At 66.3% G+C, this 461,373-nt stretch carries 363 protein-coding genes, 10 tRNA genes, 4 pseudogenes and 1 riboswitch (2 of these 378 cut by a window edge); of the genes and pseudogenes, 165 read left to right on the top strand and 212 right to left on the bottom strand.

Going from position 1 to position 461,373, the window contains the following annotated elements; genetic code table 11:
* The 4 genes from N4261_RS10730 to N4261_RS10715 form a co-directional block, all read right to left on the bottom strand.
* Window positions 1–273: the beginning of an ABC transporter permease gene (locus N4261_RS10730; RefSeq protein ID WP_261760134.1), read on the bottom strand. 1,140 nt of this gene lie to the left of the window's left edge; only the first 273 of its 1,413 coding nucleotides appear in the window; the start codon lies at window positions 271–273; its stop codon lies beyond the left edge, outside the window.
* 73 nt (window positions 274–346) lie between these two features.
* Window positions 347–1,078, bottom strand: coding sequence for an ABC transporter ATP-binding protein (locus tag N4261_RS10725; protein ID WP_261760133.1), 732 nt, complete (start codon window positions 1,076–1,078; stop codon window positions 347–349).
* Window positions 1,075–1,689, bottom strand: a complete 615-nt coding sequence (gene msrA / locus N4261_RS10720; RefSeq protein WP_261760132.1) for a peptide-methionine (S)-S-oxide reductase MsrA — start codon at window positions 1,687–1,689, stop codon at window positions 1,075–1,077. The genes N4261_RS10725 and msrA overlap by 4 nt, the downstream gene beginning before the upstream one ends.
* Before the next feature lie 171 nt (window positions 1,690–1,860).
* A complete protein-coding gene (locus N4261_RS10715; protein ID WP_261760131.1) occupies window positions 1,861–6,162 on the bottom strand; it encodes a DUF748 domain-containing protein in 4,302 nt (1,433 codons plus the stop codon).
* 64 nt (window positions 6,163–6,226) lie between these two features.
* On the opposite strand from N4261_RS10715, the gene N4261_RS10710 reads away from it, so the two are divergent.
* Complete coding sequence (locus N4261_RS10710; RefSeq protein ID WP_261760130.1) at window positions 6,227–6,994, top strand: YdcF family protein; 768 nt, start codon at window positions 6,227–6,229, stop codon at window positions 6,992–6,994.
* A gap of 288 nt (window positions 6,995–7,282) precedes the next feature.
* Here N4261_RS10710 and N4261_RS10705 read toward each other — a convergent pair whose 3' ends face one another.
* Complete coding sequence (locus N4261_RS10705; protein WP_261760129.1) at window positions 7,283–8,836, bottom strand: UbiD family decarboxylase; 1,554 nt, start codon at window positions 8,834–8,836, stop codon at window positions 7,283–7,285.
* Between the two features lie 257 nt (window positions 8,837–9,093).
* Between N4261_RS10705 and N4261_RS10700 the strand changes: the two genes are divergently transcribed.
* The 17 genes from N4261_RS10700 (at window position 9,094) to tolA (ending at window position 24,262) form a co-directional block, all read left to right on the top strand.
* A complete protein-coding gene (locus N4261_RS10700) occupies window positions 9,094–9,936 on the top strand; it encodes a lytic transglycosylase domain-containing protein (protein ID WP_261760128.1) in 843 nt (280 codons plus the stop codon).
* A 420-nt stretch (window positions 9,937–10,356) separates the two neighbouring features.
* Window positions 10,357–10,501: riboswitch (ZMP/ZTP riboswitch) on the top strand.
* Between the two features lie 99 nt (window positions 10,502–10,600).
* Complete coding sequence (gene glyA / locus N4261_RS10695; protein ID WP_261760127.1) at window positions 10,601–11,851, top strand: serine hydroxymethyltransferase; 1,251 nt, start codon at window positions 10,601–10,603, stop codon at window positions 11,849–11,851.
* Between the two features lie 13 nt (window positions 11,852–11,864).
* Window positions 11,865–12,308 carry a transcriptional regulator NrdR gene (gene nrdR / locus N4261_RS10690; RefSeq protein WP_261760126.1) on the top strand — a complete coding sequence of 148 codons (444 nt, stop codon included), beginning with the start codon at window positions 11,865–11,867 and terminating at the stop codon, window positions 12,306–12,308.
* A 285-nt stretch (window positions 12,309–12,593) separates the two neighbouring features.
* Window positions 12,594–13,223 carry a GspH/FimT family pseudopilin gene (locus N4261_RS10685; protein ID WP_261760125.1) on the top strand — a complete coding sequence of 210 codons (630 nt, stop codon included), beginning with the start codon at window positions 12,594–12,596 and terminating at the stop codon, window positions 13,221–13,223.
* Window positions 13,220–13,705: a type IV pilin protein gene (locus tag N4261_RS10680; RefSeq protein ID WP_261760124.1), complete on the top strand. Its 486-nt coding sequence runs from the start codon at window positions 13,220–13,222 to the stop codon at window positions 13,703–13,705. Before N4261_RS10685 ends, N4261_RS10680 begins: the two co-directional genes overlap by 4 nt.
* Before the next feature lie 156 nt (window positions 13,706–13,861).
* Window positions 13,862–14,644 carry a PilW family protein gene (locus N4261_RS10675; RefSeq protein WP_261760123.1) on the top strand — a complete coding sequence of 261 codons (783 nt, stop codon included), beginning with the start codon at window positions 13,862–13,864 and terminating at the stop codon, window positions 14,642–14,644.
* Window positions 14,641–15,792 carry a hypothetical protein gene (locus N4261_RS10670; protein ID WP_261760122.1) on the top strand — a complete coding sequence of 384 codons (1,152 nt, stop codon included), beginning with the start codon at window positions 14,641–14,643 and terminating at the stop codon, window positions 15,790–15,792. The genes N4261_RS10675 and N4261_RS10670 overlap by 4 nt, the downstream gene beginning before the upstream one ends.
* Before the next feature lie 218 nt (window positions 15,793–16,010).
* On the top strand, window positions 16,011–16,520 hold the full coding sequence (locus N4261_RS10665; protein ID WP_261760121.1) for a type IV pilus modification PilV family protein: 510 nt from the start codon (window positions 16,011–16,013) through the stop codon (window positions 16,518–16,520).
* 10 nt (window positions 16,521–16,530) lie between these two features.
* Window positions 16,531–17,697, top strand: coding sequence for a bifunctional diaminohydroxyphosphoribosylaminopyrimidine deaminase/5-amino-6-(5-phosphoribosylamino)uracil reductase RibD (ribD, locus tag N4261_RS10660; RefSeq protein ID WP_261760120.1), 1,167 nt, complete (start codon window positions 16,531–16,533; stop codon window positions 17,695–17,697).
* 154 nt (window positions 17,698–17,851) lie between these two features.
* Window positions 17,852–18,946, top strand: coding sequence for a bifunctional 3,4-dihydroxy-2-butanone-4-phosphate synthase/GTP cyclohydrolase II (ribBA, locus tag N4261_RS10655; protein WP_261760119.1), 1,095 nt, complete (start codon window positions 17,852–17,854; stop codon window positions 18,944–18,946).
* Window positions 18,947–18,961: 15 nt separating this feature from the next.
* A complete protein-coding gene (gene ribH / locus N4261_RS10650) occupies window positions 18,962–19,426 on the top strand; it encodes a 6,7-dimethyl-8-ribityllumazine synthase (RefSeq protein WP_261760118.1) in 465 nt (154 codons plus the stop codon).
* Window positions 19,423–19,950 carry a transcription antitermination factor NusB gene (gene nusB, locus N4261_RS10645; protein WP_261760117.1) on the top strand — a complete coding sequence of 176 codons (528 nt, stop codon included), beginning with the start codon at window positions 19,423–19,425 and terminating at the stop codon, window positions 19,948–19,950. The genes ribH and nusB overlap by 4 nt, the downstream gene beginning before the upstream one ends.
* Before the next feature lie 334 nt (window positions 19,951–20,284).
* Window positions 20,285–21,484 (top strand): pyridoxal phosphate-dependent aminotransferase, encoded by a 1,200-nt coding sequence (locus N4261_RS10640; protein ID WP_261760116.1) that lies wholly within the window; start codon window positions 20,285–20,287, stop codon window positions 21,482–21,484.
* A 59-nt stretch (window positions 21,485–21,543) separates the two neighbouring features.
* Complete coding sequence (gene ybgC, locus N4261_RS10635) at window positions 21,544–21,942, top strand: tol-pal system-associated acyl-CoA thioesterase (protein WP_435532060.1); 399 nt, start codon at window positions 21,544–21,546, stop codon at window positions 21,940–21,942.
* Between the two features lie 231 nt (window positions 21,943–22,173).
* Window positions 22,174–22,866, top strand: coding sequence for a protein TolQ (gene tolQ, locus N4261_RS10630; RefSeq protein ID WP_261760114.1), 693 nt, complete (start codon window positions 22,174–22,176; stop codon window positions 22,864–22,866).
* A gap of 24 nt (window positions 22,867–22,890) precedes the next feature.
* Window positions 22,891–23,328 (top strand): protein TolR, encoded by a 438-nt coding sequence (gene tolR, locus N4261_RS10625; RefSeq protein ID WP_261760113.1) that lies wholly within the window; start codon window positions 22,891–22,893, stop codon window positions 23,326–23,328.
* Between the two features lie 37 nt (window positions 23,329–23,365).
* Window positions 23,366–24,262, top strand: a complete 897-nt coding sequence (gene tolA, locus N4261_RS10620) for a cell envelope integrity protein TolA (RefSeq protein ID WP_261760112.1) — start codon at window positions 23,366–23,368, stop codon at window positions 24,260–24,262.
* Between the two features lie 199 nt (window positions 24,263–24,461).
* On the opposite strand, the gene N4261_RS10615 is transcribed toward tolA, so the two are convergent.
* From N4261_RS10615 to N4261_RS10600, 4 genes are all read right to left on the bottom strand, one after another.
* Complete coding sequence (locus N4261_RS10615) at window positions 24,462–25,013, bottom strand: DoxX family protein (RefSeq protein WP_261760111.1); 552 nt, start codon at window positions 25,011–25,013, stop codon at window positions 24,462–24,464.
* Window positions 25,014–25,087: 74 nt separating this feature from the next.
* Window positions 25,088–26,050, bottom strand: a complete 963-nt coding sequence (locus N4261_RS10610) for a hypothetical protein (RefSeq protein ID WP_261760110.1) — start codon at window positions 26,048–26,050, stop codon at window positions 25,088–25,090.
* On the bottom strand, window positions 26,047–27,054 hold the full coding sequence (locus tag N4261_RS10605) for an MbnB/TglH/ChrH family RiPP precursor modification enzyme (protein WP_261760109.1): 1,008 nt from the start codon (window positions 27,052–27,054) through the stop codon (window positions 26,047–26,049). Before N4261_RS10605 ends, N4261_RS10610 begins: the two co-directional genes overlap by 4 nt.
* Window positions 27,051–27,338, bottom strand: a complete 288-nt coding sequence (locus N4261_RS10600; protein WP_261760108.1) for a BufA1 family periplasmic bufferin-type metallophore — start codon at window positions 27,336–27,338, stop codon at window positions 27,051–27,053. Before N4261_RS10600 ends, N4261_RS10605 begins: the two co-directional genes overlap by 4 nt.
* 187 nt (window positions 27,339–27,525) lie before the next feature.
* Here N4261_RS10600 and N4261_RS10595 point away from each other — a divergent pair, with 187 nt between their 5' ends.
* From N4261_RS10595 to N4261_RS10585, 3 genes are all read left to right on the top strand, one after another.
* A complete protein-coding gene (locus tag N4261_RS10595; RefSeq protein WP_261760107.1) occupies window positions 27,526–28,140 on the top strand; it encodes a sigma-70 family RNA polymerase sigma factor in 615 nt (204 codons plus the stop codon).
* Between the two features lie 8 nt (window positions 28,141–28,148).
* Window positions 28,149–28,412, top strand: coding sequence for an anti-sigma factor family protein (locus tag N4261_RS10590; protein WP_261760106.1), 264 nt, complete (start codon window positions 28,149–28,151; stop codon window positions 28,410–28,412).
* A 293-nt stretch (window positions 28,413–28,705) separates the two neighbouring features.
* Window positions 28,706–30,781 (top strand): M66 family metalloprotease, encoded by a 2,076-nt coding sequence (locus N4261_RS10585; protein WP_261760105.1) that lies wholly within the window; start codon window positions 28,706–28,708, stop codon window positions 30,779–30,781.
* Between the two features lie 201 nt (window positions 30,782–30,982).
* Here the strand turns inward: N4261_RS10585 and pcp are convergent, their stop codons facing one another.
* On the bottom strand, window positions 30,983–31,621 hold the full coding sequence (gene pcp, locus N4261_RS10580; RefSeq protein ID WP_261760104.1) for a pyroglutamyl-peptidase I: 639 nt from the start codon (window positions 31,619–31,621) through the stop codon (window positions 30,983–30,985).
* A gap of 104 nt (window positions 31,622–31,725) precedes the next feature.
* Between pcp and N4261_RS10575 the strand changes: the two genes are divergently transcribed.
* Entirely contained in the window at window positions 31,726–34,287 is a 2,562-nt protein-coding gene (locus tag N4261_RS10575; RefSeq protein WP_435532028.1) for a GspE/PulE family protein, read from the top strand.
* Window positions 34,288–34,526: 239 nt separating this feature from the next.
* Here N4261_RS10575 and N4261_RS10570 read toward each other — a convergent pair whose 3' ends face one another.
* Together N4261_RS10570 and N4261_RS10565 are read right to left on the bottom strand one after the other, a co-directional pair.
* Complete coding sequence (locus tag N4261_RS10570; RefSeq protein ID WP_261760103.1) at window positions 34,527–35,897, bottom strand: 3-deoxy-D-manno-octulosonic acid transferase; 1,371 nt, start codon at window positions 35,895–35,897, stop codon at window positions 34,527–34,529.
* Between the two features lies 1 nt (window position 35,898).
* The gene (locus N4261_RS10565; protein ID WP_261760102.1) at window positions 35,899–37,287 is read right to left on the bottom strand and encodes a phosphomannomutase/phosphoglucomutase; all 1,389 of its coding nucleotides are present in this window, start codon (window positions 37,285–37,287) and stop codon (window positions 35,899–35,901) included.
* 285 nt (window positions 37,288–37,572) lie between these two features.
* Between N4261_RS10565 and N4261_RS10560 the strand changes: the two genes are divergently transcribed.
* The 3 genes from N4261_RS10560 (at window position 37,573) to N4261_RS10550 (ending at window position 40,954) form a co-directional block, all read left to right on the top strand.
* Window positions 37,573–39,297 (top strand): DNA-3-methyladenine glycosylase 2 family protein, encoded by a 1,725-nt coding sequence (locus N4261_RS10560; protein ID WP_261760101.1) that lies wholly within the window; start codon window positions 37,573–37,575, stop codon window positions 39,295–39,297.
* A 284-nt stretch (window positions 39,298–39,581) separates the two neighbouring features.
* Window positions 39,582–40,064, top strand: coding sequence for a methylated-DNA--[protein]-cysteine S-methyltransferase (locus tag N4261_RS10555; protein WP_261760674.1), 483 nt, complete (start codon window positions 39,582–39,584; stop codon window positions 40,062–40,064).
* The gene (locus tag N4261_RS10550) at window positions 40,061–40,954 is read left to right on the top strand and encodes a DMT family transporter (RefSeq protein ID WP_261760100.1); all 894 of its coding nucleotides are present in this window, start codon (window positions 40,061–40,063) and stop codon (window positions 40,952–40,954) included. The genes N4261_RS10555 and N4261_RS10550 overlap by 4 nt, the downstream gene beginning before the upstream one ends.
* Here N4261_RS10550 and N4261_RS10545 read toward each other — a convergent pair.
* Window positions 40,914–41,261 (bottom strand): hypothetical protein, encoded by a 348-nt coding sequence (locus N4261_RS10545; RefSeq protein WP_261760099.1) that lies wholly within the window; start codon window positions 41,259–41,261, stop codon window positions 40,914–40,916. The two genes, N4261_RS10550 and N4261_RS10545, sit on opposite strands and share 41 nt — an antisense overlap.
* 71 nt (window positions 41,262–41,332) lie before the next feature.
* Window positions 41,333–43,456, bottom strand: a complete 2,124-nt coding sequence (gene ligA, locus N4261_RS10540; RefSeq protein WP_261760098.1) for an NAD-dependent DNA ligase LigA — start codon at window positions 43,454–43,456, stop codon at window positions 41,333–41,335.
* A 321-nt stretch (window positions 43,457–43,777) separates the two neighbouring features.
* Between ligA and N4261_RS10535 the strand changes: the two genes are divergently transcribed.
* The 10 genes from N4261_RS10535 (at window position 43,778) to N4261_RS10490 (ending at window position 54,776) form a co-directional block, all read left to right on the top strand.
* A complete protein-coding gene (locus N4261_RS10535; protein ID WP_261760097.1) occupies window positions 43,778–44,425 on the top strand; it encodes a type II secretion system protein in 648 nt (215 codons plus the stop codon).
* 54 nt (window positions 44,426–44,479) lie between these two features.
* On the top strand, window positions 44,480–44,995 hold the full coding sequence (locus tag N4261_RS10530) for a toxin co-regulated pilus biosynthesis Q family protein (RefSeq protein ID WP_261760096.1): 516 nt from the start codon (window positions 44,480–44,482) through the stop codon (window positions 44,993–44,995).
* A 68-nt stretch (window positions 44,996–45,063) separates the two neighbouring features.
* Window positions 45,064–46,848, top strand: coding sequence for a secretin N-terminal domain-containing protein (locus N4261_RS10525; protein ID WP_261760095.1), 1,785 nt, complete (start codon window positions 45,064–45,066; stop codon window positions 46,846–46,848).
* 1 nt (window position 46,849) lies between these two features.
* Window positions 46,850–48,307 (top strand): type IV pilus inner membrane component PilO, encoded by a 1,458-nt coding sequence (locus N4261_RS10520; RefSeq protein WP_261760094.1) that lies wholly within the window; start codon window positions 46,850–46,852, stop codon window positions 48,305–48,307.
* Window positions 48,308–48,359: 52 nt separating this feature from the next.
* Window positions 48,360–48,989 carry a hypothetical protein gene (locus tag N4261_RS10515; protein ID WP_261760093.1) on the top strand — a complete coding sequence of 210 codons (630 nt, stop codon included), beginning with the start codon at window positions 48,360–48,362 and terminating at the stop codon, window positions 48,987–48,989.
* Entirely contained in the window at window positions 48,986–49,144 is a 159-nt protein-coding gene (locus tag N4261_RS10510; RefSeq protein WP_261760092.1) for a hypothetical protein, read from the top strand. The genes N4261_RS10515 and N4261_RS10510 overlap by 4 nt, the downstream gene beginning before the upstream one ends.
* A 203-nt stretch (window positions 49,145–49,347) precedes the next feature.
* Entirely contained in the window at window positions 49,348–51,072 is a 1,725-nt protein-coding gene (locus N4261_RS10505) for a GspE/PulE family protein (protein ID WP_261760091.1), read from the top strand.
* Window positions 51,073–51,082: 10 nt separating this feature from the next.
* Window positions 51,083–52,168, top strand: coding sequence for a type II secretion system F family protein (locus tag N4261_RS10500; RefSeq protein WP_261760090.1), 1,086 nt, complete (start codon window positions 51,083–51,085; stop codon window positions 52,166–52,168).
* The gene (locus tag N4261_RS10495; protein ID WP_261760089.1) at window positions 52,165–52,653 is read left to right on the top strand and encodes a lytic transglycosylase domain-containing protein; all 489 of its coding nucleotides are present in this window, start codon (window positions 52,165–52,167) and stop codon (window positions 52,651–52,653) included. The genes N4261_RS10500 and N4261_RS10495 overlap by 4 nt, the downstream gene beginning before the upstream one ends.
* Window positions 52,654–52,949: 296 nt before the next feature.
* A complete protein-coding gene (locus N4261_RS10490) occupies window positions 52,950–54,776 on the top strand; it encodes a helicase HerA domain-containing protein (protein ID WP_261760088.1) in 1,827 nt (608 codons plus the stop codon).
* Here N4261_RS10490 and paeA read toward each other — a convergent pair.
* From paeA to N4261_RS10475, 3 genes are all read right to left on the bottom strand, one after another.
* Window positions 54,751–56,046, bottom strand: a complete 1,296-nt coding sequence (paeA, locus tag N4261_RS10485; protein WP_354005408.1) for a polyamine export protein PaeA — start codon at window positions 56,044–56,046, stop codon at window positions 54,751–54,753. The two genes, N4261_RS10490 and paeA, sit on opposite strands and share 26 nt — an antisense overlap.
* A gap of 128 nt (window positions 56,047–56,174) precedes the next feature.
* The gene (locus N4261_RS10480) at window positions 56,175–56,687 is read right to left on the bottom strand and encodes a DUF4019 domain-containing protein (protein ID WP_261760086.1); all 513 of its coding nucleotides are present in this window, start codon (window positions 56,685–56,687) and stop codon (window positions 56,175–56,177) included.
* A gap of 159 nt (window positions 56,688–56,846) precedes the next feature.
* Window positions 56,847–57,323 carry a SixA phosphatase family protein gene (locus tag N4261_RS10475; RefSeq protein WP_261760085.1) on the bottom strand — a complete coding sequence of 159 codons (477 nt, stop codon included), beginning with the start codon at window positions 57,321–57,323 and terminating at the stop codon, window positions 56,847–56,849.
* A 530-nt stretch (window positions 57,324–57,853) separates the two neighbouring features.
* Between N4261_RS10475 and N4261_RS10470 the strand changes: the two genes are divergently transcribed.
* Window positions 57,854–61,660, top strand: coding sequence for an ATP-binding protein (locus tag N4261_RS10470; protein ID WP_261760084.1), 3,807 nt, complete (start codon window positions 57,854–57,856; stop codon window positions 61,658–61,660).
* A gap of 15 nt (window positions 61,661–61,675) precedes the next feature.
* Here the strand turns inward: N4261_RS10470 and ligD are convergent, their stop codons facing one another.
* The 5 genes from ligD to smc form a co-directional block, all read right to left on the bottom strand.
* On the bottom strand, window positions 61,676–64,708 hold the full coding sequence (gene ligD, locus N4261_RS10465) for a non-homologous end-joining DNA ligase (RefSeq protein ID WP_261760083.1): 3,033 nt from the start codon (window positions 64,706–64,708) through the stop codon (window positions 61,676–61,678).
* A gap of 57 nt (window positions 64,709–64,765) precedes the next feature.
* On the bottom strand, window positions 64,766–65,794 hold the full coding sequence (gene ku, locus N4261_RS10460; RefSeq protein WP_261760082.1) for a non-homologous end joining protein Ku: 1,029 nt from the start codon (window positions 65,792–65,794) through the stop codon (window positions 64,766–64,768).
* Window positions 65,795–65,896: 102 nt separating this feature from the next.
* The gene (locus tag N4261_RS10455) at window positions 65,897–67,414 is read right to left on the bottom strand and encodes a methyl-accepting chemotaxis protein (RefSeq protein WP_261760081.1); all 1,518 of its coding nucleotides are present in this window, start codon (window positions 67,412–67,414) and stop codon (window positions 65,897–65,899) included.
* A 243-nt stretch (window positions 67,415–67,657) separates the two neighbouring features.
* Window positions 67,658–68,764 (bottom strand): cell division protein FtsZ, encoded by a 1,107-nt coding sequence (locus tag N4261_RS10450; RefSeq protein ID WP_261760080.1) that lies wholly within the window; start codon window positions 68,762–68,764, stop codon window positions 67,658–67,660.
* A 61-nt stretch (window positions 68,765–68,825) separates the two neighbouring features.
* A complete protein-coding gene (gene smc / locus N4261_RS10445; protein ID WP_261760079.1) occupies window positions 68,826–72,338 on the bottom strand; it encodes a chromosome segregation protein SMC in 3,513 nt (1,170 codons plus the stop codon).
* A 408-nt stretch (window positions 72,339–72,746) separates the two neighbouring features.
* Here smc and queF point away from each other — a divergent pair, with 408 nt between their 5' ends.
* The 10 genes from queF (at window position 72,747) to N4261_RS10395 (ending at window position 83,220) form a co-directional block, all read left to right on the top strand.
* Window positions 72,747–73,178 (top strand): preQ(1) synthase, encoded by a 432-nt coding sequence (gene queF, locus N4261_RS10440; protein ID WP_261760673.1) that lies wholly within the window; start codon window positions 72,747–72,749, stop codon window positions 73,176–73,178.
* A 74-nt stretch (window positions 73,179–73,252) separates the two neighbouring features.
* Window positions 73,253–73,678 (top strand): SET domain-containing protein, encoded by a 426-nt coding sequence (locus tag N4261_RS10435; protein WP_261760078.1) that lies wholly within the window; start codon window positions 73,253–73,255, stop codon window positions 73,676–73,678.
* Window positions 73,679–74,091: 413 nt separating this feature from the next.
* Window positions 74,092–75,318, top strand: coding sequence for a succinyldiaminopimelate transaminase (gene dapC / locus N4261_RS10430; RefSeq protein ID WP_261760077.1), 1,227 nt, complete (start codon window positions 74,092–74,094; stop codon window positions 75,316–75,318).
* 203 nt (window positions 75,319–75,521) lie between these two features.
* Window positions 75,522–76,343: a 2,3,4,5-tetrahydropyridine-2,6-dicarboxylate N-succinyltransferase gene (gene dapD, locus N4261_RS10425; protein ID WP_261760076.1), complete on the top strand. Its 822-nt coding sequence runs from the start codon at window positions 75,522–75,524 to the stop codon at window positions 76,341–76,343.
* A 362-nt stretch (window positions 76,344–76,705) separates the two neighbouring features.
* A complete protein-coding gene (locus tag N4261_RS10420; protein WP_261760075.1) occupies window positions 76,706–77,863 on the top strand; it encodes a PilT/PilU family type 4a pilus ATPase in 1,158 nt (385 codons plus the stop codon).
* A gap of 30 nt (window positions 77,864–77,893) precedes the next feature.
* Window positions 77,894–79,165 (top strand): succinyl-diaminopimelate desuccinylase, encoded by a 1,272-nt coding sequence (gene dapE / locus N4261_RS10415; RefSeq protein WP_261760074.1) that lies wholly within the window; start codon window positions 77,894–77,896, stop codon window positions 79,163–79,165.
* Window positions 79,162–80,031, top strand: a complete 870-nt coding sequence (gene prmB / locus N4261_RS10410) for a 50S ribosomal protein L3 N(5)-glutamine methyltransferase (protein WP_261760073.1) — start codon at window positions 79,162–79,164, stop codon at window positions 80,029–80,031. Before dapE ends, prmB begins: the two co-directional genes overlap by 4 nt.
* Window positions 80,028–82,028 carry an ABC-F family ATP-binding cassette domain-containing protein gene (locus N4261_RS10405; RefSeq protein ID WP_261760072.1) on the top strand — a complete coding sequence of 667 codons (2,001 nt, stop codon included), beginning with the start codon at window positions 80,028–80,030 and terminating at the stop codon, window positions 82,026–82,028. The genes prmB and N4261_RS10405 overlap by 4 nt, the downstream gene beginning before the upstream one ends.
* A 179-nt stretch (window positions 82,029–82,207) precedes the next feature.
* Entirely contained in the window at window positions 82,208–82,720 is a 513-nt protein-coding gene (locus N4261_RS10400) for a MarR family winged helix-turn-helix transcriptional regulator (protein ID WP_261760071.1), read from the top strand.
* A gap of 65 nt (window positions 82,721–82,785) precedes the next feature.
* Window positions 82,786–83,220, top strand: coding sequence for an organic hydroperoxide resistance protein (locus N4261_RS10395; protein WP_261760070.1), 435 nt, complete (start codon window positions 82,786–82,788; stop codon window positions 83,218–83,220).
* A 40-nt stretch (window positions 83,221–83,260) separates the two neighbouring features.
* Here the strand turns inward: N4261_RS10395 and N4261_RS10390 are convergent, their stop codons facing one another.
* Entirely contained in the window at window positions 83,261–84,199 is a 939-nt protein-coding gene (locus N4261_RS10390) for an asparaginase (RefSeq protein ID WP_261760069.1), read from the bottom strand.
* 196 nt (window positions 84,200–84,395) lie between these two features.
* Between N4261_RS10390 and lexA the strand changes: the two genes are divergently transcribed.
* The gene (gene lexA, locus N4261_RS10385; RefSeq protein WP_261760068.1) at window positions 84,396–85,073 is read left to right on the top strand and encodes a transcriptional repressor LexA; all 678 of its coding nucleotides are present in this window, start codon (window positions 84,396–84,398) and stop codon (window positions 85,071–85,073) included.
* A gap of 167 nt (window positions 85,074–85,240) precedes the next feature.
* Window positions 85,241–85,564 carry a helix-hairpin-helix domain-containing protein gene (locus N4261_RS10380; protein WP_261760067.1) on the top strand — a complete coding sequence of 108 codons (324 nt, stop codon included), beginning with the start codon at window positions 85,241–85,243 and terminating at the stop codon, window positions 85,562–85,564.
* Between the two features lie 433 nt (window positions 85,565–85,997).
* Here N4261_RS10380 and N4261_RS10375 read toward each other — a convergent pair.
* The 23 genes from N4261_RS10375 to N4261_RS10265 all read right to left on the bottom strand — a co-directional run bounded on the left by N4261_RS10375 (window position 85,998) and on the right by N4261_RS10265 (window position 108,142).
* Window positions 85,998–86,074: transfer RNA gene (locus tag N4261_RS10375), tRNA-Asp, on the bottom strand.
* A gap of 109 nt (window positions 86,075–86,183) precedes the next feature.
* Window positions 86,184–86,259, bottom strand: a tRNA-Glu gene (locus N4261_RS10370).
* Between the two features lie 74 nt (window positions 86,260–86,333).
* Window positions 86,334–86,409, bottom strand: a tRNA-Ala gene (locus N4261_RS10365).
* A 48-nt stretch (window positions 86,410–86,457) separates the two neighbouring features.
* Window positions 86,458–86,534, bottom strand: a tRNA-Asp gene (locus tag N4261_RS10360).
* Between the two features lie 139 nt (window positions 86,535–86,673).
* A tRNA-Glu gene (locus N4261_RS10355) sits at window positions 86,674–86,749 on the bottom strand.
* A 65-nt stretch (window positions 86,750–86,814) separates the two neighbouring features.
* Window positions 86,815–86,890 (bottom strand) — tRNA-Ala (locus N4261_RS10350).
* Between the two features lie 150 nt (window positions 86,891–87,040).
* Complete coding sequence (gltX, locus tag N4261_RS10345) at window positions 87,041–88,468, bottom strand: glutamate--tRNA ligase (RefSeq protein ID WP_261760066.1); 1,428 nt, start codon at window positions 88,466–88,468, stop codon at window positions 87,041–87,043.
* Entirely contained in the window at window positions 88,465–89,763 is a 1,299-nt protein-coding gene (locus N4261_RS10340; RefSeq protein ID WP_261760065.1) for an O-succinylhomoserine sulfhydrylase, read from the bottom strand. The genes gltX and N4261_RS10340 overlap by 4 nt, the downstream gene beginning before the upstream one ends.
* The gene (gene purF, locus N4261_RS10335; RefSeq protein WP_261760064.1) at window positions 89,763–91,274 is read right to left on the bottom strand and encodes an amidophosphoribosyltransferase; all 1,512 of its coding nucleotides are present in this window, start codon (window positions 91,272–91,274) and stop codon (window positions 89,763–89,765) included. Before purF ends, N4261_RS10340 begins: the two co-directional genes overlap by 1 nt.
* Before the next feature lie 10 nt (window positions 91,275–91,284).
* Window positions 91,285–91,815, bottom strand: a complete 531-nt coding sequence (locus N4261_RS10330) for a CvpA family protein (protein WP_261760063.1) — start codon at window positions 91,813–91,815, stop codon at window positions 91,285–91,287.
* Between the two features lie 7 nt (window positions 91,816–91,822).
* Window positions 91,823–92,758: an SPOR domain-containing protein gene (locus tag N4261_RS10325; protein WP_261760062.1), complete on the bottom strand. Its 936-nt coding sequence runs from the start codon at window positions 92,756–92,758 to the stop codon at window positions 91,823–91,825.
* 173 nt (window positions 92,759–92,931) lie between these two features.
* Complete coding sequence (folC, locus tag N4261_RS10320; protein ID WP_261760061.1) at window positions 92,932–94,308, bottom strand: bifunctional tetrahydrofolate synthase/dihydrofolate synthase; 1,377 nt, start codon at window positions 94,306–94,308, stop codon at window positions 92,932–92,934.
* A gap of 330 nt (window positions 94,309–94,638) precedes the next feature.
* Window positions 94,639–95,511, bottom strand: a complete 873-nt coding sequence (gene accD, locus N4261_RS10315; RefSeq protein ID WP_261760060.1) for an acetyl-CoA carboxylase, carboxyltransferase subunit beta — start codon at window positions 95,509–95,511, stop codon at window positions 94,639–94,641.
* Window positions 95,512–95,559: 48 nt separating this feature from the next.
* Complete coding sequence (gene trpA / locus N4261_RS10310; protein WP_261760059.1) at window positions 95,560–96,357, bottom strand: tryptophan synthase subunit alpha; 798 nt, start codon at window positions 96,355–96,357, stop codon at window positions 95,560–95,562.
* Window positions 96,354–97,646, bottom strand: coding sequence for a tryptophan synthase subunit beta (trpB, locus tag N4261_RS10305; RefSeq protein ID WP_435532059.1), 1,293 nt, complete (start codon window positions 97,644–97,646; stop codon window positions 96,354–96,356). Before trpB ends, trpA begins: the two co-directional genes overlap by 4 nt.
* Before the next feature lie 99 nt (window positions 97,647–97,745).
* The gene (locus tag N4261_RS10300; protein ID WP_261760057.1) at window positions 97,746–98,393 is read right to left on the bottom strand and encodes a phosphoribosylanthranilate isomerase; all 648 of its coding nucleotides are present in this window, start codon (window positions 98,391–98,393) and stop codon (window positions 97,746–97,748) included.
* A gap of 105 nt (window positions 98,394–98,498) precedes the next feature.
* Window positions 98,499–99,281, bottom strand: coding sequence for a tRNA pseudouridine(38-40) synthase TruA (gene truA, locus N4261_RS10295; protein ID WP_261760056.1), 783 nt, complete (start codon window positions 99,279–99,281; stop codon window positions 98,499–98,501).
* Window positions 99,282–99,360: 79 nt separating this feature from the next.
* Window positions 99,361–102,003 carry a motility hub landmark protein FimV gene (locus tag N4261_RS10290; protein ID WP_261760055.1) on the bottom strand — a complete coding sequence of 881 codons (2,643 nt, stop codon included), beginning with the start codon at window positions 102,001–102,003 and terminating at the stop codon, window positions 99,361–99,363.
* Between the two features lie 550 nt (window positions 102,004–102,553).
* Window positions 102,554–103,684 (bottom strand): aspartate-semialdehyde dehydrogenase, encoded by a 1,131-nt coding sequence (asd, locus tag N4261_RS10285; RefSeq protein WP_261760054.1) that lies wholly within the window; start codon window positions 103,682–103,684, stop codon window positions 102,554–102,556.
* Window positions 103,685–103,821: 137 nt separating this feature from the next.
* Window positions 103,822–104,931, bottom strand: coding sequence for a 3-isopropylmalate dehydrogenase (gene leuB / locus N4261_RS10280; protein ID WP_261760053.1), 1,110 nt, complete (start codon window positions 104,929–104,931; stop codon window positions 103,822–103,824).
* 51 nt (window positions 104,932–104,982) lie between these two features.
* Window positions 104,983–105,639 carry a 3-isopropylmalate dehydratase small subunit gene (leuD, locus tag N4261_RS10275; protein ID WP_261760052.1) on the bottom strand — a complete coding sequence of 219 codons (657 nt, stop codon included), beginning with the start codon at window positions 105,637–105,639 and terminating at the stop codon, window positions 104,983–104,985.
* Between the two features lie 168 nt (window positions 105,640–105,807).
* Window positions 105,808–107,229 carry a 3-isopropylmalate dehydratase large subunit gene (gene leuC / locus N4261_RS10270; RefSeq protein WP_435532058.1) on the bottom strand — a complete coding sequence of 474 codons (1,422 nt, stop codon included), beginning with the start codon at window positions 107,227–107,229 and terminating at the stop codon, window positions 105,808–105,810.
* A 19-nt stretch (window positions 107,230–107,248) separates the two neighbouring features.
* On the bottom strand, window positions 107,249–108,142 hold the full coding sequence (locus tag N4261_RS10265) for a LysR family transcriptional regulator (RefSeq protein WP_261760050.1): 894 nt from the start codon (window positions 108,140–108,142) through the stop codon (window positions 107,249–107,251).
* A 530-nt stretch (window positions 108,143–108,672) separates the two neighbouring features.
* On the opposite strand from N4261_RS10265, the gene N4261_RS10260 reads away from it, so the two are divergent.
* On the top strand, window positions 108,673–109,839 hold the full coding sequence (locus N4261_RS10260) for a lytic polysaccharide monooxygenase (protein WP_261760049.1): 1,167 nt from the start codon (window positions 108,673–108,675) through the stop codon (window positions 109,837–109,839).
* An 82-nt stretch (window positions 109,840–109,921) separates the two neighbouring features.
* Here the strand turns inward: N4261_RS10260 and N4261_RS10255 are convergent, their stop codons facing one another.
* Both N4261_RS10255 and N4261_RS10250 read right to left on the bottom strand, forming a co-directional pair.
* The gene (locus tag N4261_RS10255; protein ID WP_261760048.1) at window positions 109,922–111,616 is read right to left on the bottom strand and encodes an NAD(P)/FAD-dependent oxidoreductase; all 1,695 of its coding nucleotides are present in this window, start codon (window positions 111,614–111,616) and stop codon (window positions 109,922–109,924) included.
* A gap of 112 nt (window positions 111,617–111,728) precedes the next feature.
* A complete protein-coding gene (locus N4261_RS10250) occupies window positions 111,729–111,893 on the bottom strand; it encodes a hypothetical protein (RefSeq protein ID WP_261760047.1) in 165 nt (54 codons plus the stop codon).
* A 335-nt stretch (window positions 111,894–112,228) separates the two neighbouring features.
* Here N4261_RS10250 and N4261_RS10245 point away from each other — a divergent pair, with 335 nt between their 5' ends.
* Complete coding sequence (locus N4261_RS10245) at window positions 112,229–113,932, top strand: vWA domain-containing protein (RefSeq protein ID WP_261760046.1); 1,704 nt, start codon at window positions 112,229–112,231, stop codon at window positions 113,930–113,932.
* A gap of 69 nt (window positions 113,933–114,001) precedes the next feature.
* On the opposite strand, the gene N4261_RS10240 is transcribed toward N4261_RS10245, so the two are convergent.
* From N4261_RS10240 to scpA, 6 genes are all read right to left on the bottom strand, one after another.
* Window positions 114,002–114,400 carry a FlxA-like family protein gene (locus N4261_RS10240; protein WP_261760045.1) on the bottom strand — a complete coding sequence of 133 codons (399 nt, stop codon included), beginning with the start codon at window positions 114,398–114,400 and terminating at the stop codon, window positions 114,002–114,004.
* A 57-nt stretch (window positions 114,401–114,457) separates the two neighbouring features.
* A complete protein-coding gene (locus N4261_RS10235) occupies window positions 114,458–114,931 on the bottom strand; it encodes a VOC family protein (protein WP_261760672.1) in 474 nt (157 codons plus the stop codon).
* A 70-nt stretch (window positions 114,932–115,001) separates the two neighbouring features.
* Window positions 115,002–117,056 (bottom strand): acetyl-CoA carboxylase biotin carboxylase subunit, encoded by a 2,055-nt coding sequence (locus N4261_RS10230; protein ID WP_261760044.1) that lies wholly within the window; start codon window positions 117,054–117,056, stop codon window positions 115,002–115,004.
* A gap of 265 nt (window positions 117,057–117,321) precedes the next feature.
* Complete coding sequence (locus tag N4261_RS10225; protein ID WP_261760043.1) at window positions 117,322–118,854, bottom strand: acyl-CoA carboxylase subunit beta; 1,533 nt, start codon at window positions 118,852–118,854, stop codon at window positions 117,322–117,324.
* Window positions 118,847–120,028: a methylmalonyl Co-A mutase-associated GTPase MeaB gene (gene meaB / locus N4261_RS10220; protein ID WP_435532027.1), complete on the bottom strand. Its 1,182-nt coding sequence runs from the start codon at window positions 120,026–120,028 to the stop codon at window positions 118,847–118,849. Before meaB ends, N4261_RS10225 begins: the two co-directional genes overlap by 8 nt.
* A 14-nt stretch (window positions 120,029–120,042) precedes the next feature.
* On the bottom strand, window positions 120,043–122,187 hold the full coding sequence (gene scpA / locus N4261_RS10215) for a methylmalonyl-CoA mutase (protein WP_261760670.1): 2,145 nt from the start codon (window positions 122,185–122,187) through the stop codon (window positions 120,043–120,045).
* Window positions 122,188–122,491: 304 nt separating this feature from the next.
* Between scpA and N4261_RS10210 the strand changes: the two genes are divergently transcribed.
* The 6 genes from N4261_RS10210 (at window position 122,492) to N4261_RS10185 (ending at window position 141,284) form a co-directional block, all read left to right on the top strand.
* Window positions 122,492–123,166, top strand: a complete 675-nt coding sequence (locus N4261_RS10210; protein ID WP_261760042.1) for a GntR family transcriptional regulator — start codon at window positions 122,492–122,494, stop codon at window positions 123,164–123,166.
* A 724-nt stretch (window positions 123,167–123,890) separates the two neighbouring features.
* Window positions 123,891–133,361 (top strand): SPM autocatalytic domain-containing protein, encoded by a 9,471-nt coding sequence (locus N4261_RS10205; protein ID WP_261760041.1) that lies wholly within the window; start codon window positions 123,891–123,893, stop codon window positions 133,359–133,361.
* Between the two features lie 168 nt (window positions 133,362–133,529).
* Window positions 133,530–138,005, top strand: coding sequence for an SPM autocatalytic domain-containing protein (locus N4261_RS10200; RefSeq protein ID WP_261760040.1), 4,476 nt, complete (start codon window positions 133,530–133,532; stop codon window positions 138,003–138,005).
* A gap of 234 nt (window positions 138,006–138,239) precedes the next feature.
* The gene (locus tag N4261_RS10195; protein ID WP_261760039.1) at window positions 138,240–139,397 is read left to right on the top strand and encodes a glycosyltransferase family 4 protein; all 1,158 of its coding nucleotides are present in this window, start codon (window positions 138,240–138,242) and stop codon (window positions 139,395–139,397) included.
* Between the two features lie 19 nt (window positions 139,398–139,416).
* Window positions 139,417–140,157, top strand: coding sequence for a DUF5672 family protein (locus tag N4261_RS10190; RefSeq protein WP_261760038.1), 741 nt, complete (start codon window positions 139,417–139,419; stop codon window positions 140,155–140,157).
* A gap of 137 nt (window positions 140,158–140,294) precedes the next feature.
* Window positions 140,295–141,284, top strand: a complete 990-nt coding sequence (locus N4261_RS10185) for a hypothetical protein (protein WP_261760037.1) — start codon at window positions 140,295–140,297, stop codon at window positions 141,282–141,284.
* A gap of 62 nt (window positions 141,285–141,346) precedes the next feature.
* On the opposite strand, the gene N4261_RS10180 is transcribed toward N4261_RS10185, so the two are convergent.
* A complete protein-coding gene (locus N4261_RS10180; protein WP_261760036.1) occupies window positions 141,347–142,222 on the bottom strand; it encodes a hypothetical protein in 876 nt (291 codons plus the stop codon).
* Between the two features lie 236 nt (window positions 142,223–142,458).
* Between N4261_RS10180 and N4261_RS10175 the strand changes: the two genes are divergently transcribed.
* Window positions 142,459–142,818, top strand: coding sequence for a hypothetical protein (locus N4261_RS10175; RefSeq protein WP_261760035.1), 360 nt, complete (start codon window positions 142,459–142,461; stop codon window positions 142,816–142,818).
* Window positions 142,819–142,917: 99 nt separating this feature from the next.
* Here N4261_RS10175 and N4261_RS10170 read toward each other — a convergent pair whose 3' ends face one another.
* Window positions 142,918–143,574 carry a hypothetical protein gene (locus N4261_RS10170; protein ID WP_261760034.1) on the bottom strand — a complete coding sequence of 219 codons (657 nt, stop codon included), beginning with the start codon at window positions 143,572–143,574 and terminating at the stop codon, window positions 142,918–142,920.
* A gap of 416 nt (window positions 143,575–143,990) precedes the next feature.
* Between N4261_RS10170 and N4261_RS26045 the strand changes: the two genes are divergently transcribed.
* Complete coding sequence (locus N4261_RS26045) at window positions 143,991–145,574, top strand: methyl-accepting chemotaxis protein (protein ID WP_290428857.1); 1,584 nt, start codon at window positions 143,991–143,993, stop codon at window positions 145,572–145,574.
* Window positions 145,575–145,703: 129 nt separating this feature from the next.
* Here the strand turns inward: N4261_RS26045 and N4261_RS10155 are convergent, their stop codons facing one another.
* The 20 genes from N4261_RS10155 to N4261_RS10060 form a co-directional block, all read right to left on the bottom strand.
* Window positions 145,704–146,525, bottom strand: a complete 822-nt coding sequence (locus N4261_RS10155; RefSeq protein WP_261760033.1) for a S1 family peptidase — start codon at window positions 146,523–146,525, stop codon at window positions 145,704–145,706.
* A 76-nt stretch (window positions 146,526–146,601) separates the two neighbouring features.
* Window positions 146,602–147,903, bottom strand: a complete 1,302-nt coding sequence (locus N4261_RS10150) for a GNAT family N-acetyltransferase (RefSeq protein WP_261760032.1) — start codon at window positions 147,901–147,903, stop codon at window positions 146,602–146,604.
* 46 nt (window positions 147,904–147,949) lie between these two features.
* Window positions 147,950–150,841 carry an XrtA/PEP-CTERM system TPR-repeat protein PrsT gene (gene prsT, locus N4261_RS10145; protein ID WP_261760031.1) on the bottom strand — a complete coding sequence of 964 codons (2,892 nt, stop codon included), beginning with the start codon at window positions 150,839–150,841 and terminating at the stop codon, window positions 147,950–147,952.
* A 136-nt stretch (window positions 150,842–150,977) separates the two neighbouring features.
* Complete coding sequence (gene prsR / locus N4261_RS10140; protein ID WP_261760030.1) at window positions 150,978–152,339, bottom strand: PEP-CTERM-box response regulator transcription factor; 1,362 nt, start codon at window positions 152,337–152,339, stop codon at window positions 150,978–150,980.
* Window positions 152,336–154,555: an XrtA/PEP-CTERM system histidine kinase PrsK gene (gene prsK, locus N4261_RS10135; RefSeq protein WP_261760029.1), complete on the bottom strand. Its 2,220-nt coding sequence runs from the start codon at window positions 154,553–154,555 to the stop codon at window positions 152,336–152,338. The genes prsR and prsK overlap by 4 nt, the downstream gene beginning before the upstream one ends.
* A 65-nt stretch (window positions 154,556–154,620) precedes the next feature.
* Entirely contained in the window at window positions 154,621–156,000 is a 1,380-nt protein-coding gene (locus N4261_RS10130) for a TIGR03013 family XrtA/PEP-CTERM system glycosyltransferase (RefSeq protein WP_261760028.1), read from the bottom strand.
* A 757-nt stretch (window positions 156,001–156,757) separates the two neighbouring features.
* Window positions 156,758–157,897: a branched-chain amino acid ABC transporter substrate-binding protein gene (locus N4261_RS10125; RefSeq protein ID WP_261760027.1), complete on the bottom strand. Its 1,140-nt coding sequence runs from the start codon at window positions 157,895–157,897 to the stop codon at window positions 156,758–156,760.
* A gap of 503 nt (window positions 157,898–158,400) precedes the next feature.
* Window positions 158,401–162,417: a phosphoribosylformylglycinamidine synthase gene (gene purL / locus N4261_RS10120; RefSeq protein ID WP_261760026.1), complete on the bottom strand. Its 4,017-nt coding sequence runs from the start codon at window positions 162,415–162,417 to the stop codon at window positions 158,401–158,403.
* Between the two features lie 1,057 nt (window positions 162,418–163,474).
* Window positions 163,475–164,617, bottom strand: coding sequence for an ABC transporter substrate-binding protein (locus N4261_RS10115; RefSeq protein ID WP_261760025.1), 1,143 nt, complete (start codon window positions 164,615–164,617; stop codon window positions 163,475–163,477).
* Window positions 164,618–164,721: 104 nt separating this feature from the next.
* Window positions 164,722–166,044, bottom strand: coding sequence for a TRZ/ATZ family hydrolase (locus N4261_RS10110; protein WP_261760024.1), 1,323 nt, complete (start codon window positions 166,042–166,044; stop codon window positions 164,722–164,724).
* A gap of 111 nt (window positions 166,045–166,155) precedes the next feature.
* Window positions 166,156–167,193, bottom strand: a complete 1,038-nt coding sequence (locus N4261_RS10105) for a nucleoside hydrolase (protein ID WP_261760023.1) — start codon at window positions 167,191–167,193, stop codon at window positions 166,156–166,158.
* A gap of 16 nt (window positions 167,194–167,209) precedes the next feature.
* Window positions 167,210–168,286 carry a ribokinase gene (locus N4261_RS10100; protein ID WP_261760022.1) on the bottom strand — a complete coding sequence of 359 codons (1,077 nt, stop codon included), beginning with the start codon at window positions 168,284–168,286 and terminating at the stop codon, window positions 167,210–167,212.
* The gene (locus N4261_RS10095; RefSeq protein ID WP_261760021.1) at window positions 168,283–169,299 is read right to left on the bottom strand and encodes a LacI family DNA-binding transcriptional regulator; all 1,017 of its coding nucleotides are present in this window, start codon (window positions 169,297–169,299) and stop codon (window positions 168,283–168,285) included. The genes N4261_RS10100 and N4261_RS10095 overlap by 4 nt, the downstream gene beginning before the upstream one ends.
* A gap of 290 nt (window positions 169,300–169,589) precedes the next feature.
* Complete coding sequence (gene gltA, locus N4261_RS10090; protein WP_261760020.1) at window positions 169,590–170,900, bottom strand: citrate synthase; 1,311 nt, start codon at window positions 170,898–170,900, stop codon at window positions 169,590–169,592.
* 37 nt (window positions 170,901–170,937) lie between these two features.
* Window positions 170,938–171,219 carry an FAD assembly factor SdhE gene (locus tag N4261_RS10085; protein ID WP_261760019.1) on the bottom strand — a complete coding sequence of 94 codons (282 nt, stop codon included), beginning with the start codon at window positions 171,217–171,219 and terminating at the stop codon, window positions 170,938–170,940.
* A 21-nt stretch (window positions 171,220–171,240) separates the two neighbouring features.
* On the bottom strand, window positions 171,241–171,945 hold the full coding sequence (locus N4261_RS10080) for a succinate dehydrogenase iron-sulfur subunit (RefSeq protein ID WP_290428856.1): 705 nt from the start codon (window positions 171,943–171,945) through the stop codon (window positions 171,241–171,243).
* Between the two features lie 18 nt (window positions 171,946–171,963).
* On the bottom strand, window positions 171,964–173,772 hold the full coding sequence (sdhA, locus tag N4261_RS10075) for a succinate dehydrogenase flavoprotein subunit (protein ID WP_261760018.1): 1,809 nt from the start codon (window positions 173,770–173,772) through the stop codon (window positions 171,964–171,966).
* 3 nt (window positions 173,773–173,775) lie between these two features.
* On the bottom strand, window positions 173,776–174,138 hold the full coding sequence (sdhD, locus tag N4261_RS10070; protein WP_261760017.1) for a succinate dehydrogenase, hydrophobic membrane anchor protein: 363 nt from the start codon (window positions 174,136–174,138) through the stop codon (window positions 173,776–173,778).
* A 60-nt stretch (window positions 174,139–174,198) separates the two neighbouring features.
* On the bottom strand, window positions 174,199–174,639 hold the full coding sequence (sdhC, locus tag N4261_RS10065) for a succinate dehydrogenase, cytochrome b556 subunit (RefSeq protein ID WP_261760016.1): 441 nt from the start codon (window positions 174,637–174,639) through the stop codon (window positions 174,199–174,201).
* A gap of 106 nt (window positions 174,640–174,745) precedes the next feature.
* Window positions 174,746–175,528 (bottom strand): GntR family transcriptional regulator, encoded by a 783-nt coding sequence (locus N4261_RS10060; RefSeq protein WP_261760015.1) that lies wholly within the window; start codon window positions 175,526–175,528, stop codon window positions 174,746–174,748.
* Window positions 175,529–175,918: 390 nt separating this feature from the next.
* Between N4261_RS10060 and N4261_RS10055 the strand changes: the two genes are divergently transcribed.
* From N4261_RS10055 to N4261_RS10045, 3 genes are all read left to right on the top strand, one after another.
* Window positions 175,919–176,905, top strand: coding sequence for a malate dehydrogenase (locus tag N4261_RS10055; RefSeq protein WP_261760014.1), 987 nt, complete (start codon window positions 175,919–175,921; stop codon window positions 176,903–176,905).
* Between the two features lie 259 nt (window positions 176,906–177,164).
* Window positions 177,165–178,205 (top strand): HpcH/HpaI aldolase/citrate lyase family protein, encoded by a 1,041-nt coding sequence (locus N4261_RS10050; RefSeq protein ID WP_261760013.1) that lies wholly within the window; start codon window positions 177,165–177,167, stop codon window positions 178,203–178,205.
* A gap of 90 nt (window positions 178,206–178,295) precedes the next feature.
* Window positions 178,296–178,865, top strand: a complete 570-nt coding sequence (locus tag N4261_RS10045; RefSeq protein WP_261760012.1) for a hypothetical protein — start codon at window positions 178,296–178,298, stop codon at window positions 178,863–178,865.
* A gap of 190 nt (window positions 178,866–179,055) precedes the next feature.
* On the opposite strand, the gene N4261_RS10040 is transcribed toward N4261_RS10045, so the two are convergent.
* Both N4261_RS10040 and N4261_RS10035 read right to left on the bottom strand, forming a co-directional pair.
* A complete protein-coding gene (locus N4261_RS10040) occupies window positions 179,056–179,454 on the bottom strand; it encodes a type II toxin-antitoxin system RelE family toxin (protein ID WP_261760011.1) in 399 nt (132 codons plus the stop codon).
* Entirely contained in the window at window positions 179,441–179,692 is a 252-nt protein-coding gene (locus N4261_RS10035) for a type II toxin-antitoxin system Phd/YefM family antitoxin (protein ID WP_261760010.1), read from the bottom strand. The genes N4261_RS10040 and N4261_RS10035 overlap by 14 nt, the downstream gene beginning before the upstream one ends.
* 268 nt (window positions 179,693–179,960) lie before the next feature.
* Here N4261_RS10035 and N4261_RS10030 point away from each other — a divergent pair, with 268 nt between their 5' ends.
* Genes N4261_RS10030 through acnB form a run of 3 tightly spaced genes read left to right on the top strand, consistent with a single transcriptional unit; the run spans window position 179,961 to window position 183,289 of the window.
* On the top strand, window positions 179,961–180,206 hold the full coding sequence (locus N4261_RS10030) for an AbrB/MazE/SpoVT family DNA-binding domain-containing protein (RefSeq protein ID WP_261760009.1): 246 nt from the start codon (window positions 179,961–179,963) through the stop codon (window positions 180,204–180,206).
* Window positions 180,207–180,211: 5 nt separating this feature from the next.
* Window positions 180,212–180,640 (top strand): type II toxin-antitoxin system VapC family toxin, encoded by a 429-nt coding sequence (locus N4261_RS10025; protein ID WP_261760008.1) that lies wholly within the window; start codon window positions 180,212–180,214, stop codon window positions 180,638–180,640.
* 57 nt (window positions 180,641–180,697) lie between these two features.
* On the top strand, window positions 180,698–183,289 hold the full coding sequence (gene acnB / locus N4261_RS10020; protein WP_261760007.1) for a bifunctional aconitate hydratase 2/2-methylisocitrate dehydratase: 2,592 nt from the start codon (window positions 180,698–180,700) through the stop codon (window positions 183,287–183,289).
* Window positions 183,290–183,449: 160 nt separating this feature from the next.
* Here the strand turns inward: acnB and N4261_RS10015 are convergent, their stop codons facing one another.
* Window positions 183,450–185,231 carry a hypothetical protein gene (locus N4261_RS10015; protein WP_261760006.1) on the bottom strand — a complete coding sequence of 594 codons (1,782 nt, stop codon included), beginning with the start codon at window positions 185,229–185,231 and terminating at the stop codon, window positions 183,450–183,452.
* A 46-nt stretch (window positions 185,232–185,277) separates the two neighbouring features.
* On the opposite strand from N4261_RS10015, the gene N4261_RS10010 reads away from it, so the two are divergent.
* Window positions 185,278–185,691: a hypothetical protein gene (locus N4261_RS10010; protein ID WP_261760005.1), complete on the top strand. Its 414-nt coding sequence runs from the start codon at window positions 185,278–185,280 to the stop codon at window positions 185,689–185,691.
* Window positions 185,692–186,354: 663 nt separating this feature from the next.
* Here N4261_RS10010 and N4261_RS10005 read toward each other — a convergent pair.
* Entirely contained in the window at window positions 186,355–188,985 is a 2,631-nt protein-coding gene (locus N4261_RS10005; protein ID WP_261760004.1) for a hypothetical protein, read from the bottom strand.
* Between the two features lie 117 nt (window positions 188,986–189,102).
* Entirely contained in the window at window positions 189,103–191,976 is a 2,874-nt protein-coding gene (locus tag N4261_RS10000) for a hypothetical protein (protein WP_261760003.1), read from the bottom strand.
* On the opposite strand from N4261_RS10000, the gene N4261_RS09995 reads away from it, so the two are divergent.
* From N4261_RS09995 to N4261_RS09950, 10 genes are all read left to right on the top strand, one after another.
* On the top strand, window positions 191,975–192,343 hold the full coding sequence (locus tag N4261_RS09995) for a hypothetical protein (protein WP_261760002.1): 369 nt from the start codon (window positions 191,975–191,977) through the stop codon (window positions 192,341–192,343). The genes N4261_RS10000 and N4261_RS09995 overlap by 2 nt on opposite strands.
* Before the next feature lie 126 nt (window positions 192,344–192,469).
* Entirely contained in the window at window positions 192,470–193,162 is a 693-nt protein-coding gene (locus N4261_RS09990) for a PEP-CTERM sorting domain-containing protein (RefSeq protein ID WP_261760001.1), read from the top strand.
* A 164-nt stretch (window positions 193,163–193,326) separates the two neighbouring features.
* Window positions 193,327–193,857: a GbsR/MarR family transcriptional regulator gene (locus N4261_RS09985; protein WP_261760000.1), complete on the top strand. Its 531-nt coding sequence runs from the start codon at window positions 193,327–193,329 to the stop codon at window positions 193,855–193,857.
* A 54-nt stretch (window positions 193,858–193,911) separates the two neighbouring features.
* Window positions 193,912–194,517 carry a thiol-disulfide oxidoreductase DCC family protein gene (locus N4261_RS09980; protein WP_261759999.1) on the top strand — a complete coding sequence of 202 codons (606 nt, stop codon included), beginning with the start codon at window positions 193,912–193,914 and terminating at the stop codon, window positions 194,515–194,517.
* Between the two features lie 4 nt (window positions 194,518–194,521).
* Entirely contained in the window at window positions 194,522–194,995 is a 474-nt protein-coding gene (locus tag N4261_RS09975; protein ID WP_261759998.1) for a hypothetical protein, read from the top strand.
* Entirely contained in the window at window positions 194,992–195,867 is an 876-nt protein-coding gene (locus N4261_RS09970) for an NAD-dependent epimerase/dehydratase family protein (protein ID WP_261759997.1), read from the top strand. Before N4261_RS09975 ends, N4261_RS09970 begins: the two co-directional genes overlap by 4 nt.
* Complete coding sequence (locus N4261_RS09965) at window positions 195,852–196,241, top strand: DoxX-like family protein (RefSeq protein ID WP_261759996.1); 390 nt, start codon at window positions 195,852–195,854, stop codon at window positions 196,239–196,241. Before N4261_RS09970 ends, N4261_RS09965 begins: the two co-directional genes overlap by 16 nt.
* Before the next feature lie 13 nt (window positions 196,242–196,254).
* A complete protein-coding gene (locus N4261_RS09960) occupies window positions 196,255–196,731 on the top strand; it encodes a DUF2269 family protein (RefSeq protein ID WP_261759995.1) in 477 nt (158 codons plus the stop codon).
* A gap of 57 nt (window positions 196,732–196,788) precedes the next feature.
* On the top strand, window positions 196,789–197,304 hold the full coding sequence (locus N4261_RS09955) for a GAF domain-containing protein (protein WP_435532026.1): 516 nt from the start codon (window positions 196,789–196,791) through the stop codon (window positions 197,302–197,304).
* A complete protein-coding gene (locus tag N4261_RS09950; protein WP_261759994.1) occupies window positions 197,301–199,295 on the top strand; it encodes a bifunctional 2',3'-cyclic-nucleotide 2'-phosphodiesterase/3'-nucleotidase in 1,995 nt (664 codons plus the stop codon). Before N4261_RS09955 ends, N4261_RS09950 begins: the two co-directional genes overlap by 4 nt.
* A 234-nt stretch (window positions 199,296–199,529) precedes the next feature.
* On the opposite strand, the gene N4261_RS09945 is transcribed toward N4261_RS09950, so the two are convergent.
* Window positions 199,530–199,829, bottom strand: a complete 300-nt coding sequence (locus N4261_RS09945) for a flagellar basal body protein (RefSeq protein ID WP_261759993.1) — start codon at window positions 199,827–199,829, stop codon at window positions 199,530–199,532.
* Between the two features lie 340 nt (window positions 199,830–200,169).
* On the opposite strand from N4261_RS09945, the gene N4261_RS09940 reads away from it, so the two are divergent.
* The 6 genes from N4261_RS09940 to N4261_RS09915 all read left to right on the top strand — a co-directional run bounded on the left by N4261_RS09940 (window position 200,170) and on the right by N4261_RS09915 (window position 213,421).
* Window positions 200,170–200,388, top strand: coding sequence for a hypothetical protein (locus N4261_RS09940; RefSeq protein ID WP_261759992.1), 219 nt, complete (start codon window positions 200,170–200,172; stop codon window positions 200,386–200,388).
* Window positions 200,389–200,483: 95 nt separating this feature from the next.
* Entirely contained in the window at window positions 200,484–209,345 is an 8,862-nt protein-coding gene (locus N4261_RS09935) for a GH36-type glycosyl hydrolase domain-containing protein (RefSeq protein ID WP_261759991.1), read from the top strand.
* Between the two features lie 318 nt (window positions 209,346–209,663).
* Window positions 209,664–210,209, top strand: coding sequence for a nucleotidyltransferase family protein (locus tag N4261_RS09930; RefSeq protein WP_261759990.1), 546 nt, complete (start codon window positions 209,664–209,666; stop codon window positions 210,207–210,209).
* A 265-nt stretch (window positions 210,210–210,474) separates the two neighbouring features.
* Window positions 210,475–212,436: a phosphatase PAP2 family protein gene (locus N4261_RS09925; protein WP_261760667.1), complete on the top strand. Its 1,962-nt coding sequence runs from the start codon at window positions 210,475–210,477 to the stop codon at window positions 212,434–212,436.
* A gap of 86 nt (window positions 212,437–212,522) precedes the next feature.
* Window positions 212,523–213,056 carry an alpha-ketoglutarate-dependent dioxygenase AlkB gene (locus N4261_RS09920; RefSeq protein ID WP_261759989.1) on the top strand — a complete coding sequence of 178 codons (534 nt, stop codon included), beginning with the start codon at window positions 212,523–212,525 and terminating at the stop codon, window positions 213,054–213,056.
* Window positions 213,053–213,421: a hypothetical protein gene (locus N4261_RS09915; protein WP_261759988.1), complete on the top strand. Its 369-nt coding sequence runs from the start codon at window positions 213,053–213,055 to the stop codon at window positions 213,419–213,421. Before N4261_RS09920 ends, N4261_RS09915 begins: the two co-directional genes overlap by 4 nt.
* Window positions 213,422–213,447: 26 nt before the next feature.
* Here the strand turns inward: N4261_RS09915 and N4261_RS09910 are convergent, their stop codons facing one another.
* Window positions 213,448–214,827, bottom strand: coding sequence for a TAXI family TRAP transporter solute-binding subunit (locus N4261_RS09910; RefSeq protein WP_261759987.1), 1,380 nt, complete (start codon window positions 214,825–214,827; stop codon window positions 213,448–213,450).
* Window positions 214,828–214,923: 96 nt separating this feature from the next.
* Here N4261_RS09910 and N4261_RS09905 point away from each other — a divergent pair, with 96 nt between their 5' ends.
* On the top strand, window positions 214,924–215,916 hold the full coding sequence (locus N4261_RS09905) for a hypothetical protein (protein ID WP_261759986.1): 993 nt from the start codon (window positions 214,924–214,926) through the stop codon (window positions 215,914–215,916).
* Window positions 215,917–216,181: 265 nt separating this feature from the next.
* Here N4261_RS09905 and N4261_RS09900 read toward each other — a convergent pair whose 3' ends face one another.
* From N4261_RS09900 to N4261_RS09885, 4 genes are all read right to left on the bottom strand, one after another.
* Window positions 216,182–216,874: an LON peptidase substrate-binding domain-containing protein gene (locus tag N4261_RS09900; protein ID WP_261759985.1), complete on the bottom strand. Its 693-nt coding sequence runs from the start codon at window positions 216,872–216,874 to the stop codon at window positions 216,182–216,184.
* A 301-nt stretch (window positions 216,875–217,175) separates the two neighbouring features.
* Window positions 217,176–217,871: a hypothetical protein gene (locus tag N4261_RS09895; protein WP_261759984.1), complete on the bottom strand. Its 696-nt coding sequence runs from the start codon at window positions 217,869–217,871 to the stop codon at window positions 217,176–217,178.
* A 77-nt stretch (window positions 217,872–217,948) separates the two neighbouring features.
* Window positions 217,949–218,656, bottom strand: a complete 708-nt coding sequence (locus tag N4261_RS09890) for a hypothetical protein (protein ID WP_261759983.1) — start codon at window positions 218,654–218,656, stop codon at window positions 217,949–217,951.
* A gap of 1,058 nt (window positions 218,657–219,714) precedes the next feature.
* Window positions 219,715–220,644 carry a LysR family transcriptional regulator gene (locus N4261_RS09885; protein WP_261759982.1) on the bottom strand — a complete coding sequence of 310 codons (930 nt, stop codon included), beginning with the start codon at window positions 220,642–220,644 and terminating at the stop codon, window positions 219,715–219,717.
* Window positions 220,645–220,754: 110 nt separating this feature from the next.
* Here N4261_RS09885 and N4261_RS09880 point away from each other — a divergent pair, with 110 nt between their 5' ends.
* A complete protein-coding gene (locus N4261_RS09880) occupies window positions 220,755–221,618 on the top strand; it encodes a pirin family protein (RefSeq protein ID WP_261759981.1) in 864 nt (287 codons plus the stop codon).
* 81 nt (window positions 221,619–221,699) lie between these two features.
* The gene (locus tag N4261_RS09875; RefSeq protein WP_261759980.1) at window positions 221,700–222,344 is read left to right on the top strand and encodes an NADPH-dependent F420 reductase; all 645 of its coding nucleotides are present in this window, start codon (window positions 221,700–221,702) and stop codon (window positions 222,342–222,344) included.
* On the opposite strand, the gene N4261_RS09870 is transcribed toward N4261_RS09875, so the two are convergent.
* Entirely contained in the window at window positions 222,334–223,281 is a 948-nt protein-coding gene (locus tag N4261_RS09870; protein WP_261759979.1) for a LysR family transcriptional regulator, read from the bottom strand. The two genes, N4261_RS09875 and N4261_RS09870, sit on opposite strands and share 11 nt — an antisense overlap.
* A gap of 166 nt (window positions 223,282–223,447) precedes the next feature.
* On the opposite strand from N4261_RS09870, the gene N4261_RS09865 reads away from it, so the two are divergent.
* The 3 genes and pseudogenes from N4261_RS09865 (at window position 223,448) to N4261_RS09855 (ending at window position 225,044) form a co-directional block, all read left to right on the top strand.
* Entirely contained in the window at window positions 223,448–224,296 is an 849-nt protein-coding gene (locus N4261_RS09865) for an MBL fold metallo-hydrolase (protein ID WP_261760666.1), read from the top strand.
* A 23-nt stretch (window positions 224,297–224,319) separates the two neighbouring features.
* A pseudogene (locus tag N4261_RS09860) lies at window positions 224,320–224,406 on the top strand (nuclear transport factor 2 family protein); the annotation flags it as partial.
* Window positions 224,407–224,498: 92 nt separating this feature from the next.
* Complete coding sequence (locus N4261_RS09855; protein ID WP_261759978.1) at window positions 224,499–225,044, top strand: DUF1697 domain-containing protein; 546 nt, start codon at window positions 224,499–224,501, stop codon at window positions 225,042–225,044.
* Window positions 225,045–225,265: 221 nt separating this feature from the next.
* Here the strand turns inward: N4261_RS09855 and N4261_RS09850 are convergent, their stop codons facing one another.
* The 4 genes from N4261_RS09850 to N4261_RS09835 all read right to left on the bottom strand — a co-directional run bounded on the left by N4261_RS09850 (window position 225,266) and on the right by N4261_RS09835 (window position 230,359).
* Window positions 225,266–226,189: a sialate O-acetylesterase gene (locus tag N4261_RS09850; RefSeq protein ID WP_261759977.1), complete on the bottom strand. Its 924-nt coding sequence runs from the start codon at window positions 226,187–226,189 to the stop codon at window positions 225,266–225,268.
* Window positions 226,190–226,379: 190 nt separating this feature from the next.
* A complete protein-coding gene (locus N4261_RS09845; protein ID WP_261759976.1) occupies window positions 226,380–227,432 on the bottom strand; it encodes an acyltransferase family protein in 1,053 nt (350 codons plus the stop codon).
* Window positions 227,429–228,634: a pyridoxal-dependent decarboxylase, exosortase A system-associated gene (locus N4261_RS09840; protein WP_261760665.1), complete on the bottom strand. Its 1,206-nt coding sequence runs from the start codon at window positions 228,632–228,634 to the stop codon at window positions 227,429–227,431. The genes N4261_RS09845 and N4261_RS09840 overlap by 4 nt, the downstream gene beginning before the upstream one ends.
* 90 nt (window positions 228,635–228,724) lie before the next feature.
* A complete protein-coding gene (locus N4261_RS09835) occupies window positions 228,725–230,359 on the bottom strand; it encodes an acyl-CoA ligase (AMP-forming), exosortase A system-associated (RefSeq protein WP_261759975.1) in 1,635 nt (544 codons plus the stop codon).
* A 207-nt stretch (window positions 230,360–230,566) separates the two neighbouring features.
* On the opposite strand from N4261_RS09835, the gene N4261_RS09830 reads away from it, so the two are divergent.
* The 9 genes from N4261_RS09830 to N4261_RS09790 are packed head-to-tail and all read left to right on the top strand — an operon-like array spanning window position 230,567 to window position 240,637.
* Entirely contained in the window at window positions 230,567–230,818 is a 252-nt protein-coding gene (locus tag N4261_RS09830; protein ID WP_261759974.1) for an acyl carrier protein, read from the top strand.
* Between the two features lie 19 nt (window positions 230,819–230,837).
* Window positions 230,838–231,698 carry a hydrolase 2, exosortase A system-associated gene (locus N4261_RS09825; protein WP_261759973.1) on the top strand — a complete coding sequence of 287 codons (861 nt, stop codon included), beginning with the start codon at window positions 230,838–230,840 and terminating at the stop codon, window positions 231,696–231,698.
* Between the two features lie 31 nt (window positions 231,699–231,729).
* Window positions 231,730–232,851 (top strand): hydrolase 1, exosortase A system-associated, encoded by a 1,122-nt coding sequence (locus N4261_RS09820; protein WP_261759972.1) that lies wholly within the window; start codon window positions 231,730–231,732, stop codon window positions 232,849–232,851.
* A gap of 12 nt (window positions 232,852–232,863) precedes the next feature.
* Window positions 232,864–233,736 carry a hypothetical protein gene (locus N4261_RS09815; RefSeq protein WP_261759971.1) on the top strand — a complete coding sequence of 291 codons (873 nt, stop codon included), beginning with the start codon at window positions 232,864–232,866 and terminating at the stop codon, window positions 233,734–233,736.
* A gap of 22 nt (window positions 233,737–233,758) precedes the next feature.
* Window positions 233,759–234,979, top strand: coding sequence for a DegT/DnrJ/EryC1/StrS family aminotransferase (locus N4261_RS09810; RefSeq protein ID WP_261759970.1), 1,221 nt, complete (start codon window positions 233,759–233,761; stop codon window positions 234,977–234,979).
* 10 nt (window positions 234,980–234,989) lie between these two features.
* The gene (locus N4261_RS09805; RefSeq protein WP_261759969.1) at window positions 234,990–236,636 is read left to right on the top strand and encodes a glycosyltransferase; all 1,647 of its coding nucleotides are present in this window, start codon (window positions 234,990–234,992) and stop codon (window positions 236,634–236,636) included.
* Window positions 236,633–237,847, top strand: coding sequence for a GNAT family N-acetyltransferase (locus tag N4261_RS09800; RefSeq protein ID WP_261759968.1), 1,215 nt, complete (start codon window positions 236,633–236,635; stop codon window positions 237,845–237,847). The genes N4261_RS09805 and N4261_RS09800 overlap by 4 nt, the downstream gene beginning before the upstream one ends.
* Complete coding sequence (locus tag N4261_RS09795) at window positions 237,844–239,298, top strand: oligosaccharide flippase family protein (protein ID WP_261759967.1); 1,455 nt, start codon at window positions 237,844–237,846, stop codon at window positions 239,296–239,298. Before N4261_RS09800 ends, N4261_RS09795 begins: the two co-directional genes overlap by 4 nt.
* Complete coding sequence (locus tag N4261_RS09790) at window positions 239,291–240,637, top strand: 3-deoxy-D-manno-octulosonic acid transferase (RefSeq protein ID WP_261759966.1); 1,347 nt, start codon at window positions 239,291–239,293, stop codon at window positions 240,635–240,637. Before N4261_RS09795 ends, N4261_RS09790 begins: the two co-directional genes overlap by 8 nt.
* 115 nt (window positions 240,638–240,752) lie before the next feature.
* Here the strand turns inward: N4261_RS09790 and N4261_RS09785 are convergent, their stop codons facing one another.
* Together N4261_RS09785 and N4261_RS09780 are read right to left on the bottom strand one after the other, a co-directional pair.
* Complete coding sequence (locus tag N4261_RS09785; RefSeq protein WP_261759965.1) at window positions 240,753–242,036, bottom strand: glycosyltransferase WbsX family protein; 1,284 nt, start codon at window positions 242,034–242,036, stop codon at window positions 240,753–240,755.
* Window positions 242,037–242,097: 61 nt separating this feature from the next.
* Window positions 242,098–243,171, bottom strand: a complete 1,074-nt coding sequence (locus N4261_RS09780; RefSeq protein WP_261759964.1) for a hypothetical protein — start codon at window positions 243,169–243,171, stop codon at window positions 242,098–242,100.
* A 221-nt stretch (window positions 243,172–243,392) separates the two neighbouring features.
* On the opposite strand from N4261_RS09780, the gene N4261_RS09775 reads away from it, so the two are divergent.
* Window positions 243,393–245,132: an asparagine synthetase B family protein gene (locus N4261_RS09775; RefSeq protein ID WP_261759963.1), complete on the top strand. Its 1,740-nt coding sequence runs from the start codon at window positions 243,393–243,395 to the stop codon at window positions 245,130–245,132.
* A gap of 38 nt (window positions 245,133–245,170) precedes the next feature.
* Here the strand turns inward: N4261_RS09775 and N4261_RS09770 are convergent, their stop codons facing one another.
* From N4261_RS09770 to N4261_RS09760, 3 genes are all read right to left on the bottom strand, one after another.
* A complete protein-coding gene (locus N4261_RS09770) occupies window positions 245,171–247,141 on the bottom strand; it encodes a COG3904 family protein (RefSeq protein WP_261759962.1) in 1,971 nt (656 codons plus the stop codon).
* A 209-nt stretch (window positions 247,142–247,350) separates the two neighbouring features.
* The gene (locus N4261_RS09765; protein WP_261759961.1) at window positions 247,351–248,040 is read right to left on the bottom strand and encodes a riboflavin synthase subunit alpha; all 690 of its coding nucleotides are present in this window, start codon (window positions 248,038–248,040) and stop codon (window positions 247,351–247,353) included.
* Window positions 248,041–248,050: 10 nt separating this feature from the next.
* Entirely contained in the window at window positions 248,051–248,398 is a 348-nt protein-coding gene (locus N4261_RS09760; RefSeq protein ID WP_261759960.1) for an ArsC family reductase, read from the bottom strand.
* 74 nt (window positions 248,399–248,472) lie between these two features.
* Here N4261_RS09760 and aat point away from each other — a divergent pair, with 74 nt between their 5' ends.
* The 5 genes from aat to N4261_RS09735 all read left to right on the top strand — a co-directional run bounded on the left by aat (window position 248,473) and on the right by N4261_RS09735 (window position 256,205).
* Window positions 248,473–249,273, top strand: a complete 801-nt coding sequence (gene aat, locus N4261_RS09755) for a leucyl/phenylalanyl-tRNA--protein transferase (protein ID WP_261759959.1) — start codon at window positions 248,473–248,475, stop codon at window positions 249,271–249,273.
* Window positions 249,270–249,995, top strand: a complete 726-nt coding sequence (locus N4261_RS09750; RefSeq protein ID WP_261759958.1) for an arginyltransferase — start codon at window positions 249,270–249,272, stop codon at window positions 249,993–249,995. The genes aat and N4261_RS09750 overlap by 4 nt, the downstream gene beginning before the upstream one ends.
* 157 nt (window positions 249,996–250,152) lie before the next feature.
* A complete protein-coding gene (locus N4261_RS09745) occupies window positions 250,153–250,614 on the top strand; it encodes a hypothetical protein (RefSeq protein ID WP_261759957.1) in 462 nt (153 codons plus the stop codon).
* Window positions 250,615–251,460: 846 nt separating this feature from the next.
* Complete coding sequence (locus N4261_RS09740; RefSeq protein WP_261759956.1) at window positions 251,461–254,100, top strand: chitinase C-terminal domain-containing protein; 2,640 nt, start codon at window positions 251,461–251,463, stop codon at window positions 254,098–254,100.
* Between the two features lie 71 nt (window positions 254,101–254,171).
* Window positions 254,172–256,205 (top strand): glycosyl hydrolase family 18 protein, encoded by a 2,034-nt coding sequence (locus N4261_RS09735; protein ID WP_261759955.1) that lies wholly within the window; start codon window positions 254,172–254,174, stop codon window positions 256,203–256,205.
* Window positions 256,206–256,342: 137 nt separating this feature from the next.
* Here N4261_RS09735 and N4261_RS09730 read toward each other — a convergent pair whose 3' ends face one another.
* The 7 genes from N4261_RS09730 to N4261_RS09700 form a co-directional block, all read right to left on the bottom strand.
* Window positions 256,343–257,191, bottom strand: coding sequence for an NUDIX hydrolase (locus N4261_RS09730; RefSeq protein ID WP_261759954.1), 849 nt, complete (start codon window positions 257,189–257,191; stop codon window positions 256,343–256,345).
* 248 nt (window positions 257,192–257,439) lie between these two features.
* Window positions 257,440–257,514: transfer RNA gene (locus N4261_RS09725), tRNA-Val, on the bottom strand.
* 92 nt (window positions 257,515–257,606) lie between these two features.
* A tRNA-Val gene (locus N4261_RS09720) sits at window positions 257,607–257,681 on the bottom strand.
* A 196-nt stretch (window positions 257,682–257,877) separates the two neighbouring features.
* On the bottom strand, window positions 257,878–258,615 hold the full coding sequence (gene dnaQ / locus N4261_RS09715) for a DNA polymerase III subunit epsilon (protein ID WP_261759953.1): 738 nt from the start codon (window positions 258,613–258,615) through the stop codon (window positions 257,878–257,880).
* Window positions 258,616–258,701: 86 nt separating this feature from the next.
* On the bottom strand, window positions 258,702–259,532 hold the full coding sequence (gene lgt, locus N4261_RS09710; protein WP_261759952.1) for a prolipoprotein diacylglyceryl transferase: 831 nt from the start codon (window positions 259,530–259,532) through the stop codon (window positions 258,702–258,704).
* Window positions 259,533–259,704: 172 nt separating this feature from the next.
* On the bottom strand, window positions 259,705–260,769 hold the full coding sequence (locus N4261_RS09705) for a tetratricopeptide repeat protein (RefSeq protein WP_261759951.1): 1,065 nt from the start codon (window positions 260,767–260,769) through the stop codon (window positions 259,705–259,707).
* 5 nt (window positions 260,770–260,774) lie between these two features.
* The gene (locus N4261_RS09700; RefSeq protein ID WP_261759950.1) at window positions 260,775–261,863 is read right to left on the bottom strand and encodes a LysR substrate-binding domain-containing protein; all 1,089 of its coding nucleotides are present in this window, start codon (window positions 261,861–261,863) and stop codon (window positions 260,775–260,777) included.
* Window positions 261,864–261,964: 101 nt separating this feature from the next.
* Here N4261_RS09700 and ilvD point away from each other — a divergent pair, with 101 nt between their 5' ends.
* Window positions 261,965–263,710: a dihydroxy-acid dehydratase gene (gene ilvD / locus N4261_RS09695; RefSeq protein WP_261759949.1), complete on the top strand. Its 1,746-nt coding sequence runs from the start codon at window positions 261,965–261,967 to the stop codon at window positions 263,708–263,710.
* A gap of 72 nt (window positions 263,711–263,782) precedes the next feature.
* On the opposite strand, the gene N4261_RS09690 is transcribed toward ilvD, so the two are convergent.
* Complete coding sequence (locus N4261_RS09690) at window positions 263,783–264,031, bottom strand: TIGR04438 family Trp-rich protein (protein WP_261759948.1); 249 nt, start codon at window positions 264,029–264,031, stop codon at window positions 263,783–263,785.
* 153 nt (window positions 264,032–264,184) lie between these two features.
* Between N4261_RS09690 and N4261_RS09685 the strand changes: the two genes are divergently transcribed.
* The gene (locus tag N4261_RS09685) at window positions 264,185–264,496 is read left to right on the top strand and encodes a c-type cytochrome (RefSeq protein WP_261759947.1); all 312 of its coding nucleotides are present in this window, start codon (window positions 264,185–264,187) and stop codon (window positions 264,494–264,496) included.
* A gap of 229 nt (window positions 264,497–264,725) precedes the next feature.
* Here N4261_RS09685 and N4261_RS09680 read toward each other — a convergent pair whose 3' ends face one another.
* Window positions 264,726–265,274, bottom strand: coding sequence for a helix-turn-helix transcriptional regulator (locus N4261_RS09680; protein ID WP_261759946.1), 549 nt, complete (start codon window positions 265,272–265,274; stop codon window positions 264,726–264,728).
* A 264-nt stretch (window positions 265,275–265,538) separates the two neighbouring features.
* Complete coding sequence (acs, locus tag N4261_RS09675; RefSeq protein ID WP_261759945.1) at window positions 265,539–267,497, bottom strand: acetate--CoA ligase; 1,959 nt, start codon at window positions 267,495–267,497, stop codon at window positions 265,539–265,541.
* Between the two features lie 223 nt (window positions 267,498–267,720).
* Between acs and N4261_RS09670 the strand changes: the two genes are divergently transcribed.
* On the top strand, window positions 267,721–268,317 hold the full coding sequence (locus N4261_RS09670; RefSeq protein WP_261759944.1) for a TIGR00645 family protein: 597 nt from the start codon (window positions 267,721–267,723) through the stop codon (window positions 268,315–268,317).
* A gap of 419 nt (window positions 268,318–268,736) precedes the next feature.
* Here N4261_RS09670 and nhaA read toward each other — a convergent pair whose 3' ends face one another.
* The 3 genes from nhaA to N4261_RS09655 form a co-directional block, all read right to left on the bottom strand.
* Window positions 268,737–269,903, bottom strand: a complete 1,167-nt coding sequence (nhaA, locus tag N4261_RS09665; RefSeq protein WP_261759943.1) for a Na+/H+ antiporter NhaA — start codon at window positions 269,901–269,903, stop codon at window positions 268,737–268,739.
* Window positions 269,904–270,158: 255 nt separating this feature from the next.
* Entirely contained in the window at window positions 270,159–270,788 is a 630-nt protein-coding gene (locus N4261_RS09660; protein ID WP_261759942.1) for a LysE family translocator, read from the bottom strand.
* Between the two features lie 60 nt (window positions 270,789–270,848).
* The gene (locus N4261_RS09655) at window positions 270,849–271,778 is read right to left on the bottom strand and encodes a hypothetical protein (RefSeq protein ID WP_261759941.1); all 930 of its coding nucleotides are present in this window, start codon (window positions 271,776–271,778) and stop codon (window positions 270,849–270,851) included.
* Window positions 271,779–271,966: 188 nt separating this feature from the next.
* On the opposite strand from N4261_RS09655, the gene N4261_RS09650 reads away from it, so the two are divergent.
* The 3 genes and pseudogenes from N4261_RS09650 (at window position 271,967) to N4261_RS09640 (ending at window position 276,281) form a co-directional block, all read left to right on the top strand.
* A complete protein-coding gene (locus N4261_RS09650; protein WP_261759940.1) occupies window positions 271,967–274,945 on the top strand; it encodes an RICIN domain-containing protein in 2,979 nt (992 codons plus the stop codon).
* 64 nt (window positions 274,946–275,009) lie between these two features.
* Window positions 275,010–275,506: pseudogene (locus N4261_RS09645) on the top strand (DDE-type integrase/transposase/recombinase); the annotation flags it as partial.
* Window positions 275,507–275,654: 148 nt separating this feature from the next.
* Window positions 275,655–276,281: a hypothetical protein gene (locus tag N4261_RS09640; RefSeq protein ID WP_261759939.1), complete on the top strand. Its 627-nt coding sequence runs from the start codon at window positions 275,655–275,657 to the stop codon at window positions 276,279–276,281.
* A gap of 41 nt (window positions 276,282–276,322) precedes the next feature.
* On the opposite strand, the pseudogene N4261_RS09635 reads toward N4261_RS09640, so the two are convergent.
* A pseudogene (locus N4261_RS09635) lies at window positions 276,323–276,601 on the bottom strand (IS3 family transposase); the annotation flags it as partial.
* A 227-nt stretch (window positions 276,602–276,828) separates the two neighbouring features.
* On the opposite strand from N4261_RS09635, the gene N4261_RS09630 reads away from it, so the two are divergent.
* The 3 genes from N4261_RS09630 to ahr all read left to right on the top strand — a co-directional run bounded on the left by N4261_RS09630 (window position 276,829) and on the right by ahr (window position 281,958).
* Complete coding sequence (locus N4261_RS09630; RefSeq protein ID WP_261759938.1) at window positions 276,829–278,370, top strand: fumarate hydratase; 1,542 nt, start codon at window positions 276,829–276,831, stop codon at window positions 278,368–278,370.
* Between the two features lie 363 nt (window positions 278,371–278,733).
* The gene (locus N4261_RS09625) at window positions 278,734–280,791 is read left to right on the top strand and encodes a polysaccharide deacetylase family protein (RefSeq protein ID WP_261759937.1); all 2,058 of its coding nucleotides are present in this window, start codon (window positions 278,734–278,736) and stop codon (window positions 280,789–280,791) included.
* A gap of 135 nt (window positions 280,792–280,926) precedes the next feature.
* On the top strand, window positions 280,927–281,958 hold the full coding sequence (gene ahr, locus N4261_RS09620; RefSeq protein WP_261759936.1) for an NADPH-dependent aldehyde reductase Ahr: 1,032 nt from the start codon (window positions 280,927–280,929) through the stop codon (window positions 281,956–281,958).
* A gap of 18 nt (window positions 281,959–281,976) precedes the next feature.
* On the opposite strand, the gene N4261_RS09615 is transcribed toward ahr, so the two are convergent.
* Together N4261_RS09615 and N4261_RS09610 are read right to left on the bottom strand one after the other, a co-directional pair.
* A complete protein-coding gene (locus tag N4261_RS09615; protein WP_354005407.1) occupies window positions 281,977–283,422 on the bottom strand; it encodes a mechanosensitive ion channel family protein in 1,446 nt (481 codons plus the stop codon).
* A 227-nt stretch (window positions 283,423–283,649) separates the two neighbouring features.
* Window positions 283,650–284,603 carry a histone deacetylase family protein gene (locus tag N4261_RS09610; protein ID WP_261759935.1) on the bottom strand — a complete coding sequence of 318 codons (954 nt, stop codon included), beginning with the start codon at window positions 284,601–284,603 and terminating at the stop codon, window positions 283,650–283,652.
* 65 nt (window positions 284,604–284,668) lie between these two features.
* On the opposite strand from N4261_RS09610, the gene N4261_RS09605 reads away from it, so the two are divergent.
* From N4261_RS09605 to N4261_RS09580, 6 genes are all read left to right on the top strand, one after another.
* Window positions 284,669–285,604, top strand: a complete 936-nt coding sequence (locus N4261_RS09605; protein WP_261759934.1) for an AAA family ATPase — start codon at window positions 284,669–284,671, stop codon at window positions 285,602–285,604.
* Window positions 285,605–285,618: 14 nt separating this feature from the next.
* Window positions 285,619–286,653 carry a DUF58 domain-containing protein gene (locus N4261_RS09600; protein ID WP_261759933.1) on the top strand — a complete coding sequence of 345 codons (1,035 nt, stop codon included), beginning with the start codon at window positions 285,619–285,621 and terminating at the stop codon, window positions 286,651–286,653.
* A complete protein-coding gene (locus N4261_RS09595) occupies window positions 286,650–288,719 on the top strand; it encodes a transglutaminase TgpA family protein (protein ID WP_261759932.1) in 2,070 nt (689 codons plus the stop codon). Before N4261_RS09600 ends, N4261_RS09595 begins: the two co-directional genes overlap by 4 nt.
* Before the next feature lie 54 nt (window positions 288,720–288,773).
* Window positions 288,774–290,033, top strand: coding sequence for a lytic murein transglycosylase B (gene mltB / locus N4261_RS09590; protein ID WP_261759931.1), 1,260 nt, complete (start codon window positions 288,774–288,776; stop codon window positions 290,031–290,033).
* 190 nt (window positions 290,034–290,223) lie between these two features.
* Complete coding sequence (locus tag N4261_RS09585) at window positions 290,224–291,066, top strand: hypothetical protein (RefSeq protein ID WP_261759930.1); 843 nt, start codon at window positions 290,224–290,226, stop codon at window positions 291,064–291,066.
* Between the two features lie 48 nt (window positions 291,067–291,114).
* Complete coding sequence (locus N4261_RS09580) at window positions 291,115–291,969, top strand: hypothetical protein (RefSeq protein ID WP_261759929.1); 855 nt, start codon at window positions 291,115–291,117, stop codon at window positions 291,967–291,969.
* Window positions 291,970–292,061: 92 nt separating this feature from the next.
* On the opposite strand, the gene N4261_RS09575 is transcribed toward N4261_RS09580, so the two are convergent.
* The gene (locus N4261_RS09575; RefSeq protein WP_261759928.1) at window positions 292,062–292,550 is read right to left on the bottom strand and encodes a hypothetical protein; all 489 of its coding nucleotides are present in this window, start codon (window positions 292,548–292,550) and stop codon (window positions 292,062–292,064) included.
* Window positions 292,551–293,022: 472 nt separating this feature from the next.
* Between N4261_RS09575 and N4261_RS09570 the strand changes: the two genes are divergently transcribed.
* Both N4261_RS09570 and N4261_RS09565 read left to right on the top strand, forming a co-directional pair.
* Window positions 293,023–293,469, top strand: coding sequence for a hypothetical protein (locus tag N4261_RS09570; RefSeq protein WP_261759927.1), 447 nt, complete (start codon window positions 293,023–293,025; stop codon window positions 293,467–293,469).
* Window positions 293,466–293,666 carry a hypothetical protein gene (locus N4261_RS09565; RefSeq protein WP_261759926.1) on the top strand — a complete coding sequence of 67 codons (201 nt, stop codon included), beginning with the start codon at window positions 293,466–293,468 and terminating at the stop codon, window positions 293,664–293,666. The genes N4261_RS09570 and N4261_RS09565 overlap by 4 nt, the downstream gene beginning before the upstream one ends.
* 100 nt (window positions 293,667–293,766) lie before the next feature.
* Here the strand turns inward: N4261_RS09565 and N4261_RS09560 are convergent, their stop codons facing one another.
* The 6 genes from N4261_RS09560 to N4261_RS09535 form a co-directional block, all read right to left on the bottom strand.
* Entirely contained in the window at window positions 293,767–294,654 is an 888-nt protein-coding gene (locus tag N4261_RS09560; RefSeq protein WP_261759925.1) for a hypothetical protein, read from the bottom strand.
* Window positions 294,569–296,452 carry a DNA internalization-related competence protein ComEC/Rec2 gene (locus N4261_RS09555; protein ID WP_261759924.1) on the bottom strand — a complete coding sequence of 628 codons (1,884 nt, stop codon included), beginning with the start codon at window positions 296,450–296,452 and terminating at the stop codon, window positions 294,569–294,571. Before N4261_RS09555 ends, N4261_RS09560 begins: the two co-directional genes overlap by 86 nt.
* 433 nt (window positions 296,453–296,885) lie before the next feature.
* A complete protein-coding gene (locus tag N4261_RS09550; protein WP_261759923.1) occupies window positions 296,886–297,167 on the bottom strand; it encodes a hypothetical protein in 282 nt (93 codons plus the stop codon).
* 54 nt (window positions 297,168–297,221) lie between these two features.
* A protein-coding gene (locus N4261_RS09545) for an IS3 family transposase (protein ID WP_261759922.1) occupies window positions 297,222–298,324 on the bottom strand; the annotation gives its coding sequence in 2 pieces (ribosomal slippage) (window positions 297,222–298,066 and window positions 298,066–298,324; 1,104 coding nt in all).
* A 252-nt stretch (window positions 298,325–298,576) separates the two neighbouring features.
* Window positions 298,577–299,356: a hypothetical protein gene (locus N4261_RS09540; protein WP_261759921.1), complete on the bottom strand. Its 780-nt coding sequence runs from the start codon at window positions 299,354–299,356 to the stop codon at window positions 298,577–298,579.
* A gap of 92 nt (window positions 299,357–299,448) precedes the next feature.
* The gene (locus N4261_RS09535; protein WP_261759920.1) at window positions 299,449–300,555 is read right to left on the bottom strand and encodes a hypothetical protein; all 1,107 of its coding nucleotides are present in this window, start codon (window positions 300,553–300,555) and stop codon (window positions 299,449–299,451) included.
* Between the two features lie 243 nt (window positions 300,556–300,798).
* Between N4261_RS09535 and avs1a the strand changes: the two genes are divergently transcribed.
* Genes avs1a through avs1c form a run of 3 tightly spaced genes read left to right on the top strand, consistent with a single transcriptional unit; the run spans window position 300,799 to window position 308,077 of the window.
* Complete coding sequence (gene avs1a, locus N4261_RS09530) at window positions 300,799–301,974, top strand: AVAST type 1 anti-phage system MBL fold metallo-hydrolase Avs1a (protein WP_261759919.1); 1,176 nt, start codon at window positions 300,799–300,801, stop codon at window positions 301,972–301,974.
* A complete protein-coding gene (avs1b, locus tag N4261_RS09525) occupies window positions 301,971–307,799 on the top strand; it encodes an AVAST type 1 anti-phage system protease Avs1b (RefSeq protein WP_261759918.1) in 5,829 nt (1,942 codons plus the stop codon). The genes avs1a and avs1b overlap by 4 nt, the downstream gene beginning before the upstream one ends.
* A gap of 26 nt (window positions 307,800–307,825) precedes the next feature.
* On the top strand, window positions 307,826–308,077 hold the full coding sequence (gene avs1c, locus N4261_RS09520) for an AVAST type 1 anti-phage system protein Avs1c (protein ID WP_261759917.1): 252 nt from the start codon (window positions 307,826–307,828) through the stop codon (window positions 308,075–308,077).
* A gap of 13 nt (window positions 308,078–308,090) precedes the next feature.
* On the opposite strand, the gene N4261_RS09515 is transcribed toward avs1c, so the two are convergent.
* The 4 genes from N4261_RS09515 to N4261_RS09500 all read right to left on the bottom strand — a co-directional run bounded on the left by N4261_RS09515 (window position 308,091) and on the right by N4261_RS09500 (window position 314,959).
* The gene (locus tag N4261_RS09515; protein ID WP_261759916.1) at window positions 308,091–308,309 is read right to left on the bottom strand and encodes a hypothetical protein; all 219 of its coding nucleotides are present in this window, start codon (window positions 308,307–308,309) and stop codon (window positions 308,091–308,093) included.
* A 267-nt stretch (window positions 308,310–308,576) separates the two neighbouring features.
* Window positions 308,577–311,447, bottom strand: coding sequence for a TrlF family AAA-like ATPase (locus N4261_RS09510; protein ID WP_261759915.1), 2,871 nt, complete (start codon window positions 311,445–311,447; stop codon window positions 308,577–308,579).
* A gap of 298 nt (window positions 311,448–311,745) precedes the next feature.
* Complete coding sequence (locus N4261_RS09505; protein ID WP_261759914.1) at window positions 311,746–312,219, bottom strand: hypothetical protein; 474 nt, start codon at window positions 312,217–312,219, stop codon at window positions 311,746–311,748.
* A gap of 121 nt (window positions 312,220–312,340) precedes the next feature.
* Window positions 312,341–314,959 carry a DNA internalization-related competence protein ComEC/Rec2 gene (locus N4261_RS09500; protein WP_261759913.1) on the bottom strand — a complete coding sequence of 873 codons (2,619 nt, stop codon included), beginning with the start codon at window positions 314,957–314,959 and terminating at the stop codon, window positions 312,341–312,343.
* Between the two features lie 126 nt (window positions 314,960–315,085).
* Here N4261_RS09500 and N4261_RS09495 point away from each other — a divergent pair, with 126 nt between their 5' ends.
* Window positions 315,086–315,562, top strand: a complete 477-nt coding sequence (locus N4261_RS09495) for a RidA family protein (RefSeq protein ID WP_261759912.1) — start codon at window positions 315,086–315,088, stop codon at window positions 315,560–315,562.
* Window positions 315,562–316,059, top strand: a complete 498-nt coding sequence (locus N4261_RS09490) for a disulfide bond formation protein B (RefSeq protein ID WP_261759911.1) — start codon at window positions 315,562–315,564, stop codon at window positions 316,057–316,059. Before N4261_RS09495 ends, N4261_RS09490 begins: the two co-directional genes overlap by 1 nt.
* 110 nt (window positions 316,060–316,169) lie before the next feature.
* Here the strand turns inward: N4261_RS09490 and N4261_RS09485 are convergent, their stop codons facing one another.
* Window positions 316,170–316,430: a helix-turn-helix domain-containing protein gene (locus N4261_RS09485; protein WP_261759910.1), complete on the bottom strand. Its 261-nt coding sequence runs from the start codon at window positions 316,428–316,430 to the stop codon at window positions 316,170–316,172.
* A 175-nt stretch (window positions 316,431–316,605) separates the two neighbouring features.
* On the opposite strand from N4261_RS09485, the gene N4261_RS09480 reads away from it, so the two are divergent.
* Window positions 316,606–318,195 carry an alkaline phosphatase D family protein gene (locus N4261_RS09480; protein WP_261759909.1) on the top strand — a complete coding sequence of 530 codons (1,590 nt, stop codon included), beginning with the start codon at window positions 316,606–316,608 and terminating at the stop codon, window positions 318,193–318,195.
* A gap of 59 nt (window positions 318,196–318,254) precedes the next feature.
* Here the strand turns inward: N4261_RS09480 and N4261_RS09475 are convergent, their stop codons facing one another.
* From N4261_RS09475 to N4261_RS09455, 5 genes are all read right to left on the bottom strand, one after another.
* Complete coding sequence (locus N4261_RS09475; protein WP_261759908.1) at window positions 318,255–318,920, bottom strand: helix-turn-helix transcriptional regulator; 666 nt, start codon at window positions 318,918–318,920, stop codon at window positions 318,255–318,257.
* 313 nt (window positions 318,921–319,233) lie between these two features.
* Window positions 319,234–320,625, bottom strand: coding sequence for a DUF1501 domain-containing protein (locus tag N4261_RS09470; RefSeq protein WP_261759907.1), 1,392 nt, complete (start codon window positions 320,623–320,625; stop codon window positions 319,234–319,236).
* Between the two features lie 10 nt (window positions 320,626–320,635).
* Entirely contained in the window at window positions 320,636–322,417 is a 1,782-nt protein-coding gene (locus tag N4261_RS09465) for a DUF1800 domain-containing protein (protein ID WP_261759906.1), read from the bottom strand.
* Window positions 322,418–322,712: 295 nt separating this feature from the next.
* Window positions 322,713–324,101, bottom strand: coding sequence for a DUF1501 domain-containing protein (locus N4261_RS09460; RefSeq protein WP_261759905.1), 1,389 nt, complete (start codon window positions 324,099–324,101; stop codon window positions 322,713–322,715).
* 14 nt (window positions 324,102–324,115) lie between these two features.
* Window positions 324,116–325,783 (bottom strand): DUF1800 domain-containing protein, encoded by a 1,668-nt coding sequence (locus N4261_RS09455; protein ID WP_261759904.1) that lies wholly within the window; start codon window positions 325,781–325,783, stop codon window positions 324,116–324,118.
* A gap of 28 nt (window positions 325,784–325,811) precedes the next feature.
* Between N4261_RS09455 and N4261_RS09450 the strand changes: the two genes are divergently transcribed.
* Window positions 325,812–326,003 carry a hypothetical protein gene (locus N4261_RS09450; RefSeq protein WP_261759903.1) on the top strand — a complete coding sequence of 64 codons (192 nt, stop codon included), beginning with the start codon at window positions 325,812–325,814 and terminating at the stop codon, window positions 326,001–326,003.
* Between the two features lie 644 nt (window positions 326,004–326,647).
* Here N4261_RS09450 and N4261_RS09445 read toward each other — a convergent pair.
* Window positions 326,648–327,286 carry a 3-oxoacid CoA-transferase subunit B gene (locus N4261_RS09445; RefSeq protein WP_261759902.1) on the bottom strand — a complete coding sequence of 213 codons (639 nt, stop codon included), beginning with the start codon at window positions 327,284–327,286 and terminating at the stop codon, window positions 326,648–326,650.
* Between the two features lie 11 nt (window positions 327,287–327,297).
* A complete protein-coding gene (locus N4261_RS09440) occupies window positions 327,298–327,999 on the bottom strand; it encodes a CoA transferase subunit A (protein WP_261759901.1) in 702 nt (233 codons plus the stop codon).
* Window positions 328,000–328,317: 318 nt separating this feature from the next.
* On the opposite strand from N4261_RS09440, the gene N4261_RS09435 reads away from it, so the two are divergent.
* From N4261_RS09435 to N4261_RS09425, 3 genes are all read left to right on the top strand, one after another.
* The gene (locus tag N4261_RS09435) at window positions 328,318–328,872 is read left to right on the top strand and encodes a LuxR C-terminal-related transcriptional regulator (RefSeq protein ID WP_261759900.1); all 555 of its coding nucleotides are present in this window, start codon (window positions 328,318–328,320) and stop codon (window positions 328,870–328,872) included.
* 442 nt (window positions 328,873–329,314) lie between these two features.
* A complete protein-coding gene (locus N4261_RS09430; RefSeq protein WP_261759899.1) occupies window positions 329,315–329,674 on the top strand; it encodes an HU family DNA-binding protein in 360 nt (119 codons plus the stop codon).
* Between the two features lie 112 nt (window positions 329,675–329,786).
* Window positions 329,787–331,727 (top strand): B12-binding domain-containing radical SAM protein, encoded by a 1,941-nt coding sequence (locus N4261_RS09425; protein WP_261759898.1) that lies wholly within the window; start codon window positions 329,787–329,789, stop codon window positions 331,725–331,727.
* 181 nt (window positions 331,728–331,908) lie between these two features.
* Here N4261_RS09425 and N4261_RS09420 read toward each other — a convergent pair whose 3' ends face one another.
* The 5 genes from N4261_RS09420 to N4261_RS09400 all read right to left on the bottom strand — a co-directional run bounded on the left by N4261_RS09420 (window position 331,909) and on the right by N4261_RS09400 (window position 335,830).
* Entirely contained in the window at window positions 331,909–333,285 is a 1,377-nt protein-coding gene (locus N4261_RS09420) for a cyanophycinase (RefSeq protein ID WP_261759897.1), read from the bottom strand.
* A gap of 173 nt (window positions 333,286–333,458) precedes the next feature.
* Window positions 333,459–333,719 carry a hypothetical protein gene (locus tag N4261_RS09415; protein WP_261759896.1) on the bottom strand — a complete coding sequence of 87 codons (261 nt, stop codon included), beginning with the start codon at window positions 333,717–333,719 and terminating at the stop codon, window positions 333,459–333,461.
* On the bottom strand, window positions 333,716–334,396 hold the full coding sequence (locus N4261_RS09410) for a YceH family protein (protein WP_261759895.1): 681 nt from the start codon (window positions 334,394–334,396) through the stop codon (window positions 333,716–333,718). The genes N4261_RS09415 and N4261_RS09410 overlap by 4 nt, the downstream gene beginning before the upstream one ends.
* Before the next feature lie 12 nt (window positions 334,397–334,408).
* A complete protein-coding gene (locus N4261_RS09405) occupies window positions 334,409–335,191 on the bottom strand; it encodes an SDR family oxidoreductase (protein ID WP_261759894.1) in 783 nt (260 codons plus the stop codon).
* A 237-nt stretch (window positions 335,192–335,428) separates the two neighbouring features.
* Complete coding sequence (locus N4261_RS09400) at window positions 335,429–335,830, bottom strand: OsmC family protein (protein ID WP_261759893.1); 402 nt, start codon at window positions 335,828–335,830, stop codon at window positions 335,429–335,431.
* Between the two features lie 196 nt (window positions 335,831–336,026).
* Between N4261_RS09400 and N4261_RS09395 the strand changes: the two genes are divergently transcribed.
* Window positions 336,027–337,709 carry an electron transfer flavoprotein-ubiquinone oxidoreductase gene (locus N4261_RS09395; RefSeq protein WP_261759892.1) on the top strand — a complete coding sequence of 561 codons (1,683 nt, stop codon included), beginning with the start codon at window positions 336,027–336,029 and terminating at the stop codon, window positions 337,707–337,709.
* Window positions 337,710–337,804: 95 nt separating this feature from the next.
* Here the strand turns inward: N4261_RS09395 and N4261_RS09390 are convergent, their stop codons facing one another.
* The 7 genes from N4261_RS09390 to cysS form a co-directional block, all read right to left on the bottom strand.
* Window positions 337,805–338,431 (bottom strand): FMN-binding negative transcriptional regulator, encoded by a 627-nt coding sequence (locus N4261_RS09390; protein WP_261759891.1) that lies wholly within the window; start codon window positions 338,429–338,431, stop codon window positions 337,805–337,807.
* Between the two features lie 207 nt (window positions 338,432–338,638).
* Window positions 338,639–338,732, bottom strand: a tRNA-Ser gene (locus N4261_RS09385).
* A 169-nt stretch (window positions 338,733–338,901) separates the two neighbouring features.
* A complete protein-coding gene (locus N4261_RS09380; protein WP_261759890.1) occupies window positions 338,902–340,170 on the bottom strand; it encodes an aspartate kinase in 1,269 nt (422 codons plus the stop codon).
* Between the two features lie 142 nt (window positions 340,171–340,312).
* The gene (tilS, locus tag N4261_RS09375; RefSeq protein ID WP_261759889.1) at window positions 340,313–341,806 is read right to left on the bottom strand and encodes a tRNA lysidine(34) synthetase TilS; all 1,494 of its coding nucleotides are present in this window, start codon (window positions 341,804–341,806) and stop codon (window positions 340,313–340,315) included.
* On the bottom strand, window positions 341,775–342,746 hold the full coding sequence (locus N4261_RS09370; RefSeq protein WP_261759888.1) for an acetyl-CoA carboxylase carboxyltransferase subunit alpha: 972 nt from the start codon (window positions 342,744–342,746) through the stop codon (window positions 341,775–341,777). Before N4261_RS09370 ends, tilS begins: the two co-directional genes overlap by 32 nt.
* 147 nt (window positions 342,747–342,893) lie before the next feature.
* Entirely contained in the window at window positions 342,894–343,547 is a 654-nt protein-coding gene (locus N4261_RS09365; protein ID WP_261759887.1) for a DNA-3-methyladenine glycosylase family protein, read from the bottom strand.
* Window positions 343,547–344,947 (bottom strand): cysteine--tRNA ligase, encoded by a 1,401-nt coding sequence (gene cysS, locus N4261_RS09360; RefSeq protein ID WP_261759886.1) that lies wholly within the window; start codon window positions 344,945–344,947, stop codon window positions 343,547–343,549. Before cysS ends, N4261_RS09365 begins: the two co-directional genes overlap by 1 nt.
* 350 nt (window positions 344,948–345,297) lie before the next feature.
* Here cysS and N4261_RS09355 point away from each other — a divergent pair, with 350 nt between their 5' ends.
* The 5 genes from N4261_RS09355 to N4261_RS09335 all read left to right on the top strand — a co-directional run bounded on the left by N4261_RS09355 (window position 345,298) and on the right by N4261_RS09335 (window position 348,689).
* On the top strand, window positions 345,298–345,828 hold the full coding sequence (locus N4261_RS09355; RefSeq protein WP_261759885.1) for a tetratricopeptide repeat protein: 531 nt from the start codon (window positions 345,298–345,300) through the stop codon (window positions 345,826–345,828).
* A gap of 73 nt (window positions 345,829–345,901) precedes the next feature.
* Window positions 345,902–346,477, top strand: a complete 576-nt coding sequence (locus tag N4261_RS09350) for a peptidylprolyl isomerase (RefSeq protein WP_261759884.1) — start codon at window positions 345,902–345,904, stop codon at window positions 346,475–346,477.
* The gene (locus tag N4261_RS09345; RefSeq protein ID WP_261759883.1) at window positions 346,474–346,977 is read left to right on the top strand and encodes a peptidylprolyl isomerase; all 504 of its coding nucleotides are present in this window, start codon (window positions 346,474–346,476) and stop codon (window positions 346,975–346,977) included. The genes N4261_RS09350 and N4261_RS09345 overlap by 4 nt, the downstream gene beginning before the upstream one ends.
* Window positions 346,974–347,789: a UDP-2,3-diacylglucosamine diphosphatase gene (locus tag N4261_RS09340; RefSeq protein ID WP_261759882.1), complete on the top strand. Its 816-nt coding sequence runs from the start codon at window positions 346,974–346,976 to the stop codon at window positions 347,787–347,789. The genes N4261_RS09345 and N4261_RS09340 overlap by 4 nt, the downstream gene beginning before the upstream one ends.
* 102 nt (window positions 347,790–347,891) lie before the next feature.
* Window positions 347,892–348,689, top strand: coding sequence for a M90 family metallopeptidase (locus tag N4261_RS09335; protein WP_261759881.1), 798 nt, complete (start codon window positions 347,892–347,894; stop codon window positions 348,687–348,689).
* A gap of 145 nt (window positions 348,690–348,834) precedes the next feature.
* Here the strand turns inward: N4261_RS09335 and clpA are convergent, their stop codons facing one another.
* Both clpA and clpS read right to left on the bottom strand, forming a co-directional pair.
* The gene (gene clpA / locus N4261_RS09330; RefSeq protein WP_261759880.1) at window positions 348,835–351,150 is read right to left on the bottom strand and encodes an ATP-dependent Clp protease ATP-binding subunit ClpA; all 2,316 of its coding nucleotides are present in this window, start codon (window positions 351,148–351,150) and stop codon (window positions 348,835–348,837) included.
* Complete coding sequence (gene clpS / locus N4261_RS09325) at window positions 351,147–351,506, bottom strand: ATP-dependent Clp protease adapter ClpS (protein ID WP_261759879.1); 360 nt, start codon at window positions 351,504–351,506, stop codon at window positions 351,147–351,149. Before clpS ends, clpA begins: the two co-directional genes overlap by 4 nt.
* Before the next feature lie 218 nt (window positions 351,507–351,724).
* Between clpS and N4261_RS09320 the strand changes: the two genes are divergently transcribed.
* Complete coding sequence (locus tag N4261_RS09320; RefSeq protein WP_261760663.1) at window positions 351,725–352,003, top strand: cold-shock protein; 279 nt, start codon at window positions 351,725–351,727, stop codon at window positions 352,001–352,003.
* An 88-nt stretch (window positions 352,004–352,091) separates the two neighbouring features.
* Here the strand turns inward: N4261_RS09320 and N4261_RS09315 are convergent, their stop codons facing one another.
* Window positions 352,092–352,637 carry a GAF domain-containing protein gene (locus N4261_RS09315; protein ID WP_261759878.1) on the bottom strand — a complete coding sequence of 182 codons (546 nt, stop codon included), beginning with the start codon at window positions 352,635–352,637 and terminating at the stop codon, window positions 352,092–352,094.
* Between the two features lie 403 nt (window positions 352,638–353,040).
* Between N4261_RS09315 and N4261_RS09310 the strand changes: the two genes are divergently transcribed.
* Window positions 353,041–353,877, top strand: coding sequence for a hypothetical protein (locus tag N4261_RS09310; protein WP_261759877.1), 837 nt, complete (start codon window positions 353,041–353,043; stop codon window positions 353,875–353,877).
* Window positions 353,878–354,149: 272 nt separating this feature from the next.
* Here the strand turns inward: N4261_RS09310 and N4261_RS09305 are convergent, their stop codons facing one another.
* From N4261_RS09305 to N4261_RS09250, 12 genes are all read right to left on the bottom strand, one after another.
* A complete protein-coding gene (locus N4261_RS09305; RefSeq protein WP_261759876.1) occupies window positions 354,150–355,250 on the bottom strand; it encodes an ABC transporter substrate-binding protein in 1,101 nt (366 codons plus the stop codon).
* A gap of 291 nt (window positions 355,251–355,541) precedes the next feature.
* Window positions 355,542–356,795 carry an NADP-dependent isocitrate dehydrogenase gene (gene icd, locus N4261_RS09300; protein ID WP_261759875.1) on the bottom strand — a complete coding sequence of 418 codons (1,254 nt, stop codon included), beginning with the start codon at window positions 356,793–356,795 and terminating at the stop codon, window positions 355,542–355,544.
* 95 nt (window positions 356,796–356,890) lie between these two features.
* Window positions 356,891–357,688 (bottom strand): sulfite exporter TauE/SafE family protein, encoded by a 798-nt coding sequence (locus N4261_RS09295; RefSeq protein ID WP_261759874.1) that lies wholly within the window; start codon window positions 357,686–357,688, stop codon window positions 356,891–356,893.
* 16 nt (window positions 357,689–357,704) lie between these two features.
* The gene (gene hemN, locus N4261_RS09290) at window positions 357,705–359,141 is read right to left on the bottom strand and encodes an oxygen-independent coproporphyrinogen III oxidase (RefSeq protein ID WP_261759873.1); all 1,437 of its coding nucleotides are present in this window, start codon (window positions 359,139–359,141) and stop codon (window positions 357,705–357,707) included.
* A gap of 161 nt (window positions 359,142–359,302) precedes the next feature.
* The gene (locus tag N4261_RS09285) at window positions 359,303–359,605 is read right to left on the bottom strand and encodes a hypothetical protein (RefSeq protein WP_261759872.1); all 303 of its coding nucleotides are present in this window, start codon (window positions 359,603–359,605) and stop codon (window positions 359,303–359,305) included.
* 121 nt (window positions 359,606–359,726) lie between these two features.
* Complete coding sequence (ccoG, locus tag N4261_RS09280; protein ID WP_435532057.1) at window positions 359,727–361,166, bottom strand: cytochrome c oxidase accessory protein CcoG; 1,440 nt, start codon at window positions 361,164–361,166, stop codon at window positions 359,727–359,729.
* Window positions 361,167–361,187: 21 nt separating this feature from the next.
* On the bottom strand, window positions 361,188–362,090 hold the full coding sequence (gene ccoP, locus N4261_RS09275) for a cytochrome-c oxidase, cbb3-type subunit III (RefSeq protein WP_261759870.1): 903 nt from the start codon (window positions 362,088–362,090) through the stop codon (window positions 361,188–361,190).
* On the bottom strand, window positions 362,083–362,265 hold the full coding sequence (locus tag N4261_RS09270; protein WP_261759869.1) for a cbb3-type cytochrome oxidase subunit 3: 183 nt from the start codon (window positions 362,263–362,265) through the stop codon (window positions 362,083–362,085). Before N4261_RS09270 ends, ccoP begins: the two co-directional genes overlap by 8 nt.
* An 8-nt stretch (window positions 362,266–362,273) precedes the next feature.
* The gene (gene ccoO / locus N4261_RS09265) at window positions 362,274–362,900 is read right to left on the bottom strand and encodes a cytochrome-c oxidase, cbb3-type subunit II (protein WP_261759868.1); all 627 of its coding nucleotides are present in this window, start codon (window positions 362,898–362,900) and stop codon (window positions 362,274–362,276) included.
* A gap of 16 nt (window positions 362,901–362,916) precedes the next feature.
* On the bottom strand, window positions 362,917–364,371 hold the full coding sequence (gene ccoN, locus N4261_RS09260) for a cytochrome-c oxidase, cbb3-type subunit I (protein ID WP_261759867.1): 1,455 nt from the start codon (window positions 364,369–364,371) through the stop codon (window positions 362,917–362,919).
* A gap of 77 nt (window positions 364,372–364,448) precedes the next feature.
* On the bottom strand, window positions 364,449–364,595 hold the full coding sequence (ccoS, locus tag N4261_RS09255; protein WP_261759866.1) for a cbb3-type cytochrome oxidase assembly protein CcoS: 147 nt from the start codon (window positions 364,593–364,595) through the stop codon (window positions 364,449–364,451).
* Window positions 364,596–364,600: 5 nt separating this feature from the next.
* A complete protein-coding gene (locus tag N4261_RS09250) occupies window positions 364,601–366,898 on the bottom strand; it encodes a heavy metal translocating P-type ATPase (protein ID WP_261759865.1) in 2,298 nt (765 codons plus the stop codon).
* Between the two features lie 452 nt (window positions 366,899–367,350).
* Here N4261_RS09250 and N4261_RS09245 point away from each other — a divergent pair, with 452 nt between their 5' ends.
* Window positions 367,351–367,827 (top strand): DUF192 domain-containing protein, encoded by a 477-nt coding sequence (locus N4261_RS09245; RefSeq protein WP_261759864.1) that lies wholly within the window; start codon window positions 367,351–367,353, stop codon window positions 367,825–367,827.
* Between the two features lie 171 nt (window positions 367,828–367,998).
* On the opposite strand, the gene N4261_RS09240 is transcribed toward N4261_RS09245, so the two are convergent.
* The 3 genes from N4261_RS09240 to N4261_RS09230 form a co-directional block, all read right to left on the bottom strand.
* Entirely contained in the window at window positions 367,999–368,577 is a 579-nt protein-coding gene (locus N4261_RS09240; protein WP_261759863.1) for a superoxide dismutase, read from the bottom strand.
* A gap of 77 nt (window positions 368,578–368,654) precedes the next feature.
* Window positions 368,655–369,965, bottom strand: a complete 1,311-nt coding sequence (gene xseA / locus N4261_RS09235) for an exodeoxyribonuclease VII large subunit (RefSeq protein ID WP_261759862.1) — start codon at window positions 369,963–369,965, stop codon at window positions 368,655–368,657.
* A gap of 111 nt (window positions 369,966–370,076) precedes the next feature.
* Window positions 370,077–370,307 (bottom strand): hypothetical protein, encoded by a 231-nt coding sequence (locus N4261_RS09230; RefSeq protein WP_261759861.1) that lies wholly within the window; start codon window positions 370,305–370,307, stop codon window positions 370,077–370,079.
* Here N4261_RS09230 and N4261_RS09225 point away from each other — a divergent pair.
* The 7 genes from N4261_RS09225 (at window position 370,294) to N4261_RS09195 (ending at window position 375,167) form a co-directional block, all read left to right on the top strand.
* The gene (locus N4261_RS09225; protein WP_261759860.1) at window positions 370,294–370,986 is read left to right on the top strand and encodes a MotA/TolQ/ExbB proton channel family protein; all 693 of its coding nucleotides are present in this window, start codon (window positions 370,294–370,296) and stop codon (window positions 370,984–370,986) included. The genes N4261_RS09230 and N4261_RS09225 overlap by 14 nt on opposite strands.
* Window positions 370,983–371,399, top strand: coding sequence for an ExbD/TolR family protein (locus N4261_RS09220; protein WP_261759859.1), 417 nt, complete (start codon window positions 370,983–370,985; stop codon window positions 371,397–371,399). Before N4261_RS09225 ends, N4261_RS09220 begins: the two co-directional genes overlap by 4 nt.
* Window positions 371,396–372,445: a tetraacyldisaccharide 4'-kinase gene (lpxK, locus tag N4261_RS09215; RefSeq protein WP_261759858.1), complete on the top strand. Its 1,050-nt coding sequence runs from the start codon at window positions 371,396–371,398 to the stop codon at window positions 372,443–372,445. The genes N4261_RS09220 and lpxK overlap by 4 nt, the downstream gene beginning before the upstream one ends.
* Complete coding sequence (locus N4261_RS09210) at window positions 372,435–372,638, top strand: Trm112 family protein (protein WP_261759857.1); 204 nt, start codon at window positions 372,435–372,437, stop codon at window positions 372,636–372,638. The genes lpxK and N4261_RS09210 overlap by 11 nt, the downstream gene beginning before the upstream one ends.
* Complete coding sequence (gene kdsB, locus N4261_RS09205; RefSeq protein WP_261759856.1) at window positions 372,635–373,399, top strand: 3-deoxy-manno-octulosonate cytidylyltransferase; 765 nt, start codon at window positions 372,635–372,637, stop codon at window positions 373,397–373,399. Before N4261_RS09210 ends, kdsB begins: the two co-directional genes overlap by 4 nt.
* A 185-nt stretch (window positions 373,400–373,584) precedes the next feature.
* Window positions 373,585–374,238 (top strand): adenylate kinase, encoded by a 654-nt coding sequence (gene adk, locus N4261_RS09200; protein ID WP_261759855.1) that lies wholly within the window; start codon window positions 373,585–373,587, stop codon window positions 374,236–374,238.
* A 170-nt stretch (window positions 374,239–374,408) separates the two neighbouring features.
* On the top strand, window positions 374,409–375,167 hold the full coding sequence (locus N4261_RS09195; RefSeq protein WP_261759854.1) for a 3-hydroxyacyl-CoA dehydrogenase: 759 nt from the start codon (window positions 374,409–374,411) through the stop codon (window positions 375,165–375,167).
* A gap of 204 nt (window positions 375,168–375,371) precedes the next feature.
* Here the strand turns inward: N4261_RS09195 and N4261_RS09190 are convergent, their stop codons facing one another.
* The 15 genes from N4261_RS09190 to tadA all read right to left on the bottom strand — a co-directional run bounded on the left by N4261_RS09190 (window position 375,372) and on the right by tadA (window position 399,326).
* Window positions 375,372–376,622: a hypothetical protein gene (locus N4261_RS09190; protein WP_261759853.1), complete on the bottom strand. Its 1,251-nt coding sequence runs from the start codon at window positions 376,620–376,622 to the stop codon at window positions 375,372–375,374.
* Between the two features lie 78 nt (window positions 376,623–376,700).
* Window positions 376,701–377,132 carry an ExbD/TolR family protein gene (locus N4261_RS09185; protein WP_261759852.1) on the bottom strand — a complete coding sequence of 144 codons (432 nt, stop codon included), beginning with the start codon at window positions 377,130–377,132 and terminating at the stop codon, window positions 376,701–376,703.
* Between the two features lie 12 nt (window positions 377,133–377,144).
* Entirely contained in the window at window positions 377,145–377,573 is a 429-nt protein-coding gene (locus N4261_RS09180) for an ExbD/TolR family protein (protein ID WP_261759851.1), read from the bottom strand.
* A gap of 26 nt (window positions 377,574–377,599) precedes the next feature.
* Window positions 377,600–378,448 (bottom strand): MotA/TolQ/ExbB proton channel family protein, encoded by an 849-nt coding sequence (locus N4261_RS09175; RefSeq protein WP_261759850.1) that lies wholly within the window; start codon window positions 378,446–378,448, stop codon window positions 377,600–377,602.
* A 103-nt stretch (window positions 378,449–378,551) separates the two neighbouring features.
* Window positions 378,552–379,199, bottom strand: a complete 648-nt coding sequence (locus N4261_RS09170; protein WP_261759849.1) for an ABC transporter substrate-binding protein — start codon at window positions 379,197–379,199, stop codon at window positions 378,552–378,554.
* 615 nt (window positions 379,200–379,814) lie between these two features.
* On the bottom strand, window positions 379,815–380,516 hold the full coding sequence (locus N4261_RS09165) for a 2OG-Fe(II) oxygenase (protein WP_261759848.1): 702 nt from the start codon (window positions 380,514–380,516) through the stop codon (window positions 379,815–379,817).
* Between the two features lie 62 nt (window positions 380,517–380,578).
* Complete coding sequence (locus N4261_RS09160) at window positions 380,579–383,254, bottom strand: TonB-dependent receptor (RefSeq protein WP_261759847.1); 2,676 nt, start codon at window positions 383,252–383,254, stop codon at window positions 380,579–380,581.
* 497 nt (window positions 383,255–383,751) lie between these two features.
* Entirely contained in the window at window positions 383,752–386,667 is a 2,916-nt protein-coding gene (locus tag N4261_RS09155) for a TonB-dependent receptor domain-containing protein (protein ID WP_261759846.1), read from the bottom strand.
* Window positions 386,668–387,196: 529 nt separating this feature from the next.
* Window positions 387,197–390,112 (bottom strand): TonB-dependent receptor domain-containing protein, encoded by a 2,916-nt coding sequence (locus N4261_RS09150; RefSeq protein WP_261759845.1) that lies wholly within the window; start codon window positions 390,110–390,112, stop codon window positions 387,197–387,199.
* A gap of 569 nt (window positions 390,113–390,681) precedes the next feature.
* Window positions 390,682–392,595 carry an ABC transporter ATP-binding protein gene (locus tag N4261_RS09145; protein WP_261759844.1) on the bottom strand — a complete coding sequence of 638 codons (1,914 nt, stop codon included), beginning with the start codon at window positions 392,593–392,595 and terminating at the stop codon, window positions 390,682–390,684.
* A gap of 7 nt (window positions 392,596–392,602) precedes the next feature.
* Window positions 392,603–394,081, bottom strand: coding sequence for an ABC transporter permease (locus tag N4261_RS09140; protein WP_261759843.1), 1,479 nt, complete (start codon window positions 394,079–394,081; stop codon window positions 392,603–392,605).
* 42 nt (window positions 394,082–394,123) lie between these two features.
* Window positions 394,124–395,107 carry an ABC transporter permease gene (locus N4261_RS09135; protein WP_261759842.1) on the bottom strand — a complete coding sequence of 328 codons (984 nt, stop codon included), beginning with the start codon at window positions 395,105–395,107 and terminating at the stop codon, window positions 394,124–394,126.
* Window positions 395,107–397,365 carry an ABC transporter substrate-binding protein gene (locus tag N4261_RS09130; RefSeq protein ID WP_261759841.1) on the bottom strand — a complete coding sequence of 753 codons (2,259 nt, stop codon included), beginning with the start codon at window positions 397,363–397,365 and terminating at the stop codon, window positions 395,107–395,109. Before N4261_RS09130 ends, N4261_RS09135 begins: the two co-directional genes overlap by 1 nt.
* A gap of 309 nt (window positions 397,366–397,674) precedes the next feature.
* Window positions 397,675–398,670, bottom strand: coding sequence for an LD-carboxypeptidase (locus N4261_RS09125; protein WP_261759840.1), 996 nt, complete (start codon window positions 398,668–398,670; stop codon window positions 397,675–397,677).
* Entirely contained in the window at window positions 398,667–399,326 is a 660-nt protein-coding gene (tadA, locus tag N4261_RS09120) for a tRNA adenosine(34) deaminase TadA (protein ID WP_435532025.1), read from the bottom strand. Before tadA ends, N4261_RS09125 begins: the two co-directional genes overlap by 4 nt.
* Before the next feature lie 51 nt (window positions 399,327–399,377).
* On the opposite strand from tadA, the gene N4261_RS09115 reads away from it, so the two are divergent.
* Window positions 399,378–400,745: a DUF72 domain-containing protein gene (locus tag N4261_RS09115; RefSeq protein ID WP_354005406.1), complete on the top strand. Its 1,368-nt coding sequence runs from the start codon at window positions 399,378–399,380 to the stop codon at window positions 400,743–400,745.
* Window positions 400,746–400,798: 53 nt separating this feature from the next.
* Here the strand turns inward: N4261_RS09115 and N4261_RS09110 are convergent, their stop codons facing one another.
* The 3 genes and pseudogenes from N4261_RS09110 to N4261_RS09100 all read right to left on the bottom strand — a co-directional run.
* A complete protein-coding gene (locus N4261_RS09110) occupies window positions 400,799–401,389 on the bottom strand; it encodes a 2'-5' RNA ligase family protein (protein ID WP_261759839.1) in 591 nt (196 codons plus the stop codon).
* A 50-nt stretch (window positions 401,390–401,439) separates the two neighbouring features.
* Complete coding sequence (locus tag N4261_RS09105; protein WP_261759838.1) at window positions 401,440–401,661, bottom strand: hypothetical protein; 222 nt, start codon at window positions 401,659–401,661, stop codon at window positions 401,440–401,442.
* Between the two features lie 85 nt (window positions 401,662–401,746).
* Window positions 401,747–401,881: pseudogene (locus N4261_RS09100) on the bottom strand (CGNR zinc finger domain-containing protein); the annotation flags it as partial.
* 81 nt (window positions 401,882–401,962) lie between these two features.
* Here N4261_RS09100 and N4261_RS09095 point away from each other — a divergent pair.
* Window positions 401,963–403,249 carry an alkaline phosphatase family protein gene (locus tag N4261_RS09095; RefSeq protein WP_261759837.1) on the top strand — a complete coding sequence of 429 codons (1,287 nt, stop codon included), beginning with the start codon at window positions 401,963–401,965 and terminating at the stop codon, window positions 403,247–403,249.
* Between the two features lie 12 nt (window positions 403,250–403,261).
* Here N4261_RS09095 and N4261_RS09090 read toward each other — a convergent pair whose 3' ends face one another.
* From N4261_RS09090 to N4261_RS09060, 7 genes are all read right to left on the bottom strand, one after another.
* On the bottom strand, window positions 403,262–404,917 hold the full coding sequence (locus N4261_RS09090) for a GMC family oxidoreductase (protein ID WP_261759836.1): 1,656 nt from the start codon (window positions 404,915–404,917) through the stop codon (window positions 403,262–403,264).
* A 43-nt stretch (window positions 404,918–404,960) separates the two neighbouring features.
* A complete protein-coding gene (locus tag N4261_RS09085; protein WP_261759835.1) occupies window positions 404,961–409,646 on the bottom strand; it encodes an Ig-like domain-containing protein in 4,686 nt (1,561 codons plus the stop codon).
* 67 nt (window positions 409,647–409,713) lie between these two features.
* Window positions 409,714–410,568: a class I fructose-bisphosphate aldolase gene (locus tag N4261_RS09080; RefSeq protein WP_261759834.1), complete on the bottom strand. Its 855-nt coding sequence runs from the start codon at window positions 410,566–410,568 to the stop codon at window positions 409,714–409,716.
* 101 nt (window positions 410,569–410,669) lie between these two features.
* Window positions 410,670–411,650, bottom strand: a complete 981-nt coding sequence (locus tag N4261_RS09075) for an aldo/keto reductase (RefSeq protein WP_261759833.1) — start codon at window positions 411,648–411,650, stop codon at window positions 410,670–410,672.
* Window positions 411,647–412,636 carry an ABC transporter permease gene (locus tag N4261_RS09070; protein ID WP_261760660.1) on the bottom strand — a complete coding sequence of 330 codons (990 nt, stop codon included), beginning with the start codon at window positions 412,634–412,636 and terminating at the stop codon, window positions 411,647–411,649. The genes N4261_RS09075 and N4261_RS09070 overlap by 4 nt, the downstream gene beginning before the upstream one ends.
* Before the next feature lie 35 nt (window positions 412,637–412,671).
* Complete coding sequence (locus N4261_RS09065; protein ID WP_261759832.1) at window positions 412,672–414,213, bottom strand: sugar ABC transporter ATP-binding protein; 1,542 nt, start codon at window positions 414,211–414,213, stop codon at window positions 412,672–412,674.
* On the bottom strand, window positions 414,210–415,244 hold the full coding sequence (locus N4261_RS09060) for a substrate-binding domain-containing protein (protein ID WP_261759831.1): 1,035 nt from the start codon (window positions 415,242–415,244) through the stop codon (window positions 414,210–414,212). Before N4261_RS09060 ends, N4261_RS09065 begins: the two co-directional genes overlap by 4 nt.
* Window positions 415,245–415,424: 180 nt before the next feature.
* On the opposite strand from N4261_RS09060, the gene N4261_RS09055 reads away from it, so the two are divergent.
* The 5 genes from N4261_RS09055 (at window position 415,425) to N4261_RS09035 (ending at window position 421,969) form a co-directional block, all read left to right on the top strand.
* Complete coding sequence (locus N4261_RS09055) at window positions 415,425–416,933, top strand: FGGY family carbohydrate kinase (protein WP_261759830.1); 1,509 nt, start codon at window positions 415,425–415,427, stop codon at window positions 416,931–416,933.
* A complete protein-coding gene (locus N4261_RS09050; RefSeq protein WP_261759829.1) occupies window positions 416,930–418,684 on the top strand; it encodes a glycerol-3-phosphate dehydrogenase/oxidase in 1,755 nt (584 codons plus the stop codon). The genes N4261_RS09055 and N4261_RS09050 overlap by 4 nt, the downstream gene beginning before the upstream one ends.
* Before the next feature lie 5 nt (window positions 418,685–418,689).
* A complete protein-coding gene (locus tag N4261_RS09045) occupies window positions 418,690–419,448 on the top strand; it encodes a GntR family transcriptional regulator (protein WP_261760659.1) in 759 nt (252 codons plus the stop codon).
* 443 nt (window positions 419,449–419,891) lie between these two features.
* Window positions 419,892–420,770: an RNA ligase family protein gene (locus N4261_RS09040; RefSeq protein ID WP_261759828.1), complete on the top strand. Its 879-nt coding sequence runs from the start codon at window positions 419,892–419,894 to the stop codon at window positions 420,768–420,770.
* A gap of 26 nt (window positions 420,771–420,796) precedes the next feature.
* On the top strand, window positions 420,797–421,969 hold the full coding sequence (locus N4261_RS09035) for an AAA family ATPase (protein WP_261759827.1): 1,173 nt from the start codon (window positions 420,797–420,799) through the stop codon (window positions 421,967–421,969).
* A 536-nt stretch (window positions 421,970–422,505) separates the two neighbouring features.
* Here N4261_RS09035 and N4261_RS09030 read toward each other — a convergent pair.
* The 5 genes from N4261_RS09030 to guaB all read right to left on the bottom strand — a co-directional run bounded on the left by N4261_RS09030 (window position 422,506) and on the right by guaB (window position 429,364).
* Window positions 422,506–424,191 (bottom strand): AIPR family protein, encoded by a 1,686-nt coding sequence (locus N4261_RS09030; RefSeq protein ID WP_261759826.1) that lies wholly within the window; start codon window positions 424,189–424,191, stop codon window positions 422,506–422,508.
* Between the two features lie 181 nt (window positions 424,192–424,372).
* Window positions 424,373–424,699, bottom strand: coding sequence for a hypothetical protein (locus N4261_RS09025; RefSeq protein WP_261759825.1), 327 nt, complete (start codon window positions 424,697–424,699; stop codon window positions 424,373–424,375).
* Window positions 424,700–424,883: 184 nt separating this feature from the next.
* Complete coding sequence (guaA, locus tag N4261_RS09020) at window positions 424,884–426,488, bottom strand: glutamine-hydrolyzing GMP synthase (RefSeq protein WP_261759824.1); 1,605 nt, start codon at window positions 426,486–426,488, stop codon at window positions 424,884–424,886.
* Between the two features lie 102 nt (window positions 426,489–426,590).
* The gene (locus tag N4261_RS09015) at window positions 426,591–427,886 is read right to left on the bottom strand and encodes an MFS transporter (protein WP_261759823.1); all 1,296 of its coding nucleotides are present in this window, start codon (window positions 427,884–427,886) and stop codon (window positions 426,591–426,593) included.
* A 5-nt stretch (window positions 427,887–427,891) separates the two neighbouring features.
* Entirely contained in the window at window positions 427,892–429,364 is a 1,473-nt protein-coding gene (gene guaB, locus N4261_RS09010) for an IMP dehydrogenase (RefSeq protein WP_261759822.1), read from the bottom strand.
* A gap of 144 nt (window positions 429,365–429,508) precedes the next feature.
* Between guaB and N4261_RS09005 the strand changes: the two genes are divergently transcribed.
* Entirely contained in the window at window positions 429,509–430,000 is a 492-nt protein-coding gene (locus tag N4261_RS09005) for a DUF4124 domain-containing protein (protein ID WP_261759821.1), read from the top strand.
* Window positions 430,001–430,041: 41 nt separating this feature from the next.
* Here N4261_RS09005 and N4261_RS09000 read toward each other — a convergent pair whose 3' ends face one another.
* Together N4261_RS09000 and N4261_RS08995 are read right to left on the bottom strand one after the other, a co-directional pair.
* A complete protein-coding gene (locus tag N4261_RS09000; protein ID WP_261759820.1) occupies window positions 430,042–430,431 on the bottom strand; it encodes an RnfH family protein in 390 nt (129 codons plus the stop codon).
* On the bottom strand, window positions 430,418–430,882 hold the full coding sequence (locus N4261_RS08995; protein WP_261759819.1) for a type II toxin-antitoxin system RatA family toxin: 465 nt from the start codon (window positions 430,880–430,882) through the stop codon (window positions 430,418–430,420). The genes N4261_RS09000 and N4261_RS08995 overlap by 14 nt, the downstream gene beginning before the upstream one ends.
* 276 nt (window positions 430,883–431,158) lie before the next feature.
* Here N4261_RS08995 and smpB point away from each other — a divergent pair, with 276 nt between their 5' ends.
* Entirely contained in the window at window positions 431,159–431,629 is a 471-nt protein-coding gene (smpB, locus tag N4261_RS08990) for an SsrA-binding protein SmpB (protein WP_261759818.1), read from the top strand.
* 2 nt (window positions 431,630–431,631) lie between these two features.
* Here smpB and N4261_RS08985 read toward each other — a convergent pair whose 3' ends face one another.
* On the bottom strand, window positions 431,632–432,828 hold the full coding sequence (locus tag N4261_RS08985) for a PLP-dependent transferase (RefSeq protein WP_261759817.1): 1,197 nt from the start codon (window positions 432,826–432,828) through the stop codon (window positions 431,632–431,634).
* A gap of 235 nt (window positions 432,829–433,063) precedes the next feature.
* Here N4261_RS08985 and N4261_RS08980 point away from each other — a divergent pair, with 235 nt between their 5' ends.
* Window positions 433,064–434,149 (top strand): hypothetical protein, encoded by a 1,086-nt coding sequence (locus tag N4261_RS08980; RefSeq protein WP_261759816.1) that lies wholly within the window; start codon window positions 433,064–433,066, stop codon window positions 434,147–434,149.
* Window positions 434,150–434,158: 9 nt separating this feature from the next.
* Here the strand turns inward: N4261_RS08980 and rimO are convergent, their stop codons facing one another.
* The gene (gene rimO, locus N4261_RS08975) at window positions 434,159–435,565 is read right to left on the bottom strand and encodes a 30S ribosomal protein S12 methylthiotransferase RimO (RefSeq protein WP_261759815.1); all 1,407 of its coding nucleotides are present in this window, start codon (window positions 435,563–435,565) and stop codon (window positions 434,159–434,161) included.
* A 46-nt stretch (window positions 435,566–435,611) separates the two neighbouring features.
* Here rimO and N4261_RS08970 point away from each other — a divergent pair, with 46 nt between their 5' ends.
* Entirely contained in the window at window positions 435,612–436,175 is a 564-nt protein-coding gene (locus N4261_RS08970) for a DNA cytosine methyltransferase (protein WP_354005405.1), read from the top strand.
* Between the two features lie 363 nt (window positions 436,176–436,538).
* Here the strand turns inward: N4261_RS08970 and N4261_RS08965 are convergent, their stop codons facing one another.
* The 6 genes from N4261_RS08965 to N4261_RS08940 all read right to left on the bottom strand — a co-directional run bounded on the left by N4261_RS08965 (window position 436,539) and on the right by N4261_RS08940 (window position 440,253).
* Window positions 436,539–436,796 carry a hypothetical protein gene (locus N4261_RS08965; protein WP_261759813.1) on the bottom strand — a complete coding sequence of 86 codons (258 nt, stop codon included), beginning with the start codon at window positions 436,794–436,796 and terminating at the stop codon, window positions 436,539–436,541.
* A 17-nt stretch (window positions 436,797–436,813) separates the two neighbouring features.
* Complete coding sequence (locus N4261_RS08960; RefSeq protein ID WP_261759812.1) at window positions 436,814–437,338, bottom strand: hypothetical protein; 525 nt, start codon at window positions 437,336–437,338, stop codon at window positions 436,814–436,816.
* A gap of 32 nt (window positions 437,339–437,370) precedes the next feature.
* The gene (locus N4261_RS08955) at window positions 437,371–438,825 is read right to left on the bottom strand and encodes an ATP-dependent nuclease (protein WP_261759811.1); all 1,455 of its coding nucleotides are present in this window, start codon (window positions 438,823–438,825) and stop codon (window positions 437,371–437,373) included.
* Between the two features lie 159 nt (window positions 438,826–438,984).
* Window positions 438,985–439,512 carry a YfbU family protein gene (locus N4261_RS08950; protein WP_261759810.1) on the bottom strand — a complete coding sequence of 176 codons (528 nt, stop codon included), beginning with the start codon at window positions 439,510–439,512 and terminating at the stop codon, window positions 438,985–438,987.
* A gap of 267 nt (window positions 439,513–439,779) precedes the next feature.
* The gene (locus N4261_RS08945; protein ID WP_261759809.1) at window positions 439,780–440,082 is read right to left on the bottom strand and encodes a cyclic-phosphate processing receiver domain-containing protein; all 303 of its coding nucleotides are present in this window, start codon (window positions 440,080–440,082) and stop codon (window positions 439,780–439,782) included.
* A gap of 3 nt (window positions 440,083–440,085) precedes the next feature.
* Window positions 440,086–440,253, bottom strand: a complete 168-nt coding sequence (locus N4261_RS08940) for a hypothetical protein (RefSeq protein WP_261759808.1) — start codon at window positions 440,251–440,253, stop codon at window positions 440,086–440,088.
* Between the two features lie 596 nt (window positions 440,254–440,849).
* Between N4261_RS08940 and N4261_RS08935 the strand changes: the two genes are divergently transcribed.
* From N4261_RS08935 to N4261_RS08925, 3 genes are all read left to right on the top strand, one after another.
* Window positions 440,850–442,115, top strand: coding sequence for a DUF2968 domain-containing protein (locus tag N4261_RS08935; protein ID WP_261759807.1), 1,266 nt, complete (start codon window positions 440,850–440,852; stop codon window positions 442,113–442,115).
* 246 nt (window positions 442,116–442,361) lie between these two features.
* A complete protein-coding gene (locus N4261_RS08930; protein WP_261759806.1) occupies window positions 442,362–443,045 on the top strand; it encodes a YitT family protein in 684 nt (227 codons plus the stop codon).
* Window positions 443,046–443,312: 267 nt separating this feature from the next.
* Window positions 443,313–445,097 (top strand): ATP-binding response regulator, encoded by a 1,785-nt coding sequence (locus N4261_RS08925; RefSeq protein ID WP_261759805.1) that lies wholly within the window; start codon window positions 443,313–443,315, stop codon window positions 445,095–445,097.
* Here the strand turns inward: N4261_RS08925 and N4261_RS08920 are convergent.
* Window positions 445,075–445,395, bottom strand: a complete 321-nt coding sequence (locus N4261_RS08920) for a YnfA family protein (protein WP_261759804.1) — start codon at window positions 445,393–445,395, stop codon at window positions 445,075–445,077. The two genes, N4261_RS08925 and N4261_RS08920, sit on opposite strands and share 23 nt — an antisense overlap.
* A gap of 102 nt (window positions 445,396–445,497) precedes the next feature.
* On the opposite strand from N4261_RS08920, the gene N4261_RS08915 reads away from it, so the two are divergent.
* Window positions 445,498–445,965: a GFA family protein gene (locus N4261_RS08915; RefSeq protein WP_261759803.1), complete on the top strand. Its 468-nt coding sequence runs from the start codon at window positions 445,498–445,500 to the stop codon at window positions 445,963–445,965.
* Window positions 445,966–445,986: 21 nt separating this feature from the next.
* On the opposite strand, the gene phaR is transcribed toward N4261_RS08915, so the two are convergent.
* From phaR to N4261_RS08900, 3 genes are all read right to left on the bottom strand, one after another.
* Window positions 445,987–446,571, bottom strand: a complete 585-nt coding sequence (gene phaR, locus N4261_RS08910; protein WP_261759802.1) for a polyhydroxyalkanoate synthesis repressor PhaR — start codon at window positions 446,569–446,571, stop codon at window positions 445,987–445,989.
* Between the two features lie 251 nt (window positions 446,572–446,822).
* Window positions 446,823–447,794: a Bug family tripartite tricarboxylate transporter substrate binding protein gene (locus N4261_RS08905; protein ID WP_261759801.1), complete on the bottom strand. Its 972-nt coding sequence runs from the start codon at window positions 447,792–447,794 to the stop codon at window positions 446,823–446,825.
* A 208-nt stretch (window positions 447,795–448,002) separates the two neighbouring features.
* Entirely contained in the window at window positions 448,003–449,046 is a 1,044-nt protein-coding gene (locus tag N4261_RS08900; protein WP_261759800.1) for a LacI family DNA-binding transcriptional regulator, read from the bottom strand.
* A gap of 231 nt (window positions 449,047–449,277) precedes the next feature.
* Between N4261_RS08900 and N4261_RS08895 the strand changes: the two genes are divergently transcribed.
* Window positions 449,278–449,730 carry a hypothetical protein gene (locus tag N4261_RS08895; RefSeq protein WP_261759799.1) on the top strand — a complete coding sequence of 151 codons (453 nt, stop codon included), beginning with the start codon at window positions 449,278–449,280 and terminating at the stop codon, window positions 449,728–449,730.
* Between the two features lie 312 nt (window positions 449,731–450,042).
* Here the strand turns inward: N4261_RS08895 and N4261_RS08890 are convergent, their stop codons facing one another.
* The 4 genes from N4261_RS08890 to N4261_RS08875 form a co-directional block, all read right to left on the bottom strand.
* The gene (locus N4261_RS08890) at window positions 450,043–451,227 is read right to left on the bottom strand and encodes a hypothetical protein (RefSeq protein WP_261759798.1); all 1,185 of its coding nucleotides are present in this window, start codon (window positions 451,225–451,227) and stop codon (window positions 450,043–450,045) included.
* Between the two features lie 293 nt (window positions 451,228–451,520).
* Window positions 451,521–451,597: transfer RNA gene (locus N4261_RS08885), tRNA-Val, on the bottom strand.
* Between the two features lie 189 nt (window positions 451,598–451,786).
* The gene (locus N4261_RS08880) at window positions 451,787–454,060 is read right to left on the bottom strand and encodes a RelA/SpoT family protein (protein ID WP_261759797.1); all 2,274 of its coding nucleotides are present in this window, start codon (window positions 454,058–454,060) and stop codon (window positions 451,787–451,789) included.
* A gap of 46 nt (window positions 454,061–454,106) precedes the next feature.
* Window positions 454,107–454,973, bottom strand: coding sequence for an alpha/beta fold hydrolase (locus tag N4261_RS08875; RefSeq protein WP_261759796.1), 867 nt, complete (start codon window positions 454,971–454,973; stop codon window positions 454,107–454,109).
* 48 nt (window positions 454,974–455,021) lie between these two features.
* Between N4261_RS08875 and N4261_RS08870 the strand changes: the two genes are divergently transcribed.
* Window positions 455,022–455,804, top strand: a complete 783-nt coding sequence (locus N4261_RS08870; protein ID WP_261759795.1) for a 3-hydroxybutyrate dehydrogenase — start codon at window positions 455,022–455,024, stop codon at window positions 455,802–455,804.
* 150 nt (window positions 455,805–455,954) lie between these two features.
* On the opposite strand, the gene N4261_RS08865 is transcribed toward N4261_RS08870, so the two are convergent.
* Complete coding sequence (locus N4261_RS08865; RefSeq protein WP_261759794.1) at window positions 455,955–456,698, bottom strand: SIMPL domain-containing protein; 744 nt, start codon at window positions 456,696–456,698, stop codon at window positions 455,955–455,957.
* Window positions 456,699–456,871: 173 nt separating this feature from the next.
* On the opposite strand from N4261_RS08865, the gene ompR reads away from it, so the two are divergent.
* From ompR to N4261_RS08850, 3 genes are all read left to right on the top strand, one after another.
* A complete protein-coding gene (gene ompR / locus N4261_RS08860) occupies window positions 456,872–457,600 on the top strand; it encodes an osmolarity response regulator transcription factor OmpR (RefSeq protein WP_261759793.1) in 729 nt (242 codons plus the stop codon).
* A gap of 399 nt (window positions 457,601–457,999) precedes the next feature.
* Entirely contained in the window at window positions 458,000–459,325 is a 1,326-nt protein-coding gene (locus N4261_RS08855) for an ATP-binding protein (RefSeq protein WP_261759792.1), read from the top strand.
* A 331-nt stretch (window positions 459,326–459,656) separates the two neighbouring features.
* Window positions 459,657–460,823, top strand: a complete 1,167-nt coding sequence (locus N4261_RS08850; protein ID WP_261759791.1) for a TRAP transporter substrate-binding protein — start codon at window positions 459,657–459,659, stop codon at window positions 460,821–460,823.
* Window positions 460,824–461,092: 269 nt separating this feature from the next.
* Here N4261_RS08850 and ispF read toward each other — a convergent pair whose 3' ends face one another.
* Window positions 461,093–461,373, bottom strand: partial view of a 2-C-methyl-D-erythritol 2,4-cyclodiphosphate synthase gene (ispF, locus tag N4261_RS08845; RefSeq protein ID WP_261759790.1) — the 3' portion only. 211 nt of this gene lie beyond the right edge of the window; the window shows 281 of its 492 coding nt (coding positions 212–492); its start codon lies beyond the right edge, outside the window; its stop codon occupies window positions 461,093–461,095.

Genomic DNA, 461,373 nt, shown 5'->3' with positions numbered 1-461,373 from the left:
CAACGTGGCCAGGGGAATGTTGCCGGTCGACTGGTCCAGGTGAAAGACGCCCGCCAGCAGGATCTGCATCGGACTGCCCTTGGCCCCAATCACCAGGTCGATGCCGGCCAGATCACGCTTCAAGCCGCGCTCGAGCTGCTCGCTGACCAGCACGACGAAGCCGATGGCCGCCAGCCCCAGACTGAGCAGCAGCAGGTTGAGCGCCGTCAGCATCGGGCGCGCCCACAGGTAGCGCCAGGCCAGACGGGGCAGCGTCAAGGGCGCGGCCGTCATCGAGCGCTCCCCCGCAGGAAGGCCTGCACGCGAAATGGCTGCGCGTCGTGCGCCATCCATCGAGAGACCCAGCTCATGACGACACCGCCCCGACGGCCCCATTGACCCCGGCCGATCCGGTCCGATCGACGGTGGCCGACCCGCCCAGCCGCAGCCGATGCAGCGCCGACCATGAGCCCCAGGCCTGCTCGATGCGCGCATCGTGCGAGGCGATCACCAGGCACAGCCGATGGTCCTCCGCCGCCTGGCGCAGCAGCCCGAGCGTGGCGGCGCAGGCCTCGTCGTCCAGGTTGGCCGTGGGCTCGTCCGCCAGCACGAAGCGCGGCGAGCGCAGCAGCGCCCGAGCCAGCGCCACCCGCTGCGCCTGGCCCTGACTGAGCGCATGCGGACGCCGCGACTGCAGGCCCGCAATGCCCAAGGCCTCCAGCACGGCGGTAATGCGCGCCAGGTCCGGGCGAAGGCCCGCAGCCACATACGGCAGCGACAGGTTGTCGCGCACGGTGAGCGACGCGCTCAGGTGCAGACGCTGCGGCACGAAGCCCAGTTGCGCGCCGCGCCAAGCATCACGCGCCGCGGCGGACAGTTGGGCCGGGTCGATGCCGGCCATCGTCAACCGGCCGCTGGTGGGAGTCAGCAGACCGGCCATCAGCGCCAGCAGGCTGCTCTTGCCGCTGCCGGAGGCGCCTCGCAACAGCAGATGGCCCCCCTCGGGCAAGGTGAAGGACGGAAAACTCAACAGCGCCGAGCCCGGATCATCGGCCCGCCCATAGCGCAGGCGGAGCTCATCCAAAACCAGCAGACTCAAGCCGACGCCTCGTCTTTGATCAGCGCCTTGAAGCGCAGCATGAACTTGTCCACCTTCGGCGCGACCACGAAGGCGCAGTAACCCTGCTCCGGATGGTTCTCGAAATAGCGCTGGTGATAGGCCTCGGCCGGCCAGTAGTTCTGCTCCGGCTGCACCTCGGTCACCACCTTGCCGCCATGGGCGCGGTTGGCCTCGTCCATCACCTGGCGGATGTCGGCGAGTTGGTCGGTGCGCTGGTAATAGATGCCGGAGCGGTACTGCGTGCCCACGTCCGCCCCCTGGCGGTTCAGTGTGGTCGGGTCATGGATGGTGAAGAAGACCTGCAGCAGATCGCTCAGGCTGACCTGGCTCGGGTCGAAGCGCACCCGCACCACTTCCGCATGTCCGGTGTTGCCGGAACAGACCTGTTCATAGCTGGGATTCTGAGCCGCGCCGTTGGTGTAGCCGGACTCGACGCCCAGCACGCCCTTGACGCGCAGAAACACCGCCTCGGTGCACCAGAAGCAGCCGCCGCCCAAGGTGATCAGGTCCTCTTTGGCGGGACGGGCGACGCCTGGGCCGCCAGGGTTCAGGCCGTTGGCGGGGGATGATGAAGTGGTCGTGGCAGTCATGGCATCTTCCTTGTGCTCGTGAAGTCCGCAGAACGAAGCTTGGGGACGCCCTGCGTCACGTCGCCACCGGGCGGGTCGGGCCGGTGGGGCCGGTGGGGCCGGTCTGGCGTGTGGGGCGGAACGTCCCCAGATGGGGCCGACGTCGTTCCAGCATAGAGCAGCCGTCAAGCCTCACTGGGCGGTCAGCGACAAATCCACTTTCGGCTGCCAGCCTCGATCACCGTCCGTGCCCTGCCCGGCTTCGGATTCATGCAGCTTCGGCGAGGCCAGGAACAGACGCGCATTCGGCACGCCCCGGGCGATCAGCGCATCACGCACCACCACCGAACGCTGCAATGCCAGTTCGCGCATCTGCTCATCGCTGATGCGATAGCTGTCCATCAACAACTGGCGCATCTGCTCAGCCGGCAGGTCCTTGGCCAAGCCCAGCAGATTGCGCGGCTTGTCGGGCAGCTTGGCGTTGTCGTAGACCACCTTCAACAAGCGCTGGCGCTGGGCATCGTCCAGCGTGATCGGCACCTGGGCCGGCGAGGCGGTCACACCGCCCCCGGCGGGCGCGGACGAGGCCCCCGCTGCGCCCACCGCGACCCCGCCGGCCGACCCGTCCGCAGGTGTCGCCGCGTCGGAAGCCTGCGCTGCAGCATCCGCCACGGTCGGCGCGGACGCCGGAGCCCCCGCGGCCGACTTCGCGCGCGCGGGCGATGCGGATGCCGCGGCCGGTGCCGAAGCGGCGACCGGCACCGTGTTCTGCTGGCGCCGCAGCTCACGGCGACGCTCTGCCAGCATCGCCTCTTCCAACTGGACGGCCTGGGCGGCGCGGCGCTCTGCTGCCGCATCCACCCATCCGGTGATGCTCAACTGCAGCGTCGGCTTGTCCGCCAGGATCTTGGCCACGGCATCCAGGCGCTGGGCCGTGGCTTCCGGCAGGCTGGCGGTGCCGGGCGGGAAGGCCAACTGGCTCATCTCCGCGCTGCCTCCGCCGGACAGCAGCGAGAACGGCGCGGTGACCGCCTTGGTTAGGAGATTGACGATCAGTTTGACGATCAAGCCACCGACGCTGAAATCCGGGTCGTTGATCGAGCCGCTGATCGGCAGGTTCACATCGATCACCCCGTTGCTGTCCTTCAGCAGGGCCACGGCCAGCCGGACGGGCAGCTTGGTCGCCTCCGGGCTGTCGATGCGGTCGCCGAAGCTGAGCTGGTTCAGCACGATCTTGTTTTCCGCCACCAGACGGCCGCCCGGCTCGATCTGATAGTGGACCCGGCTGGACAGCTTGCCGCGCTCGATTGCATAACCGGCGTATTTGCCGGCATACGGCGAGAGCGGCGCCAGCTCGATGTCGGTCGCGCTGGCGGTGATGTCCAGCGCCAGCGGCGCGCCGCTGGGATTGAGCGCTCCGCTCACGTCCAGCAGCCCGGTGCCCGCCACACGACCGCGCAGTTGCAGCGGTGCCATCGCGGTCGACCCTGCCGAGAAACTGCCCAGGGTGCCGGTCAGTTCGCTCAATCGGGCGCTGTAATTGGGCTTGACGAACCGGTCATTGAAATCGACCTGCCCGCCGTTGAGTCGGGTCTCCGCGATGCTCAGCCGCACGACGGGCTCGGCGGCGGGCCCGCTGGCGGCCACGGCGGGTGCGGCGCCGGCCACCACGCGGGCGGCGTCCGTGGCGACCGGTGTCGATGGCTTCATGGCGGCCACGGCAGCCCCCGGTTCCGCGCCAACGGCGGACGAAGCGCCCGCCGCGGCGGACACCGCCTGGCCTTGATCGGTCTGGCGCAGATCGCGCAGATTGAGTCGCCCCTGCTCATTGATGATGAGTCGGGCGTAGAACTCGTCCAGGCCCGCTTGCTGGATGACGACCTCCGGCGCCCGGGCCGGCGCCATCCGCAGCTTGAAGCCGTTCAGGCGCAAAGCCTGCCAGCTCAGCAGGTCCTCGGCGGAGCGGCGGCGCCCTTCCTGCAGCCGCGCCTGGCGCAAGCGGAGTTCGGCCAGCAGCAGGTCCCCTGCGGCTTGCAGGGAGGGCCCGGTCGGTTGATCGGCATAGCTGAAATCGCCTTTCAGGCTGGCTTCGACCCGCTGCAGATGGATGCCGATCGAGGGATCCAGATAGGGATCCACCCAATGCAGCGGCAGGCGCTCGGTCTTCACCCGGCCGCTGACCCTCAGCGGCGACATCGCGATCTGTCCCTCCCACTGCAGACGCGGCGCCTCGCGCGCGCTGCGGCGGGTGGCGTCCGGTCGACGCATCGTCAGGCTCAGCTGGGCGTTGGTCGGCTTGCGGAGCTGCTGACCATCCCAATCCAGGGCGGACAAGCGCAGGCTCAGCTCCTGGACACCGACCGGACGCGCCGGTTCGTCATCCAGCACATGGGTCGAGAGGTCCATCAATTGGACATCGCCGCCCTCCAAGAACACCTCGGCGAGCTGCGCCGTCCATGGGGACGACGCGCCCGGATCGGCGCCCGGAGCGGCGCTGGCCGCCACGGCCGCCGAGGCCACCGCGGTCGGACGAGCCGCCGGGGTGGCCGCCGCGTCGGCGGACGACCCGCCCGCCGGCAGCCAGGCTTGCCAGTTCCAGGCCCCCGCCTGATCGCGCGCCAATTGGGCGCGCGGCGCCTTCACGAGCAGCCGGCCGGCGCTGATCCGATGGGCGTCGAACGCGATGTCCGCCTGGTCCAGGCTGAGCGTGTCGATCGACACCACGGCCTTCTGGCCATCGGCCGCCTCAAGCCGTGTGAACGCCAGATCGCGAAAAGCGAGCCGAACCTCCTCCCCTTGCGGCCCGGTACGGACGCTGCCCTGCGCAGAGACCTGTCCTCCGATTCGCAGCGGCGTCGCCGCCTTCAGGTAATCCGCGAACCAGCCCAGGGACAGGTCCCGCAGCGCCCAGTCCACGGCCACGCCGTCGGCGCCGAGCTGACCCTTGGCAGTCACGGTCGCCGACGCTGACGCTGACGCCGACGCCGACTTTGCACCGCCTGACGCGGTCTTGCCCTGCTTGGCAGGTACGGCATCGCCCTGCGGTGCCAAGGTCGCCGACAGCTCGATCGGTGCCGCTTTCGCCAGCGGCCAGCTCAAGCCGCTGCCCTTCAGCGTGAGCGCATTCAGGCCCAAGGTGGCAGCGGGCTTCACCGCACGGTCGTCCCAGCCGATGCGCCCGTCACGGACGTCCAGGCGTGCAATCCCCAAGCGCCAGGCCGAGGGTGTCGGGGCGGTGGCAGGCGCCGGCGCCAGGGCCGCCGAGGCCGCCGCCATGGCCCTCGCGGCCTCGTTGGACGGCGCAGACGTGGCCACGGCCGACAGCTTCAATGACGGCACTGCCGACGCCGCCGCCTGCCGTGGGACCGGCGAACCGCCCTGCCGGGAGGACGTGGCGGCCGCGGTGCTGTCCACGAGAGGCACTGCAAATCGCCCTTGGGCATCGCGGCCCAGCAACAGCTCGGGACGCTCCAGGGTCAGGCCGGAGAGCAGCACCTGGCGCCGCAGCGGCTGGACATCGGCCAGATCGACGGTCAGGTCGCCCCAGCGCAGCCAGTCCTCCCAACCGTCGGTGCCTGCGGCGCCGCCTTGGGTCGCGGAAGGGGTCTCGGCAGGACGACGCTGGAGCGCCAATTGGTGCACCGACGCCCGTCCGCTGAGCTTCAACACCGGCGGCTGCGCCCTCGGTTGATGGAAGTCCAGTGTCAGTTGCGCCGTCAGGGTCCCACGGGCCAGGCGCAAGGGCAAGGCATGCGGCCAGTAGGCGCGATAGGCGGCGAGGTCCAGCGTATCCAGCTTGAAGGTCAGGCTGGCGCTTCGGGTCTGCGCGAACGGCTGCGCCTGGGCTTCGCTTTCAAAGACAACACCGTTGAGCCGACCGGACAGCCGAGGCTGCACATGCACGTCGACATCCGCGTCCAGCGTCGAGACAAACGGCACGCCCAGCATCAAATCGCTGAGCCGGTGCGTCATGCCGGCGCTGCGGTCATCCACCTGCACTTCACCACCCACCAACTGGATGTTGTAGAGCGCCAGGTCGGGTTCCTGCGCCGGCACTGCCGGATCCGCCGCCGGGCCGCGGGTCAGGCGGGCAATGACGTCGTCCAGGTCGGTGTGCCCTTGCGCCAACACGGCCACCCGAAGTCGGGGGGTGTCGATGGTGAGCGAGGACAGGATCGGCGCCAGATGCAGCACCGACCGTGGCGACAGCGCGGCCTCGATGCGCTTGACCTCGAGCAAGGCGGGCGACTCCGGCGTCGGGCCACCGATCCGCAGCCCCTCCAGGGCCAGCGCCAGGCGCCATGGCGTGAAGTGGGCTGCTTCCAGTGTGACGGTCCGCCCCAGCCGCTCGCTGGCGATCCGCACGCCTTGACGCTCGATCCACAGGGGCAGCGCAAACCACGCGATCAACAGCGTCGCGACGATCAGCAGCACAAGGCCCAGCATCCCGCGCGCCACGCGCCGCGGCCAGATCGGCAGAGAGGAAAACAGCACGTGAGCAGTCACCGAAGTCATCAACCATCGGGATTATGCTGGCGGCCCTCAACGCCTGACACCGATGAACGAACTGACACACGGCCTCGCGGCGTTTCTGTTACCGCCGACCGGCGCCTTCCCGCTGCTGCTGCTCGGTTGGTGGCTGCGACCTCGCCACGCCTGGGCCGCGCGCGCCATGTTCGTGCTGGGGTTGGTCAGTGTCTGGGTGGGCAGCACCGATTTCGGCGCGCAGTGGCTGCAGGATCGGCTGCTCGGGCGACAGTCCGCCTTCGACCTGCGCCGCCTGGCCGAGGTGCCTGCACCCCAGACGGCCATCGTGGTGCTGGGGGCCGGCGGCCGGGTGCTGGTGCCGGAGTATCACGGCTCGCAATTGAAGACGCTGTCGGTCGAGCGGCTGCGCTACGGTATCTGGCTGGCGCGGCAGTGCGACTGTCCGTTGCTGATGTCCGGCGGTCCCGGGCGCTTCCCCAAGCCGGGTCAACCCAGCGAGGCCGCCCTGGCGGACCGGCTCGCCCGCGAGCAGTTCGGGTTCACGCCCCGCTGGCTGGAAGACCGTTCCGCCGACACCCGCGACAACGCCCGATTCAGTGCGGAGATGTTGAAGGGCCAGGGCATCCGGCGGGTCGTGCTGGTCACCCATGACGTGCATATGCGCCGCGCCATCCGGGCCTTCCGGGCGGAACTGCCCCAGGACATCGAGCTGGTGCCGGCGCCCATCGGACTCAATCCGCCCGGCTACGAATGGCGCGATGTGCTGCCGTCACAGGAAGGAATCGCCCGCGCCCGCTACCTCGGCTATGAATGGCTGGGGTGGATGGCCGGCCATTGAGCGCGGAGCAGCCTCACAGCGGCTCGGCGGCACAGCGGCTCAGCGGCTCAGCGGCTCAGCGGCACATCGGCGCGGCGTCTCGGCGGCTCGGCGCCATGACCATGAGAAACCCCTTCCGCGCCGGGCGACCCGGTCGGGGAAGGGGTGGGGCGGACTAGCCGCCTGTGGGGCTCTGTGGCGATGTGCCGCAGGGCTCCTGGCGCGCAGCGACTGCGCCAGAGGTTGTGCCATGAAGGCTTCACAAACTTAGACGCCGCAACGCCGGCTTTCAAGACCGGCCCGAGCGAACTAGCCCCCGAACAAACGCTTATATAAATCCTGCGCGCGCGCTTTCTGATCGGCTGGCATGTCGATGGTGCGCCCCCATTCGCGGGTGGTCTCGCCCGGCCACTTGTTGGTGGCATCCAGGCCCATCTTGCCGCCCAGGCCGCTGACGGGCGAGGCGAAGTCGAGGTAATCGATCGGCGTGCTCTCCACCAGCGTGGTGTCGCGGGCGGGGTCCATCCGGGTGGTGATGGCCCAGATCACGTCCTGCCAGCTGCGGATGTTCACGTCCTCGTCCACCACGACGATGAACTTCGTATACATGAACTGGCGCAGATAGCTCCACAGACCGAACATCAGGCGCTTGGCATGGCCCGGATAGGCCTTGCGGATGGAGATCACCGCCATCCGGTAGCTGCAGCCTTCGGGCGGCAGGTAGAAGTCGAGGATCTCCGGGAACTGCTTCTGCAGGATGGGAACGAACACCTCGTTCAGCGCCACGCCCAGCACCGCGGGCTCGTCCGGCGGCTTGCCGGTGTAGGTGGAGTGATAGATCGGGTTGTCGCGCTGGGTGATGCGGCTGACCTCGAAGACAGGGAACCAGTCCTGCTCGTTGTAATAGCCAGTGTGGTCGCCGAACGGACCTTCCAGCGCATGCAGGTAGCCGCCCTTCTCCTTGAGCGGGATGCCGTCATCGCTGTGCCCGGTATAGCCCGGGGCGGCCGGCGGGATATGGCCCTCCAGCACGATTTCGGCATTGGCCGGCACCTGCAGCATGCGGCCCGCCTCGCCCACACCGGTGTCGGCCAGCTCGGTCCGGGAACCTCGCAGCAGGCCGGCGAACTGGTACTCCGAGAGCGTGTCCGGCACCGGCGTCACCGCACCCAGGATGGTGGCCGGATCGGTGCCCAAGGCCACCGCGATCGGGAACGGCTGCCCCGGATTGGCCAGGGCGAAGTCCCTGAAATCGAGCGCCCCGCCCCGGTGGGCCAGCCATCGCATGATCAATTGGCGTCGACCGATCAATTGCTGGCGGTAGATGCCCAGGTTCTGCCTCAGCCGAGGCTGGGCCACCTTCTGCGGGCCACGGGTGATGACCAGCCCCCAGGTGAGCAGCGGGCCGATATCGCCAGGCCAGCAGGTCTGAATGGGGAAGCGCTTGAGGTCGACCTCGGCGCCCTCGATCACCTGCTCCTGGCACACCGGCCGGCGCACGATCGACGGTTTCATGTCCCACAGCGCCTTGGCCATCTGCGCCAGCCGGCCCACATCCTTCAGGCCGCGGGGCGGCTCGGGCTCCTTCAGGCTGGCCAGCAGCTGGCCGACCTCCCTCAATTGGGCGGTGGAGTCCGCCCCCATACCCAGCGCCACCCGTTTGGGTGTCCCAAAAAGATTGGCCAATACCGGCGTCCGATAGCCGGTCGGCTGCTCGAACAGCAGCGCCGGCCCTTCTGCACGCAGCACCATGTCGCTCAGGGCCGTCATCTCCAGCACGGGGGACACCGGCTCGGTCACACGGCGCAGCTCGCCCATGCCCTCCAGAGCGCTGACAAAGTCACGCAAATCCCGATACTTCATAACCAAAAGAAATTAAGAATGAGGCCCATCAGGTTGACGGGTTATTTTTGATCCATAGAATCGCGCCCTGCCCTGGATCCCAGGGTTATCCCGGTCCTTGCTTTGGGACAGCAAGGCCGGCTCGCTGCCAATGGACGCCGAATCGCCCGCCCCTGTCAGTCATTGAAGGACGCGAAACGAAACGGCCCATTATCGCCATCCCCCGCCGCCGGGACCGCTGAGGTTCAGGAGGGCGGGATGTCGGAGAAAGGAGTCGCATGACAGCGCGTTCTCAAGTTCTATCCCTCTCCCGCCAGGCCCGATCGGCCCTGGTGCTTTTCATCAAAGACATCGGCCAGGGGTTGCTGGTCGTCAGCCATAACACCCTCGCCCTGCTCGGCTTCGCCGTGGTGGCGGTCGGCATCATCTTCGCCAGTCAGGCGGACATGCGCCAGCAAGTGGAAAACCAGGTGCTGGGCTGGCTCAACGCCCGCCACGAAGCCCGGGTGGAAGCATCCGGCGATGTGCTGGCGCTGATGGCCGAACCCGAAGCGATCACCCGCGCCACGGCGGTCGATCCCAAGGAGCTGACCCGCCAGCAGGCGGCGGTGGCCCAGTACCTGGCGCGTCGCTACCGCGTGGCGCCGGAACCGGTCAGCCGGCTGGTCAAGGAAGCCTGGGATGTCGGTCAGCGTGCCCGCGTGGATCCCACACTCATCCTGGCGATCATGGCGATCGAATCCGGCTTCAATCCGTTTGCGCAGAGTTCCGTCGGCGCTCAGGGCCTGATGCAGGTGCTGACCCGGGTGCATGACGACAAGTACGAAGCCTTCGGCGGCAATCTGGCTGCGTTCGATCCGATCACCAATCTGCGGGTCGGCGTGCAGGTGCTGAAGGAATGCATCCAGCGTGCCGGGGGTGTGGATGAAGGCCTGCGCCGGTATGTGGGCGCCGCGAATCTGCCGGATGACACCGGCTATCCGGCCCGGGTGCTGGCGGAGCAGGAACTGCTCAAGATGGTCATTCAGGGACGCAACGTGAGCCCGTCAGCCCCGCGCCCCGTCCGCGAACCCGCTTCTTCACCACAGCCCACCGGCGAACAAGTGGCGATGATGCATTGACCCCCCCTACCGGCTGACGCCGGCCCCCCAGGGGGCGAGCAGGGAGCCCGGCAGAGCCGGATCTCCTTGCTCCGCTTGATAGGCGGCGAGCTTCGCCGCCTTTTTCTTTTTTCGCGGGGGCTTGCTGGTGTGGCCCCACGAGGCGAGCAGGAGCTCGGGGGCGCCGGGTCTCCTTGCTTCGTTCAATGGGCGGCGAGCTTCGCCGCCTTTTCTTTTGGGCGGGGCGCTTCTGCTGGTCGGACCCCTCGGGGCGAGCACGAGCCCATCGGAGCCGGGTCTCCTTGCTCCGCTTGATGGGCGGCGAGCTTTGCCGCCTTTTTCTTTTTCCGCCTCGGTGTCCCTTTGGCGGAAGATGTCCCTCGGATCCATTCACCGTGATGGTGCGGATGCGACTGTGAGCGGGCGGCTGCGGCTACACTGCGAGCTTCGCGCAACTGGCGATCAGGACTCCCCGCCGCTCAAGCTTCTTTGAGCGTCGTGGCGAGGCCGAGGTGGGTCACCACCGGGGAGCGCGAGCGGCTGGAGATGTCTCCCGCCGTCCGTGCCGTTCGCCTGGGCCGCTACTCACCGTCCCTCCCCGCCTGTCCGCGTGCCGTGCCGCTGCCGCATCCACAGGGCCAGGCATGGACGGTCGGGCGGCGCCAACCCTTGAGCCGACCTCATCATGTTCGATCGCACACAACAAACCCTCGCCAACGTCGACGCCGAAGTCTTCGCCGCCATCCAGCAGGAAACCCGGCGCCAGGAAGACCACATCGAGCTGATCGCCTCCGAGAACTACACCTCCCCGGCAGTGATGGAAGCCCAAGGCAGCCAGCTGACCAACAAGTACGCCGAAGGCTATCCCGGCAAGCGCTACTACGGCGGCTGCGAATACGTCGACATCGTCGAACAACTCGCCATCGACCGCCTCAAGCAACTGTTCGGCGCCGAGTTCGCCAACGTGCAACCCAATTCCGGCTCGCAAGCCAACCAGGGCGTGTTCTTCGCCCTGCTCCAGCCCGGCGACACCATCATGGGCATGAGCCTGGCCGAAGGCGGCCACCTCACCCACGGCATGCCCCTCAACATGAGCGGCAAGTGGTTCAACGTGATCTCCTACGGTCTGGACGACAAGGAAGAGATCGACTACGACGCGATGGAAGCCCTCGCCCGTGAGAAGAAGCCCAAGCTGATCATCGCCGGCGCCTCCGCCTACGCCCTGCGCATCGACTTCGAGCGCTTCGGCAAGATCGCCAAGGAAATCGGCGCCTACTTCATGGTGGACATGGCCCACTACGCCGGCCTGATCGCCGCCGGCGTCTATCCGAACCCGATGCCCCATGCCGACGTGGTCACCTCGACCACCCACAAGAGCCTGCGCGGCCCGCGCGGCGGCATCATCCTGATGAACGACGAGGCGATCGCCAAGAAGATCAACTCGGCCATCTTCCCCGGCATCCAGGGCGGCCCGCTGATGCATGTCATCGCCGGCAAGGCCGTGGCTTTCAAGGAAGCCCTCACGCCCGAGTTCAAGACCTACCAGCAGCAAGTGGTCGCCAATGCCAAGGTGCTGGCGGACACCCTGATCGAACGCGGCCTGCGCATCGTCTCCGGTCGCACCGAAAGCCATGTGATGCTGGTCGACCTGCGCCCCAAGAACCTCACCGGCAAGGAAGCCGAGGCCATCCTGGGCGCCGCGCACATGACCTGCAACAAGAACGGCATCCCCAACGACCCGCAAAAGCCGATGGTCACCAGCGGCATCCGCCTGGGCACCCCCGCCATGACCACCCGCGGCTTCAAGGAAGAGCAGGTGCGCGCCACCGCCCATCTGATCGCCGACGTGCTGGACAACCCGCACGACGAGGCCAATCTGGCCACGGTGCGCGCGAAGGTCGCCGCACTGACCCGCCAGTTCCCGGTCTACCGCTGAAAGGCCGAGGCGCATGCGCTGCCCCTTCTGCGGTCATGGCGACACCCAGGTGTCGGAAACCCGCGAGTCGGATGAAGGCGACGTGGTGCGCCGGCGGCGCCGCTGCGCGTCCTGCGAAAAGCGCTTCACCACCTATGAGCGGGCCGAAATCGCGCTGCCCATGGTGGTGAAGAAGGACGGCACCCGCGCCGACTTCGACATGGGCAAGCTGCGCGCGTCCATGTCGTTGGCGCTGCGCAAGCGACCCGTCTCCATCGAGCAGATCGACGCCGCGCTGGAGCGCATCCAGGAAAAGCTGCTGACCAGCGGCGTGCGCGAAATCCCGTCGACTAAGCTGGGCGAGCATGTCATGCGCGAGCTCAAGCGCATCGACAAGGTGGCCTATGTGCGCTTCGCATCGGTCTATCGCAGCTTCGAGGATGTGGACGAGTTCCGCCAGCTGATCCGGGACATCTGAGGACCGGAGCGAGCAGGCGCCCCAACCAGGCGCCGCCGTCAAGACCGAGGCAATCTGCGCCCCGTACGAGCCCTCGGGCCCCTCAGCGCCCTCAGCACTCTCCCAGACCTCACACGAAGGCCTCCCCCACGGGAGGCCTTTTTCATTGACGCACACGAATCCCCCCCGGAAGAACGCCCTCTCCGGCGGGCCTCGGCTACCCACCTCATGGCGACGCGGCGGGCGCCTCGTTTTCCTAGAGTTCCAGTCATCGCGGCATCTGGCCGCACTCTCTGGAAAGCGTCCATGTGGCGACATCGCTCTCCCTCCTCTAACGTCCCGTCCACCTCGGATCTGGATTCGGATTCGAATGCGGCTTCGGCTACGGCGGTACGCTCGGACGCCATCCGGCCGACTCGCGGCTTCAGCCTGATCGAGTCCCTGGCCTGCGTCGCCATCCTGGCGGTGCTGGTGACCATCGCCGCCCCACCGCTGCGGCAATGGGTGCATCAGCAGCGCCTGGGGCATGTCGCGCAGACCGTGTTGAGCGACCTGCAGCAAGCGCGCAGTGAAGCACAACAAGGGGCACGCAACGTCAACATCCGCTTTGGCGAGACCGCCGCCGGCAGTTGCTACGTCCTCCACTTGGGACAGGTGATGGGCTGCCAGTGCCAGGCGAGCGGCCCGGTGCAATGCCAGCCGGGCGCCCAGGCGATCAAGCAGGTCCAATGGCCGCGCGCGCCCGGTCAGCCCGTGGTGCGGGCCAACGTCACCTCACTGCTGTTCAGCGGCCGCTACGGCACCGCCTCCATGGCGGCGACCATTCAAGTGAGGCAGGAAGGCCTCGGCGAGGTGCGGCACATCGTGGCCATCACCGGTCGCGCCCGCAGTTGCGCCACCGAGAGCGCCTCGCCCCGCTTGCCGAGATGCGCATGAGTCCGCCGCCCCGCATCCATGCGCCTGCTGCGCGCGCCCACCGCCGGCAACCGTCAAGGCTGACCGCTCACCGCGGCCTCACCCTGATCGAGTTGCTGGTTGCCTTGCTGCTCGTCGGCGTCCTGCTGTCGATCGCGCTGCCCAGCTATCGACAGCATGTGCTGAAGGCCTTCCGCGCCGAGGCGATCCAGGCCCTCAGCCAGCTCCAGGTCACCCAGGAGCGCTTTCGCAGCCGCCATCCGCGCTACGCGTCGACCCTGGAGGAGCTGTCCGCGCCATCGCTGACGCCCCAGGCGCGGTACCGGCTTCAGCTGGTGGAGGCTTCTGCGTCGGGATTCATCCTGGAAGCCCTCGCCCTCGGCGACCAGGTGAAAGACCGCCATTGCCAACGGCTGCGACTTCGACTGGAACAGGGCGAGTCCCGCCGCCAAGCCTTCGATGCCGAGGGCAACGATCGCTCGGACCATTGCTGGCCCGTCTGAGCCACCCGGGATGAGCCACCCGGGATGAGCAACGCCTCAAACCAGACAGGAATCCCCATGAACGACTGCAGCCACGCTGACGCTCTCGCCAAACATCCATCGCGCCGCAGAACCGCACGGAGCGAGCCACGCCGGCGCACGGTCGCCCGAACCCAGATGAGCGGCTTCAGCCTGGTCGAGTTGATGGTCGGCCTCACCGTGGGCTTGATCGTGCTGGCCGGCGCCACCGCCTGGTCCGGCATTCAACTCGGTGAACACCACAAGATGGTGATCGAGTTGCAGATGCAGCAGGAACTGCGCGCCGTGGCCGACATGATCCAACGTGATCTGCGGCGGGCGGGCGGACATGGCCGACCGCAGGATCTGGTGTGGTCACCCGAGCGCCCCACACCCCCCGCCAACCTGCAGACCGCCATCGACCTCACTGATCCCGACCAGCGGCTCAGCTACAGCTTTTCCCGCGACGACGCGTCCGGCGCTGAGCCGGGCCCCTCCCCGGGCCCCGGCGGCGGCGCATCGGGCGGCACGTCGAACGGTACGTCGTCGCACCCGGTTGCGCCACTGCCGCCCATCGCGCCCTTGCCACCCAAGGGCAACGAGCTCTCGGGGCTGCGATGGATCGACGGACGCCTGGACCAACTCACCGGATCCCGCTTCCAGCCGCTGACCGATCCCGCCTTGATGCGCGTGGACCGTTTCCGCGCCGATCTGATCATCAGCCCCTTCACCGCCGATCCGACAACCTCGGCGCCGGCCGTGGGCGTCGGCAGCCGTCCACCCTCAGCACCAGGCAGCTCATCGCCCTGCCGCGGATCGCTGGAGGTCCGGAGCGTCCGACTTCGACTGGTGGCCCAAGCGAGCCACGACGCCACGGTGCGACACCAGATCGACCTGCTGACCCGCCTGCGCAACGACCACCTCACGGAAAGCTGCCCATGACGCCACGCCCACCTCCCGAACGCGGCATGGCCACCTTGTTGCTGTGCGTGCTCCTGCTGTTCGTCCTCTCCCTGGCAGCGGTCTGGGCAGGGCGACATCTCACCGTCGCACAGCGCGTGGCCGGCAATGACCTCCGGGCCGCCTTGGCGGCGGAAGCTGCTGAAGCGGGTCTTGCATGGGCCACCGCGATGCTCAACACCGGCCGCATCGACGGGCAATGTCGGCCTGCGTTTCAGGCGCCGATGCCGTCCGGTCCATCCTCAGCAGCCGGCGGCGCCGAGTCGTTGCCGGACCTCCGGGATTTCCGCGCCCGGGCGCTGCGCATCGATGGAGACCACTTCCATCGCGCACGCCCGGCCGGTTCGCCACCAGCCGCCGCCTGCGTCAACACCGGCCCGCAGCGCTGGGAATGCCGGTGCGACAGCGCCGAACCGCTGCCGGGCGATACGGACCCGAGCATTACCGCGACCGCGCCCTCCTTCCGGCCCATGTTCAGCATCCGCTTCGCCGACGCCGGCCCGCCCGGACAGCTTCGGCTCGTGGCTCGCGGCTGCAGCGACCGCGGCATCGCCTGTGAGGACCCGGGATCGGACGATCACGGTCTGCTTGGCCCGATGGGTTGGGCCGAGCACTCGCAGCATCTGGCGCTGCTGAGCGCGTTGCGGCGCCCGCCCCAGTCCTCGGTGGAATCCGGCGCCGGCGCCTTCCAGCGGGTGTTTGGCTATCCCGCAGGACGCTATCGCCAGCAGCCCGCCGTCAGCCGCCTGCGCTGCGCCGGCGATTGCTCCGCCGATCTGCAGTTGGCCCTGTCGCGCGGCCGCCGCCTCTTGTGGGTGGAGGGCGACCTGTCGCTGCATGAGCCGCTGCCGGCCTCCTCCATCGACGCCCCGCTGGTGCTCCTGGTGGACGGCCAGCTCGACATCTGGGCGGCCATGCATCTCACCGGCCTGCTCTACGCGAGGAACGGCATCGCCTGGCATCCCCCAGCCGGCACCCTGTCCACCCTGCACGGCGCGATGGTGACCGACGCGGACTGGGCAGTCGCCGACTCGGTCAACCTGCAGCACGATCCGGAAGTGCTCCAGCGCATCAGCCGACAGATGGGCAGCTACCTTCCCGTGCCCGGCGGATGGACGCCCGTGCAATGACAGCGACCCGATCCATCCGGCCCAGTGCGCGGCCCGCATGCCGGCCCGCCTGCCGGTGCTCATGCCGGTCCTCATGTCAGTCCTCATGTCCGCCCGCAAGCCGCCCCCCATCCAGGCCTTCAATCCGGCACGCCAACCGGTCCACCGCGCGCCCCCTGAACCGGCCCCAACCATCGCGTAAGCCAACCGGCGAGATCGCCAAGGGATGCAAGGCTGGCTTGGATCGCCCCAGCTGTCGCATCACGCAATCTGGGATCGCCCTGCTGGAAGCGTTGATCGCCATCGCGCTGATGGCGATCGGTGTCGCCGGTTTGGCCGCATGGCAATTCCACCTGCGCTTGGCCACCGATGAGGTCCGCCACCAATACGAATCCTTGCAGCTCGCCCGGCAGGAGCTCGAACGACTGCGCTCGCCGCGGGCGGATGTCAGCAGCCTGCCGCTGCGATGGGAGGGGCCGTCCGCCATCATCGAGCTGCATGCCAAGAGCCAGCCGCTCATGAGCATCCTTCCCTCGACGGCCGCTGGCGGTGGCGGTGGCGGTGGCGGCGGCAGCCATGGTCCGGCCCCGGTCGACTCCGCGCTTGCAGATCCCCTGCCCGTGCGCGCCGTCCGGATCGACGCGCAGTGGCGCGACCGTGCCGGCCAAGCCCAGAACCTGTCACTCGAGACCTTGATCCTTGACCACGACCCCGGCCTGACCCTGTGGCTGCTGCGGGCAGACGGCTAGACTGCGCGCCATGCATGCGTCCCCCCCCTTCACCAGCCTGCCACGCCCTGACGATGAGCCCTGGCTGCAACAGGCCTTGGCCCTCGCGGAACAGGCGATCGGCCTGACCGATCCGAATCCGCGCGTCGGCTGCGTGATCGTCAGCACCGATGGCCGACTGCTCGGCCAGGGCCATACCCAAGCCGCGGGTCAGGCCCACGCCGAAGTCATGGCCTTGCGCGATGCCCAAGAACAAGGCGCAGATGTTCGCGGTGCCACGGCTTACGTCACGCTGGAACCCTGTGCCCATCACGGCCGCACCCCGCCCTGCTGTGATGCCCTGATCGCGGCAGGCATCGCCCGGGTGGTCAGCGCACTGGGCGACCCCAATCCGCTGGTCGCCGGCCAGGGCCTCGCGCGGCTGCATGCCGCCGGTGTCCGCGCCGAGCTGCTGCCGGTGGCGCATCCCTTGGCCGTGGCGGCAAGTGAGCTCAACCTGGGTTTCCTGTCCAGGATGCAACGGGGCCGGCCGTTCGTGCGCATGAAGGTCGCCGCCTCGCTGGACGGTCGCACCGCGCTCGCCAACGGCGTCAGCAAATGGATCACCGGCCCGGCGGCTCGCCGTGACGGCCATGCGTGGCGCCGGCGCGCCGGTGCGGTGTTGACCGGCATCGGCACCGCCCGCGAGGACGATCCCCGGATGGATGTCCGCGAGGTCCAGACCGCCAGGCAGCCGCAGCGGGTACTGATCGACTCCCGTCTGGAGCTCTCACCCCAGGCCCGGCTCCTGCAGCCGCCGGGCCAGTTGCTGATCTATCACGCCCTGCCCGATCCCGGCCCGAGGGGCGCCATCCTGGCCGCGCACGGCGCCGAACTGGTGGCCACGCCCGGCGCCGATGACAAGCCCGGCAAGGTCGACCTGGCGGTGGCCATTCGCGACCTGGGACAGCGCGGCATCAACGAACTGCACATCGAAGCCGGCTACAAGCTCAACGGCTCGCTGCTGCGCGCCGGCCTGGTCGATGAATTGCTGCTTTACGTGGCCCCGCTGCTGATGGGCGACGGACGCGGCATGGTGGATCTCGGTGCGCTGACCGCCCTGGAAGCCGCCCCCCGCTTCACGCTGCTGGACAGCACGGTGCTGGAGGGCGATCTGCGGCTGCGCCTGCGGCCCGCCGGCAGCAGCCCGCCTCTCTAGTCGCGAGGTCCACACAGCCTCAGCGCTCATCACCCCACCGAATTCAGCCGGGCCTGTCTGCCATCGAACCCATCAAGCGCAGAGTCCCGGCCCAGTGACTCCGCCCTAATCCCCGCAGCCCTTGCCCGGCCCCTACCCGCCTACAATCCCGCCCATGCCTATTTCTCCGATTCCTGAGCTGGTCGCCGAACTGGCGGCCGGCCGCATGGTCATCCTGGTCGACGAAGAAGACCGCGAGAACGAGGGTGACCTCGTCCTGGCCGCGGACCACGTCACCCCTGAAGCCATCAACTTCATGGCCAAGTACGGCCGTGGCCTGATCTGCCTGACGCTCACCCGCGACCGCTGCGAGCAACTGCAGCTGCCGCCGATGGCCACGCGCAACGGCACCAAGCACGGCACCGCCTTCACCGTCTCGATCGAAGCGGCCACCGGCGTGACCACTGGCATTTCCGCCGCCGACCGTGCCCGCACCGTCCAGGCCGCCGTCGCCAAGGGCGCCGTGCCGACCGACCTGGTCCAGCCGGGCCATATCTTCCCGCTGCAAGCCCAGGACGGCGGCGTGCTGATGCGCGCCGGCCATACCGAAGCCGGCTGCGACCTGTCGCGCATGGCCGGCCTGTCGCCCGCCGGCGTGATCTGCGAGATCATGAACGACGACGGCACCATGGCCCGTCTGCCCGATCTGGAAGTCTTCGCCGAGCAGCACGGCCTGAAGATCGGCACGATTGCCGACCTGATCGAGTACCGCAGCCGCAACGAATCGATCGTCCAGCGCATCGCCCAGCGTCCGCTGGAGACCCGCCAGGGCGCCTTCGACTGCCATGTCTTCCGCGACCGCACCGGCAATGTGCACATGGCGCTGGTGCTGGGTCAATGGACACCGGACAGCGAAGTGCTGGTCCGCGTGCATGAGCCGTTCTCCGCGCTGGACCTGCTCGAAGCCGGCCGCTGCGGTCACTCATGGCCCCTGCCTGAGGCCCTAGCGGCCCTCCAGCGTGAGGGTCGAGGCGTGGCGGTGCTGCTGAACTGCGGCGAGGAATCCGATGCCCTGCTCGACCGGCTCAAGGGCCATGACGAGGCCGACAAGCGTCCGACCATGGACCTGCGCACCTACGGCGTTGGTGCCCAGATCCTGCGCGAACTCGGCGTGCAGAAGATGAAGCTGCTCGGCAGCCCCCGCCGCATGCCCAGCATGACCGGCTTCGGGCTCGAGGTGACCGGCTTCGAAGCCGCCCAGAACTGCTGAACCGGCGAGGACCGCATGCAAGGATCTGACAAAGGCCAGACGGCCCCCCTGAACGGTCGCGGACTGCGTATCGGCATCGTCCAGGCCCGTTTCAACGACACCCTCACCGGCGCGCTGGCCAAGGCTTGCCTGGCCGAGCTGGCACGCCTTGGCGTGTCGAGCGACGACATCCGCCATGTGACGGTGCCAGGCGCCCTGGAAGTGCCGGTGGCGCTGCAGGCGATGGCCAAGAGCCAACGCTTCGACGCACTGGTGGCGCTCGGCTGCATCATTCGCGGCGAAACCTACCATTTCGAATTGGTGGCCAATGAGAGCGGCGCCGGTGTGACCCGGCTGTCCCTCGACCACGGTGTGCCCATTGCCAATGCCATCCTGACCGTGGAAAACGACGCCCAAGCCTGGGCCCGCGCCGACGAAAAAGGCCGCGACGCCGGAACGGTCGCCGTGGAAATGGCGCTGCTGCTGAAAGAACTCAAGTGACGACCAAGGACACCCCCCACGACAACGGCGGCCCAGCCGCCGGCAAGCCGGCCACCTCTGCGGGTGCCAAACCGGGTGACAAACGCGCGCCGGTCAAGTCGGCGCGCCGCCGCGCCCGCGAGCATGCCCTGCAAGGCATCTATCAATGGCTGCTGACCGGTGACGAGCTCGCTGTGATCGATGCCCACACCCGTGAGCAGGAAGGCTTCGAAAAGAGTGACCGCAACCTCTACGACAAGGTGTTCTACGGCGCCGTCGAGGATGCCGCCGATCTGGACGCGGTGCTGGCCCGCCATGCGGACCGGAAGACCACCGAGCTGTCGCCCATCGAGCATGCGATCCTGATGATCGGCGCGTTCGAGCTCAAGCACAGCATCGACGTGCCCTACAAGGTCGCGATCAACGAGGCCGTGGAACTGGCCAAGTCCTTCGGCGGGACTGACGGCCACAAGTACGTCAATGGCGTGCTGGACCGCGCCGCGGCGGACCTGCGTCCGGTCGAGGTCAAAGCCGCTCGCGGCTGAAGATTTGATCGGACAGGGCCAGCCTTGCTTGACCGGATCAGCAGGATTGACCGGATGAGCCGGATTGGCCGGATTGACCCGCTCGACCGGCTGGACCCGTTTCACCGGCTTGACCCGCTCGGCACGGATCGGCATCGTTGGCGGGGTTGAACCGGCCTGACCTGGCCGGAAGCGGGCCGGAAGCGAGCCGGTTCAGCAATCCGGTTCAGCAATCCGGTTGATGCAGCCGATCCATCCAGCCGATTCCGAGCCGACACCGGACCCCCGCGCGGACCACCGCCACATTCGTCACGACCCCAGCCAGTCCCACATGTTGGCCAAGAAGGAGACCTCGATGAAGCTCGCCGCCCGCCTGCAGGAAATCGAACCCTTCTATGTCATGGAATGCGCCAAGCGGGCCGATGAGATCGCCCGTTCGGCGGTGTGTGACCCGGCCCGTGGCGGCCGGCACATGATCTACCTGAACATCGGCGAGCCCGATTTCGGCGCCAGCGCGGCGGTGCGGGAGGCCGCGGCGCGTTTCACCGCCGCCGGGCGCGTGCCCTACACCCAGGCCACCGGCCTGATTGCGTTGCGCCAGCGTCTGTCCGACTGGTATCGCAACACGCAGAACCTGCCGATCGATCCGTCCCGCATCGTCATCACCGCCGGGGCCTCGGCTGCGTTGCAGTTGGCTTGCCTGGCCCTGTTCGAAGCCGGTGATGAGGTCCTGATGCCGGACCCGAGCTATCCCTGCAATCGCCACTTCGTCGCGGCGGTGGACGCCACACCGCGCCTGTTGCCCTCCAGCGCCGAGCAGCGCTTCCAGCTGTCGCTGGATCAGTTGCAGGCGCACTGGACCGCCCACAGCCGCGCGGTGCTGCTGGCCTCGCCCAGCAACCCCACCGGCACCTCGATCGCACCGGACGAACTCGCCCGCATCCATGCCTTCGTGCGGGAACGCGGCGGCGTGACCCTCGTCGACGAGATCTACCAGGCCATCAGCTACGACGACCGCTATCGGCGCAGCGCACTGGCGCTGGGCGACGACGTCATCTCCATCAACAGCTTTTCCAAATACTTCGGCATGACCGGCTGGCGGCTGGGCTGGCTGGTGCTGCCGCCGTCGATGATGTCGGCGGTCGAGAAGCTGGCGCAGAACCTCTACATCTGTCCCTCGACCATTGCTCAGCAAGCGGCCCTGGCCTGCTTCGAGCCCGAGTCGCTGGCCGAATACGAACGTCGTCGCCATGAGCTGCGCCAACGTCGCGACATGGTGGTCCCGGCGCTGCAAGCGATGGGCCTGCCGGTGCCGGTCGTGCCCGACGGCGCCTTCTATGTCTGGGCCGATGCGTCGGCGTCAGGCACCGGACTGTCGAGCTGGGACCTCTGCATGGACCTGATGCAGCAGGCGCAGGTGGCGCTGACCCCGGGGCGTGACTTCGGTCCGGCCTTCGGCGAACGCTTCCTGAGACTGTCCTTCTCCAGCAGCACCGAGGATCTGCGAGACGCGCTGGCGCGCATCCGGGTGCGGCTGGACCAGCTGCGCCATTGACCCGCAAGGCCCGCATGCCCAGCACCGCCCTCGCCCCGTTGTCCTCGCTCACTGGCACGCTGCCCGCGTTCCAGCATGAGCTGCGCGTCTATTGGGAGGACACCGATGCCGGTGGCGTCGTGTTCTATGCCAACTACCTGAAGTTCATGGAACGTGCCCGCACCGAATGGCTGCGCGGCCTGGGCTTCGAGCAGGAAGCCATGCGGCGTGACGAAGGCCTGATCTTCGTCGTCAGCGACACCGCCTTGCGCTACCTGGCACCCGCGCGCCTGGATGACTGGCTGCGCGTCACCGTCCATCCCACCGACATCGGTCGGGCCAGCCTGACCATCGACCAGCAGGTCTGGCGGGGTGAGCTGCTGTTGACCGAAGGGCGCATCCGCATCGGCTGCGTGGATGCGGGCAGCCTCAAGCCCACCCGGATCCCGGCACGTATCCTGCAGGCCTTGCAGGCCTGACCACCTGGCCCAGCGCCGGCACACAAATGCACCGCGGAAACATCGCAGAAGCACAACCGACGCCCATGGGGGCGGCACTTGACCCATACTCGCCCCCGCGCGCGGCAAAGCCCACGGCCAAGGCTGCAGCACCGACAGCCGGGAGCATCCGTTGCCCTGCGCTTGGCGCTGTCCTGAAATCCCTGTGAATCCCGCCCGATCCTGTCTGATCCTGTAGATCACCTTGAATCCATGAACCAAGACCTCTCCATCATCTCCCTGATCGCGCATGCCAGCCTGACGGTGCAGCTCGTGATCGCCGCTTTGTTGCTGGTCTCGCTGGCCAGTTGGAGCGTGATCTTCAGCAAGCTGATCGCGCTGGGCCGCATCAAGGCACGCAACGAGTCCTTCGAGCATGAGTTCTGGTCCGGCAAGAACCTCAACGACCTGTTCAACAGCGTCTCCAACCGCACCGACGGCGCGCCGCTGGAACGCATCTTCGCCTCCGGCATGCGGGAGTTCCTGAAGCTGCGCGAGAAGCGGGTCACCGAACCCAACGGCCTGCTGGACGGCGCCCGCCGCGCCATGCGCGCCAGCTATCAGCGCGAGCTCGATGCGATGGAATCGCATCTCTCGTTCCTGGCCTCGGTCGGTTCGGTGTCGCCCTATGTCGGGCTGTTCGGCACCATCTGGGGCATCATGCATGCCTTCGTCGGCCTGTCCAACCTGACCCAGGTCACCCTGGCCACGGTGGCGCCTGGCATCGCCGAAGCCCTGGTGGCGACGGCCATCGGCCTGTTCGCGGCGATTCCGGCGGTGCTGGCCTACAACCGCTTTGCCCGCCAGATCGACCGCAATGCCATCACGCTGGAGACCTTCATCGAAGAGTTCTCCAACATCCTTCAGCGCAACGCCGGCCAACCCGCGCCGGCTGCGGCCCGCTGATCGACCGCCACGGAGAGCGACGCCATGGCCGCCCTATCTTCCCGCAGCGGTTCGCGCCGCCGCACCATGAACGAGATCAACATGGTGCCCTTCATCGACGTGATGCTGGTGCTGCTGATCATCTTCATGGTCAGCGCCCCGCTGATCACCACCGGCGTGGTGGACCTGCCCAGCGTGGGCCAAAGCCGCCAGCAGCCCACCCATGTGATCCAGGTGATCGTCGGCAAGGACGAGACGCTCAAGCTCAAGCTCGACGGTGAACAGGATCCGCAACCGGTGCCGCTCAAGGCACTGGCCGCGCGGGTCAAGGATGCGCAGGCCGGCGATGCCAACACGCCGGTGGTCATTTCCGCCGACCGCAACGTCAAGTACGAAGCGGTGGTCAAGGCCATGGATGTGCTGCAGCGTGCCGGCATCCAGCGGGTCGGGCTGTCGGTGAAGAACGGTGCGGCAGACAACTGACCGATGTCGACAAGCACCCTGCGATGAACATCCTGCGATGAGCACCCTGGTCTCCCGATTCCATCCCGATCGCGACCCGCTTCGCCCGCCGCCCGCCCCGGGGCTGGGGCGTGGCTTCGGCTTTGCGGTCGTGGCCCACATCCTGTTGGTGGGCGCGTTGAGCTTTGGCGTCAACTGGCGCTCGGCCCCCACGCCGGCGCTGGAGGCGGAACTCTGGTCCGCCATCCCCCAGGCCGCCGCCCCCAAGGAACAACTTCCGCCGGAAACACCGGTCGAACCCAAGCCCAAGCCCGAGCCGCCGAAGCCGCAGGAGCCCACCCGCGAAGAGATCCAGGCCCAGCGCGACGCGGAGATCGCCATCGCCAAGGCCAAGGAGCGCAAGCAGCGCGAGGATCAGGAACTGCGCGACGCCGAAGAGAAAAAGCGCAAGCTCGAGCAGCAGAAGAAGGACGAGGCCGACAAGAAGGAACGCGACCGCAAGGACGCCGAGCGCAAGCAGGACCAGGCCAAGAAGGACGACGCGGCCAAGCAGGAGAAAGCCAAGCGCGACGCCGATGCCCTGCGCGAGAAACAGCGCCAGGAAAACCTGCAGCGCATCGCCGGCATGGCCGGTGCCACCGGGGCGCCCAATGCCACCGGATCGGCGCTGAAGAGTTCCGGCCCATCGGCCAACTATGCCGGCCGCATCAAGGCGCGGGTCCGTCCGAACATCGTCTACAACGATCCGGGCGGTGCCAGCAACCCGGAAGCGGAAGTGGAAGTGCGCGCGGCACCGGACGGCACCATCGTCTCCCGCAAGATCGTCAAGTCCAGCGGCCTGGAGGACTTCGACAACGCGGTCCTGCGCGCGCTGGACAAGACCGAGGTGCTGCCGCGGGACACCGACGGCACCGTGCCCCGGGTGATGATCATCACCTTCCGGCCGCGGGAGTAATGCCCCGACTCCGAGGGCAGGATCCGGAGCGAGCTTCGCGGCTCGCCCCGGTCCCGATCAGAAGAGATGTCGGGGCTCGCCGCCAAGCCGCCAAGCCGCCAAGCCGCCAAGCCGCCAAGCCGCTATCAGGCAGCAGGCAGCAAGCAAATGATGAAGGCGCAGATCTGAGGGCGACGGTCCGCGTGACGACCTCCGTGCTTCAACGGCCCGAACGGCCCTTCTCGCAGCGCAAGTGCGACGCGACCACCGCGTCCAACGACAGTCGTCCCGGCCCATACAGCGCCAGCCCCAACAGCAGCCCGCCCCAGAGCTGATGCTGCACCAGTGCGGCCGGCGCGATGTCAGACAAGCTCAGCACCGCCATCAGGTTGACCACGCTCAGCCCCAAGGCGGCGAAGCGTCCCCCCAAGCCCAGCACCAGCAGTACCGGCAGCACCAGCTCCCCCCCGGTCCCCATCCAGGCGGCCAGTTCAGGGGGCAGGAGCGGCACGTGGTATTCGTCCTCGAACAGGGCCAGGGTGATCTCCCAGTCGCGAATCTTGGTCAGGCCGGAGAGGAAGAAGACATGGGCCACATACAAGCGCGCCGCCAGGGCGCCCAGGGCCTGCGCGCCGTTCACCGTCCATGACGCGGCGCCGCCCAGCAGGCTGGGCTGTTGCAGGCCGGGATCGATGAGGATGCGCAGCCAGGTGGTCCATCCCCTGCCGTCGGCCGAAGCGGCTTTCCGAAGTGCGCCGGTGTTAGTGTTCATGTGAATGTCCTTGGATTGTTTGGGAAGTGGCAAGTAGGGCGACGGCCCACACGCGACGGATCACACGCGACGAATCAGCGATCCGCCTCAAGACGGCGCACGCCGTTCAGCCAGCCGAACTGCAGCGCCTCCACCAGCCAGCCGCTGAAATCGAAGGCCGGATCGGCGCGTTCCAACGCCTGGTGCAGGGTCACGCCCTGCAACATCGCATGCATCCATGTGGCGACCGGCAACGACACCGGCCGGGCACGAGCCCGCCAGCCGTCCGGCCAGACCACCACCGACTGGTCCGCCGGCGCAGCGCCCGCTGCAGCGGGCGGCAGGTCGAGCCACTCGGACAGCTCACGCACCTCGCTGAGGGCGCGTGCCGACGCTTCTCTCAAAACCACACACTGCAGACCGGGCACCAGCCGCAGTTGCAACTGCGCCGGATCCACCGACGCCATCAAGGCCAGGGACTCGGCATTGAAGGCTCGCGCTTGAGCGGCGCGCTCGCAGACGTGCATCGCCCATTCCAGGCGGGCGAGATCGGTCCACGACGGTGGCGAGCCCTGCGTGGATTCCGCAGCAGCCAGCGCGTCCACCAGGGTCTCGCCCCATTCGCCCAGATCGGCGTCGACCGGACCCTGTCGGCGCCAGCAGGACCAGGCCAGCGCGACGAATCCGCCCGGCTGCTCGGCCTCCATCTGCTCCCGCAAGCGGGGATAGACCGCCGACAGCGTTCGGTCCGCCAGCACGCACCCGTTGAGCCGGTACGCCGTCAAGCCACGGGGCAGACCGCCGCGCACGCCAGGCAAAGCCACTAGGCCGGGCGGCGCCCACCGTAGCGGGTCCTCGTCCGGCGCCACGCGCAGCGCCTCGACAAAGCGACGCTGCGCGACGTCCAGCGCCGCGCGCTGGGCGGTCATCGTGGTCGCGGCCGTCGTCATCGGCATCGGCATCGTCGTCATCGTCGTCATCACGGCGTCGCCGGTTTCGTCGTCAACACGACCGGGCTCCCGGGGCGCTCGGTCGACGTCTGGCTGCGGCGCGCTCATGCGATCACCTCCCCCGCACCCCACTGCAGCGTCGACTGGGCCCGACGGACTTGCGCCACCTCGTCCAGCAGCACCGACCACGGCGGCACGTCGGTGTCCCATTCGATGAGGGTGGGCCGAGGGCCGAGCCGTCGCAGGGCATGCGCGTAGAGACGCCACACGTCCTTGCACACCCGGCTGCCGTGATCGTCGATCACCAAGCCATCCCGTCGCAGATGTCCGGCCAGATGAATTTCGCCGACGATGCTTGGATCGATCGCATCAACCCAGGCGCATGCGGCGCGCAAGGCATCGGCATCGGCATCGGCATCGGCATCGACATCGACATCGACATCGACATCGACATCGCTTTGAGCATGGCCGCGATTCAATGCGTTGACATACAGATTGTTCAGATCCAGCAACAGGCCGCAGCCCGAACGCTGCGCGAGGCGGTTGAAGAATTCCGGCTCGGGGATGTGATCGTCCGCCCAGGCCACGCAGGCGCTGAGGTTTTCGATCAGCAGCCGGCGGCCCAGCATGTCCTGAGCGATCTGCACCTGCTCGACCAGCAGGTCCAGGCTGACCGCACTGAAGGGCAAGGGCAGCAGGTCCTGCGCATGCAGCACCTGAGCGCCCTGCCCACCCGGCGTCACCCGAGCGAAACACGCATGCTCGGACATCAGCACCGGTCGCACCTGATCAGCCAGCTCACGGATCCGTCGCAGATGGGTGAGGTCCAGCCCGCAGGCGGATCCGAGGCCCAGACCCACGCCATGCAGACTGATCGAATGGCAGGTGGAGGCGTCCAGCAGCATCTGACGAGCAGCGCCGCCCGCAGCGAGAAAGTTCTCGGTGTGGACCTCCAGAAAGTCCACCCCGAGCGACCTCGCCGGGCGTAGCGTCGACAGCGCGCCGCCGGGGCCGGACACGTCGTCCGCGCCAGTCGCCATCACCTCGCGGTAATGGGGCTGGCGCCAGCCGACGCCGACCGCAGTCGGCTTCAGCCTGGCGCCGGTGCTCACTTCTTCATCCGCTGTTGCTTGGCCGCCTCGGCGCTCATGCCGCCGGCGGATTTGCAGGTGCCCTTGGCGACGTACTTCCATTCGTCGGGCGAGGCGTCCATGGTGGACTGTCCGGCGCAGGAATGCGAGCCACTGAGATTGGCGCAATCGTTCTGGCCGGCCTTGGCAATGCCGTAGCACTTCTCCTTGCCCTTGCTTTCATCGGCAGCCGACGCCTGCTGGACCGCGCCCAGGGCGAGTGCGGCGGTGAGTGCGGACATCACGAGGTGGCGGGTAGTGGTCATGGAACGGACTCCTGGTTGGAAAGTTGGGATGACAGGTGGAACTCGCCGCGCCACCCACCCGAGTTCGGGTTCAATCTCAGGCGCCCGCTCAGGGTCAAAAGTGGGTGAGCGAGTGTGGTGCGACATCCGTCTGTCGCAGCAGACCCCGAGTTGCTTACACTGCCGCCAACTATTTTTTCGCCCCCCCATGTCCCCCTCCCAATGGCCCGCCGAGCTGGAGCAACTGCGACCGCAGCTGCTGCGTTACGCCCGGCTACAGATGCGCAACGACGCCTGGGCGGAGGACGCGGTGTCCGAAACCCTGCTCGCGGCACTCGAGAAACCGCGCGACTTCGACGGCCGCTCGCAGTTCAAGACCTGGCTGATCGGCATCCTCAAGCACAAGCTGGTGGACCAGATCCGCCGCAACTGCAAGGAGCTGACCGCCTCCGCCACGGCGGGCCCGGACGACGACGAACCCCTGGAAGACCTGCTGTTCGACGGCGCGGGCCATTGGCGCGAGACGCCGCCGGACTGGGGCCATGATCCTGAAGCCGCGCTGCATCAGGTGGAGTTCATGCAGGTGCTCGAAGCCTGCGTCACGATGCTGCCGCCCCAGCAGGGTCGCGTGTTCATGATGCGCGAATGGCTGGAGCTCGACACCGACGAGATCTGCCGCGAGGCGGGCGTCTCCACCGCCAACATCTGGGTGCTGCTGCACCGCGCGCGCCTGCGTCTGCGCGAATGTCTGCAGCAGCGCTGGTTCATCTCAGCCGGGTCCGGCGCCGAGGCACCGGCGGCCATCTCCCCGTCGCGCGGATAGGACACGCCATGCGAATCCGCAGAACCTGCAAGGAAGTCACCTTCTTGCTGATGCAAGCCCAGGATCAAGGCCCCCTGCCCTGGTGGGAGCGACTCGCCCTGACCCTGCATATGACGGCCTGCGACGCCTGCCCCCGGGTGCGCGAGCAGCTCAACCTGATGCAGCGGGCCACCGCGCGCTGGCGGCACTACAGCGGCGAGGACGACGCTGTCGACGCGCGCGACCGCCCGCGGCAACCTCCCGGCGACCACTCGGACGAACGCTCCGATTGAACCTGGGCGCCAGGCGCCTTCGACGGTCCTGTCGGCCCGGCGCTTTCCACGATCGAGCAAGACCTGGCACCGTGCGTCCACCGCCGGTATCAGGCTGTCCATCGGCTTGGTGATCGGTTGGGCGCTCGACGCAATGATCGGGCTCCCTGTCGGCTCGGTATTCGAATGACACCGCTTTTTACTGTCGCTGGGACCGACCTAAATTTGCTATCAAGTCAGCATTTTCTTGTCATTTAAAACCCGCAACCCGTTGCCGAAACTGAAGTTGTTCCTTCACTTCGATTAGCAACATCATGCATACCCCGCTTCATCAAACCACCCGTGGAGTGCAGGTGGCATCCATCACCCTGACCACCCTCTGCGCGGCCGTTCTGGTCGCCTGCGGCGGCAGCGGTGATGACACCGCACACCTCAGCCGCGCGCAGCAGCAAAGCACGGTGGAAGATCATTCTGGCCACGACCACGATCATGGCAATGCCGCAGACGACGGCGGCGTCGAGGCAGGTGCCGATCAGCCGATCGTCACAGGACCGACCACACCGATCGGCGCGCCCACGATTCGCACCTTCAGCCAGACGCCGCTGGGCGAACTCTCCCCGCCGGTCGACGGCGCCCTGAACATGCTCAGCATCGAGCTGGCTCAGACCCATGTGCTGCCCAATGGCAAGAAGACATGGTCCAACCCCGAGCTGTCCAATGCGCCGACCCTGCGGTTGGTGGACAGCCGGGACACGCTCGCCCTGGTCCGGCTGCCATCGCCTGTCCCGGCCTCGCCGCGACTGGAGATCTGGCGAGACGGCAGACGCGTCCACAGCATGCCGCTGGCGCTCCCCTCCGCATTGCCACCCACCGAGGACGGTCAAGCCCCCTACGCCAACGACCTTTACAGCGCCACCATCCCCCGCAGCGAGATGATGCCTGGCGTGTCGCTCAAGGTCAGCGCCCAGAACAAGCCGGCTGGCAACTCGCTGGCGCTGGATGTCGCGCCGGAGTCATGGCTCAAGGTTCGCGTGCTGCCCGTTTACCTGTGGGGTGCCAACGAGATCAACTCCAAGAAGGTGCTGCCGCAGGCCGCGCAGATCCCGGCTGATCGCCTGTACGAATACAAGGCCATGGTGCCCTGGAATGTCGACGTCGAGCCGCATCCTGCCGTCAAGGTGGAACGCGACACCTATGTCATGGAGCCCTCCGGTGGTCGACCGGCCTTTGTCCAGCGGGCCCACGGCGAGCCTGGCGGCCGAGACGGCCCGGGTGCGGTGATTCGCATCACCCACGAGATCAATGTGGCGAACGGTGAATTCCGGTCGCCGACACTGATCTACAGCCCCATGTCCTACCGCACCGTCGACAACGTCATCACCAACTACACCGGCGGCAAGGCCTTCCAGGGCGGTTGGTGGAGCGCGACCGGACCATTCAGTTTTGACCGCATCTTCCAACATGAAATCGGCCACAACCTGACCATGTCGCACCTGTTCGGCACGACGGGAAACTCACCCTATCCCGAAGCCAGCCTCAAGGGAACGGCATGGGGCTGGGACGCGAGCCGCTCGGCCTTCATTCCGCCGTGGGTGACGCCCTCTGCAGACAACTACAAGAACTGCGCCACGACGCGGGGCCGTCAGTTCGATGAGGCAGGTCGCTGCGTCAAAAACTCGGTGATGGAGAACGGCTACTACGACAAGCCGCGTTCCCGTGGCTTCAACATGTACAGCGACTACGAGATCGCCCTGGGCCAGCGCGAACTCTTGACCAAGACCGTGCAGTTCGAAGGCGCCTACGACGATGAGGGGCATCCGTTCTTCATCCGCTACAACGCGGAAGGCCAGCACTACGAAATGTTCAGCCCGCCCACGATCAACTACGCGTTGGATGGCATTGCGCAGAATCTCCCCCGTCAAGTGGACGTCCCGATCTACGCCGTCTCGATGACCTTCAGCAACACAACGCCCGAGGTCAATCAGTTCGCCGCACCGCTGCGCTACCAAGGCAACATGCTGGGCACGATCGACCCGACGAATGCGCAGGATCGCGCCGCGATCACGCCCACGGGCCAGGGCATCTATCGCAACTTCTGCCGGAGTCAGGGCTGTGACTTCACGCTGCGCATGACCTACGAGGACGGCTCACAACGCCACCAGTTGCTGCAGCGGGGATTCCGCCCTTGGTACAAGCCCTCCGATCTGGCCACCGCCGCCTCGAATGACCCGCTGAGCGGCAGCAGCTTCCGATCGCTGACCGTCAACGTGCCGGGGGACAAGCGCCTCATCCGCGTGGAGTTACTCTCCACCCCCGAAGGTTGGAAGGGCGTCGGAGACGCGCCGCTGGTGGTGATGTCGCGGGACCTGACCGGCGACGCGCGCAAGTAGGTCGCCCCACAAGAAGCCCCTCGGCACGGTCTCCCGAAGCGGACGGATCCCGGCCGATCCGCAGTGTCCCGTCGCCAAATGATGGGATCCGGCCCGGCCCTTGGCACCCGCCGTCTGGGTGCCGCCGCGTCCGCGGGGGCGGGCTGGCGCGCTCAATGAGCGGTCGATACGGTTCGGGCGGCCCCGAGGCCGTCAGCGTCGTCAGTCCAGTTGCCCGCCCCCGACCCGGATCTCCTCGACGGTGGCGCCCAGCGTCAACGCCAATCGTGTGGCGGCTACCAGGGTGGGCAGCGGCAGGCTGGGCGCGCCGGGATGGCGTGCCGCCTGCGCCGGCAGATACGGGATGTGCATGAACCCGCTGCGGATGCCGGTACCCCGCAGCCGATGCTGCAGCCCGTAGAACACGTGATTGCAGACAAAGGTGCCGGCGGTCTGCGACACCGACGCGGGATAGCCCGCGTCCCGCAGTCCGGCGACCATCGCCTTGATCGGCAGGGTGGAGAAGTAGGCCGCGGGACCGTCGGCAGCAATCGGCTCGTCCACCGGCTGGGCACCGGCGTTGTCCGGAATGCGCGCATCGTCCACATTGATGGCCACCCGCTCCAGGGACAGGTCACATCGCCCGCCCGCCTGACCCACCGCCAGCACCAGGGACGGCCCGACGAGGCGCAGCGCCTCGTCCAGCCGCCGCAGCGCCTCACCGAACACGCAGGGCAGTTGCACCGCCACCACGTGCGACTCGGCAATGACCTCACCGTGGAGGGCCTGGGCCAATTCCCAGGACGGATTGACGGTCTCGCCGCCAAAGGGCTCGAAGCCCGTGAGCAGGATGTTCTTCACGGAACCCAGTCTAGCCTCACCCCCAATTGCGATCCTGGATGATTAATCCCTTGCAAAAGCGTTAGGCTTGACCCCAATTAAGGAAATTCCGCGGAGACCGTTTCATGTCCGATCCGTCCGTGCCGCTGCAGTGGACTCAAACCCAGCCCGGCGTTCTGTCAGGAACCCGGTCCGGCACGAGGCCAGGCGACGACGACGCCTCGCAGCCGTTCGAATGGCCCACCCCGCCCTTTGCCGCCTATCCGCGGCCGCGGCCGCATCGCGATCCGCTCGCGTGCGAGATCCTGGGCTTGAACGGCAGCCGCACCGTCGGCAAGGTGATCCAGATGGTGTCGCGGGAGCGGCTGGCCCAGGTGCTGGTGCCCCCTGCGCGCAACGCCATGCCGCTCAAGTTCTCTCAGTTCAAGGCGCTGAAGCTGCTGCATGCGATCGAGGTGCCGCCGCGCGACCCCGCCGCCGCCAACGATCCGCTCACCCTGGACCAGCGACCGCGCAGCGACTTTCGCCTGATGTATGTGGGCGGCGAGGAATTCAAGGGCGTCACCATCGGCCACCAGGAGACCGATCTCGGTCTGTTCCTGTTCCCGCCGGTCAGCGACACCAGCGACTGGGTGCGCTGCATGTTTGTCCCGCGCGAGGTGCTGACCGGCTTCGAGGTTGGCGAGCGCATCGGCGACCTGCTGGTGCGTGAGCAGGTCGCCACGCCGGTGCAGATCGAGGAAGCCGCCAAGGAACAGCGCGACCTGCGCGACCGCCGCGTGGGCGACATCCTGGTGGCCCAGCAGATCGTCAGCGCCGAGCAGTTGATGCAGGCCATCGAGCAGCAGGCCAAGATGCCGATGGTGCGCATCGGCGAAGCGCTGCTGGCGCTGGAGCTGGTCAGCCAGGCGCAACTGGACGAGGCGCTGGAGCAGCAGAAGAAGGACCGCTCGGTGCCGCTGGGCGAGCTGCTGGTGCGCAAGGGCATCGTCACCCGCGCGCAGCTGCAGTCGGCCCTGGCCCGCAAGATGGGCTATCCGCTGGTCGATGCCGACAACTTCGCCATCGAGCCGGATGCGGTGCGCAAGCTGCCCTTCTCCGTGGCGCGGCGGCTGGAGGTGCTGCCATTGGTGCTGCGCGATGGCCGGCTGATCGTGGCGATGGAAGACCCGACGCGGCGCGACTGCATCGACGAGGTCGAGTTCATCACCCAGCTCAAGATCGTGCCGGCGTTGGCGCGGGTCGGCTCGCTGCAGTTTGCGCTGCCCAATGCCTATGAGCGTTACGGCAACCAGCCGGCGGGCGGCCGCGACGCCAACCTGCCGCCGCTGACGGTGGAATTCGAGCTGGACAGCTCCGACAAGCTGATCGAGACCCTGGAGCGCGAAGGCCAGGAACAGGTCGCCCGCGAAGTCAGCCGGGAAGACGAGCGGCCGATCGAGCAGAGCGACAACTCCCTGGTGCGCATGATCAACACGATGATCATCGAGGCGCACACCCAGAACGTCTCGGACATTCACATCGAGACCCAGCCCGGCAAGGAAAAGCTCAAGATCCGTTTCCGCAAGGACGGGGTGATGCAGCCCTATCTGGACCTGCCGCACACCTACCGCAGCGCCATGATCGCCCGCATCAAGATCATGTGCGACCTGGACATCTCCGAGCGCCGCAAGCCGCAGGACGGCAAGATCAACTTTGCGCGCTTCTCGCCGCAGCACAAGATCGAATTGCGGGTGGCCACGATCCCCACCAACAACGGCCTGGAAGACGTGGTGATGCGGATCCTGGCCTCGGCCAAGCCGATCCCGATGGCCAAGCTGGGCCTGTCCGAGCGCAACATGAAGGAGCTGCAGGCGGCCTCCGCCCGGCCCTACGGCATGGTGCTGTGCGTGGGGCCGACCGGCTCCGGCAAGACCACCACGCTGCACTCGGTGCTGGCCAACATCAACACGCCGGAGCGCAAGATCTGGACGGCCGAGGATCCGGTCGAAATCACCCAACAGGGCCTGCGCCAAGTGCAGGTGAATCCGAAGATCGACTGGACCTTCGCCAAGGCCCTGCGCGCCTTCCTGCGGGCCGACCCGGACGTGATCATGGTCGGTGAAATCCGGGACGAGGAAACCGCCGAGATCGCGGTCGAAGCCTCGCTGACGGGTCACCTGGTGCTCTCCACCCTGCACACCAACAGCGCGCCGGAAACGGTGACCCGGCTGCTGGACATGGGCATGGATCCGTTCAACTTCGCGGATTCGCTGCTGGCGGTGCTGGCCCAGCGGCTGGTGCGCCGTCTCTGCCCCTCCTGCCGCACCGCCGAGCCGATGCCCGAAGCCGCGCTCAACGAACTGCTGGACGACTACCTGCATGTGTTCTCGCCGGAGAACCGCCCGCCCCGCGACGCGGTACTGGCCGAATGGCAAGGCGCCTACGGCCAGCCCAACCTGCTGCACTATCACAGCCCCGGCTGCCCGAAGTGCGACAACACCGGCTTCAAGGGTCGTGCGGGTCTGCATGAGCTGCTGGTCGTTTCGCGCTCGCTGCGCCGACTGATCCAGACCGGCTCACGGGCCGAGGAGCTGATGCATCAGTCGATGGCCGAAGGCATGCGCACGCTGCGTCAGGACGGCATCGCCAAGGTGCTGCAAGGCGTCACCACGCTGGCCGAGGTCAGAGCGACCAGCAACCAGTAACAGCAGCGCCAAGCCGCAGGGTGCACGTGGGTACCCACGCCTGACCGCCTCACCGCGTTACCGCCCTACGGCTCTATGGCTCTATGGCTCTATGGCTCTACGGTCCCACGGGCTGACGGGCTGGCGGATCCGCAGACCTGCATGCCAGCCGTGAGAAGCGATCGAGACGATGACGGGGGTCATTCGCGCTGACTGCGGGTCGCGCTCGGGGACGTCCCGAGGGCGCCAACGCGCCGCCGCTACCCAGCGAGGCCGGGGTCGGCGATCAAACCCAGAATCCGAACCGCCATCCGATCCGCTGCGCCTCGGTGGGCGCCTGCGAACCGCTGGGCCGCTTCCGCCATGGCCAGGCGATCGGACGGCCCGGCCAGCAAGGCCAGCGCTGCGTCCAGCGCCTGGGGAAGATCCTCCACCCGCCGCGCGGCCCCGGCCTCGATCGACAGCGCCGCCGCTTCGGCGAAATTGAAGGTGTGCGGTCCCATGATGAGCGGCACGCCGCAGGCGGCGGCCTCGATCAGGTTCTGTCCGCCCAGTTTCTCGAAGCTGCCGCCGAGCAGCGCCACGTCGGCCAGTCCGTAATAGAGCGACATCTCGCGCATCGAATCGCCCAGCCAGACGTCGGCCGCGGCCGCGGTGGCCGGTGGGACGTCGTCCGCCTGCGGACCGAAGCTGCTACGGCGGGCCAGGCTCAGGCCGGCGTCGGCCACCAGCGCGGCAATCGCGTCGAAGCGCTGCGGGTGCCGAGGCACGATCAGCAGCAGCGGCTCACCGGCTGCGGTCCGCGCCGCAGCAGCGGCCGTCCAGGCGGACAGCATCGCGGCTTCCTCGCCTTCGCGGGACACGGCCAGCATCACCACCGGCCGCCCCAGGGCCGACCGCCAGGCGCGTCCCCGCGCCAGCAGCGCCTCATCCGGCTGGAGATCAAACTTCAGATTGCCGCTGACCTGCACCTCAGCCACACCGGCCCGGCGCAACCGGTCGGCGTCGTCGGCCGTCTGCGCCAGCGCCAGGCGCAAGCTGCGGGCGGCCGGGGCCAGAAGCGCCTGGAACTTCTCGCCGCGGCGCAGGCTGCGCGCCGACAGCCGCGCATTCGCCAGCACCATCGGCACACCCGCCCGCAGCGCCTGATGCTGCAGGTTGGGCCAGATCTCGGTTTCCATCAGCACGCCCACCGCCGGTCGGGTGCGATGGAGAAAGCGCCGCACCGCGCCGGGCGTGTCCACCGGCAGCCAGCGCTGCACATCGCCGTCGCGCAGCAGCGCCTGACCGGCCTCACGGCCGGTGGCGGTGGTGTGGGTGAGCAGCAGCCGCAGGCCGGGTCGCGCTTGGCGCAGGCGCTCGATCAGCGGCGCGGCGGCACGGGTCTCGCCCAGCGACACCGCATGCACCCAGAGCGCGCCCGGGGCGATGGCCGGGCCGAAACCGAATCGCTGTGCCGGATGGGCGCGATACAGCGGCTCGGCCCGCCCGCGCAGCAGCAAGCGGATCAGATAGACCGGCGCGGCGAGCCTCAGCACCGTGCTGAAGGCCGCGCGCGCCAGCCGTTCGCGCAGACTGTCCTGCGGCGGGGGCCAGGCAGCCGCGCCAGGGCGACCGCCCGGCGTGGCCATCTCAGTGACCCGAGGTGAAGCTGATGTCCGCCTTGACCCGCTTGAGCTGCGCCAGGACTTCCTTCTGGATGCGCTCCAGGGCTTCCTGGGTGTGGCCTTCGAAGCGCAGCACCAGCACCGGCGTGGTGTTGGAGGCACGGACCAGGCCGAAGCCGTCGTCGTACTCCACACGGATGCCGTCGATGGTGATCAGCTCCTTCGCATTCGGGAACTCGGCGATTTCCTTGAGCTTGGCCACCACCTCGTGATGCTCGCCTTCCTTGCAGGGGACGTTCAGCTCCGGCGTGTTGACGCTGTTGGGCAGCTCGTTGAGCACCTTGCTCGGATCGTCGAAGCGCGACAGGATCTCCAGCATGCGGGCGGCGGTGTACATCGCATCGTCGAAGCCATACCAGCGCTCGGCGAAGAAGATGTGACCGGACAGCTCGCCGGCCAGCGGGGCGCCGGTCTCCTTGAGCTTGGCCTTGGCCAGCGAATGGCCGGTCATCCACATCAGCGGCTTGCCGCCGTGCTCACGGATCCACGGGGCCAGGCGTTGCGTGCACTTGACGTCGAAGATGATCTCCGAGCCGGGCTTGCGCTTGAGGATGTCGGCCGCGATCAGCATGATCTGGCGGTCCGGCATGATCATCGTGCCGTCCTTGGTCACGATGCCCAGGCGGTCGCCGTCGCCGTCGAAGGCCAGGCCCAGCTCCGCATCGGTGGCGTGCACGATGCGCTTGAGGTCTTCCAGGTTCTCGGGACGCGACGGATCCGGATGGTGGTTGGGGAAATCGCCATCCACCTTCGAGAAGATGTCCACCACCTCGCAACCCAGGGCGCGCAGGATGGCCGGCGCGGTGGCGCCGGGAATGCCGTTGCCGCTGTCGACCACGATCTTCATCGGACGCGACAGCTTGGCATCCTTGACGATGCGGGCGCTGTACTCGGCCACCACATCCATCGACGCGACGCGGCCGTTGCCAGTGGCGTAGTCCTCGGCCTCGATGCGCCGCTTCAGGCCCTGGATCTGCTCGCCGTAGACGGCGGCGCCCTTGAGCACCATCTTGAAGCCGTTGTAGTCCTTCGGATTGTGACTGCCGGTCACCTGGATGCCGGAGTTGCAGCCATGCTTGCCACGGGTGGCCGCGACGTAATAGAGCATCGGGGTGGTCACCGCGCCGATGTCCACCACATCCAGACCGGTCGACTTCAGCCCGCGGACCAGCGCATCCACCAGCGACGGACCAGAAACGCGACCGTCGCGCCCCACGGCCACGGCCTTCTCACCGGCAAGCTTGGCTTCGGTACCGAACGCGCGGCCGAGGTGCTCGGCCAGTTCCTCGTTCAGTGTCTGACCGACCACACCGCGAATGTCGTAGGCCTTGAAGATGGATGCGTGAACTTGCATGAGCGTCCCTGTTGAGATGGAAGTCTGAGATGGAGATCGGAATCTGAGATGAGGCCCGGCGCGGGCGGCGGAACGGTCACGTCCCACACGCTGCCGAGCGGCCCGCCTTGCGGTGGGCAGAAACTGGGGCGGATTGTAGGCAGGTGTCCTGATGCCTTGATGTAACCCGGCGTGTGAGAGAGCAAGCGGCGGGCCAAGCCCGCGCCACCGCAACTGCCAGGCCGTGTCAGCAACAGGTCCGAAAACGGCGAGCCGTCCAGGGACTGGCTGCCTATCATCCCTGCCATGGACCTCTCCCTCGACCCCGACCACTGCTACCCCGCCCTGCTGGCGCGGGATGCCCGCTTCGACGGCCAATGGTTCGTGGGCGTGAAGACGACCGGCATCTACTGCCGCCCGATCTGCCGGGTGCGGCCGCCCAAGCGCGAAAACTGCGAGTTCTATGCCAGCGCCAGCCTGGCGGAAGCCGCCCGCTACCGCCCCTGCCTGAAATGTCGCCCCGAGTTGGCGCCAGCCGCACGTCGGTGGAGCGCGATGGATGCGGGCGAGGTGCTGGCCCGCGAAGCCGCCCGCTGGCTCGACGAATGCGCCCCGGAAACCGCCTCGCTCCCGGTGTTGGCCGCCCACCTGGGCGTGAGCGAGCGGCATGTGCGCCGGGTGTTCACCGCCGTCCATGGCGTGGCCCCGCTGCAGTATCTGCAGACCCGGCGCCTGTTGCTGGCCAAGCAGTTGCTGACGGATACACGTCTGCCGGTCTCGGAGGTCGCCCTGGCGGCCGGTTTCTCCAGCCTGCGTCGCTTCAATGCGGCCTTTGCCACGCAGTACCGCCTGAGCCCGACCGCCCTGCGCCGCACCGGAGGCGATCCGACGGACACCGCCACCGAGACGGCGGAGCTGCGCCTGGACCTTCGCCCGCCGCTCCTGGGCACGGTGCTGCTGCAGTTCCTGGCGGCCCGGGCGGTGCCCGGCGTCGAGCAGGTCGACATCGAGCGGCTGACGCTGTCCCGCAGTGTGCGACTGGCCCGGCCCGGCCAGGACGACCTGCTCGGCTGGCTCACCGTGCGCTTGAGCGCCGACGGTGCCGAGCGTGCCCAGGTGCAGGTGCGCTTGAGCGCCTCCTTGTGGCCGGCGATGGCCGCGTTGATGCCTCGTTTGCGGCGCTGGCTGGACCTCGATGCCGATCCCCACGCCATCGCGGCGGCCTTGGGCGATTCGCTCGGATCGTCCGCTGAGGGACTGCGGCTGCCTGGCACGCTGGACCGGTTCGAACTGGCGATCCGTGCGGTGCTGGGTCAACAGGTCACCGTGGCCGCTGCACGGACGCTGGCTACCCGTCTGATTGCCCGGTTCGGCGAGCCGCTGCCGGTGGCGCTCGGCGCGCCGGAAGGCATCACCCATGCATTCCCGCCGCCCGCGCGTCTGGCGGCGGCCAGTGTGGACGACATCGCCTCGCTCGGCATGCCGGCACGTCGCGCACAGGCCCTGATCACCCTGGCGCAGCAGTGGCCCACCTTGGGCTTTGCGCAGGGCCGTGGCAGCGTGCAGGCGGCGATTGCCGAGTTGGTCGCGCTGCCTGGGATCGGCCCCTGGACCGCCCACTACATGCTGATGCGGGGCTGGAGCTGGCCGGATGCCTTCCTGCCGGGCGACGTCGTGCTCAAGCAGCGACTGGAACATCGCGCCGGACGCCCACTGACGCCGCTGGCCCTGATCACGGCCGCCGAGGCCTTTGCCCCCTACCGCAGCTATGCGGTGCTGCAGTGGTGGCGGGAAGCCTCCGCTGCTGCACCGGTGAAGCGCACGGCCCGGCCAATCGCTGCGGCGATCGCCGCGGTGGCGGCGCTCGCCGAGGGGGCGGCGACGTCCAAGCTCAGGTCCGATTCCGATCTCAGGTCCGGTCCGACCTCCGGTCTCACGTCCGGTCTCACGTCCGGTCGCACCTCCGATCTCCCCACTCCCGTCGCCGCTCCGCGCTGCCGTCGACCCGCCAGGAAGGAACCGTCGCCATGATCGCCACCCACTTGCCCTCGGCCCCACTCACTGAACCTTCGCGGTCCGGCGCCCTCTCGGCCCAGCCTGCGACCGACACATCGCGTCCCTTGCCCACATCGCCCACATCCTCCTCACCGCCGACGTTATCCCGACGTCCCGTGAACCCAAGTTCCCAGACGCTGCCCACGCCCGCCGACGGCCTGCACCCGACCGCCGACGTCGTCACGCCCAGCCGCCGCGCGGCGGGTCGGACCCACCTGCGGGCGCTCTTCCAGTCCGAGATCGACACGCCGCTGGGCCGCATGCTGCTCGCGCGCAATGCAGACGGCCTCTCCGGTCTGTGGTTCGAGGATCAGAAATACCATCCGGGCCGATTGGATCTACCGCATCGCGACGACGACCCGATCCTCGCAGCGGCACGCGCCGCCGTGCTGGCCTACTTTCACTCGAACGCGGCCGGCGGCGGTGCCGCAGCGGACGGGACCCTCCCGCTGGCCCCTGCGGGCACACCGTTCCAGCAGTCCGTCTGGCGGGCCTTGCTTGAGATTCCTGCGGGCACCACGCTCAGCTACGGCACACTCGCGCTCCGGCTGGGTCGTCCCGAAGCGGTTCGGGCGGTGGCTGCGGCGGTGGGACGCAATCCGCTGTCGCTGCTGATCCCCTGCCATCGTGTGGTCGGCGCCGATGGCCATCTCACCGGTTATGCCGGCGGTCTGCATCGCAAGGAAGCGCTGTTGCGGCTGGAACAAGCACTACCCCTGACGGGCAAAGGACCTCTCGCGTGAAGCAAAGTGATCTGTTGGAACTGGTGGTGCTGGCCGCGATCTGGGGCGCTTCCTTCCTCTTCATGCGGGTCGCCGCGCCGGAGTTCGGGCCGGTCGCCACCGCCGCGGTGCGGGTGGCGGGCGCCTCGGTGCTGCTGGTGCCGCTGCTGGCCTTTCGCGAGGGGCTGGGCGACCTCCGCCGGCACTGGCGCGCCCTGCTCCTGGTCGGCCTGCTGAACAGCGCGCTGCCGTTTGCGATGTTCAGTTATGCGGCGCTCTCGATCAATGCCGGGCTGTCCAGCATCCTGAATGCCACCACGCCGATGTGGGGCGCGCTGGTCGCCTGGGCCTGGTTCAGCCAACGCCTGGACGGCTCCCGCCTGATCGGATTGGCGCTGGGTTTTGCCGGCGTGGTGCTGCTGGCTTGGGACAAGGCCTCGTTCAAGCCCGGCGGCAGCGGCTTCGCGATCCTGGCCTGTCTCATCGCCACCTGCAGCTACGGCCTGGCGGCCAATGCGACCAAGCGCTATTTGAGCGGCGCCAGCCCTCTGGCCGTGGCCACCGGCAGCCAGTTCGCCGCCGCGATGATGCTGGCGGCGCCGGCAGTGGCGCTTCGTCCCGACACCCTGCCTGGCGCGCGCGCCTGGTGGGCGGTCGGGCTGCTGGCCTTGCTGTGCACCAGCGTGGCCTACATCCTGTTCTTCCGGTTGATGAAGCGCATCGGCCCCACAAACACCATCTCGGTGACCTTCCTGATCCCGGTCTTCGCCTTGATCTGGGGCTGGCTGGCGCTGGGCGAGACGCTCACTGCGTCCATGGCGGCGGGTTGCCTGGTCGTGCTGCTGGGCACGGCGCTGGCGGTCGGCGTGCTCAGGTGGCCGACGGGCGGGTCAGCGCGTCCAGCGAAGTAGTCAGGTTCTCTTCGGACAGCGCCGGTGCCGCCACCGCGCTGGCCCGGGCCAGGACCATCGACCCCACCATCACCGACAACGTGTGGATCGCGCGGGCCCGGTCCTGCGCATCGGGCTCTTCCACCACCGTGCCATCCAGACGGTTCACCGCCAGCTCCCGCAGGTAAGCCGCCATGCCATCGCTGAACGTGGCGCCCAGTTGCCCCTGCTCCCGCGCGGCATCCACCGCCAGTGCCGCCATCGCACATCCCACGCCCGGCGCGTCACGGTGGGCCCCACTGAAGTAGCGTTTGAGCACCGCTTTCAAATCGCCGCCATGCGCTGAGGGAATCGGCGCGCCGCTGACGTGCGGTCGATCAGCGACGCTCCCTCGGACGGTCAAGCGCCAGCGTCAGACGCCGGCGCATCGGACGGATCGGCATCCACCTGCGCGTCCGCTGCTGTATCGGCGGCGGACGCGAGCAAGGCATGCAGACCGGCCTCGTCCAGGATGGCCAGCCCCAGCTCACGCGCCTTCTCCAGCTTGGAGCCTGCCTCTTCACCGGCCACCACAAAGCTGGTCTTCTTCGATACCGATCCACTGACCTTGCCGCCGGCCGCTTCGATCAGTTCCTTGGCCTCGTCCCGAGACAGGGTGGGCAGCGTGCCGGTCAGCACAAAGGTTTTGCCGGCCAGCGGCTGGGGCCCCTGAGCCGCCACGGCGCCGTCGGTCTTCGGATACTCGATCCCTGCAGCCAGCAGCTGCTCGACGACCTCCCGGTTGTGCGCTTCTGCAAAGAACGACGCCACGCTGTGGGCCACCACCGGTCCGACGTCCTTGACCTCCAGCAACTTCGCCTCATCCGCGGCCATCAGCGCGTCCATGTGGCCGAAGTGCTTGGCCAGGTCCTTGGCCGTGGTCTCGCCGACATGGCGAATGCCGAGCGCAAAAAGGAAGCGCGCCAGCGTGGTCTTCTTGCTCTTCTCCAGCGCATCCACCAGGTTCTGGGCGCTCTTCTCGGCCATGCGGTCCAGCGCCGCGAGCTTGGCCACACCGAGCTTGTAGAGACCCGGCAAGCTGGTCACGATGCCGCCATCGACCAGTTGATCGACCAGCTTGTCGCCCAGGCCCTCGATGTCCATCGCCCGACGACCAGCGAAATGCAGCAGCGCCTGCTTGCGCTGGGCCGGACAGAAGATGCCGCCGCTGCAGCGGTGGTCGATGCCCCCCTTCTCCCGGGCCACCTCGCTGCCACACACCGGGCAGTGCTTGGGCATGTGGAAATTGGGCACATAGCCCGGCCGGGCCGTCTCCACCTTGCCGACGATCTCCGGAATCACGTCCCCGGCGCGACGCACGATCACTTGATCACCGATGCGCACGCCCTTGCGGCGCAGCTCGAACACGTTGTGCAGCGTCGCATTGCTGACCGTCGTTCCGCCCACAAACACAGGCGCCAGTTTCGCCACCGGGGTGAGCTTGCCGGTGCGGCCGACCTGGATGTCGATGCGATCCAGCCGGGTGACCTGTTCCTGCGCCGGATACTTGTGGGCCACCGCCCAGCGCGGCTCGCGTGACACAAAGCCCAGCCGGCGTTGCTGCTCGCGGTTGTTGACCTTGTAGACCACCCCGTCGATGTCGAACGGCAGTTCATCGCGCTTGGCGCCCATCGCACGATGGAAATCGATCAAGCCCTGCGCGCCGCGGGCGACTGCGCGGTCCTCGCAGACCGGCAGTCCGAACGCGGCGAGAGCGTCCAGCAGCGCGCTGTGGGTGGGTGGGATCTCCCAGCCGCGGACCTCTCCCAACCCATAGGCAAAGAAACTCAGAGGCCGCTGGCGAACCAACGCGGGATCCAACTGCCGCACCGCGCCGGCGGCGGTATTGCGCGGATTGACGAAGGTCTTCTCATTGGCGGCGCGCTGCCGCTCATTCAGCGCCTCGAAGTCATCGCGGCGCATGTAGACCTCGCCCCGGACCTCGATCACGGCGGCGCTCACGCCTTTCAAACGCAACGGAATCTGGCCGATGGTGCGCACGTTCTGCGTCACATCCTCGCCGGTCTCGCCATTGCCGCGGGTAGCGGCCTGCACCAGCAAGCCCTCCTCATAACGCAGGTTGATCGCCAGGCCATCGAACTTGAGTTCCGCCGCGTATTCCACAGCGGGGGCCTCCGGCGGCAGATCGAGCTCGCGCCGGACCCGCGCATCGAAATTCACGGCGCCGCTGGCTTCGGTATCGGTCTCCGTCCGGATGGACAGCATCGGCACGGCATGTCGAACCGGTACGAAGTCATCGAGCACTCGTCCCAGCACCCGTTGCGTCGGTGAATCTGCAGTCAGCAGCGCGGGATGGGCGGCCTCCAGTGCCTGCAGCTCCTGAAAGAGCTTGTCGTATTCGGCATCGGGAAGCGCGGGCGCATCCAGCACGTAATAGAGATGGGCGTGGTGATTCAGCAGGTCGCGCAGCTCACTCGCCCGCGAGGCCACGGCGGCCGGTACGTCGGAGGAAAGGGATGTCATGCACACATTGTGGCGCAGCCCCACTGACTGCCCGAGACAGCCATCGCGCCCGCCTCGAGCGGGTACGGGCCTGGCAGAACCATCCGCATGGCGAGCGATGCCCACCGCACGGCCACCTCTTCGATTGGGGACATCCGACTTTGACAGGCCCCTCTCTGACAACACCTCAGTATCAGTTTTGCAATTTCTCAGGAATCACATTTATCAGATGAAACCCTACGATACGGCTCGCGCTGCTGATCACGGCAGCCGAGAGGCGGGAACGGTTCATAGGTCCATCCATCGACCCAGTCCGCCCTGCTCCCCCACCTATCACTTTCTTTGGAGCTGTTTCGCATGAAGTCCTTCCAACCCTTCGCACGAGCCCGTTCGGCATCGACACGCCAGCGCGGCTACAGCCTGGTTGAACTGTCGATTGCTCTGGCCATCGTCTCCGTTGTCATCGTCGGCTCGCTGATCGGCGTGCAACGCATCCTGGCCAACAACCGCGCCAATGCGCTGCTGGCCGATGTGCCGCGCATCAACGCAGCCCTGCTGGGGGCCCTGAGCAACAGCAAAGGCCTGCCCACCCTGTCGACCACCCAGGCAGCGGCCCTGGGCGCTTTCCCGGAGTCCTCCGTGAAGTGGGAGAGCGGCAAAGCCGCTGTGACGAACTCCTTCGGCGGCAACATCTTCACCCTGGGTGTGAACGCCAAAATTGGCGAAGTCGAAGCTGGCCGAGGCTATGTGGTCCGCATGACTCAGATTCCTTCCAACATGTGCGCCACCATTGCCAATGGCCTGGCGCCGTTGGCCCGAGGCATTTGGGTGGACGACACCGTTGCCGAGGCAGTCGTCGACGGCGCGCCTGATGACAAGATCGTCGTCAAAGCCATCCAGGCCAACTCTGGCATCGACCTCGCCAAGCTCGTGGACAACTGCCAAGCCGGAGCAGGCACTCGCACCATCAACGCACTGATCGTGCTCTAACTCCAAACTACCTTTGCCCGACCGGCGATATCGCCGGTCGGGCGCAGCTATTCCATGAAGAACCTCCATCTCCTGCTGCTGGCGACGCTAGCCACGGTTCCATTGGCAACGCGGGCCGCGAACGCAACCCCGAACCCGGCCGCCAAGGCGGCATCGACCTCCGCTCCTCACGCGACCACTCCGCCAGAGCCGCGCGGCTACGCCGAAGTCGAATGGGTCCGCACTCCTCGTGCGCGCGTCCCTGCTTCCGTCGCTGCTGACGGAGACGAGGTCCTGTTAAAGACATTGCGCGCCGAAAGCTCAGGCGAATGGACCGTCGAACTGGCGGATCAGACTTTCCGCCAAACCCTGCTGCGCTGGACCCGCATCGCCGGTTGGCAACTGGTTTGGGAAGCTGATCGCGACTTCGCCATCGATGCCCAGGTGACCTTGCAAGGCAACTTCACCCAGGTGCTGGAAGAAGCAATGAACTCGCTGCGCGAAACGGACTATCCCGTCCAAGCCCTGATCAACCCCAACACACGTGTCGTCCGCGTGAAGCGCTACATGCTGGACGGAGATCGTCGATGACCCCCTTCTCGCCCCTTCGCTCCCGCCTCCAATCACCCCGCCACGCCTCGGCCCATTCGGCTTGCGCCGTGAACGCTGCCAACCCGGCCTTCGGTGCGACGCTCCCCTTGGCACACCAGCGCCCGGCATTGGGCAGCCCCGTGGCCAAGGTGACACAGACCTTCGCCAAAGTGGCATCGCTCGCGTCATGGATTGCGGTGAGCGGCTGCGCGGTACAGAGTACCCGCCTGGCCCAGGACGATTACCACACGGCCCAGCAACGCTCCGCCGAATTCCAGACCCACGCCCGGCAGCCCCAAGCCTTGCCGCCGATGGTCACGGCCGACATCGCCCCGCGTTTCGCGCGGCACTCGATCCCGTTGCAACGCGCAGCGAGCCTCCCGACGCACATTGGCAACGTCACGTTGCGCTATCCCGGTCGGCAGTCCTTGGTGACTGTCGCGGAGCTCATCTCCCGCCTGATCGACATCCCGGTGATCATGACGCCCGATGCACTGAACAGTGCCAGCGACTATGCACCCGGCGGCCTGAATGCGGCCACGCAGTCGGCGCAGGCTCGCACTGACGATCTCCAGACCGCCAGCGCCCGACTCGCGGCGATGGCCGGCGCGAGTACGCTGGCGATCTCAGCCCAGGAGTTGCAGAACTCCATCGAGCTGGACTACTCCGGCCCGCTCGCAGGTCTGCTCAATCTGGTCGCCACCCGTGCCGGCCTCCAATGGGAATACGCCGGCGGCAAGATCGTGTTTTCGCGACTGGTCACCCGCTCCATCATGGTCAAGGCGCTGCCGAACGGACTCAAGACCACAGGCAGCCTGGACGTGTTTGGCTCCAACAATGGTGGAGGCGGCGGTGACAGCGGCGGAAGTGGTGGTGGTGGCAGTGGCGGTGGCGGCGGCAACAGCAGCAACACCGGCTCGCTCAAGATCGACTTCGAGACGGACAGCAACTACTGGGCCGGCCTGACCGATTCGCTCAAAGGGATGCTCTCTGCGCGCGCTCAGTTGCAGGTCGACCCGCGCTCCGGCCTGGTCACCGTGACCGATGCACTGACCAATGTCGAGCGGGTCGAGACCTTCTTGAAGGAGATCAACGTCAACCTGCTGCGCCAGGTGGCGCTGGAGGTGGAAGTCCTTCAGGTCAACCTGTCGGATCAGTACAGCAACGGCATCAACTGGCAGGCCGTGCTGGGCAAGCTCAATGGCAATCAGCTCACCCTGACGGGCCCGCAAGGCGGGGGCGCGCTTTCCGGCAATACGCCTGGCTCGCTGTCCTTCATCCTGGCACCCTCGAGTTCACGCGACTCGCCCAGCAGGCTGATGGCTGAGTCCCTGCAGGAGTACGGCAAGGTGGCCACCTCCTACTCCAGTGTGGTCACGACCACCAACCGCATGCCGGTCCCGGTGGGCTCCCTGCAGACACGCTCCTACGTGAGGCAGACCACAGCAGCGACCGTCAATGCCACCACCGGCATCACCACCCCAGGTTCTCTGGTGCCTGGCTCCATCTCCACCGGGCTGGGCCTGATGATCCTGCCAGTGATCCTCGACTCGAACCGCATCCTGCTGCAAACCGTGATGCAGGTCAGTGAACTGCGTGAACTCAAGTCTTTCACCAGCGGCACCGGCACCACCTCGCAGTCGATCCAGCTGCCGGACACGGTCAGCTTCTCTTCCCTGCAGCGCACCAGCGTCCCCGCCGGCCAAACCCTGGTCCTGATCGGCTATGAGCGGGAACAAAGCCAGGCTGACGACACCGACATCGTCCGCGGCCTCCTTCCGATTGCCAAGCGAGGCGCGCGCGCCAAGCAGGGCACGGTGATCCTCATCACGCCTCGTCTCTCGGAAAACTGAGATGTTCACCTTGACCAAGCTGTTTGGCCGCGGTCGCCGCGACCGTCCACGCGGTGATCCGCCGCGGGGCGCTGACGCAGCGGGCGATGCCGATGATCCGCGGGCACCCGGCCATGGGCCGGGGTCGGTGGCCCGCACCGCCACGGTGGCAGGTGTTCGCCTGGCCTTTGATCTGGATTGGAGCCCGGTCGAAGACGCTTCAGCGCCCGGCCCCGAGCTGCAGCGAGCGCGCAAGATTGGCTACAACTATGCCGCCATGCTTCCCGACGGACGCTTGGTCGGCCTGGCCAAAGGCATTCAAGCGGGCCCGGGGCGTCCGCATTCGGCGGTGGTGCTCCTGATCGAACGCTTCTCTTCTGGCGGCGCCGAAGCCTGTGTGATCGGCATCGGCAAGCAGGTGGCATTCATCGGCTTGATGGACCGCCGTCCGGTTCCCGGCTTCGACCGCTTGCTGAACAGCCTGGATGCGGCGCTCGGCCTGTTGCGCGAATTCCGTGAAATTCACATCGATCAAAACGTTCGGCTCGCCACCAACCTGACCGACCAGATCGCGAATGCGGAATCCCTGCAGCTGAACGCCATGTTCGAGATGCCGGAGGCCGCCTCGCTGGTTCGACCGCTGATCAACCGGGCCCTGATCCGTACCGTGGTTGGTGGCACGATGGCCGCGCTCGTGGTGGGCGGCTCGGTCGGCGGCATGCTGTGGAAGCAGCATCAGCAACGCCTCAAGGATGAGGCTGCCGCTCGCCAGGCCTACGAGAACGATCCCAACCGGATCTACGAGAACAAGATTGATTCGATGCTGGCCTCGATGGGGCAGCCGGGCAATGCCTTGCTGTCAAGCTGGCGCGGCATTCTTCAGGGACTTCCGCTATCCCGAGAGGGATGGACCCTGCAACGGGTGGAATGCACCCGGGTCTCACAGGAATGCCTGGCCACCTGGCACCGCAACTACGGCAATTTCAACGACTTCGATGCCAAGGCCACCGGCTCCGCACTGTCCAGCGCGGGTGGCGGCCAAGATGGCGACCTGTTGAAGTCGGCCATTACCACCCGGCATCCGGTCCAGGTGCCCCGAGCACTCGCATCGGCCGCGTCCGGCGCCCTACCGACCCTGCCCTCGCTGCAGCGTGAACACCTGCCGCTGGAGAAGGACGCAACCACGTTGTGGGGCAGTCGACTGCAGGACCTGACCTTGGTGGCCTCAGGCGGTGGCGGCAGCACCAGCACCACCCTGAGGCCCGGTCAGTTGTTCGGCCCACCACAAGTGCGGGACATCAAGGTCGTGAAACGACCGGTGGTCTCGATGGAGTGGCGACTGGTCGACAACATCTGGTCACTTCCGTCCATCGACCTCCCCGACACCGCTGTGCCGGACAACCTGACGGTCCAGCTGTCGGCCGGCCAGGTCACCTACACCCTCTCTGGAAGCATCTATGCCAAAGGTAAACCATACTGAGACCGCCCAAGCGCTCGGCGCTCATGCCAACCGGACGTACAGCGCCGTGCTGTTGGCGGTCGGCGCCATCCTGCTGATTGGACCTGGCGTATCGATCGCGCAAACCGAACCGGCCTCTGGCACGCAGTACGAGCCTGCATCCGCCTCGATGCAGCAAGTCATCGATGCCGCTCGGCGCAAGAAGGCGGCTGAGCTGGACGCCGCGGCCCGCCGCATGCTGGGCACGGACGCCGTCCAGCCCCCGGTCGTCGCCCCCCCCGCCCCGCCAGCCGAGGACGGCGCGCATCGACCGAGCGCCCCTTCCGCAGAGGAGCTCCCTCAGATCTGGTCACTGTCGGGTGTCGACAAGCGACTGCATGCAGAGATCTATTTCGGCGGCCAGATCTACCATGTTGACAGCAAGCGGTCGTCCAACGACGCCATCGGTCCGTGGCAAGTGCAATCGATCCAGGACGACGGCGTCACGCTGTCGCTCCGTCACGATGTCCGCCGCGCCAAGCGACTGCCACAGACCTTGACCCTGGCACCGCCGCAGCGAGGCACCCCCGTCTCCAATTACCCCTTCCCTTCGGCAGCGGGTTCGGCGCTGAGCGGTGCCACGCTGCCCGCTTCGGCCTTGCGCGCGGCCCAGCTTCCGTTCGACGGTAACGGCCTTGCCACGAACGGGCGAAGCTCGCCATGACGCGTACCAGCCGAAGACGCACCGATGGATGCCGCATCGAATCAGAAATCGGCCAATCCAGCCTCCCATCGCTGATGCATGCCGACCGCGTGAAGGTCACCGTCATTGGTTTTCGCCGTTCAGCTGAAGGCGAGGGGCTATTGGCTGATCGCTGATCCGTAAGGGGCGCTCCATGACGGCCCATCGATCTCTCCGGTCAAAGCCCCTTTCGTCAAGATTCGTCTGGTCCCGCGTCCTGTCCGTGCGCTTCCGTGCGCTTCCGTGCGCCTCCGTGCGCCTCCGTGCGCATTACCCCGTGCATCCGGCCTTTCTGCGTCGATGCGCCCCACCCCGCCACGCCAACCGCCTCCTCACCATCATGTCCGATGCCGTTCCAGCGGAATCCGCTCCATCACCCAACCGCCATGTGAGCGACTACGCCCAATTGCCGGCATTCGACCGCGTCATCTCGGTGGTGGCAGACACGCTCGTGGGACGCGACCTGGGCAAGGAACTCAAAGTCCCACGGGCGAAGCAGAACAAGCTGATGGCGTTGGGCTTGGCGGGGCAGCGATTCATGATCGTCTCGTCCACCGACGAACTCCACAGCCCGGTCTGGTACCACTTGGTCCAGGGCGGACGGCAACTGGGACTGGAGTTCGCTGGCTATGTGACGGCCGAACCTGAGATCTTCGACCTGATCGCCTACCGGCATGAGAACCGTGGCGCCAGCACCGCCGATCGTGAGGCGGAGAGCGAGCGCGAAATTGAAGACATGGTGGCGAACTCGTCGCCGCTGGAGTGGTTTCGCGGCGTGATTCACCGCTGCGTCCTGGCCGGCGCCAGTGACTTGCACCTTGAAGTGCGCGGCAACATGGCGCGTGCCCGGGTCCGACTGGACGGGCTGATGCGCAACCTGGGCAGCTTCCCCTCGCGCATCGTCATGGATGGCGTGTCTGCGGCCTACACCGTGTTGGCCGAAGACCGCTCACGCAGCGAAGTTGCCTTCAATGTCGGGGTACCGCAAGCCGCCATGATCCCGGTCGACTTATCGGATCAGCGACTCACCCTGCGCTATCAGAGCCACCCCGCCGTCGGGGGCTTGGATGTGGTGATGCGCATCCTCAGGTCCAACAGCGAATCCCGCACGCGCTTGCTCACGCTGGACCGGCTGGGCTACACCGACTGGCAGACGGAACGTCTTCAGGACGCGCTCAGCTCGGCCTGGGGTGGCATCTTCGTGGCCGGCGTGACCGGATCCGGAAAGACCACGACCCTCAACACCATGATGGCGCAGCTCACCCGGCAGGGCTCGCGCAAGCTCATCACGATCGAAGACCCCGTCGAATACGAAATGAGCGGCGTCACCCATCTGTCGATCCAGCGGGCCGCCGACACCGCCGTCGGCACCAATCCATTCCACGGCGCAATGTTGTCCTTCCTGCGGATGGATCCGGATGTCGGCCTGTTCGGTGAGATCCGCGACTCTCTGTCGGCCAACATGGCCCAGGTGGCCATTCAGACCGGCCACAAGATCCTGTCGACCGTGCATGCCACCTCGGCCTTGGGCGTCATCAACCGTCTGGCCTCACCAAATGTCGGCTTGAGCCGCGAGGATCTCTGCAACCCGGAGTTCATCTCGGCGCTCGTCTACCAGGTCCTGGTTCCGCTGAATTGCGAGCACTGCAAGGTGCCGGCATCGCAAGTGCTGACGGCCGACGAACTGCAAACCTACGCCCAGGGATTCGGCCTGGACACCTCACGCCTGTTCTGCGCCAGCGACCATGGTTGCCAGCGCTGCCGCAAGCCCGGCATCGATTACGCGGGCAGCACCCGCAACGGCACGATGGGCCTGAAGGTGGGCGCTGAGGTGATCGTCCCTGACCTGCAGATGCTGGAGCTGTTGCAGCAGCGCCGGGACCTGGAGGCACGACGCTACTGGCGCAGTCGGTTGAAGTCGCCATTCAACGACCCCGACATGGACGGCAAGGAGGCGTGGGGTCACGTGCTTTTCGACATTGCGCAAGGGCGGGTGGATCCCTTCTATTTCGAACGAACCTTTGGCAACGCCGCTCAGTTGGCGAAGTCACTGACCAAGGATTGACGGCTTTCCCATGCTCATCATCGACTGGTTCCTGGCCTGGAATGCCGCACGACAACTCCGTGCTCGGCGGGCCGATTTCTATTACGACCTCGCCAGCGCCCTGGAGGACAAGGTGCCGCTGTTCACCATTCTTCGCAAGTATGAAAGCCGCGCACGGCAACGCTCGCGCGGCGATGCGATCCTGTATCGCAACATGCTCCGAAACGTGATGGGCGGCTCGCTGTCGCAGGCGCTCGTCGGCATTGTTCCGGAAGCGGAACTGATCATGATCGATGCGATCCAGGGCAGCGGGGACGCGACCTTGTCCCGCGGTCTGTATTTCATGTCGGACACCGTCGAGAAGGTCGACAAGATGTTCCTGACCATGCGCAAGGCCATTGCGTATCCGACGATCCTGCTGATCATGTTCGCGGCGCTGCTGACCGGTTTCTCGCTCTTCGCCGTGCCCGTGCTGGCCGAACTGATGCCCCCCGAGAAATGGCCGTGGATCGGCCGGGTCCTGTATGGGGTCTCCACCACCATCAGCCACTACGGACTGTTCATCGCGTTGAGCATCGTCGGGTTGATCGTGGCCTTTGGCTACTCGCTGCCGAGATGGCAGGGGCCCGTTCGGCGGTGGCTGGACCGCCGTGCCCCCTACAGCCTTTACCGCGACTTCTCCGGATCGATGCTGATTGTGTCGATTTCGTCCCTGATGCGCACCGGCGTGTCGCTTCGCTCATCGCTGGAGCGGGCCGCCCGTTTCAGCTCGCCGTGGATGCGTTGGCATTTGCGCCAGATTCTTTCCCGACTCTCGAGCGAGCAATCCACCCAGTTCGGACAGGCATTCGCCACCGGCGTGCTGAACCGCGCCATGGAAGATCGTGTGCAGGACGCCTCGGAGCGGCGTGACCCGGTCGCCGCCTTCGTCAAGATCGGTGTGGGATCCATCGATCGCATCGATCGCAGCATTGGCGCCTCGGCCGCCAAGCTCAACGGGTTGCTGATGGCCATCGCTGGCCTGACCCTGGGCTTCATGATGCTGGGCTTCTTCGCCACCGCATTCGAGATGCAGAGCGGCATCCAGAGCAACGCTGCCGCTGGAGGCCCGCGATGAGCGCGACCGCATACACCGTGCATCGATGGCGCCGTGCGAGGCCTAACCATCGCATCCAAGTGGGCAGGCTCGGGTTGATCGGCGCGCTTTGGCTGCTGGGTCTGGGCTCGTCGCAGGCCGCCTGTTTCGACGCTGCCGGCATGCGCTACAGCGTCTCTCCCGCGCTGTTGCGCGCGGTGGCGCAACAAGAATCCGGCATGAATCCGCTGGCCATCAATCGCAACCGCAACGGCTCGACCGATATCGGCCTGATGCAGATCAACTCCAGCTGGCTGCCCCTGCTGGAACGTCACGGGTTGCGTCAACAGGACCTCTGGGAGCCCTGCACCAATGTGATGGTGGGAGCCTGGATTCTCGGGGGCAATTTCAAACGCATGGGAGTGACCGTTGCGGCACTCGGGGCCTACAACACCAGCGACCCCCAACGCCGGGAGCGCTATGCGCGACAGGTGCTCTCCCGGCTGCCCACGACGCGCCAGCCATGATCTGCGTCGATTGATGCCGGATCCGGCCCCGTCCGATCGCACGGACGCTGCGCCTGTGCGGTGAGGTCGGGCCCCGATGTCTCAAGGGATCGTTCATTGCGGTCAGCGGCCGCTGGTCAAACGCATCCACGTCTTTGCATTCAGAAGTTCAGCAAATGCTCATCAGCGAAACAGACATTGCCAGACCCCACTGGCTTGGCCCCGTCGTTGAAGTGAACCACGACCGTGCCCTCGTGCTCGTGAATGCCCGTCACTGGGCCACCCACGACTCCATGGCGCGCGGTGCACTGTGTTTCATGACCCGACGCATCGAGGCTGCGGCGTGCCGGATCGGCGCTCAACCGCCCGGCCCTGCCGAGGTGCGCGGCGACATGGCCTACGTGCTCCGCGTGACCGCCCACCTGGACTGGCCGGATGAAGGCACGCCGCGTCACCGCCGGCTGCATCGCCTGATGCCGCAATCGCCGAGCGAGGGCGCGGCGCATGACGATCACCTGCTGATCGAGTGCCGATTGCTGGGCACCTACGCGCCTTCAGCGCCAGGCGACGCCCACGCCGGCCGCATCGTGTTCTCCGGCGACCCCGGCCAGCTCGACCATCCCGATCGGTATGACGCGTTCATTCCGACGCGCCGGATGCGCGACCTCTTCGTCAACGGCACCGTCGATCAACGCCACCGCATTCGCTTTGGACAACTGCGCGACAGCGAGACCCCGAGCCCGTCAAAAGAGCCGGGCATCACAGCCTGCCTCTCGATGCTGGACATCCGGGGCAAGCGCTCCGCCATGTTCGGCAAGACCCGGCTCGGCAAGTCCAACGTGGTCAAGCTGCTGGTGCAGGGCATGCTGGACGTGACGGCGCAAAGCCGTGACGTCGGGCAACTGATCTTCGATGTGAACGGTGAGTACGCCAACAGCAATCCACAGGATGGTGCCGACAACATCGGCGCCGCCTACGCCGACCGCTGCACCGTCTACTTCCTGTCGGACCGATCCACCAGCGACGCCAATGCCAAGCTGCTGCGCTTCAATTTCTATGAGCGTCCCGAAGACGCCATGAACACCCTGCGCGAACTGCTGCCGATGGAGGTGGCCGACACCGACTATGTCCGTCCCCTGCTCACCTGTCGCCTGCCGCCGCTGCAGCCGGTCGACGGCGACACCGTGGACGTGCTCCAACGGCGGCTGCGCAAGCTGATGATCTACTGGACCATCCTGCACACCGCCGGCTTCGATCACTGCGAAGCCCGACTGAGCGAAATGCTCAATCGGCTGGGCTACGGCACGCAGTTCAATCCCAACTTCAGCCAGCCCCTTCGGATGGCGGCCTATCAAGCGATCAATGGCACCACCGCGCCGCCGCTGCCCAAGACCTTTGCGGAGATGGAGGCCGAGGTCAGCTTGATCCTGCGTTTCAGCCTGTCCTACCCGAACGACCCCGCGCTGCGACGGCAAGGCCGGTACATCTTTGATGCGGACGAGGAAATCATGGCCGCCTTCCTGTTCCCGCAGGCGGGCGCCGGCCCTTACGTGCTGCGCCCGGCGGTGCCGTTTCACTCCCCGCAGGTCGACAACTTCATCACCGAGATCCTGGCGTCCATCGATACCGGCGGCACCGTGATCGTCGACTTGGGCAGTGCCAACGAGCGGATCATTCGCTACTTCGCCCGCACCCTGTCGGTGGCGGTTTTCCTGCAGCAGGAGGGCAAGTTCGTCCGCAATGAGATGCAGGGGCGCTATGTGCAGATCTACTTCGAAGAAGCGCACATGATCTTCCCGCCGAATTCGGGCAATGTCATCGACGTCTATTCCCGATTCGCCAAGGAAGGGGCGAAGTTCAACATCGGCATCGTCTACTCGACGCAGTCCCCCTCAACGGTGAATCAGGACCTGCTGGCGCAGACCGAGAACTTCTTCATCGGGCATCTCTCGAGCGAACGGGAAACCCAACTGCTCAGCGCCGTGCAGTATGCGTTCAAGGGCATGGAGAACGACATCATGCGCAGCCGGTCCCCCGGCTACATGCGGGTACTCACGGCGTCCCACCGCTACCCGATCCCGATCCAGGCCAATCGCTACGATGGCCAGCCGACCTTGGTCACTCCGGGGACGCCACTCGAGTGATCATCACCTGGTCGACCCGATGACTGTCGACGTCGACCACCTCGAAGCGCCAGCCGCCCCATTCCGCGACATCGGTGCGTTTCGGGATGCGCCGCAGCATGACCATGAGGAACCCCGCCAGCGTGTCGTACTGACCGGAATGGGGAAATTCGTCCAGCGCCAGCGCGCGCTGCACATCGGGGATCGGGGTGATGCCGTCGGCCAGGAAGCTGCCGTCATCGCGTCGGATGATCTGCTGCTCCTGCTCATCGGTCTGGACCAGGCTGCCCATCACCGTGCTCATCACATCATTGAGGGTGATCACGCCCACGACCAGGCTGTATTCGTTGACGATGACCGCGAAGTCCTCATGCGCCTGCCGGAACTGCTTCAGCACCTCTGACAGCGTCAGCCGATCCGGCACGATCAGCACCTTCTTGACCAGCGCCGGCTCGTCCCGCAGGCTGATCACCTCGCCCAGCAGCACCCGCTGGAACAGGTCGGTGGCATCCACATAACCCACCACCTGGTCGATGTCGCGATCGCAGACCAGGTAGGTCGAATGCGGCGAATCGGCGATCCGGGTGCGCACCAGGGCTTCGTCGTCGTCCAGCGAGAAGTAGACGATCCGCTCGCGCGATGTCATCGAGGACTCGACGGTTCGGGTGTCCAGCTCGAAGATGTTCTCGATGGCCTGCTGCTCGGCCTCGGCCACCACACCCGCCTGATGCCCGGCTTCCGCCAGCGCCAGGATGTCATCATGGGTGATGCTGTTGTCAGGCGACATCGGCCGACCCAGCAGCCGCAACAGCAGGTTGGCCACATGGTTGAGCGACCAGGCCAGCGGACGCAGCAAGACCGTGAGCCACAGCATCGGCACGATCAGGGCCATCGCGACGCGTTCCGGCTCGTTCATCGACAGCCGCTTGGGCAGCAGGTCCGCCAGCACCACGAACAGGATGGTGACCGATCCGAAGGACAGCGCGAACGCCAGTCGCTGGGCGGTATCGATGTCGATGAAGGGCCGCAGCAGGGCTTCGAAATGCGGCGTCAAGGCGCCTTCGCCCACCACGCCAGCCAGGATGGCCAAGGTGTTCACCCCGATCTGCACAACGGTGAAGTAGTAGCCGGGTTGCTCCTGGACCTTCAGCACCTGAGCGGCCCGCGGGTCGCCCTCCTCGGCCATCTGTCGCAGCTTGAGCCGTCGTGAGGCGGCCAAAGACAACTCCGCCATCGAGAAGAACGCGCTGGCGGCAATCAGCAGAAAGACCAGGAACAGGCTGGAACTCAAGGCGGCTTTCACAGTGGAGCAGCCCTCAGTGTAGCGGCCGCTCGCGGCACGCGCGGCACGCACGGCACCCGCGGCACCCGCGGCACGCCGATGCCGCGCCGTGGCCCGCTCGACCGCCAGTAGGCCCGCTATTTGATGAAGTAGCCCGACACCCGCCAGACTTGATCGGTGTCGCGCTGCACCACCACCGTCTCCACTGCGGCGGGTCGCTGTTCGAAAGCGGTGTCGAACTGGATCACCACATAGTCACCCGGCGGCACGTTGGGCAACTGGTGAGTCAATGCGGCGGACTTGAGGGTCCGCGTGGTCGCCGCACCCAGGGGCGTGCGGACCTGTACCAGCGTCTTGTCCCAATCGGGCTGGCCAATGGCCGCGCGGAATGCGGTCGCGGCCTGGGTCCATCCCTCCGCGTACTTGCCGCCGTCGATCAGGCGCAACCAACGGGTGGCTTCGGTGGTGCCGGCGTCGGTCGCGTTGGTGACGGCCGGGCTGGGCGCGGACTTGGCGTCCGTGGTCGCCACTTGATGCTCACCCTGGCCCAGGGCCGATGCAGGTGCCTGAGACTGCGCGTGAACGGCCGACGCGGCGATCAACAACAAGGCCAAGCCCATGCGCCAAGTGGCAAATACGTGCGGTGTCATCGTCTGGATTCTCCTGCTGAAGCGTCGAGATGACGCGGTCGGTTCGGATGCTGAGGCCCACTGACGGACGGAACCACAGCGACTGTACGGCGGCCCCGCGAACGCCGCCCATCGCCTCCTTGCACCGCCACGGACCCGCCCCTGCCAAGCCGCTTCCTGTCACTGCAGTTCCGGCGTTCGCACGGCCAGCACGACCACGCCGACGCGCTCATGTGGACGGCGCTCACAACGCAGCCACCACAAGCCGGCCTTCCGGACGCGCCACGGCATCGCCTGCGCCAGCGGCTGTCCGCCCACCAAATGCGCCAGCGCCATGCCGAGGCTGGGCTGATGGCCGACCACCAGCACCGGCTGGGGCGCGTCGGGCCAGCCGGTGGCCTGCAGCATCGCCTGCACACCCTGGCGCGGCGCCAACGCATCGCAGAGCTCGACGCGCCGCCGCAGCGCCTGGACCGTCTGCCGGGTCCGCACCGCGGGACTGACCAGCACCTTCACCTCCGAGGGCAGACGTTCGTTCAGCCACTGCGCCACCCGCTCGGCATGACGCTCCCCCTGGGTGGTCAGCACGCGCGACATGTCATCCATGCCGGGCGCCGCGTCGACGGCCTCGGCATGGCGCCACAAGATCAAGTCCATCCTCACATCCTCGTTGAGCCCGCACGTGGTCACGCACGAAGCAGGCAGCGATCAGCATCCGGGGCGCCTGTGGGCATCCTTCACGCCACCGTGTGGCCCGCGTGGTTTTACCCGCGTGGTGTTACCCGCGTGGTGTTGCCCTTGTCGTGCTGCCATGCGCTGCTGGCAAATCCCGCGCCTGCAGCAGGCGCGCCACACCGCTTTGCCATCGGGATCGTCGCTTGCTGGAGCGGTGGAGACGACTTGTAGACTCTGCCGCCATTGATCCCCCCGCTGGCGACGGCGCAGCCTGCCGACCGACGCACCGCCTTCTCGACGAGACACGAATGCCGCCAATTTCCGGAGATGCCGGACGAGCTTCCCACGCCGCCCCGGAAATCCCTGCCACCGGGCTCCCCCAGACCGAGCCGGTGCAACAGGAGGGACACGCCGTCGACCCCACTGTCACGGGTTCGGGCACGGGGACGGGGGCGAGTGCGGGGACCCCATGGCGCCATTTCCTGCAGGGCGGTGGCGAAATGGGTGCCCGCATGCGCAGTCTGGATTGGACACGCACTGCCGTGGGCCCGCCGGACGGTTGGCCGCAGTCGCTGAAGACGATCGTGCGGATGATGCTGGACTCGCGCTATGCGATGTGGATGGCCTGGTCGTCGGAGCTGACCTTCTTCTGCAACGACGCCTATCTGCCGACCCTGGGCCTGAAGCGCGACTGGGCGCTGGGGGCACGCTCCGACCAGGTCTGGGCCGAGGTGTGGGACGCGGCCGGCAGTCGGATCCAGCAGGTGCTCACCCACGGCGTGGCCACCTGGGATGAAGGCCTGCAGCTGTTTCTGGAGCGCAGCGGTTTCCCGGAGGAGACCTACCACACCTTCTCCTACAGCCCGGTGCATGACGATGAGATGCGGATCGCCGGCATGCTGTGCGTCGTCACCGAGGTCACCGACCGGGTGATCGGCGAGCGCCGCCTTCGGGTGCTGCGCGACCTGGCACTCGGCACGGCCGGCGCCGATCAGCGCGACGCCTGCGCCCGCCGGGCCTGCGAGGTGCTGGCGGACTTCCCGTTGGACCTGCCGTTTACTGCCCTCTACCTCACCGATCCGGGCGGCACGTCCGCGCGTCGGGCAGGATGCGCCGTCCATGCGGCACAAACGCAGTTGCCGCTGTACCTCTCCCTCACCGATCCACCCAGCGGCTGGCCGCTGCAGGCGCTCTGCGACAGCCAGACGCCGCAGGACCTGCCCTCGCTGTCCGCGCTGTCGCTGCGGATCCCGGCGGGCAACTGGCCGGAGGCGGTCGAGCGGGCGGTGCTGTTGCCGCTCAAGGCGCCTGGCCACGAGCTCACCGGCTTCCTGGTCGCCGGACTCAGCACGCGCCGGCCGGAGGACGAGGCCTATCACGCGTTCCTGAACCTGGTGGCGGGGCAGATTTCCGCGTCGCTGGCCGATGCCCAGGCCCATGAGGCCGAGCGGCAGCGGGCCGAGGCCTTGGCCGAGCTGGACCGCGCCAAGACGGCGTTCTTTTCCAATGTCAGCCACGAGTTCCGCACCCCGCTGACCCTGATGCTGGGACCGTTGGAAGAGATCGTCACCACGGCCGAGCTGTCCTCACCGGTGCGCGACCAACTGGCGCTGGTGATGCGCAATGCGGGACGGCTCCAGCGGCTGGTCAACTCGTTGCTGGATTTCTCCCGCATCGAGGCCGGCCGCGCCCAGGCCCGCTACCAGCCGACGGATCTGGCCGCCGTCACCCGCGACCTGGCCAGCACCTTCCGTTCCGCCATGGCACGCGCGGACCTGCGCTATGAGGTCGACTGCGCGCCCCTGGACCGTCCCGCCTATGTCGATCGCGAGATGTGGGAGAAGATCGTCCTGAACCTGCTCTCGAATGCGTTCAAGTTCACCCTGGCGGGACAGGTCACCTTGAGGCTTCGGCAGCAGCCCGACGGCAACACCGCGGTGCTGGAGGTCGCGGACACCGGCGTCGGCATTCCGGCGGACGAGTTGCCGAGGGTGTTCGAACGCTTCCATCGCGTGGCCGGCACCGAAGGCCGAACCCACGAAGGGTCCGGCATCGGCCTGGCCCTGGTGCAGGAGCTGGTGCGCCTGCACGGCGGGCAGATCGAGGTGTCCAGCGTGCGGGGCGAAGGCACACGCTTCATGGTGACGCTGCCGCTGGGCCCGGGGCATCTGCCACCGGCGCATGTCCAAGCGGCCACCGCGCCGACCGCCGACACCACCGGCGCCCGCGCGTTTGTCGACGAGGCACTGCGCTGGTTGCCGGAATCGGCGTACACAGGCAGCGCCCCATCGCAGACCACCCACCCGGCGTTGCCAGGTCTCGCTGCCGGCGCCAACCGCGTCGACGGCGAGCGCCCCGCCACTTTGCGCCCGCACGTCGACACCGGTCGGCTTGCCGCCGCTGATCGTCGATTCGCGCCCACCTACGGCGCCCGGATTCTGCTGGCCGATGACAACGCCGACATGCGCAGCTACCTGCGCGATCTGCTGTCGCCCTACTACGCCATCGACAGCGTCGGCGACGGCCTGCAGGCGCTCGAGGCGGCACGGCGGCAATTGCCCGACCTGATCCTGACCGACGTGATGATGCCGCGCCTGGACGGCCTGGCCCTGCTGGCCGCCATTCGCGCGGACGAACACCTGCGCAGCGTGCCGGTGGTGCTGCTGTCGGCGCGCGCCGGCGAGGAGGCTCGCATCGAAGGCCTGGACGCCGGCGCGGACGATTACCTGATCAAGCCCTTCTCCGCTCGCGAGCTGTTGGCCCGACTGGGCGCGCTGCTGGAGCTGCGCCGGATGCGACGCACCGCCGAAGCCGCCGATCGCGTGCGCATCGCGCAGTTCGAGACCTTGCTCAACGAGGCGCCGATGGGGGTCTATCTGGTCGAACCGAGTGGCGACCGGCTGCGGGTCCGGGAGGCCAATCCCACCGCCCGCCAAGCCTTCGGATCGCCGGCGGTGCAGATCGGAGATGACTTCGGCACCTTGAACGAGCGTCTGTGGGGACCGGTCGTGGGCGGCGTCATCCTGGATCGCTTCCGTCACACCCTGGCCACCGGCGAGCCCTACGTCATGTCGGAGTTTGTCGCGGACCGCAGCGATCTCGGCCAGGCCGAAGCCTACGAGTGGCAGATCAACCGCATCCCGCTGCCCGAAGGGAAACCGGGCGTGGTCTGCTACTTCCGCGAGATCTCCCCGCACATCCTGGCACGCCGACAACTCGAAGCCGCCGACCGGCAGAAGGATCAATTCCTCGCCATGCTCGCGCATGAGCTGCGCAATCCGATTGCACCGATCCGCAGCGCGGGCGATGTGCTGTCGCGGCTCGGTCTGGAAGACGGGCGCGCACGCCGCATGGTGGAGATCGTCCGCCGGCAGGCCGACAACCTGACCCGCCTGGTGGATGACCTGCTGGATGTCTCCCGCATCACGCAAGGCCGGGTGGCACTGCAGCTCGCTCCGGTCCCGCTGGCCGAAGTGCTGGCGCAGGCGGTGGAGACGGTGGAGCCGCTGATGCGCGAGCGCGGCCATCTGTTCTCCGTCACCACCAGCGGACCGCTGCAGGTGCGTGGCGATCTGGCGCGGCTGGTGCAGTGCGTGGCGAATGTGCTGACCAATGCGGCCAAGTACACCGATCCGAAGGGTCATATCCATCTGTCGATGCATGCCGAGTCGGCGCACGCGGTGGTGGCGGTGCGGGACGATGGCATCGGCATCCCGGCGCCGTTGCAGGCGACGATGTTCGATCTCTTCGTCCAGGGCGACCGCACGCTGGATCGCTCCCAGGGCGGGCTCGGTATCGGTCTGTCCCTGGTGAAGCGGCTGATCGAGATGCATGGCGGCACGGTGACCGCCCACAGCGAGGGCCCCGGCGCCGGCGCCCGCTTCGAGCTGCGCCTGCCGTTGCTCAAGGAGACGGCACCCGCGCCCACGCCCAAGGTCGCCGACGAAACGGTCCCGCCGCAGCGCATCCTGGTGGTGGATGACAACGCCGACGCCGCCGCAGCGCTGGCGATGACGCTGACGATGGCGGGCCATGACGTGGCACAGGTCAACAGTGCCCATGACGCGCTTCGGCGCCTGTCGACCTTCCGGCCGGAGGTGGCGGTCCTGGACATCGGTCTGCCGGGCATGTCGGGTTATGAGCTGGCCCAACGCATTCGGGCCCATCCGTCGATGCAGGCGATCCGCCTGATTGCGCTGACCGGCTACGGCCAGCCGGAAGACCGGGAACGTGCCGCACAGGCGGGATTTGATGCCCATCTGGTCAAGCCGGCCGACCCGCAGGCGCTGATGCGCGCGCTGCGCGCCGAGACAAACTGAGCGCTGGCCCGCCGCTCAGCTCGCCAGCAATTTGATGGCGGCGGTGAGCGTCTGATGGTGCTGCCAGTAGGCTTTCCACGGATCTTCGCGGCGCAGGCTCAGATGGTCTCGCGCATCCGCGATGGTCCATTGATCGCCGCGCTTGACCTCGTCGAGCTGATCCCAGTGAATTGGCATCGACACCCCCAGCCCGGGCCGCGCCCGCGCCGAAAAGGCGGCGGCCGTGGTCTGGCCCTCGCCATTGCGCAGATAGTCGGCAAACACCTTGCCGACCCGGTTGCGGGGGCCGCTCTTGGCCGAGAAGCGCTTGGGCAGCGTCACCGCCAGATGCTGGACCACGGCCTGACTGAACGCTTTGCAGGTCGCGTGGTCATGGCGGCGCATCAGGGGCACCACCACATGCAGCCCCTTGCCGCCGCTGGTCTTGAGCCAGCTTTCCAGACCCAGCTCGCGCAACAGCGCCCGCACCAGCAGCGCCGATTCCCGCACTTGCGCCCAGCTCACGCCCGTTCCGGGATCGAGGTCGAAGATGATGCGATCCGGCCGATCCAGCTTGTCCGCTTGCGCGTTCCAGGTGTGGAACTCCACCGCATTCAGTTGGGTGAACTGCAGCACGGCGGCGGCATCGCGGATGACGATGAGTTCATCGCCGTCGACATGCTTCTGGAAGAACTGCTGACCGTCGACGCCCTCCGGCGCCCGGACCACTGCCACCGGCCGACGGGCCAGATGAGGCATCAGCCAGTCCGCGACGCTGGCGTAATAACGCACCAAGTCGATCTTGGTCAGACCGGTGGACGGGTCGATGACCCGCTCCGGGTGGGTGATCTGCAAGGTCGACCGATCGCTGGGCATCGCCGCAACGGCCTTGGAGGCACGGCTGGGTTTGGCGGACGTGCGGGTCGCACTGGTCACACCGGTCGCACCGGGCGCACCGGGCGCATCGGTCGAATGGGTCGAATGGGTCGAATGGGTCGAGCGAGTCGATCGGGCCGTCGTGCTGGGATGCTCCGACTCCCGCTTTGCGGGCGCTGCCGAGATGGCCTCGGGCGCGGTGGTGGCTTCCCGACGGATTGCGCGCGCCGGTTTGTCGTCACGCACGCCCTGGAAGGAGGCGTGGCGCACATGGCCATCAGGCGTCCATTCCGCAAAGGCCACTTCCACCACCATCGTGGGCTTCACCCATCGTTCATCCCCCGAGGGACGGCGCATCCAATGACTGCGCTGGATCTCATGGGTATCGACCGGCGCGTGCGCGACGAGCTGCGCCTCCAACTGCCGCCGCAGCGACGCGCCCGCCGACAGCGACCACCCCGTTCCGACGCGCCCCGCATAACGCAGCGACAGCGCCGAAGTCCCCGAACCACGACGACCGTTCTGAGCCCCCTTGCCGGGCGTCGCCTGGTGCCCCGACTGGCGAGCGGCACCGCTCCGATCACCGCTGCCGTCATCGGCGTCATCGGCGTCATCGGGGGTATCGGCGTGATCGGCGTCATGGCGCCCGTCGTCCGTCCCGTAGTAGCCGAGCAGCAAGCTGCCGAGTCCCTTGGAGCCATCGGATCGATCGGTGAATCCGATGACGACGAACTCCTGCCGCCGCTGGCATTTGAGCTTCACCCAGCTGTCGCTGCGCGCGCTGACATAGGGCGCGTCGGGGCGTTTGAGGATCAGTCCTTCCAGCCGCATCTGACAGGCCGCCGCCAACATATCCTCGGGCGGGACGGCGAAGTCCTCGCTGAAGCGCAGGCGTTCGTCATCGTCGGGCACGCGGGGTTCTCGGTGATCGCGGGCCTCGTGTCCGTGGCCGTCCAGGAGCGCACGCAGGACGGCACGGCGATCACGCAACGGCACCTCGCGCAGGTCGTAGCCATTGAGGTGGGGCAGATCGAAGAGGAAGTAGAGGATGTCGCGCTCGCTGGCACCACTGCCCCGTGTCTTGCCCAGTGCCTGCTGAAGTCGGTTGAAATCGGGCGATCCGTCCTCCCGCATGACCACGACCTCGCCGTCCAGCCAGGCGTTGTCCAGGCCCAGCGCTTCGAGTGCGCGGGCCAGCGACGGCATGCGCGAGGTCCAGTCGTTGCCGCCCCGCGTCATCAAGCTGGCCCGGCCCTTCTCGATGCGCGTCATCAGCCGATAGCCATCGAACTTGGCCTCGGCCACCCACTCGCCGGGTGGTGTGGCGCTGACCAACGTGGCCAGTTGCGGCGCCATCTTCGCCGGCAGCCTGGCCTTGCGCGCACCGCTCAGGTCGGGAGGCGAGGCGATGCCGGTGTCGGTCGAGACGGGCCTCTGTTTTGACGAGTCCCCGCGCGTCGATTTGGAAGCGGTGCGCGTTACTTTGGCAGGGGGTGCAGTCGCGGGTGTCGATCCCTTGACCGCCTCGGCGTCTTTCGCCGTGCGGGGTTCTCGATCCTCCACACGACCCAGGGGCTGCGCCACCACGCTGTCCGGCAGGGCAGCGGTGACATCGTAGTCCAGATGCGATCGTTCCCAGCCGTCATGCTTCTTGATCAGCAGCCACTGAGCACGCGGCTCGCCGACACGCGAGGTGCGGACGAGCTGCCATAACCCGGCCAGCTTCTGGCCGTGCAGCCGGAACACCAGCTTGCCGTCGCGCAGTCCAGCCTTGGGATCACCCTCGGGGACCCAGGTGCCGTTGTCCCACACGATCACCTCGCCCGCGCCGTACTGTTTGGCCGGGATGGTGCCCTCGAAGCCGCCATAGGCCAGCGGATGGTCCTCCACCTGGATCGCCATGCGGCGCTGCTTCGGATCGTAGGACGGCCCTTTGGGCACGGCCCAGCTCAACAGCACGCCATCGAGTTCCAGCCGGAAGTCGTAGTGGAGATGGCTGGCCCAGTGCTTCTGGATGACGAACGAGAGCGCCTCGGTGCCGGGCTTGCGCCGTCGCGCCGAGGAAGAGCGGCGGGCCGGCGGCGAAGGCTCCGCCCCGGTCTCCGGATCAGGACCCGGCTCCGGCGTGATGCGGAAGTCCCGCTTGCTGCGGTAGCGCGACAGCGGCGAATCGGGTCTGGCGGCGGTGCCCATGGGAGGTGTCCTGGGTGAGGGTCGTCGGCGGCGAGCGGCCCATCGGCCGGCAGCGGGTCAGGCGGCCCGCGGCTTCTTCTTGCCGCCCAGGCTGCGACGCAGCAGATCGGTGAGGTCGACCACATTGCTGGCGCCTTCCTCGCTCGGCTGTGACTCCAGTGGCTCCACCGTCTCGGTTTGACCCGCGGCGACCTTGCGGGCAATCAGCTTGCGAATGGACGCGGTGAATTCGTCATGGAACTCGGTCGGATCCCAATCGCTGCTCATCTCATCGATCAACTGCCGAGCCATCTCCAACTCGCCGGCCTTGAAGCCGTGCGCCGCGCGTCCCTCGGCGGGCAGGTTCAGATCGTCGGCGGGGCGGATCTCATTGGCCCAGCGCATCAGGCCGATCATCAACGCCGGTCCCGCCGGCAGCAGCGCCGCCAGGTGTTCCTTGCTGTGGATCACCAGCCGTGCCACCGCGATCAGTCCGGCATCGGCCATGGCCTCGCGCAGCAGGGCATACACCTTGGCGGACTTGCCGATCGGCTCCAGGTAATAGGGCTTTTCCAGATAGACGAAAGACACCTGCGTCGCGGGGACGAAGCGTTCGATGTCGATGGTCTGGGTGGTGGCGGGATAGGCCTTGCGGATCTCGTCGTCGGTGAGCACGACATAGTCGCCGCTGTCCTGCTTCACACCCTTGACGATGTGGGTCTTGTCGATGTCCTTGCCGGTGCGCTTGTTGATCCGCTTGTAGCCCACCGGATCCATGGTGCGCTTGTCCAGCCAGTCGAAGTCGACCTCTTCCTCACGCGAGGCCGGATAGAGCGACACCGGCACATGCAGCAAACCGAAGCTGATCGCGCCCTTCCAGACGGCGCGACGTGGCCGCGAGGCCTCGGCGCTGTCTGCATCAGCGGATGCGCTGTGGCCGTTGGCCTTGGATGCACGGCTTGGACGAGCGCTGCCAGACTTCGACTTGGATGCAGCGCCCGCGCCGGAGGCCTTGCCGGAGGGTGGCCGTGGCGTCGACGAACGGGTCGATGACCGGGTCGATGAACGCGTGGTGGAGCCGGAACCGCTGGCGGCGCGAGTGGGCATGGGGACCTCATCCAGAAGGAGCGACGACGCGCGGGGGCGTCGGACGCTCGCTTCATGGCAATCGGCGCGCCCAGGCGCCCCCGCGGTCAATCCAACATGCGGTCAGGCAAACACGCGGACGGCGACCACCAGGTGCTGCGACTGCTGCTGCAACGACTCGGCCGCCGCCGAGGCCTGTTCCACCAAGGCGGCGTTCTGCTGGGTGGCATGGTCCATCTGCACGATGGCCTGGTTGATCTGCTCGATGCCGGCGGTCTGCTCCTGGCTGGCGCTGGAGATCTCGCCGACGATGTCGGTCAGCCGCTTCACGCTGCCCACGATCTGTTCCATCGTGGCGCCGGCCTGCCCCACCAGCGAACTGCCGGCATCCACCTTGTCCACCGAGTCGCCGATCAGGGTCTTGATCTCCTTGGCGGCCGTGGCACTGCGCTGCGCGAGGCTGCGCACCTCGGAGGCCACCACCGCGAAGCCGCGGCCCTGCTCGCCGGCACGAGCGGCTTCCACCGCCGCATTCAGGGCCAGGATGTTGGTCTGGAAGGCGATGCCGTCGATGGTGCCGATGATGTCCACGATCTTCTTGGACGAGGTGCTGATCGACGCCATGGTCGCCACCACCTGGTTCACCACCTGGCCGCCCTGCACCGCCACCTCCGAGGCCGACAGCGCCAACTGGTTGGCCTGGCGGGCGTTGTCGGCATTCTGCTTGACGGTGGCGGTCAGCTCTTCCATCGAGGCCGCAGTCTGTTCCAGAGCGCTGGCCTGGGCCTCGGTGCGGGACGACAGGTCCAGATTGCCGGCGGAGATTTCGCCGGCGGCCGTGGCAATGGTGTCGGTCGCGCCGCGGATCTGGGTGACCGTGCCGGACAGGCTCTGCTGCATCTGATGCATCGCCGCCAGCAGGCTGGCCTGGTCGCCGGCCTGCAAGGCCACCTGAACCGACAGATCGCCCGCGCCGATGCGTCGAACGATGTCGGCCGCATAGGCCGGTTCACCGCCCAGTTGACGGTAGAGGCTGCGGGCCATGCGCCAGCCCAGTCCGCCGACGATGAGCATCAGCACGCCGCCGATGGACAGCAGGATCGCGGCACTGCGCCAGAAGGCGGTGTCGATGTCATCGATGTAATCGCCGAAGCCGACGATCCAGTCCCAGGGCTCGAACTTGATGACGGCATACAGTTTCTGCACCTCGTCCTTGGTCCCCGGTCGCGTGCCGGGTGCAATGACGGTGCCGATGGTCTTGCCTTCCAAGGCGGTGCGATAGCGCACGCCGGCTTCCTTGCCGCCCTTGGCATCGACGATGCCCACCCGCTTGGGATTCGGATGCACATAGTTCACATCGTTGGTGAAGCCCCGCACGAAGAAGTACTGCTCTTCCTTGCGGAAGCTGCCGATGATCTTCTTGCCTTCCTTCTGCGCCTCCTCGCGGGTGATCTGACCGGCGACTTCCTGCGCATGGAGCTTCTCCAGCGCGGAATGCGCCAGCACCACCAAGGTCGAGAGCTGCGCGGTGCGCTCCTTGATCATGGTCTGACGCAGCGTGGTCAGTGAGACCGCTGCCAGCAACAGCATGCCGGCCAGCGCGGCGGCGCACAGCCACAGGATTCGGGTACGAAGCTTCATGGGCAAGGACTTTCAGGTCGGTCAAGCGGTCGAGCGACGTTGAGAGTCGCCCACGGCCAGGCCCGGCGAGTCGCCGGCCTTCCCGATTTATCGGCGAGATGGCGCTGAAGGTGAAGCGGGCGCGGCCGGCCGGCCAGGCGATACCGTCACAAGGTCACAGGAAACCCGCGGGTGTCGCATCGCCCGATCCGCCGCAGGGCTCCGTACGGTGTCCGTCGGCACTGCGTGGGCGCGCCACTGGGCTCAGCTGAACAGCCGCCGCGCCACCGGCGAACCGGCGGCGAGGTCGCGCGAGGCCAGCGCCTTGTACAGCGTGGCCAGCTCCAGTCCGATGGATTGGAAGGCGTGCAGGTTCAGGACCTGACCCCGGTCGTCGCAGACATCGGCCTCGAAGTCGCGCGCCAGGTTGCGCGCCGCTTCCTGCCACACGGCGAAGGGCTCCAGTGCCTCGGGTGTCTGCAGCACATCCAGCGCCAGGGTCAGCTCACGCAGCGACGAGGCCTGGGGATCGTCGGCCAGTGCAGCCTGGGCATCGAAGTTGAGGGTGAGCACCGGCGGTGCGCCATCCTCCTGGCCCGGCATCACCAGGCGGCCGGGCATGGACCCGGGCACGAAGCCGTGCCGCAAGGCGCCTTGCTGGACGAAGCCCAGCGTCCAGGCGGCACCCCGCGCACGCAGGCAGATCGCCAGTTGCGCGTCATGGCCGCCCGCGAACTGGTCCAGCTCGCGCGCGCGGCCGACCACGTCCAGCATGTCCGGGAACTCCACCATCGCACCGATGCCGTCGGCGAAGCCCTGCACCTTCTGCACGAACTCGGAGTACTCGATCTCGTTGAGCGCGCCGCTGCGATTGGCCATCTGCAGGCCGGCCTGGAACTCGCTGTAGCGCTGACCGGCGTGCGGCAGTTCCCAGTCGCCCGAGGCGGCATTCAATCCTTCGATGTGAAAGGGCTTGGTGCCCGCGCGACGGCTGCCGGGCATGTGCGAGAGCGCCATCTCCCCGCTGATCGGCGATTCGGGCGTCAGGGTGGCGATGGCGTCGATCAACGCATCGATGCGGGTCGAAGCCCTGCGCACACGCGCCACGGCGGGGACCGATTCGTCGAGGGTGCGGAGATCGGGCAGTTCGCCGCCGTCCGGCGACAGGCCGCCCCGTCCGTCGCCGCCGTCGGGCGACAGGCCGGCTGCGCCGCCCAGGCTGGGCTCCTGGCGGTCCGGTGCGGGCACGGGTGGGAGGGGACGGCGGGGGCCGGCGCGGCGAGCGCTCCACCAGCCCTGCGCCAGCACGCCCACCAGGACGAGGCCGCCCAGGGCGGCCAGCATGGCGGTGAGGCTCCAGTCGGTGGTCATGGCGTGATCTCGTGGGTTGGGGTGAACGACAGATTCGTGGGCATGGACATCACCCGGGCAATCAGTGATCCGCCATCGCGAGCGCGGACTCCATGTCCACCGCCACGATGCGGGAAACGCCCTGCTCCTGCATCGTCACACCGATCAGTTGTTCCGCCATTTCCATCGCGATCTTGTTGTGCGAGATGAAGAGGAACTGGGTGATCTTGCTCATCTCCGCCACCAGGCGGGCATAACGCTCGGTGTTGGCGTCGTCCAGCGGCGCGTCCACTTCGTCCAGCAGACAGAACGGCGCGGGATTGAGCTGGAAGATGGCGAACACCAGCGCGATCGCGGTCAGCGCCTTTTCGCCGCCGGACAGCAGGTGGATGGTGGAGTTCTTCTTGCCGGGCGGCTGGGCCATGACCTGGACGCCGGCATCGAGGATTTCATCGCCGGTCATCACCAACTTGGCCTGGCCGCCGCCGAACAGGCTGGGGAACATGCGGCCGAAGTGCTCGTTGACCTGGGTGAAGGTCGAGCCCAGCAGATCACGGGTTTCCAGGTCGATCTTGTGGATCGCATCCTCCAGCGTCGTGATGGCGGTGTTCAGGTCCAGGTACTGGGAGTCGAGGAAGGTCTTGCGCTCGCGCGCGGCGCCCAGCTCGTCCAGTGCGGCGAGGTTGACCGCGCCGAGTGCGGCGATCTCGCGGGTGATGCGGTCGATCTCGCCCTGCAGGCCGTACAGCTTCACCGCGCCCTCCTCGACCGATTTGGCGAGGACCTCCAGATCCACATTCGCCGCGGTGAGCTGCTCCATGTACTGCTGCCCGCCGAGCGCGGCGGCCTGCTCATCGAGCTGCAGCTTGGTGATGCGCTCGCGCAGCGGATCGAGCGCCCGCTCGATCGTCATGCGCTGCTCCTCGCTGCGCTTGAGGCGCAGGCTGAGGTCGTCGTAGCTGGCGCGCACCTGGGCCAGGGCCTGCTCACGCTCCACCTTCAAGGCCAGCGCATCCTGCAGGCCGGCCTGGGCGGCGGCGTCGTCCAGTTCGGCACGCTCCTGGGCCATGTTCTGGACGGTCTGTTCATTGACCTGCACCTGCTGGCGCGAGGTCTCGATGCTGCGCTGCAGCTCGCCGCGCTTGGCCGCCAGCGCACGTGCGCTGAAGACCGCTTCCTGCGCACGCCGCTCCAGCACCCGCTGATGCTCGCGGGCCTCGGCGAGCTTGCGTTCGCCCTGGATCACCGCCTCGTCGAGCTCGGCATGGCGTTCCTGGGTGGCGGCCAGTTGCAGGTCCAATTCCTCGAACCGGGCTTCGCCTTCCATGCGGCGTTCCAGCAGCGCTTCGGTCTGGGCGTCGATCTCGGCGAGTTCGTCGTCGAGCTGGCTGCGTCGTGCCACCGCCGCTTCGGTTTGCTGGGCCAGGCGCAGCAGTTCGACCTGCAGTTGATGGGCGCGCGCCTGGATCTCGGTGGCTTCGCGACGCAGCACCGCCAGACGTTGGGCGGATTCGGTGTAGGCGGCCTCGGCGCGGATCGCCTGGGCCCGGGCCTCGTCGGCGATCAGCGACTGGGCGCGCTGCTCGCGCTCCAGGTTCTCGATTTCCTGGGCGCGGGCCAGCAGGCCGGCGGTTTCGGAATCGGCCGCATAGAAACTGACCGCGAACTGGCTGACCGCATGGCCTTCGCGGGTCATGATGACCTCGCCATGGCTGAGTTGCGGGCGCTGCGCCAGGGCCTCGCCGATCGACTCGGCGGTGTAGATGCCTTCCAGCCAGTCGTTCATCAAGGCCTTGAGGCCATTGGATTCCAGCTTGAGCAGGTCGCTCAGCGGAGACAGCGCGCGGTGGGTGTTGGCGATCTCGCCGGACGGCAGCGAGTAGAACGCCAACCGCGCCGGCGGCGGATCGGCAGCGAAGGCCTGGACGGTTTCCAGCCTACCCACCGACAGCGCACCCATGCGTTCGCGCAGTGCGGCCTCCAGCGCGTTCTCCCAGCCCGGGGTGATGTGGAGCTGCGTCCACAGGCCCTTGACGCCGTCAAGTCCGTGCTTGGCCAGCCAGGGCTTGAGCTTGCCTTCGGTCTGCACCTTTTCCTGCAAGGCGCGCAAGGCGGTCAGGCGCGCCACGATGTCGGTCAGCTTCGCAGCCTGGGATTGGGCTTCCTGCTGCGATCGCTGACGGAGCTCGTCGGCCTGCGGCACCGCATCGGCGAGCTCGCCCAGTCGCGCATCGGCGACGGCCTGCTGCTCATCGGCGGCGGCGGAGCGTTGCTTCACTTCCTCGAGCTTGTCGTGCTGCGGCGCGGCCAGGCCCTGGCGCTCCTGCGCCAGGCGCTCGCGTCGGCCGCGCAGGCCCTTGAGCTGTTCATCGACGCTGCGGCTCTCCGCCGCCAGCACCTGGATCTGCTGCTGCACCTGGGTGACCTGGGTGCGCTGTTCGTTGGCGCGGCCCTGCGCGGCACGGAGCTGATCCTCGACCTCGGGCAGCTTCATCGCCTGATCTTCGGCCTGGGCGGCGAGGATCTCGCTCTGCTCTTCGGCCTGGGCGATCTGGGTGGCGACGTCGTCCAGCTCGGCTTGCGCCTGCTCGGCGCGCTCCTGCCACTGCTGGTTCTGCGCCTGCAACTCCACCAGCCGCTGCTCCAGACGCTGACGCCCTTCCACCACATAGCGGATGCGCTCTTCCAGCCGGCTGACCTCGAGCTGCGCCTCCGCATGGCGGCCCTGGGCGGCATGCAACTCATCGCCGGCGGCGTAATGCGACTGGCGGATGGTTTCGAGCTCGGCCTCCAGATGCCGCAGCTCTGCCATGCGCGCTTCCAGCGCGTTGACCGCTTCCAGATGCTCCACCTTGACGCGGGTGGCCTCGCCGGCGGCATCGCGGTGCTTCAGGAACCAGAGCTGATGCAGCTTCAGGGTGCCCTGGTCCTGCAGATGACGGTAGTTGGCGGCGACCTCGGCCTGGCGCTCCAGCTTCTCGAGGTTGTTGTTGAGCTCGCGCAGGATGTCGTCGACCCGGGTCAGGTTCTCGCGGGTGTCCTTGAGGCGGTTCTCGGTCTCGCGGCGGCGTTCCTTGTACTTCGAGACGCCGGCGGCTTCCTCGAGGAACATGCGCAGTTCCTCGGGCTTGGATTCGATGATGCGGCTGATCGTCCCCTGGCCGATGATGGCGTAGGCGCGCGGGCCCAGGCCGGTACCGAGGAACACATCCTGCACGTCGCGTCGACGCACCGGCTGATTGTTGATGAAGTAGCTGCTAGTGCCGTCACGGGTCAGCACCCGCTTGACCGCGATCTCGGTGAACTGGTTCCACTGACCGCCGGCGCGGGCGATGGTGTTGTCGAACACCAGCTCCACGCTGGAGCGGCTGGCGGGCTTGCGGTTGCCGGAGCCGTTGAAGATCACGTCCTGCATGGACTCGCCACGCAGTTCGCTGGCCTTGCTCTCGCCCAGCACCCAGCGCACCGCGTCCATGATGTTGGACTTGCCGCAGCCGTTGGGGCCCACCACGCCGACCAATTGGCCGGGCAACTGGAAGTTGGTGGGGTCGGCAAAGGACTTGAAGCCCGAGAGCTTGATCGAGTTCAGTCGCATCGGGACGTTCGAACCATCGCTTTGAAGGGGCCCGCCGACGTGCGGGCGACCGGTGATCGACGCGCACTCAACGTGTTCTAAGCCTTTGATTTGATTGTGGAAACGCCCCTGGACGGGGCGCTCGATTCGCGGCGGATGATACCATCGCGCCCTGCCTCCAACGGCCTGCGTCCCGGCGATCTGCGCCGACACGCCCCCGACCCCTCTCACCCAGAACTCCACATGGCCAAGACCTCTTCCGCCAAGCCGACCGCTGCTGCCGCCTCCGTCACCCCGACGACCGCCAAAACACTCAAGCCGATCAAGGCACCCAAGACCCCCAAGGCGTCCAAGTCCGCCGATGCCGCCCTGTCATCCAAGGGCAGCGCCAAGGCCGGCAAGCCCGCTGCGGCGCCCAAGATGCGGGAGATGCCGCCCAATCCTCCGAGCCGCCCGAGCAAGGAGATCCATGTGTTCCCCAACCCGGCGCCAGAGCGTGACTACGTCATTCAGTTCCAGGTCCCGGAGTTCACCTGCCACTGCCCGCTGACCGGCCAGCCGGACTTCGCGCACTTCACCATCGACATGATCGCGGACGAATACTGCGTCGAGCTGAAGAGCCTGAAGATGTACTTCTGGAGCTACCGGGATGAAGGCGCCTTCCATGAGAAGGTGACCAACACCATCCTGGAAGACATCGTGAAGGTCACGAATCCGCGCTTCATCCGCATCACCGCGAAGTGGTATGTGCGGGGCGGCATCTACACCAACGTGGTGGCCGAGCATCGCAAAAAGGGTTGGAAGCCGCTGCCTGCGGTGGACCTGCCGGCTCACGGATTCGAATCCGGTCTGCTGCGCTGATCCTTCGGAGCGCGCTCACCCTCGCTCGCGTCCCACGTCGCCCAACCTCACCGCCCGCACCCGTCCCCATCCGCATGGCCCTGACCTATGACAACACGCATCAATTCGTCCCTGTGACGTTGCGGCGGAGTCGCATCGATGGTTTTGGTGTCTTTGCGGATGGCGCGATTGGTGCGCTGACGCGGCTAGGGTTGTTGACCGGGGAATCGATCACGGTAGCGGAGGCGCGCCGCCGGGCGCAGGGTGGACGACGGTTGATGCTGGTGGAGTTGTCGCCGGCGCGGGCGATCGATGCGAGCCGCTCGCAGGATGCGATGCGCTTCACCAACCACAGCTGTGTGCCGAATGCGCGCATCCAGGTGGAGGATGGGGAGATCAGCTTCCACGCGGTTCGCGACATTGCGAGCGGCGAGGAAATCACGGTCGACTACGGCCAGACGCACCACGAGGGCCGCCTGGCCTGCCGATGCCGCGCCTCGGGCTGCCGAGGCGCCCTCTAGCACGACGCCCCAGCCTCCGCATCTGCCGCAGCCTCGGCACCCACTGCAAAACTTGGGCGAGCCAAGTTGAGTACGCCACCGCCCACAAAACCTGGGCAGTCCACGCTGATCGGGGACGGGAGGGCGTGAGGTCTTGGCAGCGCCAAGGCCTCATGCCCTCGCGGCCAACGCACCGGCCGAGGCAGGTCGGCGGTCCAACTCAACGCAACCCAGCCCGACCACGCCGTGTAGCCCCAGGGCACAGGCAACACCTCTCATCTGAACCAGCCCCTCCCCGCCTGCGGCAAGGTGGCCAGCGCCCCACCACACCGCTGCGCTTCAACCCAGCATTCTCGACATAAGTACGCGCCACCACCCTCGGCACGCCCGCCCAGCGCCCCAGTCCCCGGGTCCGGTCCCCTATGATTCCGGCCATGACGTCCCCCGCTTCCCCCCCGGTCAATCCGCGGCTTGCGCTGCTGCAGCCCTATCCGTTCGAACGGCTGCGCGCGCTGACCCAGGGCATCACGCCCAATCCTGAGTTCCGGCCGATCTCGCTGGGCATCGGTGAACCGAAGCACCCGGCGCCGAAGTTGGTGGAAGAGGCCTTGATGGCCAACCTGAAAGGGCTGTCCAGCTATCCCGCCACCGCCGGAGATCCGGCGCTCAGAGCGTCCATCTCTGCCTGGCTTCAGCGCCGGTACGGCCTGACGGTGGATGCCGCCACCCAAATCCTCCCGGTGAATGGCTCGCGGGAGGCGCTGTTCGCGCTCGCGCAGGTGGTGATCGATCCGTCGCGGCCGGGCGCCACCGTCGTCTGCCCCAATCCCTTCTATCAGATCTACGAAGGCGCAGCCCTGCTGGCCGGCGCCACGCCCGCCTTCGCGAATTCCGATCCAGCCCGCAATTTCGCGGCCGACTGGTCGCAGATCGATGAAGCGACCTGGTCCCGTACCCAACTGCTGTATGTCTGCTCGCCCGGCAACCCGACCGGCGCAGTGATGCCGCTGTCCGAATGGAAGACCTTGTTCGAGCTGAGCGATCGCCACGGTTTCGTGATCGCCTCGGACGAGTGCTATTCCGAAATCTATTTCCGTGACGGTCCGGACGCTGCGCCGCTGTCGGGACTGCAGGCCGCAGTGCAGCTGGGTCGTCCCGACTTCCGGAACCTGATCGCCTTCACCAGTTTGTCCAAGCGCTCGAACGTGCCGGGCATGCGCTCCGGTTTCGTGGCCGGGGATGCGGCCTGGATCAAGCGCTTCCTGCTCTACCGCACCTACCACGGCAGCGCCATGAGTCCGATGGTGCAGGCGGCCAGCATCGCGGCCTGGAACGACGAGACGCATGTGATCGACAACCGCGCCCAGTACCGCGCCAAGTTCGCCGCGGTGACGCCGGTGCTGGCCGAGGTGCTGGATGTTGCCCTGCCGGATGCGGGCTTCTACCTATGGGCCGCTGTGCCAGACGGTAACGATATTGGCTTCGCCCAGGGACTGCTCGCTCAATACAATGTCGGCGTTTTGCCGGGCAGTCTGCTGGCGCGCGAGGCGCATGGGATCAATCCCGGCGCCGGACGCATCCGTCTGGCGTTGGTGGCTGAGCAGGCTGAATGCCTGGAAGCCGCCCGCCGCATCGTCGATTACGTCAGGAACCTGCGCTGAAGCGGGCCCGACACACGTCCTTAGCCCACACGCCACTCGCCACACGTCGCCGCCACGCTCGATCACTGCACACGCCTGACCGCCCCCCGCCCCGAGCACCTTGCCTCGCTGACCGGGCCACTGCGGAATACGGGGCGCCACAGTGGCCGCTCGCTCGACAGACTTTCACCGCCCCTTCCGATTTCCATCCGCACGACACCGCCATGACGCAAGACCTGCAATCCATCATCGACCTCGCCTGGGAAGGCCGCGCCAACCTCAATCCCGCCAATGCACCGGAAGTGCGCGCCGCAGTGGATGAGGTGCTGGCCCGCCTGGACGCCGGCACCCTGCGGGTGGCCGAGCGCAAGGCCGTCGGCGACTGGGAAGTGCACCAGTGGGTGAAGAAGGCGGTGCTGCTGTCCTTCCGCCTGAACGACAACCGCCAGATGGGCGCCGGCGACATGACCTTCTTCGACAAGGTCCCGACCAAGTTCGGCGGCATGACCGATGCCCAGTTGCGCGCCACCGGCGTGCGCGTGGTGCCGCCGGCCGTGGCCCGCCGTGGCAGCTTCATGGCCAAGAACGTCATCCTGATGCCCAGCTATGTGAACATCGGCGCCTATGTCGATGAGGGCACCATGGTGGACACCTGGGCCACCGTCGGTTCCTGCGCCCAGATCGGCAAGAACGTGCATCTGTCCGGCGGCGTGGGCATTGGTGGCGTGCTGGAGCCGCTGCAGGCCAATCCGACCATCATCGAAGACAACTGCTTCATCGGCGCTCGTTCCGAGGTGGTCGAAGGTGTGATCGTCGAAGAGAACTCGGTGATCTCGATGGGCGTCTACATCGGCCAGAGCACCCCGATCTACGACCGCGAGACCGACACCGTCACCTACGGCCGCGTGCCGGCCGGCTCGGTGGTGATCAGCGGCAGCCTGCCCAAGGGCGACGGCAAGTACAGCCTGTATGCGGCCATCATCGTCAAGAAGGTGGATGCCGGTACCCGCGCCAAGACCTCGATCAACGACCTCCTCCGGATGTAGGCTAGTCCCCCCCTACCGCCTGACGGCGGCCCCCCAGGGGGCGAGCGGGAGCCCGGCGGAGACTGCCCCCCCCCTACCGCCTGACGGCGGCCCCCCCAGGGGGCGAGCGGGAGCCCGGCGGAGCCGGATCTCCGCGCTCCGCTTGATAAGGCCGCCGCCTGCGGGGCGGCCCCTCGGGATGCAGTCGATCTTGGGGCGACGCATGGTGGGGCGGGAGGCCGGAGTTGGGAATCGCGTGGCTGATGCGGGAACTTGGTGCCCTGCTGGATGAGATGTGACGAGATACCGCGACGAGGCGCTGCGGGAACGTTAAGGTTCTAGAACATGACATGCGGGGCGTGGCCCCGATGGAAGGGATGGAGATGAGTACCGGGAATATGGAGCGCATCCTGCGCTTGATGGCCGAAAAGGGCGCATCGGACACCTATCTGTCGGCCAATATGCCGGTGCTGATCCGCATCAACGGGCAGATGGTGCAGGTCTCCGACCAGCTGCTGACCCCCGCGCAGCCCAAGCAGCTGATCGGCGAGGTGATCGACGCCCAGCACATGGCCGAACTGGACTCGACCGGCGAACTCAACCTCGCCGTGTCCATTCCGAAGGTCGGCAGCTTCCGGCTCTCCGGCTTCCGTCAGCGCGGCTCGATCGCCGCCGTCTTCCGGCACATTCCGCACGTGATCCCCTCGCTGGACAGCCTCTCGCTGCCATCCATCCTGGGCAAGCTGGTGACCGAGAAACGCGGCCTGATCCTGATGGTGGGCGCCACCGGTACCGGTAAGAGCACCACGCTCGCCTCGATGCTGGAACACCGCAACCAGACGATGACCGGCCACATCCTGACCATCGAAGATCCGGTCGAGTACCTGTTCGCCAACAAGCGCTCGCTGGTCAACCAGCGCGAAGTCGGTCGCGACACCGCCTCGCTGCAGATCGCACTGAAGAACGCGCTGCGTCAGGCCCCCGACTGCATCCTGATCGGCGAAATCCGTGACCGCGAAACCATGACGGCCGCGATCTCCTACGCGCTGTCCGGCCACCTGGTGCTGGCCACGCTGCACGGCAACAACAGCTATCACGCGCTGAACCGGATCATGTCGTTCTACACGCCGGAATCCCGTCCAGCGATGCTGAACGACCTGGGCGCCGGCCTCAAAGCGGTGGTGTCCCAGCGCCTGGTGCGTTCCGCTTCCGGCGGCCGCGTGCCGGCCATCGAAATCCTGCTCAACACCAAGCTGATCGCCGAGCTGATCGAGCAAGGTGATTTCGCCGGCGTGAAGGAAGCGATGGAGAAGTCCATTGCCGAAGGCTCTCAGAGCTTCGAGGAACACTTCGCCAACCTGATCAACGACGGCACGATCACCCGCGAGGAAGGCCTGGCCTTCGCCGATTCGCCGACCAACCTGCTCTGGCGTCTGCAGAACGACATGACCGGCGGCAAGCCGCAGCAATCCAAGAAGGAAGAACCGGCCGCCGACGAAGCCAGCTTCACCTCCATCACCCTGGATGTGCAACCCGGCTGATCGCCACCGGCCCGCCCCCCTCGCATGACGATGTCCGCCCCGCCTCCTTCGCCGATCTCGTCGACGCCATCGACCTCGCGGTCGCCGTCCGCCGCCCTCAGTACGCCGATCGCTTCGATCTCGCGCTTGCGGGGCCAGGCCGGGGACGATGTCGAGGACCGCACGCTCTCGCTGCTGGAGCAACTGATCTCCCGTGCCTCGGTGACGCCGGATGACGCGGGTTGCCTGACGCTGATCGGCGACCGTCTGGCGGCCCTGGGCTTCGTGCTCGAGCGCATGGACAGCGGCCCGGAGAGCGCCCGGGTGCACAACCTGTGGGCGATTCGGCGCGGTCAATCGTCGGCCGCCCGCTGCCTGGTCTTTGCCGGTCACACCGATGTCGTGCCCACCGGGGACCTCGCCCGCTGGGCGAGTGATCCCTTCGTGCCGACCGTTCGCGACGGCCGTCTCTACGGCCGCGGCGCTGCGGATATGAAGACCTCGCTCGCCGCCATGGTGGTGGCGGTGGAAGACTTCGTGGCCGCCCATCCGTCGCATGCAGGCCAGGTGGCCTTCCTGCTGACCAGTGATGAGGAAGGCCCGGCCCGCGATGGCACTGTCGTGTGTGTCGAACGGCTGCGTCAGCGGGGCGAGCGGCTGGATTACTGCATCGTCGGCGAACCCACCTCGGTGGAACGGCTGGGCGATACGGTCAAGAACGGCCGTCGGGGCTCGTTGTCCGGACGGCTGCGGGTCATCGGGGTGCAAGGCCATGTGGCCTATCCGCATCTGGCGCGCAATCCGGTGCACCAGGCCGCACCGGCATTGGCCGAACTCGCCACCATGGTGTGGGACGCCGGCAATGCCTACTTCCCGCCGACCACCTTCCAGATCTCCAACGTGCAGGCCGGCACCGGCGCCGGCAACGTGATTCCGGGTGAGATGACGGTGGACTTCAACTTCCGCTTCTCCACCGAATCGACGCCCGACCAATTGCGCCAACGCGTCCACGCGCTGCTGGACGCACACGGGCTGGACTATGCGCTGGATTGGACCCTCTCCGGTGAGCCCTTCCTGACGCCGGTGGGCGAGCTGTCCGCGGCCCTCAGCGCCGCGATTGCCGAAGAGACGGGCGTGCAGACCGAGCTGTCGACCACCGGCGGCACCTCGGACGGGCGTTTCATTGCCAAGATCTGCCCCCAAGTGGTGGAATTCGGCCCGCTGAATGCGAGCATCCACAAAATCGACGAATACGTGCCGCTCGATCAGATCGCGCCGCTGACGCGCATCTACCGACGGACTCTGGAGAATCTGCTGCTGTGACGCTGCTGGAATTGATCGAGGCCCAGGCCGCCCGCCTCCATGAGGCGGGCGTTTCATTTGGGCATGGCACGACCAACGCCTTCGACGAGTCGGCCTGGCTGGTGATGTGGAAGCTGGGCGTGCCGCTGGATGCGCTCGACGCGCACGAGACGGACGTCATCGACGACGCCCGCTGCGCCGAGGTACAGGCGCTGGTGACGCAACGCATCGACAGCCGTCAGCCCGCCGCCTACCTGACCCGCGAAGCCTGGCTGCAGGGCGTGCCCTTTTATGTGGACGAGCGCGCCATCGTGCCGCGCAGCTTCATCGCCGAACTGATGGCCGATGCCACCATCGACGCATGGTTGTCCGACCAGACGACCCGGGTGCTGGACCTGTGCACCGGCAACGGCAGCCTGGCCGTGCTGGCGGCGATGGCCTGGCCCGAGGTGTCGGTGGATGCGATCGATCTGAGCGAGGACGCCCTGGCGGTGGCCCGCATCAATGTGGATCGCCATCAACTCGGCGACCGGATCCGGCTGCTGCAAGGCGACGGTCTGGCGCCCGCACAAGGTCCTTATGACCTGATCTTGTGCAATCCGCCGTATGTGAACAGCGCGTCGATGGCCGCCCTGCCCGCCGAGTACCGCGCCGAGCCCGAGCTCGCGCTGGCCGGCGGCGAGGACGGCATGGACTTCGTCCGCGCATTGCTGGCCCAGGCGCCGGCACAACTGACTGAACAAGGGGTATTGGTGCTGGAAATCGGCAATGAACGCGCATTCTTCGAAGCGGCCTTCCCGCAACTGGAGGCGGCCTGGTTGGAGACCTCCGCGGGCGATGATCAAGTGCTGCTGCTGACGCGCGACGCGCTGAAGGGGCTCGCATGATCACCTTGCGCGATGTGACGCTGCGCCGCGGCACCAAGATCGTCCTCAACGATGCCAGCGTCACGCTGCAGCCGGGCGAGAAGATCGGTCTGGTGGGGCGCAACGGGGCGGGGAAGTCCAGCCTCTTCGCCTTGCTGACCGATCGGCTGCAAAGCGACAAGGGCGAGGTCGACATTCCCCGCCAGTGGGCGGTGGGCGAAGTGGCTCAGCACATGCCGGAAACCGAGATGCCGGCGACCGACTTCGTGCTGGAAGGCGATGTCCGGCTCATGGCCGCGACCCGGGCCCTGGAAGAAGCGGATGCGTCCGGCGACGGCCATGCCATCGCCGAGGCGCATGCGATGCTGATGGATGCCGGCGTCTTCGACGCCCGCGCCCGTGCGCAGGCGCTGCTGATGGGCCTGGGATTCAAGGGCGCGCAGGTGGATGCGCCGGTGAACAGCTTCTCCGGCGGATGGCGCATGCGCCTGCAACTGGCGCGGGCGCTGATGTGTCCCGCCGACCTGATGCTGCTGGACGAGCCGACCAACCACTTGGACCTGGATGCGCTGGTCTGGCTGGAGGCCTGGCTGCAACGCTATGACGGCACGCTGCTGATCATCAGCCATGACCGCGAATTCCTGGATGCGATCACCAAGGTCACGCTGCACCTGGATGACGCCAAGCTCACCCGCTACGGCGGCAACTACACCACCTTCGAGATGATGCGCGCCGAGCGCATGGAGCAGCAGCAGGCCGCCTACGCCAAGCAGCAGGACAAGGTCGCCCATCTGCAGAAGTTCATCGACCGCTTCAAGGCCAAGGCCAGCAAGGCCAAGCAGGCACAGAGCCGGGTCAAGGCGCTGGAACGGATGGAAAAGCTGGCGCCGGTACTGGCTGCCTCGGATTTCAGCTTCGAATTCCGTGAGCCGCTGAACCTGCCCAACCCGATGCTGATGTTCGACGAGGTCTCGGTCGGCTACGACACCGACGAGGGCGAGAAGATCATCGTGCGCGGCATCGATCGTTCGGTGCTGGCCGGCCAGCGGTTCGGCATCCTGGGCGCCAATGGCCAGGGCAAGTCGACGCTGGTGAAAACCGTGGCGCGCATGCAGCGGGCCATGGGCGGCACGATCACCGAAGGCAAGGGCCTGTCGATCGGCTACTTCGCGCAGCAGGAAATGGATGTGCTGCGGCCCGACGAAGGCCCGCTGATGCACATGATCCGGCTGGCCAAGGAAGTCAGCCCCGGCGCGCGCGAGCAGGAGCTGCGCGACTTCCTGGGCCAGTTCCGCTTCGTCGGCGACATGGTCAACCAGGAAGTGGGCAGCTTGTCCGGTGGCGAAAAGGCCCGCCTGGTGCTGGCCATGCTGGTCTGGCAGCGCCCCAACCTGCTGCTGCTGGATGAACCGACCAACCATCTGGACCTGCAGACCCGCGAAGCGCTCTCGATGGCGCTGAACGAGTTCGAAGGCACGGTCATGCTGGTCAGCCACGATCGTGCCCTGCTGCGCGAGGTGTGCGACGAGTTCTGGCTGGTGGCGGGCGGCAAGGTCGCGCCGTTTGATGGCGATCTGGACGATTACCAGCGCTGGTTGCTGGACCAATCCAAGGAAGCCGCCAAGCTGGCGAAGGAACAGGCCAAGCAACAGGCGCGCCGGGATGCCGGCCTGCCGGTCGCCGCCCCGGCCCCGGTGGCGGCACCGGTGGCCGCGCCGACGCCCGCCGCCGCGCCGGCCAAGCGCGAAGACCGCAAGCTCAGCGGCCAGGCCCGTCAACGTCTGGCGGAGCAGACCCGTCCGCTGCGCAAGGAGATGGACCAGATCGACGCCAAGATGAAGGCCTGGGCCGACGAACGCGCGCGGCTGGAAGCGCAACTCGCCAGCGGCAGTGCCTCGCCGTCGCAGATCGTCGACGCCGGCAAGCGCCTGAAGGCGATCGCCGATGAGATCGAGACCGCCGAACTGCGCTGGCTCGAACTGAGTGAGCAGATCGACGCGATGCAAGCCGCCAGCTGAACGGCCTGCGGGCAGCGGTCCCGCGACTCATCGGCATCAAAGGAAAGCCCCGGCTCGCAAGAGTGCGGGGCTTTTTCTTTGTCACACGGATGAGTGAAGATTGGCAGAAGACGGACGCACCCGGGCCCGAAAGACCATTTCAGTTGTGTGCAATTCAATTGCGCGCTACATTTACACCCATGCCAAACAACAGCCCCACCCTCACCGCCGCGGACCGCGCCTCAGCGCCCGTCGAGTCGACGGATTGGCTGCTGCTGGATCAGCAACTGTGCTTCGCGCTCTATGCCACCTCGCTGGCGATGACCAAGCTCTACAAGCCGCTGCTGGGGCCGCTGGGCCTGACCTATCCGCAATATCTGGTGATGCTGGTGCTGTGGGAATCGGACGGTGTGGGCGTCTCGGAACTGGGGCAACGCCTGAACCTGGATTCCGGCACCCTGACCCCGCTGCTCAAGCGCTTGGAAAGCATCGCCTTGATCGCCCGGCGTCGGGACAGCAAGGATGAGCGACGCGTGGAGATCCATCTCACCGAGGCCGGCCGTGTCCTGCGGGCAAAGGCGGTCGGCATTCCCGAAGAACTGGCGTGCGCCAGCGCCTGCAGCCCTGACCAATTGCAGACGCTGACCCGGCAATTGCATGACTTACGCGGCCAGCTGCTCACGCATCTGGAACGCTCACCCGCCCCGGACTGAGGTCCGGATCGTTCACGCGTTCATCGCAACGCATCCGTTTATCCATCACCCACAAGGAGCGCCACATGGCCATCGAGAAAGCCCTCTACACCGCCACCGCCACTGCCACCGGCGGCCGCGCCGGCACCGCCCAATCGTCTGACGGTGCCCTGAAGGTCGACCTGTCGACGCCGAAGGAACTCGGTGGCGCCGGCGGTGCCGGCACCAATCCGGAACAGCTGTTCGCCGCCGGCTACTCGGCCTGCTTCATCGGCGCGATGAAGGCGGTGTCGGCTCGTCAGCAGATCAAGCTGCCGGCGGAAGTGTCGATCACCAGCGATGTCGCCATCGGCCCGCACGCCAACAAGGCCGGCGCATTCGGCATCGCCGTGGCGATGAAGATCTCCGTTCCGGGCATGGACCGCGCCGAGCTGGAAAAGCTGGTCGCGACCGCGCATGAAGTCTGCCCGTACTCGAACGCCACCCGCGGCAACATCGACGTCACGCTGACGGTGGTCTGAGGACCTTGAAGAAGCCGGGACTGCCCCGGCTTCGCGCTGCTCAGCCTTGCGCTTGAAGCAGCGTGAGCATCAGCTCAATGCGGGCCGCCCAGGGTGACAGGGCGGCCCCTTTTTCATGGGGCGCGCCGACGATGCGGCCCTGCGCACATCGCGTGGTTCGCCAGACCGGCACACCCGCCTCGCGCAGCGCCTGCAACGGCGCGTCCAAGGACTGGTGCCAGGTGCCGTTGCCTGTGCAGGCCAGCACCAGGCCTTGCAGACCGGCGCGGTGCCAAGCGGTCAACGCACGCGCATCGATGCCTGCATGACTGCCCAGGACTTCGACCCAGGGCCAGTCCTTGCCTTCATCCGGCAGCAGCGCGGTGCCCAGTGCGGTCCCGGCCGGCCAATCGCGAAACTGGCGCAGCGCGCCCTCCTCCACCACGGCCAGCGGTCCTGCGTCGGGCCCGGCGCCAAACGCATCCAGGCGATAGGTGTGCGTCTTGCGCAGCTCCAAGCCTGACCACACCTGGCCGGCGACCACCGCCACCACGCCTCGAACCCCATCCGTCCTGGCCACCGCGACCGCATCGAGCAGGTTCTGTGGGCCGTCGGCCTGAATAGCCGTGGCCGGCCGCATCGCCGCTGTCAGCACCACCGGCTTGCCGGGTGCCAGCACCCGCTGCAGCAGGTAGGCGGTCTCCTCCAGGGTGTCGGTGCCGTGGGTGATGACCACCCCTCGCACGTCGCTGCGCGCCAGATGCCGCTCGACACTGCGCGCCAGCCGGGCCCAGGTCGCGTGATCCATGTCCTTGCTGTCGAGCTGAGCCAATTGCTCGGCCTCGAGAGGCTGATCGGCCAGCGCCGGAATGGCAGCCACCAACGACTGCACCGAGAGCTGGCCGGCCTTGTAGCCGACGTTGTCCGTCGAACTCCCCGAGGCACCAGCGATGGTGCCCCCGGTCCCGATGATCACAATCTTTTGCGCGGCGCTTTGCAATTCAGCGTCTCCTGGATAAAAATACAGATCACTGGATGGATACTCAGGCCATCAGCGAACTTCCGGCTGCCTTGCCTACTGCCACCTGATGTCCCTGCCTCATGCAGATGCATCACTGCTTTGACCAGCGCTGCGGCACAGGTGACAGAGCAAAGGCATTTCCATCCATGACCCCTGACCACCAAAGGCTGCGCACGTGGATACACCCCCGAAACTCACCGCCCGCCAACAACAGATTTTCGACCTGGTCCGGCGCAGCATCGAGCGCACCGGCTCGCCACCCACTCGCGCGGAAATCGCGACCGAGCTGGGTTTTCGCTCCGCCAATGCCGCAGAGGAACACCTGCAAGCGCTGGCGCGAAAAGGCGTGATCGAATTGCTGGGCGGCACCGCACGCGGTATCCGCTTGCCCACACCGACGCTACGCGAAGTGAATCAAGCCCGCGAGCACCGCCAGTTTGCGTTGCCGATTCCCAACCTCGCGCAACTCACGCTGCCGCTGGTGGGTCGGGTCGCTGCCGGCTCGCCCATCCTCGCTGAGGAACATGTGGAGCAGCACTATAGCGTCGATCCCTCGGTCTTCTCCCGCACGCCGGACTTCCTGCTGCGGGTCAAAGGCATGAGCATGAAGGACATCGGCATCATGGATGGCGACCTGCTCGCAGTCCAGAAAACCAGCGAGGCGCGCAACGGCCAGGTGGTGGTGGCCCGTATTGGCGACGAAGTCACCGTGAAACGCTTCCAGCGGCATGCGGGCGGCATTCGTCTGCTGCCGGAGAATCCCGACTTCCAGCCCATCGACGTGCCGGCCGGCGATGAGAGCTTCGCCTTGGAAGGCCTGGCCGTCGGACTGATCCGGGCTGGATTCCATTGAGGCGAAACCGTCGACGCGAAACCGTCGACGCGTAATCGTCGACGCGTAACGGTCGGCGCGTAACGGTCGGCGCATAAAGGTCCATACCAAAAGGCCGACGGGTGACGGCGGACGCTTAAAGGTCGACGCTCAAAGTGCGGCTCAAGCCAATGCGGAGATGAAAGACGATGACGTCCAGTCCAGCAACGAGGGTCGCCCGCAGCAGCAGCAAAGCGGCATCGGCGGCAGAGTGCCGACACTTGCGCCAGATTCCCAACATCGGTCCTGCCATGGTGGCGGACTTCGAGGTGTTGGGGATTCGCTTGCCGGTCGACCTGGTCGGCGCCGATGCCTTTGCGCTCTACCAGCGCCTGTGCAAACTCACGGGGCAACGTCACGATCCGTGCGTGCTGGATACGCTCATGGCCGCCGTTGATTTCATGAATGGCGGTCCGGCGCGGGATTGGTGGAGTTATACCGCTGTGCGCAAAGCGCAATATCCTGACGTTTGAGCGCGAGGGTGGGCGAGCCCTGGCTTGCAACGCCTGGGGTTTCGAACTCCGTCGCCGCAGGCCCAGCCTAACCCTTCGTCTGAACGACGCAGTCAGAATTTGGTGCTGCTGCAATCTAGAGGCGACCGCCTCGCCAATCCGGCGGCCAATCCCTTGGCCGATGGGCTCCTGAATCCCATGGTCAACCCATCGGGTGAAGACGGTCAACCGAGGTGGAATTCCAAGCTGGAAACCTGGCTGGATTCGTCGCTGCCACCAAGCCGAGCCACCAGTTTCCTGCAACAGCCTCAATCTCAGGGTGAATGAGATATCCATGGTGCAGACCTCGCCCCACGCTCGTCAGGCGACCATCGAAACCCTTGGGCGATCGGAATGTAAAACCAAACCGCAAAAGAAAAAACCCTGTCGATTTGCATCGACAGGGTTTCAATGTTGGCGGAGTGGACGGGGCTCGAACCCGCGACCCCCGGCGTGACAGGCCGGTATTCTAACCAACTGAACTACCACTCCAGATACGGTGCTTTTCAGCACCGATATCATTCTCAAACAAGTTCGCAGACGTCGACTATTTTCGCATTCTGTCGGCGCTGGCAAACCGGAAAAACCGGCTTGAACAACTTGGCGTCCCCTAGGGGATTCGAACCCCTGTAGCCACCGTGAAAGGGTGGTGTCCTAGGCCTCTAGACGAAGGGGACATGTCCTTCTTTCAATGACTCAAAACTGCGCCCTCGTTCCATACAACAGCCCCGAAGAGCCATTCCGAGAAACTTGGTGGAGGTAAGCGGGATCGAACCGCTGACCTCTTGCATGCCATGCAAGCGCTCTCCCAGCTGAGCTATACCCCCGAATGCTTTCGCATCGATTCGGTACGCAGCCCGAGTCATCGACAATATTGGCGGAGTGGACGGGGCTCGAACCCGCGACCCCCGGCGTGACAGGCCGGTATTCTAACCAACTGAACTACCACTCCAAGATACTTGGCTTTGCAGCCATCGCATCAGTTTGATTTTCAACGATTCATTACTATAACTGAATTTTGGAGCAGTTTGGTCAAACTCGCTTCAATTTTCAGTCCAGTAATCAAGCCATGCGAACATGACGTTGAGTCTTGGCGTCCCCTAGGGGATTCGAACCCCTGTAGCCACCGTGAAAGGGTGGTGTCCTAGGCCTCTAGACGAAGGGGACAAAACCTTCTTGACTTGAACTGCGCGCCACCTGAGTCGCTCCGAAAATACATCCAGAGACATTCTTGGTGGAGGTAAGCGGGATCGAACCGCTGACCTCTTGCATGCCATGCAAGCGCTCTCCCAGCTGAGCTATACCCCCGGTGCCTCGACAGTCATCACACAGTAGAAGGGCCTTTGGAATCTCATCGGGGAGCTTATCGCTCCCCGTTCAGATTCGCTCAGACTCACTGCGTTTCAGAACCGTTTCTGACCGCGCTGTTCAAGCGAGAACGAGAGTATAGATCGAGTTTTAAACGGAACGCAAGCGGTTCACCAAAATTTCCTTGTCGAAGAGTTCCAACACCGCATCGACCGACGGCGTTTGCGCACGACCGCACACCAGCACCCGCACTGGGATGGCCAGTTGCGGCATCTTCAGACCGAAGGCACCGATGGTCTCCTTGATCGCGCCATTGATGGCGGCCTTGTTCCAGCCTTCGCCGTCCAGCGCGGCCAGCTTGTCGGCCAATGACCGAATCGCAGGCTTGACAGCCTCAGTGAGGTGGGTGGCGCGATCCTCGTCGGACGGCGACACCGGCGCGACATACATCGCCAGCCAGTCCGCCAGCACGACGGTGGTGGCACAGCGGTCCTTGTACAGCGCGCACATGGCCTCCAGCCGTGCCGGCACCGGCAAACCGCGCTTGGTCAACTGGGCACCGACCAAGGCCGCCAGACGTTCATCCGACGCTTGCTTGATGTAGTGCGCATTGACCCACTCCAGCTTGGCCGGATCCCACTGGGCGGGACTCTTGGAGATGTGCCCGCCATCGAACCACGACACCATCTGCTCGATGGTGAACAGCTCATCGTCGCCGTGGCTCCAGCCCAGACGGGCGAGGTAGTTCAGCATGGCCTCGGGCAGGTAGCCGTTGTCCTCGTACGCGGTGACGCTGACGGCGCCTCGGCGCTTGGACAGCTTCTGGCCGTCGTCGCCCAGGATCACCGGAATGTGGCCGAACTGCGGCAACGGTGCGCCCAGGGCATTGAAGATGTTGATCTGCCAGGGCGTGTTGTTGATGTGCTCATCGCCGCGGAAGACATGGCTGATCGCCATGTCCCAATCGTCCACCACCACCGCGAAGTTGTAGGTCGGCACACCGAGCGCGCCCTCGCCTGCAGCGGCATCGGCCGGACGCATGATGATGAGGTCATCGATCTCGCGGTTGTTGATGGTGATGGGGCCCTTGACCAGGTCGTCCCAGCTCACATCGCCTTCCAGCGGATTCTTGAAGCGCACCACCGGCTTCACATCCGCCGGCACCGGCGGCAGCGTCTTGCCGGGCTCCGGGCGCCAACGGCCGTCGTAGCCGGTCTTCTCGCCGCGCGCGCGCTGGCCTTCACGCATGGCTTCGAGTTCCTCGGGCGTGCAGTAGCAGTAGTAGGCCGTGCCGGCCGCGATCATCTGCTGCGCGACCTCGTGGTAACGCGCCAGGCGCTGCATCTGATAGATGGGGCCTTCGTCATAGGCCAGACCCAGCCACTGCATCGACGCGAGGATCTGCTCGACCGAATCCTGGGTGGAACGGGCGACGTCGGTGTCTTCAATGCGCAGCACGAACTGACCGCCGTGGTGGCGGGCATAGGCCCAGGAGAACAGCGCTGTGCGGGCGGTGCCGAGGTGCAGGAAGCCCGTCGGCGACGGCGCGATACGGGTGCGGATGGGAGTCTTGGTCATAGCGAGTTCAAGCCACGGGCCAGGTCGGCCTTCAGGTCTTCGATGTCTTCCAGGCCGACCGCGACGCGGATCAGGCCCTGCGTGATGCCGGCGGCCTGTCGCTGGGCCTCGGTGAGGCGTCCGTGCGAGGTGCTGGCCGGATGGGTGATGGTGGTCTTGGTGTCGCCGAGGTTGGCGGTGATCGAGCAGATGCGGGTGTGGTCGATCACATGGAAGGCGGCGGCGCGACCATTGTCCTCGGACGCTCCCTTGACGATGAACGACACCACCGCCCCGCCCTGCCCGCCTTGCTGGCGCATGGCCAGCTCATGTTGCGGATGGGACTTGAGGCCGGGGTAGTACACCCGCTCGATGGCCGGATGCGCCTCCAGCCATTCGGCCAGTTGCGCTGCCCCCGCCGTCTGCGCCTTCATGCGCACCGACAGCGTCTCCATCCCCTTGAGCACCACCCAGGCATTGAACGGTGACAGCGACATGCCCACACTGCGCATGACCGGCGTGAAGACCTCGTCGATGTGCTTGGCCGAGCCGCAGATCGCGCCCGCGATCACGCGGCCTTGCCCATCCAGGTACTTGGTGCCCGAATGGATGATGAAGTCCGCACCCATCTGCGCCGGACGCTGCAGCGCGGGTGAGGCGAAGCAGTTGTCGACGGCCAGCAGCGCGCCATGCCCGTGTGCGATCTCGGCCAGTGCGGCCACATCGCAGACCTCGGTCAGCGGATTGGTCGGCGTCTCGGCGAACAGCAGCTTGGTGTTGGGCTGCAGCGCGGCCTTCCATTCCGACAGGTCGGTCTGCGAGACAAAGGTCGTCTGCACGCCGAACTTGCCGAACTCGCCCTGCAGCAGCTTGATGGTGGAGCCGAACACCGAGCGCGAGCACACCACATGGTCGCCTGCCTTCAGCAGCCCCATCACCAGCAGCATGATGGCCGACATGCCGGAGGACGTGCCGATGCAGGCCTCGGTGCCTTCCAACGCCGCCAGGCGGCGCTCCATCATCATCACCGTCGGATTGGAGAAGCGGCTGTAGACGAACGCCTCCTCCTCGTTGGCAAACCGGCGCGCAGCAGTGGCCGCATCTGGATGGATGAAGGAGCTGGTGATGAAGAGCGCCTCGGAGTTCTCACCCCATGGCGTCGCTGGCAGGCCTTCGCGGACCGCCAGCGTATCCAGGCGCGCATCCTCCGGAAGGTTCACGCGGGGAATGCCGCCGACTTTGGCGGCCGGCTTCGCACCGCTGGCCACCTCGTGGCCGGTCGCCGACGGCGACGTAGGCTTCGACGCATTCGTCATCACTGGTCCCCGCCGCTTTGCAGCGCCAGGCGGCTGCGCGCGGGCAGGTCCTCCTCCTCGGCCTGCGACTTGCGCTGCTCGCGCATGGTGGCGAAGTCCTCGGCAGACACATCGCCGGTGATGTAGCGGCCGTCAAAGCACGAGGCCTCGAATCCATTCAGGCCCGGGCGCAGCGCGCCGACCACCCGCTTCATCGCATCCACATCCTGGTAGATCAGCGCGTCGGCGCCGATGAACTGGCGGATTTCCTCGATCGAGCGGTTGTGGGCGATCAGCTCCTCGGTCGTCGGCATGTCGATGCCGTAGACATTGGGATAGCGCACCGGCGGCGCGGCGGAGGCCAGGTAAACCTTCTTGGCGCCGGCCTCGCGGGCCATCTGCACGATTTCCTTGGACGTGGTGCCGCGCACGATCGAATCGTCCACCAGCAGCACATTGCGGTCCTTGAACTCCAGGCCGATCGCATTGAGCTTCTGCCGCACCGACTTCTTGCGCGTCGACTGGCCCGGCATGATGAAGGTGCGACCGACATAGCGGTTCTTCACGAAACCCTCGCGGTACGGCTTGCCGATGCGGTGCGCCAGCTGCATGGCCGACGGACGGCTGGATTCCGGAATCGGGATCACCACGTCGATCTCGCTGGGCGGGATGGTGGAGATCAGGCGCTGGGCCAGGGTTTCGCCCATGTTCAGGCGCGACTGGTAGACCGAAATGCCGTCCATCACCGAGTCCGGCCGCGCGAGGTAGACGAACTCGAACATGCAGGGATTGAGCGTCGGGTTCTCGGCGCACTGCTGGGTGTGGATGGTGCCGGCGGTGTCGATGAACAGGGCTTCGCCCGGGGCGACATCGCGCATCAACTGGTGGCCGGTGCCTTCCAGGGCCACGCTCTCGCTGGCAACCATCACCTCGCCATCCGCCGCCTGACCGAAGCACAGGGGACGGATGCCGTAGGGGTCGCGGAAGGCCAGCAGCCCATGGCCGGCGATCAGCGCGATCACCGCGTAGGAGCCCTTGATGCGCTTGTGCACCTCGCTGACTGCCTTGAACACCGAGGCCGGCGTCAGGGGCAGTTCGCGCGCGGCCAGCTCCAGCTCATGGGCCAGCACGTTGATCAGCACCTCGGTGTCGCTTTCGGTGTTGATGTGGCGACGGTCGATCTCGAACAGCTGATCCTTCAACGCATGCGCATTGGTCAGATTGCCGTTGTGGACCAGCACGATGCCGTACGGCGCATTGACGTAGAAGGGCTGCGCCTCTTCCTCGCTGTACGCATTGCCTGCGGTGGGATAACGCACCTGGCCCAGGCCCACGCTGCCAGGCAGCGCGCGCATGTTACGGGTCCGGAACACATCGCGCACCATGCCGCGCGCCTTGTGCATGAAGCACTTCTTGCCCTGCATGGTGACGATGCCAGCCGCATCCTGGCCGCGATGCTGCAGCAGCAGCAAGGCGTCATAAATGAGCTGGTTGACCGGCGCCTTGGAAGTCACACCGACGATGCCACACATGCCTAATCCTTCAATGCACTTGGAACGATGAGGGCTCGGACGCTTGTGGCGCCTGAGCCGGAAGATAGTCGTGCAGGGCCGCCGGCAACAGCGGTTTCACCTGCGTCAGCGCACCCTGCAGCCAGGGGGCGAGTTGAGAGTCGGTCCACGGTTCGGAGCGCACGGCCGGCGTCATGCCGACCACCACCGCCACCAGCAGCCCCAGCAGCACGCCGCGCACCACGCCAAAGGCCGCGCCGCCCATGCGATCGAGGATGCCCAGCGGCGTGGCATGGATCACCGCACGGATGAGCTTGGCGCCCAGACCCCACACCAGCAGCACCAGCATGAAGCCCAGCACCAGCCCGGCCGCATGCAGCAGCGTGGGGCCCAGACGGTCCGCCGGCAAGAACTGTTCGATGAACGGTGCCACGAAGGGGGCCGCGAAGTAGGCCACCACCCAGCCGACGATGGTCATCACCTCGAACACCAACCCGCGCCACACCCCCAGCAAGATGGAGATCACCAGCATGGCGAGCAAGGCGAGGTCGACCCAGGTCATCGCGATCTCAGAGGGTCAGCACGGCCGAGGACAACCCACCACCGCGCACCTTGGCGGCGACCTTGTCCGCCTCGTCACGCGAGCCGAACGGCCCCACCCGCACCCGGATGCGCTTGCCGTCGGCCGTCTCGACGGCCTGGGTGTAGGTCTTCAAGCCCATGCGCTCGACCTTCATGCGGGCGTCCTGTGCGGCCTTGGCGTCCGCATAGGCGCCGACCTGCACGATGAAGCGACCACCGGAAGCCGCTGCGGCCTCCGCGGCCTTGCGCTCTGCCGCCTTTTCTGCCGCCTTTTCAGCGGCGCGCCCGTCCAGCATCGCCTGCACGCGTGCGGACTCATTGGTGCGAGCGTCCGGGCGTGGCTCGGGACGAACCTCTGCGCGCGTCTCCGGCTTCACCGGCTTGGCGGGTTCGGCCATCTTCACGCGGGCCTCGGGTTTGGGTTCTGCGCGATGCTCCGCAGGCTTGTCGGCCGGGCGGTCGTTCGAGGACGGCGGCACGGCCTGTTGGGTGGACGGCGCCACCACCGGCGCCGGGTTCTGACGGGCGGCCGGCGGCGGGATCTCGCGATCACCGGCCATCTGCTCCGCCGTCTCATTGATGATGCCGCGACCGCGCTCACCCTCCGCATGCGGCGTTGGTGCGGTCGAAGGCTCAGCCTGGGCGGTGCGCACGGCCGGTGCGGGAATGCCCAGCGGCGCGGCGGCGTCCTTCTTGGGAATGTCGATCGGCAGGTCGACCGGGATCGGACGGGGCTGGGTCTCGAACAACAGTGGGAACACGATCACCGCCGCAGCCACCAACACGGCAGCCCCGATCAGGCGACGCCGGGCCCTGATGCGCAGTTGCTGGACGTCGTCGGTCGACTCGGCGGCGCGTCCCGCCTTCGCCGGCCGGGCGGTCTCGCCGGATTCACTGCGCTTCAGGAAGGACAACAGACCCATGTCGCTTGATTGCCAGGTTGTGGCCGTGAGCGTCCAGGCTTCGGACGCCGCACGACCGGAATGCAAGCGCCGGCGCCCTCGTCAGGCACCGGCGCGGAAAGCGGCCTCTTCCGATGTTCGGTCAAGGCCGCCGTCTTCAACTGCGTCAGTTTGAATTCAAGGTTCAGCGACGTTCAATGCGCATCGGAAGCCGTGTCGGATTCAGGCTGAACGCCGGTGCCCAGGCGCGGGATGCCGTCCTTGAGCACACCGCCCACCGTATAGAACGAACCAAAGACCAAAATTCTATCAGCGGGGTCTGCTTGAGCCGCAGCAGCGGCCAAGGCGTCGGCCGGGTTGGCATGCAGGCTGGTGGTCACGCCAGCGGGCGGCTTGAGCAGCCCCCGGGCCCGCGCCTCCTCGAATTGCCCCGTCAGCGCCTGGGCGGTCGCCGCACGGGCGATGGGCAGGTCGCAAAAATGCCAGTGGTCGATCAGCGGGGCGATGCGCGCCAGGATGTTGGCCAAGTCCTTGTCCGCCATGGCGCCGAACACCGCCCGGGTCCTCGGATAGAAGCCCATCTGGTCCAGGTTCTGCGCCAGCGCAGCCACCGCATGCGGGTTGTGGGCCACATCCAGCACCAGCATCGGCGAGCCCGGCACGACCTGGAACCGCCCGGGCAGCTCCACCAGGGCCAGCCCAGTCCGCACCGCCTGCGCGCTGATGGGCAGGCGGTCATACAGCGCTTCGAACACCGCCAGCACGCCGGCCGCATTCAACAGCTGGTTGACGCCCCGGAGCGCGGGATACGCCATGCCGCTGAATCGACGCGACCGGCCGGCCCACTGCCATTGCTGACGATCGCCGCTGTAGTTGAAATCACGGCCTAATTGACGCAGATCGGCACCGATCGCCTGTGCATGCGCGGCGATCGACTCAGGCGGCATCGGATCGGACACCACCACCGGACGCCCGGCGCGCATGATGTGCGCCTTTTCGCGGCCCACGGATTCGCGATCCGGGCCCAGGTATTCGGTGTGGTCGAGGTCGATGCTGGTGATCACGCTGCAATCGGCGTCGATGACATTGACCGCATCCAGCCGCCCGCCCAGACCGACCTCCAGGATCACCAGATCCAGCGGCTCGGCGGCCAGCCGATGCAGGATCGCCAGGGTGGTGAACTCGAAATAGGTCAGCGCCTGGTCGCCCCGGGCCGCTTCCACCGCCTCGAAATGAGGCACCAGGTCGGCCGCATCCACCGGCTTTCCGCCGATGCGGCAGCGTTCCTGGAAGTGCACCAGATGCGGCTTGATGTAGAGCCCGACCCGGTAGCCGGCCTGCAGCGCGATGCTTTCCAGCATGGCGCAGGTCGAGCCCTTGCCGTTGGTGCCCGCCACCATCACCACCGGGGTGTGTTCACCAAAGGTCAGGCCGAGCGCGTCGCGCACCTTGGCCACGCGAGCCAAGGTCATGTCGATTTCCTTGGGATGCAGCCGTTCGCAGTGCGCCAACCAGGCGTCCAGCGCTTGCTGAGCTTCAGGGGTCGAGGAGGAGTGTGCAGTGGAGGACATCGAGGTTCGCAGAAGCTGAGGGGGGCGATCGAACGAATGCGTCAGCCAGGACGGCCCGATCAGGCGCGCCGCCGGCCCGTCCGCGTCAGTGGATCCAGCATGCCGGGCTCACTGAAAGGACCTGGGGCCCGGCCACACCGCCTTCCTGGTCAGGACGGCTTGAGGCTGTCGATCGAACGATCGGGGCTTGTGTGAGCCAGGCCCGGTCGTTGGATCCCAGGACACTTGCAGATGAGGGCGAAGCGGCACAAATGAAGACGGCCAGACCGTTGCGGGTCTGGCCGTGCAGGCAGGGGGACCGGGCGGCCGCCACTGGCGACCGGTCCGGAATCAAGCGACGGCGTCGGCGCTTTGGCGCTGCAGCATGGCCAGGCTGCGGGCGATGACATCACGCAGCTTGCGACGGTCCACGATCATGTCGACCGCACCCTTCTCCATCAGGAACTCGGCGCGCTGGAAGCCGGCGGGCAGCTTCTCACGCACCGTGTTCTCGATCACACGGGGGCCGGCAAAGCCGATCAGCGCCTTGGGCTCGGCGATGACGATGTCACCCACGAACGCAAAGCTGGCGGACACGCCACCCATGGTCGGGTCGGTCAGCACCGAGATGTAGGGGAGCTTGGCTTTGGCCAGCCGGGTCAGTGCCGCATTGGACTTGGCCATTTGCATCAGCGAGAGCAAGCCTTCCTGCATCCGGGCGCCGCCGGTCGCGGTGAAGCAGATGAACGGAGTCTTCTGCTCCAGTGCCGCTTCCACGCCGCGCGCGAAACGCTCGCCGACCACCGAGCCCATCGAGCCGCCCATGAAGTCGAACTCGAAACAGGCGGCCACCACCGGCACGCTCATGACGGCGCCACCCATGACCACCAGCGCATCGGTCTCGCCGGTGGATTCCAGGGCTTCCTTGAGCCGGTCGGGATACTTCTTGCTGTCCTTGAACTTCAGCGCATCGACCGGCAGGATCTCCTGGCCGACTTCATAACGGCCTTCGCCGTCCAGGAAGGCGTCCAGACGGGCGCGGGCGCCGATCCGGTGATGGTGCGAGCACTTCGGGCAGACATTGACGTTCTGCTCCAGGTCGGTCTTGTACAGCACCGTTTCGCAGGACGGGCACTTGATCCAGAGGCCTTCCGGCACCGTGCGGCGCTGGTCGGGATCGGTTTGCTGGATCTTGGGCGGGAGAAGTTTCTCAAGCCAACTCATGGCGGGCTCCTTGGTTGTCACTGGGCGTCCGGGGCGCTGCGCGCCGGGTCAGGCGTCCAGCGCGGCGCGGATGTCTCGGATGAACGCCGCAGCCTGGATCGCGACATTATCGCGCGTCTGGGACTCGATCAGTTGGACGAGGGCCGAACCGATCACCACCGCGTCCGACACGCGCGCAACCGCCGCCGCGGTCTTGCCGTCCCGGATGCCAAACCCCACCCCCAGTGGCACGCTGATGTGGGCCCGCAGGCGGGGCATCGCGTCGGCCACGGCGCTTGTGTCCAGATGCCCGGCCCCGGTCACGCCCTTGAGCGAGACATAGTAGACATAGCCGCTGGCCATGCGGCCGATGAGCGCGACCCGCTCATCGGTGGAGGTCGGCGCCAGCAGGAAGATGGGGTCCATCGCCTGCGCCTTGAGCGCGGCGGCAAAGGCCACGCATTCCTCCGGCGGATAGTCCACCACCAGCACGCCGTCCACGCCGGCGGCCTTGGCCTCCAGGACGAAGGCCTCGGGACCGAAGCGTTCGATCGGATTGGCATAGCCCATCAGGACGATCGGCGTCTCGGCATCCCGGGTGCGAAATTCCCGCACGATCGCCAGCACATCGCGCAAGGTGATGCCCTTGGCCAGGGCCCGCTCGCTGGCGCGCTGGATGACCGGGCCATCGGCCATCGGGTCGGAGAACGGCACGCCGAGCTCGATCACGTCGGCACCGGCCTCGGCCATCGCCAGCATCAGCTCGACGGTGACGTCCGCGTAGGGATCACCGGCGGTGACATAGGGGATCAGGGCCTTGCGGCCTGCGGCACGCAGCCGGTCGAAGGTGGTCTGGATGCGGCTCATCGTGCAGCTCCGTTCAGCTCGGCGCCGCCCTTGACGGCATGGCCGGCCATGGACGGACGGTCGAAATAGGTGGCGCCCGACAAGTCGGCCACGGTGCCGATGTCCTTGTCCCCGCGGCCGGAGAGGTTGATCAGCAGATGCTGGTCCGGACGCATCGTCGGCGCGAGCTTGATCGCATGCGCAATCGCATGGCTGGATTCAAGCGCGGGGATGATGCCCTCGGTGCGGCACAGCCGGTGGAAGGCGGACAGCGCCTCCGCATCGGTCGCCCCGACATACTCGGCGCGGCCGATGTCCTTCAGGTAGGCATGCTCCGGGCCCACGCCGGGATAGTCCAGGCCGGCGGAGATGGAATGGGTCTCGATGATCTGACCCGCCGCATCCTGCAGCAGATAGGTGCGATTGCCGTGCAGCACGCCGGGCGTGCCGGCGGACAGGGTCGCGGCATGCTTGGGCGTGTCCACGCCATGGCCGGCCGCTTCCACGCCGATCAGGCGCACATCGGCATGCGGAATGTAGGGATAGAAGATCCCGATCGCATTGCTGCCGCCGCCCACGCAGGCGATGACCGCGTCCGGCTGCCGGCCGATCATCTCCGGCATCTGCACCAGGCATTCGTCGCCGATGATGCGTTGGAAGTCGCGCACCATCATCGGATAGGGATGCGGACCGGCCACGGTGCCGATGATGTAGAAGGTCGACTCGATGTTGGTGACCCAGTCACGCATCGCTTCATTCAGCGCGTCTTTGAGGGTCTTGGAGCCGGAATCGACCGGCACCACCGTCGCGCCCAGCAGGTTCATCCGGTAGACATTGGGCGACTGCCGCTTGACGTCCTCGGAGCCCATGTAGACCACGCATTCCATGCCGTAGCGGGCGCAGATGGTGGCGGTGGCCACGCCGTGCTGGCCGGCTCCGGTTTCGGCGATCACCCGCTTCTTGCCCATGCGCCGGGCCAGCAGCGCCTGCCCGATGGTGTTGTTCACCTTGTGGGCACCCGTGTGGTTCAGGTCTTCACGCTTCAGGAAGATCTGGGCGCCGCCCAGTTCCTCGCTCAGGCGGCGGGCGTGATAGATGGGGCTGGGCCTGCCCACGAAGTGAGCGAGCTCGTACTTGTACTCGCGCAGGAATTCGGGGTCGCGGCTGTAGCGGTCATAGGCCGCGTTGAGGTCGTCCAGCGCATGGACCAGGGTTTCGGCGACGAAACGTCCGCCGTAATAGCCCTGAGCCAGGCCGCCGGCCACCGGGCCGAAGCGTCCCTGGGCATCGGGTTGCGCATAGCCGGGCAGTGCCGCGGACAGTTGCTCGGGCGCCGACGAAGCGGCGGACGTGGAAGCGATCGTGGAAGACATGGGATGTCCCCTTGTGCAATAGGTGTGGCGCGACGCTCAGGCGCGCGCAGGTGCGGCGATCAGACGATCGGCCTCGCGCACGGCGTCGCAGAACTGGCGCATCTTGTCGGCGTCCTTGAGGCCCTTGGCGACCTCGACGCCGGAACTGACGTCAACGGCGCAGGGCCGGACCTTCCGCACGCCATCGATCACGTTGGCTGCACTCAACCCACCAGACAAAACGACCGGAGAGGGAACGCTTGGAGGCAGCAGTGACCAATCAAACACCTTTCCACCCCCACCGTAGCCGTCGACGAAGGCGTCGAGCAGCACAGCTTGGGCGCTGGAGAAACGATGGGCGAAGTCTAACAAATCAAAGCCCTCCGCCATGCGGGCCGCTCGCAAGTAGGGTCTCGCCCAGCGTGCGCACTGCTCGGGCGTCTCGTCGCCATGGAACTGCAGCAGCAACTGGGGCAGCGCCTGCAGCGCGGCATCGATCGTCGCCTCATCGGCATTGACGAACAGGCCCACCGGCGTCACGAACGGCGGCAGACGGCGCACCAGTTCCGCGGCTCGGGCCACCGTCACCGCACGCGGGCTGGGCGCATAGAACACCAGGCCGATGGCGTCAGCGCCGGCTTCAACGGCGGCGTCCACATCGGCCTCTCGGGTCAGGCCACAGATCTTGATTCGGGTACGGCTCATGAGGGTCATCTTCCAGGTCGATCCAGCGGGCGTCAAAGCGTGACCCGTGACCGGCCAAGGCCCGTTCAGGCACCGGTCAGGACACCATGACGGGCCAGGCGCGCGTCAGGGCAGCCAGTCCATGGCGGCGGTGCGCTGCGGCAATTCCAAGTGCGCATCGTAATAAGGGCCGACGAAGTAAAGCCCGTCAGGCGCGAAGGTCGGTGCCGCCGCATCGCGCGAGCGGGCGGCCAGCACCTCGTCGATCCAGCTGGCCGGGCGGTTGCCGGTGCCCACCGCGATCAGGCAGCCCATCAAATTGCGGACCATGTGATGCAGGAAGGCGCTGGCATCGAATTCAAAGCGCCAGTAGGAACCGCGCCGATGGACGTCGATCGCCCGCAGCTGCTTGATCGGCGAGGCGGCCTGGCACTCGGCGGAGCGGAAGGAGCTGAAGTCATGCTCGCCGATCAGCCGAGCGGCGGCGTCGCGCATCGCGTCCCCGTCCAGCGGGCGGAAGATCCAGCCGCAGGCGCCGCTTTCGATCGCCGGCCGGACATTGGATTCCAGCAGCAAATAGCAGTAGCGACGGCCGCGTGCCCAGTTGCGGGCATGGAAGTCGTCCCCTGGGAAGGCGGACCATTGGACGGCGATGTCGGGCGGCAGATAGCGGTTGGTACCGCGCACCCAGGAGAACGGCTCGCGCTCGACCGGCGAGTCGAAGTGGACGACCTGATTGAGCCCATGCACGCCGGTGTCGGTGCGCCCGGCGCAGATGGTGCGGATCGGCTGCGCGGCGAACTGCGCCAGCGCGGCCTCCAGACGGTCTTGCACCGTGCCGCCCCCCGGTTGGCTCTGCCAGCCCTTGTAGGCCCCGCCGCGGTAACTCACGCCCAGCGCCACGCGCATCCACTGCTCCGATTGCGATCCAGAAAAAGAAAAAGGCGCCCGGCCAGGCCGAGCGCCTTGTCGTGAACCAGCGCGGACTTTAGCGCAGCTGGTCCAGCATCGCCTGGGCGCGGCTGCGCAGCGGGCCGTCGGCCTTGGCCACCAGCTCCTGCAGCACATCGCGGGCGCCTTCGGTGTCGCCGATCTGGCGGAACTCTTCCGCCAGCTCGAGCTGACGCTGCAGGCCTTCGTCGTCGTTCGGATCGATGCTGTCCAGGTCGACACCCAGGTCGTCCAGGCTCATCGTGTCCGCCGACGGCGCGCGGGCCGGTGCGCTCAGGTCGGGCAGCTCCAGCTCGGGGACGCTGTTGGCCGAGGAACGGCTGGCCGGCTTGTCGTCGCCGGTGCTCGGCAGGTCCAGGTTGATGCTGGACAGATCGAAATCCAGCGAATCATCCGGGGCGGGCGCCGCCTTGGCGGGACGGCCTTGCTGACCCAGATCATCCAGGTCGCCCAGGTCACCCAGGTCGAACTCCAGCTCCTGCTTGCTGGCCGGGCCGGCCGGCGCAGAGACGCCGCCCAGGTCCAGATCCATGCTCATCGGCGGCTGGTTGACCGAACTCGGCAGCGCCTGGGTGGCGGCCATGGCCGGTGCAGGCGGCGGCGGCGTGTTCAGGTCCAGATCCAGGTCCAGGTCCATCAGGCTGGACGGACCGCTGTCGCGCGGCGCTGCAGCGGCGGCAGCGCGGGCGATGGCGGTGTCGGCCCCATGGCCCATGCTGATGCCGGCGGCAGCAGCGGGCAGCGTGCTCGCATTCATCGGCTCGGGACGGTCCTCGTCATCACCGCTGAGGGTGATCGGCGCGCCGCCGGGCTGGTACAGCGGATTCTCGGGATCCACCTGGCGGCCCAGTTCCTGCACCTTGGCCCAGTCTTCGCCTTGACCCTTGGTTTCAGCATACAGCTGGATGGCCAGTTGCTCGAAGCCCTTGATGTCGCGACGCTTGCCGTAGACCTCGAGCAGCTTGACGCGAATCGCCAGACGCTCCGGATTGGCGCGCAGCGCTTCCTTCAGGATTTCCTCGGCCTGCAGATCCCGGCCGTAGGCGAGATACACATCGGCTTCGGCCACGGGATCGACATCGCCGATCGCGTCGAGCTGGCTCAGCGAGTAGCTCATCGACGATTGACCAGTCGAGGTGCCGTCACGGGTATCGACGCGCTGACCGCCGCTGTGGCCGAAGAACGAGTCCGGTGCCAGACGGCTTTCGGCGAAGGCGGTCTCGCCGCGGTTGGCGGCATCCTTCTTCGCCTTCCAGCGGGTGAAGGCCACGCCGCCGACGATCACCAGCAGGGCCGCACCGATGGCAGGCAGGTAGTCGCCCAGCTTTTCGAGCAAGCCAGGCTCTTCCTGAACCTGCGGCTGCGGCACGACGATCGGCTTGGGCGGCGCCGAGGCCGCCATCACCGGCTCCGAGGCCGCCGCCTCGGCGGTGGCACTGGAGGCCGGCTCCGAGGCCACGGCAGAAGCGGCCTCCGGCACATTGGCGGCCACGGTCACCGGAGGGATCGGCGCCGGCGCCGGCGCAGGCACGGGTGCCAGCGTGGGCGCTGGGGCCGGTGCAGCGGCGGTGGTCGGTGCAGAGGGCTTGGCAGCGGCGGAAAGCTTCTTCAGCTCTTCCACGTTGCGGGTCAGTTCGGCCACGCGGGTGGCGGAGTCCTTCTTCTCGGTCTCCTTCGACACCTTGGTTTCGGTGGCCGCGCCCGGCTTGCTCAGCGTCAGCTTGTCCGGCGCCTGGGCCGCGGACGACTTGCGCTCTTCCACGGCGGCTTGGACATTGCCCTTGGCCTGGCGCTCGCTGTCGGTGGCCTTCAGGGTCGGGGCCGCTTCGGCCAGACGCTGACGGTAACCGCCGAAGTCGCTGCTTTGCGCCTGAATGACCTGACGGGCTTCCTTGGGCGGGATGCTGGACAGCGATTCGCTGCCCGGCACCTGCAACACGGCACCGGACTTCAGCCGGTTCATGTTGTTGCTGATGAAGGCGTCCGGATTGTTGCGATACAGGCCGACCAGCATCTGGTCCAGCGAGACGCCGGAAGGCTGGGTGCGCGAGGCGATGCGCGAGAGCGTGTCACCTGGCTGGACCGTGTATTCGCTGGCGCCGGTGGCCGGTGCCGGCGCGGCGGCCGGAGCGGGCGCGTTGGCGCGAGGACGCGAAGCGGAGCCGTTCGGGGACGCCGACGCCGAGGCGGTCGACCGACTGCCACTGGCGGCCGACGGCGACGACGCCTGGGCACTGGTGCTGGGCGCGGGGGCCGAGATCACCGGCGAGGCGCCGCCTTCATTGTTGCGGGCGACGTTGCCATTGCTGGGGGGATCGAACAGCAGCGTGTACTCGCGCACCAGGCGGCCGTTGCTCCAGCTCAGTTCGAGGATCACGTCCACGAACGGTTCCTGAACCGCGCGGTCGCTGGTCAGCTTCAGGTAGGGCCGGCCGTCTGCACGACGGGCCAGCTGCACCTGCGTGCTGGTCAGGATGGCGTTGTAGTCCAGACCGGTGGAGCGGTAGGACTCCGGCGGAGCGACCCGCAGCTTCAACGAGGAAGCCTCGTCGGGCGTCATGCTGCTGATGTCGATCTCGGCACGCAGGGTTTCACCCAGCGCCGATTGCACCGTCAGCTTGCCCAGTCCCAACCCCCAGGCCGAACCTGCCGCCAGTCCCAAAGCGGTAACCGCGGCCACTTGGCTCAGTGCAAATCGCGCATATGCGCTCGAATGTTTTTTCAAGGCGTCCCCCAAAGCAACAAGGCGGCCACACGAAGAGGACCGCCTGTCATGACGTATTGTTGTTGTGCGGCTCGAGCGTTCAGCAAGGCACGGTCCGTTCCCGCGGTAGAAAATCACAACGGTGGCAAGCATATACGGTCCGTTGCTGAGGTAGCTCCTGAATAGCAGCCATGAGCCAGCGCTGGTTCACAGCCGGTTACCAGCTTGTCGTTTGCTGGCAACGCCGCCGCCAGCCGCTGACCGGCCCAAGCCCACCGTGACCGATCTCACGACGGACTCCCGCACCGCCTGGAGCCAGGCATCCACCGTCCATCCGACATCTCAACTCCCTTTTTCGGCACCGAACCGCGCGCCTGAAGACGTCAAACGTCACGCAAATGAAAAAAGGGCGCCGAGACCTCTCAGGCGCCCTTCTCTTCTATGTGTATCGCAGGACCGATTCCGCTTCGCCGTGAGGACGCATCCGGAAACACGGCGCCGCGCTCAGCGCACCGCCAACGGAGGATCAGCGGTCCAGCAGGATGCGCAGCATGCGGCGCAGCGGCTCGGCGGCACCCCACAGCAACTGGTCGCCCACGGTGAAGGCGCCGACATACTCCGGGCCCATGGCCATCTTGCGGATCCGGCCGACCGGAATGGTCAGCGTGCCGGTGGCGGCCACCGGCGTCAGGTCCTTGATGGTGGCTTCGCGGGTATTGGGGACGACCTTCACCCATTCGTTGTCGGCCGCGATCATGGCTTCGATGTCGGCCAGCGGCACATCCTTCTTCAGCTTGAAGGTCAGCGCCTGGCTGTGGCAGCGCATGGCGCCGATGCGCACACAGAACCCGTCCACCGGCACGGCGGCGGTGCCGAAGCCCTCGCCCTGGCCGAGGATCTTGTTGGTCTCGGCCATGCCCTTCCACTCTTCCTTGGAAGTGCCGTTGCCCAGGTCCTTGTCGATCCAGGGAATCAGCGAGCCGCCCAGCGGCACGCCGAAGTTGGCCACCTCATCGGCCGAGAAGCCGCGCTGCTTGGCGATGATCTTGCGGTCGATTTCCAGAATGGCGCTCTTCGGGTCGTCCAGCAGCGACTTGACTTCGGCATTCAGCGCGCCGTATTGGGTCAGCAGCTCGCGCATGTGCTGCGCGCCGCCGCCCGAGGCCGCCTGATAGGTCTGGGTGGACATCCACTCCACCAGACCCGCCTTGTAGAGCGCGCCCACGCCCATCAGCATGCAGCTGACGGTGCAGTTGCCGCCAATCCAGTCCTTGCCGCCTTGCGACAGCGCCTGCTTGATGACCGGCATGTTGACCGGGTCGAGCACGATGACGGCGTTCTCGTTCATCCGCAACGACGAGGCCGCATCGATCCAGTGACCGTTCCAGCCCGCCGCGCGCAGCTTGGGATAGACCTCGTTGGTGTAGTCGCCGCCTTGGCAGGTGAGGACGATGTCGCAGCGCTTGAGCTGCTCGATGTCGAAGGCGTTCTGCAGCGCCGTCTCGTTCTTGGCGAACGAGGGGGCCGCGCCGCCGGCGTTCGAGGTGCTGAAGAACAGCGGCTCGATCAGGTCGAAATCCCGCTCCTGGGCCATGCGGTCCATCAGCACCGAGCCGACCATGCCGCGCCAACCCACCAAACCAACCAATGTCGTCATTTGCGTTCCTTTAGAAAGCGCGCGGAGCGCGCCTTGATTCGCCCAAAAACTTCGCCCAAACACATCACAAACCCTGGGGGTCCCTGCCCGGCTCGCTTCGCCGGGTTTGTGTGGGGGCGAGACGAACCGGAGCTGGACTAGCTCTTGATGGTTTTGGTGGTGGTCGCGCCGGTGTCCGCTGCAATCGCAGCGACCACGGCCTCGCCCATCTCGCGGGTGCTCACCTTGCGGGTGCCCTCGCTCCAGATGTCTGCGGTACGCAGACCCTGGGCCAGCACGGACTGAACAGCCGACTCGATGCGAGCGGCGGCTTCGGGCTGGTTGAGGGAGAACTTGAGCATCATGGCAGCGGAAAGGATTGTAGCCAGCGGATTGGCAATGCCCTTGCCGGCGATGTCCGGCGCGCTGCCATGGCTGGGCTCGTAAAGGCCTTTGTTGTTCTTGTCCAACGAGGCCGACGGCAGCATGCCAATGGACCCGGTCAGCATCGCCGCCTCGTCGGACAGGATGTCGCCGAACATGTTGCCGGTGACCACCACATCGAACTTCTTCGGTGCCTTCACCAGCTGCATCGCGGCGTTGTCGACATACATGTGGTCGAGCTCGACGTCCGGATACTGCGCATGCACCTCGGTCACCACATCCTTCCAGAACTGGAAGGTTTCCAGCACATTGGCCTTGTCGACGCTGGTCACCTTCTTGTTGCGCTTGCGCGCGGCCTGGAAGGCGACATGGGCGATGCGCTCGATCTCCGGCCGCGAATAGCGCATGGTGTCGAACGCTTCCTCGCTGCCGGGGAAGTGACCGTCGACCGCCGTGCGGCGGCCGCGCGGCTGGCCGAAGTAGATGTCGCCGGTGAGCTCGCGGATGATCAGGATGTCCAGGCCCGCCACCAGTTCCGGCTTGAGGCTGGAGGCATGGGTCAGTTGCTCATAGCAGATCGCAGGACGGAAGTTGGCGAACAGCCCCAGCGATTTGCGCAGGCCCAGGATGGCCTGCTCGGGCCGCAGCGCGCGCTCCAGCTTGTCGTACTTCCAGTCGCCGACGGCACCGAACAGCACCGCGTCGGCCTGCTGCGCCAGCTTCAGCGTGGCGTCGGGCAGCGGATGACCGGCCACCTCGTAGGCCGCACCGCCCACGGGGGCGGTTTCCATCTCCAGCGGCAGCTCGAGCACGTTCAAGACCTTGACGGCCTCCGCCACGATTTCGGTGCCAATGCCGTCACCCGGCAGGACTGCAATTTTCATCTTCATTCCTTGTGCAAATCAGGCAGGTGACCTGCCCCGGTGCGCCTTCATTCAGGCGCTGGGCGTGAGCCGGTTGTTCAGCCATGGCTTGGCGGCAATCCGCTCCGCCTCGTAGGCCTTGATCTTCTCGGCATGGCGCAGCGTCAGGCCAATGTCGTCGAAACCGTTCAGCAGGCAGTATTTGCGGAAGGGCTGGACGTCGAACGGCAGCTCCTCGCCATCGGCCTTCACCACCACCTGACGCGCCAGATCGACCGTCAGCTGGTAGCCCGGGAAGCCGAACACCTCGTCGAACAAACGCGCCACCTGATGCTCCGGCAGCACGATGGGCAGCACGCCGTTCTTGAAGGTGTTGTTGAAGAAGATGTCGGCAAAGCTGGGCGCGATCAGCGCGCGGAAGCCGTATTGCTGCAGCGCCCAGGGCGCATGCTCACGGCTGGAGCCGCAACCGAAATTGCTGCGCGCAATCAGGATGGAGGCGCCTTGGTAGCGCGGCTGGTTCAGCACGAAGTCCGGATTGGGCTTGCGGCTGGCCGGATCCTGGCCGGGCTCGCCATGGTCGAGGTAGCGCCACTCGTCGAACAGGTTGGGACCGAAGCCGCTGCGCTTGATCGACTTCAGGAACTGCTTGGGGATGATCGCGTCGGTGTCGACGTTCTCGCGATCCATCGGGGCCACCAGGCCCTTGTGCACGGTGAACTTGTCCATGTCTATCCTTGTCTCAGACCCGCCGGGCGGGCATCGATGAAACCGCCTTGAGAGGCGCGGCGCTGCAGCATCTCCACGGCTTCTCAGCACGCGTTCAACCACTGCAGAGCGGCTGTTCGGCACCGGCTGACCCGCCCTTCGGCGCGCTGCCAGCACCGCCACGCCGCCTCACATGACGCGACGCACGTCGACGAAGTGCCCTTCCATCGCCGCTGCCGCCGCCATCGCCGGACTGACCAGATGGGTGCGGCCGCCCGCGCCCTGACGGCCCTCGAAATTGCGGTTGCTGGTGGAAGCGCAACGCTCGCCCGGCTCGAGCCGGTCGGCATTCATTGCCAGGCACATCGAGCAGCCCGGCTCGCGCCATTCGAATCCGGCGGCCTTGAAGATCTGGTCCAGGCCCTCGGCCTCGGCCTGCGCCTTCACCAGGCCGGAGCCCGGCACCACCATGGCCAGCTTCACATTGCCGGCCACCCGACCGCCCAGGCGCTTCACCACTGCGGCGGCTTCGCGCATGTCCTCGATGCGGCTGTTGGTGCAGGAGCCGATGAAGACCTTGTCGATGCGGATGTCGTTGATCGCCTTGTTGGGCTCCAGCGCCATGTACTGCAGCGCGCGCTCCATGGCGCCGCGCTTGACCGCGTCTTTTTCCTTGTCGGGATCGGGTACGCGGTCCTCGATGGACAGCACCATCTCCGGCGAGGTGCCCCAGGTCACCTGCGGGCGGATCTGCGCGGCATCCAGCGCCACCACATGGTCGAAGTGGGCACCCGGATCGGATTGCAGCGTGCGCCAGTAGCGCACCGCCTGGTCCCATTCCACGCCGGACGGCGTGAAGGGACGCCCCTTGACGTACTGGAGGGTGGTGTCGTCGACGGCGATCAGGCCAGCGCGGGCGCCCGCCTCGATCGCCATGTTGCAGACCGTCATGCGCCCTTCCATCGACAGGCTGCGGATGGCGGATCCGGCGAACTCGATGGTGTAGCCGGTACCGCCGGCGGTGCCGATGCGGCCGATGATCGCCAGCACGATGTCCTTCGCGCCAACGCCGGGCGCGCATTGACCGTCCACCTTCACCAGCATGTTCTTGGCCTTCTTGGCCAGCAGGGTCTGGGTGGCCAGCACATGCTCGACCTCGGAGGTGCCGATGCCGTGCGCCAGCGCACCGAACGCACCGTGGGTGGAGGTGTGGCTGTCACCGCAGACCACCGTCATGCCGGGCAGCGTGGCGCCCTGCTCCGGGCCGATCACATGAACGATGCCCTGGCGCTTGTCGCTCATCTTGAACTGGGTGATGCCGTGGTGGTCGCAGTTCTTGTCGAGCGTGTCGACCTGCAAGCGCGACACCGGATCGGCAATGCCCTGGCTGCGGTCGGTGGTGGGCACGTTGTGGTCGCTCACCGCCAGGTTGGCCGACAGCCGCCAGACCTTGCGGCCGGCCAGATCCAGGCCTTCGAACGCCTGGGGACTGGTCACTTCATGGACCAGGTGGCGATCGATGTAGAGCACGGCGGTGCCGTCCTCCTCGGTGTGCACCACATGCTCGTCCCAGAGCTTGTCGTAGAGGGTGCGGGGGGAACCGTTGGACATGGTCATGAGGGACTCTCCATCACTTCGAGGGTTGGGGGCAGAGCGCATCGACGAAGCGCTGCACCACCGTCGGCAGGCGCTCCTGGCGCGCCACGCCCAGAACATAGTCTCGCTGCGCCCAGGCTTCTTCCAGGCGCAGCCGCTTGACCGCGAACACCTGCGCAAAACGACGCGCCGGCGCATCCGGCAGCACCGCCACACCCATGCCGGCCTCAACCAGCTGCGCAATCGCATCAAAGCCACGCACCTGCAGCCGCGCCTTGAGCGTACGGCCGCGCGCGAGGGCTTCCTGCATCATCAGTTCCTGCGCCGCCGCGCCGCTGTGCAGGCCGACCAGGTCATGCTCCAGCAGGTCATCGAAGCTCACCGCGTCACGCTCGGCCAGCACATGCTGGTTGGGCACCAGCACCGCCAGCCGACCCTGCCGGTACGCCCAAGTCTGCAGCCGGTTGTCGAGCAAAGGCGCAGTGAACACGCCGACATCCGCCCGGCCTTCGGCGACCGCGGCCTGCACCTCGGCGCTGGTCTGGTCTTCCAGGCTGATGCGAATCTGCGGATGGGCCTGCGAGAAGGCGGCGAGATCCGGCGGCAGCGCTTCGGCGATCGCGCCGGCATTGGCCGCAATGCGCAGATGCCCCTTGATGCCGCGCGCGAACTCCACCACCTCGCTCTCGAGCGCATGCAATGACGCATGCAGCGAGCGGATGTGCCGCACCAAGGCCCGGCACGCCTCGGTGGGCTCGACGCCGCGGGCGCGACGCTCGAACAACTGCACGCCCAGACGCGTCTCCAGGTCCGAAATGCGCTTGCTGGCGGCGGCCAGCGCCAGATGCTCGCGCTCGGCCCCACGGGTGATCGAGCGGGTCTGCTCGATCGCCAGCACAAGATTGAGGGTGGTGAGGTCCAGGCGCATGGTGGTGAGGCGTCGAAGTTGAACTCTAGCCTTCGTCGAGATGACCTGGCTATTGGTCCGGATGATACTTCCTTCGTGGCGAGCGAATGCTCATCACGAGGTGGCGGCAGCGGCCCGATCGGTTCCACGCAACCGGATCCTGGTCATTCATGTCTCCACGGCTCCCCCCTATGAGGCCATAAGCGATGGTCAGGTCGAATTCAACCCGACCTGTCGGATCTTTCAGTCATTCCTTTCTTCGGCTCACTGGGCATTGCGGAGCGTCAAACGGCGTCTTATGGTGGTCTTGCTTTGGTTACTCGTTGGCATTTATTTGGAATTTATTTGGTTTTAACGCGCCATTAATTTGCCGATATTGTTGCGAGTGGCTCACGCAAATCGAGGTATCGACACATCTGTAGCGGTGAGATGTCAATTTCCCGGGCTTTGAACGGGAGGGCAACCGCAAACCGCTCCAAAGAATGGCGATCCCCGTTGCGCACGCCGGCCCACTGGCTTGCGCATTCGACTTCCACCTGAAGGAGACGACCATGCCTGCCTTGACCCCTGTTCTCACTCGCCTGAGCGGCGCCTGCCTCTTGGGCCTGCTGGGTTGGACCCCCGCATCCGACGCCCTGGCCCACGGCGCGCCGGAGTTCCCCATCTCGCGGCAATACAACTGCTACAAGAACCCGTCGCTGCCGGCATGCCAGGCGGCCATCGCCACCGGTGGTGAGCAAGCCCTCTATGACTGGAACGGCGTGAACCAGGCCGCCGCCAACGGCAATCACCGCGCCGTGGTGCCCGATCTGAAGATCTGCGCCGGCGGTCAGGAGAAGTTCAAGGGTTTCGACCTGGCCCGCAACGACTGGCCCGCCACCGCCTGGTCGCCAGGCACCGACGGCAAGTACGAATACCGCTACAACGCCACCGCGCCCCATCGGTCGCTGAACTGGACCTTCTTCCTGACGCGTGATGGCTGGACACCCACCGCCTCGCCGCTGCGCTGGTCCGATCTGGAACAGGTCGCCCAACTCGGGCCGGACCAGATCGTCACCTCCGGCAAGACCTACACGATGAAGCTGAGCCTGCCCAAGCGCAGCGGCAAGCAGGTGCTGTTCTCGGTCTGGCAGCGCGCCGACAGCACCGAGGCCTTCTATGCCTGCTCGGATGTCGACTTCGGTGGTGCCACCACCCCGCCCTCCGTCCCGACCGGGCTGAAGCAGATCGGGCAGGTCTCGGCCGCGCAGGACCTGCCGCTCAACAGCCAGGTCAAGCTGCGCGTGTTCGACAAATCGGGCGGCGATCTGGAAACCATCGCCCTGACCCTGCCCGCCGCCACCGCCAAGGCGGCATGGCTGTCGCAGATCGCGGCGCGGGCGAACCAGGCGTCCGCCTATCTGCGCATCGGCACGCTGCAGGGCGGCAATGTGGTGGTCCCGAGCGGGGTGACGGTGATGGATGTCTATCTGCTGAACGCCGCCTCCGGCGCGAGCTATGCGATGGACGTGCTGCTGCCCGCCACACCGCCGACCACGCCACCGACCACGCCCGGCGACAGCCCAGCCTGGGTGGAAGGCGCGAGCTATGCCGTGGGACAGGTCGTGAGCTACCAAGGCAAGCGCTACCGCTGCCTGCAGGCGCACACCGCGTATCAAGGCGCCGGCTGGACGCCGTCCGCCGCCGGCGTGCTCGACATCCTGTGGAAAGCGCTGTGACCGCAGGTTGAGACGCGAAGCCCGCATGTGAAAAGGCCGCCGAGTCCGCAAGGACCGGCGGCCTGAATCGACACCACCGCGATCAGCTCTGCCGCACGCCGTCCAGACCCAGCATCGAGCGCCCCAGCGCCTCTGCGACCTCGATGCCATCCACCCCGGCGGACATGATCCCGCCGGCATAACCGGCGCCCTCGCCTGCCGGGTACAGACCACGGACATTGAGGCTTTGGTAATCCTTGCCGCGCGTGATGCGCAGCGGGGACGAGGTGCGGGTCTCCACGCCGGTGAGGACCGCGTCATTCATCGAAAAGCCACGGATCTGCTTCTCGAAGGCCGGCAGCGCCTCGCGGATCGCGTCCAGCGCGTACTCGGGCAGGCTGCCGAATCCTTTTTGCTGCAGGTCGGTCATCGTCACGCCCGGCTTGTAGCTGGGCTCGACGCCGCCCAGCGCGGTGCTGCGCTGACGCTTGATGAAGTCGCCAACCAGCGCCGCCGGCGCGCGGTAGGCCCCTTCACCCAGTTCAAAGGCTCGGGACTCCCAGTAGCGCTGGAAGGCCAGCCCATCGAGCGGATTGACCGGTGAATCGTCGCGCTTGCCGTCTTGCCGGTAATCCTGCGGCGAGATGCCCACCACGATGCCGGCATTCGCATTGCGCTCATTGCGCGAGTACTGGCTCATGCCGTTTGTGACCACGCGGTTCGGCTCGGAGGTCGCCGCCACCACGGTGCCGCCGGGACACATGCAGAAGCTGTAGACCGAGCGCCCGTTGCCGGCGTGGTGCACCAGCTTGTAGTCCGCCGCGCCCAGGATGGGATGGCCGGCATTGGGGCCGAAGCGGGCCTTGTCGATGATGGATTGCGGATGCTCGATCCGGTAGCCAATCGAGAACGGCTTGGCCTCCATGTAGACGCCGCGCTCATGCAGCATCTGGAAGGTGTCTCGGGCGCTGTGGCCCAGGGCCACCACGACATGGTCGGCGCGCAGTTGCTCGCCGGAGACCAAGGTCACGCCGCGAACGTGCTGGACGCCGTCGCCATCGGGCTCGATCAGCAGGTCGGTGACCTTTTGCTGGAAGCGGATCTCACCGCCCAACTGTTCGATCTCGGCCCGCATCTTGATCACCATGCTCACCAGCCGGAAGGTGCCGATGTGCGGCTTGCTGACGTAGAGAATCTCTTCCGGCGCGCCGGCCTTGACGAACTCGGTCAGCACCTTGCGGGTGAGGAAGCGGGGATCGGAAATCTGGCTGTAGAGCTTGCCGTCCGAGAAGGTGCCGGCACCGCCCTCGCCGAACTGCACATTCGATTCGGGATGGAGCTCGCTCTGGCGCCACAGGCCCCAGGTGTCCTTGGTGCGCTCACGCACCTCCTTGCCCCGCTCCAGGACGATCGGACGAAGGCCCATCTGGGCCAGGATCAGCGCCGCGAAGATGCCGCAGGGGCCGAAGCCGATGACGATCGGTCGGGGGCGGTCGGGGGCATGGAAGTCCGCCGGCGCATGGCCGACGAAACGGTAATGGGTGTCGGGGGACGGCTTGATGTGCGCGTCGCCTTGCAGGCGCTGGAGCAGCGCAGCCTCGGCGGCGGCATCGCCGATGTCGGCGTCGATGCTGTAGATCAGCACCATCGCGGTCTTCTTGCGGGCGTCGTAGCTGCGCTTGAAGACGGTGAACGCCTGGAGTTGGTCGTCGGGAATGCCCAGCCGGGCCACCACGGCCGGGCGCAGGGCGTCTTCCGGATGATGGAGCGGGAGGCGGAGTTCGTTGATGCGGATCATGGCGATTGATCGAGCAGAAAAGCAGGCCGGCGATGGCCGGGAAGAAACAAAACAGGCCCGTGCAAACGGGCCTGTTTTTTGGGTTCAGCCGGGACCAGGGTCCCGTCGGAACTCAACCCGAGTGCGGACGCTTGCCCGGGTTCTTCTTGCTGCGGGTGTGCGAGCCGCGCTCCAGGCTGCGCTTCTGGCCGCGACCGGCGGTCAGCGTGACGCCCTTGGGGGCGACGGGACGGGGAGAAGCGCGACGGTCGGCTTCGGTGATGATCTTGTTGCCCATGTTGGCTCCGGTAATGAACTGAAGTAACACCCACCCGAAGGCACAGACTCGCCAGCCACAGCCCACCAAGGGGCCCGGCGCTTTGAGCAGCGTCGGAAATACGGTGAAGGGCGGGAGTTTACCTCCGACCGCACCCACCCTGGAAGTGCAGACCTGACGCCCCTGCCCGCCGGCCTCGACGCCGGTCATCGCTCACCCTGTCAACGTGGCTGCCGCGCCCGCGTTGTGGCTTCAACCGGATCCGCGCCGCCTGCTGACCCGCGGCGTCGCGCGCGGGGACCGACGCGCCCGCCTGCGCGGCCACCCGGTGTGATCATCACGAGGGAGAGACACCAATGAGATTCACCCATTCGCCGTCGGCCCTGCGCCGCGGTCTTGCCGGACTGCGCCTCAAGGCCGCTCCGGCCCTGGTCATGGCCGCGGGGGCATTCGCCCTGATCGGTTGCGGGTCCGACCGTCTGAGGCAAGACATGCCCCCGCCGATGCCATCGGCCCCCATGGCGCCGGCCCCGGTCATGGCCGGCATGCCCGCCCCGATGCACTCGATGGCGATCCTGCCGCGGGCGCCGGCGCCGGACACCGCCAAGTACACCGCGTTTTCCGACAACGGCTGGCAGGCCACCGCCGAGCAGCCGGTCTCCACCTTCAGCGCCAGCGTGGACACCGGCAGCTATGCCAACGTCCGCCGCTTCATCAATCGCGGCCAGCTGCCGCCCAAGGATGCGGTGCGGGTCGAGGAACTGGTCAACTACTTCGGCTTCGACGCCCCCGGCCCGGAGGCCGGCGAGCGCGATCCGTTCAAGGTTCGCGCCCAGGTAATGGCCTCGCCCTGGCAAGCGGAGCGCGGCCTGATCCGCATCGCGATCAAGGGCAAGGACGTGGCCAAAGCCAGCCTGCCGCCGGCCAACCTGGTGTTCCTGGTGGATGTCTCCGGCTCCATGGGGCCGCAGGACCGTCTGCCGCTGGTGCAATCGGCGCTGCGCCTGCTGACCGCGCAACTGCGGCCGGTGGACCGCGTCAGCCTGGTGACCTATGCCAGCGGCAGTCGCGTCGTGCTGCCACCGACCCCGGGACATGAGAAGGACCGCATCAATGCGGCCATCGGCCAACTGGTGGCCAGCGGCGGCACCTACGGCGAGGGCGGCCTGCGGCTGGCCTATGCGCAGGCGCGTGAATCGCTGATGGAGAGTGGGATCAACCGGGTGCTGCTGGCCACCGATGGTGACCTCAACATCGGCGTCACCGACCCGAACGAACTCAAAGCCCTGGTCGAGGGCGAGCGCAAGCGCGGCATCAGCCTGACCACCCTGGGTGTGGGCGACAGCAACTACAACGAAGCCCTGATGAAGAAGCTGGCCGACGTCGGCGACGGCAGCTATCACTACCTGGACTCGCTGCAGGAAGCCCACAAGGTGCTGGTCAACGAGATGACCTCCACCCTGGCCACCATCGCCCAGGATCTGAAGCTGCAGGTCGAATTCAATCCGGCGAACGTCCAGGCCTACCGCCTCATCGGCTTCGAGTTGCATGCACTCAAGCGCGAGGACTTCAACAACGACCAGGTGGATGCCGGTGACATCGGCGCCGGCCATCAGGTCACCGCGCTGTATGAGTATGTGCCGGTCGGGGCGCGCGGCCCGGTGGATCCGTTGCGCTATGGCAGCGAAGGTGCCACCGGCAACAAGTCCGACGGTGGCGGCGCGCGGAAGAAGGCCGGCAACGCATCCGCCGACAAGGCGGAGGAACTCGCCTGGATCAAGCTGCGCTACAAGTCGCCCGGCCAGACCGAGAGCCAACTCGTTGCCTTGCCGGTGCTGAAGCCGACGGTTCTACCGGCGCTGGCCGCGCAGGATGCGGACACGCGATTCGCCGTGGCCGTGGCGGGCTGGGGTCAATGGTTGCGCGGCAGCCCGCTGATCGGCGACTACGGCCCGGATCAGTTCGTGCCGCTGGCCCGCGGCGCGCGCGGCGAAGACCGCTTCGGGCACCGCGCCGAATTCACGCGCCTGGCGGAGCTGTCCGCCACCCTGAAGCGCTGACCGTGCGCCTGTGACGACGCCGATCGCTGAACCGGTGTCGCTGCGGCGCAGAGGGAAGTCGCAGGACGGTCAGGCGTAGGTATCGAGATAGGCACCCATCGTCGATCCGACGGACGGTGCGGCACTCGCTGGCCCTGCGTTTGCACCGGCGTCTGCATCCGCGTTGCTGCCCGCCGTGGCGGCCACCGGCGTCGCGCTGGCCGACGACTGCGACGCCTTGGCCTGCTCCGCCTGCAGGCTGCTGATCTGCTGCATCACCACCTGGATCTGGGCCTGGAGCAGTTTCTGACGATCCTGCTTGGCCTTGTCGCTGCCGCTGGAATCGCTGGCGGCTTCCTTCTGCTGGCGTTGCAACTGCTTGAGCTGGTTCTGCAGACGGGCGATCTGAGAATCACCGCTTGAGCTGCCGGCGCTGCCGGAGGACGACGCGCCAGTGGACGCTTGGGCGGAGGGGATGGAAACGTTCATGGCGGTCTCTGCGGTATCCCTGGATATCGGCAGATGCCAGCAAAGCTTGACCCCCGATCACCCCAACGCCGCCACCACCTCCGGAGGCGCCTGCACCAGCTCGATCAGCACCCCTTCCCCGCCGATCGGAAACGCTTCATTGCTTTTCGGATGAATGAAGCAGATGTCGTAGCCCGCCGCGCCCTTGCGGATGCCGCCCGGCGCGAAGCGCACGCCGTGCGCCGTCATCCATTCCACCGCCTTGGGCAGATCGTCCACCCACAGGCCGACATGGTTGAGCGGCGTGGCATGCACCGCCGGCTTCTTCTCGGGATCCAGCGGCTGCATCAGGTCCACCTCGACCTTGTGCGGACCGCTGCCGATGGTGCAGATGTCCTCGTCGACATTCTCCCGCTCGGAGACGAAGTGGCCGGTCACCGTCAGGCCCAGCACATCCACCCACAGCTTGCGCAGCGCCGACTTGTCGGGGCCGCCGATGGCGATCTGCTGGATGCCGAGGATGCGGTATGGCTTGTGGTTCGATGCGGTCATGTGCGATGCCGTCACGTTGGATGCGGTCTCGTTGGATGCAGTCACCTTGGATGCAGTCATGGCGGGCGCCTCACTCGAACCGAAGGATGGATTGGTCCACCGCCAGACTCTCACCGACCTTGGCCAGCACCTCGGCCACCGTCACGTCCTGGCTGGCGGTGAGGATGTTCTCCATCTTCATCGCCTCGATCACCGCCAGACGCTCGCCCGCCTGCACCACCTGGCCCGGCTGCACCGCGATGTTCACCAGCAGGCCCGGCATCGGCGACAGCAGCAGCTTGCTGGTGTCCGGCGGCGCCTTGTAGGGCATGAGCGCCTGCAGCTCAGCGGCGCGCGGTGACAACACCGTCACCTCGATCGCCCGACCGCTGTGCTGGATGCGATAAGCAAGCGGCGCCTTCGGCGTGCCGCGCTCGGCCTGGGCCACGAAGGGCTGACCATTGACCGTGCCGACGATGCGGATGTCGTTCAGCCGCGAGAGACTGACGATGCGATAGGTCCGTCCCTGGGGCCCGCCGACCTTCACCAGCGCCTCACCCAGCGCGCCGACGTATTCGGTGATGCTCAGCGGATGACGGCGATAGCGGCCCTCGCCTTCGTGGACCACCGCCACATGGTCGTGCTCGATCCGCACCTCATGCCCGCGCAACTGGCCGGTGATGCCGGCCTCGCGCTCGCGTGCCTTGCGCCGGATGAAGCCGGCCAGGGCCACCAGGAAGTCCGGATCGTCATGCGGCACATCTTCGGCATGGAAGCCGCCGCTGTAGTGCTGGGCGATGAAACCGGTGTTGAAGTTGCCGCTGCGGAAATCCGGATGCGCCAGCAGCGCCGACTGGAACGGGATGTTGCTGGAGATCCCGCGGATCACGAAGCCGTTGAGCGCCTCGCGCATCTTCGCGATGGCGTCCTCCCGGTCGCGACCATGCACGATCAGCTTGGCGATCATCGAGTCGTAGAACATCGGGATTTCGCCGCCCTCGTAGACGCCGGTGTCCACCCGCACGCCGAAGCGTTCGTCACCGGCAGCCTCCATCGACGTTTCGGGCGGCTGGTACTTCACCAGGCGGCCGGTGGACGGGAGGAAGTTGCGGAACGGATCTTCGGCATTGATGCGGCATTCGATTGCCCAGCCATCGCGCTGGATGTCCTGCTGGGTGAACGGCAGCGGTTCACCGGCGGCGACGCGGATCATCAGCTCCACCAGGTCCAGACCGGTGATGCATTCGGTGACCGGATGCTCCACCTGAAGGCGGGTGTTCATCTCCAGGAAGTAGAAGGACTGGTCCTTGCCGACCACGAACTCCACCGTACCGGCGCTCTGGTACTTCACCGCCTGGGCGAGAGCCACCGCCTGCTCGCCCATGGCGCGCCGGGTGGCTTCGCTGATGAAGGGTGACGGCGCTTCCTCGATCACCTTCTGATGACGGCGCTGGATCGAGCATTCCCGTTCCCACAGATAGACCACATGGCCTTGCGCATCGCCGAGCACCTGGATCTCGATGTGGCGGGGCTGCTCGACAAACTTCTCCATGAACACGCGGTCGTCGCCGAAGCTGGCGCGGGCCTCGTTGCGGCAGCTGGTGAACCCGTCGAAACAGTCCTTGTCGTTGAAGGCCACGCGCAGGCCCTTGCCACCGCCGCCGGCGCTGGCCTTGATCATCACCGGATAGCCGACGCGCTGGGCGATCGTCACTGCTTCTTCGGCGGAGAGGATGGGCTCGTTGTGGCCGGGGATGGTGTTGACCTTTGCTTCACTGGCGAGCTTCTTGGACGCGATCTTGTCGCCCATGGCCGCGATCGAATGGTGCTTGGGGCCGATGAACACCAGGCCTTCTTCCTCGACGCGACGCGCGAAGTCCTCGTTCTCGGACAGGAAACCATAGCCGGGATGGATCGCTTCGGCGCCGGTCTGCTTGGCGGCCGCGATGATCTTGTCGGCCACCAGATAGGACTCGCGTGACGGCGCGGGGCCCAGCAACACGGCCTCGTCGGCCAACTCGACATGGCGCGCGTCCTTGTCGGCTTCCGAATACACCGCGACCGTCGCGATGCCCATTTTTCTCGCCGTCTTGATCACGCGACACGCAATCTCACCGCGATTCGCCACCAGGATCTTCTTGAACATCTCAATTCCCTATCTCAGCAGGTTCAGTCCGCCAGCGCAGCCACAGGCCCACCATCGCACTCAAGACCACACAACGTCTCCACCACCCCACAAGCGCCCCACAAAGCGCCTCACCCCAGCCATCGCCAACCGCCGTGCAGCCCTCCCGGCCCCACCGGCCGGCGCAGCCCGGCCATCGTCAAGCCACGTCCGCGGATCCGGCTTTGCCGGGCCGCTGGATGGCGCCCCCTGGGGGCAGGAGCGGAAGCGACTGGGGGGCCCAAAACTACAACGGGATGTTGCCGTGCTTGCGCCACGGGTTCTCCAGCTTCTTGTCCTTCAGCATCGCCAGCGACCGGCTGATGCGCTTGCGGGTTTCATGCGGCTGGATGACGTCATCAATGAAGCCCCGCGCGCCCGCCACGAACGGATTGGCAAACCGCGCCTTGTACTCCGCCTCCCGCGCGGCCAGCTTGGCGGGATCGTGCTTGTCCTCGCGGAAGATGATCTCCACCGCGCCCTTGGCGCCCATCACAGCGATCTCCGCATTCGGCCAGGCGAAGTTGACATCGCCGCGCAGGTGCTTGGAGCTCATCACGTCATACGCACCGCCATAGGCCTTGCGGGTGATCACCGTCACCTTGGGCACGGTGCATTCGGCATAGGCATACAGCAGCTTGGCGCCATGCTTGATGATGCCGCCGTACTCCTGGCTGGTGCCCGGCATGAAGCCCGGCACATCGACGAAGGTCACCACCGGAATGCTGAACGCATCGCAGAACCGCACGAACCGCGCGGCCTTGATGCTGCTCTTGATGTCCAGGCAGCCCGCCAGCACCAGCGGCTGATTGGCCACGATGCCGATGGTCTGGCCATCCATCCGCGCAAAACCGGTGAGGATGTTCTTCGCGTAATCGGGCTGCAGCTCGAAGAAGTCGCCGTCGTCCACCACCTTGAGGATCAGCTCCTTCATGTCGTAGGGCTTGTTCGGGTTCTCCGGCACCAGCGTGTCCAGCGAGTAATCCAGCCGCGCCCCCGGATCGCCGCTGGGTCGGCACGGGGCCTTCTCGCGGTTGTTCAACGGCAGGTAGTTGAAGAAGCGCCGCAGCATCAGGATCGCTTCGACATCATTGTCGAAGGACAGGTCGGCCACGCCGCTCTTGCAGGTGTGGGTGGATGCGCCGCCCAGTTCCTCCGCGGTGACCTCCTCATGGGTCACCGTCTTCACCACCTCGGGGCCGGTGACGAACATGTAGCTGCTGTCCTTGACCATGAAGATGAAGTCGGTCATGGCCGGCGAATACACCGCGCCGCCGGCACACGGCCCCATGATCATGCTGATCTGCGGGATCACGCCGGACGCCATCACATTGCGCTGGAACACCTCCGCATAACCGCCCAGCGAGGCCACGCCCTCCTGGATGCGGGCGCCGCCGGAATCGTTCAGGCCGATCACCGGCGCGCCGACCTTCATCGCCTGGTCCATCACCTTGCAGATCTTCTCGGCATGCGCCTCGGACAGCGCACCGCCGAAGACGGTGAAGTCCTGGCTGTAGGCGAAGGCCATGCGGCCATTGATCATGCCGTAGCCGATCACCACGCCGTCGCCCGGGATCTTGTTGTCGGCCATGCCGAAGTCCACGCAGCGGTGCTCGACGAACATGTCCCACTCTTCGAAGGTGCCGTCATCGAACAGCAGATCCAGCCGCTCACGCGCGGTCAGCTTGCCCTTGGCATGCTGCGCGGCAATGCGCTTCTCACCGCCGCCCTGTCGCGCCTTCTCGCGCTTGGCCTCGAGCATCTGTTGAATGTCATGCATGTCGTCGGTCCTCTTGGTCTGGGCCTGGCATCCGGTCCGGATGCGGGCCTGGGTCTGTGTCCTGGGGAACGGTCGGCACCGGGCGCAGCGGAGCGCTCCGGTCACCGGAAAAGATCGCCAGCAGTTCACGGGCGGCCGTGGAGGCGGCCAACTGCCCGTCGAGCACCCGCGCCGTGGTGTCCGCCAGCGCCTCACGCACTGCGGACGCGGATTTGAACTGCTGCTTCAGCCCCGCCTGGATGCGGTCCCACATCCAGGCAAGCGATTGATGCCGGCGCTTGTCGTCGAAGCCGCCATTGGCCTGTTGCTGTGAATGGAAGTCGGTCACCGCCTGCCAGAACGCGTCGATGCCCTCGGCCTTCAACGCCGAGATCCGCAGCACCCGCGGCTGCCAGGCCGTGGTCTCGTGAGGATCGGCGGGCGGTGCCGCAGGGTCGCCGCGGTCGGGGCGGTCAGGGCGCCCGACGCGCTCGCTCCGGCCGCGCCAACCGTGCAGACGAAGCGACGAGGTGATATGCGCCTGGGCCCGGGTCGCCGCAGCGGCGTCCAGGTCGGCCTTGTTGATGACGACCAGATCGGCGAGCTCCATCACGCCTTTCTTGATCGCCTGCAGGTCGTCGCCGGCATTGGGCAGTTGCAGCAGACAGTACATGTCGGTCATGCCCGCCACCGCGGTTTCGCTCTGACCCACGCCCACCGTCTCGACGATCACGATGTCATGGCCCGCCGCCTCGCAGACCAGCATCGCCTCGCGGGTTTTCTCCGCCACGCCGCCCAGCGTGCCGCTGGCCGGGCTGGGGCGGATGTAGGCGCGCTCATCCATCGAGAGCCGCTCCATCCGCGTCTTGTCGCCGAGGATGGAGCCGCCCGACAGCGAGCTCGACGGATCCACCGCCAGCACCGCCACCCGGTGGCCCTGCGCGATCAGCGACAGGCCCAGCGCCTCGATGAAGGTGCTCTTGCCCACCCCCGGCACACCGGAGATGCCCAGCCGCAGCGAGCGCCCGGTGTGGGGCAGCAATTCGGTGAGCAGCGCATCGGCCTGGGCGCGATGGTCCGCCCGGGTGGACTCCAGCAGCGTGATGGCCTTGGCCACCGCGCGACGCTGGGCCGGTCCAGGCCCGCCGAGCAGCGCGGCAGCCAGCGGATGGGAAGCCGGTGACGAACGATTCACGGCGTGGGTTCCGCTCAGGCGGCGACGGTCTTGCGGATCTGCTCCAGCACATCCTTCGCGCTCGCCGGGATCGGCGTGCCAGGGCCATAGATGCCCTTCACGCCGGCCTGGTAGAGGAAGTCATAGTCCTGCGCCGGAATCACGCCGCCGACGAAGACGACGATGTCGTCCCCGCCCTGGTCCTTCAGCGCCTGGATGATGGCCGGCACCAGCGTCTTGTGGCCGGCGGCCAGGGTCGACACGCCCACCGCATGCACATCGTTCTCGATGGCCTGTCGGGCGCATTCCTCAGGGGTCTGGAACAGCGGACCCATGTCGACATCGAAGCCCAGGTCGGCATAGGCGGTGGCCACCACCTTGGCGCCGCGGTCATGGCCGTCCTGGCCGAGCTTGGCAATCATCACCCGAGGCCGACGGCCCTGGTCCTCGGCGAAGGCGGCAATCTCATCCTGCAGCTTGGCCCAGCCTTCGGCCGAGTCGTAGGCAGCGGCATAGACACCGGTCACCTTCTGCGTGTCGGCGCGGTGGCGGCCGTAGACGACTTCCAGCGCGTCGGAGATCTCGCCCACCGTGGCCCGCAGGCGCATGGCCTGGATGCTCAGTGCCAGCAGGTTGCCCTGGCCGGACTGGGCCGCCGCCGTCAGCGCGGCAAGCGCCGCCTGCACCGCCGCGGTGTCGCGCTCGGCCTTGATGCGCTGCAGCCGGGCGATCTGGCTGTCGCGCACCTTGACGTTGTCGACCTCCAGGATCTCCACCCGGTCTTCCTTGGCCAGCCGGTATTTGTTGACGCCCACGATCACGTCCTTGCCGCTGTCGATCCGTGCCTGCTTCTCCGCCGCGCTGGCCTCGATCTTCAGCTTGGCCCAACCGGAATCCACCGCCTGGGTCATGCCGCCCATCGCATCGACCTCCTGGATGATCTCCCAGGCCTTGTCGGCCATGTCCTGGGTCAGCGACTCCATCAGGTAGCTGCCCGCCCAGGGATCGATCACGTTGGTGATGTGGGTCTCTTCCTGGATGATCAGCTGGGTGTTGCGCGCGATGCGGGCGCTGAACTCGGTCGGCAGCGCGATCGCCTCATCCAGCGAGTTGGTGTGCAGCGACTGGGTGCCGCCGAACACGGCGGCCATCGCTTCGATGGTGGTCCGCACCACGTTGTTGTAGGGGTCCTGCTCGGTCAGGCTCCAGCCGGAGGTCTGGCTGTGGGTGCGCAGCATCAGGCTCTTCGGGTTCTGGGCATTGAAGCCCTTCATGATCCGGCACCAGAGCAGCCGTGCGGCCCGCATCTTGGCGATCTCCAGATAGAAGTTCATCCCCACCGCCCAGAAGAACGACAGCCGACCGGCGAAGTCGTCCACATCCATGCCCTTGGCGATAGCGGTCTTCACATACTCCTTGCCGTCGGCCAGGGTGAACGCCAGCTCCAGCGCCTGGTTCGCGCCCGCCTCCTGCATGTGATAGCCGCTGATCGAGATCGAGTTGAACTTCGGCATGTGCTGCGCGGTGTACTCGATGATGTCGCCGATGATCTTCATCGACGGCGCCGGCGGATAGATGTAGGTGTTGCGGACCATGAACTCCTTGAGGATGTCGTTCTGGATGGTCCCGCTGAGCTGCGCCTGCGACACGCCCTGCTCTTCCGCCGCGACCACATAGCCCGCCAGCACCGGCAGCACCGCGCCGTTCATCGTCATCGACACCGAGACCTTGTCCAGCGGAATGCCGTCGAACAGGATCTTCATGTCTTCCACCGAGTCGATCGCCACGCCGGCCTTGCCGACGTCGCCTGTCACCCGCGGATGGTCGGAGTCATAGCCGCGGTGGGTTGCCAGGTCGAAGGCGACCGACACGCCCTGCCCGCCCGCCGCCAGCGCCTTGCGATAGAAGGCATTGCTTTCCTCGGCGGTGGAAAAGCCGGCGTACTGGCGGATCGTCCAGGGGCGCACCGCATACATCGTGGCCTGCGGACCACGCAGGAAGGGCTCGAAGCCAGGCAAGGTGTCGGCGTAGGGCAGATCCCGGGTGTCCGCCGCGGTGTAGAGCGGCTTGACCACCAGGCCTTCCGGCGTGTGCCAGTTCAGGGCCGACGGATCGCCCCCGGGCGCGGACTTGGCCGCAGCCTTGTGCCATTGCGCCAGGGTCGCCGATGCGAAGGTCATGGGCGCCGACGCACCGACCTGGGACGCTGCAGCGGCCGTAGCGCCAGCGGCAGCATTCGTCCCGGCGCCAGCACCGGCGGCAGCAGCGTCGCCTGGCGTCGCATTCAAAGCGGTGTTCGACACGGTCGGACCGCTGGTGGCGGACGGCGTAGCGGCGGGGACCTGGTGTTTGTTCGACATGGCGGACTCCTGGAAGCGGCAGATCATAGCGCCGCGCCAATTCATAATTATGAATTCAGGTTTGATTACACTCCAGCCTCCAACCGCTTTTTTCACCCGCTTTTTTCACCCGCTTCCGACATCCATGTCGACCTCCGCCTCGCCGGCCCCTGGCCCGCTGACCCCGCTTGCACCCCGCGCCCTCTATGAAGAGGTCGCCGAGCGGCTGCGCCAGCGCATCTTTGCGCGCGAGCTGGAACCCGGCAGCTGGATTGACGAGCTCAAGCTCTGCGCCGAACTCGGCATCAGCCGCACGCCCATGCGGGAAGCGCTGAAGGTGCTGGCCAGCGAAGGCCTGGTGACCATGCGGGTGCGCCGCGGCGCCTATGTGACCGAGATGTCGGAGCGGGACGTGCGCGAGGCCTACCAACTCCTCTCGCTGCTGGAGAGCGACGCCGCCGCCCAGGTGGCGCAGGCGGCCGACGAGGCGCAGCGGGTCGAGCTGCAGTCGCTGCATGACGAACTCGAGGCCGCGCTGGACGAGCGCGAGCGCTTCTTCGCCGCCAATGAGCGCTTTCACCTGCGCATCATCGAGATCGACGGCAATCGCTGGCGCATGCAGTTCATCACCGACCTGCGCCGGGTGATGAAGCTCAACCGCCATCACTCGCTGTTCATGCAGGGACGGCTGCAGGAATCGCTGCAGGAGCACCGCGACATCCTGGCGGCCATCCTGGCGGGCGACGCCGTGCGCAGCGCCGAGTTGGTGCGTCGACATTTCGACAACGGCCTCCGAGCAACTCAGCACGCGGCCGATTGAGGTCGGCCCGACGGGCAAGCCCGGTCGACCGACGACGCCCCTCGGAGGCCGAGGCGGTCGCGTCGCCACGACGCCCTTCCCCACCGAATGGCCAACTCGATCACGGAATCGTCATCCCTGAACGCGAGATCAACGCCGCCTGAATGCTTTTGTTCTTCGATCGGATTTGAATGTCCGTTCCTCCGCCTTTGCAACGACCTTCCAAACGTCGTTTTGAAAGACCTTTTTGGAGAATCAGAAGAACTTTCGGGATTCTTGCCGACATCTCCTTCGGCGCCGTTTGCCAACCTTTTCACGGAGGTCACAAACCCGCGCGAGATAGTTATCGAGATATGCCCGGCCGGTTTGAGACATCCATCACGGGCGGCGGATTTCGCCCGCTCTGTTACAGGTCTGTGAAGACATCGCCGCGCTCAAGTTCCGGGCCGAATCGCCGACAACCCCGATGAACGCGGGATGAACGTCGATCTTGTCCAGCCACTCTGACCCCGCATTCGCGGGCTTTACGTCTGACATGTAAGCGTGAACTGAGGCCGACTCCACGCCCTTTTGTTTGCTTCAACGTAAAGAAGTGAGCCATACCATGTCCGGGCTAGCTCAAGTTTGTCATTCAGCGTCCGAAAACCCGAATGACGGCATCCCGAAGCGGCTTGCCGCTGGAAGTTAGAGATCGATAAACGAAGCGCCTATGGGCGCAACAGCCCATAGCGCACGGAGCTCCAAGATGGCATCGCTGATTACCAACCTGTCCACCGACCAGATCCAGGCGCTGACGTCCACGACGCTCGCCCGACTGACCAGCGAAGACTGGGCCGCCTTCACCTCGGACCAGTTCCAGGCCCTGACGACCTCCCAGTTCGCCACCCTGGGCACCAAGGCTGTGTCGTTCTTCACGACCAGCAACATCGCCGCCATCGAGTCTGATGACCTGCGCGCCCTCAGCACGGCGGCCGTCCGCACCTTCAGCACCGAGCAGCTGAATTCGCTGGGCTCGGACCAGTTCGGCAGCCTGACGACCCGCCAGGTCACCTCGCTGAGCACCCAGCAGGTGCGCGGCCTGGAATCCGACGACCTGAACGCCTTGGGCTCCGACCAGATCCGTTCGCTGAGCTCGCAGCAGGTGGCCGCCATCACCACCAGCCTGATCGGCACCATGGTCTCGGACGACCTGCAGGCCCTCAAGACTGAACAGATCCGCGCGCTGAGCTCGCAGCAGGTTGCCGCCATCTCGACCGAAGGCGTGGCCGCCCTCACCACCCAGCAGGCCCAGGCCATCACCAGCACCCAGGCCGGCGCACTGACCTCCGACCAGGCCGCCGCGCTGACCTCCGACGCCGTGCACTCGCTGAGCACCGCCGCGGTGAAGTCGCTGGGCACCGACCAGGTCGCTGCGCTGAACTCCGACCAGATCGCCGCGCTGACCACCGCGCAGATCAGTGCGCTGACCACCGGCCAGATCCGCCAGTTCAGCAGCGACGAGATCGCCGCGCTGGACACCAACCAGATCCGCGCCATCACCACCGCCCAACTGGCCGCCCTGACCACCGACCAGCTCGGCGGCCTGGCCAGCGAGGATGTGCAGGCCCTGTCGACCGCCCAGGTCCGGGCCTTCAGCTCGACCCAGCTGGGCGCGCTGAGCTCCGATTCCATCGAGGCGATGAGCTCCGGCCAGATCGGCGCACTCTCGTCCATCCAGATCAAGGGCCTGACGACCGACCAGATCGCTGCGATCAGCTCGGACGACATGAAGGCGATCTCGACCAGCACGCTGCGTGCGTTGTCGACCGACCAGTTCGAAGCCCTGAATTCGGACCAGGTGTCCGCGCTGACCTCCGCCCAGGTGGCCGCCCTGACGACCGGTCAGGTGTCGGTGCTCTCCACCGATGACCTGAATGCGTTGAACAGCAGCCAGATCCGCGCCCTGGGCACCGCCCAGGTCGCGGCGCTGTCGACCGACCAGGTCGCCGGCATGGAAACCGCCGATGTCCAGGCCCTGACCACCGGTCAGATCCAGGCCCTGAGCTCCGGCCAGGTGGCCGCGCTGAGCACCGATGCCATCGTCGCCCTGGGTTCGGCCCAGGTCGCCGCGCTGAGCAGCCGCCAACTGGCGGGCCTGTCGACCGACCAGGTGGCCGCGATCGAATCCGGTGACCTGCGCGCGCTGTCCACCAATGCCATCCGTTCGCTGACCACCGACCAGTTCGATGCGCTGAACTCCGACCAGGTCGGCGCGCTGACCACCGGCCAGATCGCCGCGCTGACCACCGGCCAGGTGGCCGCCATGTCCAGCGATGACCTGAATGCGCTGGGCAGCGCCCAGATCCGCGCCCTGGGCACCGCCCAGGTCGCCGCACTGACCACCGGCCAGGTGGCCGGCATGGAAAGCGCCGATGTCCAGGCCCTGAGCACCGCCCAGGTCCAGGCCCTGAGCTCGTCGCAGGTGGGCGCCCTGTCCACCGACAACATCGCCGCCCTGACCTCCGGTCAAGTCGCCGCCCTGAGCACCCGCCAGATCGCCGGCCTGTCGACCGACCAGATGGCCGCCATCGAGACCGGTGACCTGCGCGCCATGTCCACCGGCGCCATCCGCTCGCTGACGACCGACCAGTTCGCCGCGCTGAACTCCGACCAGGTCGGCGCGCTGTCCACCGGCCAGATCGCCGCCCTGACCACCGGCCAGGTGGCCGGCATGGCCACCGATGACCTGAATGCCCTGGGCAGCGCCCAGATCCGCGCCCTGGGCACCGCCCAGGTCGCCGCGCTGTCGACCGAGCAGGTCAACAGCATGGAAAGCGCCGATGTCCAGGCCCTCACCACCGGCCAGGTCAGCGCGCTGAGCTCCACCCAGATCGGTGCCCTGTCCACCGACAACATCGCCGCCCTGACCTCCGGTCAAGTGGCCGCCCTGAGCACCCGGCAGATCGCCGGTCTGTCGACCGACCAGGTCGCGGCCCTGGAGACCGGCGACCTGCGCGCCATGTCCACCGCCGCGATCCGCTCGCTGACCACCGACCAGTTCGATGCGCTGAACTCCGACCAAGTCGGCGCACTGACCACCGGCCAGGTCGCCGCGCTGACCACCGGCCAAGTGGCCGCCATGGCCACCGACGACCTCAATGCCCTGGGCAGCGCCCAGATCCGCGCCCTGGGCACCGCCCAGATCGCCGCGCTGACCACCGGCCAGATCGCCGGCATGGAAAGCGCCGACGTCCAGGCCCTGACCTCCTCGCAGGTGCAGGCCCTGAGCTCGTCGCAGATCGGTGCCCTGTCGACCGACAACATCGTGGCGCTGAGCTCCAGCCAGGTCGCCGCCCTGAGCACCCGCCAAGCCTCGGGCCTGACGACCGACCAGATGGCCGCCCTGGAGACGGGCGACCTGCGGGCCCTGTCCTCCGCCGCCATCCGCGCGCTGGACAGCAGCCAGCTGGATGCCCTGGGCTCCGACCAGATCGCCGCGCTGACCACCGCCCAGGTCGCCGCGCTGTCCACGGCGCAGATCGCCAACCTCTCCAGCGATGACCTGAATGCGCTGACCAGCGCCCAGATCAAGGCCCTGAGCACCACCCAGATCGCCGCCCTGACCACCGCGCAGGTCTCGACCCTGACCAGCGACGATGTGCAGGCGCTCACCACCAACCAGATCGCCGCGCTGAGCTCCGGTCAGGTCGGTGCGCTGTCGACCGAAAACGTCGCCGCGCTGAGCTCGTCCCAGATCGCCCCGTTGAACACCCGCCAGGTCGGCGGCCTGACCACCGACCAGGTCGGTGCGATCGAGACCGTCGACGTCAAGGCCCTGAGCACCCAGGCCCTGCGTGCCCTGAGCACCGATCAGATCGATGCCCTGAGCTCCGACCAGGTCGCCGCGCTCACGACCGCCCAGGTCGCCGCGCTGAGCACCCAGCAGGTGGTGGCGCTGGCCACGGACGACCTCAACGCCCTGGGCAGCGCCCAGATCCGCGCCCTGTCCACCGCCCAGGTGGCCGCGCTGACGACCGGCCAGATCGCCGGCATGGAAAGCGCCGACGTCCAGGCCTTCACCACCGCCCAGGTGGCCGCCCTGAGCTCCGGCCAGATTGGCGCGCTGAGCACCGAGAACGTCGCGGCCCTGAGCTCCGCCCAGGTCGGCGCACTCAGCAGCCGCCAGGTGGCCGGTCTGACGACCGACCAGATGGCCGCGCTCGAAACCGGCGACATCAAGGCCCTGTCCACCGTCGCCCTGCGCGCCCTGGACAGCAGCCAGCTCGATGCGCTGGGCTCCGACCAGATCGCCGCCTTGTCGACGGTGCAGGTCGCCTCGCTGACCACCGGCCAGATCGCCAACCTGTCCAGCGATGACCTCAATGCGCTGACCAGCGGCCAGTTCAAGGCCCTGTCCACCGCGCAGGTCGCCGCCCTGACCACCGACCAGGTCTCGACCATGACCAGCGACGACGTCGCTGCCCTGACCACCAACCAGATCCAGGCGCTGGGCTCGGGCCAGATCGGTGCGCTGTCGACCGACGCCGTCGTGGCCCTGACCTCCGCCCAGGTCGGTGCCTTGACCACCCGGCAGGTGGCCGGCCTGACGACCGACCAGGTCGCTGCGCTGGAAACCGGTGACCTCCGCGCGCTGAACAGTGCCGCCCTGCGTGCCCTGACCAGCGACCAACTGAATGCCCTGGGCTCCGACCAGATCGAAGCGCTGTCGACGGTGCAAGTCGCCGCGCTGAGCACCGGCCAGATCGCCAACCTGACCAGCGACGACCTCAATGCGCTGACCAGCGGCCAGATCAAGTCGCTGTCGACCCAGCAGGTCGCCGCGCTGACCACCGGCCAGGTCTCCACCATGACCAGCGACGATGTCGCCGCCCTCACCACCGGCCAGATCGGCTCGCTGAGCTCCGGCCAAGTCGGTGCGCTGTCGACCGACGCGGTCGTGGCGCTGAGCTCGGTGCAGGTCGGCGCGCTGACCAGCCGCCAGGTGGCCGGTCTGACCACTGATCAGATGGCCGCGCTCGAAACCGCGGACGTCAAGTCGCTCTCCACCGCCGCCATCCGCGCGCTGGACAGCAGCCAGCTGGACGCGCTGGGTTCGGACCAGGTCGCCGCCCTGTCGACCACCCAGGTCGCCGCCCTGTCCACCGGCCAGGTCAGCAACCTGAGCAGCGATGACCTGAACGCGCTGACCAGTGCCCAGATCAAGGCGCTGTCGACCCAGCAGGTCGCCGCGCTGACCACCGGCCAGGTGTCGACGATGACCAGCGACGATGTGCAGTCGCTCACCACGGCCCAGGTCGCCGCGCTCAGCTCGGCCCAGGTCGGCGCGCTGAGCACCGACGCGGTCGTGGCCCTGACCTCGACCCAGGTCGCTTCGCTGACGTCTCGCCAAGTCGCCGGATTGACCACCGACCAGATCGCCGCGATCGAATCGGCCGACCTGAAGGCGCTGTCCACCGTCGCCCTGCGTGCGCTGACCAGCGACCAGCTGGAAGCGCTGAGCTCCGACCAAGTCCAGGCCCTGAGCACCAACCAGGTGTCGTCGCTGACGACCACCCAGGTTTCGCAACTGGCCACCGACGACTTCGCCGCCCTCACCACCGGCCAACTGCGAGCCCTGACCACCGGCCAGGTCGCCGCGCTGAGCTCGGCCGAACTCGAGGCGCTGGACAGCGACCAGATCGCCGCCCTGACGACCAACCAGGTCGCTGCCCTGACCACCGGCCAGATCAGCAACCTGGGCAGCGATGACCTGAACGCGCTGACCAGCGCGCAGATCAAGGCGCTGTCGACCCAGCAGGTCGCCGCGCTGACCACCGACCAGGTCTCGACGATGACCAGCGACGACGTCGCTGCGCTGACGACCAACCAGGTCGCCGCCCTGAGCTCCGGCCAGATCGGCGCGCTGAGCACCGATGCCATCGTCGCGCTGGGTTCCACCCAGGTCGCCGCGCTGACCACCAAGCAGGTGGCGGGCCTGACGACCGACCAGATGGCCGCCCTCGAGACCGGTGACCTGAAGGCCCTGTCGTCCACCGCGCTGCGCGCCCTGGACAGCAGCCAGCTCGATGCCCTGGGCTCCGACCAGATCGCCGCCTTGACCACCCAGCAGGTGTCGGCCCTGACCACCGGCCAGGTGAGCAACCTGTCCAGCGACGACCTGAACGCGCTGACCAGCGCGCAGATCAAGGCGCTGTCGACCCAGCAGGTCGCCGCGCTGACGACCGGCCAGGTCTCGACGATGACCAGCGATGACGTCGCCGCGCTGACGACCAACCAGGTCGCCGCCCTCAGCTCCGGCCAGATCAGCGCGCTGAGCACCGACGCGATCGTCGCGCTGGGCTCCACCCAGTTCGCTGCGCTGACCACCCGCCAGGTGGCCGGCCTGACGACCGACCAGATGGCCGCCATCGAGACCGGTGACCTGAAGGCGCTGTCCACCGTGGCCGTGCGTGCCCTGGGCACCGACCAGATCGACGCCCTGGGCTCCGACCAGATCGCCGCGCTGACGACCGCCCAGGTCGGTGCGCTGACCACGGCCCAGGTCGCCAACCTGTCCAGCGACGACCTCAATGCGCTGACCAGCGGCCAGATCAAGGCGCTGTCGACCCAGCAGGTCGCCGCCCTGACCACTGGCCAGGTCAGCACCATGGAGTCGGCCGACGTGGCCGCGATGACCTCGCAACAGGTCGCCGCGCTCAGCTCGGCCCAGCTCGGTGCGCTGAGCACCGACGCGATCGTGGCGCTGAGCTCCACCCAGGTGGCCGCGCTGAGCAGCCGCCAGGTGCTCGGCCTGACCACCGACCAGGTGGCCGCCCTCGAGACCGGTGACCTCAAGTCGCTGACCACCAATGCCCTGCAGGCGCTGTCCTCGGACCAGCTCGACGCCCTCGGCTCCGACCAGGTCGCCGCGCTGACGACGCAACAGGTCGCCGCCCTGACCACCGGCCAGGTCAGCAACCTCACCAGCGATGACCTGAACGCACTGACCAGTGCCCAGATCAAGGCGCTGTCGACCCAGCAGGTGGCCGCCCTGACCACCGGCCAGGTCTCGACGATGACCAGCGACGATGTGCAGTCGCTCACCACCGCCCAGGTCGCCGCGCTCAGCTCGGCCCAGGTCGGCGCGCTGAGCACCGATGCCGTCGTGGCCCTGACCTCGAACCAGGTCGCTTCGCTGACGTCTCGCCAGGTCGCCGGACTGACCACCGACCAGATCGCTGCGATCGAATCGGCGGATCTGAAGTCGCTGTCCACCGTCGCCCTGCGGGCCCTGACCAGCGACCAGTTGGAAGCGCTGAGCTCCGACCAGGTCCAGGCCCTGAGCACCACCCAGGTGTCGTCGCTGACGACCGCCCAGGTGTCGCAACTGGCCACCGACGACTTCGCTGCGATGACCACGGCGCAACTGCGCGCCCTGACCACCGGCCAGGTCGCCGCCCTGACCTCGGCTGAACTGGAAGCCCTGGGCAGCGATCAGATCGCCGCCCTGACGACCAACCAGGTCGCCGCCCTGACCACCGGCCAGATCAGCAACCTGACCAGCGACGACCTGAACGCGCTGACCAGCGCGCAGATCAAGGCACTGTCCACCGCCCAGGTGGCCGCGCTGACCACCGATCAGCTCAGCACCCTGGAGACGGCCGACGTGGCCGCCCTGGCGACGAATCAGATCGCCGCCCTCGGCTCGGCCCAGGTGGGCGCGCTGGGTACGGATGCGATCGTCGCGCTGAGCTCGCAGCAGGTCGCCGCCCTCGGCTCCCGGCAGGTGGCCGGCCTGACCACCGACCAGATCGCCGCGATCGAAACCGGTGACCTCAAGGCCATCACCACCGTCGCCCTGCGGTCGCTGACCAGCGACCAGCTCGATGCCCTGGGCTCCGACCAGATGGCCGCGCTGACCACGCAGCAGGTCTCGTCGCTGACCACCGGCCAGCTGAGCAACCTGAGCAGCGACGACCTGAATGCGCTGACCAGCGCCCAGGTCCGCGCCCTGACCACGCAGCAAGTCGCCGCCCTGACCACCGGTCAGGTGTCGACGATGACCAGCGAGGACGTGGCGGCCTTCAGCTCCACCCAGATCCAGGCGCTGAACTCGGCCCAGATCGGCGCGCTGGCCACCGATGCGGTGGTGGCGCTCAGTTCCACCCAGGTCGCGGCCCTGAGCTCCGCCCAGGTGCTGGGTCTGACGACCGACCAGATGGCGGCGATCGAATCGGGTGACCTCAAGTCGCTGTCCACGGTGGCCCTGCGTGCGCTCTCGAGCGACCAGCTGGAAGCCTTGAACTCCGACCAGATCAGCTCGCTGACCACGACCCAGGTCGCGTCGTTCACCACGGCGCAGATCGCCAACCTGACCAGCGACGACCTGAATGCGCTGACCAGCAGCCAGATCCGCGCCCTGAGCAACACCCAGATCCAGGCGCTGACCACGGCCCAGGTCTCGACGATGACCAGCGAGGATGTCGCCGCGCTGACCTCGACCCAGATCCAGGCCCTCGGTTCCGCCCAGATCGGTGCGCTGAGCACGGACGCGATCGTGGCCCTGAGCTCGACCCAGGCCGCGGTGCTGAGCTCGGCCCAGGTCGACGGCCTGACCACCGACCAGATCGCCGCCTTCGAGACGGTGGACCTGCGCGCCCTGAGCACCCTGGCGATCCGCTCGCTGGACAGCGCTCAACTGGAGGCGCTGGACTCCAACCAGATCGCGGCCCTGTCGACCGCCCAGGTGGCCTCGCTGAGCACGCTGCAGGTCAGCCAACTGGTCACCGACGATGTGCAGGCCCTGACCTCCGGCCAGGTCTTCGCCCTGAACTCGGCCCAGTTGCAAGCTCTGACCACCGAACAGGTGGCGGCCCTGGACAGCGGTGACCTCGCGGTCATCAGCAGCGCCAACATGCGGGCCTTCGGCTCCGCGGACTTCGAAGCCTTCAGCTCCGACCAGATCCATGCGCTGACGGCCTCGCAGTGGAGCGCGGTGGGCAGCTCGCAGATCATCGGCATCGAAACCGCCGACATCGGCGCCATCACGACCGCCGGCATCCACGCGCTGAGCACCGCCGCGGTCCATGCCTTCGGCACGGATCAGATCGCGGCCTTGACCACCGAGCAGATCCACGAGTTCAGCACCGCCCAGATCCGCGCCCTGGGCACGGACCAGATCGCGGCACTGACCACGGACGACATCGGTGCGCTGACCAGCAGCCACTTCATGTCGATGACCTCGGCCCAGGTGCATGCCTTCTCGACCGACCAGATCCTGGCCTTCGGTTCCGAGGACATCCATGCGCTGACCTCGATCCAGATCCAGGGCCTGACGACCGACCAGATCGTCGCCATGACGTCGGACCAGTTCGTCGGCTGGGAAACCCAGGATCTGGCCTCCATGAACATGGAGCAGGTGCTGGCGATGACCTCCGACCAGAAGGCCGGCTGGAGCAACGAGCAGATCAATGCCCCGTTCCTGGCCAGCCCGATCGTGCTGGACCTGGATGGCAACGGCATCCAGACCCTGTCGGCCAGCAACGGCGTGAACTTCGACGTCAACAACACCGGCCACACCGACAAGTGGGGCTGGGTGGGTGGCAACGACGGTCTGCTGGCGATGGACCTGAACGGCGACGGCCAGGTCAACAGCGGTGCGGAACTGTTCGGCGCCGGCACGGTGGTCAATGGCCAGAAGGGTGCGGACGGCTTCACCGCCCTCGCCTCGCTGGACACCAACCACGACGGCCACATCAATGCGCAGGACACGGCCTTCAACAAGCTGTCGGTCTGGGTCGATGCCAACCATGACGGCAAGACCGATGCCGGTGAGCTGAAGGGCCTGGTGGATCTGGGCATCAGCGACCTCAACCTGGGCGCCGTCAAGGGCACGGCGGTGGACAACGGCAACGTCCTGGGTCTGGTGTCGAGCTTCACCAAGTCCGATGGCAGCACGCATGAGATGACCGACGTCTGGTTCGCCAAGGACGGCGCCACGCAGACCGCCACCGGCGCCTCCACGGTGCAGCTGGGCGACCTGCTGGCGGCGCCCACCGGCAACCTGCTGGGCGACCCGGCCAGCACGGCCGCCACGGCTGCCGGCACCACCGCGGCAGCGGCCGGAACGGCGACTGCGGCGACGTCGACCGCCGAGCACATCAACCACGACCTGCTGGCCGCGGCCTACAAGCCCAAGCTGCATGACGACGATGTGAACAACACGCCGCTGATCTGAGACCTGTAAGAAGCCGGGGGCCTTGTGCCCCCGGTTTGCCATTGAGCGCCAACGCTTCGCGGCTGTGCATTTTTCACGCACGGGGAACCGCCCTGCCGGCCGACAATCCGCACAGGGCCCCGATCGCGCCTTGGTCTTCGATTCCAGATCGTTCCCCGGCAACCCCGCATGGCCACCTTCGACGTCACCGCGCTCACGCCCGAGCAGATCGCTGAACTGACCACCGCCCAGCTCGCCACGCTCAGCGGTGGGCAGTGGGCGCTGCTCAGTGCCGAGCAGGTGGTGGCGCTGACCCCGGTGCAGGTGTCCGCGCTGACCGCGCGCCAGCTCAACTACCTGGCGTCCGGACAGCTCTCGGCCATGGAGCTGACCGACATCCAGGCGCTGAACACCGGCGCGCTGCGCACCCTCACCACCGCCTCGCTGGCGGTCCTGACCAGCGACCAGATCCATGCCCTGACCACCACCCAGATCCCGGCGCTGACGGTGGACCGGCTGCGCCGCATGGACAGCGACCAGTTCGCCGCGCTGGACAGCACCCAGATCCAGGCGCTGAGCTCCATCCAGGTCCGCGGCCTGGGCAGCGCCCAGATCGGCCTGCTGGCGCTGGACGAAGTCGCCGCGCTGAGCACCAGCCAGGTCAAGGCGATGAACACGGTGCAGATCGCCGCGCTCTCGACCGACCAGCTCAATGTGCTGGGCACCTCGCAGATCGCCACGCTCAGCGGCAGCCAGAGCAAGGGCCTCACCGCCGCGCAGCTCAATGCGATGGCCAGCGAGTCCCTGCAGTCGCTCAGCACCCAGGCGGTGCGCAACCTGACCACGACGGCCGTCAGCCACCTCAGCTCCGACACCATCGTCGCGCTGGAATCGAAGCAGGTGGCTGCGCTCAGCAGCCAGCAGTTCCGCACCCTGGCCACCGACACCCTGGCCGCGCTGAGCACCGAGCAGATGGCCGCCGTCGGCACGCTGCAGATCAAGGCGCTCAGCACCGCCCAGATCAGCGCCCTGGAGGGCGAGGACCTCGCCGCCATCGGCACCAAGGGTCTGCGGGCGATCGCCTCCACCCAGCTCGCGGCCCTCAGCTCCGAGCAGCTGGATGCGTTGACCAGCCGTCAGGTCGCCAGCCTGACCTCCACCCAGTTGGTCGGCCTGCACAGCGAGCAACTTCCTTCGTTCAGCACCGACGAACTGCGCGCCCTCAGCAGCTCGGCCCTGGCGGGCCTGAAGCCCGAGGTGCTGGCCGCGATGGACAGCGAGCAGCTCGGCGCGCTGCGCACCAACCAGATCAGCACCCTCAGCACCCGTCAGCTGGCGGCTTTCGACACCGACGACCTGGCCGCGCTGAGCACCCTGCAGATCGCCGCCCTCACCTCCAAGCAGGTGGCGGCCCTGTCGATCGACCAGATTCGTTCGCTGGATACCGAGGACCTGGCCGCGCTCAGCAGCGTCGCGCTCAGGGGACTCACGCCAGGCCAACTGGCGGCCCTGGACACCGCCCAGTTGGCGGCCCTGAGCAGCAGCCAGACCGGCGCGCTGACCACGCAGCAGCTGCAGAACCTCAGTTCGGATCAACTGATCTCGCTGAGCACCAGCGCGATCCAGGCCCTGTCCACCCGGGTGATTGCCGGCTTGTCGACCGAGCAACTGGACCTGCTGGGCAGCGACCAGCTGATCGCGCTGACCAGCAACCAGATCCGCGCGCTAACCACCGCGCAACTGGCGGCACTCACGCCGGAAGACCTCAACAGCCTGACCACCGGCCAGTTCGCTGCCTTCAGTTCCGCGCAGTTCCGGGGGCTCACCACCGATCAGGTGTCGCTGCTGCAGACCGAGGACTTCGGTGCGCTGTCCGGCACGGTGATCCGTTCGCTCAGCACCGCCCAGATCCAGGCGCTGGACGTCGTCATGGTCGGCGCCATCAGCAGCGCGCAGGCCACGGTGCTCAACGCCGGCCAGGTGGCCGCGCTGCGTCCCGACCAACTGCAGGTGCTGACCACCGACGCGCTGCAGGCCATCAACACCGTGGCCATCCGCGGCCTGACGGCCGACCAGTTGGATGCCCTGGGCGCCGGCGCGCTCACGGCCATGCGCACCAGCCAGATCGTGGCGCTGACGACCGCCCAGATCCGCAGCCTGGATCATGAGAACTTCAATGCGCTGGGCACGGCCCAGTTCAGTGCGTTGAGCTCCTTCCAGTTGGCCGCCATTGCTTCCAACGAGATCGGCCAACTCGCGCCCGAGCTGCTGGCGGCGATCAAGCCGGGCTTCCTGGCGGCGTTGGGCTCTGGCCAGATCAGCCAGCTCAGTCGCGACCAGTTCGGCGCCTTCGGCAGCAGCCAGACGGCCCAGCTCAGCACCGGCCAGGTCGCAGCCATGACGCCGGACCAGATCGATGCGCTGTCCAGCGACGGTGTGCGCGGCCTGAGCGTGCTCGCCTTGCAGGCGTTCACCAGCACGCAGCTCAATGCGCTGGTGGATTCGCAGATCGATGCGATGCGCACCAACCAGGTCGCCGCGCTGACGACCCACCAGCTCGCGACCTGGTCGCAGGCCGACCTGAATGCGATGAACACGGCGCAGTACGCGGTGCTGTCCTCGCGGCAGATCGGCGCCCTGACGACCGACCAGATCGCCAACCTGGAGGCGGTGGACGTCGCCGCGGTGAGCACCCGGGCGATCCTGGGCTGGAGCTCGTCGCAGCTCGGCGCCTTGAGCGGCGACAGTGTGGCGTCGCTGACCGATGCGCAGCTGGCCACCCTCACCTCCAAGCAGCTCAGCGGCTTGAGCGCCGACCAGCTCGATCGCCTCAGTGGCGACCAGCTTGCCAAGCTCAACAGCGCTGCCGTGCTGGGCATGAGCAGCGACCAGTTCGGCTCGCTCGATGCGGGCCAGATCGCGCTGCTCTCCCCGCGCCAGATCGCCGCGCTCACGTCGCTGCAGATCGCGGCCATGGCCCCGGACGAACTCGAGGCGATGAGCACCCTGCAGTTCGCGGCCTTGCGGTCTTCGCAGCTCGCCTTGCTGGACGCCACCCAGCTCGCCGGCATCGAGACCCAGGACCTGGCCGTGCTGCACACCACGGCGCTGCGCGGCCTGACGAGCGATCAGATCGGTCTGCTCAGCCTGACCCAGATCCAGGCCCTGACGCCGAACCAGGTCGCCTCGCTGACCTACCAGCAAGCCGCAGCGATGCACACCGACCAGATCGCGGCGCTGAACACCGCCCAGGTCTCGGCCCTCACCAATGTGCAGGTGCTGGCCTGGACCGGCGACCAGATCGCGGCGCTGGATGCGCAGGACGTCGCGCTGCTGCCGGTGCGGGCGATCCGGGTGATGGAGGCCGGCGACTTTGCCGCGCTCAACACCGACCAGATCCATCTGATGATGAGCACCCAGCTCGCCGAGATGACGGTGACGCAGCTGACCGGTTTCGCCACCGAGGACTTCGCCGCACTCAGCTCCGCCGCCTTCCGCGGGCTGGGCACCGCCGCCCTCAACGGCCTGAGCACCGACGTCTTCGCCGCGCTCGGCGCGGATCAGATCCACGGCATCAGCACCACGGTGCTGCGTGGCCTGCACACCGAGCAACTGGCGGCGATGAACACCGACGCGATCATGGCGCTGGACAGCCGGCAAGTGATGTCGCTGACCACGGCGCAACTGGCCTCGATCTCGTCCGAGGGCTTTGCCACCCTGTCCAGCGACGAACTGGCCGCGCTGACCCGCGACCAGGCGCGGGCGCTGACGATCGACCAGATCCATGCCATCACCAGCGACGCGGTGATCGGTCTGGAGACGCGCGACCTGACCGCGCTGAACATGAACCAGGTGCTGGCCTTCAGCTCCGATGCCATCCAGGCGATGAGCGGTCAGCAGCTGGATGCACTGTTCCTCGCCACGCCCATCATGCTCAACTTGGACGGTCACGGGCTGTCCACCGTCTCGGCGCAGAACGGCGTGCTGTTCGATCTGAACGGCACCGGCCAGACCCAGCAGTGGGGCTGGATGGCCCAGGGCAACGGCCTGCTGGCACGCGACATCAATGGCGACGGGCTGATCAACAACGGCACCGAGCTCTTCGGCACCGGCACCGTGCTGGCGAACGGCCAGCATGCCGCCCACGGCTATGAGGCGATGGCCGCGCTGGACGCCAACCATGACCACCGCCTCAATGCCGCCGACGCCGCCTTTGGCGAGCTGCGGATCTGGGCCGATGCCAACGGCAACGGCAAGACCGATGGGGGTGAGCTGGTGAGCCTGGCCTCGCTGGGCATCGTCGAGCTGGACCTCAATGCCAAGGCGGGCACCGCGCAGGACAACGGCAACCTGCTGGGACTGATCTCGGGCTACAAGACCGCGGACGGCAAGACCCATGAGATGGCGGATGTCTGGTTCGCCAAGGCGAGTTCGGACGCCCCGCACACCGCCTCGCTGCCCAGTGCCGCCGAGGTGCTGGCCTCGCCCAAGTCGACCGATGCGGGTGGACTGCTGTCCGAGGGCGTCACGGCCCCCGCGGTCAGCAGTGCCTCGACGTCCAGTGCCGGTGCCAGTGCCAGCACAGACACCGGCCATGTGCACCACAGCCTGCTCAGCGCGCTCAAGCGCCAGGAAGGCGAAGACGCCGCTGCGCCGCTGATCTGATCGGCGCTGATCGGCGCGGCTCGGCGCTGCACCGGTCCGCCTGGGGTCGCTCGGCGCTGATCGGATGGACGTCGCGCCGTCGTCATCCGGGTCGACGCGGGTGCCCTTCCTGCGGAGTTGAACGCCTGGAGCATCCCTTATCGAGGCATGCCCCGTTTCCCTGCGGCGACACAATTCGCCGATGATTGGTCATGGCCCGTCCGCGGAGCGTGGCCGCCACCAAAGGGACATGCGTTGAAAACACTGTGCATCGAGGGCTGGCGAGGGGTGAACCACTCCATCGCGATGGTCAATCAGAACCAGATCCTGGAGATGGTGAAGGACGCGCGCTTCCAGCTGTTCCACCGCGACGCGCCCTTCTTCATGCCGCACTGGGACCGCAGCAAGCTCGATGCCGGCTTCTCGCCCGAGGAACGCGCGGTCATCGAAAGCCTGCCCGACCCCGGCGACCAGGTCATGGATGTGTGCCTGCGCATCGCCTCCCCGGTCCGTGCCGGCACGCCCGGCAGCGCGCGGCGCACTGCGACCTTTGTCGTCACCGAATTCGGCTTGTCGGAGAAGAGCTTCGATCCACCCGGGCTGGCGCCGTCCGCGTTGACTCAGGGCGATGACCTCGTCATCACACCGACCCGCTGGTCCCAGGCCCGGCTGGTGGACTACGGCTTCGATCCTGAGAAGGTGCGGGTCGTGCCGCACGGCTACAAGACCGACACCTTTCTGCCGATGACCGAGGAGCAGCGTCAGCAAGCCCGGCTCGCGTTGAACATCCAGCCGCATGAGACGGTGTTCACCAATGTGGGCGTGGCGACCTGGAACAAGGGCATCGACCTGCTGCTGCTGGCTTTTGCCGAACTGCGGTTGGCCGGCCTGCCGGTGCGCCTGATCCTGAAGGACCACCAAGGCCTGTACGGCATCACGGTGGAACGGGTGTTCGCCGAAATGGCGGCCCGCGCGCCGCAGATCGGTGCCGCGCAGGTGCGTGACGGGATCTCGGTGCTCTCCACCAGCTTGAACCTGCCGCAGATCCGGTCGCTGTATGCGCTGTCGGATGCGTATGTCTCGCCCTACCGTGCCGAAGGCTTCAACCTGCCGGTGCTGGAGGCGATGGGCTGCGGCACCCATGTGATCGTCAGCGGCGGCGGCGCCACCGACGACTTCACCCCGCCCGAACTCTGCCATCGACTGCACACCCGGCCGGGGACCGCCGCGGACGCGCCGCAACCGGTGGGCGGCGCCTTCGTGGTGCCGGATCTGGAGGACCTGCGGGAGGCCATGCTGCAGGTCGTCGAGCAGCGGCTGCCGCCGCCGGTGCGCCGCGAGGCAGCTCGCCTGCGGCTGGCTGAACGCTTCTCCTGGGGCACGGTGACCCGGCAGTTGCTGGACCTGCTCTGAGCACCGACAAGGAGCCTTGATGAAGCCCAACCTGGCGGTCGCCATCGTCGATACCGATCTGCATGTGCTGGCCCGGCAGGCGCTGACCCACACCCTGCGCGTGATGGAGCAGCAGGGGCTGCCGATCTCGCAGGTGCTGATCTATTCGGACCAGCCCGCCTTGTGGCCCGGCCTGCCGGTGATTCCGGTGCCGACGCTGACCTCCATCCGGGACTACAACCTGCTGATCACCCAGGAGCTGGCCAAGCACCTCAGCGCCGACCATGTGCTCGTGATCCAGTACGACGGCTTCGTGCTCAATCCGGACCAGTTCTCGCCGCACTTCCTGCATTACGACTACATCGGCGCGCCCTGGCCCAACTACGAGCGCCATGAGGTCGGCAACGGCGGCTTCTCCTGGCGCTCCAAGCGGCTGGTGCAGGCGGTGGCCGCCCTCGACTACGACGACCCCAGCGAGGCGGAAGACCTGTTCATCTGCCGCCGCATGCGTGACACCCTGGAGCGGCTGGGCTGCCGGTTCGCGCCCAAGGCCATTGCCTCGCATTTCTCGGTGGAGTTTCCGGCGGTGCCCTACCCGACCTTCGGATTCCACGGCATCTTCCACCTGCCGTCGGTCTATCGCGAGATGCCGGAGTTCCTGGTGGACCATCTGTCCGACCGCATCATCAAGTCGCGCAGCAACTTCCTGCTGCCCGGTCTGCAAGCGGTGTCCGCCGAGGCTGCTCAACGGCTGCAGGCGCGCCTGGCCGCACTGGCGTGAGTTGCCCCCTGCGAAACGGAACATGGTGCTGATTCCGCCGACCTGTCCGACCGACCCCATAGCCCCCCGACGCATCCGACGCGATCGACCGCACCCGACCGACGCCACCCCGCATTGCGCTGCCTACGAGGCCTGACATGACATCGAACAAGCAGATCATCATCCTCATCCCGCACGGCGTGCAGACCGGCGGCCCGGAGGCGCTGCACCAGCTCTCCGACGCGCTGATCCGCCAGGGGCACGATGCGCGGGTTTGGTATGTGCTGCCGAGCGACCTGCCGGCGATCGACGAGCTTTACCGCCACAACGGGCTGGGCGCCAACACGGCGCTGCGCCTGCAGCCACGCCCGAACACGGTGGCGGATTACGAGAAATACCAGACCGTGCTGGCCGAGCAGATCGTGATGAATGCGGACACCTGCGTGGTGTTTGCCGAGACCTATGTGCACTGGGTGCGCTACTTCCCGCATTGCAGTCCCATGGTCTGGTGGCTGAGCATCGACAACGCCTTCGAGTATTTGTCGGTGCAGAAGGTCAACCTCAACACCTTGCGCAGCGAGCGGGTGCTGCACACCTATCAATCGGGCTATGCGCATGACGTGATCCGGGCGCTGGGTTGCCGGCGCACGCTGCCGTTGTCGGACTACACGCCCGGCAAGGTGGAGGTTGCGTCCACGCTGCCCAAGACCGACATCGCGCTCAATGCCAACCACAAGGTGGTCTATGACGTCGGCGCGATTGCGGCGCGCCTGGAGCGCGACTGCGGAGTCAAGGTGCGCCTGATCCGCGGGCTGACGCGGTCGCAGGTCTACGAGGCGCTGGACCGAAGCCGACTGTTCATCGACCTGGGTACGTTCCCGGGGAAGGACCGCCTGGCCCGTGAGGCGCTGATGCGCGATTGCTGCGTCTTTGCGCTGGATGTGGGCGCTGCGCGCGACTACGCGCTGCCGGAGGAGTGCTACTTCAAACCGGATGCGGTGGACCAGGTGTTCGCCGGCGCGAGTCAGCTGCTGCAGCAATACCCGCTCTATCTGGAACTGTCGCGGCCTGCGCAGCAAGCGGTGCTGCGGGAGCGGATGATCTTCGAGCGGGAAGTGGCCGGGTTGGCGCACGCGCTGGGGGCGTGAGGGGTCCTCCCCAATGGCCCATCGGCGCATCACTGCTTTGCGCCTCACCTTATGAACCCCGATCAGCGTGCGTCTGAGCCGCTCCGAAAGAACGAATCGCGAAGAGCTTCGGCCTGATTGATCTCATATGGGCTGAGGTACTTCCTGAGCGAATCCAGCGTGTCCGGCTGTATGCGTGCATTCAGTTCGGCAGCGACCAACGCATAGCCATACGCCTTGGAGAGGTCGCGCGGGCCGGCTCTGCCATAGCGATGAATCCCCGACAGCAGCAATGCCGCTTCGCGGTTTCCTGCCTCCAGGGCGGAGGTGGCCAGCGCTTCGACATGGCGACGCAGTTGTTCGTCGGTAAAGATGTTTTTGCCGGCCAGCAACTCGGGCACCTTTTCTGCGTTTGACAGCAGTTGCCCCGCGAGCATTGCCTTGACCTGTGGCGAAGCCTTCTCGGCTCGCGCGAACTCGTCCAACAGGCTCACACGCGCCTGCAGGCCTTTGATGGGTAGCCACGCACATTCAGGCGGCCGGTAGCCACGTTCTTCTTCACTCTTCTCGTCGCACATACGAAGCGCGGCATTCAGATTCACGATGGCGGACACGTCGCCGGTCCGCGCCTTCTGAAGCTGCTCCTCAAAGTGCTTGAAGGCGTATTCAACTTCTTCAAGTTTGGGTTCGATGGTTTGCAACGGAGGTGGAACCCGGCGGGCCTCTGTAGTCGATTTCGACGCGTTGATAGGTAATGCCTGTTCTCTTGCCCTAACGATGTCTGGATCGTGGATTCCGCTCGTCTTCATTGGCGCCGTGGCCATCTCAGCTTCTAACGGTTCCCGTTGCTCTCGCTGAGAAAACCATGCAACGATGGCAATCGAAATCAATATCAATGTCGGAACCACGAAGGCGGCGACTCGTCGAATAAAGCTTTTCAGGTTCAGACGCTTCTCCATTAAAGCCGGGGATCATCGCACCGCCGGATGTTACGTCAATCTTTTCCAATGGACCTTGGGAATGACGCCGCCCATGTGAATTTCCTCGTTCATGGCTCGCCACCCCTCCATAAGCCATAGGACCGCAAACTTAAGCCAAGGGCAAACATGAATTGAGAATCTGCGGACCTTCTCGCTATGCTTTCTCGAAAGTCTCAATGAATAACCTGACACGGCCAAAGCGAATTTTAGCAATCATGCTCGACACCCTTACCCCAAACCCAGACCGTCTCGACTACGTCGTATTTTTCGAATGCGAGCCGGTATGGGAACATCCGCGCGGCTGGATCTTCGGCCTCAAATTTGAAATCATCAATGGGGACGATAAATTGGTCGTCGAATTCTCCAATCACGACCAGTACTGGCAGATGGAATGGTCACACGCTGACGAGGTGGTCATCGCGGCCAGCTGCGTGATGGTCGGAAACTGGTATCTCGAACGGGTCAACGGCCTGGAATGGTTCTGCTGCTCTGTTTTCGATGACAACCGGCGACCACGCGAGATTCGGCTCAAGATCCGCCCTCGCATCAGCGTTTCCATCCTCGAAACTTGGTGAACCCCGCGCCGAACTGATCCGCCTCGATGACGTCGATAGGCCAGCCAGGTCTCACATCGGTCGCCGGACCACCAGCCCATCATCGAACCCAGCGCCCTATCAAAACCGCCGCTCCACCGACAGGTGAAACGCCTGCACGGCATACCGCCCGATATCGGGATACCAACTGAGGTTGGCCTGGACGTCGCTGCCCATCGGCAGACGGACGCTGGGCGCCACGATCGGCACGATCGCGCGGGCCCGGCGATGCACCGTGTAGCCGCTGGCCGCGCCCAGAAACAAGCCGAGCAGTGGCCAGCGCGGCGAGGTGGCCAGGTAACCGCCGTAGACGGTCCAGCGTCTGACACTGTTGTAGTAGAGGCCGACCTGCGCCTGATTCTCGAAGCGGTAATAGACGCCCGGATTGAAGCCGTTGAAGCGTGTCGTGCGGGTGCTCTGGTCCACCACCCGCCCGTCCTGATCGACATAGAGCGTCGTCACCCGCTCCTGCGGACCGCTGTGATAGCTGACCAGGTGCAGGCCCAGCGTCGCCCCATCCCGCGAAGGCGAAGCGGGCGATGGCGGACCAGGTTCGTCGACAACAGGCATCGTCGCCGATGGCCACGAGGTCGCGGCCATGGAGGGGGCCTCGACCTCGCTGGTGGCCGCAAGACGCGCCGTCGCGATCGTCGGCGCGGCCACCTGCGCGGCAGCGCCCTCGCCCAGCATAAGCAGCATCGGCAGGCCGATGCCATGCCAGGATCGACTACGAATCAAATCCGTCCCTCCCGCCGGGTCGTCTGGCCGCAGCCTTCATGCGAATCACCGCCATGACGCCGATGCAGCACTGTCATGGCAGGCCCCGCCAGCGAGGTGCCACCGAGCTGTTTCTGTCGATCGACTCTAGGGAGCCCACCGTCGCCGGGCAATCATGGGAAATCCCTGAAGCGTCTCATTGCCCCTGATTCCAGTGGCGCCATGTCCACGCGCTCGTGCGCTCCCAGGCAAATTCACGAATGCCGACAGGGATGTGAGGCATCGCCTCACATCGAGTTCAGTCACACCGCACGTTGGCCCACGCGGAACACGAATTGAATTTCGAACGATCCGTACCGAAGATGAACACAGGTTGGCGGGCAGACCGCTACCGCGGGGATGAGCGGTCATCCCTCGGCATCTCGCAGGGGAAACGCATGAAGCTCTCAGCACTCAAGGTCAAGACCAAACTGTGGCTTGGGTTCGGCCTGATGGCCGTGATCGTGGCCATCATTTCGGGCGCAGCGTTGCTCTGGCTGAGCCATGCGAATCACCGATTTGAGGGCTACCTCGATGGCGTGGCCCAGCGCGAGCGTCTGGTCAGCACACTGGAGACTGCCGCCAAGTCTCGAGCCATCGCAGCCCGCAATCTGGTGTTGGTCATGACACCGGAAGACCGCACCATGGAACTGGACGCCGTCAAGAAGGCGCACCAGAAGGTGAAGGACTCGCTGGCACAGTTGCAGAAGGACCTGGCTGACGGGCGCGGCGCCACGGCGAAGGACCGCGAGCTCTTTGCCAGGGTCGACGCGATCGAAGAGAAGTACGGCGCGGTGGCGCTGTCCATCGTGGCCATGGCGGCTGACGGCCAACGCGACGCCGCCATCACCAAGATGAACAACGAATGCCGTCCGCTGCTGGCCAGCCTGCTGGCGGCGACCGCTGACTACATCGGATACGAGGACCAACGCGCCCGCGAAGAAAGCGCCGAGGCGGCCCGCCTGTTCGCCAACGACCGGTGGACGCTCCTGGGCATGGCCTCCCTGGCCGCCGTGCTGGCCGCCGTGCTGGGCTGGGCCATCAGCCGTTCCGTCAATGCCCCGCTGCAACGCGCCATCCGACTGGCCGAAGCGGTGGCCGAAGGCGACCTCCGTGCCGAGATCGATGTCACCGGCCGGGATGAGCTGAGCCAGTTGCTGGCCGCGCTCAAGGCCATGAGCGGCAATCTGTCGTCGATGGTCAGCAACGTGCGCCAGGCCGCAGACGGCATCGCGACCGCCTCGAACGAGATCGCCATGGGCAACCAGGATCTGTCGAGCCGCACCGAGACGCAAGCCAGCGCCCTGCAGCAGACCGCCTCCTCCATGGCGCACATGACCGAGACGGTGCAGCACAACGCCGAGTCCTCACGCAAGGCGACCGACCTCGCCTCGGTGGCGGCCCAGGTGGCCGGTCAGGGTGGTGATGTGGTGAACCGGGTGATCTCGACGATGGAGGAAATCAACGGCTCCAGCCGCCGCATCCACGACATCATCGGCACCATCGACGGCATCGCCTTCCAGACCAACATCCTGGCGCTGAATGCGGCGGTCGAAGCCGCACGTGCCGGTGAACAGGGTCGCGGTTTCGCAGTCGTGGCTGGCGAAGTGCGCGCCCTGGCGCAACGCTCCGCCACCGCCGCCCGCGAAATCAAGGCCCTGATCACCGACAGCGTCTCCAAGGTGGATGCGGGCGGCCAACTGGTGCAGGAGGCTGGCCGGACGATGGGTTCGATCATGACGCAGGTGCGCCACGTCACCGACCTGATGGGCGAGATCAACGCCTCCACCGAACAGCAGAGCACCGGCATCGTCCAGGTCAATGCGGCCGTGGCCGCCATCGACCGCGGCACACAGCAAAACGCCGCCTTGGTCGAGCAGAGCGCCGCCGCAGCCGAGAGCCTGCGTCAACAGGCGCAGACCCTGGCCGAGACGATCTCTCGGTTCAAGGTGCGGGAGACCGGCGGCCTGGTGCACGGCTGAGGATCGAACGGCTAGGTTCGGCGTCGTTCGCCGTCTCCCGCTGTCTCTCGCTGTCTCTCGCTGTCTCCCGGCGTCGTCCGACCTGATCGAAGGGTACTGGCGGCGGGCGCCCTCCCGCCCTGCCCCACCCTACGGCGCCAGCAACGGCACCAGATACTTCACCGGCACCGCATAGGTGATGCCGCTGGGCGCGCTCAGCGCCGATTCGCGGGTGCCCTTGAGCGCCACCATGTTGACGATGCCCACCACCTTGCCGGTGCGGATCTCCAGCAGCGGGCCGCCGCTGTTGCCCGGGTAGGCGGTCATGTCGAGCTGCAGGAACTCGACCTGCCCCTCCCGCAACTGCCGGATCGCGCGCTCGGACAGGCTGCCCGAGGTCGGCGCCGGCAGCGCCGCCTTGGTGATCGAGGCCACGATGCCGCGGTGCGTCGCCAGCGACACGCCCAGCGCGGTGCCCAGCGGATAACCCATCAACGCCACCGCACTGCCCTCGCGCACCACCGGCTGGCCTTCATCCAGCGGCGCCAGCGACAGCGTGGCCACCAGCGGCTTGTCGTCCACCAGTTCCAGCACCGCCAGGTCATGCAGCGTGTCACGACGGCGCAGCTTCACCGGCCGCAACTGCGGCGCGCCCGAGGCATTGCCGCTGCCCGGCACCTGGATCGCCAGCTCCTTCTCCAGCGGATTCGGAATCACATGCGAGCAGGTGACGATCAGCTTGCCGTCGCCCACCACAAAGCCGGTGCCGCGAAAGCCGAAGCGCGGGCTGTCGGTCGCGCTGTAGGTCCCGACCGCCACCACCGCCTGTCGACTCTTGTCGATCAGGTCCGGCAGCGTGTTGGACATTTCCTGCGCCCGCAGGCCCGTCGGCAGCAGCGCCGCAGCCCCCAGCGCCAGCAGTTGCCGCCGCGCGATAGGGTCGGGAGAGGGGCTCACACTCAATTCATTCATCGATCGTCTCGTTCCTTGTCCTGGGTCTTGGATGACACCGTTCCGGTGCGATGCCCGTCATGGGCGCTCAGGCCGCTCAGGCCGCCAGGTCGCGCGCGGTCTGGCCCATCTCCAGTGCGGAGACAAAGCTGCGCCAGTTGCGATCCGGCTCGTCGATGCGGAAACCATAGAACACCCCTTCGTCGGTGTCTCTGCGGCGCACCGCGCGCGCGGTCAGGTGCGAGGTCTCGCTGTGGCCCAGCTGGATCTCGACGTGGCCGTCGATCTGCAGCGGCAGCGGCAGCTTGCACTCGGCCTGGAAACCCTGGGCGGACACTTCGATGACGTCCAGCGTCACATGCCCCAGTGCGGGGCCGTCGTGGGCCGATGGCAGGTCGATGAAGCCCGGGCAGCGAATCGAATAACGTGGGTACTGCCGCAGCGCCCGGCCCACGTCCTCGCCACCGGTGAGCATCGGCAGCACATGGCGGAATTCCACCTGACGGTAAACCGACCACAGCAAGGCCTTCTGCCGGTCGCTGAGCTGCGGGAACACCGGCACCACCTGGTTGAAGAAGTGGTCCAGCAACGCCGGCGTCATGACCGGATCATTGGTGGTGTGATAGCGGCGCTCCGGCAGCTTGATGTTGGGCAGCCGGTGACGGAAGAAGTAGGTGTGCAGGTTCTTGTGAGCCGGCCGGCCGCGGTAGCCACGTTCGAACAGCCGGTCGGCATCCTGCAGGTCCAGCGTCGCGCCCACGGCGGGTGCACCGTTGGCGAAGTCGTAGTTGGCCACCGTCTGTTCCCGCAGCCGGGTGAAGAACAGCAGCGCTTCGTAGAGTTCGATCTTGTCGGGATTGACCGCGATGACCAGATGCCGGGTGTCGAAGTACTCGGTGCAGTACTGGTGCATGAACTTCATCAGCGGGAACAGGATCGCCCCGCCGGTCTTGCGGAAGGCCGGCGCCACCGCCAGCGCGGAAATCTCCGCAATCTTGCCGCCCTTGGCCCGCACGCCTTCCAGATCGAAGACCGATTGCAGCGGGAAGCCGAACACGCCCTCGCGCACCATCGAAATCGTGCCGACCACCACACCGTCGTACTTGGCGCAGAGCGTGGTGGTGGTGGGAAGGGCGTGGTAGATCGTGACCCGCAGGCCGCTGGGGTCCGGCTTCATGAAGCCGCTGCCGACGTAGGCGTCGTGCAGGATGCGGAAGCAGGCGTCGAGCTCCTCCTGCGTTTCCGCGACCTTGAGTTCCAGCCGCTCGCTGGGCGCGGGATCGCAATCGGCCATGCGCCGATAAACGCCGAACCGCAACGGACGCGGCAAACGCGAGAACATCAGGCGCAGCGCCTGATGCAGTCGCTTGCGAATGCTGGAGCGACGAATTTGGGTCATGACCGTCTCCCTTCGGGTGCGGTCGACCGCGGAACGCGGGTCCGTGTCAGCGGATCGCGGCCTGCAGTTTCTGCACCTCGGCTTGTTGCTCGAACTTCGGTCCCAGATCGGCCAGGCGCTGGAGTTCCGCCTTGGCTTCGGTCTTCTTGCCGCCGGCCACATACAGCTGGGCCAGACGCAGTCGATAGGCTGGCACACCGGGTGCCTGCTTCACCGCATCCTGCTGCACGGTGATGGCCCGGTCCGTCTGGCCCTTGGCCGCCAGCACTTCCGCCAGCGTGTCCAGGTAGGTGGGCACCTGCGGACGCAATTGATTGGCGCGTTCGGCCAGCTTCAACGCCTCATCCGGCTTGCCAGTCCGCAATTTGACCCAGGCGATGTTGTTGATCGCGGCGGCGTTGTCCGGCGCACCGTTCAGCACGCTCTGGTAGTACTGCTCCGCCTGGGCATATTGGCCCTTGTTCACCGCGACGTCGCCCAGGTGATGGAGGAAGACGGTGTCCTGCCGGTGCTTGGCCAGCCAGGCGTTGCCATAGGCCTTGGCCTCGTCGGTCTTTCCGGATTCGACCAGCACGCTGTGCAGCGCCACCGCCAGCTCGGTCGCGGGCACGGTGGCTCCGGCGGCCTGCGACACCTGCTCCGCCTTGCGGTAGGCCGCCAGCGCAGCGGGCCAGTCCTTGCGCGAGCGGGCGATGTCGCCTTCCAGCTTCCAGCCCAGGCCGAAGTTGGGGCGAGCCGTCTGCAGGCCCTTGGCCGCCACCTGGGCCACATCAGGACGCTGGATCAGCAACGCTTTTGCAGTGACCTTTTCGGCAAGTTGCGCATCGCCCGGGGCCACGGCCTGCGCGCGCTTGAGCGCGGCCGCCGCCTGGTCGCGGTCACCGCCCTGGATGTGCAGGTCGGCCAGGCGCAGCGGGCCCAGCGGCGAGCGCGGCTGCTGGGTCGCGATCTTGTTGAAGGAGGCCACGGCCTGCTGACGATCGCCGCTGGCCAGTTGCACCTGGCCCAGCACATCCAGCAGCTCCGGCGAATCCGGATCGCGGGTCACGCCCTCCTGCGCCACGCTCAGGGCCTGCTTGAGGTCGGGCTTCTCCACCAGCAGGCCGATCAGCGCCAGGCGAGGTGCCGGCGATTCGGGATGGGCGCGGGTCAGCTCGGTCAGTCGCTTGATGGACTCATCGGGCGTGGCCAGCTTGTGGTTGAGCCGCAGGCCGATCTGCGCCATGTGGGCGCGCAGGTTCTTGGGGTCGGCCTTGAGGACGACGTCGTAACGCTTGGAAGCGTCTTCCGGCTTCTTGTCCTGCACATCCATCGCCGCCAGGTTGTTGGCGGCAGCCAGCGCGGCGGGCTCGCGCTTGAGGGCGTCCTCGAACTGGGTGCGAGCCCCGGCGCGATCCCCGCGCGCCAGCGCCACCCGGCCCCGCAGCTCCGGCGCCATCGCGCTCTTGGGCTGCTTGGCATCCAGGGCATCGATGGCCTTGCCGGCGCCATCCCAGTCCTTCTTGCGCATCAGCACGCTGATCAGCGCCAGATCGGCCGAAACGCCCTTGTCCTCTGCGGACAGCTTGCGCAGGTCCGCCATGCCTTGCGCTTCCTGGCCCTTCTTGACCTGGCCGAGTGCCAGTCCGACCCGGCTGCGCACATCGTTCGGATTGGCCTCGGCGGCGCGGGCCAGGAAGCTTTCGGACTCGTCACTGCGGCCCTGCTTGAGACGGATCTCGGCCGCGAGCGACAAGGCTTCCGGCGGTACGCCGGCCTTCGCCTCGAGCGCGGGCTGCAGCGTGGTCATGGCCTGATCGGCATCCCCGCCGCGCAGTTGGGCCTGCGCCAACGCCAGGCGGGCCTGGGTCGATTCGGGCGAGCTCTGCAGCACCTTGGCAAACAGCGATTCGGCCTGGCGCAGGTCGCCGTTGGCCTGGGCGACGCGCGCGGCCAGGAACTGGGCGCGGTCGCTGTTGGGCGCGATCTTGAGCAGCGATTGCGAGAGCTCGGTCGCCTCCTTCAGCTGGCCGCCTTCCAGGGCGAACACGGACGCGTAGTAGAAGGTCTGCGCATGCTGCGGCACGGCGGTCTTCATGGCCGCGACGGCCTCCTTGGCGGCCGCCTTGTCGCCGGACGTCATCAGCGTATTGATCAAGCCCGAATGCGCACCCACCAGCCGCTTGTCCAGCGAGATGGCCTTGCGGAAGCTCTCCACCACCTCGGCCGTCGGCACCTCGGCCAGCGCCTGCAACTCACCCTTGAGCTGCCAGGCCTCGCCGGAGTTCGGCGACTGGGCCAGCAATTGATCGAGGCTGGCACGCGCCTCGGGCAGCTTGCCCTCGCTCGTCAGCAGTCGCACATTGAGCAGGCGCACGTTGACGCTGTCCGGTGCGGCCTTCAACGCGGCGTCGGCGGCGACGCGGGCCTCGGCCAGCTTCTGGCGGGCCACGTAGGCGCCGACCAGCGCGGCCTGCAGATCGGCCTCGTCCGGCAGGCTGGCGAGATGACGGCTGCCGTACTGCGCAATCACCTCATCGACCTTGCCTTGCAGCAGCAGCAGGCGCGCCTGCAGCGCCACCAGGGCATCGCCCTTGTAGCCTTGGGACTGGGCCTTCTCCGCCTCGATCGCGGCGCCGGACACATCACCGGCGTCCAGCAGCGCACGGGCGAGCAGGAAACGCGCTTCGGACAGCGACTCATCCTTCTGCAGCGCGTTCTTCAACTGGATGATCGCGGCCTTCGGATCCTTCTGGTCCAGATGCGTGCGGGCCGACTTGAGCAGATCCTGGGCCGATTCGCCGAAGCAGCCTGCCAGCAGCAGCGAAGCGCCAAGCGCCATCGCCACGGCGCTCTGTGCGAGGCGGCCCCGCGCACCGGTGGCCCCCGCCGTCCGGCGGGACCGGTGCGAGGAACGGAAGGTCAGCGGTGCGATGCCAGTCTTGCGGTCTCGGGACATGAAGCTCTCTCGGGAAAGGATCGGTGGAACCGGAGGATGAAACGGGTGGCCGGAGCGGCGAGCTGAAGCGGTGGGGTCCAGCCGCGAGATTCGACGGCGACGTCGAGCGGACGACCCCGTCGCATCGGCGGCCCGCTCAGGTCTTGATGCCCAGGCGATTCATCAGATCGTAAAGCGTGGGACGGCTCACACCCAGCAGATCAGACGCCTTGGCGATGTTGCCATCGGTGCGGGCCAGAGCGGCCACCACGGCCTGTCGCTCGGCGCGCTCGCGCACGGTGCGAAGGTCCAGGTCGTTCTGGTCGGCCGGGGTGGTCTCCGGGCTGGGCAGTCCGAGGTCCTCGGGCGTGATGCGGTCGCCGTCGGCCATGATGGAAGCGCGCTTCATCAGGTTCTGCAGCTCACGCACATTGCCGGGCCAGCGATGGGCTTCGACGCTGCGGATCGCCTCGTCGCTCAGGCGCAGGATGGATCGGCGCTGCTCTGCGCAGAAGCGCCGCAGGAAGGCATGCGACAGCAGCACCGCATCCCCGATGCGGTCGCGCAGCGGCGGGATGTCCACCACGATCTCGGCCAGGCGGTAGTAGAGGTCCTCGCGGAACAGACCCTGGGCGATCTTGGCCTTCAGATCCTGGTGGGTGGCACCGACGATGCGCACATCCACGGCAATCTCCTGCCGCCCGCCCAGCCGCTCGATGTTGCGCTCCTGCAGGAAGCGCAGCAGCTTGGCCTGCAGCGGCATCGGCAGGTCGCCGATTTCATCGAGCATCAGGGTGCCGCCGTTGGCCGTCTCGATCTTGCCGACGGTGGTCTTGGTGGCACCAGTGAAGGCGCCGCGCTCATAACCGAAGAGCTCGCTTTCCAGCAGCGCTTCCGGAATGGCCGCGCAGTTGATGGCCACGAAGCGGCCCTTGCGCTTGGAGGCATCGTGCAGCGTCTGCGCCAGCACTTCCTTGCCGGTGCCGCTCTCGCCCAGCAGCAGCACGGTCGCATCGCTGCTGGCCACGCGCTCGATGGTGCGGCACAGCCGCAGCATCTGCGGGTCACGGGTCAGCAGCTTGCCGGCGGGCTCGCCGTCCTGCTGGTCGAGCAGCCGCTGGTTCTCCTGCTGCAGTTCATGCAGCCGCAAGGCACGCTCGACGGTCAGCACCAGCATGTCGGGGTCGACCGGCTTGGCGAGGAAATCGTAGGCGCCCAGGCGAATCGCTCGCAGCGCATTGTTCTGATCGTTCTGGCCGGTCAGCACGATGACCTTGGTGGCCGGCTCCAACTCGATGAGCTTTTCCAGCAGCTTGAAGCCTTCGGAGACCGAGTCCTGGTCAGGCGGCAGGCCCAGGTCCATGGTGACCACCGCCGGCTTGTGACGGCGGAACTGCAGCACGGCGGAGGCCAGGTCATCGGCGGTGACGGATTCGAAACGATCCATCGACCACTTCAGCTGCTTTTGAAGGGCGAGATCGTCCTCGACGATCATCAGCGACGGGGGCTGCGCACTCATCGCGTCTCCATCAGGCTGGCATCGGCCGCCTGGTCATGGCTGCCGTCGGGTCCTGAACCGGCAAAAAACAGCGGCAGCAGGATTCGCACCTGCGTGCCTTGTCCGGGCGCGCTCTCCACGTTGATCTTTCCTCCAAGTTCCTGCAGGTACTGATAGCTCTCGTAGGCCCCGATCCCCATGCCGGCGGCCTTGGTGGTCTGGAAGGGCTTGAAGAGCCGCTGGTCCATGAAGGCTTGCGTCATGCCGCAACCAGTATCCTCCACTTCGACCTGCGCATGGCTGCCCACACGGCGCAAACGCAGCCGCACCTGTCCCTCAATCGGGGTGGCATCCAAGGCGTTCTGGACCACATGGCCGAGCACCCGTTCGATGCGTTCCTCATGCCCGCGCGCACTGACCTCCGCCAGCAGCTCGAGCGTCAGCGTGCGGCCCTTGCTTTGCGCGGCCGCCGCCAGGCGCCGCGCGATCGGACCGATCGCCACGCCGCCCGCGCTGCCGTGATGCGGCTTCTCGCCCTCGCGCAGCTGAAGCATCAGCTGGCGCATCTTCTCGAGCGAGTTCTCCACCGTGTCCAGCATGTCCTGCTGGAACTCGGGGTTGTCGCGCAGCCGCTTGGCGTTCTTCATCATCAGCGAGAGCTGGGTGACGATGTTCTTGAGGTCATGCACCACGAAGGCCGACATGCGGTTGAAGGCCTCGAACTTGCGCGCCTCCAGCAAGGCCTCGGCGGCCTGCATCTGGGCCAGGTAGCTGGCCGCTTGCTGGGCAGCGGTGCGCAGCAGGTCACGCACTTCCCAGTTGAGCTCCAGCGGCGTGCGCGGCTGGGCCAGCACCACCCAGCCGATCAGGGCGCCGCCGTTGAGCAGCGGCACCACCAGCCAATGGCGGGCGTCGTCCACCAGGGCCACCGGCAAGGCGACATGCTCATACACCTCGGGGCTGCGGCGCCACTCGTCGAGGTCAATGATCCAGCCGCGTTCCACCAGCCAGTGCTTCAGGGCCACGTCCGGTCGCAACGGCTCACGCAGCTCGTTGAGGTTCCAGCGGGCGGCCTGCTGATAGTCCTCGTCACCGGCGGCGCGGCGCAACCAGAGGGCGCCTGCGGGACTCTCCACCAGATTCGCCAGCCCCAGGATGACCGACTCGCCCAATTGCGCCGTCGAGGCGCTGGCCGACAGCATCGCGGTGAAGCGCAGCCATTCCTGCCGGTAGTCGTAGCGGTAGCTGAAGAAATTCTTGCTGATGTAGACCCGCAGCTTCGCGCGCAGCGAGCCGGACAAGGCCATCAGCAACAGCGCCAGCACGCCGACGACCAGCAGCACCTGCTGCAGCGCCCGGCCCCACTCGCCACCGGTGTAGCGCACGTAGTAGCCCAGGCCCGACACGCCCATCAGGTAGATGCCGACGATCAGCAGCGTGGCCGAATGAAAGGCCGCCGCGCGCGAGACATGCAGCTTGTCGAGCCACTTCTTGTGGCGGCGACTGGCCAGCCACAGCAGCGGCACCGCCAGGCTGTGGACGGCGGCGCGCACGCTCAGCGCATCGCCGTCGAACTGCTGGAACAGCGAGGCCTGCGAGAACACGAACACATCGAACACGAAGATCGCGCCCAGGCCCAGGCAGACCGGCTTGGCATTCCAGCGGGCATCGCGGTCGATGTTGCGCAGCATCTGCTCCAGCAGCACCAGACCGAAGACACCCAGCCCCAGCCAGGCCATCGCCAGCGGACGCTGCAGCACGAACAGCGGCGTGTCGCCCCAATAACGCCACAGCGGCAACGCCACCGCCAGCGCCACGCCGGCCCAGGCCAGCAATTGCAGCGGCCGGGCCACGCCCGAGGCGCGCGCAGGACGGGCCAGGGTGGCGGCGTGATCGGCCGGCAGCGAGTCGGGGGATGCGAGGACGGCGCCCTCACCTGCGGGCGTGGGTCGGGCCTCCATCAGCGCGAGGATGAAGGCAAACCAGGCGCCGTAGCGCAGCGCATCGCACACCGGCAGCAGCACCTGGGCGGGCCAGTGGCGCTCGCCCAGCCAGCCGATCTGCACGGCGGCATCCAGCCCGGCCCACAGGGCGCTGAGCAGCAGCGCCACTTCCAGGCGAACGGCTCGGCGACGATGCTGGCCGAATTGCGGCAACACCGCGACCGCCAGCATCAGATGAGCCAGCACCGCCAGCGCGCCCGAGGCCGCGCCCAAGGTGTTTGAGGATTCCCACATCACTCAGCGTGGGGACCTGGGGGCCGCGACGAGGGATCCGGGAGCGCGGCGCTCCAGCGTTGCGCTCAGCGCGCCCCCCGGCCGGTCAGCACCACGGCCACCGTCTCCAGCATGATCAGCAGATCGAGGAACAGGGTGTGGTTCTTGACGTAGTAGAGGTCGTACTGGAGCTTCTCCAGCGAGTCCTCGATGGTCGAACCGTATTCGTAGCGCACCTGCGCCCAGCCGGTCACGCCCGGCTTCACGCTGTGACGCACCGCGTAGTAGGGAATCTGCGCGACCAGCTCATCGACGAAGAACGGACGCTCCGGACGCGGCCCCACCATGCTCATCTCGCCACGCAGCACGTTGATCAGCTGCGGCAGCTCGTCGATGCGCACCTTGCGGATGATGTTGCCGACGCGGGTCACGCGGGCATCGTTCTTGGTGGCCCACTGCGGACGACCATCTTTCTCGGCGTCGTTGCGCATGCTGCGGAACTTGATCACCTTGAAGGTCGCGCCGTTCAGGCCCACCCGCTCCTGGGTGTAGAAGATCGAGCCGGGCGATTCCAGCTTGATCAGCACCGCGGTCACCAGCATCACCGGCGCCGACAGCACCAACAGCACCAACGACGACACCAGATCGAACACCCGCTTGACGGCACTGCGCAGCACGCCCTGGTTGAAGCCGTCGCCGAAGATCAACCAGCCCGCGTGGACATGGCTGATCTTGATCTGCGCCAGGGTCTTCTCGAAGTAGGTGGCCAGGTCGACCACGCGGATGCCGTAGAGCTTGCAATCCAGCAACTGGCGCAGTGGCATGCTGCCGCCGCGGCGCTCGGACAGCGCCACCACGATCTCGTCCACGCCCAGGCGCATGGCCGCATCGGTCAGCGATTCACCGGCGGGAATCAGTTGATGGGACGGCACCTGCGGATCGACCTCGTTGGGACCCGGCAGGAAGCCGACGATGTGGGCATGCGGATCGGCAGCGCGCAGGCTGTCGCTCACCGCGAGGGCCGCATGGCCGGTGCCGAAGATCAGGATCTTGCTGCGGCCGCTGGCCTGCGCGCCGGAATGGGCGGCGTAGACGCGGTGCACCATCACCAGGGCGACGGCCAGCATCGCGGTGGTGGTCAGCAGGTCGCGGTGGGAGACGGTGGCGGGGATCAGGCTGAACAGGCCGTAGGCCAACGGCAGGCCGATCAGCAGCGCAAACAGCGCGCGGGCGCAGGACTGCGTCAGCGAGCGCTTGTGGGATTGGGAATAGAGGCCCGAGGCGGAGTTGATGACGAACATCCCGCCGGCCAGCGACAGGCCATACGACGCCGCGAAGGTCACCATGTGCTCGCTGCTGCCTTGGCTCAGCGCCACTGCAAACACCGCCGCCACGATCAACCCCAGGTCGAACAACACCTGGATCAGGGTGCGACGATGAAGGTAATGATTAAATATTCGAATCATGCCAGTCCCCAAAGCAGGTCAGGGCATCCACTGGATGCTGGTGTCGACCGCCGGGCTGAACTCCGGACTGCAGCGTCGGCCTGCCCCAGGCATGACCACCTGGCGACGCGGGTGCGGGGGGCATGATGCCTCCCACCCCTGGCCTTGAAAGCCCCCCGTTTGGAGGGGCCCTACGCCTGCACTCCGGTCTGGATTCGACCGGCGGCGCCCACCGTCCAACGAGTGCCCGAATTGACCCATTGGCGGCATGACGGAGGCCATTGTCTGCAGTGGGGCCAGGACGCAAACCCCCTGACTGAATGCTTTGTGGTGTGCAGCGTCGGGAATGCACGCACCTGAGGGGGGTGATCCCACGATATGGGGACATTTGCGACAAAAGTCATGTCGGGTCGGTCGGCAGGTGTGCAAGCCCTTGCCTCAGAGGGAAACCGCCATGAAAAACGCCCACCGGGCGGTGGGCGTGGAGGGGCTGGAGCACCGAAAAATCGCTCGAGATGTCGAACGTTGGTCACCGACAGCCACCATCGATGACAGACAGTCACCGATGGCGACCCCACCGCATGCAGCGGCTTGCAGATCTGCGGCGGCGACATCCGTGGGATGCTGCCGCCGCACACCGCTGATCGCCATGCCGATGCCGCGATGGGCGCGGCGTTCAGCGTTCAGCGTTCAGCGTTCAGCGTTCAGCGTTCAGCGTTCAGCGATCAACCGGTCGACGAAGGCCAACGACAGCCCTCGCCCCCCCGACGTTCCACGCTCAGCGAACGACAGCCAGTTGCTCGCGATTGCCACCCTTGTAGGTGTAGAGGGTCAGCGCGCCGTTCTTGATGTCGCCCTTGGCATCGAAACCGATGGTACCGGTCACGCCCTTGTAGCCGTCGGTCTTGGCCAGCACCGCCAGGTACTTCTTCGGATCGGACGAGTTGGCCTTGACCATGGCGTCGACCATCACGTTGACGGCGTCATAGACGTACGGGGCGTAGATCTGGACGTCGACCTTGTACTTGTCCTTGAACTTGACCTTGAAGGCGTCGAGCGACTTCTTGGACTCGCCCTCGACACCACCGGCCTCGGCGCAGACGACCTGGCTGTCAGCCAGGTTGCCGGCGGCCAGCTTGGGCAGTTCGGCGGTGCAGATGCCGTCGCCGCCCATGAACTTGGCTTCGATGCCCAGTTGCTTCATCTGACGCAGCATCGGGCCGGCCACGGCGTCCATGCCGCCGAAGAACACGACGTCGGGCTTCTTGCCCTTGAGCGAGGTCAGGATGGCGGTGAAGTCCGTGGCCTTGTCGTTGGTGAATTCACGACCGACGACCTTGCCGCCTGCAGCCTTGACGCCCTTTTCGAATTCATCGGCGACGCCCTGGCCGTAGGCGGTGCGGTCGTCGATGACGGCGATGGACTTGCCCTTGAGCGTGGTCACCGCGTACTTGCCCAGCGTGCCGCCCAGGTGCACGTCGTCAGCCACGACGCGGAAGGCCGTCTTGTAGCCGTTGCGGGTGTACTTGGGATTGGTGGCGGACGGGGAGATCTGCGGAATGCCGGCGTCGCTATAGATCTTCGACGCGGGAATGGTCGTGCCGGAGTTCAGGTGGCCGATCACGCCATTGACCTTGGAGTCCACCAGCTTCTGCGCGGCGGCGGTGCCTTGCTTGGGATCGCCGGCGTCGTCTTCCGCCAGCAGTTCGAACTTGACCTTCTTGCCGCCGATGGTGACGCCCTTGGCGTTCAGCTCATCAATGGCCATCTTCGCGCCCAGCTCGTTGTCCTTGCCCAGGTGGGCGATGGCGCCGCTGGTCGGGCCAACGTGGCCGATCTTCACCACTTCCTGCGACATGGCAGCACCGCTCAGGGTAATGGCGATCGCGCCCACGATCACATTCAGCTTGGTTTGCATCAAAGAACCTCCGACTCGGATAGGTGGAATGACGTTGAGTTCTCAACGCGGCCGACCATACTCTGTTTCAGAGGGGGCATCCATAGTGAAAATGCTGTGAACCACCTCACGCACCTCGCGTTGTCGCGCGCTCGTCATCGGGGCAAATCCGGATGGGATTTTTCAGGTGCGCGCACGGTGTGCGGCCACGCGCTGCGACGGGGCGCGAAGCGCCAGTCCGGGGCGGTCCGCGCCGGGACGGCTGTGCGGAAATCCGCACAGCTTCGACACTCACCGCAGCGGTCTTCGCGCGAATCAAATCCTCGATGAACAGCGCGATGTCTGGCTCAGGCGCCCATGAAAAAAGCCCCGCGCCATCGCGCAGGGCTTTCAGGTGGGTTGCAGGTGGGTTGCAGGTGGATGAAAGGTCAGGCGCCTGCCTGCCTGCCCCTCCCACCCACGGGTCGTCGCGCCGGGTCAGTTCGTCGTCATGACCCGGCCTTGACCGGCGCAACGTCGATCGATCAACCGACCCACTTCCGGGCATTGCGGAACATGCGCATCCACGGGCTGAAGGTGGCTTGGTCGCCGCCGGTCCAGCTCAGCTGGATGTTGCGGAAGACGCGTTCCGGATGAGGCATCAGCGCGGTGAAACGGCCATCCGCGGTGGTGACCGCAGTGAGGCCGCCGGGGCTGCCGTTGGGGTTGAGCGGATAGTGCTCGGTGGGTTGACCCTCGCCATCGACAAAGCGCATGGCGCGCAGCACCTGGGCGGCATCGCCGCGCTGGGAGAAGTCGGCGAAGCCTTCGCCATGGGCGACCGCGATTGGCAGGCGGCTGCCGGCCATGCCGGCGAAGAACAGGCTGGGCGACTCCAGGATCTCGACCTGCGCCAGGCGGGCCTCGAACTGCTCGCTGCGGTTGCGGACGAACTTGGGCCAGTGCTGGGCACCAGGGATCATCGGCGACAGCGCGGCCAGCATCTGGCAGCCGTTGCACACGCCCAGCGCGAAGCTGTCCTGGCGGGCGAAGAAGTCTTCGAAGGCCGTCTTGAGCGTCGGGTTGAACAGGATGGAACGGGCCCAGCCCTCGCCGGCGCCCAGGGTGTCGCCGTAGCTGAAGCCGCCGCAGGCGATGAAGCCCTTGAAGGTGGACAGGTCGACCGCGCCGGCCTGCAGGTCGCTCATGTGGACGTCATAGCTGTCGAAGCCGGCCTGTGCCATGGCATAGGCCATTTCCACATGCGAGTTGACGCCCTGCTCGCGCAGGATCGCGACCTTGGGCCGCGCGCCGGTGGCGATGAACGGGGCGGCGATGTCCTCCGCCGGATCGAAGCTGGGCAGCCAATGCAGGCCCTTGACCGGCGCACCGGCCAGCGCATGTTCCTGGTCGGCACAGGCGGGGTTGTCGCGCTCGCGGGCGATGCGCCAGGAGACCTGGTCCCAGGTCTGATGGAGTTCCTGCAGCGATGCGGCGAAGACCTTCTTCGCATCGCGCCAGACTTCCACCTGGGCCATCTCGTTGGTCTTGCCGACCACATGGCTGATCTTGGACAGACCGTGGGCGCGCAGCGTCTGCAGGACCGCATCGCGATCGCCTGAGGCGACCTGCAGCACCACGCCGAGTTCTTCGTTGAAGAGCGCCTTGAGCGTCAGTTCCTCGCGGCGGCCGCTGACCTGGCTGGCCCAGTTCTTGGAGTCGCCGGTGTCGGCGCGGCTGTCGGTGATGCCGTCGCCTTCGGTGACCAGCATGTCCACATTCAGGCTGACGCCGCGCTGGCCGGCAAAGGCCATTTCGCAGGCGGCGCCGAACAGGCCGCCGTCGCTGCGGTCGTGGTAGGCCAGCAGCTTGCCCTGGCCGCGCAGGTCGTTGACCGCATTCACCAGCGACTTCAGCAAGGCCGGCTCATCAAGGTCGGGCACCTGGGCGCCGAACTGGTTCAGGGTTTGCGCCAGGATGGAGCCGCCCATGCGCATGCGGCCCTGGCCGAGGTCGACCAGCACCAGCGTGGTGTCGCCGGTCTGCAGTTGCGGCGTGAGGGTGCCGCGGACATCCGGCAGCGATGCGAAGGCGGTGATGATCAGCGACACCGGTGCGGTGACCTGGCGGGTCTGGCCGTCGTCGCTCCAGCGGGTGCGCATGGACAGCGAATCCTTGCCCACCGGGATGGACACGCCCAGCGCGGGGCAGAGTTCCATGCCGACGGCCTTGACCGTGTCATAGAGCGCGGCGTCCTCGCCGGGCTCGCCGCAGGCGGCCATCCAGTTGGCGGACAGCTTGACGCGGGAGAGCTCGATCGGCGCGGCCAGCAGGTTGGTGATCGCTTCCGCGACGGCCATGCGGCCGGATGCGGGCGCATCCACCGAGGCCAGCGGCGTGCGTTCGCCCATGCTCATGGCTTCGCCGGCGAAGCCCTTGAAGTCGGCCAGGGTGACGGCGCAATCGGCCACCGGCACCTGCCAGGGACCAACCATCTGATCGCGGTGATTCAGGCCGCCGACGGTGCGATCGCCGATGCTGATCAGGAAACGCTTGGAGGCCACGGTGGGATGGCGCAGCACGGCGGAGGCGGCGGTGGTGAGGTCCACGCCGGTGAGGTCCAGCGTGCCGCCCGAGCGGGCCACGCGCTGCACATCGCGATGCACCTTGGGCGGCTTGCCCAGCAGCACTTCCATCGGCATGTCGATGGCACGTTCGCCGCCCTCCCCGTCCTGCAGCACCAGGTCGCGCGGGGCGGTGGTCACGCCGACGACGGCGAACGGGCAGCGCTCGCGTTCGCACATCGCGGTGAACAGCGGAAGGCTTTCAGGCGCGATGGCCAGGACATAGCGTTCCTGGCTTTCGTTGCACCAGATTTCCTTGGGGGCGAGGCCGCTCTCTTCGAGCGGGACCTGGCGCAGGTCGAAGGTGGCGCCGCGGCCGGCATCGTTCACCAGTTCGGGGAAGGCATTGGAGATGCCACCGGCCCCGACGTCATGCACTGCCAGGATGGGATTGCGCTCCGCCAGGCCCCAGCAGTGGTTGATGACTTCCTGGGCGCGACGCTGGATTTCCGGGTTGCCGCGCTGGACCGAATCGAAGTCCAGGTCGGCGGTGTTGGTGCCGGCGGCCATCGAGCTGGCGGCGCTGCCGCCCATGCCGATGCGCATGCCGGGTCCGCCGAGCTGGATCAGCAGCGAGCCGGCGGGGAACTCGATCTTCTTGGTCAGGTCGGCGCGGATGGCACCGACGCCGCCGGCGATCATGATGGGCTTGTGATAGCCGCGGCGGATGCCGTCGACGTCCTGCTCATAGACGCGGAAGTAGCCGCCGAGGTTGGGACGGCCGAATTCGTTGTTGAAGGCGGCGCCGCCGAGCGGGCCTTCGGTCATGATCTGCAGGGCGCTGGCGATGTGGGCGGGCTTGCCGACGGCGTTGGCTTCCCAGGGTTCGGCCAGGCCGGGCAGATGCAGATTGGAGACCGAGAAGCCGGTCAGGCCGGCCTTGGGCTTGGCGCCGCGACCGGTGGCGCCCTCGTCGCGGATTTCGCCACCGGCACCGGTGGAGGCGCCGGGGTGCGGGGAGATGGCGGTCGGGTGGTTGTGGGTTTCCACCTTCATCAGCACATGTGCGGTTTCGGCGCGGGCTTCGTACTTGGGGGCGCGCTGATCGCCGGCGGCCATCCAGCGTTCGATCGCATGGCCTTCCATCACCGCGGCGTTATCGGCGTAGGCGATCACCGTGTGCTGGGAATTCAGCTTTTCGGTGTTGCGGATCATGCCGAACAGCGACAGCGGTTGGGCTTGGCCGTCGATGGTGAATTGCGCGTTGAAGATCTTGTGGCGGCAGTGTTCGCTGTTGGCCTGCGCGAACATCATCAGTTCGACATCGCTGGGATTGCGACCCAGCTTGAGGAAGGCCTCGACCAGATAGACGATTTCGTCTTCCGACATCGCGAGGCCCCAGGCGCTGTTGGCCTCGTCGAGTGCGGCGCGACCGCGGCCGATCACATCCACATGGGCCAGGGGCTGGGCTTGCTTGTCGTCGAAGAGATGGGTGGCGTCCTCACGGGCGAACAGCACGCTCTCGGTCATGCGGTCGTGCAGCAGTTCGGCGCAGGCGAGGAGTTCGTCCTGGGTGAGGGGTTTGGGGCCGCCGCTGAGGGCATTGCCGAGGGCGCCGAGCAGGCTGGTCTTGAGGGAGAGGCGGTACTCGATCACGCGTTCGACGCGTTTGATCGGCAGGCTGCAGTTGTGGGCGATGTCGGTTGCCTTGGAGGCCCAGGGGCTGAGGGTTCCGAGGCGTGGGGCTGTGACGATCAGGGTGCCGTCGGCGGGGCCTTCGTAGGCATCGCCGTAATCCAGCAGGGCGGCGATCTTGGCGCGGGCGGTGTCGTCGAGGGCTTGTTCGGTCCAGACCCAGTGCACATGGCGGGCGTGCACGGCGGCGATGCGCTCATTGACGGCTTGCAGACGTGCCAGCAGCGCGGCGGCCCGGAAGGATGAGAGGGCATTGCCCCCCTCGAAGTGAATCAGATGCTTGGACGAGGTGGTGCTGGCCATGGGATCCCGAGGGGTTGCGCCGCGCGCGCCGCGGCGGTGAGCCCGACATTCTAGCCAGCACCGCCCCCCGCACCGGGTTTACCCGGCGCAAGACGAAAGAAACAGGGCCCTGCCCCGCTCCGACGCCCATCCCATCGAATCATCGACCCGATGAAGTTCGACCGCAGGTGCCGCATGACCGAGCCCACGCAGGCCGGGTCCGCACACCATGCATCATCGTCCTGTCCCGTGACGAAGAAAAAAAGTTGCTGTGGCGCGAATGACCCTGGCCTGCCACCCGACGACAAACGAGCGCAGATGTTGCATGGACGAGCCCCGCGTAGGGCGAGTGTCGGCGAAGGTGGAAGGATTGCGTTGAATGATTGGCGCGTCCCGCGCCAGCGGGCAAGCCTGCCACCTGATGACATACGAGCGCAGCTGTTGCATGGACGAGCCCCGCGTAGGGCGAGTGTCGGCGAAGGTGGAAGGATTGCGTTGAATGGTTGGCGCGTCCCGCGGCAGCGGGCAAGCCTGCCACCTGACGACATACGAGCGCAGATGTTGCATGGACGAGCCCCGCTTAGGGCGAGTGTCGGAGGGGGTGGAAGGACTGCGTTGAGCGGTTGGCGCGTCCCGCGAAAGCGGGCAAGCGTTCGCAGCGAGGAGTGGGTAGTGTCAGCGAGTGGTGGGGGTTCTAGTAGCAGGGCTGGAGGAGTCTCGGAGCGGAGAGACGAGCGACGGGGGGATGACAGCGAGCAAGCTCGCCGGGAGGGAGGCGTTCTTTGGTTCCTTTCTGGGGCGCCAGAAAGGGACTCGGCAGCCGGGCCGACGACCCGGCGGGGTGTAAGGAGTTGGCCAGGGATGTCGGCAAGCGCGGCGGCGGCGGCGGCGGCGGCATGGCAATGGCAGAAGGCCCCCGCCCACCTTCACCCGTCATTCACCCTAGAAAAAAACAAAACGCCCGCCGGTCAATCCCGGTCGGGCGTTTGTGTCGTCTGTCTGCGGCGTCTGCTGCGATCACCACGCCGATGGGGCGAAGCGGGAATCCCGTCTGAAGCGCCCCAAAGCCGGCACGCGCTCAGCGCAGAAAGCGTCCCCGCGGATCAATGATCGCGATATCGGCATAGCTTGCCCCTGTGTGATCGGTCGGGCTGAACCCGATATCGATCCCACCGAGGTCGTACTTCGTCATGCCGTTGAGTGCGCGGGTGATCCCCGCGCGGCTGACGTCCTTGCCGGCGCGCCGGATGGCTTCCACGAGCACCTTGGCTGAGACGAAGCCTTCCATCATTGCGGGGGTCACGATCCCGCCGGTTTCGGCTTGCTTGGCCTTCGCGAGGTCGGTGACTTCACGAACCATGGGCAGCGTCATGTTGCGTTCGTTGGGGAACACTTGGGACACGATGACGCCGGCCGCGTTTTGACCGAGCAGTTGGATGAAGCCGGCCGACGCGTTGTTGGACAGTGTCGACGCCAGCGTGCGGGAGCCGGCAGCGCGCAGGGCATTGATGGTTTCCGATGCCACCTGCTGGGTCGAGATGAACAGCACGACCTGCGGATCTGCGGTCATGACTTGCTTGACCAGATTGGGCACATCCGGCTTTTCGCGGTCGTAGGTGAGGTGCAGGACCGGCTTGGTTTTCTGGTCGGTCAGCCCACGGAGTGCGCCTTGGGCGGCGTCCTGGCCGAAGGTGTCGTTCACCTGGACGATGGCGATCCGGGTGTTGCCCATCTCGAGCAGCAGTTGGACGGCCCGTTCGGCTTCACGCTGGTAGGTGGAGCGGACGTTGAAGACGTAGGGGTGCACCGGCTTGTGCAGCAGCGACGCCCCGGTGGACGGCGCGATCAGCGGCAGCTGGTATTTTTCCAGCAGCGGCATCACGGCCTGGGTGTGGGGCGTCCCGCGGGTGAGGAACAGGGCGACGGCGCCCTTGTCGATCAGCGCCTGGGCGTTGGTGGCGGACCGCTTGGGATCGAAGGCGTCGTCCATCGACACCAGTTCGATCTTCTGGCCCCCGACCCCGCCGGTGGCGTTGATGTGGTCCAGGTACAGCCGGGCGCCCAGGTTGAGTTCCTTGACGCTGGCGGCGACCTGGCCGGTGATACCGGCGGTCTGGCCGACGATGATCTGGGCGTGCGCGGCCCCGGTGGCGCCGATGGCCAGCGCGAAGGTGGAAAGAAGTCCGGCGATGGACCGGCGGCTCCAAGGATGGAATGTCATCGTGATTGTCCTGCCGGCGTTGTACGCAACCGGCTCTGTCCCCTACAACCGACCGGGGGGGTAGCGATCGGCGCCTCGACGCCCACCCCCCGTAGATGAGGGGGTCAGCGTCCCGCGCGCATCTTAGCGACGATGTCCTGCACCCGTCCCATCAGTGCGGGCACATCGATCGACATATTGGTGCGATTTTTCAACAGTTGCCGTCCTGCCACCCACACATCCGTGACATGTTCACGCCCGGCCACATACACGAGCTGCGCATCGGCGTGATAGACCGGCTGGCATTCGAGCGAATCCAGGGCCACCGCCACCACGTCGGCCTGCTTGCCGGGCTCGAGGGTGCCCAGGTCGTTGGCCCGGCCCATGGCCTTGGCGGCACGCACCGTGGCCATTTCCAGCGCGGTGCGGGCGGAGACGGTCAGCGGGTCGCCGGTGGCGCCCTTGGCCAGCAGCGCGGCGGCGCGGATCTCGTTGAACATGTCCTGGCGGTTGTTGGACGCCGCGCCATCGGTGCCGAGCACGGTGTTCACGCCTGCAGCCTCCAGCGCCTTGACCGGCGCAATGCCCGAGGCGAGCTTCAGGTTGGAGTTCGGGTTGTGGACCAGGTGCACGCCCTGGCGGGCGATCATCTCGATCTCGTCGTCGGTCAGATGGACCATGTGGACGGCGATCATCTTGGCGTTCAGCAGGCCCAGCTTGTTCAAGCGAGCCAGCGGGCGCTCGCCGAACTGCTTCAGACTGCCTTCGATCTCATCCTGCGTCTCATGGATGTGGCAGTGCATCTGCAGGTCGTATTTTTCCGACAGCTGGCGCAGCTGGATGAAGGTCTCGTCGGACACGGTGTACGGCGCATGCGGCGCGCTGGTCCAGTCCAGCAGGGATTCGCCCTTGAACTGCTCGTAGGCGGCCAGCCCCTTGTCGATGTAGTCCTGCGCATTGGCGGCATAGCCGGTCGGGAAGTCGATCACATTGATCGACACCCCGGCGCGGAGGCCGCTGTCCACCGCGGCACGGGCCATGGCGGTGGGGAAGAAGTACATGTCGTTGAGGTAGGTCACCCCGCCGCGGATCGCCTCGGCGGCCGACAGCATCGAGCCCTGGTAGGTCCAGTCCTCGCTCACCCACTGGCGCTCCAGCGGCCAGATGTGGTTGTTGAGCCAGTCCATCAGCGCCAGGTCGTCGGCGACACCGCGCAGCAGCGACATCGCCGAATGGGTGTGCGAATTGATCAGGCCGGGGATCAGCACATGGTGGGGCAGCTCGACCCGCTCGGCATCGGCGTACTGGCGCAGCGCCTCCTCACGCGGCAGCACGGCGGCAATGCGATCGCCCTCGATGGCCAGCGCATGCTGCTCCAGCACCGGGCTGCCCGGGGTCATGGTGATCAGCCAGCGGGGCAACAGCAGCTTCACGGCTTGGGTGGACATCGGGTTCTCCTTGGGGCGTGGGGACGTAGGAACGCGGGGACGCGCCGCGCGCGGCATCCCACATTGTCTTGAATTCCGGGAAGGTGCGGCGGCACAGCGGGCCGCCGTTGGTCAATAGATCGCGTCGAACAGGGCCAGCACGCGCGGCGCGTCGACGGCCACACACACCCGCTGCACCGGCTGGCCGTTCCACGGCGTGTCGCCGCGGTGTTCCTGGCGCCAGTCCTGGATGGTCTGGCCGGTCGCGATGCCGTCCAGCACCACCCGCACCGGACCGTCGCGCAGGGTGAACGCCTCGGGCACCAGCAGGATGGCGGCGGCGCTGGCGTCGTGGGCATAGATCCCGCCGATGCCGTCGCGGGCGTCATAGAACTGCTGATAGTGGCGAGTGGCCTGCCACAGCAGGTCGCCAGCGCCCTGCCCGCGGCCTTGCAGCCTGGCCAGATCGGCCTCGCGCATGATCACCTCCTGGGTCACGTCCAGGCCGACGATGATCACCGGCCACGGCGCGGTGAACACCTGATCCGCGGCCTCGGGGTCGGCCATGATGTTGGCCTCCGCCACCGGCGACACGTTGCCGCTGTGGCCCTTCAGGCCGAAGGCGCCGCCCATCACGACCACCTGCTTGACCTTGCCGGCGATGCCCGGGTCATGGCGAAGGGCCAGTGCGAGGTTGGTGAACGGACCGACCGCCACCAGCGTGATCTCACCCGGACGGGCGTTGACCATGTCGCAGATCAGCACATGGGCCGGACGCGGATCCAGCGCGCGCTGCGGTGCAGGCAACTGCCCGCTGAGGCCGCCGATGCCGTCGTCGCCATGCACATGTGCGGCGCCGTCACGGCGGCGGCTGTCCAACAGCGGACCGGCCGCCCCCACCGCCACGGGCACGTCGGACTGGAAAAGCGCGCACAGGCCGCGGGCATTGCGCGCGGTGATGTCCACGGCGGCATTGCCGAACACGGCGGTGACCGCCAGCAGATCGAAGCGCGGATGCGACGCCAGCAGGGCGAGCGCGAGGGCGTCATCGATGCCGGGATCGGTGTCAAAGATGACCGGGATGCGTGCGGTCGGATCGCTGGACGATGCGGAGGTCAAAGCGGTCGAGGCGATCGAGGGGGTGGAAACAGTCGAAGACAGGCTGCCCATGGGAGACGGCTCCAGGTCAGGCGTTGAAGGAAGGTGCCGGGACAGCCCCGGCGGACGTGGCGGACGACTTGGCAGACGGAGACGCCCCACCGATCGCGGCGGGCTGCGGCGGCAACGGCGGCAGCTCCGAGCGGTGCGGCATGGCCTGCTGCACGCCGGTCCGGCTGACCGCCAAGGCCGCGGCGGATTGCCCCAGCATCGCAGCGCGCGCGGCGCTCAGCCCCTCGGCCAGGCCCACCGCCAGGCCGCCGACCAGCGTATCCCCGGCGCCCACGGTGTCCACCGCGTCGACGCGGGTGGCCGCGAGGTGCAGGCCCTCGGGATGATCGTCAGCCAGCAACCAGGCGCCCTGGCCGCCCAGCGTCACCAGGACCTGACGGGGTCCACGCTGGCGCAGCACGGCGGCAGCGGCGCGGGCCATCGTCAGGGCATCGCCGGTCTGAGGCACGGCCGCGCCGGCCAACTGCGCGGCCTCGGTCTCGTTGACCACCAGCCAGTCGGTCTGCGCCAGCAACGCCGCCGGCAGGTCTTGCGCGGGGGCGGCATTCAACACCGTGGTGACGCCGCCGGAGCGCGCGATCTCGAAGGCGCGCTGGATGGCCGGCACCGGCACCTCCAATTGCGCAACCACCACCTTGGCCTGCCGCAGGGTGGCAGCGGCACCGTCGATGTCCTGCTCGCTCAGGTCGGCATTGCTGCCGGGGACCACGACGATCGCGTTTTCGCCGTCCTCGCGCGCGACCATGATCACGGCGATGCCGGGCCAGGCCTGGTCGTCCCGGCGGATGGTCTGGGTCTGCACCCGTTCGGCTTCCAGCGCCTGCAGCAGTTCATGCCCATGCTGGCGCAAGCCGACGCGGCCGATCAAGGCCACATCGGCGCCCAAGCGCGAGGCGGCCACCGCCTGATTGCCGCCCTTGCCGCCAGGCGTGCCGGCGAAGCGTTCACCGATCAGCGTTTCGCCGGGTGCGGGCAGGCGTGCGGCGTGGGCCACCAGGTCCATGTTGACGCTGCCGACCACCACCACGGTGGCGGCGGCAGAGGCGCTCGGGGACGCGCCGGGGCCCGACGCAGCGGGCGCTTGGATACTCATGCTTGCTCCGAAGACGACGGCGCCGCAGTGCTCTCGCGCAGCACCAGCTGCGGCGTGAGTTGCAGGTCCTTGAACGGCGCCTGGGGATTCTCGATGCGCTCGATCAATGCGCGGCCGGCCTCTCGGCCCAGGTCGCGGATCGAGCAGCCCACGCTGGTGATCGCGGGATAGATGTAGCTGCCCAGCTCGATCGCGTCGAAGCCGACGACCGACAACTGGCGCGGCACCGACAGGCCCAACTCGGCGGCGGCACGCAGCGCGCCCATCGCCATCAGGTCGTTGCCGGTGAAGACCGCCGTGAGTTCGGGCTGGCGGCGCAGCAAGGCCTTCACCGCCTCATAGCCGCCGGCCGTGCTGAAGTCGCTCTCCACCAGCCAATCAGGGCGCGGCTCGATGCCGGCGTCCTGCAACGCGGTGCGCCATCCGGAGACCCGCTCCTGGGTGACTTCGAATTCAGCCGGACCACTCACACAGCCGATGCGCCGATGGCCCAGCGACAGCAGATGCCGCACCGCCTCCAGCGCGCCGAGCTGGTTGTTGACGCTGACCCGGTCGGCGCGCGCGCCCGGCACCAGGCGGTCGACGGTGACCACCGGCACACTGGCGTGGCGGAAGGTGGCGGCCAGGGCCTCGGTGTCACCGGCGGAGCTGAGCAACAGGCCGTCGATGCGCTTTTCCAGCAGCGTGCGCATATAGGCCTGCTGGTGCTTGGGGTCGTTGTCCGAGTTGCAGAGAAACACCGAATAACCGGCCTGCCGACAACACTCCTCCACCCCCACCACCAGCTCCGCGAAGAACGGGTTGCGCACATTGGGCACCAGCACGCCGACGATCTTGGTCTCGCTGCGCCGCAGGGAGCGCGCCACCGCACTGGGGAAGTAGCCGATCTCATCGACGGCGGCCAGCACACGCGCCCGCGCGTCGGCACTCACCGGTCGCGTGTTGTTCAACACATGCGACACCGTGGTGAAGGACACCCCCGCCAGCGCGGCCACATCCTTGATGGTGCTCATTGGTAGCTTCGGTCCTCGTCAGGTCCGGGTGAATCTTGATGGCACGCGTGGTTTCGGACGACAGGTCAAAACCGCGCGAACGGTCAATTGCAAACGTTTGCAAAGCGGCCGAAGCATAGCGCAAGACGATGGTGATCACGCCCTCGAGAATCCCTAACGAAGGACGGGATCCCCTCACCGGCTTGCCCAGCAAGAACAAAGCCCCCGGCCGGAAGGCTCGGGGGCTTTGCAGCAGCGGTGTGGCGCAGGCACCTTGCGGCGCCTGACGCTCGTCGATCAGCGCTCGTCGATCAGCGCTGGGCGATCGGCTTGACGTCGCGCGGGGTGGCGCCGACGAACAGCTGACGCGGACGGCCGATCTTGTACTCGGGGTCGCCGATCATCTCGTTGAGCTGGGCGATCCAGCCAACGGTGCGGGCCAGCGCGAAGATCGCGGTGAACAGCGGCACCGGGATGCCGATGGCGCGCTGCACGATGCCCGAGTAGAAGTCGACGTTCGGGTAGAGTTTGCGGGCGACGAAGTATTCGTCTTCCAGCGCGATCTTCTCGAGTTCCATCGCCAGCTTGAACATCGGGTCGTCATGCAGACCCAGCTCGTTCAGCACTTCATGGCAGGTCTCGCGCATCAGCTTGGCGCGCGGATCGTAGTTCTTGTAGACGCGGTGACCGAAGCCCATCAGCTTGACGCCGCTGTTCTTGTCCTTGACCTGCTTGATGAACTCGCCGATCTTGGCCACGCCGCCCTGCTTCTGGATGTCGCCCAGCATGTTCAGCGCCGCTTCGTTCGCGCCGCCGTGCGCCGGGCCCCACAGGCAGGCCACGCCCGCCGCAATGGCCGCGAACGGGTTGGTGCCGGACGATCCGCACAGACGCACGGTGGAGGTCGAGGCGTTCTGCTCGTGGTCCGCATGCAGGGTGAAGATGCGGTCCATCGCGCGGACCAGCACGTCGTTGGGCTTGTACTCCTCGCACGGCGTGGCAAACATCATGCGCATGAAGTTGCCGGCGTAGGACAGGTCGTTCTTCGGGTACACATAGGGCTGGCCGATCGTGTACTTGTAGGCCATGGCGACCAGCGTCGGCATCTTCGCGATCAGGCGGATCGCTGCGATCTCGCGGTGCTCGGGGTTATTGATGTCGGTGCTGTCGTGATAGAAGGCCGACAGCGCGCCCACCAGGCCGGTCATGACCGCCATCGGATGCGCGTCGCGGCGGAAGCCGCGCAGGAAGAACTGCATCTGCTCGTTGACCATCGTGTGATGGGTCACGCGGTCGACGAAGTCTTCCTTCTGCGCCGGTGTCGGCAGCTCGCCGTAGAGCAGCAGGTAGCAGGTCTCGAGGTAGTCGCAGTTGACGGCCAGTTGCTCGATCGGATAGCCGCGATACAGCAGCTCGCCCTTGTCACCGTCGATGTAGGTGATGGTGGAGTTGCAGGAGGCGGTCGACAGGAAGCCCGGGTCGTAGGTGAACTTGCCCGTCTGGCCGTAGAGCTTGCGGATATCGATCACATCCGGACCGATCGTGCCCTTGTACAGCGGCAGGTCGATCTGGGGGCTGCCGTCGGAGAACGACAGGGTGGCTTTGACGTCAGACGGGGTCATGGGCATTCCTTATGACTTCGGGGGATTTTGTGCGGTCTTACTGAGGGGTCCTGAGCAGCGCGAGCACCGCGTGCACGTCGGGGCGGTCCAGATCGTCAGCCGGCTCCTTGCGGGCCAGCATCAGATCCAGCAGGTCGTTGTCGGACAGGTCCATCAACTGCCTGAGACCCTCGGCGTGGAACTCAGTCAGACTTGTCTCGTGTTGCCGGAAGAACCGCTCGATGAAGAGGTCATTCTCCAGCAGACCGCGGCGGCAGCGCCACTTGAGCTTAGAGAGATCCCTCTCGTTGATGAGGGTGTTTCCGGCGAGTGTCGTCATGGTTCGATCCGTGGGCGCGCGTCAGACGGCGCGACGCACCATCAGTTCCTTGATCTTGCCGATCGCCTTCGTCGGGTTGAGACCCTTCGGGCAGACGTCGACACAGTTCATGATGGTGTGGCAGCGGAACAGGCGGTACGGGTCCTCGAGGTTGTCGAGGCGTTCCGCGGTGCCGTGGTCGCGGCTGTCGGCCAGGAAGCGGTAGGCCTGCAGCAGACCGGCGGGACCGACGAACTTGTCGGGGTTCCACCAGAAGCTGGGGCAGCTCGTGGAGCAGCTGGCGCACAGGATGCACTCGTACAGGCCGTCGAGCTCCTCGCGCTCCTGAGGCGACTGCAGGCGCTCCTTTTCAGGCGGGCGCTCGTCGTTCAGCAGGTAGGGCTTGATCGAGTTGTACTGCTTGAAGAACTGCGTCATGTCCACGATCAGGTCGCGGACCACCGGCAGACCCGGCAGCGGCTTGAGGATGATGACATCCGGCAGCGAACGCAGGTTGGTCAGGCAAGCCAGACCGTTCTTGCCGTTGATGTTCATCGCGTCCGAACCGCACACGCCTTCACGGCAGGAACGGCGGAACGACAGGGTGGGATCGACCGCCTTGAGCTTGAGCAGGGCGTCCAGCAGCATGCGTTCGTTACCGGCGAGCTCGAGCTCGATGGTCTGCATGTAGGGCTTGGCGTCCTTGTCCGGGTCGTAGCGGTAGATCTTGAAGGTGCGCTTGATCATTTGAATCTCCTGCGGCGCTTAGAAGGTGCGAACCTTCGGCGGGACGCTGTCGACGGTCAGGGGCTGCAGGTTGACCGGCTTGTAGGTCAAGCTGTTGGTGGCGGAGTGCCACAGCGTGTGCTTCATCCACTCCTTGTCATTGCGACCCAGCGGGAATTCGGCATCGTCCGCACCGCGCTCGAAGTCGTTGACGGTGTGGGCACCACGGCATTCCTTGCGGGCAGCGGCCGACACGATCGTGGCCTCGGCGGCTTCGATCAGGTTGTCCACCTCCAGCGCTTCGACACGGGCGGTGTTGAAGACCTTGGACTTGTCCTTCAGCGTGATGTTCTTGACCCGCTCGCGGATGGCGGCGACGGCGGTGACGCCCTCGTCCAGCATCGCGCTGGTGCGGAACACGCCGGCATGCGCCTGCATCGCGGTGCGCAGGTCGTTGGCCACGTCCTGGGCGTATTCGCCGCCGTTGTTGCTTTCCAGGCGGTTCAGGCGCGAGAGCGTCAGCTCGGCCGCATCCTTGGGCAGCGGCTTGTGCAGCTTGGTCGACTTGGTCAGCGAATCCACGATGTGGTTGCCGGCCGCGCGGCCGAAGACCACCAGGTCCAGCAGCGAGTTGGTGCCCAGGCGGTTGGCGCCGTGGACCGACACGCAGGAGCACTCGCCCACCGCATACAGGCCGTTGACCACGCTCTTGTAGTCGTCGCCCTTGGGCACGACGACCTGGCCATGGACATTGGTCGGGATGCCACCCATCTGGTAGTGGATGGTCGGCACGACCGGGATCGGCTCCTTGGTGATGTCGACGTTGGCGAAGTTGTGGCCGATCTCGAACACCGACGGCAGGCGCTTGAGAATGGTCTCGCCGCCCAGGTGGGTCATGTCCAGCACGACGTAGTCCTTGTTGGGACCACAGCCGCGACCTTCCTTGATTTCCTGGTCCATGCAGCGCGAGACAAAGTCACGCGGTGCCAGGTCTTTCAGCGTCGGGGCATAGCGCTCCATGAAGCGCTCGCCATTGGCATTGCGCAGGATCGCGCCTTCGCCGCGGCAGCCTTCGGTCAGCAGCACGCCCGCGCCGGCCACGCCGGTGGGGTGGAACTGCCAGAACTCCATGTCCTGCAGCGGGATGTCCGCGCGAGCGGCCATGCCCAGACCGTCGCCGGTGTTGATGAAGGCATTGGTCGAGGCCGCGAAGATGCGACCCGCGCCACCGGTGGCCAGCAGCACGGTCTTGGCCTCGAGGATGTGCACCTCACCGGTTTCCATCTCCAGCGCGGTCACGCCGACCACGTCGCCGTCGGCGTCGCGGATCAGGTCCAGCGCCATCCATTCGACGAAGAAGTTGGTGCGGGCCTTGACGTTCTGCTGATAGAGCGTGTGCAGCAGCGCATGGCCGGTGCGGTCAGCGGCGGCACAGGCACGCTGCACCGGCTTCTCGCCGTAGTTGGCGGTGTGGCCGCCGAACGGGCGCTGATAGATGGTGCCGTCCGGGTTGCGGTCGAACGGCATGCCGAAGTGTTCCAGCTCGTAGACCACTTGCGGGGCCTGACGGCACATGAACTCGATGGCGTCCTGGTCACCCAACCAGTCCGAACCCTTCACCGTGTCGTAGAAGTGATAGTGCCAGTTGTCTTCCGACATGTTGCCCAGGCTGGCGCCGATGCCGCCCTGGGCGGCCACGGTGTGCGAGCGAGTGGGAAAAACCTTCGACAGGACAGCCACATTCAGGCCGGCGAGCGACAGCTGCAGCGACGCGCGCATGCCAGAGCCACCGGCTCCGACGATGACGACGTCGAACTTGCGCTTGGGGAGCGAGGTTCCGATTTGCATTTCTTACAGCCTCCAGAGCACTTGGATCGCCCAACCCGCGCAACCCACCAACCACACCAGCGTGAACACATGCAGCGCGAGCCGCAGTCCCACTGGCTTGACGTAATCCATCCAGATGTCCCGCACGCCGACCCAGGCGTGATACGCCAGCGAGATCACCAGCGCGAAGGTCAGGAACTTCATCCACTGCCGGCTGAAGATGCCGGCCCACAGGTCATAGCCCAGCGGCTGGCTGGTGAACAGCACCTGTGCCAGCAGCACGATGGTGAACAGCGCCATCAGCACCGCGGTCGCGCGCTGGGCCATCCAGTCGCGCAGCCCGTAATGCGCACCGACGACGGTGCGCTTCGTTCCATAGGTTGTCATTGGAGATTGCCTCTTCGGTGTTCTTCGATGAATCCGCGTTGATCCATCCGCGTCGATGAATCAGTACAGGCCGAACAGCTTGGCACCCAGGGCGACCGTCAGCACGACGCCGAGGACCAGGGTGACGATGGCGCTGTTATGGCCCTGTGCCTTGCTGACGCTGTGGGTGGCATCCATCCACAGGTGGCGCACGCCGGCAATGAAGTGATGCAGGTAGCCCCAAATCAGCGCCAGTGTCACCAGCTTGATGAACCAGCCCGGCAGGAAGCCGATGCCGGCCACGAAGGCGCTGGTGAAGGTGTCGTAGGAGATTTCCGAGGTGAGGCTGTTGTCGAACAGCCAGATCACGAACGGCAACAGCAGGAACATCAACAGGCCGCTGATGCGGTGCAGGATCGAGACGATGCCTGCGGGCGGCAGGCGGTAGCCGACGATCTGCGTGATGTGGATGTTGGTGTAGACCGGTCGTTTCTTGGTGGTGGCTGAAGTGGCGTCCGTCATGTCCGACCTTGTAATTGATGTGAAACCCAAACGATTTTATGGCAACGCAATACCCTGGCGCGGGGTGCTGGGCGCATGTCGTTGAAGTCGCCATGCGCCGAAAACGTCAGTGGAGGTCGTTGCGATAGAAGTGATGGGTCGTGTTGTAGAGACCGCGGCGCAACTCCACCGGCTTGTCGCCATAAGTGAAGGAGAGCCGCTCCACGCTCAGCAGCGGACTGCCGGGCGTCACCTGCAGCGGCGCGGCGGACTCTTCCTCCGCCGCCACCGCCCGGATCTTTTCCTGCGCGCGAACCATGTGCACGCCGAATTCGGTTTCGAGCAAGCCGTAGAACGGACCGCGGTGCTCCTGCAGTCGTTCGGTCGTCAGGCCCTTGAAGAGGCTGCCGGGCAGCCAGATGTCATCCAGCACCACCGGCTGGCCGCCGCTGTGCAGCAGCCGGCGGATCTCGATCATCGGATCACCCGCACGCAAATGCATCAACTTGGCGATCCAGGCCGGCGCGCGCTGGCGGCGGCAGTGAAGAAGTTGGCGTCCCAGCGAGGCCGGCGCACCGGCATCGGGCGTCAGGCGCAGGAACCGGTACTGTTGCTGCTGCTCCGCATGGGTGGCCACGAAGGTGCCCTTGCCCTGGCGCCGCACCAGCAGGTTGTCCGCTGCCAGCTCGTCAATGGCCTTGCGGACCGTGCCCTGACTGACGCCGAAACGCGCCGCCAGTTCCACTTCGCTGGGAATGCCCTCCCCGGCCTTCCACTCGCCGGTCTGGAGCCCCTGCAGGATCAAGCCCTTGATCTGCCGATACAACGGACTGAACGCCGGCGCCAATTCAGCGCGCGCCAACTCATTGAGCGGCGTCACCGGATGGTCGGCTGCGGGCGGGGGAGACATGGGGCGGCATTCGAGCACAAAGCGCTTCACCGCGTCCACCTCCGCAGAGGGAAACCCACCGCAATAGTCTTATATAAGACACAAGAGTGTCAGAACCGCGTCAGACAGGCGTCAGAGCGGGGTCGGTTCTAGCCCGATTCCGCACCAATTTCGCGCCGATTCACCGCCAGGTCGGCGCCAGTTCGGCGGCGGCTCAGCGCCGATTCAGCCGGATCACGAGCGAAATTTTCCTCTCGCTCCTGCGCACGCTGCCCGCTTGACCACGCTTCAGATGGGCGAAGAAGACGCATTAGGGCTCTACCGAAGGTTCGGCTGTCCTACACTTGCCGTCGCTGGCGCCGGGCACGGACCGCGCCATCCAGTTTTCACTCGCACATTTCGGAGACTCTGATGAGCAAGAAACCCGTTCGCGTCGCCGTCACCGGCGCCGCCGGCCAGATCGGTTACGCCCTGCTGTTCCGCATCGCTTCCGGCGAAATGCTGGGCAAGGATCAGCCTGTGATCCTGCAACTGCTGGAGATCCCCGACGAGAAGGCCCAGAACGCGCTCAAGGGCGTGATCATGGAGCTGGAAGATTGCGCTTTCCCTCTGCTGGCCGGCATCGAAGCCCACAGCGACCCGATGACCGCCTTCAAGGACACCGACTACGCCCTGCTGGTCGGCGCCCGTCCGCGCGGCCCGGGCATGGAGCGCGCCGACCTGCTGGCCGCCAACGCCCAGATCTTCACGGTGCAGGGCAAGGCCCTGAACGCCGTCGCCTCGCGCAATGTGCGCGTGCTGGTGGTGGGCAACCCCGCCAACACCAATGCCTACATCGCGATGAAGTCGGCCCCGGATCTGCCGGCCAAGAACTTCACCGCCATGCTGCGCCTGGACCACAACCGCGCCGCCTCGCAGATCGCTGCGAAGACCGGCAAGGCCGTCGCCGGCATCGAGAAGCTGGCCGTGTGGGGCAACCACTCGCCCACGATGTATGCGGACTACCGTTTCGCCACCATCGACGGTCAGCCGGTCAAGGCCCTGATCAACGATGAAGAGTGGAACCGCAACACCTTCCTGCCGACGGTGGGCAAGCGCGGCGCCGCGATCATTGCCGCCCGCGGCCTGTCCTCGGCAGCCTCCGCGGCCAATGCCGCCATCGACCACATGCGCGATTGGGCCCTGGGCACCCAAGGCAAGTGGGTCACGATGGGCGTGCCGTCGAACGGCGAATACGGCATCCCGAAGGAAGTGATGTTCGGCTACCCGGTCACCTGCGAAAACGGCGAGTACAAGATCGTCGAAGGCCTGGAGATCGACGAGTTCTCGCGCGAGTGCATCAACAAGACCTTGAACGAGCTCACCGAAGAACAGGCTGGCGTCAAGCACCTGCTGTAAGCAGCGCCTCCCCGGCCACCTGCGGCACACCCTTCCAGGGCAGCCGCAGGCTGACACGACACCACCGGCCTGATCGGTGCTGCCAAGCCAGCCAAACGGTGGACGGGGACATTTCTGAGCGAAACTTGAAGGGTCGGTTCCGAGAGGAGCCGACCCTTTTTCAATGCGGGCCGGGCGAGCCGATCGCCTCGGGCGAACTGATTGCCCTGGACGGACGGTTCAGGCCCGGATTCCTGTCGAGCCCCACAGCGCCATCACCATGAGCCTTGCCATCCACCCCGCCCAGGCCCTGTTCGAGGAGGGCGTCGCGCCCGTCGTGCTGCCGGTCGTCGACCACTATTGCGGGGTCGAGGCCCGCATGCGCAAGAGTCTGGAACTCCAGGTTCAGATGGGCCCGGTGTTCGACATCACCCTGGACTGCGAAGACGGCGCGCCGATCGGCGGCGAGGCGGAGCACATGCTGCTGGTGCTGCATCTGCTCAACAGCACGCTCAATGCGCATGGCCGCGTCGGGGTGCGTGTGCATCCCTTCCAGCATCCGTCGTTCGAGGCCGATGTCGAGGCCGTGATCGCCGGCGGCGGCGAGAAGCTGGCCTATCTGATGATCCCCAAGCCCGAAGGGCTGGACGATCTGCAACGCGCCATCAACGTCATCGACGACTGCCTGGCCCGCCATCACATCCATCGCCCACTGCCGCTGCACACGCTGATCGAGACCCATGGCGCCTTGCGTGATGTGATGGCCATTGCGGCGCATCCGCGGATCGAGTCACTGTCATTCGGGCTGATGGACTTCGTCTCCGCGCATCGCGGCGCGATTCCGCGCTCGGCGTTGACGGTCGAGGGCCAGTTCAGCCATCCACTGGTCCAGCGGGCCAAGCTGGCGATCGCCGCTGCCGCCCACACCTACGGCAAGACGCCGTCGCATTGCGTGGTGACCGAGTTCAAGAGCGAGCGCGCCATCCAGTCCGCCGCCGAGCGCGCGGGGCGCGAGTTCGGGTACACCCGGATGTGGAGCATCCATCCCCACCAGATCCAACCCATCATCGATGCCTTCGCGCCGAGCGTGGCCGAGATCGACGAGGCCATCGAACTCCTGCTGGCCGCGCAGGCCGCGCAATGGGCACCGATCCAATACCGTGACGTACTACACGATCGGGCCAGCTACCGCTTGTTCTGGCATTTGCTGCAGCGCGCTCATCGCACCGGTCAGAACCTGCCGGCGGAAGTGACACAGGCCTGGTTTCGTGCACCGCCCGTCACGACTCCGGCATCTACCGGTACATCCCCTACCGTTTGACACACAAAAGGCCGAGATTCGCGTCCCTCCCCAAGGTGACAATTCACCGTCGCCGCGCATCGGCCCCGACTCCTCACCAGGCAACATCGCATGAGACTGACCTCGCTCCTCCTCTCCGGCACCGCCGTCGCGGCCCTGACCTTGGGCGGCGCCGCCCTGGCCCAACCCGCTGCCGGCACCACGGCCGCCAAGCCGGCTGCCGCCAAGCCTGCAGCCGCCAAGACGGCCACGGCCACGGCCAAGCCCGCCGCCAAGAAAGCGGCCAAAGCGCCTGCCGGCCCGGCGCCGCTGGCTGAAGCCAATGAAGAGCAATTGCTGGCGGCCAAGCAGGCCCACCTCGGCCAATACGAGTGCGAGTTCCGGCAGACGGTCAACATCAGCCCCAACCTCAAGCACGCCGGCTACATCGACGTGTCCTACCTGAAGAACGTCTTCACGATGAAGCCGGTGCTGTCGTCGACGGGCGCCCTGCGTCTGGAAGACGTGACCGGCCGCACGCTGATGGTCCAGATCGCCAACAAGTCGATGCTGCTGGACGTCCGCGCGGGTCAACGCATGGTGGATGAATGCGTGCATCCGGAACAGCGCGCTGCGATCGAAGCTGCCCGCTCGGCCTCGGCCCCGTCCGGCGGCCTGGGCATTGCGCCCAGCGGCTTGTAAGTCCTCGGCGGGATCGTTGTCCTGAGCGCAGGCGACGTCCTCGGGCACCCTGCCGTGCCATCGCAAAGCCGCCCAGATCGGGCGGCTTTTTCATTGGTGCAGGGTCCGCTGCGGCCGGGTGATGCGGGGGTGACGCTGTGGTGACGCCGACTGGGGCCGACTGAGGCAGGCTGAGGCCGGCTGATCGCGGCTACACAGGATCGCCACTCTTGATGGCGGTCTTGACCGCCTTGGCCAGCACGTTAGCGGCCTGGACCAGGCGTGCCATGGCGGACTTGTAAACCGCGTTGTCTTCGCGCCGATCCACGGTCAGGACCAGGACGATCAAACGATCGTTCTCGACCTGGTAAACCAGCCGAACGCCCTGTTTGAGCAACTTGATCTTGTAGCAATGAGCAAGGTCGCCATGCAGTTCACCGCCAGGAACGTGAGGATTGTCCAGCCGCTTGGCCAACAGCTTTTTGAGATTGGCCCGCACAGCGCCGTCCAGCGCTCGAAACTCTTCCAGCGCCTCCGGCAGAAACATCAAGCGATAGCGATGTTTGCGCGTCGCCTTGTTCGCATTCAGTGCTTCATCAAAGGTCGTCAATGTCCACCTCGACCGCCCGGCTCTTGTCGATCAGCCGAGCGCGGACCTTCGCCATCAGATCACGGTCGGCCAGCTCTTCCATCAGCACCTGGAACAGCTCGGGCTCGACCATGTAGAAGGCGGCCTTGTTGTGATTGAGCACCGCCACCGGGCGCTTGTTGGCTTCACGAAGTACGGCTGCCGGGTTCTTCTTGAACTCCGACATGCTCACGGCGATATCAGCGAGAATGGCTTGCATTTTGGCTCCCAATTTGGCTCCAAATATAGCTACGCAATCCACACCGGTCAACCATCGGGAGCGGAGCGACGCTCGTCCGGCCTGATCTCTGCACGACCGGCACGCGGCAATCTCCTACCCGCCGCGTCGGATAGTGGGCCGGGGTGTACGGCAGGCAGGAAGTATGTAGAATTCATGCATACTTTTCGGCCCATACCGCCGAAGCCGGGCAGAATCCGACGCCTTCGTCCTTGTTCTTGTCCTTCTCCACATCCGCCAGGAGCGTTCCATGGAAGCCACCGTCGCTGAGCGAGGTCAGATCACGCTGCCCAAGGCCGTTCGCGATGCACTGGGCCTGACCAAGGGCACCACGCTGAAGGTGGAGCTGGACGGCGCCCGCATCATCCTGCGCAAGAACGTGGATGACGCCATCTCGCGCGCACGCGGCCGTTTCAAGCTGCCCGAAGGCACCTCTACCGATGACGTGATGCGCGACTTGCGCGGTCGCGCCCCTACCGATCCGACCGAGGCCTGATCGGCATGATCGCTGTCGACAGCTCTGTTCTCATCGACTTGCTCGGCGACGCGCCGGGCGCCGACGCGGCCGAGGCGGCCCTGCGGCTGGCGCTGTCCAGCGGGCCGGTCGTGCTGTGCGATGTGGTGCTGTCCGAAGTGACCGCCGGCCTGGGCCATGGCTCCGAGGTGATGGATGCACTGGAGGAGATGGGGCTGAGCTTCTCGCCCATCGATCAGCGTGCGGCCATCCGTGCCGGCGAGATGCAACGCAAGTTCAAGCAACGCCTGCGTGACAAGAGCGCCGCCGACAGCGGCGCCCTGCCCCGCGCGATTCCCGATTTCCTGGTCGGCGCCCACGCCATGCTGCAGTGCGACGGCCTCATCACCCGTGACCAGGGATTCTTCCGAGACTATTTCAAGGGGCTCAAGGTCATCGTGCCCAGTGCACCCTGACCGACAAGACCCCGTTTTCCTGACCCAAGCCAGAGACCCAAGAGACTGGAGTTCGCCATGCTGCAAGCCTATCGCCAACACGAAGCCGAGCGCGCCGCGCTGGGTATCCCGCCCCTGCCGCTGGATGCCAAGCAGGTCGCGGAGCTGATCGAGCTCATCAAGAACCCGCCCGCGGGCGAAGGTGAATTCCTGGTCGGCCTGCTGACCCACCGCGTGCCCCCGGGCGTGGACAACGCCGCCAAGGTCAAGGCCAGCTTCCTGTCGGCGGTCGCGCACGGCGACCTGACCGTGGCCCTGATCTCCAAGGCCAAGGCCACCGAGCTGCTGGGCACCATGGTCGGCGGCTACAACGTCAAGCCGTTGATCGACCTGCTGGATGATGCGTCTGTGGCCGGCGTGGCCGCCGAAGGCCTCAAGAAGACGCTGCTGATGTTCGACGCCTTCCATGACGTCTCGGAAAAGGCGAAGGCCGGCAATGCGCACGCCAAGGCGGTGATCCAGAGCTGGGCCGATGCGGAGTGGTTCACCTCGCGTCCGGAAGTCGCGAAGAAGATCACCGTCACCGTCTTCAAGGTGCCCGGCGAGACCAACACCGACGACCTGTCCCCCGCGCCGGACGCCTGGAGCCGTCCCGACATCCCGCTGCACTACCTGGCGATGCTGAAGAACACCCGCCCCGACGCGGCCTTCAAGCCCGAGGAAGACGGCAAGCGCGGTCCGATGCAGTTCATCGACGACCTGAAGAAGAAGGGCCACCTGGTCGCCTACGTCGGCGACGTCGTCGGCACCGGCTCCTCGCGCAAGTCGGCCACCAACTCGGTGATCTGGGCCACCGGCCAGGACATCCCGTTCGTGCCCAACAAGCGCTTCGGCGGCGTGACGCTGGGCACCAAGATCGCGCCGATCTTCTTCAACACGCAGGAAGACTCCGGTTCCCTGCCGATCGAAGTCGACGTGAACAACCTCGAAATGGGTGACGTGATCGACGTCTATCCCTACGACGGCAAGATCGAGAAGAACGGCGCCGTGGTCGCCGAATTCGCGCTCAAGAGCGACGTGCTGCTGGACGAAGTCCGCGCCGGCGGCCGGATCAACCTGATCATCGGCCGCTCGCTGACCGGCAAGGCGCGCGAGTTCCTGGGCCTGCCCGCCTCCACCCTGTTCCGCCTGCCCAAGGCCCCGGCCGATTCCGGCAAGGGCTTCACCCTGGCGCAGAAGATGGTCGGCCGCGCCTGCGGTCTGCCGGACAACCACGGCATTCGTCCGGGCACCTACTGCGAGCCCAAGATGACCACCGTCGGTTCGCAGGACACCACCGGTCCGATGACCCGTGACGAGCTGAAGGACCTGGCCTGCCTGGGCTTCTCGGCCGATCTGGTGATGCAGTCCTTCTGCCACACCGCTGCCTATCCCAAGGCGGTGGACGTGAAGATGCACCGCGAGCTGCCGGCCTTCATCAGCGACCGCGGCGGCGTCGCCCTGCGTCCGGGCGACGGCGTGATCCACAGCTGGCTGAACCGCCTGCTGCTGCCCGACACCGTCGGCACCGGCGGTGACTCCCACACCCGCTTCCCGATCGGCATTTCCTTCCCTGCGGGCTCGGGCCTGGTCGCGTTCGGCGCGGCCACCGGCGTGATGCCGCTGGACATGCCCGAGTCGGTGCTGGTGCGCTTCAAGGGCCAGATGCAGCCCGGCGTCACCCTGCGTGACCTGGTGCATGCCATCCCGCTGTACGCCATCAAGGCCGGTCTGCTGACGGTCGAGAAGAAGGGCAAGAAGAACATCTTCTCGGGCCGCATCCTGGAAATCGAAGGTCTGCCCGACCTGAAGGTGGAACAGGCCTTCGAACTGTCCGACGCCTCGGCCGAGCGCTCGGCGGCCGGCTGCACCATCAAGCTGAATCCGGAACCGATCAAGGAGTACCTGACCTCCAACATCGTCCTGATGAAGAACATGATCGCCGACGGCTATGCGGACAAGCGCACCCTGGAGCGCCGGATCAAGAACGTGGAAGCCTGGCTGGCCAAGCCGGACCTGCTGGAAGCGGATGCGGATGCCGAGTACGCGGCCGTGATCGAGATCGACCTGGCCGACATCAAGGAACCGATCGTCTGCTGCCCGAATGATCCGGACGATGCGAAGTTCATGTCCGAGGTGTCCGGCACCGCCATCGACGAAGCCTTCATCGGCTCGTGCATGACCAACATCGGCCACTTCCGTGCGGCGGCCAAGCTGCTGGGCGGCGCGCGCGACATTCCGGTCAAGCTGTGGGTCGCGCCGCCGACCAAGATGGACCAGAACGAGCTGATCAAGGAAGGCCATTACGCCACCTTCGGCACGGCCGGTGCCCGCACCGAAATGCCGGGCTGCTCGCTGTGCATGGGCAACCAGGCGCAGGTGCGTGAAGGCGCGACGGTGATGTCCACCTCCACCCGCAACTTCCCCAACCGTCTGGGCAAGAACACCAACGTGTTCCTGGGCTCGGCCGAGCTGGCGGCGGTGTGCTCCAGGCTGGGCCGCATCCCGACCCTGGCCGAGTACCACGACGCGATGGGCATCATCAACAAGGACGTGAACAGCGTCTACCGCTATCTGAACTTCGATCAGATCGAGGAGTACGCGGATACGGCGAAGTCGGTGACGGTGTGATGCGCGCTTGACGCAGAAGCGGTGAGCCCGGCTGAAACGCCGGCGCTCCTGGCGTTTGAGCCCAAGGCCCGGTGGCGTGATGTCACCGGGCCTTTTCGCTTCGTAAACGCCCGGGCGCTATCAGCGCCATCAGCGCCTTCAGTACCTTCAAGCTCAGCGATCAACCCCCGGGCCACTCGGGCAGCTCAGCCACCCGCCAGAAGCCGGACAGTGTGTGGGCATCTTGGCGGATGGGCTCGAGCACGATGCCCATCTGGCGGAGCCAGGGCCGAACGAGTTCTTCGCTGACGGCCGCTTGAGCCCCGGCCATGTCGATCACCGCCCCCTCTGAGAGCCGGCCGGACGCCCAATGCGTGGCCAGGATGGTTAAACCCTCAAACATCGTCAGGGCCCTGACCCGGGTGTCGGGCGTCGGATGCTTCAGCAGGCCGTAGCGATGCAGACTGAAGGTCGATATCTGGGTTTCCCGGCTCCACCCCAGGCGCGGCTCATAGAAATCGTCACCGCTTTGGAGCGACGACTGCAGGACTCGCGCGGACAACGGCCATCGCTCCGCCAACCAGATCGACTTCAACAGAATGATCATCATGTCTCGCTCAAACCTGACGTTTGCCTTGCGCAGGTCATCCTGCAGCTTCATGGCCGCGTCGTACTTTCGTAAACGGACCAGCAGCAGCACCTCCCACTCGCGCACCGACTGGAAGGCCGGGCTGTCTCTGCCGCCCAGCTCCTTCCGAACGGCGGCCCACCGCCGGACGTCACCCGTCGCCGCCGCCGCCTTCATCATGGCCAATGTGAAGGGTTGCCCGATCGTGCGTCCGGCTGCCCGAGCCGCATCGGCCGCGACTTGCACCTCCGCCAGATCGCTCTGGCGGTTCGCCGCGCAAGCCATCAAGCACAGCATGGGCTCGGTGGGCACCACGTGCTCACGATTCATGTATTCCAGCACCACCGCACCGTAGTTCGCCCGCTTCGTGCCGGCCCTGGAAACGGTCGTCAGCAAGTTGCACCACATCGGTTCGGTCAAAGGTCGGTAACGTATGACGAGGGATTCGGTGGCATGGCGCAGGTCGTCGACCCGCTCCGATCGGGCCAGATCCCGCCAAAGCCAGTGGTAGAGGATGAATGGCACCCCGGCCAGTCCGTCGAGTATCGCCAGCAGCCGTTTGCTGCCGAGGTAGGCGAGCGTACGGCGCTGCGCAAACCTCAGCCCTTCGGCCTCTTCTGGGAGCACGTCCCCTCGCTCGACCACGGCGGCGAGGCGATCGCGGTAGTACGAGGAAGGATCGTTCGAAGCCACGGCCCAGCGATCCGATAGCGGCAACTCCCCCGACGCCGGGCCGATGACGATCTGTCCCCTTACAGCGACCTTTTTGCCCATCACCAGGGCGGTCTGCCAGGTCCAGCCCTTGGCCTCAATGCATCGTGCCATGGTCGCCTTGAGCGTGCCCTGACCGTGCTCGCCCACCACGATGTGCGACCCCACACGCAAGCGCTTTCGTGCCACGTGGAGCTCGAACAACACCTCCGCGATTGCGGAGGACAGCGCGGCGTTTCCGAAGAGCGTGTTGAGCAGTGCCTTGCGTTGAACAGGCGTCTGTGGCTCGCGCAGGTCCTCGGGATGAAACCGGCCTGGCATCACCTCGGGGGTCAAGGTGGACGCATAGTGAAAATCCAGCGTATTGCCCACCGCGTCGTAACCCAGGGCACCCTGGAACATGCGGCTGTCGCCGTCGGCCAGACGCTCCAGCAGTTTGGCCGCCCGTGGAATTTGCGCCGATTCCACCGCGATCCTGCAGGCCCTCGATACGATGGACAACGGCACCTGATAACGAGGACGGATCTGTTCCAGAATTTGGCACGCCCAACCAAACAGGCCCTGATTCAGGGCTTGATGCGCACGGTGCACGACCGACTCCATCCCAACCTCAACCTCATCCATGAAGGGAAGGTTGTCGGAAAGGCTTCCGCAGGTGCCCTCATGCGCCTTGGAACCGATCAACGGTTGCCATGTCGAGCGATCCCTCGACGCCCTGTGCGCCCTGGATTCCGGATCCGACGGTACGACCAGGTCGAACGGCGGTGTCGGTGTCGGTGTCGGTGTCGACGATGACGCGGAAGCGGACGCTGACGATGAGGCGGACGCTGACGCTGACGCCGACGCCGACGCGGACGCCGACGTTGAGGTCATGGTCGTCCTCAGGAACGAATCCGAACCCGTTCCCGAACCCCGGACCGCCGGCTGCAAGGCCACTCGTCCACCGGAAGTTTGCAACGCCGCGGCACGCCGGGCCCCATCGATCCTCGCCCTGACCGCTTGGGCCCAAGGCGCTTCCTCTTTGATCGGCTGCGGCAAGATCCACAGCAATTCATTCAGCCAATGGGTGGGGGAGTACGCATGACGCCAGTCCGCAGTGCCATGCCGCAATGTGTCGGACACTCGGCGTCGCCAGTCCTGGGCGGTCGACACCGATTTGCACTGAACGCTGCAATTGTCGAGACCGTCCACCACGGCCTCGAGGAAGGCATCCCCACCGCGCCGCACGATCGGTGGCGCCGCGGCACCGTCCTGGCGGGCCCACCAGGTTTCGGGGTCCCGGCCCTGTACCAAGTGAATGTTTTCGCCCGACCCCCTGGGGTCCATGTAGACATGCGGCCGGCCACGCACCTCGACCTTCACCCAGGGCCCGGGCCAGTCCGGCATCACCAGCATCGCCAAGCACACCGCGCGCCAGGCATCGATGCTCCAGGCGCCCGGTACAGACAGTTGCCTGGACCACTCGTCCAACACCGGCAAGGCCGAAGCGGCGGAAGGCGGGCACGGCCATATTTCGGCAGAGGACCGGGGCATGCGCGGGTCTTCCGATGCGCTGGGGAGCAGCCCATCGTTCACCATCCGTGGGCCCGCCTGGGCAAGGGCATAGTTCATGGGGGATGAGTTGATCGCGAAGGACGGCGGTTCCTGCGCGCACCCTCCACAGGCATTCAGACCAGGGAAGGCATCATGGCCATCACAGCGGTCTGTTCTTCCGCCGGTGTTCGTCGTGCGACTGCTTGGTCGTCGCTCAACGTCGATGAGTTGATCGCCCGACACCTGGGGTGGGGGTCGACGACCCATCCACCTCCGACGTCGAGGTCTCGCACAAGACCCAAGCCACCGCATCGCGGGCGCCTGTGGCGCTCAACGGCCTGAGGACCAAACCCATCGCGCTGAGCCCGGGCCTGGCCTGAGTCTCATTGATCGCAGCGTCTTTCGCGCCCAGCAGGATGTGAGAACCCGCTGGCAGCCGACCCTTGACGACGTGCAGCCCCAGAATTGACATCGCCTCCGGCAGTGAGAGCGAGGGGCATTCAGGATCGGACCCGGACTGAAGAAGGGCATACCTTGGCAACTTGAGCGTCGTGATGCTCTCCACGCGACTCAATCCCAGAGGGGGGAGGTAAATTCCGTCAGAACTGTTGACGCATCCCTGCAGCACATCCACGGCCTGCCGCCACATCCCGGCGTTCCACAGGTCGTTGAGCAACCGCCTGATGACCAGACGATCAAAGGGGGTACCGGCCCTACGAAGTTGCGCATACAACTCCATTGCTTGACCGTATTTCTTGCGCCGACTCAGCAAGATCGTCTCGTACGAACGGATCGCCTCGAACGCCTGGCGTCCCTTTCCTGAAAGTTGGCGCTTGAAATGGTCCCACTTCTGCGGCCATCCGAGAAACGCGGAACTCCTCATGAACGCCTGCAACAGGCGTTCGTTGATTGGACACACGGCACGGTTGGCGACCGCAACGAGCTTTTCCGCGGCATAAAAGTCCTGGTTTGATCGCGCCGCCGTCACCATCAAGCACGCGGCTTCATCGGTCATCGCAACGCCTTCGCGTTGCATTCGAGACAGGACAAGACCACAGCAGTCCCAGGTGTTCACGTTCTCGCGTGCAGCCAAGCTCAGCAGCCTCAACCACGTCTGAGGGGGCAGCGGTTTGAATCGATCCAACAACGCATCGAGGGCTGGTTCGTAGTCGTCTGGCCGTCCCGCAACGATGGCATCTCGGAACACATCCTCGTAAAAATTGATGGGTGCTTTTCCCTGCGAATCCAGCAACGACAGCAGCCCATTGATCCCCATTCCCATGTGGACGGCTCGCTGCCTCGTCTGGCGCGACCGGTCGTCCCGCAGTTCCCCCCCACGGGCACAGTCGGCCACCAGACCATCGATGAACCTCATGAGCTGGTCATCGGGCGTTCTCTCATAGCGATGGAAACGGGCCAGGTTGCGGTTGGTCGGCAAGATGACAAGTGCACCCGGATGATCGAACGACGTTCCGAAGCGCTTGGTTGGCTCGCATTCCCAGCGGTAATCCTTGGCGCACCGCTCAATCGCCTGACGCAGCCTGCCCGTTCCGTGCATTCCGACAATCACATGCGTGCCCTCCTTCAGATTGCCGCGATCGACGTGGAGCGAGAAAAGCACCGTGGCCATCCCTGTACATGCGGCGCCCGACTTGTGCAACGCGTCGAGCAGCGCCTGTGTGTCCGTATCCGATTGAGGGGACCGCAGGTCGGCGGGGTAATACTGCTTTGGAACGGTTTCCGGCGTGAAGAGCGCTGCCAGGTGAAGGTCCAACGTGTTGATTGCCGCGTCAAAGCCGATATTGGGCCTGAACATGGCCTTCGACCCTTTGGCCAGCCGTTCGATCATCTGAACAGCTCTTTGGATGTGCCCCTCTCTCACGGCAATGCCGCAGATCTTTGACACGATGGAGAAGGGCGTCTTGAACCTCGGCTCGATGCGCTCGACAAGACGGCAGGCCTCATCGAAGTCTTTCGCGTGCAATGCGCGTTGTGCCCTGTTCACCATCCCTCGCACCTCGGGCTCGAAGAGGTAGCTGAAGCTGTTGGTGTGGTGCGCTCCCTCCGTCTGGATCGACGACGAGAGCTCCGGCGCCGACATCAGCCTGGGGGCCACACGGGAGGGCAAAGTTCCCTGCGCCTCGGGCGCTGCCTCAGGCGAGGCCATCAGCATGGCATGTCGCACCACGCGTACCGAATGTTCATGACCACGCTCGCGATGTATCGGCTCGGGCAGTTGCTCCAGCAACTCATTCAACCAATCTGCCGGGTAGCGATCGCCATCCTTCCCTCCCACGCCCTCGCACAGCGTGTCCGATACCTGCCGACGCAAACCGTGGGCATCGGAAAACTTGGCAGGCGCCCGCCATTGCTCCCCAAGCCCCTGGGCAAGCGCCTCGAAGAAGGCGTCGCCGCCGCACCGCTCGAGCGTTGGCGACGCCGCGCCGTCATGGTGGACCTTCCAACGTCGCGGGTCCTGCCCCTGGACCAGGCGAATCCGTTGCGGCGACGCTTGCGCGCCGATGTAGACGTGCCCATGGCCCTGCACATCGACCTCCAGCGACGGCCCCGCCCAGTCGGGCATGGCCAGGATGGCCAGTCCCACGGCGCGCCAGGCATCGGCGCTCCAGGCGCCGGGTTCCGACAATTGCTGTGACCACTCACGTAACAGCGCCAGGGTCGAGGCAGGTGATCGGGTGCGCTCCGCTGGTGCGCCCCTCTGCGACGATGACAGCGACGATGACGGCGACGATGACAGTAGCGATGGCGGCTCGTCTTTCATCGACAAGCTGGACATGAGCTCACTCACCGACGATGAACCTGCGAAGGCTTGGGCATTGTTCATGCGGAATGAGTTGAAGGTCCGTGACGGCGGTTCGTGGACGACCAGCCTCATGAGACGCCTCACCACCGCTTCCGATGGATGGCCCTCATGCCATGGCGGTCGCGGTTTCGTCTTCGCTCAACGCGGGTCATCGGTGCGCAGCGGGGCGACCTGCCAAACGCTGACGATGCCGTCGTGCCGGGGCTCAAAGGGTTTGAGCATCAGCCCCATCGTTGCCAAATGCGGCCGAGTCGCCGGTTCGCTCACGGCGGTGCTGCCCTCCCCCAAGGAAAGCAGCGTGCCGATGGTCAGACGCCCTGACAGCCAGTGCAGAGCGACGATGGACATGCACTCGGTCAAGGTCAGCGCCGGGATGGCCTCGGTTCTCGCTTCGTTTTTCAGCAGACCAAAGCGGTCTAAACGGAGGCTGTCGCGATCCTGCGACGGCTCCCAACCCAAGGTTGGCACATAGATGCCGTCCTCTCCCCGGATCGAGGCCCGGATCATCTTCGCCGCCACCTTCCAGCGCTTGTGGGCCCACACCAACGGCAGCAGCTTGACCATCACCTTCCTGCTGAATCGGACGCCGGCTGCGCGAAGGCGGTCGTGCAACGCCATGCCGTCATCGATCGAGCGGACCTGACTCAGCAACAGGACCTCATGGTCGCGAATGGCTTGAAAGGCCGGCTGATTTCGTCCGCCCAGACGTGCCAGTTCAACGTCCCATCGGTCCTGGTCCCCCACAGCGCAGGCGGCCTTCAGGAAAGCCTGGCGCAAGAAGGAACGTGGCGAGCGTGCTGCACCCTCGGAGGCCGCGGTCATCTTGGCCACCTTGTCGATGTGCCAACGCTGGCTGGCGGACTGCAGGATCAGTACGGCCATCCTGTCGGAGAGGGTCACGCCCTCACGTTGCATGAATGCCACCACCTGCTCGCATTTCCGCCAGTGCGGCGTCCGTCCTTTCGACGCGTCGCTCAGCAGGACCTCCCAGGTGGCCGCAGAGAGCGGCCGATAGCGTTGGAGCATGGCCTGCACCGGTTGCATCAACAGGTCCACGTGGTCGAGCTTCACCGCACTGAGAAACAACCGCGTATAGAGCAAGGGCGGCAACCGCGCTTGTGCGTTGAACATCTTCAGCATCTGGCTCATGCCGAAATGAAAGTACGCCTCGGTTTGAACCTGCAGCAGTACGCGCTGGTCGGACATGGCCACCTCGGCATGACCCGCCGCCGCCGCCGCCGCCAGGGCCTGCTCAAACTCCGCCACGTCATAGCGGAATGAGCGGGTCCAGCGCTGCTGCACCGTCAGACTGCCGTCGGGCGGCGCGATGACAATCCGCCCGCGCATCTCCGAGGCCTTCGACAGGTACAGCGCGGGTTGCCATCCCCAGCCGCAGCCCTGCAGGCAACGAACCATGGTGCGCCGCAACTTGCCCGTGCCATGCTCTCCAACAACCAGGTGCGAGCCTGGTCCCAGACGGCCTCGTGAACGGTGCAGTTCGAACAACACCTCAGCCAGCGCGGCTGACGCGGCACCATTCTGATAGAAGGACTGCAGCACGGCCTGCTGTTCCTGCCTCGACCACGGGCCCGCCTGACGTTCCGGTCGCGCCCAGGCAGGAACGGTCTCCAGTCTCAGCAGTTTGGCGTAGTGAAAGTCCAGCGTGTTCACCGCCGGGTCATAGCCCAACAGCGGCGTGAACATCGGCGAGGGCCCCTGGGCCAGCCGCTCCAACATCCGGGCGGCCCGATGGGTCTCATCGTTCTGCACGGCCAAGCCGCAGATTTCGATCATCAGAATCATCGGCGTCTTGAAGGAGGGCTCGATGGCTTCGACCACGCAACAAGCGTCATGCAGCCGGAAGCGGTCCAGTTCGGCACGGGTCTGGTACAGCGCTTCGGCGATCTCGGGCTCATCCAGGAAGTTCGGGTGATCATTCAGCGGCAGGTTGCAGCAAGGATCGGCCGAGCGGTCACCGTTGACCAACGGCGGTGGAGGTGGATCGATGACCTGCTCGGCCGGCCAGAACCTGCGCGCGAAGATCCCGTCCTGGCGGGACGGCCGATCGACCGCCTGGCGCCGGACGACGTCAGCCCACGCCGGGGTGGCGGTCTGCGCCGCCACGGCCGCCACCGCCCGCTCCAGGGGTTGGGGCAGCGGTTGGAGCAGTTCATCCAGCCACCGAGCCGGCCCGGCTGCGGCAGGCCAATGAGCCACGCCGTCGCTCAAGGTGCGGGCCACGCGCTCACGCCAGTACCGCGGCGACCGGACCGCCTCGCGCGGCACCGGCGATTCGTTCAACCCCTCCACCAGCGCCTCGAAGAATGCGTCACCACCGGGTCGCGCGAGCGGCGTGGCGGCACCCTCGTGGTGGACCGACCAATGCCGGTGGTCTCGCCCCTGGACCAGACGGATGCACTCGGTCGACTCGCCGGGACGCACGTAGACGTGGTGGTGGCCACCCACCTCGATGTCCAGCGACGGACCGGGCCAGTCGGGCATGGCCAGGATCGCCAGACCCACGGCGCGCCAGGCATCGGCGCTCCAGGCGCCCGGTTCCGAAAACTGCTGGGACCACTCGCGCAGCAGCGGCAGGGCCGAAGCGGGTGATGGCGGTCGATCCGGTGTCGCGACGGGAAACAACGACATCGAAGGGTCGTCCACCACAGGACGCGACATCCGATCGCTGACCCGCAGGGAGCCGGCAACGGCTTGGGCGTAATTCATGCCGATGAGTTGGCCCCGCCCGACCGAGGTTCCTGACCGCGCACCCCTCAAAGAACAGCCGCACCTGCATGCCAGCCTCACCATCGCTCCTGACGACGCCACCGCGCGCTCCCCACGCGCGCCGGAAAAATCGTCAGGAACGCGGATTGCCGCGTGGACTGTCCGTCGTGAGCCCGCAGTTTCCGCACGACACCTGACCTCAGATCGCGAAGGGGGGTGGCCCATGAAACACCTGAATGTTGGCGTGATCGCCCTGTGCGTGACTGCCGTCGCAGCGGCTGCCATGGCGCAGACTCAGGTGTCGCCCACCAGTGCCAGTGCCAGTGCCAGTGCCAGTGCCAGTGCCAGCATGAGCGCGGATGGCAGTGCCAGCCGAAGGCAATCCGGCACGCTGGGGCCTCCGCTGGATCCCGCTCAGATGCAATCGCCCGCCGCATCCTCCGCGCCGATGACGGGGCCAGCCGCGTCAGACATCGTCACACCGGCGACATCACCGGTCGTTGCCCCGGCAAACGAATCCGCGACCCAGGCCGTGCCCACCTCCACCGCTCCAGTCGGCCGGCCTTCCCGCCCCAGCCGGCGCGCCAGCGGCACCGTCACCGAGGTGCCGGACAGCACCGCCTCGCTGCCCGTGCGCCACGATCGCAACTGACGCTCGTTTCCATTGCAGGGATTCGGCTGGATCGGCCCTCTCCGATTCAGCTCATGACGCCGGGCGGTCTGTTGCCGCCGCACCGGTCGCGCCTTCAGGCTCCGCAACACCTCAGGAGACCTCCCCATGCAGACCTTCCCGATGTCCAGGATCCCGCTGGTCGCCGCACTCGGCGCCGCGGCCTTGATGGCCTTGGCGCCCGCCCCGGCCCGCGCCGAGTACTACCAGTACAACTACACCGGCAACGCCTTCACGATGACCACGGTGAATTACTTCTCCGAGCCCGGGGATCCTTCCGGCGGCCGAAGCTTCTCGCTGGTGTCCATCGATGCGCAGATCATCGCCAACGCGCCGCTCAGCGGCACCGTCACGCTGTCGGACATCCGCAGCTTCAGTCTCACACTCACCGACCACGACTCCGGCAGTCGCTCCACGCTGGATTTCCCCGCGCCGCCGCCCATCGAATGTCCGGGCTGCCCCAACGGCCCGAACGTCACCGCGACCTTCAGCATGGCCGACTTCAACTTCCTGAACCAACCCACCGGTTGGGACATGTCCATCCGCACCTCCACCTTCTATCCCACCGGCCGGGAAGGCTGGCTGATGCTCAGCACCTCCTGGCAGCGGGACATGCTCGATGGCGGCTATGAGGCGTATGTCGGTCAATCCGGCGGGCTGATCAATTCCCCGGGCATCTGGTCGGTGACAGCCCTGGTGCCGGAACCCGCCACCTATGTGCTGACGCTGGCCGGCCTCGCATTGCTCGGCGGCCTCACCCGCAAGCACTGGCGATCGCACGGGGGTGCAGGCGTCGCGTGAGCGGCGTGCCGGGGGTGACGGGGGGCTGACGGGGACGCGAGCGCCCTGGACGGGCGGCGCCTGCGCTGCGCTGGAACGCTCCCGCCCGAGGCACCGGTGTTGCCACATTGGCGCCTTTCAATTTCTGTCTTGACAGAAATTTCTGTCGGACTACAGTGAGCGCCATGGAACTCAGCAATACCGCTCAGCGCTTCGTCCTCCACTGGGGAGAGATGGGCAGCGCCTGGGGCGTGAACCGAACGGTCGCCCAGATTCACGCCCTGCTCTATTTCCACGGCCGTCCGCTGCATGCGGAAGACATCGCCGAGACGCTGTCGGTCGCCCGCTCCAACGTCAGCACCAGCCTGAAGGAGCTGACCAGCTGGAACCTGGTGCGTGTCACCCACATCCTCGGCGACCGGCGCGATTACTTCGAGACCTCGGTCGATGTGTGGGAGCTGCTGCGCACCATCGTCAAAGAACGCAAGCAGCGGGAATTCGATCCCACCGTGCGCATGCTGGCCGAGCTGGTCAACGATGAAGGCTTCAAGCACGAAACGCCCGATGCCCAGGACCGGGTCCGCGACTGTCTGCGCCTGATGCAGACCCTCGGCGCCTGGTCCGAGGAAATGATGCGGCTGTCCCCCAGCACTCTGGAAAAGGTGCTGAAGCTGGGCGCCAGCGTGCAGCGCTTCGTGCGGGGCGACGGGGCTTGATCGCCCCTTTTTTTGGCCGCGAATTTCTGTCCTTACTGAAATATCGGATCACTCATGACCACCACGCGACTTGGTGTCCCCACCGGCCTCTCCGCCGATCCGGCGATCTATCCCTTGACCGTGTTCTTCGACGGCGCCTGCCCGATCTGCAGCGCGGAGATGCACAACCTGGGGCTGCGCAACACCGCGGGTCTGCTGCGGTTCGTCGACATCGCCCAGCCCGGTACGGCCCCGCTCCCGGACAGCCCGGACAGCCCGGACCATCGCGCCATGATGACCCTGATGCATGTGCAGCGTGCTGACGGGGCCTGGGTGAACGGTGCCGCGGCCCTGCGGCTGGTCTACGCCGGCGCCCAATTGCGCGGCGTGGCACGGCTGATGAATGCCCCGGTGCTGCGCCAGGTCTGCGACTGGGCGTACCCCTTGATCGCACGGCACCGCTATCTCATTCCGCGGCCGCTGGTCCGCGTGCTGTTCGAGACCCGGCTGCGCCGCGCCGCCGAACGTCGCGCCGGCGCCGCTGCCTGCAACGACGGCCAATGCGCCTGGCCCGACGCAGCCCCGACCGTTCCCCATCCCAATCCCCATCCCATCGAACACCCGGTTTCCCATCCCAATCCCCATCCCATCGAACACCCGGTTTCCCATCCCAAGGAGTGATGCCATGAGTGAACTGACCCTGGTCCTGAGCTTGCTGATCGCGGTGATCGTGCCGCGACTGGCGCTGCGCTATCTGCAACCGATCCTGATGCCCACCCTGCAACGGATGTGCGAACAGACCCGCAGCCCCGGCGAGCCCCATGCGGCAGACGCCAACAGTGGGCCGGAGTTCTGGTGGCGCGTGCTGAATGTGCTGGCCATCAGCGGCAGCATGCTGCTGGTGCTGACCTTCGGCTACAACGACGGCTGGGCCGTCTCGCTGAACGATTTCCTGCGCCGCACGCTGTGGCTGGTGACGATGGGCGTCTTCATCAGCGTCGGCACGGTCGCGTCGCAGATCTGGTCGCGGATTCCCCGGACCACTGCGGCCCGCAGCGCCACCGCTGTTCCCGTCGGCCACGCTGCCGGCGCCGTCACGCCGCCCGCCGTCGCCTCGCCGCAGGCCGTCGCCCAAGCGCTGCCGGGAGCCGCCTCGTGAGCGCCGCCGTCCGTTCCGTGCTGGTCTGTGGTGCCAGCGGTTTCATCGGTCGACGGGTGGTTCGCGCCCTGCGCGAGGCCGGCTTGTCGGTGACTGAAGGCAGCTCCGCCACGCAGGATTACACCCGCGATCACGACCCCGCTCACTGGCTGCCCCGTCTGGCCGGGCACGATGCGGTGGTCAATGCCGTCGGTGTGCTGCGCGACCACCGCGGCCGCACGCTGGAGGCCCTGCATCACCGGGCCCCGGTCGCCCTGTTCGAAGCCTGCGCCCAGGCCGGCATCGGCCGCGTGGTGCAGATCTCCGCCAATGGCGTGGCCGAGAGCAACACCCGCTACGCCACCACCAAGCGCGCCGCCGACGACACGCTGCTGCGACTGCGCGCCAGTGGTCGGCTGGACGGTACCGTCGTGCGACCCAGCGTGGTCTACGGTCGGGGCGGCGCCAGCAGCGCGCTGTTCATGACCCTGGCCCGGCTGCCGGTGCTGATCCTGCCCGCCGCCGCCTTGCGGGCCCGCATGCAGCCGGTCGCCGTGCAGGACGTCGGCCATGCCGTGCTTCAGCTGCTGCAGCGCGGCGGGCCGGAGCTGGTCACCGCCGTCGGTCCGCGAGCGCTCAGCCTGGCGGAGTTCATCGGCGAGCTGCGGCGGCAACTGGGCCACGGTCCCGCCCGCGTGCTGCCGCTCCCCGAAGCGCCCAGCCGCTGGAGCGCCCTGGTGGGCGACCGCCTGTCCTTCCAGCCCTGGAGCAGCGAAAGCCTGTCCCTGCTGCAACAGGACAACCTCGGCGATGCCGCCGCCTTCGCTCAACTGCTGGGCCGCGCACCGGTGCCGGTCGAGCGCTTCCTGGAGACCGCATGGCACTCGGCCTGACCCCGTTCCGGCATCGCCGCACCCGGCTGCTCGCGCGCGCCAGTCTGATCGCGCTGTGGCTGCTCACCGCCGCGGTCAGCCTGATCGAATTCAATGGGCAAAGCCGTGCGTTGCTGGCGGATGCCGCCACGCCGGCGGCGTGGATCGCGCCGCTGATCGTCGGCGGCGCGCTGCTGGATGGCGTCATCGGCCTGGCCATGTGGCGATGGCACCGGCGCTGGGTCTACCTGGCGGCAGCGCTGGCGATGCTGGCGATGACCGTCGTCGCCACGCTGCTGCTGCCCGGCCTGTGGCTGGATCCGCTGGGACGGCTGAGCAAGAACCTGCCGATTGCCGCTCTGCTGCTGATCCTGCATGAGGACGCCCCCGCCTGATCCCTGCCCCGTCATGAACACCTATCTCATCGTCAAGTGGCTGCACATCGTCTCCAGCGTGCTGCTGGCCGGTACCGGATTCGGATCGGCCTTCTATCTCTTCTTCGCCAACCGCAGCGGCTCGCTCGCCGCGCAAGCGGTGGTGGCGCGACTGGTCAAGCGGGCCGACCTGTGGTTCACCACGCCGGCGGTCATCGTTCAGCCCCTCAGCGGCGTGTGGCTGGCGATGCAGGCCGGATGGCCGCTGGACACGCCCTGGCTGGCGCTGTCCATCGCGCTGTACCTGCTGGCCGGCGCCTGCTGGCTGCCGGTGCTCTGGCTGCAGATCCGGCTCTCCGCCATGGCGGATCAGGCCCTGGCCTCGGGCCAGCCCTTGCCGCCGCTGTACTGGCGCTATGCGCGCTGGTGGGAAGGCCTGGGCTATCCGGCCTTCGCGGCGGTGCTGGTGGTGTTCTACCTGATGGTGAACAAGCCGATGCTATGGGGCTGAACGCGCGGCGCACCCGTTCACCACGGGGTCATGCCGCTTCCGCCACAATCCCGGCCCATGAGTTTCGAACCCACCCCCCTGCTGGACATGTCCAGCCCGGAAGCCAAGCGCGCTTCCTATGACACCCTGATCGCCCAGACCCAGGCCCTCCTGCAGGGCGAGCGCGATCGGCTGGCCAATCTGGCTCAGTTCGCCGCGCTGATCTATCACTCGGTGCCGCAACTGAACTGGTCGGGCTTCTACCTGGTGAATCCGAAGAACGGTCAGGAACTGGTGCTGGGTCCGTTCCAGGGCAAGGTGGCCTGCGTGCGGATCGCCTTCAGCCGCGGCGTCTGCGGTGCCTGCGCCCGGACACGGGAAGTCCAGCTCGTGGAAGATGTCCACGCCTTCCCCGGCCACATCGCCTGCGATGCGGCCTCGCGTTCCGAGCTGGTGTTGCCGATCGTGGTCGATGGCCAGCTGCGCGCGGTCTTCGATCTGGACAGCCCCGAGCCCGCCCGCTTCGATGCCGAGGACGCTCGCGGCTTCCAGGCCGCGCTGCAGATCCTGATTGACGGCACCGACTGGTCATGAGCGGCCCGGTGCGTGTCGCCCTGACGGCTCAGGACCGTGGCGCACGGCACGGCGTGCGCCGGGCGCTGGGGCTGGTCCTCGGCCTGGGCGTGTGCCTGTCGATGCTGACGCAGGTTCAGGCCGCGGAGCTGCGTCTGCGGTTGATGCAGACCAGCGACCTCCACATGAACCTGTTGAGCTACGACTACTACCAGGATCGTGAGACCCAGGAGTTCGGTCTGGCGCGCACTGTCACCCTGATCCATCGGGCCCGTGCCGAAGCGCCCAACAGCTTGCTGTTCGACAACGGCGACCTGCTGCAAGGCAGCCCGCTGGGCGACGTGGTGGCCCGCATCAAGCCGCTGGCGGCGCAGGAGGTCCATCCCGCCTACAAGATCCTGAACCTGCTGGACGTCGATGCCGCCAACATCGGCAACCACGAGTTCAACTACGGCCTGCCCTTCCTGCGGCAGGCCATCGCCGGCGCCAACTTCCCCTACCTGAACGCCAATGTGATGGAGGCGGACGGTCAGCGCCACGCCTTCCAGCCCAGCGTGATGCTGGCGCGTGAGCTGGTCGATGAGCACGGACGCACCCACCGGCTCAAGATCGGCGTGTTGGGCCTGACGCCGCCGCAAATCATGGAATGGGACCGTCAAAACCTGACCGGTCGCGTCCAGGTCCGGGACATGGTCGACGTGGCCCGCGAGCTCGTGCCCCAACTGCGCCGCCAGGGCGCCGACTTGGTGATCGTGATCGCGCACACCGGCATCGACAAGACCGAGCTGCCTCGGCTGTCCGAGAACATGGCCGCCCAACTGGCGCGTGTGCCGGGTGTCGACGCCTTGCTGCTGGGCCACGCCCATACCGAATTTCCAGGCCCGGGCTTCAGCGGCTATCCCGGCGTGGACTTGACACAAGGCCGGCTGCACGGCGTGCCGACGGTCATGCCGGGCCGTTGGGGCGATCACCTGGGACTGATCGACCTGCGCCTGTCCGATCGCGGCGGACGTTGGAAGGTCGTCGCCAGCCAGGCCAGCCTGCGGCCGATCTTCGACCGCGCTTCGCGGCGCTCGCTGGCCGAAGCCGATCCGATGCCCGCCGTGGTCATCGCCCGCGAGCACCAGGCCACGCTGGACCATGTGCGCAGCGAGGTCGCCCGCACCGACACCCCGATCCACAGCTATTTCTCCCAGGTCACCGAGAGCGCCGCCGTGCGACTGGTGGCGATGGCGCAACTGGCCTATGCCAGGCGCGCGGTGCAAGGCACGGCGCTGGAGCGGCTGCCGATGCTGTCGGCAGCGGCGCCCTTCAAGTCCGGCGGCCGCCAGGGGTGGACGCAATACACCGACATCCCCGCCGGCCCGATCGCCATCAAGCATGTGGCCGATCTCTATGTCTATCCCAACACCATCAAAGTGCTCAAGCTCACCGGCGCGCAGGTGCGGGATTGGCTGGAGATGTCCGCCGGCCAGTTCCGGCAGATCGACCCGAAAGGCCCGGCCGAGCAGATGCTGCTGGACACCGCCTACCCCGGCTTCAACTTCGACATGATGTGGGGAGCCGACGATGCGCTGCGGTACGCGCTGGACCTGCGCCAGCCCGCGCGGTTCGACCGCGACGGCAAGCCGGCCGCTGACAGCCACCGGGTGGTGGATCTGCGCTGGCGCGGCCAGCCGCTGGACGATGCGGCGGAATTCCTGGTGGTGACCAACAACTACCGTGCCTTCGGCGGTGGGCATTTCCCCGCGCTGGGTGCCGACAAGGTCGTGGTGGACGCACCGGACGAGACCCGGGAGGCGCTCGCCCACTATCTGGCCGCGGCGCCTGGCGGGTCGACCTCGGCGACGGCAGCCGGCATCGCGCCGGCCTGGCGCGTCCTGCCGGTGGACGGGGTGAAATTGCGCTTTCTGTCCGGCGCCACGGCGGTGCGCCATGTCGGCGAAGGATCGCCGGTGAAATGGGTCAAGGACAACGGGGACGGGTCAGCCCTGTTCGAGTTGGCGCCTTGATCGGCGAAGCGGCTGGGCGACTGAGACAACACCTTCCCATCGACAGCCACGGCGATTGCACCTCAACGGCGACCTTTGGTCACCTTCGGCACGCATCACCGCGATTCCATGGGCGGTGCGCTGAGGTGAGTGGACCGCAAGGACCCTCCGAAAAAACAAAACGGCCCTTGAGGCCGTTTTTTTGTAGCTCGCTTGAGCGGTCGGGAGGCGACCGTCGCGCCGCGACGGGACTGCTTAGACGTGGATGTCGAGCAGCGCGCCTTCGGCACGCACCTGGGTCTGCAGGACCCGCAGGTTGGCGACATAGGCATAGGTTGCCGATTTCTGCTCCACCACGTCGGCGGCCAGATCGCTGCCGGGTTCCGGCAACTTCGTCACCCGGGTGCTGACGCCGCCGGCGGCATTCGTCTGAGCCTCAACTCGCTCACGGCGATAGCCGTCGGTGTTGACGTTGGCGACATTGTTCGCCGAGGCGCGCAGCCGCTCATTGGCGGCGGACACGCCGGACAAGGCGGTCGAGAGGCTGATGCTCATGGCAAATCCCGTGGAATGAAGGGTGAACCCTCGGTGGCTGCCGCCTGGCTGCAAGGCCCGGAGCGACCGCTCAAGAGAGGACTCTATCCGTCGCTATCGGCAGCGCCAAGCCGAACTTGAGAAAAGAAATGGATTTCCGGCCCATTTCCGCACATGCTTGGGCAAGCGCCTGTGCCAGCGCCGCCCGAACGCGTGACGAACACGCGAAAAGTCCCTGCTGACGGGACTGGAGCGCCGGCTGGGAGCGCTCCCGCGCTTTCCATTCGGTGCCTCCGGCCTCACCGGGCACACCCCTTGCCAAGTCACGATCAGTTTCAAAACTTGAAAAGGGGAACACATCATGAACCGTCCCATTGTCCCGATGCCCCTGGTTGCCGTGGCCGCCAATGATCAGGCGACCGTCCTGCAGCGCCATCTGGCCCAGTGTGCCAAGGCCCGCGGCCGCTGGTTCAGCCTGGCCGTGCTGGCCGAGCGCGTGCAAGGGATGATCCTGCCGCGACTGGCCACGACCGTGGCGCTCAGCGCGGTCACCCTGGGATTGTTCGCTCATTGGCTATGAACGCGAGGGTCTCCGAAGCGGCCACGTCCCCTCCCCCGGAAATTGCGGAAGAACTTGCGCTGCTGGAGCCAGCGCTCGGCCCTCTGGAGCCCCCGGTGCGCGCCGTCCTGTTCGGGATGGCGCGATTCGAGCAACACGGGCGCAGCCTCGCGCGCGCGCAAGCGGTGCAAGGCATGGCCGGCGCGGGCCAATTCTTCCCGCGGGTGGATGAAAACGTCGCGATGCTGCAGCAGACGCGACGCCTCATCGAAAAACGCCAGCGCGACTTCCGCCATCTCGGCGCCTCCGGCAAATGGCTGCTGGACAACGCCGCCCTGCTCGACGAACAGACCCATCAGGTGCGCCGGGGCCTGCCGCGCGGCTTCTTCCGCCTGCTACCCCGCCTGCGCGATGAACCCCTGGCCGGCCTGCCCCGCATCTACGGCATCGCCTGGGCCTGGGTGGCCCACACCGACGGCGGCTTCGACACCGAGCTGCTGAGCGCCTACCTGCGCGCCTACCAGGAGGAGCGTCCGCTCTCCCTGGCCGAACTCTGGGCCCTGCCCACCACCTTGCGGGTGGTGCTGGTCGAAAACCTGCGCCGGCTGGCCGAGCGTTTCGCCACCCTGCAGGCCGCCCGCGACATCGTCCATCACTGGTTCGACGGCAATCCCGCCGCCACCGGCCTGGACGCAATCACCAAACTCGAGCCCCGCATGCAGGAACGCGGCGTGGCCGAGGCCTTCTGGCTGCAGCTGGACCACCGCATGGACGAGCTGCCGCAGCCGCTCTCCGGCGAACTGGCCGCCTGGCTCAGCACCCGGCTGCCCTCCCCGGCCCAGGTGCTCGCGCAACAACAGAACGAATCCATCAAGGACCTGCAGAGCATCCGCAACGCGATCACCGCCTTGCGTCGCATCGATCAGGCCGACTGGCGCCGGCTGGTGCACGGGGTCAGCCCGGTGATGCAGACGCTGTGCGAATCGCCGGTCTATGCCGCCGAGGCCAGCGACACGCAGGATCTGACCCTGCATGAGATCGAAAGCCTGGCGCGCAAGTCCAACCGGGCCGAGCTCGACATCGCCCGCCAGTTGCTGGCCCTCACCCGCAATGCCACGCCGCAACCCGACGGCGAACCCGACCGCCGCAGCGCGCCGATCTACTGGTGCCGTGGCGCCGGCCGGCCCGAGTTGCTGGCCGCGCTGGGCCTGCCGCAAAAACGCTGGGGACCGCATCACCTCGACGAGCGCCACCACTGGGCCGCCGCCGCCTACCTGATCGGGCTGACGCTGCTCACGGCCATCAGCCTGTACTGGCTGGTCGGCCTGGCCCATCCGGCGGTCCCGACCGTGCTGCTGGTGCTGGCGGTGGTGCTGGCCGCCGGTCCGGTGAGCGAAGCGGTGGTCGCGCTGACCAACCGATGGATCAGCGAGCTGGCCAAGCCCACCCGGCTGCCCCGCCTGGACTTTGCCGAAGGCGTGCCCGAATCCGAACGCACCCTGGTGGTGATGCCGGTGCTGCTCGGCAGCGAAGCCTCGGTCGGCCCGCTGTGTGCGCAGCTGGAGCAGCACCATCTGGCCAATCCCGAAGCGCATGTGCAGTTTGCGCTGCTGAGCGATTACGCCGATGCCTACGAGGAACACCTGCCCGGCGACACGATGATCATCGTCACCGCAGCGGATGCGATTGCGGCGCTCAACGAGCGCCACGGCCCGCTGCCCGACGGCCGGTCGCGCTTCCTGCTGCTGCATCGTCCGCGTCGCTGGTGCCCCACCGAACGCCGCTGGATCGGCTGGGAACGCAAGCGCGGCAAGCTCGAAGAGCTGCTGCGGGTGATCGTTCAACCGGCCCAGTCCGAAGCGCTCACACCGCTGGCCACCTCGCCCTTTCTCGAACTGGGCCCACTGTCCATTCCCTCGCCCGGCGTGCGCCACCTGATCACGCTGGATGCCGATACCGACATGCCGCCCGGCCGCCTGCGCGCGCTGGTCGGCACTGCGGCCCATCCGATGAACCGACCGCGTGTGGACACTGCGCGGCGTCGCATCGTCGAGGGCTACGCCATCCTGCAACCGCGCGTGCTCGCGCCCATGCCCGAGGACCGGGACAGCACGCCGTACCACCGCCTGTTCGGCGGCCAGTTCGGCATCGATCCCTACAGTGCCGTCAGCTCCGAGATCTTCCAGGACCTGTTCGGCGAAGGCAGCTTCACCGGCAAGGGACTGCTGGATGTGCGCGCGGTCCACACGGTCCTGGACCAACGACTGCCCGATGGTCAGGTGCTCAGCCACGACCTGCTGGAAGGCAGCATCGCCCGCTGCGCCGGTGTGTCCGACATCACCCTGGTCGAAGACTCGCCGATGCATGCGGATGTCGCCCATTCCCGTCTGCACCGCTGGACCCGCGGCGACTGGCAGCTGCTGCCCTTCATCCTGCGTGCCGGCCATTACGGCATTGCGCCGATCAACCGCTGGAAGCTGATCGACAACCTGCGCCGCTCGCTGGTGGCGCCGATGTCGCTGGGGCTGCTGCTGCTGGTGCTGTGCACCGAAGTCTTGCCGCTGCTGCCCACGCTGCTGATCGTCGCGGCGGCCTTTGCCATCGGTCCGATCGTGGGCGCGCTGGCCGGTCTGGTGCCCAGCCGCGACGGCATCGCGCTGCGACATTTCTATCGGGAGACCGGCAGCGACCTGCTGCGCGCGGTCACCCTGGCCGGCTGGCATGTGGCGATGCTGCTGCATCTGTCGCTGTTGTATGTGGATGCCATCACCCGGGCGCTGTGGCGGCAATGGGTCAGCCACCGCCGCTTGCTCGAATGGACCACCGCGGCGGCCTCGCAGGCGGCCGCACGTCGCGAGCTGCCGGCGCTGGTCCGGCAGCATCTGCGGGTGCCGCTGGCGGCCGTCGTCATCGGCGGCGCATTCGCTGCGGCCGCATGGGCCGGTGCGCAGGTCAACCTGATCCCGGCCGTGGTGCTGTTGCTGGTCTGGGCGCTGTCGCCGGTCTGGATCTGGTGGACCAGCCGGCCGCGCCCGCCGCTCTGGCATGCGGAGATTCCGCTGGACCGTCAGGGACGCGACTACCTCTGGCAACTGGCGCGAGACACCTGGCGCTTCTACGACGCCCATGTGGGCGCCGCAGACAACCACCTGCCGCCGGACAACGTGCAGCTCACGCCGCATCTGCTGGTGGCGCATCGCACCTCACCGACCAACATCGGCCTGTACCTGCTCACCGTGGCCTGCGCGCGCGAGCTGGGCTTCATCGGCGTGGTCTCCAGCGCCGAGCGGCTGGCCGCCACGCTGGACACGCTGGAGCGCCTGCCCCGCTGGAACGGTCACTTCTTCAACTGGTACGACACCGAGACCCTGGCGGTGCTGCCGCCGGGCTATGTCTCCGCCGTCGACAGCGGCAACTGCTCGGCGCATCTGCTGGCCGTGGCCCGCGCCTGCGAGATCGCCGCGGACATGACACCGGCGCAACTCGCCGAAGCCCCGCGCGACGCCCTGGCCCGCACCCTGCACCGGCTGCGCATCCTGCAACCGCCGCTGGCGGGGATGACCGAGCTGGCCGCCGGTGCCGCGCTGGTCGATGCCCTGGGCCATGGCGAGGCGCTGGATCTCGCGGCGCCCGAACAGCAGGCGCTGCTGAGCCACCATGTGCAGGCGGTCCAGACGCTGCTGAGCGAATCGGCCAGCATGCCCATCGACGGCGTGGCCGTGGCTCGGGTCTCCGCCTTGGCGCCGTCACCGGCCTTGGCCGTCCAGTCTGCGGCCGGCCAGGCCGAAGCGCTGCTGCGCGATCTGGTGGCGCAGCTCTCGTCTTTCTGGCGGGACCAAGGCAGCGCGCTGATCGACGCTCGGCAGGCCTTGCGCACCCTGGCCACCCGTGCGCGCCGACTGGGCCTGGAGGCCGACTACCGGCCCCTGTTCGACCGCGAACGCCGCCTGCTGCGCATCGGCTGGCGCCAGGACGCGCAACAGCTGGACGACAACCACTACGACCTGCTCGCCAGCGAAGCGCGGCTCACCAGCCTGATCGCGATTGCCAAGGGCGATCTCCCGCCGGAGCACTGGCGATCGCTGGGTCGGCCCTTCTTCGCGCGCACCGGCGCGGGCGACACCTTGGGCCTCAAGTCCTGGACCGGCTCGATGTTCGAATACCTGATGCCCTCGCTGGTGCTGCGCGAGCCTGCCGGCAGTGCGCTGGGTCGGGCGATCCGGACTGCCGTGGCCGAACAGCAAGCCGAGGCGCTGGGCCGGGGCACGCCCTGGGGCATCTCGGAATCGGCCATCGCGGGACAGGATCACACCCTGGCCTATCAGTACGGTCCGCAAGGCGTGCAGACGCTGGCGCTGGCCCGTCTGCCCACCGACGAGCGGGTCCTCGCCCCCTATGCCGCGGTGATGGCTTCGATCGTGGCGCCGACCGCCGTGGTGGCCGACCTGCAGGCCTTCGAGCGGCTGGGCGCGCGCGGCACGCTGGGCTTCTTCGAGGCGGTGGACTACACGCCGCAGCGCCAGACCGCCGGCACGCCGTTCACCCTGGTGCAGACCTACATGGCGCATCACCAGGCGATGGGGCTGGTCGCGTTGACCAACCTGCTGGCCGACGAGGCGCCGCGCCGCTGGATGATGAGCGACCCGCATGTGAAGGCCGTCGCCACCCTGCTGCACGAACGCGCCCCGCGCGAAGTGGCGCCGCTGTCGCTGCCGCCGCTGGAACTGCTGCCGCGCCAACGTGCGGTGCGCAAGACCCGCATGGTGCGCGAGGCCGAACCGTTGGCCGAAGCCCTGCCGCTGACCCACATGCTGACCAACGGCCGTTATGCGGTGGTGCTGCGCAGCCACGGCGGCGGCTACAGCAACTGGGAGGGCACCGGCGTCACCCGCTGGCGGGACGACCTGCTGCGTGATCAGCACGGCAGCTTCTTCTTCCTGCGCCGCGCCGGCGAAAGCGACTGGTTCAGCACCACCGCACGCCCGGCGCCCGATCCGCGCGCGACCTACCAGTCCCGCATGCAGGCCGAGCGGGTGATCTACGAGGCGCGATGGCCCGACCTGAGCAGTTGCACCACCGTCTGGGTCAGCCCCGAGGACGATTGCGAACTCCGCCAGATCGAACTCACCAACCACGGCAAGACGCCCATCGCCTTGGACCTGGTGTCCTGCTTCGAGGCCACGCTCGCGCCGCAGCGCGGCGACGAGGCCCATCCCGCCTTCTCCAACCTCTTCATCCAGGCGCGTTGGGACGGCGCGGAGCAGGCCTTGCACCTGCGCCGTCGCCCCCGCCTGTTCGACGAGGCGGCCCTGCGCGCCGTGCACTTCCTGGCCAGCACCGATGCGCAAGGGCTCGGGGACGGCAGCGCGATCGGGATGTCGAATGGGCCGGCCAGCGCGCGGTCGAATGGCCTGAATGGCCTGAATGGTTCGAATGGCGCGAACGGCATGAACGGCCTGGGCGGGCTGAACGGCCACCTCGGCGCCGTCGAGCCGATGGCCGACCGCGCGCGCTGGCTCGGCCGCTATGGCAGCACCACGCGGCCGATGGGCGATGCCGGCGCGGTGTTTGTCGACGACGAAGCCGATGTCAGCGCCGCCGGCGAGCCCGGACGATTGCTGGACACCGGACTCGACCCGCTGGCCGGCATCAAGGCCGGTCTGACGATTCCGCCGGGCGGCACCGTCAAGCTGACTTTCGGCACCGCCGCCTCGCGCGACCTGGACTTGCTGTCGGCGCTGGTGGACAAGTACCGGCAGGTGGCGCATGTCGAGCGCAGCGCCTCGATGTCCCACACCATGGGCGGCATCCGGCTGCGCGAGCTGCAGTTCGACACCGCCACCTGGGGCGCGATGCTGCAGCTCAACACGCTGATCACCGGCCAGGCGGCCCGCGAACCGCTGCATGCGCGCGAGCCCAGCGGTCGCTGCGACCGGCGGGCCCTGTGGCGCTTCGGGATCTCGGGCGATCGGCCGATCATTGCCGTCCAGATCAGCGGTGAAGAAGGCCTGGATCTGGTGCGCGCGCTGAAGAAGGCGCTGCGGCAGTGGAGTGCCCATGCCATCGGCGTGGACCTGGTGGTGCTCAACGAGGAGCCCACCTCCTACCTGGCACCGGTGCAGCAGACGCTGCAGCACATGCAGTCGCGGCTGCAGGCGCAGCATCAGGGCCGTCCGGCCCATCTGTGCTCGGCCCTGCATCTGCTGCGAGACAGCGACCTGCAGCCCGACGAGCGCCTCACGCTGCAGACGCTCACCCGCATCCGGCTGCAGGCCGATGGCCGCAGCCTGGCGCAGCAGATCGAACGCTGGATCGAGGACATGCGCCCCGCCGACGAGAGCCAGCGCCTGACGGTGCCGCACACCCTCGGCGAGCGCCTGCCGGAGGACGGCAGCGCCCGCGCGCCGGAAGGCCGCTTCGATCCGGCCGACGGCGGCTTCTCCTTTGACGTCTCTGCCCAGCGTCATCCCTCGCGGCCTTGGGCCAACGTGCTGGCCAATCCCGACTTCGGCTGCCAGGTCACCGAACTGGGCGCGGGCTACACCTGGGCCGGCAACAGCCGCATGCACCAGATCACGCCGTGGTCCAACGATCCGCTGCTGGACCCACCGGGCGAGTGGCTCTTGCTGCATGACCTGGACCAAGGCCGGGTCTGGCCGCTGGGCCGACACCTGGCGGTCGACGCGCCGCTGTCGGTCGAGCACGGCATCGGCTACTCCAGGATCCGGCAGCAGTTGGACGATCTGCAGATCGAGCTCTGCTGGTGCGTGGACCGGGATGCGCCGGTGAAGCAGCTGTCGGTGGAGATCCGTACCGATTCCCGCAGCCGCCGTCGCCTTCGGGTGGTGGCCATGGCCGAATGGCAGATGGGCAGCGCGCGCAGCGAGCGGCTCTCGGTGACCACCCGCAATGACTGGCTGACGGTCGGCGCTCGCGGCGTCGGACTGCCGCAGCCGGAACGTGCGATGACCTTGACGGCCACGCAGCTGGATCATCTGGGCGGCTTCGGCATGGCCACCGCCGCCCTCACCTTGCGGCCGAGCCAGCCCTCGGACCGGGCGGTGCAGGCCGATCCCGCCGACGGCAGCGGCGGCGGGCTTCAGGGTCGCGCGCCGACCGCCCGCCCCGGCGCAGCCCCGTTGCCGCCGGCCCGGCTGCGCCTGGATGCCCAGGACTGGACCTGCGACCGTCGGGAGTTCTTCGACAACGCCGGTCGGTTGGTGCTGCCGGAGCTGATGAGCCGCCGCTGCGGCGCCGGCCTGGATGCCTGCGCCGCCTTGAGTGCGCGGGTCGATCTGGAACCGGGACAAGCGGCCGGCTTCAGCGTGCTGCTGGGGCATGCGGCCTCGCCGCAGGCCGCGCATGAGCTGATGGAGGCGGCCTGGCCGGTGGACCCGGCCGAACGGCTGGCGCGCCAACGCGGCTTGTGGCCGGAGCTGCTGGGCGGCCGACAGGTCAGCACGCCGGATCCGCGTTTCGATGCGTTGACCAACTTCTGGCTGCCCTACCAGACGCTGGTGTGCCGCATGTGGGCCCGTGCCGGCTTCTATCAGGCCGGTGGCGCCTTCGGCTATCGGGACCAGTTGCAGGATGCGATGGCGCTCACCGACGTCGCGCCCCAGCTGCTGGCCGAGCAGATCCGTCGCAGTGCCGCCCGGCAGTTTCCGGAAGGCGATGTGCAGCATTGGTGGCATGAGCCCGGCGGTGCCGGCGTCCGCACGCATTTCTCCGATGACCGGCTGTGGCTGCCCTATGCCCTGGCGCACTACATCGCCCGCACCGGAGATCTGGCGCTGCTGGACGACACGGCGCCCTTCCTCATCGGGCAGCAGGTGCCGGAAGGCGCGGAGGACATCTACGAGAGCCCGCAGACCAACGGGCCGATCGCCTCGATGTACGAGCATGCGGCGCGCGCCATCGACCGCAGCCTGGGCAGCGGCCAGCATGGCCTGCCGCTGTTCGGCACAGGCGACTGGAACGACGGCATGAACCGTGTGGGCCACGAGGGCAAGGGCGAATCGGTCTGGATGGCCTGGTTCCTGTGCCAGGTGATCGAGGACTTCGCGCCCTTGGCCACCGCACGCGGCGAGCATGACCGGGCCCAGCGCTGGAAACAGGCGCGGGACGGCTGGATCCACGCGGTCGACGGTCCGGGCTGGGACGGTGCCTGGTACCGACGCGGTTTCTTCGACGACGGCTCGCCGCTGGGCTCGGCCGCGAATCCGGAGTGCAAGATCGACCTGATCGCGCAGAGCTGGGCGGTGATCAGCGGGGCGGCGGATCCGGCGCATGCGCGTCAGGCGATGTCCAGCGCCTGTGCCCACCTGATCGATCCGGTGGCGCGGCTGGCGAGGTTGCTGCATCCGCCGCTGGCGGTGGCGCAGCCGAGCGCGGGCTACATCCAGTCCTATGCCCCCGGCGTGCGGGAGAACGGCGGCCAATACAACCATGCGGCGGTCTGGGCGCTGATGGCGCTGGCGCAACTGGGCCAACGCGACACCATGTGGCAGGTCTACACCGGACTCAGTCCGGCGCACCGCTGGGCCGATCCGCGATTGGGCCCGACCTATGCCATCGAGCCCTATGTCATGGCCGGCGACATCTATTCCCATGCGCCCTGGGTGGGCCGTGGCGGCTGGAGCTGGTACAGCGGCTCGGCGGGCTGGTTGCTGCGGGCCTCGCTGGAATCGATCTGCGGTGTGGTGGTCGAGCAGGGCCGACTTCGCGTGCGGGCCTGCTTGCCGCCGCACTGGGATCAGGCGGAGGTGCGCATTCGCCACGACGGACGCTGGCTGCGGGTGGTGGTCTGCGCCAGCGAGACCGCCTGCCGCGCGGTGCTCAGCCGCGAGCCCGAAGCGCAGCGCATCGACGCGCGAGAGAGCGTGGAGATCGCCTCGCTGACGCCAGGCCGCGCGGTGGTGGTGGTGAGCGTGCCGGAGGTGGTGGCTTTGCCGCAGGCCACGGCGTTCAGCAACTGAGCACGTGCCGGGGGACGCCTTGCGGCGTTTCTCCGGCATCGTCGCGCCGTCAACCCAGCCTCGCTGCGCCCTCGTTCCGGCTTCGTTCGACGTCCTTCCGATCCTGTGCGCCTGTGGCCGTGGATCCGCCTCATGGCAGTGCGGGACACGTTCGCCAAGAGAGGGAATCCACTGACCGGGCGCCACGCCTGGCGGCAGCAAGAATGGCAACTCACCGGGCACCCGACGCGTCGACACATCCCCCCCATCGACGCGCACGCGCTCTCCTTCCCTCCTCGCCGATCCGGTGGGCTGTCTTCGCCCTCCGACGCTCCGCCCATGCACGATCGCTTCCTCGCCGACCTGCTGACGAATCGCCATAACCGCGCCATCCTGGATCGTTGGTCCTTGCTGGATCTGCCCGATGGGTGGCTGGTCGCCGGTTGCCTGTTCCAGACCGTCTGGAACCTGCAGATGGGTCGGGCGCCGGAATCCCACATCAAGGATTACGACCTCTTCTATTTCGATCCCGCCGATCTGAGCCGGGAGGCCGAACAGCAGGTTCAGTCGCATGTGGACGCGGTGCTGGGGGATCTGGGCATCACCGTCGAAGCCGCCAACCAGGCGCGGGTGCATCTCTGGTACGAAGAGGACTTCGGATATCCCTATGCCCCGTTGCGCGATGCGCGGGCGGGCATCGAACGCTTCCTCGTGCCCGCCACCTGTGTGGGCGTGCGGCCGGGCGAGATCTATGCGCCCTATGGCTTGGAAGGTCTCTACGAGGGTGTGCTGTCCATGAATCCGCTCGTGCCGCATCGCGACCTGTTTGAACGCAAGGCGGCCTCTTACCAGGCCCGATGGCCACGGCTGAAAATCCAGGCCTGACCACCCCGGCCCGACTCGGTCAAGCGATCGCACGGGTGCACCAGCGCGGCGCACTCGGTGCGATGTGAGCGCCGCAAAGCGCGGGAATCGCCCGGCCGTAGCGCGCGGGTTAAACGATTGACCCGGGAGCCGGTTTTTTCACGGCATCGACATCTGCGCTCACTAGAGTCCGGCGGTTTTCGACCTCCCCCGAATCGCCGCCATGCACGCGCACACCTCCCCGTCCTCGTCCTTCGCACTGTCCCATTCGCCGCTGGGTCGCTTCATGTTGCGTCCGCTGGCGCTGGCGTTGATCAGCGGCTTCCTGCTGGCCGGCTGCGGCGGCGGCTCTGATGACGGCAACGACAGCCCGGTCGCCGTGGTGCTGCCGGACGCGCCCAAGGGCCTGGGCACGGTGGAAACCGCGCCGGTGCAGGACGCGACCAAGGTGCTGCCCTTCGTCGATTACGCCTACAGCAACCAACGCGGCGATGCCCGCTACGCCACGCTGGAGACCAATGCCGGTGTGCGGGTGGTCTCGGGCTTCCTGCAGATCTGGAAACCCAGCTCGCTGATCGTCGATGCCGGCACCACTGCCGCTGCCAACGGCAGCTTCCCGGCCGTGGTCCAGTCCACCTGGACCGGCATTCCCGGCGACGCGACCGATGGCCAGGTGCTCAACAGCACCATCCATGCCGCCAACATCCAGTACGTGATCGACGTCACCACCAAGCGCACCGAGGCGCAGGCGCTGGCCGCCTACCTCGATGACCGGCGCGGCAAGGGCTACAGCATCAGCGACGGCCTGGGCCCGCTCGCTCCGGCCTGGCGCAGCGCCGCCGGCATGTCGACCACCATCACCTCGATGCCGGTCGATGCGACCACGGTGCTCTACAACGAGGGCGGCGTGGATGTCGGTGTGGGCAGCGCGACCAACGCCACCCTCGGCAAGGCGGTGGACTTCGTCAACAACATCGGCGAGAACGGCTCGACCGAGCCCGCCAAGCGCTTCTACAAATACGCCCGCCCTTGGCGCTGGAGCACGGACGTGAAGGTCGTTCCGCAACTGGTGCCGGCCAAGAGCGCCACGCCGGCGACCGACGGCGGCTTCATCAGCGGCCACACTGCCGAAGGCGTGCGCAAGGCTATGGCGATTGCCTACCTGGTGCCGCAGCGCTTCCAGGAGCTGATGGCCCGCTCGCTGGAGATGGGTGAGAACCGCATCCTCTCCGGCATGCATTCGCCGCTGGACGTGATCGGTGGCCGCATCCAGGCCCAGGCTGTGGCCGCCGCCGCGATCGCCACCGGCTCCAACAAGGACACGCTCAAGGCCGACGCCTTCAAGCAGGCACAGGCCGCGATGCAGTCGGCCGCCGGTGTCACCTCGGCCGATGCGCTGAATGCCTATGCCCACTCGCAGGCCGTGGCGGTGGACCGGTTTGCCGATCCGGCCGCCACCCGCGCGGAGGCCCTTCGCCGCCTGACCTTCGGCCTGCCGCAGATCGGCGACAAGACCAAGGCGGCGGTGGTGCCCAAGAGCGCCGAAGTGCTGCTGGAGACGCGTCTGCCCTACCTGGACGCCGCCCAGCGCCGCGTGGTGCTGAAGACCACCGCGCTGCCGTCCGGCTATCCGGTGATGGACGACGAAGAAGGCTGGGGCCGTCTGAACTATGTCGCCGCCGCGGATGGCTACGGTGCGTTCAACGGCGATGTCACGGTGACGATGGATGCGGCCCTGGGCGGCTTCTCCTCCAACGACAGCTGGCGCAACGACATCGGCGGCGCCGGCAAGCTGACCAAGGCCGGCAGCGGCACGCTGCACCTCACCGGCGCCAACACCTTCAGCGGTGGCACGCAGCTGGACGCCGGCATCCTGTCGGCCGACAGCGCCAGCGCGCTGGGCAAGGGCGATGTGTACATCGCCGGCGGCACGCTGGTCACCAAGGCGGCGGCACCGGTGGCGGTGGCGGGTCGCTACAGCCAACGCAAGGGCGCGACCCTGCAGCTGACGATGGGCGCTGCTGGCGCGGGCCGCCTGGCGGTGACCGGTGCGGTGGCGCTGGAAGCGGGTGCGCTACTGAACCTGAAGTTCCAGTCCGGCTACAAGCCGGCCATTGGCGACACCCTGCAGCTGATCACCAGCGCGCAATCGCTGGGCGGCCGCTTTGAGACGGTGACGGTGGAAGGCTTCACCAAGTTCACCACGAGCTATGACGGGAAGACGCTGTCGATCAAGATCGAGGGCTGATGCGCCGCGGCGGCCCTGGGCCGCCTGCTGCGTGAGAAACGGCGGTCGGGCCTTGCGGCTCGGTCGCCGTTAGACTCAGCTCTGCCATGAATGCGCCTGCAGTCCACTTTGAAGAACGATTCCTGAGTGATTCGCACGACCTGTTTCAAAGGCTGAAGCAGTCGGTCGTCTGGGACGAGCGGATGAAAGCGCGCAGAACTGCGAGCTTCGGCGTCTCGTATGACTACTCGCAAATCCAATACCCGGCGACTCAGATGCTCGACGCGTTGCGGCCCCTGTGCACACAGCTCGAGGCGGCGCTCGGCTTCCTGCCCAACAACTGTCTGCTGAACTTCTACGAAGACGGCGATTCGTCGATGGGCTTTCACTCCGATTCCATCGAGGAACTGGCACCCGGAACAGGCGTTGCCATCATCTCGCTCGGGGATGTCCGGGACCTGGTGTTTCGCAGCAAAGCGGATCGATCGGTGGAGTTCCGATATCCGCTTCCCAGTGGCTCGTTGCTGTACATGACCCAACGGATCCAGGATGACTGGCTGCATGCGATACCCAAGGTCTCCGACGCCGGTGAGCGCATCAGCCTGACCTTTCGATCGATTGTGAAATCGACACAGACATGAAGGCCATGGGCAAGTCACTTGTCGCCGTTCTGTTCGCACTGTCGCTTCTTCCCCTATCGGCAGCGCAGGCAGGCACGATGACCAAAGGCGCCTCTTTCATCCAGACCCGAGACCAGCTCATCAGAGACGGTTGGCGTCCGATCAATGTGCATGCTGACGACTCGTATGACTACATCGGGGTGGAAACCGAGCTGATCCAGTCAAAGATCCATGAGGTTGAAAGCTGTGCGGTGGATCGGCCGGTGTGTCTGTTCAATTACCAGCGGGGCAAGCAGTGCCTTCGAGTCGTGACCGTCGGCGAGTCGTTATCGACCCTGACCATCGACGACTGGAGCTCCAGCTGCCCTTCGTCCAAGAAGCGGTGACGCGTTGGAGCGGGTCCGCTTCCTGATCATTCCGTCGGCCCGTCTGCCGGCCGGGACCGCTGCCCCAACAGCCGCTTGCGCACCGCATAGATGTTGTTGCGCAGCGCGTAGAGCTCTTCGGCATAGGACAGCGGCACCGCAATACGGTGGGTGACGCGGTCCAACTCGTCCAACTCGTCGAGCAGTGCCTCACGCTCGCCCGTGCCGGTTTCCAGCTTGGCTTCCACTTCCCGCAGCCGCGCATACCAACGGAACACGCGCGAGCGCACACGGAAGGTGTAGAGCGGCGGCACCACGCGCGACAGCGGCAACATCAGCACCAGCAGGCCGCCGACCACCAGCCACATGCGTTCCAGCAGATTGCCAGCCCAGAACGGCAGGTAGCGCGCCCAGGCCGGCGGGGTGCCGTTGATCGCCCGGTCACCCTCGGCACTGACTGGCAGCTCGCTGGTGCGGGTGTTGGGGAAGTCCCGCGCGCCATTGAACCAGCCGGCCTCGCTGTGCTGGCTCAGCGCCGCCTGCGCAAAGAGCTGGCGCAGCGCGGGATGCGTCTTGTCGCGCGCGAGCAGTGCAGTGGTCGTCGCGAGCAGGGGCACATCGTGCGGCGGCAAATCGGCCGCCATGTCCACCACGCCGCGCGGCAGCGTCACGGTGGACAGGAACGGGAGGTGGCGGGAATAGGCTTCGTTCTGCTCGAAGGCCATCAGCGCGATGGCCGGATCGCGAAGCAGCGCACGAATCAGCCCGGACTGTGGCGCCGAGATCAGCACGGCGACGTCCAGCCGACCTTGCCGCAGCGCCTCGCCGGCGGCATCAGGCGCCAGGTTGGACAGCCGCAGCTCGGTCGGCTTCAACTGGTTCAGGGCCAGCAGCTTCTCGACGATCTGCGGCACGCCGCTGCCGTCCTGGTCGACATTCACCCGCAGACCGCGCAACTGGGTCAGTCGCTGCAGTTCGCCGCCGGGCTGCCGACGTGCGATGCCGAGATCGCGGCGATAGAAGATCCAGATCGGTTCATAGAACAGGCTGCCCAGCGAGACGATGCCGGCCTCGGTATCGGCCACCGGATCGGCCATGCCTCCGCGGACGAAGCCCACATCGGCGGTGCCTGCGCGCAGATGGGCCAGATCATCCTGCGCGCCTTCGCTGGCAATCAGCTTCACCTGGATGCGCTCGCGTGCCAGCGCCTTTGCATAGCCTTCGCCAAAGCCGGCGTAGGCGCTGCCGGCGGGGCCCGTGGCCAATCGCACCTGGCGCGGCGGCTGAGGATCCAGCCACCAGTACGCAGCCACCAGCAGGCCGCCGCCGAGCAGCAGCAGCGGACCGAGCGAGACCGTCATGTCGCGCAGCGTCTGCAGCAGCAGGCGCAGGCTGCGAGTGGCGTGCCATTGCTGGATCGGGGTCATGCCTTGCGGTCCTGGGCGGGCACGGCCTGGGGCTGCGCGTTGCGGAACGGCTCGGCGTGCGGGGCACAGGCATGAATGGGTGCCACAAGCGTGGGCATGATCGTGATGGCGAGGCGTCGCATGGGCGGGTTCGTTGCCAGTGGAGGACCGACTCATCGTATTCGAGGCGTGCGGATCGAGTTGTTGCGGCGAGTACCGCTGCCCCTGCTGAAGTCGCCGGGCCGGCCGCATCGCACCAATCCAGCGGCGCAGCCTCACAGGCAAGCTTGTTTTCGGCAGAGAATCTTTCCGATGGACAAGCGCGCACTGAAGATTCTCTTTGACACCTACTGGTCGAAAGATGGCTGGAGAAGCGGTGCCCGCTGCCCGGCGGAGGCGGACTTCGCCTTCGCGAAGGCACAAGGCGTCATGTTCGATCCGATCTCGCCGACGCACGACGAGAGCATCGAGCGGGCCCGTGCGGCCGCTGCCCGGTTGACGCCCCAGGCGGTGGGCGACGCCTTCGTCGCGAGCCTGTCCACACGGCGGCTGGACTGGCGTTCAGCGCTCGGCAGCTATTGCATGGCCCGACGTGTGCCCACGCACCCTGCCACCGATGGCGTCATCTGCAATGTCTGCGGTCTCTACACCTCCGGGGAGGAAGAGGACCTCAATGTCTACAACTTCGAGCGCCTCAAATGGGGCGGCGTGCGGCACGCCTATCCGGTCTACGCCGCGCTGGACCTGGAGCTCCTGTTGCGCGAGCCCCTGCCCTCACCCACCTCCGAAGACGTCGCCCTCCTGCGCAAGATCCTGGCCGCCATTGATTCGGCGCCCGCAGGCACGACCAGCGCGATGCTGCACCGGAAGCTGCCCGCAAGCCTGAAAGCGAACAAGGCCGAGCGCGATGCGCTGATCGGCATGCTGGGGCATTGCGGCGCCCTGTCCACCGCTGCCCACCCCGGCCATCGCGCGGGGTTTGTCCGATACGTCGACAGAGCGACGCCGCCGCGCCACTTTGTGGACATGCCCTACCCCGTCAGTTGGTGGAAGCGATCGGATGGCATCGAGCCTTCCAGCGTGCAGGAGTTCTTCGGTCATCTGCTCTGAGGGACCGCCTGCTTGAGGCCGGGGCTCGATTTCAGCAGGGGTCGAGGGCGCCGGTTGGCCCTGCCCCAGGCCCGCGCGCCGTCCTGTCGCTGTGTGTCACCTGGGCTTGCGATAGCGGGGAGCAGCGGGTGGGTTGAGAGATCACGGTGACGTCAGAGGCCCGATTGGCGCCCCTGACCAGCGGCCTGGACTGGCCACCAGTTCGAACTCGCCGGCCAATTCACTTCGTGGGTTCTTGAGTGGAGCGCCGACAATCGCGACCCGGTCAGTCAGGCAACGCGAATCCAATCTGGCGCAGCGTGTCAGACACGAGTTCAAGCCGCAGCAAGGGGCTGTCGAGCGACATGAAGCGCTGCTTCAGTTCAGGATGCAAGGGCAATAACTCGCACCAGCGGTTGGCCAGCCAGCCACAGTCGTCCCAACGGTAGGGTTCGAGCAGTGGCAGCCGGAGGGAGGCGTCGCCGCCTTGATCGATCTTCTGTTCGATGTGGCGCACCAATCCCTGCAAGCCCTCGCGGGTGAAAGTGAGGTCGTCGGGGACCTGCATCTCGGGGTCATCGGCCAGCAGTTCCACATCGGCGATCCACAGGCCGTGCTTGAGTTGCTCGCTGCGTTCGATCCGGAAACGCTGCGCGCCCACGCACTCGATCATCATCAACCCGGGCTGGGGGCGCTCGAACTTCGTGATGCGAGCCAAGGTGCCGACGGGAAAGAACGCTTCGCGAGCGAAGCCATCACCGGAGGGTCTGCCCTCGGCCGCGCCGGTCGCGAGTCGGCGGGCTTCGCTCCCTTCGCTCAGGCAGACCACGCCAAAGGGCTCGCCGGCCTTGTGGCGGGTTCCGATCATGTCGAGGTAGCGCACCTCGAAAATCCGAAGCGGCAGGGAACCGCCTGGGAACAGGACGGTCTGCAATGGAAACAGCGGCAAAGCCGTCCACTTCGCGGGTTGCGTGCTCATCGACGGATGCTAATGCACGGTTCGACGTCTGACGAAGGCCTCAGCGGACCTCGGAGAGGACGTGCCGACGCGCTTCGCGCGAGCATTGCACTTGCGAGCTCAGGGAGTGCCAGGAACGCTGAGAGGGCCGATGGGCGTGGCGATGATCGTCGCGTCGACGATGGTGCCGGAGCACATCAGCAGGCCCGCACGAAATATCAGGCGGGGGACCATGCCGCAAAGAAGTTCTTCGGGTAAGCAACTTGAGCCGGCGGTCCAAGACATCCCGCCGGTAGGCTTATGGCAATGGGAGCCGGCGGCCTCACCGCTCCACGCCGAAGTCCTCGTCGCGGCAAAGCCAGCGAGCCAGCCAGAGCCCATTTCGCATCTCCGCAAGTTCTTCCAGCCGCTCCGTGGTGAACTGGCGACCGGTGCGGCGTTCGATTTCTTGCAGCGACTGAATACGGGCCAACGCGGGCCCCACTCCTGTCGCCAGGATATAGGCGACGGCGGCAAACAGGAGGGGCATCACTAGCCAGAGGGCGCTGTTCCCATCAAAGCCGTGAAGTTGGAGCACCAACGGCACATTCATCACCAGCGCGGCCAGAAAGGCGATGCGACCAATCGCGGGCGCTGGCCGCTCCACCGGCAAGGAGCGGAGCCGATGCTTCTGCAGGTCCACCAGAGGTTTGAGCACGACGGGGATGCCGTCCACCCTGTCGCTGAGTCTGCGCTTCTCGACCAGGAATCCCAACACCACGGATCCCGTCCCGCCAGCGACGGCCAATGCCAGCGCCAGACCTCCCAAGTCGGAGCGTTGTGCTTGCCACGCCAACGAGGTGGTAGACGCGACCAACAGACTGCCAAAGAAAGCGATACCGACGAGGAAACTCAACAGGCCTTCATCCGGTGAAAACCGGCTTCGGTAAGTCATGTGAAGGCCGTACAAGAGGAACAGCACCCCTGTGACCGGCGCCATCGTCAACACTGCCGAGATGGGCAGCAAAAACGCCCACATGGCCGGCACCACTAGCACGCCGACAACCGCCATCGCGAAAGGCGTGCCCTTAAGCGCGCTGAGTTGCTCTGGCGGTCTCACCGGGAAACGCCAAGCGCAGCGCGCGCTTGGTTTTCAGCGAAATCAGCTCCGCCGTAGGAGTTCCAAACGACTTGCACGGCAAATCCAGTGGCAAGGGCGACGAGGACCAAAGGGGCTCCAACAATTGTGATACCGAGGCCAGCGCCAATGGCGACGGCCGCAGGAACTGCAGCGATCGAAGCAGCGAGGCCAAGCGCATTTCCACTCTGATTGCGAGCGGAGGTGACCAGGAACTTCTTCGTATCAAACGAACGGATACGCCGCTGCCCCGATGTGTCGAGATCAAACTCGATGCTGCTCCAGGCATCGAGGGCCGCGGTGGGGGCAAACGTGATCACGCCGGTACCCATTTTGCCGCTTGCCCAGCCCATACGTTGGGCCCAACGGCGCTCTGCACCCACCACGCCGGCCCCAGTTATCTGCCCTGCTGTCGGTTTCGCCCACCGCGTGGAGTGCGTGTTTCCCTTGCCGTTGGTGCGCCAGTCGGCTGCGGGAATGGCAGATGCGACGGTGACCGGAAGGTTTCGGATCCGCAAGCGCAGGCGAGGGGCACCCTTGCCCGCATTCGCGTTGTAGAGGTCCATGAACTGATTGATTCGGATCGTCCGTGCGGCCCCAGAGGATATCTGCTGCGCTGCGGTGTTGAGGCGGGATGTGGCCTGGCCCTGCGCGCTTAGAAAATTGGCGACCTGCGCTGCTGCCATTCCATTTCCGACAATGTTGCCGGGGCCGGCTCCCGCCGATCGAACCTCAGACCACGCGCCTGCCCCACCCCATTGACCGAATAGATACTCTCGCAGCCAGGGAGGCAGATCATCTTCAGGGCGCGGTCCTGGCCTCGAAACAGGGGCGGACTGCGGCAATGGCCTAGCCACTGCGCCGGGCGGCTGCCAAGTACTGAGCGTTTGGATGAGGCTTGGTTGGTGCCTAAGAAGACTGGTCAACAGCGCCTGCCCGACAGGGGTGTCCAAATCAAAATCACCGTTCAGCGTTTCAGTGCATAAGTCCCAGCCGTTTGCTGCACACTGCCCCGGAGCCGTGTTGGCTTGAGCGAAAGTCTGGCGATGGGCGTTCACCTGGAGTTTGCATTCGGCGGCCTTGTTGCAGGCGATTTGTTGGGAGCTACTTGGCATCGTGGTTCGTAGTGGTGACAACCGTGAGCCCCATTTTCCGGATGCTCTCCACCCAACCACTTGGCCGAAGGTCACTTATCGATGTTTCCGCGCTGGAAGTGCGGCAAGTCCGAAGCCACCGTGCCGAGAAGGTGACCCATGAAGTCTGTTCAGTTGGTGTCCTGTACCACCGATACGTGGGCAAAGTCGATGGCGCATTTCAAGGATGGAGTCCGCAGTAGCGGTCCACTTGCAAAACGACCTCCTTCTGGATGGACGTGCGCTTGGCTCAGGAGGTGCGCGCCGTGATTCGATGGTGTTTGCATCAAGTCAAACGTTTGAGTCAGGCGTCACGTGCTCGCCTGAGCCCTTCAATGGCATTGGCCAGCTTCTCAGTGTGGCTCGGGTCGTCGCCATGGACCTTGACCCCGAGATAGAGCTGCAAATCGCAAGCTGCGTTGTCGGCTTGGCCGCGAACGTATTCGTGTGGATCGGACAGGGCGGTGGCGATGAGCGAATCATGGATGACGCTACAACGGCGTAGGCATCTGCATTGCTGCTCGCAGTCGGAGGTGCCTGCCGTCTCGGAAATTCCAGCGTGGTCTCAAGTCCACTGCACGCAACTCGGCCCACCGGCGACGGTACAAACCTCAGGCAGGCGTGCAAGGCACCGTGATTGGCAAGTCTTCCAGTTCACTCAGCTTATCGGCCACCAACTCAATGAACGCAGCAACGGCCGAAGGCACGTGGCGGCGACTGGGATAGACCAAGTGGACGCCGTGCCCCTTTCGATGGAACTGCGGCAGCACCGGCACCAGCATGCCGGTGCTCAGTGCACGACGCGTGATCGTCGACGGCAGCAGCGCAATGCCCAAGCCGGCCAAGGCCGCTTTATGCAAGGCCTGCGCGGTGTTGGCGCTGAACCGGCCGGCCACCTGCACGTCGACGTCGGCGCCATCCAGCCCTGAGAGCCGCCAGGGCGCACGCCCGCTCGGGTGCGCGAAGAAAAGGCAGTCGTGGTCAGCCAAGTCCTCCAGGGTGGCGGGTGCGCCCCGTGCGGCGAGGTAAGCCGGACTGGCCACCAGACCGTCCAGGCCGGCGTCGAGCACCTGAAGCGCGAAGAATCCGGAGTCTTCCAGCACCCCGCCCCGGATGGCGACGTCGATGCGGTCTGCGATCAGGTCGGCGCGCGCATCGCTGAGGACGAAGTCCACACGCACCAGCGGATGCGCGGCCAGGAAATCCGCAAGACATTCCATTGGAAAGAAGTCGAAGAATTCGGCCGGTGCCGCCACCCGCACCAAGCCGCTGGGCACCTCGTTGCCGGACATCAGTGCTTGGCCCGCGTCACTGAGCGTTTCCACCGCGCCGGCGCAACGGTCGTAGAAGTCTTGACCGGCATTCGTCAGCGAGAGCTTGCGAGTGGACCGTTGCAACAGCCGCGTGCCCAGCCGCGCTTCCAGTTGCTGGACCCGGCGACTGAGGGTGTTCGGCGGTATGCCCAGGCGCCGCGCGGTCTCGGCAAAGCTGCCGCTGCGCACCACTTGCACGAAGACGGCGACATCGTTGAGGTCCAGCATGCTTGGATTAATTGCCTTTTTGGATGAGTCCAATCCCATTGTGCCGTCTATTCAAGCAAAGAAGGCTTTTCTATGCTTGCGACATCGCATCAACGCTTGGCAACCTACCGATGTCCACCCTGCCCACACGTTCAGCCAGTGAGGTCCCCGCCCGTGCAGTGCGCGCCATCGTGCACCGCACCCGGGGCCAAACGCATGGCCCGATCACCCGCCTGATGAGCCCGGGTGACCTGGGGCAGGTGCTGAAGCCCTTCATCTTTCTGGACTTGGTGAACTTCAAGGCGCAGGCCGGCGCCACGCGCTTCGGCATGCACCCCCATTCGGGTATCGCCACCTTGACCTTCATGGCGCTGGGCGACGTGCGCTACGCCGACAGCACGGGCAAGGCCGGTGTGTTGCCAGCCGGTGGCGTGGAGTGGATGCAAGCAGGTGCCGGTGTCTGGCACACCGGCGAACCGGTGGGCGACTCGCTCGGCGAGGGCTTTCAGCTGTGGGTCGCTCTGCCCGCCGATCAAGAGAACGCACCCGCCTTCAGCCAGTACCTGGCGCCGTCCGAGGTGCCGCAAGTGGGTCCAGCGCGCGTGCTGATGGGCCGCTACGGCGCAGCACAAAGCGCGATCGAGCCGCCGTCCTCCATGACCTATCTGGCGTTGACGCTACGTCAAGGTGAACGCTGGCGCTACACGCCGCCTGCTGGTCACACCGTGGCCTGGGCGGCCGTTGCCAGCGGGCAAGTGATGGCAGGCGAGGCGATCAGCGCTGGCGAACTCGTCAGCTTCACGCCCTCGGAGACAGCCATCGATTTCGTCGCGCAGGCCGACACACGCTTCGTACTGGGCTCCGCCGCACCGCACCCGCATCCGCTCGTCATGGGCACGTACTCCGTGCACACCAGCAAGCACGCGCTGCACCGCGGCGAAGCCGAAATCAAGCGTCTCGGCTTGGGCCTGCAAGCCGCAGGCCGGCTCGTCTGATCCAGCACAAGCAGGGGCGAACACCCTCGCAGATTCCCTTTGAACTTCCCCTCTGACCTCAACCCAACGAAGGACAACCTCATGAACATCGGCATCATCGGCTCAGGCGGCCTCGGCAGCAACGTGGCTCGGGCCCTGGCGAACAAGGGTATCGCAGCAACCATCGCCAACCGTCGCGGACCGGCCTCACTGGCCCCGCTGGTGGCAGAACTCGGCGGCGCCATCACGGCCGGCACGGTGGCGGAAGCGGCATCGGCCGACATCGTCCTCATCGCCGTACGCTGGACCGACCTGGGCACCGCGCTTGCGGGTCTGCCTGCCTGGAACAAGCGCATCGTCATCGACGCCACCAACCCCGTCGAGTTCCTGGATCCGGACTCGCCCGATGCTCAAGACCCCGGCAATCCATTGGCTGCCTACGGCATCAAGGCCATTGACCTGGGTGGCCGCTCGTCGAGCGAAGTCTTCCAGCAACACGTGCCAGGCGCCCGTGTCGTCAAGGCGCTGAATCATCTGGACGTGAAGGTGCTGGCGCAGCCCGAAGTGTCCGGCGGCCAGCGCGTGCAGTTCTATGCCGGCGACGACCTTGACGCGAAGATGGCTGTCCGCAAGGTGCTGGAAGCCATCGGCTACTTCCCTGTGGATATCGGCTCGCTGGCATCAGGCGGCCGTTTGTCGGAGTTGCCTTTCGGCCCCCTGTCGGCGACGAACTTCATCAAGATTTGAACCCGCGGCGGGCCGCCGTCTGGCGTGCCTCGATCGCCCGATCCCAGGGCGCGGGGTCGCCGGCAAAGCGCGCCGCCAGAAAATCCACCAGCAGACGCAAGGCCAGTGGCTGGTGCTTGCGCGACAGGTAGATGGCGTGGATGCCGAGCACGCCCGGCTCGTGGTCCGGCAGCAGGCGAACCAGGCGACCGGTGCTCAGGTCGTCGCCCAGATAGTAGGTCGGCAGCATGCCGATGCCGGCACCGCTGAGCACGGCACGCCGCAGCACCGCCGTCTCGTTGGTGTGAAAGCTCCAGGAGACCGGCACCTCGACCGTCTCGTCGCCCCGGGTGAAGCGGTACTGCTTGCCGATGCCGAAGGCATGGGCGATGCAGCGATGCTGACGCAGGTCCTCAGCCGTGCGCGGCTGGCCGCGCAGCGCGAGATAGGCGGGGGAGGCACACAGCATCGACCGGCATTTCGCCAGCGGCCTCGTGATCATCGTCGGGTCCAGCGTGTTGGTCAGGCGCACGGCCAGGTCCACACGCTCGCCGACCAGATCGCTGGCCTTGTCGCTGACCGACAGCACGAGCTCCACCTGTGCGTACTGGCGCTGAAAGTCCACCAGCGCGGCAGTCAATTCGGCCTCGGCAAACGAGCTGGAACTGGTGATGCGCAGCAGACCCGCCGGCTCACGGCCGCGCTCGGCGGCGAGATGCGCCGCGTCGGTCGCGACGTCCAGCAGCTGCCGACACGAGGGCAGCGCGGCGGCGCCCGCCTCGGTGAGGCTGACCTTGCGAGTCGTCCGGTGCAGCAGCCGGGCACCCAGCCAATCCTCGGCGGCCGAGAGATAGCGACTGACCATGGCCGTCGACATCTCCAGATGCTCCGCAGTCTGCGTCAGGCTGCCGCGCTCAGCCACTTCGACGAACACGCGCGCGGCGGTCAAACGGTCCATTGCATCGATCCAAGCAATAAATATTCAATTGATGCGAACTTTATCAACCATATCGAAAAACCTAGAGTGCATGTCGTCCCTCGCTTCCCTCCACGGAGACCGCACCATGTTTCAGCCCCGACGCTTTGCCCGCCGCCTCACTGGTTTCTTCCTGCCTGCCCTGACGATGGGGATCGTTGCAGCCGCTGCGACGGGCGCCGCTGCTCAAACGGCCGCACCGCTGACCGTGAAGGTCTACAACGCCGATGGCAACAGCTTCCATGTCAATGCCGTGGTGGTCAGCGGCAAGACCGAAGCCCTGGTGATCGACAGTGGATTCACCCGCGCCGATGCACTGCGCGTGGCAGCCAATGTGCTGGACAGCGGCAAGACGCTGAAGACCATCTTCATCAGCAATGCCGACCCGGATTTCTACTTCGGCGCCGAAGTGCTGAAGGCGTATTTCCCGCAAGCCCAGGTGCTGACCACACCGGCCGTGCGTGAAAAGATCCAGACCAAGCTGGCCGGCAAGGTGGCCTTCTGGGCGCCCAAAATGGGCGCCAACGCGCCACACAAGCCCATCGTGCCCGACCTGCTGCAAGGCACGAGCTTGATCGTTGACGGCGAAACCGTCGAAGTGCGTGGCACCACCGGCGAGCTGGCCCATCGCCCCTATGTCTGGATTCCGTCGATCAAGACCATCGCCGGCAATATCGCGATCTTCGGCAATCTGCATGTGTGGACCGCGGACACCCAGAAAGCCAGCGAGCGCCAAGCCTGGTTCGCGCAGTTGGACGAGCTCGAAGCGCTCAAGCCCGCCACCGTCGTGCCCGGCCATATGGCGCCCGGCACCGCCATGGACGCCAGCGCCATCCGCTACACCCGGGACTATCTGCAGCGCTTCGATGTGGAAGCCGCCAAGGCCAAGACCGGTGCCGAGCTGATCGACGCGATGAAGAAGGCCTATCCGCAAGCCGGCATGGGCTTGGCACTCGACATCGGCGCCAAGGTCAACAAAGGCGAGATGCAGTGGTGAGCCCCACGACCGCCAGCGCCACCCATGTGTGGCGTCTGGCCGGGGGCACGATCGTCAGCTTCGAGCAGTTCACCGACACTTTGCTGGTCGCGCGGGCCATGCAGGACTGAGGGCCTGTTTGCGGTTCCAATGGTCCACCCCTTGCGCAGACCCCGCAAAGGCCACGCCCTGACACCGTCTCTTCATCCCCACCCACATCGCCATGCCCACCTTCGTCGCCCTCCTCCGTGGAATCAATGTTGGCAAGGCCAAACGCGTTCCGATGGCTGAGCTGCGAACCCTGATGGGCGAGTTGGGCTATACCGGCGTCGCCACGCTGCTGAACAGTGGCAATGTGGTGTTCAGCGCCGCCAAAGGTGCACCCGCGGGGCATGCCGCAAAGATCGCCGAGGCCATCGCCTCCAAGCTGAATGTGGACGTCCCTGTCATCGTCAAAACGGCGAGGGAGCTGTCGACGATCGTGGCAGAAAACGAGCTGGCCGAAGCCGCTGAAGATCACGCGCGCCTGCTGGTTGCCTTCGTTCAAAACGCAGAGGCATTGCCGGGCCTCGCCAGCATTGCGCAGTTGACCGTGTCACAAGAGCAATTCATCGTCGGAGAAAGTGCGGCGTACCTGCATTGCGCCAGCGGCATCCTCGAAAGCAAAGCAGCGGAGGCTTTGCTTGGCAAGGTCGGCAAGGCCACCACCACGCGAAACTGGGCCACCGTGCTCAAACTGCAAGCGCTCGTGAATCAAGCGGACGCCTGAATTCCTTCAGCGAGTGCAACCCAGCCTCAAGCGGGCCCCTCATCTCAAACGCCAAAGAAACCATGTCCTGCGCGGAGTTCGATGAGCGAGGCTCACGGCGCCCGCATCGACGTCGTTCCATCGCGTCCTCAAATCGGAACACCGGTCGCGCATCCCCATTGATCCGCGCCGACCTGATCTCCATCGATTGAAGATCGTCCAGGCTGCAACCGCGCCAGTGACTATTTCCCGGCCGCCACCCCGGACGCCGCCACCCCGGGCACCCCCGCCGCGCCACTCGCCACCGGCTTCAACCGCGCGACCCACAACGCCGCCGCGTCATTGACGCCCTGCGCCGTGAAGTGACAGCCGTCCCGCTCCGCGGCCGGAATCTGGTCCGTATCCGGACCCTCCACGAAACCGCTGTCCGGAATCACCAGCAGCTGCCGCACCGCTTCACGCACCTGGCCGCCGTCATGCGGCGGGCAATGCGTCGAACGTGCCACCCACCACGGCGCATCAATGCCACGCGCCACCACACCGGCACGCAGCGCAGCCAGGCCATCGCGGTAGTCAGCCATCGCGGTGCGATCGCGGGCATCGGCCTCGCCTTGCTGCCACAGCACCGCCACCACCGGCCAGTGGGTGCCCTTGATGCGGTCGACCTGCATCTGCCAGTACTGGCGCAATGGGCTCTGCGGCATGGCCCATTCGTCGATGGTGCTGCTGTCCACCGCAATCACCGACCAGACGATCGGATGCCCCTGCCAGCGGCCGTTCAGGGCCTGGTTCACTGACGGCCACAGGCTGCCGCCCGTTCCGGTGCCACCCGGCAACGGGGCGGAGGACAGGCCGCATCCACCGTCATGCAGCACCGGCATCGGCGGCGCCGGCTCGCGCGCAGGCTGGGCATGATTGGCGGCATTGGACTGGCCCATCACCAGCACCACCACCGGCTGCTCGCCGTGCAGCAGCGGCGCGCAATCGGGCGCCGTGACCGGCATGCCGCGAATGCCCTGGATGCGGCTGGCCAGCTTGTCCTCCGGCGTCACGTTCTTCGCGGGACGCATCATCGCCACGCCCGCCGCCAGCATGCCCGCACAGGACAGCACCGCCACCGCGCCAATGGCCACGGCACCCCAGGGAATCTTTCGTTCTTCAGTCATCCGGCTTTGCATCGTCGATCGTCGAGCCGCGATCATCGGCGATCAGCAAGGAGGACGCCGCCGACCGGGTCTTCCTCCACTCGCCCGTCGCCCGCGTGTCACCCGTTTGCCCCGCGACGCCGACGCGGCAACCTCACCGACACCACCACAGACACCTCGATCGGCGCCAGGGCCGCTCGGGCGATGATCATCAGCGCGGCGCGGCACCGGAGACGGGGTCCGGAGCGCTGTGAGGATGTACCGAAGCGGCGCCGTATCGCCGACGGATCCAGGGCATGGCCGGCTGCTCGACCCAGGTCGTCAGCACATGCGCCAGTGCCAACGACAGCACGAAGGCCGCCAGGATCGCCAGATTGGCCGACACGCCCCACAGCTCCAGGCGACGGATCACCGCCCAGCCGATGTTCTCGTGCAGCAGGTACAGGGTGTAGGAAATCGCGCCCAGCCACAGCAGCACCGGATGCGCCAGCCAGGTCCAACGCGCCCGTGCCGCGCCCAGCAGCAGCACGAAGAACACCGCCGCCAGTGCGGCCAGTTCCAACCCATCCGCCAATGCGATCACCAGCACCGCCGCCAGCGCCAAGCCGGCATCCCGTCGCGGCAACACCTCCGCGCGGCTGATCCGATAGATCGCCACCCCCAGCGCGAACCAGGCGATGGAGGGCAGCAGCAGCCAGCGTTGACCCATCCACGGCAGGTCGATGTGCCAGAAGGTGCTGAAGCCGAGATACACCAGCCGCAGCGCCAGGCAGCCGAAGAGAAACAGCCGCAGGCCATGGGCACCGCCCGCGCGATGGCTCAGCAGCGCCCAGGCATAGAACAGCAGTTCGACTTCCAAGGTCCAGTAGACCCCGTCCACATGCGGCACGCCGAACACGCCCTGCACCATGGACACGTTGACCAGCAAGGTCTCCCAGCCCACCGTCTTGCCGGGCAGGCCGATCGCATGGGTCAACGCGAAGGTCAGCAGCAAGGCGCCCCAGTAGGCCGGATACAGCCGACTGAATCGGGAGACGACGAAATCCATCGGCCGCGGCGTGCGCTCCAGCGTCATGAAGATCACGAAGCCGCTGATCATGAAGAACAGGTTCACACCCACATGGCCCCAGGGCACCGATGCCAAGGGCGCGCTGGTGTGGCCGAACAGCGCGTCATACCGGGTCGTGTAATGAAACAGCACCACCGCCAGCGCCGCGAGGCCGCGCAGCGCATCCAGCTGCGCCAGGCGCGGCGACGAGCTCACACCAGCACCTCGGCCGCCGCAGGATGGCTCAGGAAGTTCTGCGGACTGGCCGTGATGCCGTACGCGCCCGACTGGAACACCACCACCAGATCGCCGGGCTCCGCATGGGCCAGGCTCATGCGCTCGCCCAGCAGGTCCAGCGGCGTGCACAAGGGCCCCACCACCGACACGCCGGGCTCCATCGCGCCGTCCATGCGGTTGCCGATCGCGACCGGGTAGTTCTTGCGGATCACCTGACCGAAGTTGCCGGAGGCCGCCAGATGGTGATGCAGGCCACCATCCGTCACCAGATAGACCTGCCCGCGCGAAACCTTGCGGTCCACCACGCGGCACACATAGACACCGGCCTCGCCCACCAGGTAGCGGCCCAGTTCGATGACCAGCCGCACGCCGGGCATCTCGACCTGGGACCGCTGCAGCAACGCGGCGAGGTTGGCACCAATCGGCGCCAGATCCAGCCGCTGCTCGCCCGGGAAATACGGGATGCCGAAGCCGCCGCCCAAGTTGAGCACCCGCACCGGCGCGGGCGCGTCCTTGGCCAGACGCAGCGCCAGTTCGAAGCTCTTCTGCTGGGCCTCGACGATCGCTTCCGGCTTGAGGTTCTGCGAGCCGGCGAAGAGATGGAAGCCTTCGAAGCCCAGCCCCGCCTCACCGATGCGAGCCAGCAGGTCCGGCACCTGCTCGGCATCAACGCCGAACTGCTTCGGGCCGCCGCCCATCTTCATGCCGGAGGACTTCAGCTCGAAGTCCGGATTCACCCGCACCGCGACGCGTGCCGCATAGCCGGTCTCCGCTGACAGCTGACGCAGCAGCTCGACCTCGCGGAAGGACTCGATGTTGATCAGGATGCCGGCCGCCAAGGCCTGTTTGAGCTCGAGAGCGCTCTTGCCGGGGCCGGCAAAGCTGATCTCGCGCGGATCTGCGCCAGCGTCCAGCGCCACCTGCAGTTCGCCGCCGGAGGCCACATCGATGCCATCCACCAGACCGGCCATGTGAGCGACCACCGCCGGCATCGGGTTGGCCTTCATCGCGTAATGCAGTTCGATGCCGACGGGCAGTGCCGCCCGCAAGGCATGGACGCGGTGTGTCAACAGGCTGCGATCGCAGGCATAGAACGGCGTGCGGCCGATGCGGTCCGCCAGGCGGGACAGGCGCTGGCCGCCGATCAGCAGCTCGCCATCGGCAACGGCAAACTGATCCATCGGGGCGTGCTGGGGCACCGGCTTGGCGGCGGCGATGGGCGGGCTGGCGATCGTCTTGTCGTCGGTACTCACGGGGGCTGCCTTGGCGATTCAGGAAGTGGCGGCATCGTCGCGTTGCGCGAGCCATTCGGTGCTCAGCAGCTTGCGGTCGATCTTGCCATTGGGATTGCGGGGCAGCGGACCGGTCTTCTCGACAAAGCCAGCCGGGATCATGTAGGCCGGCATGCGGGCCCGGCAGGCCGCCAGCAGCGCGGCACTGTCCAGCGCCGCTGCGCCGGCCGGCGGCGTGGCGATCACCTGGATCGCCTGGCCCAGCGCCGCATGCTTGACACCGAAGGCCACGCACTCGCCGACCAGTTGGGTCGCATAGAGGATCTCTTCCACCTCGGTCGGGCTCACCCGGTAGCCGGAGGTCTTGATCATTTCATCGCGCCGACCGATGAAGTAGAGGAAGCCGTCCGCATCCATGCGCACCGTGTCGCCGGAGAAAACCGCGTATTCCGGCAGCTGCAGTCCCGCCTCGCGACTCGGCGCTCCTGCGGGCAGCAGGCGGTAGCGCTCGGCGGTTTTCTCCGCATCGTTCCAATAGCCCAGGCCCACCAGCGCGCCGCGATGCACCAGCTCGCCCGGCTCATCGGGCGCGCAGGGCGTGCCGTCCTCGCGCAGCACCAGGATCTCGGCGTTCGGGATCGCCTTGCCGATGGAATCGGGGCGGCGGTCCACTTCCTCCGGCGGCAGATAGGTCGAGCGGAAGGCCTCGGTCAGGCCGTACATCAGAAAGGGTTGCGCGCTCGGCACACGCTGGCGCAGCGCATCAAGCGTCTCACGCGGCATGTGGCCACCGGTGTTGGCGAAGTAGCGCAGGTGCGCATCGATCGCAGAAGGCCATTCCAGCTGTGCCAGCTGGATGTAGAGCGGCGGCACGGCGGTCAGGCCGGTGATGCGGTCGCGCTCCAGCGCCTTGAGCACATCGCGCGGCATCAGGTAGTTCAGCAAGGAGACCGACGCCCCGCTGTGAAACGCCGTCGTCAGCTGGCTGAAGCCTGCATCGAAGGACAGCGGCAAGGCCGCCAGCAGGCGGTCCTCCGGTCGGTTGCCGAGATAGCTGGCCACGCTCTTCGCCCCCGCGACCATGTTGCGATGCGACAGCACCACGCCCTTGGGGCGGCCGGTCGAGCCGGAGGTGTAGAGGATCGCCACCATGTCGGTATCGATGACCCGATGGGCGGCGCGCGACGGCACGTCCAGCAGATCGGCATAACGCAGCCAGCCTGGGGCGGTCGATGCCGGACCCGCGGTCGGCGCGGCATCGGCGGCCGCATCCACCAGCACCACCTGCCGCACCGACGGGCATTCGGCCAGCACCGGTTGCAACGCCGCGTAACGCTCGCGCGAAGTGATCAGGATCCGGACGTCGCAATCCCGCACGATGAAACCGACCTGCTCGGCCTTGAGGATCGGATTGATCGGCACGAACACGCCGCCGGCCGCCGGCGCCGCAAAGCTGGCCACCACGGTCTCGACGCGCTTGTCCAGGTAGATGCCGACCCGCTCCGCCCGGCCCAGGCCCAGCGACAGCAGGCCCTGCGCCAGCGCCTGCACCTGGGCGTCCAGCGTGGCGTAGTCCAGCGTGCGGGCGCCGTCGCGCAGCGCGATCGCCTGCGGATCGCGTTCGGCGCTGAGCCGGATGAGGTGCGGAAGCAGGTGGCTGTCGGTGACGGGCATGGGCGCGGGAGGTCGGCGGGTCGCGGACCGTGCGCGCACGCTCGGTACGGATCGCGGACGGGACTCGGGAACAATGACGAAAAAGTATCTCACGCAGCGTGCGGGCCAGACCGTCCGCCACCTCCCCAGACCCGTGGGATCCCCTTGGGATGGGGGGTCCATCCCAGACGGCCCGGCAGAGGGCCACAGTTAAGATCCGCCCCGAACATGAACACCCAACAACACCTGCTCGACATCCTGGACGACGTCCTCAGCCTGGAGGGCCGCGCCAAGGCCTTCACCAGCGACACCGCGCTGCTCGGCGCGATTCCCGAGCTCGACTCGATGGCCGTGGTCAGCCTGATCACCGCGCTGGAGGAACAGTTCGGCATCGTCATGGACGACGACGAGATCGACGGCTCCACTTTCGCCACGGTGGGCGCGCTGGCCGACTTCGTCGACCAGAAGCTGGCCGCCTGAGCGGCCGGCGTCCCAGGCCATGACTGCCGCGAGCCGCCCATTCTTCCTGGATGCCGGTGACCGCGGCCAGCGACTGTGCGTGTTCCATCCCGCGCAGGGCGTGGTCACGCCCCGGGCCCAACTGCTGTGGCTCCCGCCGTTCGGCGAGGAAATGAACAAGTCGCGCCGCATGACCGCGCTGGCGGCCCGCGCTTTCGCGGCCGCCGGCGCCGAGGTGCTGGTGATGGACCTGCTGGGTTGCGGCGACAGCGACGGCGATTTCGCCGACGCCACCTGGACCGATTGGATCGAGGACGCCCTGCTGGGCGCCCGCTGGTTGACCGAGCGCTTGCCCGCAGAACAGCGCGGGAACACCCCGCTGTGGCTGTGGGGCCTGCGCGCGGGTGCGCTGTTGGCCGGGCCGGTGGCCCAGGGGCTGGATCGTCCGGTCGATCTGCTGCTCTGGCAGCCGGTGACCGTCGGCAAGCTCCAGCTGCAGCAGTTCCTGCGGCTGAAGGTGGCGGCCGATCTCATCGGCGGTCAGGCCAAGGGCGCGCTGCAGGCCCTTCGCGATGAACTGGACCGCGGCGCGCCGGTGGAGGTCGCCGGCTATCGGCTGGCGCCCGCGCTGGCGACCGGTCTGGAGCTGGCCCAGCTCAAGCCGATGGCCGGCATCCGTCGCGTCGTCTGGCTGGAGGTGTCCAGCCGCGAGGCAGCCACCCTCACCCCCGCCGCCAACACCGCGGTGCAGGCCTGGCGCACACAGGGCGCGGCGGTGCAGGCCGATGTCGTCCACGGGCCGTCCTTCTGGGCCGCCTCCGAAATCGAAGAAGCGCCGCAATTGATCGAGGCCAGCCTTCAGGCCGTGTTCGCACCCCATCCAGATCCGGTGGCGGCATGAGCACGCCCTGCACCCTGCTGAGAGTCGCGTCATGAGCGCCAACGCCGCCCACACGACACGTCCTCACCCTGAGGCGAGCGAACACGCTCCATCCAACGCGCAGACCATCGCCCAGACCGACGCTCACGCCGCAGCACCCTCCGGCAGCCGCGCCGCCCCGCGCTTCGCCGCGCGGCATCGCGACACGCTGCTGCAGATCGACTGCCACGGCCACGCGCTGCCCGGCATCCTCAGCGAGCCGCTGACCGAAGACGCTGGCGATCTCGGCGTGCTGCTGATCGTCGGCGGTCCGCAATACCGCGTCGGCGCGCATCGCCAGTTCACGCTACTCGGACGGGCACTGGCGGCCGACGGTGTGCCCTGCCTGCGTTTCGACTACCGTGGCATGGGCGACGCCGAGGGCGACCAGAAGGACTTCGCCCAGGTCGACGATGACATCGCCGCCACGCTCGACGCCTGGCAGCGCGAACGACCGGCCCTGCGCCGCGTGGTGCTCTGGGGGCTGTGCGATGCCGCCTCCGCCGCGCTGCTGTATGTGCATCGCCGCCGTGATCCGCGCATCGCGGGCCTGAGCCTGATCAATCCCTGGGTGCGCACCGAGGCCAGCCTGGCCCGCACCCAGGTCAAGCACTACTACCTCGACCGACTGCGCCAGGGCGCGTTCTGGCGCAAGCTGCTGAGCGGGCGCGTCGGCTTCGCCGCCGTGCGCGAGTTGGTGGGCAAGCTGATCCAGACCCGCCGCAGCGCCTCGACGTCATCCGGCCAGCCTGGCGCGCCGGACGATCGCCATTACACCGAGCAGATGGCCGATGGCCTGCGCCATTTCGGTCGTCCGGTGCTGCTGATGTTGTCCGGCGACGACTATGTCGCCAAGGAATTCCTGGACCGCTGCCGCGACGGAGGCGCCGCCTGGCGCGGCCTGCTCAGCCTGCCCACGCTGCGTCGCGAAGACCTGCCAGAGGCCGACCACACGTGCTCTAGCGCCGCATGGCGTGCGCAGGTGGAAGACTGGACGGTGAGCTGGCTACGCGCGTTGGCCGCGACTGGCCACCCCGGCGGCCCGGCCCTGCCCGACACATCCGGCGCATCGACCGCACCGGCACCGCGCGGCGACGCGACACGCCCGTCGGCCTCGGCCGCCGGTGCGGACTGAACGGAGACCCGCATGCCCCTGCTTCATCGACCTTCCTCGGACGTCCGCGTCCGCGCCCTCGCCCTGGCTCTGGCGCCCGCTCGGCCGCATCGGCAGCCCTCGCGGACCTCGGCGGGCCGGGTACTGCGCGCCCTCACCCTGTCGATCGCGGGCCTGGCGGTGGCAGGCGCCGGCGTGGCCCAGTCCAACGCCTGCGGCAGCCTGCAGAACAACTACGGACCGCACGACTACCGCGACTGGAAGGACCTGCCGCAGATAGATCCGGTGACGAATGAGATGTCGCCGCTGCAGTTGGTCGAAGGGGCCCACTTCATCGACTCCTGCGAGGCCCTGGTGCGCTGCAAGCGCGGTGCCATCGGCGCCGATCTGGACTACACGCTGCGGGCGTTTCCCAATCACCATCGGGCACTGGTCTCGATGATGAACTACGGGGAACTGACCAAGCGGGCCAAGCCGCCCGATGCGCGCTACACGGTGGACTGCTACTTCCAGCGCGCTCTGCTCTGGCGGCCCAAGGACACGATTGCCCGGCTCATCTACGTCACCTACCTCAACAACAACAAGCGCCAGGCCGACGCGAAGCGGCAGCTCGAGGAAGCCTCGCGCCAGGTGGGCGACAGCGCCTTCACCATCTACAACGTCGGCATGGTCGCGCTGGACCTGAACGAGATCGACATGGCGGTGGATGCCGCCCGCCGCAGCTACGGCGCGGGCATGCGACATCCGGCACTCAAGCAGCGGCTGCAGGCGATCAATCGCTGGCCGTCGGACTTGGTGCTGCCGGACGACGCCGCCTCGGCGCCCGCGGCCGGTGCATCAGCGGCAGAGCCGTCGCCCGCGGCCTCGGCACCGGTGCCAGCGGCCTCGTCGGCGCAGGTCGGCTGAGCCGGCGCAGGAGACGCTGCCCGTGACCCTCGCCACGCCCGCCACCGCCACACCACGCCTGCCCGTCATGGGCTGGGAGACCTTCCGGGGCGCGCGTGACGCGCCACTGCCCAGCCTGCTGGCCCATCCGCGCCATCGGCTGACCACCAGCGGCCGCGCCGCGATCCTGCTGGCGCTGGAGTGCGTGGGCGTCGGGCCGGACGATGTGGTGCTGGTGCCCAGCTACCACTGCCCGACCATGGTCGCGCCGGTGCTCACCCTCGGCGCGCAGGCGGTCTTCTATCCGATCGACGAGCATGGCGCGCCGCGGCTGGACTGGCTGCAGACCCATGCGCCCGCCCGTGCCAAGGCGATGCTGGCGACCCACTACTTCGGCCTGCCGCAGCCGATGGACGCGAACCGCGCCTGGTGCGATGCGCGCGGCATCGCGCTGATCGAAGACTGCGCCCATGCGATGTTCGGTCGCAGCGGCGCGCGCGCGGTCGGCGCCTGGGGCGATGTGGCCATCGCCAGCCTGACCAAATTCTTCCCGACGCCCGAAGGCGGCATCCTGGCCATCAACCGGGACGACCTCGCCTTGCCGGTGCTCACGCCCGCCTCGCCGCTGCAACAGGTCAAGGCCGCCGCCGACATCCTGCACATGGGCGCCAGCCATGACCGGCTGACCGGCCTGAACGGACTGATCCGCGGCGTCTTCGCCTTGCGCGGCCTGCTGCGCCGTCCGGCGCCGGTGCCGATCGCCCCCGCCGCTGCGCCCATCGGCGACACCACGACCACTGCCACGCCGGCGGTGGACGAGCGGATCGAGGATGTCGATGCCAACATGGCCTTGATCGACCTGCCCCTGTCGCATCGCGCGCTGACCGCGGCCAGCGGCTGGATTTCCACCCGGGTGCCTCGGCAGCGCATCGTCGAGGCGCGCCGTCGCCATTACGAGGTGCTGCTGCAAGCCTTCCAGGGCGATGCGGGCTTTCATCCGCTGCTGCCCCACCTGCCGGCGGACAGCGCGCCCTATGTGTTCCCGCTGTGGGTGCGCACGCCCGATCCGGGTTACCTGGAAATGCGCCGCCTGGGCGTGCCGGTGTCGCGCTGGGATCGCCTGTGGCCCGGCGTGCCGGCGCTGCCGGGCGACACGGGTGTGGCCTGGTCCCATCACGTGCTGCAACTGGCCTGTCACCAGGACCTCACCGACGCCGACCTGCGCGGCATCGTGGCGCAGGTGCGCCGGCTGTTCTCCGCATGACGGGCCGGTGATGAAACGCGTGCTGATGGTCTCCTTCCAGTTTCCGCCGATGGCGGGCAGCAGCGGCGTGCAACGCGCGCTGCGCTTTGCCCAGCAGTTGCCGGCGGAAGGATGGGAGCCCAGCGTGCTGACCGCGCATCCGCGGGTGCATGAACAGACCGGCGAGGACCTGATGGCCGAGGTGCCGCCGGGACTGCGGGTGCGACGCGCCTTTGCCCTGGACGCGGCCCGTCATCTGTCGGTGCGCCGACGTTATCCCGGTGCGCTGGCACGACCGGATCGCTGGACGAGCTGGCTGCTGGGGGCGATCCCCACGGGCCTGGCGATGATCCGTGCCACGCGTCCGGATGTGATCTGGTCCACCTATCCGATTCCCAGCGCGCATCTGGTCGGCTACTGGCTCTCGCGACTGAGCGGCCTGCCCTGGGTCGCCGACTTCCGCGATCCGATGGCGCATGACGGCTATCCGGCCGACCCGGTGCTGTGGCGCAGCTTTGCCGCGGTCGAGCGTCGGGTGTTCTCCCGTGCGCGACGCTTCACCTTCACCACGCCCGGTGCGGCGCGGCTGTATGCCGGTCGATTCCCGGCGGCCGCCGATCGGCTGCGCGTGATCGAGAACGGCTACAGCGAGGAAGCCTTCCTGCAGGCCGAACGGCTGGTGGCCGCGCCTCACGCGCCTCACGCACCGCTCACACTGCTGCACAGCGGCATCGTCTATCCCGACTGGCGCAGCCCGGTGCATCTGTTCCGTGCCCTGTCGGCAGCGAAGTCGCAAGGCTGGATCGACGCCTCGCGGCTGCGGCTGCAGTTCCGTGCGCCGTCGCATGCGGGCTTCGTCGAGGGGCTGGCGCGTCAGAACGACATCGCCGAGCTGGTCGAGGTGCTGCCGCCGCTGCCATATGCGCAGGCCCTGGCGGAGATGTTGCAGGCCGATGCGCTGTTGCTGCTGCAATCCAACGACTGCAACGACCAGATTCCTGCCAAGGCCTACGAGTACCTCCGCGCCCGACGTCCGATCCTCACGCTGGCTGATCCACAAGGCGACACCGCCCACCTGATGCGCCGTGCCGGGCTGCCCCACCAGGCGGCCTTGGAAGACGGTGCCGGGGTGGATCGCGTCCTGCGCCGGTTCCTGAGCGAGCTGCAGGGCGGTGTGGCCTCACTGCCCAATGAAGCGGCCATTGCGGCAGCCTCGCGCCGCGCGCGCACCACCGAGCTGGCTCGGGTGTTGGACGAGGTGCTGGATGAGCGCGCACCGCTCACCGGATCAGCGACGCGTGGCCCGCGCACCGCGCCATCAACTTCCTCTGCGGCCGAGGCCGAACGACCCGCACGGGCCGTCGTGCCTGCTGCGCCGGTTCCGTCCGCTGCGTCTGCGTCTGCGTCTGCGTCTGCGTCTGCGTCTGCATCTGCTCCCGTTCCCGTTCCCGTTCTGGCGCCTGCTGTTTCCCTTGCGATGGCCTCTCCCGTGATTTCAACTGTGGCTTCTCCTGTCGCGTCCCCGTTGGCTCCTTCAGCTGCCGCTTCCGCTGCCGATGCTTCTGCAGCTTCTGCTGCGGCCGTCTCCGCTGCGGCTGCCACGGCCGCTGCCTCCCCTGCTGTTTCCCCAGCGTCCCTTCACGCCGCGACGTCCGCCGCATCGAAAGCCCGCCCATGACCTGGACGACCTACCCCCTGCCGACCGCCGACGCCTTCGCGCCGCATGCTGCCGCATGGAATGCGCTGCAGGCGCGTGTCGCGCCGCTGCCGTTCCTGGAAAGCGGCTTCATCCAGCCGCTGCTCGCTGCCTTCGGCACCGGCCGTGAGCGATTGGCGCTGCGCGGCAATCCGCAGGCGCCCACCGCGGCGGCCATCGTCGTCAAGGGCGGACGCGGCCAATGGACCACCTTCCAACCGTCGCAACTGCCGCTGGGCTGCTGGTTGAGCGAACCCGGCGCCGCGCTGGAGCCGCTGGCCGCCGAGCTGGTGCGGGACCTGCCCCAACCCGCCTTGGCCCTGGGCCTGACGCAGCTCGACAGCCTGTTCCATCCGCGCGCCGAGGACGGCCCCCGGTGGCGCGGTCAGGACTACATCGACACCGCCTGGGTCGAGATGGCCGGCGACTTCGAGACCTACTGGGAAGCGCGGGGCAAGAACCTGCGCCAGAACATCCGCAAGCAGCAGAAGAAGCTGGAAGCCGCCGGCACCCAGACCCGCCTGGAATGCCTGACGCGACCGGAGGATGTGGCGCCGGCGCTGGCGCACTACGGCCGTCTGGAGGCCAGCGGCTGGAAGGGGCAGGAAGGCACGGCCATCGCGCCGGGCCATCCGCAATACGCCTTCTACCTGGCGATGCTGGAGCACTTCTGTCGCGCCGGCCGCGCGCGGATCTACACCTACTTCTTCGACGACGCCGTGGTGTCGATGGACCTGTGCATCGACACCAACGGCAAGCTGGTGATCCTCAAGACCGCTTATGACGAGGCCCACAAGGCCGTGTCGCCGTCCACACTGATGCGCCATCAGCAGTTCGAGCAGCTGTTCACTGCGGCGGCTGCGGGCGGTCCGATCCGACGCATCGAGTTCTACGGCAAGGTGATGGAATGGCACACGCGCTGGACCACCACCGCACGCCCGCTCTATCACGGTACCTGTTATCGCTGGGGCTTCATCAAGTCGCTGCACCTGGCGATGAGCCGACTCACCTCGACGGCCGACGACGCTGAGGCCACGGCCGACGGCACCACGCCTGCCACTGCCGCTGCAGCGCCCGCCACGGATTCCGCACCAAAGGCCGGGGCTGGGGCACCGGCCGGGACCTCCCCCGCGCCCGCGCCGGTCACCCCGCCCGCGCCGCCGCCGGCTGCACCGGCATCCGCCGCACCATGAGCGCCACGCCCTCGGTGCGCGGTGCGCTCGCCTGGTCGTTTGCGGAGCGCTACCTCAGCCTGCTGATCACCGTGCCGTCGACGATGATCCTGGCGCGGCTGCTCACGCCGACGCAGGTGGGCGTCTATTCGCTGTGTGCGGTGGTGACTAACCTGGCGTCCATCCTGCGGGATTTCGGCGTGTCCGAATACCTGATCCAGGAGCGAGAGCTCTCGCGCGAGAAACTGCGCAGCGCCTTCACCATCACCTTGATCATGGCCTGGGGCCTGGCGCTGCTGATCGTGCTGGGTCGGGGCGCCCTGGCAAGCTACTACCACGAGCCGCTGCTGGCCGATCTGCTGCTGGTGCTGAGCCTCAACTTCCTGATGCTGCCGCTGGCCTCGCCCTCGTTCGCGCTGCTGAACCGGGAACTGGCCTTCCGCACCGTCTGCGTGGTGCAGGTGAGTGCAAACCTGGCGAACGCCGGCGCCAGCATCTGGCTGGCCTGGCATGGTCATGGCGCGATGAGCCTGGCCTGGGGGCCGGTGGTGGGCATCGCCACGCAGGTGCTGATCCTGGTGTGGCTGCGCCCGCGCGAGGCGATCCTCTGGCCGCGGCTGCGCGGTGCGGGTCAGCAACTGCGATTCGGCGCGATGTTCACCGCCTCCCGTCTGGTGGAATCGGGCTCGCGCAACGGGCATGAACTGATCATCGGCAAGCAATTCGGCTTCACCTCGCTGGGGCTGTTCAGCCGCGCGACCGGCCTGATCGATCTGCTGGCCACCACCGTCAGTTCCGCCATCCTGAGGGTGGCCACGCCGGCGCTGGCCGCCGACCATCGTGCCGGCCACAGCCTGATCGGGCCGTATGCGAAGGGCACGGCCATCTTCAGCGGCGTGGCCTGGCCGTTCATGGGCGGCGTGGCGCTGATGTCCGCCGACATCCTGGCGCTGCTCTTCGGCGCGCAATGGGTGGCGGCCGCACCCATTGCCACGCTGCTGGCGCTGGCCGCCTTGCCGCATGCGCTGACCATGCTGGCACCGAATGCGCTGGCCGCCACGGGGCAGGTGAAGCGGCGGCTGTCGGTCGCGCTCTGGTATGGGCCGACCCATCTGATCTGCGTGCTGGTGGCTTCGATGTGGAATCTGCAGGCCGTCGCCGCGGTGTTCGTGGTGGGCAACCTGGTGTCGGTGGCGCTCTACACCCGCCATCTGATGGCGGTGCTGGGCGCTCGGCCGCGCGAACTCTTCGGTCCGAGCTGGGCCAGCGTCAAGCTGGCGCTGGGCAGCTGCGCGGGCCTGGCGCTGGCCCAATTGGCCTGCTATGAGCTGTCACTGCCGCTGCTGCCGCGGCTGCTGATCTGCGTGGTGATCGGCAGTGCGTCCTGGCTGGGCTGCGCGGTGCTGCTGCGCCATCCGGTGATGACGGAAGTGCGTCGTGCCTTCACCCACCTGCGGAGCCGTCATGCCTGATGCCGTCATTGACACACCGCCCGCCTCCGTCCGCCGCACCGGCCTGGGCGAGGCGCTTCGCTGGCGGATGTTCCGCGCGATGGAGCAGCTCAGCGACTGGCGCGGCAACAACACGCAGGGTGTGTTCTCGCTGTCCGACCCCGAGGCCCGCGGTCCGGCGCTGTGGTTGTATGTGACCACCATCGGCGAGCTCAATGCGGTGGCGCCGATGCTGGAATGGCTCACCGCGCAGCGGCCGGACCTGCGCCCGGTGCTGATCACCGAGCATGCGCATTACCGCGAGGCGTATCTGGCGCGATTGCCGGGTGCGGTCGTCTGCCTGACGCGCGGCCACAGCGGCGATGCCCGCGCGCTGGCCGAGCGCCTGCCGCCGCAGTTGCTGGCGCTGGCGGAGATCCCCTGCCTGCCATCGGATGCGCCCTGCCGCTTCTCCTACGCCTTCCTGCGTGAAGCGCGCCGAAGCGGCGCCCGCACGCTGCTGCTCAACGGCTGGCTCTACCACTACGCGCCGCCGGCACGGCTCGACCAGATCGAGCGCCGCCTGCTGGAGCGCGACTACCTGCAGGCGCTGGACGTGCTCTGCGTGCAGGATGCCAACACCGCCGAACACCTCGCCCGCCGCGGCGCGCCGCGCGCGCGTCTGCAGGTCACCGGCAACATGAAATTCGATGCGATGCAGCGTCCCGGCTGGCAGGTGTCGCAGGCGCGCAGCCCGCGGCTGCTGGGCGATCTGCTGGCGTCGGGCCGCCCGACGGTGGTGGCGGGTTGCGTCACCGAGCTGCCGGAGCAGCGGGCGGTGCTGGGCGCTTTCCGTCGTCTGCTGGCGCAGCATCCGCAGGCCTTGCTGATCCTGGCGCCGCGGCATCCGGAAAACACCGAGCGGCTGCAGGCGCTGCTGAGCCTGTTGCAGGACGAGCAACTGGTGGCGGCACGCCGCTCGGAGCTGGACGATGCGCCGCTGCCGAAGCAGGTGCAATGCCTGGTGCTGGACACCGTGGGCGAGCTGCGGGACTTCTATGCGGCGGCGCAGGTGGCGCATGTGGGTGTGGACCACAACGTGCTGGAGCCGCTGGGGCTGGGCAAACCGTTGACCATCCAGGATGGCTGGAACACCACCTATCCGTCCTATCCGGTCTATCGGATGCTGCACGATCAAGGCGTGCTGCACACCTGCACCGATGAAGCCTCGCTGTGCGCTTATTGGCTCGCTGCCGTGGCGCAGGCACCGCAGATTGCGGACGACCTGCGGCGCACGGAGGAAGTGCTCGCGGCGATGCGGGGTTCAGTGGCGCGGCATCAGGCGGCGTGTGGGGCCTGGGTCAGCGCGGCGCGCGGCTGACGCGGTCACTTCCGGGACCTGCCGGGACCTGCCGGACTTCACGGACCGCACTGACCGCACTGACGCCACTGGGTTTGAGTTCGAAGGCGCTCCCGCGCCTTCGATCCCACGCCTGTCAGGTCCGATCACCGTCAGGCGAAGCCGCGGCCACAGCCTGCGCCTTCACCGCATCCCGCGTCGCCTCCAGATAAGCCCGGCCATGGGTTGCATCCGGCTCGAGGTGATTCCCTTCCGCCCACTCGTTCCAGGCGTTGATGAACACCACCTGCCGCTGGGGCGGCTGATGTCGACGGGTCCAGGCCAGCGCCGCTTCCAGCCAGCGGCGATAGCGCTGCGGCGTGTTGTTCATCAGGATGGTGGCCCCCTGCGCGCGCCGTGCACTGTTGTCGAAGCCGGGGCTGACGCAGCGGATGAACGGGTAGTCGGGCGTCGGCTTGGCCAGCACGCCGTCGACCATCCGGTTGTAGTCGAAGAAGTTGTGCTCGCCGTAGGCCTTGGGCAGCAGACCGAGCTTCATCGCCCAGCGTGACTTCCAGCCGGTGAAGTGCTTGCCGCCCAGGCGCCGCCAGTCCGGTGCGAATTCAATGCTGAGGTCCAGGCCCACATGCCGGGGATCGGCGCCCGAGCCAGCGCCGCTCCACTCGAACTGCGCCAGCATCAGCTCGCCCACGCCCTCGGCCCGCGCAATTTCGCGCCAGCGGGCAAAGGTGCGCGCCGGATCCGGCAGGTGGTCGGCCTTGTAGATGACGAACAGCGGCTTGCCATCGACACGGATGTAACGCGGATCGCGGAAGTGCGGCAGCAGGCTGCGGATGTGCGCCTCGTCGTCTTCATCCGAGTAGTTCTGCGCCATGAGCATCTCGCGGTCGCTGCCGTTCCAGGCGCGGCTCCAGTTCTCGTTGGCCCAGGCCAGGCAGTAGGGGAAGTCGGGCTCGCCGCTGGCCAGCATGTCCTCCACCGGACGGTGCAGCAAGCGCTGGCCGTTGAACCAGTAGTGGTAGTAGCAGAAGCCGCCCACGCCGTGTTCGCGCGCCAGCTCGGCCTGCTGCGCCCGGGTCTCCGGCAGCCGCAGGTCGTAGAAGCCGAGTTCGCCCGGCAGTTGCGGTTGGTGGTGGCCCTTGAACAGCGGTCGGGCCTTCGCCACATTGCGCCACTCGGTGAAGCCCTTGCCCCACCATGCATCGTTTTCAGGGATCGGATGGAACTGCGGCAGCACGATCGCAATCAGCAAGGGATCGGCCGACGACGACGGCGGCGTGGTGCTCGGTCCAGACGCCTGGGTCACCGATGGGGAGGTGCGGGCCTGAGGCTCGACGCTCGACGCCGATGAGGCGGCAACAGGACCGGTGGGCGCGGCCATGGCGGCAGCGTCAGGCGTGGCGGTGGGTTCGGAGGACATGATGGCGGTGAAAGCGTGGGATCGTTCGGTGCGGACAGGGCGTGGATGGCGCGTGGGGCGATCAGGCCCGCGTGATCGACATCAGCGCATCGCGCCAGTCGTGCGCAATGGCCTGGGATGAATACTGCTGCGCGATGGCCGGCATCGCCGCGCTGGCACGGGCCGCGAGCGCACCGGGATCGACGATGTGGTCCGCCAGGCGGTCCCATTCGTCGATCGCGCAGAAGTCCTTCCACGGCAGGTAATCGGGCAAGGGATCGGTCATCACCGGCACGCCCTGCGCGAGCGCCAGCAGCATGCGGTTGTTGCTCTTGGCCACGGTGAAGGCGGTCAGCCGCGAGGGCAGCAGCACCAGGTCCTGCTCGCCGAGCAGGCGCAGGAAGTGCAGTCGGTCCCAGGTGCGGTAGCGGTGCGGGAAGCGCGCGGCGCCCAGCAGCTCCTGATAGCGCTGCTCGGAATTGCTGACCACGGTGAGCCGCAGGGGCTGCCGCTCGGCCACGCGTTCCAGCATCGGCAGCAGACGCTGCAATTCGGTCATGCCGCCCGCCGCATACGCACTGCCATGGTTGCCGAACCACATCAGCTGTCGCGCACCGCGCCGTGCGGCGCGGTGTTCAAGCAGCTCCTGCCAGGCGCGCCAGTGGCCCGACCAGCGGCCCGGATGCATCCGTCGCGGCCACGATTCATAGGCGCTGAGCGCCTCCGGCGTCTCCACCGGATCGCCCACCACCAGCACCCGCGCGCCGGCCGGCAGCTCCTGCTCCAGCAGCGGCTTCAGGCCGGGGGACGAAACGGTGAAGGCTGCGAACAGTCGCAGCGCCTCCCGATAGGCCTCCAGCAGCGCGCGGCGGCTGGGATCGTCCGTCTCGTTCAGGAAGTAGTTGTCGAAGCTGTCCAGCACCAGGGTCACGCCGGCGGCGCGGGCCTGACCCAGGCGCTGGGTCAGCGCCCGCAGCGCCTCGGGCGAGCCGCCATCCAGCAGCCACTTCGCCTGCACCACCATCACACCCTGTCGCGGCAACGGCGCGCCCGGCCACACGATGCGCGACCGCCAACCCAAGCGGTTCAACTCGCCGTTCGGGATCAGGCAGCGCAGCCGAACGCCGGCATAGGCCGGGTTATTCGCATGCGGCAACCAATGACACTGCAATTCGCTCTCCGTTCGCTCTGGGTGCGGTCCTGCCCGACGCACCGTGGCGCGGACGCCGCGATTGTGGGCCCGCCGGCCTCCCGCTTACGGGGGAAGGACGCTCAATTCGGTGGGAATCGCTCCCCCAAGATGGGTGGAAGCACCGCCTTCCCGGGACGGACGCTGCGGACCGACACGGATAATCGCCCCGCCACTCCGGGATGCTCATGTCACTTCGCGAACCGTTCTTCTTCTGCACCGGCCAACCTCGATTCCCCGCCTCGGCCGGCGCGAACGAGCGCAGCGCCACGACGGCCGAGGCCACCGCCCAGGCCTGGCAGCATCTGCTGTCGCAAGCCGACCCGCGCGCCGCACTGGCACAGGTGGGCGGCCGTTTTTCGGTCGCCTGGCGCCGTCCGGACGGCAAGACCGTGCTGGCCACCGACCGCTTCGGCATCGAGCCGCTGTGCTACCGGGTGGTCGGCGCCGAGCTGCGTTTTGCCAGCCGGGCCGATGAAGTCGCTGGCGGCATCGACCTCACCGCGCTGGCCGCGACGACCCATGCCGGCAGCGCCCAGCCCGGTGACGAGCCCGCCGATCTCGATCCGCAGGCGCTGTTCGATTACCTCTACTTCCACGTCATCCCCTCCCCGCGGACCATCTTCCGTGGCGTGTTCCGGCTGCCGCCGGGGCATCTGGCGGTCTTCGAGCGTGGCGATCTGCGCATCGAGCCCTATTGGGTGCCCACCTTCCAAGCAACCGCCGCCCCGCGGTTCGACGATCTGAAAGCCGAGTTCCACCAGTTGCTCGAACAGGCCGTCTCGCGTCAGCTCGAAGGCGCGGATGCGGCCTGCTTCCTCAGCGGCGGCACCGACAGCTCCACCGTGGCGGGCATGATCGGCCGCGTGGCGGGCCGGCCGGCGGACACCTACTCCATCGGCTTCGAGGCCGAGGGCTATGACGAGATGGCCTTCGCCCGCATCGCCGCCAAGCAGTTCGGTTGCCGTCATCATGAGTACTACGTGACGCCGCGCGATCTGGTGGACGGCATCGCCAAGGTGGCCTCGCATTACGACCAGCCCTTCGGCAACAGCTCCGCCCTGCCCTCCTACTACTGCGCCCGTATGGCCCATGGCGACGGCGTGCGCAAGCTGTTGGCCGGTGACGGCGGCGACGAGCTGTTCGGCGGCAACACCCGCTATGCCAAGCAGCGGGTGTTCTCCTGGTACGACAACGTGCCGTCGCCGCTGCGCAGCGGCCTGCTCGAGCCGGTGCTGGGCTCGCCGATCGGTCGTCTGCCGCTGCTGAAGAAGGGCGCCAGCTACATCGATCAGGCCCGCGTGCCGATGCCGGACCGGCTGCAGAGCTACAACCTGCTCACCCGACTGGGCCTGGTGGATGTGCTGGAACAGGACTTCCTGCGCCGCGTCGATCCGCTCGGACCGCAGAAGCAACAACGCCAGGTGTGGAGCGCCATCCGGGCCGACACGCTGGTCGACCGCATGCTGGCCTTCGACTGGCGCTACACGCTGGCCGACACCGACCTGCCCAAGGTCGTCGGCACCACCCAACTCGCCGGCACCCGCGTCGGCTTCCCGATGCTCGACGACGACCTGCTGGCCTTCAGCGAGCGCCTGCCGGCCGACTACAAGCTGCGCGGCCTGAAGTTGCGCTGGTTCTTCAAGGAAGCGCTGCGCGGCTTCCTGCCCGACGAGATCATCACCAAGAAAAAGCAGGGCTTCGGCCTGCCCTTCGGCGTCTGGGCCACCCGCGATGAGGCCCTGCGCTCATTGGCCACCGATTCGCTGGGCAGCCTGGCCACCCGTGGCATCGTGCGGGCGGACTTCATCCAGAGCCTGCTGCGCGATCGGCTCAAGGAACATCCCGGCTATTACGGCGAGATGGTCTGGATTCTGATGATGCTGGAGCAGTGGCTGCGCAGCCGCCGGCCCAACTACCGCATCTGATCCGCTGATTGAAGCTGGCCCAGGCCAACCTCGCCCGGTCACGGCGCGGCGAACAGCGACCGCAGCGCGGCGCCGCGCTCGGCCGCGGGAATGCGCGCCAGACCGTCGAAGTAGCCGATCACCGCGCGGCACACCAGCTCCGGCGGACGTGACCGGCGCTCGGCCTCCGACGCCATGATCTGCATCTGCTGCACCGGCATGCCCGCCATGGCGCGTTGAGCGATCCGCACCACGGTGTCCTGACGGGTGTCCGGCTTCACTGTGGGATCGGCCTCTCTCAGCTGCCGAAGAATGAGCGCCTGCTCGCGGCTGCGAAGCTCCGGCGTCAACAGCCGCGCGCTCGACAGGTCCGAGGCGCTGTAGGGAAAGACCAGGCCGACGCAAGCCCGCGCATCACGTTCCTGCAGCACCCGGAGCTGGTCCTGGATCAGCGCGAGGTAGTCGATCAACAGGGCATCGCTGCTCAGCGGCCGCACCCGGTCCAGGGTGCGCCGCAACTCGCTGCGCGCGGCACCCAGCAGCTTCTGATCGATGGCCTGCTGCTGGGACAAGGTCCAGACCGATGTCAGCGCCCGCTCATAGTCGGTCGGAAAGCGTTCGGCGATCACACCGTATTGCGGCATTTCCTTGAGCCAGGCGGAAGCATCCTCGCGTGATTTGAAGCGCGTGGCCATCAGCGGCCATTCGCCGCCGGGCCCGACACGGGTCAGCACCTTGGCCTTCAGCAACTGGTCGAACTCGGGGAACCACATGCTCTCGAACGGCGTGGACAGGGCGCGACGGATGAAATCCTCCGGCAGCCCGGCCTGTCGATAGATCTGTCCGAAGGCGGAATCGTCCGCCGGGTTGGCTGCACCGGCACGGCCGCCGCCGGACGGGCTGGCGCCCAGGCCACGGGCCGCATGGAAGCCCACCTTCGCCATCGCCCCCGCCGTGCGTTCCTGACCGGCCAGCAAGGCGATGGTGCAGGACGAGGCGCACACACCCTCCACATAGGTGTTGAGCCGATGCGAACGGATCACCTCCGCCAGTCGGGTGCCCTCTCTCACCCAGCCGCCGCCCGACTCAAGCACCAGCGTGTGGGCGTTCGGGTGGCGCAGCAGTGCGGAACGCAAGGCCATCGCGGTGCCGTCATTGATGCCGCCGGACAGCAGCAACACGCCTCCCCCCACCAGCGGGGTGACCGTGGCCGCACCGCCCGCGACCTGCTTGCCGGACAAATACGCCAGCCGCTCCTCCATCGCGGGTGCGGTCTCCGCGACGCCGGCCAGCAGGCGCACCAGGCCCACGCCGACCATCACCCGCGCCGCCAGCGCCCAGCCGGCGGAGCCGCCGCGTGCGGTGTGCCGTCCCGCCGAGCGCCAGGTCCCGATCAAGGCCCAGGCGGCAATCGACAGCTGGATCAGCACCAGCGCCACCACCACCATCGAGCCCGTCTGCACGGTCAGGGTTTCATCGCTCGCGCGCGACAGCCACAGCAGGACCATCTGCGCGAGCGTCCCCAGCAGCACGCCGTGGATCCAGTAGGACCGGGCCAGCGGATAGTCCCCGTTGAAGTGGCGAGCGACGCCGCCAAAGAGGCCGTGATAGGTTCGCTCGGACGTCCCGACGGAACGCGCCCAAGGCGGCAGCACGGCGGAGGTGGCCATCGGACGATGACCGGCTGACCGGGAGGATTCAGCGCAGGTCGCGGCGCCGACTGGCTCGCCGCGCTCGACGGCTGCAGCCGCATCGCCGACCGCATCGCTTGCTGCATCGCTTGCTTCATTGCTGGTTGCTGCGACTGGCAACGCGGGCGACGCCGCGTCCGACAGCAACGCAGCATCCGACATCGCCGCCGTCGCCGTCACCGTGGCAGCTTCAGCCGCCGCATCGGCGGCCTCAGCCGCGGCCGCGGCCGCCTTGGCATCCCGCTCCCAGGCCGCCGCACGACGGACCGAACGCACCGTCAATGCGGCAAAAACCAGCAGGACCACCCCTGCCGGCAACCATCCCAGATAGGCACCCATGAACCCGAACTCCCTCGTGGTGTCGGCCCGTCTCGCCGAGGCGGCGGGCCGCGTTTTGCGCCGCCGCCGCCCGAGTCGAGGTCGATCGGTGCGGGGGTCGTCCGCTTATGTCGGGTCGGATTCTGAGTTCGTTCGACCTTGGGTCGATCCCAGCTGCAGGGGCTCCCCCAAAAGATGGGTCAGCGATGTGAGAAATGTGGGGGTCGGCGTCAGTCCAGCGCGACATCCAGACCGCGCTCCTGAGCGAAGGCCCGCAGCGCCGGCATCAGCGCGCCCAGCTTTTCGGCCACGCTGTCGCGGATGGTGTCGACCATCACCTGGGTCTGCCGCTCGATCTCGATGTGCAGCGGCGCCCCGACGCCCTTGTCCCCGAAGGTGGTCATGCGCAGGGTCTCCGGGATGAGCCAGACCTCGAACCAGCCCGAACCGTCCGGCCGGCGCTCGGCCTCGGCCACCGTGAGGCTGGCGCCGTTCACGGCGATGTAGCCCTTCGGGAAGATGTAGCGCATCCACGGCGCCGGCACGTCGATGCGGATCACATGGTTGTTGGCCGGCTGACGGATCTCGCCGACGCGCGCCATGAAATCCACATGGCCGGAGAGCGGATGGCCACCGATCTCGGCGCCGTCCTTGGCCGCCCGCTCGACATTGATCCGCCCGCCGCGATCGAGCTGCCCGAGCGTGGTCAGGTTCAGGCTCTGAAGCATGACGTCGAAGTCGGCCTGGTGATCGCCCTTGAGCGCGGTGACGGTGAGGCACACGCCGTCGCAGGCCACGCTGGCGCCGATCTCCAGGTCCTTGCAGAACCCGTCGGGGAAGTCCAGGGTGAAGCTGCGCAGACCCTCACGGTCCTGGATCTCTGCGACCTGGGCAATGCCCTGCACGATGCCGGTGAACATGGCGGTCCTTTCAGCGGTGCGAGGCGAACAGCTCGGGCGAGAAGCCCAGGCTCAGCCGGCCATCGGGCCATTCGACGATCGGGCGCTTGATGACGCTGGGCTGCGTCTGCATCAGCGCGGCGGCGGAGGCGGCATCGGTGACCGAGGCCTTGGTGTCGTCGTCCAGCTTGCGCCAGGTGGTGCCCGCGCGGTTGAGCACCTTCTCCCAGCCGAGGGTCTGCATCCATTGCGGCAGGCGGTCGGCGGGCACGCCCTGCTTCTTGTAGTCGTGGAACTGGTAGGCCAGGCCCTGCTCATCCAGCCAGACGCGGGCGCGCTTGACGGTGTCGCAGTTGGGAATGCCGTAGACGGTGATCATGGGTCGATGCGATGAACTCCGGACGCGGGACAGCGCCGGAACACAGGGGAAACAGACAAGGGCACCACGCTACCATGAAGCGGATGATCCCCTGGCTCGACGATGAATCCCTGGACTTCCCGCCTACCCACCGGGCCCTCGGGGCGCGCACCGATGCGCCCGGGCTGCTGGCCGCGGGCGGCGACCTGACCCCCGCGCGGCTGCGCGCGGCCTATGCCCGCGGCATCTTCCCCTGGTACAGCGAAGGCCAGCCGATCCTCTGGTGGACCACCGACCCGCGCATGGTGCTGCGGACCGAGGACTTCAAGCTCTCGCGCTCGCTGCGAAAAACCGTCGCGAAATTCCGGCGCACGCCCGGCTGCGAGATCCGAGTCAACAGCGCCACCGAGACGGTGCTCAAGGCCTGCGCCAGCACCTCGCGCGACGGACAGAACGGCACCTGGATCCTGCCGGAGATGCAGCAGGCCTACCTGCGCCTGGCCAGGGAAGGCACGGTGCACAGCGTCGAGACCTGGATGGACGGGCAGCTCGTGGGCGGTCTGTATGGCGTCAACCTGGGTCGGATGTTCTTCGGCGAATCCATGTTCATGCGCCGGACCGACGCCTCCAAGATCGCCCTGGCGGCGCTGGTCTGCCTGTGCCGCGCGCACCGCATCCCCTGGATCGACTGCCAGCAGCAGACCACGCACCTGGCCTCGCTGGGTGCGGCACCGGTCACGAGGCAGGCCTTCGAAGCCCATCTGGCCAGCCATGTGGGACAGCCCTCGCCAGTGGATTGGACCTATCATCCAGCGCTATGGGCCCACCTGGACACCCACGGTGATGCCGATCTCGCGACCGCAGAGCCGCCCCACGACGCACCGCCACCACCGTGACGCATCCCAAAGAACTTCCGCTGGCTGAGCTGCAGTTCTATGCCACTGCGCCCTATCCGTGCAGCTACCTGGCTGACCGGCAGGCACGCTCGCAGGTCGCCACCCCCAGCCACCTGATCCATGCGGACGCCTACTCCACCCTGGTGGCGGCCGGCTTCCGGCGCAGCGGCATGTTCACTTATCGTCCGTACTGCGATGGCTGCAAGGCCTGCGTGCCGATGCGCATCCCGGTGTCGACCTTTGCCGCCAGCCGCAGCCAGCGACGGGCCTGGGCCCAGCATGCCGACCTGCAGGCCCGGGTGATGCGGCTGGGCTACAGCGACGAGCACTATCAGCTCTATCTGCGCTATCAGGCGGGCCGGCACAGCGGTGGCGGCATGGACCATGACAGCGTCGACCAGTACACCCAGTTCCTGCTGCAAAGCCGCGTCAACTCGCGGCTGGTCGAGTTCCGCGATGCGGCGGGCGCGCTGAAGATGGTGTCCATCCTGGACATCCTCAGCGACGGACTCTCGGCCGTCTACACCTTCTACGAGCCCGAGACCAAGGCCAGTTACGGCACCTACAACGTGCTGTGGCAGTTGCGCCAGACCCGCGAACTGGGCCTGCCTCATCTGTACCTGGGCTACTGGATCGCCCAGAGCGACAAGATGGCCTACAAGGCGCGATTCACGCCGCACGAACTGCTCCGGGAGGGGCAGTGGCAGCGGGTCGACGGCTGATTTGATTCTTCTCAACACCGGGCACGGTCGCTGCGGCGCGCCGTGTCGGTTGTCATGCGCCATCTCATTTGAGTCATTGCGGCGGGACTGACGCGATCGTTACGATATTTTTATCGTTTTTATCGTTTCAACCCATTTCCTTGTTCAGGAGAGCCGCATGTCTGCTGCTGCGTGCCCGTTTCCGGCGCCTCGTCGCATGGTCTCGTCGTTGATGATGCTGCTGGGGGCCGCGTCGCCGCTGGCCGAGGCGGCGGGATCGTCGCCCATGCCGGAATCCCTTCAGCACCCCTGGCGTGCCGACTACCGACTCCTTCCTGAGGCGAACCTGGCGTCCGAACGACTGCTCCTGCCCGCTGCACTGCGTCGCTCGCCTACCGTGCACAGGATGGCCCCGTGGCTGGCCAACAGCCATTGGGCGCTGGTTCCGGTAGAGGATTCACGCTGGACCCGCCGCGCGCCGCAGGACGCCTTCAGCGCGCTGCTGAGGGGCTCCGCCGCCGAGCCGGCATCACCGGTCTCCGACCTCCTTGTGGCAGCCCGGCTGCGTCATGGGCACTCGATGCTGACGGTCTCACCGAATCTGAATGGCGTCCGCCTGCGCTTCACCCACCGCTATTGACCGATCGACCGAGTCCCGATGGGCGACGATTTCCATCCGACAACTGGTCCCACACTGGTTTCTCTCCTCGAGTTAACCAACCCCCACGAAAAAGCCTTCAGACCCGCTGAATTCGCCCTTTCAAAGGACATTCAGGGCGGTAATTACGCGAAGTTACTCGCTTTCTGAGGGTTAACCTGAGTGATCTCTCCGCGAGTGGTATCTACATTGCATACCACTATGAGATCAGCAAGGACGTTTTTCAGATGTCCTTGTGACATTCGCCAGGCGTGTGCCGAGCCGGTGCGAGGGTCCCGATCTCCTAGCCGCCGCGGGCGGCCTGCATTCGACCTGTGTCGGAACCGCAGGACACACCCGCCGAGCACGTCGAACGCGAGGAGACCCTTCGATGCCTGTACGCGCCTTCGCCCGCCCTGCCGGTCACCGCTCGTTGAAGCCCGGGACCGCACCTCAAGTCCAAGTCCCATGCTCGCCGCGCTGCCGGCGCGGCCCGCCTTCAGTCCCCGAATGGCCGGCGTGACGCCGCCTTCGGCCTCCTTTGCCGGCTGACCTCCCCGGCGTTTTTTCTTCCCGAGCCCGGTTCCTGTCAATCGCCTGTTGCCACCGCGCTGCCTCTGAGCAGACGTCCGGTGCGGCCGCGCTCATGCGTGTCTGGCAGTTGACGTTGTTCCGGCTGTTCCTGCTGTTCCTGTTGTGCCTGCTGTGCCTGACCGCTCCGGACGGTCTTCGCTTTCCACCACGCGGCGCGGCTTGACGGCGTCTGCACACGCTGGTGGGTGGTCCTGATTCCGCTGATGACCCGAGCGCACCGACGACGTGCGCCCCGACAACGATCAAGGAGACTTCATGCGACTTCGCCCCTGTGCCCATCCCGTCTGGCCGATGGCCCTGCCCGTGGCGCTCGCGCTGTTCAGTCACTCGGCCCTGGCCTATGACTGCACCGGCGTGGCCGAATGGAATGCCACCACCGCCTACAGCGGCAATGCGATCGTCAAACAGACCAGCACCGCCTACCAGGCCAAGTGGTGGACGCAGAACAACCCGCCCGCGAGCAATGCCGGGCAGTGGGATGTGTGGAAGGTGCTCGGCGCCTGCGACACGAGTGGCGGCGGCGGTGGCGGTGGCGGTGGAGGCGGCACCAACACCCCGCCCACAGTGGCGCTGACAGCGCCCTCCGCCGGACTCACCCCGACGGCGGGCGATGCAGTGACCCTATCCGCCACCGCCGCGGACAGCGACGGCAGCGTGGCGAAGGTCAGCTTCTATGTGAACGGCGCGCTGGTCGCGGAAGACACGACCGCGCCGTTCGCCATTTCCTGGACCGCACGTGAGGGAGTGGCGGAGATCGTCGCCCGCGCCACCGATGACAAGGGCGCCCAAACCAACAGCACCGCCGTGCGCATCACCGTCCAGGGCCAGGTCACTGGCGACGAGCGCTGCCGACCCGAAGGCCTGGTCACCACGGCCGGCACCGCGCCCGCGTACTGCAAGGTCTATGACGACCAGGGCCGTGAAAAGATGGGCGCCGACAAGCCGCGCCGCATCATCGGCTACTTCACCAGCTGGCGCACCGGCAAGAACGGCCAGCCGGCCTATCTGGCGCCTCAGATCCCGTGGGCGCAGATGACCCACATCAACTATGCCTTCGCCCATGTGGATGGCGCGAATCAGCTGTCCATCGGCAATACCGCCGATGCGGCCAACCCCGCCACCGGTCTGACCTGGCCGGGCATCGCGGGCGCGGAGATGGATCCGGCCTATCCCTACAAGGGCCACTTCAACCTGCTCAACAAGTTCAAGAAGCAGTACCCGAACGTCAAGACCTTGATCTCAGTCGGTGGCTGGGCGGAGACGGCCGGCTTCTACACCATGACCACCCAGGCCGACGGTTCCGCCAACACCGCCGGCATCAACACTTTCGCCGATTCCGCCGTGGCCTTCCTTCGCCAATACGGCTTCGACGGCGTGGACATCGACTACGAGTACCCGACCAGCATGAAGGACGCCGGCAATCCGGTGGACTTCGCCATCTCCAACGCGCGTCGCGCCTGGCTGATGAAGAACTATGTGGTGCTGATGCGCACCCTGCGGGCCAAGCTCGACGCCGCCGGCCAGACCGATCAGCGTCACTACCTGCTGACGATCGCAGCGCCCTCGTCGGGCTATCTGCTGCGCGGGATGGAGGCCTTTCAGGTCACCCAGTACCTGGACTACGTCAACATCATGAGCTACGACCTGCACGGATCGTGGAATCAGTTCGTCGGGCCGAATGCCGCGCTGTATGACGACGGGCGGGATGCCGAGCTGCTCGCCTGGAACTACTACGGCGCCAGCCAGTACGCGCGCATCGGCTACCTCAACACCGACTGGGCCTATCACTACTTCCGCGGCGCACTGCCGGCCGGTCGCATCAACATCGGCGTGCCCTACTACACCCGCGGCTGGAAGGAGGTGAGCGGCGGCACCAACGGGCTGTGGGGACAGGCGGCGCTTGCCGATCAAAGCAAGTGCCCGGCCGGGACCGGTACTGGCGGCACGGTGCAGAAATGCGGCGCCGGCGCGGTCGGCATCGACAACCTCTGGCATGACCTGGACATGTCGAGCAAAGAAGTACCCGCCGGTTCGAATCCGCTGTGGCACACGATGAATCTGGCGCAGGGCCGCAGCGGGAGCTACCTCGCCAGCTACGGTCTGAATCCGGCGACCCAGCCGGCCGATCAACTGGTCGGCACCTATGTGCGGCAGTACGACGCCACCCTCGTCGCGCCCTGGCTGTGGAATGCACAGAAGCGGGTGTTCCTCAGCATCGAGGACGACCAGTCGCTCGGCGTGAAAGCGCAGTATGTGGCGGATCGCGGCATCGGCGGCGTGATGTTCTGGGAACTGGCCGGTGACTACGGTTGGGACGCGGCGCGCGGCGAATACTTCATGGGCAACACCCTGACCTCGCTGCTCTACAACCGGTTCAAGACGGCATCCCCCTACGGGAACCGGATGACGGCGGCCACGCTGCCCAGCGAGACGCTGGACATCGGCTTTGCGCTGGACGGCTTTGCCCTGGGCGACAGCAACTTCCCCATCACGCCCAAGCTGACCCTGACCAACCGGAGCACGACCACGCTGCCCGGCGGCACCGAATTCAGTTTCGATGTGCCCACGGCGATTCCGGCCAGCATCACCGACCAGAGCGGCTTCGGTCTGACCGTCATCAGCAACGGCGCCAATCCTGCGGGCCACAACATCGGCGGCCTGAAGAACGACTTCCATCGTGCGAGCTTCAAGCTGCCCGGCTGGCAAAGCCTGGCCCCCGGTGCCAGCGTCACGGTGACCCTCAACTACTTCCTGCCGATGCCCATGCCCAGCAACTGGACGGTGACCGTGAACGGTCGCAGCTATGCGCTGGCACAGGAGGCCCGTCGCGGCACGGTGCCAGCGGCAGCGGCCGGCGCAGCCGCGACGGCCAAGACCAGTGCGGCGCGTCGATGAGCCCGCAGGACCACCCCATGACGCCAGAAACCTCCCACCGACCCACCCCTGAAACCCCAAGGAGCTCGACCATGACCTTCCGTCTTCGCTGGACCGCCCTCGCCGCCCTCGCGGTGGCCGGCAGTGCCCAGGCCTATGACTGCACCAGCCTGCCCGAGTGGACCGCCAGCGGCGTCTACACCGGCACCTCCAACAGCTTCGCGAAACAGAACAACGTCGCCTACCAGGCCAAGTGGTGGACGCAGAACGAATCGCCCGCGACCCACTCCGGGCAGTGGGATGTGTGGAAATCGCTCGGCGCCTGCGACGCCACCGGCGGCGACACCACCGCCCCGACCGTCCCCAGCGGCCTGAGCTCCAGCAACATCACCACCAGCAGCATCACGCTGAGCTGGGGCGCCTCCAGCGATGCCGGCAGCGGCGTGGCCAACTATGAGCTGCTGCGCGGCGGCACGCTGATCGCCTCGCCCACCACCACCAGCTACACCGACACCGGCCTGGCTGCGGCCACCTCTTACAGCTATCAGGTGCGCGCCAAGGACAAAGCGGGCAATGCCTCCGGCCTGAGCGCAACGCTGCTGACCAGCACCGCCAGCGGCGCCTGCACCGCCCCGCCGGCCACGCCCAGCGGCCTGACCGCGCCCTCCAAGAGCAGCACCGGTGTGAACCTGGCCTGGAACAGCGTGGCCGCGGGCCCGAACTGCACAGTGCAGTACCGAGTGCGCCAGGCTTCGACCCAGGTCGCCCAGGTGGCGTCGACCAGCGCCAGCGTCACCAACCTGACGCCGGACACCGACTACAGCTTCAGCGTGGTCGCCTTCAACCAGGCCGGCGCGTCGCAGCCGTCGTCCGCCATCACCGTGCGCACCGACAAGACCACCGCCGGTGGCGAGAAGGTGCTGCTGGGCTACTTCGCCCAGTGGGGCATCTACGGTCGCAACTACCAGGTGAAGAACATCGACACCAGCGGCTCGGCGGCCCAGCTCACCCACATCAACTACGCATTCGGCAATGTGCGCAACAACCGATGTGAAGTGGGCGTCATCGTGCCGAGCGACGCCAACACCGGCGCCGGCGGCGATGCCTTTGCCGACTACAGCAAGTCCTTCGCCGCGGACCAGAGCGTGGACGGCGTGGCCGACAGTTGGAACCAGCCCCTGCGCGGCAACTGGAACCAGCTGAAGAAGCTCAAGGCCAAGTATCCGAAGATCAAGGTGTTGATCTCGCTGGGCGGCTGGACCTGGTCGCGAGGCTTCTCCAGCGCGGCGCGCCCGGAGAACCGGGTGGCCTTCGTCCAGAGCTGCGTGGATGCCTACATCAAGGGCAACCTGCCGGTGACCGACAACGCGGGCGGCCAGGGTGCTGCTGTCGGCGTGTTCGACGGCATCGATCTCGACTGGGAGTATCCGAACGCCTGCGGCCTGGCCTGCGGCGCGCCGGAAGATCGCGAGAACTTCACCGCCCTGCTGGCTGAGTTCCGCAAGCAACTCGATGCGGTGCGGCCGGGCCTGCTGCTGTCGATCGCCTCGGCGGCCGGCGTGGACAAGGTGCGTCAGTACGATCCGGACAAGGTCCATCCGTACCTGAACTTCATCAATGTGATGACCTACGACTTCCACGGCGGCTGGGACTCGATCACCGGCTTCCATTCGGCGCTGTACGGCTCGACGGCGGATCCGTCCACCGGCGACATCCGTTCCTACAACACGAATGCGGCGATGCAGGCCTTCCTCGACAAGGGTGTTCCGGCCTCCAAGCTGAATGTGGGGATCGGCTTCTACGGCCGCGGCTGGACCAATGTGCCGAGCGCCAACAACGGGCTCTACCAAAGCGGCACACCGGCGCCGGCCACCTATGAGGCGGGCAACGAGGACTACAAGGTGCTCAAGGCCCTGCCCGGCTACACCAGCTATGTGGACAGCCAGAGCCGCGCGCAGTGGATCTACAACGGCAGCACCTTCTGGAGCTTCGACACCCCGGTGCAGATCGCCGAGAAGATGAGCTATGTGAAGGCCAAGGGCTTCGGCGGCGCCTTCTTCTGGGAGTTCAGCGGCGACGACGCCCAGGGCTCGCTGGCCAAGGCCATGGGCAATGGCCTGAAGTAATCACGCCAACCCGGACCGGGAGACCGCCGCAGAGGCGGCTCACCGGTTCGCGCTGAACCTCGTCGTTGGGGATGGGGCGGTCCGTCGGACCGCCCCTTTTTTCATTGGGAAGCGGTGGACAAGCGGCGAGCAACCCACTACGGGCGCAGGTCCGACAGCGCGTCCGCATGCAGCAGGCCCCACGCGCACACGGCGGCGGCGTCGTGGCTGAAGTCGCCGGCAGCGAGCCGGGCACACAGGCTTTCCAGATCGAGGGTCAGGAACTCGCTGACCTCGCCATCGCCATTGCGCGGCACGAAGCCGCTGGGCATCGTCAGGCTGAACACGTGCAGCACTTCGTGATGCAGGCCTTCCGGCTCCATGCGCCGACTCAGCAGCGCACCGCGGGCCTGCAATCCGTGGCTCAGGGCCATCGGGATGCCGGCCTCCTCCTGCAGTTCACGGCGGGCGCAATCCACCAGGCTCTCATCGGCCGTCAGGCCGCCTGCGGCCAGGTTGTCCAGACGCCCGGGATCGGTGGCCTTGCTCAGGGCGCGCCGCCCGCACACCAGCCGCGCCCCCGGCAGAAAGCCGTTGATGTGCACCGCGCGGCTCATCAGGCCGAAAAAGCGAAAAGCCGCTCGTTCCAATCGGAACAGCGGCTCGCCGGGGGGTGTGCAGGGATCGTCGACTGGGGCCTCGCCAGCGAAGCGCTCGTCGCGCCAGCCCTGGATGGCGCCGACCTCGCGCAGCCGCTGCGCGGCCTCACCGATCTGCTCGGAGCGCGCATCCACGTCCAGATCGGTGGCCCGCCAGACCCAGGCGCCCTCATGGAGGACCAGGTCCGGCCAGCAACGCGACAGCACCGCATCGCGCATCGGATGCAGGTACCCGAGGACGAGGTCGCCCAGCTTGAACGGGCGCAGGCCGGTGGGCACCGGCTGGCAAACCTGCGAGAGGCTGCGACGAAGAACTTTGGCTTGAAGCGAAGTGATGACCAGGGACATGCGCCCATTGTCCACACGGGCCTCGACCGGCGCGGGTCAAACCAATGACCCGACGAAAGTCCGAATGAATGACCCGACGAAGGCCCGAACGAATGGCCCAACGAATGGCCCAAGAAATGGCCCAAGGATTCGCCCAAGGATTCGCCCAAGGGTTGGCCCAACGAATGGCCACAGGTTGGATCACCCCACTGAGTGCCAAAGGCGTGCCAAAGAAAAAACCCCGCCAGCTTGCGCTGACGGGGTTGATCTGGTGGGCGGTGCAGGGTTCGAACCTGCGACCCCTGCCGTGTGAAGGCAGTGCTCTACCGCTGAGCTAACCGCCCGGTATCTGTACCGGGTTTCCTGAGGACAGCTGAGCCGACCGTGAATCTGTTCTTACTGCCACGTCGATGATCATCGACGCAACCTGCAGATCTGGTGGGCGGTGCAGGGTTCGAACCTGCGACCCCTGCCGTGTGAAGGCAGTGCTCTACCGCTGAGCTAACCGCCCGGATTTAGTTATTTCACTAATCCGGTTCGGCTGTCCGGGAAAGAGCGAGATTATGCCATGGAAAAATGCGCTCGATCAACAATCTCATCACTTGATCGCAAACAGATCGCTGTGTCCATTCAGTCGATCTGCCGGTGCGTGATCCGAGACGGCTGAGCGCGGGTGATCCCAACTCCGCGCCTGCCCTGCTCCACGCTCAGGCGGCGGGCGCGGCAAGCGCCACCGGCGCGCTCTTCCAGATGCGCTTGCCACCGCTGGCCTTGTCCAGATCGGCCAAAGCCACCTCGTGCGCCGCAAGCTCGGCCTCAGTGGGCAGCAGGACCGGCAGATCGAAGGCGCTGAGATCGATCGCGGCGATCTCCAGCTCATGACCTTGTCCCGGCGTGGCGCTGGCGTTGTCGTCGATGACCAGCGAGTCCTGACCCCGCGTGAGCCGGATGTAGACCTCGGCCAGCAGCTCGGCATCCTTGACCGCGCCGTGCAGGCCGCGGTTGCTGTTGTCCACCTCCAGTCGGCGGCACAAGGCGTCCAGGGAGTTGGCCTTGCCGGGGAACATGTCGCGCGCCATGAGCAGCGTGTCGCGCACGCTGTCCACGCACTCATGCAAGGGCGCGCGGCCGCAGCGCTTGAGCTCGGCGTTGATGAAGGCCACGTCAAAGGATGCGTTGTGCGCCACCAGCTCCGCATCGCGGATGAACGACAAGAACTCGTCGACGACCTGCGAAAACTTCGGCTTGTCGGACAGAAACTCGCTGCTCAGCCCGTGGACGCGGAAGGCCTCTTCCGGCATGTCGCGCTCGGGATTCAGATAGAAGTGCAGATGGCGACCGGTCAACTGCCGGTTCACCATCTCCACGCAGCCGATGTCCACGACACGGTCGCCCGATTCGGGATTCAGGCCGGTGGTTTCGGTATCGAAAAAGATCTGTCTCATCACTCTTGCCTCAACGTCAGGCGTCAATCAAAGCACCGCCCCGAGGGAGCCCGGCGGTTCATGGGCGGGGTGAAGCGAAGCGTCGCTCAGGCGCTCGACGCAGCCTGCGGTGCCTTGGCGGCACGGCGGTAGGCCCACACCATCATGACGATGCCCGCCACGATCATCGGCACGCTCAGCCATTGGCCCTGACTCCAGCCCAGCGCGCGCAGTCCGAGGAAGTCGTCCGGCTCCCGGAAGTACTCGGCGATGAAGCGCATCAGCCCATAGCCGATCAGGAACAGGCCGGACATCGCGGCCATCGGTCGCGGCTTGCGGGAGAACAGCCAGAGCACCACGAACAACAGCAGCCCCTCGCCCAGGAACTGGTAGAGCTGCGAGGGATGACGCGGTGTCAGCACGGCGTCATGCGCCTGCGGAAACACCATGGCCCACGGCAGGCCCGGGTCGGCGGGACGCCCCCACAACTCACCGTTGATGAAGTTGCCCAGCCGCCCCATGGCCAGCCCGGTCGGCACGCAGGGCGCGATCAAGTCGGTCACCTCGAAAAAGCGATAGCCCCGGCGCCAACCGAAGAAGGCCATCGCCAGGATCACCCCCAGCAGCCCGCCGTGGAATGACATGCCGCCCTGCCACACCGCCAGGATGTTGCCCGGGTGACTGAGGTATTCCATCGGCTTGTAGAACAGCACGTAGCCGAAACGGCCGCCCAGCACCACGCCCAGCACGCCGTAGAACAGCAAGTCGTCCACATCACGACGGGTCCAGCCGCGCGCGGCATGCCACGGGCGAGCAACCTGCCGGTTGGCCAGCACCAGGAACAGAACAAACGCGGCCAGATAGGTCAGGCCGTACCAATGGATCGGCCATTTCCAGATATGGAAGGCCACCGGGTCGAACTGGGGATGCACCAACATGCGCAAAGGTCCTGAAGTGCGTCGTGACGACGCCGAGGAAAGCGAGGCGGCCGGCCAACGGCCACCCGCAAAAGCCGCGAATCATACGACCCCATGCGCAGCCGATCACCGGGTGATGCCGGTCGATGGGCACGGTCCCGAGGTCGTTGCAGCAGAACTGATCGGATCCAGTTCAGGTGGCCGCACCGAGTTCAGCCAGCCGACGCTTGCAATCTTCCACGCTGCTCGCGCTGGCTCGCCGGTGGGCAATGGCGCGCTCGAAGGCCGCGCGGGCGCCCGCCTTGTCACCCTTGGACTGCAGCGCGATGCCCTGCCGCTGATCCAGTGCCAACTGCTCTGCGCCGCGCAGGCCCTTGGCGCGCTCGAAGGCGGTCACTGCGCGGTCGTACTGACCCATCGCGTCCAGCACACGACCCAGGCCATACCAACCCATGGCCTGCTGCGGCTGGTTCTTGATCAGTTCCTCATACCAGGCCTGTGCCTTGGCATGCTGGCCGTTGTGCATCCATTGACGTCCGAGGTCGCTCCAGGACAGCCGAAGTTCGAGCAGCAACTCCGGACGCTGCGTGCGCACCGCGCGCAGCTCGCGCTCCATCGTCGACCAGTCCTTCTTCGATGCAGCCACCCGCGCCCGCAGCAGATGCACCTGATCCGGGTCCTGCAGGCCCTGCTCCAACGCCCGGGCCTTGGACTCGCCGCCGCCGATGAAGCTCGGCAGCGCCAGGTAGTACTGTTGCATGGCGCTGCGAGGCTCTGGCGCATCGGGCAGCAGCGTCATGGTCTTCTGCATCAGGTCACTGACCTTGCCCAGCGCACCCAAAGCCTTGAACTTGCTGCCGCTGCGCACTTGCATCACCTGGGCCAGCGCCAGCGCATAGCTGCAGCTGGCCTCTTGCGGGTGGCGCTCCACGCACTGTTCCAGTCGCTGGATGTTCTGGCGCAGGGCCGCCGGATCCGCCAGATCCAGCTGCGCGAGCGCCAGCGCCGCAATCGCCTGCGCATCTTCGGGCTGCGACTTCAGACGCTGGCTGGCCAGCTTCTCCAGGTCGTCGGCCTGCCCGGCATCCAGCAGCGACTGGATGTCGGCATCCTTGAAGATCGCGGCTTGAGCCGGTTGCGACAGCCAAGGGCCCAGCGCCGCAACCAGCAGGGCGATCGCGCCCACCGCTCGCCGCAGGCCGGTGAGGCGCGGCTCGCCCCGATCGAGGCCACTCGAGATCCCGGAGGGTTTGGTCATCAACTTCACTGCACTTCCCTTTCATCCGAATCGCCCGCGTGGGCGATCTGCTCGCGCACATGGGCGACAAAACGTTGCACCACCGGCGGTGCATCCTCGCGCCAGATCAGGCTGGTTTCGCACGAGGGTACCCGCACACCGGGCCATGGGTGATAACGCACACCCGGCCGCTGCAGTGCACACACCGAGGCCGGTACCCAGGCAACGCCCATGCCTGCGGACACCAGGTTCACGATCGTCTGCATCTGGATCGCTTCCTGCGCGATCTGAGGCGTGGCGCCATGCGCACGATAGAACCCCAACAAGGCATCGAACAGCGAGGGGGCGATCTCTCGGGGGAACACCACGAGCGGCAGCTGCAGCACCTCCGCCAGCGACGGTCCCGCCTCCCGCGCCGACCGGGCGGTCCGCCGCAAGCCGCTTTTGGCTGGTCGTGGGTCGATGGTGCGGCGTCTCGCTTCATCCGAGCCCTTCGGCGCGTCGGTACGGTGGGCGTTGGTGGTCAGTTCCGTGTTGGCCGTGTGACCGAGTGATGTCCCGATCGTCGTCGCGACGGTCCCCAGCGACCACGCCTGCGCATGCGCCAACACCAGCGGTTCACGGGAGACCCTCAGGCGCCGGAAGCCGTCCGGCGCCGCACCCGGCGCATGAATGACAAAGCCCGCATCCAGCTCACCGCTGTCGAAACCGCGCAGTTGGACGTCCAGCGTCGCTTCCTTGAGATTGAAACTGACGCCGGGCAGGGCCTCGCGGAACAGACGCAGCCACCGTGGCATGTCACCGAATCCGACGGTCGAGACAAATCCCAGGTTGAGCCGCCCTGCCTCGCCGCTGTGCGCGGCCCGCACCCGCGCCGGGATCTGGTCGGCCAGTTCCACCAGCCGGCCGCTGGCCTCCACCAGGGCCTGACCGGCGGCGGTCAGAGCAACGGTGCGGCTGCCGCGGGACAGCAGTTGCGCGCCCAGCTGCGCCTCCAGCTTCTGGACGGCCAGGCTCAACGGCGGCTGCGTCATGTGTAGCCGCTCGGCCGCACGGCCGAAGTGGAGTTCCTCCGCCAGCACCAGGAACTGCCGCAGGGGACGAAGCTCGATCATTGATATGCGCCACAAATCAAAACAGCGCCAACTATATATTGGACCCTCGAATGCAGACACCGCATACTGCCCGCTCCAAGCAGCCTGCCAGGACCCGCGCCATGACCGACGCCACCCAGAACAACGCCACCAGCGCCAACGCCGCCCCCTCCTCCGTCGACCCCGAGCACGCGCCCAACCGCCGTTCCCGGCACATCACCGAAGGCGTGGCCCGCGCGCCCAACCGCTCCATGTACTACGGCATGGGCTATCAGGAGACGGATTTCGGCAAACCGATGATCGGCGTGGCCAACGGCCATTCGACGATCACGCCCTGCAATTCCGGCCTGCAGAAATTGGCAGACGCGGCGGTGATCGGCCTGAAGGCCGCCGGCGCGAATGCCCAGCTGTTCGGCACCCCCACCATCTCCGACGGCATGGCCATGGGCACCGAGGGCATGAAGTACTCGCTGGCCTCGCGGGAAGTGATCTCCGACTGCGTGGAAACCTGCGTCGGCGGTCAGTGGTTGGACGGCGTGATGGTCATCGGCGGCTGCGACAAGAACATGCCCGGCGGCATGATGGGCATCCTGCGCGCAAACGTGCCGGCCATCTACATCTACGGCGGCACCATCAAGCCCGGCCACTACAAAGGCCAGGACCTGAACATCGTCAGCGTGTTCGAGGCAGTCGGCCAGTTCAGCGCCGGCAAGATGAGCGAAGAGGACTTCTGCCAGATCGAAAAGCGCGCCATTCCCGGCAGCGGCTCCTGCGGCGGCATGTACACCGCCAACACGATGAGCTCGGCCTTCGAAGCCCTGGGCATGTCGCTGCCCTACTCGTCGAGCATGTCCAATGTCGAAGACGAGGTGGTCGACAACGTCAAGAAGGCCTCGGCCCTGCTGGTGGAAGCGGTCAAGGCCAACCTGAAGCCGCGCGACATCGTCACCAAGAAAGCGATCGAGAACGCCGTCGCAGTGATCATGGCCACCGGCGGCTCCACCAATGCGGTGCTGCACTTCCTGGCCATTGCCCATGCCGGCGAGGTGGACTGGACCATCGACGATTTCGAGCGCATGCGCAAGAAGATCCCGGTGCTGTGCGACCTCAAGCCCAGCGGCCGCTTCCTGGCGGTGGACCTGCACCAAGCGGGCGGCGTGCCGGCGGTGATGAAGGAATTGCTCAAGGCCGGCCTGCTGCACGGTGACTGCATCACCATCACCGGCAAGACGGTGGCGGAGAACCTGGCCGAGGTCCCGGACCTGTCGCCGGACCAGCAGGTCATCCGCCCGGTGGACCAGGCGATCTATCCGCAAGGGCATCTGGCGATTCTCAAGGGCAACCTCTCGCCCGAGGGCTGCGTCGCGAAGATCACTGGCCTGAAGAATCCGGTGATCACCGGCCCGGCGCGGGTGTTCGACGATGAGCAGTCGGCCCTGGCCGCCATCATGGCGGGCAAGATCGTCGCGGGCGATGTGATGGTGCTGCGCTATCTCGGCCCCAAGGGCGGACCGGGCATGCCCGAAATGCTGGCGCCCACCGGCGCACTGATCGGTCAAGGTCTGGGCGAGAGTGTCGGCCTGATCACCGATGGTCGGTTCTCGGGCGGCACCTGGGGCATGGTGGTCGGCCATGTGGCGCCGGAAGCCTACGAAGGTGGGGCGATCGCACTGATCCAGGAAGGCGACCTCATCACCATCGACGCCCTGAAGCTGCTGCTGCAGCTCAATGTGGACGATGCCGAACTGGCACGCCGCAAGGCCGCCTGGCGGCAGCCCGCACCGCGCTATACGCGCGGCGTGCTGGCGAAGTTCGCCAAGTCCGCCTCCAGCGCCAGCTCGGGCGCGGTGCTGGACAAATTCGACTGAACGCGCCGCAATGAATCACGAAGAGCCGCCCAGAGCGGCTCTTTCCTTTGGCGCTACCGCGAGGACTTCGGCTCAGCGGCGACGGCGGGTCTTCTCGTCCTTGCCCATGGCGACCATGGATTTCTGACGGCGGGCTTCTTTGCGCTCGTCCAGCTTCTCCATCTCCTTGCGCTTGGTGTAGCCGGTTTTGTCGGCGAATTCCCACCACAGCACCGCGGCCAGGAACGGCGACAGCACCCACCACCAACTCAAGTCACCCACCGGCCCCACTTCGCCAAGTTTGAGCAGTAGCAACAACACACCTATGACGATCAACCACATCTCGTTTCTCCTCGCGACCCTCGCCAGCGCAGCGGCGTCCCCAACACTACAATCGCCCGAGCCCGGCCAACGCCCCAGCCACAAGAACCGTCTGATGCGGATGCTTGTCGACAGGGCGAACCGTTTCCTCCCGGCAGGATCTGAAAGGATGCCATGAAAAACGCCTTGATCGCCTGTGCGGCACTTGCCGCCTCAGCCGTTTTCTCCCCCGCCTTCGCCAGCCCGGAGCTGGCCCAGAAGAAGAACTGCATGGCCTGCCATGCGGTGGACAAGAAGCTGGTCGGTCCGGCCTACAAGGACGTCGCTGCGAAGTACGCCAGCGACAAGGACGCCGTCAAGAAGCTCTCCGAGAAGATCATCAAGGGGGGCTCGGGCGTCTGGGGCCCGGTCCCGATGCCCGCCAACGCGCAAGTCAGCCCGGCAGAGGCCGAGCAGCTTGCCAAGTGGGTGATGACACTGAAGTGAGTCGGTCCGGCTGGGCCATGGCCCGGCGCTGACCACGCGGGCGACACCGGATGTCGCCCCCGACCAAAAAAGGCCCCTCCAGGGGCCTTTTTGCTTGGCGGGCGCCGATCCGGTGAGCGACGATCATCGGTCTGCGGTGCGGTCCCCACGGACGCTGTTCGACAGTTGTGAGCAGGCGTTGCAGTGATGTCATCTTGTCGATCCGTCGACCAACTGTCGCATTTTCCCGTCATGAGACCCCGCCGCCGACCGCGGCACGCAGCAGGTTGCGAAGCGCCTGATGCTCGCCCTCCATGTGCAGCATCTCCTTGGCCAGGTTGACCTGCATGGCGATGCGGGAGATGTCCATCACGCTGGCATCGAGCGAGTAATGCCCGCGAGACTTGAGCCAACCCAGCACATGCGACAGATGCCAGACCGACGATGCATTGCCCTCATGCATCGGCGGCGGAAAGCTGGACGCATGGGTGAGCATGAGCTTGCGCATGTTCTGGCGCGAGACCCCCACCAGTTCGGCCACATCGGTCAGCCCGACCAGATCGGGACCGACCTCGATCAGACGCACCGAGGGCACCGCTCGCTTCACCGCATGGAGCGCGCCCAACACCGCAGCGTCCGCGTTGGGCGCGGGGCGGATGAATGACAGCGACAGCCGCCCCGGCTGGCCGGTCCGGATCAGCGCATCACCGCATCCCGTCTCGATGAGTCGTTCAACGACATCATTCCGATCACTGTCCTCGGCGGACAGCTGGTATTTGAGATGGAAAGCAAACTCCACGAACGACTCCTTGCGAATTTCCCGACGACGAAACTCCGGACAGGCCGGAGGTTGCTCCGATGAGCCCTGTATCGAGCTTCCGGAGCGGAGCGCCGCATTCTTCGCCCATGCCTTCATGAGTTCCACAGCACGATCAAGTACGGCGCACTTGGTTTATGGCAAGTGGGAGTCATCGCCCCACGGAGTTCCGTGTGGCAAGCCCGAACAAGCAAAGAAAAAGCCCCGCCAAGGCGGGGCTTCGTGTCGGCGGGGTTGACGGCTGTGTCAGTAGGCCTGACCGAGTTGTTCCAGGATGGCGGGGTTCTCCAGGGTCGAGGTGTCCTGGGTGACAGTCTCTCCCTTGGCGACCGAACGCAGCAGTCGTCGCATGATCTTGCCGCTGCGGGTCTTGGGCAGGTTGTCCCCGAATCGGATGTCCTTGGGCTTGGCGATCGGACCGATCTCCTTGGCCACCCAGTCCCGCAATTGCTTGGCGATGGCCTTGGCCTCGTCGCCACTGGGACGCGGACGCTTGAGCACGACGAAGGCGCAGATCGCCTCACCGGTCGTGTCGTCGGGGCGCCCCACCACCGCGGCCTCGGCCACCAGCTCGGTGCAGCCGACCAGGGCCGACTCGATCTCCATCGTGCCCATGCGGTGGCCGGACACGTTCAACACATCGTCGATCCGGCCGGTGATGGTGAAGTAGCCGGTCTTCTCGTCGCGGATCGCACCGTCGCCGGCCAGGTAGTAGCCCTTCAGCTCGGGCGGGTAGTAGCTCTTCTTGAAGCGCTCCGGATCGCCGTAGATGGTGCGGATCATCGACGGCCACGGCTTCTTGACCACCAGGATGCCGCCCTGCCCGTTCGGCACATCGTTGCCGGTCTCGTCAACGATGGCGGCGGTGATGCCCGGGAAGGGCAAGGTGCAGGAGCCCGGCACCAACGGCGTCGCACCCGGCAGCGGCGTGATCATGTGGCCGCCGGTTTCCGTCTGCCAGAAGGTGTCCACGATCGGGCAGCGGCCGCCGCCCACATGCTGGTGGTACCACTCCCAGGCAGCCGGATTGATCGGCTCGCCGACCGAGCCCAGGATGCGCAGCGAGGTCAGGTCCGAATGCTTCGGATGCACCGCATCGTTGGTTTCCGCGGCCTTGATCAGCGAGCGGATGGCCGTCGGCGCGGTGTAGAAGATGGTGACCTTGTGCTTCTCGATCATCTTCCAGAAGCGGGCCGCGTCGGGATAGGTCGGGATGCTTTCAAAGACCATCTCGGTGCCGCCCAGCGCCAGCGGACCGTAGGTGATGTAGGTGTGGCCCGTCACCCAGCCGATGTCGGCGGTACACCAGAAGATGTCGCTGTCCTTGAGGTCGAAGGTCCACTTGGTGGTCAGCGCCGCATGCAGCAGGTAGCCGCCGGTGCTGTGCTGCACGCCCTTGGGTTTGCCGGTGGACCCGGAGGTATAGAGCAGGAACAGCGGGTGCTCCGCCTCCACCCACTCGGGAGCGCAGGTGGTCGGTTGATCGGCCACCACCTCATGCAGCCACTGATCGCGGCCGGCCACCCAGCCCACCGTGCCGCCGGTGCGGCGGTAGACGATGACGTCCTTGATCGTCGGGCAGCTGTGATCGGCCAGGGCCTCGTCGACGATGCTCTTGAGCGGCAGCGACTTGCCGCCGCGTTGCTGCTCGTCGGCCGTGAGGATCATCACCGCGCCCGCATCCTGGACCCGGTCCCGCAGCGATTGGGCCGAAAACCCGCCGAACACCACCGAATGCGTCGCGCCGATGCGGGCACAGGCCTGCATCGCCACCACGCCTTCGATCGACATCGGCATGTAGATCACCACGCGATCGCCCTTCTTGACGCCGCGCGCCTTGAGCGCATTGGCCAACTGGCACACCTTGGCCAGCAGCTCGGCATAGGTGACGCGGGTGACGGCGCCGTCATCCGCTTCGAAGATCAGCGCCACCCGATCGCCGCGGCCGGCGTCGACATGGCGGTCCAGGCAGTTCACGCTGGCGTTGAGCTGACCGTCCTCGAACCATTTGAAGAAGGGGGCATCGCTGTCGTTCAGCACCTGGGTGAAGGGCTTTTGCCAGGTCAGCAGTTCGCGCGCCAGGCGAGCCCAGTAGCCGGTGTAGTCGGTCTCGGCTTCCTTGCACAGCGCTTCATAGGCGGCCATGCCGGACACATGCGCGCCTTGGACGGCGGACGCGGGAGGGGGATAGATCTTGTCGCTCATGGCTTTGTCTCCGGTGCTGGCGGGATCTTGAATCGTGCGCCGCGACTTTGCGGTTTCACACTGACGATCGCCTTACTCTTGTAGAAGAGCGCCTTCATCCAAGCCAGCCCCGAGATGCGCGACGCGACCGCCCCGCGCACATGACGCTGTGGCAGTCGATGCTCTCACTAAAATCGCCTGGTTGGGCGTTGACCTGCCCGTTATCACTCAAAGGATTTACCCGATGTCCGATCGCCCCATTACCCGGAAACACTCCCCACTGGCCGCCGTGATCTTCGGCAGCCGCTGGCTGCAACTGCCGCTCTACCTGGGACTGATCGTGGCGCAGGCGGTGTATGTCTTCCAGTTCTGGACCGAACTGGTGCACCTGGTCGAGGCGGCCTTCGGCAACCAAGAGGCCCTGCAACTGCTGGTCAAGAGCGTCGGCTACCGGGCCGAGGTGGTTCAGGACGGCGTGATGAAGCTCAACGAGACCATCATCATGCTGGCGGTGCTGGCGCTGATCGATGTGGTGATGATCTCCAACCTGCTGATCATGGTGATCGTCGGCGGTTATGAGACCTTCGTGTCACGCCTGAAGTTGGAAGGGCATCCGGACCAGCCGGAATGGCTGGACCATGTCAACGCCTCGGTGCTCAAGGTCAAACTGGCGACGGCGATCATCGGCATCTCGTCCATCCACCTGCTCAAGACCTTCATCAATGTGCAGAACCTGAGCGAGCAGACGCTGATGTGGCAGACCATCATCCACATCGCCTTCCTGCTCTCCGCCCTGGCGATCGCCTACACCGACCGCTTGCTCTCGCACGACAAACACTGACACCGCATCGACGCCGCCCCGGGCGTGAAACCCGCCTGGGCGGCGCACGGCGCCGTTACCCGCCGGCCCTGCAGGGGCTCGCCGGCGACGCTGCCGCAAGATGGCAATCCAACCGGAACCCGACCGGACCCCGACGGGCGACCCACCGTCGGCTCGAACGGCCGTCCAACCAGCTACCCACGAGCCACCAACGAGCCACTGCCCAACGAGAAGAGCCTGGGATCCGCGAGGATCACAGGCTCTTTGTCTTGGCGCTCCCAGCGGCGGGTGCCCGCCCTACAGGCCCAAACCGGATACCGGAGGTGCCAAAGCGGGCTGCAGCGCATCCACCCGGCGCAACCGCAGCGGCCAGTGAGGCTGCCAGTGAGGTCGCCAGTGGGCCGCCACCGGGGGCTCCGGGTGGCGGCCGTCAACGAGGCTCAGCGCCCCGACTTGCGCATCAGGATCAAGGTGCCGATGACGCCCGACAGGATCGACCCGCCCAACACGCCAAGCTTGACCCGGGTCTCATAGTCCGCCCCCAGCCCGGTGAAGGCCAGGCCGCCGATGAACAGGCTCATGGTGAAGCCGATGCCGCACAGCACGCAGACGCCGAAGAACTGCACCCAGTTCGCGCCGCTGGGCTTGTTGGCCAGACCCAGCCGGATCATCAGCCACGAACTGCCGAACACGCCCACCGCCTTGCCCAGCAGCAGGCCCAACGCGATGCCCAGGGACACCGGATGCAGCAGATCCGCCGGATCCAGGCCCCGTAGCGAGACACCCGCATTGGCAAAGGCGAACATCGGCAGCACCAGGAAGGCCACCCACGGGTGCAGACCGTGCTCCAGCGCCTCGGCGGGCGAATGGCCGCGGCCGTCGTCGGACGGGATGAACAGCGCAGTGGCCACACCCGCCAAGGTCGCGTGCACGCCCGACTTCAGCACGCAGGTCCACAGCACCAGGCCGACGATGATGTAGACATCGGTGCGCATCACCCGTGCCCGATTCAGCCCGAACAGCACCAGCAGGCAGACCGCCGCCACGCCCAGCATCACCGGTGAGAGGTGGTGGGTGTAGAACAGGGCGATCACGACGATCGCCCCCAGGTCGTCGATGATCGCCACCGCGGTCAGGAACACCTTCAGCGAGGTCGGCACCCGGCTGCCCAGCAGCATGACGATGCCGATGGCGAAGGCGATGTCGGTGGCCGCCGGGATCGCCCAACCGCGCAGACCGGCCGGGTCGCCCCAGTTGATCGCCGCATAGATCAGCGCCGGCACCGCCATGCCGCCCAAGGCCGCGATCGCCGGCAACACCGCCTGGGAGCGCTGCGCCAGCTCGCCGCTGACGAACTCGCGTTTGATCTCCAGCCCGACCAGGAAGAAGAACACCGCCATCCACAGGTCGTTGACCCAGACGATCAGCGGTTTGGCCAGCACCAGCCAATCGCCGCCGATCCGGACCTCGCCGGGAATCTGGGTGAATGCGTGGTAGGTGCCTGCCCAATCCGAATTGCTGATGATCAGCGCGGCCAACGCGGCGATCGCAAGCACGATGCCGCCGGCGGATTCGCTGGCGAAGAAACGTTTAAGCCCTGGCGTCAAGGAATGGGTCCTCCTGAAATGTCGAATGCATCGAGCGACGTCGATGCAAGAAGGGGGCAGTAAAGCAGGCGATTCTGCCGGCGTCGATCGCCTGTCGACGTCAAAACGGCGGCAAATCGGCGCCAAAAGCCTGCCACCGTGACTCCGCTGTGCGTCGCGCGCCCACCCGGTCCCGCCGTGCGCGGCCCTTGCAAGGGCCGATGGTTCGGGCCGGCTGGCCCCGCCATGGCGCGTCGTGGATCGACGCCGTGTTGTTCACCGTGAGGTGATCAGCCGCAGCCCCAGCCCCACGAACACCAGCCCGGCGATCCGATCCAGCCAGCGTCCGGCGCCTGGGGTGCGATTCATCCATGCGCCGATCGACCCCGCGAAGTAGCCCAGCAGCCCGAACAGCACTGCGGCCTGTGCGGTGAACAGCAGTCCCAGCAAGCCCAATTGAAGCGCCACCGGACCTTGCGCCGGCACGACGAACTGCGGCAGGAACGACAGGAAGAACAGCACCACTTTCGGATTGATCGCATTGGCGACCATGCCCTTGGCGAACAGCTTGAGCAGCGGCTGCTCGCTGGCCGGCCCACCGCTCTGCACCCGCGCCGCGCCGCTGCTGCGCAACGCTTGGACGCCCAGCCACAGCAGATAGAGGCCGCCCGCCCATTTGAGCGCGGTAAAGGCCACCGGTGAGGCGGCCACCAGCGCGCTCACGCCGATCACCGCCAGCACGGTGTGGCTGAGACAGCCCAGCGCACAACCCAGGCCGAAAGCGATGCCCTGGCGCCGCCCCCTGGACATACCCATGCTGAGCACCATCAGGTTGTCCGGCCCCGGCGACAGGGTCAGGAGCACGGCGGCGATCAGGAAGGCGAAGGTTTGGGCGAGCGTCAGCATGGCGGCGATGATAGTCAGCTCTGCCGTGAGCGCGGACTCGACACCGGTGCGCTGGCCAAGCTACCGGTCAGAGGTGGCCGTGAGATTGGGCGCCTTTCCGGTGTCGAAGAACCGCGCCAGGCAAGGCCCGCCGTTGTGGCCGAACTTGACTTGGAACGCCTGCTGATCAATCTGACTGGAAAGGTCATAGAGCTTGCTGTTCTGGCCGTCGATGACATGAATCCCGCCATCCTCGGCACGCACGACGTTCATCGCGTGATTGGCTACCGCGGTCCCGCGCTGAGGCACGCTGATGATGCCGCGCCGACCGGGCGCGATTTCCTGCTTGATCAGGTCCTCCATGCTGGCGTCCTTGGTGACCGACCTCGGATCCTTGCCTTGGGGCGGCAGGTTGCCGGCGGACGTCTCACTGGCGACCCAGAACTGGGTCGGCGCGCCCGATGAGAGCGCCTCGAGGTTCTGATCGGCCGCCTTCGAGCAATACACGCAATTCTGTTTCAGCGCCGCCGGCCCGGACCCCGTCGCCGCCCCGAACGCATTCCGCAACATCCCGGAAAGGAGATTGGGATTGACGTTTTCCGCGACGAACTTCAGCGATTCCGCATTCCCTTGTTGGGCCGCCGCGCCAAAGGCGGCCACCTTGCTGGCGTCTTCCTTGATGCCGTGGGAGAACGTCGCGGAATCCCGCAGGTTCCACTGAGTGTGGCCACCCTGACCAGTCGCCCTTGACGACACCGCCGGCAGGCTGACGCGGCCGGCCGTCGAGCTCGATCGTGGGGACACCCGTGTGGCCAAGCCATGGGGGTTGAGGGCGGGTTGTGCCCGCTCTGCCGAAGGTCGGGCCGGACTGTCGGCAACGGGCACACCGTCCGTGGACATCGCGGTGTGAACATGGCCGCTGGCGCTGGAGGTTGGGCTGATGGGCATTGAATGATGGTCGCAATGCGCGTTGCAGCTCTGGGCCTTGGGAACGAAGGGCTGAGTGGCCATGCGAATCGCGCGACGGCTTGCCGACAGGTCCCGTTACCGCAGCCCCACCCATGCCGATCCAGGCAAGTCTTGAAACCGGCTGATACGGGGCCCATGCAAACCCAGGTCGGGTGACTAACATCGCCCGCACTTCAGCGTCGGCCTGTCCCAAGCGCCCCGCTCGGAGCCCTCCAGGAGGAAAGGCCCCCATGCGCCCGTTTCGCTACACACCGCTCTGTCTGGCCCTGATTGCAGGCGCCGGATTCACGCCGCTCGGCCATGCCGCCGAACTGGCTGCCGGCCGCTACACGGTGCGCTCTTCATTCAGCAGCCTCTGCCTGTCGGTGGACAACAACTCGAACGCAGAAGGCGCCAACATCGTCCAATGGAGCTGCGACAACGCGGCCGCCCGCCAGTTCGATCTGCAACGCGACAGCCAGGGCTTCTACCGGCTGGTGAATGTCAACAGCGGCAAGGTCGTGGACGTGCAGGACATCTCCACGGCCAACGGCGCCAACCTTCACCAGTGGACCTGGCTGAACGGCGACAACCAGCGCTTCACGGCGCAGGACCTGGGCAGCGGCAAGTTCTACGTCCGCTTCAAGCACAGCAACAAGTGCATGGACGTCGGCAACGCCAGCCGCTCGGCTGGCGGCGGCATCGGCCAGTGGGAATGCAACGGCGGCGAGACGGAGAAGTGGATCTTCGTGCCGGTGGCCGGGGCGCCCGCTCCGGCTCCGGCTCCCGCGCCAGCCCCCAGCCCCCGTTACGCCCTGCGCTCCAATTTCAGTGGCCTGTGCCTCGCGGTGGCCGGCCCATCAACGATCAGTGGCGCCGACATCGTCCAGATGAGCTGCAACAACTCGGCGGGCCGGCTGTTCGACCTGGTGCGTGACGCCGAAGGCTTCTACCGCCTCGTGAACGTCTACAGCGGCAAGGCGGTGGAAGTGGACGGCGTCTCGACCGCCGACGGCGCCAACGTGCGCCAATGGCAGTTCGTCGGCGGCGACCACCAGCGCTTCTCGCTGGACAACCTGGGCGGCGGCTTGGTGAACGTCCGCTTCAAGCACAGCAACAAGTGCCTGGACGTCGGCAACTTCAGCAAGGCCGAAGGCGGCCACATCGGACAGTGGAGCTGCAACGGCGGCGACACGGAGAAGTGGACGCTGATCGCCGCCGCGCCCTCGCCCGCTCCGAGCCCAGCACCTGCACCTGCACCGGCTCCCGCACCGTCACCAGCGCCGGCTCCATCACCGGCCCCCGCACCATCACCGGCTCCAGCACCATCACCGGCTCCAGCGCCGTCACCGGCTCCTCCACCATCACCCGCTCCCGCGCCCTCACCGGCGCCGGGGCCTTCTCCGGCTCCGGCCCCCGCCCGTGGTGCCGCCGTGCCGTGGGTGGAATATCAGGCGGAGGACGGCCAGACCAACGCGCAGATCCTGGGCCCAAGCCGCCAGAAGTGGGACGCCAACCATATCGAATCCGAAGCCATCGGCCGCAAGGCGGTGCGCCTGAACAAGACCGGCGACTATGTCTCCTTCAAGACCACCCAGGCCGGCAATGGCGTGGTGGTGCGCTATTCGATTCCTGACGCGCCGAACGGCGGCGGCATCGATGCCACGCTGGGCTTGTACGTCAACGGCATTCGCGTGAAGTCGCTGCCCCTGACCTCACGCTACAGCTGGTCCTACCAAGGCGGGCTGATCGGCGATCCGATCGTCGACAAGCCGGCGGCCCAGCCGCACACCTTCTTCGACGACGTGCGCACGCTGCTGCCGGACAACATCCCTGCCGGCGCGACCGTCATGCTGCGTCGCGACGCGCAGGACACGGCCGGCTTCTATGTCATCGACCTGGTGGACATCGAACCGGTGCCCAAGGCGCTGACGATGCCGGCAGGCTTCACCTCGGTGACCGCCTTCGGCATCCAGCCCAACGATGGCAAGGACCACGCCAACGACCTGCTGCGCGCCATGCGCTCGACCAGCAAGCTGTGGTTCCCGCCGGGCGACTACCTGTTGCAGAAGATCGACGGCGGCAACATCGGTCTGGACAATCCCGGCATCGAGGTGCGCGGCGCGGGCATGTGGCACACCAATCTGCGGGGCCCGAAAGCGCTGTTCTTCTGCTACGGCGCGAGCGCCCGATGCGTGTTCGGCGACTTCTCGATCCTGGGCGAATCCAAGGCCCGCGCCGAGGAAGCCGAAGGTGTGCAGAAGGCTTTCGCCGGCCCGATGGGCACCAACAGCCTGATCGAGAACGTCTGGATCGAACACGTGGTCGGCGCGATCTGGGTGGGCAACGATCCGCCGAACCAGACCCAGCCGACGCAGAACCTGACCATCCGCAACTGCCGGATCCGGAACATCTATGCGGACGGCATCAACTTCGACAACGGCACGTCCAACTCGCTGGTTGAGAACTGCCACCTGCGCAACACCGGCGACGACGCGCTGGTGGTGTGGTCGATCAAGTGGACCGACTGGGTGAAGGAGAAGACCTACCAGATGGGCGACAACTTCATCGCGCCGGCCGGCAGGAACGCACCCGACCAGGGCCAGGTGATGAACAACGTCTTCCGCAACAACACGGTGCAGATGCCGTGGCGCGCCAACTGTTTCGCGGCCTACGGGGGTGCGAACAACGTGTTCAAGGACAGCGTCTGCGAGGACGTGCTCACCTACCCAGGCATCCTGATCGATAACGAGTTCAGCCCCTACCCGTTCGGGCCATCGACCACCATCTTCAGCAACATCTCGCTGATTCGTGCGGGCGGCCCGATGTTCCTTGAGGGCACGGCCAATCCGTGGCAGCACGGCGCGCTGAAGTTCTACCTGCGCGAAGGCGATGTGAACGACGTCCTGGTGGAGAACCTGGACATCATCGACCCGACCTACTCGGGCATCGAATTCCGCGGCTTCGGCACGCCCTTTGTGTCGCCCGGCGAGAAATTCCATCCGGACCTGCTGCGTGATGCCGACAACGCGAAGTTCCGCAACGTGACGCTGAGGAACATCCGCATCACCAATCCCGGCAAGTACGGCATTGAGGTGACCGACAACGGCGGTCGAGGCGCGGTGAATTTTGACGGCGTGGTGGTCACCAATCCGGCCCTCGGCGGCTTGAAACAAGGCACCGCGCCGAACAGCTTCTTCGTCCGCGGTACGGGTAACGCCGGCTGGTGACATGGCGACGTATGGCAGAGCGAAGACGACCGACGCGCCTTCGCCAAGAAGGAGGATGCACTGCCGCCCCAACCAGCTTTGGGTCTCTGATTTCACCTACGTCTCGACCTGGCAGGGTTGGTCCATGTGGCCCTCGTGGTGGACGTCTTCAGTCGGCGCATCGTGGGTTGGCGCCAGAGCAGTTCGATGAATACCGAGTTTGTTCTGGATGGGCTGCAGCAGGCGCTGTATGACAGCCAGTCGTCCGACGATGGCACTCTGACCCATCATTCCGACAGAGAGCAATACCTGTCCATTCGCTACAGCGAGCGACTGGCCGAAGCGGGCATCGAGCCCTCGGTCGGGTCCAAGGGTGACAGCTGTGACCTTGCCCTGGCCAAGAGGATCAACAAGCTCTATAGGGCCGAGGTCCTTCATCGCCGGGGTCAATGGAAGACGAAACAGGAATGGGTCTCTTGGTTCAACCGCAACCGCCTGATGCAATCCTTGGGATACATCCCACCAGCCGAATTCGAAGCTAATTACCATCAACAAAGCGCTGGTCAGGCCGCGACCGTCTGACTAAACCAAATGGCCTCTTCGGAACCCGGGGCGGTTCGCTACTGCCCTGCTCTACCTGTTCGCCGGTTGTTCAAAGCATCAACAAGATTAACGATGCACGCTTTCACAAAACCGATAAATTCAGGAAGAAACTTCCTCGGGAAAAGCGATGCAAAAATCTCTCATAATTTTCCTCTCGTTGCCGCTATCTGCGTGTAGCGTATTCACGCCACCAATTGAGAAGCCCGTAATAGAAGATAGAATTCAATCTGGGTATTTTGGACCGGTCTCGATTGGCATTCTTTCTCTTACTCCAGAGCGTCGTACAGTTTTGTATAACTTCAAAACACGTCGATTCTGTGCCGAAAATCCAACCGAGGTGGGAATTGACTTAGCTTCAGCTAGAAAGGCCGTAGCTGCCTTAAAGGTCGCGGAAAAAGGCGAGGCGGAGGTAGGTATCGCTCTTGCGATGGCTAGCAACAATCAAGTTTTGAATCGCCGCACTCAAGGGCTTCAACTCTACCAAGCAAGTTCCTTCACGCTCTGTCAGATGTACCTTAATGAGGCGATATCACCCGAGGAATTTCTAAAGACCCAGTTGGTTATACTTGCTAGTGCTGGAGCGCTAATTTCACAGGAATTGGCACGAGAGGAATCGAAGACCACAGCGGTTTCGGGTCCAGCGCGAGCTGCCACCTCCCCAGCCGACGCTGCGAAAGACTTGCTTACCCGCGTTGACTCTGTAACTGTTCGGCCTGCTGCCCCTCCTGCCTCGGCAGCGTCTGAAGCTAATTAGCTCCGCAGCACAGCACGGTGAATCAACCCGGGTTGATTCAAAGTGTTGTCGCCGCTCCAAACGAGATTAGGCGCGGCCGGCGTGAAGCGTCGCTGATCCAGGTCTGGTACTACGGGCAAGTGGTGCCGGCCGTCGGTGGTCACCACCAACTTCTTCTTGCCCTTGGCCTGGACGCCGTGCCGTTGCATCACCAGGCGCAAACGGTCCTTGCCCACCCGCACGCCGCGAGCCAACAGTTCCTTGCGCATCTGCGGCCATCCGTACTCGCCTCGAAGTTGTTCGTGGGTGGCTTTAATGTGCGCCAGCAAAGCCTTGTCACTTTGGCTGCGGCCTGGCCCTTGGCTCCGCGCCGCTGCAAGGCTTCCCATCAGAAGTGCCCGCTGGGGCTAACCTCCAGGAATCCTCCTGCCCTCTGACAGCCCGCCGCTTATCTGCGCAATAAGCCTCAGGATCCGAGCGAGGACCTGACCACACCGCTTCCCCAGCGTCAGCAGGGTGTCGGCTCAGGTAGCGATAATGCGCGCTTGCGTCACAGAGACCCGCCACCATGACCACCACGATCCGCCACGCCGACCTCGTCGAAAGCGTCGCCGCCGCGCTGCAGTACATCAGCTACTACCACCCGGCCGACTACATCCAGCATCTGGCCCGCGCCTATGAGCGCGAGCAGAGCCCGGCGGCCAAGGACGCGATTGCGCAGATCCTGACCAACTCCAAGATGTGCGCCGAAGGCCGTCGCCCCATCTGCCAGGACACCGGCATCGTCAACGTGTTCCTGAAGATCGGCATGGATGTGCGCTTCGCCGATTTCCCCGGCTCGATCGAGGACGCCGTCAACGAGGGCGTGCGCCGCGCCTACCACCATCCGGACAACAAGCTGCGTGCCTCGGTGCTCGCCGATCCGATCTTCGAGCGCAAGAACACCAAGGACAACACGCCCGCCGTCATCAGCATGAGCCTGGTGCCCGGCAACACCGTCGACGTGATGGTCGCGGCCAAGGGCGGTGGCTCCGAGAACAAGAGCAAGTTCGTGATGATGAACCCCAGCGACAACCTGGTCGACTGGGTGCTCAAGACCGTGCCGCTGATGGGCGCGGGCTGGTGCCCGCCCGGCATGCTGGGCCTGGGCGTCGGCGGCACCGCCGAAAAGGCGATGCTCATGGCCAAGGAGTCGTTGATGGAAGACATCGACATGTATGAACTCCTGGAACGCGGCCCCCAGAACAAGCTGGAAGAGCTGCGCATCGAGCTCTATGAGAAGGTCAATGCGCTGGGCATCGGCGCCCAGGGCCTGGGCGGCCTGACCACGGTGCTGGACGTCAAGATCAAGACCTATCCGACCCACGCCGCCTCCAAGCCGGTCGCGATGATCCCCAACTGCGCCGCCACCCGCCACGCCCACTTCGTGCTGGACGGCGCCGGCCCCGCCTACATCGATCCGCCCAGCCTGGACCTGTGGCCCGACGTCCAATGGGCGCCCGACTACAACAAGAGCAAGCGCGTCGACCTGAACACGCTGACCAAGGCCGAAGTCGCCAGTTGGAAGCCGGGCGACACCCTGCTGCTCAACGGCAAGATGCTCACCGGCCGCGATGCCGCCCACAAGCGCATCCAGGAAATGCTGGCCAAGGGCGAATCGCTGCCGGTGGACTTCACCAACCGCGTGATCTATTACGTCGGCCCGGTGGATCCGGTGCGCGATGAAGTCGTCGGCCCCGCCGGCCCGACCACCGCCACCCGCATGGACAAATTCACCGACATGATGCTGGAGCAGACCGGCCTGATCGCGATGATCGGCAAGGCCGAACGCGGCCCGGTCGCGATCGAGTCCATCCGCAATCACAAGTCGGCCTACCTGATGGCCGTCGGCGGCTCGGCCTATCTGGTGTCGAAGGCGATCAAGCATGCGCAAGTCGTCGGCTTCGCCGATCTGGGCATGGAAGCCATCTATGAATTCGACGTGGTCGACATGCCGGTCACCGTGGCCGTCGATGCCGGCGGCACCAGCGCCCACATCACCGGCCCGGCCGAATGGCAGGAACGCATCGCCTCCGGCAAGGCCGTGAAGATTCCGGTCAACGCCGGCTGATCGTCACTGCGCCCTCCGGCACGCGGCCATCCGCGTGCCTGCAAACGGCCACCTTCGGGTGGCCGTTGTCGTTTCCAACGCCGCTCGGCGTGGTGGCATGCACCGGGGCGGGAGCGGCGCTGTGCGCTGCGACGAGCCGCATCACTGCCTCGACCGATGCCCTGCTTTCCCGGGACGCCACGTCCCGCGTGGATGCGTTCGACCCCGTCGGGCCGCCGCTCAGAATCAAGACGCGATCGCCCGCCCCCGTTCCGCTCCGCCCACCACGGGTTGAAGCGTGGCGGGGGCCAACAAGGGTCGATTCACCCGATCTGACACCACGGCGCTCAGACCGCCGTCCATCCACCGGAACAGGAGCTGCCCATGACGGAGCGTATCAATCGAGACATGGACAGGATCCCCGATGCGGCCTCCGCCGCCGCCAGCGGCACCATCAGCCAGACGGTGGTTGTCTCGATCACGCTGCCGGCGGTGGCCACCTCGGGCGCGCCCTCGCTCTTTCCGGCGCAGCCCTGCACCGAACTTCAGGTCAACAACGACACCGGCACTGCGCTGGAATACACCCGCGATGCCGGCCTCACCTGGGCCGCGCTGCTGCCCGGCATGGCGCGTCGCATCGTCGGGCTGACCGATGCGTCGCAACTCGGTTGGCGCCGCCGCGACTATGCGAAGGTCAGCGCCAGCTTGACCAACCGCAGCCTCACGGTGAACGGGCTGGCCCTCACCTCGACCGAGGTCTTCAGCCTGCTGAAGACCCTGCAGGTCCAGATCACCAACGGCGGCGGCGGCACCACGCTGGGCGCCAATGCAATTCAAGGCGTGGAGATCGTCAACACCAGCGCCAAGGACATCGTGGTGCGCACGCCCACCACCGCCACCAGCGGGGTCCGGCTGCGGGTGGGCCAGAGCCTGATGGTCGCCGGACTCAGCAACACCAACCAGATCAACCTGCGTCCGATCGACTCGGTGGCGGACGCCAATGCGGGCTACGTCACCGTCGAGTGCTTCACCGCCGGACTGCAGACCTCGCTGAACCTGCGCGCCGCGGCCGAGCAGCTCGGCGACAACACCCGCATTCCCATCGGCGAGCTGCACTATCCCAGCCAGCATCCCACGGTGCCGGCGGTCTATGTCGGCGAGCTGGCCGCAGGTCCACGACGCACCCTGCATGCGCGCGGCATCAAATTGGCCGACTTCACCACCGTGGCCGCGCTCACCAGCAATGCCGCCGCCCAATGCGCCGACATGACCGATGGCGAGATCTATCAGGGCGGCTCGGCCATCGAGTTCACCCAGACGGCGCCGGGCACCTACTTCTTCGGCTCCGCCGGCTTCCTCTGCGCTCAGGGCGTTGACTTGTCCGGCGGCAAAGGCATGGTCCGGGCGACCTTGTCCATGCCCATCGGCAGCAGCCGTTTCGACGCGGCCAACGCGCTGGCCAATCTCGGGCTGGACATCTTCTCCAGCGGCAATGCCGCCACTCCCCCAGCGGATTACCATGCCGCAGCCACGCTGGGCAGCGACCCACGCATCCTGTTCGCCACCACCGAGAAGGTGATGTACAGCTTCGCCTTCCCCATCGAGAAGTTCGCGCCGGTCGGCGCGGGGGCGACGTTGAGCACCATCCGATGGGCGAGGTTCCGACTGCAGACCGGTGCCGCGGGCAACGGCGCGAAGTTCCGGCCCCTGGCCATCGAGTTCGTCCCCAAGGCGCTGACCAAGGCGATCTGCATCTTCTCCATCGACGACCTCAACCGCGGCGCCTATCTCAACCTGCTGCCAGTGGTTTCGAAATACGGCTATCCGGTGGTCCTGTATGCCGACGCGGTGCGCGCGATGAGCGGCACCACCCTGACCGCCTCGGAACTGGCGGTCTTGCATCAGCGCCATGGCTGGCAGGTCGCCAACCAGAACTACCGGCTGGAGACCGGCCTTCAGGAGAACATGGAGCAGGTGATCGAGCAGCACAGCAAGTATTTCCTGGTCATGCGCTCGCTCGGCATCCAGGACATCCACGATTCCAGCCTGGGCAGCGCAGGCACCACCAACTTCCGCGGCGACAACTTCGCGGCGTTGCGGCGGATGCATCGGTCCTGCGCGCTGTTCCTCGGCGGCGCGCATGCGAATCCGCCGCTCGCCTGGGCCGAGACCGTGCCCTTCGGCGATCCCCACCGCATCGCGCGGATCAACATGAGCGGCTTCGACGCCGGCACGCTGCTGCAACGTTGGAAGGACCACCTGGACCAGGCCATCGCCCAGAAGGGGTTGGCGTACTTCGGCGGCCACAGTGAGTTCAATGCCAGCGGGGAAGCCTTGACCGCGCTTCCCGAGTTCATCGAGTATGTGCGGGCGGCCGAGTTGGCAGGTACCGTGGAGGTCCTGTCGCTCGCCCAGGCGATCGAGCGCGGCTATCCGCGCTGAAGCGCTGAAGGGCCGAAGCACGGACGCGCCGATCCGCTGGACGGCTGAAAGGCTGGAAGGCCAAAGCGGCGACGCCTCGACCACCCGATCAGCGGACCCGCTGACCGCCCGACCCCACGTTCATCAGGAGCCTCCATGACCACCATCCACGCCTGGGCCGCCACCGAGAAAGGCGGCCCGCTGCAGCGCTTCGACTTCGACAGCGGACCGTTGGGCGAGGAAGAGGTGGCGATCCGCGTCGAACACTGCGGCATCTGCCATTCCGACCTCGCGATGATCGACAGCGAGTGGTTCCCATCCACCTATCCGGTGGTGCCCGGCCATGAGGTCATCGGCGTCATCACCGAGGTCGGTGCGCGGGTGAAGGGGCGGCAGGTCGGCCAGCGGGTCGGCATTGGCTGGCACACCGGCAGCTGCATGCACTGCGGCTTCTGCCTGGGCGGGGAGCAGCATCTGTGCGGGCAGCGTCAGCCGACCATCATCGGTCGGCACGGCGGCTTTGCCGACCGCCTGCATGCCCACTGGGCCTGGGCGGTGCCGATTCCGGACAACCTGGATCCCGCCGCCGCCGGCCCGTTGATGTGCGGCGGCGGCACGGTCTTCCTGCCGTTCGTGCTGCATTCGATCAAGCCGACGGATCGGGTGGGCGTGGTCGGGATCGGCGGGCTGGGCCATCTGGCGGTGAAGTTCGCCCGCGCCTGGGGCTGCGAGGTCACCGCCTTCACCTCCTCCCCCTCCAAGCGCGAGGAGGCGCTGGCCCTGGGCGCGCACAAGACGCTGTCCAGCGTGGACACCAGCGAACTGAAGGCCGCCGCCGGATCGCTGGATTTCCTGCAGGTGACGGTCGGGGCCAGCTTGAACTGGGATGCGCTGATCGGCACGCTCGCCGCCAAGGGACGGTTCCACCTGGTCGGCGTGGTCACCGACAAGCTGCAGCTCAAGAGCGGCGGCCTGCTGTCCTGGCAGCGCAGCGTCTCCGCCTCGCCGACGCCGCCGCCCACCACGCTGGCCCGCATGCTGGAGTTCGCCGCGCGCCACCAGATCCTGCCGCAGGTGGAACGCTTCCCGATGAGCCGCGTCAATGAGGCGCTGGATCACCTTCGGGCCAACAAGGCCCGGTATCGGATCGTGCTGGATGCGGAAACGGACGGCGCCGCGGCATCCTGAGCAGTTCCGGAGACGTCCTCAACGCGCAGGCGCGCCCTGCGCCGCTGCGGTCGCGGTCGCTGGCGCTTCGGGCGGTGTCGACAAGGGCGACGGGGCGCCCGGCGGCGGCAGGTCCGCAACTGCTCCGGCCGCGTGCGCCGTCGGCTCCTCGGCGCCTGCGACTGGTGCGGCATGGACCACGCGCTGCGGGAACGGGATGTCGATCCCCAGCGCATTGAGTCGACGCAGGATCGCCAGATTCACCTCGGAGCGAACCCCGCCCTGCCCGTTGTGCGGATCGGAGATCCAGAAGCCGATCGTCAGCTCCAGGCCATCCGCCGCGAAGTTGCTCAAGGCGACCGAGGGCGCCGGCTCGCTGAGCACCCGCGGCACCTGCTGGATGCTCTCGACGAGCTGCGGGAACAGCGCATCCAGGTCGGTGCCGTAGGCGACCTGCACGACGGTCGACAGCCAGACCTGGGGATCCGCCAGCGAGAGGTTTTCCACCCGCGTGGTGATCAGGGATTCATTCGGAACAATCGACTCGCGGCCGTTGAGTGCGCGGATCACGGTGTAGCGGGTCTTGATGTCGGTGATCTTGCCCTCGAAGGTGTCGACCTTGACCATGTCACCGATGCGCAGCGAGCGTTCGGCCAGGATCATGAAGCCGGACACATAGTTGGCCGCGATCTTCTGCAGACCGAAGCCCAGGCCCACGCCCACCGCGCCGCCCAGCCAGGACAGCGCGCTCAGGTCCAGGCCCACCATGTTCAACGCCACCATCGCGCCGATGCCCAGCAGCAGCGTGCGGGTGAGGTTCACCGCGATCTTGCGCATCGACAGATCGGCCACCTTGCCCCGCAGCAGGCGCGACTCCACCACCGACGACAGCCACAGCACCACGATCATCACGCCGCCAACCTGGAGTGCGCCCTGCAGCAGGTCCAGCACCGTCGGCGTGGCCTGGCCCTTCTTGGCCAGGAAGGTCAGCGGATAGTGGTCCAGTTCCTCCAGCAGGATGGGGAGCACGCCCATGATCCAGAGGATGGAGCCCAGCCAGGCCACCCAGGACACGGACCGCTCCAGCAGGCGGATGCCGCGCGATTCCGGCATGGCCGCACGCAGCACCCGCGCCACCAGCCGGATCACCACCAGCGACAGCAGCACCGGGATCACCAGCCGGAACAAGGCGACCGGCTCGCCCAGATAGGGCATCAACCGCCGGGCGCCCAGCGCGAGCAGCAGCGCGATCACCGGGAACAGCACGCCGTCGAACACCCGTCGACCTAACAGCACCGATTGATGGCCCTGCGGCGACGGCGTCACATGCTTGCCGATGCGGAAGACGATCAGCCAGGAGAGCGCCAGGCAGGCGATCACCAGACCGACTTCGATCACCGCATTCGGGCGGGTGAGCGAGCTGAACAGCGATTGCAGCTCATGCAGGCTCAGGGTGTGGTTCAGCTGCTGGTTCAACGGCGTCAAGGGAATCTGAAGGGAATGGAGGGGGACGAAGAGTGTCGTCGCCCGCGGATCGGTTCGCCACCGATTTGGCGTATCGAACGGTAGAGGTCGGTGCCGGCGCGTTGGAAAGCGTCAACTTGCCGCCACACGCGCCGACAAGCATTGGAAAAATGTGTGTGCGAATGCGTGTCGGAATGCCGCATTTCCGGATCTTCGGAGCGCCGGTGTCGGCCGCCTCGGGGCGCGACTCAGACGCCGGCCAGGGTGCGCAGATGCACGCCCACACTGCGCGCCAACGCTCCCAGGTGGTAGCCGCCTTCCAGGCAGGACACGATGCGCCCCTTCGCATAGCGCGCGGCCACTTCCATGATGCGCAGCGTGATCCATTCATAGTCGGCCTCGACCAGACCCAGCTGCGCCAGCTCGTCCTCGCGATGCGCATCGAACCCGGCGGAGACGAAGATCATCTGCGGCTTGAAGCGCTCCAGCGCAGGCATCCACAGGCTCTCGATCATCTCCCGCACCTCGGCGCCGCGGGTGTAGGGCGGCACCGGCACATTGAGCATGTTGCTGCCCTTGGGCTCGCTGCCGCTGTAGGGATAGAGCGGGTCCTGGAAGATGCTGACCATCAGCACCCGGTCATCGCCGGCCAGGATGTCTTCGGTGCCGTTGCCGTGGTGCACATCGAAGTCCACCACCGCCACCCGGTCCAGGCCGCGCACATCCAGCGCATGGCGCGCCGCGACCGCCACATTGTTGAAGAAGCAAAAGCCCATCGCCTGGTCGCGGGTCGCATGGTGGCCGGGCGGGCGGACGGCGCAGAAGGCGTTCTCGGCCTCGCCGTCCAGCACCAGGTCGGTCGCCCGCACCGCAGCACCGGCCGCGCGCAGCGCGGCGGCCCAGGTGAAACCGTTGGCATAGGTGTCGGGATCAAGCGCCTTGACGGCCTGCGGGTCGCCCTGGGCTGCGGCCTGCTCCAGGCCCTCCAGCAAAGCCTTCATCTCGGCCACATAGACCGCTGCGTGGGCGCGCTCCAGGTCGTGGAGATCGACGCGCGGCGCCTCGTGTCGGCTGATCGCGGCATCCATGCCATGGGAGATCAGCCAGTCCTCGATCGCGTCCAGGCGCTGCGGGCATTCCGGATGGCCGGCGCCCATGTCGTGACGGTGGCAATCCTGGTGACTGAGGTATGCGGTAGCCATCTCTGAAGTGCCTTGATTTGCGTTATGGTGCGCTGATGGATTCCGAAGCTTCCTCGTCAGCCCCCATGCAGCTGTCTCCTACGCTGGCCGACTTGCGCCGGCAGATTAGCACGATCATCAAGGGCAAGCAGGCCCAGACGGACGACTGTCTGGCCTGTCTGCTGGCGGGCGGCCACCTGCTCATCGAAGACCTGCCCGGCGTGGGCAAGACGACGCTGGCGCATGTGCTGTCGATTTCACTCGGGCTGCGTTTCTCGCGGGTGCAGTTCACCACCGACCTGATGCCGTCCGATCTGCTCGGCGTCAGCGTCTACACCCCCGGCGCGGCCGCCACCGGCGGCGCGTCCTTCCAGTTCCACCCGGGCCCGGTCTTCAGCCAGGTGCTGCTGGCCGACGAGATCAACCGCGCCGGTCCCAAGACCCAGAGCGCGCTGCTCGAGGCGATGGAGGAATACCAGGTCAGCGTGGACGGCACCACCCATCCGCTGCCGCTGCCGTTCTTCGTCATCGCGACCCAGAACCCCAGCGAGCAGCTCGGCACGCATCCGCTGCCGGAGTCGCAACTGGACCGCTTCCTGATGTGCATCAGCCTGGGCTATCCGGATCGCCAGGCGGAGCGTGAACTGCTGATGGGCGAGGACAGCCGCGAACTGCTGCGCCACCTCAAGCCGGTGATGACGCCCGAGCAATTGCGCGAGCTGCAGCGGCAGGTGCTGAAGGTGCATGTCTCGCCCGCGCTGCTGGACTATCTGCAGGCGCTGCTGGAGGCCACCCGTTCCGGCGAATGGTTCCAGGAAGGGTTGAGCCCGCGCGCCGGCCTGGCCTTGCTGCGCGCAGCGCGTGCCAAGGCGCTGCTGAGCGGGCGCGACTATGTCTCGCCCGATGATGTCCAGGCCATCCTGCCCCAGACGATTGCCCATCGGCTGCGCCCGCGCGGCGGCAGCGCCCGGGGCGCCCGTGAGCAGGTGCGGGCCATGATGGCCGCGATCCCCCTGCCCTGACCCGCGAGAACGCCATGGCCCGTCGACGGATCCTTCCCGCCTGGCGGTGGCGCTGGCCCTGGCAGGACCGCTGGGACGCCTGGTGGCAGGCCCGCCATCCGCGCAGCGACACCACCGCGTTGGTCCAGCGCAACCTCTACATCCTGCCCAGCCGGCCGGGTGCGGCCTTCTGCGCCACCTTGCTGTTGCTGCTGCTGGCCTCGATCAACGACCAGCTCAGCCTCGGCTATCTGCTGACCTTCCTGCTGGCGGGCGCCGGGCTGGCCTCCATGCATGCCACCCATTCCAATCTGCGTGGGCTCAAGCTGGATCTGAAAACCCCGGCACCCGCCTTCGCCGGACAGCCGCTGCTGCTGGACATCCGGCTGCACAACGCGGGCGGGCAGCGGTATGGCGTCGGCCTTCGCCTGCCGGATGGCAGCTATGCGGACACCGCCTTCACCGACGTCCCGGCGCAAGGCCATTCGCAGCTGCATCTGCAGTTGAGCTTTCCCACCCGTGGCCGCCACGAGCTGCCGCTGCTGCGCATTGAATCGCGGTTCCCGCTCGGCCTATTCGGTGCCTGGAGCCTGTGGCGTCCCGCGGCGATCGCGTGGGTCTATCCCTCACCCGAGGTCGACGCGCCGGACGCCGGTGCCAGCGACGAAGGCCTGCCCCAAGGCCAAGGCCAACCGGGGCTGGGGGACGATCCCGGCCTGCGGCCTTATCGACACGGCGACTCGCCGCGTCAGATCCTCTGGAAGAAGTCCGCCATGGCACTGGCGCAACCGCAACCGCCGTCCGGCGGCATCAACAACGGCGCGGCGCCCCTGTTGGTGCGAGAGCGCCTGGGCAGTCGCGCCTCCGAGCAATGGCTGGACCTGGATGCCACCCGCGGGCTGCCCTTTGAGTCGCGGCTGTCCCGCCTGGCTGCCTGGGTGCAGCGCGCCGAAGAGGCGGGCCTGCCCTATGGCCTTCGCCTGCGCGAGCGCAGCCTGGCGCCGGACCTTGGCCCGGACCATTACCGCGCCTGCATGGAAGCGCTGACCTTGCTGGAGGACCGACCATGAGCCGCACCGGTCTCCTGGGCGGTGCACTGCCTGCCGGCCGCAGCCCGCTGCCGCGCGAGGCGCGCGACACCCTGTTCCTGCTGGCCATCATCACCGCGACCCTGGTGCCGCACGCCGGCCACCTGCCGTGGTGGTGCAGCGCGGTCACGCTGGCGGTGCTGGCCTGGCGCGCGCGTCTGGCCTGGCGCAGCGAAGCGTTGCCGGGCCGCTGGAGCCTGATCACCGTGCTGGCGGTGGTGATGGCGCTGACCTGGCTGAGCCATCGGACGCTGATCGGCCGCGAGGCGGGCATCACCATGCTGGCGATGCTGATGGCCTTGAAGACGCTGGAACTGCGCGCCCGGCGGGATGCGTTCGTCGTCTTCTTCCTCGGCTTCTTCCTGGTGCTGACCCAGTTCCTGTATTCGCAGTCGCTGCTGGTCGCGATCTGGACGCTGCTGTGCGTCTGGGCCTTGCTGTCCGCCCTGGTGCTGGCGCAGATGCCGCAAGGCGTGCCCAGCCTGAAGCTGGCGGCGCGCATCGCGGCCCGCAACACGCTCTACGGTCTGCCGGTGATGCTGGCGCTGTTCGTGCTGTTCCCGCGCCTGCCGCCGCTGTGGGGTCTGCCCAAGGATGCGGGCGCGCGCACCGGCTTGTCCGACACCATGGACTTCGGCACCTTCGCGGAAGTCAGCTCGGACGAAACCATCGCGATGCGCCTGCGCTTCGACGGCCGGCTGCCGCCGCAGTCCCAGCTGTACTTCCGGGCGCAGGTGCTGTCTCGCTTCGATGGCCGCACCTGGCACGCGTCGCGCGGCTACTGGCAGGCGCGCCAGGGGGATGTGGACCTGAGCGGCCCGACCTACCGCTACGAGGCCACGTTGGAGCCGCTGCGCGTCACCGTGCTGCCGATGCTGGACTTCAGCCCCGCGCCCGCCGGAGACCGGATGGACGCCGGCGGCATGATGCTGCAGCGCGGCGCCCAGGGTCAGTGGATAGCGCCCCGCCCCGTCACCGAGCGGCTGCGCTGGCGGCAAGAGGCCTGGCCGCTGGCACGCTGGGGGCTGATGGAGACGGTGGCGCAGTCGCAAGTGGACCTGGCCCTGCCGCCCACCCTCAATCCGCGGGCGAGCGCACTGGGTGCGCAGTTGAGGCAGCAGTTTCAATCGACGGAGGGTGACGCCCGCGCCACGGCCATCAGCGACGCCCTGCTCCGCCAGATCCGGCAGAACGGCTACAGCTACACGCTGAGTCCGGGCGTCTACGGCGAGTTCACGCCGCATCTGATCGACGAATTCTGGTTCGACCGCAAGCTCGGCTTCTGCGAGCACTTTGCCGCCGCCTATGTGGTGCTGATGCGCGCCGCCGGCGTGCCGGCCCGGGTGGTGACCGGCTTCCAGGGCGCCGACCTGGATCTGCAAGACGGCGACATGATCGTGCGCATGGCCCAGGCCCATGCCTGGGCGGAATACTGGACGGCGTCCCGCGGCTGGCAGCGGGTGGATCCCACCGCCGCGATTGCGCCGGAGCGGGTGCAGGGCCGTCGCCTGACCGTGCCGCCGGGCGCCATCGCCCAGGCCTTCGACAGCGTCAGCCCGGGGCTGCTGGGGCGTTTGCGATCCGGCTGGGAATTGATCAACAACCGCTGGCAGCAACGGGTGCTGAACTTCTCTGGCGGTGAACAGCTGGAGTTCCTCAAGCGCCTGGGGTTCCAGGATCCGGATTGGGGCGTGCTGGTGCAGCTGACCGGCATGCTGATGGTGGGTGTGGGGCTGATCGGCGCGGGCGTGGCGGCCTGGCATCGGCATCCACATGATCCGTGGTCTCGGCAGCGGGCCCGGGTGCGACGCGCGCTGGACCGTCTGGGCCTGCAGACCACCGACCAGGACACCCCCCGGCTGTGGGCCACACAGCTCCAGGCCCGCTTTGGCGACGCTGCGGCGCCGCTGGTGCAGGCGCTGTTGCATTTGGAATCGCTGCGCTATCGGCAGGACCGGCCGGTGGCCACGTCACAATGGCTGCGCGATTTTCTTGCGCAGTGCGCCGCACTGGCGAAGCAGCAGACGCAGTCCCCGGCGCGAGCCTGAAGGCGGCGCGTCGCTTGCCGTGTTGTTCCCAGACTTTCTTTCGTTCCCATCCGCATGACTGCTTCCCGCCGCCGCCTCCTGCTCACCACATCGATGACCGCCCTGGCGCCCGCGCTGGCCACCCTGGCCGCGTTGGCGATGCCGCTTCCCGCGCTGGCGGTGGAGGCGGGACACAAGAAGCCGCTGAAGCTGAATTCCGGCGCCAAGCCCAAGGTGCCGCCTGCGGCCTCGCCGGCCTTCGGCGAGCGGGCCGACCTGATGCAGTTTGCCGACCGCGAGGCCGCCGCCCTGGGCTACGAGCCCGGTGCCTTGCGCGCGCTGTTGGCACAGGCGCGGTTGCAGGCGTCGGTGCAGCGGCTGATCCTGCCCGGTGCACCGGGTCAGGCCAAGGACTGGGGCGCCTACCGCCAGCGTTTCATCGAACCCCGGCGCCTGCAAGCGGGCCTGGGCTTCTGGGCCGACAACGAGGCGGCCCTGGCGAAAGCCGAGGCCACCTACGGCGTGCCGGCGGAGATCATCGCCTCCATCATCGGCATCGAGACCTTCTACGGCCGCATCATGGGCGGCTACCGGGTGCTGGACGCGCTGACCACACTCGGCTTCGACTATCCCAATCCACTGCCACCCGGCGCCCGTGACCGCAGCGAGTACTTCCGCGACGAGCTGCGGCAGTTCCTGATCCTGTCGCGCGAAAACGGGCTGGATCCGCTGGCGATGAAGGGCTCCTACGCGGGCGCGATGGGCTGGGGTCAGTTCATGCCGGGAAGCTGGCGCCGGTTCGCCATCGACTTCGATGGCGATGGCCATGTTGACCTGATCAACAGCCAGGTCGATGCGATCGGTTCGGTCGCCAATTTCCTGAAAGCGCATGGCTGGCAGCGCGGGCTGCCCACCCACTACGAGGTGCAGCCGCCGGTGGACACCGCGGCCAAGGCGCAACTGCTGCTGAGCGACGTGCTGCCGCAGTTGGACGTCAACCAATTCCTCGCCGCGGGGGCGGACCTTTCGATTGCAGGGCTGGGCCATGTGGGGCCGCTGGCGCTGATCGAACTGCAGATGGGCGGCGCGGCGCCCGTGTATGTGGCGGGGACGAAGAACTTCTACACCGTCACACGCTACAACCAGAGCAGCTACTACGCGATGGCGGTGATTGAGTTTGCCAACACGCTGGCGAGTTGGCGGCGGGCGGGGACGAGTCAGCGTTCGGATTCAGGTGCGCCAGCAACGGCAGACGCGCCGGTGAAGGCCACGGCGTCGACTGCGGCTTCTGGTGCATTCGCAGCGTCGGCGCCCTCGGATGAGGGCGGTCGGTAGGTCGTCTCCCAGCCGAGCCAGCTGGGATTGAGCTGCGACGCCAAGGTCGATCTCTCGCGACCCACACCGCGCGGCGCCTCGCGATCCTGTTTCGCTGCCCCGCATTGCTGGTTCACGCGTCCAAAGGCGTCGCCAAAACCGCCGCCTATGATGGTTTCGCCCTGACCATCCTCTCAGCGGAGCCTCGCCCATGTTCAACCGTCTTCGCCCGATGGCGACTCTTGGACTACTCGCCGCCACATCGACGGGCGCCCTGGCAGACAGCGGAACATCAAACAGCGGTACAGCCAAGCTCGATGACACGGCCTGGCTCCAGATCGCGGCCTACCGTCCGCAGGTGCGCACATCGGTCCGTCTCGACAGCGGCGGCCAGCGCGGCACCGACCTTCGCGCCGAGGAGGATCTCGGCTTGCGGGACCATCCGTCGATGCCGGCCTTCCTTGTGGGGCTCCGGCTGGCTGAACGCTGGCGCGCCGAGTTCGAATACTTCGATCTGCGCCGCAGCCGACGTGAGCTGGCATTCCCGGGCGATGGCATCGAGTTCGGCGGTGGCACCTTCAATGCAGCCGTCGCCGCGCGCGTCGACATCCGGACCTTCCGGCTCAGCGGCGGCTACTCGCTTCTGAGAACGCCGACGTCCGAGGCCGGTCTCGTGCTGGGTGTCCATCTCACCAAGTTCGCCATGAGCATGGAAGGCGACGCCATCGTCAACGGCGTCGCGACCCCCTTCTTTCTGGAGAAGCGCAAGCGCGACGCACCGGCTCCGACGCTCGGCGCCTACGCGGCCCACGATTTCGCCTCGGGCTGGCTGGTGGACGGCCGCGTCGACCTGTTGAAGTTCAATGCCCGCGGCTATCGGGGCCATCTGGTCAATGCGCAGGCCAATATCCAGTACCGCGTCACGCGCCATGTCGGGCTGGGCGTGGGTTGGCGCTTGGACGACATGCAATTGGACGGCAACGGCAGTTCCTTCAAAGGCAGGCTGGACTACCGATTCAATGGCCCGCAGGTCTTCCTGAGGTTTGGCCTCTGAACCCGCCAAGCGGGCGCTGACGCATCTCCCACGAGGATTGGACTCACGATGAAGCACCTCACCGTCTGTCTCGCATGGGCGCTGCTGCTGGCCGGCTGTGCCAACGTGCAGCAGAGCCGTCCCTTGCAAGCCGATCTGGCCGGAAAGGGCCTGCAGCTCACACGCGCGCTGCCGTCGCCACTGCCTGCGGGCTCGGCGGCGATCCCAGGCACGCAATACATCATCGTCAGCGCGGGGTCGACGGTGGCGCAGTTGGTCGACATGCTCAACCCGATTCCCTTCGTCGGCGGTCTGGCGGAGGACGAGATGCGCAAGCGTCAGGCCAGCGGCTATCGGTCGCACTATGCGCAGGTCGACCCCTTCGCCATTGCGACGGCGCAACTGGCAGGGTCGCCCCTGCTGAGCGGGCAGTCAGGTGCCCTGCCCCTCAAGCCACTCGTGTACATCATGGAGGGCTCGGATGCCCGATGGCGCCTGAGCCTCGTCTTCCGCGTGGAGGCGCCGAACTGGGTCGGCCGCTTCATGTATCACCTGCCAACGACCTACAGCAGCGAGGAGATGGCGTCCGCGTCGTCGTCCACCGTCGACACGCTGCGCCAGGAGATCGCGGCGGGCAGCGACGTGCTTCGGCAATTGATGGAAAGGGACGCACGCGGGGAACTCAAAGGCTCCGGCACCCAGGCTGAATTTGGCAGCCTCTACATCATCGGCCGCGATCTGGCGGGCGTCGTTTCCGCCAGCCGCCTCCCGTTTGGCAAGGCTGAAATCATCGAGGAAGGGCCGGATTACATGGTGCTGCGCGCCAGCGGCGATCTGCACGCCGATGCGGCCACCGGAGCCCTGGCGTATGGGGTGCACTACTTTCGCCGGGAGCAGTTGAATGAGTTCAGGAAGAAGCCGTAGGAGACGGGGTGGAAAGGCGTTGAACAGGTTGTTCTGGACGCGCGCACTGGGTTCCGCCGGCGACGTTGCCTTGCGTCAATTCTTGCGGGCGGTCATTTGCAGGAGCCCGAATGCCAGGCTGGTTGGTCAGGGGTGACGGGGACCAGCCGCCGTTCTGCGCCCTCCTCGGCCATACAGAACGTGCCCACATAGCCCATGGTCGGATCGGAGCTATCCGACTGGCTGACGTTCATCGAAACGCTGTAGACCCGGCCCGCCTTGAGCGCCGCTGGATCCGTTGAGGTGGTACCTGGCGCGGTCTGACCATAGCCAAAGCACGTGCCAGCGGTAATGGGGATGCCATCGGGCGACACTGACTGGAACTCCCAGACCGAGGTGACCGGTTTCTCGGAGGCATCAGAGACGACCAGCGCCTGAAATCGCTGTTTCGGGTCTCGTTTCCAGTCTTTCGCTGTCATCGAGAAGCAGGGCCGTCCATCCCTCAGGCTCACCTCGACAGGTCCCATCCTGGAGCTGGCCGCCACGGGTGGGACCAATACGGCCAGGCAAATGAAGGCGATTAGCTCAGGGTAGGTGCGCATGGTCTGACGGTTTGGCCAAAGAGTCGCCGAGGGTGTCCTCAAACAGCGGAGTTGGTTTTCATACTCGCGCCGAGTCATTTTCCTAGCCAACCCCCTGGAAGACCCATGAGTACTGGTCTGTCGACAGGGGCTCGAAATGCTGTCCGCGTCCCAGACCGGCCTTGCGCCGGACCCGATCAAGGACTTTCGAACCTTCTGCCGGTAGTGGTCGTGTTGCGCGTTGAGACTGTTGGGCCCACGCTCACGCTTCTGGACCACCGCAGACGGGGCTTGCCTGCGGGCAGGTGCCGGGCTTCCGTGAACTTCTGAAGAAGTTGTGAAGGAAAGCAAGAGGAATGTGCCATGGAGCTATCGGCTCGGGGGGGGCCTGTCGCAGAAGGGCAGCGGGTCCTCGATGACTTTCGGACACAGGAGGGCCGCAGACCAGTTCTAGACTGTGCGCAACAAAATTCATCGCAGGGAGTGCGATTCCATGGCCGAGAAGAAGAAGCCCCCTCCGCCCTATGACGGCGAGGAACTGAGCATGTGCCTGCCCCAGGCATTTGACTGGGCCCACACGACGGCAGTCGTCGTCAGCGGCGACAGCTGGAATCCGTGTGGCCACATGCTGCTCAAGGTGGGCGACGGCGCCCCCTTCTATTTCCACGTCGCGGGCCCGTACATGCGCCCCCAATACATGCGGGAGCTCGACTTCCGCCGCTACCTGCGCGAAAGCCGCAAGACGGTTCTGTCGCAGCGCCCGGTGAAGATCACCAAGCCCGACGCCGCCCAATTCAAGCTCGACCAGTTGATGTCCAAGAAGTGGCTATGGCTCATGGCGCCAAACAACTGCGCAAGCTTCCTCGAAGAGATCGTTCAGGCCGGCGGCAGCACCGCAGGTCTCTACCTCAACTGCCCCACGCTGGAGCGCTTCAAGTGAAGCGAGCCTTTCTCCTCATCTTGTCTGTCGCGGTACCGCTCGCGTGCGCGTTCGTGGGCATGCTGATCATCCTGCTGTCGAACCCTCAGGTGAACATTGACGAGGGCTGGCGGCTGGGTTGGATCGGATTGGCCAGCGGGCTGGCCGTGGGTTGCGCCCTAGTGTGGATGTTCTGGCGGCGACGTCGTGCCAAATGATGGTCAGGGCGGCTGGAGCGTTGTGGCTCTATGCCATCCGTGCGTGGCAAAGGCCCTTGACGTTGCCCCCCCGCCCCTCACCCGAGCGGAAGCTCCCCCATTAGCTCCTAGCCTTCCTCACGAGCTTTTGCAATGCCTGTCGAAGCGGCAGGATCTTGCCATCGGCCGCCTTGGTCTTCAGCGCCGACGCCAGCTCGGGCACCTCGCGCGCGCCCTTCGCATCCGATTCAAAAACCAGCGCCTGCGCGCCAGCGCCATGCACTTGGAGCACCACCAAGAACCACGACGCAGCGCCTTGTTGGAATGCCGAGGTAGCCACCACACGCTCGCAGGGATGGCCCACCTTCAACGAAGGAGCTGGCCCCTCGGGCGTGCCGACCGAGAACTGACATTGGCCCCCAGGCTGCTGGGAAACGGCCAGGTAGCCGCCCGGCGTGGTCGCGGTGTGCTCCTGCAGCGCGCGGGCACCCTGCTCCGCTTCCGCCTGATTGGCCCACCGCGCTCGCAGCCAGGCCGCCACCTGCGTGAGCGGCTGGGTGGCGTCGGGTGCGGTTGTCGCGGAGAGATCGTCCCGCGCCTGCGGCACACCGCCGGCATCAAGCAGCAGCATGTCGTTCAGGCTGATGTCCTCACGGGTGTCCTTTTGCTTCACCCGAAGCAGCAGGAAGCGCTGTTGGCCCTGCCGAAGCACCATGGCGGCCGGCACACCGATGCACTGCGGGAAGTCGCTTCCCTCATCGGGCTCCACCAGCGACACCACCTGTCTACCGGACGCGACCAACAGGCCGCACGAAGGCGCTGAGGCACCAGGACCGAAATAGAAGCGCACAGGCGGTGCATCCGTCGGCCAGGTGCGGGCCGGTGGACCGGCGAACCCGCTGTCGAACCTGAGGGACGCCGCATCACGGAGATCCGCCTGGGCGTGACCGACCGTCGGAAGGGCGGCCAGCGCCAGCAAAGAGGAGGCAGCGATCGCAAGTCGAGACATCGTGTGAATCATTTGACTCCAGATTAACGTCCTCGGTCACCTCATCACCGTCTTCCGCATCCACCAACGCCATCGGCGGTCGCAACCAATACCGTCTCCGCCGCGACCGTTCGCACCCCAGTTCCGGCGCCTGTGTCGCCAGCGGTCCATCGCTGCGCCATTGCCAGGCGCCGCAATCCACGGTGTTGAGCCAGGTCGTGCCGAGGGCCCGATAACGCGCCACCACCTCCTCCCGAGGGTGGCCGAAGCGGTTCAGATACCCCGACTGCGCCACCGCGACCCGCGGCCCCACCGCCCGCACAAACGCCAGCGACGACGACGTCTTGCTGCCGTGATGCGGCACCACCATCACCTCCGCACGCAGCCCGCTCGGCACCGCCTCATCGCCCTCATCGGCCTCATCGCCCACCGGTCCGTCGACGGCGCGCCCATCGGCATCCGCACGTCGCTCACTCAGTTCGCCGGCGCCCTGCCCATCCCCGTACAGCCTCAGCAGCCGCCGCTCCCGTGCGATGTCGATGTCCCCGGTCAGCAGCACGCGTCGCCCGCCCGCCTCCGCCATCAGCACGCAGGACGATCCATTGCGACGTCGATCGGTGGCCTCATCCGCTTCGCCCGCTTCGGGTGAGAGCACCTCGAAGCGAACGCCGTCCCAGGTCCACGCCTCGCCACGCACGCAAGGCTGGGCGCCCCGCACCGCACCTCGCCGTCGGGCCACTGGCAGCCCGTCCAGCACGCTGGCGGCGCCGCCGGCATGGTCCTGGTCTGCATGGCTGACCATCAGCAGATCCACGCGCCGGTCGCCCAGGCCGCGCAGCAATGGCAGCAACACCCGATCGCCGGCATCCGCGCCGGGGCCCCATCGCGGGCCGGCGTCAAACAGCAGCGTATGGCGATGCGTGCGCAGCACCGCCGCGCCGCCCTGCCCCACATCCGGCACCCAGAGTTCCAGCACGCCCGGCGGTGGACGCGGCGTTTGAGGCCACAGCAGCGGCAAGGCCAGCGCAACGCCGCACAGCCGCCAGGTCCAGGCCCACGGCAATGCGGCGATCACCCCACCGACCAAGCCGAGCGCCTGCGCCCAAACAGGCGCCCAGGGCAGATGCCACACGGCCAGCGGCAGCCCGCGCAGTGCCTCCAGAAAGGCATGAAGACCCGCCACCATCCAGGCGCCGACGGTCCACAGCGGCGCCCAGACCGCGCCCAGCATTGCCATCGGCGTGATGACATACGACACCCATGGAATCGCCACTGCATTGGCCAGCAGGCCGATGATCGACAACTGCTGGAACAGCAGCAGCGTCAGCGGGGCCAGGCCCAGCGTGATCGTCCATTGCGCGCGAACGGTCGATGCCAGCGCCCCCGACAGGCCCGGCTCGGCCGGCACGCCGCTGGCCATCAGCAAGGCCACCGCGCAAAACGACAGCCAGAACCCCGGCTGGGTCAGCGCCCAAGGGTCCATCAATCCGACCGCCAGCGCCGCCACCGCCAGGCTCAGGCCCCACGGCCAGCGCACCCCGACCTGCCGCAGCACCGACAGCGTCAGCACCAGACCGAAGGTGCGCTGGGCCGGCACACCCCAGCCGGAGAACACCGCATACAGCCCGGCCGCCACGGTGCCGATCCACATCGCCGCGCGCGGTGCCGGGCAGTGCAGACACAGCCAACTGCTGCGCCGCCAGAGCCGCCCGCCCAGCAGGCCGGCCAGCCACGAAAACATGGTCACATGCAGGCCACTCACCGACAGCAGGTGCGAGACACCGGTATCCCGGTAGAGCGACCAGTCGGTGGGTCGCACGGTCGTCGTGCGTAATTGAGTCCAACCTGCGTAATAGGTTGGCTGCAATCGCCGAAGCGAATTATGTTGGCCGCTATGCCATCCCGGCACTGCCCCAACACCGCTCGGAAAGTTGACCGCTAAGCGCTCGCCGCAGCCCAACTCTCCTCTGAAGCCATCGACTAGGCCCGTCCGGAATTACGCACTCTGATGGTCTCAAGTGCTCACAAATTAAGCGACCACTACTGCCTAATTTTTAAGCACCCGTTTTGCCCCCCAATTACGCAGCCGACACCTCCCTAGGAGAAAACCCGCGTGCGTAATTGAGTCCAAAGTTCTGAGGGCTCTGCGTAATTGGGATGCCAGCAATCCTTCTCGGCACCCCAATTCAGTTGCGACGCCACGTTATCAGACCGGCCGCCTCCGCGGCAACGCGGTCTGCGGCGGGGCCGAATCAGACCGGCATCGCCTTGACATCAATCCACAGCTCAGGCTGGTCCAACCGCGGATGCGACTTCACTCGCAGCGTGAGCAGCAGGTCCTCGCTAAGACCCCAGCGCTGCATTTCGGCCCATCCTTGGTAAAGCGGATTGGCCTCATGGTCCAGACCCTCGGCCATGTTCACCGGCCAGCATGCCTTTTGCACCACGTGCACTGCCTCCTGCTCCGCCACCTCTGCGTTCCAACGAGCGCCGCCGAAGAGCATCGAGAACGAGCCCGAGCACTTCTTGCTCATCACATGGTTGTTGATGTCATCGTGACCTGCTCGGGAATTTCGAGACAGTAGTTCCTAGAAGACGGCGGGTTGCGGGTCTTGACGGAGTTGCAGCTTGAACTCCGTCGGGGTCAAGTATTGCAGGCTGCTGTGCGGCCTGACCTCGTTGTAGTGCTGACGCCAGGACTCGATGACGACCTTGGCCTCACGGCGCGAGCGGAACCATTCGACCGACAGGCACTCGTCGCGGAACTTGCCGTTGAAGCTCTCGTCGGTACCGTTCTGCCAGGGCTTGCCCGGGTCGTTGAGCACGGTCGCGATTCCGGCGCCGGCGATCCATTCCAGGATGGCCATGCTAACGAACTCCGGCCCGTTGTCCGAACGCATGAACAGCGGCGCTCCGTGCACGCTCACCAGCCGTGATAGCACCTCGATCACGCGCTTGGATCGGATGGAGCCGGCCACGTCGATGGCCAGGCAATCACGCGTGTACTCGTCGATGACGGTCAGGCATTTGAGCTGCTGGCCGGTGGCCGTGGTGTCGAAGACGAAGTCATAGGCCCAGACCATGTTGGCCTTGAACGGCATGTGCACGCGCGGCCGCTTGGAGGTAATGCGCTTGCGCGAGCGCTTCCTGGGCACCAGCAGACCCGCCTGTCGCCACAGCCGATGCGTGCGCGACCAGCTCAGTTCGAATCCGCGTCGGCGCAGGAAGATGCGGATGCGCCGGTAACCGTAGCGTGGGTACTGGGCCGACAACTCCTTCATCGCCTCGATCACTGGCGCATCCTTGGCCAGCATGCGCGGCTTGTAGCTGGGCGTGGCCCGGGACATGCCGACGAGCCCGCAAGCCCGACGCAGACTCAGGCCGCGCTCGCGAGCGAAGGCGACCTGGGCGCGTCGAGCCGGCGGGCTCACCATTTTTTTGCGTTGATCTCCTTCAGGACCTCGATGTCCAGATCACGCTCAGCCAGCAGCTTCTTGAGCCGGCTGTTCTCCAGCTCCAGGGCCTTCAAGCGCTTGACGTCAGCCACTTCAAGCTGGCCGAAGTGCTTGCGCCAAGCGTAGATCGTGGGCTCGCTGACCTTGTGCTTCTTGGCCGCTTCCGCCACCGTGGTGCGGTCTGCCTCGCGCAGGATCGCCACCATCTGCTCTTCCGTGAATCGACTCTTTCTCATGGGCTCCTCTTGGGATGGAGCCATCTTCTCTGGAAATCAACGTCTCGGAGAAACCGGGCAGGTCAGTTCGGGGTAGGCAAACGTGTGCATCACCACGCACCTTTGCGAACGTCGAAAGTTGTTCACGGGTGGCCGCTATCGTCGCCGCAGTCGTGACGGTGGCACAATGGGCGCTACCAATGCAGGCATCAAGCAGCCGCTGCGCGATTAAAGTGCGCCTAACCGTGATACTGACCGCGGTGCTAGAGAGCTCTAAGTTTTGATACCTAGCCGCTTGGCGTGTGCCGCCACTCGGGCGCGAGAGTCCTCGGCCCCTTTCCCTGTAGTCCGCAGCCCTTTGCCAAGCCCCTTGTTCCGAACCGCTCGACTACTGAGCTCCTGGTGTGGACCAGCGTAGCCATCCACTCGGTCCAAGGTTCCCCGAATGTTGTCTGCTGCTGTGATGGTCGCGGTAGCTGGGTCTACGGGCACGACACCGCCAGATGTCCACTTCAGCCAGCCATGCTGCTCAGTGCGGAACACCAAGCTGCCGCCGTTGGCGATGCGCAAGGGCTGAGTAATGCTGCCGGTGCGGGTGAACTTCGTGCCACTGTTGAGGCCATAGAAAGCAGGCAGGCAGAAGTCGCACAGGAACACGTCGTCAAACGGGGAGAGCTTGTACGCATGGGTCAGGTCCTGGCATGGGTCGCAAACTTCCATCAAGTATTGCGCTGGTATGGCCCCAGTGCCGGGAGCCATGCCGTTTGCGACTCGGTTGCCACCTGGGTCGACCAGCATCTCGAGCACTTCGTGACTCACAGCGTAGGCCCACAACGAATCGTTGGGTCTGAACTGCACGACTGCGTAGGAGCCTATTGGCCGATTCGGCGGGTCGCCCGGCTTTGCCGGCGGAACGTGCATCCCCGCGCGTCCTCCGGCATCAGCTACTACGAGGACGAAAAGTGAACTCGCGGGTGCCGCTGCCATGCTGGGATAGAACATCACCGTCGCAGGCGGCACGTCAAAATTCAGCCATGTCGTGTAGAGCTCCATGACCTGCGCTTGGACAGCAGCAGCAACGCGCGCCCAGTAGCCAGCGTTCTGCACTGGCACAAGGGGCACGATAGCTACATGCGCTGTCAAGGCTATTCCTTCGCCTTCTTGTACTTCTCCCAAGCGTCGGAGATATCGGAAAGCGAGCCCGCGACCGTGGCAATGCCCTCAAGCAAGTCGGCCGTCTTGACAGCCTTAGAGTTCTTGGCGTCAACAATTGACTTGTCGAGCTTCTCCAAAATCTTCTTGCTGTCGAGCGGCGCCAAGCCGCGATAGGCGTAGATGGCCTCAACAAGCGCATCAACGTCAGCACGCACAGCGTGGTCCGCTAAGCAGTCCATGCCTTCGGTTTTCGCCTTCTTCGCCTTATCCGAACGGCACGACGTCTCCAGCCGAACCCAAAGAACATTGATTTTTCGGGCCACATACCACCGTTCGAGTGTGATGGCACCGCCGAGCACCGTACGGTTCATCTCCACAATTTCGGCAGGCGCGGCATTGAATCGAACGACTGGTCCATAGTCGCCTCCGTCGTACTTCTTCTTAAGCCGGTCTCGCGCCTCCTCCATCGGAGGAATGACCGCTTCGACGGTAGCCTTCACGGCCGCATCTCGTTCAGCAGCTTCAATTGCCGAGAGCAGAGTTTTGAAAACCTTGTCCAGCGCTCCGATGATTGCGAGCGCATTTGCGTCCGTCGTTCCGACCGACTTTGCCGGCCCCAGCTTGGGTTCAGCCGAGGTGTCGGCTTGGAATGTTTCCGAGCAGCGCCTTACGGCCGCCTCGGCTTCTTTGGCCTTCAGTTGCATGGCCTCTTCTGCGCCCTGAGGCGCCTTGGCGGCTTCCCGGTCAGCCTTCAACTTTGCGATGTATCCAGCGTACGTCGTGTCGTCGGGCTTCTTTGCGACCTTGGCCACCAAGTCAGTTGCGTCCGAAAAAACCTTCAACGACTCGGCAGTAGCCGAGACGCCCGGCCTCGGCCTGCAGGTCAAATCCTCCAAGGTGACGCCCACTCCCAGGGTGTACTCAACCGCGCCGATAGCGTGCGCGCGAATCAGGTCCTTCTCAGCTGCGTCAATGACGTCGCCTGCACTCTTTGTCGTCTTAACCGCACCCTCCATGGCGTCGTTGAATCTCGTAGCAGTGGCACAGGCGGAGAGTAGACATACGGAGGCAAGCGACAAAATCGCTCTATTGGTCATGACTTCTTCCTGATGACGAGGTTGAGAGACCAAGCGCTTGCCACGGCTACAGTCTCGCGAATGTCGAGACGTGCATTATTTCAATTGGTATTGGCCGAAGCATCACCAACACTGTGGATGAAGGCGTGAGCGCCCGGCCGAGCCGCCTGCCGGGCGGCGCGTCACACCGCACGACGTTCGATATACGAGTAACCTAGCATGAGTACAGTAGGCGCTAGGAACCACAGCTCGTCCGCTCCGTGCATGTTGAAACTGAAGATGTACCCCGCCAAGAACGGCGACGCTTTCCTTGTTGACGCCGGCGGCTCACATATCCTTATCGATGCTGGATTCGCCAGCACCTATCAAAGTTTCATCGCGTCCGACCTAGCGGTCCTTGCGAAGGCCGGAGGCCGCCTTGACCTGGTCGTCTGCAGCCACATCGACGCGGACCACATCGGTGGCCTACTAGAATTTTTCTCGCTGAACGGGCCATCCGGTAGACGCGGCATCGAGGTTGATGCCGTCTGGCATAACAGCCTTCGGTCTTTGCCGGCGCCGAGCGCATTGCCTGATGCCTTGCATGACCGGATGGTCCTGGAAGCCATTAGGCGCCGCGGCTTCCAGGGCTCTACGTCCCCGGCGCCAAACCCCATCAGTGCCAGACAGGGAAGCTCGCTCGCTAGGCTGCTGCGCCAAAACGACTACCTCTGGAACAAGGGAGTCGGCTCGAGCTGCATCAGCGAACAGACACCTCCGTCGCATCTGCTGGGGGCAGTCATCCACGTCATCGGGCCGACGACCGGCCGACTCGGTGAGCTGCGCGAGCTTTGGCTGCGCGAGGTGCGAAAGCTGGGCTACAAAGGGTCCTCGCATCCCAGCGACCTTCTCGACGATGCCTACGAAATGTGGTGCGCCGCCGTGCATGCGTCGCCTGCTCCCCAAGCTAAGCCAATCGCAGCCAACGGCAGCCAGCGCCTCGCTGATATCTACACGCCGGACACATCCATCCCAAACAGCAGCTCCATCTCGCTCATCATTAGCACCGGCACCGAGCGTGTGCTTTTTCTGGGTGACGCATGGGCGGAGGACGTAGTGACCAAGCTGCGGGCGCTACATCCAGCATCCGCACCAGTCGTTTTTGACGCCATCAAGATTTCGCACCACGGAAGCCTACACAACACCAGCGTAGACCTGCTGGAGCATGTGGATGCGCCGCGTTTCCTCGTCTCATCTGACGGGACCCAGCACGGTCACCCAGACTTCGAGGTGCTGGCTGAAATCGTGGACCGACCGGCAGCCTTTGAACGGCACCTATTCTTCAACTACGAGACAGCAGCATCCAAGCGGCTCCAGACACACAAATCAAGGTCCGGCGCAGCCTTCAGCGTTCATGTCGCTGAGAACGACTGGATTCACCTGGGAGGGACCAACTCATGACTGAAGAAGAAATCAAGCAGGCCACATGCCAGGTGCTCGGCGAGGACGAGTCCGGAACTGGGTGGCTCATCGCCGCAGACCAAGTTCTGACGGCGTATCACTGCGTCGAAGCATCTGTTCGCGCCGGTGGACAAATCAAGGTGCTGTTCGGGATTGGCTCGTCAGCTGTTGAGCACACGGTCGCTGTTGGTGCCCACGACGAGGACCTCGATGTCTGCCTGTTACAGCTGGCTGCCCCGCTCGATGTCGAGCCAATTCCAATCGACGTTCGAGGGCTGCGCCCAGGCGAGAAATGGTTTGCGTTCGGCTACCCGGTGGCAAAGCTCCAATTGGGCCACATCATCAAAGGCGAGGTTCAGCAAGTCCTAACCGAGCGCGCACACGGTGTTGACTTAGACCTGTCCGTCGAGCCCGGCACACACCTTTCAGACTATCGCGGACTCTCCGGCTCAGCGCTCGTGGTGGGCAGTGTCTGCAAGGGCCTGCTTCGGCTCAACGTCGACAGCGCCATTGGCGCCTTAAGCCTCGAAGCGTTGAAGCCCTTTCTTGAAGCCAATGACTGGGGGCCCGATGAACGGGACGGCGACGAAGACCCTGCCCCATTCGGAACGCGACCGGCTTTTGACGCGCTCTTCGAAGCGGCACTGACAAAGAAGCGCGGCGGATACGTGTTTCTCGACGGGTCACACGGCGTCGGCAAATCTACCTACTGTCGGGAGTTCAGGCCGAAGGCGCCCGAACTAGACAGACTCGGCGTCTACGCATTCACCGATACATCTCGCGGCTCGACTCCTGCGCACCAGGCCCAGCCGGAGGTCTTCTTCGACTGGGCGAATTCATTACTCTCTGCCAGGGCGACGGGCAAGCCCGCCCGACTAATGGAGCTTTCCTACAGCCAGCTCATCGACGAGACCGCTAACGTACTCCAGGGCTTGGCAAGCCGATGCACGAAGGCAGGCAAGGTCGGTGTGCTGTTCATCGACGGTATCAACGAGGCAGCTGCCGCAGGGGACGAAACCCTCAAGCGCTTTATCAACCTGCTCCCACAGTCATTACCAGAAGGCTTGGTAATGGTCATCACCGGCGTCGGGCTGGATGCCATCGCCGGAGGCATCGGAGCAATCCTGCAGGGTGCAGACCGCTTAACCCTGCCTACGCTCGACCGCGACATCCAGTATGGGGTCTGCATCAACCTGCTACACAAGGACAAAGTCACGACGGAACTCGTGGCGACGCTTTGCGACAGAGCGTTGGGTCACCCGCTCTACCTTCGGTACTTGGCCGACTTGGTGAACAGCGGAGCGACCCAGGGTGACATCGCAGAGCTACCTGTATTCAGCGGCTCCATTCAGGACTACTACGGAACCATCTGGGCCAATCTCGTACCCAATGACGACGTTATCAATCTGCTAGGCATCATTGCTCGCCTGCGTTGGGGTATTCCGCCCAGCACCCTGACCACCATGCTGACCTCTGCCGAGGCTGGGGTGTTCACGTCGACCCTCCTCCGCGTTCGCCACCTGCTCGCCAACGCGGAGAGCACCGCGATTTACCATCCTTCGTTTTCGGAGTATGTGGTTCACAAGACATCGACCATCGCCGATTGGGTGCATGGGCGCTTGGCCGAGTTCTGCGGTACCCGAGAGAGCGGCGACTACGGCACTCTGAACAAGGTCTACCACGGGCTAAGAGGCGGTCTCCAGCCCGAGCAGCAGGCGATTCAAGCCTGTCAGCAGACTTGGGTGGACGACTCAGTCCTACTCGGCGTCGAGCCGGATGTGCTGCTCGCAGACATTGAAGACACGCTCGCATCCGCCACCAAGGTTGGGACGGCAACCGACATCGTCCGCCTGCTGCTGCTTTCCCAGCGTTTGACCTTTCGGTACAACGTGCTCTTCACGCAGACGGCAGAGTTGGTGGCTCTGGCGCTCGTCTCTTTGGGAAAAACTGAGGCAGCGCTTCGGCATGTTGTCCGCAATGGGCGCCTTGTAGTTTCCTCGGATGAGGCGTTTGCCGTCGCAAATGCTCTAACGCAGCACGGCAGCACCGAGCAGGCTTTGAACCTGTTGGACCTTGTCCAGCGCGAGGTAAGTTCAGTCTTCGAGAAGCTGGGCTCCCCGGATGGAGTCAAGGCAGGAGAATTGCTCGCCGCAGTCAGAGTGCGACTGCATGGCTTCTCGCTTGCGCAGGCCGCAGGCGATGACCCACCGTTCTCGCGGTTCATCGGTGGCATCGTTTATGGCATCTTGCGACACGCAGAGAGCAGTTTCTCGCAGGACGAAGGTGACGAAATCCTTCGCCAGCTGACGGGTCAGATGGCGGGAGCGTCGCTGTGCCTTAAGGACAACTATCGCCCCTTTAGCCAGTGGGGCGTGACGGCTGATGTTGACGTCCGTCACCAGCTTCTTGTATTCCTGCAGACCCTCGCCCACGCCGAGATGTACTGCGAACAATACGGCATCGCGCTCAAGCGAGAAGTGGTCGACCTTGTGCTCTCAGACATTGAAGACGCTATAGGCGCCGAGCTGCAAACCGAGGACCGGCGGTTCGTCTTCACAGACACGCTGATTGAAGCCGGTGCGGGCCCCTCCCTCGTCGAAGCTTACTCGGACGGCGTAGACCTAGGAGACGGCAGCCTTCCCTTCTATAAGAAGAACCGCGCAGACCCCGACGCCGACCTGTTCGAAGGAGCCATGTTGCGCGTCCGAGCCTCCTACTTTCTTGGGGACGAAGCGGCCGCTCCACCCGTGCAGGCGCCGACGAGCGAAGACTGGGAAGGCTCTCTCGATGCAATAGCACGTGCCGTTGCCTGGAGCGATGGAAAGGCTCGAAGAGCCACAGCAACAAACAACCAATTGGGGCTCGACTCCATTTGGTCGTTCATCGAAGACACCCTTCTTCCCTGCTTTGCGCTCAACCTCGAATCGCGGGTTTGGTGGGACGACAGCTATTTCATTCCCGAGAAGCTGCTACCGCCACTGTACGCTCGCCTGACCAAGCTACTGCTCGATTGCTTCCCGACTAAAAAATCGATTCTGCTTGACGCGATTGAGCGTGGCTTCGACGTGCAGCTCGGCCTATACAACGAGGGGTTCCGGGCGACTCTCCAAGAGGTTCTTGGGCTCTTCATCGCGCGCGTCCCAGAAGGTCCGGACTCAGACCAGGTCTTTGGACTTACTCTGCGCTGGAGAGACTATGTTGCCGCCAATGTCGAGAACCGTCTCGAGCTAGTGCCCGAGCTTTTGCAGATTGTTCCATTGTTAGTGCGGCTGAACGCCCCTGAAGAGGCGCTTAGAACCTACCAGTCGGTGCTGTCGGTCTCCATGGGGCCAGGCTGGTACAAGGAAGACCAACTTTCCATGATGTCCGGCACCTTGGAGGCACTTCCTGCCACCTCGCCCGTGCCGGCTTCGTCGCTTGTCCAAGTGGCGGGTTTGCTCGAGCGCGCTACGGGCGAGATGACATTTCAGCGGTTCATCCGCGCGGACAAGGGCAGACTCATCAGGCAGCTATGTCGGCGCGAGCTTTTTGCTGATGCTGTCAGGTACTTCCAGCACCAAAGCTGCGGCACGCTTGACGAACTATTCGCCCAGGCGACGACCGGAAACCTTGACCGCATTTCTACTCTGGTTGGCATGCGCTTTCCGGGTGCAGCCTTGGAGGAGCAGGCAGCACTGCTCGCAGTATTGCTGTACGCCCGAGGCCAGGCGGACTGGCGGCTGCGCTGGGCCCTTCTTGAAGTCTTCCAGCACGGCGACGAGCGGCATCTGACCGACTGGGGTCGAGAGTACGCGGTCATCATCACGGAGCTAACAAGTGCCCCTGAAGACCTCGCTCAAGCCAAAGCCCGAATTCGCTCGATTGTTACCTCGCTAAACACTGAGCGAGCATGGCTGCTGCTACGCGCCTTGGTTTCTGCGCTAACGCCAGAGGCGCGGCCAGCATTTGCCGCGATGCTGAGAGAGGCGAGCTCTGGGCTCGACGCGCGCCAGATTGAACGGTTGACATCCAGCTTCGGGTTGCGCGACGAACCAGGCGGCGACGCACCCGTGTCCAAGGCCGAACCTTCGCGGGAAAGAAGCAGCGACCCCGAAGCCGAGATGGTTGAAGACGAGCGCTTCTACATGCCTGGAACGTTTGGCAAGCGGTCGGCCGTCAAGGACGCCGATGCTCGACTTGCGTTCGCACGCTCGCAGGCAGTCCGGCGGAACTTCTCAGCGGCGGCTGAGGCGGCAGTTGGAGCGCTGCAGACACTGCAGGCAGGAGGCTGGTCAGTCTGGTCGAGCACCCATTCCGGCCAAGAGGCGGACCGACTTATCGGCGCCAACGTCCAGGATGCCGACAAGCTTGCAAGGCTGTACGGACCTCTGGTCATCGAGGAGCGTCATACGCAACGCTGGGCAATGGCCACCCACCTCATCGACCTAGTGGCAGGGAAAGTCGATGCCGCCCAGCAGGCAGCGCTGCTCGAAGTCGCAATCGACCACGTCAGGGAAATCGTGGGCGAAGCAGCTTCAACAGCGTTCGCCTACATCGGGACGGGCAAGATTGGCGCTGCATCGGAAGCCTTGTTCGAACTCTTGCTCTGGACAGTGGACCACCCTTCCTGGGAGCGTCGCGACGGCGGGGCGGCCATGATGCTCTGGCTCGCGCGCGCAGATGGTGACTGGCTCTCGAAAATTGCCCGCCTAGCCATTTCCATGGACAAGAGGAACAGGGCAGACATCGCCTCGGCAGTGCTGGACATCCTCTCTCGTGAAAACCCAGTCGGTCTCTGGCAGCGCATAGAGGCGAACGTTGACATTGCGATAGTGCTGGAGCAGTGTCGTCACGTGGGCAGGTATTCCGTTCTGATGCGTGTCGCCGAGCGCGCGAGCAAGAGAGGGAACGGCTCGGCCGCGGCGGCGCTCAAAGCGCTTCAGGAACGCTTCCTAGAAAGCGTCCATAGCCCCACGAGGGCGCATGACAACGCGCCGCCCAGGTACGTACCGGCGACTCTGTATTTGCCCTGGCGTGAACTGCTCGACCTCGGAGTGATGACAGAAGATGCTTTCAGAACTTTCGCCTTCCAGATGGAAGCCTCATCCTCGCCGCTCACGGTCGACATGGCTCGTGCGCTTGAGTCGCTAGTTGCCGAGGGCGGACGCGAAAAGCCCGACCTTGCAACCGGTCGTTGGGCTTCGGCGGTTCGATATGCTTTAAGCGTCGCGCTCTTCCAGCCGATGCCTGCCAGCAAGTTGGCAAGGACCGAGGCTGTCCTCAGGGCATATAACCCGGGAAGCCTTGTTGAGCCCGATAACGGCCGAGGACTACTGGCAAGCCTAGTGACGTGCCTGGAGAATGGCCAAGAACAAAGCTATCTGCCGTCGCACGGCAACCTCGTCTTCCTCGACTTGCAGTGCTTCGTAGAAATGGCACATCGCACGGAGCACGTGGAACTTGTCGCGCATCTCGACCCACCAGGGCCTTCTCGACCGCCACTGCACAACCCCCCTACGTTCAAGGCGACCGAACTGCCTCGGCCAGGAGCTGATGAGCCAATCTCTGTCTGCGGCAGAGCAAGGCCGGCCATCGCCTACTTCGGCTCCATCAGCCCCGCGGTACCCACGCCTCGGTTCCTCGAGCTCGCCGGGGCGCAGACATCGAGCACGACTCGATACCATTGGAGGGGTGGGGACACCGTGACGAGCTTGGCCTCAAGTCGGCGACACGAGGTCGCTCTACTGGCCATCGAGCGAGATGCTCTGTCCCTGCCCAGCGGTTCGAAGTTGCGCTGGACGCTGCGCATCAACGGCGAAACCCGAGCGATATTGACTAAGTACTAGAGAGCCACCAACCCATGTTTACGTCGATGCAGACGCCCTTGACTAGGGCCCAGTTTGAAGAGCGCCTGAACTACGCGCGTGAGCTGCTGAAAAATGGCTTGATGCACTTCTCCAAAGGGCTGCGCGGGCCTGAAAGCTTGGCCAACGTCCGCTACCTGCCCAACCGTCGCATCGACCTGCTGAGCATCGATGAGATGGCGCGGTTGAACGCAAACATGGCGTACCAGATGCGGGACATGGACCTCGGCGAAACACTTGTGGACGACAAGGGCCGTTGAAGACTGGTCGGACCTAGTCGAAGCCGCGGGCGGCGCATTCCCGGAGGAAGGCCCCTTGCAGGAATTCGAGCTGGTCACCCGTCCTGACGTCTCGGACCTCGAGGTCGCCGCACTCCTCGTTTCCCGACATTGGGTCGATGACGCCGAGCACGTCCGCTACACCCTCCATCAGGACAAGCTGTAGCAGCGGCACCAATGCGCCCAGCTGTTCTTCTGAAAGGGAGCGGACCAAGTCGAAAGCCGGAGCATCCCACCTTTGCTTTCCTGGGCGCAGGGACGCCGGTGGGTACTCACGAATCCGTTTCAGCAGCTCCGCCTTTCATCGCTTCTCTCTCCCATACGCTATGCGCCTGAGACGATGAAGCGACCGGCCTTTATCCCTGGGACGATGCTTTGACGGCGCTCGCAATCAGTAATCGCATACGCGTCGCCTGGGGTGAGTTATGCAAATGGCAGAAGCCGCGTAGCGGGGGCCGTGTCCCCGCATCCCGAATCGAATTTAGAAGTGGTACTTCTCGCTCCGCCGTCGGAAGGCCTGCTCCGACCCCTCCATGATGTCGAGCACGGCTTCCACCACTTCCTTCCGGTCAAGCCCGCCCTGGACCTGGATGCGACCGCGGCCGGCCTCGCCCTTCAAAGCAAGCACAAGTTCGGCATCCCCGTTCACCGGTAGGTTTGCGTTATGCGTTGCCACGATGAGCTGTCGCCGCGACTTGACCTTCCTAAAATCGTCCACCAGGTTCTTGTAGATGAAGCTTGAGTCAAGCTCATCCTCCGGCTGGTCGATGACGATGGGGCCATCGCCGCGAGCGAGGAGCAGGTTCAGCAACAGCGTATTGCGCTGGCCTTCGGACAGGGAACCGTTCATCGAGCCGACGACAACACCACCGTCAGTGACGAGCTCAACATCGATGCCGTCTCCCACGCGAGTCGTCCTCACGTCCTCCCATATCCGGCTGACGTCTTTGCTCTTCAGGTGGGCAGTGAGCAATGGCAGCAGGTCATCCCGCGTCTGCGTCGAAAGCTGACTGGCCAGGTCGGGGTCAACCTCTGCAAGCTCAATCGTTTCCCAGGGGCTCTCTTCGCTCGCGCGAACGCGCCAGCCATGGTGCACGGCGCTGCCAAGGTCATCCCAGCGCTTCGCGAGCTTCTCCCGGCCATCCTGCGGCGTCACCCGGCGCCACTGCGTCATGAACGATTCGAAGTCACCCATGTACGAGGTTTGAATCCTTGCCATCTGCGACATCGATTGCTGAATGCTCTCTGCCATGCGCTGACGGATTGCGAACTGTTGTCGCCACAGTTGGTGCAGGTGCTGCAGCAGTTCGGGGAGCAACGCCGCCGATGTGCGCGCCGCATCCCATCGTTCGACAGCCCTTAGTCGTTCCGCTTCCTTGGTCTTGCGCTCTTCCAACAGTTCCGTCAGCTTGCTGATGTCCTCCGGTCGCAGCCCCTTCTCTTCGCAGGCCTGGAGGAATGCCTGACTGATGCTGGCGACCTCCTGGAGGAAGCCGGCCGACGCGTCGGCGCCGATAGCCTCTTCCAGCTTCCCGCGGAACACCTTCAGCGCTGCATCGACTTCTCCGGCGAGGGAGGCTCGCGCCTCGTTCACCTTCGCGATGCTTTCGTTGAGCCACTCGGACATCGGCCAGTGCCCTGTCGGTTCCACAGCGTACTGATTGCGCAGGGCCGCAGCTGACGAAGCCAATCCTTCAACCTCCTCAGAGATGGAGTCCTGGACTCCTTCTAAGAAGGTCTGAGCCTCCACGGCGCCTTGATGCCTGCGCGAATCGTCCCGAACCGCCTTACGCGCCTCCAGTTGCCGGTCGAGTTCCTGTAGCTCCTGATTGATGACCTGGAGGCGTGAGTCCAGCTCTGAAGCGTCTCGCCGAGCTTGGAACGACGCGTTGAGGCGCAGTTTTAGCTCCGCCTCCACCGTCCAACTTGCCTGTAGCTCAATCGCGGCAGCGGCGTCGATGATTCGGAGCACGTGAGCCTGGCCGCCTGCGCCGGAGGTCATGCGACTCAACTCACCTTGACTGTAAAAGCTGGCCCTCAACTGGCGCAGGACAGTTCCGAGGTCTGTGACCTCACGACCCTCCAGCCTCCGAATTGGTTGCCCGGCTGGGCCCGGCATGTAGACCAGCACGTCTTCGAGCCCGGGGGCAGTCTCGAACGCGACCCGCACTTCACCGCCACCCGCGAGGGAGTTGACGAACTGAGTCTTCTTCTTCTGAAGGGATTGGTCCTCGGTCCTGCTTACTTCCGGACCATCGTTCAGTGCGAAGTGGAGGTACTCGATCAATGTCGATTTGCCGCTGCCCCTGCCGCCGATGACACAGTTCAAGTTCGGGGAGAACGACACCGCAAAGTCATCAAGAAACTTTGCGCCGCGCACCTCAACGGAAATGATTCGAGGGTGGTTCTGCACATCTGTGGGGCTTGGCCCCTTCAGACGGATGCGGGATTCCGAATCGAGGAAACTTTGGCGCAACGCCTCTATCGAGGGCTTCGACATCTTGACCCAGGTGTGGCGATAACCCAGCGCGTTTGGCCCAACTTCGCCGGTCTGGGGGTCGACTTTCAAAGACTTGGCGTCTGATGACATAACCAGCGCCAGTGGACGTTCGGCCCGGCCCCAGTCGCGGTCGCGCCCCGCCAAAATGTCTCGGTAGCGGTCTGGGACCGGCAGAGTAGTCACCTCGACCGCCATGAGTTGCGCCAACTGATAGTCGTGCCGGTTCCGAGGGTTCTCAAGAAGGCCGTCGTTCTGGTCCGAATGGGCAGCAATCACCATGCCGCCATGCTCGCCCTGCACGACCTCCAACAGCGTCTTGAGGCTGACGTTCTCGTTGTTGCTGCGGAGCTCCTGCGGAAGCCCTCTCACGAAGCGCCGCTCTTCCACAAGACCAAGTCGGGTCAGAATTTGATTCACCCGCCAGATGTGACGTTGAGTCCTTGCCGGCCCGAAAAGACACAGCACGTGATACCCAATGTCCACCTCGAAGCCCGGAAAGATTGAGATTGGCTCACGCCCAAGTTCGCGGGCCACGCTCCGGTTCTGTTCGACGAGGTGCGTCAGGAACCAGTCTCGCGAGTCTGTCTTCTGAGAAAAATTGTGGTCGGTGATACCGACCATTTGCAGCCCGACTTCGTGGCAGCGCATCAGGAACCGGCGCGCAATCGCCTGGATGGGGGTTTCGTCTGCTTTGCGAGGACCTGCGGCACCGTCGGCACCAGGCGGCTGGTCTACGAGCGGTCGACGAGGCTCCGGTAGCCCGGTCTCAGCGTCAGCCCAGTGAGCCGCGTCCTCGGGTGTCTGAACCTGAAAGTCGCACTTGACCCAGCGCATCCCCTCGTAGGTACTCATCTCCACTCCCCGTGGTTTGCTGGACTGGTGACGCCAGCTTCTCAACCCATCCTATCCGAGCCTCACGAGGAAAAAAGGCCCCGACTTGCGTCGAGGCCCTTCGAATCAGTCTGTACTCGGCAGCTCGTCGATGACCTCCATGTCGAGCCAGAGGCTATCCTGCTCCTTATCGGCCATCGGCCATCGGCCTCATGACTCTGGAGCCGCCCATGTCGCGCAAGAATGATTTCTCCCGTCGGCCACTATTGCCCTGAATGCGCTATCGCACCCCAACGCGTAGCACCCGTGTTGACAGCGTTCACAACGCCCTCAGCATCCTAGGCAACTTCCTCTCGGCCGCCTGAGTGGCTAGGTGCCTGCAGCAGGACCACAAACCACGACGCGGCGCCTTGCTGGTACGCCGAGGTGGCCACCACACGCTCGCAGGGATGGCGGTGTGCTCCTGCAGCGCGCGGGCACCCTGCTCCGCTTCCGCCTGATTGGCCCACCGCGCTCGCAGCCAGGCCGCCACCTGCGTGAGCGGCTGGGTGGCGTCGGGTGCGGTTGTCCCGGAGAGATCGTCCCGCGCCTGCGGCACACCGCCGGCATCAAGCAGCAGCATGTCGTTCAGGCTGATGTCCTCACGGGTGTCCTTTTGCTTCACCCGAAGCAGCAGGAAGCGCTGTTGGCCCTGCCGAAGCACCATGGCGGCCGGCACACCGATGCACTGCGGGAAGTCGCTTCCCTCATCGGGCTCCACCAGCGGCACCACCTGTTTACCGGACGCAACCAACAGGCCGCACGAAGGCGCTGAGGCACCAGGACCAAAATAGAAACGCACAGGCGGTGCATCCGTCGGCCAGGTGCGGGCCGGTGGACCGGCGAACCCGCTGTCGAACCTGAGGGACGCCGCATCACGGAGATCCGCCTGGGCGTGACCGACCGTCGGAAGGGCGGCCAGCGCCAGCAAAGAGGAGGCAGCGATCGCAAGTCGAGACATCGTGTGAATCATTTGACTCCAGATTAAGGTCCTCGGTCACCTCATCACCGTCTTCCGCATCCACCAACGCCATCGGCGGTCGCAACCAATACCGTCTCCGCCGCGACCGTTCGCACCCCAATTCCGGCGCCTGTGTCGCCAGCGGTCCATCGCTGCGCCATTGCCAGGCGCCGCAATCCACGGTGTTGATCCAGGTCGTGCCGAGGGCCCGATAACGCGCCACCACCTCCTCCCGAGGGTGGCCGAAGCGGTTCAGATACCCCGACTGCGCCACCGCGACCCGCGGCGCCACGGCCCGCACAAACGCCAGCGACGACGACGTCTTGCTGCCGTGATGCGGCACCACCATCACCTCCGCACGCAGCCCGCTCGGCACCGCCTCATCGCCCTCATCGCCCTCATCGCCCTCACCGCCCTCACCGCCCACCGGCCCGTCGATGGCGCGCCCATCGGCATCCCCACGTCGCTCACTCAGTTCACCGGCGCCCTGCCCATCCCCGTAGAGCCTCAGCAGCCGCCGCTCCCGTGCGATGTCGATGTCCCCGGTCAGCAGCACGCGTCGCCCGCCCGCCTCCACCATCAGCACGCAGGAGGATCCATTCCGACGTCGATCGGTGGCCTCATCCGCTTCGCCCGCTTCGGGTGAGAGCACCTCGAAGCGAACGCCGTCCCAGGTCCACGCCTCGCCACGCACGCAAGGCTGGGCGCCCCGCACCGCACCTCGCCGTCGGGCCACTGGCAGCCCGTCCAGCACGCTGGCGGCGCCGCCGGCATGGTCCTGGTCTGCATGGCTGACCATCAGCAGATCCACGCGCCGATCGCCCAGGCCGCGCAGCAATGGCAGCAACACCCGATCGCCGGCATCCGCGCCGGGGCCCCATCGCGGGCCGGCGTCAAACAGCAGCGTGTGGCGATGCGTGCGCAGCACCGCCGCACCGCCCTGCCCTACATCCGGCACCCAGAGTTCCAGCACGCCCGGCGGTGGACGCGGCGTCTGAGGCCACAGCAGCGGCAAGGCCAGCGCAACGCCGCACAGCCGCCAGGTCCAGGCCCACGGCAATGCGGCGATCACCCCACCGACCAAGCCAAGCGCCTGCGCCCAAACAGGCGCCCAGGGCAGATGCCACACGGCCAGCGGCAGCCCGCGCAGTGCCTCCAGAAAGGCATGAAGGCCCGCCACCATCCAGGCGCCGGCGGTCCACAGCGGCGCCCAGACCGCGCCCAGCATTGCCAGCGGCGTGATGACATACGACACCCATGGAATCGCCACCGCATTGGCCAGCAGGCCGATGATCGACAGCTGCTGGAACAGCAGCAGCGTCAGCGGGGCCAGGCCCAGCGTGATCGTCCATTGCGCGCGAACGGTCGATGCCAGCGCCCCCGACAGGCCCGGCTCGGCCGGCACGCCGCTGGCCATCAGCAAGGCCACCGCGCAGAACGACAGCCAGAACCCCGGCTGGGTCAGCGCCCAAGGGTCCATCAGTCCGACGGCCAGCGCCGACACCGCCAGGCTCAGGCCCCACGGCCAGCGCACCCCGACCTGCCGCAGCACCGACAGCGTCAGCACCAGACCGAAGGTGCGCTGGGCCGGCACGCCCCAGCCGGAGAACACCGCATACAGCCCGGCCGCCACGGTGCCGATCCACATCGCCGCGCGCGGTGCCGGGCAGTGCAGACACAGCCAACTGCTGCGCCGCCAGAGCCGCCCGCCCAGCAGGCCGGCCAGCCATGAAAACATGGTCACATGCAGGCCACTCACCGACAGCAGGTGCGAGACACCGGTATCCCGGTAGAGCGACCAGTCGGTGGGTCGCACGGCGCCCTGGTCGCCCAGGCTCAGCGCGGCCAGCACGCCGCCGCCCCGACCGTCGCTGACACGTGCATCGATGGCGTCGCGCAAGGCCTGCCGCGCCTGGTCCACGCCCAGCCAGGACCCGTCGGACAAGCGTTGCTGGCTGCGACTGCGGCAACTGCCCGCAGCGGGCAGATCCTGCTCCAGCATCCAGAGCGCGGCATCGCCGGACTTCGGATTCATCAGTCCGTAAGGCCGCTTGAGCTTGACGTCCAACTGCCAGCGCTCACCCACCCGCGGGATCGACGGCATGCCGTAGCACGACAGCATCAAGCGCGGCGGCGCACCTTCCACGGATCCAGCGACGCCGTCCACGTCAAACCGCATCCGCCATCCCTCGCTGCCACCGATGCCGCTCAACCGCTGCGGCAGTCCAGCGATGCGGCCAGTCAGCGTCACGACCTGGCCCTCCAGCGCCGCCGGCAACAGTTCGGCGAGCCGCCAGTGGGCGCGCGCGGCCGTCAGCGCGGTGCCCGACACCGTCGCCAGGACCGTCCAGGCCAGCCAGCGCACGGGCCAAGGCCAAGGCCAGGGACAGGGACGCTGCGATCGCAGGCGTGCCCGCCGGAAGGCGGAGGTCGACAGCACGACACACCCCACCGCCGCCACGATCACCATGCCGATGAGTCCGACCCACTCGGCTTCAGAAGGCAACCGTGCCCAGGTCTGCACCACCCCCATGCCCAGCAGGGATGCCGACAGCGTCAGTGCCCAGGCCCAGGCCGGGGTGTAGGATTCGAGCGATGGTCTGAGAGGCTTCTCGGGCCCTGTCTCCCACCCACTCCCGTCATCACCGACCCCAGTCCCATGAGCACCCGTACCGCGTCCGTCTACGACCGTCTTCAGCAACTCGGCATCACCCTGCCACCGGTGGCCGTGCCCGCCGCCGCCTACGTGCCGTTCGTGCGCACCGGCAACCTGGTGTTCCTGTCCGGTCATATCGCCAAACAGGATGGCAAGCCCTGGGTGGGCCAACTGGGCAAGGATGTCGACACCGCCACCGGCAAGGCCGCCGCGCGCGCCATCGCCATCGACCTGATGGGCACGCTGCACGCGGCCGTCGGCGATCTGAACAAGGTGACCCGCATCGTCAAGCTGATGAGCCTGGTCAACAGCACCGGCGACTTCACCGAACAGCACTTGGTGACCAACGGCGCCTCCGAACTGTTCGGCGAGGTGTTCGGGCCGCAGGTCGGCGCCCATGCGCGCAGTGCCTTCGGGGTGGCGCAGATTCCGATGGGCGCTTGTGTCGAGATCGAACTGATCGCCGAGATCGCTGATTGATGAGCGCGCTGACCCCTTCCCGCGCGCTGGCCTTCAGCGCGCTGGCCTCGGTCGCGGCCTTGGCCGCCGCGCTGGTCGCCCAATATCAGTTCGACATCAAGCCGTGTCCGTGGTGCGTGATGCAGCGCGGCATCTTCATCCTGATCGCCGTGGTGAGCGCCCTGGGCTGGCTGCTGCAACGCTTCAGCGCCGCGCGGGTGCTGTCGCTGCTGCTGGTGGGCGCCCTGGCGGTGGCCGGGCTGGTCGCGGCCGGGTATCAGCATGAGGTGGCCGCCAAGCTGGCGAGCTGCGACATGACCTTCGCCGACCGGGTGCTGACTGCGCTGGATCTCGAGGCCCGCTGGCCGTCCGTCTTCATGGTCACCGCCTCCTGCAGCGAGGCTTCCGCCTACACCTTGCTGGGCCAGCCCTACGAGATCTGGAGCGGCCTGCTGTTCACGCTGATTGCGTTGTTCAGCCTGCTGTCCGTGAAGCACCGCCGCTTGAACCGGCGTTGATGGTGGTGCATCGGCGCCCTGCGCATGTCGATGCAGATCAAACGAACGGGACCCTCGGGTCCCGTTCTTGTTTCAGACTGTGAGCAGGCCGGCCGTGGCGGCGGCCGCCTTCAGAAGTCCAGTTGGCCGGCCTCGATGCCCAAGACCTGGGCCAGACGCGCCCGCATCGACCGCGCCAGCCACATGCTGAGCTCCAGTTGCTCATAGTCGGGCGGCGAGAGCCCCAGCCGCGCCGCCACCGCGTCCAGCGCCAGACCCAGATGGGTGCGCCAGGCCTGGGCCGGTGTCATGCCTTGTTGGAACACCAGGGCCACCACCGGATCAGGCACCCGGCTGCCGGTCGACGCGGTTGAGCTGTAGATGAATCGCATGGGGGGCATCTGAGCTGAGTTCGCCTACACAAACAAGTGGGGACATGACCCGTCTTTGCGATCCGTCGACTGCTGCATCACCGGACTTGAGATCGCCCACACCGCGGCGTCCTTCACGGACCTGTCATCGCACCTCGCCACGATCGGCGGCTTTGCATCTGACCGGAGTCATGCCATGGATCGCCGCCGCTTCCTGAATGCCAGCGCCCTTGTCGGGGGTGCGTCGTTGATCCTGCCGCAGGCGGTTCGTGCGCAGGCGCCCGCGATGATCACCCGGGACGGCATGCGCCCGCAGATGCCGCACGGCGTGCAGAGCGGCGATGCGCTGTCCGATGCCGCCGTGATCTGGACCCGCAGCGACCGCCCTGCCCGCATGTGGCTGGAATGGTCCACCACCGCCAGCTTCGCCCAGGCGCAGAAAGTGCGCGGCCCGCATCTGCTGGAGGACAGCGACTTCACCGGCCGGGTCGACCTGCGTGGGCTGCCTGCGGGCCAGGAGATCTTCTATCGCGTCATGCTGCAGGACCTGCACAACGAGCGGGTGATGTCCGAAGGGGTCAACGGCCATCTGCGGCTGCCCGCCGCCGCCGGCACGCGGCCAATGCGCGATGTGCGCTTCGCCTGGAGCGGCGACACCGTCGGCCAGGGCTGGGGCATCAACGAATCCTGGGGCGGCATGAAGATCTATGAGCAGATCCGCCGCATCAATCCCGACTTCTTCTTGCATTCCGGCGACACCATCTATGCCGACAGCCCCATCAGCGCCGAGGTGAAGCTGCCCGACGGCACCCTCTGGACCAACCTGGTGACCGAGCAGGTCAGCAAGGTCGCCGAGACGCTGGACGAATACCGTGGCCGCTATCGCTACAACCTGATGGATGCGAATGTGCGCCGCATGTCGGCCGAGGTGCCCCAGATCTGGCAATGGGACGACCACGAGATCACCAACAACTATTCCGACAGCAAGGACCTCAGCGCCGACAAGCGCTACACCGAGAAGAACGTCCCGCTGCTGGTCGCGCGCGGCACCAAGGCCTTCATGGAATATGCCCCGATGCGCCGCTTCGGCGATGCGGAGGCGGAGCGTGTCTATCGCCACCTGCCGCAGGGACCGCTGCTGGATCTGTTCGTCGTCGACATGCGCAGCTACCGCGGCCCCAACAGCGCCAACCTGCAGACCGAGGAAAACGCCGAGAGCACCTTCATGGGCCGACCGCAGCTCCAATGGCTGCTGGACGGCCTGAAGCGCTCCAAGGCGGTCTGGAAAGTCATCGCGGCGGACATGCCGATCGGCCTGCAGGTGAACGACGGCAAGGATGCGCAGGGTCAGGACAAGTGGGAAGCCATCGCCAATGGCGAGGACGGCGCGCCGAAGGGCCGCGAACTCGAGATCGCCCGACTGCTCAGCGAGATCAAGCGCGCCAACCTCCACAACATCGTGTGGCTGACCGCCGATGTGCACTACACCGCCGCCCACTTCTTCGATCCCACGCGGGCGAAGTTCAGCGACTTCCTGCCCTTCTGGGAATTCGTCTCCGGCCCGCTGCATGCCGGCGGCTTCGGACCGAACAAGCCGGATGCGACCTTCGGCATGCAGGTGGTCTATGAAAAGGCCCCCAACGAAGTGAATGCACCGCCGACCAACGGCATGCAGTTCTTCGGGCAGGTGGACATCGACGCCAAGACCCGCGCCATGACGGTCACGCTCAAGGACCTGGTCGGCGCCTCGCTCTACAGCAAGACGCTGGCGCCACATCGGGGCTGATGCATCGGCGCATTCGATGGTGAGGGCAGCGACCCGCTCGACGGGTCACGCCGCGCACCTCAGCGGTACTCCATCGCCCGCAGCACACCCTGCATCGGCGGCAGCTGCGCAATCATCGCGACCAACTCACGGATGCTTTCGGTCGCGGTCTTGGCGCGCACGCTGGCGATCTGGGTGCGCACGGTGGAGATGGCCACGCCGTGGCGCTGGGCGATCTCCTGCGGCTGCAGCCCCTCGCACAGCGCCTGCAGCACCTGCTGTTCGGCGGCGGTGAGCTGATGTTCACGGGCGAAGGCCAGCATCGGCAATTCCCCGCACAGATTGCGCTTGCCCAGCACCAGCAGCGCCTGGGCCGGCGCGCCCGCCTCCTGCATCGGCAGCACCGACAGCGCCAGCCGGTCGGCGCCGCGTCCCAGACAGATCAGATGGCGCAGGCTGCGCTGCTGCGCATCGAGCAGGGCCTGCTCCAGCCGCTGCTGATCGAGCCGCAGGCCGGCGCTCACCAGCCCGTCGACGATCTGCAGCGGCGAGCGGGGGCCGAGCTGGTCCCTCGCGGTGCAATTCGCATACAGCAGCTTGCCGCCGAGGCCGACCAGGCACACACCCAGGTCGATCTCGTCGAGCGCATGGCGCCACCACTTGTCCGGTCCGCCGCGTCGCCGTTCAGGGCCGCGGTAAGCGGTCAGCCATCCGAGTTCCGGGGACCTCCCCAGCATTCCATCCATCTCTGCCTCCGCTGATCAGGTATGTGGAACGCGGCCCGTGTCGACGGTTGTCGGGGTTGCTTGTCGGCGATCACAGTGCCAAGTCTCATGTTAGGAGATCGGACTGCGCTTGCGTAGCGGAGATTGCATGGCCGGAACCCCTAGGGCCGGGGGGGACCGGATGTCGGGTTTTCAGCGTCTTTGCCATTCCGACCTCAGACAAACCGGCGGACCACGGCGGCAACGCGTCCATCGGCGTTCCGATGAGGCTGCAGGCGAGCCTCAGGCACCAAAACGATGCCATCGCGGAACGCTCCGCCTGCCCGTGGTTCGACTAGGCCATGAACCCGAGATCGCGCGCGTTGAAGTGACCCACGCCCGGCAACACCCGAGGCAGATCGGTCGGTGACACCCCCATCCACAGCGCCAGCGTCGCGGCCAGTTCATCGACGGCGGTGGTCGGCAGCAGCCGGCCCTGCCCCACATCATCCGGACCGTTCACACTCACCGACGGCGCGGTCCCGTAGAAGCGGCCACCGCGCACCGCGCCGCCCATCACGAAGTGGTGGGAGCCCCAGCCGTGGTCGGAGCCATCACCGTTGGAGCTGAGCGTGCGCCCGAAATCGGAGGCGGTGAAGGTGGTGACCTTCTCGGCCACACCGAGCTCGCGCAGCGCCGCGTCGAAGCTGGCCATCGCGCCGCCCAGCTGTCCCATCAAGGCCGGATGCACCGACATCAGGTTGTCGTGCAGATCGAAGCCGCCCAGCGACACGAAGAACACCTGCCGCGACGCCCCGAGCGCGCTGCGCACCCCGATCATGCGGGCGACCATCTGCAGTTGCAGTGCCAGCGGGTTGCCGGCGTCGAAGCCGGTCTGCAGCGTCATGCCCGACAGCGCGCCGGTGACCACCGACTGCGCCTGCATGGAGCGCGCCGACACCCGGTTGAGCTCGGCCTCCATCCAGTGGCTGCGCTCGTCGGTGATCAGGCTGCGCATCAGGTCGGTGCAGGCCTGTGAACCGAACAGCGGCCGGCTGGTGCCGTAGATGGCAGTCGCCCCGTTCAGGCCCATCTGGTACTGGAAGGCCTGGTTGCCAGCCAGGTAGACCGAGTTGCCCGACAGGTTCACGCAAGTGAAGGTGGCGTTGCCGTTGCCGCCCAGCATCAGGTCACCCATGCGCCCGCCCCAGCCGGAGATCGCGCCCTCGGGATTGGAGGACTGCCACAGGCTCTGCTGGTCGTTGTGGGAGAACAGCTTGGGCGGAAGCAGCGCGCTGCCGGCCTGGTACTGCGCGAGGGTGGTCGGCTGCATCAGGGTGCCGATGTTGAGCATCACCGCCAGGCGCCCCTGGTCGAACACCGGCTTGAGCGCGGCCAGGCTGGGGGCCAGCGCCATCTGACGGCTGTCCGGCAGCGCAACCGAGGGATTGAGCGCGGTGTCGCTCAGCGCCTCGCGCGAGAGTGCGAGCGTCTGTCGAATGGCGGCGTAGGACTGATGGCTGGCGGCATCGAACGGCACCACCGTGTTGGCGTGGTCGTTGCCACCGTAGAGGAACACGCAGACCAGCGCCTTGTAGTCGCTGCCGCCCACCGTGGCGGCAGCGGCGTCATTGATGGTGGCGAGCTGCAGCGCCCAGGGCGCGGCGGTGCCGGCCACCGACAGGGCGCTGGCGCGTTTGAGGAACTCGCGGCGCTTGAGCGCGCCGAGTCGGGAGACATGGGCCACGATCGATTCCTTACTTCTGGATCTGATATTCGGGGCTGGACAGCAGCAGCATCCAGGAGGCCTTGACCCGGTTGAGCTGGCCGGCGTCGGTCGAGACATTGATGGTGTTGAGCGCCGCCGCGATGCGCGCCTGGGTGGCCTCCGAGATGCCATCCCCCGCCAGCAGCAGGGCCTGACGGGCCACCATCGCCCGGCTGTCGCCCACCAGCGCCAGGTCCGGGGTGAAGTCCGCCTTCAAGTCGCCGATGCCGTTGGTCAGCAGGCTGTGCATGAAGTTGAGATAACCGGCCACCGTCGTCTCATTGCAGAGCTGGAACTCCGGCGCGGTGATGGCGTTGGCGGCCAGCGCCGAATTCGGCGGCACATACCCGGGCCGGAAGAAGCCGAACACCGATGGCCCGCGGAACGGGCACTGCCCCAGCCGCGTATCCGGATTGCTGGTGTCGCCCACCGCCCAGATGTCGCCCGCCGACACCATGCCGGTGGTGCGGGCCATCTGCACGAAGCGCTGCACCGGCTCGCGCAGCTTGCCCGCTGCAGCGGTCCCACTGGGCTGGCGAGCGTCGATGTCCAGCAGGATGGCGCGCAGCACGGCCTTGAGGTCACCGCGCTGGCCCTGGCCGTTGTCATTGAAGACGGCGGCCACCCGCTGCACATAGGCCGGGCTCGGATGCGAGCACACCAGGCGCTGGATCAACTGCCGCCCGATGAAGGGGCCGACATTCGGATGGTTGCACAGCGTGTCCAGCGCCAGGCGCATCGCGGTCGGGCCATCGGCGCTGGCGGGGATGCTCGTGCCCAGCACCGACTTGGCGCCGGTCGAGAAGCGGCTGGCCAGGTGGACCATCGGCCGGCGCAGATAGCCGGGATCCGCGCCGGACGGGTTGCTGCTGTCTACATCCCAGCCGGTGAAGACCCGGGCCAGCTCGGTGATCTGGGTCAGGTCATAGGTCTCCACCGGACGACCACCCGACATCACCGGCGTGCCATCCGGCTGCAGTTGCACCAGGCCGATGGTGAAGAGCTGCATCACCTCGCGGGCGAAGTTTTCATCGGGCTGCCGACCGGTCTTGGCGTCCTCCTTGCGGCTGCCGCGCATCGACAGGTACTGGCCCATGGCGGGCGACAGCGCCACGGCCTCGAGCAACTGGCGGAAGGTGCCGAAGGCATGGTCTTCCAGCAGGTCCGCATAGGCCACGATGGTCATCGTGCGCCAGGCCGAGTTGATGCCGAGCGTGGACACGATGAACAGGTCCGACAGAGCCAGCACCATGCGCTGTCGCAATTGGTCGGGCGAGCCGATCAGCTTGCACCAGGTGGTGCCGTCCAGGCCGTTCCAGGCGTTGTACTTGTAGGACTCGCCGCCCAGGCCCACGCGCACCATGCGGTCCCAGCGGCTTTCAGTGCGCGGCGCGAGGAACTGCAGGTCCAGCCAGCCGCTGTAGCCGATGGCCTTCAGCGTGGCGATGTCCGCCGGCGTGGCGGCGAAGCCGGCCTGCGCCAGAAAGCGTGCCGCCTGGGCATCGTTGGGCAAGGGATAGGTCACCGGCACCGCGGGCGAGGTCGATGGCGTCGGCGCCGGGTTGGGTGCAGGCACCGGCGCGGTCGATCCGCCGTTGCTGCCGGACGGTGGGGGCGCGGGCGCCGGCGTGGGCGCGCCGACCTCACCTGGCGCTGGTGTTCCGGCGGGATTGGCGGTGCCATCGGCACCTCCGCCACCGCCTCCGCCACAGGCGCTCAATGCGGCGGCAGCAGCCGTGACGGCGGCGGAAGACCAGGGGAATCGAAGCATGGCGGCGGACGACGGGGTACTGCAATGGCCGCCACTCTAGAGAGCGTCGCCACCCGCATCAGCGTTGAATCAGCAACAGAGGAAAGGCCCGGCAACATCGGCGGTTACCGTGGTTTTCGACCTCGACACGGCCGCGTTCCGTCGCGCTGAAAACCGCCGTTTTCAGCGCTTTCGCCCCGCCGGAGTTTCCCGTGCGTGCGACTTCTCACACCGCGTTCGCGCCGCCGTCAGAAAGCCGAATCGCGAACTTGATCCGTGGGGTGTACGGGTGCGGTCGAAGGTCCGCGGGCCTCGCTCAGACCGTCATGAAGCCAAGGTCTTTCTGGTCGAAGTTCACGATGCCGGGCAGCACCAGCGGCAGGTCGGTGGCGCTCACGCCCATCCAGCGCGCGAGCGTGGCGGCCAGTTGGTCGACCGAGGTGGTCGGCAGCAGCCGGCCCTGGCCGACGTCGTCCGGTCCGCCGACGCTGACTGACGGCAGTTGGCCGTAGAAGCGGCCGCCCTTGACCGCGCCACCCATCACGAAGTGATAGCTGCCCCAGCCGTGATCGGAGCCATCGCCGTTGGAGCTCAGCGTGCGGCCGAAGTCGGAGGCGGTGAAGGTGGTGACGTTCTGCGCCACGCCCAGTTCCTGCAGCGCGGCATCGAAGCTGGCCATCGCATTGCCGACCGATCCCAGCAGGCCGGGATGCTGATTCACCAGCAGGTCGTGCAGGTCGAAGCCGCCCAGCGACACGAAGAACACCTGGCGCGAGGCCCCCAGCGCCTGACGGGCGCCGATCAGCCGGGCGACCATCTGCAGCTGCGCTGCCAGCGAGCCGGTCTCGAACGGCGTCTGCAGCGTGATGTTGGACAACGCGCTGCTGATGGTGGATTGGGCGGTGATCGAGCGCGCGGTGACGCGATTGAGCTCGGCCTCCATCCAGTGGCTGCGTTCGCCGGTGACCAGGGTGCGCAGCGCATCGCTGCAGGCCTGCGAGCCGAACAGGGTGCGGGTGACGCCGTTGATGGCCACGGCGCCGCCACTGTTCATCTGGTATTGCACCGCCTGCTTGCCGGCCATGTAGACCGCGTTGCCGGAGATGTTGATGCAGCTGAAGGTCGCATTGCCGTTGCTGGACAGGAACTGATCGCCCAGGCGCCCGCCCCAGCCGGAGATCGCGCCTTCCGGATTGGAGGACTGCCACAGGCTTTGCTGGTCGTTGTGGGAGAACAGCTTCGGCGGCAGCGGCACATTGCCGGCCTTGTACTGGGCCAGCGTGGTCGGCTGCATCAGCGTGCCGATGTTGAGCATCACCGCCAGACGACCGGCGTCGAACACCGGCTTGAGGCCGGTCATCGTGGGCGCGAGCGCCATCTGGCGGCCGTCGGGCAGCGCGACCGAGGGGGTCAGCGCGGTGGCAGCCAGCTGGTCGCGGGGCGTGGCCAAGGTCTGGCGGATGGTGCTGTAGAGCTGGTGGCTGGCCGCGTCGTAGGGCACCAGGGTGTTGCCGTGGTCGTTGCCGCCGTACAGGAACAGACAGACCAGCGCCTTGTAATCACCAGGGGCGGTGGCGGCGGCGGCCTCGTTGATGGCGGCAAGCTGCAGCGCCCAGGGCGCGGCGGTGCCGGCCACGGACAGGGCGGAGGCGCGCTTGAGGAATTCGCGGCGACGCAGGGCCGCCAGACGGGAGACGTGGGCCATGGGATGCGCTCCGCTTACTTCTGGATCTGGTAGTCGGGGGAAGCCAGCATCAGCAGCCAGGAGGCTTTGACGCGATTGAGCTTGCCGGCGTCGGTGGTGGCCACGATGGCGCCCACGGCGGTGGTGATCGTGGTGATCGTGGCTTCGGACACCGTGCCGCCGCCCAGCAGCAGCGCGTGGCGCTGGACCAGGGCGGTGGCGTCGGCGGCGATGGCCAGGTCGGCGGTGTAGTCGGGCTTCATGTCGCCGATGCCGGCGTTCACCAGGCCTTGCATGAAGTTCAGATAACCGGCGACGGTGCTTTCATTGCAGAGCTGGAACTCCGGCGCGGTGACCCCGTTGGTCCCGAGCTGCGAATTGGGCGGCACATAGCCTGGCCGGAAGAAATTGAACACCGAGCCGCTGCGCATCGGGCTCTGGCCCAGGCGCGACGCCGGATTGCTGCAATCGCCGATGGCCCAGAGGTCGCCGGGCGAGCTCATGCCCACGGTGCGGGCCCACTGGATCAGCCGCTGCACCGGTTCGCGCAACTTGCCGCCGCCGGGGTTGGCGGAGGGGGTGCGGGCCTCGCTGTCCAGCAGCACGGCGCGGATCACCGCCTTCATGTCGCCGCGCACGCCCTGCCCGTTGTCGTTGAACGCGGTGGCCACGCGTTGCACATAGGCGCCGCTGGGGTTGGAGCAGACCAGTCGCTGAATCAGTTGGCGACCGATGAACGGGCCGACATTGGGATGGTTGGCCAGCGTATCGAGGGCGGCCTTCATGGCGGCGGGGCCGTCGGCGCTTTCGGGGATGGTGGTGTCCAGCACCTTCTTCACGCCGGTGGAGAAGCGGCTGGCGGTGTGCACCATGGGACGGCGCATGTAGCTGGGATCGGCACCGCTGGGCGCGGTCGTATCGAAATCCCAGCCGGTGAACACCCGGGCGACCTCGCTGATCTGCGCGAGGGTGTAGGTATCGATGGTTTTTCCGCCGTTGGTCTTGGGCGAGCCATCGGGGTTGAGCTGATTCAAACCGATGGTGAACAGCTGCATCACCTCGCGGGCGTAGTTCTCATCGGGCTGACGACCGGAGCGAGGATCTTCCTTGCGGTTGCCGCGCATGGCGAGGTAGACGCCCATGGCGGGCGACAGCGTCACGCCTTCCAGCAGATTGCGAAAGGTGCCGAAGCAGCGTTCTTCCAGCATGTCGACATAGCCAGCCACTGCGAAGCCGGGCCAGCTCACGGGCAGGCCGTTCATCGACACCACGAAGATTTCCGACAGGGCCAGCACCACGCGTTGGCGCAACTGATCGGACGAGCCGATGAGTTTGCGCCAGAGGGTGGCGTCCACCCCGGCGAGGCTGTTGCGATAGGTCTCTGCGGAATAGCCTTTGGCCACGAGCCAGTCGTAATGGGTTTGGCTGCGACTGGCGTTGAACTGCATGTCCAGCCAGCGCCCATAGCCGACGGATTTCACTGTGGCGACGTCGGTCGTGCTGGCGGCGAATCCGGCCTGTGCCAGGAACCGAGCGGCCTCGCCGTCATTGGCGGGCAGGGCGTTCTGTGGATCTGAATCCGAACCGCTGTCTGTGCTGCTACCGCCGCCGCAAGCGGCCAGCAGGGCTGCGGCCGACAGCACGGCGCCGGCGGTGCTGGCGGCGCTGAGCGCGGCTGCCGGGCTGCTGGCGTCCTCGGTCATCCTGGGGGAAGCCGTGACGGGAGCCGTGATGGCGGTGCTCGCTGCGCTGTCCGTGGTGGGGATGGCGGAGGGGGCGTTGAAGCGGGAGGCGATGGCACTCGAATTCATCTCGGCACGTGGCTGGATGCTGCGGATGCCGGATGGTGTCGTCTTTGTCGGTGACATGCAGCGTCATCTGTACAACAGGTGCAAGTCCCGGAAACAATGTGTCAGCGCGTGAACTATGCACTCCAGGCCCTGCTGCGATCTCCGCTAGGCCTGCGGCTTGCCGGCGGCGCTACCGCGCTGCCAATCACCCTATGGACCCGTTGCGAGGCGACGGACGAGCGGGTAAGTCGATGGACGAGCCCCGCCGAGGGCGAGTGTCGGTGACGGTGGGAGGACCGCGTTGAATGGTTGGCGCGTCCCGCGCTAGCGGGCAAGCGCGGGCAAGCAGGCAAGCAGACAAGCAGGCAAGCTTTCGCGGCGAGGCGACGGAGGGGTTGGGATGTGGCGCGGACGAGCCCCGCTTAGGGCGAGTGTCGGTGACGGTGGGAGGACTGCGTTGAATGGTTGGCGCGTCCCGCGAAAGCGGGCAAGCGTTCGCAGCGAGGGGTGGGTAGCGTCAGCGAGTGGTGGGGGTTCTAGTAGCAGGGCTGGAGGAGTCTCGGAGCGGAGTGACGAGCGACGGGGGGATGACAGCGAGCAAGCTCGCCGGGAGGGAGGCGTTCTTTGGTTCCTTTCTGGGGCGCCAGAAAGGGACTCGGCTGCCGGGCCGAAACCCCGGCGGGCTGTATCGAGTGCGCGCAGGGGGATGGAAGAGCGCCCTTCCCCTGACCTAGGGAAAGCCGGGACGCCGCTAAAGAGCCCCCCGCCCGAGGGCGATCAAACCAAGGTCACCCCGGTCTTGCTCTGCAAGAACTCTTTGGACACCCCTGGCGCCAGCTCCACCACCTCAATCCCGCGGGGCGTGACATCGAGCACCGCCAGGTCGGTGATGATGCGATTGACGACGCCGACGCCGGTCAACGGCAGGGTGCAGTTGGGGATGATTTTGAGGTCTTCGGACCCGTCCTTCTTCTTGGCGACGTGTTCCATCAGAACGATCACCCGCCGGACCCCGGCCACGAGGTCCATGGCCCCTCCCATGCCTTTGACCATTTTCCCGGGGATCATCCAATTAGCGAGGTCTCCTCGCTCGCTGACCTGCATGGCGCCGAGGATGGAGAGGTTGATTTTTCCACCGCGGATCATGGCGAAGCTGTCGTGGCTGCCGAAGATGGAGGAGCCGGGAATGGTGGTGACGGTTTGTTTACCGGCGTTGATGAGGTCGGCATCGACTTCATCGTCGGTGGGAAACGGCCCGATGCCGAGCATTCCGTTTTCGCTTTGAAGCCAGACTTCCTTGTCGGCGGGCACGAAGTTGGCCACCAGCGTCGGGATGCCGATCCCGAGGTTCACATAGAAGCCGTCTTCGAGTTCCTGGGCGGCGCGTGCCGCCATCTGGTCTTGGGTCCAGGGCATGGTGGGTCTCCTCAGGCGGCGGGCCGGGTGGTGCGCTTTTCGATGCGCTTTTCGGGATGGGGGTTGTGCACGATGCGATGCACGTAGATCCCTGGGAGGTGGATGGCGTCGGGGTCGAGGTCGCCGACGTTGACGATTTCTTCGACTTCCACGATGGTGACTTTGCCGGCCATGGCGCAGGCGGGATTGAAGTTGCGGGCGGTGCGCCGGAAGATCAGGTTGCCGCTTTTGTCGGCCACGTGGGCTTTGACGAGGGCGACATCGGGGTTGAGGGCGCGTTCCATCACGTAGTCGTGGCCGTCGAAGCTGCGGATTTCCTTGCCTTCGGCGACCAGTGTTCCGACGCCGGTGCGGGTGAAGAAGGCGGGGATGCCGGCGCCGCCGGCGCGGAGTTTTTCGGCCAGGGTGCCTTGGGGCGTGAATTCGAGTTCGAGTTCACCGGCCAGATACTGCCGTTCGAACTCCTTGTTTTCGCCAACATAGCTGGAGATCATTTTGCGGATCTGTCGGGTTTCGAGCAGTTGGCCGAGGCCGAATCCGTCGACACCAGCGTTGTTCGAGATCACGGTCAGTTGCTTGACGCCGGAATCGCGAAGGGCGGCGATGAGCGCCTCCGGGATGCCGCAGAGTCCGAAGCCGCCGACGGCGAGCAGTTGTCCGTTCTGGACGATGCCCTCCAATGCCGCATGGGCACTGGGGAAAAGCTTGTTCATGGGGAGTCTCCTGATGCGCTGCCAATCGGCGGGAAGCGTACTACGTAAGCGCTTAAGTAGCGGCTACGTAGAATTAACTAAGCCGGACCGGGGGCGCCATGCCTGCTGAGGCGATGCGGGGCATCGATCCCCCGCGTCGGGGAGGCGGGCTTTCCGACCGCGTCCGGATCGGATCCGGCTCGGATCCGGCGCGCATCCAACCTGATCCGATCTCGCTGGTCCTGCGTCGACCTCGTCCAAGCCCTCCAAGCTCCTCCGAGCGCATTCAAGCTCCTCCAACCTTCTCCAACCTCTTCACGGCCCACGCCGCTTCTGCCCATGCCGCTGGACTACCGCACCGCCTTCGAGCAGGCCCCGATCGGCCTGGTGATCTCCGAGAACCGGTTGATCAAGGACTGCAATCGGCAGGTGCTGGCGATGTTCGGGGCGGAGCGGGAGCAGTTGATCGATCAGAGCTTTGAGCTGCTCTATCCGTCGCCGGCGGAATTCCAGCGCACGGGCGATCGCATCGTGGCCGCGCTGGATGCCAACGGCTATTACGCCGACGAGCGGGTGATGAAGCGTGTGGCCGGGCCGCGCGCGGGGGAGCTGTTCTGGTGCCATGTGTCGGGCCGCGCGCTGGATCCGGCGCGGCCGCATGCGAGTGGCATCTGGAGCTTCGAGGACCTGTCCGCGCATCGCCAGCTCAAGGCCGACCTGACCGCGCGTGAGCGCGAGATCGCCGCGCTGCTGATCGAGGGCCTGACCAGCAAGCTGATCGGCAAGCGGCTGGGCGTGAGCCCGCGCACCATCGATGTTTACCGGGCGCGGCTGATGAAGAAATACGGCGCGGCCAGCACGCCGGACTTGGTGCATCGGCTGCTGGTGTCGTGACGATCGGCGGCCAGATTGCCTCGCGCGGGCAAGCCGAAAACCCTGAACCGGTCGAAGCGGGCCTGGGCACCTTGAACGCAAGGCCTCGCGCTGCCCGAACCGAAGGCCGGCAGATTGCGGCGGCACATTGCGGCGGCGAAGCGCGACGGCAAAGCGCGACAAGGCGCGGCCAAACCCAGACCCCACCCTAGGCGACCCGCACACGTCAGAACTGAAGCTCCGCTGACATCGCCGCGCCAAATGGTGCCCGCACAACACGGTTTCAATCGCTCACAGGATGCCCGCAAGCCCCGATCAACAGGGACATCTCTCAAGACCTGCCCCCGGATGTGCGATTTCATCGGTCTTTTGCGGGGCAACCCGAGGATCACCCAGCGATTTCTCGCGCACAATACGCGCCGTCCGGCACTGCGCCGGGCTTAACTTGCAAGAGTCCAATCGAATGAACAAGACCGAACTGATCGAACACCTGGCTTCCAAGCATGAGCTGACCAAGGCCGAATCCGGCCGCATCCTGGAAACCCTGCTGGACGCCGTGGTCACCACGGTGAAAAAGGGCGGCGCCGTGTCCATCCCCGGCTTCGGCTCCTTCAAGCAGCACTCGCGTGCCGCTCGTACGGGCGTGAACCCCAGCACCGGCGACAAGATCAAGATCGCTGCGGCCAAGCTGCCGAAGTTCACCCCCGGCGCTGGCTTCAAGGCCGCCGTGGATCCGAAGGCTGCTGCCCGCAAGGCTGCCGCCAAGCCGGCTGCCAAGGCTGCTGCCAAGCCGGCCGCTGCCAAGAAGGCCGCCAAGAAGTAATCCACTTCTTCAGGCTGACGATCGCCCCCGGCCGCCGCATGGCGGTCCGGTGAGTCGATCCCAAACAAACCCGGCTCACGCCGGGTTTGTTTTTTGCTCCTACAGTTGCCGCATGTCCGCCCGTCCGTCCGAAGTCCCGTTGCGTGTGCTGTCGCTCATCCCGCCGATGACGCAGCTCAACACCCCCTACCCGTCCACCGCCTACCTGACCGGCTTCCTGCGTTCCCGCGGTCTTCCTGCAGCGCAGCGCGATCTGGCGCTGGCCCTGGTGCTGCGGCTGTTTTCGCGCGACGGACTTCAACGCATCCGCGCCGCAGTGCAGGCCATCGCGCTGCCGGATCGCGGCCTGGCCTCGCGCCTGTTTGATGAATCCTTCGATCGCTACCTGGCGACCATCGGACCCACCATCGCCTTCCTGCAGGGCCGCGACCCCACGCTGGCGCACCGCATCAACTCCCGCAGCTTCCTGCCCGAGGGCAAGCGCTTCGAGTCGCTGGAGGTCTATGTGGCCGAGGACGGCGAGGATCCGCTCGCCTGGGCCTTCGGCGCGCTGGGACTGCAGGACCGGGCCCGTCACCTGGCCACGCTCTACCTGAACGACCTGGCCGATGTGCTGCGGGAATCGGTGGACCCGCGCTTTGAATTCGTCCGTTATGCGGAACAGCTGGCCACCAGCCAGCCCACCTTCGACCCGCTGCACGACGCGCTGCAGGCGCCGACCAACCTGGTCGACGACCTGCTGGAAGCGCTGACGCTGGAGGCCCTGGCGGCGGAGCAGCCCGATGTGGTGCTGCTGTCGGTGCCCTTCCCGGGGGCGGTCTATGCGGCGCTGCGCATCGGCCAGACGATCAAGCGCACCCGGCCCGGCGTGCAGGTGGTGCTGGGCGGTGGCTTCGTCAACACCGAACTGCGCGACCTGACCGAAGCGCGGCTGTTCGACTATGTGGACTTCGTGACCCTGGACGCCGGCGAGCGCCCGCTGCTGGCGCTGCTGGACCATCTCGCCGGCCGACGCAGCCGGCAGCGCCTGGTGCGCTGCTTCGTGCGCGAGTCAGAGGGCGAGCTGGCGGGGCAGGTCCGCTACATCAACTTCATCGAGCCGGACGTGCCCTTCGAGGATGTCGGCACGCCCACCTGGGACGGCCTGCCGCTGCGCGACTACCTGTCGCTGCTGGACATGCTGAACCCGATGAATCGCCTGTGGAGCGACGGCCGCTGGAACAAGCTGACCATCGCGCATGGCTGCTATTGGAAGAAGTGCAGCTTCTGCGACATCACGCTGGACTACATCTCACGCTATGAGGCGGCCTCGGCGAAAACGCTGGTCGACCGCATCGAAACCATCGTCGCGGAAACCGGTCAGACCGGATTCCACTTCGTCGATGAAGCCGCACCGCCCAAGGTGCTGCGGGCGCTGGCGCAGGAATTGATCGACCGCGGTGTCTCCATCAGCTGGTGGGGCAATGTGCGCTTCGAGAAGACCTTTTCCCCCGAGCTCTGCCAGTTGCTGGCCGACAGCGGCTGCATCGCCATCAGCGGCGGCCTGGAAGTGGCGTCGGACCGGCTGCTGACGCTGATGCAGAAGGGCGTGTCGGTGGAGCAGGTGGCGCGGGTCACCCGGGCCTTCACCGACGCCGGCATTCTGGTGCATGCCTACCTGATGTACGGCTTCCCGACCCAGACGGTGCAGGACACGGTGGATGCGCTCGAGTATGTCCGTCAGCTGTTCGAAAACGGCTGCATCCAGAGCGGGTTCTTCCATCGCTTCGCCTGCACGGTGCATTCCCCGGTGGGCAAGGATCCCGCGGCGTTCGGGGTTGAACTGGTGCCGCTGCCGCCGTCGCCCTTCGCCAAGAACGATGTGGGCTTCATCGATCCCACCGGCACCGACCACGACGCCATGGGCGAGGCGCTGAAGAAGGCGCTCTACAACTTCATGCACGGCATCGGCCTGGAGCAGGACGTCCGACGCTGGTTCAGCGTGCGGGTGCCCAAGCCGAAGGCGTCCAAGCAATTCATCGAACAGGCCTTGTCCGAGGGCGTCAGGCGCTGAGCGAATCGCAGCCAGCGCTGTGGGCCAGGCGGTGCGGCCCGTGAGGGAAGCGGCGTCAACGGCGAAGGTTCACGATCGACGGGACCAGGGGACCGCCCCCGTCCCAGCGGGGTACGCGGGTTGCGCGGAACACTTGGATCGGGCGACGTGAGCGGCGCTTCGTCCCGGTGACGCAGCGCATTCAGCGATCGCCGCCGGCCGAGGCCCCCGCGCCCGCGCCCGCGCCGGATCCGGTTGCCACGCTCACGGCCGCCTCGGCGGATGTCGATCCCGGGCCGAATCCGCTGGTCGTCGTGCTGGTGGCGCTGGGCGACTCGGGCGCCGGGGGCGGCGGCAAGGCCACCGGTCGGACGTCCAGCCGCACATTGAGCATGGTGACGTCGTCGGCCGGGCCGTCGGTATTGAACCAGCCACGGGTGCCCTCGCCCCGGTAGAGCCGGAAGACAAAGCCGATCCGGTCCTTGGGCTCGGTCGCCCCGGGTCGGGTGCGTGAGGCCATGGCCCGCACTTCGCCGGCCGGTGAGGTGATCAGCTCGTTCATGGCCTGGACGATTCGGTTGTCGCCAAGGATGTCCGGCTGGAAGGTGTCCACCGGTCCATGCGACCAGGCGGGTGCGCCCTGCCCGGCCGGCCGCGGCAGGACGGGGTCCGGCACCGGCGTCTTGCGCCGACCCGGCGTGGTGACGCCCGACTGCAGGTTGTGGCGGTCGCCGTGATCGAGGTAGCTCAACCGGGCACCCTGCACATTGAAGCCGGGCATGCTGGGATCGGTGCGCGCATCGCGAAGGTCCACCAGCATCGCGCCGCGTCCGCCGATGATCTCGATCTGCTGGCCCTGCACCACGGCGGCGCTGTTCTCTTCCACGCCCAGGCCCAGCCGATAGCCCTTGGCCAGCATCAACGGCAGCATGCGGCCGATGCGACCGCGCTTGAGGAAGTGCTGGTCGACGAACAGGCGATCGCCGACAAAGCCCAGGCCTTGGTCGACCTCTTGCCCGTCGCGCATCTGGCCGCGCATCACCTTCATCACATCGAGGGCGTCGCGGAACATGGTCCGGCTCATGATCGCCGCCCCCGCGCTGGTGCCCGCGACCACCCCGCCCTCGCGGTAGACGTCCCAGATCGCCTCCAGCATCGGGGTGGCGCGGCCATCCGGCTGAAAGGTGTCCACGATCAGGCCTTGCGCCCCACCGGAGAAGAACACCGCGTTGGAGGCGCGCACCTTGGCGATCAGTGCCGGGTCGGCCAGGTTCTTCTTGAGGTCGGCGCCCTCCAGCCGGGGCGCCACCGGAATGTGCTCGGCCTGGGCCCCGTGACGCTGCAGCGCCTGCACGATCAGTTCCGCCGAGCGCTCGGGACTGGCGGACGCGGTGGCCAGCACCGCGAATCGCGCCTTGTTGGCCCCGCCGGCCTCGTCGACGATGCGCTGCCACACCGTGTCGTTGTCGTAGCGCAGCGCGCCGCCGATCACGATGGCCGTCTGTGCATGCGCGCCCTGCAGCCCCAGCGCCGCCAGAAGCGCCAGTTGGGCGCGAAACAATGCGTTGAACTTGTGCATGGCTGCCATCTTGCTCCGCGATGCGCCGTCGAAAAAGCAGGCATCACCCGAATCAGGGGTTCCGATGCGCGATCAACGCCCCAGCGGGAGATGTGTTACGCCTGCAGGTGAGCCACGGCGAAGAGCACGGCCACAACCCAAGCGGGGCCCGAGCGCGGGGCCGGGCGTGTCTCTCAAGCGCCGAAGCCGCCCTTGCGCGCCGCGCCGGACTTGGGTCGTCTGCTGCGGCGCAGGCGATAAAAGAGCAATGCGCCGAACACCGCCACCACGACGCCGATGACGACCCAGCGGCTGGATCCAGCGTCCTTGCTCGTGACCGATCGCAGGCTGTCCATCAGGCCGCCGAAGCCGACGCTGATCAGCAGCAGCACCGCCAGCGTCATCACCACGGCAAAGCTCAGGCCAGCGAGCTGGCGTTTGGTGCTGTCCTTCATGCGGGATTCGGCTCGTCCATGCCCAGGGCGGCCTGGATGCGGGCAACAGTGGCCTTGAGCGCGTCCAGCTCGGCACGCAGGGCCGCGATCTCCTCATCCCGCGCGGCAGACGATGAGCCACCCCGGCCACCGCCCGCGCCTGTCGCAATGTCACTTCCGGCCGCAGCGCCGGCCCAAGCCGGCGGCTCGCCACTCAGCAGATGGGCCCAGCGTGACTCCCGGGCGCCCGGGGCCCTGGCGAGCTTGCGCGCCATCGGTGGTTCACGGGCGGCCAGTTCGTCCAGGAAGCCTTCGACCGACGACACATCGGCGAAGCGATGCAGACGCTCGGTGTTCAGGCGCAGTTCGGCCGCCGTCTGCGGGCCGCGGAGAATCAAGACTGCCAACAGCGCCTCGGCCTGACCGGGCACACCCAGCACCCGCTTCATGTTGTGCTCGAACCGCACGACGCGGCTGCCGCTCACGCTCTGGACCAGGCTCATCGACTTGAGCTCGTCCAGCACCGCGGCCACCTCGGACTCGCTCGCGCTCATCACCGGATCCCGGGCGGTCTTCTGGTTGACGCCCAAGGTCAGGCTGTTGAGGGACATCGGATAGCTGTCCGGCACGGTGGATTCCTTCTCCACCAACACCGCCAGCACGCGCGCTTCCAGCGCGCTCAGTTCACGCAAGGCCATGGCTCCACCACCTCAAACGCCGAAACCGTCGTCGGCCTGGATGACCGCGCCGTTGATGAACCGGCTTTCCTTGGCACACAACATCAGCAGCGTGGTGTCCAGGTCCTGCGGCAAGCCGACCCGCTTGCGCGGCAGCAACTCCACCAGCTTGCGACCCTGCTCGGTCTGCCAGTGATGGTGGTTGATCTCGGTGTCGATGTAGCCGGGGCAGATGGCGTTGACGTTGATGTCGAACTTGCCCCATTCCAGCGCCATGGCGCGGGTCATGTGGATGACCGCCGCCTTGCTCATGGCATAGACGCCGATCTGCGAGAGCACCCGCAAACCCGCCATCGACGCGATGTTGACGATGCGTCCCCCGGTGTAGGTGCCCGGTGCCGCGCCGCGGGCACGCGCCAGCATGCGCTTGCCGACTTCCTGGGCCACGAAGAAGGCGCCCCGCACATTCGTGTCCATCACGAAGCCGTAGTCCTCCGGCGTGACATCCACCAGCCGCTGCGTGGTGCTCACACCAGAGTTGTTGATCAGGATGTCCAGCGTGCCGACCTCGGTCTCGGCGCGCGCGATGGCGGCCTTGATGCTGTCGATGTCGGTCACGTCCATGGCGACGACATGCGCATCGCCGCCGCCGGCCTCGATCTCGGCGCGCAGCGCCTTCAGGCGCTCCACTCGCCGGCCCGCCAGCACCACGCAGGCGCCGGCTTTGGCCAGGGTTTTCGCAAACTGGGCGCCCAATCCGCTGGAAGCGCCGGTGACGAGGGCGACACGGCCCTCCAGGTCAATGCTGTAGCTCATGGCAAGGTCTCTCGAAAACTTCCCGTACGACCAAGAAACATTGCCGGGGACGATAGCACGCATGCAGGACCCGCCAACCCCGCCGCGAATCGGAAATTGATTCGCATCGCAACGGGCCAAGCCACAGCGAACCCACGCCAGATCGCTTGGGCCAACGTGGGCGTTTGGACTTCGCAATCGGGGGCGCAGAGCGCCTGCGCAGACCGAGTACGGATCGAGTTCGGATCAGGCGTCGGCTTATTCAGCGAGGACGGTTTCGATTTCCGTCGTCACCTGCGTCATCAGCTTGTGGACCGGGCATTTCGCCGCCACCTGCAACAGCCGCTGGCGATCGTCGGGGCTGAGCTCGCCGACCAGCGTCAGCGTGGTGCGCAGCTTGTAGACGCCCTGCTGTTCCTGCGATCCGTCCCGCTCGACCTGCACCTGCACATCCTCCACCGGCAGGCCCTTGCGCTGCGCATACCAAAGCACCGTCAGCGCCTTGCAGGCGCCCAGCGCGGCGTCGTAGAGGTCATGCGGATCGGGGCCCGCATCCTCACCGCCGCCGGCGACCGACTGGTCCGCGGTCAGTTGATGCTGGCGGATGCGCACGGTCTGGCGCATCGGGCCGGTCTTGTCACGCTGGATCTGGATGCTCATCGACAACTCCTCTGGAATGGCGCACGCATCCTACGACGCGGCCCCGGGCACGGCATCTGCCGACCGGGTGATGGCGACTGCCTCAGTCAAAAAGCACGACCGTTCTTTTTTTGATTCTGCACGGCTAGAATGCGCCGCAAACCGCACCGCCGCTGTCTGCGCCGTGGTGTCTTCACGAGAACAAACAAGGATGACCATGACCTCCGAAGAACTTGTTGCCCAGTACGGTCCGCGCGACAGCATGGACTACGACGTGGTGGTGGTCGGAGGCGGGCCTGCTGGCTTGGCCACGGCCATCCGCGTGAAGCAACTGGCTGCGGAGAAGGGTCAGGAGATCTCGGTGGTGGTGCTGGAGAAGGGCTCGGAGCCGGGCGCCCACATTCTGTCCGGCGCGGTGATGGATCCGAAGGCGATCACCGAGCTCTTCCCCAACTGGAAGGAACTCGGCGCGCCGCTGAACCAGCCGGTGAGCGGCGATCAGGTGCTGTTCCTGAACGAGACCGGTGCGCAGGACACACCGCAATGGCTGATCCCGCAATGCTTCCACAACCACGGCAACTATGTGGTGTCGCTCGGTGCGGTCACCAAGTGGCTGGGCGAGCAGGCCGAGGCGCTGGGGGTGGAGATCTTCCCCGGCTTCGCCGCCGCGGAGCTGATCTATGACGAGCAAGGCCGGGTCAAGGGCGTGTCCACCGGCAATGTCGGCGTGGGCAAGGATGGCGAACCGCATGACGGTTTCCAGCTGGGCATGGAATTGCTCGGCAAGTACACGATCTTTGCCGAGGGCGCTCGCGGCCATCTCGGCAAGCAGTTGATCGCCAAGTACCAGCTCGATGCGGGCAAGGATCCGCAGACCTATGCCATCGGCATCAAGGAGCTGTGGGAAGTGCCGGCCGACAAGGCCCAGCCCGGCCAAGTGGTGCACACCGCTGGCTGGCCGATGGACAGCGAGACCTACGGCGGCGGCTTCCTCTATCACCTGGAAGGCAACAAAGTGACGCTGGGCTTCGTGGTCGGCCTGGACTACAAGAATCCGTGGCTGTCGCCCTTCGAGGAAATGCAGCGCTGGAAGACCCACCCCAGCATCCGCAAGCACATCGAAGGCGGCAAGCGTCTGGGCTATGGCGCGCGCGCCATCACCGCCGGCGGTCTGCTGAGCCTGCCCAAGACGGTGTTTCCGGGCGGCGCGCTGGTGGGATGCGATGCGGGCTACCTGAACGCGGCCCGCATCAAGGGCAGCCATGCGGCCATCAAGACCGGCATGCTGTGCGCCGAGGCGCTGGTCGACGCACTGGCTGCCGGCCGCTCGCTGGACGAGCTCAGCGCTTACCCAGCGGCGTTCGACAAGAGCTGGCTGCGTGAGGAGCTGGACCAGTCGCGCAACTTCAAGACCTGGTTCAAGAAGGGCAACACCGTTGGCACGCTGATGACCGGCATCGAGCAATGGTTGCTGCCCAAGCTGGGCATGAAGCGGCCGCCCTGGACCATCCACCGTGATCAGCCCGACCATGTCTACCTGCGTCCGGCGGCGGAGATGCCCAAGATCAGCTATCCCAAGCCCGACGGCAAGCTGACCTTCGACCGGCTCTCCTCGGTGTTCGTGTCCAACACCAACCATGAAGAGAACCAGCCGGCCCACCTCACGCTCAAGGACAACAGCGTGCCGGTGCAGATCAACCTGGCGAAGTACGCCGGCCCCGAAAGCCGCTACTGCCCGGCCGGCGTGTACGAATTCGTGAACGATGGCGGCACCGAGCGCCTGCAGATCAATGCGCAGAACTGCGTGCACTGCAAGACCTGCGACATCAAGGATCCGACCCAGAACATCGTCTGGGTGACGCCCGAAGGCGGCGGCGGACCGAACTACGCGGGGATGTGATCCACCCTCCTCATGGACGCGAAAAAGCCCGCATGCAGCGGGCTTTTTTCTAGGCGCAGCGCCTGTCGGAGCAGACCGCGTGGCGAGGTCTGACTTCAGCGCTGGAGCACAGACATCCAACGCGCCAGCAGTTGCTCGTCGTGCGTGCCTTCACGCTGGTGCGCCATGATGCGCTCGCGCTCGCCCGGGGTTCGGTTCTGGCTCAGCTTGACCTTGAGCTTGCTGCGCTCCACCGGCACACGGAAGCCAACGATCGCACCCAGCAGCTTGCCCTGGAAGTCGGCCGGCAGACCGCTCCATTGCTTGGCATAGGCCGGCTCCTGCGTGGCGATCAGGCGCTTGAGCAGGTTGTCCTTGTCGAGCGGATGATCGAGGATCTGCACGCGCCCATGCACCTGCAGCGTCAGGTAGTTCCAGGTGGGGACCGCCATCGGCGAATCGTAGTGGCGCGGGGACACATAGGCGCCCGGGCCGCTGAACTGCACCAGCACCTCGCCGGCGTCGGCGCTGCTCAGCGCCGCGACGTGCGGATTCGCGCGAGCGAGATGGCCTTCCAGCCACCAGCCGTTGCCCGTCTTTTCTGCCCCCCAGATCATGGGGACAGGTGTTGCCGACAGCCCGTGCGTCGGATCCTTGAGGATCAGGGTGGCGAGCGGGTGCTGGTCGATCAGCAGCCGCGCCATGGAAAGGTCAGGCACGTCGAATTGCTTGGGCGTGTACATGCATCCCAATGTAGAACAGAACCCTCGCACCGCAGGCGCGAGGCGGCTTCGAGACGGTATCGATAGGCAACATCCAACAGTGCAAACGGCCCGCTGCCGGCGACCCTTCGGCACCACGCCCCACTGCCCTGACCATCGATGACGAAACGGACGCGCCAATGAGAAAACCCCCCGCAACTTTCGCTGCGGGGGGTCTCACATTCTGGTTGGCGGAGACGGAGGGATTCGAACCCTCGATGCAAGTTTTAGCTCACATACTCCCTTAGCAGGGGAGCACCTTCGGCCTCTCGGTCACGTCTCCAACCGGAGAAGCCGAGACTATAGCACGGCTTTTTGCACGCTCAAGTGAACTCGACCATCAAATCACATCAAGAACTCGCGCCATTGACGCAATAACGAATGCGTCAGCGCCGCGAATGCCGCAGCGGTCGGCTTCCGAGCGGTGCGCCGACCACCGCGTGACGCGTCTTTCAGGCCGCGTCCTGATCCAGATCGAAGGCGCGATGCAGCGCGCGCACGGCGAGCTCCATGTACTTCTCGTCGATCACGACCGAGGTCTTGATCTCGCTGGTGGTGATCATCTGGATGTTGATGCCCTCTTCCGACAGCGAGCGGAACATCTTCGAGGCCACGCCCACATGCGAACGCATGCCGATGCCCACAATCGACACCTTGCAGATGCGAGTGTCGCCCTGGACCTTCGCCGCCTGCACCGCGGGGCCGACGGTCTTTTCCAGCAGCTCCATCGCGCGCTGGTAGTCGTTGCGGTGCACGGTGAAGGAGAAGTCGGTCTTGCCGTCCTGGGAGACGTTCTGGATGATCACATCGACGTCGATGTTTGCATCCGCCACCGGGCCCAGGATCTGGAACGCGATGCCCGGCTTGTCGGGCACGCCCAGCAGGGTCACCTTGGCTTCGTCGCGGTTGAAGGCAATGCCCGAGACGACGGCTTGTTCCATTTTTTCGTCCTCTTCAAAAGTGATCAAGGTGCCGGACTTGGCTTCCTCGTTGATATCGATGTCCCAGTTGGTGAAGCTGGACAGCACCCGCAGCGGCACGCGGTACTTGCCCGCGAATTCCACCGAGCGGATCTGCAGGATCTTCGACCCCAGCGAAGCCATCTCCAGCATCTCTTCGAAGCTGATGGTGTGCAGCCGGCGGGCTTCGGGCACGATGCGCGGGTCGGTGGTGTAGACACCATCCACATCCGTGTAGATGAGGCATTCATCGGCCTTCATCGCGGCGGCAATCGCCACGGCCGAGGTGTCTGAACCGCCACGACCGAGCGTGGTGATGTTGTTGTCCTCATCGACGCCCTGGAAGCCGGCGATGACCACCACCTTGCCGGCGCTCAGGTCGGCACGCACCTTGGCGTCGTCGATGCTTTCGATGCGGGCCTTGGTGTAGGACGAATCCGTGGCCACCGGCACCTGCCAGCCGGTGTAGCTGACCGCTTCCAGGCCTTCGGCCTGCAGCGCGATGGCCAGCAGACCGACCGAGACCTGCTCGCCGGTGGCGGCGATCATGTCCATCTCGCGCATCAGCGAGGGCGAGCTGCTCGCAGGCGAGAGCTCCTTGGCCAGGCCCAGCAGGCGGTTGGTCTCGCCGCTCATGGCCGAGGGCACCACCACCATCTGGTGGCCGGCCCGGGCCCACTTGGCGACGCGCTTGGCCACATTGCGGATGCGGTCGGTCGACCCCATCGAGGTGCCGCCGTACTTGTGAACGATCAATGCCATGGGAGTGTCTTCAGAAACCCTGGAGGAATCGGGATGAACGCGAGCTGCGTCCGCATGATCGCGAGAGCCGTTGCGCGGGGCGCCAGCGGTCCGCAACCGCAGCGGCCGATTCTATAGGCCGCCCCCTGCCGCAGCGGCCCGATCAGCCGGGCCCGCGGGTCCAGCGCAGCGCCACCGGCGCCTGTGCGTCAGGATCGATGCAGCGCGCATCCAGGCCCAACCCGGGCGCGAACAGCAAGGTGTCGCCCAGGTACAGCAGCGGCCCGTCCCTCTGTGGCGCGGCAATGCCGGCACTTTGCCAGCACTTCTTGAGCGCGCGCGGCAGGCCACGCTCATGCGCCTGAAACCGCTCGCCGCCTTCGCGCGGACGCAAGCTGACCTTGCTGAGCCGGGAAGCCGCCACGCCACGCTCCGCCACCAAGAGCACCTCCAGCACGCCGCCCCAATCCGGCAGGGGATAACGACCGGGTTGGCTGAGATCGAGATCAGCGCGGGCGGTGGGTCCTGAAGCCGTCGAGGGTGCAGCCGAGCATGCGACCGAGGGGAAGGACGGGAGAAAGTCAAGGGGCGAGGACGCTCTCCGCATCGGCGCCGACGGCGACGAGGACCCTGACGACGTGGATCCGACCGCCCGCGGCGTCGAAGCTGCTTCGACCCTTAGCCGGCCTCGGTACAGATGCACCTCGTGAGCCCCGAACGGCCAGCGACCCACACCGGCCAGCGGCGCCTCACGCATCAGGCGCTGAACCAAGGTGGACGGCGCCGCTCGACCCGCCTCCCGATGCAGCCACGCGCGCAAGGCATTGAGCGCGCGCGCCGGGCTCAGCGCCTGCGCCCAGGCCTGGCGCAAGCCGTCGTCATCGGACCAGCGCGCCAGGTCTTCCTCGGCCATTTCCCGTTGCAGCGCGACGGCCTGCTGGGCCCACTCGGCCGCGCGCGCCAGAGCTGTCTCGGCACCGGGCGCCTGCGCCAGCAAGGCGGGCCAGACGGCCTGCCGCAGATGGTTGCGGGCGAAGCGCGTGTGGGTGTTGCTGTCGTCGTCGATGAATTCCAGCCGATGCGCGCTCAGGTAGGCCTCGACCGACTCACGGGGCTGATCCAGCCACGGCCGCGCCCAGCACAGGCCATGGCGCCATTGCCGCTTCGGCATCGCGGCCAGGCCGGCCGCGCCCGCACCACGCAGCGCCTGCAGCAGAAAGGTTTCCGCCTGGTCACGGCGATGGTGCGCGAGCAGCAGCAGGTCGGCGCCTGCCGCTTCGGCCATCCGTCGCAAGGCCGCATGCCGTCCCGCTCGGGCCCAGGCCTCAGTGCTTTCGCCGGCAGCCGGCTGTCCGCTCAGCCGCTCGACCTGAAGCGTCACGGGCAGGCCCCGAGCCGCCCAGGCGTCCACCTGGGCCTGGGCATGGCTCACCCAGCCATCGGCCTGGGTGCTGAGTCCATGATGAATGTGCAACGCCACCACGCGCAGGCCGAGCTGGTCGGCCGAACAGGTGGTGGCGTGGAGCAGCGCGGTCGAGTCCCGACCGCCGCTGTAGGCGACTGCGACGAGGCCGGACCCAACGCCGCGATCCGTCGACGGGCCGGCAGACTCGCCGGCCGCGGGCTCAGCGGCTCTTGGTGTCGCTGAACCGGCCATAGGCCTGCAGGCGCTCGTAGCGGCGCTCCAGCAGATCCTTGGTCTTCAGGTCGGAGACTTGGCGCAGTGCATCGCCGAGGGCGCGCTTGAGGTTGGAGGCCATCTGCTTGGGGTCACGGTGGGCCCCGCCGACCGGTTCACTGACGATCTTGTCGATCAGACCCAGCGCCTTCAGGCGGTGCGCAGTGATGCCCAGGGCCTCGGCGGCCTCCGGCGCACGCGCGGCGGTCTTCCACAGGATGGACGCGCAGCCTTCGGGCGAGATCACCGAATAGGCGGAGAACTGCAGCATCAGCACCTGGTCGGCCACGCCGATGGCCAGAGCGCCGCCGGAGCCGCCTTCACCGATCACGGTGGCGATGATCGGCACTTCCAGCTGGGCCATCTCGAAGATGTTGCGGCCGATCGCTTCGGACTGTCCGCGCTCCTCGGCACCGATGCCGGGATAGGCCCCCATGGTGTCGATGAAGGTGAAGACCGGCAGACCGAATTTCTCGGCCAGCTTCAGCAGGCGCAGCGCCTTGCGATAGCCCTCGGGCCTCGGCATGCCGAAATTGCGGTGGGTGCGTTCCTTGGCGTCAGACCCGCGCTGGTGACCGATCACCATGCACGCCTGGCCGTTGAATCGCGCAATGCCGCCGACGATGGCGGCGTCATCCGCGAAATGGCGGTCGCCGTGCAGTTCCTGGAACTCGGTGAAGACTTCCGAGCAGTAGTCCAGCGTCTGCGGACGCTGCGGATGGCGCGCCACCTGGTAGACCTGCCACGGCAGCACGTTGGCGTAAATGTCCTTCGTGAGCTGGTGGCTCTTCTTGCCCAGGCGGTCGATCTCTTCCGAGATATCCACCGCGGACTCACTCTGCACATAGCGGAGTTCGTCGATCTTGGTCTCGAGCTCAGCGATCGGCTGCTCGAATTCTAGAAAGTGCTTTTTGCTCATCCTGCTTGGTCTCTCAGAGATGATGGCCTGCGGGAGGGGAATCGGGTGTCCACCGCGCGGTCAGCGCCGTGGTACGCCCGTAATTCCCCGCTTGGTCCCGCCATGCCGCGCCCGGATGTCGGACGCGCGGTCGGGGCCGCAAGGGTTTCAATAATCCACCGGTAGCGGATCGAGGCTGCGCCAAATGTACCATGTGGCCACCGAGCGATACGGCGCCCAGCCCTCCCCCAGCTCGCGCGCCTCGGCGCGCGAGACCGGCTCGTCGCTGAAGTACTGGAGGCTGATGCCCTTGATCAGGCCAGGGTCATCCAGCGGCAGGACATTGGGGCGCATCAGGTGGAAGATCAGGAACATCTCGGCCGTCCAGCGACCGATGCCGCGGATGGCCACGAGTTCCTCGATGATGGCTTCGTCGTCCATCTGCGCCCATTGGCGCACATGAACCTGTCCGGATTCGAAGTGCTGGGCCAGGTCGACCAGGTACTCGACCTTGCGGACCGACAACCCCGCCGCCCGCAGCGCCGTCTTTTCCAGGGCCAGCACATCCACCGGTTTGATCCGGTTGGCCGGGCCGGGTATGAGCTCCAGGAACTTGTCCCACAAGCCCTGCGCGGCCTTGACCGAAATCTGCTGGCCGACGATCGATCGCGCCAGCGTCGTGAACGCATCGGTGCGGCTTTGCAGCCGCGCCTCGCCGAATTGGGGAATGAGCTTCTTCATCACCCGGTCGCGCTTGACCAGATGACGGCAAGCCTCGTCCCAATAGTCCGGGGTCACCCCGGCAGTCGCCACACGCGCCATCAGGCCTGCTCTCCAGACTTCTGAGCCACGCGCACCCAGGCGGTGCCGGACGCGGAATCCTTCAGTTCAATGCCTTGGGCCGCCAGGGCCTGACGGATGCGGTCGGCTTCGGCGAAATCACGCGCGGCCTTGGCCGCCGCGCGTGCAGCGATCTGGGCCTCGATGGCGGACTCGTCCAGACCCTCGCCGGCTTGCAGATAGGCCTTAGGCACCTGCTGCAGCACGCCCAGCACACCGCCAAGCGCCTTCAGCAGACCCGCGTCGGCCGACGAGCGGTCGCGGTTGACCTGATTGGCCAGCTCGAACAGCACAGCCAGGGCGCCGGGCGTGTTGAAGTCGTCGTCCATCGCCGCCTTGAAGGCGGCTGCAGGGCCCTGGGTCCAGTCGATCTCGACCTCATCCGCGGGCACCGCGTCCAGCGCCGTGTACAGACGGCGCACCGCCGTGCGGGCATCGTCCAGGCTGGCATCGCTGAAATTGAACGGGCTGCGGTATTGGGTGCGCAGCATGAAGAAGCGGATGGCTTCGCCGTCGAACTTCTTGAGCACGTCGGCGATGGTGAAGAAGTTGCCCAGGCTCTTGGACATCTTCTCGTTGTCGACGTTCAGGAAGCCGTTGTGCATCCAGACATTGACGAAGGGCTGGCCGAACGCGCCTTCGCTCTGGGCGATCTCGTTCTCATGGTGGGGGAACTGCAGGTCCATGCCACCACCGTGGATGTCGAACCGTTCGCCCAGCAAGGCGCAACTCATGGCCGAGCACTCGATGTGCCAGCCCGGACGACCCTCACCCCAGGGGCTGGACCATTTGGCCTCCGCCGGCTCTTCGGCCTTGGCGGACTTCCACAACACGAAGTCCATCGGATCCTGCTTGCCACCATCCACCGCCACCCGCTCGCCGGCGCGCAACTGGTCCAGCGACTTGCCGCTGAGCTTGCCGTAGCCGTCGAACTTGCGCACGGCGTAGTTCACGTCGCCGCCCTCAGACTGGTAGGCCAGGCCCTTGGCCTCGAGCTTGCCGATGATGTCCAGCATCTGCGGGACATAGTCGGTCGCACGCGGCTCATGGGTGGGCTTGGCAATGCCCAGCGCATCGAAGTCGCGGTGCATCGCGGCGATCATCTCGTCGGTCAGCTCGCGGATGGTCAGGCCACGCTCGAGCGCACGACGGATGATCTTGTCGTCGATGTCGGTGATGTTGCGAACGTAGGTGGTGTGATAACCGCTGGCCTTAAGCCAGCGATAGACCACGTCGAACGCAATGTTCATCCGTGCGTGGCCCATGTGGCAGAGGTCGTAGACGGTGATGCCGCATACATACATGCGGACGTGGCCCGGATCGATCGGTTGAAAAGGCTGCAGCTGACGGGTCAGCGTATTGAAAATGCGCAAGGAGGACATGAGTGGGGCCACTGGAGAAGTCCCGGCCTCGACCATCGCGGCCCGGCGCGGGCATGGCGCTGTCGGGGTTCCGGCCGGTGCGGAGGTGCCGACGCACAGCGACGGGCGGGGCCGGAAGAGGCGGGGTCAAGCGAGGGACGACAGCTCGCTCTAGAATGGTCGTCAGTATAGCGGCCCGACTGTCTGGCAACTCCGGACAGACCCTGGCCGACCCCGGCCCGATGCGGTCGACCTCGCCGGACCTGACCGAACGCCATCGCCCCGGAGGGCCCCCGCTGCGCATCACCCGACCCCGCCGCGGCCACCCGCCCCCGAACACCAAACACAAGAAGCGCCAGCACACGCCCACCATGCCCAGTCTCACTCCCCTGCTCCGTTCCTTCTGCATCGCCGTGGCGGTACTCAGCGGCACGGCGGTGCATGCTGCCGCTCTGGACGATGCCCAGGCCCTGTGGGCCGCCGGCAAACGCGACCAGGCGGTCAAGGTGGCCGAGGACGCCCTCAAGGCCACGCCCGACGATCCCCGCCTGCGCTTTGCCCTCGGCACCATGCTGATGGAACAGCAGCAGCTGGAGCGCGCCCGGGTGATCTTCCTCAAACTGACCGAAGAGTTCCCCGACCTCGCCGACCCCTACAACAACCTGGCGGTGATCCATGCCGCGCGCGGTGAATACGAGCCCGCGCGTCAATCGCTGATGCGGGCACTGGAATTGCAGCCTGACCATGCACAGGCGCAGGAGAATCTGGGCGATGTGCTGATGCGCCTGGCGCAGCAGTCCTACGAACGCGCGCTGAAGCAGGCCCTGGGTGACGACACCGCCCTTCGCCTGAAGCTGCAGCGCGTGAGCGAGTTCAACGGCGTCAAACGCGCCGCGCGCTGAGCGGTCGGTCGGCCTCCATGGCCGGTCGGCTCGCTTTCCCTCCACGTTTCCAACGGTCGACACACGCAACCCCATGAGGACTTCCAAATTCCTGCTGGCGCTCGGCGCCGCGACCCTCGGCCTGGCTGCCTCGCTGGCGCAGGCCCAGGTGGTCAAGCTCAGCACCACGATGGGTGACATCCGCATCCAGCTCGAGCCCGAGAAGGCCCCCAAGACGGTCGCCAACTTCCTGAACTATGTGAAGGCGGGCCACTACAACGGCCTGATCTTCCATCGCGTGATCGATGGCTTCATGGTGCAGACCGGCGGCTACACGCCCAAGCTGCAGCAGCGCCCCACCAAGCCGCCGATCCCGCTAGAAGCGGGCAATGGCATGCTGAACATCCGCAGCAGCGTGGCCATGGCCCGCACCGGCGATCCGAATTCGGCGACCTCGCAATTCTTCATCAATGTGGTGGACAACCCGGGTCTGGATCCCGGCTATGCCCGCGACGGCCTCGGCTACGCGGTCTTCGGCTACGTCATCGAGGGCATGGAAGTGGTCGACAAGATCCGCGCCGTGCCCACGAGCGCGCGAGACGCCGCGTTCCAGAACCTGCCCACCACCCCCATCCTCATCAACAAAGCCACCGTGGAGAACAAACCATGAGCAAGAAAGTCGAACTGCACACCAACCAGGGCCTGATCACGCTCGAGCTGGACGATGCGAAGGCCCCCGTGTCCGTCGCGAATTTCCTGGCCTATGTGGCCAAGGGCCACTATGACGGCACGATCTTCCACCGCGTGATCAAGGGCTTCATGGCCCAGTGCGGCGGCTTCGAAGTCGGCATGAAGCAAAAGCCCACCGACGCCCCGATCCAGAACGAGGCCAACAACGGCCTGAAGAACGACAAGTACACCGTGGCGATGGCGCGTACCAACGCCCCGCACTCGGCGAGCTCGCAGTTCTTCATCAACACCGTCGACAACGAGTTCCTGAACTTCAAGAGCGAAAGCCCGTCGGGCTGGGGCTATGCGGTGTTCGGCAAGGTCGTGGGCGGCACCGACATCGTCGACAAGATCGAGAAGGTCAAGACCGGCCGCTCCGGTTTCCATGATGATGTGCCGGTCGATCCGGTGATCATCGAGCGCGCCGTCGCGGTCGAGTGATTCACACACCCTTCCCGCTGCCCCAGCCGCTGGCGCGATGGCGTGCCGAGCCGGGGTGGCGGCGGGTGGACGTGCTGTCCGACCTGCACCTGTCGCCGGACCTCCCGGCGACCCTGGAGCGTTTTCGCCAGCATCTGGCGGCCACGCCGGCGGATGCGGTCTTCCTGCTCGGCGACATCTTCGAAGCCTGGATCGGTGACGATGCGCGCTGGCAGGCCGGCACCTTCGAACAGCATTGCATGATGCTGCTGCGCGAGGCCTCGCGGCGTTGCGCGCTGTACTTCATGCACGGCAACCGCGATTTCATGCTGGACTGGCCCATGGCCGAAGACAGCGGCCTGCGGCTGCTGCACGATCCGGTCCGCTTCGACGCCTTTGGTCAGCGCTGGCTGCTCAGCCACGGCGACCTGCTGTGCGTGGACGATGTCGCCTATCAACGCGCCCGTGCCGTGGTGCGTCGCCCGGGGGTCAAGGCCTCGCTGAGGATGCTGCCGCTCTCGGCACGCCGTGCCCTGGCGCGACACCTGCGCGCGAAGAGCCGGTCCTATCAGCGCGACCCCTCGCAATGGGCCGATGTGGACGACCAGGCGAGCCGTGAGTGGCTGCTCGCTGCCGACTGCACCACCCTGATCCACGGCCACACCCACCGTCCCGCCGACCATGACCTGGGTGACGGCCTGCGCCGCGTGGTGCTGTCCGATTGGGACTTCGACCACGCCCAGCGTGGCGATGTGCTGGTGGTGGATGCCTCCGGAATCCGGCGAGACGCACCGATGCGCACCGAAGTCACCCAGGCCCGCCACGCCGCCTGACGAGGGCGGCGGCCGTCCCGCCGTCGGTTGGCCGCGCCTTCATTCAGTGACTGCGACGGGCGTTCGCTGCGCTTCAACCCAACCACGTTCAGAATCCCACCGATGCTTTCCGGCCTCCTCCATCGATGGCGTCAGCGCCGCGAGCAGCGCCAGCTCGCGCAGTTCGCGATTCCCGAACCGCTGTGGCAGCTGACGCTGGCGCACTACCCCTTCATCGCCCGCCGCAGCGAGGCCGATCGGACGGCGCTGCGCCGCCTGTGCTCGCTGTTCCTCGCTTCCAAGGAGTTCCATGGCGCTCGCGGCTTCATCGTCACCGATGAAGTGGCGGTGGCGGTGGCAGCGCAAGCCTGCCTGCCGGTGCTGCGACTGGGGCTGTCCTGGTATGACGGCTTCGTCGGCATCGTGATGCATGAGGGCGAGGTGGTGGCGCCACGCGAGACCATGGACGACGATGGCGTGGTCCATGCATACGACGAAGCCCTCGTCGGCGAAGCGCACGAAGGCGGGCCGCTGATGCTGGCCTGGAGCGAGATCACACCAGAGGCGGTCGACCGGCTGGAAGGCCATGACGCGGTCTACAACGTGGTGATCCATGAATTCGCCCATGTGATCGATGCGTGTGATGGCGCCGTGAATGGATCCCCCGCCCTGGCCACTGCACATGCCCGTCAGCAATGGCACGCCACCATGGAAGCCGAATGGGCCTGGTTCTGCGACCAGGTCGACGCGGGCGCATCCACCTTGATCGACCCCTACGGCGCGGAAGCGCCAGAAGAATTCTTCGCTGTCGCCGTCGAAGCCTTCTTCGTTGCGCCGCGAGAACTGCTGATGGAACAGCCGCGGCTGTACCGACTGCTCGCCGAGTTCTTCCAGCAGGATCCTGCACAGGACGGGGACTGACACCAGGCAGCCACCGGACAGCCAAAACAAAGGCCGCTGCGGTCTTCACCGCAGCGGCCTTGGATCATGAGGCCGACGCATTCGGCCCTGGCTGAAGTGGCGCCCTCGAGGGGCGCCTTTCAGCGTTCAGCTGTTGGCCTGCAGGTCAATCGGCCGTCGCGGGCTCAGCTTTGGGCTTGTTGCTCTTGGTCGGGGTGATGTCCAGCTGAACCTCACCCTTGTCGTCCACATCCACGTTCAGGCGACCGCCCTCCACCAGACGACCGAACAGGAGTTCGTCGGCCAGCGCTCGGCGGATGGTGTCCTGGATGAGACGCTGCATCGGACGCGCGCCCATCTGCGGATCGAAGCCCTTCTCGGCCAGGTGCTTGCGCAGCGCATCGCTGAACGTGACCTCGACTTTCTTCTCGCCCAATTGGCTTTCGAGCTGCAGCAGGAACTTGTCCACCACCCGCAGGATGATGTCCTGGTTCAGGCCGCCGAAGTGGACGATCGCATCCAGACGGTTGCGGAACTCGGGGGTGAACAGCCGCTTGATGTCGGCCATTTCGTCGCCCTGCTCGCGCTTGGTCGTGAAGCCGATGGTCGACTTCTGCATGGCCTCGGCACCCGCATTGGTGGTCATGATGATCATCACATTGCGGAAGTCGGCCTTGCGTCCGTTGTTGTCGGTCAGCGTGCCATGGTCCATCACCTGCAGCAGCACATTGAAGACATCCGGATGGGCCTTCTCGATTTCATCGAGCAGCAGCACCGCATGCGGCTTCTTGGTGATGGCCTCGGTGAGCAGACCGCCCTGGTCAAAGCCCACATAGCCCGGAGGCGCACCGATCAGGCGGCTGACCGCATGACGCTCCATGTACTCGGACATGTCGAAGCGGATCAGCTCGATGCCCAGGATGTAGGCCAACTGCTTGGCCACCTCGGTCTTGCCGACGCCGGTCGGACCGGTGAACAGGAAGCTGCCGATCGGCTTGTCGGGCTTGCCCAGGCCGGAACGCGCCATCTTGATGGCGGCTGCCAGGGCGTCGATGGCCGGATCCTGACCGAACACCACGCTCTTCAGATCGCGGTCCAGGCTCTTGAGCTTGCTGCGGTCGTCCGACGACACCGAGGCCGGCGGAATGCGCGCGATCTTCGCGACGATGTCCTCCACCTCGGCGCGGGTGATGGTCTTCTTCTGCTTGCTCTTGGGCAGCACGCGCTGGGCGGCACCGGCCTCGTCGATGACGTCGATCGCCTTGTCGGGCAGATGGCGGTCATTGATGAACTTGGCCGAGAGTTCTGCCGCGGCCTGCAGCGCACCCAGCGCGTACTTCACACTGTGATGCTCCTCAAAGCGCGACTTCAGGCCCTTCAGGATCTCGATGGTCTGTTCCACCGACGGCTCGACCACGTCGATCTTCTGGAAGCGGCGCGACAGGGCCGCATCCTTTTCGAAGATGCCGCGGTATTCGCTGAAGGTGGTCGCACCGATGCACTTCAGCTGACCCGAGGACAGCGCCGGCTTGAGCAGGTTGCTCGCATCCAGCGTCCCGCCCGACGCCGCACCGGCGCCGATCAGCGTGTGGATTTCGTCGATGAACAGGATGGCGCCCGGCTGCTCCTTGAGCTGCTTGATGACGGCCTTCAGGCGCTGCTCGAAGTCACCGCGGTACTTGGTCCCGGCGAGCAAGGCGCCCATGTCCAGCGAATACACGACGGCATCGGCCAGCACGTCCGGCACCTGGCCTTCGGTGATGCGCCAAGCCAGGCCCTCGGCGATGGCGGTCTTGCCCACGCCGGCCTCACCCACCAACAGGGGGTTGTTCTTGCGACGGCGGCACAGCACCTGCACCACGCGCTCGACCTCGGACTCGCGACCGATCAGCGGATCGATCTTGCCGTCGCGCGCCAGCTGGTTGAGGTTCTGGGTGAACTGCTCGAGCGGAGAGCCCTTGCCGCCGCCGCCCTGGGCGTCGCCCTCTTCGCGCTCGGACTCGGGGCCGCTGCCTTCCGGACCCTTGGGGGGCTCGGGCGGTTCGCTCTTCTTGATGCCGTGGGCGATGAAGTTCACCACATCCAGACGGGTGACGCCCTGCTGATGCAGGTAATACACCGCGTGGGAGTCCTTCTCACCGAAGATCGCCACCAGCACATTCGCGCCGGTGACTTCCTTCTTGCCGTTGCCGGTGGACTGCACATGCATGATGGCGCGCTGGATCACGCGTTGGAAACCCAGCGTGGGCTGGGTATCCACCTCATCGGTGCCACCCACGGTGGGGGTGTTTTCCTTGATGAACTGCGCAAGCGACTTGCGCAGGTCTTCGATATTGGCTGCGCAGGCGCGCAGCACTTCAGCCGCGGACGGATTGTCCAGCAGCGCCATCAGCAGATGCTCCACGGTAATGAACTCGTGGCGCTGCTGGCGTGCTTCCACAAACGCCATGTGCAGGCTGACTTCAAGCTCTTGCGCAATCATGCGGCCTCCATAATGCACTGCAAAGGATGTCCGGCCCGCCGGGCGGCGGCCAGCACCGTTTCGACCTTGGTGGCCGCGACGTCCTTGGTGAATACACCGCAGACGGCACGACCCTCGTGATGGATCTTCAACATGATCTGGGTGGCCGTATCCAGGTCATGACGGAAATACTCCTGCAACACCATCACCACGAACTCCATCGGCGTGAAGTCGTCATTGAGCATCAGCACCTGGTACAGGCGCGGGGGCTCGGTTTTCTGAGCGACACGCTCCAGCGTCGTGGATCCGCCGTCGTCTTGACCGGGCGGGGTGCCCGGAGGAGGCGCTGGCGGGAGTTGTTGAGAAAGCAAGGGCATGCGCCGATTCTATAAACAGCGGGACTTCCCTACATAGGGACGGGACTCCCGCAATCAAGGCTACTTGAAACCAACTGAACGGCGCCCAAAAGCGCCGCCAACCCTAAGTGTGGCACCTCCAGCCGCGCCGACCCCGGGGAGTTCCTGAATTGACACTGGCTTGACACGGATTTGAGAATCCGACCCGGGTGCGACAAGACACCGGGATGGAGAAGAAAATGGCTACAGGCACGGTAAAGTGGTTCAACGATGCCAAGGGATTTGGCTTTATTGAGCCCGAACAAGGCGGGGGCGATGTTTTTGCGCACTTCTCGGCCATTCAGATGGAAGGCTTTCGCACGCTGAAACAAGGCGGCAAGGTCAGCTACGAGCTGGTGGAGGGCCCGAAAGGACAACTGGCGCAGAACATTCGGCCGCTGGACGAGGACGTCCCGGTCGGCATCACCCTGATTCCCGAGGCGATGGCGTCGGCCGGCCAGCCTGCTGCCGCGCTCTGAGCGCGCGCCGGGGCTGAGTCGGCGAAGAGGCCCGCAGCGCGCGGGCCTTTTGCGTCCAAGGCTTGCAGGAGCGACCAGGCGGGTCACGTCACACCGTCCGTCGGGCCGCGCGATCGAGCCGTTCTGCGCGCTCTCGCGGCTGGGGCGAGGTCATCTGATTGAGCCGCTCCTCCACCGCCATGGCTGCACCTTGAAGCAGCCGCATCTCTGCATCGTCGAGGCCGCTCTTGGGCGAATGCCCCATCACGCACAACGTGCCCAGGCAGACGCCCTGGAGAGAGATGGGCACGCCGGCATAGAACCGGATGTGCGGTTCGCCGGTGACCAGCGGGTTGTTGGCGAACCGGTCGTCCAGGGTGGCGTCCGGCACCACGAACGGTGCGGGCCACCACAGCACATGCGCGCAGAAGGAACAGTCACGCGGCGTCGTGCGGGTCGGCAGGCCCACGCTGGCCTTGAAGAACTGCTGGTCGCGCTCGATCAGCGAGACCGCAGCCATCGGCAATTCGAAGGAGCGTGCGACCGCCACCACCAGCGAATCCAGGAACGGATCCCGGTCGGTCGCAAGCAGGCCGGAGCTTTCCAGCACCCTCAGCCGAACGAGTTCATCACGAGGATGAGGCGCGCAGATCATGCGGCCTCCGTCGTCGGCAGCGCGCCCGGGTCGCCACGATGGATCACGGTACCGGCCTCCAGCCTGAATGCGTTGGACGCTGGGATTCGGGTCGCAACGGGCCTGCAGCGTCTCACAGGACCGATGAAGTGGGATGGCGATGGGAGACGCGGTGGCAGGCCCTGAAACCGGCCTGTCGCGCCCTTCCCTGCCCTGTGGCAACTTCAGTGCCCAGTCTGCCGCGATCGATGGCGCGATGGCGCGCGCGTTGAGGGAGATTCGTGACTTTCGGGCGGGAACGAGCGGGTCTTAGACACCGCCGAAGAACTGGGGTTGGTTTGGAGCAGCGAATTGAAGCAAGCAGTGTTTGCATGCGAGCGGCTGTCTATCGGACACTTTGAAATCGAGATGTGACCCTCTTCGAATGTTCAAAACTCACTTTTGCCTCGGCATACGCATCGCACTCGTGACCGTGATCCCAGTGGCGACAGTGGCGACGCTCCCGTGGGGCCAGGACGAAGATGGCCAGACGACACTCACTGCCGGCGAGAGCGTGAAACCCTACAGCTTCGAAAAAATCCACACACACCCCGAAACGCCAAGCCCCTCCTTGCCGACGGCACAGCGCCCTCTGACCATCGGTGCCAACGTGGAGCGGCTCATCCATTCAAAGGATCCGGTTCGGATGTTGGAGGCCGCGGGACTGGTTTCCCAATGCGTCCAGCTTGAGAGTTTCGAACGCTCGGGACAAATACTCGCTGCGCAGATGAGGCGTCAGGCCCTGTTTGCTGGCGAGCGTGGGACATGCGATTCCTTGACGCCGCTTCATCGGCAAGCCTATGCGGGCTGGATCGTCTCCGCAGCTGAGGCGAGAGTGCCAGGGGCTGCACAAGCGATGCTTGACGTGGGACCGCATGGCAATTTCGCAGATTTGCAGTTGCGACCCAATGACCCGCTGGTGGCTCAATGGCTCAAGGACGTTTCAGACCTCTTGCGCAGCGACGCCAAGGATGGTGATGCGAATGCGGCCGCGACGCTGGCCGAGATGTCGCGGGAGCCGGCCTACGCCGTTAATGACGAAGTGGCGGCGGTGGGCTACGACCTAGCGACCGTGCGCCTCCTGAGGGCACAGCAATCTCGCGAGGGCAAGAGAATGGCTCGAGAGGCCGACCAAAAATTGCGTCAGATGAGCGATGCCGACAGGGACCGCGCGCTCTCGATTGCAGACTCGATCATCAGACCGATCAGCGACACCCCATAACTACGCCCAATCGCTGGAGCAACGCTGCTGAGCAGCAGGCGTGCTCACACGGCCGGTCTGTGGGCTGGCGATGTACGTATCGCCATCAAAATCGATGACGACTGAAGGAAGAACCGAAGCGAGCTCAGAAGCCGGGCTCCCCCACGAAAGACAAAACCCCAGGCAAGTCAATGCACTGGGGTTGCCATGCGGGCGGACGCTGCGGCGGCATTGATTCAATGCCATGCGCTTCGTCAGAGACGGTCACTTCCCGGGACCGCCGCGGTTCGCGCTCATCGCATGAACTTCCCATCCGTGCCGATCATCGACAGGTCCGCGAAATCCAGGCCGCTGTGGTCCGACGGCGAGAAGGAGACTTCCAGTCCGCCAATGTCGAACTTGCGCATGGCTTCCAGGGTATCTCGCAGCTTCTGGCGGGTGGGATTGGGTCCCGCGCGCCGGATGCCTTCCACCAGGACCTTGGCCGCCGCGAAGCCTTCCATCATGGCCGGGGTGATTTCGCCCTTGCCCTTGGCCTGCGACATCTGGGTCGCTTCGGTCACGAGCTTGGTGGCCTTGGAGCGTTCATACGGAAAGACCTGCGTCACGATCACACCGCGCGCGTTCTCTCCCAGCAAGGCCACAAAGCCCTGCGCTGCGTTGTTGGACAGCGTGACGATCTGCGCCTTGGAGCCTGCAGCGCGAATGGCGGCGATGCCGTCCGCCACCGCCTTGCCGGAGCCCAGGAACAGGATGGCCTGTGCATTGCTCGACACCGCGCTTTGCGCGGCGGCCTTGAAGTCGGGCTTCGCGCGGTCGAACTTGGCGGAGAACGCCGCTGCCTTGTTGACGGCCGCCAGACCAGCATTCGCGCCGATCACCGCATCCGCGCCGAAGGAATCATCCACCTGGACGATGCCGATGCGCTCCATGCCGATCAGGCTCAAGTGACGAACCGCGCGCTCGGCTTCACGCTGGTAGGTGGCCCGCACATTGAACACCCACGGGTTGACCGGGCTGTGCAGCAGCGCCGCACCGGACGACGGCGCAATCAGCGGAATGTGGTTGGCCGACAGCAGCGGCAGGATGGCCTGGTTGTGCGGCGTACCGCGCGTCAGGAACAGCGCCAGCACGTTGTCGGTCGTGATCAGCTTCTGCGCGTTGGCCGCGGCAGTGGGCGGATCGAACTTGTCGTCGAGCGACACCAGCTTCAACGTTTGGCCGTTGATGCCGCCGGACGCATTGATCGAGTCGATATAGAGCTTGGCTCCCTCGGTCGTCTCGGCCACGCTCGCAGCCACAGGGCCGGTGAATCCTGCCGTTTGTCCGATCACGATCTCCGCGTGAGCGGCGAAAGGCAGCACGGCCAGGGCAAGCAATGACAGCAATCGCATTCATGTCTCCCAAATGTCAATGGTTATGGGAGCGGATGCTCGACGGACTTCCCTTCAGACATCCCAGGGATTCCCCTTGGGGCACCGAAGAGCGTGAACTATTGCGCATGCAAGCACGCCATCGCGCGGCAAGAACGGGGCGATTACCAACGACTTGTGAGTAGCTGTAATCGCGGGGCGGCGCGGGCAGCGCGCACGTGTCGGGCATCCCGCCAAGCGGACATGAAAAAACCCCAGGCAACTCAATGCACTGGGGTTTTCTTTTGAACCCGGCTTGCGCCGGTTCAGGCCTTACATGTTCTCGATCATCACCTGCCCGAAGCCCGAGCACGACACTTGGGTCGCGCCGTCCAGCAGGCGGGCGAAGTCATAGGTGACCTTCTTCGACAGGATCGACTTCTCGATCGACGAAATGATCAGGTCAGCCGCTTCGGTCCAGCCCATGTGGCGCAGCATCATTTCGGCCGACAGGATCTCGGAACCGGGGTTCACGTAGTCCTTGCCAGCGTACTTCGGCGCCGTGCCGTGGGTGGCTTCGAACATGGCGACCGAGTCGCTCAGGTTCGCACCCGGGGCGATGCCGATGCCACCGACCTGTGCGGCCAGGGCGTCGGAAATGTAGTCGCCGTTCAGGTTCAGCGTAGCCACCACCGAGTACTCGGCGGGGCGCAGCAGGATCTGCTGCAGGAAAGCATCGGCGATGCTGTCCTTGATCACGATGTCCTTGCCGGTCTTCGGATTCTTGAACTTGCACCACGGGCCGCCGTCGATCAGCTCAGCGCCGAATTCGGTCTGCGCCAGGGCATAGGCCCAGTCACGGAAACCACCTTCGGTGAACTTCATGATGTTGCCCTTGTGCACAATGGTCACGCTGGGCTTGTCATTGTCGATGGCGTACTGGATGGCCTTGCGGACCAGACGCTCCGTGCCTTCCTTGGACACCGGCTTCACGCCAATGCCCGAGGTTTCCGGGAAGCGGATCTTCTTGACGCCGAATTCCTCTTGCAGGAACTTGATCAGCTTCTTGGCCTTGTCGCTCTGGGCTTCGAATTCGATGCCGGCGTAGATGTCTTCCGAGTTCTCGCGGAAGATGACCATGTCGGTCTTTTCCGGTTCCTTCACCGGCGAAGGCACGCCCTTGAAGTAACGCACCGGGCGCAGGCAGACATACAGGTCCAGTTCCTGACGCAGTGCGACGTTCAGCGAACGGATACCACCGCCGACCGGCGTGGTCAGCGGACCTTTGATCGAGACGACGAATTCCTTCAGGACTTGCAGCGTCTCTTCAGGCAGCCACACGTCCGGACCGTAGACCTTGGTCGACTTCTCGCCGGCGTAGATCTCCATCCAGTGGATCTTCTTGGCGCCGCCGTAGGCCTTCGCCACCGCCGCATCCACCACCTTGATCATCACCGGGGTGATGTCGAAACCGGTGCCGTCACCCTCGATGTACGGGATGATGGGGTTGTTGGGAACATTGAGCGAGAAGTCGGTGTTGACCGTGATCTTCTGCCCGCCCTCGGGCACCTTGATGTGCTGGTACATGGAGTTGTCTCCGCGAATCGCGTAGGTGGGTGGGTAAACCGGAAGCGCCGATTCTATGACAGCGAAAGTTTCGGCCAACCGATGCATGAATGGCCCTAGCCGCAATACGCGCGGATCTGCGCCCAGACGCCATGCCCGAGCGCCCAGCAAGCGCCCGCCATCAGCAATCCGCCCGAGATCCGAGTGGCCCAGCGCATCTCGCGCGCGCCCACTGGCAGCATCAAGCCAGCGCCCGGACCGCCTGAAACGCCCGGCGCCATTCCCGGACCGCCGGCCAGCGCCATCCCGCCGCCCTGCCCGCCCCGGCCCAGGGTGGACAGACGTCGCAACAGCCAGGGTCCCGCCAGCAGCCCAGGCGAGGAGGCCAGCGCAAATGCCGCCATCACCGCCGCGCCCTGCCAGGGTCCACTGGCCAGTGCAGCAACAACCAGGGCCGACTGCAGCAACCCGCACGGCCAAGCCAGCCAGGCCAGGCCCGCAGAGCCGGCGGTGACCGGCATGCTCCAAGCGGTCTTGGCTTCACGAAGGGCTCCCACTGACACGGTGCCGACGGCGGGTGGCCGCTCAGGCCACAGCCGCTGCAACCATCCGGGCTGTTCGCCCCGCCACAGCAGGAACAGGCCCAATGCCAGCGCCACCAGATGCAGGCCCAGCCAGAGCGGACGCAGCCAGGCCACCGTCTCGCCCCAACGCACCAGCCCGGCGACACTCGCTGCCGCAATCGCGCCACCGGTCGCATAGCCGACCAGCCGCCCGACCTGAAAGCTGCCCATGGCGGGCCAGCGCGCCCCCCCGGTGACCGCCGCACACGGCGCGCCACACATGGCCGCGCAATGCACGCTGCCGGCGGCGCCCATCAAGAAGGCGGATCCGACGAGCGTCAGGTCGAGCATGGTCCATTCACCTCCGTCAAAGGATGCGCGAGAAGCGGACCGGTTCAGCGCGCTCGCCCGCCTCCGGTGACGCACTCACCGGGCGCCGCAGGTATCGATCGAAGACCATCGCCACCGCACGGACGAAATACCAGCCCAAAGGCGTGACTTGGATGGCCCCAGGGACCAGCGCGACCAAGCCGTCATTCGCCAGTTGACGAAGTCTCGGTTGTTCTGCCGCAAAGTACTGATCGAAGTCCACATGATGGATCTGCTCGAACGCCGGAATGTCCAGTCGCCCTTGGCACATCAAGGCCATGATGGCGGCTTGGCGGATCAGGTCATCCCGGTCCAGCGTCAATCCACGCTCCACCGGCAAGCGCCCCGCCCGCAGTGCGGCTTCATAGGCGTCCAGTGTCTTGAGGTTCTGGGCGTAGTGTGCGCCCACCCGGGCAATCGCGGAGACGCCCAGCGCGATCAGGTCGCGATCCGGTTGTGTGCTGTAGCCCTGGAAATTGCGATGCAGGCGACCGGCCCGTTTGGCGACGGCCAGTGGATCGTCCGGCAGAGCGAAGTGGTCCATGCCGATGTAGCTGTAGCCCTCGGACAAAAACCCGCTGATCGCGCCGGACAGCATGCGCAGCTTGCTCTCGGCCGGCGGCAGCGTGGTCTCGTCAATGCGGCGTTGGGGCTTGAAACGGTGCGGCAGGTGCGCGTAGCCGTACAGTGCGATGCGATCGGGCCGCAGCGCCGCCACCTGCTGCACCGTGGTGGCAAACGATTCGGGCGATTGCATCGGCAGACCGTAGATCAGGTCCGCGTTGATGGACTGGAAGCCGAGCGCTCGTGCCGAGACCATCAGCGCCGCGACACTCTCCAGACTCTGTTCGCGATGGACCGCGCGCTGCACCCGCGGATCGAAGTCCTGGATGCCAAAGCTCAACCGGTTGAAGCCCAATTCACGCAGCCGCGCCAGGCGGTTCGCGTCCACCGTGCGCGGATCGACCTCGATCGAGATCTCCGCATCCGCACGGAACTGGAAGCGCTGGCGAAGGGCCTGCATCAGCCGCGCGAGTTCATCGTCGCTCAGGAAGGTCGGGGAGCCGCCACCCAGATGCAGCTGAGAGGCCTCGGGCGTCGAGCCGAGCGCCGCAGCGACCAAGCCCAGTTCGATGTCCAGCAGATCCAGATAGGCCGCGGCCCGCTCATGGTGGCGGGTGATGACCTTGTTGCAGGCGCAGTAGTAGCAGATGGATTCGCAGAACGGAATGTGCACATAGAGCGACACCGGCTGCGCCGCCTGGGGCCCGCTGCGGCGCTGGACCAATGAATGTCGCAGGCTTTCGGCACCAAACAGCTCGGAGAATCGATCTGCGGTGGGATAGGACGTATAGCGCGGGCCGGCGACATCGAAGCGTCGGAGCAGCTCGTCATCAATGAAATCAGGGGCTGGCGAGGTCGATGGCTGTTTCATGTCGAGCATCCTGACCTGATCGGAGGAGTTACCCCTTGATCGAAGTCATACCGATTCGCTGAAGAACCAAAAACGAGGCTGGCGACGCACGACGAATCCGTGCGCGGCGGGCATGAGGCGCTGGACGGCGCTGGACGGCGCCGGACCACGCCGCCATCAGTTCACTGAGGCTGCCCGCCGGTCGCGGCATGGTTGCGCGCATTCATCGCCGGGGCGAGGGAGGCATCGGCCTCATCAGCCGCTTGCCGGACCACCCCACCCGACTCGTGCTTCACCACCGGATCCGGATGGGTGATCGCCAAGGCCAGGGTCACGAAGCTCGCCAACACCACCACACTCGGCCCGCCAACCACCAGCCACATCATGCGATGACGCCACCACGGGCCGCTGCTGGGCAGGTCGGGCATCGATGCGCCACCCGTGGCGGCCTGGGGCCGACGGGCTTCCTTGTTGATGTCATTCATCGCGCGGTCTCCTGTCGCCTGTCGCTCAGAGATGTCCGACAGGCTTGCGCCGCTGCCAGACATCGATCAATCGGTGTCGCCCGGGAATCGATTCCCGCTGGGCGACGATGCATCGTCCGCCTCATCGCGGCGTGACGAAGGTGGACTTCTCCAGAACGGCCCGATCCGGCCCACCGCTCGGATCAAGTCGACGAATCTCGAAGTGAATCGGATGCGCGCCAGCTCCCAGGGACTGCGCCGTCTCCGGCGGCACCCGCAACGACACCGTCACCCAGCGCGCTTCCGCAGGCGACAGTGTCTGCACCCCGATCGCGGGCACCAACTGCAGCCCCTCCAAACCCTCCGCTGTGATCGTGAAGCGCTGGCTGGACTCGGCCGCATTCATGATCTGCAGCCGATAGACGTTCTCGATGTAACCATCATCAACCAGCCGGGCCAGCGAGGCACGGTCCCGGATCACGTCCACCCGGAACGGGGTGCGCAACCACAGGCTCGCCATCAAGGCGGCGGAGATCGCCACCAGGATGGCACCGTAGATCAGCACCCTCGGTCGGAACACCCGGCGCCATTGCTGCTTCGAGGTCCATCCCTGGTCCATCCCGTTCTGGGTGGCATAGCGGATGAGGCCGCGGGGATAGTTGAATCCGTCCATCACGTCGTCGCAGGCGTCAATGCAGGCCGCGCAGCCGATGCACTCATACTGCAAGCCCTTGCGGATGTCGATGCCGGTCGGGCAGACCTGCACGCACAAGCCGCAATCCACGCAGCTCCCCAAACCGACCTCGGCCGGCTGCACCTTCTTGGAACGCGGTCCGCGCGGCTCACCGCGCGCCGGGTCATAGCTGATGATCAGCGTGTCCTTGTCGAACATGGCGCTCTGGAAGCGCGCATACGGACACATGTACTTGCAGACCTGCTCCCGCATGAAGCCCGCATTGCCGTAGGTCGCAAAGCCGTAGAACAGCACCCAGAAGGATTCCCACGCGCCCAGAGCACCGTGGATCGCTTCCGAGCCGAGCAGGCGGATCGGCGTGAAGTAGCCGACAAAAGTGAAACCGGTCCACAAGGACACCGCCAGCCAGGCCGCATGCTTGCCGGTCTTACGCAGCAACTTCTCCGCGCCCAGCCCGCCCTTGTCCAACCGGATACGGGCCGCCCGGTCACCTTCGATGCGGCGTTCGATCCACAGGAAGATCTCGGTGTAGACCGTCTGCGGACAGGCATAACCGCACCACAGCCGACCCGCCACCGCGGTGAAGAAGAAGAGCGCATAGGCCGAGATCAGCAGCAGCGCCGTCAAGTAGATGAAGTCCTGCGGATACAGGACGAGATCAAAAACGAAGAAGCGGCGCGCTTCCAGATCGAAGAGCACGGCCTGGCGCCCGTTCCAGGGCAGCCAGGGCAAGCCGTAGAACAGGGCCTGGGTCGCGAAGACCAGGGCCCAGCGCCAGACGGCGAACCAGCCATGGACACTGCGCGGATAGATCTTGGGCTGCGCCGCATACATCCAGATGGTCTTGGATCCGTCTGGCGGGGGGGGCGGCGTCGCCTGGTTGCGCATGTCCATGGGGTTCACCTGGCGTTATTTCGGCTGGTTGGACAAGCTCCACACATAGGCGCCCAGCACCCGGATCTGCTCGGGACTCAGCCGGGATCCGTGCTCCGGCATGACGTTCTGCTTGCCGTTGTTGATCATCGCGATCACCGCCGGTTCGCCCCAGCCATGCAACCAGACCTTGTCGGTCAGGTTGGGCGCACCCAGGGCATGGTTGCCCTTGCCGTCCGCGCCGTGACAGGCCGCGCAGGCCGCGAACTTCGACTTGCCGAGCTGCGCCGCCACCGAGTTGTGCGGGCTGCCCGACAGGCTCAGCACGTAGTTGGCGAGGTTGCGGACGTCGTCACCGGTGCCGACGGCCGCCGCCATCGGCGGCATCACGCCCTGGCGGCCGTTGGTGATCGTGGTGACGATGGTGTCGTATTCACCGCCGTAGAGCCAGTCGTTGTCGGTCAGGTTGGGGAAGCCCTTGGACCCCTTGGCGTCCGAGCCGTGGCAGCTGGCGCAGTTGTTGGCGAACAGACGCTCGCCAATGCCGTGCGCCTGATTGTCCCGGGCCAGCGTCTCGACCGGCAGGTCCTTGAACTTCGCATAGACCTGGTCCATGGCGGCCAGCGCGCGCGCTTGTTCGTCCTTGTACTGCTGGCCGCTGCTCCAGTTGAGCGTGCCGGCATAACTGCCCAGGCCGGGATAAAGCGCCAGATAACCGCCGGCAAAAACCACCGTCAGAACGAACAGGCCCATCCACCAACGCGGCAGCGGGTTGTTCAGCTCCTTCAGGTCCTCGTCCCACACATGGCCGGTACTGTTGTCATCGGCCATCGGCTTGCGGCGACTGGCAATGATCAGCAGCACCAGACACAGCAACAGCCCCAGGACCGTGGTGGCGGCGACGAACAGCGACCAGCCGTTCGACACGAAATCACTCATCGCGACCTCCTCGTGCGTCCGGCTCCTCGCCCATCAAGGCGAGCGAGCCCAATTCTTCGAAATGTTGGCGATTGCGCCTGGCATAGGCCCAGCCGACGATCGCCAGAAACACCACCATCGACACCAGCGTGACCGCCGCGCGAATCGTGTTGAGATCCAGAAGATCCATGTTCATGGGGTCCCTCACTTCTTGAGCGCGGTGCCCAGCACCTGCAGGTAGGCAATGACCGCTTCGAGCTCGGTCTTGCCTTTCACCTCAGAGGCGGCCTGATCGATCTGAGCGTCGGTGTAGGGGACGCCCACCGTGCGCAGGGCACGCATCTTGGGCGCGAGCTCGGTTTCATCAACCTTGCCGGCGGCCAGCCAGGGGTAGGCGGGCATGTTGGATTCGGGCACCAGGTCACGCGGGTTGATCAGGTGCAGGCGATGCCACTCATCGCTGTACTTGCCGCCCACGCGTGCCAGGTCCGGCCCGGTGCGCTTGCTGCCCCACTGGAAAGGATGGTCGTAGACGAATTCGCCAGCGACCGAGTAGTGGCCGTAGCGCAGCGTCTCGGCCCGCAGCGGCCGGATCATCTGGGAGTGGCAGTTGTAGCAGCCCTCCCGGATGTAGACGTCACGTCCGGCCAGCTGCAGCGGGGTGTAGGGCTGCAGCCCTTCCACCGGTTGGGTGGTGGAGCGCTGGAAGAACAGCGGCACGATCTCGACCGCACCACCGACCAGCACCGTCAGCAGCACCAGCACGATCATCAGGAAGTTGCTGGTCTCGATGCGCTCGTGACCCGCGGGTTTGGCATGGGAAGTTGCCATGGGGTTCTCCTTCTTGTCAGGCCGCGGCCAGCACGGTGGGAATCGGCTGCGGACGCGCCACGCCGACGCGCGCCGTCATCACCACGTTCCAGGCCATCAGGCACATGCCGCCCAGGTACAACAGACCGCCGAGCAGACGGATCACATAGAACGGATAGGTCGCCTTGACGCTTTCCACGAAGGTGTAGACCAGCGTGCCGTCCGGATTCACCGCGCGCCACATCAGACCCTGCATCACCCCGGCGATCCACATCGCGGCGATGTAGAGCACGATGCCGAGCGTGGCGATCCAGAAGTGCAGCTCGATGGCCCGCTTGGAATACATCTCGGTGCGGCCATACATGCGCGGGATCAGGTGGTAGAGCGATCCCATCGAGATCAATCCGACCCAACCCAGCGCGCCGCTGTGCACATGGCCGATGGTCCAGTCGGTGTAATGCGAGAGCGCATTGACCGTCTTGATCGACATCATCGGACCCTCGAAGGTCGACATGCCGTAGAACGACAGGGCCACGATCAGGAACTTCAGGATCGGGTCGTCACGCAGTTTGTGCCACGCACCGCTCAAGGTCATGATGCCGTTGATCATCCCGCCCCAGCTCGGCGCCAGCAGCACCAGCGAGAACAGCATGCCCACGCTCTGCGCCCAGTCCGGCAGCGCCGTGTAGTGCAGGTGGTGGGGACCGGCCCACATGTAGGTGAAGATCAGCGCCCAGAAGTGGACGATCGACAGCCGGTAGCTGTAGACCGGCCGATTGGCCTGCTTGGGGATGTAGTAATACATCATGCCCAGGAAGCCGGCAGTCAGGAAGAAGCCCACCGCGTTATGGCCATACCACCACTGCACCATGGCGTCCTGCACGCCGGCGTAGGCGGAGTAGCTCTTGGTCAGGCTGACCGGAATCGCCGCACTGTTGACGATGTGCAGCAGGGCCACCGCAATGATGAAGGCACCGAAGAACCAGTTGGCCACATAGATGTGACGCACCTTGCGGATGCCGACGGTGCCGAAGAACACCACCGCATAGGACACCCAGACCAGGGCGATCAGGATGTCGATCGGCCATTCCAGCTCGGCATACTCCTTGCCGCTGGTCAGGCCCAGCGGCAGGGTGATCGCGGCCAGCACGATGACGAGCTGCCAACCCCAGAAGGTGAACCACGCCAGGCCCGGCGCAAACAGCCGGGTCTGGCCGGTGCGCTGCACGACATGGAAAGCCGTGGCCATCAAGGTACAACCGCCGAAGGCGAAGATCACCGCGTTGGTGTGCAACGGTCGCAAGCGACCGTAGCTCAGCCACGCAATGTCCATGTTGAGTTGCGGCCAGGTGATCTGGGCCGCAATGATGACGCCCACCAACATGCCCACCACGCCCCAGAGCACGGCGGCCAAGGCAAAGGCACGGACGACCCCGTCGTCATAGCTGGGCGGCCGAACGCCCTCTGCATTCGGACTCGAAACCCTACTCATCGGAGCTCCTTATTAACGCTGATTCGCTGCATGGCAGCAATTCTTTGGCAGCCACTCCCAAACAGCCTTGACGGCCATCAAGCTTGAGAGTCGTCCTCGAGGATTCGCTGACCTTCCCGGTCGAGCGACTCCAACTGCCCGGAATGCAGCGCCCATCCAAATACGCCCAGGATGAGAATCACCAGCACCACGGACAGCGGAATGAGTAAGTACAGGATGTCCATTCGATTCAGCCCCGCCCCAGACGGGCCGCATTGGCCACGACGAACAGCGAGCTCAGCGCCATGCCGAGCCCGGCCGCCCAGGGCGGCAGCCATCCCATGAGTGCCAGCGGCACGCAGATCGCGTTGTAGAGGGCGGACCACGCCAGGTTCTGCCGCACGACAGCGCGGGTCCGATGCGCCAGCCGCAACGCCTGAGTGACGGCGTCCAACCGGTTGCCCACCAGCAGCGCGTCGGCGCGCGACTTGGCCAGGTCGGCCCCCTGCCCCATCGCCACCGAGACCTGCGCGCGGGCAAGCACCGGCGCATCGTTGATCCCGTCGCCAAGCATCAAGACCTGGCCCCCGTGCTGTTGCAAATGCGTCACACAGGCCAGTTTGTCTTCGGGACTGGCGCCGCCTTGCCACTGGGTGATGCCCGCCTGACGGGCCATCGATTCGACCCGGTCCGCACGGTCACCAGAGAGCAGCGTCACCGACAAGCCCAGGTCGCGCCAGGCCTGCACCGAGGCCACTGCGGCATCGCGCAGTTGTTCCTGGAAGCGCCAGGCCGCCACGACCCGGCCATCGCAGCCCAACACCAACTGCGCGTCCGGCAGCATCGACGGGGCCTGTCCGGCGGATGACGCCCAGGCTGCCGAGCCCAGCCGCCACCGCTGGCCGGCGCGATCCCGCGCCTCCAGACCGAGGCCGGGATGCTCCTGGATGTCGAGAAGGTCGATCGACCGATCGCCCGGGTTCGCACGCGCGGCGAGAACATCACCTGACCCCACGTCGACCAGAGGACCGTTCGGTGCGTCGAGCCGATGCGGTGAGTGCGTCAGGATCGATGGGTCAACGCCGGCAGCCAGCGCTCGGTCTGGCACTCCGGATGGGGGTGACGGCAGCGCAGACGACTGGGAGCGAACCAGCGCTTTGGACAAGGGATGGTGCGACGCCCTCGCCATGGCCAGCGCCACCTCTCGTGCTGCGGGGTCCATGGTGGTCGGCCATTGCGCGCCGAGCGCCGGCGCTGCATCGGTCAGGGTGCCGGTTTTGTCCATCACCACCTGATTCACCCGCGCCAGGCTCTCGATCGCATCCAGTCGGGACAACAAGAAACCGCGTCGCGCCAAGCGGCCGGCGGCAGCGACCCAGGCCGCAGGCGCTGCGAGCGACAACGCGCAGGGACAGGTCACGATCAGCACCGACACGCTCACGGCCAGCGCACGTGACGGATCAATGAACTGCCAGACCCCGGCCGCGCCCGCGGCCAGCAGCAGAACCACCCACAGAAAACCGCCGGCCACACGGTCGGACAGCCGCAGCATGCCGGGCCGCTCCAGGAAGGCCTCGCGCATCAGGCGCTGAATGCCGGCCAGCCGGGTGTCCGCCCCGAGCGACGTGATCCGCAACCGCATCGCCCCGGTGAGGTTGAGGCTGCCCGCCAGCACCGAATCGCCGATGACCTTGTGAACCGGGTGCGACTCGCCCGTCAGCAAGGATTCATCGGTGTCGCTGCTGCCGACCTCGATGACCGCGTCGGTCGGGATGCGTTGTCCGGCGGCGACGCGGATCCGATCACCGACCGTCAGATCATCGATGCTCACCCACTCGCCGTCGCCGTTGGGCAGACAGCGCTCGACCTGGTCCGGCAGCACATCCACCGCCTGCTCCAGCGCGAGCGCCGCCCGATGGCGGGACCGCAACTCCAGGTAGCGGGCGCCTAACAGGAAGCAGACGAACATCGTGATCGAATCGAAATAGACCTCGTGTCCGAAGGCACCGCCGGGGTCCAGCGTGGCGCCGGTTCCCGCCACGAAGGCCACCGCCAGGCCGAGCGCCACCGGCACATCCATGCCTACACGACCACTTCGCACCTGCACCCAGGCCGCGCGGAAGAACGGACCGGCGGCCAGCAGCATCACCGGCAAGGTCATCACCCACTGGCCCCAGCGCAGCAAGGCGCTGACGTCGGCCGTCATCTCGCCGGGCTCGGCGATGTAGGTCGGCCAGGCCAGCATCATCACCTGCATCATCAGGAAGCCCGCCACGAACAGGCGCCACAGCGCCTGTCGGTGCTCCCTGCGCCGCAGGTCCTGCGCCGAGTCAGGGACATCGGGGGCCAGGTCATAACCGGCGGACTGAAGCACCTGGCGCAGGTCGCTCAGTCGGGTCTGGTGCGGCCACCAGTCCAGGGTCAGCCGCTGGGTCGCGGCGCCGACCTGGGCCCGCACGACGCCAGGCTGCACGTCCAGGAGCGATTCAATCAAACCGGCACAGCCCGCACAGTGCATGCCGGACAGGCGCAGTCGGGAACGGGCCAAGGGGGGCGAGGTGGTGGGGGGCACGGCGCCCAGAGGCGAGGCGGTCGACGCTGGCGATGATGCAGCGCCTGGAACTGGGGGGCTGGATGAAGCCAATCGCGCGACGGAATCCGGATGCTCGGGGGACTCCACCGAGATCCAATCCGTGAAGCTGGAGAGCGACGGAAAAGGGGTTGGCGCGGCCTGCGCCGACGCCATGGAAACGGACCGGGCAATCGCTGTGCCATCCGCCTCACTCAATCCAGGCACCGGACCCAGCGAATTTCCCGCATCCATGGCCGGATTCACCAAGTCCATCTCCTCCGCCGTGCGCCGCGCCCTTGCCGCGTTTTCGGTGTTCAGGCCAGTGGTTTCCTCTGCAGCACTGCCCCGCAGGCGGAGGGCAAGTGGGCTGCACGTTTCTTCACGATCAGCGCAGGCAATGGGCGGCGGCATGCCGGTAATAATGCGACATGTCCAAAGGTTTGAACATGGTCAATATCAAGTTCGCAATCGCTTCCCTGAGCCTTGTTTTTGGTTCGATCCTGCCAGTTGCACATGCGCAACAGGGACCCCAGAAAGGCCTGCCGGTCGTGGAGTTGGGCGCCGGCATGCATCTGATTCACGCCGAAGTGGCACGCACCGAAGAGCAACGCGCCATCGGTCTGATGAATCGAAAGGAAATGCCAGCCAATGCCGGCATGCTGTTTGTGTTCGAGCAGGCCGGCGTTCAATGCTTCTGGATGAAGAACACCCTGATTCCGCTGTCCATCGCTTTTGTCGGCGATGACGGCAGCATCGTCAATATCGATGAGATGCAGGCCTTGTCCGAGGCCTCGCACTGCTCGGCCAAACCGGTGCGTTATGTGCTGGAAATGAACCAAGGCTGGTTCTCCAAACGCGCCCTGAAGGCAGGCACCAAACTTCGCGGCGGCCCCTGGCCGAAATAATTGACGGCAGTCATCGCAGTGAATGGATGCTGACGCCCAATTGCCTCACTTTTCAGGGCCGATTGGCCTCCACAAACAGAAACGGCCCGGATCATCCGGGCCGTTGTTCATTCAGGGTTGGCACGCACCCGCGTCAGACGCCTCAGGCGCCGTCGCGGGTCGTGATCCCGATCAGAAGTTCGCTTGCGCGAACTCCCAGTTCACTAGGCTCTTCAAGAAGGTCTCGACGAACTTCGGGCGGGCATTGCGGTAGTCGATGTAGTAGGCATGCTCCCACACGTCGATGGTCAGCAGCGGCTTGTCGCCGGTCGTCAGCGGGGTGCCGGCGGCGCCCATGTTGACGATGTCGACCGAACCGTCGGCCTTCTTCACCAGCCAGGTCCAGGCGGAACCGAAGTTGCCGACGGCGCTCTTCTGGAAGGCTTCCTTGAAGGCGTCGTAGCTGCCCCACTTGGCGTTGATGGCGTCCGCCAGCGGGCCGCTCGGTGCGCCACCGCCATTGGGCTTCAGGCAGCTCCAGAAGAAGGTGTGGTTCCAGATCTGGGCCGCATTGTTGTAGATGCCGCCGCTGGAAGTCTTGACGATCTCTTCGAGCGTCTTGCTCTCGAACTCGGTGCCCTTCTGGAGGTTGTTCAGGTTGTCCACGTAAGCCTTGTGGTGCTTGCCGTGGTGGTACTCCAGCGTCTCGGCGCTGATGTGCGGCGCCAGCGCGCCCTTGTCATAGGGCAGGTCGGGAAGAATATGTTCCATGAGGCACTCCTCTATTGAGTTTGGACAAAGATCGCGGCGATTGTAGGCAGCTTGCCTGGGCGCCCGATCGAAGGGGATTAAGGAAGGTCATCGGCCTGGAGGGCGTGCACCCGCTGGACGCGCAATTGGGCTTCGCCGTCGGCCAGCACGGCGCGCAAGTCCTGACCCTCGCTGAGTTGCTGGATCGATGCCAGCGCATGACCCTGACCATCGTCCAGCCAAGCGTAACCGCGCGCCAGCACTTGACGGGGGTCCAGCGCCTGCAACCGGGCGCCCAGCGATTCCAGCCGATGCCCGCCCCGCTGCAGCGATTGGGGCAAGGCACGCGCCAGCCGCTGCGCCAGATGGTCCAGCCGCTGCCCTTGCATCGCGATTCGCCGCGGCACGACCTGGCCCGCGCGCTGCGACAGCAGGTCCAGACGCCGACGCTGACGCGCCAGCGCATCACCCGGGCGGGCCAGCCGCAGCGCCAGGCGGTCCAGCCGCTGGGCCACACCGTCCAGCCTCTGTTCCAGCCGCCGATGCAGTTGCCGCTCCAGCGCGGCCAGGGTCTCCAGGCATTGCTGACGGGAGACGGTGGCCAGTTCGGCGGCGGCGGTCGGCGTGGGTGCGCGCAGGTCGGCGGCGAGATCGGCCAACGTCACATCGGTCTCATGGCCGACACCGCAGATCACCGGCAGCGGTGATTCCGCAATCGTCTGGACCACCCGCTCATCGTTGAAGGCCCACAGGTCTTCCAGCGAGCCTCCCCCTCGCACCAGCAGCAGCACTTCCGCATCGGCCCGGTCATTGGCCAGATTCAAGGCACGGACCAGGGCCGCAGGCGCTTCCGCCCCCTGGACCAGGCTGGGATAGATGAACACCTGCGCATGCGGCGCGCGGCGCGCGAGTGCAGTGAGCACGTCATGCAGGGCGGCGCCGCCGGTGGAGGTGATCACGCCGATGCGCCGGGCGAAGGTGGGCGGCACGCGTTTGCGGTCCGGATCGAACAGGCCTTGCGCTTCCAGCCGGGCCTTCAGGCGGAGGAACTGCTCATAGAGCGCGCCCTCGCCGGATCGGCGCATGGCCTCGACGACGAACTGGAGCTCGCCGCGTGGCTCATACAGCGCCACGCGTCCGCGAATCTCCACGCTCTGACCGTCGCGTGGCGAGAAATCGACCAGGCTGGCGGCCCGGCGGAACATGGCGCAGCGGATCATGGCCGCCTGGCCGTCCGCATCCTTCAGGCTGAAGTAACAGTGGCCGCTGGTCGCGCGCGTGAACCCGGAGAGCTCGCCTTGCACCGTCAGCACCGGGAATCGCGCCTGCAACGCGTCGGAAAGTGCCGTCAACAGGGCACCGACCCCCCAGACCATCCGTGCTGATGCGGGTTTCGAGCCGTCAATCATGTGCAAACCCAGGCGTGGCGCGGGTCAGGAACTCCACAGCCGCGCCAATACTGTTCCCGCGGGCCATGTTGCCCGTCATGCGGCCGTCACATAACGATAAGCGCTTGTTTTTCAATGGATTTTTTCTGCTGTTTTTTGTGGCAAGCCAATTCGTACCCCGTAGAAATCGGCCTTGGCGCCATTGCTCACGCGCTTTTCCACAAAGTTATCCACAGGATCGGTGGATGTTTGTAAGGGCTTGTGAGGAGGTGATCCGGTGGTCTGCGGGAACGCCGCGTGGCGCCATAATGCGCGCCGGGCCTCAAGATGCCCGAACGGAGGGAATGCCTTGTTTTCGATCATACAAGCCGCCGGCTGGCCGATCTGGCCGCTGCTGCTGTGTTCCGTGGTGGCTCTGGCCCTGATCATCGAGCGCTTTGTCAGCCTGCGCGCCAGCCGCGTGGCGCCGCCCAGCCTGATTGAGGAAGTGCTGGGCGTCACCCAGTTTCAGATCCCCAGCCAAGACGTTGTCAGCAAGCTGGCTGAAAACTCCTTGCTCGGTCAGGTGCTGGCTTCGGGCCTGCGCGCCTCGCAGGCGGACCCGCGTGGCGGCGAACCCCGCCTGCGCCAGGTCTTCGAGCTGTCTGGCCGCCACGCGATCCATCAGATGGAACGCTACCTGAACGCGCTGGGCACCATCGCCGCGGCCGCGCCGCTGCTGGGTCTGCTGGGCACCGTGGTGGGCATGATCGAGATCTTCGGCAGCCAGAGCCCGACCGGCAACAACCCGGCCCTGCTGGCGCACGGGATCTCGATCGCGCTCTACAACACCGCCTTCGGCCTGATCGTGGCCATCCCGGCGCTGATGTTCTACCGCTTCTTCCGCGGCAAGGTGGAGTCCTATGTCATCGACATGGAACAGGCCAGCGAACGGCTGCTGACCCATCTGAGCAACCGCGCGCTGGCCCAGGCCTCAGGCAGCAGCCAACCGGTGACGCCGCCCGTGGCGCCGGCCAAGCCGACGAAGGCAGCGGCCAAATGAAGTTCCGCCGTCGTCACAACGAGGAGCCGGAGATCAACCTGATCCCGTTCATCGACGTGTTGCTGGTGGTCCTGATCTTCCTGATGCTGTCGACCACCTATTCGAAGTTCACTGAACTTCAGGTGACGCTGCCCACCGCCGATTCGCAGACGATGAAGGACCGCCCGGCGGAGATCATCGTGGCGATCGCCGCGGACGGCCGCTACGCGATCGACCACCAGGCCGTGGAGGGTCGCAGCGTCGACCTGCTCACCACGGCCCTGCAACAGGCTGCGCAAGGTCGGCCCGACCCCATCGTGATCATTTCCGCCGATGCGGCCACGCCGCACCAGGCGGTGGTGAACGTGATGGATGCGGCGCGCCGCGCCAACCTGCCGCGGCTGACCTTCGCTGCCAATAAACCCCGGGAATGAGCCGGGGGGCACTCGAAGAGCGGCTGCAGCGCGCCTGGCGAGACGACGACCGTCTGGCTCGGGCGCTGCGTCCGCTCTCGCTGCTGCACGGCGGCGTGCTGAAGCTCCGCAGCCTGCTCTATCGACTGAGACTCAAACGGACCGCTTCGCTGCCGGTCCCGGTGATCGTGGTTGGCAACTGGGTCGTCGGCGGCGCCGGCAAGACCCCCACCACCCTGTCACTGCTGGAGTCACTGGCCCGCCTGGGCGTGCGCGCCGGCGTCATCTCCCGAGGCTATGGCCGCGCGGATGACCGCGAGGTGCGCCTCATCCAGGACGGCGACCGCGCCGAAGACGTCGGTGATGAACCTTTGCTGATCGCCCAACGCGGTCGGGTGCCGGTCGCGGTGGGTCGGGACCGCGTTGCCGCGGCGCGGGCGCTGCTGGCGGCCCATCCAGCGCTTCAGGTGCTGGTCTCGGACGACGGCCTGCAGCACTGGCGCCTGCCGCGTCAGCTCAGCATCCTGGTGTTCGACGAGCGTGGCCTGGGCAACGGGCAACTGCTGCCCGCCGGCCCGCTGCGCCAATCGCGCGACCTTCCGCCCACACCCGGCAGCACCGCCCACCAGCTGGTGCTCTACAGCACCGGCCGCCCCAGCACCGCGCTGCCAGGCTTCGTCGGCACACGCCAGTTGGCCGGTGCGGTGGGGTTGGCGGATTGGTGGCGCGGCGAACCGGCGCGGCTGGAACGCCTGCATGCGCTGCGCAACAAACCCCTGATTGCTGCCGCCGGTCTGGCCCGACCGCAACGATTTTTCGACATGCTGGGCGATCAGGGATTGAGCTTTCGCGCGCTGCCCCTGCCCGATCACGCGTCGCTGGACCCCCTGCCCTGGGCCCGCACCGATGAGGTCGTCATCACCGAGAAGGACGCCATCAAGCTCCGTCCCGAGCCGCTGCAAGGCTGCCGGATCTGGGTGGTGGCGCTAGACTTCCGCCCCGAACCTGCTTTTGAGGAAGCGCTTCAGCGAGAGCTGGGGCGACTGCTGCCCGACCATGGACCATAGACTCATCGAGATGCTGGTGTGCCCCGTCTGCAAGGGCCCGCTGGAAGACCGCCGACACGGCCCCGACAGCGCCCTGCCCGCCCGTGAACTGGTGTGTCCCGCGGACCGCCTGGCCTTCCCGGTCCGGGACGGCATCCCCGTGATGCTGGCCACCGAAGCCCGCTCGCTGGATACCGAAGGCGAACAGGCGTGACCGCCTTTCACATCATCGTGCCGGCGCGCCTGGCCTCGACGCGGCTGCCGAACAAGCCGCTGGCAGACATCGCCGGTGCGCCGATGATCGTGCAGGTCGCCCGTCGCGCCGCGCTGGCGGGTGCCGAGCAGGTGGTCGTCGCGACCGATGCCGAGGAAGTTCGGCGCGCCTGCGAAGCGCACGGCGTGCGCGCCGTGATGACGCGTGCGGACCATGCCAGCGGCAGCGATCGGTTGGCGGAGGCCTGCGAGCTGCTCTCCCTGCCCGATGACGCGGTGGTGGTGAATGTGCAGGGCGATGAGCCCCTGATCGCGCCGGGCATGATCCGCGCCTGCGCGGACCTGCTGACGGCGCGTCCGCAGTGCCAGATGGCCACGGTCGCCCACGAGATCGACAGCGACGAAGAGTTCGCGAACCCGAACGTCGTGAAGCTGGTGACGGATGCGCAAGGTCTGGCGCTGTACTTCTCCCGCGCACCGATTCCCTGGTGGCGCGACGCTCCCGGCGGCGGCGCTCGCATCAAGCCGTCCGCGGTGCTGCGGCATGTGGGGCTGTATGCCTACCGCGCCGGTTTTCTGCGCCGCTTCCCCACGCTCAGCGTCAGCCCCCTCGAGCAGATCGAGGCGCTGGAGCAGTTGCGGGTGCTGTGGCACGGCGAGCGCATCGCGGTGCATGTCAGCCCGGAGCGCCCCGGCCCCGGCGTGGACACCCCTGAAGACCTGGCACGCGTGCGCAGCCTGATGGAAGGTGCGGCGGGCTGATCATCCGATTCCAAGCGGCATCCGGTCGATGACAGTCTCTCGCGGCGAGTAGCCCGCGAGGGTTACAGACGGGTTCATTCCCTTGCCGCGTCAGCGGGGCGAAGGCTGGCGCATGCTATTCTCGCCCGCAGTTTTCGAGGGCGCGTCCGCAGACGACGAGCCCTCTCCCTGTATCGAGGAGACCCATGCGACTGATTCTTCTGGGCGCCCCTGGCGCCGGTAAAGGCACCCAGGCGGCCTTCATCTGCCAACAGTTCGGCATTCCCCAAATTTCGACCGGCGACATGCTGCGCGCCGCCGTCAAGGCAGGCACCGAAATGGGCCTCGCGGCCAAGAAGGTGATGGATGCCGGCGGCCTGGTGAGCGACGACATCATCATCGGCCTGGTCAAGGAACGCATCACCCAACCGGACTGCGCCAAGGGTTTCCTGTTCGACGGCTTCCCGCGCACCATCCCACAAGCCGATGCGATGAAGAGCGCCGGCGTGAAGCTGGACTACGTGCTGGAGATCGCCGTGCCTGACGAAGCCATCGTCGAGCGCATGAGCGGCCGCCGCGTGCATCCGGGCTCGGGCCGCAGCTATCACACCAAGTTCAATCCGCCCAAGGTCGAAGGCAAGGACGATGTGACCGGTGAAGATCTGATCCAGCGCGACGACGACAAGGAAGAGACCGTCAAGAAGCGCCTGGAGGTCTATCAGTCGCAGACCCGTCCGCTGGTGGACTACTACTCGAACTGGGCCGCCAGCGGCGATGCCCAGGCACCGCAGTACCGCCGCATCGAAGGCATCGGCTCGGTTGACGAGATCACCTCGCGCGCCCTCGCGGCGCTCGCCTGATCCGCCCAAGCAGCCGCAGCGGTCCGGGTAGCCCAATGCGCCCATACCGATCGATTCCAGCGTGTCGCACGCGGGCCCCGGGTCCGCGTTGATGCGCCATAAGGGCGACCGCAGAGTCGCTCTTTTTTCAACTCGCAATTGACGTTAACGTCAACGGAAGGAGACAAGCCATGGACATCGCCAACAAGGTTTTCATCGTCACCGGCGGCGCCTCGGGCCTGGGAGAAGGCACGGCACGCATGCTGGCCCGCGAGGGCGCGAAGGTCGTGATCGCCGACCTGCAGGTGGAGCGCGGTGAAGCGCTGGCACAGGAACTGGGTGGCGCCTTCGTGAAATGCGACGTGAGCCAGGAGGCCGATGGACAGGCCGTGGTCGCCAAGGCGGTCGCGCTGGGCAAGCTGATGGGTCTGGTCAACTGCGCCGGCATCGCGCCCGCCGCCAAGACCGTCGGCAAGGAAGGCGCGCACTCGCTTGCGACCTTCGCCAAGGTGATCCAGGTCAACCTGATCGGCAGCTTCAACATGATCCGACTGGCTGCGGAAGCCATGGCCAAGAATGAGCCGGAATCGACCGGTGAACGCGGCGTGATGATCTCCACCGCCTCGGTCGCGGCATTCGATGGCCAGATGGGCCAGGCAGCCTATGCGGCCTCCAAGGGCGGCGTGGTGGGCATGACCCTGCCCGTGGCCCGCGATCTGGCCCGCAACGGCATTCGCAACATGACCATCGCGCCCGGCATCTTCGGCACGCCGATGTTGTTCGGCATGCCGCAGGAGGTGCAGGACGCGCTGGCCGCCAGCGTGCCCTTCCCTTCGCGTCTGGGCCGTCCGGAGGACTATGCGAAGCTGGTCCACCAGCTCATCACCAACGACATGCTCAACGGCGAGGTCATCCGCCTGGACGGCGCCATCCGCATGGCACCGAAGTAAGCGGCGCCGGGTTTTCTCGGTCCCACGGCGTCGCCACAGGGCGGCGCCGCAAAGAAAAAGGCCTCCCGACGTCAGCCGGGAGGCCTTTGTGCTTGATGCCACTGCAGATCGACGATTCAGCGCAGGTTCACAGCGCGTCGGTGTGATCCGCAGGGCACGAGCAGATCGCTTCGAGGCGGCGGCATAAAGCCGCCGCCAGGGCGATCACTTCTTCGCGCTGCGGGCGTAGACGCCCCACATGCCGGCGATGTCCGCGGAACCGTCGGTGCCCTTGACCGTGCGCCAGGTGGCTTGCGCCTTCGCGCTGTCGCCCGTCAGGAACTGCGCCATGCCGAGGTACAGCTTCGCGTCTTCCGCACGCTTCAGGTTGCCCTTGGCAATGCCTTCCTCGATCAGCTTGATGCCTGCAGGACCTTGGCCGCGATGTGCCAGCGCCAGGCCCAGCTTCACCAGGTCATCGCCTTCACGGGCGCTGCGCGCGGCCTGTTCGGCGGCGGCCTGACCGGCCTTGGCTTCGGCGATGCGCTTGTCGAGCAGGTCGACCAGGCGCTTCGGACGGCCGTTGTCGTCGGTCGGCTTGAGCACGCCGGCGGCGAAGCCCTTGTCGATGACCTTCTTGCCTTCGTCAGGATAGCCCGCGGCACCGGCCAGCTGCGCCAGTTCCATGTAGTCGTTGGCACCGTCCATGTTGTCGGTGGCCAGGCGCAGACGCAGGATGTCGAGCTGATAGCGAGCGGCAGAGAAGCCCTTCTTGCTCTGCAGCGTGCCCAGCACCTGCTTCCACAGCGCCTTGGTCGGGTAGTAGTGCAGCAGCTTCTGCACCATGGCGGACTCGGTCGCGCCATCACCCTTCTTGTTGGCAGCCCACAAGGCCAGGTCCAGCTTCTCCTTGTCCGGCGCGCGGCCGGCCTTCTCGGCGGCAGCGATGTCGGCCAGCGTGTCCCGCAGGACCGGGCCCACGTCACCCGAACGCATCTGGGCGGAGGTCTGCACCTGCTTCATCGCGGCGCTGTTGCCGCCGGCGGCGAAGTACTTGTTCGCCCAGTCCAGCGCCTTGGCGTTGTTGCCCGCACGGGCATAGGTGCCGGCGATGGATTCCATCATCGGCAGCTTCTGGTTGGCGGGCAGGCGACCGGCGGCGTTCAGCGCATCGAAGGCCTTGACCATGGCGTCGGCATCACCGGTGCGGGAGGCGGCGGCAATGCGCAGACCTTCCAGCGCGGCGTTCTCATCGGCGTTGCGACCGGGGACGGCTTCCGCTTCCCGGAGCTTGGCCAGGGCTTCGACCGCCTTGCCTGCCTTCAGCAGATCGGACGCCGCCTTGAGGTGCTTGCCCACATCCGGACGGACCTGCGCAGCAGACTGGCTCATCAGGCCCAGCGTGCCCTCGGGCGTTTGACCCATCAACAGCGCCGCGGCGCCAACAGCGGCCGTAGCCAGCAGTTTCAGTTTCATTCGCTTGCTCTCCTACGAAGAAAAACGCGCCGCCCTCGCGGGCAGCGCGTTCTGTTCTAACACCAAATCAGGCAGCCATCAGTTGAGGAACTGTTCGTTCCCGACCATGGCCATCTTCTTGACGCCCAGGCGCTGCGCGGAGGCCATCACCGACGCCACATAACCGTATTCGGCCAGCTTGTTCGGCTTGATATGGACTTCCGGCTGATCGGGGATCGCGACGACCTCCGACAGCTTGGTTTCCAGCGCGGCGTGGTTCGGCACAGCGATGCCGTCCCAGAACACGGTGCCGTCGAAGTCAATCGCAACCTCATGGACGATCGGGTCCTGAGGCGGCGGGTTGTTGTTCGGCGGCGGCATGTCCAGGTTGACCGAGTGCAGCTGGATCGGGATGGTGATGATCAACATCACCAGCAGCACCAGCATCACGTCGATCAGCGGCGTCGTGTTGACGTCCAGCATGGTTTCCGGCTCGTCACTGCCGTTGGAGCTTCCCACATTCATACCCATGGTGTCGCTCCTTCAGCCACCGCGAGCCGGCGGCTCGGTGACGAACTTGATGGACATGATGCCCGCGCGCTGGCACGCGACCATCACCTTGCCCACGTTTTCGTAGCGCGATTTCTCATCGCCACGGATGTGGACTTCCGGCTGAGGATTCAGAACTGCGATCTTCTTCAGACGTGCCACCAGCGCTTCCGTATCCGGAATCGGCTGCACGCCCCAATAGATGTCGCCATCCTTCGTCACCGCGATTTCAATGTTTTCCGGCTTGGTGACGCGGACCGCATTGGTCTCCTTCGGCAGGGTCACCCCCACCGACTGCGTCACCACCGGCACGGTGATCAGGAAGATGATCAGGAGCACCAGCATCACATCCACGAGGGGTGTGGTGTTGATGGTCGAGACCACCTCGTCATCGCCACCGGACGAACCTACGTTCATCCCCATAGTGAGTCCTCCAGGACTACTGTGAATTAACGGCCTGCGACCTTGCGGCTGCCCATCAGGACACCGTGCAGGTCAGCAGCGAAGGCACGGACTTGGCCCATCACCGACTTGTTGCGGTTGACCAGCCAGTTGTAGCCCAGCACCGCGGGAACCGCGACACCCAGACCGATGGCGGTCATGATCAGCGCAGCGCCCACCGGGCCGGCGACCTTGTCGATCGACGCTTGACCGGCCACGCCGATCTGGGTCAGTGCTTGCAGAATGCCCCAGACGGTACCGAACAGGCCGATGAAGGGAGAGGTCGAGCCCACGGTCGCCAGGAAGCCCAGGCCGCCTTGCAGACGCGAGTTCACTTCGCCGACGGCGCGGTCGATGTTCATCGTCACCCAGGTGTTGTGATCGATGTTCTCGGTCAGCGCACCTTCGTGATGATCGGACGCCTCGACACCGGTTTGGGCGATGAAGCGGAAGGCGCCGGTTTCGCTCAGGCCCTTGATGCCTTCTTGCAGCGAAGCCTTCTTGAAGAAGGAAGCGCGGACGTCCTTGGCTTCACGAGCAATCTTGGAGGTGTCCCAGAGCTTCGTGAACAGGATGTACCAGGAACCCAGCGACATCACGAACAGGATCGCCAGAACGATCTGGTCCACGATGTTGCCGTGGGCAACGATGTTGCCCAGGCTGTAGGGGTTGTCGACCGGCTTGGCAGCAGCAGGAGCGGCTTCCGGAGCGGTGATGGGGGCGGCGTCCACAGGAGCGGCTTCAACGGACGAAGCAGCAGCGGAAGCGGCATCCTGCGCGTGAGCAACCAGGGGGGACACGGCCAGGGTCGCGGCACATGCGATGGCCGCAAACAAGGCAGACAGACGAGAGATCATGGAGTTAGCTCCTACGCAAAAAGTCTTGAACTCAGGTTGAGGGGGAACCGGGGCGCGTCAGGCGCCCCGTGGAACGATCACAGGACCGGAGGAGTCCGTTGGATCACTCCATGTTGAACACGAACTCCTGCTCGAGGATCAGGTCGCCCGGGCATTCGTAGCTTTCGCTCAGTGCAGCGGTGATCGCGTTTTTCAGGGCGCGATCAGCTTTGCGGTCATTGGCGCCGCGCAGCGTCGCCAGCGAAATTTCCGTCACCTTGCCGCCCTTCACCGTGAAGGTGGCCTTGTACGACGCCTGGCCCGACCAGTTGAGCGCCGGCATTTCCGGCTTGCCCATCTTGGTGCAGTTGCCCACGGCCTTCATGACACTGGGCTTGGCCGGCGGCGCAGGCGGTGCCGGCGGCGTCGGTGCGGGCTGCGGACGGAAGTCGCTCGGCGGCGGCGGCGTCGTCGACTGCGCGACCACGGTCGGCGTCGGCGGCGGCGGCGCGGTCACCACGACTTCCGGCGGCGGAACGAACGGCGGCGGCGGTGCCTTGATGTCCGGCGGAGGCGGAATCACCTTCTCGGGCGGCGGCGGCGGTTTGACCTTCTCCTCGACGACCTTGACGTCGATCGGGCCTTTGACAGCTTCCTTGATCTTCGTTGCCAGGCCGCTGGCCAGGGCGCCGATGATCAGGACGTGGACCAGCACGACGAGGCCGAGGCCCGTCAGGCGCGATGACCCGCCTTTATCCTGCGCAAAGTTCATGCGCGCTCCTTCATCAAACTGCGAATTTCTTTCATCGAGACGACCGGGGAGTTCGACTCAACACAGCACCAGGACTGATCAGGTGTTCGCGCCGCGACCCGAGGGTCAAAAGCGCCTGTCTTGCCGGCTGTGCGAGCGACGGGAAACGACAGATGCCGTGGCCACGCCGTGAGCCACAGACCGCCGCCCCGCCGAATGCAGGATGGACATACGAAGACTCGAAACCCTGGGCACGATACGAACCCGACTCAACAAAAATGCCCGTGAGCTTGTGGCTACGGGCGTCTCAAGGAATGGTCCCATTCCGTAGCAAAACTACAGGATTGACCACCTTGCGCGACGCTGATCATAAACGACTTGCTTCAGCCTGAAGCCATGGGGTTTGCCCCAGCATACGCGCTTCGCCCAGGCCCCGGATCCGTCAAAACTGGAGGGGAATGTCCGCTCTGTCGGCTCCGGAGATCAGCCTGGTATTTTAGTGGTCTGGAATTCTGCACCGAGTCAGCACCACCTTAGTGCTTTCCCGACCCGTCCATCCAGACCCGCCGCCAAGTACAGAGCAAAAAGCGGACCCGCCCTGCTCGGCTCCCTCTGGATGCGACAGGTACAGATGAGTTACGCCGCGATGAGCCAACCTGTAATTGCAGTTCGTTCGCCCATGGCGAAGGGCGGCACATAAGACACGAAGTGTCGCTGCGGCACGGTGAACAGCGAGAGCGAGTTGAAATGGGGATAGAAGGTGTCGACCACCGAGCCATCCGCTTCGGTGAAGTGCAGCAGCCCGCCCCAGTCCGGACGCCAACGCCGGGTCAGGTTGATGACGTAGGCCAGCCGGCGATCTTCGCGCTCGACATGATCGTCATGGGTCGTGAGGAAATTGCCCCGCGCGTACATCGTGGCCTGGGCATAGACGCCGTTGATCTGAGCGTCGCCGCTCAGCTCTCGCATGCGGGAGAGGAACTCCTCGCCCGCCATCCAGCGCATGAAGCGCGCCAGCAGGTCGGTGCGACCGTCATGCACCGCCTCGACCAGCGAATCCGAGAAGAATGAGAACTGGAAGTCCTGCCGCGCGACCGCATGGATGCCTTCGGTGAGCTGCATGCGTTCGGGCGGCGTCAGGGCGCGGAGCTGATCGCCGGTGAGCCGGCGGTCGCCGCGCAGATCGCGGTAGACCAGTTGCCAGTCAATGGCCTGCAGCGCCTGGTCCAGCGCCTCGATGACCGGCGGGGAGAAGAAGTCGCGAATCTGGACACGGCCCTGCGATCGCAAGGTCTGGCCCAGAGCGGCGTAGTCGAGCGTGGGATTGAGGTAATCCATGGCCACCCAAAGTAGAGCGGGCCCCGAAGGGCCCGCGAGGTTCAGATCACCGTGAGCTTAGATCAGAACTTGTAGGTGCCACGCAGATAGAAGGTGCGGCCCTTCACATCGGCGTAGGTCGGGTCGAAGCCCACCTGGAAGTAGTCTTCCTGGACGGTGGTCGGCGGCTTCTTGTCGAGCAGATTGCGGAAGCCGGCCGTCAGCGTCACGTTCTTGATGCCGCGGTACTGACCTTGCAGGTCGACGAGATCGTAGGCCTTGACCTTGCTGACCTCGTCATAGTCCTCGTAGCCGTTCTGGCGGTTGTAGCGCGCGCTCGCACCCCAATTGCCCAGGTCCCAATCAAGGGTGAAGGTCTGCTTGAAGCGAACGACCGGGCCACCCAGGTTGTACTTACCCAGGTTGTCACGGACCGAACCGGTACCGACGATGGACTCTTCGCTCTTGGTCAGCAATGTGGCTTCCCAACCCGGCGTGAAGCTGCCGAAGTCGGTCCGCACACGGGTGCGCGCACTGAAGTCGAAGCCCGACACATTGATCTTGCCAACGTTCTCCCACGAACCACGGATGTAGTTCAGGTAGCCGGTGGCCGGATCCACCACCAGACGATTGGCGAAGATCGAGGTGCTGCTGTTGGGGCCGGTGCGATGACGCAGCCAGTCCCGCATGATGTCATCGCCCGACAGATAACGCAGACCGTTGGTGATCTTCATGTCGAAGTAATCGACACCGATGGTGGTGTCCTTGATCATCTCGAACACGACACCCGCGGTGAAGGTTTTCGACTTCTCAGGCTTCAGCTGGGTGTTGCTGTTGGTCTGGGTCGTCAGCTGCGTGTCGCAGTAATCGGTGTTCGGTGCAGCGGTGCATCCGGTCACCTGGTCATAGTTCGGATCCGTGAAATTGCCGCCCGTGTTGGTCAGCGACGACGGCGCAAACATGTTGTCCAGCGCCGGCGCACGGAAGCCCTTGCCCGCAGCAGCGCGGAACAGAAGACCGGTCATCGGGGTGAAGCGCAGCGACAGCTTCGGGCTGGTGGACGACAGGTTCGGCGTCTTGTAGGAGCCGTCGCGCGACTGGCCCTGGGTCGAGCTGTAGCGGTCATGACGCACCGCCGCATTCAGCTCCAGGCTGCTCAGCACCGGGAAGTTCATTTCGGCGAACAGACCCGTCACGTCGCGATCGGCCGCCACCTTGCCGGCGGTGCCGGAGCCGCCGACGATGTCGCCGGAACCCGCGAGCTCCGAATAGCCGTCGTTGTACTTCTCCTTGCGGAACTCACCGCCGACGGCGATGGCGGCATTGCCTGCACCCACACTGAAGAGCTCGCGCGTCAGGGTCAGGTCGACACCGGCATTGCTCGTCTTGGAATTGCGGGCATTGCCGCTCAGTTCCGCACCGCGCAGGGCCGCCAGGCCGGCCGCATCATTCGCGCCGAACGGGTTGATCAGGCCGGTCGCAAGCGCTTGCACCAGCTTCGTGTCGGAGAAGATGCCGCTGACGTAGTCTTCACGGGCCTTGCCTTCGGCATAGACCACAGCACCCTTGTAGTCGAAGCCGGCCAGCGAGCCTTCAGCGCCGATCACGGTGCGGGTCACATCATTGGTGACCTTCGTGCGGCGCTGACCGCCGTCCACCATCCGCCAGGAAATCCGCAGCGGGCCGCGGTAGCCCGGCAGCACGGCATCCACCGCTGCGGTCGGGTACCACTTGCCGCCACCCGGGTACAGATAGGCCGGCTTGCCGGTGGTGGTCGACGGCGTCTGCGACGAGCCGAGGATCATTTCGTTGCGGCTGTAGGCCACTTCGGCGAACAGCGTGGTGTTCTCATTCGCCGCCAGCGTGCCCTTGACCAAGGCACCGTACCGATCCTGCTGAGGAATCAGGTCGATGTAATGGGTGTAGTCGTAGCGGCAGTTGGACGAACCAGCGTAGGAATCCGGCGGCGCGCAGACCGGGTAGTTGGCCGCCAGCGGCACGTATTGGCCGGTGCTGGGGATCACGGCATTGGCCGGGAAGGTGTTGCCCGAGTCCTTGACCACACCAATGTCCGGCCGGTTGCCGGTGGAGGCAAAGCCGCGGTCCGCAGCGCGGATGGCGTCATAGGTCTGGTAGTTGAACGTGCCCATCACGTTGAACTTCTGCTTGGCCAGATCGCCGAAGCCGAAGCCGCCAGACAGCGAGAACACGTCACCCACCTTGTGCGGCGACTCCAGGCCGACCGACAGCTCGCCGCCCTGGTAGTCCTTGCGGGTGATGAAGTTCATCACGCCGCCGATGGCGTCGGAACCGTAGGTGGCCGAGGCGCCGTCACGCAGCACTTCGATGCGCTCGATCGCCGCCAGCGGGATGGAGTTCAGGTCGACGCCCTGGCCCGAGAACGGGTAGACCGGCATGCGGCGACCATTGAGCAGCACCAGGGTGCGCGAGCGGCCCAGGCCGCGCAGCGAGGCACCGGTCTGGCCGTTGGCCGAGCCGTCACCGATGGACTGACCCAGTGCCAGGCCGCCACCGTTGTTGTAGCTCAGGCGGTCGACCAGCTCCTGCACGTTGGCGACGCCGCTCTTGTTGATGGTTTCACGGTTGATCACGCTCACCGGCAGCGCGGTTTCAGCATCGATGCGCTTGATCGACGAACCGGTGATCTCCACCTTGTCCAGTTGCTGCTGCGCCAAAGCGGGCAGCGCCACGCCCAGGGCCAGCAAAGCAGCGATATTGACGCTCTTGCGTTTGAACATTGGAAACTCCTTTTCCAGAAAACACTTATGACGTGTTGGACAACACGCGGCAGACCTCGATAAAGGTCAGACCTGTGCCTGAGCATCCGTCTCAGATTTAGGTGGTCGCAGTGTGATTTCTGGGTTGTGAAGGACTCCCCGGGGAACCCCTACTGCCGACGGCCAAGCCGCCGAACGGAGCCCAAAACGCGGGTAATCCCCAAGTGGGCGAGGGCCGTAACACGTTGCTTCACAGCAACGATACAACGCGCACCATGGGGCGAAAAGCGTTTCTTTACGGCGCGAATCGTTTCTATTGCACGCCCGCATTGACAAATGCGCGCGCGGCTCGCACCAACATGATTCATATGCAGCTCTGTCATCGCCCTTTCATTGTGCAACTCGCCCCATCACGGGGCATGTATCGCCACGCATCGGGCTCAAGGAGACGCCTCCTCGAGCCCTTTTCCACCTCGCCTCACCCGGACGAATCCGGGCTTGGCGATTCACAAACTGACTTAAAAGGTCGCAGTCAGATTCACACCGATGCGACGCCCCTGCGCGTCATAGACCACCGGATAGGTATTGCCGTTGATCAATCCCGACCCATTCGAACGCAGCGGCGGATCCCGATCAAACAGGTTGTTGACCGAGCCGCGCACCACCATACTTTTGGTCAATTGATAGGACGCCGCCAGATCGAAGTAATCCCGCGCGCCCAGGGTCTTCATCAATGACGGATAGGTGGCGGCGTGCAGGCGGGTCTGGCTGGTGCTGCTCTCCAGGGTCACCTCGTCCAGATGGCGCCAGGTCAATGCCAGCGACACATTCCAAGGCGTCACCCAGGTGGTACGCAGCTTGTGGCGCCACTGCGGCATCGGCGTGCCGCAGATGGTGCCGTACAGGCCGGCGCAGTCATAGCTGTCCAGGCCCGGCAGATCCTGCACCTCGAACTTCTTGAGATAGGTGCCGACCATGCTCAGGTCCACACGTCCCCAACCGGCCGGCAGCTTGGTGGAGTAATCGGCCGCCAGGTCCACACCACTGGTCTTGAGCGAACCGATATTGGTGTTGGTGGCGGTGATGGAAGCCTGCGGTGTGGCCCACAGCGTACCCACCGCGTCGCGCTTGACCTTGTCGCAGAAGATCGGCGACCCCGTCTGCAGACACTGTTGGAGCGTGACCGGCGCCCCAACGGTGTCGATCAGGTCGTCGACCTTGATGTTGAAGACATCGAGCGACAGGGTCAGGTCTCGCGTGGGCGAGAGCACCACGCCCAGCGTGGCCGTCTTGGCGGTTTCCGGCGTGAGCTGCGTGTTGCCACCAAAGAGCGCGTTGTACTGCTGCGACGGGCTGTCGGCAATCTGCCCGTATTGAGCGTCCGTCACGCCGGTGCGAGCGCATTGGGCGGCGGTGGCCGACGGCGTGGCGCCGGCGCACGGATCACCATCCATGTCGTACAGGCCGATCGCCTGGGCCGAGTAGAGCTCCGACACATTGGCCGCACGGATGGCCTGCTGGTAGCTGCCGCGGAACTTCACCATGCCCACCGGCAGCCATTCCAGCCCGAGACCGTAGGTGTCGGTTTTCTGGTTGGTGGAGAAATTGGAATTGCGGTAGCTGGCCGACAGGTTGAGCTGCTTGGCCATGAAGGCGTTTTCCAGCAGCGGCAACCGGGCTTCGGCAAACACATCATTCACCGTGTACTTGCCGCCGACGCCGATGGTCGGCCCGCCCTGCCCCGCCAGATCGCCGGTGGCGAAGGCAGCGTCGGTGCTCAGATCCATCTCTTCTTCACGACGCTCGAAACCCAGCGCCACGCCCAGGCCGCTGGTGGCCGTCGGCAGCTTGAAGCCGTAGTCGGTCAGATCGCCGTTGATGGTGGCGGTGCTGACCTTGGTCGAGGTGTGGCCCTTCTGGAGTCCCGGCGTCTGCAGGTAGTTCAGCGCCTCGGGCGTCACGCCACCCAGCGCCCAGATGTTGTAGGGCACGCAATTCGGGTCGGTGCCGTTCACAAAGCTCCGGCAGGCGGGCGCGCCGGTGGCCGGATTGGTCACGACATCCAGCGCACGCGAGGTGCGGGCGATCGAGAAGTCGTTCTTGTAGGTCGCCTGATAGACCACACGTCCGACCAGGGTCGACAGGTCATAGGACCAGGCGTTGTTGAGATCGCCCTTCACGCCGATGAGGCCGCGGTAGGAGGTGTGACGGATGTCGTCCTGACGTCCGCCGCCTTCCACATTGCGTCGGAACAGATAGATATCCTTGGACTGGCCCGAAGCGCTCAGACCCAGTGCCTCACGCGACGACGCGGTCAGCAGCGGGTTGTCGTACTCGACGGTGAACGGCACGCCAAAGGCGCCGGAGGGCGCGATCTGCGCGACGGTGCGGTCATCGTGGAAATTGAACTCGGTGTAGACGCGGGCCTTCTGGTTCACGTCGTAATGGGCGAAGGCCGCGGCGGTGTAGCGGCTGGAGGGCCGGTTGAAGTAGTTGATCGGGCCGAAGTTGTAGAGGTCGGTGGTGCTGCTCCACGGACGCGTCCCACCGGCCGCATCGGCGATGGTGAAGTCCGTCATGGTGTCATCCAGGGTGGTGAACCGACCCGGGTAGCTGGTGCCCGAACCACCGCAGCCGAAGTAGCCGTCGGTCGGCACGGTCAGCGCGCAGGAGGTGAAGTCACGTTCGGACTGGAGCAGCGCGCTCTGGCGCTTGTGGCCCAGGAACAGCGTGGCATTGCCCTTGTTGTCGGCGAAGTTGGCGCCCATGGTGACGCTGAAGTCGTGGGACTTGCCGTCCAGGTCCTTGTCGCCGGGCACCGGGAAATTGCGGCTGCTGACGACCGATGCCACATCGTTGTGCTGCTGGTGGTTGTAGCCCTGGAAGTTGTAGTCGAACTGCAGGCCGGTGAACGAGTCGTTCATGATGAAGTTCACCACGCCTGCGACCGCGTCCGAGCCGTAGATGGCCGACGCACCGCCGGTCAGCACTTCCACGCGCTTGATCAACGCAATCGGGATCTGGTTCAGGTCGGCCGCCAGTTCGCGCGGGCTGCCGGCCGGAAGACGGCGACCATTGATCAGCACCAGCGTGCGGGCCGCTCCCAAGTTGCGCAGGTTCACCGTGGCCGTGCCGGTCGCGCCATTGGCGACTTGGCTGCCTTGATCGGCGAAGATCTGAGGCAAGTTGTTCAAGAGTGCTTCGACGTCACGCTGGCCTTCGACCTTGATCGCTTCGACCCCGAGCGTCACCATCGGCGAGACCGTGTCGATCGAGATCGTCTTGATGCGCGAGCCGGTGACTTCTACGCGCTGCAGGGTTTCCACAGCCTGAGCAGGTGCCGGCGAGGGCGCGGTACGCTGTTGGGCGAGGGTCGGCATGGCGATACCCAGGACCATCAATGCCGCGAGGTTGATCGATTTTCTCTTGAACATTTTCACTCCTTACTAAAGAAACTGGCATGCCCTCGTTGGGCTGCCATCCCGAATATTTGAAATCTTTGCATTCATCAAAGTTCTCAAGCGTCGGGAGTTTCTTGACGGCAGTGAACATCTCTTCTTGGGATTCACCCTGACTTTCCGATGTGGTCATGAAAGTCAATGAACGGTCATCCAAAAGTCAACTTAAAGTCCGGAAAAGTCCTGATCAGGCCGATCCATATTCCGTAGCCCAGACGGGAAGGATTCCCAATATGGGGCATCCAATGCGCCACATCAGATCAATCGCGCACCGAATTCGGTCAAAAGTGCGATTTCAGTTCAGTCATGAGTCGGCCATCAAACACCTACTTACAGCGGCGTGCGAGCACCGGTCGGCGTGAGATGAGGCTTTCGAGCGGCGGCGCTTTCATCGCCATTTCGATTCTTCACCTGATTAACTATGGGGCTCAAGGAGACACCTCCTCGAGCCCATTTTCCTTCGCCTCACCCGGATGAATCCGGGCCAGGCGATTCCCAAACTGACTTAAAAGGTCGCAGTCAGATTCACACTGATGCGGCGCCCCTGTGCGTCATAGACCACCGGATAGGTATTGCCGTTGACCAATCCCGACCCGTTCGAACGCAGCGGCGGATCCCGATCAAACAGGTTGTTGACCGAACCGCGCAACACAATGCTTTTGGTCAATTGGTAGGACGCGGCCAAATCGAAGTAATCCCGCGCGCCCAAGGTCTTCATCAACGACGGATAGGTGGCGGCATGCAGGCGGGTCTGGCTGGTGCTGCTGTCCAGCGTCACCTCGTCCAGATGGCGCCAGGTCAATGCCAGCGACACATTCCAAGGCGTGACCCAGGTGGTGCGCAACTTGTGGCGCCACTCCGGCATCGGCGTGCCGCAGATCGCGCCGTACAGGCCGGCGCAGTCATAGCTGTCCAGGCCCGGCAGGTCCTGCACCTCGAACTTCTTGAGGTAGGTGCCGACCATGCTCACGTCCACACGTCCCCAGCCCGCCGGCAGGCTGGTGGAGTAGTCGGCCGCCAGGTCCAGGCCATTGGTCTTGAGCGAACCGATGTTGGTGTTGGTGGCGGTGATGGAGGCTTGCGGCGTAGCCCACAGGGTGCCGACCGCGTCGCGCTTGACCTTGTCGCAGAACACGGCCGACCCCGTCTCCAGGCACTGCTGCAGCGTCACCGGCGCACTGACGGTGGAGATCAAATCGTCGACCTTGATGGTGAAGAAATCAAGCGACAGGGTCAGGTCTCGCGTCGGCGAGAGCACCATGCCCAGCGTGGCACTCTTGGCGGTTTCCGGCTTGAGCTGCGTGTTGCCACCAAAGAGCGCGTTGTATTGCTGCGCAGGGCTGTCGGCAATCTGCCCGTACTGAGCGGCCGTCACGCCGGTGCGCGCACATTGCGCGGCGGTGGCCGAAGGCGTGGCGCCGGCACACGGATCACCATCCATGTCGTACAGGCCGATCGCCTGGGCCGAGTAGAGCTCCACCACATTGGCCGCGCGGCTGGCCTGCTGGTAGCTGCCGCGGAACTTCACCATGTCCACCGGCATCCATTCCAGGCCCAGGCCGTAGGTGTCGGTCTTCTGGTTGGTGGAGAAGTTGGAATTGCGGTAGCTGGCCGACAGGTTCAATTGCTTGGCCATGAAGGCGTTTTCCAGCAGCGGCAGGCGGGCTTCGGCAAACACATCGTTCACCGTGTACTTGCCGCCCACGCCGATGGTCGGCCCGCCCTGCCCCGCCAGATCACCGGTGGCGAACGCGGCGTCGGTGCTCAGATCCATCTCTTCTTCACGACGCTCGAAGCCCAGCGCCACGCCCAGGCCGCTGGTGGCCGTCGGCAGCTTGAAGCCGTAATCGGTCAGATCGCCGTTGATGGTGGCGGTGCTGACCTTGGTCGAGGTGTGGCCCTTCTGGAATCCTGGCGTCTGCAGGTAGTTCAGCGCCTCGGGCGTCACGCCGCCCAGCTTCCAGATGTTGTAGGGCACGCAGGTCGGATCGCTGCCATCCACAAAGCTGCGGCAAGCCGGTGCGCCGGTCTTGGGATCGGTCACCACATCGAGCGCGCGCGAGGTGCGTGCGATCGAGAAGTCGTTCTTGTAGGTTTCCTGGTAGACGACGCGCCCCACCAAGGTCGACACGTCATAGGACCAGACGCTGTTGAGGTCGCCCTTGACGCCCAGGACGCCGCGGTAGGAGGTGTGACGGATGTCGTCCTGACGTCCGCCGCCTTCCACATTGCGACGGAAGAGATAGATGTCCTTGGACTGGCCCGGTGCGGTCAGGCCCAGCGCAGCACGCGACGACGCGGTGAGCAGCGGGTTGTCGTAGTCGACGGTGAACGGCACGCCGAAGGCGCCGGAGGGCGCGATCTGCGCCACGGTGCGGTCATCGTGGAAATTGAACTCGGTGTAGACACGGGCCTTCTCGTTCACGTCGTAATGGACGAAGGCCGCGGCGGTGTAGCGGCTGGAGGGCCGATTGAAATAGTTGATCGGGCCGAAGTTGTAGAGGTCGGTGGTGCCGCTCCACGGACGCGTTCCACCTGCCGCATCGGCGATGGTGAAGTCCGTCATCGTCGTGTCCAGGGTGGTGAAACGTCCCGGGAAGCTGGTGCCCGAGCCGCCGCAGCCGTAGTAGCCGTTGGTCGGCACGGTCAGCGCGCAGGCGGTGAAGTCACGCTCGGACTGCAGCAGCGCATCCTGACGCTTGTGGCCAAGGAACAAGGTGGCATTGCCCTTGTTGTCGGCGAAGTTGGCGCCCATGGTGACGCTGAAGTCATGCGACTTGCCGTCCAGGTCCTTGTCGCCCGGCACCGGGAAGTTGCGGCCGCTGACCACCGACGCCACATCGTTGTGCTGCTGGTGGTTGTAGCCCTGGAAGTTGTAGTCCAGCTGCAGCCCGGTGAACGAGTCGTTCATGATGAAGTTCACCACGCCCGAGACCGCATCCGAGCCATAGATGGCCGAGGCACCACCGGTCAGCACTTCCACGCGCTTGATCAGGGAGATCGGGATCTGGTTCAAGTCGGTCGCGAGGTTGCGCGGGCTGCCGGCAGGCAGACGGCGACCGTTGATCAGCACCAGCGTGCGGGATGCCCCCAGGTTGCGCAGGTTCACCGTGGCCGTGCCGGTCGAACCGTTGGAGACCTGGCCACCCTGGTCGGCAAAGACCTGAGGCAGGTTGTTCAAGAGTGCTTCGACATCACGCTGGCCTTCGACCTTGATCGCTTCGGCACCGAGCGTCACCACCGGCGAGGCCGTGTCGACCGAGATCGTCTTGATCCGCGAGCCGGTCACTTCCACGCGCTGCAGCGATTCCGCAGTGGGGGCAGGTGCCGGCGCAGGCGCTGGGCTCTGTTGCGCGAGGGCCGGCAGGGCTGCGCCCAGGACCACCAATGCCGCGAGGTTGATCGTTTTTCTCTTGAACATCGTCACTCCTTGATAAAGAAACTGGCACGCCCCCGTCGGGCGTCCATCCCGAATCTTTGAAACCTTTGCATTCATCAAAGTTTTCAAGCGAGGGCAGTTTCTTTACCTCCGTGATGATTTCTTCCTGGGATTCACCCTGACTTTCAGATGGGAAGTGCCAAAACTCACCCCTGAGCGCGGGAAAATCCTGATCCGCGTGAATGAATATCGCGTTGCCAAGACACGACGAATCCCAATAACGGGCGTTCAATGCGCCATATCAGGTCAATCACGCACCGAATTCAGACAAATCCGCGGGAGCAACTCAGCCGTGAAACACGAGGGCGAATATCGTCCGAACCACTATCAGCAATGGTGCGACAGGCGCCGGTTTGGCGCATTAATTCAATATATGGGCGTAACAGCCCCATTCATGGGAATGGAGCGCCAGATACCCCAATCCGATACGGTGCAAACCTCACCTCCACAGGGAATACTCGACCCATATTCAGGCAAAGAAAAAGGCCGCGAATGCGGCCTTTGGGAAGATCGGGCGACGAACGCCGTGCCAGTTTCGCGCCGTGCCAGCGTCACGCCGCCGACCGTCGCTCCACCCGCGGCACCGCCGCCAGCAGGGTGCGGGTGTAGGCCTGCTGCGGGCGGCCAAGCACCGCATCACAGTCGCCCGCCTCCACAATGCGTCCCGCCTGCATCACCGCGACCTCGTCGGCCACGTACTCAACCACGCCGATGTTGTGGGTGATGAACAGGAACGACAGCCCGCGGCTGCGCTGCAGTTCCCGCAGCAGATTCAGGATCTGCGCCTGCACCGACACGTCCAGTGCGGAGGTGGGCTCATCACACACGATGAGCCGCGGCTCCACCGCCAGCGCCCGCGCGATGGCAATGCGCTGACGCTGACCGCCGGAGAACTCATGCGGGAAGCGACCCAGCGCATCGCGGCGCAGGCCGACCTGGTCCACCAGGTCGTGCAGCAGCGCAATTCGCGCCGGGGCATCCAGCTCCGGACGCAAGGCCAGCAAGCCCTCTTCGAGCACTTCCTGGACCCGCAGGCGCGGATTCAGCGAGGCAAACGGATCCTGGAAGATGATCTGGATCTGCCGGCGAGCCGCGCGCAGCGCTTCGCCTTCGAGCCGGAACAGATCCTGCGGTACGCCGTCCGGGCCTGTGCCCTCTCCCGCGGCGCCGGTCGACGCCGTCGATCCCGCAACGGACGCGGGATACAGCAGGGCCTCGCCCTCGATGACGGCTTGTCGGCGCAGCAGCTGCACGATCGCTTTGCCCGACGTCGTCTTGCCGCAGCCCGACTCACCGACCAAAGCCAGGGTGCGGCCCGACTCGATCCGATAGGACACGCCGCCGACCGCATCGAAATACCGGGTCGCGCCGCCAAACAGGCCACGCGACAGCGGATAACGGACCTTCAGATCCTTGACGTCCAGCAACAGCCGACGCGTGTCCCGATGGGGCTCGCTGGCCACCTGGGGCTGCACGGCCGGACGCGACAGCGGCTCGCGCACATCGGTGTACAGCAGGCAGCGCACCTCATGCCCGACCGGCCGATCGGGCACGCCGGCCAGCGCCGGTGGCGTCATGCCGCAGTGAACCATCGCGCGATCGCAGCGCGGCGCAAAACGGCAGCCGTCAAAGGTCTGCCACAGCGGCGGCACCGTGCCGGCGATGGCCGCCAGCGGCTCGCCGCGGCGGTTGGCATCCGGCAGCGCACGCAGCAACAGCCGCGCATAGGGATGCTTCGGCGCCTCGAAGAAGTCAGCGGCAGGAGCGACCTCCACGATCTGGCCCGCATACATCAGCGCCACTTGATGCGCCATGCCGGACACCACCCCCAAGTCATGGGTGATCAGCAGCAGGCCCAGGCCGCGCTCGCGCTGAAGGTCTTTCAGCAGGTCCAGGATCTGCGCCTGGATGGTCACGTCCAGGGCGGTGGTGGGCTCGTCGGCGATCAGGTAGTCGGGCTCGGCCGCCAGCGTCATCGCGATCATGATCCGCTGCTTCTGGCCGCCGGACAGGCGGAACGGATACTCGTCGATGCGCCGCTCCGGCTCAGGGATGCCGACCCGGCGCAGCCAGTCGATGGCCTTGGCCCGCGCCTGTGCGCCGCGCAGCGGTGTGTGGGCCTCGATCGCCTCGACGATCTGATCCCCCACCTTCATCACTGGATTCAGGCTGGTGCCCGGCTCCTGGAAGATCATGCCGATGCGACCGCCGCGCACGTCCCGCATGCGGGCCTCGCTCAAGTCGAACAGGTCCTGCCCGTCCAGATCCAGGCGACCGCCGGCGATGCGGCCGTTGTCCGGCAGCAGCCGCATCAGCGCCAGGGCGGTCATGCTCTTGCCGCAACCGGACTCGCCCACCAGCGCGAAGGTCTGGCCGCGGGCCAAGGTCAGCCGCATGCCGTCGATGGCCCGGACCAGCCCGGCCTCGGCATCCAGATGCACCTTCAGGTCTTCAATCTTCAGCATGATGGACTCAGGCCCCTTGCTTGTTCTGAGCCGCCTGGGTTGCAGCCTGGGCTTTGCGCGCCTTGAGCGACAGCACCTGCGGACGAAGCTTGCGCGAGCGCGGATCGAAGGCATCCCGCACACCATCGGCGAACAGGTTGGCCGCCAGCACCAGGCTCACCATGAAGGCGAACGCGGCGGCGAAACTCCACCACACCAGCGGATCGCGGCTCATCTCCGAGCGCGCCAGATTGATCATGCCGCCGAAGCTGTTCATCGTCGGATCCACGCCCACGCCGACATAGGTCAGCACCGCCTCATACAGGATGAGATCGGAGAAGTTCAGCACCAGACTGATCAGCACCAGATGCATCACGTTCGGGACGATGTGGCGGACCATGATCCGGCTGTCGGACACGCCGAAGGCCGTGGCCGCCTGCACGAAGTCGGATTCGCGCAGCTTCAGCGTTTCGCCGCGCACCAGCCGACACAGCGTGGCCCAGCCGGTCACCCCCAGGATCACGCAGAGCAGGAAGATCTTCAGATCGGCCCGCTCGGCGCCGGTCTCGAACGCCTCCGGATGCTTGTCCAGGAAGACCTGCACCATCAGCACGCAGGCCGCGATCAGCAGCACGTTGGGCACCGAGGTCAGCACGGTGTAGAAGTACTGGATGACCTCGTCCACCCAGCCCTTGAAGTAGCCGGCCAAGATGCCCAGCACCAGCGCGAAGGGCAAGGTCGCCAGCGTCGACAGCGCACCAATCACGAAGGCGGTGCGGATGCTCTTGAGCGACTGGTAGAGCACATCGTTGCCGGTCTGGTCGGTGCCGAAGACGTGGTAATGCCCCATCAGCGCGATCACCGGCCCGGCCAGCAGGGCCACCACGGTGAGCGTCAACAGCGCGGCGCGCCAGGGATAGTGGGTGCGGTCCTTGAGCAGGTCGCGCAGCCCGTGACGCCATCCCCCATGGCTGGGCGCCAGGATCGCCGCCATGGCCGCGGCCATCAGCACCGCCGCAAGCGCACCGCCCGCCAGGCCGGACAGCGCACGGCGGATCAGGTCACCGGTCCATTCGGTCGCCGGATCCGACAGATGGGCGCCGCCGAAGGCCAGCCGCGGAAACTCCCGCACCACCTCGCTGCCGTGGGCAACGCTGTCCTTGTTGAAGCCCTGATAAGCCAGCGGCGCCGAATAGCTGGTCTCGCGCATCTCGATCTGGCGCGACAGCAGCAAGTCCAGCACCGATTCGGTCCGCGTTTCGTAGAAGCGCTCACCGGCGGGGCTGTCCGCCAGTGCGCGGCGGAAATGCAGGCTGTCCAGCGCCGTGACCAGCACGAACAGCGACAGCACCACCCCGGCGCTCAGTGCCGCCGGGTCGCGCAGCACCCGCTGCCAATTGGCGCGCAGATGCGGGCGGCGCACCAGCCGCACGATGTAGCCCACCAGCACCGCCGCCAGCGCCCACAGCGCGACGTCGGTCCAGAGAATGACGATCTTGAATCCCATGTCGGTCTCGGTCGGTCTCGGTCAGGCCATTGCGTGAGGGGGTCAGGTCAGCCGCACACGCGGATCGACCCAGGTGTAGACCACGTCGATCAAGGCATTGCTGGCGATGTAGAGCAGCGCGCCCAGGAACACCATGGTGCGCACGATGGCGAAGTCCTGCCCGGTGATGGCCTCGATCACGAAGGCCCCCAGGCCCGGAATGCCGAAGAAGCTCTCGAACACCAGGCTGCCGAGGAACACATACGGCAGGTAGGCGCCGGCGCTGGTGATGATCGGAATCAGCGCATTGCGCAGCACATGGCGCATCAGCACCACCGGTTCGGACAGGCCCTTGGCGCGGGCGGTGCGGACATAGTCCTTGCCCACTTCTTCCAGCAGCATCGCCCGGTACAGGCGCGCCTCTCCGCCCAGGCGGGACAGCAGCGACAGCGCGATCGGCAGCGCCAGGAACTTGATCGCATCCAGGCCCGGCTCATAGCCGTTGATCGGCACCAGCCGCAGCACCCGCGAGAAGAAATACTGCCCGACGATGATGTAGAACAGGCTGGAGATCGACAGCATCAGCACGCACAGCACCACGCCCCAGAAGTCGATGCGGGAGTTGCGGAAGAAGGTCAGCAGCAGGGCGAAGGCCACGCTGATGATCAGCTGCAGGATGAAGATCGGCACCGCCAGCTGCAGGCTCACGCCCATGCGCACCTTGACCTCATGGCCGATGTCCACCGCCTGGCGCGCATCGGAGCGTCCGAACTCCAGCATCATCAGCGAGACCGAGCGCTCCCAGAACACGGTGTGGGTCAGCCGCTCGGTGCCCTGGCGAGCGGCATCCCAATACAGCGGCTTGTCGTAGCCGCGCTCGGCCTTCCACTTCTCGATCTGTTCCTGGGTGACGCGCTTGCCGCCGATGTTCAGGCGGGCCATGTCATCGGGCGTGTTGACGCTGAAGAACAGGAAGAAGGTGAGCAGGTTCACGCCCACCAGGATCGCCAGGCCGTAGGCCAGGCGCCGGGAGATGTACTTGAGCATCAGGTCGTTCCTTCAGCGACGGCCGTGGCGCGTGCGGTGGCCGTTTCGCGGGCCTGGAAGCTGCGGCGGGTGGCCCAGAGGATGGCGCCGGCGCCGATCACCAGCACGATCAGCGGCCACCACACCGGATGGTTCCATTCCGACTGCTTGCGGGCGCGTTCCGCGGCATCCAGCCGGTAATAGCGGGCGGCGTCGCGAATGATGATGCTGGGCTTGGCGTTGTAGATCCAATGCTGGGCCGCCTGCGCGGTGTAGGGCCAGTAGCCCCAGGCCCAAGGGGCGTCCTGTTGGGCGACCTCGATCATCCGGTCCATCACCTTCTGCTTCTCGGGACCGTCATCCAGGGTCTGCATCTGCTTGAACAGACGGTCGTATTCGTCGTTCTGGTAATTGGCCGAGTTCTCGCCCTCATGCAGCGACTTGCTGTTCGGGCCGTAGAGCAGGAAGAGGAAGTTCTCCGCATCCGGATAGTCGGCGAACCAGCCCCACCAGAAGATCTGATGCTTGCCCTGGTGGATCTTTTCCTGGAACTGGTTGTAATCGGTGGCCCGCACATCCAGCTGCACGCCGATCTTGGCGAACTGCTTGATCATCCAGTCGTTCTCGGCCTTCACCTCGGGCGTGACCACCCGCATGAAGTCGTAGTTCAGCACCAGCGGCTTGCCGGTGCGGACGTCGCGTCCATCGGGATAACCGGCCTCGGCCAGCAGCTGCTTGGCCTCGTCGATCGAGCGGCGCTCCACTTTGCCGTCCACCCGCTTGTGGGTGACCGGATTGAAATGCTGCGGCTCGGCCTCGCGCGAACCGAACACGCCCGGCGGCACCGGACCGTAGGCGGCCACGCCGCCGCGGTTCTTGAAGATCTTGCCGTAGCCCTCTTCCCAGTCGATGGCGATCGACAGCGCCTGGCGCAGCTTGCGGTTGCGCAGCTGCTGGGCCGGTGTGTCGCCCTTGCCCACCACCGGGTCCAGCCAGTTGAAGCCCAGATACCAGCTGTTGGGATCGGTGTCCCGGGGGAACTTGAAGCCGCGTTGCTTGAAGAAGTCGGTGACCTCGTCGGAGTCGCTGGCGTCGGCCAGGAACTCCACGCCCCAGTCGGCACGCTCCATGTCCGGCAGGTCCAGATAGCCCTGCTTGAACATCTCCTTGCGCGGCACCCGTTCCTTGATCAGCGTGCTGACGATGCGGTCCACAAACGGCATGCGCTTGCCGCAGTCCGCCAGCAAGCCGGCTTCGCGGTCATGCGCCGAGCCTTCGCAGGGATAGAGATCGACCCGATAGTTCGGGTTGCGCGACATGACATGGCGACGGTCCTGCAGGTACTCCGTCATCATGTAGGGCCCGGTGCCCACCGGCCACTGGTTCCAGGACATGCCGCGCTCGAGCATGCCCGGCTGCGCATAGAAGCGATCGACTTCCCACGGCACGGGCGAGAGGAAGGTGGTGGCCATCCAGTACGACCACTGCGGATACTTGCCCTTGATGCGGATGCGCAGCAGATGCGGATTGACCGCCTCCGCGCCGGCCAGCGGCCAGCGGCGGAAGTCCAGGAAGGGCTTGTCGGTGGTGCTCTCGGGCAGGCCCTTGAGCAGCTTGGCGTTTTCCTGGCGGATCAGCTCGCCATAGTCCTTCAGGCCGATCACATGCTCGGAGAACAGGCCGAACACCGGCGCCTCGATGCGCGGCGTGGCGTGGCGCTTGATGGCGTAGACGAAGTCGTCGGCCACCAGCTCGCGGGTGCCGGTGTGCTCGAACTGCCAAGGCGAGCGTTTGTCGCCCAGTTGCTTCGTGGTGAGCTGGTGATAGAGGTAGTCGCCCTTGGCATCCTTGGCGAAGGCCGGGCTGGGGGCGTAGGTCACGCCTTCGCGGATCGGCACGTCATACACGCTCTGCGCGATCTTGTCGGCGGGCGTGTCGTCGGGCAGGCGCTGGCCCTTCTCATCCAGGTAGTAGGGCTTGACGACCGCAGCGGCCGAGCGCGGAATCAGCTCGTACGGCCGCTTCAGGTAGTGATAGCCGTAGAGCGGCTCGAAGATCTGATAGGTGTAGACGCTCTCGGGCGCGGTGTAGGACGCGGTGGGGTCCAGGTAGCGCGGCGAGCGTTCATCGAAGGACAGGTAGAGGGTATTGTCCTTCGCCGCGCCCGCGGGATAGGGACTGTTGTTGCAGGCGGCCAGCAGTGCGGCGGCGCACGCGCTTCCCACCCAGGCCAGCGCCTTGCGCCAGCCGATTCCCGCGATCCACTGCCCCGACAACATCGTCATCCTTCCAAAAACAAAGCCGCATCGTCCGGATGCGGCAGTGCCAGATTGTTGCCATCGCGAGCCCCTCACGGGCCGGCCGATGCTGGGGTCGCATCATAGCGGCGCGGCTGTTCGGCGGCCCGCTTGCGGGCACGGCGATCGCACCGCAGGCGCGGGACCTCGTCGGGCGATCAGCAGGAGCTCAACAGGCGCTCAGGAGGCGATCCACCGGCGCTCGCCGCGCCCACCGAAAGCCACGCCCCGCCGAGGCACGCCGGTGCGGCAGGGCGATCAATGGGCGATCAATGGGCGATCACTAGTCGATCAATGGCCGTGATCGTGGCTGTGGTCGTGGTCGCCGTGGCCATGCCCTTCATGACCGCCATGGTGATGGTGATCATGTCCGCCGGGTCCGACGTGGCCCCAGGCCACGAACACATCGCGGCCTTCCACCAGCAGCTCGGTCTTTGCCCCGATCGGCAGGCAGACCTTGGTCGGCACATGGCCGAAGGGCAGGCCGGTCAGCAGGGGCACCTGCATCCGATCGCGCAGCGCCTGCACGCAGCTCTTGAAGTTGTAGCCACGATCCAGCGGCGACTTCTTCCATCCGGTGAACTGGCCCAGGATCACCGCCTTCTGTGCGTCCAGCACACCGGCCTGCCAGAGCTGCAGCAGCATCCGCTCGATCCGGTAGGGATGTTCGTTCACATCCTCCAGGAACAGGATGCCGCCCTTGATCCGCGGGAAATGCGGGGTGCCCAGCAGCGAGCAGAGCACGGCCAGGTTGCCGCCCCACAAGGTGCCGCGAGCCTCCAGGCCGTCGAAGCCGACCTCGGTGCGAAAGCCGACGGCTTCCAGCGAGCCGTCCATCGCTTCAAGGAAGCAATCACGGGTGATCTCGTCCACGCCGCCGTCGGCGTCGCTGCGGCCGAAGTCCTCACACGCGAGCGGGCCGGCCCAGCTGATCTGCTTGGTGTGGGCCAGCAGGCCGAGTTGGAGCGCAGTCAGGTCACTCAGACCGACCCAGCGGGTGCCCTGCTCGACACTGCGTCCCAGCAAGGCCCAGTCGATGCGGTCCAGCAGCCGGGTCAGCCCGTAGCCGCCACGCGTGGCCAGCGCCACCGCCGGGGCCGACGTCGCCACGCGGTGCAGGGCGGCCAGGCGCTCGTCGTCGTCACCGGCAAAACGCTGGTGGCGGGCCAGGGCGCTCTCATCGATCGTCACATCGAAGCCGAGCGTCGACAGCCGCTTGGCGGCACGCTTGAGCGGCTGCGACTGGGCAAGCACGCCGGAGGGGGTGTAGAGGGTCAGGTCACTCATCGCGGCGGCTCGTCGGGGGAATGGTCGGGCGGAAGCGCCAGATAGTGCGCCTCGCCCACGGGAATGTCGTCGGGGGTGGTCACGGCCTGGGGCGCAGCGAACACGGCCAGCGGATCGGCCAGCGCGGCGGCCAGCCGTCGCTCGCCGCGACGCTGGCGCGCGGCTTCGCGGCGTTCGGCGAAGAATTCGCGCAGCAGGCGGGCCGACGGTTCGGCCAGCACGCCGCCGTGAAGCGCCGTGTGATGGTTGAGTTGTTTCTGCGAGAACAGGTCCAGCACCGAGCCGGCCACACCGGTCTTGGGATCGGGGGCAGCGAACACGACCCGCTTGAGCCGCGCATGCATCATCGCCATCGCGCACATGGCGCAGGGCTCGAGGGTCACGAAGAGCTCGCACTCTGGCAGTCGGTAATTGCCCAGCAACTGAGCCGCGTGGCGCAGCGCGACGATCTCGGCATGCGCGGTCGGATCGTGGGTGGTGATCGGGCGGTTGTAACCGGTGGCAATCACCTGGCCGGCGCGCATGATCACCGCGCCCACCGGCACTTCGCCGACCAGCCAGGCGTTCTGGGCCTGGTCGAGTGCGAGGCGCATCGCGTACTCGTCGCCCGGCTGGGCGGGGGCGATCGCAGGAGACATCGGAAGGGAGTCGGTCATGGTGTGGAGCTTCGCGCGGCAGTGTAGCCGCCGGCGCTATGCTGCCGGCCCATGCAACCGGATGAAGCACCGCCGCCGCAGCAGGACGACCTGTTCGGCGACTTGATCGCCCAGGCACCCGCGCCGGAAGGCACGACCCCGCCGCGTACTCGCCGAAGCGCACTGGAGCCGGCCCTGGCCGACCGACAGCGCCGCGCGACCTCCGAGAAGTCTGCCCGGTCCGAGCCGGACGACGAGGCGCTGGACGGCGATCGCAACATTGCTCTGGACGACGATCTCAGGGGCGATCTCAAGGCCGATGTCAACGGCGATCTTGAAGACGATCTCAACGGCGATCTCGACCTCGGCCTGGACGACCTCCCCCACCCGGAGTCGGCGTCAGCGCCGCCTCCCAAGTCCCGGACCTCGCCCGCCAAACGGCCACGTGCGGGCATCGTCGCTCAGCCGCCGGATGACGAGACGGTCGCGCTGGCGGCGGCGCTGTCGCCGAACATCCGGTTGGGCACGTCCTCGTGGGGCTATCCCGGCTGGCAAGGGCTGGTGTGGGTGGGTCGGCACGGCGAATCCAACCTGTCGCGCCAAGCGCTGAGCGTCTATGCCCAGCATCCGTTGTTTCGGGCGGTCAGCATCGATCGAGGTTTCTATCAAAGGCTGACAGCCAGCCAGTACGAGCGGTATGCCCAGCAGGTGCCCGCCGATTTCCGTTTCACCATCAAGGCGCCCAGCCTGGTGACCGATGCCCTGGTGCGCAGCGAAGATGGTCGCGGCCGTCAGACCAATGAGGCCTTCCTCGATCCACGGCTGGCCATTCAGGAGTTCATCGAGCCGGTGCTGCAGGGGCTGGGCGAGAAGGCGGGCGCGCTGGTCTTCCAGCTCAGCCCGTTGCCGCTGCAGATGCTCGATCGAATGCCCGCGCAGCTGGATCGGCTTCACGCCCTGCTGGGCGCCCTGCCCTCGCTGCGTGAGCGGTCGCCGGACGCGGTGGTGGCTGTGGAGGTGCGCGACCCGGAATGGCTGACGCCCGACTTCGTGGCCATCCTCAAGCAACACGGCGCGCGTTACTGCCTCGGTCTTCACCCGAAGCTGCCGCCCATCGATCACCAGTTGCCGCTGCTGCGCGCCATGTGGCCAGGGCCGTTGGTCTGCCGCTGGAACCTGCACCGCCTTCACGGCCCCTTCGGTTATGAGGACGCGCAAAAGCGATATGGCGAGTACGACACCCTGATGGACCCCGATCCCGACACCCGGGCGGTCCTGGCCAAGGTGATCCACGCCACCGCGCAAGCGGGCCATGCAGCCTATGTCACCGTCAGCAACCATGCCGAAGGCTCGGCGCCGCGAAGCGTGAAGGCGTTGGCGCAGGCACTGGTCGACGAGGCGCAGGCGGCCGCAGCCGCTGCGCCGTCGCAGGAGGCGTGACGGCGTTCCCCGGTTGAATTTCCGCTGAAGGTCAGCGCCTCGTCAGCGCGTCGTCAGCGCGGAACGGGCGCCGAATCCCTCATCGAGGGCTCGCCCAGCGGCCATCGTCCGACCATCACATGGCGAGACTGTCCCTGCAGACTGTCCGCCAGATGGAAGTCGATCGCGGTCCAGCCGGGCACGGTGTGGGCCTCGGGCTCGATCAGCCGATCGTCATACGCCAGGGTGAGATGCGGCGTGAAGTGCGGATCGATGGTCAAGCCCTGCGCCGAGAGGCGCTCGCCCAGATGCGCCCGGAACTGCCGCACCTGATCCAGGCCCGCACCGCCCGACAACACCAGCGGCCGGTTGCGCGCCTTGCGGGTGAAGCTGAGCAACTCGTCGAACTGCAGTGGCAGGGTCGGCCAGACGATCGACGCCGCCGCACGCTCCGCGGCGGCGCGCACGGCCGCCATGGCGGTGGCCTGCTCGGGGATGGCGTCGTCATACCAGCCCAGATGGTGCAGGGTGACGTGCAGGCGATCCGCACGGGAGGGTCGTTCGCGCAGCCCCAGCCGACGCGCGATCGCCTGCCCGACCTCGGCCAGGCGCTGGGCGGTGGCCTCATCGGGACGAAGGCAGAAGAAGAGCGCGTGGACTGTCATCTCAGTTTGGTCGGACTTGGCGAAACCATGGATGGCTTCCGATCACCGGTTCAGGGCGACACCTCGGAGGCGCGCTGCTCGCCTTGCTGCATCAGGTCCTGCACCTTCTGGCCGACCGCCTGGGGAGACTGCGGCTTCGCGGCCGTGGATCCGGCGCTGGAAGGGCTGCCGGTGGGCGCCGACGGCTGGACGGTGGCCATCTGGTGCTTGGCGCTGAACATCACGATTGCGAAGACGATCACCAGGCCGATGATGGAAAGGGCGCCGCGCATGGGGAACTCCGGGTGGGATGTATCAAGGACAGGCAGCATAACGAGTGGAGACGACGCCGCGATGGAGGCCGCAACGCCGCGCCGACTACGCGTTCTTCCGGGACCGGAATGCCGCGAGCTTCATCCGATTGCCGCACAGCGCCGTGCAGCACCACTGGCGTCGACGGGACTTGGTCTTGTCGTGGACCATCAGGGTTCCGTCATGGGCTGTCGACCCACGTCGCCCACCTCTTTGCGTCCGAAGTGCCATGGCCCGGTCAAATCCGCCTGCCAGAATCGCGGCGAGCTTTTTCCTTCCCCCTTGCCATTTCTCATGCACCTCTCCGATCCCGGTCTCCATCCCAAGCGCCCCTTCCACTGGCTCCACAGGCTGGCTGGCCTGACCCTCCTGCTGCTGGCCGCAGGTTGCGCGCCCCTGCCCCCGGCAGCGCCCGCCCCCGTCGCCACCGCACGCACGCCAGTGATCCTGGTCTCCATCGACGGCCTGCGCCCTGACTACCTGAGCCGAGGCCTCACACCCCGACTGAGCCAACTGGCCGCGAACGGCGTGCGTGCGGAAGCGATGATGCCGTCGTTCCCGACCAAGACCTTCCCCAACCACTACACCCTGGTCACCGGCCTGCGCCCGGACCATCACGGCGTGGTGGACAACACGATGGAAGACCCGCGCATCCCCGGTGAGCGCTTCTCGCTGGGCAATGCCGCCGCCGTGACCGACCGCCGCTGGTGGGATGAAGCCGAGCCCGTCTGGGTCACCGCCGAAAAGCACCACATCCCCACGGCAACGATGTTCTGGCCCGGATCCGAAGCGGCCATTCACGGCGTGCGGCCCACGCGCTCCGCGACCTTCGACGGCAAGCTCTCGGCCAATGCCCGCACCGACACCTTGCTGGGATGGCTCGGTGACAGCAATGCGCAGGGATTCGGCTTCCTCACGCTGTACTTTGATGACGTGGACCATGCCGGCCACGAACAGGGGCCGGACAGCCCTTTGCTGAACGAGGCGCTGGCCCAGGTCGATCAGGCCGTGGGGCGTCTGCTGGACGGACTGGCGGCGCGCAAGCTGACGGCCAACATCGTGATCGTGTCGGACCACGGCATGGCGCCGGTGAGCCCCTCTCGCGTGATCCGCATTGACCAGATGGCGCCTGCCGGCAGCTACCGGGTGGTCAGTAGCGGCACCTTTGCCGGGCTGGAGCCCGCGGCCGGTCAGGCGGCGGTGCTGGAAAACGCATTGCTGCAGCCACGCGACCATGTGCAATGCTGGCGCAAGGCGGAAATTCCAGCGCGCTTCGCATTCGGCAAGAACGCTCGGGTGCCGACTTACTTCTGCCTCGCGGAGCCGGGCTGGATCCTGGCCACCAACGAGAAGTCGGCGCAACGGGTCAAGGGCGGCGCGCATGGCTACGACCATCAAGCCCCGGACATGCGCGCCACCTTCATTGCCGCAGGTCCCGCATTCAAAAACGGGGTGGTGCTGCCGCCCTTCGACAACGTGGATGTCTACCCGCTGCTGATGCAACTGGTCGGCGTGACGCCGCTGCCTTCGGATGGCCGTCTGGCGCCGCTGATGCCGGCCCTGCGCTGAGACGGCTCAGGATCAAGACACCGTGGACGGGGCGCAGGCGGCCTGCTGCTCCTGACGCACCCAGCCGGCGGCCATCTCGGCCAGCATCAGCGTGGGGCTGTTGGTATTGCCGCTGGTGATGGTGGGCATGGCGCCGGCATCGGCCACCCGCAGGCCCGCCACACCGCGCACCCGCAGCCGCGAGTCCAGGACCGCCAGCGGATCGCTGGCCACACCCATGCGCGTGGTGCCCACCGGATGGAAGATGGTGGTGCCGATCTCGCCGGCCAGACGGGCCAGCTCGGCATCGGTCTGGTACTGCGGCCCGGGCGTCCACTCTTCGGGCCGATAAGGTGCCAGCGCCGGTTGAGCCACGATACGGCGCGTGATGCGCAGCGATTCCGCCGCCACCTGGCGATCCTCATGGGTGCTGAGGTAGTTGGGCGCAATGGCGGGCGCATCCTCGAAGCGCGAGCTGCGGATCTGCACCGTGCCGCGGCTGCTGGGGTTGAGGTTGCACACACTGGCAGTGAACGCCGGATACCGGTGCAAGGGCTCCCCGAACGCGTCCAGCGACAAGGGCTGCACGTGATACTGCAGATTGGGCCAGTGCAGCTCGGGCCGGCTGCGGGTGAAGGCACCCAGTTGCGAGGGCGCCATGCTCATGGGCCCGCTGCGCCGCAGCAGGTACTCCAAGCCGATCGCCGCCTTGCCCCAGATGCTGTTGGCGAGCGTGTTCAAGGTCTTCGCCCCCTGCACCTTGAAGACCGCGCGGATCTGCAGATGGTCCTGCAGATTGGCACCCACCCCGGGCAGATCCTGGCGCACGGCGATGCCGTGCTGCTGCAGCAGCGCGGCTGGCCCCAGTCCCGAGAGCTGCAGCAGTTGCGGCGTGCCGATCGCGCCGGCGCACAGGATGACCTCGCGCCGCGCCCGCGCGGTGCGCATCTGGCGCCCGTCCCACACCCGCACGCCGGTGCAGCGCAGCCGGCCATCGGGCTGGGTCTCCAGCAGCAGCTCGGTGGCGCGGCAGCGCACCCAGAGCTCGAAGTTGGACCGGTCGGTGCAGGCCGGGCGCAGGAAGGCCTTGGCCGTGTTCCAGCGCCAGCCGCGGCGTTGGTTGACCTGAAAGTAGCCCACGCCTTCATTGTTGCCGCGGTTGAAGTCGAGACTGGGCGGCAGGCCGGCCTGCACCGCGGCCTGGGCGAAGGCGTCCAGGATGTCCCAGCGCAGTCGCTGCGGCTCCACCCGCCATTCGCCGCCCGCACCGTGCAGGGCGTCACCGCCCAGGAAGTGGTCCTCGTGACGCTTGAAGGCCTGCAGCACATTGTTCCAGCGCCAGGCCGGATCGCCGGTGAGACGGGCCCATTGCTCGTAGTCACGTGACTGACCGCGCATGTAGATCATGCCGTTGATGCTGGAGCAGCCGCCCAGCGTCTTGCCGCGCGGGTAACGCAGGCGGCGGCCGTTGAGGCCCGCGTCCGGCTCGGTCTGGTAAAGCCAGTCGGTGCGCGGGTTGCCGATGCAGTAGAGATAGCCCACCGGGATGTGGATCCACGGATGGCGGTCATGGCCACCGGCCTCGATCAGCAGGGTGCGGCGCTGGGGGTCCTCGCTCAGCCGGTTGCTCATCAAGGCGCCGGCGGTGCCGGCACCGACCACGATGTAGTCGTAGATTGGGTCGCTCAAGGAAGGCCTTATGGGCTTGGAGGGTTGAGGAAACGCAGCGGGGTCACTGGCCCGCGCTCTGAAGCGTCCAGTTCTGGTTGCTGCCACCGTGGCAGGCCCAGGTGATGAGCTCGGCCCCCGCACTGCTGCTGTTGCCCGGCACGTCCAGGCAGGCGCCGCTGGCATGGTTGCGCAGTACGCTGCCGCTCAGGCGCCACTGCGTGCGATCGCCGCTGTTGCAGGCCTGCTGCACCACCGCCCCGCCGTTGCCGCTGGTGTCGGCCTGGGCCAGGCACAGGCCGCTGTGGCGGACCACGAACTGCAGGCGCCCGTCGACGTTGTTGACCGCAAACTGCTCGCTGCCGGTGCTGCCGCAGTTCCTTTGCAGGGCCTTGGCCCCTTCCGCGGTGGAGGCATCGGCGATGTTCACGCAGAGCTGGCTTTGGCTGGAGCGCAGTCGCAACAGGGCACTGGTGGCGTCCAGGGACCGCAGATAGTCCACCAGGGCCTGGCGCTGGGGCGCAGCCAGGTTGTCCGCCCCGCCGTGGCCGCCGGCCAGCAGACTCGCCAGATCGGTCGCCTGGCCGTCGTGGAAGTAGCTGCCGAGGCGCCACAGGTCAAACAGCGTGGGGGTGTCGAAGCCGACGCCCGCCAGCGGCTGGCCGTTGCCCAGGCCCGATGACGGCCGTATCGTGCCCACATCGTGGCGCAGGCCGTCGCGCAAGGTGAGCCCGCTGTGGCAACTGCTGCACTGGGCGCTGGCAAAGAGACTTCGCCCCTGCTGCGCGCTCGCACTCAGGCTGCCGTCGGCCAGCCGCGCGGGGCTGCGGCCATAGCGCGAGAGCGAACTCAGGTAGGCGGCCAGATCATCCAGGTCGGCGCTTCGCCCGGCCTTGGGCGTGCCCAGGGGATTGGCCGTGGCAGCGAAGTCGGCATTGCTCATGAAGCCGGTGCCGCCGAAGGCATTGCGCACATCGTTCTCGAAGTCCTGCACCTCGTCGAAGTTGGCACTCCAGTGCAGCCGGCCATGGCCCAGGCCCTGGCGACCCTGCAGACTGATCGTGCGGCGCAAGCCCTCGCCGCGCTGGGTGAGGTCCCACACCATGCCGTCGTCGCCGCCGTCGGCATGACAGCTGGCGCAGGACATGTAGTTGTCGCGACTCATGCGGCGGTCGGCTGCGTTGTAGAAGAGCTGCTTGCCGCGCAGTGCCGCGGCGCTGAGCGGCTCCTGGGCCACGGTGCTCACGGTTTGAACCCGTGTGGCTGCGGCGCTTTCACTGGCCAACACGGCCGCCACGTCATACACGCTCACCGAGCGGCCGAGGAAGTTGTTGATGAACAGGCGCTTGCGCGAGGCGTCCAGGTAGAGACCGTGCGGGCCCCGGCCGACATCGCCGATCTCGCCGCGCACCGCCCGGGTGTAGGGGTCGACGATGGCCACGCGATTGCCCTCCATCTGCGCCACGAAGAGATAGTCCCCCTGCGGAGCGTAGAGCGCGGCGCGGGCCGGAGCGCGGTCGTCGAAGTCCAACTGCGCATCGATGAGCTCGGCGGCCTGGGCCAGATCCACCTGGCTCAGGATCGAGCGCACCGTGCGGTCGTGCAACAGGTCCTGGCCGTCGCGGTGGCGGCCGCGCAGGATGTTGTCCTTCTTGGAGGGCAGCACCGCGCGGCGTCCGTCCGGCGCGATCACCACCTGGTGCAGGTAGTTGGGCACGCCGCGGGCGCGGCTTTCGTCGTCCACGGTCGTGCTGTCCACGCGCAGCGCGATGCCGGTCGCAGCAGTCAGGGGCTGCAGGGCCACCTTGTGCAGCAGGCCGCCGCTGGCGGTCGACCGGAAGCGGGTCACATAGGCGGTCTGGGAGTCGGCCGCCACGGCGATGCCGCGCAGATCCCCGGCCAGGTCCAGGTTGCCGGTGATGGCGCCGCTCGCGGGATCGAAGCTCAGCAGACGCGACTGATGTTCCAGGCTGAGCAGGCCGCGACTGCCGTCAGGCGTGAAGACCACGCCGTAGGGACCGCTGCCATAGTCCAGATCGATGCGCGCCGCCACGCTGCCATCCGCGCTGTTGAGCACCAGCAGGCGATCCTCGCCCTGCACCGCCACCCACAGGCGGCCGTCGGGACCGCGCGCCAGGGTGCGCGGCTCACGCCCCACGCTCACCTCCCAGCGCTTGACCAGGGTCTGAGCATCCACGGCGCTGACCGTGCCGCTGTCGGGATTGAGCGCATAGACACTGCCGGCATCGCCGACGATGTTGCTGGTGTGGGTGGGCTGCACCGTGGTGGGCGGGTGGATCACCGTGAGCACAAAGCTGTAGAAGCGCTCCAGGCCGGCGGCATTGCGCACCGTCAGGGTGACGCTGTAGTGGCCGGGCCGGGTGTAGACGTGGTTGGCCGCCGGCGTTCCGGCAAAGCCGCTCTGCTGTCCGTCCCCGAAATTCCAGCGGAACTGGGCGCTACTGCCCATCAACACCTGGGGATTGAGCTGGAGCGTCCCGTTGACCAGCCGCGGCGTGCCGCCCAGGCCGGGATCGCCCACGATGGGCAGACTGCGCAGATCGGCGACGTCGGCATCGCCGAGCACGCGGGCATAGACCCGCACATCGGCCAGGGTGCCGCGCAGGAGATCGGCATTGCCCTGGATCTGGCCCAGCATGCTGAAGCGGTTGCCCAGGCCCAGCACGCCGGTGCGGCCGGTGCTGCTCTGGCGCACGCCGTCCACATAGAGGGTCTGGGCGCCGGAGGCGGCGTCACGCGTCATCACGATGTGGTGCCAGGCACCGTTGTTCACCGGGTCGCTGGAGCGCAGCACCGGATGGCTGGCCGAGGCGCCGCCCACCGTGAGCGCGATGCGACCGCTGTCGTCCAGCCAGCCCCAGAACACATCGTCGGAGCCGCCGAACTGATCGCGGCCGAACAGGCCCGGCGCCGTCCATGGGACGGCAGTGCCCACCTGGCTGGTCTTGAGGTAGAAGCTGACCGAGGAAGTGCCGCCCAGCACCGAGGCCACGCTGTCGTCGGCCAGACTCACACCGGCGCTGCGGCCGGCCAGGTTCAGGCCGATCGGTTCGAAGCTGTCGCCATCGCTGCTGACGCCGTTGCTGCGCCCCACCGGATCCGCGAGCGTGCGGGCCAGGCTCCAATGGTGGACCAGGCCGATGTCGAGCGCGCTGCCGGTGGTGAAGCTCGCGTGGTAGTCGCTCGCGATGCCGTTGCCGGCATAGTCCTTCACGCCGCCGGCCGGCAGCAGCACCTCGTAGGTGGTGCCGGGCTGCAGGGGCTCTGCGGGCGAGAAGTTGATGATGCCCAGCTGCACGCTGTAGGTGCCGGCCAGCGTATTGCCGCCCACCGGCCGCACGATGAAGCTGCCGGCATGCACGCTCTCGGGCAGGATGCTGTCGCTCAAGCCCAGGCCGATGCGCGAACTCAAGCCCTGCTGGCCCGCGCCGTTGGCCGGCGAGACCTGGCGCACCGTGGGGGGTGTCGTGTCCGGCGCACGGTCATGCACCATGAAGGCGCTGCCGGAGCCGTGGTCGTTGCCGATGAAGAGCAGGTTGCCGAACGGGGCGACCTGGCCATGATCGGAGTGGGACTCCTCTGGTGAGCCGGGAGGAAACATGCCGCCGCGGCCCACCTCCACATGCTGCAGGGGGTTGCTCACATCCACCTTGTGCACGCGGTACTGCGCGCCCTGGAAAACGAAATGGTCCTGGGTGCCGCAATAGAGCTGCTCGTCGATGGCCAGGCGGTCGTCCTCAGCCACGAAGCGACTGCGGTCGGCCAGGCTGTAGCCGAACATGCGGGCACCCGCGCCGCGCACCGAGGCATAAAGCCGCTGGCCGTCGAAGCAGGTGGCGTAGTAGGTGGGGAGGGACTGGACCGTGTCCAGCACCTTGGGATTCAGCGGATCCGAGATGTCCAGGCTGGCGAAGCCGTCGCTGTTGTCCATCGAGCTCAGCACCATCTGGTTGCCCAGGGTGAAGATGGGGCCCACGCGGAAGCCGCCCAGTTCGCCGGTGGGCACGGGATTGGGCCGGCCGGGGCCGCGGTCCGCCAGTTGCGCATTCGCAGGATCGTGCGCATCGATGATGTAGATGCCGTCATTGGCCGAGGCGACATAGACATAGGGCGCCTGCCACCAGAGCTGCCAGCTCACATTGGCATAGTCACCGCCGTTGACCGTGGGCAAGACGAGCTTCTTGACCTGGCGGATGTCGTTGATGTCGGTGAAGTCCCAGAACTCCAAGCCCTTGGTGGTGCCCAGCACGATGTAGCTGCGCCCGCCCAGCGTGGTGCTGCCCAAGGCATGGGCCTCGCGGAACTCGGACGTGCGACCCTCCGGTTCGTAGATGCGCTTGACCAGTTGGATGGCGCGCGGATTGGAGACGTCGTAGAGCAGGAAGCCGCCCGGCCCCGCGCCGCTGTCCGGCGCGAACACGGTGAGGAAATAGCCCTTGTGCATGATGCCCACGTTCAGGCCATAGGGATTGCGCCCCGGGTAGGCGTCGGGCACGCCCTGATCGTCACGGCGTATCCAGGACACGGGCGTGAAAAGCTCGGCCTCGGTGTAGCTGAGATTGCCCAGGCCCGGCCCCTGCAGGGCCAGGGGTGCGTCGGGCAAGGCGGTCAGCCGGGTGATCAGTTGGCGTGCCGAGGCCAGCGGGCTTTGGCCCTGCACGGCGGCCTGGGCCAACAGCGCCCCGCACATCAGCGCCAGCAACGACAGGACGGACTTGACGATCTTCATGTTTGTCTCCTCTGATGACGGCGCAGGAGGTGAGGTCGGACCTGGCGCCGTGGGCTTGCGCGCGGGCTCAGCCTGCAGCGGATCGGCGCTCGTAGAGCGCGAAGGCCTGCTGGGCCGTGGCGCTCTCGTGGATCATGGCCATCAGGGCCTCCACCACGGCGGCGGGGCTGCGGTGCTGGTAGACATTGCGTCCATAGACCAGGCCGACGGCGCCCTGGTCCAGCAGGACGCGCGAGCGGGAGAAGACCTGCTGCAGGTCCTCCTTGCCGCCGCCGCGGACCAGCACCGGGCAGCGAGCGGCCTGCACCACGCGGTGGAAGTCGGTCGGGTCGGCGGTGGGATCGGCCTTGATGACATCGGCCCCCATCTCGCGGGCCAGGCGCACCAGGGTGACGATCTTCTCGGCGTCTCCGTCCACCATGTAGCCGCCGCGCGCGCTGTGGGGCGCCATCACCAGAGGTTCGATCATCAGGGGCATGCCGTAACGATCGCAGTCGGCCCGGACCCGCGCGATGTTGTTCACGCACTGCCGGAACAGATCGGGCTCGCCCGGCAGCATGAAGAGGTTGACGACGGCGCAGGCCGCATCCATCTGCACGGCCGGCAGCACGGGGTCATCGCCGTTCTGCAGCACGGCCCACATCACGCGGTGGGTCGCGGCGTTGTAGGGATTGCCCATGTCCAGGCGCATCACCAGGGCGGGCTTGTCGCGCCCCGGCCGGCTCTGCAGCAGGTCGGCCTGGCCGTAGTTGAGCTGGATGGCGTCGGGGCCGGCCTCGACCAGTCGGTCCATCACGCCGGGCATGTCTTCCAGGCCATCCAGGAAGCTGCCCTCGTTGCACACGCCGTGGTCCACAGCGATATCCAGGCATCGGCCGCCCTGCATCAGGCGGTTCAGGCGGGCTTGTTTCACTTGCATCATCAGGGGCTCCTTGCAGTTCTTGGGCGCGAGTCGGCCCGCCGCGGGGCCGGAAGGCCCCTCGGGGACGCGCTGCGCATGGGGGTGTCAGTGGTGGGCGGGGCTCAGTCCAACGTCTGGAGATGGCGAGCTGCAGCGGCGGCAATGGCGGCCAGATCGGCCGCATCCAGGTCCAGCCCTCCGGCCCCCGCGTTCTCGCGTGCCTGCGAGGGCACGCGGGCGCCGCACAGGGCCACGTCCACCGCGCCGCTGGCCACCGTCCAGGCGATCATCAGCTGGGCGAAGGAGCAGCCCTTGCGCTCGCGCAGCCCGTCCAGTTCCAGGAAGAACGCGCTCAGTCGCTGGCGGTTGGCGCGGCTGAAGCGCGGGTTGCCGGCGCGTTGGTCGTCACCGCCGAACCGGCGCTCGGGATCGATGGGCCCGGCCAGCAGCCCGAGGGACAAGGAGGAATAACCCATCACCGCCACGCCATGGTGGCGACACAGCGGCAGCAGGCTGTGCTCGATCTCGCGGTCGATCAGGCTGTAGCGCTCCTGGATGGCATCCACCGGGCCGCAGCGCAGGTATTCGGTCAGCGTCGGGGCATCCACATTGCTCACGCCGATCGCCCGGATCTTGCCCTGACGCTTGAGATCCAGCAGGGCATCCATGGTCTCCTGCACCGGGGTGCCGCTGTCCTGCCAGTGCGTGATGTAGAGATCGATGTAGTCGGTCTCCAGACGTTGCAGGCTCTGCGCCACCTCGTGGAAGATGGACTCGCGGCCCAGGTGGCGGTGCACGGCCTGCCCCTCCTCATCGAAGAAATGCCGCCCTTGACGCGTGTGCCAGACCAGGCCGCACTTGGTGGCGATCACCGCCTCGTGGCGCCGCCCGCGCAGGGCCTGGCCCACCAGGCGCTCGGCCCGGCCCAGGCCGTAGGCGGGCGCGGTGTCGATCAAGGTCACGCCGGCATCCAGCGAGGCCCGCAAGGTCTCGATGGCGGCCGCATCGTCGTTGCCGCCCCACATCCAGCCGCCCATGGCCCAGGTGCCCAGGCCGACGGCACTGCAGGAAAGGCCGTATGGCCAGAGAGTGTTGGTCTTCATCGCATCACCTTCTTCACGTTCAAGAGATGGTCCACAGTCACCGCGGTCAGCAGGATCAAGCCCTTGATCGCGTCCTGCCAATAGGGCGAGACGTCCAGCAGGATCAGGGAACTGCTCACCACCGAGAGCAGGGCCAGGCCCAGCACGGCGCCCAGCACCGTGCCCGAACCGCCCTTGAGGCTGGCCCCGCCGATCACCACCGCGGCAATCACATTGAGTTCCATGCCCACGCCGAACGTGGGCGTGGCCGCCCCGAAGCGGGCCGTGTAGATCACGCCGGCCAATCCAGCGAGGGCGCTGCACAGCACCGTGACCCAGAACTTCACATGGCCGGTGCGGATGCCTGAATAGAGCGCCGCCTTCTCGTTGCTGCCGGTGTAGAACACCTTGCGCATCAAGGTGGCGCGGCGCAGCAGGAAGTCACTCATCAGCACCACGACGCCGAAGATCAGGATCACCACCGGCACCCCTCCCACCATGCCCTGGCCGATGAACTTGAACTCCGGCGGCAGGGCAAAGAGCGATTGGGGCGTGCCCTGGGTGAGGGCCAGGCACAGACCGCGCACGATGACCATGAAGGCCAGCGAGGCGATGAAGTGGCTCAGACCGATGACGGTGACACACCCCCCGATCAGCGCCCCGACGCCAGCGCTGGCCACGATGGCCAGGGCGCTGGCACTCCAGGCATCCAGTCCCAGCAGAAAGAACTTGCCGGTGATCACCATCGCCAGGCACACGACCGATCCCACCGAGAGATCGATGCCGCCCACGATGAGCAGGACGGTCATGCCGACCACCACGATGCCTTCGATGGAGAAGGACATCAGCATCGCCCGGACGTTGTCCCAGGTGAGGAAGTAGGGCGAGGCGAAGCTCATCGCCAGGCAGAGGCCGGCGATGATCATCAGCAGGCCCGTCTCGCGCAGGCTGCCCAGCCGCCACCGGGGCAGGCTGGGGCCGGCGCCGCGCGCCGGGACCTCGGCCATGCCCAGCACACCCGCACCAGACAGTGGGACCGTTTTCAGTTTGGACATCTTTGTTGCTCCTGCGCCGTGAAACCCGAGGCCAGGCGCAGCAGCGCCTCCTCGCTCATGTGTTCGGAAGCCAGCTCCCCGGCGATCCGCCCCTCGTGGATCACCAGTGCGCGGTCGCACAGGCCGATGATCTCGGGCAGATCCGAGGAGATGACGATCACGCCCACGCCCTGGCTGACCAGGTCGCGCAGGAGGTGATGGATCTCGGACTTGGCACCCACGTCGACGCCGCGGGTGGGCTCATCCATCAGCAGCACCGCCGGCCGCGTGGCCAGCAGCTTGGCAATGGCCACCTTCTGCTGGTTGCCGCCGGACAGGCCGCCGGTGATCATGTCCACGCTGGCGCAGCGAAGGCGCAGCGCACTGCCCAGTTCGCCGGCCAGGCGGCGCTCCTCCCGCTGGCGCAACAGGCCCCAGCGGGAGCTGACCCGTCCCAGTGCCATGGCCGATACGTTCTGCGCCACCGGCAGCTCCAGGAAGACGCCGGCCGCCTTGCGGTCCTCGCTGAGGTAGGCGATGCCGTGGCGCAGCGCATCCGCATAGCGGCGCAGGCGCAGGGCGCGGCCTCGCAGGCTCACACGGCCGCGCCGCGCACGGCGCAGCCCGCAGACCAGTTCGGCCAGTTCGCTGCGGCCCGCCCCCATCAGGCCGGAGATGCCCAGGATTTCGCCGCGCCGCAGTTGGAAGGAGACCTCGTGCACCCGCACGCCGTCACCCAGGGCCTCCACGTCCAGCAGGCATTCGGGCGGCTCGGCAGCCGGGGCGCACTTGGGCGGGTAATACTGGCTCAGCTCACGGCCCACCATGGCGCGCACCAAGGCGTCGGGCGTGGTCCGGGCCAAGGGGCCGCAGAACACGTCGCGCCCGTCGCGCAGCACGGTGGCACGGTCGCAGTGCTCAAAGATCTCGGCCATGCGATGGCTGATGTAGATGATGCCCAGGCCCCGCAGGCGCAGGTCATGCAACACCCGGAACAGGGCCACGGACTCCGGCTCGGTGAGCGCGGCCGTGGGCTCATCCAGGATCAGCAATTTGCAGTTCAGCGTCAGGGCCTTGGCGATCTCCACCAACTGCTGGCTGGAGATGCCCAGCGCATCCACCCGGGCCCGCGGGTCGATGTGCTGACCGAGTCGGGCCAGCACCGCGGCCGCGCGCTGCTCCAACGCGCGGTAGTCCACCCAGGCGCTGCGGCTGGCATTGATCTCGGCCATGAAGATGTTCTCGGCCACCGTGGCATCGCCGCACAGCGCGATCTCCTGGTGCACCAGGCCGATGCCCAGGCGCATGGCATCGGCCGGCCCGGCGATCTCCACCCGCTGGCCCTCCAACAGGATCTCCCCTTCGTCGGGCGGGTGAATGCCATCGATGATCTTCATCAACGTGGACTTGCCCGCACCGTTCTCTCCGCACAGGGCGTGGATCTCGCCGCGGCGCAGCGAGAAGTCCACACCCGCGAGCGCACGCGCGGCACCGAATCGTTTGACGATGCCGCGCAGCTCCAGCAGCGGCGTGTCCGCGGCTGTGCTCATTCGTTGATGCCCTTCGTGCCGCGACGGCTCAGATACCTGTCCCAGTAGAAGTCGTCGGCATTGGCCTTGCTCACCACCGAGAGCCCGTTGTCCAGGAAAGGCACGGCCATGGGGTTGTTGCCGGCACGACGCGCGTCATTCATCGGGTCGATGAGCTGGGCGTTGCGCGCCAGGAAGAGCAGCATCATGCCCATGTAACCCTGCACGCCCTGGTTGGCATTGATGGCGCCGAACACATCGCCCGACTTGATCATGTCCAGGATCTTGGCGTTGACGTCGCAGCACATCACGCGGATGTTCTTCTTGCTCTCCACCTTGGCCTGGGCGGCGCCCAGGGCCGAATTGGCCTCCGGCATGAAAAGGGCGCCCAGGTTCGGGTTGGCCTGGGCCAGGCTCAAGGTGGCCTGGTAGGCCTTGTTGGGGTCCTGATTGCTGGCCGCGCGACCGACCAGCTTCATGCCGGGGTATTTGCTCTTCATGCGTTGGATGAAGGCGGCGATGCGGCGATCGTGATTGTCCTGGCCGGGGTTCTCCAGCACCGCGTACTCGCCCTTGCCGCCCAGCGCGGCAGCGATCGCATCGGCCGCTTGCATGCCCTCTCGGTCGTTGTCCGAGCTGACGAAGGACACCCGTTTGGAATTGGGTGAATCGGCGGCGAAGGTCACCACCGGAATGCCCATGGACGCGGCGCGGCTGATGGGCTCGATGAAGGGGTCGGGGTTCATCGGGTGCAGCAGGATGCCCGCAGGCTTGCGCGCCAGCTCCTGCTCGAAGGAGGCCACCTGCTTGTTCACGTCGTACTCCGGGGTGCCGCTGTAGCGGGTCTTCACGCCCAGGGTGCGACCCAGCTGCTTCATCATTTCGTAGACCGGAAACCAATACTCGACGCCCGAGACCATCACGTTCATCACGTAGACGTCGTTGGGGTTGCCGCGCAGGCCCTGGCCAGCGGCGGGCAGTTGGGCCAAGGCGCTGCCACCCGCCAGGCCGGTGCCTGCCAGTGCGGCGGTCTTCAGAAACTGTCTCCTCATCGCGTGCTCCTTCTGTGTGATTGGCATGGGCCGACGACCCCGCCATTGAGGCACTCGCCTTGATCAGCCCGACGACGTCTGGCTGTCATGACAACGAAAGAATACATTCGGGGAGACGAAACTTGAAACTAGGGTAAACGCGGCTGACCAAGCGGCCTCAGGTCCGGATGATGTTATGACATGCAAACAGACATTCTCATCGGAGTCGACATGGGCTCCACGGGGCTCAAGGTCCTGGCCTTCGAGTGCGGCAGCGGCGCAACCCTGGCGTGCGCAGGCGGCCCGCTCCACTTCATCCGGCTGCCTGGTGGGGGCTGCGAGCTGGCCGAGGCGCACATCCGGCTCGCCCTGTTCCAGGCCTTGAGGAGCGTGGCCCAGCAGCTCGGACCGCGTGTGCATGAGGTGCGGGCCCTGGGCTGCACCGGTCATGGCGCCGGGCTCTATGCGCTGGACGACGGCAGGCGCTTGCTGCGTGGCGTGGCCGTGGCCTCCACCGATCAGCGTGCCAGCCAACGCGCTCGTGCCCTGGCGGCGGCCTGCGGCGAGGCGCTCTACCAGGAGGTCGGCAGCGGGCCCTGGTCGGGCCAGCCCAGCATGATCGCGGCCGAGCTGATCGAACTGGGTTTGCTGCGCCGGGGCCAGATCCGGCAGTTGCTGTTCGCCAAGGACTTTCTGGGTCTGCTGCTGTGCGGCGAGCTTTGCACCGACTCGAGCGACGCCAGTACAGCCGGTTTGATGAACCTGGATGGTTCGGGCTGGTCACACGCCTCACTGGAGGCAGCCGGCCTGTCCGAACTGGCCGACGCCTTGCCCCCGTTGCGGCCGAGTGCCAGCGTACGCGGCCAGTTGCGTGCCAGCGTGGCGGCCGACTGCGGCCTGCCTGCCGGGCTGCCGGTGGCGGTGGGATGCATCGACCTGCTGGCCTCGCTGCAGGCGGTAGGCGCCCCGGCGCGCGGCGAGGCCGTCGCGGTGCTGGGCACCTGGTGCGTGAATGCGGTGGTGGGCCCGGTCCAGCAACCTCGCCCTGCGCTGGGTGCCCTGGTGAACTTCGGCGAGCCGGGCCGCCTGCTTTGCCTGGAGAACAGCCCCTCCTCCATGGCCAATCTGGGTTGGCTGCTGCGTCAGCTGCAGTTTCCCAATGCTGCGGCGGCACTGGACGCCGCCTTCTCTTTGCCCCTGGGCGCCGAGGGCCTGCGCTACCTGCCCTTCATCAACGGCGGCGGTGACCCGCCCAACGCCAGTGCCGGATTCGTGGGCCTGCAGAGCCACCATCAGCGCGCGCACATGGCGCGCGCCCTGGTCGACGCGGTGATGGCCCAGCACGCGCGCCATCTCAAGCGCCTGGCGGCATGCGGACTGGGTCTGCCGAACCTGGCCGCGGCCCTGGGCGGTGGCGCGCGCGACGCCCGGATGGTGCAACTGATGGCCAACTTTCTGGGCCATGCGGTGGAGCGCTGCGGCGACGACGAGACCGGTGCCCGCGGCGCGGCCCTCGACGCCGCCCGGGCGCTGGGCTGGCGCGATGTGCTGCCCACAGCAACCGAACCCGGCCTGCTGCCGGTGCACTGCACGCGCCTGGAACCCCAGCCCGATGCCACCGGCAGGCACGCTGCCTACCTGGACGGCTTCGAGCAGTTGCTGGCCGCTGCCGCCCCACTCTTCGCCCACCTGGCCGGGAACACGCCATGAATGCCCCTCAGTTGCCTCGTGTGCGTCCGGCCGACATTGCCGGCCGGCATTTCTCCACCGTCATCATCGGCGCCGGCATCAATGGCGTGGGCGTGTTCCGCGATCTGGCCTTGCAGGGTGTCGACTGCCTGATCATCGACAAGGCGGACTTCGCCGCGGGTGCCAGCAGTGCGCCCTCACGGATGATCCACGGCGGCCTGCGCTACCTGGAGCATGGCGACTTCGCCCTGGTGGCCGAGTCCACCCGAGAGCGCAACCGTCTGCTTCGCAATGCGCCGCACCTGGTGCGACCGCTGGAGACCGTTGTCCCGCTGTCCAACCACTTCGGCGGCCTGCTCAGCAGCGCCTTGCGCTTCGTCGGCATCGAGCGCGCCCCGGGCAGCCGCGGCCTGCTGGTGGTGGCCCTGGGCCTGCGGCTCTACGACCTGCTCGGCCGGCGCCAGCGCCAGATGCCCAACCACCGCATCGAGCGACTGGCGCCTGGGGATGTCCAGCTCTTCCGGCCCGGCGTGCGCTGGTGCGCCACCTACTTCGACGCCTGGATCAGCCATCCCGAATGGCTGGTGCTGGAACTGCTGGGCGATGCGCTGCGCGAGCAGCCAGGCAGTGCCGCCATCAACCACTGTCGCCTGCTGGGCAGCGAGGGTCATCAGTTGCGCTTGCGCGATGAGCTCAGTGGCGAAGAGGTCTGCGTCAGCGCCGATTGCGTGGTCAACGCCACCGGTGCCTGGCTGGACCGATCGGCCCAGCAGCTCGGTGGCGCCGACAGTCGCGTGATGGGCACCAAGGGCTCCCACCTGGTGCTGGAGCATGCGGCTCTGCGCCAACAGTTGGGCGGCCGCATGGCCTATTTCGAGGCGGCGGACGGCCGGGTCTGCATCGTCTACCCCTTCCTGGACCGCGTGCTGGTGGGCTCCACCGACATTCCGGTGGATGACCCGGACCAGGTCCGTACCGAGCCCGCCGAGGTGGACTATCTGCTGGCGGTCCTGCGCGAGGTCTTCCCGCGCCTGAGCTTTGGCCGCGAGCAGGTGCTCTACACCTATGTGGGCGTGCGCCCGCTGGCGCGCGCCCGGGCCGACCAGCCGGGCCAGATCTCGCGCGAGCACGCCGTGGTGGTGGAAGCCCCGCATGCCCGGCGAGCCATGCCCCTGGTGGGACTGGTGGGCGGCAAGTGGACCACCTTCCGGGCCCTGGCCGAGCAGGCTTGTGATGCGGTCCTGCAGCAGTTGGGCCGACAGCGCCGCGCCAGCACTTGCGAGCTGCCCATCGGCGGCGGGGCGATCGCCGCAGAACCGCTTCAAGCCGCTCTGCTGGCCGCAGGCCTGGACGCCGCTCGCGCCCATCAGCTGCAGGCCCGCTATGGCAGTGCCGCCCTGCCTCTGGCTCGGCGCTTCCTGGCCGAAGACGGCGACCTGGCGCTCGCGGCCGTGCCGGGCTACTCGGCGGCCGAGCTGCGCTATCTGTGCCGCGAAACGGGTGTGCAACACCTGGCCGACCTGCTGTTGCGACGCACCCTGCTGGCCATACGCGGCCTGGTGGACGACGCCCTGCTGGCTGAACTGGCCGGCGTGGCCGCTGAAGCGTTGGGCTGGGACATCGCCCGGCGTGAGGCCGAATTGCACGCCTGCGCGGCGATACTTCGAGACCAGCATGGCGCCCACCTGGGCCCGCGCCCCGCTTCGGCCGGCGCGGCCAGTGGCGCCAGTGCCTGGCCGCTTGAACCCATCTCCAGCCCCATTCCGACGTGAGCAGCATCAGCCCGACCACCTTCCCCGCCGTGCCGGCCCTGGACCGCAATGCCAGTGCCCCCTTGTGGACCCAGTTCCGCGACGCGCTGCGCGGCAGCATCCTGCGCGGCGAGCTCGCGGTGGGCGAGAAGCTGCCCACCGAGGCTGAGTTCGGCGAGCAGTTCGGCATCTCACGCATCGTGGTGCGGGAGGCCCTGGGCGACCTGGTGCGCACCGGCCTGATCTACAAGATCAAGGGCCAGGGCGCGTTTGTCTCGGCGCGCGAGCGGGATGAGGATTTCGTCTCCACGGTGCTGGGCTTTTCAGACGAGATGGAGCGCAAGGGCCTGAGCGTGCGCACCCAGGTGCTGAGCCAGGAACTGCGCGCGCCCACCGAGGCCGAGGCGCGGGCCCTGGAGCTGGGGCCGCAGGACCAGGTGGTGGCCCTTCGCCGCCTGCGGAGCGTGGACAACGAGCTGCGCCTGCTGGTTCAGACGGCGGTGCCGGCCGACCTCGCCCCGGGCCTGCACCGCATCCGGCTGGAAAACCGCTCGCTCTACGATGTGCTGCGCCGCCAGTACGGCCTGCGCATCTCCCGGGCCGAGCGCTGGATCGATGCGGTCATCCCGGATGTCTCGACCCGCGAGCTGCTGGAGCTGGACGCTCACGAGCCGCTGCTGCGGATCGAGTCCATCGCTTATGGCGTCAACGGCCGGCCGCTGGAGCACTACCAGGCGCAGCATCGTTGTCGCAGCAGCAGACTGCATGTCAAGACAACTACCTAGCTGAAGTCGCACCCTGGCTGGGTTGCAGCAGGTGGTTCACAGCGGGAATGGGGTGGATGCCGGCGGGTGATCGGTAGCGGACGCGAGAGCGGACGGTGTCTGCGACCCGTGGTGGCCGTCGATCAACGGTTGCAGAGCCTCTTGCTCTGACCACGTCACAGCCGCGTTGTTCCGATGACACGCGCCGACTTGCGTCGATGGGGTGCCGTGCATAGACTTCGCCGCCTTCCTTGACCTCCAGCCTCACGGAGCGAATCGTGTCCTGCAACATCGCCGCCCTCTAAGCCGTCGACCGCCATCCGGCTCATGCCTGCCATGAGTTCGGCCGTTGCAGCCGTTCTGCGCGTCCCACCCGCTCACGCCATGCCGGCGGCGGACGCCCGACCCGCCAAGCTCCGCGCACGCACCGTCGTCGGTTCGTTCCATCGAACCAGGAGACGACCATGTCTGCGCACATCGGGTCGACGCCATCCGTCGACCTCCCCATCCAATCCCTGGAGATCCTGAAGTACCCCAGGACTCCGCACATCGAAGGCTCTCGCCTGCAACCTGGCGACGAAGGCCATGAGCACGTGCGCCTCGCCACCCTGGCGGGGTGTCATGCCGTGATCGAAGAGAAACTCGACGGCGCCAACGTCGGCATCTCGTTCAGCAGCGGCGGCGACATGCTGTTGCAGTCCCGTGGTCATTACCTTGTCGGCGGTGGGCGTGAGCGGCAATTCGCGCCGTTCAAACTGTGGGCTTCATCGCACGAATCGCGGCTGCTCGCGCTGCTCGAAGACCGCTATGTGATGTACGGCGAATGGCTGTTTGCCAAGCATTCGGTCAGCTATGACCGTCTGCCGCATTGGTTCTGCGAGTTCGACATCTACGACCGGGTCGAGCAAGCCTTCCTCAGCACACCGCGGCGTCATGAGATGCTTGCGGGCTCGCCCATCGTCAGTGTTCCCGTGCTGCTGACAGGCGCCATGCCGAACAATGTCAATGCGTTACGCGCGCTGGTGAGGCCGTCCCTCGCGAAGACTGCGCAGTGGCGCAGTGCCTTCGAGCAAAGCGTGCGGCGCCAGGATCTGGACCTGCCGCTCGCATGGCAGCAGACCGACAAGTCGGACCTGTCCGAAGGTCTGTACATCAAGGTGGAGAACGCGCGCCAGGTGCTCGGCCGCTACAAGTGGGTGCGCCCGGACTTCGTCCAGACCATCCTCGATTCGGGCTCGCATCACAGCACCCGACCCGTGATCCCCAATGGGCTTGCGCCGGAGGTGGACCTCTACGCGCCGGTGGCTGCCACTGGCTGGGCTTGCTCAGCAGCACGCGGTTGAGCGCCATCCCTGGGAAGGAGAAGAACATGATCTACGAACTGATTCGTGCGCTGTGCCCCGCGGAGGCCGGCGCTGGCTACGACTGGTCTGCTTGCTGCGAGGTCTTCCCGCGTCTGCGTGCACTTGAGACCACGCCGCAGAGCCCGCGCTATCACGCTGAGGGGAATGTCGGCATCCACACGCGACTGGTGCTCGATGCGCTGCTGGGGTGCGATCACTTCCAAGCAACCCGCGGTGCACGGCGCGAAACCCTGTTCCTCGCGGCGTTGCTGCACGACCTCTGCAAGCCCGAAACCACGACCATCGATCCGGTGACCGGCGAGATCGGGCAACCTGGCCATTCGCGCCGCGGGGCCGTGGATGTGCGCGCGCTGCTCTGGCGCGCGGGCGTGCCGTTCGAGCTGCGCGAGGCCGTCTGTCGAATCATCGCGGTGCACCAGGTGCCGTTCTTTGCCTTCGACTCGCGTCGCGGCGAATCACCGGAGTTCATTGCGCGGCGGCTTTCATGGAGCCTGGATCTGTCCGATCTGGTCTGCGTGGCACGCGCCGACATGCGGGGGCGCATCTGCGTCGATCAGCAGGCACGGCTGGACGATATCGCGCTGTTTGAGCAGCTCGCACGCGAGGATGGGTGCTGGGGCACGCCCAGAGAGGCCGCCTCGGCGCACACGCGACTGATGTATGCGCGCGGTGCGGCCGTGCATCTGGACACACCGCTGTTCCAGGTGCAGGGATCGCAGGTCACGGTACTTTGTGGGCTGCCGGCATCGGGCAAGGACAGTTGGGTCGCGCGCCATGCGCGAGGTCTCGAGGTCGTGTCGTTTGACGACGCGAAAGCAGAACTCGGTCTGAAGCACGGCGAGAACGACGGCCTGGCGGCCCATCGCGCGGTCGACAAGGCGAAAGCGCTGCTGCGACGGCAGGAGCCCTTCGTCTGGAACGCCACGCACTTGAGCGAGCAGATGCGCAACAAGACGCTGGACCTGCTCTACGCCTACAACGCCGACGTGAAGCTGGTCTATCTTGAAGTGCCCGCCGACACACTCTTCAGGCGCAATGCGCACCGCGACAGCACACTCAAGCAGAGGGATCTCGAACGCATGTTGCACCGGTGGGAGGTGCCGCTGCCCTGGGAGGCGCACGAAGTGAGCTATCAAGTCGAGTCTGATGAAGGACGAGTGTCGCCGGCGAAGCAGTGAGCCATGGCGTCGGAACTTCAACGGCAAAGTTCCTGACCTTAACCAGGAGCAATGCCGTTGACGACGCCAACTCAGCGGTCACCAGACGCAGATTCATTCGTCGCAATCAACGGATTGCGGGGAAGCCTCACTCCCACTCAATTGTCAATTGGTAAGCCCTGGTCCGGGCGTACAGAGGGCCAAATTGCATCGAGCAAAACCGGCTAACTGACAGCCGGACCGACAATTCGTGGAGTCATCCAATTCGACGCATTGCGGGGTCGGCGGAGCAAAGATCGCAGATCGGTACGCGGCCACTTGCTGGCGGTTTGGCTCGCCCGTTTTGCCGGCCGCCGCGACGGTTGGTTCGCGGCGAATGTCGGTCAGCCACGCCTGCTCTTGGTCGACTTGGTCAGGCAAGGCAAAGCTGTCGCTTTTAAATCCACTTGACCAGTCAGGCCCGGTCGACCTTAGCCCGCGCCGGACTGCGCGGGCACTAGCACTTCGCGACCTCATCTATTCGGAGTTGGCTGCGAAGGACAGGGCGGATTCAAGCTTCAAGCGCAGGCTAGATCGAACACGTTTTTGCTCATCGACGGGTTCTTAAAAAGAACGGCCAGAAATTTACCCGGGTAGTTGGCCTCTATCCCCGCAGCCATCTTCGCGTGCACAATGTCACAATGCGCTTCGATAACTGCCGGATCAAATGCCGCGCCAAAAGAGGCGATCGCTTGAGATAGGTTTCCGCTCCCGTATTTTGCGAACACCGCTGCCGACAGCACTCGGTTCCCGTGCACTAGGGCCCCCCACGCAGGTCCGCTTTTCTTGGTCATCGATGTCTTTTTCTTGTCGATCCAGCGTTCAATCTCACGGTGAACCACTACTGCGTTAAATGCCCTCGCACCACTGACGCCAGCGTTGAACACGGCCTTGTAGGGAGGCTTGGAAAGGTCGACAAAAAAGCGACCAATGCCCGTCTTGAGTTGCACTGCAAGATTTGGCTCACCTGCAGCGCAGGCCAATGCTGTAGTCACCTCAATGAGCTCGCAGGATGTCGCCGTTGCCATGGAGTCTTCGCTTCGAACGAATTGGTAGTCGACGCCCTCGATAGCCATTTCTTGCCGAAGACGACGCTGCTCGGGGTCTTGTGCCACGAAATCGCGAGGCTCCACCCGGTTCTGAAGATTGTTCGTCCGCGTCACCTCATCGCCAAAGCCAGCGGGCGCGGACTTGAGGAGGATCACCCTGAGCGGCACCCGAACCTCTGCCAGTCGATTGTCATCGTCGACTTTTGCAAGCGAGCTAACCGTTTGGGCGCCGTTGACGATCGATGCACCTCTGAACGAAAAGACTCCCGCAGCACGCGACGCGGCCCCAACCGGAGCCTTCAACGCCTCGTTCGATACGAGGGTGATCCCGTTGTTGAAGTACCAAAACTTCTCCGGCGTCGATGTGGCAGTTTGCTTGATCTCGTTGTTGACTTCCGTGCTACCAAGCGAGTGCCGAATGTTGGAGGCGACGAGAGCCTTGCCGTGCGTCTTCCACCATGTCTTCAGCTGGAGCCCATCAATAACTCCGAAGTACGCGGGGAATGGTGTGGCCACGTACGACCAATCAAGCATTGTCGCGTCAACGGAGACGTTGCTCAACAAGGGATCATTCGCCAGGCCGGAATAAACCTCTGCAAGCCCCATTGCTTCAGAGCTTGCAATCGGCTCGGGGTCATCACCGTTCAAGTCCTTGAGCAAGGTCGTCAAAACGGACGTTCCATGCTTCGCGAGAACACTTGCGCCGGTGGAGACTAGAACTAGGTGCACCGACGTTCCCGGGCTCGAGAGCCTCAGTGCGATGTCACTGAACTTCGCGTGCAAACCCGCACGGAAGCCGGTGTTGTCTTGTTCGATGATGTCACGGACGCCCTTGGTAAAGGCGCCGATATCCTTGGCTTCCGGTTCACCGGCGCCCTTGTTTATCCACTTCGATTGAACCAATACGACTCGAAGGTCTGAGGGATCAAAATAGGCAGCGTCAATCCCGTTGTCGTCGCCACCATCCCATACCGACTCGGCAGCCTCTTTTTCTGTGCATCCCGTTTGAATGTAGATCGCAAGGGCCGCAAGACAACGGCTCAAGATCTTGTTCTCTCGTTCCCCGTCGGTCGGTCCGATATCGCTTAGGTCCAAATGGGCCTCGAACAATTGCCGAAGCTTCGCGCGAATCTGGTTCACCTTGATTGCCGACAAGCCGTTCTCCCTTGATCTCGTATGTAGCGGACACTGATCTGCCACTCTAACGCGGATCCTATTCTGCCAAACGCGATACTCGACTTGTCGTCTGATGATCTTTAGATCTCAACCAAGTGGGCAGCGTTCGCGTGCGTCCTCGGCCGCATGAGGCTCAGTCCGGCGGCGTTGGAGGCGGACGCTATTCGGGATTGAATTGCCAATCTGTCTCCTTCTCGTAAAACGTGCCGTCATCATCCTGCACGCGCGCTCCGAGCGCGCCCGCAACCTGCAGCATCTTTTGGTACAGCGCCGTGTCTGGCCACTTTGAGCTCACATTGCCTTGGAACCACTCAAGCCAGGGCTCCTCATGCTTTGACGGCCCGCTCCACACCGCATAGTAGGGGCCGTTCTCGGCATGCAGCGATAGGTCTGGATCAGCCTCGACATGAGCGAGCCATTCTTCAGCTGTGATTTCCGAACCTTCATTCTCGGCCCAGAACTCCGCCCGGGTAATGTGCAGTTCCACGCCCATAATTAATGACGCATTACGTGTTAAGGGGAGATAGAAGCTGTTGCATCACATCGGAGCTGCCGATGTTGATGCTCTCCTGCGCTAAGACTTAATAGTCGGAAAGCCATTCACACGCGTCGGAGCCGGCCCGACGCGTTGTCCAAACACGATCCCATCGCGTTCGGTGAGCCGGGAAGAATCACTCCCACTCAATCGTCGCCGGCGGCTTGCTCGACACGTCGTAGGTCACCCGATTGATGCCGCGCACTTCATTGATGATGCGGCCCGAGCAGCGCTTGAGCAGGCTGTAGGGCAGTTCCGCCCAGTCGGCCGTCATGAAGTCGCTGGTCTGCACCGCGCGCAGGGCGACGACGTAGTCGTAAGTCCGACCATCTCCCATCACGCCCACGCTCTTGACCGGCAGGAACACGGTGAACGCCTGGCTGGTCAGCTCGTACCAGGTCTTGCCGGTCGCCTCGTCCCGCGTGTTGCGGAGTTCCTCGATGAAGATGGCATCGGCACGACGCAGCAGGTCGGCATAGTCCTTCTTCACTTCACCCAGGATGCGCACCCCCAGGCCCGGACCCGGGAACGGGTGGCGATACACCATCTCCGGTGGCAGACCCAGCGCCACACCCAGTTCGCGGACTTCATCCTTGAACAGCTCGCGCAGCGGCTCCAGCAGCTTCAAGCCCAGTTGCTCAGGCAGGCCGCCCACGTTGTGGTGGCTCTTGATCGTGGTGGCCTTCTTGGTCTTGGTGCCGCCGCTCTCCACCACGTCCGGATAAATCGTGCCCTGGGCCAGGAAGGTCGCGCCCTTGTGGCCTTGACCATCGGCCTTGAGCTTCTCGGCCTCCGCCTTGAAGACATCGACGAACAGACCGCCGATGATCTTGCGCTTGCGCTCGGGATCGGTCACACCGGCCAGTTGACCCAGGAAGAGCTCGCTGGCGTCGACTCGGATCACCTTCGCATGCAGCTTGCCCGCGAACATGTCCATGACCATGTCACCTTCGTTCATGCGCAGCAGACCGTGGTCAACGAACACGCAGGTCAGTTGATCGCCGATGGCGCGATGGATCAGCGCCGCGGCGACCGATGAATCCACACCACCCGACAGGCCCAGGATGACTTCCTCATCGCCGACCTGCTCACGAATCCGCTCAACGGCTTCGGTGATGTAGTCGCCCATCACCCAGTCGCCCTTGCAACCGGCGATCTCGCGCACGAAGCGGGTGTAAAGCGCCGCGCCCTGCAGGGTGTGCGTGACTTCGGGATGGAACTGGACGGCGTAATAGCCCTTCTCTTCATTGGCCATGCCGGCGATCGGGCAGCTGGGCGTGGAGGCCATCAGCTTGAAGCCCGGCGGCAGCGCGGTGACCTTGTCACCATGGCTCATCCAGACCTTGAGCATGCCGTGGCCCTCCGGCGTGGCGAAGTCCTGCAGCCCGGACAGCAGACGCGTGTGGCCATGGGCGCGGGCTTCTGCATAGCCGAATTCGCGGTGATCGCTCCATTCGACCTTGCCGCCCAGTTGCACCGCCATCGTCTGCATGCCGTAGCAGATGCCCAGCACCGGAACGCCCAGATCCCACACCGCTTGCGGGGCACGCAGCTCATGGTCTTCGTAGGTCGACGCATGGCTGCCGGACAGGATGATCGCCTTCGGAGCGAAGTCGCGGATGAAGTCGTCGCTGACGTCGTTGGGATGGATCTCGCAGTAGACATGCGCTTCACGCACACGACGTGCGATCAACTGGGTCACCTGGGAGCCGAAGTCGAGGATGAGGACTTTGTCGTGCATGGTCAGCGTCTTGAGAGTCGGAATCGGTGCGAAAAACGGGCCGGTGCCGGCCAACGAGGACAGGCACGGGGCCATCGGAAACGATCAGGAAGCGTCTGGCGATCAGGCCTTCGCCGCGGCAGCCTCCGCCGGCGGCGATTCATGGAAATGGCGCCAGGCAAAGCCCAGCGACACCACCTGCAGCACCGCACACAGATAGAACGGTGCGCCCAGGCGCCAGTCGGTCTTGGGAAGTTCGGCCACCAGCGCCATCAGGCCCAGGCCCAGGATCGGCGACAGCACCGCCATCAGGCTGTTGATCGAGGCCACCGCGCCCATGGTCTCGCCTTGGTTGCGCGCATCGGCCGCATTGGAGATCAGGCTCTGCATGGCCGTCGGCGCGGCAAAGCCCACCACGTTCAAGAAGATGATGGCCACCATCATCCAGCCTTCGGTCGCGAGACCCCAGACCAGGTTGGTCATCACCGAGGAGGACAGGCCGATCAGCACCAGACGGCGCGGCCCCAGCCAGCGCAGCAAGGGCTGCAGCAGCCCGCCCTGCACCACCACCGCCATCAGGCCGACCGCAAAGAGGGACAGCCCGTTCTCACGCGGACCCCAGCCAAACTTGTGCTGGTTGTAGAGCACCCAGCTGGTGTGGATGATCAACTGCGCCAGACCGGAACAGGCAACCACATAGATCAGCGCACCGACGCCGCGCAGGTCGCGCACCCGCGCCAGCGACTTGAGCGGATTGGCCTTGCGCCATTCAAACGGACGGCGATGCTCCGGCGCCAGGGATTCGGGTAGCACGAAAAAGCCGTAGCACCAGTTCAGCAAGGCCAGCACGCCCGCGACATAGAACGGCAGATGCAGGTCGATGCTGCCCAGCAGCCCACCCATCACCGGGCCCAGGATGAAGCCCACACCGAAGGCCGCGCCCAGCAGACCGAAACGCTTGGCGCGATCGGCGGGCGGGGTGATGTCCGCCACATAGGCGTTGGCGACAGCGGCGTTGGCCTGCATCGCGCCGGAGAACAGACGGACCACCACCAGCATCCACAGCGCGTTCGCCATGGCGGTGACGAAGAAGCTCAGAGCCAGTCCGCTGAAACCGATCAGCATCACCTTGCGGCGGCCGAACCGGTCAGACAGCCCGCCCAGGATGGGCGCGCCGAAGAAATTGGCCAGACCGAAGGCAAAGGCCACCGCCAGTTGCGCCAGCGCATGCTGGGTTTCGGTCTGCGTGAAGGTGCCGACCAAGGGCGGCAGCACGGGAATGATCAGGCCGATCGACACCATGTCGATCAGCACCGCGATCAGGATGAACGACATGGCGGCCTTGCGGCCGCCATGTGTTGCGGGGGGGATGGCGGCCCGCAGGCCGCCATCGACATCGGTGGATGCCGAGTCGGTCAAGTGACTCACTCCAGGCGGTAGTTGGGCGCTTCCTTGGTGATCTGCACGTCGTGCACATGGCTTTCGCGGATCCCGGCGGAGGTGATCTCGACGAATTCAGCCCGGTCGTGCATGTCGGCGATGCTGCCGCAACCGCAGTAGCCCATCGACGCGCGCAGGCCACCGGCCATCTGGTAGACGATCGCGATCATCGACCCCTTGTACGGGACACGGCCTTCGATGCCTTCCGGCACCAGCTTGTCCGCATTGGGGTTGGTGGTCTCGTCGTTTTCCTGGAAGTAGCGGTCGGCGGAACCGGCCTTCATCGCGCCGATCGAGCCCATGCCGCGGTAGCTCTTGTAGCTGCGGCCCTGGTAGAGGATGACCTCGCCCGGTGCTTCCTCGGTGCCGGCGAACATGCCGCCCATCATCACCGTGCTGGCGCCTGCGGCGACGGCCTTGGCGATGTCGCCCGAGTAGCGGATGCCGCCGTCCGCGATCAGCGGCACGCCGGTGCCCTTCAGCGCAGTGGCGACATAGTCGATGGCGGTGATCTGGGGCACGCCCACGCCGGCCACGATGCGGGTGGTGCAGATGGAGCCCGGGCCGATGCCGACCTTCACCGCATCCGCCCCGGCCTCGACCAGCGCCAGCGCAGCGGCGCCGGTGGCGATGTTGCCGCCGATGACCTGAACGTCCGGATAGTTGGTCTTGACCCAGCGCACCCGCTCGATCACGCCCGAGCTGTGGCCATGCGCGGTGTCGACCACGATGGCGTCCACGCCGGCGCGAACCAGCAGTTCCACCCGCTCCTCGGTGCCCTCACCCACGCCGACGGCGGCGCCGACGCGCAGCTTGCCCTGCTTGTCGCGGGCGGCATTGGGGAAGTTGGTCTGCTTGGTGATGTCCTTGACGGTCATCAGGCCGCGCAGTTCGAAGGCCTCGTTGACGACCAGCACCCGCTCCAGCTTGTGCTTGTGCATCAGCGCCTTGCCCTCGTCGATCGAGGCGCCTTCCTTGACGGTGATCAGGCGCTCGGCCGGAGTCATGATTTCGCTGACCGGCACATCCATGCGGGTTTCGAAACGCAGATCCCGCCCGGACACGATGCCGACCACCTTCGCGCCCTGCAGCACCGGGAAGCCGGAGATACCGTGGTGTTCGCTCAAGGCCTTGACCTGGCGAACGGTGGTGTCCGGTGTGATGGTGATGGGGTCGCGGAGAACGCCGGACTCGTAACGCTTGACGCGGGCCACTTCGGCGGCCTGCTGCTGAGGCGTCAGGTTCTTGTGGACGATGCCGATGCCGCCTTCCTGGGCGATGGCAATTGCCAGTCGTGCCTCGGTGACGGTGTCCATGGCGGCGGACACAAGGGGAAGGTTCAGGCGAATGCCACGCGTGAATTGAGTGGCAAGGCTGGTGTCGCGCGGCAACACCTGGGAGAACGCCGGCACCAGCAACACATCGTCGAAGGTGAGCGCTTTTCCGAGTAGGCGCATGTGGGAAGCTCCAGACGCAAAGGCGCATTATAGAGAAGTGCGGCGCTACACTTCTCGCCAACAACTTTTTGCAGTCATTTCTACGGGATCCGTTAGCCTGTGAAGTTGACTTGCACTTCCAGAAGCTTCCCGAAGCCTCCCGCCATGACCTCTTTGCGACTTCCCCTGAGCCTGCTGTGCAGCGTCCTGCTGCTGGCACTGGCCCCGTCCGTCCAGGCCCAATGGAAATGGCGCGACGCCCAAGGGCGCGTCCAGTACAGCGATCGCCCGCCTCCCGGCGCCGTGGCGGAAAAGGACATCCTGCAACGCCCCTCGCCCAATGCGGTGCGTGCGATGAGCCCGGCCACGCCCGGGACGACAGCCGCCGCCACCGGCGCCTCGGCGCCCGGCCGGCCGGCCAGCGATGCGTCCTCGCGTGACAAGGTGGAACAGGAACGCAAGGCGGCTGAAGACAAGGTGCGCAAGGAGACCGATGCGGAGAACTGCCGCGTGGCCCAGAACCGCATGCGCATGCTTGAGTCCGGCGTTCGCATGCGCCAGACGGATGACAAGGGTGAATCCAAGGTCGTGGATGACGCCGCGCGCCAGGAACAGACCAAGCAGATGCAGGCGGTGATCGCCGCGTCCTGCAAGTAAGCGTCTCGCCAAGCCGCTGAGGCTTGGCGTTTACCCGGCGCTCAGGCCTTGCGCCCCAATGGCCGATGCCGGGTGACGATGCGCGTGCCCGTCGCCTTGTAGCGCTGGCGCCGCGCTTCCTTCGGGTCGACCGTCAAGGCGCGATAGACCTCCACCCGATCAGCCTGCCGAAGCACCGTGTCCAGCGGCTGCAGGCGCCCCCAGATGCCGACCTTGAGACGGCTGATCGCCTCGGGCTCGAACCATCCGCAGGCCGACAACAGCTGAGCCAGGGTGCAGCCGGGCGTCACGGTCAGCGACTGCTGACGCAACTCACCGCGCACGGGACTCCAGCAGAGCTCGATCTGCAGATCGCCGGGGTCTGTGATGGCCGGCGCCTCAGCGATGGCGGTGCCTTCGACCCTGACGTCGACCGGCTCAGCGAGGGCCATAGACCTGCTCCGCGCGCTTCACGAAGCTGTCGACAAACGTGTTGGCAATGCGATCGAACACCGGACTGACCACCGCCTCCAGCGCAAAGCTGGAAAACGCATAGCGCAGTTCGAATTCGATCTTGCAGGCCTGCGGTTCGCCATCAGTCGGGGCGCCGGGCTTGTGGAGCGGCAGGAATTGCCAGTCCCCGTCCAGCAACGAGAACGGCCCGTCGACCAACTGCATGCGAACGCGTTGGTTGAGCTCATGGGTATTGCGGGTGGTGAAGGCGTGGCGCAGGCCGGCGTAGGCGAGCGACAGGCGGGCGGTCATGCCGTCGTCGTGGCGCTCCAGGACCTCCGCCGCGGCGCACCACGGCAGGAACTCCGGATATCGCTCGACGCCGGTGACCAGGTCGTAGATCTCTCGCGGCGAATACCAGAGGAGGACTGTCTTCCGAACTTGCTTCATGGTGCTTCTTAGAATGGCGGGATTGTATGAGGGCGCTTCGCCCCCACTTGTTTCAACCGGGCCGTTGGCGGACACCGTGAATCGGGTGCTTGCGCACCCAGGCAGAATCAGGTCCTTCCGAGCCGGTTTCCCTCATCCTGTTCGCACTCGTCCTGTTCGCATCGTTCCCGTTCGCCTCGCTCCCTGTCGCATCCGTTGCCGTTGGGCACCGTCTGCGATTCGCTTTCGAACCGCGTCCTACAGGTCGCCCTACCGCGGCATACCGCGCACACCCGCATGTCCATCGCTGAAAACCGTCGCGCCCGATTCGAATACCACATCGAAGAACAATATGAAGCCGGCCTCGTGCTCGAGGGCTGGGAGGTCAAGGCCATCCGTGCGGGACAGGTGCAGTTGCCGGACGGCTATGTGGTGATCCGCGAGGGCGAGCTCTTCCTGATCGGCTGCCGGATCAATCCGCTGCGCACCGCCTCGACCCATGTGCATCCGCAGGCCGACCGCACCAAGAAGCTGCTGATGAGCCGGGCCGACATCCGTCGCCTCATCGGCAAGGTGGAACAGCGCGGCTTCACCCTCATCCCGTTGGACCTGCACTACAAGAACGGTCGGGTGAAGGCCCAGATCGCGCTGGCCAAGGGCAAGGCCCAGCACGACAAGCGCGAGACCGAGAAAAAGCGCGACTGGGAACGCGAAAAGGGCCGACTGATGCGGCACAAGGTCAGCGGCCCGTCCGCCTCCAAGGACTGAGATCAGCCCAATCGGGCCAGGGCCTGCGCCAGATCGGCGCGCAGGTCCTCCACATCTTCCAGGCCGATGGCGAAACGTACCAGCGTGCCACCCTCCTCCGGCGTCCAGGGCAGCGGCAGCGAGCGGCTGTGCGTGAGGTCGTACGGCACCGCCAAACTCATCGGCCCGGCCCATGAATAGCCGATGCCAAAGCACTGCAGCGCGTCCACAAAGGCATCCACCTCGGCCGCCGAATAAGCAGGCTTGAACACCGCCGAGAACAGGCAGCCAGACCCCGCTTCGCTCACCGCCTCCCAGTACGCATGCCCCGGCGACCCCGGCAGCGCCGGATGCAGCACCCGCGCGACAGCGGGCTGCTGCTGCATCCAGCGGGCCAGCGTCAGCGTCGACGCTTCCTGGGCCCGGTAGCGCAACGGCAGGCTGGGCAGGCCGCGAAGCACCAACTCCACATCGTTCGCGCCGACGCCGTAGCCGAGGAATTCGATCATCTCGTCCAGGCGGCGATGCAGACCCGCATCCTGCGTGCAGACCGCCCCCATCAGCACATCGGCACCACCGGAGGCGAACTTGGTGAGCGCCTGCATGGACAGGTCCACGCCCAATCCGGGCGCCAGCTCGAAGGCATTGAAAGCCATGCCGGCGCCCCAGGTGTTGTCCATCGCGGTGGTCACGCCACGGGCCTTGCAGGCGTGCAGCAGGCCGAGCACATCGGGAAACTCCATGGTGATGGAGCCAGCCGCTTCCAGCCAGACCAGCCGGGTCTTTTCGGTCATCAAGGCGCTGAAGGCGGCGGCATCCAGTGGGTCGTAGAAGCGGTGATGGATGCCCAGGCGGGCGAGCAACCGCACGGTCACATGCCGGTTCTGTCCATAGACGTTGTCGGGCAGCAGCACTTCGTCCCCCGGCTTGAGCAGGGCTAGGCTGGTCAGCGTCACGGCGGCCAGGCCGCTGGGCACCAGGACGCAATGCCGAGCCTGCTCCAACGTCGCCATACGGGCCGCCAGGGTCAGGCTGCTGGGTGTGCCCTGCAAGCCGTAGCGGTAGGCGAAGGCGTCACCCGAACGGGGACGGTGCAAGGCCGCCGTGTCCGGAAACAGCACGGTGGAGGCCTTATAGGTGGGAACCGGCACCGCGTCCCATCCCGCAGGAGGTTGGTAGGCGTGGTGGATTTGTTCGGTGGACTTGCCGCGCTTGCTCAAAAAATGCTCCTGAGGATCGATGCCAAGAGAACCGTGCGCTCTCGGAGGCTCAGGTTAACGCAGCGCAGCGAGCCGGCACCGGCGCGAGCGATCCGCACGCCGCCTCCGTCGGGCGCGTTTGCGCACCGTCGAATCGGACAGGTTCAATTGCTGGCCGAGGTTGTCGGTTGAATGATTTTCGTCCGACACCCACTGAGCGTGACCGTCGCCAGCGACACATGAAGGAGCACCGCTCATGCCCAATCCCATCACCAGTCTCTTCAGCCAAGGCACCCATGTCCACTTGGGTGCGTCAGGCCAGACGATCCGGCTGAACAACCAGGAACAACGCGAACTGGAACGACTGGAGCGCAAGGTCAGCACGATCACCCAGGCGTTGATAGACACGGCCCTGCTGGCCCATCCGCAGCTCAAGGGCATGGACAGCCTCCCCCGCCTGGCCATGGAGGCGCTGACTCAGGATTTTCTCGGGTGGTTCCTCTCGGTCGACCCTGACCAGATGGCGGACGACCACGAGATGCAGCACATGCCGACGATCCTGCCGGAGCTGGCGGACATCCTGCGTCAGCTCTCCCCCGGCGAGGCACGCCTGATTCGCGACGGCCTTTGCCAAGGCAACCAACTGTGGGGCATGGTGTGCAAGCTGTCACCGTCTCCGGCGCTCGACCCCCATGCCAAGGTTCGCACACCGGCGTACGACGCCATGCGCAGCCGCTACCTGTGCTGGGTCAATGCGGTCAACCGCGAACTGCAGGCGACCGCTGACAGCAGTACCGGCAGCACCAGCACCGGCACCACGGCAGCCGCCCGCCCCACCCCGGCGCGCCGGACGCTGGATCCGCTGCTGCTGGAAGCGGCTCGGGAGATCCGCATGCCTCACCAGTGGGGAGGCTTGGGCGGCGACATTGCGCCGCATGTGCTGCCTTACCTGAAGGGATGGCCCGCAGGGCGCGGGCTGGAGATCCAGAATCAGGACGGTTTCGCGCCGTCTCTGTTCAGCAACGGAAAGGCCTCGGGCAAGCCACCGGTGACCCTCTGTTTGGATGACGTCACAGGCCACTACTGCGCCGTCGTCAATGGCCGCAAGGTCCCGACACCCTTCAATGGAGACTGCCTCTACCGGGCCGTGTTGGTGGCGCTGGACCCGGCAGACCGCCAAGCGCTGATGCAAAGCATTGGCGCAGACGATCGGGACACGTTCAGCGACGACACCTTCCTCAAGCTGCGCGAAGCCACTGCCCGCCAGCTCGAGTCAGGCGCGTCCCGCTTCACGCCGACGCTGCAGTTGATCCAGATCGTGGGGCAGCCCGCCCCGCGTTGAGCATTCCGCTCAGATCGGCAGCGCGATCAAGTCGTGGCCCTCAACGGCCACGATGCGCGCGCGAGTGAACTCACCGACGCGCAACTGCTTGCTGGCCTTTTCCGGCGGCAGCAGGCGAACCGTGCCGTCGATCTCGGGCGCGTCGGCATAGGAGCGACCCACGCCGCCCTTGCGGCCGAGCGCGGGTGCGCTGTCGACCAGCACCTGCATCGTCGCGCCGATGCGGCGTTGCAGCTTCGCGATCGACACCTCTTCGGCCACGGCCATGAAGCGCGCGCGGCGGGCTTCGCGGACGTCATCGGGCAGCGCGCCTTCCAGCGCATTGGCTGGCGCGCCGTCGATCGGCGAATAGGCGAAGCAGCCGGCGCGATCGATCTGCGCCTCACGCATGAAGTCGAGCAGGTATTGGAATTCTTCTTCGGTCTCGCCGGGGAAGCCGGCGATGAAGGTCGAGCGGATCACCAGCTCGGGACAGATCTCGCGCCAGCGCTGGATGCGCTCCAGGTTCCGCTCGCCGTTGGCGGGGCGCTTCATGCGCTTGAGCACATCGGGATGGGCGTGCTGGAACGGGACGTCGAGGTAGGGCAGGATCAGGCCTTGCGCCATCATCGGCAGGACCTCGTCCACATGCGGATAGGGGTAGACGTAGTGCAGACGCACCCAGGCGCCGTAGGGCTTGGCGATCTCGCCAAGCTGTGCGACCAGATCGAACATCCGGGTCTTGACCGGCTTGCCGTCCCAGAAGCCGGTGCGGTATTTGACGTCCACGCCGTAAGCGCTGGTGTCCTGGCTGATGACCAGCAACTCCTTCACACCGGACTCGAACAGGGCCTTGGCTTCCGACAGCACATCGCCGATCGGGCGGGAGACCAAGTCACCGCGCATGCTGGGGATGATGCAGAAGGAGCAGCGATGGTTGCAGCCTTCGCTGATCTTCAGATAGGCGTAGTGCTTGGGCGTGAGCTTGATGCCGGCCACGCCGCGGGCCTCTGGGACCAGGTCGATGAACGGGTCATGCGGCTTGGGCACATGGGTGTGGACGGCGTCCATCACCTCCTGGGTCGCATGCGGGCCGGTGACGGCGAGCACGCTGGGGTGCATCTCACGCACCAGGTTGTCGCTGCTGGCGCCGGCCTTCGCGCCCAGGCAACCGGTCACGATCACCTTGCCGTTCTCGGCCAGGGCTTCGCCGATGGTGTCCAGGCTTTCCTTGACGGCGTCATCGATGAAGCCGCAGGTGTTGACGATCACCAGGTCGGCGCCGGCGAAGGTCTTGGAGGTTTCATAGCCTTCGGCGCGCAGCTGGGTCAGGATGAGTTCGGAGTCGGTCAGCGCCTTGGGGCAGCCGAGCGAGACGAAACCGATCTTGGGAGCGGCCTTGGAGGCCTCGGCGGGGGTGTAAGTTGTTGATTCCATTTGACTTCCGCCGGGCGAACTGGCTGGTGGGCTGGGGCGGGATTGTATGCGAGAGCATCAACCCGGTGCAGCGCAATGCCGAATGGCCAGCGGCAGGCTTCACGGTGCTCGGGGCTTCGGGATGAACACGGGGGACCAATCGCAGGCAATTGTCGAGGCGCACGCCGGTGGGGCGCCCGACGGGCGCCCGCATCAAGATGCACTCCGCTCCACTGCCTGGGCTGTGGTGACCTGCGCTGAGGTTCACCGCCCGCAGGTTGCCGCCATCGAGAACGTCAGGGAGTTCGCCAACTGGTCCCTTTACCCTGCATGGTGCGGCGCCATGCATGCATTGGGTTACGCACTCGCCCCGATGGTGCTTGATGCCGCCGACCACGGTGTCCCTCAACATTGGCAACGTCTCGTCATCGTCGCGACCCGAAGCCGCCACCCCATTGAGCTGAAACTGCCCCGTCGCGAGCGTCGAGCTGCGGCGGACTGCATTGACATGGACGCTGGGCGCTGGAGCCCGATCCAGAAGGTCGGGCGCAGCACTCGCACCCTTGCGCGGATCGCTTCTGGCCGACCGCGATTCGGCGACAGGGCTCCGCCGCCAAGGGGTCAAGATTGATCCGGTACGCCTCCGCTCCATCGAGCCGATGTTCGGCATCCTGTCGTTGGAGCGTAGCTGTTACAACGGGCGTGACAGCCGGGGCAAGCAGGTGTGCATCCTGATGCCAGTGGGTAGTGGCCTCACCCCCATGTAGAGCTGCTGAGCGCTCGGGTCGTTCGCATAGAGAAGCGAGGGTTTTGATCGCTGGCACGGAAGAAGAATGGAACCGGAAGCGGGTGCACAACGTATGCGCGGACATTGTGGGCCTGGCCCATTGGCCCAAGCGAGCCAGCTCCAACCGCGCTGAGGCGGCACGCGGCGGATGCCAGAGCCAATGAATTTCTTGCTGAGATCACCGCACTCGCATAGTGCCGTCGAACTTCAGCTAACCGTGTAACGCGTTTCCGCAATCACCTTGCCAGCAAGGTCGTTTTGAATGGCGTAAATGGTTCGACGAAAGCCTTTGACCGCCGTGTGGTCGCGCACAGTGATTGACCCCACCTTGGCGCCGTCAGGACCGATGACCGAGTAGGACTCGATGTCCTCCTCTCCCATGAAACCTGAGGTGCGAGAACCTTCATGCTTCAGTTGTTCGCCCTCGTTCAGAACAATCTGCGTCTTCCAATGGTCTGCTTGCATATATTTTCTCCAAGTGCTTAGCTGGCGTCTCTTTCTAATTCCCTTATACGTCTGATGACGGGTGAATCTGGCTTTGATTTGGAGACAATCTTGAGGTGCTTATTGATTTGCCGAATGCCGGACTCTTCCAGAATAATATGCTTCGCCGTCTTGTAGCTCCTGTGAAGCACGGCAATCTCCGCAGCCCGCTCAGTCTCGTCCTCAATATCCTGTATACCCTCAGCTCCCATGAGCATCGCAACTGAGTTTGCCGCCACTTCAGAATCTATATAAAGCGCGTTTTCGTCCGTGTATTCAGCGATGGCTAGGATTGCTTCAGAGATGGCTGCATGCCGCTCCTCCTTGGTGAGGCTTTCGCTGCTCATGACATCCGAAGCCACTGCGTGCCCGCTCTGCACCAACGCCATGAGCCCTTCGTAAATCTCAAGGCGCCGCTCGAAGATCTTCTGCGAGTAAGCGTCTATCAGATTGCGCCGCCGAAAATGCTCGGCCAGCAGTGCCCCGATCAGAACACCCACAAGCCCAATAAGTGCTGTGTCCATTGCACTCCCTCGCCCTTGGATTGAGTTGAGAATCAGGGCAGTCGCGTCTGAATTCCAGCCACTATCGGCTGGTAAGCCGCATTTCCAATAGCGTCCAAGTACGCGCGCACCGCCAAAGTTGCCATGAAGTCTGGCAACGTGCTGGTCTGTGCGGCCAAGATCTTGGTGAAGTCGTGATGATTGTCCACCTGATGCTGCGTGAAGATGTGCGCGACATCGATGCCAAACTCGTCGGCAAGTCGCGCTTGCACTTCCGCCCGCATATAAACCTCTCGCTCGGGAGGCATGGTTCCGGGAAAGGAAAACAGACCATTTTGTGGATCGGGTCCGACATCAGCGTCCCGCACTGCGGCGAACGGCCGCTTGATGCGCGCCATTAACAGCGCTCCGGAGCGAACGGCTTTGGTATTGCCGACTTCAAAGATCTCGATGCATGCCAGCAACGGAGGATCGACGCGGCGGATCATTTCTGTAAGCAGCAGCTTAGCGAACGTATCCTCCACCAGAACGCTCAAGTCGCGGTGGTGCCCGCCGGTGAGGATCGACTTCGCGCGGGCGGCGGACATTTGTGGAAAGGCCGCCACTCCCGCGGCGTCGCGTAGCAACATTACTCGTGCGTCGGCCGGCAACGCGTCGAGGATGATGCTTGAATGCGTGGTGAGGATGACTTGGTGGTGCCGCCGATGGCAGACGTCTACTAAGTATTTCGCGAGCTCATGCTGCGCGTTGCCATGCAGAGATGTTTCGGGCTCTTCGATGACAAACAGACTTTGCTCCGGCGAATGCTCCATCAGGTCCACCAAATACAGCGTTCGCCCCTCGCCAAAGCCCATGTTGTTCTCGGAGTACTGGGCGCCAAATCGCTGGGCCACCCCGAGTTCTCCGGAGCGCTGTCCGTGCGTGATGCCTTGGAAGTGCATGGCGTCGTACTGCTGCCCCAGAATTCGTCCCACGCGCTCTCGCACACCTTCGGGGATTGGCCGCTGCGGTCCGAGAGTGAGCTGCTGGCTGCGGTACATGCTCAGGTCGCGCTGCTCGACCTTCGGAATGTAGATGGTGAAACCAATGTAGTAGCAACTACGTTCAGGTTGACGCTTATAGCCGGACCACTCCTTGGCCGCTCGCGCTACGGTCAGTGTTTGGGGTGCTACCGGATCTGTAGTGTTGTACTCAAATACCACAGAGGAGTCGGGTCCGAATGGGTTTGGATCCGCGACCGACGCGGGGAAGAAGTCCCGGACATAGAAGCGCTTGATCTCGGTGACCGTTGATGGTTTTCGGTATGCGCCTAGGCACAATTGCCCAACCGTGCTCTTTCCCGCGCCGTTAAGGCCGGAAATCGCAGTGATCGGGTATAGCAAATCCACCTTAAGATCGTGGACCCCCCGAAAGCCGCGGATATGCACCGACTTCAGCGACGGGCCGAAGTTGGCATATCGATTCTGGGGAAGATACTTGGCCTGCAATCCGGCACGAAGATCCGGCATGTAGTCACCTATAGACGCAACCGCTTAAGAGCAGCCCATTCTTTCACAAATAGTGAACCAGATTGGACATGGGAGGCATTCCTACCTTAGTGGGACTGGAGCTCTCGAAGACGTCTAGCTGGCGCGGCTGTTGAAGCGGCTCTTCATGACGAACCCCCTTCATTCCCGGTTGCTGGGATGAATCTGCGCATCCAGAATCGCAAGGATGGCTTCCTTCGAGAGGGGATACCTGGGCTTCCCGAGTTCAGTCCATCGATCCACCATGCGTTGGTACATGTCGCGGACCGGGCAGTGCGAGTTCCGCGCGTGCTCGCCGATAGTCTGCGAGTAGTTTCCGTTTGCAGAAAGTGCCGCAGTGAAGTGCAGCAGTTCACCTTCGTTGTTCCCGTCGTAGCCAGGGAACACGACCGCGCGCCCATCAATCCCCGACTTGTCACCGAGTTGGTCGTAGCTGTCCTTCAGGTCACTGTAAATCCCCAGGATGGCCAACACTTCCTTTGCCGAAGCGTCAGGCAGCTCATCACTCAGCTGGTTGCGGATCTTGCTTTCGAAAATCCACGCATGCCCATCTTTGAGATCAGTCGCCAGACGGGTCAGACTTTCATTATTCTGGAGAAGCCCAAGAATCTCGTACTGATTCGCCAGAATCAAGCGCTCAACCGCGGTGAGCTTAACATTTTCAGCCATGTACTCTCCCTCGTTGAAAGCAGCGAGTCTAGGCAGCGACCACCCATAAGGAAAGCCCTCCGAAGAGGGCTTTCAGCGGTATCAATCCAGACGCTTACGGGCAGCCGACCGAGACGAAACCGATGCTGGGAGCGGCCTTGGTGGCCTCGGCGGGGGTATAAGTTGTTGATTCCATTTGGGTTCCGCCGGAAGGCCTGGCTGAGAGCTGGGGCGGCATTGTAAGCGACGCGGTTCAATCCTGTCGCCGGCGCATCCTAACGCGGACGACTACAGAGAACGCTGATTCGCCATCAGCCGCTCAATTGATCGAATGCCCGCCTCCATCTTTGCACGGGCTGACGAGTTGGCCGAATGCACCTTGATCCGCGGCGGATCAAAACCATTCAACGCCACTTCCTCTTCGATCCAGAGTACGACGTCATACCCAGTCCCGCGCTGGTCATCGCCCAGGTCGTGATCGAGGCTGGGGTCGGAACCTTCAAGTGGCCCCATGCCATGGGTGCCGGCCAGCCCGCCCTCATCCATCAGGATCAGGTCTTGGATGTGCTCGACCTCCTTGGCGCTCAGCATGTGTCAACGCTTGGCGAGTGCGCGAATCACCTGTCGATGAGTGGTGATGACCCTCTTGGCAGCGGCGACGGTGGAAGGATTGACCTCACCGGAAGACATGCCTGTCTTCGGGGCCTGCTTTCCCTTTCGCTCGACGAGAGCGATGCCGTATTTCTTTGCCGTGTCCTTCATGACATCCTCCGCGATGAATCAGGCTGAGTGACGTGTTCCAAGGGGGCTCGCCATCGGACGAAAGTTTAGATCCGAATGCTCAAGGGCAGCCGAGCGAGACGAAACCGATCTTGGGAGCGGCCTTGGTGGCCTCGGCAGGGATGTAAGTTGTTGATTCCATTGAACTTCCGCCAGGCGAACTGGCTGATGAGCTGGGGCGGGATCGTATGCGACAGCGTCAACCCGGTGCAGCGTGATGCCGATTGGGCAGCGGCAGGCTTAACGATGCGCGGGGCTTCGGGATGAATACGGGGGACCGGGCGCAGGCAATTGTCGAGGCGCACGCCGGTGGGGCGCCCGACGGCCGCCTCGCCGATTCAGTCCGCGCATCTGGAGGGATAACAGGCCCACCCAAAGACGCCGCCCACCACAGCCACGTCGAGACGCGCCACCGCCCAGGACTTGTTTCCTTCAGAAACGCTGAGCCCACGCATGAAGAACCCCACGGGCTGACGTCGTACCATTCCGCCCGCCTGAACGTGGGCGACACAAAATGTCGAACGTGACATCCTCCATCCATTGACTTCGTCGGTTGCCGCCGTCACTGATCTGCCTTCATGCATCCGCCCCGCCGCCTCGACCGCTTGAGTGCCTGCATGCCCGCCTGGCGTGGGACGGTGCTCGCGATGCTGGCCGCAGTGTGGGTGGCGAGTGGACCGGCAGTTGCCGCGCAGGCCCCGCCGAACGGAAAGACCGGCCAGGCCGCTGGCGCCACCAAGGGCAGGAAACCCGCACCGTCGACCGCCAACCACCCTGAAGCGGCCGACATCGCCGAGCTGCGCGCCCGGATCGCCAACCGAGAGGTCTCCCTGCTGCGCCGCACCGAAGTGAGCGACGCGGCCATCGAGGTCTGGCTGCACCCGCCCAGCCGCCAGTATTACGTCGGCGTGTCGATGCAAGGCACGCTGCGGCGCACGCTCAAGTCCACCAACGAGGCCGAGGCCTGGCTTGGCTTCGACAGCTTCCGCCGGCTGGCCGCCATCGGCGACGTGGGTCGCCCAGTGCTGTTGGGGCAGATGGCCGGAGGGAGCGGCGCGTCGTCCTCCGCGTCGACGACGACCGCGCGATCGCTGCCCGCGCCTCCCCATCCGCCGGCCGTGATGCCGGGTCAGGATCTGCGTACGGTCGCCGTGCCGCCCGAACAGATCGCCGCACCACCGGCCGTCGACGCAGCGGATCTGGCGCTGGTCGAACAGGCGCGCAACAACGTCGACCCCAATCGCCGCACCTCCACTGTGGCGGTCCCTGCGGAACCGGCCGAGAACGCGCGTCCGGCGGGGCAAGCGGTCGAAACGCTGCGCCGGCAGCGGCTCGGTGACGATGTGGCCCGACTCGTCTGGAGTGCGGACACGGCCCAGTACTCCGCGTCGCTGACGCGCCAGGGCAAGGTGGTGGGCATGCTGCGCACCGGGGACGGTGCCCTGGCCGCCCGGGCTTACGAGGATTTCCTGCGTCAGGCCGAGGCCCGTGCGGCCGTGATGCCGGCCGCAGAGGCGGCCTCCGCCGCCCGGCCCGCTGCTTCGGCGTCGCTCCGCCCGACCTCCCTGCGCATCGACAGCGATCCCGCAGCACCACACGCCGTCACCGCCAAGCCGCTGAAGACGGCGAAAGTCGGCAGGACCGCCCGGCCCAGGCAGGTTGCCGGCGGTCTCTCCACCGCGCAGACGCCGAAGGCCGCCCGAACGTCGAAAGCCCATTCAGCACGAACAGCGGCGGCAAAGGGCGACAAGACCGACAAGGCATCCAGGGCCTCCAAAACCGCCAAGGCAAGGGCCACCAAGGCATCAGCGCCGCAGCCGCCGCCCGCACCGCCGGCGACCTGATCGCCGCATCCTCCGCCTCGACGCCGTTCATGCCGTCAGCAGACGGAACGATCAGCGGTTCACTCGCCTCCTTTTCGCTCTCACCTCGCGCCTCTCGCCTCGCACCTCACGCCTCTCACCTCTCGCTTCCACGGCCGCGTCATCGACCACGCCGACCTCAGTTCCCCCCCGCCGGTGTTCCTTCGGCAAGCCTCCGGCCGAGTGCCCAACTGAGCTCTCAGGCACATTTCCTGCTTCTCTCTTCGAATGAATGACGTGCCCTCTCCCGCTCCCGCTCCCGCTCCCACGCCTGCGCCCGACGCCGCGCCGCCGATCCCTGCCCTGGACGATCTTGCGGTCCGATCCCACACCCTGTTTGAAGATGCCCAAGCGCTTTTTACCGGCGCGCTGTTTGTTTCGCTGGCGCTGATCCTGTTCGCCCAAGTCGGCCTGCTGACCGGCGGCACGGCGGGCGCGGCCTTCGTGCTTCACTACGCGACCGGCATCAGCCTGGGCAAGCTGTTCTTCGTGATCAACCTGCCCTTCTATTGGTTCGCCTGGACCCGCATGGGGCGCGAGTTCACGGTCAAGACCTTCATCTCGATCGCGCTGCTGTCGCTGATGACCGAGTTCTCACCGCGCCTGTTCGCCATCGACCGGCTGCATCCGGCCTATGCCGCCGTGCTGGGTGGCCTGCTGCTGGGATCGGGCTGCCTGTTCCTGGCGCGGCACCGTGCGAGCCTGGGTGGCGCGACCATCGTGTCGCTCTACCTGCAGCGGGCCAAGGGCTGGCGAGCCGGCAAGGTGCAGATGGGCATGGACTGCGCCATCGTGCTGCTCGCGCTCACCGTCATCGAGCCGAGCCGAGTCGCGTATTCCATCCTGGCCGCCGTGGTGATGAATCTGTTCATCGCGGTCAACCATAAACCGGGTCGGTACGCGGTGCTCTGAGCTGCCCCCTCGCCTTGCGCCATTCGATGACGCGGGCGCTGGCAAACGCAAGGACAAGGGCAAGGGCAAGGGCAAAGACAATGGCGGACGCTGATGGCGTCGGTCGCGCCAAAGCCCGCCGGGACAATGGCATCGATGGGATCGCGCGTCGCGCCCACCGTGCGGTGAGCGCCGGCACGACCCCTTGGACCCAGACTGTTACCTCCGCGGCCGATCCACGCCGAATCGAGCATCGATACTCGCGCCTTTCCGACCCGCTGTTCCGCCATGTCCGAGCCGTCGACCCGTTCCGAGTTGCTCCCGCTGATCGGCCAGCGCGCGTCCGTGGAGATCGCCGCGCTGGTGATTCCGCTGGTGGTGATCGTCAGCGCGCCCGCAGGCACCTCGTCGCTGCTGGCCTGGTGCTGGGCGGCCTTGTACGGCGTCGCCGCGCTGGGCGTGGTGATCGCGCGGCGTCGCTTTCGCAGCGATCTGGCCACGCTCGACGGCGCCGCCTTCGAGGCGCGCTGGGCGCAACCGCTGGAACGCACCGCCCTGCTGTTCGGCACGATCTGGGGCCTGCTGCCGTGGACCGGCGCCGCCGGCGCGTCCGTCGAATTCGCGTTGTTCCTGTACCTGGTGCTCGCCGGCACCACGGCGTCCACCGTCACCTTCGCCGCAGCCGATCTGCGGGTGTTTGCCCGTTATCTGTTGCCGGCCTGGACCTTGGCATCCCTGGCCGTGCCCTTCGCCTTCCCAACGCTTTGGATGGCGGTGCTGCCGCTGTGCGGGCTCTATCCGTGGCTGGTGTGGCGGCATGCACGCAGCTCGCACGGCTTCTTCCTGCAGCAATCCACCCTCCAACGTCAGAGCCTGGCGCTTGCGCAGGCCCACAAGGAAGCGCGTGATCTGGCGGCGGCCGCCTCGCGGGAGAAGAGCCTGTTCCTGGCCACGGCCAGCCACGACCTGCGCCAGCCGCTGTACGCCTTGACGCTCACGGCGCAGGCCGCCTTGCAACGCAACCGCGATGCATCGCTCGCGCCACTGCTGGTGGACATCGCGCAGGCGGCCGGCCATGTCAACGAACTGCTGAACTCCCTGCTCGACGTGTCCGCGCTCGACAGCCGTCGGGCCGATCTCGCCCTGCAGCCGATGGCGCTGACGCCCTTGCTCTCGGAGTTGCATGAGCGCTTCCAGCCCGAGGCCCAGGCCCGAGGGCTGGCATGGCGCATTCGCGGACCCGAAGCGCCGGCCTGGGTTGTGGCCGAGCCGATGCTGCTGCGCCGCGCCCTGTCCAACCTGCTGCACAACGCGCTGCGCTACACGCCCCGGGGCGGCGTGCTGCTGGCGGTTCGACGCCGCGGCGAGGGCTGGGCGATCGAGGTCTGGGACACCGGCGTCGGCGTGGCCGCGCCGCAGCGGGAGGGGCTGTTCGCGGAATTCCATCGCGGCGACAACGCCGCGCAGGTCACCGGAGAGGGCCAGGGGCTGGGCCTGTCCGTGGTGCGGGATTGCGTGCGGCGGCTGGGCGGCACCATCGACTGGCACTCGACACCGGGACGCGGTTCCTGCTTCCGCATCGCCCTGCCCGAGGCCAAGGCCACATCGACCAGCGCGCCGCGATCACGGGTGGACGACACGCCCTTCGACGCGCTGCGTGGCCAGGTCTTGATCATCGACGACGACCTGGGCGTGACCCGCGGCCTGCAGCATCTGCTGGGCGAATGGGGCCTGACCTGCCGGATCGCCGCCGATGGTGCTCAAGCACATGCCGCGCTGAGCGACGGCTTCACCCCGGATGTCGTGATGAGCGATCTGCGCCTGCGTCACGACGACGGCGGCTATCGGCTGATGCTCGCCATCCTGGACCGCGCCCCGCATGCCCGCGGTGTGGTGGTCACTGGCGAGTGGGATCTGCCCGATCTCCATCGCGCCGAAGCGGAGGGCTATCTCGTCCTTCGCAAGCCGGTGCAGCCTGGGCCGCTGCACACGGTGCTGCGGTCACTGCTCGCGGATGAGCACCGCGCGCTGTCGCGCCCGATGACACCACTCAGCCGCGCGGTTGAAACATGATGATCCCCATGCCGCACAGGGCCACCGCTGCGCCCACACCGTCCCACACCGTGGGCCGCATGCCGTCCACCAGCCAGAGCCACAGGATCGCCACGCCGATGTAGACGCCGCCGTAGGCGGCATAGACGCGGCCCGAGGCGGCGTCATGCAGCGTCAGCAGCCACGCAAACAGCATCAGGCTGAGCGCGGCGGGGATCAGCAGCCAGGCGGAGCGGTCCTGCTTCAGCCAGAGATAGGGCAGATAGCAGCCCATGATTTCCGCCAGCGCCGTGGCGATGAAGAGCAGCAAGGTGTTCATGTCGGAAGCCGTTCGAGCCGGCATGGGCAGGACTCATGATTGCCCCCAAGGGCAGTCCGGGGCATCTGCCCCATGGCCCATCCCGCACAGGAGCTTCCCATCATGCATCTCGACGGTTCATGCCACTGCGGCAGCGTGCGATTCTCGGTGGAGTCCAACGAACCAGTGCCGTTCATGCGCTGCTACTGCAGCATCTGCCGCAAGACGGCAGGCACCGGCGGCTATGCGATCAACCTGGGCGCGGACCATCGCAGCTTCAAGCTGCTCAAGGGCATGCGCTACCTGAAGGTCTATCAGGCGGTCATCGACGGCAAGCAGAGCACCGCTGAACGCCACTTCTGCGGCCGTTGCGGCACCGCACTCTGGCTGTATGACAAGACCTGGCCCGATCTCATCCATCCGCATGCCGGCGCCATCGACACCCCGCTGCCCGTGCCGCCCGCGCATGTGCACATGATGCTCGGCTCCAAACCCGAGTGGGTGGAGGTGGACGATCAAGCGGGCGATGAACAGGTGCCCACCTACCCCAAGGCGTCGCTGGCGGACTGGCATCGGGCCCACGGGGTCTGAAAGGCGCGGAGCCTCGCCCGCCTACTTTTTCGGTGGCGGGAAACCGGGCATGCCGGGCATACCGGGGAAGATCGTGCCGGCGTTCTGGAACTGTTCCTGCATCTGCAGGAACAGGTTCTTGGACTGCTCCAGGTAGTTGCCCATCAGGCCCTGCATCATCGGCGCCTGACCGCTCATGAACTGGGTCCAGAGCTCCGGACTGAAGGGCGCGCCCTTGCTCTGTTCGTTGAAACGGGTCTGCATCTCGGTGAAGGCCTGAAGGTTCTTCTCGAGCGATGCGCCCATCAGGCCCTGCATCGCATGGCCATAGAAGCGGATGATCTGCGCCAGCAACGGCGTGGAGAACATGGGCATGCCCCCCATCTCCTCCTCCAGGATGATCTGCAGCAGGATGGACCGGGTCAGCTCGTCGCCGGACTTGGCATCGCGCACTTCGAACTCAGCGCCTTCCAGCACCATCTTCTTGACGTCGGCCAGCGTGATGTAGCTGCTGGTCTGGGTGTCGTAGAGGCGTCGGTTCGGATACTTCTTGAGCACCCGCGGCCCCTTGGGCTGCGCGGACTCGTCGGTGCCAGGGGCGGTCTTGCCGCGTCGGGCCGTCACCATGCTGTCTCCTCTAGGGTTTGAGGATCATTCTAGGAGGGCGCCCGTCGGCCGCCCGACGAGTGTTTTCCCCCGATGTGCGCGTTGCAACGCCACAGGGTAGGCACAGGGCAAACGGCGGGCCGTCCAGCCGCCACCAGGAACGACCGGGACCGCCGGTCGATGCTGCCTCCAAATGAATCAGCGCCCGGCTCCCCGAAGGTCGCCAAGGCGCTGCGGCAGCGGCGCTGGGGCCGCGATGCGGGTGGCCGTGGTCAAGGCGTGACGTTGCCGTCCTTGATGACCTTGGCCCAGCGCGCCTGTTCGGTTTTCTGGAACTCGGCAAACTGCTGCGGCGAATTGGGTGTGTATTCCAGACCCAGCGCTTCCATCTTGGCCTTGACTTCCTGCATGGCGACGATCTTCTGCACCTCGGCATTGAGTCGGGCCACGATCGGCGCCGGCGTGCCTGCGGGCAGGTAGAGCGCCTGCCAGCTCGACACATCGAAGCCCGCCACGCCCGACTCCTGCATCGTCGGCACATCCGGCAGTTGGCTGCTCCGCTTGGCGGAGGTCACCGCCAACGCGCGCACCTTGCCCGCCTTGAGCTGCGGCAGGGCCACCGTCACGGTTTCGAAACTCATCGGGACCTGGCCGCCCATCACGTCCTGGATCGCCGGCGCACTGCCCTTGTAGGGAATGTGGGTCAGCTCCGCGCCGGTCAGCAGCTTGAAGACTTCACCCGACAGATGCTGGGACGTGCCCTGCCCCGCAGAGGCGAAGGCAATCTCACCCGGCTTGGCCTTGGCTTGCGAGATCAGCTCCTTGACCGTGCGGGTGGACTGGTTCGGCCCCACCAGCAGCACGTTGGAAATCTTGCCCAGCAGGATCACCGGTGCGAAGTCCTTGGCCGCGTTGTAGGGCATCTTGGGCATCAGCGCCGGATTGATCGCATGCGTGGCGATGGTGCCCAGCAGCACGGTGTAGCCGTCCGGTGCGGCCTTGGCCACGCTGTCAGCTCCCAGCACGCCGCCGGCACCGGCCTTGTTGTCGACGATGACGGTCTGCTTGAGTTGCGCCTGCAGCCGCGCGGCCACTTCGCGCCCCAGCACGTCCGAGGTGCCGCCGGGTGCGAACGGCACCACCAGCTTCACCGGTTGATTCGGCCAGGAATCCTGGGCCCAGGCCGAGGTGGACAGGACAGCGGCGGCCACAGCCCACCCGAGGCGAGAAAAACGCGAGGTCATGAATCAGTCTCCGTGTTGGCGAGGGGAAAGGCTTGCGGCGCCCGGCCTCTTGGCAGGCGCCGTCACCCTCTTGTTATGGCGTCGATGGTATCGGTACCATGGCGCCCATCAGCCCGGGGAAAACACGGGTGGGACGGGCGATTCACCCGCTCACTCCCGTGCACGCTTTCACGCTTTCACCTGTTCAAGCGTTCAGACGTTGAGACGCTCAGGTGCTGGCGCGGGGCACGATCTGGAAACCGATGTCGATGCTGCGCTGCGCGACCGGGCCTCCGGCGCGCTCGACGATGAACTTCGCCGCCTGTCGGCCGATGGCCAGGCCGTCGATGCGCACCGTGGTCAGCGCGGGCGCCAGATCGGCCGCCAGGGCGAGGTCGCCGAAGCCGACCACCGCCAGTTGCGCCGGAATCCTCAGGCCGCGCGCCTGCGCCTCGACCATCACGCCCAAGGCGAGCGAGTCCGAGCTGCAGAACACCGCATCGATGTCGGGCTGCCGCTGCAGCAGTTGGGCCAGGCCTTGCCGACCGCTGCCCAGCGTGGTCGGCGTGGCGACAGTGGCCACCGGGACCTCCGCGATGCCCAGCGCTTTCGCCCGCTCCTGGAAGGCGTGGAAGCGCCGCTGGGCGCGCTCGTCACTGCCGGCCACACCAGCCAGACGCCGATAGCCGCGCGCCACTAGATAGTCCGCCACCGCCCGACCCACCGCGACATGCGAGAACCCAACCAGCATGTCGATCGGGTCGTCGCTCTGGTCCCAGGTCTCCACCACCGGCACGCCCGACGCCCGCAAGCGGGTGCGGGTCTGCGGGGAATGGCTGGTGCCGGTGAGCACCAGACCGTCGGGGCGACGGCCGATCATCGCGTCCAGCCAGGCGTCCTCGCGGGCGTTGTCGTAGCCGGTCTGTCCCAGCAACACCTGATAGCCGGATTCGAACAGCGCCTCGGTGAGGCTTTGCACCGTGTCCAGGAAGACCGGGCCGGCGATGGTGGGCACCGCCACGCCCACCATTCGGCTTTTCATCGAAGACAACGCCCCCGCCAGCAGGTTGGGCACATAACCGGTGCTGCGCACGGCGGCCTGCACGCGTTCCCGCACCTCCGGCGACACCTGCGCCGGCGTGTTGATGGCACGTGACGCCGTGATCGGCGCGACGCCGGCCAGCTTGGCCACATCGCGCAAGGTCACCGCGCCGCTGCCTTTGCGGCGGCGCTGACGCGGCGCGTTCCCGGGGTCGTTCAGATCATCGGACATGGAGGCAGATGATAGAGGGCACGCCCGCTGTCACTGGACGACTTCGCCTCCCCATTTCTCCCAGGTGACGCCGCGCTGCGCGCGACGCTGTCTGCCGCACCGAGCCGCACGAGAGGCAGCACAGGCGGCAGTCTCTCCCGGCTGGGAGAGGCCGCTCTCTGGCTGCCGGGGTGGGTGAATTCGGATTTCGCGGGAGGCGGTCGCTGCGCGCGCGTCTCAGCGGTAAGCTCGATGATCACTTCCCCATCGACGCAGCAGATGCGTCTCGACCAGGACCTCATCGCGATGCTCACCGACGCCTGCAAGACCCTTCGCATCACGCTGCTCGACCTCCATCGCAGTCTGGTGGACCTCGAACGGCGACAGTATGAAAAGCAGCATGGGCAGCAAGGCGCCGGCGACTTCCTGCAGGTGATGGCCTACGCCGAAGAGATGCGCTGGCTTGAGCCCCTGAGCCGGCTGATCGTGATGCTGGATGAAGCGCTGGACGGCGATGGCGATTCCGACGCCACGCCGCTGATGGTCGCGCAACGGGCCCGCGAATTGATCAGCCTGGATCGCGAGAGCACAGAGGCCTTCATGGCTCGGTATGCGGCGCACTTTGATGCCTCACCGGCGTTGGTGGGCACGCATGCTCGAGTGGTGGCGGCGTTGAAGGCCGTCGGGACGACCGCAGTGGGCTAAGACGCATCGAACGAACGGCACATCGGCACGAGTCGCAGGTGATGTCGCCGCTGACACAGCGGCGCTTGCTGGATGCCACTCCGGGCAGATGGACCACGCGGCGTGACCGCATGAAGCCTGCCCCCCTGGCCGAGATCGGCCAAGTACGGTCGCCAGGTCATTGACCGGGTTCGTGTTGATGAGACCATCCAGCTACGCGGCAACAAGGCCGCGCGCAAGTCGCCTGCGGCGAGCCATCGCAAGAAGTTGGCGGACGCGGACACCGCGCCGACCGGTACGTGAAGGTCCCGCAGGAGCCGCTTTGCCTGCGGCTCAGTCGACCTCCTCCACCACCGCGGCGGACGTCGTGGCACCGCCTGTCCCGTTGCCCTGGCCGTCGTCCTCGTCCTCCAACTCCTCGATGACCACGCCAGTGTGCGGTCCTCCGAGCAGTACATCGTCGTCCTGCGCGCCCTGCACGACTTGCACGTTCTGCGCCAACGCGTCGAGCACGGCGTCATCGAGCAGCAGGTAGTTGCGTCCGTCCGGATGTTCCCGATCGATGTCCTCGACGTGGCGGCGGCCCACCATCCACATGACCGCGCGCCCCGGCTGCGCCGTTGCGGCTTCGTGCATTGCCAAGCTTCGGGCAACCGCCAAGCCGCTCGCGCTGCCGAGCATCTTGCCGGGGTCGACGATCTGGACCATTTCTTCAATGTCGGTGCGCGCCTCGTCCATTTGTTGATTCCGGAGGTGTGCCGACATGGCCTGGAACAACTGGCGGATTGGCGCGCCCGGCAACGCATACCGGTCGAAGTCCCCGGTCACGGTTTCGATGACATAGGTGAACGGGGCGAAAAGGGCCGCTCGATCGTGCACTGCGGCGCGATCGAAATCGCGGGTCAGGTCCCGGATCCTGGCCAAGGCGAACAGGATGCGCAGAGGCGTCGGATCGCCCCGCTGCTGGGTGGCGGGGATGTCGAACTCCTCTTCCGTCATATAGCCGAGCTGGTGCTCGTCTGCGAAGAACGCCTCCAGCTGGCGCCGTTCAACCGTCTTCCGATGGTCTTCACCGATCACATGGAGCCGACCCTCCTCCAGTTCCGTGTTCAGCACCCGCTGGGCGACGGAAGGACTCGACGAGGCCCCCGGCACGGTCCCACCTCCGGCGTGCCCACGTCCTGTTCGTGCGTCGTCGAACAAGGCCCCGATCGCGCGGCTCTGGGCCACCAGGCGAGGCGATCCATCGATCGCCTCCTGGAAGGTCCGACGCGGCGCAATCGACGGGCTGGCGTGGCCGGCGCGCGCAAGGGATGTTGCGGAGCGACCTTCGGCGGCCGGCACGGCGGCCTCAAGACCTTGGCGAGCTTCGCGAGATCTCATGCTGTCTCCCGGGCGATGGAACGAGCCTGGCACTGTGACCGAAACGACCGCCACGGCCATCAGCAGAACGCTGAAATTGCGCTTCAGGAATACGGAGACGTCGTCAATGACCAGTACGCGATGGGATGGAAGCACCGCCCGGGACGGCATTCGAGTGCCGCAGTGGTCGTTTCTCCTGGCAAGGCAGGACGAGCGTAGCTTCTGGGCGCTGAAAGACCTTGGCGTAGCAGACGCAGTTCGATCAGCGTGAGCGTCTGGCCGAACTACCTTGACGGTGACAGCGGTCAGTGGCTCGCCTGCGGCGGAGTCCAGCCCAGAAACGAAAAAACCGGCTTGGCGCCGGTTTCGTTTTCTTCAGCTCCACGAATCATTCGATTGTTTGGGGCTCTTGGAAATACCCAAGAAATCCCCAAACCGTCTTTTATTCGTGGTAGGCGCGATTGGATTCGAACCAACGACCCCCACCATGTCAAGGTGGTGCTCTAACCAACTGAGCTACGCGCCTGAAGAGCTTCGCAGTATAGACCGGATTTCGAGACTCGTCGATGAATCTGCAGGAAAAAGAGCGATTAACGCACAGTCGCAGCATTGCGTTTTGCCACCGGCTTTGCCCCCTGCCTCACAACTCCGATGGACAGGGCTTCGACGCCGATTCCGCGCACCGCCACCCGCCGGGATGCCGATGCGAAAAATCTCAGCGTCGCCGCGCGCTCCGAACGCCGGAGAGCTGCGACAAGCTGGCCAAGGTCTGATTCAGACGCTGCGCATCACTGACCTCCACCGTGAAACTCATGCGCGACAGGTCGTTGCGGGCCGGCTTGCCCTTGCCGCTTTGCTGGTTCACTGCCACCACGGCCAGCTTGTCCTTGGCAAACAGCTCCAGCACATCACGCAGCAGGCCCGGTCGGTCGTTCGCCTCCACCACCAGATCCACCGGGTATTGCGCCGCCTTGCCCATCTTGTCCGAAGACGGCTCACCCCAAGCCACGGCGATCACCCGCTCGGGCGAGGCCCTGGCCATCTCCCGCAGGTTGGCGCAATCGCAGCGATGAATCGCCACGCCCTTCCCGCGGGTCACATAGCCGGTGATCTGGTCGGGCGGCGCCGGTCGGCAGCAACGGGCCAGGCTGGTGAGCAGCGAGTCCACGCCCACCACCAGCACGCCGCCCTTGGGGGTGCGTGCATCCGGCACCTCGCCGCGGGTGTGGCGCTGCGCCAGCACGGCGTCCTCGTCGGGTTCCTGAACGGGCGGGCGCAGCAGGGTCTCGATGTTGCGCAGCGAGTACTCGTCCTTGCCGACGACCTCAAAGAGCGCATCCGCGTTCTTGAAGCCCAGCCGCCCGGCCAGGTCTTCCAGCTTGATCGCGGTCTTGCCTTCACGCTGCAGCAGCTTCTCGACCAGCTCGCGACCCTTGGCGATGGTTTGTGACTGCGCTTGTGCATTGAACCAGGCACGGACCTTGGCCTTGCTGCGCGGGCTCTGCAGATAACCCAGTTCCGCATTCAACCAGTCCAGCGACGGGCCGCCTTCCTTCAGCGCGACGATCTCCACCGTCTGGCCGCTCTTCAGCGGGGTGTTGAGCGGCACCATCTGGCCGTCGACCTTCGCGCCGCGGCAGCGATGGCCCAGGTCCGTGTGCAGCGCATAAGCGAAGTCGATCGCCGTGGCGCCCGCGCACAGCTCGATCACCGAGGCCTGCGGGGTGAAGACATACAGCCGGTCGTCGAAGGCGGGGCCGCTTTCGGCGGCGAAGTCGCGCTCCCAGGCCAGCAGTTGGCGCAACACCGCCTTGCGGGCCTGCGCCACCTGTTCCTCGAACTCACCGGCAGCGACGACGCCCGCATAACCCTTGGTACCCGCTTCCTTGTAGGCCCAATGCGCCGCGACGCCGTGCTCCGCATGCTCATGCATGGCGCGGGTACGGATCTGGACCTCCATCGGCCGACCGTCCTCGGCCATCACCACCGTGTGCAGCGATTGGTAGCCGTTGGGCTTGGGCCGGGCGATGTAGTCGTCGAACTCGCCGTCGACCGGCTGATAGCGCTCATGCAGCCGGGCCAGGGCGGCGTAGCAATCAGCGATCTCGGGAACGATCACACGCAGCGCGCGCAGGTCGAAAACCCGCTCCAGCGTGAGTCCCTTGCCGCGCATCTTCTTCCAGATGCTGTAGAGGTGCTTCGGCCGCCCCTGCACCTGCGCCGCGATGCCCTGGTCGCGCAGCACCCGTTCCAGCGTGGCGCGCACCGCGTCGACCGACTGCTCGCGCTCCACCCGCTTTTCATGCAGGCCGCGGGCCAGCTGGTGATATTGCTCCGGCTCCAGGAAGCGGAAGGACAGATCTTCCAGCTCCCATTTGATCTGCCAGATGCCCAGACGATTGGCCAGCGGCGCAAACACCTGCAGCGACTCCGCCGCGAGCTCGCGCGGGCAGGCGGTCTTGCTGGCCGCGAACCAGCGCAGCGTCTGCAGTCGCGACGCCAGCCGCAGCAGCACCACTCGCAGGTCGCGCGAGAACGCCAGCAGCATCTTGCGCACCAGCTCGGTCTGCTCCTGCCGGCGTTGGTTCTCGACCTTGGCCTCGCGCGCCGCACGCTGGATCTGCACCAGGCGCCGGGTGTGGCTGACCAGGCTGGCATCGCTCTCGCCAAAGGCTTTGGCGACGATCTCCTCCGGCTTGTTCAGATAGTCGCCGGCATACACCAGATAGGAGGCGGCCTGCATCGTGGGCGCCGCCCCGACGCCAGCCAGGATCACCGCCACGCCATCGGCGTGCTCGAGCGCCGGTTCGCCGGTATCCAGCAGACGGTCCGCCAGCAGCGGTTCGGCAAAGGCGCGGGCGCGCCGGATCGGATCGACCACTTCGGCCGGCTGCGGCCGGGCCGCCGGCAGGCGGCTGGGCAGGTCACCGTCCAGCAGGGCCACGATGGGCGACGCCTGCTCGGCACGCAGACCCAACTCTGTCTTCATACTTCTCTCACCGCGTCGCGTCGGACGCGCGCCTCAGGCGTCGCGTTCAGCCGCCCTCCAGGAAGCGTTCCACCACTTGGATCTGATCGTCCTGCACCAGCATCGGCGCATGGCCCACGCCGGCCACTTCGTACAGCGTCGCGCGGGGACCGCGTTGCGTCATCGCCTGCGCCGTGGCGGCGCTCAGCAGGTCGGATTCGGTGCCGCGCAGCAGCAGCGTCGGGCAACGCAGCGCATCATAGGCGGCCCACAGCTGCGACTCGCCGGCCTTGGCCAGTTCCGGCGTCAGCCCCGCCAAGCCCTGGCCGATGCGCGGGTCGTAATGGAGCCGGCAGCGGTCGCCATCGGGCTTGAACATCGGGCGCGACAGCGCCAGCCACTGCTCGTCGGTGTGGGGGCCGAAGCCCTCGGACACGCTGCGCAGGTAGTCCGCGCCCTGCTGGCAGGTCTCGAACTGGGGCGCGCGACCGATGTAGCCGGCGATGCGCTGCAAGGCGACGAACTCGATGGTGGGCCCCACGTCGTTGAGGATGAGCCGGCGGATCGGACTCGCCGGCATCGCTGCCAGCGCCAGGCCGATCAGGCCGCCCATGGAGGTGCCCAGCCAGTCCACCTGCGGCACGCCCAGGCGGGCCAGCAGGGTGACCATGTCCGACACATATTGCGGCAGCTGATAGTTGCGGGGATCGCCGAGCCAGTCGGACTCGCCGCGGCCGACCACATCCGGACAGATGATCCGGTAGCGATCCGCCAGGCGGCGAGCCAGCACGTCGAAATCACGCCCCTGGCGCGACAAACCATGCACGCACACCAGCACGCGGGGATTGTCGGCTTGACCCCACTCCCAATAGGCCATCCGATGGAGGCCGCAGGGGCTCAAGGCCTGGACTTTTTTCAACAAGGGTTCAGACATCGCTCGTATCCTTTGCACCCATCCTAACAACCCTGAAGAGGACCCGGCATGTTGCAAGGAAAGACGGCGCTGGTGACCGGTTCGACCAGCGGCATCGGATTGGGGATTGCCCTGACCCTCGCCCGGCAAGGCGCCAACCTGGTGCTCAACGGCTTCGGAGATGCCGAGGCGCCGCGGGCGGAAGTGGAGGCCGCGGGCCGTGAACACGGCATCCGCGTCGGTTTTCACGGGGCCGACATGAGCAAGCCGGCCGAGATCGAGGCCATGATGGCCACCATCAACAAGGACTTCGGTGGATGCGACATTCTGGTTAACAACGCCGGCATTCAGTTCGTGGCGAACGTCGACGAGTTCCCCGTCGACCGCTGGGACGCGATCATCGCCATCAACCTCACCAGCGCCTTCCACACCATGCGCCTGGCGCTGCCGGGCATGAAGCAGCGCGGCTGGGGGCGCGTGATCAACATCGCGTCCACCCACGGTCTCGTGGCTTCGCCTGGCAAGTCGGCCTATGTGGCGGCCAAGCATGGCCTGCTGGGCTTGACCAAGGCGGCCGCCCTGGAGACGGCCACCCTGCCGGTCACGGTCAATGCGATCTGCCCGGGCTGGGTGTTGACACCCCTGGTGCAAAAGCAGATCGACGACCGCGCGGCCAAGGAAGGCCTGACGGTGGATGAGGCGAAACGCCAGTTGCTGTCGGAAAAGCAGCCCTCGCTGCAGTTCACCACGCCCGAAGAGCTGGGCGCCCTGGCGGTGTTCCTGTGCTCGGACGCTGCGATCAATGTCCGCGGCCAAGCCTGGGCCATGGATGGCGGCTGGGTGGCGCAGTGATCGTACCCGCCGTTTGAACGCAGCCAGCGCGCTCCGCGCTGGCTGCATGAGGACCTGCAGGCATGAGGACCTGCAGGTCAGTCCGCCATCGGCGCAGCCACCACACCCCAGCCGCACGCTGGCTGCGCACGCCGGGATGCTGTCGCGGGATCAGCGCGTCATCACGACGTTGCCGTTGACGTTCACCGTCACGGTGGCCTTGCCCGATTCAACCGGCAGGGCCTGTTCCGAGGCGGACACACCCATCGCCTTGAAGCGCGGCTGCGCCATGGCCATCACCGGGCCCGGGTCGGCATTGACGCTGACTTCGCCGATGCGGAACGCGCTGTAGCCGAACTGCTTGGCATAGTTCGCGGCCTTGGCCTTGTAGCCGGCAATCGCGTCCGCGACCACACTGTCCTCCGCCTTCTCACGGGCTTCGCGCGACAAGCCGTAGCTGACGTTGGCGATGCTCATCGTCTGGATGCGGCTGCTCAGCTTGGCAATGGCGTCCATGTCACGCCCCTGCACCTGCAGTTCCACACTGCCCTGCCAGCCGGTGATCTGGTTGGTCGTCGCGCCGCCGCTGCTCACACGCGGCTGGCCGTAGCGCGGGTAGATGGACAGATTGCCCGCCTGCACCTCCACCTGCCCCGGCTTGGCCACCTTGCGCGCCTCGGCCAGCGCCGCATCCAGCGCCTGCTTCAGTTCGCTCTGCACGGCCGCTGCTTCCTTGCCCTCGCGGGTGGTCGAGAAGCTCAGCATCAGCAGGTCGCGGGTGACCTCGGTACTGGCCGATGCCGTCAGGTTCAGCAGATCGGTTCGAGCCTGCGCCTGGGCATGCGAGAGGCCTGGCAGCAGCGCCGCAGCGCTCAAAACCAGGGCCAACAGGGGCTTGTGTTGCTTTCGGATCATCTAACGTCCTGTGAAAATCCTAGGGAGAACCAGCATAACAAGCGGCGCAAGGGTGATGGATGACCGGTCTGTTTACATAAGTTGTAACTAACCCGTAAGGACTGCTGCATGGCGCAAACAAGGGGAAAAAACGCGCTTACAGTGCCGCTGTTACATATTCAGGAGAGGCCGCAATGCAAAGCAATTCCCGCCCCAACCGCATCCTGGTCGTGGACGACGATGCACGCATCCGCGACCTGCTGCGCCGGTATCTGGCGCAAGAGGGCTTCGAAGTTCTGCTCGCCGAGGACAGCAAGGCGCTGAACAAGCAGTTGACCCGTGAGACGGTCGACCTGATCGTGCTCGACCTGATGCTGCCGGGCGAAGACGGCCTGTCGATCTGCCGCCGCCTGCGCGCCGCCGGCGACAGCACGCCGATCATCATGCTCACGGCCAAGGTCGAAGAGGTGGATCGCATCGTCGGCCTCGAGGTGGGGGCCGACGACTACCTGGCCAAGCCCTTCAATCCCCGCGAGCTGCTGGCCCGGATCAATGCGGTGCTGCGCCGCCGTCCGCCGCCGGAAGCACCGGGCGCGCCGTCCAAGGAGCCGATGACGGTCCAGTTCGGCCCCTTCGAATTCGACCTGGCCCTGCGTCGGCTGTCCAAGAACGGCGAGCCGGTGCCGCTGACCACCGGCGAGTTCTCGATGCTCAAGGCCCTGGTCCGCCATCCGCGCCAACCGCTGTCGCGCGACAAGCTGGCCATGCTGGCCCGCGGCCGTGAGTTCGAACCCTTCGACCGCAGCCTGGACGTCCAGGTCTCCCGCCTGCGCAAGCTGCTGGAAGAAGATCCGGCCCAGCCGCGCTTCATCCAGACGGTCTGGGGCGTGGGCTATGTGTTCGTGCCCGACGAAGCAGCTTGATGGGCCTGATGGGCTTGATGGCCCTGATCGCCCTGATCGCCCTGATCATCCTGATGACCGAGGTCGCTTCCCCGTGGGTCTCACCGTGTGGACGGATTTCCCGATCCGCTGAGCAATGAACGGATGGGACATGGAGCGATCACCGGCCTCTCCTTGATCGTTCGCCGGTCCGACCCTGTCGATGATCCCTCACCGACTCGATCCGTTGATTCATCCGCAAGCTACCGGCCCCACTGCCCCTGCGGTCCGCGCCGCCCCCCTCGTTGAGGGCGACAGCACGGACCGGAGGGTCGGGATCGACGGCACCGTTGACCCGGTGGCCTCGATCGGACCGAATCTCCCGGCGCCCGGCCGCCTGACGCCGAGCACCACCCGCAGTCACTGAAAGCATCACCACCCGTGACCCCTCCCCGTTTGGCGCTGAACCTGTTCTGGCGCACCTTCGCCCTGCTGGCCTTGCTGCTGGCAGCCGGGGTGCTGGCGTGGCAGCAGACCTTCAAGGCCCTGGAAGCGGAGCCCAAGGCCCTGGAGGCTGCGCAGCAGCTCGCCGGGCTGGTGAATCTCTCGCGCGTGGCGCTGTCGAGCACGGATTCGATCAACCGCGTCGCGGTGGTCAAGTCGCTGGCGCGCAGCGAGGCGGTCCAGGTGGAGGTCGCCGAAGCGACCGACCGCTGGATGCCCTACGAGAACACGCCGTTTGCCCAACGGCTGCGCAAGGAGCTGGTGTCTCGCCTGGGCCCGCAGACGGTGCTGGCCAGCGGGCTGAACGGCGTGCCGGGGCTGTGGGTGCGGTTCGACGTCGGCGCGGACCAGTTCTGGCTGCAGACCAATGCCGCGCCGCTGCAGACCAACTTCGCCAGCAACTGGTGGTGGATCATGATCGCGCTGGGCGCCTCGCTGCTGGGCGCGGCGGCCATCGCCAGGCTGATCAACCAGCCGCTGCGAGAGCTGTCGATCGCCGCCGGACGCATCCGCGAAGGCGAGTACGACTCCCGCCTGGATGAAAGCACGCTCACCAGCGAGATCCGTGAGGTCAACATGGGCTTCAACCGCATGGCCCGTGAGCTGGCAAAGATGGAAGAGGACCGCAGCGTCATGCTGGCCGGCATCTCCCACGACCTGCGCACCCCGCTGGCGCGACTGCGCCTGGAGGCGGAGATGAGCGTCACCGATGAACAGGCGCGGCAATTCATTGCCCAGGACATCGACCAGCTCGACGCGATCATCAACAAGTTCATGGACTACGCCCGCCCCAGCGAGCTGCAGCTGCAGGCGATGAACCTGCGCGAGCTGGTGGAGCGCGAAGCCCAGGGCTTCCGGGATCCGCAGCAGATCCAGATCACCGTGAGGCTGTCCGCTGCGCTGCGCATCTGGACCGATCCGACCGAGTTCGGCCGCATCCTGCTCAACCTCTTCGAGAACGCCCGCCGCTACGGCCATCACGACGACGAGCCGGCCCGCGTCCTGGTGACCGCCGAGGCTGACAGCGCCTGGGTGCTGCTCACCGTGCGCGACCACGGCCCGGGCGTGCCGCCGGACAAGCTGGCCAAGCTGACCACCCCGTTCTACCGCGGCGACAGCGCCCGTACTGCCGCCACCGGCGCCGGCCTGGGGCTGGCGATCGTCGAGAAATCCATCCAGCGCCTGGGCGCCCAACTGCGCCTGGCCAATGCGGACGACAGCGGCTTCGTCGCACAGCTGCGTTTGAAGCGCGCCAGCGTCTGAGCTGAGGCGCTGATCCCGCCGCGCCCTGCTGCGCGGCGGCCGACCTGCGGGCGCCAGCAGCGGCGCCATCGTGAATGCCCGCTTGAAGCAGTTTCGCTTCAACGCGCCGTTCATGGCGCCTCCTGGTCTGCGCACGGAAATCACACTGTCGAGTCCGCCGAAGCTGGCGTCGACAGAAAGTGATTCCATGAGCCGTCCGTCTCACGCAGCACATCCCCTGCATCCAACGCTTCAGCCAGAGCTGCCAGAGCTGCCAAAGCAACCGGAGCAACCAGAGCAGCACGCGCATCCGGATCCGCATCCGCCTATGCGGACAGAACCCACCGGTCCCTTGACCGTCTCAAGCCGTCGCTCCTGGCTCGGCACCGCGCTGGCCGCCACGGCAGCCGGCGTCACCGGCGTCGGGTGCGCCGCCCACGGCGTCGGTGCGCGTGGCGCCATGCCGCCGGCCTCATCCCCTTCGGCGCTTGCGCCACGCGCCTCCCGTGTCGCCGGCCACGGCGGCGCAGCGCCGATTCACTGGCGCATGGCCACCTCCTGGCCCACCACCCTGCCCTTGCTTCATGAGAGCGCGCAAGACTTCTGCGACCTGGTGAAACGCAGCTCCGGCGGACGGCTGATGATCGAACTGGTCGATCCTTCGCAGCACGGCCAACCCACAGGGCTGCTGCAGGCCGTTCAGCGGGGTGAATTCGATCTGGCCCACACCACCGCGCAGTACTACGCCGAGCAGGTGCCGGCGATCGACTTCTTCACGGCGATCCCGTTCGGCCTCACCCCCATCGAGCAGCAAGGTTGGCTCACCCAAGGCGGCGGCCAGATGCTGTTCGAACAGGTGCTTCGCTCGCAGGCGATCGTGCCGTTGACTGCGGCCCATACGGACATCCAGATGGGCGGCTGGTACCGACGGCCGCTTCGTGGACCTGAGGACTTGCGCGGGCTGCGAGTGCGCATCGCCGGTTTCCCTGCCCAGGTGATGGCACGGCTCGGCGCGGTGCCAGTCAGCCTGCCGTTCTCCGGCATCGTCCCGGCGTTTGAAGCGGGACGCATCGACGGCGCCGATGTGGTCGGTCCGGCGATCGACACCACGCTGCCGCTCGCCCGCTTCGCCCGGTTTTATCTCGCGCCCTGGCACGAGCCCGATGTGGCACTGCATGTGTTCATCCATGAACCGCAGTTCCAACGCCTGCCCGAGGATCTGCGCGAGATCCTTCGCGTCGCTGCGCAAGCCGCCGCCATGCGGTCCATCGCCAGGGCCCGAGATCGCAACGCCGTGGCGTGGAGGTCGCTCCGCACGCAGGGCATCGCGATTTCGCCGCTTCCGCCCGCACTGGCGCAGGCGCTGCGCGAAGCGACGGCGGCCGCCTTGGATGAGGTCGGACGCCAACACGATGACGCTGGACAGGTCATTGCCAGTCTGCGGGCCTATCGCGCCCGCGTGGCGGACTACAGCACCGCGGTGGAGCTCGCCGTCGCCCGAGTTCGATCCGGCGATTGAGCGCTCGCAACAGGCGCGCCAGCAAAAGCGGCAGCTTCGGTTGACCTAAGGCTTGCGGTTGGCATGGCGGCCGAGGGTTAACTTGGCGGACACGGCTGCGGCTACGGCTGCGGCTACGGCTACGGCTACGGCTACGGCTACGGCTATGGCTATGGCTACGGCTGCGGCTATGGCTATGTCGTCGGCCTCGGCTGTGGCCTGCGGTTCCGGTTCCGGTTTTGGTTCCGATTCCGCCGATCAGTATCCGGACCCACGGCCTGGCCAGGCGGTCAAACGGGCGCAGCCACCAACAGGCACACGGCGCGCGCCTCGATCGCCTTCAGCTCGCCGACCGGGCCCATCTTCTCGGCGGTCTTGGCCTTCACGTTGATCTGCCCTTCGTCGATGCCCAGCACCTCGGCCAGGCGGCGCCGCATCGCAGGGATGTGCGGGGCCATCTTCGGGGCCTGGGCCACGATGGTGGTGTCGATGTTGCCGATCACCCATCCCCGTGCTTTCACCTGCCGATAGGCTTCCGCCAGCAGCACCATGGAATCGGCGCCCTTGAATT

This window comes from Roseateles amylovorans, assembly GCF_025398155.2.
GTDB lineage: Bacteria > Pseudomonadota > Gammaproteobacteria > Burkholderiales > Burkholderiaceae_C > Roseateles > Roseateles amylovorans.
Note: the sequence above shows the minus strand (reverse complement) of the source record. Positions and strands in the feature narration are given on the sequence as shown.

Excerpts from the sequence above, each read along its gene's own strand:
- msrA (WP_261760132.1), bottom strand. The coding sequence starts at position 1,689 with ATGACTGCCACGACCACTTCATCATCCCCCGCCAACGGCCTGAACCCT.
- N4261_RS10710 (WP_261760130.1), top strand. The coding sequence starts at position 6,227 with ATGAACGAACTGACACACGGCCTCGCGGCGTTTCTGTTACCGCCGACC.
- N4261_RS10705 (WP_261760129.1), bottom strand. The coding sequence starts at position 8,836 with ATGAAGTATCGGGATTTGCGTGACTTTGTCAGCGCTCTGGAGGGCATG.
- N4261_RS10700 (WP_261760128.1), top strand. The coding sequence starts at position 9,094 with ATGACAGCGCGTTCTCAAGTTCTATCCCTCTCCCGCCAGGCCCGATCG.
- glyA (WP_261760127.1), top strand. The coding sequence starts at position 10,601 with ATGTTCGATCGCACACAACAAACCCTCGCCAACGTCGACGCCGAAGTC.
- nrdR (WP_261760126.1), top strand. The coding sequence starts at position 11,865 with ATGCGCTGCCCCTTCTGCGGTCATGGCGACACCCAGGTGTCGGAAACC.
- N4261_RS10685 (WP_261760125.1), top strand. The coding sequence starts at position 12,594 with ATGTGGCGACATCGCTCTCCCTCCTCTAACGTCCCGTCCACCTCGGAT.
- N4261_RS10680 (WP_261760124.1), top strand. The coding sequence starts at position 13,220 with ATGAGTCCGCCGCCCCGCATCCATGCGCCTGCTGCGCGCGCCCACCGC.
- N4261_RS10675 (WP_261760123.1), top strand. The coding sequence starts at position 13,862 with ATGAGCGGCTTCAGCCTGGTCGAGTTGATGGTCGGCCTCACCGTGGGC.
- N4261_RS10670 (WP_261760122.1), top strand. The coding sequence starts at position 14,641 with ATGACGCCACGCCCACCTCCCGAACGCGGCATGGCCACCTTGTTGCTG.
- ribD (WP_261760120.1), top strand. The coding sequence starts at position 16,531 with ATGCATGCGTCCCCCCCCTTCACCAGCCTGCCACGCCCTGACGATGAG.
- ribBA (WP_261760119.1), top strand. The coding sequence starts at position 17,852 with ATGCCTATTTCTCCGATTCCTGAGCTGGTCGCCGAACTGGCGGCCGGC.
- ribH (WP_261760118.1), top strand. The coding sequence starts at position 18,962 with ATGCAAGGATCTGACAAAGGCCAGACGGCCCCCCTGAACGGTCGCGGA.
- N4261_RS10640 (WP_261760116.1), top strand. The coding sequence starts at position 20,285 with ATGAAGCTCGCCGCCCGCCTGCAGGAAATCGAACCCTTCTATGTCATG.
- tolQ (WP_261760114.1), top strand. The coding sequence starts at position 22,174 with ATGAACCAAGACCTCTCCATCATCTCCCTGATCGCGCATGCCAGCCTG.
- tolR (WP_261760113.1), top strand. The coding sequence starts at position 22,891 with ATGGCCGCCCTATCTTCCCGCAGCGGTTCGCGCCGCCGCACCATGAAC.
- tolA (WP_261760112.1), top strand. The coding sequence starts at position 23,366 with ATGAGCACCCTGGTCTCCCGATTCCATCCCGATCGCGACCCGCTTCGC.
- N4261_RS10615 (WP_261760111.1), bottom strand. The coding sequence starts at position 25,013 with ATGAACACTAACACCGGCGCACTTCGGAAAGCCGCTTCGGCCGACGGC.
- N4261_RS10610 (WP_261760110.1), bottom strand. The coding sequence starts at position 26,050 with ATGAGCGCGCCGCAGCCAGACGTCGACCGAGCGCCCCGGGAGCCCGGT.
- N4261_RS10600 (WP_261760108.1), bottom strand. The coding sequence starts at position 27,338 with ATGACCACTACCCGCCACCTCGTGATGTCCGCACTCACCGCCGCACTC.
- N4261_RS10595 (WP_261760107.1), top strand. The coding sequence starts at position 27,526 with ATGTCCCCCTCCCAATGGCCCGCCGAGCTGGAGCAACTGCGACCGCAG.
- N4261_RS10590 (WP_261760106.1), top strand. The coding sequence starts at position 28,149 with ATGCGAATCCGCAGAACCTGCAAGGAAGTCACCTTCTTGCTGATGCAA.
- N4261_RS10585 (WP_261760105.1), top strand. The coding sequence starts at position 28,706 with ATGCATACCCCGCTTCATCAAACCACCCGTGGAGTGCAGGTGGCATCC.
- N4261_RS10575 (WP_435532028.1), top strand. The coding sequence starts at position 31,726 with ATGTCCGATCCGTCCGTGCCGCTGCAGTGGACTCAAACCCAGCCCGGC.
- N4261_RS10570 (WP_261760103.1), bottom strand. The coding sequence starts at position 35,897 with ATGGCCACGCCGGGCGGTCGCCCTGGCGCGGCTGCCTGGCCCCCGCCG.
- N4261_RS10565 (WP_261760102.1), bottom strand. The coding sequence starts at position 37,287 with ATGCAAGTTCACGCATCCATCTTCAAGGCCTACGACATTCGCGGTGTG.
- N4261_RS10560 (WP_261760101.1), top strand. The coding sequence starts at position 37,573 with ATGGACCTCTCCCTCGACCCCGACCACTGCTACCCCGCCCTGCTGGCG.
- N4261_RS10555 (WP_261760674.1), top strand. The coding sequence starts at position 39,582 with ATGCTGCTCGCGCGCAATGCAGACGGCCTCTCCGGTCTGTGGTTCGAG.
- ligA (WP_261760098.1), bottom strand. The coding sequence starts at position 43,456 with ATGACATCCCTTTCCTCCGACGTACCGGCCGCCGTGGCCTCGCGGGCG.
- N4261_RS10530 (WP_261760096.1), top strand. The coding sequence starts at position 44,480 with ATGAAGAACCTCCATCTCCTGCTGCTGGCGACGCTAGCCACGGTTCCA.
- N4261_RS10520 (WP_261760094.1), top strand. The coding sequence starts at position 46,850 with ATGTTCACCTTGACCAAGCTGTTTGGCCGCGGTCGCCGCGACCGTCCA.
- N4261_RS10510 (WP_261760092.1), top strand. The coding sequence starts at position 48,986 with ATGACGCGTACCAGCCGAAGACGCACCGATGGATGCCGCATCGAATCA.
- N4261_RS10505 (WP_261760091.1), top strand. The coding sequence starts at position 49,348 with ATGTCCGATGCCGTTCCAGCGGAATCCGCTCCATCACCCAACCGCCAT.
- N4261_RS10500 (WP_261760090.1), top strand. The coding sequence starts at position 51,083 with ATGCTCATCATCGACTGGTTCCTGGCCTGGAATGCCGCACGACAACTC.
- N4261_RS10495 (WP_261760089.1), top strand. The coding sequence starts at position 52,165 with ATGAGCGCGACCGCATACACCGTGCATCGATGGCGCCGTGCGAGGCCT.
- N4261_RS10490 (WP_261760088.1), top strand. The coding sequence starts at position 52,950 with ATGACCCGACGCATCGAGGCTGCGGCGTGCCGGATCGGCGCTCAACCG.
- N4261_RS10480 (WP_261760086.1), bottom strand. The coding sequence starts at position 56,687 with ATGACACCGCACGTATTTGCCACTTGGCGCATGGGCTTGGCCTTGTTG.
- N4261_RS10475 (WP_261760085.1), bottom strand. The coding sequence starts at position 57,323 with ATGGACTTGATCTTGTGGCGCCATGCCGAGGCCGTCGACGCGGCGCCC.
- N4261_RS10470 (WP_261760084.1), top strand. The coding sequence starts at position 57,854 with ATGCGCAGTCTGGATTGGACACGCACTGCCGTGGGCCCGCCGGACGGT.
- ligD (WP_261760083.1), bottom strand. The coding sequence starts at position 64,708 with ATGGGCACCGCCGCCAGACCCGATTCGCCGCTGTCGCGCTACCGCAGC.
- ku (WP_261760082.1), bottom strand. The coding sequence starts at position 65,794 with ATGCCCACTCGCGCCGCCAGCGGTTCCGGCTCCACCACGCGTTCATCG.
- N4261_RS10455 (WP_261760081.1), bottom strand. The coding sequence starts at position 67,414 with ATGAAGCTTCGTACCCGAATCCTGTGGCTGTGCGCCGCCGCGCTGGCC.
- N4261_RS10450 (WP_261760080.1), bottom strand. The coding sequence starts at position 68,764 with ATGACCACCGACTGGAGCCTCACCGCCATGCTGGCCGCCCTGGGCGGC.
- smc (WP_261760079.1), bottom strand. The coding sequence starts at position 72,338 with ATGCGACTGAACTCGATCAAGCTCTCGGGCTTCAAGTCCTTTGCCGAC.
- queF (WP_261760673.1), top strand. The coding sequence starts at position 72,747 with ATGCCGCCCAATCCTCCGAGCCGCCCGAGCAAGGAGATCCATGTGTTC.
- N4261_RS10435 (WP_261760078.1), top strand. The coding sequence starts at position 73,253 with ATGGCCCTGACCTATGACAACACGCATCAATTCGTCCCTGTGACGTTG.
- dapC (WP_261760077.1), top strand. The coding sequence starts at position 74,092 with ATGACGTCCCCCGCTTCCCCCCCGGTCAATCCGCGGCTTGCGCTGCTG.
- dapD (WP_261760076.1), top strand. The coding sequence starts at position 75,522 with ATGACGCAAGACCTGCAATCCATCATCGACCTCGCCTGGGAAGGCCGC.
- N4261_RS10420 (WP_261760075.1), top strand. The coding sequence starts at position 76,706 with ATGAGTACCGGGAATATGGAGCGCATCCTGCGCTTGATGGCCGAAAAG.
- dapE (WP_261760074.1), top strand. The coding sequence starts at position 77,894 with ATGTCCGCCCCGCCTCCTTCGCCGATCTCGTCGACGCCATCGACCTCG.
- N4261_RS10405 (WP_261760072.1), top strand. The coding sequence starts at position 80,028 with ATGATCACCTTGCGCGATGTGACGCTGCGCCGCGGCACCAAGATCGTC.
- N4261_RS10400 (WP_261760071.1), top strand. The coding sequence starts at position 82,208 with ATGCCAAACAACAGCCCCACCCTCACCGCCGCGGACCGCGCCTCAGCG.
- N4261_RS10395 (WP_261760070.1), top strand. The coding sequence starts at position 82,786 with ATGGCCATCGAGAAAGCCCTCTACACCGCCACCGCCACTGCCACCGGC.
- N4261_RS10380 (WP_261760067.1), top strand. The coding sequence starts at position 85,241 with ATGACGTCCAGTCCAGCAACGAGGGTCGCCCGCAGCAGCAGCAAAGCG.
- gltX (WP_261760066.1), bottom strand. The coding sequence starts at position 88,468 with ATGACCAAGACTCCCATCCGCACCCGTATCGCGCCGTCGCCGACGGGC.
- N4261_RS10340 (WP_261760065.1), bottom strand. The coding sequence starts at position 89,763 with ATGACGAATGCGTCGAAGCCTACGTCGCCGTCGGCGACCGGCCACGAG.
- purF (WP_261760064.1), bottom strand. The coding sequence starts at position 91,274 with ATGTGTGGCATCGTCGGTGTGACTTCCAAGGCGCCGGTCAACCAGCTC.
- N4261_RS10330 (WP_261760063.1), bottom strand. The coding sequence starts at position 91,815 with ATGACCTGGGTCGACCTCGCCTTGCTCGCCATGCTGGTGATCTCCATC.
- N4261_RS10325 (WP_261760062.1), bottom strand. The coding sequence starts at position 92,758 with ATGGGTCTGTTGTCCTTCCTGAAGCGCAGTGAATCCGGCGAGACCGCC.
- folC (WP_261760061.1), bottom strand. The coding sequence starts at position 94,308 with ATGTCCTCCACTGCACACTCCTCCTCGACCCCTGAAGCTCAGCAAGCG.
- accD (WP_261760060.1), bottom strand. The coding sequence starts at position 95,511 with ATGAGTTGGCTTGAGAAACTTCTCCCGCCCAAGATCCAGCAAACCGAT.
- trpA (WP_261760059.1), bottom strand. The coding sequence starts at position 96,357 with ATGAGCCGCATCCAGACCACCTTCGACCGGCTGCGTGCCGCAGGCCGC.
- N4261_RS10300 (WP_261760057.1), bottom strand. The coding sequence starts at position 98,393 with ATGAGCCGTACCCGAATCAAGATCTGTGGCCTGACCCGAGAGGCCGAT.
- truA (WP_261760056.1), bottom strand. The coding sequence starts at position 99,281 with ATGCGCGTGGCGCTGGGCGTGAGTTACCGCGGCGGGGCCTACAAGGGC.
- asd (WP_261760054.1), bottom strand. The coding sequence starts at position 103,684 with ATGACGACATTGGTTGGTTTGGTGGGTTGGCGCGGCATGGTCGGCTCG.
- leuB (WP_261760053.1), bottom strand. The coding sequence starts at position 104,931 with ATGAAAATTGCAGTCCTGCCGGGTGACGGCATTGGCACCGAAATCGTG.
- leuD (WP_261760052.1), bottom strand. The coding sequence starts at position 105,639 with ATGGACAAGTTCACCGTGCACAAGGGCCTGGTGGCCCCGATGGATCGC.
- leuC (WP_435532058.1), bottom strand. The coding sequence starts at position 107,229 with ATGTCCAACGGTTCCCCCCGCACCCTCTACGACAAGCTCTGGGACGAG.
- N4261_RS10265 (WP_261760050.1), bottom strand. The coding sequence starts at position 108,142 with ATGCGCCTGGACCTCACCACCCTCAATCTTGTGCTGGCGATCGAGCAG.
- N4261_RS10260 (WP_261760049.1), top strand. The coding sequence starts at position 108,673 with ATGCCTGCCTTGACCCCTGTTCTCACTCGCCTGAGCGGCGCCTGCCTC.
- N4261_RS10255 (WP_261760048.1), bottom strand. The coding sequence starts at position 111,616 with ATGATCCGCATCAACGAACTCCGCCTCCCGCTCCATCATCCGGAAGAC.
- N4261_RS10250 (WP_261760047.1), bottom strand. The coding sequence starts at position 111,893 with ATGGGCAACAAGATCATCACCGAAGCCGACCGTCGCGCTTCTCCCCGT.
- N4261_RS10245 (WP_261760046.1), top strand. The coding sequence starts at position 112,229 with ATGAGATTCACCCATTCGCCGTCGGCCCTGCGCCGCGGTCTTGCCGGA.
- N4261_RS10240 (WP_261760045.1), bottom strand. The coding sequence starts at position 114,400 with ATGAACGTTTCCATCCCCTCCGCCCAAGCGTCCACTGGCGCGTCGTCC.
- N4261_RS10235 (WP_261760672.1), bottom strand. The coding sequence starts at position 114,931 with ATGACCGCATCGAACCACAAGCCATACCGCATCCTCGGCATCCAGCAG.
- N4261_RS10230 (WP_261760044.1), bottom strand. The coding sequence starts at position 117,056 with ATGTTCAAGAAGATCCTGGTGGCGAATCGCGGTGAGATTGCGTGTCGC.
- N4261_RS10225 (WP_261760043.1), bottom strand. The coding sequence starts at position 118,854 with ATGCATGACATTCAACAGATGCTCGAGGCCAAGCGCGAGAAGGCGCGA.
- scpA (WP_261760670.1), bottom strand. The coding sequence starts at position 122,187 with ATGACCTTCGCATCGGCGACCCTGGCGCAATGGCACAAGGCTGCGGCC.
- N4261_RS10210 (WP_261760042.1), top strand. The coding sequence starts at position 122,492 with ATGTCGACCTCCGCCTCGCCGGCCCCTGGCCCGCTGACCCCGCTTGCA.
- N4261_RS10205 (WP_261760041.1), top strand. The coding sequence starts at position 123,891 with ATGGCATCGCTGATTACCAACCTGTCCACCGACCAGATCCAGGCGCTG.
- N4261_RS10200 (WP_261760040.1), top strand. The coding sequence starts at position 133,530 with ATGGCCACCTTCGACGTCACCGCGCTCACGCCCGAGCAGATCGCTGAA.
- N4261_RS10190 (WP_261760038.1), top strand. The coding sequence starts at position 139,417 with ATGAAGCCCAACCTGGCGGTCGCCATCGTCGATACCGATCTGCATGTG.
- N4261_RS10185 (WP_261760037.1), top strand. The coding sequence starts at position 140,295 with ATGACATCGAACAAGCAGATCATCATCCTCATCCCGCACGGCGTGCAG.
- N4261_RS10180 (WP_261760036.1), bottom strand. The coding sequence starts at position 142,222 with ATGGAGAAGCGTCTGAACCTGAAAAGCTTTATTCGACGAGTCGCCGCC.
- N4261_RS10175 (WP_261760035.1), top strand. The coding sequence starts at position 142,459 with ATGCTCGACACCCTTACCCCAAACCCAGACCGTCTCGACTACGTCGTA.
- N4261_RS26045 (WP_290428857.1), top strand. The coding sequence starts at position 143,991 with ATGAAGCTCTCAGCACTCAAGGTCAAGACCAAACTGTGGCTTGGGTTC.
- N4261_RS10155 (WP_261760033.1), bottom strand. The coding sequence starts at position 146,525 with ATGAATGAATTGAGTGTGAGCCCCTCTCCCGACCCTATCGCGCGGCGG.
- N4261_RS10150 (WP_261760032.1), bottom strand. The coding sequence starts at position 147,903 with ATGACCCAAATTCGTCGCTCCAGCATTCGCAAGCGACTGCATCAGGCG.
- prsT (WP_261760031.1), bottom strand. The coding sequence starts at position 150,841 with ATGTCCCGAGACCGCAAGACTGGCATCGCACCGCTGACCTTCCGTTCC.
- prsR (WP_261760030.1), bottom strand. The coding sequence starts at position 152,339 with ATGAGTGCGCAGCCCCCGTCGCTGATGATCGTCGAGGACGATCTCGCC.
- prsK (WP_261760029.1), bottom strand. The coding sequence starts at position 154,555 with ATGTGGGAATCCTCAAACACCTTGGGCGCGGCCTCGGGCGCGCTGGCG.
- N4261_RS10130 (WP_261760028.1), bottom strand. The coding sequence starts at position 156,000 with ATGATTCGAATATTTAATCATTACCTTCATCGTCGCACCCTGATCCAG.
- N4261_RS10125 (WP_261760027.1), bottom strand. The coding sequence starts at position 157,897 with ATGCAAACCAAGCTGAATGTGATCGTGGGCGCGATCGCCATTACCCTG.
- purL (WP_261760026.1), bottom strand. The coding sequence starts at position 162,417 with ATGGCCAGCACCACCTCGTCCAAGCATCTGATTCACTTCGAGGGGGGC.
- N4261_RS10115 (WP_261760025.1), bottom strand. The coding sequence starts at position 164,617 with ATGACATTCCATCCTTGGAGCCGCCGGTCCATCGCCGGACTTCTTTCC.
- N4261_RS10110 (WP_261760024.1), bottom strand. The coding sequence starts at position 166,044 with ATGTCCACCCAAGCCGTGAAGCTGCTGTTGCCCCGCTGGCTGATCACC.
- N4261_RS10105 (WP_261760023.1), bottom strand. The coding sequence starts at position 167,193 with ATGGGCAGCCTGTCTTCGACTGTTTCCACCCCCTCGATCGCCTCGACC.
- N4261_RS10100 (WP_261760022.1), bottom strand. The coding sequence starts at position 168,286 with ATGAGTATCCAAGCGCCCGCTGCGTCGGGCCCCGGCGCGTCCCCGAGC.
- N4261_RS10095 (WP_261760021.1), bottom strand. The coding sequence starts at position 169,299 with ATGAGCACCATCAAGGATGTGGCCGCGCTGGCGGGGGTGTCCTTCACC.
- gltA (WP_261760020.1), bottom strand. The coding sequence starts at position 170,900 with ATGACCCCGTCTGACGTCAAAGCCACCCTGTCGTTCTCCGACGGCAGC.
- N4261_RS10085 (WP_261760019.1), bottom strand. The coding sequence starts at position 171,219 with ATGACGACACTCGCCGGAAACACCCTCATCAACGAGAGGGATCTCTCT.
- N4261_RS10080 (WP_290428856.1), bottom strand. The coding sequence starts at position 171,945 with ATGATCAAGCGCACCTTCAAGATCTACCGCTACGACCCGGACAAGGAC.
- sdhA (WP_261760018.1), bottom strand. The coding sequence starts at position 173,772 with ATGCAAATCGGAACCTCGCTCCCCAAGCGCAAGTTCGACGTCGTCATC.
- sdhD (WP_261760017.1), bottom strand. The coding sequence starts at position 174,138 with ATGACAACCTATGGAACGAAGCGCACCGTCGTCGGTGCGCATTACGGG.
- sdhC (WP_261760016.1), bottom strand. The coding sequence starts at position 174,639 with ATGACGGACGCCACTTCAGCCACCACCAAGAAACGACCGGTCTACACC.
- N4261_RS10060 (WP_261760015.1), bottom strand. The coding sequence starts at position 175,528 with ATGTCTCCCCCGCCCGCAGCCGACCATCCGGTGACGCCGCTCAATGAG.
- N4261_RS10055 (WP_261760014.1), top strand. The coding sequence starts at position 175,919 with ATGAGCAAGAAACCCGTTCGCGTCGCCGTCACCGGCGCCGCCGGCCAG.
- N4261_RS10050 (WP_261760013.1), top strand. The coding sequence starts at position 177,165 with ATGAGCCTTGCCATCCACCCCGCCCAGGCCCTGTTCGAGGAGGGCGTC.
- N4261_RS10045 (WP_261760012.1), top strand. The coding sequence starts at position 178,296 with ATGAGACTGACCTCGCTCCTCCTCTCCGGCACCGCCGTCGCGGCCCTG.
- N4261_RS10035 (WP_261760010.1), bottom strand. The coding sequence starts at position 179,692 with ATGCAAGCCATTCTCGCTGATATCGCCGTGAGCATGTCGGAGTTCAAG.
- N4261_RS10030 (WP_261760009.1), top strand. The coding sequence starts at position 179,961 with ATGGAAGCCACCGTCGCTGAGCGAGGTCAGATCACGCTGCCCAAGGCC.
- N4261_RS10025 (WP_261760008.1), top strand. The coding sequence starts at position 180,212 with ATGATCGCTGTCGACAGCTCTGTTCTCATCGACTTGCTCGGCGACGCG.
- acnB (WP_261760007.1), top strand. The coding sequence starts at position 180,698 with ATGCTGCAAGCCTATCGCCAACACGAAGCCGAGCGCGCCGCGCTGGGT.
- N4261_RS10015 (WP_261760006.1), bottom strand. The coding sequence starts at position 185,231 with ATGGATGAGGTTGAGGTTGGGATGGAGTCGGTCGTGCACCGTGCGCAT.
- N4261_RS10005 (WP_261760004.1), bottom strand. The coding sequence starts at position 188,985 with ATGAACAATGCCCAAGCCTTCGCAGGTTCATCGTCGGTGAGTGAGCTC.
- N4261_RS09995 (WP_261760002.1), top strand. The coding sequence starts at position 191,975 with ATGGCGCAGACTCAGGTGTCGCCCACCAGTGCCAGTGCCAGTGCCAGT.
- N4261_RS10000 (WP_261760003.1), bottom strand. The coding sequence starts at position 191,976 with ATGGCAGCCGCTGCGACGGCAGTCACGCACAGGGCGATCACGCCAACA.
- N4261_RS09990 (WP_261760001.1), top strand. The coding sequence starts at position 192,470 with ATGCAGACCTTCCCGATGTCCAGGATCCCGCTGGTCGCCGCACTCGGC.
- N4261_RS09985 (WP_261760000.1), top strand. The coding sequence starts at position 193,327 with ATGGAACTCAGCAATACCGCTCAGCGCTTCGTCCTCCACTGGGGAGAG.
- N4261_RS09980 (WP_261759999.1), top strand. The coding sequence starts at position 193,912 with ATGACCACCACGCGACTTGGTGTCCCCACCGGCCTCTCCGCCGATCCG.
- N4261_RS09975 (WP_261759998.1), top strand. The coding sequence starts at position 194,522 with ATGAGTGAACTGACCCTGGTCCTGAGCTTGCTGATCGCGGTGATCGTG.
- N4261_RS09965 (WP_261759996.1), top strand. The coding sequence starts at position 195,852 with ATGGCACTCGGCCTGACCCCGTTCCGGCATCGCCGCACCCGGCTGCTC.
- N4261_RS09960 (WP_261759995.1), top strand. The coding sequence starts at position 196,255 with ATGAACACCTATCTCATCGTCAAGTGGCTGCACATCGTCTCCAGCGTG.
- N4261_RS09955 (WP_435532026.1), top strand. The coding sequence starts at position 196,789 with ATGAGTTTCGAACCCACCCCCCTGCTGGACATGTCCAGCCCGGAAGCC.
- N4261_RS09950 (WP_261759994.1), top strand. The coding sequence starts at position 197,301 with ATGAGCGGCCCGGTGCGTGTCGCCCTGACGGCTCAGGACCGTGGCGCA.
- N4261_RS09945 (WP_261759993.1), bottom strand. The coding sequence starts at position 199,829 with ATGAGCATCAGCCTCTCGACCGCCTTGTCCGGCGTGTCCGCCGCCAAT.
- N4261_RS09940 (WP_261759992.1), top strand. The coding sequence starts at position 200,170 with ATGAACCGTCCCATTGTCCCGATGCCCCTGGTTGCCGTGGCCGCCAAT.
- N4261_RS09930 (WP_261759990.1), top strand. The coding sequence starts at position 209,664 with ATGCACGATCGCTTCCTCGCCGACCTGCTGACGAATCGCCATAACCGC.
- N4261_RS09925 (WP_261760667.1), top strand. The coding sequence starts at position 210,475 with ATGTTGCGTCCGCTGGCGCTGGCGTTGATCAGCGGCTTCCTGCTGGCC.
- N4261_RS09920 (WP_261759989.1), top strand. The coding sequence starts at position 212,523 with ATGAATGCGCCTGCAGTCCACTTTGAAGAACGATTCCTGAGTGATTCG.
- N4261_RS09915 (WP_261759988.1), top strand. The coding sequence starts at position 213,053 with ATGAAGGCCATGGGCAAGTCACTTGTCGCCGTTCTGTTCGCACTGTCG.
- N4261_RS09910 (WP_261759987.1), bottom strand. The coding sequence starts at position 214,827 with ATGACCCCGATCCAGCAATGGCACGCCACTCGCAGCCTGCGCCTGCTG.
- N4261_RS09905 (WP_261759986.1), top strand. The coding sequence starts at position 214,924 with ATGATCGTGATGGCGAGGCGTCGCATGGGCGGGTTCGTTGCCAGTGGA.
- N4261_RS09900 (WP_261759985.1), bottom strand. The coding sequence starts at position 216,874 with ATGAGCACGCAACCCGCGAAGTGGACGGCTTTGCCGCTGTTTCCATTG.
- N4261_RS09895 (WP_261759984.1), bottom strand. The coding sequence starts at position 217,871 with ATGTGGGCGTTTTTGCTGCCCATCTCGGCAGTGTTGACGATGGCGCCG.
- N4261_RS09890 (WP_261759983.1), bottom strand. The coding sequence starts at position 218,656 with ATGGCAGCAGCGCAGGTCGCCAATTTTCTAAGCGCGCAGGGCCAGGCC.
- N4261_RS09885 (WP_261759982.1), bottom strand. The coding sequence starts at position 220,644 with ATGCTGGACCTCAACGATGTCGCCGTCTTCGTGCAAGTGGTGCGCAGC.
- N4261_RS09880 (WP_261759981.1), top strand. The coding sequence starts at position 220,755 with ATGTCCACCCTGCCCACACGTTCAGCCAGTGAGGTCCCCGCCCGTGCA.
- N4261_RS09875 (WP_261759980.1), top strand. The coding sequence starts at position 221,700 with ATGAACATCGGCATCATCGGCTCAGGCGGCCTCGGCAGCAACGTGGCT.
- N4261_RS09870 (WP_261759979.1), bottom strand. The coding sequence starts at position 223,281 with ATGGACCGTTTGACCGCCGCGCGCGTGTTCGTCGAAGTGGCTGAGCGC.
- N4261_RS09865 (WP_261760666.1), top strand. The coding sequence starts at position 223,448 with ATGGGGATCGTTGCAGCCGCTGCGACGGGCGCCGCTGCTCAAACGGCC.
- N4261_RS09855 (WP_261759978.1), top strand. The coding sequence starts at position 224,499 with ATGCCCACCTTCGTCGCCCTCCTCCGTGGAATCAATGTTGGCAAGGCC.
- N4261_RS09850 (WP_261759977.1), bottom strand. The coding sequence starts at position 226,189 with ATGACTGAAGAACGAAAGATTCCCTGGGGTGCCGTGGCCATTGGCGCG.
- N4261_RS09840 (WP_261760665.1), bottom strand. The coding sequence starts at position 228,634 with ATGGATCAGTTTGCCGTTGCCGATGGCGAGCTGCTGATCGGCGGCCAG.
- N4261_RS09835 (WP_261759975.1), bottom strand. The coding sequence starts at position 230,359 with ATGCCCGTCACCGACAGCCACCTGCTTCCGCACCTCATCCGGCTCAGC.
- N4261_RS09830 (WP_261759974.1), top strand. The coding sequence starts at position 230,567 with ATGAACACCCAACAACACCTGCTCGACATCCTGGACGACGTCCTCAGC.
- N4261_RS09825 (WP_261759973.1), top strand. The coding sequence starts at position 230,838 with ATGACTGCCGCGAGCCGCCCATTCTTCCTGGATGCCGGTGACCGCGGC.
- N4261_RS09820 (WP_261759972.1), top strand. The coding sequence starts at position 231,730 with ATGAGCGCCAACGCCGCCCACACGACACGTCCTCACCCTGAGGCGAGC.
- N4261_RS09815 (WP_261759971.1), top strand. The coding sequence starts at position 232,864 with ATGCCCCTGCTTCATCGACCTTCCTCGGACGTCCGCGTCCGCGCCCTC.
- N4261_RS09805 (WP_261759969.1), top strand. The coding sequence starts at position 234,990 with ATGAAACGCGTGCTGATGGTCTCCTTCCAGTTTCCGCCGATGGCGGGC.
- N4261_RS09800 (WP_261759968.1), top strand. The coding sequence starts at position 236,633 with ATGACCTGGACGACCTACCCCCTGCCGACCGCCGACGCCTTCGCGCCG.
- N4261_RS09795 (WP_261759967.1), top strand. The coding sequence starts at position 237,844 with ATGAGCGCCACGCCCTCGGTGCGCGGTGCGCTCGCCTGGTCGTTTGCG.
- N4261_RS09790 (WP_261759966.1), top strand. The coding sequence starts at position 239,291 with ATGCCTGATGCCGTCATTGACACACCGCCCGCCTCCGTCCGCCGCACC.
- N4261_RS09785 (WP_261759965.1), bottom strand. The coding sequence starts at position 242,036 with ATGTCCTCCGAACCCACCGCCACGCCTGACGCTGCCGCCATGGCCGCG.
- N4261_RS09775 (WP_261759963.1), top strand. The coding sequence starts at position 243,393 with ATGTCACTTCGCGAACCGTTCTTCTTCTGCACCGGCCAACCTCGATTC.
- N4261_RS09770 (WP_261759962.1), bottom strand. The coding sequence starts at position 247,141 with ATGGGTGCCTATCTGGGATGGTTGCCGGCAGGGGTGGTCCTGCTGGTT.
- N4261_RS09765 (WP_261759961.1), bottom strand. The coding sequence starts at position 248,040 with ATGTTCACCGGCATCGTGCAGGGCATTGCCCAGGTCGCAGAGATCCAG.
- N4261_RS09760 (WP_261759960.1), bottom strand. The coding sequence starts at position 248,398 with ATGATCACCGTCTACGGCATTCCCAACTGCGACACCGTCAAGCGCGCC.
- aat (WP_261759959.1), top strand. The coding sequence starts at position 248,473 with ATGAAGCGGATGATCCCCTGGCTCGACGATGAATCCCTGGACTTCCCG.
- N4261_RS09745 (WP_261759957.1), top strand. The coding sequence starts at position 250,153 with ATGTCTGCTGCTGCGTGCCCGTTTCCGGCGCCTCGTCGCATGGTCTCG.
- N4261_RS09740 (WP_261759956.1), top strand. The coding sequence starts at position 251,461 with ATGCGACTTCGCCCCTGTGCCCATCCCGTCTGGCCGATGGCCCTGCCC.
- N4261_RS09735 (WP_261759955.1), top strand. The coding sequence starts at position 254,172 with ATGACCTTCCGTCTTCGCTGGACCGCCCTCGCCGCCCTCGCGGTGGCC.
- N4261_RS09730 (WP_261759954.1), bottom strand. The coding sequence starts at position 257,191 with ATGTCCCTGGTCATCACTTCGCTTCAAGCCAAAGTTCTTCGTCGCAGC.
- dnaQ (WP_261759953.1), bottom strand. The coding sequence starts at position 258,615 with ATGAGACAGATCTTTTTCGATACCGAAACCACCGGCCTGAATCCCGAA.
- lgt (WP_261759952.1), bottom strand. The coding sequence starts at position 259,532 with ATGTTGGTGCATCCCCAGTTCGACCCGGTGGCCTTCCATATCTGGAAA.
- N4261_RS09705 (WP_261759951.1), bottom strand. The coding sequence starts at position 260,769 with ATGACCAAACCCTCCGGGATCTCGAGTGGCCTCGATCGGGGCGAGCCG.
- N4261_RS09700 (WP_261759950.1), bottom strand. The coding sequence starts at position 261,863 with ATGATCGAGCTTCGTCCCCTGCGGCAGTTCCTGGTGCTGGCGGAGGAA.
- ilvD (WP_261759949.1), top strand. The coding sequence starts at position 261,965 with ATGACCGACGCCACCCAGAACAACGCCACCAGCGCCAACGCCGCCCCC.
- N4261_RS09690 (WP_261759948.1), bottom strand. The coding sequence starts at position 264,031 with ATGTGGTTGATCGTCATAGGTGTGTTGTTGCTACTGCTCAAACTTGGC.
- N4261_RS09685 (WP_261759947.1), top strand. The coding sequence starts at position 264,185 with ATGAAAAACGCCTTGATCGCCTGTGCGGCACTTGCCGCCTCAGCCGTT.
- acs (WP_261759945.1), bottom strand. The coding sequence starts at position 267,497 with ATGAGCGACAAGATCTATCCCCCTCCCGCGTCCGCCGTCCAAGGCGCG.
- N4261_RS09670 (WP_261759944.1), top strand. The coding sequence starts at position 267,721 with ATGTCCGATCGCCCCATTACCCGGAAACACTCCCCACTGGCCGCCGTG.
- N4261_RS09660 (WP_261759942.1), bottom strand. The coding sequence starts at position 270,788 with ATGCTGACGCTCGCCCAAACCTTCGCCTTCCTGATCGCCGCCGTGCTC.
- N4261_RS09655 (WP_261759941.1), bottom strand. The coding sequence starts at position 271,778 with ATGGCCACTCAGCCCTTCGTTCCCAAGGCCCAGAGCTGCAACGCGCAT.
- N4261_RS09650 (WP_261759940.1), top strand. The coding sequence starts at position 271,967 with ATGCGCCCGTTTCGCTACACACCGCTCTGTCTGGCCCTGATTGCAGGC.
- N4261_RS09640 (WP_261759939.1), top strand. The coding sequence starts at position 275,655 with ATGCAAAAATCTCTCATAATTTTCCTCTCGTTGCCGCTATCTGCGTGT.
- N4261_RS09630 (WP_261759938.1), top strand. The coding sequence starts at position 276,829 with ATGACCACCACGATCCGCCACGCCGACCTCGTCGAAAGCGTCGCCGCC.
- N4261_RS09625 (WP_261759937.1), top strand. The coding sequence starts at position 278,734 with ATGACGGAGCGTATCAATCGAGACATGGACAGGATCCCCGATGCGGCC.
- ahr (WP_261759936.1), top strand. The coding sequence starts at position 280,927 with ATGACCACCATCCACGCCTGGGCCGCCACCGAGAAAGGCGGCCCGCTG.
- N4261_RS09610 (WP_261759935.1), bottom strand. The coding sequence starts at position 284,603 with ATGGCTACCGCATACCTCAGTCACCAGGATTGCCACCGTCACGACATG.
- N4261_RS09605 (WP_261759934.1), top strand. The coding sequence starts at position 284,669 with ATGCAGCTGTCTCCTACGCTGGCCGACTTGCGCCGGCAGATTAGCACG.
- N4261_RS09600 (WP_261759933.1), top strand. The coding sequence starts at position 285,619 with ATGGCCCGTCGACGGATCCTTCCCGCCTGGCGGTGGCGCTGGCCCTGG.
- N4261_RS09595 (WP_261759932.1), top strand. The coding sequence starts at position 286,650 with ATGAGCCGCACCGGTCTCCTGGGCGGTGCACTGCCTGCCGGCCGCAGC.
- mltB (WP_261759931.1), top strand. The coding sequence starts at position 288,774 with ATGACTGCTTCCCGCCGCCGCCTCCTGCTCACCACATCGATGACCGCC.
- N4261_RS09585 (WP_261759930.1), top strand. The coding sequence starts at position 290,224 with ATGTTCAACCGTCTTCGCCCGATGGCGACTCTTGGACTACTCGCCGCC.
- N4261_RS09580 (WP_261759929.1), top strand. The coding sequence starts at position 291,115 with ATGAAGCACCTCACCGTCTGTCTCGCATGGGCGCTGCTGCTGGCCGGC.
- N4261_RS09575 (WP_261759928.1), bottom strand. The coding sequence starts at position 292,550 with ATGCGCACCTACCCTGAGCTAATCGCCTTCATTTGCCTGGCCGTATTG.
- N4261_RS09570 (WP_261759927.1), top strand. The coding sequence starts at position 293,023 with ATGGCCGAGAAGAAGAAGCCCCCTCCGCCCTATGACGGCGAGGAACTG.
- N4261_RS09560 (WP_261759925.1), bottom strand. The coding sequence starts at position 294,654 with ATGTCTCGACTTGCGATCGCTGCCTCCTCTTTGCTGGCGCTGGCCGCC.
- N4261_RS09550 (WP_261759923.1), bottom strand. The coding sequence starts at position 297,167 with ATGAGCAAGAAGTGCTCGGGCTCGTTCTCGATGCTCTTCGGCGGCGCT.
- N4261_RS09540 (WP_261759921.1), bottom strand. The coding sequence starts at position 299,356 with ATGGAGCTCTACACGACATGGCTGAATTTTGACGTGCCGCCTGCGACG.
- N4261_RS09535 (WP_261759920.1), bottom strand. The coding sequence starts at position 300,555 with ATGACCAATAGAGCGATTTTGTCGCTTGCCTCCGTATGTCTACTCTCC.
- avs1a (WP_261759919.1), top strand. The coding sequence starts at position 300,799 with ATGTTGAAACTGAAGATGTACCCCGCCAAGAACGGCGACGCTTTCCTT.
- avs1b (WP_261759918.1), top strand. The coding sequence starts at position 301,971 with ATGACTGAAGAAGAAATCAAGCAGGCCACATGCCAGGTGCTCGGCGAG.
- avs1c (WP_261759917.1), top strand. The coding sequence starts at position 307,826 with ATGCAGACGCCCTTGACTAGGGCCCAGTTTGAAGAGCGCCTGAACTAC.
- N4261_RS09510 (WP_261759915.1), bottom strand. The coding sequence starts at position 311,447 with ATGAGTACCTACGAGGGGATGCGCTGGGTCAAGTGCGACTTTCAGGTT.
- N4261_RS09500 (WP_261759913.1), bottom strand. The coding sequence starts at position 314,959 with ATGGGGGTGGTGCAGACCTGGGCACGGTTGCCTTCTGAAGCCGAGTGG.
- N4261_RS09495 (WP_261759912.1), top strand. The coding sequence starts at position 315,086 with ATGAGCACCCGTACCGCGTCCGTCTACGACCGTCTTCAGCAACTCGGC.
- N4261_RS09490 (WP_261759911.1), top strand. The coding sequence starts at position 315,562 with ATGAGCGCGCTGACCCCTTCCCGCGCGCTGGCCTTCAGCGCGCTGGCC.
- N4261_RS09485 (WP_261759910.1), bottom strand. The coding sequence starts at position 316,430 with ATGCGATTCATCTACAGCTCAACCGCGTCGACCGGCAGCCGGGTGCCT.
- N4261_RS09480 (WP_261759909.1), top strand. The coding sequence starts at position 316,606 with ATGGATCGCCGCCGCTTCCTGAATGCCAGCGCCCTTGTCGGGGGTGCG.
- N4261_RS09475 (WP_261759908.1), bottom strand. The coding sequence starts at position 318,920 with ATGGATGGAATGCTGGGGAGGTCCCCGGAACTCGGATGGCTGACCGCT.
- N4261_RS09465 (WP_261759906.1), bottom strand. The coding sequence starts at position 322,417 with ATGCTTCGATTCCCCTGGTCTTCCGCCGCCGTCACGGCTGCTGCCGCC.
- N4261_RS09460 (WP_261759905.1), bottom strand. The coding sequence starts at position 324,101 with ATGGCCCACGTCTCCCGTCTGGCGGCCCTGCGTCGCCGCGAATTCCTC.
- N4261_RS09455 (WP_261759904.1), bottom strand. The coding sequence starts at position 325,783 with ATGACCGAGGACGCCAGCAGCCCGGCAGCCGCGCTCAGCGCCGCCAGC.
- N4261_RS09450 (WP_261759903.1), top strand. The coding sequence starts at position 325,812 with ATGGCGGTGCTCGCTGCGCTGTCCGTGGTGGGGATGGCGGAGGGGGCG.
- N4261_RS09445 (WP_261759902.1), bottom strand. The coding sequence starts at position 327,286 with ATGCCCTGGACCCAAGACCAGATGGCGGCACGCGCCGCCCAGGAACTC.
- N4261_RS09440 (WP_261759901.1), bottom strand. The coding sequence starts at position 327,999 with ATGAACAAGCTTTTCCCCAGTGCCCATGCGGCATTGGAGGGCATCGTC.
- N4261_RS09435 (WP_261759900.1), top strand. The coding sequence starts at position 328,318 with ATGCCGCTGGACTACCGCACCGCCTTCGAGCAGGCCCCGATCGGCCTG.
- N4261_RS09430 (WP_261759899.1), top strand. The coding sequence starts at position 329,315 with ATGAACAAGACCGAACTGATCGAACACCTGGCTTCCAAGCATGAGCTG.
- N4261_RS09425 (WP_261759898.1), top strand. The coding sequence starts at position 329,787 with ATGTCCGCCCGTCCGTCCGAAGTCCCGTTGCGTGTGCTGTCGCTCATC.
- N4261_RS09420 (WP_261759897.1), bottom strand. The coding sequence starts at position 333,285 with ATGCACAAGTTCAACGCATTGTTTCGCGCCCAACTGGCGCTTCTGGCG.
- N4261_RS09415 (WP_261759896.1), bottom strand. The coding sequence starts at position 333,719 with ATGAAGGACAGCACCAAACGCCAGCTCGCTGGCCTGAGCTTTGCCGTG.
- N4261_RS09410 (WP_261759895.1), bottom strand. The coding sequence starts at position 334,396 with ATGGCCTTGCGTGAACTGAGCGCGCTGGAAGCGCGCGTGCTGGCGGTG.
- N4261_RS09405 (WP_261759894.1), bottom strand. The coding sequence starts at position 335,191 with ATGAGCTACAGCATTGACCTGGAGGGCCGTGTCGCCCTCGTCACCGGC.
- N4261_RS09400 (WP_261759893.1), bottom strand. The coding sequence starts at position 335,830 with ATGAGCATCCAGATCCAGCGTGACAAGACCGGCCCGATGCGCCAGACC.
- N4261_RS09395 (WP_261759892.1), top strand. The coding sequence starts at position 336,027 with ATGACCTCCGAAGAACTTGTTGCCCAGTACGGTCCGCGCGACAGCATG.
- N4261_RS09390 (WP_261759891.1), bottom strand. The coding sequence starts at position 338,431 with ATGTACACGCCCAAGCAATTCGACGTGCCTGACCTTTCCATGGCGCGG.
- N4261_RS09380 (WP_261759890.1), bottom strand. The coding sequence starts at position 340,170 with ATGGCATTGATCGTTCACAAGTACGGCGGCACCTCGATGGGGTCGACC.
- tilS (WP_261759889.1), bottom strand. The coding sequence starts at position 341,806 with ATGGCCGGTTCAGCGACACCAAGAGCCGCTGAGCCCGCGGCCGGCGAG.
- N4261_RS09370 (WP_261759888.1), bottom strand. The coding sequence starts at position 342,746 with ATGAGCAAAAAGCACTTTCTAGAATTCGAGCAGCCGATCGCTGAGCTC.
- N4261_RS09365 (WP_261759887.1), bottom strand. The coding sequence starts at position 343,547 with ATGGCGCGTGTGGCGACTGCCGGGGTGACCCCGGACTATTGGGACGAG.
- cysS (WP_261759886.1), bottom strand. The coding sequence starts at position 344,947 with ATGTCCTCCTTGCGCATTTTCAATACGCTGACCCGTCAGCTGCAGCCT.
- N4261_RS09355 (WP_261759885.1), top strand. The coding sequence starts at position 345,298 with ATGCCCAGTCTCACTCCCCTGCTCCGTTCCTTCTGCATCGCCGTGGCG.
- N4261_RS09350 (WP_261759884.1), top strand. The coding sequence starts at position 345,902 with ATGAGGACTTCCAAATTCCTGCTGGCGCTCGGCGCCGCGACCCTCGGC.
- N4261_RS09345 (WP_261759883.1), top strand. The coding sequence starts at position 346,474 with ATGAGCAAGAAAGTCGAACTGCACACCAACCAGGGCCTGATCACGCTC.
- N4261_RS09335 (WP_261759881.1), top strand. The coding sequence starts at position 347,892 with ATGCTTTCCGGCCTCCTCCATCGATGGCGTCAGCGCCGCGAGCAGCGC.
- clpA (WP_261759880.1), bottom strand. The coding sequence starts at position 351,150 with ATGATTGCGCAAGAGCTTGAAGTCAGCCTGCACATGGCGTTTGTGGAA.
- clpS (WP_261759879.1), bottom strand. The coding sequence starts at position 351,506 with ATGCCCTTGCTTTCTCAACAACTCCCGCCAGCGCCTCCTCCGGGCACC.
- N4261_RS09320 (WP_261760663.1), top strand. The coding sequence starts at position 351,725 with ATGGCTACAGGCACGGTAAAGTGGTTCAACGATGCCAAGGGATTTGGC.
- N4261_RS09315 (WP_261759878.1), bottom strand. The coding sequence starts at position 352,637 with ATGATCTGCGCGCCTCATCCTCGTGATGAACTCGTTCGGCTGAGGGTG.
- N4261_RS09310 (WP_261759877.1), top strand. The coding sequence starts at position 353,041 with ATGTTCAAAACTCACTTTTGCCTCGGCATACGCATCGCACTCGTGACC.
- N4261_RS09305 (WP_261759876.1), bottom strand. The coding sequence starts at position 355,250 with ATGCGATTGCTGTCATTGCTTGCCCTGGCCGTGCTGCCTTTCGCCGCT.
- icd (WP_261759875.1), bottom strand. The coding sequence starts at position 356,795 with ATGTACCAGCACATCAAGGTGCCCGAGGGCGGGCAGAAGATCACGGTC.
- N4261_RS09295 (WP_261759874.1), bottom strand. The coding sequence starts at position 357,688 with ATGCTCGACCTGACGCTCGTCGGATCCGCCTTCTTGATGGGCGCCGCC.
- hemN (WP_261759873.1), bottom strand. The coding sequence starts at position 359,141 with ATGAAACAGCCATCGACCTCGCCAGCCCCTGATTTCATTGATGACGAG.
- N4261_RS09285 (WP_261759872.1), bottom strand. The coding sequence starts at position 359,605 with ATGAATGACATCAACAAGGAAGCCCGTCGGCCCCAGGCCGCCACGGGT.
- ccoG (WP_435532057.1), bottom strand. The coding sequence starts at position 361,166 with ATGCGCAACCAGGCGACGCCGCCCCCCCCGCCAGACGGATCCAAGACC.
- ccoP (WP_261759870.1), bottom strand. The coding sequence starts at position 362,090 with ATGAGTGATTTCGTGTCGAACGGCTGGTCGCTGTTCGTCGCCGCCACC.
- N4261_RS09270 (WP_261759869.1), bottom strand. The coding sequence starts at position 362,265 with ATGAACATGGATCTTCTGGATCTCAACACGATTCGCGCGGCGGTCACG.
- ccoO (WP_261759868.1), bottom strand. The coding sequence starts at position 362,900 with ATGGCAACTTCCCATGCCAAACCCGCGGGTCACGAGCGCATCGAGACC.
- ccoN (WP_261759867.1), bottom strand. The coding sequence starts at position 364,371 with ATGAGTAGGGTTTCGAGTCCGAATGCAGAGGGCGTTCGGCCGCCCAGC.
- ccoS (WP_261759866.1), bottom strand. The coding sequence starts at position 364,595 with ATGGACATCCTGTACTTACTCATTCCGCTGTCCGTGGTGCTGGTGATT.
- N4261_RS09245 (WP_261759864.1), top strand. The coding sequence starts at position 367,351 with ATGTCCAAAGGTTTGAACATGGTCAATATCAAGTTCGCAATCGCTTCC.
- N4261_RS09240 (WP_261759863.1), bottom strand. The coding sequence starts at position 368,577 with ATGGAACATATTCTTCCCGACCTGCCCTATGACAAGGGCGCGCTGGCG.
- xseA (WP_261759862.1), bottom strand. The coding sequence starts at position 369,965 with ATGATTGACGGCTCGAAACCCGCATCAGCACGGATGGTCTGGGGGGTC.
- N4261_RS09230 (WP_261759861.1), bottom strand. The coding sequence starts at position 370,307 with ATGATCGAAAACAAGGCATTCCCTCCGTTCGGGCATCTTGAGGCCCGG.
- N4261_RS09220 (WP_261759859.1), top strand. The coding sequence starts at position 370,983 with ATGAAGTTCCGCCGTCGTCACAACGAGGAGCCGGAGATCAACCTGATC.
- lpxK (WP_261759858.1), top strand. The coding sequence starts at position 371,396 with ATGAGCCGGGGGGCACTCGAAGAGCGGCTGCAGCGCGCCTGGCGAGAC.
- N4261_RS09210 (WP_261759857.1), top strand. The coding sequence starts at position 372,435 with ATGGACCATAGACTCATCGAGATGCTGGTGTGCCCCGTCTGCAAGGGC.
- adk (WP_261759855.1), top strand. The coding sequence starts at position 373,585 with ATGCGACTGATTCTTCTGGGCGCCCCTGGCGCCGGTAAAGGCACCCAG.
- N4261_RS09195 (WP_261759854.1), top strand. The coding sequence starts at position 374,409 with ATGGACATCGCCAACAAGGTTTTCATCGTCACCGGCGGCGCCTCGGGC.
- N4261_RS09190 (WP_261759853.1), bottom strand. The coding sequence starts at position 376,622 with ATGAAACTGAAACTGCTGGCTACGGCCGCTGTTGGCGCCGCGGCGCTG.
- N4261_RS09185 (WP_261759852.1), bottom strand. The coding sequence starts at position 377,132 with ATGGGTATGAATGTGGGAAGCTCCAACGGCAGTGACGAGCCGGAAACC.
- N4261_RS09180 (WP_261759851.1), bottom strand. The coding sequence starts at position 377,573 with ATGGGGATGAACGTAGGTTCGTCCGGTGGCGATGACGAGGTGGTCTCG.
- N4261_RS09175 (WP_261759850.1), bottom strand. The coding sequence starts at position 378,448 with ATGATCTCTCGTCTGTCTGCCTTGTTTGCGGCCATCGCATGTGCCGCG.
- N4261_RS09170 (WP_261759849.1), bottom strand. The coding sequence starts at position 379,199 with ATGAACTTTGCGCAGGATAAAGGCGGGTCATCGCGCCTGACGGGCCTC.
- N4261_RS09165 (WP_261759848.1), bottom strand. The coding sequence starts at position 380,516 with ATGGATTACCTCAATCCCACGCTCGACTACGCCGCTCTGGGCCAGACC.
- N4261_RS09160 (WP_261759847.1), bottom strand. The coding sequence starts at position 383,254 with ATGTTCAAACGCAAGAGCGTCAATATCGCTGCTTTGCTGGCCCTGGGC.
- N4261_RS09155 (WP_261759846.1), bottom strand. The coding sequence starts at position 386,667 with ATGTTCAAGAGAAAATCGATCAACCTCGCGGCATTGATGGTCCTGGGT.
- N4261_RS09150 (WP_261759845.1), bottom strand. The coding sequence starts at position 390,112 with ATGTTCAAGAGAAAAACGATCAACCTCGCGGCATTGGTGGTCCTGGGC.
- N4261_RS09145 (WP_261759844.1), bottom strand. The coding sequence starts at position 392,595 with ATGCTGAAGATTGAAGACCTGAAGGTGCATCTGGATGCCGAGGCCGGG.
- N4261_RS09140 (WP_261759843.1), bottom strand. The coding sequence starts at position 394,081 with ATGGGATTCAAGATCGTCATTCTCTGGACCGACGTCGCGCTGTGGGCG.
- N4261_RS09135 (WP_261759842.1), bottom strand. The coding sequence starts at position 395,107 with ATGCTCAAGTACATCTCCCGGCGCCTGGCCTACGGCCTGGCGATCCTG.
- N4261_RS09130 (WP_261759841.1), bottom strand. The coding sequence starts at position 397,365 with ATGTTGTCGGGGCAGTGGATCGCGGGAATCGGCTGGCGCAAGGCGCTG.
- N4261_RS09125 (WP_261759840.1), bottom strand. The coding sequence starts at position 398,670 with ATGAGTGACCTGACCCTCTACACCCCCTCCGGCGTGCTTGCCCAGTCG.
- tadA (WP_435532025.1), bottom strand. The coding sequence starts at position 399,326 with ATGACCGACTCCCTTCCGATGTCTCCTGCGATCGCCCCCGCCCAGCCG.
- N4261_RS09115 (WP_354005406.1), top strand. The coding sequence starts at position 399,378 with ATGCAACCGGATGAAGCACCGCCGCCGCAGCAGGACGACCTGTTCGGC.
- N4261_RS09110 (WP_261759839.1), bottom strand. The coding sequence starts at position 401,389 with ATGACAGTCCACGCGCTCTTCTTCTGCCTTCGTCCCGATGAGGCCACC.
- N4261_RS09105 (WP_261759838.1), bottom strand. The coding sequence starts at position 401,661 with ATGCGCGGCGCCCTTTCCATCATCGGCCTGGTGATCGTCTTCGCAATC.
- N4261_RS09085 (WP_261759835.1), bottom strand. The coding sequence starts at position 409,646 with ATGAAGATCGTCAAGTCCGTCCTGTCGTTGCTGGCGCTGATGTGCGGG.
- N4261_RS09080 (WP_261759834.1), bottom strand. The coding sequence starts at position 410,568 with ATGATGCAAGTGAAACAAGCCCGCCTGAACCGCCTGATGCAGGGCGGC.
- N4261_RS09075 (WP_261759833.1), bottom strand. The coding sequence starts at position 411,650 with ATGAAGACCAACACTCTCTGGCCATACGGCCTTTCCTGCAGTGCCGTC.
- N4261_RS09070 (WP_261760660.1), bottom strand. The coding sequence starts at position 412,636 with ATGGCCGAGGTCCCGGCGCGCGGCGCCGGCCCCAGCCTGCCCCGGTGG.
- N4261_RS09065 (WP_261759832.1), bottom strand. The coding sequence starts at position 414,213 with ATGAGCACAGCCGCGGACACGCCGCTGCTGGAGCTGCGCGGCATCGTC.
- N4261_RS09060 (WP_261759831.1), bottom strand. The coding sequence starts at position 415,244 with ATGAGGAGACAGTTTCTGAAGACCGCCGCACTGGCAGGCACCGGCCTG.
- N4261_RS09055 (WP_261759830.1), top strand. The coding sequence starts at position 415,425 with ATGCAAACAGACATTCTCATCGGAGTCGACATGGGCTCCACGGGGCTC.
- N4261_RS09050 (WP_261759829.1), top strand. The coding sequence starts at position 416,930 with ATGAATGCCCCTCAGTTGCCTCGTGTGCGTCCGGCCGACATTGCCGGC.
- N4261_RS09040 (WP_261759828.1), top strand. The coding sequence starts at position 419,892 with ATGTCTGCGCACATCGGGTCGACGCCATCCGTCGACCTCCCCATCCAA.
- N4261_RS09035 (WP_261759827.1), top strand. The coding sequence starts at position 420,797 with ATGATCTACGAACTGATTCGTGCGCTGTGCCCCGCGGAGGCCGGCGCT.
- guaA (WP_261759824.1), bottom strand. The coding sequence starts at position 426,488 with ATGCACGACAAAGTCCTCATCCTCGACTTCGGCTCCCAGGTGACCCAG.
- guaB (WP_261759822.1), bottom strand. The coding sequence starts at position 429,364 with ATGCGCCTACTCGGAAAAGCGCTCACCTTCGACGATGTGTTGCTGGTG.
- N4261_RS09005 (WP_261759821.1), top strand. The coding sequence starts at position 429,509 with ATGACCTCTTTGCGACTTCCCCTGAGCCTGCTGTGCAGCGTCCTGCTG.
- N4261_RS09000 (WP_261759820.1), bottom strand. The coding sequence starts at position 430,431 with ATGGCCCTCGCTGAGCCGGTCGACGTCAGGGTCGAAGGCACCGCCATC.
- N4261_RS08995 (WP_261759819.1), bottom strand. The coding sequence starts at position 430,882 with ATGAAGCAAGTTCGGAAGACAGTCCTCCTCTGGTATTCGCCGCGAGAG.
- smpB (WP_261759818.1), top strand. The coding sequence starts at position 431,159 with ATGTCCATCGCTGAAAACCGTCGCGCCCGATTCGAATACCACATCGAA.
- N4261_RS08980 (WP_261759816.1), top strand. The coding sequence starts at position 433,064 with ATGCCCAATCCCATCACCAGTCTCTTCAGCCAAGGCACCCATGTCCAC.
- rimO (WP_261759815.1), bottom strand. The coding sequence starts at position 435,565 with ATGGAATCAACAACTTACACCCCCGCCGAGGCCTCCAAGGCCGCTCCC.
- N4261_RS08970 (WP_354005405.1), top strand. The coding sequence starts at position 435,612 with ATGCGAGAGCATCAACCCGGTGCAGCGCAATGCCGAATGGCCAGCGGC.
- N4261_RS08965 (WP_261759813.1), bottom strand. The coding sequence starts at position 436,796 with ATGCAAGCAGACCATTGGAAGACGCAGATTGTTCTGAACGAGGGCGAA.
- N4261_RS08960 (WP_261759812.1), bottom strand. The coding sequence starts at position 437,338 with ATGGACACAGCACTTATTGGGCTTGTGGGTGTTCTGATCGGGGCACTG.
- N4261_RS08955 (WP_261759811.1), bottom strand. The coding sequence starts at position 438,825 with ATGCCGGATCTTCGTGCCGGATTGCAGGCCAAGTATCTTCCCCAGAAT.
- N4261_RS08950 (WP_261759810.1), bottom strand. The coding sequence starts at position 439,512 with ATGGCTGAAAATGTTAAGCTCACCGCGGTTGAGCGCTTGATTCTGGCG.
- N4261_RS08945 (WP_261759809.1), bottom strand. The coding sequence starts at position 440,082 with ATGCTGAGCGCCAAGGAGGTCGAGCACATCCAAGACCTGATCCTGATG.
- N4261_RS08940 (WP_261759808.1), bottom strand. The coding sequence starts at position 440,253 with ATGAAGGACACGGCAAAGAAATACGGCATCGCTCTCGTCGAGCGAAAG.
- N4261_RS08935 (WP_261759807.1), top strand. The coding sequence starts at position 440,850 with ATGCATCCGCCCCGCCGCCTCGACCGCTTGAGTGCCTGCATGCCCGCC.
- N4261_RS08930 (WP_261759806.1), top strand. The coding sequence starts at position 442,362 with ATGAATGACGTGCCCTCTCCCGCTCCCGCTCCCGCTCCCACGCCTGCG.
- N4261_RS08925 (WP_261759805.1), top strand. The coding sequence starts at position 443,313 with ATGTCCGAGCCGTCGACCCGTTCCGAGTTGCTCCCGCTGATCGGCCAG.
- N4261_RS08920 (WP_261759804.1), bottom strand. The coding sequence starts at position 445,395 with ATGAACACCTTGCTGCTCTTCATCGCCACGGCGCTGGCGGAAATCATG.
- N4261_RS08915 (WP_261759803.1), top strand. The coding sequence starts at position 445,498 with ATGCATCTCGACGGTTCATGCCACTGCGGCAGCGTGCGATTCTCGGTG.
- phaR (WP_261759802.1), bottom strand. The coding sequence starts at position 446,571 with ATGGTGACGGCCCGACGCGGCAAGACCGCCCCTGGCACCGACGAGTCC.
- N4261_RS08905 (WP_261759801.1), bottom strand. The coding sequence starts at position 447,794 with ATGACCTCGCGTTTTTCTCGCCTCGGGTGGGCTGTGGCCGCCGCTGTC.
- N4261_RS08900 (WP_261759800.1), bottom strand. The coding sequence starts at position 449,046 with ATGTCCGATGATCTGAACGACCCCGGGAACGCGCCGCGTCAGCGCCGC.
- N4261_RS08895 (WP_261759799.1), top strand. The coding sequence starts at position 449,278 with ATGATCACTTCCCCATCGACGCAGCAGATGCGTCTCGACCAGGACCTC.
- N4261_RS08880 (WP_261759797.1), bottom strand. The coding sequence starts at position 454,060 with ATGAAGACAGAGTTGGGTCTGCGTGCCGAGCAGGCGTCGCCCATCGTG.
- N4261_RS08875 (WP_261759796.1), bottom strand. The coding sequence starts at position 454,973 with ATGTCTGAACCCTTGTTGAAAAAAGTCCAGGCCTTGAGCCCCTGCGGC.
- N4261_RS08870 (WP_261759795.1), top strand. The coding sequence starts at position 455,022 with ATGTTGCAAGGAAAGACGGCGCTGGTGACCGGTTCGACCAGCGGCATC.
- N4261_RS08865 (WP_261759794.1), bottom strand. The coding sequence starts at position 456,698 with ATGATCCGAAAGCAACACAAGCCCCTGTTGGCCCTGGTTTTGAGCGCT.
- ompR (WP_261759793.1), top strand. The coding sequence starts at position 456,872 with ATGCAAAGCAATTCCCGCCCCAACCGCATCCTGGTCGTGGACGACGAT.